415 protein-coding genes, 9 tRNA genes, 2 pseudogenes and 1 other annotated feature are annotated in these 454,478 nt (G+C 66.6%); of the genes and pseudogenes, 171 read left to right on the forward strand and 255 right to left on the reverse strand.

The genetic code is table 11. The features are described 5' to 3' along the window. Positions 1–74: 74 nt before the first annotated feature. Positions 75–1,093: pseudogene (locus tag AC1RMY_RS08590) on the reverse strand (IS3 family transposase); the annotation flags it as partial. Continuing rightward, positions 693–809: a sequence feature (AL1L pseudoknot), on the reverse strand. Its footprint overlaps the pseudogene before it by 117 nt. Here AC1RMY_RS08590 and AC1RMY_RS08595 point away from each other — a divergent pair. Further along, positions 1,092–1,535, forward strand: coding sequence for a protein NO VEIN domain-containing protein (locus AC1RMY_RS08595; protein ID WP_492864423.1), 444 nt, complete (start codon positions 1,092–1,094; stop codon positions 1,533–1,535). The pseudogene AC1RMY_RS08590 and the gene AC1RMY_RS08595 sit on opposite strands and share 2 nt — an antisense overlap. 290 nt (positions 1,536–1,825) lie before the next feature. On the opposite strand, the gene AC1RMY_RS08600 is transcribed toward AC1RMY_RS08595, so the two are convergent. Beyond that, positions 1,826–2,173 carry a GmrSD restriction endonuclease domain-containing protein gene (locus AC1RMY_RS08600; protein ID WP_492864425.1) on the reverse strand — a complete coding sequence of 116 codons (348 nt, stop codon included), beginning with the start codon at positions 2,171–2,173 and terminating at the stop codon, positions 1,826–1,828. Here AC1RMY_RS08600 and AC1RMY_RS08605 point away from each other — a divergent pair. Beyond that, a complete protein-coding gene (locus tag AC1RMY_RS08605; protein WP_492863586.1) occupies positions 2,114–2,695 on the forward strand; it encodes a hypothetical protein in 582 nt (193 codons plus the stop codon). The genes AC1RMY_RS08600 and AC1RMY_RS08605 overlap by 60 nt on opposite strands. 211 nt (positions 2,696–2,906) lie before the next feature. On the opposite strand, the gene AC1RMY_RS08610 is transcribed toward AC1RMY_RS08605, so the two are convergent. The 7 genes from AC1RMY_RS08610 to AC1RMY_RS08640 are packed head-to-tail and all read right to left on the reverse strand — an operon-like array spanning position 2,907 to position 11,569. Then, positions 2,907–4,043 (reverse strand): M24 family metallopeptidase, encoded by a 1,137-nt coding sequence (locus AC1RMY_RS08610; RefSeq protein WP_492863587.1) that lies wholly within the window; start codon positions 4,041–4,043, stop codon positions 2,907–2,909. Further along, positions 4,040–5,260 (reverse strand): M20 family metallopeptidase, encoded by a 1,221-nt coding sequence (locus AC1RMY_RS08615; protein ID WP_492863588.1) that lies wholly within the window; start codon positions 5,258–5,260, stop codon positions 4,040–4,042. The genes AC1RMY_RS08610 and AC1RMY_RS08615 overlap by 4 nt, the downstream gene beginning before the upstream one ends. Before the next feature lie 17 nt (positions 5,261–5,277). Beyond that, positions 5,278–6,894 (reverse strand): dipeptide ABC transporter ATP-binding protein, encoded by a 1,617-nt coding sequence (locus AC1RMY_RS08620; RefSeq protein ID WP_492863589.1) that lies wholly within the window; start codon positions 6,892–6,894, stop codon positions 5,278–5,280. Positions 6,895–6,898: 4 nt separating this feature from the next. After that, positions 6,899–7,723, reverse strand: coding sequence for an ABC transporter permease (locus AC1RMY_RS08625; protein WP_492863590.1), 825 nt, complete (start codon positions 7,721–7,723; stop codon positions 6,899–6,901). Further along, positions 7,716–8,663 carry an ABC transporter permease gene (locus tag AC1RMY_RS08630; RefSeq protein WP_492863591.1) on the reverse strand — a complete coding sequence of 316 codons (948 nt, stop codon included), beginning with the start codon at positions 8,661–8,663 and terminating at the stop codon, positions 7,716–7,718. The genes AC1RMY_RS08625 and AC1RMY_RS08630 overlap by 8 nt, the downstream gene beginning before the upstream one ends. Before the next feature lie 21 nt (positions 8,664–8,684). Further along, positions 8,685–10,238: an ABC transporter substrate-binding protein gene (locus AC1RMY_RS08635; RefSeq protein ID WP_492863592.1), complete on the reverse strand. Its 1,554-nt coding sequence runs from the start codon at positions 10,236–10,238 to the stop codon at positions 8,685–8,687. 11 nt (positions 10,239–10,249) lie between these two features. Continuing rightward, positions 10,250–11,569 (reverse strand): M20 family metallopeptidase, encoded by a 1,320-nt coding sequence (locus AC1RMY_RS08640; RefSeq protein WP_492863593.1) that lies wholly within the window; start codon positions 11,567–11,569, stop codon positions 10,250–10,252. A gap of 148 nt (positions 11,570–11,717) precedes the next feature. Between AC1RMY_RS08640 and AC1RMY_RS08645 the strand changes: the two genes are divergently transcribed. Beyond that, positions 11,718–12,530 (forward strand): GntR family transcriptional regulator, encoded by an 813-nt coding sequence (locus tag AC1RMY_RS08645; protein ID WP_492863594.1) that lies wholly within the window; start codon positions 11,718–11,720, stop codon positions 12,528–12,530. Positions 12,531–12,648: 118 nt separating this feature from the next. Here the strand turns inward: AC1RMY_RS08645 and AC1RMY_RS08650 are convergent, their stop codons facing one another. Genes AC1RMY_RS08650 through AC1RMY_RS08660 form a run of 3 tightly spaced genes read right to left on the reverse strand, consistent with a single transcriptional unit; the run spans position 12,649 to position 17,080 of the window. Beyond that, positions 12,649–13,728 (reverse strand): SIP domain-containing protein, encoded by a 1,080-nt coding sequence (locus AC1RMY_RS08650; RefSeq protein ID WP_492863595.1) that lies wholly within the window; start codon positions 13,726–13,728, stop codon positions 12,649–12,651. Positions 13,729–13,784: 56 nt separating this feature from the next. Further along, positions 13,785–14,888, reverse strand: coding sequence for an ABC transporter substrate-binding protein (locus tag AC1RMY_RS08655; protein ID WP_492863596.1), 1,104 nt, complete (start codon positions 14,886–14,888; stop codon positions 13,785–13,787). 41 nt (positions 14,889–14,929) lie between these two features. Continuing rightward, positions 14,930–17,080 carry a TonB-dependent siderophore receptor gene (locus tag AC1RMY_RS08660; protein WP_492863597.1) on the reverse strand — a complete coding sequence of 717 codons (2,151 nt, stop codon included), beginning with the start codon at positions 17,078–17,080 and terminating at the stop codon, positions 14,930–14,932. 119 nt (positions 17,081–17,199) lie between these two features. Here AC1RMY_RS08660 and AC1RMY_RS08665 point away from each other — a divergent pair, with 119 nt between their 5' ends. After that, complete coding sequence (locus AC1RMY_RS08665; protein WP_492863598.1) at positions 17,200–17,889, forward strand: TetR/AcrR family transcriptional regulator; 690 nt, start codon at positions 17,200–17,202, stop codon at positions 17,887–17,889. Between the two features lie 218 nt (positions 17,890–18,107). Here the strand turns inward: AC1RMY_RS08665 and AC1RMY_RS08670 are convergent, their stop codons facing one another. Genes AC1RMY_RS08670 through AC1RMY_RS08680 form a run of 3 tightly spaced genes read right to left on the reverse strand, consistent with a single transcriptional unit; the run spans position 18,108 to position 21,603 of the window. Further along, positions 18,108–19,811: a flotillin family protein gene (locus AC1RMY_RS08670; RefSeq protein ID WP_492863599.1), complete on the reverse strand. Its 1,704-nt coding sequence runs from the start codon at positions 19,809–19,811 to the stop codon at positions 18,108–18,110. Next, positions 19,808–20,461 (reverse strand): OB-fold-containig protein, encoded by a 654-nt coding sequence (locus AC1RMY_RS08675; RefSeq protein ID WP_492863600.1) that lies wholly within the window; start codon positions 20,459–20,461, stop codon positions 19,808–19,810. The genes AC1RMY_RS08670 and AC1RMY_RS08675 overlap by 4 nt, the downstream gene beginning before the upstream one ends. After that, entirely contained in the window at positions 20,461–21,603 is a 1,143-nt protein-coding gene (locus tag AC1RMY_RS08680; RefSeq protein WP_492863601.1) for a PspA/IM30 family protein, read from the reverse strand. The genes AC1RMY_RS08675 and AC1RMY_RS08680 overlap by 1 nt, the downstream gene beginning before the upstream one ends. Before the next feature lie 74 nt (positions 21,604–21,677). Here AC1RMY_RS08680 and AC1RMY_RS08685 point away from each other — a divergent pair, with 74 nt between their 5' ends. Further along, positions 21,678–21,929 (forward strand): hypothetical protein, encoded by a 252-nt coding sequence (locus AC1RMY_RS08685; protein WP_492863602.1) that lies wholly within the window; start codon positions 21,678–21,680, stop codon positions 21,927–21,929. 812 nt (positions 21,930–22,741) lie between these two features. Here AC1RMY_RS08685 and AC1RMY_RS08690 read toward each other — a convergent pair. Further along, positions 22,742–26,467, reverse strand: coding sequence for a vitamin B12-dependent ribonucleotide reductase (locus AC1RMY_RS08690; protein ID WP_492863603.1), 3,726 nt, complete (start codon positions 26,465–26,467; stop codon positions 22,742–22,744). Between the two features lie 776 nt (positions 26,468–27,243). On the opposite strand from AC1RMY_RS08690, the gene AC1RMY_RS08695 reads away from it, so the two are divergent. Then, positions 27,244–27,654 carry an NADH:ubiquinone oxidoreductase subunit NDUFA12 gene (locus AC1RMY_RS08695; RefSeq protein ID WP_492864427.1) on the forward strand — a complete coding sequence of 137 codons (411 nt, stop codon included), beginning with the start codon at positions 27,244–27,246 and terminating at the stop codon, positions 27,652–27,654. Between the two features lie 140 nt (positions 27,655–27,794). Then, positions 27,795–28,445 carry a DUF2155 domain-containing protein gene (locus AC1RMY_RS08700; protein WP_492863604.1) on the forward strand — a complete coding sequence of 217 codons (651 nt, stop codon included), beginning with the start codon at positions 27,795–27,797 and terminating at the stop codon, positions 28,443–28,445. Positions 28,446–28,454: 9 nt separating this feature from the next. Here AC1RMY_RS08700 and aat read toward each other — a convergent pair whose 3' ends face one another. The 5 genes from aat to AC1RMY_RS08725 form a co-directional block, all read right to left on the reverse strand. After that, positions 28,455–29,135: a leucyl/phenylalanyl-tRNA--protein transferase gene (gene aat / locus AC1RMY_RS08705; protein ID WP_492863605.1), complete on the reverse strand. Its 681-nt coding sequence runs from the start codon at positions 29,133–29,135 to the stop codon at positions 28,455–28,457. Positions 29,136–29,270: 135 nt separating this feature from the next. Continuing rightward, on the reverse strand, positions 29,271–30,635 hold the full coding sequence (gene accC / locus AC1RMY_RS08710; RefSeq protein ID WP_492863606.1) for an acetyl-CoA carboxylase biotin carboxylase subunit: 1,365 nt from the start codon (positions 30,633–30,635) through the stop codon (positions 29,271–29,273). 26 nt (positions 30,636–30,661) lie between these two features. Then, positions 30,662–31,123 carry an acetyl-CoA carboxylase biotin carboxyl carrier protein gene (gene accB, locus AC1RMY_RS08715; RefSeq protein WP_492863607.1) on the reverse strand — a complete coding sequence of 154 codons (462 nt, stop codon included), beginning with the start codon at positions 31,121–31,123 and terminating at the stop codon, positions 30,662–30,664. Between the two features lie 68 nt (positions 31,124–31,191). After that, positions 31,192–31,650, reverse strand: a complete 459-nt coding sequence (gene aroQ / locus AC1RMY_RS08720; protein ID WP_492863608.1) for a type II 3-dehydroquinate dehydratase — start codon at positions 31,648–31,650, stop codon at positions 31,192–31,194. Positions 31,651–31,764: 114 nt separating this feature from the next. Then, positions 31,765–32,583: a DsbA family protein gene (locus AC1RMY_RS08725; RefSeq protein ID WP_492863609.1), complete on the reverse strand. Its 819-nt coding sequence runs from the start codon at positions 32,581–32,583 to the stop codon at positions 31,765–31,767. Positions 32,584–32,775: 192 nt separating this feature from the next. On the opposite strand from AC1RMY_RS08725, the gene AC1RMY_RS08730 reads away from it, so the two are divergent. Then, positions 32,776–33,978, forward strand: a complete 1,203-nt coding sequence (locus tag AC1RMY_RS08730) for a pyridoxal phosphate-dependent aminotransferase (RefSeq protein ID WP_492863610.1) — start codon at positions 32,776–32,778, stop codon at positions 33,976–33,978. A gap of 145 nt (positions 33,979–34,123) precedes the next feature. Continuing rightward, the gene (locus tag AC1RMY_RS08735; RefSeq protein WP_492863611.1) at positions 34,124–36,331 is read left to right on the forward strand and encodes a mechanosensitive ion channel family protein; all 2,208 of its coding nucleotides are present in this window, start codon (positions 34,124–34,126) and stop codon (positions 36,329–36,331) included. Between the two features lie 68 nt (positions 36,332–36,399). On the opposite strand, the gene AC1RMY_RS08740 is transcribed toward AC1RMY_RS08735, so the two are convergent. Next, positions 36,400–39,144: an Rne/Rng family ribonuclease gene (locus tag AC1RMY_RS08740; RefSeq protein WP_492863612.1), complete on the reverse strand. Its 2,745-nt coding sequence runs from the start codon at positions 39,142–39,144 to the stop codon at positions 36,400–36,402. A gap of 655 nt (positions 39,145–39,799) precedes the next feature. Between AC1RMY_RS08740 and AC1RMY_RS08745 the strand changes: the two genes are divergently transcribed. The 6 genes from AC1RMY_RS08745 to AC1RMY_RS08770 all read left to right on the forward strand — a co-directional run bounded on the left by AC1RMY_RS08745 (position 39,800) and on the right by AC1RMY_RS08770 (position 47,664). Next, positions 39,800–41,062 carry an N-acetylmuramoyl-L-alanine amidase gene (locus tag AC1RMY_RS08745; protein ID WP_492863613.1) on the forward strand — a complete coding sequence of 421 codons (1,263 nt, stop codon included), beginning with the start codon at positions 39,800–39,802 and terminating at the stop codon, positions 41,060–41,062. Between the two features lie 145 nt (positions 41,063–41,207). Next, on the forward strand, positions 41,208–43,655 hold the full coding sequence (locus tag AC1RMY_RS08750; protein ID WP_492863614.1) for a penicillin-binding protein 1A: 2,448 nt from the start codon (positions 41,208–41,210) through the stop codon (positions 43,653–43,655). A gap of 255 nt (positions 43,656–43,910) precedes the next feature. Next, positions 43,911–45,039 (forward strand): peptide chain release factor 2 gene (gene prfB, locus AC1RMY_RS08755; RefSeq protein WP_492863615.1). Its coding sequence is split into 2 segments (ribosomal slippage): positions 43,911–43,979 and positions 43,981–45,039, totalling 1,128 coding nucleotides; the frame shifts between segments, so codons are not numbered across the junction. Between the two features lie 158 nt (positions 45,040–45,197). Beyond that, positions 45,198–45,728, forward strand: coding sequence for a CDP-alcohol phosphatidyltransferase family protein (locus AC1RMY_RS08760; protein WP_492863616.1), 531 nt, complete (start codon positions 45,198–45,200; stop codon positions 45,726–45,728). 109 nt (positions 45,729–45,837) lie between these two features. Further along, entirely contained in the window at positions 45,838–46,947 is a 1,110-nt protein-coding gene (locus AC1RMY_RS08765) for an AI-2E family transporter (RefSeq protein WP_492863617.1), read from the forward strand. 24 nt (positions 46,948–46,971) lie between these two features. Beyond that, entirely contained in the window at positions 46,972–47,664 is a 693-nt protein-coding gene (locus tag AC1RMY_RS08770; RefSeq protein ID WP_492863618.1) for a P-loop NTPase family protein, read from the forward strand. Between the two features lie 8 nt (positions 47,665–47,672). Here AC1RMY_RS08770 and AC1RMY_RS08775 read toward each other — a convergent pair whose 3' ends face one another. After that, a complete protein-coding gene (locus tag AC1RMY_RS08775; RefSeq protein WP_492863619.1) occupies positions 47,673–48,923 on the reverse strand; it encodes an acyl-CoA desaturase in 1,251 nt (416 codons plus the stop codon). A gap of 257 nt (positions 48,924–49,180) precedes the next feature. Between AC1RMY_RS08775 and AC1RMY_RS08780 the strand changes: the two genes are divergently transcribed. Further along, a complete protein-coding gene (locus AC1RMY_RS08780) occupies positions 49,181–51,376 on the forward strand; it encodes an RNA degradosome polyphosphate kinase (protein ID WP_492863620.1) in 2,196 nt (731 codons plus the stop codon). Further along, a complete protein-coding gene (gene ppx / locus AC1RMY_RS08785; protein ID WP_492863621.1) occupies positions 51,312–52,889 on the forward strand; it encodes an exopolyphosphatase in 1,578 nt (525 codons plus the stop codon). Before AC1RMY_RS08780 ends, ppx begins: the two co-directional genes overlap by 65 nt. Before the next feature lie 3 nt (positions 52,890–52,892). On the opposite strand, the gene rnd is transcribed toward ppx, so the two are convergent. Continuing rightward, the gene (rnd, locus tag AC1RMY_RS08790) at positions 52,893–54,032 is read right to left on the reverse strand and encodes a ribonuclease D (RefSeq protein ID WP_492863622.1); all 1,140 of its coding nucleotides are present in this window, start codon (positions 54,030–54,032) and stop codon (positions 52,893–52,895) included. 157 nt (positions 54,033–54,189) lie between these two features. Between rnd and aspS the strand changes: the two genes are divergently transcribed. Genes aspS through AC1RMY_RS08810 form a run of 4 tightly spaced genes read left to right on the forward strand, consistent with a single transcriptional unit; the run spans position 54,190 to position 57,588 of the window. After that, a complete protein-coding gene (aspS, locus tag AC1RMY_RS08795; RefSeq protein ID WP_492864429.1) occupies positions 54,190–55,968 on the forward strand; it encodes an aspartate--tRNA ligase in 1,779 nt (592 codons plus the stop codon). A gap of 8 nt (positions 55,969–55,976) precedes the next feature. Next, positions 55,977–56,348: a hypothetical protein gene (locus AC1RMY_RS08800; RefSeq protein ID WP_492863623.1), complete on the forward strand. Its 372-nt coding sequence runs from the start codon at positions 55,977–55,979 to the stop codon at positions 56,346–56,348. A 21-nt stretch (positions 56,349–56,369) separates the two neighbouring features. Next, entirely contained in the window at positions 56,370–56,669 is a 300-nt protein-coding gene (locus AC1RMY_RS08805) for a hypothetical protein (RefSeq protein WP_492863624.1), read from the forward strand. Between the two features lie 43 nt (positions 56,670–56,712). Continuing rightward, entirely contained in the window at positions 56,713–57,588 is an 876-nt protein-coding gene (locus tag AC1RMY_RS08810) for a glycosyltransferase family 2 protein (protein ID WP_492863625.1), read from the forward strand. A gap of 7 nt (positions 57,589–57,595) precedes the next feature. On the opposite strand, the gene AC1RMY_RS08815 is transcribed toward AC1RMY_RS08810, so the two are convergent. The 3 genes from AC1RMY_RS08815 to AC1RMY_RS08825 all read right to left on the reverse strand — a co-directional run bounded on the left by AC1RMY_RS08815 (position 57,596) and on the right by AC1RMY_RS08825 (position 61,027). After that, positions 57,596–58,414: a methyltransferase domain-containing protein gene (locus AC1RMY_RS08815; protein ID WP_492863626.1), complete on the reverse strand. Its 819-nt coding sequence runs from the start codon at positions 58,412–58,414 to the stop codon at positions 57,596–57,598. A gap of 88 nt (positions 58,415–58,502) precedes the next feature. Beyond that, positions 58,503–59,072, reverse strand: a complete 570-nt coding sequence (locus AC1RMY_RS08820) for a CatB-related O-acetyltransferase (RefSeq protein ID WP_492864431.1) — start codon at positions 59,070–59,072, stop codon at positions 58,503–58,505. 143 nt (positions 59,073–59,215) lie between these two features. Then, on the reverse strand, positions 59,216–61,027 hold the full coding sequence (locus AC1RMY_RS08825; protein ID WP_492863627.1) for an aq_1923 C-terminal domain: 1,812 nt from the start codon (positions 61,025–61,027) through the stop codon (positions 59,216–59,218). 180 nt (positions 61,028–61,207) lie between these two features. Between AC1RMY_RS08825 and AC1RMY_RS08830 the strand changes: the two genes are divergently transcribed. Next, entirely contained in the window at positions 61,208–61,741 is a 534-nt protein-coding gene (locus tag AC1RMY_RS08830; protein WP_492863628.1) for a DUF192 domain-containing protein, read from the forward strand. 128 nt (positions 61,742–61,869) lie between these two features. On the opposite strand, the pseudogene AC1RMY_RS08835 reads toward AC1RMY_RS08830, so the two are convergent. Both AC1RMY_RS08835 and AC1RMY_RS08840 read right to left on the reverse strand, forming a co-directional pair. Then, positions 61,870–62,028, reverse strand: a pseudogene (locus tag AC1RMY_RS08835) (FecR/PupR family sigma factor regulator); the annotation flags it as partial. Positions 62,029–62,057: 29 nt separating this feature from the next. Then, positions 62,058–62,549 (reverse strand): RNA polymerase sigma factor, encoded by a 492-nt coding sequence (locus AC1RMY_RS08840; protein ID WP_492863629.1) that lies wholly within the window; start codon positions 62,547–62,549, stop codon positions 62,058–62,060. Positions 62,550–62,732: 183 nt separating this feature from the next. Here AC1RMY_RS08840 and AC1RMY_RS08845 point away from each other — a divergent pair, with 183 nt between their 5' ends. The 7 genes from AC1RMY_RS08845 to AC1RMY_RS08875 all read left to right on the forward strand — a co-directional run bounded on the left by AC1RMY_RS08845 (position 62,733) and on the right by AC1RMY_RS08875 (position 67,692). After that, positions 62,733–63,566, forward strand: coding sequence for a siderophore-interacting protein (locus AC1RMY_RS08845; protein WP_492863630.1), 834 nt, complete (start codon positions 62,733–62,735; stop codon positions 63,564–63,566). A gap of 157 nt (positions 63,567–63,723) precedes the next feature. Beyond that, positions 63,724–63,800, forward strand: a tRNA-Pro gene (locus AC1RMY_RS08850). A 102-nt stretch (positions 63,801–63,902) separates the two neighbouring features. Continuing rightward, positions 63,903–64,208, forward strand: coding sequence for an ETC complex I subunit (locus tag AC1RMY_RS08855; protein ID WP_492863631.1), 306 nt, complete (start codon positions 63,903–63,905; stop codon positions 64,206–64,208). A gap of 34 nt (positions 64,209–64,242) precedes the next feature. Further along, positions 64,243–64,319: transfer RNA gene (locus AC1RMY_RS08860), tRNA-Arg, on the forward strand. 81 nt (positions 64,320–64,400) lie between these two features. After that, the gene (locus AC1RMY_RS08865; protein ID WP_492863632.1) at positions 64,401–65,279 is read left to right on the forward strand and encodes a LysR substrate-binding domain-containing protein; all 879 of its coding nucleotides are present in this window, start codon (positions 64,401–64,403) and stop codon (positions 65,277–65,279) included. Between the two features lie 108 nt (positions 65,280–65,387). Continuing rightward, positions 65,388–66,572: a cystathionine beta-lyase gene (metC, locus tag AC1RMY_RS08870; protein WP_492863633.1), complete on the forward strand. Its 1,185-nt coding sequence runs from the start codon at positions 65,388–65,390 to the stop codon at positions 66,570–66,572. Positions 66,573–66,675: 103 nt separating this feature from the next. Beyond that, positions 66,676–67,692, forward strand: coding sequence for an amino acid ABC transporter substrate-binding protein (locus AC1RMY_RS08875; RefSeq protein WP_492863634.1), 1,017 nt, complete (start codon positions 66,676–66,678; stop codon positions 67,690–67,692). Positions 67,693–67,829: 137 nt separating this feature from the next. Here the strand turns inward: AC1RMY_RS08875 and AC1RMY_RS08880 are convergent, their stop codons facing one another. Further along, positions 67,830–68,117 carry a hypothetical protein gene (locus AC1RMY_RS08880; RefSeq protein WP_492863635.1) on the reverse strand — a complete coding sequence of 96 codons (288 nt, stop codon included), beginning with the start codon at positions 68,115–68,117 and terminating at the stop codon, positions 67,830–67,832. 243 nt (positions 68,118–68,360) lie between these two features. On the opposite strand from AC1RMY_RS08880, the gene AC1RMY_RS08885 reads away from it, so the two are divergent. The 3 genes from AC1RMY_RS08885 to AC1RMY_RS08895 all read left to right on the forward strand — a co-directional run bounded on the left by AC1RMY_RS08885 (position 68,361) and on the right by AC1RMY_RS08895 (position 71,234). Further along, complete coding sequence (locus AC1RMY_RS08885) at positions 68,361–70,049, forward strand: ArnT family glycosyltransferase (RefSeq protein ID WP_492863636.1); 1,689 nt, start codon at positions 68,361–68,363, stop codon at positions 70,047–70,049. Positions 70,050–70,140: 91 nt separating this feature from the next. Further along, positions 70,141–70,908: a glycosyltransferase family 2 protein gene (locus AC1RMY_RS08890; RefSeq protein WP_492863637.1), complete on the forward strand. Its 768-nt coding sequence runs from the start codon at positions 70,141–70,143 to the stop codon at positions 70,906–70,908. Beyond that, the gene (locus AC1RMY_RS08895) at positions 70,905–71,234 is read left to right on the forward strand and encodes a lipid-A-disaccharide synthase N-terminal domain-containing protein (protein WP_492863638.1); all 330 of its coding nucleotides are present in this window, start codon (positions 70,905–70,907) and stop codon (positions 71,232–71,234) included. Before AC1RMY_RS08890 ends, AC1RMY_RS08895 begins: the two co-directional genes overlap by 4 nt. Here AC1RMY_RS08895 and AC1RMY_RS08900 read toward each other — a convergent pair. Together AC1RMY_RS08900 and metC (AC1RMY_RS08905) are read right to left on the reverse strand one after the other, a co-directional pair. Continuing rightward, positions 71,231–71,935 carry a transporter substrate-binding domain-containing protein gene (locus AC1RMY_RS08900; protein WP_492863639.1) on the reverse strand — a complete coding sequence of 235 codons (705 nt, stop codon included), beginning with the start codon at positions 71,933–71,935 and terminating at the stop codon, positions 71,231–71,233. The genes AC1RMY_RS08895 and AC1RMY_RS08900 overlap by 4 nt on opposite strands. 14 nt (positions 71,936–71,949) lie before the next feature. Continuing rightward, positions 71,950–73,140 carry a cystathionine beta-lyase gene (gene metC, locus AC1RMY_RS08905; RefSeq protein ID WP_492863640.1) on the reverse strand — a complete coding sequence of 397 codons (1,191 nt, stop codon included), beginning with the start codon at positions 73,138–73,140 and terminating at the stop codon, positions 71,950–71,952. A 260-nt stretch (positions 73,141–73,400) separates the two neighbouring features. Here metC (AC1RMY_RS08905) and AC1RMY_RS08910 point away from each other — a divergent pair, with 260 nt between their 5' ends. The 7 genes from AC1RMY_RS08910 (at position 73,401) to AC1RMY_RS08940 (ending at position 80,721) form a co-directional block, all read left to right on the forward strand. Further along, positions 73,401–74,426: an amino acid ABC transporter substrate-binding protein gene (locus tag AC1RMY_RS08910; RefSeq protein ID WP_492863641.1), complete on the forward strand. Its 1,026-nt coding sequence runs from the start codon at positions 73,401–73,403 to the stop codon at positions 74,424–74,426. 163 nt (positions 74,427–74,589) lie between these two features. Beyond that, a complete protein-coding gene (locus AC1RMY_RS08915; protein WP_492863642.1) occupies positions 74,590–75,612 on the forward strand; it encodes an amino acid ABC transporter substrate-binding protein in 1,023 nt (340 codons plus the stop codon). A gap of 148 nt (positions 75,613–75,760) precedes the next feature. After that, positions 75,761–76,783, forward strand: coding sequence for an amino acid ABC transporter substrate-binding protein (locus tag AC1RMY_RS08920; RefSeq protein WP_492863643.1), 1,023 nt, complete (start codon positions 75,761–75,763; stop codon positions 76,781–76,783). 101 nt (positions 76,784–76,884) lie between these two features. Continuing rightward, entirely contained in the window at positions 76,885–78,078 is a 1,194-nt protein-coding gene (locus AC1RMY_RS08925) for an amino acid ABC transporter permease (RefSeq protein WP_492863644.1), read from the forward strand. Between the two features lie 10 nt (positions 78,079–78,088). Next, positions 78,089–79,468 carry an amino acid ABC transporter permease gene (locus tag AC1RMY_RS08930; protein WP_492863645.1) on the forward strand — a complete coding sequence of 460 codons (1,380 nt, stop codon included), beginning with the start codon at positions 78,089–78,091 and terminating at the stop codon, positions 79,466–79,468. Between the two features lie 98 nt (positions 79,469–79,566). Beyond that, the gene (locus AC1RMY_RS08935) at positions 79,567–80,283 is read left to right on the forward strand and encodes an amino acid ABC transporter ATP-binding protein (RefSeq protein ID WP_492864433.1); all 717 of its coding nucleotides are present in this window, start codon (positions 79,567–79,569) and stop codon (positions 80,281–80,283) included. Between the two features lie 168 nt (positions 80,284–80,451). Beyond that, the gene (locus AC1RMY_RS08940; protein ID WP_492863646.1) at positions 80,452–80,721 is read left to right on the forward strand and encodes a hypothetical protein; all 270 of its coding nucleotides are present in this window, start codon (positions 80,452–80,454) and stop codon (positions 80,719–80,721) included. Between the two features lie 75 nt (positions 80,722–80,796). Here AC1RMY_RS08940 and AC1RMY_RS08945 read toward each other — a convergent pair whose 3' ends face one another. Together AC1RMY_RS08945 and AC1RMY_RS08950 are read right to left on the reverse strand one after the other, a co-directional pair. After that, positions 80,797–81,972: a glycerophosphodiester phosphodiesterase gene (locus tag AC1RMY_RS08945; protein WP_492863647.1), complete on the reverse strand. Its 1,176-nt coding sequence runs from the start codon at positions 81,970–81,972 to the stop codon at positions 80,797–80,799. 111 nt (positions 81,973–82,083) lie between these two features. Then, complete coding sequence (locus tag AC1RMY_RS08950) at positions 82,084–82,230, reverse strand: hypothetical protein (protein WP_492863648.1); 147 nt, start codon at positions 82,228–82,230, stop codon at positions 82,084–82,086. A gap of 199 nt (positions 82,231–82,429) precedes the next feature. Between AC1RMY_RS08950 and AC1RMY_RS08955 the strand changes: the two genes are divergently transcribed. Both AC1RMY_RS08955 and guaA read left to right on the forward strand, forming a co-directional pair. Beyond that, positions 82,430–83,728, forward strand: a complete 1,299-nt coding sequence (locus tag AC1RMY_RS08955; RefSeq protein ID WP_492863649.1) for an RsmB/NOP family class I SAM-dependent RNA methyltransferase — start codon at positions 82,430–82,432, stop codon at positions 83,726–83,728. 51 nt (positions 83,729–83,779) lie between these two features. Continuing rightward, positions 83,780–85,345, forward strand: a complete 1,566-nt coding sequence (guaA, locus tag AC1RMY_RS08960) for a glutamine-hydrolyzing GMP synthase (protein WP_492863650.1) — start codon at positions 83,780–83,782, stop codon at positions 85,343–85,345. A gap of 196 nt (positions 85,346–85,541) precedes the next feature. On the opposite strand, the gene AC1RMY_RS08965 is transcribed toward guaA, so the two are convergent. Further along, positions 85,542–85,631: transfer RNA gene (locus AC1RMY_RS08965), tRNA-Ser, on the reverse strand. 219 nt (positions 85,632–85,850) lie between these two features. Between AC1RMY_RS08965 and AC1RMY_RS08970 the strand changes: the two genes are divergently transcribed. Then, complete coding sequence (locus tag AC1RMY_RS08970) at positions 85,851–86,177, forward strand: hypothetical protein (RefSeq protein ID WP_492863651.1); 327 nt, start codon at positions 85,851–85,853, stop codon at positions 86,175–86,177. A 17-nt stretch (positions 86,178–86,194) separates the two neighbouring features. On the opposite strand, the gene rimO is transcribed toward AC1RMY_RS08970, so the two are convergent. The 5 genes from rimO to mazG form a co-directional block, all read right to left on the reverse strand. Continuing rightward, positions 86,195–87,514, reverse strand: a complete 1,320-nt coding sequence (rimO, locus tag AC1RMY_RS08975; protein ID WP_492863652.1) for a 30S ribosomal protein S12 methylthiotransferase RimO — start codon at positions 87,512–87,514, stop codon at positions 86,195–86,197. Between the two features lie 130 nt (positions 87,515–87,644). Then, positions 87,645–88,511 carry a sulfurtransferase gene (locus tag AC1RMY_RS08980; protein ID WP_492863653.1) on the reverse strand — a complete coding sequence of 289 codons (867 nt, stop codon included), beginning with the start codon at positions 88,509–88,511 and terminating at the stop codon, positions 87,645–87,647. Continuing rightward, positions 88,508–88,945 carry an OsmC family protein gene (locus tag AC1RMY_RS08985; protein ID WP_492863654.1) on the reverse strand — a complete coding sequence of 146 codons (438 nt, stop codon included), beginning with the start codon at positions 88,943–88,945 and terminating at the stop codon, positions 88,508–88,510. The genes AC1RMY_RS08980 and AC1RMY_RS08985 overlap by 4 nt, the downstream gene beginning before the upstream one ends. An 84-nt stretch (positions 88,946–89,029) precedes the next feature. Then, positions 89,030–90,490: a siroheme synthase CysG gene (gene cysG, locus AC1RMY_RS08990; protein WP_492863655.1), complete on the reverse strand. Its 1,461-nt coding sequence runs from the start codon at positions 90,488–90,490 to the stop codon at positions 89,030–89,032. 55 nt (positions 90,491–90,545) lie between these two features. After that, complete coding sequence (gene mazG / locus AC1RMY_RS08995; protein WP_492863656.1) at positions 90,546–91,382, reverse strand: nucleoside triphosphate pyrophosphohydrolase; 837 nt, start codon at positions 91,380–91,382, stop codon at positions 90,546–90,548. 39 nt (positions 91,383–91,421) lie between these two features. Between mazG and arfB the strand changes: the two genes are divergently transcribed. Together arfB and AC1RMY_RS09005 are read left to right on the forward strand one after the other, a co-directional pair. After that, on the forward strand, positions 91,422–91,841 hold the full coding sequence (arfB, locus tag AC1RMY_RS09000; protein ID WP_492863657.1) for an alternative ribosome rescue aminoacyl-tRNA hydrolase ArfB: 420 nt from the start codon (positions 91,422–91,424) through the stop codon (positions 91,839–91,841). Further along, the gene (locus tag AC1RMY_RS09005) at positions 91,841–92,401 is read left to right on the forward strand and encodes a regulatory protein RecX (protein WP_492863658.1); all 561 of its coding nucleotides are present in this window, start codon (positions 91,841–91,843) and stop codon (positions 92,399–92,401) included. Before arfB ends, AC1RMY_RS09005 begins: the two co-directional genes overlap by 1 nt. Positions 92,402–92,428: 27 nt before the next feature. Here the strand turns inward: AC1RMY_RS09005 and AC1RMY_RS09010 are convergent, their stop codons facing one another. Continuing rightward, complete coding sequence (locus AC1RMY_RS09010; RefSeq protein ID WP_492863659.1) at positions 92,429–93,406, reverse strand: Bug family tripartite tricarboxylate transporter substrate binding protein; 978 nt, start codon at positions 93,404–93,406, stop codon at positions 92,429–92,431. A gap of 225 nt (positions 93,407–93,631) precedes the next feature. Here AC1RMY_RS09010 and AC1RMY_RS09015 point away from each other — a divergent pair, with 225 nt between their 5' ends. Beyond that, entirely contained in the window at positions 93,632–94,123 is a 492-nt protein-coding gene (locus AC1RMY_RS09015) for a class I SAM-dependent methyltransferase (protein ID WP_492863660.1), read from the forward strand. 137 nt (positions 94,124–94,260) lie between these two features. Continuing rightward, entirely contained in the window at positions 94,261–95,403 is a 1,143-nt protein-coding gene (locus AC1RMY_RS09020; protein ID WP_492863661.1) for an alpha-D-ribose 1-methylphosphonate 5-triphosphate diphosphatase, read from the forward strand. 142 nt (positions 95,404–95,545) lie between these two features. Here the strand turns inward: AC1RMY_RS09020 and tam are convergent, their stop codons facing one another. The 9 genes from tam to AC1RMY_RS09065 all read right to left on the reverse strand — a co-directional run bounded on the left by tam (position 95,546) and on the right by AC1RMY_RS09065 (position 105,278). After that, on the reverse strand, positions 95,546–96,328 hold the full coding sequence (gene tam, locus AC1RMY_RS09025; RefSeq protein ID WP_492863662.1) for a trans-aconitate 2-methyltransferase: 783 nt from the start codon (positions 96,326–96,328) through the stop codon (positions 95,546–95,548). A 142-nt stretch (positions 96,329–96,470) separates the two neighbouring features. Beyond that, positions 96,471–97,310, reverse strand: a complete 840-nt coding sequence (locus AC1RMY_RS09030) for an MBL fold metallo-hydrolase (RefSeq protein ID WP_492863663.1) — start codon at positions 97,308–97,310, stop codon at positions 96,471–96,473. A 14-nt stretch (positions 97,311–97,324) separates the two neighbouring features. Beyond that, a complete protein-coding gene (locus tag AC1RMY_RS09035; RefSeq protein ID WP_492863664.1) occupies positions 97,325–98,125 on the reverse strand; it encodes a TatD family hydrolase in 801 nt (266 codons plus the stop codon). Continuing rightward, the gene (metG, locus tag AC1RMY_RS09040; protein ID WP_492863665.1) at positions 98,125–99,699 is read right to left on the reverse strand and encodes a methionine--tRNA ligase; all 1,575 of its coding nucleotides are present in this window, start codon (positions 99,697–99,699) and stop codon (positions 98,125–98,127) included. Before metG ends, AC1RMY_RS09035 begins: the two co-directional genes overlap by 1 nt. Before the next feature lie 20 nt (positions 99,700–99,719). Next, positions 99,720–100,790: a DNA polymerase III subunit delta' gene (locus AC1RMY_RS09045; protein WP_492863666.1), complete on the reverse strand. Its 1,071-nt coding sequence runs from the start codon at positions 100,788–100,790 to the stop codon at positions 99,720–99,722. 89 nt (positions 100,791–100,879) lie between these two features. Then, positions 100,880–101,530 carry a dTMP kinase gene (gene tmk / locus AC1RMY_RS09050; protein ID WP_492863667.1) on the reverse strand — a complete coding sequence of 217 codons (651 nt, stop codon included), beginning with the start codon at positions 101,528–101,530 and terminating at the stop codon, positions 100,880–100,882. Between the two features lie 8 nt (positions 101,531–101,538). Further along, on the reverse strand, positions 101,539–102,717 hold the full coding sequence (locus AC1RMY_RS09055) for a D-alanyl-D-alanine carboxypeptidase family protein (protein ID WP_492863668.1): 1,179 nt from the start codon (positions 102,715–102,717) through the stop codon (positions 101,539–101,541). Positions 102,718–102,828: 111 nt separating this feature from the next. Further along, the gene (locus AC1RMY_RS09060) at positions 102,829–103,995 is read right to left on the reverse strand and encodes a septal ring lytic transglycosylase RlpA family protein (RefSeq protein WP_492863669.1); all 1,167 of its coding nucleotides are present in this window, start codon (positions 103,993–103,995) and stop codon (positions 102,829–102,831) included. Between the two features lie 308 nt (positions 103,996–104,303). Continuing rightward, on the reverse strand, positions 104,304–105,278 hold the full coding sequence (locus tag AC1RMY_RS09065; RefSeq protein ID WP_492863670.1) for a quinone oxidoreductase family protein: 975 nt from the start codon (positions 105,276–105,278) through the stop codon (positions 104,304–104,306). Positions 105,279–105,462: 184 nt separating this feature from the next. On the opposite strand from AC1RMY_RS09065, the gene AC1RMY_RS09070 reads away from it, so the two are divergent. Next, a complete protein-coding gene (locus AC1RMY_RS09070) occupies positions 105,463–106,644 on the forward strand; it encodes a UbiH/UbiF family hydroxylase (RefSeq protein WP_492863671.1) in 1,182 nt (393 codons plus the stop codon). Between the two features lie 75 nt (positions 106,645–106,719). Here the strand turns inward: AC1RMY_RS09070 and AC1RMY_RS09075 are convergent, their stop codons facing one another. Together AC1RMY_RS09075 and AC1RMY_RS09080 are read right to left on the reverse strand one after the other, a co-directional pair. Then, positions 106,720–107,907 (reverse strand): CaiB/BaiF CoA transferase family protein, encoded by a 1,188-nt coding sequence (locus AC1RMY_RS09075; protein WP_492863672.1) that lies wholly within the window; start codon positions 107,905–107,907, stop codon positions 106,720–106,722. Between the two features lie 27 nt (positions 107,908–107,934). Continuing rightward, positions 107,935–108,906 (reverse strand): AEC family transporter, encoded by a 972-nt coding sequence (locus tag AC1RMY_RS09080; protein ID WP_492863673.1) that lies wholly within the window; start codon positions 108,904–108,906, stop codon positions 107,935–107,937. 272 nt (positions 108,907–109,178) lie between these two features. On the opposite strand from AC1RMY_RS09080, the gene AC1RMY_RS09085 reads away from it, so the two are divergent. Both AC1RMY_RS09085 and hspQ read left to right on the forward strand, forming a co-directional pair. Further along, a complete protein-coding gene (locus tag AC1RMY_RS09085) occupies positions 109,179–110,228 on the forward strand; it encodes an HpcH/HpaI aldolase/citrate lyase family protein (RefSeq protein WP_492863674.1) in 1,050 nt (349 codons plus the stop codon). Between the two features lie 122 nt (positions 110,229–110,350). After that, the gene (hspQ, locus tag AC1RMY_RS09090; RefSeq protein WP_327527211.1) at positions 110,351–110,680 is read left to right on the forward strand and encodes a heat shock protein HspQ; all 330 of its coding nucleotides are present in this window, start codon (positions 110,351–110,353) and stop codon (positions 110,678–110,680) included. A 93-nt stretch (positions 110,681–110,773) separates the two neighbouring features. Here hspQ and AC1RMY_RS09095 read toward each other — a convergent pair whose 3' ends face one another. Both AC1RMY_RS09095 and AC1RMY_RS09100 read right to left on the reverse strand, forming a co-directional pair. Next, on the reverse strand, positions 110,774–111,574 hold the full coding sequence (locus AC1RMY_RS09095) for an invasion associated locus B family protein (protein ID WP_492863675.1): 801 nt from the start codon (positions 111,572–111,574) through the stop codon (positions 110,774–110,776). Positions 111,575–111,588: 14 nt separating this feature from the next. After that, positions 111,589–111,876 carry a hypothetical protein gene (locus AC1RMY_RS09100; protein WP_492863676.1) on the reverse strand — a complete coding sequence of 96 codons (288 nt, stop codon included), beginning with the start codon at positions 111,874–111,876 and terminating at the stop codon, positions 111,589–111,591. Between AC1RMY_RS09100 and AC1RMY_RS09105 the strand changes: the two genes are divergently transcribed. Together AC1RMY_RS09105 and AC1RMY_RS09110 are read left to right on the forward strand one after the other, a co-directional pair. Next, positions 111,875–113,677, forward strand: a complete 1,803-nt coding sequence (locus tag AC1RMY_RS09105; RefSeq protein WP_492863677.1) for an extracellular solute-binding protein — start codon at positions 111,875–111,877, stop codon at positions 113,675–113,677. The two genes, AC1RMY_RS09100 and AC1RMY_RS09105, sit on opposite strands and share 2 nt — an antisense overlap. 11 nt (positions 113,678–113,688) lie before the next feature. Continuing rightward, a complete protein-coding gene (locus AC1RMY_RS09110; protein ID WP_492863678.1) occupies positions 113,689–114,705 on the forward strand; it encodes an AMP-binding protein in 1,017 nt (338 codons plus the stop codon). Between the two features lie 19 nt (positions 114,706–114,724). Here AC1RMY_RS09110 and mfd read toward each other — a convergent pair whose 3' ends face one another. Together mfd and AC1RMY_RS09120 are read right to left on the reverse strand one after the other, a co-directional pair. Next, positions 114,725–118,273: a transcription-repair coupling factor gene (gene mfd, locus AC1RMY_RS09115; protein ID WP_492863679.1), complete on the reverse strand. Its 3,549-nt coding sequence runs from the start codon at positions 118,271–118,273 to the stop codon at positions 114,725–114,727. Between the two features lie 121 nt (positions 118,274–118,394). Further along, positions 118,395–118,691, reverse strand: coding sequence for an FAD assembly factor SdhE (locus AC1RMY_RS09120; protein ID WP_492863680.1), 297 nt, complete (start codon positions 118,689–118,691; stop codon positions 118,395–118,397). 170 nt (positions 118,692–118,861) lie between these two features. Between AC1RMY_RS09120 and recG the strand changes: the two genes are divergently transcribed. After that, entirely contained in the window at positions 118,862–120,964 is a 2,103-nt protein-coding gene (recG, locus tag AC1RMY_RS09125; RefSeq protein ID WP_492863681.1) for an ATP-dependent DNA helicase RecG, read from the forward strand. Positions 120,965–120,972: 8 nt separating this feature from the next. Here the strand turns inward: recG and AC1RMY_RS09130 are convergent, their stop codons facing one another. Beyond that, a complete protein-coding gene (locus tag AC1RMY_RS09130; RefSeq protein ID WP_492863682.1) occupies positions 120,973–121,395 on the reverse strand; it encodes a RidA family protein in 423 nt (140 codons plus the stop codon). Positions 121,396–121,524: 129 nt separating this feature from the next. On the opposite strand from AC1RMY_RS09130, the gene AC1RMY_RS09135 reads away from it, so the two are divergent. Further along, entirely contained in the window at positions 121,525–122,415 is an 891-nt protein-coding gene (locus AC1RMY_RS09135) for a LysR family transcriptional regulator (RefSeq protein WP_492863683.1), read from the forward strand. A gap of 47 nt (positions 122,416–122,462) precedes the next feature. Here AC1RMY_RS09135 and AC1RMY_RS09140 read toward each other — a convergent pair whose 3' ends face one another. Continuing rightward, positions 122,463–123,167 carry a DUF502 domain-containing protein gene (locus tag AC1RMY_RS09140; protein ID WP_492863684.1) on the reverse strand — a complete coding sequence of 235 codons (705 nt, stop codon included), beginning with the start codon at positions 123,165–123,167 and terminating at the stop codon, positions 122,463–122,465. A 186-nt stretch (positions 123,168–123,353) separates the two neighbouring features. Here AC1RMY_RS09140 and AC1RMY_RS09145 point away from each other — a divergent pair, with 186 nt between their 5' ends. After that, positions 123,354–123,731 (forward strand): YbaN family protein, encoded by a 378-nt coding sequence (locus AC1RMY_RS09145; protein ID WP_492863685.1) that lies wholly within the window; start codon positions 123,354–123,356, stop codon positions 123,729–123,731. A 28-nt stretch (positions 123,732–123,759) separates the two neighbouring features. Here AC1RMY_RS09145 and glmS read toward each other — a convergent pair whose 3' ends face one another. Together glmS and glmU are read right to left on the reverse strand one after the other, a co-directional pair. Continuing rightward, complete coding sequence (gene glmS / locus AC1RMY_RS09150; protein WP_492863686.1) at positions 123,760–125,586, reverse strand: glutamine--fructose-6-phosphate transaminase (isomerizing); 1,827 nt, start codon at positions 125,584–125,586, stop codon at positions 123,760–123,762. Positions 125,587–125,700: 114 nt separating this feature from the next. Beyond that, positions 125,701–127,074, reverse strand: coding sequence for a bifunctional UDP-N-acetylglucosamine diphosphorylase/glucosamine-1-phosphate N-acetyltransferase GlmU (gene glmU / locus AC1RMY_RS09155; protein WP_492863687.1), 1,374 nt, complete (start codon positions 127,072–127,074; stop codon positions 125,701–125,703). Between the two features lie 278 nt (positions 127,075–127,352). Here glmU and AC1RMY_RS09160 point away from each other — a divergent pair, with 278 nt between their 5' ends. Together AC1RMY_RS09160 and mdoH are read left to right on the forward strand one after the other, a co-directional pair. Then, complete coding sequence (locus AC1RMY_RS09160; protein WP_492863688.1) at positions 127,353–128,915, forward strand: OpgD/OpgG family glucan biosynthesis protein; 1,563 nt, start codon at positions 127,353–127,355, stop codon at positions 128,913–128,915. Further along, positions 128,903–131,086 carry a glucans biosynthesis glucosyltransferase MdoH gene (gene mdoH, locus AC1RMY_RS09165; RefSeq protein WP_492863689.1) on the forward strand — a complete coding sequence of 728 codons (2,184 nt, stop codon included), beginning with the start codon at positions 128,903–128,905 and terminating at the stop codon, positions 131,084–131,086. Before AC1RMY_RS09160 ends, mdoH begins: the two co-directional genes overlap by 13 nt. 39 nt (positions 131,087–131,125) lie before the next feature. Here the strand turns inward: mdoH and AC1RMY_RS09170 are convergent, their stop codons facing one another. From AC1RMY_RS09170 to AC1RMY_RS09190, 5 genes are all read right to left on the reverse strand, one after another. Further along, the gene (locus AC1RMY_RS09170; RefSeq protein WP_492863690.1) at positions 131,126–131,530 is read right to left on the reverse strand and encodes a DUF350 domain-containing protein; all 405 of its coding nucleotides are present in this window, start codon (positions 131,528–131,530) and stop codon (positions 131,126–131,128) included. 42 nt (positions 131,531–131,572) lie between these two features. Next, positions 131,573–132,457: a VOC family protein gene (locus AC1RMY_RS09175; RefSeq protein WP_492863691.1), complete on the reverse strand. Its 885-nt coding sequence runs from the start codon at positions 132,455–132,457 to the stop codon at positions 131,573–131,575. 237 nt (positions 132,458–132,694) lie between these two features. Continuing rightward, positions 132,695–133,864, reverse strand: a complete 1,170-nt coding sequence (locus tag AC1RMY_RS09180; protein WP_492863692.1) for a glutathionylspermidine synthase family protein — start codon at positions 133,862–133,864, stop codon at positions 132,695–132,697. Position 133,865: 1 nt separating this feature from the next. Beyond that, a complete protein-coding gene (locus AC1RMY_RS09185) occupies positions 133,866–134,495 on the reverse strand; it encodes a DUF1190 domain-containing protein (protein WP_492863693.1) in 630 nt (209 codons plus the stop codon). A 13-nt stretch (positions 134,496–134,508) separates the two neighbouring features. Then, on the reverse strand, positions 134,509–134,910 hold the full coding sequence (locus AC1RMY_RS09190) for a DUF350 domain-containing protein (protein ID WP_492863694.1): 402 nt from the start codon (positions 134,908–134,910) through the stop codon (positions 134,509–134,511). Between the two features lie 973 nt (positions 134,911–135,883). Between AC1RMY_RS09190 and AC1RMY_RS09195 the strand changes: the two genes are divergently transcribed. Then, positions 135,884–136,411, forward strand: a complete 528-nt coding sequence (locus AC1RMY_RS09195; RefSeq protein ID WP_492863695.1) for a hypothetical protein — start codon at positions 135,884–135,886, stop codon at positions 136,409–136,411. A gap of 90 nt (positions 136,412–136,501) precedes the next feature. Here the strand turns inward: AC1RMY_RS09195 and pyrG are convergent, their stop codons facing one another. From pyrG to tpiA, 3 genes are all read right to left on the reverse strand, one after another. After that, positions 136,502–138,130 (reverse strand): CTP synthase, encoded by a 1,629-nt coding sequence (gene pyrG, locus AC1RMY_RS09200; protein ID WP_492863696.1) that lies wholly within the window; start codon positions 138,128–138,130, stop codon positions 136,502–136,504. Between the two features lie 218 nt (positions 138,131–138,348). Continuing rightward, positions 138,349–138,750: a preprotein translocase subunit SecG gene (gene secG / locus AC1RMY_RS09205; RefSeq protein WP_492863697.1), complete on the reverse strand. Its 402-nt coding sequence runs from the start codon at positions 138,748–138,750 to the stop codon at positions 138,349–138,351. A gap of 193 nt (positions 138,751–138,943) precedes the next feature. Next, the gene (gene tpiA, locus AC1RMY_RS09210; protein ID WP_492863698.1) at positions 138,944–139,705 is read right to left on the reverse strand and encodes a triose-phosphate isomerase; all 762 of its coding nucleotides are present in this window, start codon (positions 139,703–139,705) and stop codon (positions 138,944–138,946) included. Positions 139,706–139,912: 207 nt separating this feature from the next. Between tpiA and AC1RMY_RS09215 the strand changes: the two genes are divergently transcribed. Together AC1RMY_RS09215 and trpE are read left to right on the forward strand one after the other, a co-directional pair. Next, positions 139,913–141,826: a peptidylprolyl isomerase gene (locus tag AC1RMY_RS09215; protein ID WP_492863699.1), complete on the forward strand. Its 1,914-nt coding sequence runs from the start codon at positions 139,913–139,915 to the stop codon at positions 141,824–141,826. Between the two features lie 16 nt (positions 141,827–141,842). Further along, on the forward strand, positions 141,843–143,363 hold the full coding sequence (gene trpE / locus AC1RMY_RS09220; RefSeq protein WP_492863700.1) for an anthranilate synthase component I: 1,521 nt from the start codon (positions 141,843–141,845) through the stop codon (positions 143,361–143,363). Positions 143,364–143,615: 252 nt separating this feature from the next. On the opposite strand, the gene AC1RMY_RS09225 is transcribed toward trpE, so the two are convergent. Then, a complete protein-coding gene (locus tag AC1RMY_RS09225) occupies positions 143,616–144,206 on the reverse strand; it encodes a TIGR00645 family protein (RefSeq protein ID WP_492863701.1) in 591 nt (196 codons plus the stop codon). A 244-nt stretch (positions 144,207–144,450) separates the two neighbouring features. On the opposite strand from AC1RMY_RS09225, the gene AC1RMY_RS09230 reads away from it, so the two are divergent. After that, positions 144,451–144,906, forward strand: a complete 456-nt coding sequence (locus AC1RMY_RS09230) for a BA14K family protein (protein ID WP_492863702.1) — start codon at positions 144,451–144,453, stop codon at positions 144,904–144,906. A gap of 112 nt (positions 144,907–145,018) precedes the next feature. After that, positions 145,019–145,804 (forward strand): exodeoxyribonuclease III, encoded by a 786-nt coding sequence (gene xth, locus AC1RMY_RS09235; protein ID WP_492863703.1) that lies wholly within the window; start codon positions 145,019–145,021, stop codon positions 145,802–145,804. Positions 145,805–145,825: 21 nt separating this feature from the next. On the opposite strand, the gene AC1RMY_RS09240 is transcribed toward xth, so the two are convergent. The 6 genes from AC1RMY_RS09240 to dps form a co-directional block, all read right to left on the reverse strand. Further along, positions 145,826–146,194, reverse strand: a complete 369-nt coding sequence (locus AC1RMY_RS09240; protein ID WP_492863704.1) for a hypothetical protein — start codon at positions 146,192–146,194, stop codon at positions 145,826–145,828. 62 nt (positions 146,195–146,256) lie between these two features. After that, positions 146,257–147,204, reverse strand: coding sequence for a tetratricopeptide repeat protein (locus AC1RMY_RS09245; protein WP_492863705.1), 948 nt, complete (start codon positions 147,202–147,204; stop codon positions 146,257–146,259). Continuing rightward, positions 147,191–148,921, reverse strand: coding sequence for a dihydroxy-acid dehydratase (ilvD, locus tag AC1RMY_RS09250; protein ID WP_492863706.1), 1,731 nt, complete (start codon positions 148,919–148,921; stop codon positions 147,191–147,193). The genes AC1RMY_RS09245 and ilvD overlap by 14 nt, the downstream gene beginning before the upstream one ends. 285 nt (positions 148,922–149,206) lie before the next feature. Next, positions 149,207–149,788 carry a YqaA family protein gene (locus tag AC1RMY_RS09255; protein ID WP_492863707.1) on the reverse strand — a complete coding sequence of 194 codons (582 nt, stop codon included), beginning with the start codon at positions 149,786–149,788 and terminating at the stop codon, positions 149,207–149,209. Between the two features lie 171 nt (positions 149,789–149,959). Beyond that, entirely contained in the window at positions 149,960–152,779 is a 2,820-nt protein-coding gene (locus AC1RMY_RS09260; RefSeq protein ID WP_492863709.1) for a valine--tRNA ligase, read from the reverse strand. A gap of 146 nt (positions 152,780–152,925) precedes the next feature. After that, complete coding sequence (gene dps, locus AC1RMY_RS09265) at positions 152,926–153,720, reverse strand: DNA starvation/stationary phase protection protein Dps (protein ID WP_492863711.1); 795 nt, start codon at positions 153,718–153,720, stop codon at positions 152,926–152,928. On the opposite strand from dps, the gene AC1RMY_RS09270 reads away from it, so the two are divergent. Next, positions 153,719–154,204: a pyridoxamine 5'-phosphate oxidase family protein gene (locus tag AC1RMY_RS09270; protein WP_492863713.1), complete on the forward strand. Its 486-nt coding sequence runs from the start codon at positions 153,719–153,721 to the stop codon at positions 154,202–154,204. The genes dps and AC1RMY_RS09270 overlap by 2 nt on opposite strands. Then, positions 154,201–154,434: a hypothetical protein gene (locus tag AC1RMY_RS09275; RefSeq protein WP_492863715.1), complete on the forward strand. Its 234-nt coding sequence runs from the start codon at positions 154,201–154,203 to the stop codon at positions 154,432–154,434. The genes AC1RMY_RS09270 and AC1RMY_RS09275 overlap by 4 nt, the downstream gene beginning before the upstream one ends. A gap of 42 nt (positions 154,435–154,476) precedes the next feature. Here AC1RMY_RS09275 and AC1RMY_RS09280 read toward each other — a convergent pair whose 3' ends face one another. The 4 genes from AC1RMY_RS09280 to AC1RMY_RS09295 form a co-directional block, all read right to left on the reverse strand. Further along, positions 154,477–155,064, reverse strand: a complete 588-nt coding sequence (locus AC1RMY_RS09280) for a PopZ family protein (protein WP_492863717.1) — start codon at positions 155,062–155,064, stop codon at positions 154,477–154,479. Between the two features lie 241 nt (positions 155,065–155,305). Then, positions 155,306–156,748 (reverse strand): TolC family outer membrane protein, encoded by a 1,443-nt coding sequence (locus AC1RMY_RS09285; protein ID WP_492863718.1) that lies wholly within the window; start codon positions 156,746–156,748, stop codon positions 155,306–155,308. Between the two features lie 124 nt (positions 156,749–156,872). Continuing rightward, positions 156,873–157,514, reverse strand: coding sequence for a protein-L-isoaspartate O-methyltransferase family protein (locus AC1RMY_RS09290; protein ID WP_492863720.1), 642 nt, complete (start codon positions 157,512–157,514; stop codon positions 156,873–156,875). 214 nt (positions 157,515–157,728) lie between these two features. Next, positions 157,729–157,802: transfer RNA gene (locus AC1RMY_RS09295), tRNA-Cys, on the reverse strand. 169 nt (positions 157,803–157,971) lie between these two features. Here AC1RMY_RS09295 and AC1RMY_RS09300 point away from each other — a divergent pair. The 9 genes from AC1RMY_RS09300 (at position 157,972) to AC1RMY_RS09340 (ending at position 168,347) form a co-directional block, all read left to right on the forward strand. Next, positions 157,972–158,046 (forward strand) — tRNA-Asn (locus AC1RMY_RS09300). A gap of 370 nt (positions 158,047–158,416) precedes the next feature. Next, positions 158,417–158,506: a potassium-transporting ATPase subunit F gene (locus tag AC1RMY_RS09305; protein WP_168166133.1), complete on the forward strand. Its 90-nt coding sequence runs from the start codon at positions 158,417–158,419 to the stop codon at positions 158,504–158,506. 13 nt (positions 158,507–158,519) lie between these two features. Further along, positions 158,520–160,211 carry a potassium-transporting ATPase subunit KdpA gene (gene kdpA / locus AC1RMY_RS09310; protein ID WP_492863722.1) on the forward strand — a complete coding sequence of 564 codons (1,692 nt, stop codon included), beginning with the start codon at positions 158,520–158,522 and terminating at the stop codon, positions 160,209–160,211. Positions 160,212–160,231: 20 nt separating this feature from the next. Further along, positions 160,232–162,274, forward strand: coding sequence for a potassium-transporting ATPase subunit KdpB (kdpB, locus tag AC1RMY_RS09315; protein WP_492863724.1), 2,043 nt, complete (start codon positions 160,232–160,234; stop codon positions 162,272–162,274). Between the two features lie 12 nt (positions 162,275–162,286). Continuing rightward, positions 162,287–162,877 carry a potassium-transporting ATPase subunit KdpC gene (gene kdpC / locus AC1RMY_RS09320; protein ID WP_492863726.1) on the forward strand — a complete coding sequence of 197 codons (591 nt, stop codon included), beginning with the start codon at positions 162,287–162,289 and terminating at the stop codon, positions 162,875–162,877. A gap of 18 nt (positions 162,878–162,895) precedes the next feature. Next, positions 162,896–165,613, forward strand: a complete 2,718-nt coding sequence (locus tag AC1RMY_RS09325) for a DUF4118 domain-containing protein (RefSeq protein WP_492863728.1) — start codon at positions 162,896–162,898, stop codon at positions 165,611–165,613. After that, the gene (locus AC1RMY_RS09330) at positions 165,610–166,323 is read left to right on the forward strand and encodes a response regulator (RefSeq protein ID WP_492863730.1); all 714 of its coding nucleotides are present in this window, start codon (positions 165,610–165,612) and stop codon (positions 166,321–166,323) included. The genes AC1RMY_RS09325 and AC1RMY_RS09330 overlap by 4 nt, the downstream gene beginning before the upstream one ends. 134 nt (positions 166,324–166,457) lie before the next feature. Next, positions 166,458–166,751, forward strand: coding sequence for a hypothetical protein (locus AC1RMY_RS09335; protein WP_492863732.1), 294 nt, complete (start codon positions 166,458–166,460; stop codon positions 166,749–166,751). Between the two features lie 132 nt (positions 166,752–166,883). After that, positions 166,884–168,347 (forward strand): cryptochrome/photolyase family protein, encoded by a 1,464-nt coding sequence (locus AC1RMY_RS09340; RefSeq protein WP_492863734.1) that lies wholly within the window; start codon positions 166,884–166,886, stop codon positions 168,345–168,347. A 3-nt stretch (positions 168,348–168,350) separates the two neighbouring features. Here the strand turns inward: AC1RMY_RS09340 and AC1RMY_RS09345 are convergent, their stop codons facing one another. After that, positions 168,351–169,145, reverse strand: coding sequence for an SDR family NAD(P)-dependent oxidoreductase (locus tag AC1RMY_RS09345; RefSeq protein WP_492863736.1), 795 nt, complete (start codon positions 169,143–169,145; stop codon positions 168,351–168,353). 217 nt (positions 169,146–169,362) lie between these two features. On the opposite strand from AC1RMY_RS09345, the gene AC1RMY_RS09350 reads away from it, so the two are divergent. The 4 genes from AC1RMY_RS09350 (at position 169,363) to AC1RMY_RS09365 (ending at position 173,337) form a co-directional block, all read left to right on the forward strand. After that, a complete protein-coding gene (locus AC1RMY_RS09350; RefSeq protein WP_492863737.1) occupies positions 169,363–170,103 on the forward strand; it encodes an alanyl-tRNA editing protein in 741 nt (246 codons plus the stop codon). A gap of 53 nt (positions 170,104–170,156) precedes the next feature. Then, positions 170,157–171,014 carry a 3-mercaptopyruvate sulfurtransferase gene (sseA, locus tag AC1RMY_RS09355; protein WP_492863739.1) on the forward strand — a complete coding sequence of 286 codons (858 nt, stop codon included), beginning with the start codon at positions 170,157–170,159 and terminating at the stop codon, positions 171,012–171,014. Positions 171,015–171,220: 206 nt separating this feature from the next. Continuing rightward, positions 171,221–172,804 carry an MFS transporter gene (locus tag AC1RMY_RS09360; RefSeq protein WP_492863741.1) on the forward strand — a complete coding sequence of 528 codons (1,584 nt, stop codon included), beginning with the start codon at positions 171,221–171,223 and terminating at the stop codon, positions 172,802–172,804. A gap of 23 nt (positions 172,805–172,827) precedes the next feature. Continuing rightward, entirely contained in the window at positions 172,828–173,337 is a 510-nt protein-coding gene (locus tag AC1RMY_RS09365; protein ID WP_492863742.1) for a cupin domain-containing protein, read from the forward strand. An 11-nt stretch (positions 173,338–173,348) separates the two neighbouring features. Here the strand turns inward: AC1RMY_RS09365 and AC1RMY_RS09370 are convergent, their stop codons facing one another. After that, positions 173,349–173,555 (reverse strand): TOBE domain-containing protein, encoded by a 207-nt coding sequence (locus tag AC1RMY_RS09370; RefSeq protein ID WP_492863744.1) that lies wholly within the window; start codon positions 173,553–173,555, stop codon positions 173,349–173,351. 114 nt (positions 173,556–173,669) lie between these two features. Here AC1RMY_RS09370 and modA point away from each other — a divergent pair, with 114 nt between their 5' ends. From modA to AC1RMY_RS09400, 6 genes are all read left to right on the forward strand, one after another. Next, entirely contained in the window at positions 173,670–174,473 is an 804-nt protein-coding gene (gene modA / locus AC1RMY_RS09375) for a molybdate ABC transporter substrate-binding protein (protein ID WP_492863746.1), read from the forward strand. 31 nt (positions 174,474–174,504) lie between these two features. Further along, entirely contained in the window at positions 174,505–175,215 is a 711-nt protein-coding gene (modB, locus tag AC1RMY_RS09380) for a molybdate ABC transporter permease subunit (protein WP_492863747.1), read from the forward strand. Then, a complete protein-coding gene (modC, locus tag AC1RMY_RS09385) occupies positions 175,212–176,306 on the forward strand; it encodes a molybdenum ABC transporter ATP-binding protein (protein ID WP_492863748.1) in 1,095 nt (364 codons plus the stop codon). The genes modB and modC overlap by 4 nt, the downstream gene beginning before the upstream one ends. Positions 176,307–176,387: 81 nt before the next feature. After that, entirely contained in the window at positions 176,388–176,798 is a 411-nt protein-coding gene (locus tag AC1RMY_RS09390) for a winged helix-turn-helix domain-containing protein (RefSeq protein WP_492863750.1), read from the forward strand. Between the two features lie 4 nt (positions 176,799–176,802). After that, positions 176,803–177,216, forward strand: a complete 414-nt coding sequence (gene cueR / locus AC1RMY_RS09395) for a Cu(I)-responsive transcriptional regulator (RefSeq protein WP_492863751.1) — start codon at positions 176,803–176,805, stop codon at positions 177,214–177,216. A 118-nt stretch (positions 177,217–177,334) separates the two neighbouring features. Then, a complete protein-coding gene (locus tag AC1RMY_RS09400; protein WP_492863752.1) occupies positions 177,335–178,756 on the forward strand; it encodes a M20 family metallopeptidase in 1,422 nt (473 codons plus the stop codon). A 21-nt stretch (positions 178,757–178,777) separates the two neighbouring features. Here the strand turns inward: AC1RMY_RS09400 and AC1RMY_RS09405 are convergent, their stop codons facing one another. The 4 genes from AC1RMY_RS09405 to AC1RMY_RS09420 form a co-directional block, all read right to left on the reverse strand. Beyond that, on the reverse strand, positions 178,778–179,377 hold the full coding sequence (locus AC1RMY_RS09405; RefSeq protein ID WP_492863753.1) for a YopT-type cysteine protease domain-containing protein: 600 nt from the start codon (positions 179,375–179,377) through the stop codon (positions 178,778–178,780). A 117-nt stretch (positions 179,378–179,494) separates the two neighbouring features. After that, positions 179,495–180,079, reverse strand: coding sequence for an amino acid synthesis family protein (locus AC1RMY_RS09410; RefSeq protein ID WP_492863755.1), 585 nt, complete (start codon positions 180,077–180,079; stop codon positions 179,495–179,497). 217 nt (positions 180,080–180,296) lie between these two features. After that, the gene (locus tag AC1RMY_RS09415; RefSeq protein WP_492863757.1) at positions 180,297–180,884 is read right to left on the reverse strand and encodes an amino acid synthesis family protein; all 588 of its coding nucleotides are present in this window, start codon (positions 180,882–180,884) and stop codon (positions 180,297–180,299) included. Between the two features lie 13 nt (positions 180,885–180,897). Continuing rightward, positions 180,898–182,088, reverse strand: a complete 1,191-nt coding sequence (locus AC1RMY_RS09420) for an amidohydrolase family protein (protein WP_492863759.1) — start codon at positions 182,086–182,088, stop codon at positions 180,898–180,900. Positions 182,089–182,251: 163 nt separating this feature from the next. Here AC1RMY_RS09420 and AC1RMY_RS09425 point away from each other — a divergent pair, with 163 nt between their 5' ends. The 5 genes from AC1RMY_RS09425 (at position 182,252) to AC1RMY_RS09445 (ending at position 189,074) form a co-directional block, all read left to right on the forward strand. Continuing rightward, on the forward strand, positions 182,252–182,755 hold the full coding sequence (locus AC1RMY_RS09425; protein ID WP_492863761.1) for a MarR family winged helix-turn-helix transcriptional regulator: 504 nt from the start codon (positions 182,252–182,254) through the stop codon (positions 182,753–182,755). Between the two features lie 90 nt (positions 182,756–182,845). Beyond that, on the forward strand, positions 182,846–183,730 hold the full coding sequence (locus tag AC1RMY_RS09430; protein ID WP_492863763.1) for an FAD binding domain-containing protein: 885 nt from the start codon (positions 182,846–182,848) through the stop codon (positions 183,728–183,730). Beyond that, positions 183,727–186,525 (forward strand): molybdopterin-dependent oxidoreductase, encoded by a 2,799-nt coding sequence (locus AC1RMY_RS09435; protein WP_492863765.1) that lies wholly within the window; start codon positions 183,727–183,729, stop codon positions 186,523–186,525. The genes AC1RMY_RS09430 and AC1RMY_RS09435 overlap by 4 nt, the downstream gene beginning before the upstream one ends. Continuing rightward, positions 186,522–188,054: a 6-hydroxynicotinate reductase gene (locus AC1RMY_RS09440; protein WP_492863767.1), complete on the forward strand. Its 1,533-nt coding sequence runs from the start codon at positions 186,522–186,524 to the stop codon at positions 188,052–188,054. The genes AC1RMY_RS09435 and AC1RMY_RS09440 overlap by 4 nt, the downstream gene beginning before the upstream one ends. Before the next feature lie 147 nt (positions 188,055–188,201). Then, the gene (locus AC1RMY_RS09445) at positions 188,202–189,074 is read left to right on the forward strand and encodes a UPF0280 family protein (protein ID WP_492863768.1); all 873 of its coding nucleotides are present in this window, start codon (positions 188,202–188,204) and stop codon (positions 189,072–189,074) included. Positions 189,075–189,144: 70 nt separating this feature from the next. On the opposite strand, the gene AC1RMY_RS09450 is transcribed toward AC1RMY_RS09445, so the two are convergent. From AC1RMY_RS09450 to exbB, 8 genes are all read right to left on the reverse strand, one after another. Beyond that, positions 189,145–189,846 (reverse strand): ABC transporter ATP-binding protein, encoded by a 702-nt coding sequence (locus tag AC1RMY_RS09450; RefSeq protein ID WP_492864435.1) that lies wholly within the window; start codon positions 189,844–189,846, stop codon positions 189,145–189,147. An 8-nt stretch (positions 189,847–189,854) separates the two neighbouring features. Continuing rightward, the gene (locus tag AC1RMY_RS09455; RefSeq protein ID WP_492863770.1) at positions 189,855–190,625 is read right to left on the reverse strand and encodes an ABC transporter ATP-binding protein; all 771 of its coding nucleotides are present in this window, start codon (positions 190,623–190,625) and stop codon (positions 189,855–189,857) included. Then, entirely contained in the window at positions 190,622–192,505 is a 1,884-nt protein-coding gene (locus AC1RMY_RS09460; RefSeq protein ID WP_492864437.1) for an ABC transporter permease, read from the reverse strand. The genes AC1RMY_RS09455 and AC1RMY_RS09460 overlap by 4 nt, the downstream gene beginning before the upstream one ends. A 188-nt stretch (positions 192,506–192,693) precedes the next feature. Beyond that, positions 192,694–193,911 carry an ABC transporter substrate-binding protein gene (locus AC1RMY_RS09465; RefSeq protein WP_492863772.1) on the reverse strand — a complete coding sequence of 406 codons (1,218 nt, stop codon included), beginning with the start codon at positions 193,909–193,911 and terminating at the stop codon, positions 192,694–192,696. 448 nt (positions 193,912–194,359) lie between these two features. Further along, complete coding sequence (locus AC1RMY_RS09470; protein ID WP_492863773.1) at positions 194,360–194,605, reverse strand: hypothetical protein; 246 nt, start codon at positions 194,603–194,605, stop codon at positions 194,360–194,362. A gap of 43 nt (positions 194,606–194,648) precedes the next feature. Then, positions 194,649–195,554 carry an energy transducer TonB family protein gene (locus AC1RMY_RS09475; protein WP_492863774.1) on the reverse strand — a complete coding sequence of 302 codons (906 nt, stop codon included), beginning with the start codon at positions 195,552–195,554 and terminating at the stop codon, positions 194,649–194,651. A 14-nt stretch (positions 195,555–195,568) separates the two neighbouring features. Next, a complete protein-coding gene (gene exbD, locus AC1RMY_RS09480; protein ID WP_492863775.1) occupies positions 195,569–196,036 on the reverse strand; it encodes a TonB system transport protein ExbD in 468 nt (155 codons plus the stop codon). Positions 196,037–196,039: 3 nt separating this feature from the next. Next, positions 196,040–197,044, reverse strand: a complete 1,005-nt coding sequence (gene exbB / locus AC1RMY_RS09485) for a tonB-system energizer ExbB (protein ID WP_492864439.1) — start codon at positions 197,042–197,044, stop codon at positions 196,040–196,042. A 485-nt stretch (positions 197,045–197,529) separates the two neighbouring features. Here exbB and AC1RMY_RS09490 point away from each other — a divergent pair, with 485 nt between their 5' ends. Further along, the gene (locus AC1RMY_RS09490; RefSeq protein WP_492863776.1) at positions 197,530–197,967 is read left to right on the forward strand and encodes a phosphoribosyltransferase family protein; all 438 of its coding nucleotides are present in this window, start codon (positions 197,530–197,532) and stop codon (positions 197,965–197,967) included. Positions 197,968–197,973: 6 nt separating this feature from the next. Here AC1RMY_RS09490 and AC1RMY_RS09495 read toward each other — a convergent pair whose 3' ends face one another. Next, entirely contained in the window at positions 197,974–199,911 is a 1,938-nt protein-coding gene (locus tag AC1RMY_RS09495) for a hybrid sensor histidine kinase/response regulator (protein WP_492863778.1), read from the reverse strand. Between the two features lie 29 nt (positions 199,912–199,940). Further along, positions 199,941–200,678 (reverse strand): helix-turn-helix domain-containing protein, encoded by a 738-nt coding sequence (locus tag AC1RMY_RS09500; RefSeq protein WP_492863780.1) that lies wholly within the window; start codon positions 200,676–200,678, stop codon positions 199,941–199,943. A gap of 158 nt (positions 200,679–200,836) precedes the next feature. Between AC1RMY_RS09500 and AC1RMY_RS09505 the strand changes: the two genes are divergently transcribed. Then, entirely contained in the window at positions 200,837–201,565 is a 729-nt protein-coding gene (locus AC1RMY_RS09505) for a response regulator (RefSeq protein ID WP_492863782.1), read from the forward strand. Here the strand turns inward: AC1RMY_RS09505 and AC1RMY_RS09510 are convergent. The 8 genes from AC1RMY_RS09510 to dusB form a co-directional block, all read right to left on the reverse strand. Next, complete coding sequence (locus tag AC1RMY_RS09510; RefSeq protein WP_492863784.1) at positions 201,535–202,089, reverse strand: hypothetical protein; 555 nt, start codon at positions 202,087–202,089, stop codon at positions 201,535–201,537. The two genes, AC1RMY_RS09505 and AC1RMY_RS09510, sit on opposite strands and share 31 nt — an antisense overlap. Positions 202,090–202,277: 188 nt before the next feature. Continuing rightward, complete coding sequence (hflX, locus tag AC1RMY_RS09515) at positions 202,278–203,660, reverse strand: GTPase HflX (RefSeq protein WP_492863785.1); 1,383 nt, start codon at positions 203,658–203,660, stop codon at positions 202,278–202,280. Positions 203,661–203,664: 4 nt separating this feature from the next. After that, entirely contained in the window at positions 203,665–203,913 is a 249-nt protein-coding gene (hfq, locus tag AC1RMY_RS09520) for an RNA chaperone Hfq (RefSeq protein WP_054207979.1), read from the reverse strand. 274 nt (positions 203,914–204,187) lie between these two features. Beyond that, positions 204,188–205,555 (reverse strand): nitrogen assimilation response regulator NtrX, encoded by a 1,368-nt coding sequence (gene ntrX, locus AC1RMY_RS09525; RefSeq protein WP_492863787.1) that lies wholly within the window; start codon positions 205,553–205,555, stop codon positions 204,188–204,190. Next, a complete protein-coding gene (locus tag AC1RMY_RS09530; RefSeq protein ID WP_492863789.1) occupies positions 205,552–207,843 on the reverse strand; it encodes a sensor histidine kinase NtrY-like in 2,292 nt (763 codons plus the stop codon). The genes ntrX and AC1RMY_RS09530 overlap by 4 nt, the downstream gene beginning before the upstream one ends. Positions 207,844–207,970: 127 nt before the next feature. Further along, the gene (gene ntrC, locus AC1RMY_RS09535) at positions 207,971–209,419 is read right to left on the reverse strand and encodes a nitrogen regulation protein NR(I) (protein ID WP_492863791.1); all 1,449 of its coding nucleotides are present in this window, start codon (positions 209,417–209,419) and stop codon (positions 207,971–207,973) included. Positions 209,420–209,439: 20 nt separating this feature from the next. Further along, positions 209,440–210,516, reverse strand: a complete 1,077-nt coding sequence (locus tag AC1RMY_RS09540; protein ID WP_492864441.1) for a two-component system sensor histidine kinase NtrB — start codon at positions 210,514–210,516, stop codon at positions 209,440–209,442. An 82-nt stretch (positions 210,517–210,598) separates the two neighbouring features. After that, the gene (dusB, locus tag AC1RMY_RS09545; RefSeq protein WP_492863793.1) at positions 210,599–211,594 is read right to left on the reverse strand and encodes a tRNA dihydrouridine synthase DusB; all 996 of its coding nucleotides are present in this window, start codon (positions 211,592–211,594) and stop codon (positions 210,599–210,601) included. 191 nt (positions 211,595–211,785) lie between these two features. Between dusB and AC1RMY_RS09550 the strand changes: the two genes are divergently transcribed. Together AC1RMY_RS09550 and AC1RMY_RS09555 are read left to right on the forward strand one after the other, a co-directional pair. After that, complete coding sequence (locus AC1RMY_RS09550; RefSeq protein WP_492863795.1) at positions 211,786–212,994, forward strand: bifunctional 2-C-methyl-D-erythritol 4-phosphate cytidylyltransferase/2-C-methyl-D-erythritol 2,4-cyclodiphosphate synthase; 1,209 nt, start codon at positions 211,786–211,788, stop codon at positions 212,992–212,994. A gap of 5 nt (positions 212,995–212,999) precedes the next feature. Further along, the gene (locus tag AC1RMY_RS09555) at positions 213,000–213,494 is read left to right on the forward strand and encodes a CinA family protein (protein ID WP_492863796.1); all 495 of its coding nucleotides are present in this window, start codon (positions 213,000–213,002) and stop codon (positions 213,492–213,494) included. Between the two features lie 9 nt (positions 213,495–213,503). On the opposite strand, the gene AC1RMY_RS09560 is transcribed toward AC1RMY_RS09555, so the two are convergent. The 4 genes from AC1RMY_RS09560 to AC1RMY_RS09575 all read right to left on the reverse strand — a co-directional run bounded on the left by AC1RMY_RS09560 (position 213,504) and on the right by AC1RMY_RS09575 (position 217,555). Continuing rightward, positions 213,504–215,615 (reverse strand): fused MFS/spermidine synthase, encoded by a 2,112-nt coding sequence (locus tag AC1RMY_RS09560; protein ID WP_492863798.1) that lies wholly within the window; start codon positions 215,613–215,615, stop codon positions 213,504–213,506. A gap of 42 nt (positions 215,616–215,657) precedes the next feature. Next, positions 215,658–216,137, reverse strand: coding sequence for a type II toxin-antitoxin system RatA family toxin (locus AC1RMY_RS09565; protein ID WP_492863800.1), 480 nt, complete (start codon positions 216,135–216,137; stop codon positions 215,658–215,660). A gap of 16 nt (positions 216,138–216,153) precedes the next feature. Further along, complete coding sequence (gene lipA, locus AC1RMY_RS09570) at positions 216,154–217,158, reverse strand: lipoyl synthase (RefSeq protein WP_492863801.1); 1,005 nt, start codon at positions 217,156–217,158, stop codon at positions 216,154–216,156. A 118-nt stretch (positions 217,159–217,276) separates the two neighbouring features. Continuing rightward, positions 217,277–217,555, reverse strand: a complete 279-nt coding sequence (locus AC1RMY_RS09575; protein ID WP_492863803.1) for a GlsB/YeaQ/YmgE family stress response membrane protein — start codon at positions 217,553–217,555, stop codon at positions 217,277–217,279. A 262-nt stretch (positions 217,556–217,817) separates the two neighbouring features. Here AC1RMY_RS09575 and AC1RMY_RS09580 point away from each other — a divergent pair, with 262 nt between their 5' ends. Together AC1RMY_RS09580 and AC1RMY_RS09585 are read left to right on the forward strand one after the other, a co-directional pair. Then, positions 217,818–218,132, forward strand: a complete 315-nt coding sequence (locus tag AC1RMY_RS09580; RefSeq protein ID WP_492863804.1) for a hypothetical protein — start codon at positions 217,818–217,820, stop codon at positions 218,130–218,132. Positions 218,133–218,149: 17 nt separating this feature from the next. Next, the gene (locus AC1RMY_RS09585) at positions 218,150–218,422 is read left to right on the forward strand and encodes a hypothetical protein (RefSeq protein ID WP_492863805.1); all 273 of its coding nucleotides are present in this window, start codon (positions 218,150–218,152) and stop codon (positions 218,420–218,422) included. 15 nt (positions 218,423–218,437) lie between these two features. Here AC1RMY_RS09585 and AC1RMY_RS09590 read toward each other — a convergent pair whose 3' ends face one another. From AC1RMY_RS09590 to AC1RMY_RS09635, 10 genes are all read right to left on the reverse strand, one after another. Further along, complete coding sequence (locus AC1RMY_RS09590; RefSeq protein ID WP_492863807.1) at positions 218,438–218,776, reverse strand: GlsB/YeaQ/YmgE family stress response membrane protein; 339 nt, start codon at positions 218,774–218,776, stop codon at positions 218,438–218,440. Positions 218,777–218,963: 187 nt separating this feature from the next. Continuing rightward, entirely contained in the window at positions 218,964–220,403 is a 1,440-nt protein-coding gene (gene lpdA, locus AC1RMY_RS09595) for a dihydrolipoyl dehydrogenase (RefSeq protein ID WP_492863809.1), read from the reverse strand. A 54-nt stretch (positions 220,404–220,457) separates the two neighbouring features. Next, a complete protein-coding gene (locus tag AC1RMY_RS09600) occupies positions 220,458–220,970 on the reverse strand; it encodes a hypothetical protein (RefSeq protein WP_492863811.1) in 513 nt (170 codons plus the stop codon). Between the two features lie 221 nt (positions 220,971–221,191). After that, positions 221,192–221,704, reverse strand: coding sequence for a hypothetical protein (locus AC1RMY_RS09605; RefSeq protein ID WP_492863813.1), 513 nt, complete (start codon positions 221,702–221,704; stop codon positions 221,192–221,194). A 59-nt stretch (positions 221,705–221,763) separates the two neighbouring features. Continuing rightward, positions 221,764–223,101, reverse strand: coding sequence for a pyruvate dehydrogenase complex dihydrolipoamide acetyltransferase (locus AC1RMY_RS09610; protein WP_492863815.1), 1,338 nt, complete (start codon positions 223,099–223,101; stop codon positions 221,764–221,766). Beyond that, complete coding sequence (locus AC1RMY_RS09615) at positions 223,092–223,478, reverse strand: hypothetical protein (protein WP_492863817.1); 387 nt, start codon at positions 223,476–223,478, stop codon at positions 223,092–223,094. Before AC1RMY_RS09615 ends, AC1RMY_RS09610 begins: the two co-directional genes overlap by 10 nt. A gap of 4 nt (positions 223,479–223,482) precedes the next feature. After that, positions 223,483–224,880 (reverse strand): pyruvate dehydrogenase complex E1 component subunit beta, encoded by a 1,398-nt coding sequence (locus AC1RMY_RS09620; protein WP_492863819.1) that lies wholly within the window; start codon positions 224,878–224,880, stop codon positions 223,483–223,485. A 27-nt stretch (positions 224,881–224,907) separates the two neighbouring features. Beyond that, positions 224,908–225,285 (reverse strand): cupin domain-containing protein, encoded by a 378-nt coding sequence (locus tag AC1RMY_RS09625; protein WP_492863821.1) that lies wholly within the window; start codon positions 225,283–225,285, stop codon positions 224,908–224,910. A gap of 3 nt (positions 225,286–225,288) precedes the next feature. After that, positions 225,289–226,380, reverse strand: a complete 1,092-nt coding sequence (gene pdhA / locus AC1RMY_RS09630) for a pyruvate dehydrogenase (acetyl-transferring) E1 component subunit alpha (protein ID WP_492863823.1) — start codon at positions 226,378–226,380, stop codon at positions 225,289–225,291. 180 nt (positions 226,381–226,560) lie between these two features. Further along, positions 226,561–226,872, reverse strand: a complete 312-nt coding sequence (locus tag AC1RMY_RS09635) for an FtsB family cell division protein (RefSeq protein WP_492863825.1) — start codon at positions 226,870–226,872, stop codon at positions 226,561–226,563. Between the two features lie 152 nt (positions 226,873–227,024). Here AC1RMY_RS09635 and AC1RMY_RS09640 point away from each other — a divergent pair. Next, positions 227,025–227,099 (forward strand) — tRNA-Lys (locus AC1RMY_RS09640). Positions 227,100–227,161: 62 nt separating this feature from the next. On the opposite strand, the gene AC1RMY_RS09645 is transcribed toward AC1RMY_RS09640, so the two are convergent. After that, positions 227,162–227,440 carry a hypothetical protein gene (locus AC1RMY_RS09645; RefSeq protein ID WP_492863827.1) on the reverse strand — a complete coding sequence of 93 codons (279 nt, stop codon included), beginning with the start codon at positions 227,438–227,440 and terminating at the stop codon, positions 227,162–227,164. A 162-nt stretch (positions 227,441–227,602) separates the two neighbouring features. On the opposite strand from AC1RMY_RS09645, the gene AC1RMY_RS09650 reads away from it, so the two are divergent. After that, positions 227,603–227,821, forward strand: a complete 219-nt coding sequence (locus tag AC1RMY_RS09650; protein WP_492863828.1) for a hypothetical protein — start codon at positions 227,603–227,605, stop codon at positions 227,819–227,821. A 31-nt stretch (positions 227,822–227,852) separates the two neighbouring features. Next, the gene (locus AC1RMY_RS09655) at positions 227,853–228,020 is read left to right on the forward strand and encodes a hypothetical protein (RefSeq protein WP_492863830.1); all 168 of its coding nucleotides are present in this window, start codon (positions 227,853–227,855) and stop codon (positions 228,018–228,020) included. 38 nt (positions 228,021–228,058) lie between these two features. Here AC1RMY_RS09655 and AC1RMY_RS09660 read toward each other — a convergent pair whose 3' ends face one another. Then, on the reverse strand, positions 228,059–228,268 hold the full coding sequence (locus tag AC1RMY_RS09660) for a hypothetical protein (protein WP_492863832.1): 210 nt from the start codon (positions 228,266–228,268) through the stop codon (positions 228,059–228,061). A 285-nt stretch (positions 228,269–228,553) separates the two neighbouring features. Between AC1RMY_RS09660 and AC1RMY_RS09665 the strand changes: the two genes are divergently transcribed. Further along, positions 228,554–229,108, forward strand: coding sequence for a PRC-barrel domain-containing protein (locus AC1RMY_RS09665; protein ID WP_492863834.1), 555 nt, complete (start codon positions 228,554–228,556; stop codon positions 229,106–229,108). 111 nt (positions 229,109–229,219) lie between these two features. Here the strand turns inward: AC1RMY_RS09665 and AC1RMY_RS09670 are convergent, their stop codons facing one another. Then, positions 229,220–230,749: an NAD(P)H-hydrate dehydratase gene (locus AC1RMY_RS09670; protein ID WP_492863836.1), complete on the reverse strand. Its 1,530-nt coding sequence runs from the start codon at positions 230,747–230,749 to the stop codon at positions 229,220–229,222. Positions 230,750–231,028: 279 nt separating this feature from the next. On the opposite strand from AC1RMY_RS09670, the gene AC1RMY_RS09675 reads away from it, so the two are divergent. The 3 genes from AC1RMY_RS09675 (at position 231,029) to AC1RMY_RS09685 (ending at position 234,258) form a co-directional block, all read left to right on the forward strand. After that, positions 231,029–231,367 carry a P-II family nitrogen regulator gene (locus AC1RMY_RS09675; RefSeq protein ID WP_054207854.1) on the forward strand — a complete coding sequence of 113 codons (339 nt, stop codon included), beginning with the start codon at positions 231,029–231,031 and terminating at the stop codon, positions 231,365–231,367. 94 nt (positions 231,368–231,461) lie between these two features. Then, the gene (gene glnA, locus AC1RMY_RS09680) at positions 231,462–232,871 is read left to right on the forward strand and encodes a type I glutamate--ammonia ligase (RefSeq protein WP_492863838.1); all 1,410 of its coding nucleotides are present in this window, start codon (positions 231,462–231,464) and stop codon (positions 232,869–232,871) included. 247 nt (positions 232,872–233,118) lie between these two features. Next, positions 233,119–234,258, forward strand: coding sequence for a glycosyltransferase (locus tag AC1RMY_RS09685; protein ID WP_492863840.1), 1,140 nt, complete (start codon positions 233,119–233,121; stop codon positions 234,256–234,258). Here the strand turns inward: AC1RMY_RS09685 and AC1RMY_RS09690 are convergent. Together AC1RMY_RS09690 and AC1RMY_RS09695 are read right to left on the reverse strand one after the other, a co-directional pair. Further along, entirely contained in the window at positions 234,199–235,686 is a 1,488-nt protein-coding gene (locus AC1RMY_RS09690; protein WP_492863842.1) for a polysaccharide biosynthesis protein, read from the reverse strand. The two genes, AC1RMY_RS09685 and AC1RMY_RS09690, sit on opposite strands and share 60 nt — an antisense overlap. Positions 235,687–235,812: 126 nt before the next feature. Next, entirely contained in the window at positions 235,813–236,088 is a 276-nt protein-coding gene (locus tag AC1RMY_RS09695; RefSeq protein WP_492863844.1) for a hypothetical protein, read from the reverse strand. Positions 236,089–236,278: 190 nt separating this feature from the next. Between AC1RMY_RS09695 and parE the strand changes: the two genes are divergently transcribed. The 3 genes from parE to AC1RMY_RS09710 all read left to right on the forward strand — a co-directional run bounded on the left by parE (position 236,279) and on the right by AC1RMY_RS09710 (position 239,853). Beyond that, positions 236,279–238,375, forward strand: coding sequence for a DNA topoisomerase IV subunit B (gene parE, locus AC1RMY_RS09700; protein WP_492863846.1), 2,097 nt, complete (start codon positions 236,279–236,281; stop codon positions 238,373–238,375). A gap of 186 nt (positions 238,376–238,561) precedes the next feature. Further along, complete coding sequence (locus AC1RMY_RS09705; protein ID WP_492863848.1) at positions 238,562–239,473, forward strand: LysR family transcriptional regulator; 912 nt, start codon at positions 238,562–238,564, stop codon at positions 239,471–239,473. Between the two features lie 119 nt (positions 239,474–239,592). Then, entirely contained in the window at positions 239,593–239,853 is a 261-nt protein-coding gene (locus tag AC1RMY_RS09710) for a hypothetical protein (RefSeq protein ID WP_492863850.1), read from the forward strand. A 3-nt stretch (positions 239,854–239,856) separates the two neighbouring features. On the opposite strand, the gene AC1RMY_RS09715 is transcribed toward AC1RMY_RS09710, so the two are convergent. Further along, positions 239,857–240,552, reverse strand: coding sequence for an alpha/beta fold hydrolase (locus AC1RMY_RS09715; RefSeq protein ID WP_492863851.1), 696 nt, complete (start codon positions 240,550–240,552; stop codon positions 239,857–239,859). Between the two features lie 163 nt (positions 240,553–240,715). Here AC1RMY_RS09715 and AC1RMY_RS09720 point away from each other — a divergent pair, with 163 nt between their 5' ends. Continuing rightward, complete coding sequence (locus AC1RMY_RS09720; protein ID WP_492863853.1) at positions 240,716–242,263, forward strand: DEAD/DEAH box helicase; 1,548 nt, start codon at positions 240,716–240,718, stop codon at positions 242,261–242,263. A 184-nt stretch (positions 242,264–242,447) separates the two neighbouring features. After that, positions 242,448–243,506, forward strand: coding sequence for a GGDEF domain-containing protein (locus AC1RMY_RS09725; protein WP_492863855.1), 1,059 nt, complete (start codon positions 242,448–242,450; stop codon positions 243,504–243,506). Positions 243,507–243,671: 165 nt separating this feature from the next. Here AC1RMY_RS09725 and AC1RMY_RS09730 read toward each other — a convergent pair whose 3' ends face one another. Next, entirely contained in the window at positions 243,672–244,055 is a 384-nt protein-coding gene (locus tag AC1RMY_RS09730) for a HesB/IscA family protein (RefSeq protein ID WP_492863857.1), read from the reverse strand. A 191-nt stretch (positions 244,056–244,246) separates the two neighbouring features. On the opposite strand from AC1RMY_RS09730, the gene AC1RMY_RS09735 reads away from it, so the two are divergent. Beyond that, a complete protein-coding gene (locus AC1RMY_RS09735; RefSeq protein WP_492863859.1) occupies positions 244,247–245,323 on the forward strand; it encodes a malate/lactate/ureidoglycolate dehydrogenase in 1,077 nt (358 codons plus the stop codon). A 2-nt stretch (positions 245,324–245,325) separates the two neighbouring features. After that, positions 245,326–245,688, forward strand: a complete 363-nt coding sequence (locus AC1RMY_RS09740; protein ID WP_492863861.1) for an MmcQ/YjbR family DNA-binding protein — start codon at positions 245,326–245,328, stop codon at positions 245,686–245,688. A gap of 154 nt (positions 245,689–245,842) precedes the next feature. Here AC1RMY_RS09740 and AC1RMY_RS09745 read toward each other — a convergent pair whose 3' ends face one another. Beyond that, positions 245,843–246,730 (reverse strand): PhzF family phenazine biosynthesis protein, encoded by an 888-nt coding sequence (locus tag AC1RMY_RS09745; RefSeq protein WP_492863863.1) that lies wholly within the window; start codon positions 246,728–246,730, stop codon positions 245,843–245,845. 172 nt (positions 246,731–246,902) lie between these two features. Between AC1RMY_RS09745 and AC1RMY_RS09750 the strand changes: the two genes are divergently transcribed. Continuing rightward, positions 246,903–247,232, forward strand: coding sequence for a hypothetical protein (locus AC1RMY_RS09750; RefSeq protein ID WP_492863865.1), 330 nt, complete (start codon positions 246,903–246,905; stop codon positions 247,230–247,232). A 36-nt stretch (positions 247,233–247,268) separates the two neighbouring features. On the opposite strand, the gene AC1RMY_RS09755 is transcribed toward AC1RMY_RS09750, so the two are convergent. The 9 genes from AC1RMY_RS09755 to AC1RMY_RS09795 form a co-directional block, all read right to left on the reverse strand. Then, positions 247,269–248,156, reverse strand: a complete 888-nt coding sequence (locus AC1RMY_RS09755; RefSeq protein ID WP_492863867.1) for a protein-L-isoaspartate O-methyltransferase family protein — start codon at positions 248,154–248,156, stop codon at positions 247,269–247,271. Between the two features lie 11 nt (positions 248,157–248,167). After that, entirely contained in the window at positions 248,168–248,470 is a 303-nt protein-coding gene (locus tag AC1RMY_RS09760) for a hypothetical protein (protein WP_492863869.1), read from the reverse strand. A 74-nt stretch (positions 248,471–248,544) separates the two neighbouring features. Beyond that, complete coding sequence (locus tag AC1RMY_RS09765; RefSeq protein WP_492864443.1) at positions 248,545–248,883, reverse strand: SUF system Fe-S cluster assembly protein; 339 nt, start codon at positions 248,881–248,883, stop codon at positions 248,545–248,547. A gap of 62 nt (positions 248,884–248,945) precedes the next feature. Then, complete coding sequence (locus AC1RMY_RS09770) at positions 248,946–250,184, reverse strand: cysteine desulfurase (RefSeq protein WP_492863871.1); 1,239 nt, start codon at positions 250,182–250,184, stop codon at positions 248,946–248,948. Between the two features lie 3 nt (positions 250,185–250,187). Beyond that, on the reverse strand, positions 250,188–250,397 hold the full coding sequence (locus tag AC1RMY_RS09775) for a tautomerase family protein (RefSeq protein WP_492863873.1): 210 nt from the start codon (positions 250,395–250,397) through the stop codon (positions 250,188–250,190). Next, positions 250,397–251,746 (reverse strand): Fe-S cluster assembly protein SufD, encoded by a 1,350-nt coding sequence (sufD, locus tag AC1RMY_RS09780; RefSeq protein WP_492863874.1) that lies wholly within the window; start codon positions 251,744–251,746, stop codon positions 250,397–250,399. Before sufD ends, AC1RMY_RS09775 begins: the two co-directional genes overlap by 1 nt. Further along, positions 251,746–252,498 (reverse strand): Fe-S cluster assembly ATPase SufC, encoded by a 753-nt coding sequence (gene sufC / locus AC1RMY_RS09785; RefSeq protein ID WP_492863876.1) that lies wholly within the window; start codon positions 252,496–252,498, stop codon positions 251,746–251,748. The genes sufD and sufC overlap by 1 nt, the downstream gene beginning before the upstream one ends. A gap of 115 nt (positions 252,499–252,613) precedes the next feature. Next, positions 252,614–254,086, reverse strand: coding sequence for a Fe-S cluster assembly protein SufB (sufB, locus tag AC1RMY_RS09790; RefSeq protein ID WP_492863878.1), 1,473 nt, complete (start codon positions 254,084–254,086; stop codon positions 252,614–252,616). Positions 254,087–254,147: 61 nt separating this feature from the next. After that, on the reverse strand, positions 254,148–255,353 hold the full coding sequence (locus AC1RMY_RS09795) for a cysteine desulfurase family protein (RefSeq protein ID WP_492863880.1): 1,206 nt from the start codon (positions 255,351–255,353) through the stop codon (positions 254,148–254,150). Between the two features lie 298 nt (positions 255,354–255,651). On the opposite strand from AC1RMY_RS09795, the gene AC1RMY_RS09800 reads away from it, so the two are divergent. Both AC1RMY_RS09800 and tyrS read left to right on the forward strand, forming a co-directional pair. Beyond that, positions 255,652–256,323 (forward strand): alpha/beta hydrolase, encoded by a 672-nt coding sequence (locus AC1RMY_RS09800; protein ID WP_420101549.1) that lies wholly within the window; start codon positions 255,652–255,654, stop codon positions 256,321–256,323. A 144-nt stretch (positions 256,324–256,467) separates the two neighbouring features. Continuing rightward, positions 256,468–257,721: a tyrosine--tRNA ligase gene (tyrS, locus tag AC1RMY_RS09805; RefSeq protein WP_492863882.1), complete on the forward strand. Its 1,254-nt coding sequence runs from the start codon at positions 256,468–256,470 to the stop codon at positions 257,719–257,721. Positions 257,722–257,727: 6 nt separating this feature from the next. On the opposite strand, the gene AC1RMY_RS09810 is transcribed toward tyrS, so the two are convergent. Continuing rightward, entirely contained in the window at positions 257,728–261,099 is a 3,372-nt protein-coding gene (locus tag AC1RMY_RS09810) for a hypothetical protein (RefSeq protein ID WP_492863884.1), read from the reverse strand. 289 nt (positions 261,100–261,388) lie between these two features. Between AC1RMY_RS09810 and AC1RMY_RS09815 the strand changes: the two genes are divergently transcribed. The 4 genes from AC1RMY_RS09815 to purN all read left to right on the forward strand — a co-directional run bounded on the left by AC1RMY_RS09815 (position 261,389) and on the right by purN (position 265,058). After that, entirely contained in the window at positions 261,389–261,853 is a 465-nt protein-coding gene (locus AC1RMY_RS09815) for a peroxiredoxin (RefSeq protein WP_492863885.1), read from the forward strand. Positions 261,854–261,937: 84 nt separating this feature from the next. Beyond that, positions 261,938–263,245, forward strand: a complete 1,308-nt coding sequence (locus AC1RMY_RS09820; protein WP_492863887.1) for a M23 family metallopeptidase — start codon at positions 261,938–261,940, stop codon at positions 263,243–263,245. Positions 263,246–263,361: 116 nt separating this feature from the next. Then, entirely contained in the window at positions 263,362–264,435 is a 1,074-nt protein-coding gene (gene purM, locus AC1RMY_RS09825) for a phosphoribosylformylglycinamidine cyclo-ligase (protein WP_492863889.1), read from the forward strand. 59 nt (positions 264,436–264,494) lie between these two features. Beyond that, positions 264,495–265,058: a phosphoribosylglycinamide formyltransferase gene (gene purN, locus AC1RMY_RS09830; protein ID WP_492864445.1), complete on the forward strand. Its 564-nt coding sequence runs from the start codon at positions 264,495–264,497 to the stop codon at positions 265,056–265,058. Here the strand turns inward: purN and AC1RMY_RS09835 are convergent. Continuing rightward, the gene (locus AC1RMY_RS09835; protein ID WP_492863891.1) at positions 264,986–265,774 is read right to left on the reverse strand and encodes a helix-turn-helix transcriptional regulator; all 789 of its coding nucleotides are present in this window, start codon (positions 265,772–265,774) and stop codon (positions 264,986–264,988) included. The genes purN and AC1RMY_RS09835 overlap by 73 nt on opposite strands. Positions 265,775–265,892: 118 nt before the next feature. Between AC1RMY_RS09835 and AC1RMY_RS09840 the strand changes: the two genes are divergently transcribed. Continuing rightward, positions 265,893–266,615, forward strand: coding sequence for a glutathione S-transferase family protein (locus AC1RMY_RS09840; RefSeq protein WP_492863893.1), 723 nt, complete (start codon positions 265,893–265,895; stop codon positions 266,613–266,615). Here AC1RMY_RS09840 and AC1RMY_RS09845 read toward each other — a convergent pair. Together AC1RMY_RS09845 and AC1RMY_RS09850 are read right to left on the reverse strand one after the other, a co-directional pair. Then, the gene (locus tag AC1RMY_RS09845) at positions 266,599–266,961 is read right to left on the reverse strand and encodes a hypothetical protein (RefSeq protein WP_492863895.1); all 363 of its coding nucleotides are present in this window, start codon (positions 266,959–266,961) and stop codon (positions 266,599–266,601) included. The genes AC1RMY_RS09840 and AC1RMY_RS09845 overlap by 17 nt on opposite strands. A gap of 104 nt (positions 266,962–267,065) precedes the next feature. Next, a complete protein-coding gene (locus AC1RMY_RS09850) occupies positions 267,066–269,153 on the reverse strand; it encodes a molybdopterin-containing oxidoreductase family protein (protein WP_492863897.1) in 2,088 nt (695 codons plus the stop codon). A 192-nt stretch (positions 269,154–269,345) separates the two neighbouring features. Between AC1RMY_RS09850 and AC1RMY_RS09855 the strand changes: the two genes are divergently transcribed. Continuing rightward, positions 269,346–270,191: a MipA/OmpV family protein gene (locus tag AC1RMY_RS09855; RefSeq protein WP_492863899.1), complete on the forward strand. Its 846-nt coding sequence runs from the start codon at positions 269,346–269,348 to the stop codon at positions 270,189–270,191. A 110-nt stretch (positions 270,192–270,301) separates the two neighbouring features. On the opposite strand, the gene ndk is transcribed toward AC1RMY_RS09855, so the two are convergent. After that, on the reverse strand, positions 270,302–270,724 hold the full coding sequence (gene ndk, locus AC1RMY_RS09860; protein WP_492863901.1) for a nucleoside-diphosphate kinase: 423 nt from the start codon (positions 270,722–270,724) through the stop codon (positions 270,302–270,304). 132 nt (positions 270,725–270,856) lie between these two features. Continuing rightward, on the reverse strand, positions 270,857–271,126 hold the full coding sequence (locus AC1RMY_RS09865; protein ID WP_492863903.1) for an SEL1-like repeat protein: 270 nt from the start codon (positions 271,124–271,126) through the stop codon (positions 270,857–270,859). Positions 271,127–271,483: 357 nt separating this feature from the next. On the opposite strand from AC1RMY_RS09865, the gene AC1RMY_RS09870 reads away from it, so the two are divergent. Next, positions 271,484–271,882, forward strand: a complete 399-nt coding sequence (locus AC1RMY_RS09870; RefSeq protein WP_492863905.1) for a DUF2147 domain-containing protein — start codon at positions 271,484–271,486, stop codon at positions 271,880–271,882. A gap of 809 nt (positions 271,883–272,691) precedes the next feature. Here AC1RMY_RS09870 and AC1RMY_RS09875 read toward each other — a convergent pair. The 4 genes from AC1RMY_RS09875 to gatB form a co-directional block, all read right to left on the reverse strand. Beyond that, positions 272,692–273,399 carry a glutathione S-transferase N-terminal domain-containing protein gene (locus AC1RMY_RS09875; RefSeq protein ID WP_492863907.1) on the reverse strand — a complete coding sequence of 236 codons (708 nt, stop codon included), beginning with the start codon at positions 273,397–273,399 and terminating at the stop codon, positions 272,692–272,694. A gap of 138 nt (positions 273,400–273,537) precedes the next feature. Continuing rightward, positions 273,538–274,026, reverse strand: a complete 489-nt coding sequence (locus tag AC1RMY_RS09880) for a GNAT family N-acetyltransferase (protein WP_492863909.1) — start codon at positions 274,024–274,026, stop codon at positions 273,538–273,540. Positions 274,027–274,074: 48 nt separating this feature from the next. Continuing rightward, the gene (locus AC1RMY_RS09885; RefSeq protein ID WP_492863910.1) at positions 274,075–274,581 is read right to left on the reverse strand and encodes a GNAT family N-acetyltransferase; all 507 of its coding nucleotides are present in this window, start codon (positions 274,579–274,581) and stop codon (positions 274,075–274,077) included. Between the two features lie 143 nt (positions 274,582–274,724). After that, positions 274,725–276,203 carry an Asp-tRNA(Asn)/Glu-tRNA(Gln) amidotransferase subunit GatB gene (gene gatB / locus AC1RMY_RS09890; RefSeq protein WP_492863912.1) on the reverse strand — a complete coding sequence of 493 codons (1,479 nt, stop codon included), beginning with the start codon at positions 276,201–276,203 and terminating at the stop codon, positions 274,725–274,727. 229 nt (positions 276,204–276,432) lie between these two features. Between gatB and AC1RMY_RS09895 the strand changes: the two genes are divergently transcribed. Both AC1RMY_RS09895 and AC1RMY_RS09900 read left to right on the forward strand, forming a co-directional pair. Continuing rightward, entirely contained in the window at positions 276,433–277,605 is a 1,173-nt protein-coding gene (locus AC1RMY_RS09895; RefSeq protein ID WP_492863914.1) for an efflux RND transporter periplasmic adaptor subunit, read from the forward strand. Between the two features lie 75 nt (positions 277,606–277,680). Then, positions 277,681–280,872: an efflux RND transporter permease subunit gene (locus tag AC1RMY_RS09900; protein WP_492863915.1), complete on the forward strand. Its 3,192-nt coding sequence runs from the start codon at positions 277,681–277,683 to the stop codon at positions 280,870–280,872. Positions 280,873–280,993: 121 nt separating this feature from the next. Here the strand turns inward: AC1RMY_RS09900 and AC1RMY_RS09905 are convergent, their stop codons facing one another. From AC1RMY_RS09905 to AC1RMY_RS09930, 6 genes are all read right to left on the reverse strand, one after another. Beyond that, complete coding sequence (locus AC1RMY_RS09905; protein ID WP_492863917.1) at positions 280,994–282,226, reverse strand: HlyD family secretion protein; 1,233 nt, start codon at positions 282,224–282,226, stop codon at positions 280,994–280,996. Further along, positions 282,219–282,698 (reverse strand): hypothetical protein, encoded by a 480-nt coding sequence (locus AC1RMY_RS09910; RefSeq protein ID WP_492863919.1) that lies wholly within the window; start codon positions 282,696–282,698, stop codon positions 282,219–282,221. Before AC1RMY_RS09910 ends, AC1RMY_RS09905 begins: the two co-directional genes overlap by 8 nt. Before the next feature lie 213 nt (positions 282,699–282,911). Then, positions 282,912–283,112: a hypothetical protein gene (locus AC1RMY_RS09915; protein ID WP_492863921.1), complete on the reverse strand. Its 201-nt coding sequence runs from the start codon at positions 283,110–283,112 to the stop codon at positions 282,912–282,914. Positions 283,113–283,286: 174 nt separating this feature from the next. Continuing rightward, positions 283,287–284,801 (reverse strand): Asp-tRNA(Asn)/Glu-tRNA(Gln) amidotransferase subunit GatA, encoded by a 1,515-nt coding sequence (gene gatA / locus AC1RMY_RS09920; protein WP_492863923.1) that lies wholly within the window; start codon positions 284,799–284,801, stop codon positions 283,287–283,289. A 157-nt stretch (positions 284,802–284,958) separates the two neighbouring features. After that, on the reverse strand, positions 284,959–285,246 hold the full coding sequence (gene gatC, locus AC1RMY_RS09925; protein WP_492863925.1) for an Asp-tRNA(Asn)/Glu-tRNA(Gln) amidotransferase subunit GatC: 288 nt from the start codon (positions 285,244–285,246) through the stop codon (positions 284,959–284,961). Between the two features lie 288 nt (positions 285,247–285,534). Then, positions 285,535–286,233: a metal-dependent hydrolase gene (locus AC1RMY_RS09930; protein WP_492863927.1), complete on the reverse strand. Its 699-nt coding sequence runs from the start codon at positions 286,231–286,233 to the stop codon at positions 285,535–285,537. A 122-nt stretch (positions 286,234–286,355) separates the two neighbouring features. Here AC1RMY_RS09930 and ade point away from each other — a divergent pair, with 122 nt between their 5' ends. After that, positions 286,356–288,056, forward strand: a complete 1,701-nt coding sequence (ade, locus tag AC1RMY_RS09935; RefSeq protein ID WP_492863929.1) for an adenine deaminase — start codon at positions 286,356–286,358, stop codon at positions 288,054–288,056. Positions 288,057–288,206: 150 nt separating this feature from the next. Here ade and AC1RMY_RS09940 read toward each other — a convergent pair whose 3' ends face one another. The 5 genes from AC1RMY_RS09940 to AC1RMY_RS09960 all read right to left on the reverse strand — a co-directional run bounded on the left by AC1RMY_RS09940 (position 288,207) and on the right by AC1RMY_RS09960 (position 292,950). Then, positions 288,207–289,187: an Ldh family oxidoreductase gene (locus AC1RMY_RS09940; protein WP_492863931.1), complete on the reverse strand. Its 981-nt coding sequence runs from the start codon at positions 289,185–289,187 to the stop codon at positions 288,207–288,209. Beyond that, on the reverse strand, positions 289,184–290,113 hold the full coding sequence (locus tag AC1RMY_RS09945; RefSeq protein ID WP_492863933.1) for a hydroxyacid dehydrogenase: 930 nt from the start codon (positions 290,111–290,113) through the stop codon (positions 289,184–289,186). The genes AC1RMY_RS09940 and AC1RMY_RS09945 overlap by 4 nt, the downstream gene beginning before the upstream one ends. Positions 290,114–290,138: 25 nt before the next feature. Further along, complete coding sequence (locus AC1RMY_RS09950) at positions 290,139–291,203, reverse strand: YeiH family protein (RefSeq protein ID WP_492863935.1); 1,065 nt, start codon at positions 291,201–291,203, stop codon at positions 290,139–290,141. A gap of 82 nt (positions 291,204–291,285) precedes the next feature. Continuing rightward, on the reverse strand, positions 291,286–292,566 hold the full coding sequence (locus AC1RMY_RS09955) for a UxaA family hydrolase (protein WP_492863937.1): 1,281 nt from the start codon (positions 292,564–292,566) through the stop codon (positions 291,286–291,288). Positions 292,567–292,662: 96 nt separating this feature from the next. Beyond that, positions 292,663–292,950 carry a UxaA family hydrolase gene (locus AC1RMY_RS09960; RefSeq protein WP_056713122.1) on the reverse strand — a complete coding sequence of 96 codons (288 nt, stop codon included), beginning with the start codon at positions 292,948–292,950 and terminating at the stop codon, positions 292,663–292,665. Positions 292,951–293,065: 115 nt separating this feature from the next. On the opposite strand from AC1RMY_RS09960, the gene AC1RMY_RS09965 reads away from it, so the two are divergent. From AC1RMY_RS09965 to ruvX, 3 genes are all read left to right on the forward strand, one after another. Continuing rightward, positions 293,066–293,830, forward strand: a complete 765-nt coding sequence (locus AC1RMY_RS09965) for a GntR family transcriptional regulator (protein ID WP_492863939.1) — start codon at positions 293,066–293,068, stop codon at positions 293,828–293,830. 140 nt (positions 293,831–293,970) lie between these two features. After that, positions 293,971–294,978, forward strand: coding sequence for a tripartite tricarboxylate transporter substrate-binding protein (locus AC1RMY_RS09970; RefSeq protein WP_492863941.1), 1,008 nt, complete (start codon positions 293,971–293,973; stop codon positions 294,976–294,978). Positions 294,979–295,039: 61 nt separating this feature from the next. Continuing rightward, positions 295,040–295,543 (forward strand): Holliday junction resolvase RuvX, encoded by a 504-nt coding sequence (gene ruvX / locus AC1RMY_RS09975; RefSeq protein WP_492863942.1) that lies wholly within the window; start codon positions 295,040–295,042, stop codon positions 295,541–295,543. Positions 295,544–295,644: 101 nt separating this feature from the next. Here the strand turns inward: ruvX and AC1RMY_RS09980 are convergent, their stop codons facing one another. Then, entirely contained in the window at positions 295,645–296,022 is a 378-nt protein-coding gene (locus tag AC1RMY_RS09980) for a hypothetical protein (RefSeq protein WP_492863944.1), read from the reverse strand. Between the two features lie 297 nt (positions 296,023–296,319). Between AC1RMY_RS09980 and AC1RMY_RS09985 the strand changes: the two genes are divergently transcribed. Both AC1RMY_RS09985 and AC1RMY_RS09990 read left to right on the forward strand, forming a co-directional pair. Next, positions 296,320–297,234, forward strand: coding sequence for an AEC family transporter (locus AC1RMY_RS09985; RefSeq protein WP_492863946.1), 915 nt, complete (start codon positions 296,320–296,322; stop codon positions 297,232–297,234). A 128-nt stretch (positions 297,235–297,362) separates the two neighbouring features. Then, the gene (locus AC1RMY_RS09990; RefSeq protein ID WP_492863948.1) at positions 297,363–297,683 is read left to right on the forward strand and encodes a hypothetical protein; all 321 of its coding nucleotides are present in this window, start codon (positions 297,363–297,365) and stop codon (positions 297,681–297,683) included. Positions 297,684–297,766: 83 nt separating this feature from the next. Here AC1RMY_RS09990 and dprA read toward each other — a convergent pair whose 3' ends face one another. Together dprA and plsY are read right to left on the reverse strand one after the other, a co-directional pair. After that, entirely contained in the window at positions 297,767–298,972 is a 1,206-nt protein-coding gene (gene dprA / locus AC1RMY_RS09995; protein WP_492864447.1) for a DNA-processing protein DprA, read from the reverse strand. A gap of 14 nt (positions 298,973–298,986) precedes the next feature. Next, complete coding sequence (gene plsY, locus AC1RMY_RS10000; protein WP_492863950.1) at positions 298,987–299,610, reverse strand: glycerol-3-phosphate 1-O-acyltransferase PlsY; 624 nt, start codon at positions 299,608–299,610, stop codon at positions 298,987–298,989. Positions 299,611–299,873: 263 nt separating this feature from the next. Between plsY and AC1RMY_RS10005 the strand changes: the two genes are divergently transcribed. Continuing rightward, a complete protein-coding gene (locus tag AC1RMY_RS10005; protein WP_492863952.1) occupies positions 299,874–300,257 on the forward strand; it encodes a translation initiation factor 2 in 384 nt (127 codons plus the stop codon). Positions 300,258–300,333: 76 nt separating this feature from the next. Here AC1RMY_RS10005 and pyrC read toward each other — a convergent pair whose 3' ends face one another. Next, positions 300,334–301,638 carry a dihydroorotase gene (gene pyrC / locus AC1RMY_RS10010; protein ID WP_492863954.1) on the reverse strand — a complete coding sequence of 435 codons (1,305 nt, stop codon included), beginning with the start codon at positions 301,636–301,638 and terminating at the stop codon, positions 300,334–300,336. 25 nt (positions 301,639–301,663) lie between these two features. Next, positions 301,664–302,608, reverse strand: coding sequence for an aspartate carbamoyltransferase catalytic subunit (locus AC1RMY_RS10015; protein ID WP_492863956.1), 945 nt, complete (start codon positions 302,606–302,608; stop codon positions 301,664–301,666). A gap of 154 nt (positions 302,609–302,762) precedes the next feature. Between AC1RMY_RS10015 and AC1RMY_RS10020 the strand changes: the two genes are divergently transcribed. From AC1RMY_RS10020 to AC1RMY_RS10030, 3 genes are all read left to right on the forward strand, one after another. Next, the gene (locus tag AC1RMY_RS10020; protein ID WP_492863958.1) at positions 302,763–303,893 is read left to right on the forward strand and encodes a serine hydrolase domain-containing protein; all 1,131 of its coding nucleotides are present in this window, start codon (positions 302,763–302,765) and stop codon (positions 303,891–303,893) included. 280 nt (positions 303,894–304,173) lie between these two features. Beyond that, positions 304,174–306,867: a type I DNA topoisomerase gene (topA, locus tag AC1RMY_RS10025; RefSeq protein WP_492863960.1), complete on the forward strand. Its 2,694-nt coding sequence runs from the start codon at positions 304,174–304,176 to the stop codon at positions 306,865–306,867. A gap of 92 nt (positions 306,868–306,959) precedes the next feature. Next, positions 306,960–307,262: a hypothetical protein gene (locus AC1RMY_RS10030; RefSeq protein WP_492863962.1), complete on the forward strand. Its 303-nt coding sequence runs from the start codon at positions 306,960–306,962 to the stop codon at positions 307,260–307,262. A 19-nt stretch (positions 307,263–307,281) separates the two neighbouring features. Here AC1RMY_RS10030 and AC1RMY_RS10035 read toward each other — a convergent pair whose 3' ends face one another. The 4 genes from AC1RMY_RS10035 to AC1RMY_RS10050 form a co-directional block, all read right to left on the reverse strand. Next, positions 307,282–308,421, reverse strand: coding sequence for a DUF2778 domain-containing protein (locus tag AC1RMY_RS10035; RefSeq protein ID WP_492863964.1), 1,140 nt, complete (start codon positions 308,419–308,421; stop codon positions 307,282–307,284). Between the two features lie 216 nt (positions 308,422–308,637). Beyond that, a complete protein-coding gene (locus AC1RMY_RS10040) occupies positions 308,638–309,585 on the reverse strand; it encodes a ring-cleaving dioxygenase (protein WP_492863966.1) in 948 nt (315 codons plus the stop codon). Between the two features lie 162 nt (positions 309,586–309,747). Next, complete coding sequence (locus AC1RMY_RS10045) at positions 309,748–310,086, reverse strand: hypothetical protein (RefSeq protein WP_492863968.1); 339 nt, start codon at positions 310,084–310,086, stop codon at positions 309,748–309,750. 123 nt (positions 310,087–310,209) lie between these two features. Next, entirely contained in the window at positions 310,210–312,534 is a 2,325-nt protein-coding gene (locus AC1RMY_RS10050; protein WP_492863970.1) for a bifunctional salicylyl-CoA 5-hydroxylase/oxidoreductase, read from the reverse strand. Between the two features lie 231 nt (positions 312,535–312,765). Between AC1RMY_RS10050 and AC1RMY_RS10055 the strand changes: the two genes are divergently transcribed. The 7 genes from AC1RMY_RS10055 (at position 312,766) to AC1RMY_RS10085 (ending at position 319,036) form a co-directional block, all read left to right on the forward strand. Further along, complete coding sequence (locus AC1RMY_RS10055; protein WP_492863972.1) at positions 312,766–313,521, forward strand: SDR family NAD(P)-dependent oxidoreductase; 756 nt, start codon at positions 312,766–312,768, stop codon at positions 313,519–313,521. A 4-nt stretch (positions 313,522–313,525) separates the two neighbouring features. Beyond that, positions 313,526–314,092 carry a MarR family winged helix-turn-helix transcriptional regulator gene (locus tag AC1RMY_RS10060; RefSeq protein ID WP_492863973.1) on the forward strand — a complete coding sequence of 189 codons (567 nt, stop codon included), beginning with the start codon at positions 313,526–313,528 and terminating at the stop codon, positions 314,090–314,092. After that, a complete protein-coding gene (locus AC1RMY_RS10065; protein WP_492863975.1) occupies positions 314,092–314,928 on the forward strand; it encodes an enoyl-CoA hydratase family protein in 837 nt (278 codons plus the stop codon). Before AC1RMY_RS10060 ends, AC1RMY_RS10065 begins: the two co-directional genes overlap by 1 nt. Before the next feature lies 1 nt (position 314,929). Further along, positions 314,930–316,129 carry an acyl-CoA dehydrogenase family protein gene (locus AC1RMY_RS10070; protein ID WP_492863977.1) on the forward strand — a complete coding sequence of 400 codons (1,200 nt, stop codon included), beginning with the start codon at positions 314,930–314,932 and terminating at the stop codon, positions 316,127–316,129. A gap of 19 nt (positions 316,130–316,148) precedes the next feature. Then, positions 316,149–317,780, forward strand: a complete 1,632-nt coding sequence (locus AC1RMY_RS10075; protein WP_492863979.1) for a benzoate-CoA ligase family protein — start codon at positions 316,149–316,151, stop codon at positions 317,778–317,780. Positions 317,781–317,832: 52 nt separating this feature from the next. After that, positions 317,833–318,237, forward strand: a complete 405-nt coding sequence (locus tag AC1RMY_RS10080) for a RidA family protein (RefSeq protein ID WP_492863981.1) — start codon at positions 317,833–317,835, stop codon at positions 318,235–318,237. Between the two features lie 172 nt (positions 318,238–318,409). After that, positions 318,410–319,036 carry an EF-hand domain-containing protein gene (locus tag AC1RMY_RS10085; protein ID WP_492863983.1) on the forward strand — a complete coding sequence of 209 codons (627 nt, stop codon included), beginning with the start codon at positions 318,410–318,412 and terminating at the stop codon, positions 319,034–319,036. A gap of 64 nt (positions 319,037–319,100) precedes the next feature. Here AC1RMY_RS10085 and AC1RMY_RS10090 read toward each other — a convergent pair whose 3' ends face one another. From AC1RMY_RS10090 to AC1RMY_RS10150, 13 genes are all read right to left on the reverse strand, one after another. Beyond that, a complete protein-coding gene (locus AC1RMY_RS10090) occupies positions 319,101–319,886 on the reverse strand; it encodes an SDR family oxidoreductase (RefSeq protein WP_492863985.1) in 786 nt (261 codons plus the stop codon). Between the two features lie 96 nt (positions 319,887–319,982). Further along, entirely contained in the window at positions 319,983–320,981 is a 999-nt protein-coding gene (locus tag AC1RMY_RS10095) for an ABC transporter ATP-binding protein (RefSeq protein ID WP_492863987.1), read from the reverse strand. Beyond that, positions 320,978–322,024, reverse strand: a complete 1,047-nt coding sequence (locus tag AC1RMY_RS10100; RefSeq protein ID WP_492863989.1) for an ABC transporter ATP-binding protein — start codon at positions 322,022–322,024, stop codon at positions 320,978–320,980. The genes AC1RMY_RS10095 and AC1RMY_RS10100 overlap by 4 nt, the downstream gene beginning before the upstream one ends. Before the next feature lie 2 nt (positions 322,025–322,026). Next, on the reverse strand, positions 322,027–322,920 hold the full coding sequence (locus AC1RMY_RS10105) for an ABC transporter permease (RefSeq protein ID WP_492863991.1): 894 nt from the start codon (positions 322,918–322,920) through the stop codon (positions 322,027–322,029). A 1-nt stretch (position 322,921) separates the two neighbouring features. Further along, a complete protein-coding gene (locus tag AC1RMY_RS10110; protein WP_492863993.1) occupies positions 322,922–323,875 on the reverse strand; it encodes an ABC transporter permease in 954 nt (317 codons plus the stop codon). A 178-nt stretch (positions 323,876–324,053) separates the two neighbouring features. Beyond that, complete coding sequence (locus tag AC1RMY_RS10115) at positions 324,054–325,652, reverse strand: ABC transporter substrate-binding protein (RefSeq protein ID WP_492863995.1); 1,599 nt, start codon at positions 325,650–325,652, stop codon at positions 324,054–324,056. Positions 325,653–325,803: 151 nt separating this feature from the next. Continuing rightward, positions 325,804–327,489: an ABC transporter substrate-binding protein gene (locus AC1RMY_RS10120; RefSeq protein ID WP_492864449.1), complete on the reverse strand. Its 1,686-nt coding sequence runs from the start codon at positions 327,487–327,489 to the stop codon at positions 325,804–325,806. 178 nt (positions 327,490–327,667) lie between these two features. Beyond that, entirely contained in the window at positions 327,668–331,243 is a 3,576-nt protein-coding gene (locus AC1RMY_RS10125) for an error-prone DNA polymerase (RefSeq protein ID WP_492863996.1), read from the reverse strand. After that, positions 331,240–332,679, reverse strand: a complete 1,440-nt coding sequence (locus AC1RMY_RS10130; protein ID WP_492863998.1) for a Y-family DNA polymerase — start codon at positions 332,677–332,679, stop codon at positions 331,240–331,242. Before AC1RMY_RS10130 ends, AC1RMY_RS10125 begins: the two co-directional genes overlap by 4 nt. 10 nt (positions 332,680–332,689) lie before the next feature. Continuing rightward, entirely contained in the window at positions 332,690–333,580 is an 891-nt protein-coding gene (locus AC1RMY_RS10135; RefSeq protein WP_492864000.1) for an ImuA family protein, read from the reverse strand. 130 nt (positions 333,581–333,710) lie between these two features. Next, on the reverse strand, positions 333,711–334,736 hold the full coding sequence (locus AC1RMY_RS10140) for an ABC transporter substrate-binding protein (RefSeq protein WP_492864002.1): 1,026 nt from the start codon (positions 334,734–334,736) through the stop codon (positions 333,711–333,713). A 33-nt stretch (positions 334,737–334,769) separates the two neighbouring features. Beyond that, positions 334,770–335,546 (reverse strand): ABC transporter permease, encoded by a 777-nt coding sequence (locus AC1RMY_RS10145; protein WP_492864004.1) that lies wholly within the window; start codon positions 335,544–335,546, stop codon positions 334,770–334,772. After that, positions 335,546–336,403, reverse strand: a complete 858-nt coding sequence (locus AC1RMY_RS10150; RefSeq protein ID WP_492864451.1) for an ABC transporter ATP-binding protein — start codon at positions 336,401–336,403, stop codon at positions 335,546–335,548. Before AC1RMY_RS10150 ends, AC1RMY_RS10145 begins: the two co-directional genes overlap by 1 nt. 186 nt (positions 336,404–336,589) lie before the next feature. Here AC1RMY_RS10150 and AC1RMY_RS10155 point away from each other — a divergent pair, with 186 nt between their 5' ends. Both AC1RMY_RS10155 and AC1RMY_RS10160 read left to right on the forward strand, forming a co-directional pair. Further along, complete coding sequence (locus AC1RMY_RS10155; protein WP_492864005.1) at positions 336,590–337,372, forward strand: GntR family transcriptional regulator; 783 nt, start codon at positions 336,590–336,592, stop codon at positions 337,370–337,372. A 117-nt stretch (positions 337,373–337,489) separates the two neighbouring features. Next, complete coding sequence (locus AC1RMY_RS10160) at positions 337,490–338,821, forward strand: amidohydrolase family protein (protein ID WP_492864007.1); 1,332 nt, start codon at positions 337,490–337,492, stop codon at positions 338,819–338,821. On the opposite strand, the gene AC1RMY_RS10165 is transcribed toward AC1RMY_RS10160, so the two are convergent. From AC1RMY_RS10165 to AC1RMY_RS10180, 4 genes are all read right to left on the reverse strand, one after another. Continuing rightward, a complete protein-coding gene (locus AC1RMY_RS10165; protein ID WP_492864009.1) occupies positions 338,806–339,222 on the reverse strand; it encodes a hypothetical protein in 417 nt (138 codons plus the stop codon). The genes AC1RMY_RS10160 and AC1RMY_RS10165 overlap by 16 nt on opposite strands. A gap of 80 nt (positions 339,223–339,302) precedes the next feature. Then, positions 339,303–341,048 (reverse strand): ABC transporter ATP-binding protein, encoded by a 1,746-nt coding sequence (locus AC1RMY_RS10170; RefSeq protein WP_492864011.1) that lies wholly within the window; start codon positions 341,046–341,048, stop codon positions 339,303–339,305. Between the two features lie 92 nt (positions 341,049–341,140). Then, on the reverse strand, positions 341,141–341,800 hold the full coding sequence (locus AC1RMY_RS10175) for an aspartate/glutamate racemase family protein (RefSeq protein ID WP_492864013.1): 660 nt from the start codon (positions 341,798–341,800) through the stop codon (positions 341,141–341,143). A 72-nt stretch (positions 341,801–341,872) separates the two neighbouring features. Beyond that, positions 341,873–342,574 carry a ceramidase domain-containing protein gene (locus AC1RMY_RS10180; protein WP_492864015.1) on the reverse strand — a complete coding sequence of 234 codons (702 nt, stop codon included), beginning with the start codon at positions 342,572–342,574 and terminating at the stop codon, positions 341,873–341,875. 149 nt (positions 342,575–342,723) lie between these two features. On the opposite strand from AC1RMY_RS10180, the gene AC1RMY_RS10185 reads away from it, so the two are divergent. From AC1RMY_RS10185 to lexA, 8 genes are all read left to right on the forward strand, one after another. After that, the gene (locus tag AC1RMY_RS10185; protein WP_492864017.1) at positions 342,724–343,008 is read left to right on the forward strand and encodes a YARHG domain-containing protein; all 285 of its coding nucleotides are present in this window, start codon (positions 342,724–342,726) and stop codon (positions 343,006–343,008) included. Between the two features lie 177 nt (positions 343,009–343,185). Next, complete coding sequence (locus tag AC1RMY_RS10190) at positions 343,186–344,697, forward strand: helicase HerA domain-containing protein (RefSeq protein WP_492864019.1); 1,512 nt, start codon at positions 343,186–343,188, stop codon at positions 344,695–344,697. Between the two features lie 199 nt (positions 344,698–344,896). Beyond that, complete coding sequence (locus tag AC1RMY_RS10195) at positions 344,897–345,514, forward strand: anthranilate synthase component II (protein ID WP_492864021.1); 618 nt, start codon at positions 344,897–344,899, stop codon at positions 345,512–345,514. Positions 345,515–345,587: 73 nt separating this feature from the next. After that, entirely contained in the window at positions 345,588–346,601 is a 1,014-nt protein-coding gene (gene trpD / locus AC1RMY_RS10200) for an anthranilate phosphoribosyltransferase (RefSeq protein ID WP_492864023.1), read from the forward strand. A gap of 7 nt (positions 346,602–346,608) precedes the next feature. Continuing rightward, positions 346,609–347,451: an indole-3-glycerol phosphate synthase TrpC gene (trpC, locus tag AC1RMY_RS10205; RefSeq protein ID WP_492864025.1), complete on the forward strand. Its 843-nt coding sequence runs from the start codon at positions 346,609–346,611 to the stop codon at positions 347,449–347,451. Next, the gene (gene moaC / locus AC1RMY_RS10210) at positions 347,448–347,945 is read left to right on the forward strand and encodes a cyclic pyranopterin monophosphate synthase MoaC (RefSeq protein WP_492864027.1); all 498 of its coding nucleotides are present in this window, start codon (positions 347,448–347,450) and stop codon (positions 347,943–347,945) included. Before trpC ends, moaC begins: the two co-directional genes overlap by 4 nt. After that, positions 347,945–349,156 carry a molybdopterin molybdotransferase MoeA gene (locus tag AC1RMY_RS10215; protein ID WP_492864029.1) on the forward strand — a complete coding sequence of 404 codons (1,212 nt, stop codon included), beginning with the start codon at positions 347,945–347,947 and terminating at the stop codon, positions 349,154–349,156. Before moaC ends, AC1RMY_RS10215 begins: the two co-directional genes overlap by 1 nt. A gap of 111 nt (positions 349,157–349,267) precedes the next feature. Then, the gene (lexA, locus tag AC1RMY_RS10220) at positions 349,268–350,005 is read left to right on the forward strand and encodes a transcriptional repressor LexA (RefSeq protein WP_492864031.1); all 738 of its coding nucleotides are present in this window, start codon (positions 349,268–349,270) and stop codon (positions 350,003–350,005) included. On the opposite strand, the gene AC1RMY_RS10225 is transcribed toward lexA, so the two are convergent. Beyond that, a complete protein-coding gene (locus AC1RMY_RS10225; RefSeq protein ID WP_492864032.1) occupies positions 349,999–352,275 on the reverse strand; it encodes a ComEC/Rec2 family competence protein in 2,277 nt (758 codons plus the stop codon). The two genes, lexA and AC1RMY_RS10225, sit on opposite strands and share 7 nt — an antisense overlap. 190 nt (positions 352,276–352,465) lie before the next feature. Between AC1RMY_RS10225 and gltX the strand changes: the two genes are divergently transcribed. The 3 genes from gltX to AC1RMY_RS10240 all read left to right on the forward strand — a co-directional run bounded on the left by gltX (position 352,466) and on the right by AC1RMY_RS10240 (position 356,586). Then, positions 352,466–353,884 (forward strand): glutamate--tRNA ligase, encoded by a 1,419-nt coding sequence (gene gltX / locus AC1RMY_RS10230; RefSeq protein WP_492864034.1) that lies wholly within the window; start codon positions 352,466–352,468, stop codon positions 353,882–353,884. Positions 353,885–354,160: 276 nt separating this feature from the next. Beyond that, a complete protein-coding gene (gltA, locus tag AC1RMY_RS10235; RefSeq protein WP_492864036.1) occupies positions 354,161–355,450 on the forward strand; it encodes a citrate synthase in 1,290 nt (429 codons plus the stop codon). A 146-nt stretch (positions 355,451–355,596) separates the two neighbouring features. Continuing rightward, positions 355,597–356,586 (forward strand): Bug family tripartite tricarboxylate transporter substrate binding protein, encoded by a 990-nt coding sequence (locus AC1RMY_RS10240; RefSeq protein WP_492864038.1) that lies wholly within the window; start codon positions 355,597–355,599, stop codon positions 356,584–356,586. A 30-nt stretch (positions 356,587–356,616) separates the two neighbouring features. On the opposite strand, the gene lpxB is transcribed toward AC1RMY_RS10240, so the two are convergent. The 14 genes from lpxB to AC1RMY_RS10310 form a co-directional block, all read right to left on the reverse strand. Continuing rightward, positions 356,617–357,789, reverse strand: a complete 1,173-nt coding sequence (lpxB, locus tag AC1RMY_RS10245; RefSeq protein WP_492864040.1) for a lipid-A-disaccharide synthase — start codon at positions 357,787–357,789, stop codon at positions 356,617–356,619. Then, the gene (locus AC1RMY_RS10250; RefSeq protein WP_492864042.1) at positions 357,786–358,625 is read right to left on the reverse strand and encodes an LpxI family protein; all 840 of its coding nucleotides are present in this window, start codon (positions 358,623–358,625) and stop codon (positions 357,786–357,788) included. The genes lpxB and AC1RMY_RS10250 overlap by 4 nt, the downstream gene beginning before the upstream one ends. Positions 358,626–358,648: 23 nt before the next feature. Further along, positions 358,649–359,458 carry an acyl-ACP--UDP-N-acetylglucosamine O-acyltransferase gene (gene lpxA, locus AC1RMY_RS10255; protein WP_492864043.1) on the reverse strand — a complete coding sequence of 270 codons (810 nt, stop codon included), beginning with the start codon at positions 359,456–359,458 and terminating at the stop codon, positions 358,649–358,651. Positions 359,459–359,510: 52 nt separating this feature from the next. Beyond that, entirely contained in the window at positions 359,511–359,969 is a 459-nt protein-coding gene (gene fabZ / locus AC1RMY_RS10260; RefSeq protein ID WP_492864045.1) for a 3-hydroxyacyl-ACP dehydratase FabZ, read from the reverse strand. A gap of 115 nt (positions 359,970–360,084) precedes the next feature. Further along, complete coding sequence (gene lpxD, locus AC1RMY_RS10265; RefSeq protein ID WP_492864047.1) at positions 360,085–361,140, reverse strand: UDP-3-O-(3-hydroxymyristoyl)glucosamine N-acyltransferase; 1,056 nt, start codon at positions 361,138–361,140, stop codon at positions 360,085–360,087. A 41-nt stretch (positions 361,141–361,181) separates the two neighbouring features. Then, complete coding sequence (gene bamA, locus AC1RMY_RS10270) at positions 361,182–363,680, reverse strand: outer membrane protein assembly factor BamA (protein WP_492864049.1); 2,499 nt, start codon at positions 363,678–363,680, stop codon at positions 361,182–361,184. Positions 363,681–364,080: 400 nt separating this feature from the next. Further along, positions 364,081–365,232, reverse strand: coding sequence for an RIP metalloprotease RseP (gene rseP, locus AC1RMY_RS10275; RefSeq protein ID WP_492864050.1), 1,152 nt, complete (start codon positions 365,230–365,232; stop codon positions 364,081–364,083). Positions 365,233–365,279: 47 nt separating this feature from the next. Further along, positions 365,280–366,434 carry a 1-deoxy-D-xylulose-5-phosphate reductoisomerase gene (dxr, locus tag AC1RMY_RS10280; RefSeq protein ID WP_492864052.1) on the reverse strand — a complete coding sequence of 385 codons (1,155 nt, stop codon included), beginning with the start codon at positions 366,432–366,434 and terminating at the stop codon, positions 365,280–365,282. Positions 366,435–366,441: 7 nt separating this feature from the next. Continuing rightward, a complete protein-coding gene (locus tag AC1RMY_RS10285; RefSeq protein WP_492864054.1) occupies positions 366,442–367,272 on the reverse strand; it encodes a phosphatidate cytidylyltransferase in 831 nt (276 codons plus the stop codon). Further along, on the reverse strand, positions 367,269–368,042 hold the full coding sequence (locus tag AC1RMY_RS10290; protein ID WP_492864056.1) for an isoprenyl transferase: 774 nt from the start codon (positions 368,040–368,042) through the stop codon (positions 367,269–367,271). The genes AC1RMY_RS10285 and AC1RMY_RS10290 overlap by 4 nt, the downstream gene beginning before the upstream one ends. Positions 368,043–368,132: 90 nt before the next feature. Continuing rightward, complete coding sequence (gene frr / locus AC1RMY_RS10295) at positions 368,133–368,696, reverse strand: ribosome recycling factor (protein WP_492864058.1); 564 nt, start codon at positions 368,694–368,696, stop codon at positions 368,133–368,135. Between the two features lie 162 nt (positions 368,697–368,858). After that, positions 368,859–369,566 (reverse strand): UMP kinase, encoded by a 708-nt coding sequence (pyrH, locus tag AC1RMY_RS10300; protein ID WP_492864060.1) that lies wholly within the window; start codon positions 369,564–369,566, stop codon positions 368,859–368,861. A 167-nt stretch (positions 369,567–369,733) separates the two neighbouring features. Then, positions 369,734–370,657 (reverse strand): translation elongation factor Ts, encoded by a 924-nt coding sequence (tsf, locus tag AC1RMY_RS10305; RefSeq protein WP_492864061.1) that lies wholly within the window; start codon positions 370,655–370,657, stop codon positions 369,734–369,736. Between the two features lie 186 nt (positions 370,658–370,843). Then, positions 370,844–371,851: a 30S ribosomal protein S2 gene (locus AC1RMY_RS10310; RefSeq protein ID WP_492864063.1), complete on the reverse strand. Its 1,008-nt coding sequence runs from the start codon at positions 371,849–371,851 to the stop codon at positions 370,844–370,846. A 235-nt stretch (positions 371,852–372,086) separates the two neighbouring features. Between AC1RMY_RS10310 and AC1RMY_RS10315 the strand changes: the two genes are divergently transcribed. Continuing rightward, a complete protein-coding gene (locus AC1RMY_RS10315) occupies positions 372,087–373,256 on the forward strand; it encodes a GGDEF domain-containing protein (protein WP_492864065.1) in 1,170 nt (389 codons plus the stop codon). A 26-nt stretch (positions 373,257–373,282) separates the two neighbouring features. Here AC1RMY_RS10315 and AC1RMY_RS10320 read toward each other — a convergent pair whose 3' ends face one another. The 8 genes from AC1RMY_RS10320 to AC1RMY_RS10355 all read right to left on the reverse strand — a co-directional run bounded on the left by AC1RMY_RS10320 (position 373,283) and on the right by AC1RMY_RS10355 (position 384,326). Next, entirely contained in the window at positions 373,283–374,005 is a 723-nt protein-coding gene (locus AC1RMY_RS10320) for an FkbM family methyltransferase (RefSeq protein WP_492864066.1), read from the reverse strand. A 106-nt stretch (positions 374,006–374,111) separates the two neighbouring features. Then, positions 374,112–377,585, reverse strand: coding sequence for a DNA polymerase III subunit alpha (dnaE, locus tag AC1RMY_RS10325; protein WP_492864067.1), 3,474 nt, complete (start codon positions 377,583–377,585; stop codon positions 374,112–374,114). A 376-nt stretch (positions 377,586–377,961) separates the two neighbouring features. Beyond that, positions 377,962–378,660 carry an ABC transporter ATP-binding protein gene (locus tag AC1RMY_RS10330; RefSeq protein WP_492864068.1) on the reverse strand — a complete coding sequence of 233 codons (699 nt, stop codon included), beginning with the start codon at positions 378,658–378,660 and terminating at the stop codon, positions 377,962–377,964. A gap of 5 nt (positions 378,661–378,665) precedes the next feature. Then, positions 378,666–379,958, reverse strand: coding sequence for a lipoprotein-releasing ABC transporter permease subunit (locus AC1RMY_RS10335; RefSeq protein WP_492864453.1), 1,293 nt, complete (start codon positions 379,956–379,958; stop codon positions 378,666–378,668). A 2-nt stretch (positions 379,959–379,960) separates the two neighbouring features. After that, positions 379,961–381,292 (reverse strand): proline--tRNA ligase, encoded by a 1,332-nt coding sequence (gene proS / locus AC1RMY_RS10340; protein WP_492864070.1) that lies wholly within the window; start codon positions 381,290–381,292, stop codon positions 379,961–379,963. A gap of 139 nt (positions 381,293–381,431) precedes the next feature. Continuing rightward, positions 381,432–381,932: a pantetheine-phosphate adenylyltransferase gene (gene coaD, locus AC1RMY_RS10345; RefSeq protein WP_492864072.1), complete on the reverse strand. Its 501-nt coding sequence runs from the start codon at positions 381,930–381,932 to the stop codon at positions 381,432–381,434. A 59-nt stretch (positions 381,933–381,991) separates the two neighbouring features. After that, entirely contained in the window at positions 381,992–384,082 is a 2,091-nt protein-coding gene (locus AC1RMY_RS10350) for a methyl-accepting chemotaxis protein (protein WP_492864074.1), read from the reverse strand. A gap of 118 nt (positions 384,083–384,200) precedes the next feature. After that, positions 384,201–384,326 carry a hypothetical protein gene (locus AC1RMY_RS10355; RefSeq protein WP_492864076.1) on the reverse strand — a complete coding sequence of 42 codons (126 nt, stop codon included), beginning with the start codon at positions 384,324–384,326 and terminating at the stop codon, positions 384,201–384,203. 146 nt (positions 384,327–384,472) lie between these two features. On the opposite strand from AC1RMY_RS10355, the gene AC1RMY_RS10360 reads away from it, so the two are divergent. Then, positions 384,473–386,350, forward strand: a complete 1,878-nt coding sequence (locus tag AC1RMY_RS10360) for an ABC-F family ATP-binding cassette domain-containing protein (RefSeq protein WP_492864077.1) — start codon at positions 384,473–384,475, stop codon at positions 386,348–386,350. 67 nt (positions 386,351–386,417) lie between these two features. Here AC1RMY_RS10360 and AC1RMY_RS10365 read toward each other — a convergent pair whose 3' ends face one another. From AC1RMY_RS10365 to AC1RMY_RS10385, 5 genes are all read right to left on the reverse strand, one after another. Beyond that, positions 386,418–386,693: a hypothetical protein gene (locus tag AC1RMY_RS10365; RefSeq protein WP_492864079.1), complete on the reverse strand. Its 276-nt coding sequence runs from the start codon at positions 386,691–386,693 to the stop codon at positions 386,418–386,420. Between the two features lie 75 nt (positions 386,694–386,768). Beyond that, positions 386,769–387,290, reverse strand: coding sequence for a DUF2867 domain-containing protein (locus AC1RMY_RS10370; protein ID WP_492864081.1), 522 nt, complete (start codon positions 387,288–387,290; stop codon positions 386,769–386,771). A gap of 185 nt (positions 387,291–387,475) precedes the next feature. Next, positions 387,476–387,886: a hypothetical protein gene (locus tag AC1RMY_RS10375; protein WP_492864082.1), complete on the reverse strand. Its 411-nt coding sequence runs from the start codon at positions 387,884–387,886 to the stop codon at positions 387,476–387,478. Then, positions 387,883–388,335, reverse strand: a complete 453-nt coding sequence (locus AC1RMY_RS10380) for a DNA polymerase III subunit chi (protein WP_492864084.1) — start codon at positions 388,333–388,335, stop codon at positions 387,883–387,885. The genes AC1RMY_RS10375 and AC1RMY_RS10380 overlap by 4 nt, the downstream gene beginning before the upstream one ends. Before the next feature lie 50 nt (positions 388,336–388,385). Beyond that, positions 388,386–389,879 carry a leucyl aminopeptidase gene (locus tag AC1RMY_RS10385; RefSeq protein ID WP_492864086.1) on the reverse strand — a complete coding sequence of 498 codons (1,494 nt, stop codon included), beginning with the start codon at positions 389,877–389,879 and terminating at the stop codon, positions 388,386–388,388. A gap of 156 nt (positions 389,880–390,035) precedes the next feature. Here AC1RMY_RS10385 and lptF point away from each other — a divergent pair, with 156 nt between their 5' ends. The 6 genes from lptF to AC1RMY_RS10415 all read left to right on the forward strand — a co-directional run bounded on the left by lptF (position 390,036) and on the right by AC1RMY_RS10415 (position 397,883). Continuing rightward, positions 390,036–391,229 (forward strand): LPS export ABC transporter permease LptF, encoded by a 1,194-nt coding sequence (gene lptF / locus AC1RMY_RS10390; RefSeq protein ID WP_492864088.1) that lies wholly within the window; start codon positions 390,036–390,038, stop codon positions 391,227–391,229. After that, positions 391,229–392,317, forward strand: coding sequence for an LPS export ABC transporter permease LptG (gene lptG, locus AC1RMY_RS10395; RefSeq protein WP_492864090.1), 1,089 nt, complete (start codon positions 391,229–391,231; stop codon positions 392,315–392,317). Before lptF ends, lptG begins: the two co-directional genes overlap by 1 nt. A gap of 58 nt (positions 392,318–392,375) precedes the next feature. Continuing rightward, the gene (locus AC1RMY_RS10400; RefSeq protein WP_492864092.1) at positions 392,376–394,910 is read left to right on the forward strand and encodes an LPS-assembly protein LptD; all 2,535 of its coding nucleotides are present in this window, start codon (positions 392,376–392,378) and stop codon (positions 394,908–394,910) included. A 42-nt stretch (positions 394,911–394,952) separates the two neighbouring features. Continuing rightward, positions 394,953–395,987 carry a 4-hydroxythreonine-4-phosphate dehydrogenase PdxA gene (gene pdxA, locus AC1RMY_RS10405; protein WP_492864094.1) on the forward strand — a complete coding sequence of 345 codons (1,035 nt, stop codon included), beginning with the start codon at positions 394,953–394,955 and terminating at the stop codon, positions 395,985–395,987. Continuing rightward, a complete protein-coding gene (gene rsmA, locus AC1RMY_RS10410; RefSeq protein ID WP_492864096.1) occupies positions 395,984–396,832 on the forward strand; it encodes a 16S rRNA (adenine(1518)-N(6)/adenine(1519)-N(6))-dimethyltransferase RsmA in 849 nt (282 codons plus the stop codon). The genes pdxA and rsmA overlap by 4 nt, the downstream gene beginning before the upstream one ends. A 61-nt stretch (positions 396,833–396,893) precedes the next feature. Beyond that, positions 396,894–397,883 (forward strand): Bug family tripartite tricarboxylate transporter substrate binding protein, encoded by a 990-nt coding sequence (locus AC1RMY_RS10415; protein ID WP_492864098.1) that lies wholly within the window; start codon positions 396,894–396,896, stop codon positions 397,881–397,883. Between the two features lie 10 nt (positions 397,884–397,893). On the opposite strand, the gene gmk is transcribed toward AC1RMY_RS10415, so the two are convergent. From gmk to fabD, 7 genes are all read right to left on the reverse strand, one after another. After that, on the reverse strand, positions 397,894–398,547 hold the full coding sequence (gmk, locus tag AC1RMY_RS10420) for a guanylate kinase (protein ID WP_492864100.1): 654 nt from the start codon (positions 398,545–398,547) through the stop codon (positions 397,894–397,896). 6 nt (positions 398,548–398,553) lie between these two features. Then, on the reverse strand, positions 398,554–399,435 hold the full coding sequence (locus AC1RMY_RS10425; RefSeq protein ID WP_492864102.1) for a YicC/YloC family endoribonuclease: 882 nt from the start codon (positions 399,433–399,435) through the stop codon (positions 398,554–398,556). A 123-nt stretch (positions 399,436–399,558) separates the two neighbouring features. After that, entirely contained in the window at positions 399,559–400,938 is a 1,380-nt protein-coding gene (gene mltG, locus AC1RMY_RS10430) for an endolytic transglycosylase MltG (protein WP_492864104.1), read from the reverse strand. A 211-nt stretch (positions 400,939–401,149) separates the two neighbouring features. Then, positions 401,150–402,421, reverse strand: a complete 1,272-nt coding sequence (gene fabF / locus AC1RMY_RS10435) for a beta-ketoacyl-ACP synthase II (RefSeq protein WP_492864105.1) — start codon at positions 402,419–402,421, stop codon at positions 401,150–401,152. Between the two features lie 54 nt (positions 402,422–402,475). Next, positions 402,476–402,709 (reverse strand): acyl carrier protein, encoded by a 234-nt coding sequence (locus AC1RMY_RS10440; RefSeq protein WP_054207921.1) that lies wholly within the window; start codon positions 402,707–402,709, stop codon positions 402,476–402,478. 256 nt (positions 402,710–402,965) lie between these two features. After that, positions 402,966–403,703, reverse strand: coding sequence for a 3-oxoacyl-[acyl-carrier-protein] reductase (gene fabG, locus AC1RMY_RS10445; protein WP_492864107.1), 738 nt, complete (start codon positions 403,701–403,703; stop codon positions 402,966–402,968). 58 nt (positions 403,704–403,761) lie between these two features. Further along, on the reverse strand, positions 403,762–404,697 hold the full coding sequence (gene fabD, locus AC1RMY_RS10450; RefSeq protein ID WP_492864109.1) for an ACP S-malonyltransferase: 936 nt from the start codon (positions 404,695–404,697) through the stop codon (positions 403,762–403,764). A 343-nt stretch (positions 404,698–405,040) separates the two neighbouring features. Between fabD and rpsF the strand changes: the two genes are divergently transcribed. The 10 genes from rpsF (at position 405,041) to AC1RMY_RS10500 (ending at position 414,836) form a co-directional block, all read left to right on the forward strand. Next, positions 405,041–405,496 carry a 30S ribosomal protein S6 gene (gene rpsF / locus AC1RMY_RS10455; RefSeq protein WP_327527586.1) on the forward strand — a complete coding sequence of 152 codons (456 nt, stop codon included), beginning with the start codon at positions 405,041–405,043 and terminating at the stop codon, positions 405,494–405,496. Positions 405,497–405,499: 3 nt separating this feature from the next. Then, positions 405,500–405,745: a 30S ribosomal protein S18 gene (gene rpsR / locus AC1RMY_RS10460; RefSeq protein ID WP_038367644.1), complete on the forward strand. Its 246-nt coding sequence runs from the start codon at positions 405,500–405,502 to the stop codon at positions 405,743–405,745. A gap of 156 nt (positions 405,746–405,901) precedes the next feature. After that, on the forward strand, positions 405,902–406,861 hold the full coding sequence (locus tag AC1RMY_RS10465) for a DUF2232 domain-containing protein (protein ID WP_492864111.1): 960 nt from the start codon (positions 405,902–405,904) through the stop codon (positions 406,859–406,861). Between the two features lie 80 nt (positions 406,862–406,941). Then, a complete protein-coding gene (rplI, locus tag AC1RMY_RS10470; protein ID WP_492864113.1) occupies positions 406,942–407,505 on the forward strand; it encodes a 50S ribosomal protein L9 in 564 nt (187 codons plus the stop codon). Positions 407,506–407,719: 214 nt separating this feature from the next. Further along, entirely contained in the window at positions 407,720–409,207 is a 1,488-nt protein-coding gene (locus AC1RMY_RS10475) for a replicative DNA helicase (protein WP_492864115.1), read from the forward strand. Next, positions 409,204–410,346: an alanine racemase gene (gene alr, locus AC1RMY_RS10480; RefSeq protein ID WP_492864116.1), complete on the forward strand. Its 1,143-nt coding sequence runs from the start codon at positions 409,204–409,206 to the stop codon at positions 410,344–410,346. Before AC1RMY_RS10475 ends, alr begins: the two co-directional genes overlap by 4 nt. Positions 410,347–410,352: 6 nt before the next feature. Next, a complete protein-coding gene (gene radA, locus AC1RMY_RS10485) occupies positions 410,353–411,747 on the forward strand; it encodes a DNA repair protein RadA (protein WP_492864118.1) in 1,395 nt (464 codons plus the stop codon). A 106-nt stretch (positions 411,748–411,853) separates the two neighbouring features. Then, complete coding sequence (locus AC1RMY_RS10490; RefSeq protein ID WP_492864120.1) at positions 411,854–412,549, forward strand: CvpA family protein; 696 nt, start codon at positions 411,854–411,856, stop codon at positions 412,547–412,549. Between the two features lie 43 nt (positions 412,550–412,592). Then, entirely contained in the window at positions 412,593–414,080 is a 1,488-nt protein-coding gene (purF, locus tag AC1RMY_RS10495) for an amidophosphoribosyltransferase (protein ID WP_492864122.1), read from the forward strand. 15 nt (positions 414,081–414,095) lie between these two features. Continuing rightward, a complete protein-coding gene (locus AC1RMY_RS10500) occupies positions 414,096–414,836 on the forward strand; it encodes an SDR family NAD(P)-dependent oxidoreductase (RefSeq protein WP_492864124.1) in 741 nt (246 codons plus the stop codon). Between the two features lie 41 nt (positions 414,837–414,877). Here AC1RMY_RS10500 and der read toward each other — a convergent pair whose 3' ends face one another. The 28 genes from der to AC1RMY_RS10640 all read right to left on the reverse strand — a co-directional run bounded on the left by der (position 414,878) and on the right by AC1RMY_RS10640 (position 440,254). Continuing rightward, entirely contained in the window at positions 414,878–416,305 is a 1,428-nt protein-coding gene (gene der / locus AC1RMY_RS10505; protein WP_492864126.1) for a ribosome biogenesis GTPase Der, read from the reverse strand. Positions 416,306–416,459: 154 nt separating this feature from the next. Then, on the reverse strand, positions 416,460–417,122 hold the full coding sequence (locus AC1RMY_RS10510; RefSeq protein WP_492864128.1) for a tetratricopeptide repeat protein: 663 nt from the start codon (positions 417,120–417,122) through the stop codon (positions 416,460–416,462). A gap of 131 nt (positions 417,123–417,253) precedes the next feature. Further along, positions 417,254–418,345, reverse strand: coding sequence for a tRNA preQ1(34) S-adenosylmethionine ribosyltransferase-isomerase QueA (gene queA / locus AC1RMY_RS10515; protein WP_492864130.1), 1,092 nt, complete (start codon positions 418,343–418,345; stop codon positions 417,254–417,256). Between the two features lie 8 nt (positions 418,346–418,353). Then, positions 418,354–418,824: a peptidylprolyl isomerase gene (locus tag AC1RMY_RS10520; protein ID WP_492864132.1), complete on the reverse strand. Its 471-nt coding sequence runs from the start codon at positions 418,822–418,824 to the stop codon at positions 418,354–418,356. Then, the gene (locus AC1RMY_RS10525; protein ID WP_492864134.1) at positions 418,824–419,468 is read right to left on the reverse strand and encodes a UCP034077 family protein; all 645 of its coding nucleotides are present in this window, start codon (positions 419,466–419,468) and stop codon (positions 418,824–418,826) included. Before AC1RMY_RS10525 ends, AC1RMY_RS10520 begins: the two co-directional genes overlap by 1 nt. A 26-nt stretch (positions 419,469–419,494) precedes the next feature. Then, entirely contained in the window at positions 419,495–420,055 is a 561-nt protein-coding gene (locus AC1RMY_RS10530; protein WP_492864135.1) for a peptidylprolyl isomerase, read from the reverse strand. 554 nt (positions 420,056–420,609) lie between these two features. Further along, positions 420,610–420,840 carry a DUF1467 family protein gene (locus AC1RMY_RS10535; RefSeq protein WP_492864137.1) on the reverse strand — a complete coding sequence of 77 codons (231 nt, stop codon included), beginning with the start codon at positions 420,838–420,840 and terminating at the stop codon, positions 420,610–420,612. Next, the gene (locus AC1RMY_RS10540) at positions 420,837–421,250 is read right to left on the reverse strand and encodes a RidA family protein (RefSeq protein WP_492864139.1); all 414 of its coding nucleotides are present in this window, start codon (positions 421,248–421,250) and stop codon (positions 420,837–420,839) included. Before AC1RMY_RS10540 ends, AC1RMY_RS10535 begins: the two co-directional genes overlap by 4 nt. Before the next feature lie 5 nt (positions 421,251–421,255). After that, complete coding sequence (gene mce, locus AC1RMY_RS10545; RefSeq protein WP_492864141.1) at positions 421,256–421,660, reverse strand: methylmalonyl-CoA epimerase; 405 nt, start codon at positions 421,658–421,660, stop codon at positions 421,256–421,258. 31 nt (positions 421,661–421,691) lie between these two features. Continuing rightward, positions 421,692–423,362 (reverse strand): ribonuclease J, encoded by a 1,671-nt coding sequence (locus AC1RMY_RS10550; RefSeq protein WP_492864143.1) that lies wholly within the window; start codon positions 423,360–423,362, stop codon positions 421,692–421,694. Positions 423,363–423,547: 185 nt separating this feature from the next. Further along, a complete protein-coding gene (locus tag AC1RMY_RS10555; RefSeq protein WP_492864145.1) occupies positions 423,548–424,327 on the reverse strand; it encodes a biotin--[acetyl-CoA-carboxylase] ligase in 780 nt (259 codons plus the stop codon). 137 nt (positions 424,328–424,464) lie between these two features. After that, positions 424,465–425,892 carry an NADH-quinone oxidoreductase subunit NuoN gene (gene nuoN / locus AC1RMY_RS10560; RefSeq protein WP_492864147.1) on the reverse strand — a complete coding sequence of 476 codons (1,428 nt, stop codon included), beginning with the start codon at positions 425,890–425,892 and terminating at the stop codon, positions 424,465–424,467. An 11-nt stretch (positions 425,893–425,903) separates the two neighbouring features. Next, positions 425,904–427,415 (reverse strand): NADH-quinone oxidoreductase subunit M, encoded by a 1,512-nt coding sequence (locus AC1RMY_RS10565; RefSeq protein WP_492864149.1) that lies wholly within the window; start codon positions 427,413–427,415, stop codon positions 425,904–425,906. Between the two features lie 4 nt (positions 427,416–427,419). Next, positions 427,420–429,453, reverse strand: coding sequence for an NADH-quinone oxidoreductase subunit L (gene nuoL, locus AC1RMY_RS10570; protein WP_492864151.1), 2,034 nt, complete (start codon positions 429,451–429,453; stop codon positions 427,420–427,422). A gap of 26 nt (positions 429,454–429,479) precedes the next feature. Continuing rightward, positions 429,480–429,788 carry an NADH-quinone oxidoreductase subunit NuoK gene (gene nuoK, locus AC1RMY_RS10575; RefSeq protein WP_327527916.1) on the reverse strand — a complete coding sequence of 103 codons (309 nt, stop codon included), beginning with the start codon at positions 429,786–429,788 and terminating at the stop codon, positions 429,480–429,482. Beyond that, positions 429,785–430,408 carry an NADH-quinone oxidoreductase subunit J gene (locus AC1RMY_RS10580; protein ID WP_492864153.1) on the reverse strand — a complete coding sequence of 208 codons (624 nt, stop codon included), beginning with the start codon at positions 430,406–430,408 and terminating at the stop codon, positions 429,785–429,787. The genes nuoK and AC1RMY_RS10580 overlap by 4 nt, the downstream gene beginning before the upstream one ends. A gap of 134 nt (positions 430,409–430,542) precedes the next feature. After that, entirely contained in the window at positions 430,543–431,031 is a 489-nt protein-coding gene (gene nuoI, locus AC1RMY_RS10585) for an NADH-quinone oxidoreductase subunit NuoI (RefSeq protein ID WP_327527610.1), read from the reverse strand. Positions 431,032–431,049: 18 nt separating this feature from the next. Beyond that, entirely contained in the window at positions 431,050–431,280 is a 231-nt protein-coding gene (locus AC1RMY_RS10590; protein WP_492864155.1) for a hypothetical protein, read from the reverse strand. A 2-nt stretch (positions 431,281–431,282) separates the two neighbouring features. Continuing rightward, entirely contained in the window at positions 431,283–431,477 is a 195-nt protein-coding gene (locus AC1RMY_RS10595) for a hypothetical protein (protein ID WP_492864157.1), read from the reverse strand. Continuing rightward, positions 431,477–432,499 (reverse strand): NADH-quinone oxidoreductase subunit NuoH, encoded by a 1,023-nt coding sequence (gene nuoH / locus AC1RMY_RS10600; protein WP_492864159.1) that lies wholly within the window; start codon positions 432,497–432,499, stop codon positions 431,477–431,479. Before nuoH ends, AC1RMY_RS10595 begins: the two co-directional genes overlap by 1 nt. Before the next feature lie 6 nt (positions 432,500–432,505). Next, positions 432,506–434,569 (reverse strand): NADH-quinone oxidoreductase subunit NuoG, encoded by a 2,064-nt coding sequence (gene nuoG, locus AC1RMY_RS10605; RefSeq protein WP_492864161.1) that lies wholly within the window; start codon positions 434,567–434,569, stop codon positions 432,506–432,508. Positions 434,570–434,615: 46 nt separating this feature from the next. Then, entirely contained in the window at positions 434,616–435,011 is a 396-nt protein-coding gene (locus tag AC1RMY_RS10610; RefSeq protein WP_492864163.1) for a hypothetical protein, read from the reverse strand. Positions 435,012–435,013: 2 nt separating this feature from the next. Beyond that, positions 435,014–436,318 (reverse strand): NADH-quinone oxidoreductase subunit NuoF, encoded by a 1,305-nt coding sequence (gene nuoF, locus AC1RMY_RS10615; protein WP_492864165.1) that lies wholly within the window; start codon positions 436,316–436,318, stop codon positions 435,014–435,016. A 10-nt stretch (positions 436,319–436,328) separates the two neighbouring features. After that, positions 436,329–437,279 (reverse strand): NADH-quinone oxidoreductase subunit NuoE, encoded by a 951-nt coding sequence (nuoE, locus tag AC1RMY_RS10620; protein WP_492864167.1) that lies wholly within the window; start codon positions 437,277–437,279, stop codon positions 436,329–436,331. After that, a complete protein-coding gene (locus AC1RMY_RS10625; RefSeq protein WP_492864168.1) occupies positions 437,279–438,469 on the reverse strand; it encodes an NADH-quinone oxidoreductase subunit D in 1,191 nt (396 codons plus the stop codon). Before AC1RMY_RS10625 ends, nuoE begins: the two co-directional genes overlap by 1 nt. A 12-nt stretch (positions 438,470–438,481) precedes the next feature. Next, a complete protein-coding gene (locus AC1RMY_RS10630) occupies positions 438,482–439,087 on the reverse strand; it encodes an NADH-quinone oxidoreductase subunit C (RefSeq protein WP_492864170.1) in 606 nt (201 codons plus the stop codon). A gap of 137 nt (positions 439,088–439,224) precedes the next feature. Continuing rightward, the gene (locus tag AC1RMY_RS10635) at positions 439,225–439,809 is read right to left on the reverse strand and encodes a NuoB/complex I 20 kDa subunit family protein (RefSeq protein WP_492864172.1); all 585 of its coding nucleotides are present in this window, start codon (positions 439,807–439,809) and stop codon (positions 439,225–439,227) included. A gap of 64 nt (positions 439,810–439,873) precedes the next feature. After that, positions 439,874–440,254, reverse strand: a complete 381-nt coding sequence (locus AC1RMY_RS10640; RefSeq protein WP_327527619.1) for an NADH-quinone oxidoreductase subunit A — start codon at positions 440,252–440,254, stop codon at positions 439,874–439,876. A gap of 250 nt (positions 440,255–440,504) precedes the next feature. Here AC1RMY_RS10640 and AC1RMY_RS10645 point away from each other — a divergent pair, with 250 nt between their 5' ends. The 3 genes from AC1RMY_RS10645 (at position 440,505) to AC1RMY_RS10655 (ending at position 442,115) form a co-directional block, all read left to right on the forward strand. After that, positions 440,505–440,858, forward strand: coding sequence for an HdeA/HdeB family chaperone (locus tag AC1RMY_RS10645; protein ID WP_492864174.1), 354 nt, complete (start codon positions 440,505–440,507; stop codon positions 440,856–440,858). Between the two features lie 5 nt (positions 440,859–440,863). Continuing rightward, positions 440,864–441,502: a YcbK family protein gene (locus AC1RMY_RS10650; protein WP_492864176.1), complete on the forward strand. Its 639-nt coding sequence runs from the start codon at positions 440,864–440,866 to the stop codon at positions 441,500–441,502. 79 nt (positions 441,503–441,581) lie between these two features. Next, positions 441,582–442,115: a GNAT family N-acetyltransferase gene (locus tag AC1RMY_RS10655; protein WP_492864177.1), complete on the forward strand. Its 534-nt coding sequence runs from the start codon at positions 441,582–441,584 to the stop codon at positions 442,113–442,115. Between the two features lie 39 nt (positions 442,116–442,154). Here the strand turns inward: AC1RMY_RS10655 and AC1RMY_RS10660 are convergent, their stop codons facing one another. The 9 genes from AC1RMY_RS10660 to AC1RMY_RS10700 all read right to left on the reverse strand — a co-directional run bounded on the left by AC1RMY_RS10660 (position 442,155) and on the right by AC1RMY_RS10700 (position 450,744). After that, on the reverse strand, positions 442,155–442,925 hold the full coding sequence (locus AC1RMY_RS10660) for a molybdate ABC transporter substrate-binding protein (RefSeq protein ID WP_492864179.1): 771 nt from the start codon (positions 442,923–442,925) through the stop codon (positions 442,155–442,157). Positions 442,926–443,059: 134 nt separating this feature from the next. Further along, positions 443,060–443,136: transfer RNA gene (locus AC1RMY_RS10665), tRNA-Asp, on the reverse strand. A 142-nt stretch (positions 443,137–443,278) separates the two neighbouring features. Next, positions 443,279–443,737: a hypothetical protein gene (locus AC1RMY_RS10670; RefSeq protein ID WP_492864181.1), complete on the reverse strand. Its 459-nt coding sequence runs from the start codon at positions 443,735–443,737 to the stop codon at positions 443,279–443,281. A gap of 71 nt (positions 443,738–443,808) precedes the next feature. After that, a tRNA-Val gene (locus AC1RMY_RS10675) sits at positions 443,809–443,884 on the reverse strand. A gap of 142 nt (positions 443,885–444,026) precedes the next feature. Further along, the gene (gene lon / locus AC1RMY_RS10680) at positions 444,027–446,450 is read right to left on the reverse strand and encodes an endopeptidase La (RefSeq protein ID WP_492864182.1); all 2,424 of its coding nucleotides are present in this window, start codon (positions 446,448–446,450) and stop codon (positions 444,027–444,029) included. A gap of 347 nt (positions 446,451–446,797) precedes the next feature. Beyond that, positions 446,798–448,066 carry an ATP-dependent Clp protease ATP-binding subunit ClpX gene (gene clpX / locus AC1RMY_RS10685; protein ID WP_492864184.1) on the reverse strand — a complete coding sequence of 423 codons (1,269 nt, stop codon included), beginning with the start codon at positions 448,064–448,066 and terminating at the stop codon, positions 446,798–446,800. A 286-nt stretch (positions 448,067–448,352) separates the two neighbouring features. After that, on the reverse strand, positions 448,353–448,976 hold the full coding sequence (locus AC1RMY_RS10690) for an ATP-dependent Clp protease proteolytic subunit (protein ID WP_492864186.1): 624 nt from the start codon (positions 448,974–448,976) through the stop codon (positions 448,353–448,355). A gap of 159 nt (positions 448,977–449,135) precedes the next feature. Continuing rightward, entirely contained in the window at positions 449,136–450,572 is a 1,437-nt protein-coding gene (tig, locus tag AC1RMY_RS10695; RefSeq protein WP_492864188.1) for a trigger factor, read from the reverse strand. 87 nt (positions 450,573–450,659) lie between these two features. Beyond that, positions 450,660–450,744, reverse strand: a tRNA-Leu gene (locus AC1RMY_RS10700). Between the two features lie 186 nt (positions 450,745–450,930). Between AC1RMY_RS10700 and AC1RMY_RS10705 the strand changes: the two genes are divergently transcribed. Beyond that, positions 450,931–452,367 carry a multicopper oxidase family protein gene (locus tag AC1RMY_RS10705; protein ID WP_492864190.1) on the forward strand — a complete coding sequence of 479 codons (1,437 nt, stop codon included), beginning with the start codon at positions 450,931–450,933 and terminating at the stop codon, positions 452,365–452,367. A gap of 479 nt (positions 452,368–452,846) precedes the next feature. Here the strand turns inward: AC1RMY_RS10705 and AC1RMY_RS10710 are convergent, their stop codons facing one another. Both AC1RMY_RS10710 and gnd read right to left on the reverse strand, forming a co-directional pair. Further along, positions 452,847–453,377: a gluconokinase gene (locus tag AC1RMY_RS10710; RefSeq protein WP_492864192.1), complete on the reverse strand. Its 531-nt coding sequence runs from the start codon at positions 453,375–453,377 to the stop codon at positions 452,847–452,849. Positions 453,378–453,383: 6 nt separating this feature from the next. Then, positions 453,384–454,385: a phosphogluconate dehydrogenase (NAD(+)-dependent, decarboxylating) gene (gnd, locus tag AC1RMY_RS10715; protein WP_492864194.1), complete on the reverse strand. Its 1,002-nt coding sequence runs from the start codon at positions 454,383–454,385 to the stop codon at positions 453,384–453,386. Positions 454,386–454,478: the final 93 nt, after the last annotated feature.

Raw genomic sequence — 454,478 nt, forward strand, 5'->3', positions numbered from 1 at the left:
CAGGCCGGATAGATTTACGCACCCAGTGCCGGGCTCGACGTCAGAAATCATCTTGTGGCGGGAGGCGTCCATAGATTGTCATAGCTGTCGCCGACGCTGCCGACGGAGGGCTCGATACCGGCGTCGGCGAGGCGCTCGGTGTAGCGAATGCTGACGTATTGAGAACCCCTGTCGGAATGGTGCACGAGGCCGCCGCGATGGACGGGCCTTCGCTCATGCAGGGCCTGCTCCAGCGCGTCGAGCACGAAGCTGGCATGTGCGGTTCGCGATACGCGCCAGCCGACGATGCGACGGGCGTAGGCGTCGATGACGAAGGCAACGTAGACGAAGCCCGACCAGGTGCTGACATAGGTAAAATCCGAGAGCCAAAGCCTGTTCGGCGCCGGCGCACGGAAGACCCGGTTCACATGATCGAGCGGGCACGGCGCCGCCTTGTCGGCCACCGTGGTGCGCATGGGCTTGCCGCGGATCACACCGTGTAGACCCGCGCTTCGCATCAGGCGCGCCACGGTGCAGCGAGCGAGTTCGCGTCCTTCTCGCTTCATCTGCCGCCAGACCTTGCGCACGCCATAGACCTGGTAGTTCTCGTCGAAAACCCGTTTGACCTCCGGCAACAGGGCGGCATCGCGCCTCGCCCGGATCGAGAGCTTGGCCGGATCGCCACGCCGCGAGGCATGAGCGTGGTAGGTTGACGGGGCGATCGGCAGCACTCTGCAGATCGGCTCGACCCCGTAATCCCCACGGTGATCGTCGATGAACGCGATCATCGCTTGAACGGGCGGTCGAGCTCCGCCTGAGCAAAATTCGCCGATGCCTTGCGCAGGATCTCGTTGGCCTGCCGAAGCTCCCGGTTCTCGCGCTCCAGCAGCTTGAGCTTGGCCGCCATGTCCGTCGTCTGGCCGGGCTTGCGGCCGCTGTCGATCTCGGCCTTCTTGACCCACTCGTTCAGCGTCTGCGCCGTGCAGCCGATCTTAGCCGCGATCGACATGATCGCCGCCCAACGGGACGGATGCTCGCCCTCGTGGTCCAGCAACATCCGAACCGCGCGGACCCGCACCTCGGGCGAAAACTTGTTGGTCGTCTTGCTCGTCATGGCTCCACCTTCTCAGGAGTTGGAGCCTCCGACAAACCCGGGGCGGTTCAGTCGACCAGCTCATACCTGGATCTCTCAGACCTACGCTGAGCATCCTTACGATTTCGAGCTGCTCTCCGCAAAAGGGGCTGTAGTCGAAGTCGTCGACGCCAAATCGACATCGCAAGCATGGACGGCAGACTTCTACATGTCAGCGGCCGAGATCGTATATGCCGCGGCCAGCCCGGTTCCGTATCGTATCTACCGGGTTTCAGAGGTTGGCCCAGGGGTCTCCGCCAACCTTCGAATATCAGATGACATCCGCGCCCTTGCCGCCGCCATCGTAAGTGGCCCTCTGGCTTCGTCGCATGCTGGCATTCGTGCTACCGGTTTCGCCATCAACCCCCAAGCCGCAGGTATCACCTGGGCAGGCCCCATCGCACTTCCACCATCCTCACCGTGACACGGGCGGCTTGTCCTATGCGCCGCCGGCGCTGACCATGAAGATGCCGACCAATATCGAGGTGGGAGCTCCGGTCGGCGTGCATTCTTTGTCATGTTTGTAAATGGCCATCGTATTCGCCCTCTGGATCGGCATCCTGCGCAACCCGCACATCCCAAACATTCTCTAATCAACCCAGGAACTTTCCGCCGATTTGGTAGGGTGATGGTTGGGCCTCGGTCAGGGTCAAATCCGCAGCCTGATCTGTCTAGCCGCAAGGGCGCAATCCACTCGCTAGACCCGGGGCAACGCTAAATTTGCTGGTGTGGCCAACGAGCCGCTGCCCACTCACCCATCTCTTTGGAGCGGATTCGGAAGTTTTCCGCGTTCCAGACATCGAATTTTGCGCTGAACTCTCTCGTGCTCTTGAATTTCGAGTCCTTGGCGAACCGGTCTCGCTTGCTGGCATATGGCTGGTTCCCAAGAGAGGAATTCATCTTGCCTGTGCATGCGGTCAGGTTCGCCAGCGCGTCCGTGTCTGAGCTGATAAATTTCTCGCCGTAAGCGAGCTTCCCCTGGGCTCGCGGGCCGACGCAATCATGGTTGGTATCGAGCGTGCGGCTTCGTTCGCCGGCAATGAGCGCTACAAGGCGAAAGATAGTGGTCGCATCCTAGCAGGGCTATTGGCGCGCTTGCCTCGCGATCGGTTCGTTGGGTTTGGCCCGCGGATTCTCGCCGCCTATGCGAAGGCCGACGATGGACACTGGCTGTGGGATGCGGATCCGTTGCTGCGTCGAATGGGCGAGCTCGGTACCGATGCACTGCCCTATCTGACCAACGAGATAGCGCTTCGTTCGCCCAATGGAGCAGCCATCGAGGGCCTCTGCCGTGTCGGTGCGGTTGGACGAGCCGTAGCGGAACCCGCGTTGCTCGCGGCGTGGAGCAAGTCGCGCGATGGTTTTGATCGCGACAAGCGCGAGGCGATGTTCGTTGCCATGCGCCGGATCGGCGTCACGCCGCCGCCGCTCGCCGACGACAAGCACGCGCAGTTCGCCAGGCTTCAGTCGGATTGGGCGGACATTTCGGAGAACTCTCCAAGCCGCGTCTGTGCCGTCAGCGCAGAACAGCTGGCCCGACGTCAGGAACAGCGAGAAGGGAAGCGTCGGACCAACGTCGATTGAGCGCATGCGCCTCAGGCACGCACCTTTCGCTGATCGTGCCGCATCCGCTCACGGCCGACCCGGTTGGTCGCGGCGTTCGACGCCTTGAGGCGGCCTCGCGCCAGGAGCGGACTCTCGCATCCAGCCGGAAAGCGGACATCCGCATCCCACGGCTCAACTCGTGAGCCTGCCAATAACCCCCTGAAGTCGAGCAATGCGAAACAGCCGCGGTTCACGCTACGCTGGCAGTGAGCATCTTACGCGGCGAGGCGGTCAAGCGCCTTCCCCCCTCGGCTTCGACGACGACGGTTTCGCTGAAGCCCAATCCGGCTGCCGATGCATACATGTGAAAGACCATGCCTTCCTCCAGCTGCCAGCGGGCGTTCGGCAGGAAGACGCGGGAGAAGTCGCTGGGGCGCGGCGTCCGGCCGTAGAGGCCGAGCGTATAGCCGGTGACGTTGTCATAGACCGGACGCAGGCCTTCCGAGAGCACGCCCTCGCGCAGGATCGCGTCGACATCGCAGGCGAGCGCACCTGGCCGCATCGCGGCGATCTGCCAGTCCTGCAAGGCGACGAGCCGCTTGGCGACGGGCGAGAGGCCGCGCCGATCCTCGCCGATCAGGACCGGCCGCATCAGCCGCGCGCCGTAGTTGCGGACCTTCGGGATCAGCTCGACATGGAGGATGTCGCCATCGCCGAGCGGCTGCGCGGTCATCACGCCATGCAGGAATTCATGGCCGCCGATACCCGGCACGATCGGCCCGGTTTCACCGGTATCAGCGCCGTTCTCCAGGAAGCAGGCGGCGGCGATCGCGGCAGCGGTGCGCGGCGAAATTCCGGGCCGCGCCTGCGCGGCGATGGCCATCATCGCTTTGTCGGCGATGCCGGCGGCGCGGGCGATCAGGTCCACCTCGGCCGGCGACTTGACCGCGCGCAGAAGGTCGCTTGCTTGTGGCAGGTCAACGAAGCGCATGCCCGGCAGCAACGCTGCGAGCCGGTCGCGCGTTGCGGCGGTGAAGCCGTACGAGGCGTGATCGGAGCCGATCGTGCGCGTTGCGAAACCGCGGCGCCGAAGTTCCTCCGCCATCACCGCATGCGGCTCATCGATATCGGCGAAGCCTACGATGTCGGTAAACCAGCAGGCGTCGCCGCACGGACCGGCGTCGAGTTCGCGCAGCACGAACCAGGGCTCGCCCTCCAGCGGCAGGAAAGCCGCGCGGTACATAGTCTCGGATACGGTGTAACCCGTCAGCCAGGCGAGAAACTCCGCGTGGTCGACCAGCATAAGGTCGGCGCCGGCCTTGGCCATGGCCGAGCGGGTTCTTGCGACCCGCGCCGCGAACTCCTCGCGCGGAAAAAGCGTGTTCACGCCAACTCGCAGATATCCAGGATCGTCAGCATGTAGATCCGGACCATGTCGAGGAAATCGCGGATCTCGACGCGCTCGTCTGGCATGGTGTTGTAGCGCCCGCCCGGGCCGCAGACGATGCCCTCCATACCGGCCGTGGTGTAGAGATGGCCGGCATCGGTGCCGAAGAAGCCCGGCGGCTTGATCGCTCCCGTCGGCTGCTTCTCGCCGCGCACGGCCTCATAGGCCGCGTTGATGCTCTTCACGATGCGAGCGTCCTTGGCGACCTCGAAGGCCGGCATCGATTGATGCCCTTCCTTCTTCTCGATGCGGATCGTGGTCTTCAGGCCGGGGAAGCGCTCTCCCAGCGCTGTGAGCTCCCGCTGCATGTCGGCCAGCGCCCCGTCCTGCGTCTGGCCGGGCGCGAAGCGTCCGGAGCCCTTGAGCTTGCAGTAATCGGCAACCTGCGGCGCGCGCCACTCGTGCAGTTCCTTGCCGAGCGCACCGTGGACAACGCCGACATGGACGCGATTGATCGATTCATGCTCCGGCGACCGCGCACCGCTGAAGGTCATCGCGTTGAGGCGCGGAATCAGGTCGCAAGCGGCCATGATCGCATCGACCGCCTGCTCGCGTTTGGAGAGGTGGCGGGTGTTGCCGACGAGTTCGATAACGAAGGAGAAGGCGCAGGCGTGCATGGTCACGGCCTGCAGGTCGGTCGGTTCGCTGTTGACGAAATAGTCGGCGCGGATGCCGCTCTCGATCGCTGCTACCGTGCCGACACCGCCCTGCAATTCGCCAACGACATAGGTCAGGATCACGTCGCCCTTCAGCCTCACGCCGGCGTCGAGCAGGGTCTTGACCGCACAATAGGAGGCGGCGTCGCCGGCCTTCATGTTGGAGACACCGATGCCGTAGATGAACTCGTCGTCGACAAGGCCGCCCCAGGGATCGACCGTCCAGCCCTCGGTTGCCGGGTTGGTGTCGAGATGGCCGTTGAACAGGAGGCTCTTGCCACCGCCTGTGCCCTTCCAGCGGCCGATGGCGTTGGCGCGACGGCCGTTGTCGAAGAACTGCGCCTCCGCCTCGATGCCCATGGCGTTCATCTGATCGACGGCATGGAGGACGAGCGCCTTCTCGCCTTCAGTCTCGGAGTAGCTCTTGTGCCGCGCCCAATCCGAAATCAGCGCGAGGCACGCCGTCTCGTCGAGCTTATGGATCAAATCGCGCGGATTCATGCGTATGGCCTCGAATGTCAGGCAGCCGTGGCCGGGGCGGGCACGGCTTCGAGCAGGGACTGGGTATAGGGATGGAGCGGGCCGGTGGAGAGCGTGGCGACGTCGACGAGATCGACAAGGTCGCCGCGATACATCACCGCGACCCGGTGAGCGATCTGGCGCACCAGGTTGAGATCATGCGTGATGAAGAGATAGGCCGTGCCGAAGCGCTTCTGGAGATCGACCAGCAGTTCGACGACGGAGGCCTGAACGGACACGTCGAGCGCCGAGGTGATCTCGTCGCAGATGACGAGCTTCGGCTTCGAGGCGAAGGCACGCGCGATGGCGACGCGCTGCTTCTCGCCTCCGGAGAGCTGGTGCGGATAGCGCTCGGCGTAAGCTGCCGGCAGCCGGACCTGCTCCAGCAACTCAGCGATGGCGGCTGTATCCTTTCTGGGCCCTGCCGCGCCGTAAAGCTCAAAGGGACGAGACAGGATTTCATTGATGCGCTGGCGCGGATTGAGCGAGGAATCCGGGTGCTGGAAGATGATCTGGACGTCGCGGCGATAGGCGCCGTCCATGTCGGAGAGGCCGGTGATCCGGCGTCCGGCAAAACGAATCTCGCCCTCGAACCGGTTCAACCCCGTCATCGCCTTGGCGAGCGTCGACTTGCCCGAGCCGGATTCGCCGACGATCCCGAGGATCTCGCCCGGCATCACCGACAGGCTGACCTCGCGATTGCCGGTGAACTGCGTGTTCGCCCGGCCGAGCAGCTCGCCGAGGAAGGGCTTGCGGCCGTAATGGACACTGACCTTCTCGACCTCGACCAGCGCTTTGCCGGCTTGAGGAGGTTCCGTCTTAACCAGCCGGTGGTCCGGCCGCGGGACAGCGGCGAGTAGCTTGCGCGTATAGGCGTCCTGTGGCCTGGCGAAGACCTCGCCGACTGCACCCTGCTCGACGATCCTGCCGCGATGAATGACCGCAACCTTCGTCGCGATCTGCGAGACCAGCGCGAGGTCATGCGAGATATAGAGCGAGGCGACGCCGGTCTCCGCCTGCAATTCCTTGAACAGCTCGAGGATCTGCCGGGCGGTGATGACGTCGAGCGCTGTCGTCGGCTCGTCGAAGATGATGCATTCCGGCTGGCAGGCGAAGGCCGTGGCGATGACGACGCGCTGCTTCTCGCCGCCCGACGCCTCGTGCGGATAACGCCGCATCATCTGCCCGGGAACCTTCAGCCCGACATGGGCGAGCCGCGCCTCGCCCTCGGCCCAGGCCTGCTTCCGGGTCAGGCCGCGATGGCGCACCAGCACCTCCGCGAGCTGCTCGCCGAGCGGAAGCGTCGGATTGAGAGAGGTACTCGGGTCCTGGAAGACCATGCCGATGCGACGGCCGCGAATGGCCTCGATCTCGGCCTCGGACACCTTCAGCAGATCCTGCCCGGTCAGACGGATGCTGCCGGTCTCGCGGGCCGTCGCGGGCAGGTGCCGCATGATCGCCCAGGCCAGCGACGTCTTGCCCGAGCCGGATTCGCCGACGAGGCCAAGCACCTCTCCCTTGGCGATCTGCAGGCTGACATCGTCGAGCGCGCGGGTGAAGCCTGTCTGCGTCGCGTAGTCGAGCCCGTATCCGGCGATGTCGAGAATCGTCGTCATCGCTTCATGTCCTCGGATTCAGCGCGTCGCGCAGGCCGTCGCCGAGCAGGTTGAAGCCGATCGCGACCAGAGCGACGGCAAGGCTCGGCCACAGGATCATCCAGGCGCTCAGATGCATGAAGCGGCGCGCTTCCGAGACCATCAGCCCCCATTCGGAGGCCGGAGGCTGCGCGCCCAGCCCCAGGAAGGACAGCGTGGCGAACAGCATCACGGCGAAGGCGACGCGAATGGTCATCTCGACGATGATGGGCGCGACGACATTCGGCAGCATCTCGCGCCCGACGATGAAGGCAGCGCTTTCACCGCGCGCGATGGCTGCGTTGACATAGTCCTGCTTGCGCACCGCGAGCGCGACGGAGCGCGTGATGCGGGCCATGCCGGGCGCGAAGGCGAGCCCGATTGCGAGCAGCGCGTTGAGGCTGCTCTTGCCGAGCAGGTTCACGATCAGCAGGGCCAGCAGCAGGCTGGGGATCGACATGATCGCATCGACGGTCCGCATGATCGCTTCATCGCCGCGCCCGCCGAGGAAGGCCGAGACCGTGCCGATCACGGCGCCGACGAGCGTGCCAAGCGCCGTCGCCAGCACGGCCATGACGACGGTGGCGCGGGCGCCGTGGAGCAGGCGGCTCAGGATGTCGCGGCCATATTGGTCCGTGCCCAGCCAGAACTGTGCGCTCGGCGGCTTGTAGCGCATCAGCGGCGCCATCTTCTCGGGATCGTACGGCGCGAGCCACGGGCCAACGATCACGACGAGCAGGATCAGCCCGACGATGACGAGGCCAAGCGCGCCCTGCGGCGAGCGCAGCATGCGCCTGAGAACCTCAATCATACTGGATCCTCCGGTCGACCCAGGCATAGGCGATGTCGGCGAGGAAGTTGCCGATCGCATAGGTCGTCGCCATGATCAGCGCGCCGGCCTGGATCGAGGGCAGGTCGCGCGCCTGGATCGCGACGATGAGCTGGCGGCCGATGCCCGGCAGGGCGAAGATCTCCTCCACCACGATGACGCCGCCGAGCAGATAGCCGACATCGAGCGCGACGATGGTGATCGTCGGCAGGAGGGCATTGCGCAGCGCGTGCTTGAACAGCACCTGCCGTTTCGAGAGACCTTTCAGCCGCGCGGCGCGGATATAGTCGGAGTGCAGCACGTCGACGAGCTCGGAGCGCACCATGCGTGAGACATGGGCGATCAGGATGAGGGAGATGGTCAGCACGGGTAGGACGAGGTGCCGCAGACCTCGGAGGGGATCTTCTGTGAGCGGGACATAGCCGGTCGCCGGCAGCCATTGCAGCCAATCGGCCAGAACGAGCACGACCAGCGTCGCCGTAACGAATTCCGGTAAAGAGACCCCGACATAGGAGAGAAAGCTGACGCCGAGATCGGCGGCGCGGCCGCGCCTGATCGCCGCGACGATGCCGAGTGGGATCGCCAGCACCAGCATCAGCACGATTGAGAGCAGGGCGAGCAGCAGCGAGCGGCCGAGCGCTTCCAGCATCGCCGGGGCGACAGGCTGGCCGGTGCGCATCGAGAGGCCGAAATCGCCGCGGACGACGCCACCCAGCCAGTGCAGGTACTGCATCCAGATGGGGTCGTTCAGCCCCATCTTCGCCCGCAGTGCCGCCAGCGCATCCGGCGTCGCATTCTCGCCAAGCATCATGACGGCGGCGTCCGCCGGCAGGATCTGGGTGATCGCGAAGACGATCAGCGACACGACGAAGAGCGTGTAGCCGATCAGCAGGATCCGCTTGAGGATATAGGCCGGCGACACGCCCGCTGCCCTGTTCTTGGCTCAGCCGCGCTTCGGCGCATTGGCGCCGAGCGAGACGAAGTCGAGCCTGAAGACGGCGCCGCGTGGATGCAGCTCATAGCCCTGCACCCATTCGCGCCGCGCTCCAAGCAGATCGAAGAAGGCCGGGATGATCGAGGGAACCTCGTCATGCATCAGCTTCTGCGCCTCGGCGTAGAGAGCCCGGCGTTTGGTCTCGTCGACGGTGGCGCGCGCCTCGAAGACCAGCTTGTCGAAGGCCGCGTTGTTCCAGCGCGTCTCGTTCCAGGCGGCGTTGGAGGTGTAGAGCAGGGAGAAAATGGCGTCGGCCGTCGCCTGCATGTTGTAGAAGCCGACATAGAACGAGCCCTTCTTCCAGACCTGATCGAGATAGGTCGCATGCGGCATCGTCTCGACCTTGATGTCGAAGCCGGCGGGCTTGGCCATCTCGCGCAGCGCGACCGCGAGCTGCGTGCGCTGGCCCGGGCGGTCGGAGGCGACCAGAGTCGCCTCGAGGCCCTTCGGGTAACCCGCCTCTGCCAGCAGCGCCTTAGCCTTGGCGATGTCCGCCTTCTTGGCCGGCAGGTGGGCATAGAAGCGGTAGGCCGGGCTGAGCGGGGTGTCGTTGCCGGCCGAGCCGAAGCCCTCGGTGACGAAATCGACCATGGCGGCGCGGTCAATGGTCAGCGCCAGCGCCTGGCGCACGCGCACATCGTTGAAGGGTTTCTGGTCGCAGCCGAAATTGACGTTGCAGAACTGGCCCGACGGCACCCGCAGCGCCTTGACGCCAGAGGCCTTCTGCAGCCGGCCGAATTCCGTCGGCGGCGTTGTGGTGATGAGGTCGGTATCGCCGGCGATCAGCGCGGAGGCCTCGGCGCTGACGTCCGGGAAGACGACGACCTCGATCTTGTCGAGATAGGGCCTCGCCTTGTCGTAGTAGGCGTCGTTGCGGGTGACGACGATCTGCCGCTCCGGTTCGAAGGAAACGAGTTTGAACGGGCCGGTGCCGATCGCCTGCCGGTCGAGCTTCGCGAGCCCTTCCTTGATGACGGCGGCGGGCACGATCTTGGCGTTGGTATAGGCCAGCGTAACCGGCAGGTCGGCGAAGGGCGCCGAGAGGTTGAACACGACGCTCGTGTCGTCCTTCGCCGAAACCTTGGCGATCGGGCCGACATTCTGGCGCGCCGGCGAGGCGGTCTTGGCGTCGAGGATCGCCTCGAAGGTCGCGACCACGTCGGCGGCCGTGCAGGACGAGCCGTCATGGAAGGTCAGGCCCTTGCGCAGGACGAAGGTCCATTCGGTCAGATCGGCCGAGTTCGTCCAGGACTCGGCGAGGTCGGGCTCCGCGCTCATGTCGACCTTGAGCCGGGTCAGGCCGGAATAGAGCAGCTCGGCGACGAGATATTCCGGGTTCACCCGGGTCACGAGCGGGTTGAGCTTGGAAACCGCTTGATCGACGCTGACGCGCAGCGTGCCGCCGCGGCGCGGCGCCTGCCCGAATGCAGGCAGGCCGGACATGGCTATGCCACTGAGTGCGGCGGAAGCGGCGAGGAAATCGCGACGATGAATGCTCGGCATGGGACGCTCCTTCAGCTTTTTGTGGGGGGCAGTCTTGGATCGAGGTCGGGGTTGATGTCCGGCCTGAAATCGGCAGCGAGGTAGAACAGGATCGCCTGCGCCAGTGAGACGATGTCCGACACGGTCGTGTGTTCGCCGGGCGCGTGAATATTGCGGTCAGGCCGTCCGAGTCCGCCGAGCACCACTTCCTGCCGGGCGGTCGCGCGCTGGACCCATCCGAAGTCCGAGCAGCTCGCCGCCCCCCATTTGCGGAAAGCCTCCGGCGGATAGCCGAAGCCTTCGCCCATGGCGGCCTGCCAGCGCGGCCAATGCGGCCCGGTCGGGTCGTCGGTCGGCATCAGGTGGCCAACGAGCGCCGTCTCGACAGACAGGCCGGGCACCGTTGCGACGCTGCGGCGGATCACGCCCTCGATCTCGGCCAGGGCCTCCTCGAAGCGCTCCTCCGGGGCGTAGCGCCGGTTGAGCGTGACTTCGAGGAGAGCGGGAACCTGTCCGCCCGCCGTACCGCCCCGGATCGCGGCGAGGTTGAGCTGAGAGGCGAGGGGCGGCTTGCCCGGTGGCGGCGGCAGGGCCGAGACCCGTGTCGCGATTTGCGCCTTGAGCACCGTCAAGGCGTTGAGCAGCGGCAACGCGCCCTCGATCGCATTGATGCCGGCGCCCTGGCGATTGCCTTCACCCGCATGGACGGCCTGGCCGTGAATGCGGACGAGCAGATTGAACAGGCCGAAGCAGCCGGCCCAAATCCGCGCCTCGGCGCTGCCGTTGAAATTGAGGATATGCTCCGGCAGGCGTCCCTGTTCGGCGAGATAGCGGATGCCCGGATAGAGCCCACCCTCCTCATCGGTGCAGAACAGCAACACCGGATCATAGGCGAGATCGACCGCGCAGGCGCGGGCCGCGCGTAGCGCCAGCAGGATCGCGGCGGCGCAGCCCTTCATGTCGGCGGCGCCCAGCCCGATCAGGCGATCGCCGTCGCGCTCCATCCGCAGCGGATCGCCGGCCCAGCCGGCAGCCGCGGGCACGGTATCGACATGGACATAGAGGCCGCAGGGCGGCCGGCCGCTGTCACGGCTGGCGATCAGATTGGTGCGCGGGCCGCTGGCCGGGCCGTTCGGCACTCGCCACAGACTTTCCGGCACCGGGACGCGCTCCGACGCGAAGCCGAGCGGAGCCACGAACTCCTCCATCAGCGCGGCGAAATCGTCATAGCCGAGGCCGGGCGGGAAGGAGGTGTCGACTGCGATCATCCGGCCCAGCGCCGCGACCGCCTCCTCGGCATTCGCGACGATCCAGTCGCCGGCCAGCGCCAGCGCCTTCCGTTCCGAGGTCATGGCGTCGACCATCGCTCAACCCAAAGCCGCAGCGCTTGTCCAGCGCTGCGGCAACCTGCAATGGAACCATGGAAAAGCCGCAGCTGGCAGAACCAATTTGCGGATCCTTCTCTTTCATATAAACTATATAGAAATAGGAACCCGCTGCATGCCCCCTGTCAACGCCAAAAAAGCGACGTCCGTTGCCAGCGGATTGGGCATGAGTGCAGATGGCTTTGCACCGACCCTCCCAAATCTGGCGACGGGGGAAGCCGCGCCGCTCTATGAGCGCGTGAAGCGGCATATGTCGGAGGCCATCCTGGTCGGCGAATGGCCGCCCGGAATGGTCCTTCCGAGCGAGACGTCCCTTGCCCAAGGTTTCGGCGTCGCGGTCGGCACGGTCCGGCGCGCCATGAGCGACCTGGTGGCGGAGGGACTGCTGACGCGGCGCCGCAAGACCGGCACCGTCGTGACGGGCCGCACGCCGCATCACAGCCTGCGCTTCTTCTTCCAGTATTTTCGTCTGCACCGTGCCGATGGCACCCTCGTGCGCTCGACGAGCGAGTTCCTCAGCGTCGAGGCCTTGCCCGCCACGCAGGCCCAAAGCGAAACGCTCCAGATCAGAACCGGCGGCGTGATCACGATACACCGTATCCGCCATGTCGACGGCCGCCCTGTGATGCATGACAGACTGGTCATGGCGCAGGAACGGCTGCCCGATTGGCCGCTCGACGCTAAGGAGCTACCGGCCCTGCTCTACCTGCACCTGCTCGAACGTTACGGTATCCGCATTTCCGCGGTGCGCGAGCAGATCACCGCCGACGTCGCCAGCGATGAGGATATGGCACTGCTCCAGCTCGACGGGCGCCAGGCCGTGCTCACGATCGACGAGGTCGCCTACGATCAGGCGGGTGTTCCAACGATCCTCGGGCAGCATCGCGCCACGACGGCCGCGCACGCTTACGTCAACGAAGTAAGGTAAGTCCGCGCCATTTGCAGACGTTGGGGCTCTATCAGAATGCGGACAATGAAATTGGGTTCCGGCTGAGGCCAAGCACCGTCGTCTTCTGCGAGCTCGGCGCTGCCGGAACGGTCGCGAGCTACGGAAGATAGGCTTCGGCCCCGGCGGCGATGATGTCCTGCTCGCTCATGCCTTGATGCCAGTGGGAGTACAGCACGCGCCGGTCACGCGGCAGGTCGAGATCGTCCTTGAGATGGCGATGGATCGCGCGAAAGGTCTTGTGCTCGCAGCCACCCCAGAAGAAGGCCGATTTCAGGTTGCTCGGCCATGTGCAGGCCCGGACCGCGTCCACGAGCAGCGTCGACATCGACGCCGGTGTGGCACCACGATGGAGCCAGCGAAGCTCGATATTGCCGGGGTGCTTCAACCGCTGCCGATCCGCATTGTCGCCGAGCTCGATCAGAGCGACGCCGCGAGCTTGCGGCGGCATATCCGCAAGGATGCGCGCTATGCCGGGAAGCCCCGTCTCGTCGCCCGCGAGAACATACCATTCGGCCGCTTTCAGTCCGTTGGCCGCGGGGCCCAGGATGCCGACCATGTTGCCGGGGCGCGCTTCCAGCGCCCAGCGCGTCGCCGCGCCCGCCGCCGCGTGGAGAAAGAAATCGATGGTGATCGTTTGCGCGGCGAGGTCGATCGCGCGGATCGTGTAAACCCGCGAAGGCAGCAAACCGGACGCGGGCCAGACGATCCGGCCGTTATCGTCGAGCAAAGGCCACTGCGGGTCGACGGTGCCATCAGGCTGGAACAGCAGGCGGCAGTGGATCTGGTCGGGGCGATCGTAGCGGGCGAGGTCCTCGCCGGAAAACACGATCCGGCGGAAGTGGGGCGAGACATCCTCCAGGCTGCGGACGCGCAGGATCCGCAAGTCACGCGGCAAGGCCGGGCCGGATGTGTCGCCCTCCCAGTCGATCGCGAGCGCCTCGGAGCTCGCGATGAAGCCGATCGGCCCCGCGAGCGCGTGCTTCAGCCGATTGAGATGATCGAGCTCGTCGGTGCCGACGCCCAATCTGAGCGAATCGGCGCCCGCGACGATGGTTGCGATCCCGAACGGGCAGGCGACGACATGGCCCCCTTCGCAGGGACGAACCGCCATGTCGTGCGTCGCAACCGAATCTAGAATGTCGGCCAGGAACGCGCTCACCCGCGGGAACGCGATCACCGCTCGTGAGGTGTAACGTCGCTCCGAAAGCAGGGATAAGAGCTTGGAATCCGAAGTCATGGAGCGGGTCCATCAAGGCTCGCCCACAGGGGCCCGGGCAGCGGCTCGGCAAAGAACCAGCGATTGATCTCGGCGAGCGTCGCCGCCGGCTCGAGGTCGCGGCAGGCCTCCGGATGGAGCCATTTGGCGGCGAGCTCGACGAAGAGGACGTTGAGGATCGGCACGGTGATCAATCCGGTCCAGATGCCGTGCACGCGGCCGGCCCGCACTGCCGGCAGCGAGGCGAAGCCGGTTCGTTCCGTCAGCCGCCGCAGGCCTCGGCGCCCGGCGGCGGGATCGAGGCCGGGGCCGATTGCTGGGCGGGCCGCGGAGGCGTAGCCCCCGCCGGTCGCGATATAGACATCCGGCTGCTGGGCCATGAGCTGCTCGGTCGACAGCTTCGCAATCCACGGTGCGTCGAGCCCATCGAGCGAGCGACCGCCGGCATCTGCGAGCAACTCCCCCCAAATACGCGTCCCCGCCGCCCAGCAGCACTCTTCGTAGACCGACATGATTTCCAGATAGGTCTTTATGGAAGCAGCACCGGTGATCCGTCGCGCTATCGTATCGAAATGTCCGTCGATAAACGTCGCAATTTCCTTGGTGCGGGCGGGCGCTTCGAAAATCTCGCCCCACATGCGGATTTGCGCCGCCAATGCCTGCCGCTGCGATCGCGCAATTCCGGAGTTCGCCGCGGCGGTGTTGTTGGTCGCATCGCTGAACACCAACGGGATGCCCAACTGACCGAGCCTCTCCGCCGCCGCTTCCGGACTCCCGCCAGGCGCCATGAAGGCGCTGGAAATGACGAGATCGGGCTTGAGCGAAACAATGCTTTCCACCGACAGCGTATCGGCCGTCTGCTTGCCGACGACCGCGATCGCGCGACCGACGGATCGCTCGAAACGCTCCCTGAGCAGATCGCTGTCGAAGCGGTCCGCCGCGGCCCAGCCCACGACGAGCTCCGCCGGCCGTGGATGGAACAGCGCCATCGTCAGCAGATCCCGAGCCTCCAGCAGGAGAATCCGGCGTGGCTGCCGGGGCAAGGCGACAACCCTCCCCAGCATGTCCGTGACGGAAAGACCGCCAGCGCCGGATGGCTGCGCGACCAGCGCCGCCATCATCCCGGAAACAACAGTCCTTCGTGTCGCCTGCATCGGGAGCGCTACCAACGGTAGCGCAGTCCGGCGATGACCTCGCGGCCGGCGCCGAACTGGCAATAGATATTGGAGCTGCAGCTCGTGTAGTAGTCTCGGTCGAACAGGTTCGAGACGTTGAGCGTCGCTTCCGCCCCTTTGAGCGTGGGATGCAGCTTCGCCAGGTCGTAGCGGATCGCGGCATCGACGACGGCGTAGCCCGGCGTACGGATCGTATTGGCATCGTCGGCGAAGCTCGCCCCGACCAAGCGCATGCCTCCGCCGATCGACAGCCCGGACAGGGCACCAGCGAAGCGGTAGTTGGCCCAAAGCGAGCCGAACTGTTGGGGTACGGCCTGGGGCCGCTTGCCGATAGTCGTTACGACCGTGGAACGGGTCACCTCAGTATCGAGCACGGTTGCCGCCGCGATGATGTCCAGCCCATCCAGAACTTCGCCGCGCGCCTCGAACTCCAGACCGCGCGAGCGGATCTCTCCCTGCTGCACGTTGAAGCCAGGCACCGCGCCCGGCGTCAGCACGTCCTGTTGCCGGATGTCAAATGCGGAGAATGTCAGCAGGGCATTCATGACTCCGGGCTGATACTTCAAGCCGACCTCATATTGCTCGCCGGTCTTGGGACGGAAGGGCGCCCCGGCAGCATCGACGCCGATGACAGGCTCGAACGAGGTCGAATAGCTGACATAGGGCGCCAGGCCGTTGTCGAAGAGATAGAGCAGGCCCGCGCGGTAGCTCGTCTTCTCGCTCGACTGGTTCTGCTTGGTTCCCGTCAGGCGGTTGACCGTCGATTGATCCGTCCAGTCATGCCGGACACCGAGCTGAGCCCGGAAGCCCCCGAACTTGATCTGATCCTGCAGATAGATTCCGGCCTGGGTCAGATCCTGCTTGCTGTCGATGATGGTCGCCAGCGGTCCGGCCGGCTGGTAGTGGCTCGGCGACAGGATGTCGAGCGTCGTCGCCGGCCCGAACCTGTACTGCCAGTTGCTGCTGCCGTTCTGATAGTCGACACCGGTCAAAAGCGTGTGCTCGGCGCCGAAGGTCCTCAGGTCGAACTGCAGGTGGTTGTCGGTCGAGAGACGCCGCGCATCTTCTATCGAGTTGAGCGCGATCCGGGGAATGGTTCCGAGCGCGCTTACCGGCCCGGCCATCTGCAGCGAGCGGAAATTGATGTCGACCTCGCCGTAGCGCAGGCTCGAATGCAGGCTCACCGTGTTGTTGAAGCGATGCTCGAAGCTGTAGCCGATGCCGTATTGCTCGCGCCTGAACGCATCGAAGCCCGGATCGCCGATGTTGAGCTCGCGGTTGAGGGCGTCGCGGTAGGCCGGTGCCAGGAAGCGCGGGTAGAGCGAATTGAAATAGCCGCCCTTCGGATCGCGCTGATAGAATCCGGATGCCGTAAACCGGGTGTCGCTCGTCGGCTGCCAGGTCAGCGCGGGTGCGATGCCGAACCGTTGCTCTTCGACGTCGTCATAGCGGGTATCGGCAAGCCGGCCGATGGCGCTGAAGCTGTAGGATAGCTTGCCTTCGCGATCGAGTCGCCCCTGGCTGGTGAAGCCGCTCTGGACCCTGCCATGACTGCCAGCTTCAACCCGCAGCTCGTTGTACGGTGTCGTGCTCGGCATCCGGCTGATCTGGTTGACGAGGCCGCCGGGGCTGATCTGACCGTAGAGCAGAGCTGAAGGCCCTTTGATGACCTCGATACGGTCGAGCAGGAACGGGTCGATCGAGGTGACGGCAAAGGCCTGTCCGCGCGGCAGCCTGAGCCCGTCCAGGAAGCCGACGAAGTCCGTCGCCGTCCCAAAGCCTCCGAAGCCGCGCAGGAACACGCTGTCATAGCGCGAAGTCGTGTCGCGCTCCGAGAGCACGCCGGCGGTGTAGCGAAGCGCTTCGCCCATTGTCTGCGGGTTCTGATCATCGAGCTGTTGGCGCGTCACCGTCGAGATCGCCTGTGGCGTCTCGAGGACGGGGGTCGCGGTCCTGGTCGCGCTGGTTGCTGAGCGGCGGACATACTCGTCGCGGCTATCGGAGCGCTCGCCCGTCACCGTGAGCGTGTCGAGCTGGACCGGATCGTCCGATGCGCCGACCTGAGCGCCCGCCGTTCCCGTTCCGGCGAGAATTGCGAAAAGGCAAACCGATGTGGAAAGGGCGGTGCGAGCGTTCATAGCGGCGGCCTCCGGAAGCACGATATCTTCCGCCTAAACGAAACGGGACTGGCCTGTCCAGTTTAATATCCTTCATTTTCAATCTTCTAAAGTGCATTCGCTTGCGCTAAAGACGGTTCATGCCTGCCGCAACACCAGCTAAATCCACGACACGAAGCGATGCCCGCCGCACGGGTAAGGGCGGCAGACCGTCCAAGGCCCGCGAAGGTCAGATCTCGGACGCCATTCTCGATCGGGCATGCGAGATGTTCGCGAGCCAAGGCTACGCCGCCACGTCCGTGGAGCAGCTCGCGATCGCGTGCAGGGTTGGCAAGGACACGATCTATCGCCGCTTCCCGTCGAAGCGCGCCTTGTTCGAAGCTGCGATCGAGCGCTTGCGCGTGCGCGTTCTCCAGCGCCTGGAGACAGTCGCTGGCGAGGAGGGAAGCGGCTTAGAGCGGCTGCGCCGCGCCGCTCGCTGGTTCCTCGCCGTCAATGTCGAACCGGAGCTGGTCGCGCTCAGGCGCATCGCTTTCAGCGAAGCATTGCTGGTCGACAAAGCACAGCCCGCGAACGCCCCCGATCCGATCTTCGAGCGTCTGGTGGCCATCGTCCGTGATGCGCAGCTGGAGGGAGCGATCGTCGAAGAGGAGCCGCAATTCATCGCCGGCCAGCTCATCCACGCCGTGGCGACCGGTCCGTCAAACGAGACCATGCTTGGGAGCGGAGCTTACGCGAATGCGCTTGCTCAGGATGCGTTTTTCGAAAGGGCCTGGGCCCTGTTTCTAGAGGGAGCCATCAGGCTGCCTGTTGAGAACAAGAGTGCGTGAAGATTGCCGAGCGCCAACAGCGGACTCTGGGTCGCAGCCCGAAAGCAGACTTTATCGAGCCGCTGAACCGGGCGCTCACGCGCGAATTGATGCCTCTTGCTCACTGATAACAGCATATCTGCGGGCTCCTGAGCTCTGGAACAGCATTCCTTCGGCCGGATTCGTGTCCCATTGCGGGTTGCTCGCCGACTTAGTCCGGAGCCCTGGATCGGCGGACTCTACTTCTTGAAAGAAGCAGGATCGGGGCCCTCTTCGAAAGGCCTTACAATAGCACCCCCGTTCTGGGTCGCGCCCAGGAGCGCATCGACTGGGTCGCCGCCGCGGAAACCGGCTTGCGCCAGTATCTCGTCGAGAATCGGCTTCTGTGCGCCGAAGCTGAGCAACTGGCTGCTCAGATCGGAGATCGGGCTCTGGCCGCCATGCCCCGGCGAACCGCCATTCACCGCCCCTAACATGTTGCCGGCGCTGAAGATCCTGATGTCCGAGATCTTCTCGATCGGCTTCATCGCCTGCTCCAGCGCGTCGGGGATGATGGCAATGCGCTGCTTCGTAAGTTCAAAATCGACCATCTGCGGCGACAAGGCGTTGCGGGCCTCGTTGAGGGCGCGTTCGCGCTTGGCCTCGGCTTCGCCGAGCTCGACGATGCCGCCAGCCTTGATCTTGTTGGCGTCGGCCTCGGCGGTCGCCTGCGTGAGCAGGGCCTTTGCGAGGTTGTCGGCGGCCTCGCGCTCGGCCTGAGCGTTCACCGTGACGCGGGTGGCGTCGCGCTCGGCCTCGCGGCGGGCGTCGATGACCGCGATCTGCTTGGCGCGCTCGGCGATCTCGACCGCGCGTGCCGTCTCGACCTGTTCCTCGGCTGTCACTGCATCGGCCTTGGCGGATTCCGCCTTCGCCTTGGCCTGCGATTCCGCCTCGCTCTTCTCGGCGATTGCAATGGCGGCGTCGATGCGGGCGGTCTCGGTCGCCTTCTTCGCCAGCGCCTCGCTCTCGGCAATGCCCTTCTCGGCCTCGATCCGGGCTGTGGCAGTAGCCTGCTTGGCCTCGGCCTCGCTCTTGGCGATGCCACGCTCCGCGTCGAGGCGGGCGGTCTCCTCCGAAAGGCGGGCGGTCTGCTCGGCCTTGGCTTTCTCAGCGCGGGTGGCAGCGGTTTTGTTGGCGATGTCGCGTTCCTGGCTGAGCTCGGCGTCGCGCTGCTCGCGCTCAATCGTCAGGCGCTGGAGGGCGGCCTCGCGGTCCTTGGCGGCGATCGTGACCTCGGTCTCGCGGATGACGTCGTTGCGTTCGCGCCGCCGCGTCTCGGTGATCCGGGTCAACGCGGTCAGGCCTTCGGCGTCGAAGGTGTTGTTCTCGTTGAAATGCTTGATGTCGGTCTGGTCGAGCCGCGTCAGCGACACGGTTTCGAGCTCCAGCCCGTTCGATTGCAGGTCGGCGGCGACCGCCTCCTGAACCGATTTGACGAAATCGGCCCGCTTCTCCTGCAGATCCTTCAGCGTCATGGTGGCTGCGACCGAGCGCAGCGCGTCCACGAACTTGGCCTCGACGAGCTTGCGCAGCAGGTCGGCGTCGTTGGTGCGGTCGCCCAGCGTCTGGGCAGCGAGCGCGATGTTCTCCTCGTCGGGCTTCACCCGGACATAGAATTCGGCGGTGATGTCGGCGCGCATCCGGTCGGCCGTGATCAGGGATTCGGCCTCCGAGCGCTGCACTTCGAGACGCAGCGTGCTGAGCTGGACCCAGGCATAGGAGTGGAAGATCGGCAGGATCAGCGAGCCGCCGTCGAGCACGACGCGCTTCCCGCCCAGCCCGGTGCGGACATAGGCCTTGTCGCGGGTCGAGCGTCGGTAGAGTGCCGCCATCGCCACGCCGATGCCGACAATGAGGAGGACCGCCGTGCCGGCGATAGTGAGGATCGAGACGTAGTTCATGACTGTGTCGCCCCTGGCCTGGATGAATCGGTCGCGCCGAGTTCGGCCGGCGCTGGAATGGCTTCGAAGAGGCCGCCGGCCCCGTCGACGATGAGTACTGTCGCGCCTTGCGCGATGACATGCCCGGCCGCGGCTTTGGCGCGCAAGACATGGACGTTGCCGTGGCTATCTTTGACGCGAACGCGGCCGGGCTTGCCCTGGTCGAGCGGGCCGAGCGCGACGGTGCCGGTCAGCCCGACGAGATCGGCCTGGCTGACGACGGAGGTTTCCTCGCGGGGAATGATCGCCGCCGTCCAGCGCGACAGCGTTCGCGTGGTGGGTACGGCGAGGACCAGAGCGGCAAGGCCGGCGACAGGTGTCGGCAGCACCCCCAGCAATGTGCCCGCAAAGGCCTGGATCGCGAAGCCGGCGATGGCGAAGGCGGCGAGCCAGATCATGATCAGCACCAAGAGCGGCACGCCGCCGGTGTTCAGCCAGGACATCCAGGCACCGAGCGGACCATGCTCGCCATGATGCGCCATGCCGTCATCGACCAGGGTCGACACCGAAATCCCGATCAGCATCGCGACGAGTTCGACGGCGACGAGGCCGACGAGGATCAGCGCCGCGATGGCGAAGGGATAGGTTCCGGCTCCCGTCAGAGCGTCCATCAGCCGCGCGATCCCTTGTAGCGGTCGAGGCGGTCCTGGATCGCCTTCTCGCGCTGCAGGCGCGCCAGTTCCTCGACCTCGGAGGCCGCGGTCGCCGGACGGCCGGGGACGCCGGTGACGCGCTCGATTGCGCCGAGCGAGCGGGCGAGCCGGTTCTCATTGCGGACGGAGGCGCTCTCGCCCTCGCCGGCATCGGCTGCGCCCTTGCTCTTCTTGAGCGCGTTCAGCCTGGCGACCGCGTCCTGCCGCGCCGATGCGACGGCCTGGAGCGCCTTGCCGGCTTCCTCGATCCGGTCCGAGACCTCGGCCAGCGCGGTTTCCAGGGCGGAACGCTGCGCCTCCAGGTCTATCTGCAGGCCGACGACCGGCTTGACCAGATCCTCGCGGCCGCCGGCGAGCCCGGTTTCGATCTTCCCGGCAAGATCGTCGATCTCGTCGTTGATCTCGGCGATCTTAGCTTTGATGCGATGCTCCTCGGCGCGCGCCTTGCCGGCGCTCGCCCGTGCCTCGTCGGCGACGGCGTCGATCTCGCGGATCGACTGCTCGACGGTGGCGGTCGCGTTTGCGCCTTCGAGCGTGTCGGCCGCGCCATAGGCGAGGCCGGCAATGACGCGGCCGATGCGCGACAGAATTCCTTCGGTGGCCATGCTGGTCTCCTTGGGTTTGGTGGCGGTGGCGACGCCGACGAGGATCAGGGTCTCGCCGTCCCTGACGACGAGCCTGGCCTCGGCGTGGTCGAACCAGCCGGGCTCATAGCCGGCGACGGCATAGGGGATCAGCCTGCGTCCCTCGACCGTGGCGAGACTGAGATGCGTCGGGCTTTTGATTGCATAGAGGCGCCCGTCGAGTGGCAGGGCTTCGATCGCAGCCCCGCTCTGGCGGCTGGCGTGATCGCGCAGACCCAGCGTGACAAGCCGCGCCGGCAGGCGGGTCTTTTCGCGGATCGGCGCATAAGCCTGCTCATGCAGGGCGACGAGATTGGAACTCGCCCCGCGTTCACGGCCGAGCTCGTCAAGCACGCCCATCATCACGCCATAGTCGTCGAGCGTGGCGCGGATGGCGCGATCATCCTCGGGCGAGGGCGACAGCGTGTAGCTCATGGTCGACTGGAAGCGTCCACTCATCCCAAAGATATAAAGCACGTCATTTGTGCTTTCAAGGGTGGCGGTCGAAATCTGCCCGCGTTCAGATGAAGGGCTTGGAGTTCCCGCGCGTCATGGTGATCATGGATGACGACGAGGCGGGCGGCTTCATGTTCAGCTACGACAAGCTGTTCGGCGTCAAGGGCACGCCCAACGAAGCCACCCAGAGGCTGTTCTATGTCACCTGTAGCCGCGCCCGGGAGAGTCTGGCTCTGGTAGCCTATAGCGCCGATCCACAAGCGGTGCGCCGCAACGTCATCGGCAGCGGCTGGTTCGGGGCCGACGAAATTGAGCTGATCGATACAACTCGGAGCGCGCCGAACTGATGCGCTTTGCCATCCCACTCATCGAGACTCTTCGTGAGCGGCAAATGAGACGCGCCCAAGAGCTACGTTCCCAAAGTCGCTGAAAGGGCACCTCGGCCGCGCGGCACATCAGCAAATTGAACCGCCCGAGAGCGGACATTCCTCGGGTCAGCTATGGGCCAATTTGGTAAGTCGGGTCCTGCCCAGTACGAAACTTCCCGCTCTGCGGAGGCCTGCTCACGTGCAGCGTCACGCCGAACCTAAATCGGGGAGGGGGCTGAGGAATTGGACCGCCAAGGGTCCAGCACCGGCAAAGCAGGCTGGCGACGAGAAGCGAGAACCTTGGCAGCGAGCTATGATCGGGATGCCTTAGAATCAAATTGGACGCCCGGCTTAGACCGGGCGTCCAGAGGCAGATTGCGGAACTCGACCGACAATCGCGGCAACACTATGCCTCTCTCTTCATCTCAGGCACCTCTTCGCAGCCGCCACTGAACTGAAAGACCGCATCGATCCTGAACATTTTCAGGTCTATGCTAGAGCGCTTGGACACGCATCCAGAGAACTCGACATGGGGGTTCTCGAACTGATCTATCGCGCACACCCTGATTTGAGGCCGGATCACCTACCCCAAACGCTCACGATGCGGGAGTTCGAGCAGGGCGAATAGCAGCTGCCGACCCATCTGCGACATTGATCCGGCCTGAATCTGGCATGCGAGAAGGCCCGACAGTCTGAACCGCCGGGCCTCTCTCATTGTCAGATTGCGGAAGTTTCCTGCCGATTGGGCAAAACTTAGCCTCTAATCACACAATCACGACCGGGCGGGATATTCAACTGCACCCGGTTGTACTTCCGCAGGTGTTGCACTTCAGGCAGGTTCCGTTGCGGACCAGTGTGAAGTTGCCGCATTCGCCGCAACTGTCCCCGACATAGCCCTTCATGATCGCCTCGGCGCGACGCTCCGATGCGCTGGGTTGGGCGGCCGGGGCCGAGAAGCCGAGCTTGGCCATTTCCGCTTCGCCATAGGCTTCGGGCTCGTCCTTCAGCGCGGTGGCGCCTGCCGTGGCGAAGGCCGTGACGTTCGAAGCGGACCGCGCCACCGTGTCGAGCTGGGTCGGCGCGCCGGCTCCGCCCTGGATGGCATGGAAGTTCATCGGCTTGCCGCGGCGGAAGCCGGTCGAGGCCAGCGGGGTCGAGGTGATCGGCGCGACCACGTCCGGCGCCTTGTCCTGGCCGACGCCGCCGCCGATCACGTCATGGCCGATCTCGCTAGGGTCGATATGGGCGAGGTCGTGCCGGCCGAGATAGGAGATCGCAAGCTCGCGGAAGACGTAGTCGAGGATCGAGGTCGCGTTCTTGATCGACTGGTTGCCCTGCACGAAGCCCGAGGGCTCGAAACGCGTGAAAGTGAAGGCCTCGACATATTCCTCCAGCGGCACGCCATATTGCAGGCCGAGCGACACCGCGATGGCGAAGTTGTTCATCATCGCCCGGAAGGCGGCGCCTTCCTTGTGCATGTCGATGAAGATCTCGCCGAGGCGGCCATCGGCATATTCGCCGGTGTGGACATAGACCTTGTGGCCGCCGACGACCGCCTTCTGGATGTAGCCGGTGCGGCGGGCGGGCATCTTCTCGCGCTCGCGGACGACCTTCTCGACGATGCGCTCGACGATCTTCTCGGCGACCTGAGTGGCCCGCGCCGCCATCGGCTGGGCGACAAGCGCCTCGACCGCATCATCCTCGTCGTCCTCGTCCGCTATCAGCGCCGAGTTCAGCGGCTGCGACAGCTTCGAGCCGTCGCGATAGAGGGCGTTCGCCTTCAGCGCGAGCTTCCAGGAGAGCATATAGGCGCTCTTGCAGTCCTCGACGGTGGCGTCGTTGGGCATGTTGATCGTCTTGGAGATCGCGCCCGAGATGAAGGGCTGAGCCGCCGCCATCATGCGGATATGGCTCTCGACCGAGAGATAGCGCTTGCCGATGCGACCGCACGGATTGGCGCAGTCGAAGACGTTGTAGTGCTCGGTCTTGAGGTGCGGGGCGCCTTCCAGGGTCATCGCGCCGCAGACATGGACATTGGCGGCCTCGATCTCGGCCTTGGAGAAGCCGAGGAAAGGCAGCAACTCGAAGGACATGTCGGCCAATTTCTCGGCCGGAACCTTAAGCGTGTTGACGAGGAAGTCCTCGCCCAACGTCCACTTGTTGAAGACGAACTTGATGTCGAAGGCGGCCTTCAGGTCCTTCTCGATCGCGTCGATCTTGTCCTGGGTGAAGCCCTTGGCCCGCAGCGAGCCGTGGTTGACGCCCGGCGCCTGGGCCAACGAGCCGTGACCGACCGCATAGGCCTCGATCTCGGCGATATCGCTCTCGCGATAGCCGAGCGCCCGCAGCGCGTCGGGGGCGGCTGCGTTGATGATCTTGAAGTAGCCGCCACCGGCCAGCTTCTTGAACTTCACCAGCGCGAAGTCGGGCTCGATGCCGGTGGTGTCGCAATCCATGACGAGGCCGATCGTGCCGGTCGGCGCGATCACCGTCGCCTGGGCGTTGCGATAGCCATGCTTTTCGCCGAGTTCCAGCGCGTGGTCCCAGGCGATGCGGGCGCGCTCGGACATCGTGGTGCTGGAGCCGCCGAGGCGGGCGAGCGTGCCATGGTCGAGCGGGACCGGCGTCACCTCCAGCCCCTCATAGCCCTTGGCCATGCCATGGGCAGCGGTGCGGTGGTTGCGGATGACGCGCAGCATATGGGCTGCGTTCTTCTTGTAGCCGGGGAAGGGGCCGAGTTCGCCCGCCATCTCGGCCGAGGTCGCATAGGCGACGCCGGTCATGATCGCGGTGAGGGCGCCGGCGAGCGCACGGCCCTCGTCGCTGTCGTAGCCGAGGCCCATGGTCATCAGCAGGCCGCCGATATTGGCGTAGCCGAGGCCGAGCGTGCGGTACTCGTAGGAGAGTTCTGCGATCTCCTTCGAGGGGAACTGCGCCATCGTCACCGAGATCTCGAGCACGACGGTCCAGAGCCGGCAGAGATGCTCATAGGCCGCGACGTCGAATTCCTTGGCCTCGCGATCGTAGAACTGCAGCAGGTTGGCCGAGGCCAGGTTGCAGGCGGTGTCGTCGAGGAACATGTACTCCGAGCAGGGATTGGACGCGCGGATGCGGCCCGATGCCTTACAGGTGTGCCAGTCGTTCATCGTGGTGTTGAAGTGCAGGCCCGGATCGGCCGAGGCCCAGGCGGCGTAGCCGATCTTCTCCCAGAGGTCGCGGGCCTTGAGCGTCTTCGTGACCTTGCCGGTGGTGCGGCCGACGAGGTTCCAGTCGCCATCGGTCTCAACTGCGCGGAGGAAGTCGTCGGTCAGCGAGACCGAGTTGTTCGAATTCTGGCCGGAGACGGTGAGATAGGCCTCCGAATCCCAGTCGGTATCATAAGTGTCGAAGGCGATGTCCTTATAACCCTGGCGGGCGAACTGGATCACGCGCTTGATGTAGTTGTCCGGCACCAGCGCCTTGCGCGCGAGCTTGATCTCGCGCTTCAGGGCCGGGTTCTTCTCGGGGTCGAAGCAGCTGTCGCCTTCACCCTCGCAGTTCACGCAGGCCTTGAGCACGGCCTTCATGTGCTTCTGGACGGTCTTCGAGCCGGTGACGAGGGCCGCGACTTTCTGCTCCTCCTTCACCTTCCAGTCGATATAGGTCTCGATATCGGGGTGGTCGACATCGACCACGACCATCTTGGCGGCGCGGCGCGTCGTGCCCCCCGACTTGATGGCGCCGGCAGCCCGATCGCCGATCTTGAGGAAGGACATCAGGCCGGACGAGCGGCCGCCGCCGGCGAGCTTCTCGCCTTCGCCGCGCAGCATCGAGAAGTTCGAGCCGGTGCCGGAGCCGTATTTGAAAAGGCGGGCTTCGCGGACCCAGAGGTCCATGATGCCGCCCTCGTTGACGAGGTCGTCCTGCACGCCCTGGATGAAGCAGGCATGCGGCTGCGGATGCTCGTAGCTCGACTTCGACTTCACCAGCTTGCCGGTCTTGAAGTCGACGTAGAAATGGCCCTGGCTCGGCCCGTCGATACCATAGGCCCAGTGCAGGCCGGTGTTGAACCATTGCGGCGAGTTCGGCGCGACGCGCTGGGTGGCGAGCATGTAACGCAGCTCGTCATGGAAGGCAGCGGCGTCCTCTTCGGAGGTGAAGTAGCCACCCTTCCAGCCCCAATAGGTCCAGCAGCCGGCGAGGCGGTCGAAGACCTGCTTGGAGGAGATCTCGGAGCCGTAGCGCTCGCCCTCGGGGAGCTTCGCCAGCGCGGCCTCGTCAGGCGCGGAACGCCAGAGGAAGGACGGGACGTCGTTCTCCTCGACCTTCTTCATACGCGCGGGCACGCCGGCCTTGCGGAAATACTTCTGCGCGAGCACGTCGCTGGCGACCTGAGACCAGGCCTCCGGCACCTCGATGCCTTCCAGCCGGAATACGATCGAGCCGTCGGGATTGCGGATCTCGCTGACCGCCGATCGGAACGGGATCGCGGCATAGGGTGACTGGCCGGCCGAGGTATAACGGCGCTCGATGCGCATGATCTGTCGTCCCTTAAGGTCTGCCGCGGGCGGATGGCGCTCGCGCGGCCGGTTGATCACCGGCTCCTGATGTCATTCCAACTCGGTTTGATGCCCCATGGGTCCTCTGCGGTGTCGCCCCGCTTGCAGGCCCGGTCGCATCCAGAATGCACAAGCAATCCCGTTCGCTCCCGCGTTGTCGGCGGATGCGGCGGCAGGCCCGTAAGCACTCCGGAGAACTCGTTTCGCAGTCATCCAGAGGTGGTGCCGCCGGCCGTCATGCGATGGTCAAAATCTAGTCCCGAATGGTTCTGTCGGTCAAGGAATAGTGCGCCCGATGCCGGGCTGACACGACATCTAGTAGGTAGGTGTGGACTCCGGGGATAAGTTTCAAGGCCTCGGCTAAGCCTTGGAAATCGCCGGGAGAATCGCGCGCGGCAAAGGCAGCATGCCATGCCCGCGACCTCGGGCAACCTTCTAAAATGCCATTGATCACGGTTAACTGTGTCTTTCCTGCCATGGTGCGGCGCGCGAGCGGTGACGGCCCTGCAGCGTCGGGCGGCAAGTCGTTGAAACGGCGTCATTTGCCAGGCTGCGCCGGCACGGAAGCGGGCGACGGCGTGGCCGAAACGTGGCCGAATCGCGTCGCGCCTCGTCGCGCTGCGAAGCTTCGTATTGGCTATCGGCGCGAATCCTGTGGAGACTGGACAGGGCAGGGCGGGGGAGCCATAAGTCGCCGGACTGGGGTTGCGCCCTGATAGGGGCCGGGCCTCGCGCGCCCGATGGAATCGATGACGATGAAGCCTTGGCTGCTGCAGATTTTCACCTGGTGGAACGGCCAGACCATCGGCACGCGTTTCCATACCTGGCGCTTCGGCGAGCGCGTCGGCGAGGACGAATTCGGCAACGTCTACTACCGCACCAAGGGTGGGGTGAAGGATAAGGCGCTCGGCATCCAGCGCCGCTGGGTCGTCTATAATGGCGAGGCCGAAGCCTCCACAATTCCGCCCGGCTGGAACGGCTGGCTGCATCACACCGTCGATGTCGCCCCGTCGGAAGAGCGTTACGAGCCGCGCGAGTGGCAGCAGCCGCACCAGCAGAACTGGACCGGCACGGCGCTGGCCTATCGCCCGAAGGGCTCGACCCTGGCCGAGGGCGAGCGTCCGGCCGCGACGGGCGATTACGAAGCCTGGACACCCGGACGCTGACGCACCGGCGGGCGGTGCAGGAACCATCCTTTTCCTCGCGCCCTTTTTCCGCTGCGATTGGCGTGTTACTGCGCGCCGTCGCGGCGGAGCCGCGCCGGCGCGGAGATTCGCCGCGCCTCGCAGGGATACGTGAAGTCGCCATGCCGTCGCCCCATCGCTTTCCGGTCCTGGCCGGCCTGGTCTCGACCACACTGCTGTCGCTCGCGCTGACCGGCCCGGCTGCCGCCGACCGCATCCGCAACCCGACGGCGGTGTTCGCCGGCCTCGACAAGATCACCGGCCGGATCATCTCCTTCGAGGTCGCCGTCGACGAGACCGTGCAGTTTGGCGCGTTGCAATTGACGCCTCGGGTCTGCTGGACACGCCCGCCGACCGAGGCGCCGCAGACGACGAGCTTCACCGAGGTCGACGAGGTCACCTTCAACAACGAGTATCGGCGCATCTTCACGGGCTGGATGTATGCGGCAAGCCCCGGCCTGCACGGCGTCGAGCACGCGATCTACGATGTCTGGCTGACCGACTGCAAAGGCGGCACCGAACTCGTGGTCGATCCCAAGGAGCCGGAGGCTCCGATCGCCGAAGAGCCGCGCCGGCCGCGCACGTCTCCGGCCCGCGACGTCAACCAGCAGCCGGGCTTGCAGCAACCAGGCCTGCAGCAGCCGGGTCTGCAGCAGCCCGGCGGACGCATCGACGTGCTGCCGCCGCAGGGCGTGCCGGTGGCGCCGCAACAGGCGCCGCGGCAGCGCTATTTCCCGACCAATCCCGGCCGCGACCCGGCTGGCGGCAACTGATCGCGCATCTCAGCCGGCCTGAAGCGCGGCCAGGGCCTGCCCCCCGCTGATGCTCTGCCCGACCGGCCAGACGTCCCAGTCGCCGCGCCCGACGATCGCGCGCTCGAGCAGGCCCTGATAGGCCGCGCGCGGCACCTCCTGCGTGCCGAACTGGGCGAGATGAGCCGTCTGGAACTGGGCGTCGAGCAGGCTGTAGCCGCCCTGCCGCAACCGCGCGACGAGATGAACGAGCGCGACCTTCGAGGCATCGGTCGCGCGATGGAACATGCTCTCTCCAAAGAAGGCGCCGCCGAGCGACAGCCCATAGAGCCCGCCCGCGAGCCGCCCCCCCTGCCAGCACTCGACCGTATGGACGTGGCCGAGGCGGAACAGCGCGCCGAAGATCTCGCGGATGCGGCCGTTGATCCAGGTTTCCGGTCGGTCCGGCCGCGCTTCGGCGCAGGCGGCGATCACAGCCTCGAAATCATGGTCGACCCTGACCTCGAAGCGGTCGGCGCGCACCGTGCGGGCGAGCCGCGAAGGCAAGTGGAAGCGATCGAGCGGAATGACGCCGCGCAACTCCGGCTCGACCCAGAACAGGTTTGGGTCGTCGGCCGTCTCCGCCATCGGGAAGATGCCGGCGGCATAGGCGCGCAGCATGATCTCGGGCGTGATCTCGGGTGAGCGGACGGGGATGGAGCGGGCCTTCATGGCGGCAGGGGAGCGCGGGACGGCCGGGGAGTCAAACGGAGATCAGCGTCATGCTCGGCCTTGGGCCGAGCATCTCTTGACGAGCGGAATCCTCATAGAGACGGTCGGGACAAGCCCGACGGTGACGCGCTTCGTTCAGCCCTCGACCTTCTCTTCCATCCCGCCGGCGGCCAGGAATTTCTCCAGCCAATGGATGTTGTAGTCGCCGTTCAGGATGTCCTGGTTGCGGACCAGCGTGCGGAACAGCGGCAGGGTCGTGTCGACGCCGTCGACGACGAACTCGTCGAGCGAGCGGCGCAGGCGCATCAGGCATTCGGCCCGGTTGCGGCCGTGAACGATCAGCTTGCCGACGAGCGAGTCGTAGTGCGGCGGGATGCTGTAGCCCTGATAGGCGGCCGAATCGACGCGGACGCCCAGACCACCCGGCGTGTGGAACGAGACGATCTTGCCCGGCGAGGGGCGAAAGCTCGCGGGGTGCTCGGCATTGACGCGACATTCGATGGCGTGGCCCTCGATGACGACATCCTTCTGCTGGATCGAGAGCGGAGCGCCGGCCGCGATCCGGATCTGCTCGTTGACGAGGTCGATGCCGGTAATCATCTCGGTGACCGGATGCTCGACCTGGATGCGCGTGTTCATCTCGATGAAGTAGAACTCGCCGTCCTCGTAGAGGAACTCGATCGTGCCGGCGCCGAGATAGCCGAGCTTGGCCATGGCGTCGGCGCAGATCTTGCCGATCCTGTCGCGCTCGCCGGCGTTGAGGGCGGGCGAACCGCCTTCTTCCCAGACTTTCTGGTGGCGGCGCTGCAGCGAGCAGTCGCGCTCGCCGAGATGGATGGCGTGGCCCTTGCCGTCGCCGAGCACCTGGATCTCGATATGGCGCGGCTTCTCGAGATATTTCTCAATATAGACGGCGTCGTCGCCGAAATTGGCCTTGGCTTCGGTGCGGGCGGTGGAGAGCGCGACCGACATCTCCTCCTCGCTGCGCACGACCTTCATGCCCTTGCCGCCGCCGCCGGACGCTGCCTTGATGATGACGGGGAAGCCGATCTCGGCGGCGATGCGCAGGGCCTCGCCGTCATCGGTGACGCCGCCATCCGAGCCCGGCACGCAGGGGATACCGAGGCGCTTGGCTGTGCGCTTGGCCTCGATCTTGTCGCCCATCGAGCGGATATGCTCGGCCTTGGGGCCGATAAAGGTGATGTTGTGCCGGTCCAGGATCTCGGCGAAGCGGGCGTTCTCGGAGAGAAAGCCGTAGCCGGGATGGACCGCATCGGCGCCGGTGATCTCGCAGGCGGCGATCAGCGCCGGGATATTGAGATAGCTCTCGCGCGCCGAGGGCGGGCCGATGCAGACGCTCTCGTCGGCGAGGCGCACATGCATGGCGTTGGCGTCGGCGGTGGAATGCACCGCGACGGTGGCGATGCCGAGCTCCTTCGCCGCGCGCAGCACGCGCAGGGCGATCTCTCCACGGTTGGCGATCAGAATCTTGTCGAACATCTTCGGTTCGCCGCTCGCCGGGCCGCTCACTCGATCACCAGAAGCGGCTCGCCATATTCGACGGGCTGCCCATCCTCGACCATGATCGCGATGACCGTGCCGGCGCGCGGGGCGACGATGTCGTTGAAGGTCTTCATCGCCTCGACGAGCAGGACGCGCTCGCCCGCCTTCACCACCGAGCCGACCTCGACGAAGGGCTTGGCGTCCGGCGAGGGGCGGCGATAGGCGGTGCCGACCATCGGCGAGGGCACGACGCCGGGATGGGCGGCCGCAGGCTTGCCCTCGGCCGGCGCAGTGGGTGCGGCAGCGACCGGTGCTGCGGCGAGGACAGGAGCCGCGGCGGGAACCTGGACGGTCGCGGTGAGGCTGCGCGCCACGCGGACGCGCAGGTCGCCCTTCTCGACCTCGATCTCCGTGAGATCGGTCTCGTTCAGGAGCTGTGCGAGTTCGCGCACCAGTTCGGGGTCGATCGGGCTCTTGGTCGCCATGGCGGTTTCACCGTCTTCGTGGTCTTGGATCGGGCGCCGGGGCACCCGCTGTGGATGAAATCCGCGGATCAGGCCGCGGGTTTGGCCGCGCGCTTCTGCAGAAGCGGCACGATCGCGTCGAAAGCAAGGTCATAGCTCGCCACGCCGAAGCCGCAGATCACGCCGACGCAGACCGGCGCCATATAGGAATGGTGCCGGAATTCCTCGCGGGCATGGACATTGGAGACGTGAACCTCGATGGCGAGCGCTTCGGTGCCCTTGATCGCGTCGCGCAGCGCGACGGAGGTATGGGTGTAGGCGCCGGCATTGATGATCACGCCAGCACCGGCAAGGCCCGCCTGCTGGATGAAGGTCACCAGCTCACCTTCATAGTTCGTCTGCTTGAACGAGAGCTCGACGCCGACGGCCGTGGCCTTCGCCTTCAGCCGCTCCTCGACGCCGGCCAGCGTGACCGCCCCATAGGTGGCGGGTTCGCGGGTGCCGAGCAGATTGAGATTGGGACCGTTGAGGACGTGGACGGCGACCATGGCGCGGGTTGTTTCCGGCGCCGCGCGAAGGCGGCAGACGCCGCCCTCATAGACGCTGCGAGCCGGCAGGGGAAGCCTGCCGGGGTTTCGGTAGCCCCGCGCGCGTGGCTGTCCTCAGCCGTTGCAGGTCGCCTTGCCGCATTTGCGGACGGCGTCGATCTTCTGCTTGAGGGCCGCCTGGCCGACCGCGCCGAAGATGACCTCGTCGCCCAGGATGAAGGCCGGCGTGCCGGTCAGGCCGAGCCGATCGCCCAAAGCGACGGTATCCTCGATCACCGCCTTGGTCTGGGCCGAGTCCATATCCTTCTTCAGGCGCTCGATGTCGGCGCCCGATTCCTTGGCGATTTCGAGCGCTTTGGCGCCGTTGATCCGGCCCTTTACGCCCATCAGCTTGTTGTGGAAATCGAAGTACTTCGACCCGGTGAGCTGAGTCATCGCTGCAACCGCGACGCGGCTCGCCTCGACCGAATCGGGGCCGAGAATCGGGAAGTCCTTGATGACGACCTTGAGCTTGGGGTCGTCCTTGGTCAGCGCGCGGACGTCCTCCAGGGCCCTTTTGCAGAAGCCGCAATTGTAATCCATGAACTCGACGATGGTGACGTCGCCCTGCGGGTTGCCGACGATCGCAGACGTCGCCGGATCGACCAGCTTCGCCCTCTCGGCCGTGACGGCGCTGCGCTGCGCCTCCGCCTGGGCCACCGTGTTGCGGCGCTCGAGTTCGACCAGCGCTTCCTGGATCAGTTCGGGGTTCTGCAGCAGCGTCTCGCGAATCAGTGCGACCACCGCCTTGCGCTGCTCTGCCGTGAGGCCCGAAGCCGGGGTCTGCGTCTGCGCCAAAGCAGGAGCCGTCGCAACCGTCAGGCCGAGGCAGAGCGCAAGGCCCAGGGGCCGTAGCATGCCGCTCAACCGGCGGGACAGGGTGAGGAAGGCCATGTCGTCATCCTTTCGGTTCCGGCCGCACAGCCGGTGCGGCAGGCTCGTCGGCGCTGCCGTGCTCTTGAAAACTGCTTTAATCAGCTTCTCTGCCGTCAGGCGGCGGGCGTCAATTCACAGCTTTGCCACTGGTTGCGGGCGCGCCAAGGGTCGGCTACGCCCGCCGGCACGCATCCATTGCCGGACGAGACCATGCCAGATCGAATTCCGACACCTGTTCTTGCACCGCAGGAGGCCTTGCTGCCGTCGGAACGCGCGGCGCGCGTCCAGCCTTTCATCGTCATGGATGTGATGAGCCAGGCGGCCGCGATCGAGCGGACAGGCGGCACGGTCGTGCATATGGAGGTCGGCCAGCCTTCGGCGCCGACACCCGCCTCGGTCCGCGCCGCTGCGGCAAAGGCGCTGGAGGACGGCCGGATCGGGTACACTCAGGCGCTGGGTACGGACTCGCTGAGGGAACGCATCGCCCGACATTACAGGGATGCATATGGCGTCAGCGTGGCGGCGGAGCGCGTCGTCGTCACCACGGGCTCTTCAGGCGGGTTCATCCTCGCCTTCCTGGCCTGCTTCCAGCCGGGCGCGCGGGTCGCGATCACGGCGCCGGGCTATCCGGCCTATCGCAACATCCTGATCGCGCTGGGGCTCGAGCCGGTGGCGATCGAGGTCGGACCCGAGACGCGCTTTGCACTGACCCCGGAGCTGATCGCCCGCGCCCATCGCGAAAAGCCGCTCGCCGGCGTGCTGACGATGAGCCCGGCCAACCCGACCGGGGTGGTGATGGCGCCGGAGGCGATCGCGGCGGTGGCGGCGGAATGCCGGCGGCTCGGCCTCTGGTACATCTCGGACGAGATCTATCACGGGCTGACCTATGACCAGCCGGCGACGACGGCGCTGTCGGCCGACGACGACGCGATCATCGTCAACTCCTTCTCGAAATACTACTGCATGACCGGCTGGCGCGTGGGCTGGCTCGTGGTGCCGCAGCGGCTGGTGCGGACGATCGAGCGGCTGCAGCAGAATTTCTCGATCTCGGTGCCCTATCTCAGCCAGGTCGCGGGCGAGGCGGCATTCGACGCGACGGCCGAATGCGAGGCGATCAAGGCCGGCTATGCGGAGAATCGCACCTATCTGCTGAAGGCGCTGCCGGAGATCGGGCTCGGCGATTTCCTGCCCGTGGACGGAGCCTTCTACATCTATTGCGATATCGGCCGTTATTCTAACGATTCCATGGCGTTCTGCCGGGACGTTCTCAACGGGGCAGGGGTCGCGATCACGCCCGGGCTGGATTTCGACGAGGGTCGCGGCGCACGCACGGTCAGGCTGTCCTTCGCCGGATCGCTGGGCGAATGCGAGGAGGCGGTGGCGCGTCTCGGCGGCTGGCTGAAAGGCCGCTGACACAGCGCTCTTGCCAAGCGCCCGGCGTCATTCGCATTCTCCGCCGGGGCGTTCGATTTGGCGCCACGGGGCAGGGCGGATTGCGATGGTGAAGCACGGTATTCGACAGCGAGGCCTGCCCGCAGCGCCAGGATGGCTCGTCGCCGTGGCGCTGGCCGCGCTGTGCGCCCTGTCTCCCGGCCAAGTATTGGCGCAAGCGGACGCGCCGGTCACGCTGAACCTGCGCGGTGACGAATCCCCCGACACCGTTCGCAAGCTGGTCGATGCGCTCGCCGCCGGCGGGCGCAAGGTGGAGATCCGGCTGACCGGCACGGACGCTGCCGCGCCTGCGCCGGCGCAGCCGGCTGCGACGGCCGCTCCGACGGCTCCACCGGCCTCGGCGGCAGCCACGGCAGAGACGCGGATCGAGGAACTCTGGGACCATTTCGTCGATGGTTTCGACCATGGCAACGCGGCGATTCCCCATGTGGTCGATCTTCCGAGCGAGTGGGAACGGGGCTGGGCCAGAAATCGCAACGGCGCGACCGGGCCCTCGGCGGGACTGCGGATTCTCGCCGGCGTCGCAATCGCGCTCGCCGGTGCGCTGCTGTTTCGCATGCTGACGGCGGGATGGTTCGCCCGGCGTCTGCAGCCGGCGGGGGCAGAGTTCACCGCACGGCTGGCCGCCTCGGCCTACGGCCTGTTGCAGGACCTGGCCTGCATCGCGCTGGCGCTGGCGCTCGCCCGCCTGACGCGCGTGTTCTGGCTGCCTGACGCCGACCTCGCCATGACCACCTTCCGGACGGCGGCGAACGGTGCGGCGATCGGCGCGACCTATATCGCGGTGGGACGATTCCTGGTCGCGCCCGGCGCTCCGGAGCGTCGTATCCTGCCGCTGCCGCGCGCCGAACGGCATTTCTCCATCCTGACGATCTATGCGATCGCGACGCCGATCATCGTGACGAGCACGCTGCTGTTCCAGGAGGTCGCCAATCGTCAGGCCGTCGCCGGGCTGGTCGCGATCACGAGCATCGCAATCACGTTGTTCAAGGTCTGGTGGTTCTTCGATGCGCGCCATGATCTGAGCTCGCTAGTGCTGCGCTACGAGCCTGTTCCCAGCCATGCATTGCGGCTGGTGGCGGCGATCACCCCCTGGTTCTACATGGCCAGCGCGATCGCGATCTGGATGGTCGGGCGGGCGGCGCCGATGATGTCGGGCGGGGGGCGCTTCGTCGAGGCGGCCAGCCTGACCCAGATCATCATCGTGCTGGCTCCGGTCGTCGCCGTCGGCGTGACCAGCCTGATCGCCTGCCGCCAGGCGATGCGGGCCGCGATTGCCCCCCCATCCCCGCTGGCGAAGGCGGCCGGCACGGCGCTGCGGGCAGCGGCCGGCGGCCTGATCTGGATCGGCGGGCTCTACGTCATGGCGCGGCTCTGGGCCGGCTTCCTGCTCGGCGTCAGTTCGGCGCAGTTCGCGGAGTTCACGCGCCAGGCCGCAGGCCTCGCCCTGCTCGTCTTCCTCGGCTGGGTTGCGATCGTCTTCCTGCGCGCCTTCTTCGATGCCTATACGCCGCGGCGCGGCGGGGGCGGCCCGATCGACGAGGACGCGGCCGTCGAGGAGAGCGTGCCCTCCCGGCTGGCGACGGTCATGCCGGTGCTGCGCGGAGTCGTGCTCGCGGCCGTCATCGGACTGACCGGGCTCGTGGTGCTGTCGCGGCTCGGCGTCGATATCGGCCCGCTTCTCGCCGGCTTCGGTATCCTCGGCCTCGCGATTTCCTTCGGCTCCCAGGCGCTGGTCCGCGATATCGTCTCCGGCTTCTTCTTCATGCTGGAGGATGCCTTCCGCGTCGGCGAATATGTCGATACCGGCCGGCTCAAGGGCACGGTCGAGAAGATCTCGCTGCGCTCGATCCAGATGCGCCACCAGAGCGGGCAGATCCACACCATTCCATTCGGCCAGATCCAGTCGCTCACCAATGCCAGCCGCGACTGGGCGACGATCAAGTTCAATGTCCGGCTCGATCACTCGGCCGACCTCGAACAGGCCCGCAAGGCGATCAAGAAGGTCGGGCTGGCGCTGCTCGACGACCCCGAGTTCGGACCGCATTTCATCGCCCAGCTCAAGATGCAGGGCGTCGCCGACATCACCGACACGGCCGTCGTGATCCGCCTGAAATTCACGTCGAAGCCGGCCTATTCCTCGATGCTCCAGCGCGAGGCGCTGAAGCGGGTCTATCGGGCGCTGAACGAGGCCCACATCCCCTTCGCCTCGAACGCCGTCACAGTGCGGGGCGGGGAAGGCGGTGCGCCGTCCGGAGCGGCTGCGACGATGGCGCTGCCGCCGCCGAACCCGCTGGCGCCTGCGGCGGGCTGACCAAGCCGACACCAAAGGCCTCCTATGAGAAAGGGCCGCTGCGGTCTCCCGCAGCGGCCCCTCATTCGTCAGCCTCGGCCGGCCAGCTTGTTCCACCAGCCGCCGCGCTTGGGGCGGTCCGGGTCAGGCGGGGTCAGCACGACGGCGACCGGCTCTTCGACCACGCGAGGCGCAGGGGCCGGGGCCGGTTCGGGAGCGGCTTCCGGGGTAGCCGCCTCGACGGGCGCGGTGGCCGGAGCCTCCGGCGCGGGCTCGGGCGCGACAGGTTCGGCGGCCTCGCCGCCTTCCGTGATCGGAACCACCTTCTTGCGGGCGCGGCTACGCTTTGGTTTCTCGGCCTCGACGGGGGCGGCCTCAGCAACGACCACATCGGCCACAGCCACTTCGGCAGCGACCGGCTCGTCAACCTTGGCCTTGCGGCTGCGGCGGGCGCGCTTCGGCTTCTCTTCGGCGACCGCTTCGGGAGCCTTGGCGGCGACCGGAGCAGGCTCCTCCGATGTGGCTGCCGTCACGGTCTCGTCGGTCGAGGTCTCGTTCGCCTGGTCGTCACCGTCCTCATCCCCTTCGTCGCCATCGGCCTCGTCGCTGCCGCCGTCGAGGCGCGCGCCATTGGCGTCACGCTCGCCGCCACGCCGACGGCGCCGGCGCCGGCGACGCTTGCGCCCGCCTTCGCCGCGGGCCTCGCCCTCTGGCTTGTCCTCGCGCGAAGCGGCTTCGGTCGCCTCGGCCTCGACCGGGCCGTTCTCGGCATCGAGCGCCTCGGCCTCGGCGGCTGCGTCGAGCGCGTCGTCATCGACATCGGAGATCACGGCCTCGGCCTTGATGCTGCTCGGGACGATGCGGCCTTCATTGCCGACGAACTCGCCGCGTTCGACCTCGAAATAACGGGTGCCAAGCAGTGCCGCGTCGGTCGAGATGGTCACGGCGACGTTGAAGCGCGCCTCGAGATCGGCGAGATGGGCGCGCTTCTGGTTGAGCACGTAGAGAGCAACCTCCGGTCGCGTCCGGACATTGAGATTATGGGAGGCGCTCTTGATCAGCGTCTCCTCCAGCGCACGCAGGATCTGCAGCGCGACCGAGGAGGTCGAGCGTATCATGCCGGCACCGGCGCAATGCGGGCAAGGCACGGACGAGCTTTCCAGTACGCCGGTGCGGATGCGCTGGCGCGACATTTCGAGCAGGCCGAAGGCCGAGATGCGGCCAACCTGGATGCGGGCGCGGTCGTCCTTGAGACAATCCTTCAGCTTCTTCTCGACGGCGCGGTTGTTGCGGTTCTCCTCCATGTCGATGAAATCGATCACGATGAGGCCGGCGAGGTCGCGCAGGCGCAGCTGGCGGGAGATCTCCTCCGCCGCTTCGAGATTGGTCTTGAGGGCGGTGTCCTCGATATTGTGCTCGCGGGTCGAGCGCCCGGAGTTGATGTCGATCGCGACCAGCGCCTCGGTCTGGTTGATGACGATGTAGCCGCCGGACTTGAGCGTCACCGTGTTGGAGAACATCGCGTCGAGCTGGCTCTCGACGCCGAAGGAGGCGAAGAGCGGCGTCTGCTCGCGATAGGCCTTCACGCTCTTGGCATGGCTCGGCATGAGCATGCGCATGAAGTCCTTTGCCTCGCGATAGGCCTCGTCGCCGGCGACGTGAACCTCGTCGATGTCCTTGTTGTAGAGATCGCGGATCGAGCGCTTGACGAGGTTGCCCTCCTCATAGACCAGCGCCGGGGCGACGGAGGCCAGCGTCAATTCGCGCACGCTCTCCCACATCCGCATCAGGTATTCGTAGTCGCGCTTGATCTCGACCTTGGTGCGCGAAGCGCCGGCCGTGCGCAGAATCAGGCCCATCCCCTCGGGAACCTCGAGCTCCTGGGCGATCTCCTTGAGGCGCTTGCGGTCCTCGGTGTTGGTGATCTTGCGCGAGATGCCGCCTCCCTTGCCGGTGTTGGGCATCAGCACCGAATAGCGGCCGGCAAGCGAGAGATAGGTGGTCAGCGCCGCGCCCTTGTTGCCGCGCTCTTCCTTGACGACCTGGACCAGGATGATCTGGCGGCGCTTGATCACCTCCTGGATCTTGTACTGGCGGCGCGAACTGCGCTGCGGGCGCTCTGGCATGTCGTCGAGCGCGTCACCGCCGCCGAGCTGCTCGGGCTCGTCCTGCTCGCCGTCCTCGCCGTTCTCCTGACCATTGTCCTGGCCCGGCTCGTCTTCCTCGGAAGGCTTGCGGGCCTGCGACTCGTCGGAGGCGTCGGCCTCTTCGCTCCGTGTCTCGAAGGTCAGGGGCGCGGCATTCTCCGCCACTTCCTCGCCGGTCGATTCGGTCACCGTCGGAGCGAATTCCTCGCCGAAGGCGGGTGCGCCTTCGTTGACCATCGCGGCTTCCTTGCCGTCGGTCTCGACGCCGTCGGCGACCTCGGCGCTGACGGTCTCGTCGGCGGCGGCCTTCTTGGCGCGGCCGTCACGGTCGCCGCGGCGGCCACGGTCACGACGGCCGCGCTTCTCGCGCTTCTCCTCGTCGCGCTCGTCCTCGCGGTCGGCACGGGCCTCGTCGGCGAGCAGGGCCTGACGGTCGGCCACCGGAATCTGGTAGTAGTCCGGATGGATCTCGGAGAAGGCGAGGAAGCCGTGGCGGTTGCCGCCATACTCGACGAAGGCCGCCTGGAGCGAAGGCTCCACGCGGGTGACCTTGGCGAGGTAGATATTACCCCGCAGCGGCTTGCGGCTGGCAGCCTCGAAATCAAATTCCTCGATACGCGATCCGCGCACCACCACGACCCGGGTCTCTTCCGGGTGGGTGGCATCGATAAGCATCTTGTTGGCCATATGAGTCTTCCATGGGCGCGGCCGCCAGCGATACCCGCCGGGCTGCGGACAACGATCCGCTGCCGCGGGCAGGGGCGCCGCGCATAGGCCGGCGAGCGCCGGCATGTTGCAGGAGCAAAAGCCGGTGGGAGCCGGCGTCTGGCAGGGAGGAGTGTTCGATCGAGACAGAAAGACGGCTCGGGAAATCCGGTCGGGCGAAACGCCCGGCACAGTCCCGCAGGTATTGACGATTCACCGATGATCTATGCGGCGTCGTATGCCCCGACATCTGTCCTGACCTGCGGCGCGTTTGCCCAAAAAGGACGAAGCACACCGCGTTTGCACGCTCGCGAGACGTTGGCCTGGTGCTGAAAACGCGCGCGCCTGGCTCGGCCGTCTGCGGACGATCCGTTGTGGTTGGCCTCTTGCAGCCAGACCCCGGACGCCGACGGATCCTCGGATCCGGATGCGCACCATGGGCGGTCTTGCAAACCAACCATCCCCATTACAGACAGGTGACCGTGATTTGCAAGTCACATCGCGTCGGGAACGGCAGCCACCTCAAGCGGATCGGTTCACCATCCGGACACGCCATGGTAACCGACTGTTAGGATGTCGCGTCGCTATGGTTAAGCCTTGGTGACGACAGTTCGGGATCATTGACCTGACGCCTCCCTTGAGCCTTCCCGCTATCGGCATGCGCGTCGCAAAGGCGATGTCGCCGACGTGTCTGGTGCTCTGCGCCTGGCTCGGCTTTGCGGGCGCGGTCGCTGCGCAGGGGAATGGTCGTCCGCAGAACGAATTTCCGGTCGCGACCGACGCCAGGCTGGAGCAGGCCGGCGAGACGGTGCGGCTGACCATGGCGCTGTCGCGCCCGGTCGAGGTCAGCGCGATGGTGATCGCGGGGCCGGACCGCGTGATCGTCGACATGCCTTCGACCAATTTCCAGGTGCAGCCTGCGGCCGCGCGCAAGAGCGCCGGCTTCGTCAGCGCCTTTCGTTTTGGCCTGTTCACGGCGGACAAGGCCCGCATCATCATCGATCTCGCCCAGCCGGCCGTCGTGGTCCGGGCCGAGTCGCGGCCGGTTCGCGGCGGGTTCGGCGAGTTGGTGATCGAACTGCGGCGGGCGACCCGGGCCGAGTTCCAGGCCGCCGTCGCGGCGATGCCGCCACGCGATCCGGAGGCGATGGCGGCCATCCCGCCGCCTGTGAAGCCGGCCGGCGAGATGCGCCAGACTATCGTCATCGATCCTGGCCATGGCGGCATCGATCCGGGCGCCGTCGTGGCGTCGATCGCCGAGAAATCGGTCGTGCTCGCCTTCGGGGCGAAGCTGAAGGAACAGCTCGAGGCGAGCGGGCGCTACCGCGTGCTGATGACGCGCGACGACGATCGTTTCGTGCCGCTTGCCGAGCGCGTCGGCATCGCCCGGACTGCCGGCGCCGACCTGTTCATCTCGATCCATGCCGATTCGCTGACGCAGGCGCAGGACGTGCGCGGCGCCACCGTGTATACAGGGTCGGAGCGGGCGACCGACGCCGAAGCCGCACGGCTCGCCGCGAAGGAAAACCAGGCCGATTCGGTTGCGGGGCTCGACTCCAGCGAGGACACGCAGGATGTCGCGGGGATCCTGATGGACCTCGCCAAGCGCGAGACGCGGACCTTCTCGTCCGTCTTCGCGCGCAACCTCGTCGAGAAGCTCGGCGGGTCGGTGAAGATGCACAAGGTGCCGCTGCGCTCGGCCGGATTTCGCGTGCTGAGCGCGCCGGACGTGCCCTCGGTGCTGATCGAGCTCGGCTATATGTCGAGCCCGAAGGATGCCGAACTGCTCAACTCGGCGGAGTGGCGTGGCAAGGCGGTCGAGGCCGTCGCGACCGCGGTGGAAAGTTATTTCACCGGCGCGCGGGCACCCATCGGCAAGGCGGCGGAGAACCGGCGCTGAGAGCGGCCACATAAGGGATAGCGGACGATACGGAATGTGGTCGCAAGGCCACGGTTCCGCCATTTACGTCATGCTATAGACGTGATTTGCGACACGTCGCCTTCAAGGGAAGGCGGGCGGTAACGGCAAAGGGCCAGGGCCTGAGATGCGCTTTATCCTGCGACTATTCGGATGGTTGTTCGCCGCTGGCGCGATCGCGTTCGTGATCGGCGCCGTGGTCGCGGGCGGATTCCTCTGGCACTACTCCAAGGACCTGCCCGATTCGGCGCAGCTGCGGAATTACGAGCCGCCGGTGATGACGCGCGTCCATGCCGGCGACGGCTCGCTGATCGCGGAGTTCGCCCGCGAGCGCCGGCTCTACCTGCCGATCCAGGCCGTGCCGAAGCTGATCGTCGAGGCCTATCTCTCGGCCGAGGACAAGAACTTCTACAAGCATGTCGGCGTCGACCCGGAAGGGTTGGTGCGCGCCGCCATCACCAATTTCCGTAACCGTTCCGCCGGCCGCCGGCCGCAGGGCGCCTCCACCATCACGCAGCAGGTCGCGAAGAACTTCCTCGTCGGCTCCGAGCAGAACATCGAGCGCAAGATCCGCGAGGCGCTGGTCGCGTTGCGAATCGAATCGACCTATTCCAAGGACAAGATTCTCGAACTCTACCTGAACGAGATCTATCTTGGCGCGCCGGCGCCGGGGCAGGGCAGCTATGGCATCGCTGCCGCCGCCCTGAACTATTTCGGCAAGTCGGTGCATGAGCTGAACCTGCAGGAGGCCGCCTATCTGGCCGCGCTGCCTAAGGCGCCAACCGACCTGCACCCCTTCCGCAACCGCGAGCGCGCGATCGAACGCCGCAACTACGTCATCGACCGCATGGTCGAGAACGGATTCGTCAAGCGCGAGGCGGGCGAGGCAGCCAAGAAGCAGCCGCTCGGCGTCAACCCGCGCACGGTCTCGCCGAACAACATCGCCGCCGGGTATTTCGCCGAGGAGATCCGGCGCGAACTGCAGGACCGCTATGGCGAGAAGAAGCTGCTCGAGGGCGGTCTTTCGGTGCGCGCCACCGTCGACCCCAAGATGCAGTTGATGGCCCGCAAGGCGCTGGTCGATGGCCTCGTCCGCTTTGACGAGGCGCGCGGCTGGCGCGGCGCGATCCAGAAGCTGGAGCTCTCGGCCCGCGACTGGGGTCTGGCCATCGGCGACCTGCCGGTGCTCGGCGACGTCGCGCCCTGGCGCCTGGCCGTGGTGCTGGACGTCGCAGGCGACAGTGCTCGTCTCGGCCTGCATCCGCTGCGCGAAACCTCGGGCCATCTGAAGAGCGACCGCGAGACGGTCACGCTCGGCGCCGAAGGCATCAAGTGGACGCGGCGCGCACGTGTCTCGCAGGCCGTCTCGGTCGGCGACGTCGTCTATGTCGAGCCGATGGAAAACCGCCCGGGCCAGGTTCGCCTGCGACAGCTGCCTGAGGTCAACGGCGCCATCACCGTGATGGATCCGTTTTCCGGCCGCGTGCTCGCCATGGTCGGCGGCTTCAGTCACGACCAATCCGAGTTCAACCGCGCGACGCAGGCGCTGCGCCAGCCGGGCTCCTCGTTCAAGCCCTTCGTCTACGCGACGGCACTCGACAACGGCTACACGCCGTCCTCGATCGTGCTCGACGCGCCGATCGAGATCGACCAGGGCGGTGGGCTCGGCATGTGGACGCCGAGCAACTATGACGGCAAGTCGACCGGGCCGCGCACGCTGCGCTACGGCATCCAGTTCTCGAAGAACCTGATGACGGTGCGCCTCGCCAAGGATGTCGGCATGCCGCTGATCGCGGAGTATGCGCGCCGCTTCGGCGTCTATGACGACATGCTGCCGGTGCTCTCGATGTCGCTCGGCGCCGGCGAGACGACGGTCATGCGCATGACCGCCGGCTATGCCATGCTCGTCAATGGCGGCAAGAAGATCCGCCCGACGCTGATCGACCGTATCCAGGATCGCTTCGGCTCGACGATCTTCCGGCACGACCAGCGCATCTGCGAAGGCTGCGACGCGACCAAATGGGCCGATCAGCGCGAACCGCGCCTGATCGACAATCGCGACCAGGTGCTCGACCCGCTGACCGCCTACCAGATGGTCTCGATCATGGAAGGCGTGGTCAACGCCGGCACGGCGACCGTCGTCAAGTCGGTCGGCAAGCCGCTCGCCGGCAAGACCGGCACGACCAACGACGCCAAGGACGTCTGGTTCGTCGGCTTCTCGCCGGATCTCGCGGTCGGCGTCTATATGGGCTTCGACAAGCCGAAGTCTCTCGGCACCTCGGCGACCGCCGGCCAGTATGCCGCGCCGATCTTCCGCGACTTCATGATGGCGGCCCTGAAGGACAAGCCTGCGACGCCGTTCCGCGTGCCGGCCGGCATCAAGCTGATTCGCGTCGATCCCAAGACCGGCATGCGCTCGGGCGGCGAGGGCGGCATCCTGGAAGCCTTCAAGCCCGGCACGGCGCCGCCGGACAGCTACTCGGTCATCGGTGCGGCCGGCGACGGCACGACGCCGTTCAGCGTGGCGCCGGGCGGCGGACGTGCAGTCGGCTCGGGAACGGGCGGGCTTTATTGAGCCCGCACTTGCCCGATTGAGGCGCGAGGAACCCTCTCCTGTAAGGAGAGGGCAGGGTGAGGTGAAGGGCGTTTAACGTCGTAGCCGTGACCTCACCCCAGCCGCCCACCGGGTTATGGCTTTGCTGGTCTAGGGACCGACACCTCGCCCCTGCCCCTCTCCTTACAGGAGAGGGGTTCCCGTGTGTCCTGCGCATTTACTTGAGACGGCTTAGCGCCTATCCCAACCTCTCGTTTTTCATCCAAGGCCTATTGCATGCGCCCAGAAATCCAGACGCAACTCGACAACGCCAAGCAGTCGATCGGACTGCTGAGGAGGCATCTTTGACTGGGATGTCGCTCAACGCCGCCTCGCGGAACTGAACGCCCTCTCGGAAGGGCCCGATTTCTGGAACGACGCCGACGCCGCGCAGAAGCTGATGCGCGAGCGCACCTCGCTGGAGACCCAGATCGAGGGCATCGGCAAGCTTGAGCGCGATCTCGAGGACGCGCTGACCTTCATCGAGCTCGGCGAGATGGAGGATGACGCTGCCTCGATCGCCGAGGGCGAGGCCGGGATCAGGGCCGTCGAGGCCGAGGCTGCGCGGCTGCAGGTCGAGACGCTGCTCTCGGGCGAGGCCGACATGCTCGACACCTATGTCGAAATCCATCCGGGCGCGGGCGGAACCGAAAGCCAGGACTGGGCCGAGATGCTGCTGCGCATGTACCGGCGCTGGGGCGAACGGCGGAAGTTCAAGGTCGAGACGCTGGAATACCAGGACGGCGACACCGCCGGCATCAAGTCCGCGACGCTGCAGTTCAAGGGCCACAATGCCTATGGCTGGCTCAAGACCGAGAGCGGCGTGCACCGGCTGGTGCGCATCTCGCCGTTTGATTCGAACGCCAGAAGGCAGACCTCCTTTGCCTCGGTCTGGGTCTATCCGGTCGTCGATGACCGCATCGTCATCGAGATCAATGAATCGGATTGCCGGATCGACACCTATCGCGCCCAGGGCGCGGGCGGACAGCACATCAACACGACGGACTCGGCGGTTCGCATCACCCATATCCCGACTGGGATCGCGGTGTCGTGCCAGCAGGAACGCTCGCAGCACAAGAACCGGGCCAAGGCCTGGGACATGCTGCGCGCCCGCCTCTACGAGGTCGAGCTGAAGAAGCGGGAAGAGAAGGCCAATGCCGAGCAGGCCTCCAAGACCGATATCGGCTGGGGCCACCAGATCCGCTCCTATGTGCTGCAACCCTATCAGCTCGTGAAGGACCTGCGCACCGGCGTCAGCTCGACTGCGCCTTCCGAGGTGCTGGACGGGGCGCTCGATCCGTTCATGGAGGCGTCGCTGGCGCAGCGGGTGTACGGCACGGAAGTCGAGGTCGAGGACATCGACTGAGGCTGCCGCGCGTCATGCTCGGGCTCGACCCGAGCATCGCCCGCCAGGAATTCTCGGGTCTGCGCTGCGCTTCGCCCGAGAATGATGTCGTGCGATCCGGTTTCCGCTTTCGGGCTGGTTGGTCTAGCTTCCCGCGCCACCATGCGAAGCCGATCTCGATGACGCTGCCCAATCTGATCACCATCGGCCGGCTGTTTCTGGTGCCGCTCGTGATCGTCATGATCCTGAACGGGCGCTGGCAGTGGGCGTTCGTCGTCTTCGTCGTGGCCGGTGTTTCGGATGCCGTCGACGGGTTTCTCGCCAAGCGCTGCGGCATGGCAAGCGAACTCGGCGCCTATCTCGACCCGATCGCCGACAAGGCGCTGATCGTCTCGATCTACATCACGCTGGCGATGGTCGGGGCGGTGCCGTCCTGGCTCGTCGTCCTCGTGGTCTCGCGCGACGTCATGATCATCTCGGCCGTGGTCCTGTCCTGGGTGATGGGCAAGCCTCTGACGATATCGCCTTTCATCGTCAGCAAGCTCAACACCGGCGCGCAGGTGATTTTCGCCGCGCTGCTGCTCGGTTCGCGCGCCTTCGGTATCGATCTCGGCCAGGCGGAGCAGGTCGGCCAGCTCTTCGTGGCGCTGTTGACGGTCGGTTCGATGACCGCCTACCTGGCCTTCTGGCTGCGTCACATGGCGGCGTAACCGGTGTCTGAGTCGCCGCTTGGGCCGGGAACGACGATCGCCGGTTGGACAATTCACCGCCACGCCCTATCTGATGACCGCGCGCAGCCGGACCCGGGAAGGCCAGAGAATGACCCTGCAACGCCAAATCGGCTTCTGGCTACTCTCGCTGATCGTCTTCGTGCTGTTCCTCGTGATATTCCGCGACGTGCTGCTGCCCTTCATTGCAGCGTTGGCGCTTGCCTATCTGCTCGATCCGCTGGCGGATCGGCTGGAGCGCGCGGGCATGAGTCGGCTGGCGGCCACGATCCTGATCCTCGTCGTATTCCTCCTGATCTTCGTGCTGGGCCTTGTCCTGCTGGCGCCGCTGCTCGGCCAGCAGCTCGCGGGCCTCGTCGCCCGCCTTCCGGCCGACGCCGCCAAGCTGCAGGCGCTCGTCATGGAGCGCGGCGCACCCTGGCTGGAGCGCTTCGGCGGCACCCAGCTGACAGAGGAGGCCAAGAACTCGCTGGGCAATCTCGTCGGTCAGGCGACCAGCTGGGTCGGCAGCGTGCTGCAATCGCTCTGGACCGGCGGCACGGCGATCATCGGCGTGTTCTCGCTGCTGGTGCTGACGCCGGTCATCGCCTTTTACCTGCTGGTCGACTGGGACCGGATGTGCGCCACGGTCGATAGCTGGCTGCCGCTGGAGCATCGTGAGACGATCCGCGGGCTGCTGCATGAGATGGATGTCGCGATCGCCGGATTCCTGCGCGGCCAGGCGCTGGTCTGCCTGCTGCTCGGCATCTTCTATGCGGTGGGGCTGAGCCTCCTTGGGGTCAATTTCGGAGCGCTGATCGGCATCATCTCGGGCTTCCTGTCGTTCATCCCCTATGTTGGCTCGCTGACCGGTCTCGTGCTCTCGGTCGGCGTCGCGATCGTGCAGTTCTGGCCGGACTGGACCTGGCCGCTGGCGACGCTGGCCGTCTTCTTCACCGGCCAGTTCCTCGAGGGCAACATCTTCCAGCCCAAGCTTGTCGGCAATTCGATCGGCGTGCATCCGGTCTGGCTGATGTTCGCGCTGCTCGCCTTCGGCTCGCTGTTCGGCTTTGTCGGGCTTTTGCTGGCGGTGCCGTTGGCGGCGGTCATCGGCGTGCTCTGCCGCTTCGCGCTGAGGCAATATCTCGCCAGCAACATCTACCATGGCGGCGATGCCACGCGGGCCGCGGCGGCACGGGCGCGCATTGACTCCGATGCCTGAAATTCCTGATGCCTGAGATTCGAAATGCCTGAAATTCCTGGCCGGCCGCGCCAGCTCGCTTTCGACCTGCCGGTCGACAGTCGCTACGGCGTCGAGGATTTCCTGATCGGCCCGTCGAACGAGGCGGCCTACGGCCTCATCGAGGCGTGGCCGGGCTGGCCGGACGCCTGGCTGCGGCTGGTCGGCCCTGAAGGTGCGGGCAAGACCCATCTCGCGGCAATCTGGGCCAAGGCTGCCCATGCCTGGACTGTGCCGGCTTCCGAAGTCGTCGAGGACAAGGTGCCGCATCTGGTTTCGGGCGGTGCGCTGGTCGTGGAGGATTGCGACCGGGGCCTGCGCGACGAGGCGGCGCTGTTCCACCTGATGAACGCGATCAAGGCGCGTGGCGGCCATCTGCTGCTGACGGCGCGCGATGCTCCCGACCATTGGGGCTTGCGCGTGCCGGACCTGCTTTCGCGGCTGCGGCTCGCGCCGCATGCGACGATCGAGCCGCCCGACGACACGCTGCTGCGGGCGGTTCTGGTCAAGCTCTTCATCGACCGCCAGCTCGTGGTCGACACCGGCATCATCGAGATGCTGGCGCTGCGGATGGAGCGCTCCTTCGCCGCAGCGCGGACGCTGGTCGATGCGCTCGACCGCCTCTCGCTCGAGCGCGGGCGCCGGGTGACGCGGGCGCTCGCGGCCGAGGCTCTGGCCGCTCTTTCGGCCGAGGAATAAGGCTCGGCTCAGCGCGGGCCGGCCGAGGCCTCCGCCGGCAGCGCCACGAGGCGCGCATGCATCGCCTCGACGAGGAGATCATGGGCGCGGGCCGCGATCGCATCGAGCGAAGGCGTCTTCACGAACATGGCGGCGGCCTTCTCGCTCAGCTCTTCGCGCGTGGGCAGGACCGGCAGTTGCCAGCTCGAAGCGTCCCAGCCAGCGAGGGCGTCTTGTGCCTGCTGCTGGATTTCCGCCAGGCGATCCCCAGCGCGCTCCTGAAGTTCGCCTAGCGCCGTCTTCAGCTCGGCCAGCGTCAGGCTCGGCAGATGCAGATCGGCGAGGCTCGGGGTCGCGGCATAGGCCTCGCGGAAGGCCATGACGACGCGATCGAGCGGAACAGACGCCGCAAGCCGCTCGGCCGAGCGCTCGATGACGCGCGGCGGCAGGGCCTGCGAACGCTCGATCACCGCCTGCGGCGGCTGCTTCAGATCCCACACCAGACGCACTTTCGACAACCCGAGGATGATGTAGTAGGTCGGATCGATCTGCCACCAGTGGAAGCCCTGGCGGACGCTGTACTGATAGGCGTGATGGTTGTTATGCCAGCCTTCGCCCATGGTGATGATCGCCAGCCACCAGTTGTTGCGGCTCTCGTCGCCCGTCACATAGTCCTTGTCGCCATGCACATGCGCGAGCGAGTTGATGCAGAAGGTCGCGTGATAGACGGCGACCGTCGACCAGAAGAAGCCAACGAACAGGCCGGCCCAGCCATCGATCGCAAAGCAGATCGTGGCGAGCAGGATCGCGGGAGCAAGCTCGAAGCGGTGCAGCCAGCGCAGCTCGGGGAACTTCGTCAGGTCCTGGATGCTTGAATCGTCGAAGCTGTGATGGTCGCGGCTGAAGATCCAGCCGACATGCGAATAGGCGAAGGAGGTCTGCACCGGCGAATGGACGTCATGCTCGGTGTCGGCATAGCGATGGTGATGGCGGTGCTTCGAGGCCCACCAGAACACGCTCTTCTGTGCCGTCGACTGCGCGAGGACGGCGAGAGCGAATTGTCCGATCCGGCTGATCTTGTAGGTGCGATGCGAGAAATAACGGTGATAGCCGCCGGTCACCGCAAACATCCGCAGCCAGTACAGGCCGATGGCCAGCCAGACCGAGGTCGCGGTCACGCCGCTCCAGATGGCGCCGAAACAGGCCAGATGTGCCAGAACGAACGGAATCGCGGACGGATAGACGATGTCGCCTTCGTCATGAGGGGAAGTGCTGCTCAAGACTGCCTCTGTCGGATGGGCGCGGCGCCGATGGCAGCCGCTCGGGAGGGGTCTCCCATTTCCCGCACGAAACAGGACGGGAGCGCGCCATGCAAGGGGACCGCTCGACGCAGGGCAGCTTGATCCGGTGCCATGTGAGGCGAATGGTGTCGTCTGTCATCGAAGTGTCACGCTAGGATGGCTTCAAGACGCGCAAGGAGACCAATGTGGCCAGAGCAGCGACCGGAACGAGAGCCAGGGGAGCGAGAGTAACGGGCATGAACTCGCAACCCAGCGTCATCGAAGCCGTGGAAACCATTCTCGCCGAGGAGGCGACGTCGCTGCGGCAGTCGCCGTCACGCTTCGTGAATCGCGAGCTCTCCTGGCTGCAGTTCAACCGCCGTGTTATGGAGGAAGCCTCCAACCGCAATCATCCGCTGCTGGAGCAGCTACGCTTCCTCTCGATCTCGGCGGCGAATCTCGACGAATTCTTCATGGTCCGCGTCTCCGGCCTGCGCGAGCAGCTCAAGGCGGGCGTCGTGACGCCGAGCCAGGACGGGCTGACCCCGGCGGAGCAACTCGGCGAGCTCGGCAAGGCGGTGTCGGCGCTGACGGACGATCAGCAGGCGCGCTGGGTCGAGCTCAAGCGCGACCTGCACGAGAACAGGATCCATCTGTTGGCGCCCGGCGACATCGCCGGGCCGGAGCGCGTCTGGCTCGAGGACTACTTCCTGAACTACGTCTTCCCGGTGCTGACGCCGCTGGCGATCGACCCGGCGCACCCGTTTCCGTTCATTCCCAATCTCGGCTTCACCGTGGCGCTGGCGCTCGAGCGGGTGAGCGACGGCCGCCAGCTCGACGCGCTGATCCGCGTGCCGATCAAGATGGACCGCTTCATCGAGCTGCCCGATCTCGCTCGCGAAGGCCTGCGCCGCTTCATCACGCTGGAGGACGCGGTCTCGCTGTTCATCGGCAAGCTGTTCCCCGGCTACGACGTCAAGGGTACCGGCTCCTTCCGGGTGATCCGCGACACCGATCTCGACATCGAGGAGGAGGCCGAGGATCTGGTGCGCGTCTTCGAGACGATGCTCAAGCTGCGCCGGCTGGGGGTCGTTATCCGTCTCGAGATCAGCAGCGGCATGCCGGAGCACCTGCGCAAGCTGATCGTGCGGGAGCTGAAGGTCGACGACGACGAGGTCGTCGCGATCGAGGGCATGATAGGCCTCAGTGAACTTTCCCAACTTGTCGGCGTCGATCGATCCGACCTCAAGTTCAAACCCTACAACGCCCGCTTCCCCGAGCGCATCCGCGAACACGGCGGCGACTGCTTCGCCGCGATCCGGCAGAAGGATCTGCTCGTCCACCATCCCTATGAGAGCTTCGACGTCGTCGTGCAGTTCCTGCAACAGGCGGCACGCGATCCCAATGTCGTCGCAATCAAGCAGACGCTCTACCGCACCTCGGCGAACTCGCCGATCGTCAAGGCGCTGACCGAGGCCGCCGAGGCGGGAAAGTCCGTCACCGCGCTGGTCGAGCTGAAGGCACGCTTCGACGAAGAGGCGAACATCCGCTGGGCCAAGGAGATGGAGCGCGCCGGCGTCCAGGTTGTCTACGGCTTCATCGAACTCAAGACCCACGCCAAGCTCTCGCTGGTCGTGCGTCGCGAGGCGGGGCAGCTCGTCAGCTATTGCCATATCGCGACCGGCAACTACCACCCGATCACGGCGCGCATCTATACCGACGTTTCCTTCTTCACAGCCGATCCGGTGATGTCGCAGGATGTCGCGCGCGTCTTCAACTTCATCACCGGCTATGCCGAGCCGGCCGAGCTGGAGAAGATGTCAGTCTCGCCGGTCGGGCTGAAGCAACGCCTGCTCGATGACATCGCCGAGGAGGTCGCGCATGTGAAGGCCGGTCGCAAGGGCGCGATCTGGGGCAAGTGCAATTCGCTGGTCGATCCCGAGATCATCGACGCGCTCTATGATGCGAGTCAGGCCGGCGTCGAGATCGATTTCGTCGTGCGCGGCATCTGCTGCCTGCGGCCGGGCATTCCCGGCCTGTCCGAAAACATCCGGGTCAAGTCGATCATCGGGCGCTTCCTCGAGCATACCCGCGTCTACGCCTTCGGCGCCGGCCACGGCCTGCCTTCCCCCAAGGCGAAGCTCTATATTTCGTCGGCCGATCTGATGCCGCGCAATCTCGACCGGCGCGTCGAGGCGCTGACCCCGATCCTGAACCCGACCGTCCACCAGCAACTGCTCGAACAGATCATGCTGGCGAACCTCCTCGACAACGAGCAGAGCTGGACGATCTTGCCCGATGGCGGCTCCCGACGCATTGTCCCGGCGCCGAACGAAGAGTCGTTCAACGCCCATAAGTACTTCATGACGAACCCGAGTCTGTCAGGACGTGGAAAATCACTCTCCAATTCCAGCCCCCGCTCCCTTTCGCGGCGCGGGGCGCGCAAGGGCTGAGGTCCTGAACGCGCCCGGCCGGCTCGGGCTGGGCGCTGGTACGCTGGCGATCGTAGATATCGGCTCCAACTCCGTCCGTCTCGTCGTCTACGAGATGGTGGCGCGCGCGCCCGCGCAGGTCTTCAACGAGAAGGAGATGGCCGGGCTCGGCCGCCAGGTCGCGACGACCGGCCGGCTGGCCAGCGACGCGATGGGCAAGGCGATCGCTGCACTCGTGCGTTTCCGCATCCTGTGCGAGGCCATGCATGTCGGCGAAATTCGCGTCATCGCGACCGCTGCTGCACGCTATGCCAGCAATGGTCCCGAATTCATCGCGCGCGCCGAAGAAGCGATCGGCCAGCCGATCGAATTGATCTCCGGTGACCGCGAGGCTGTGTTGTCGGGGCTCGGCGTGATCTCGGGTTTCGACAACCCCGACGGCGTGGTCGGCGATCTCGGCGGCGGCAGCCTCGAACTGATCGCCGTCTCGCGCGGCGAGGTCGGGGAGGGAGCAAGCGTCCCGCTTGGCGGCCTTGCCCTGCTCGACCGATCGAAGAATTCGCTCAAGGTTGCCGAGAAGATCGTCAAGGACGAACTCGACCGGCTGCCGCAGATCGCTGCGATGAAGGGCCGGGACTTCTATGCCGTCGGCGGCACCTGGCGTGCGTTGGCAACCCTGCACATGCGTCAGGTGAACTACCCGCTCAATGTCATGCACGGCTACACCTTGCAGGCCAAGGACGTCGCCGACTTCGTCAAGCTGGTCGAGAAGGCCGATTTGACGGGGCTCGACTCGATCGATTCCGTGTCCTCGGCCCGGCGCCCGCTGCTGGCCTATGGCGCGCTCGTGCTCGACGAGTTGATCAAGCGCGGCAAGCCGCGCTCCGTCATTATCTCGGCGCAGGGCGTGCGCGAGGGGCTGCTGCACGAGCAGCTTTCCCCAGAGGAGCGCGCGGCCGATCCATTGCTCGGCTCCGCCCGGGACTACAACCACCTGCGGGCGCGAGACCCCCGCCATGCTGCAGAACTGATCGCGTGGACCCGCACCATCCTGGAGACCGCCGGCGTGCCGGGGCATGGGTTGTCCTCACGGATGATCGAGGCGGTCTGCCTGCTCTCCGACATCGGCTGGCGCGCCCATCCGGATTATCGGGGCGAGCAGAGCATGAACGTCATCGCCCATGCCTATTTCACCGGGGTCGATCACGCTGGCCGTGCCTTCCTGGCACTGTCGATCTTCCACCGCTATGCCGGGTTGAAATCCTCGTCGCCGGCCGCGACGGCGCTGCGGGCGTTGCTGTCGCCGCCGATCCTGGATCGGGCCCTGCAGTTGGCGGCGATCTTCCGCGTCGCCTATCTGCTTTCGGCCGGGATGGCGGGGCTTTTGCCGCGCATGCCGGCGACCTGCGTCGATGGCCGACTGGTCCTGCGCCTTCCCGACGATCTCAGTCCGCTGGCGAGCGAACGCGTCATCGGACGTCTCAAGCAACTCGCCAAACTGCTCGGCCGCGACTACGAGATCGCGCGGGCGTGAGTTTCAGCCGACCACGACCCGACCGCGGATGACGCGCAGGCCGAGCGTGCCGCTCTTGAGCGCCAGCGCCTTCTCGCCGAAGACCTCGCGGCGCCAGCCCTGAAGGGCCGGGACGTTGGCGTCGTCGTCTGACGCGATCGCCTCGAGGTCGTCGGAGGAAGCGATGATCTTGGGCGCGACGCGCTCGGCTTCCGACACCGCCTTGAGCAGGACCTTGAGCAGGTCGAGCACGGCGGCGTTACCGCCGCGACCGCGCTCCCGTTCCAGCCGGGGTAGGGTCTTGGGGTCAAGGGCCAGCCCGCGCTCGATCGCCGCCAGCACCTCGCCGCCCGAGCGCGAGCGCTCGAAGCCGTTGGGCACGGAGCGCAATTCCGCCAGCGCCTCGACCGAGCGCGGCGCGCGCTGGACGATGTCCATCAGCGCATCGTCCTTGAGAACGCGCTGGCGCGGCACGTCGCGGTGCTGAGCCTCGCGCTCGCGCCAAGCGGCCAGTTCCATCAGGGCGGCCAGCTCCTTCGGCTTGCGGATGCGACCCTTGAGGCGCTGCCAGGCGTTCTCCGGCTTGACCTCGTAGGTGGTGGGCGAGTTCAGCACCGCCATCTCCTCGGCGACCCACCCCTCACGGCCGGTCGATTCGAGATCGGCCTTTAAGGCGAGGTAGATGTCGCGCAGATGGGTGACGTCGGCCTCGGCATAGACGAGCTGGGCCTCGTTGAGCGGGCGGCGCGACCAGTCGGTGAAGCGCGAGGATTTGTCGATGCGCGCCTTGGCGAGGTCGTTGGCGAGCTGTTCGTAGCCGACCGAGTCGCCATAGCCGCAGACCATGGCCGCGACCTGCGTGTCGAAGAGCGGCGTCGGCAGCACGCGTCCGAGCATCCAGACAATCTCCAGATCCTGCCGCGCGGCATGGAAGACCTTGACCACCGCTTCATCGACCATCAGCCCGAAGAACGGGGCGAGATCGAGATCCGGCGCCAACGGATCGACCAGCACGGCCTCGTCGGGCGAGGCGAGCTGGATCAGGCAGAGCTTGGGGTAATAGGTCGTCTCCCGCAGGAACTCGGTGTCCACGGTGACGAAGGGGTGCTCGGCCAGGCGTGCGCAGGCATCGGCGAGGTCGGCGGTAGTGGTGATGAGGTTCATGAGGCTGGCTCTTAGCAGACGGAGCATCGCGATGTCGCGGGCGTTCTTGACATTCTGCTCGCTCGCGTGTGCTTACGCGGAAAGCCGCCCGCGTGACCATGCCCGCATGCGCGCCGCCAGCGCCCGCCAGAATTCCGAAGAGAGCCGTTCCGTGACCTTGCATCGCTACCGTTCCCACACCTGCGGCGCCCTCCGCGAGAGCGACATCGACGCGCAGGTCCGCCTCTCCGGGTGGTGCCACCGCATCCGCGACCATGGCGGCGTGCTGTTCATCGACCTGCGCGACCATTACGGCATGACGCAGGTCGTGATCGATCCGGATTCCCCGGCCTTCGCCGCGGCCGAGACGCTGCGCTCCGAATGGGTCGTGCGCATCGACGGCAAGGTCAAGGCGCGCCTCGCCGGCACCGAGAACGCCAACCTGCCGACCGGCGCGGTCGAGGTCTTCGCCACGACCATCGAGGTGCTGGGCGCTGCCGGCGAATTGCCGCTGCCCGTCTTCGGGGATCTCGAATATCCCGAAGACACCCGGCTGAAGTATCGCTTCCTCGATCTGCGCCGCGAGAAGCTGCACAACAACATCATGCTGCGCACCAAGGTCATCGACTCGATGCGCCAGCGCATGAAGGCATCGGGCTTCTCCGAGTTCCAGACGCCGATCCTGACGGCGTCCTCGCCGGAAGGCGCGCGCGACTTCCTGGTGCCGAGCCGCCTGCATCCCGGCAAGTTCTACGCGCTGCCGCAGGCGCCGCAGCAGTACAAGCAGCTTTTGATGATGGCCGGCTTCGACCGCTACTTCCAGATCGCGCCCTGCTTCCGCGACGAGGACCCGCGTGCCGACCGCCTGCCGGGCGAGTTCTACCAGCTCGACGTCGAGATGAGCTTCGTCGAGCAGGAGGACGTCTTCGCGGCGATGGAGCCGGTCATCGGCGGCATCTTCGAGGAGTTCGGCAACGGCAAGTCCGTGACCAAGAACTGGCCGCGCATTCCTTACGCCGAGGCGATCGCCAAGTACGGCTCCGACAAGCCCGATTTGCGCAACCCGCTCGTCATGCAGGACGTCTCCGAGCATTTCCGAGGCTCGGGCTTCAAGGTCTTCGCGCGCATCCTCGAGGGTGAGAAGAACCGCGTCTGGGCGATTCCTGCCCCGGGCGGCGGCAGCCGTGCCTTCTGCGACCGGATGAACTCCTGGGCGCAGGGCGAGGGCCAGGTCGGCCTCGGCTACATCATGATCAAGGAAGACGGTGAGGGGCAGGGGCCGATCGCCAACAATATCGGTCCCGAGCGCGTCGCGGCCATCGTCAAGCAGATGCATCTCAAGGGTGGCGATGCCTGCTTCTTCGTCGCCGGCGATCCCGAAAAGTTCTACAAATTCGCCGGGCTCGCCCGCAACAAGGTCGGCCAGGAACTCGGGCTGATCGACGAGAACGCCTTCGCTTTCGCCTGGATCGTCGATTTCCCGATGTTCGAGTACAATGAGGACGAGAAGAGGGTCGATTTCTCGCACAACCCCTTCTCGATGCCGCAGGGCGGGCTGAAGGCGTTGACCGAGGAAGACCCGCTCTCGCTCAAGGCGTTCCAGTACGACATCGCCTGTAACGGCTTCGAGCTCGCCTCTGGCGGCATCCGCAACCACAAGCCGGAAGCGATGGTGAAGGCCTTCGAGATCGCCGGCTATGGTGAGGAGACGGTGATCGAGCGCTTTGGCGGCATGTATCGCGCCTTCCAGTATGGCGCTCCGCCGCATGGCGGCATGGCCGCCGGCGTCGACCGCATCATCATGCTGCTCGCGGGCGCGACGAACCTGCGCGAGGTCGCGCTGTTCCCGATGAACCAGCAGGCGGTCGATCTCCTGATGGGTGCACCGGCGGAAGCCTCGCCTAAGCAGCTCCGCGAGGCCCATCTGCGCATCAACGCGCCCGAGAAGAACGGCTGATCCACACGATGTCGTCCTTGTCCGCTGCGCGGCCGTTCGCGCTCGCCTGCCTTGTCGCGTTGCCGCTCGGTGCCTGTGTCTCCGGCCCGGCCAATCCGAGCGCCGCGCGCGCCTCCGAGCTCGCCAACCTGGTCTCGCGCTCGATCGCCTGCCGAACGGGAACACCGCGCGCCAATACGCTGGAGCGCTTCATCGCCGCCGAGAAGGCGCGCGGGGCGACGCCGGAGCAGATCGCGAGCGCGCGCTCGACCTATGTCACGGTTTCGGAGGCCGAGACGATCAACCAGGGGATCAGGCCGCAGGCCTGCACCCTTGAGGAGCGCGCGGCCGTCAAAGACAAGATGACGCGGGTGCGCGCCGGTGACTTTGGCGCGCTCTGATCATCGCGCGGCCGATTTCGCATGGCTGTCCTGAAGCGCTGCCTGCCCGTGCCGTTGCTGGTCGGCATGGCTGCCTGCACAACGTCGGGGCCCATGCCCGGCACACCTGAGTTCGCTGCGTCCCAGGTCTCGCGCGCCTATGATTGCGGCGTTCGCGTCGATCGCAGCCGGGTGATGGCAGGGCTCCCGCCTGAGGAGCGCCAGCGCTTCCTGGCCGCCAATGCGGCCTATGCGGTGAAATCCTACAAGGCGCCGCGCTCCTGCGACGCCTATGAACGCGCCGGCGTTCAGCGCGACGTCGCGGCGCTCGCACGTCACTGAATTTCGCTTGCATCGGGTGAACCATCGCGGCCACAAGGCGCCGATGCCCTCCGCCAGCCAGATCACCGCCATCGTCGTCGCCTATGACAGTGCCGAGGTGCTGCCGGCCTGCCTGTCGGCATTGGCGGGCGAAGGCGTTCCCGCCGTTGTCGTCGACAATGCCAGCGGCGATGCCAGTGCGGAGATTGCCCGCGCGCATGGCGCCACCGTCATCGCGAATGCGCGCAACGAGGGCTATGGGCGCGCCAATAATCAGGGTGTCGCCGCCAGCGCCACGCCTTATGTACTGATCGTCAATCCGGACGTCGAAATCAGGCCGGGTGCGATCGCGGCACTGCTGGCCGCCGCCGAGCGCTACGCTGACGCCGGGATGCTGGCTCCCCGCATCGTCGAGCCTTCCGGCCGCATCTTCTTGCAGCCGCGCTCGCTGCTGTCGCCCGCTCATCTCAACCGCTCGGGTGCGATGGCATTCCCCGATGGCGATGCCTGCCTGCCGTTCCTCTCCGGTGCCTGCCTGCTGATCCGGCGTGAGGTCTTCCTTGCGCTCGGCGGCTTCGACCCCGCGATCTTCCTGTTCTACGAGGATGACGATCTGTGCCGGAGGATGCGCGATGCCGGGCATGCGCTCATCCATGTCCATGATGCGGAAGCAGGGCATGGCCGCGGTCGCTCCACCGCGCCGTCTCCAGGACGGCGTTTCACCGCGCGCTGGCATCTCGCCTGGTCTGAGAGCTATGTCGCCGGCAAATACGGCCTGCCTCAGCCGAGTCTGCTCAAGATGCTGGAAAACATTGCGAAGGCAGCCGGTTACGCCCTACTGCTCAATCGCGAGAAGATGTATGCCCATGCCGGCTCGGCCGCTGGTGCGCTGTCCTGGTGGCGCGGCCGCACGGCGCTCGCCCGTCAAGGGCTGTCGTAGGCCAGGTCTACAAGTGCAGGTCGCGCATCGGCGTCGCGATGATCCGGCGGATCTCGCGCAATTGCCGCAGCACCAGCCGCGTCTTGCGCAGTACCACGCTTTCACTGGCAAGCAACTCCGCCTCGCGCGCGGCAAAGGCGTTCTTGCCGCTCTGCACCGGGATAGGGCTGATCGGGCAGGGCGTCTGCGGCAGCTCAGACAAATCGAGTTCCGCCAAGGCGGGTTCCGCGCCGCGCAGGCTGCGTCCGATGGCGCCTCGGGCCGCATCGAGCCGAGCGCCTTCGAGATCGCGTGCCGGCTTCTGCATCACTGCGCTGGAGTCGCGCCATTGAATGCCCTTGCGATAGGCCGGCACCCATTGCACCTGCGCCTCGAGCAAGGTGAGCCCGGCATAGCGCGCGAGTGTCGGAAAAGCATCGTCATAGAAGCGCCAGCAATCGACCGGAAAGCGATGACGGGGGCCGCCGCCCGGCGAGGTGATGAAGGCGAGCCCGTTGCCCTTGAGCACGCGGGCGATCTCCAGGATCGTGATCCAGAAGTACTCGGCGTGCTCGAACACCTCGGAGCAGGTGACGACATCGACGGAGCCCGTCTCGATCTCGCGCCAGTGATAGGCATCCGCCACCGCGACATCGACATTGACACCGGGCTCGATATCCATGCCACGCAGGGTCCAGGCGGGATTCTGCAGCACGTCGCGGTTCGACAGGCTCTGTCCATCGACGATTGCGGAACCCACATCAAGAAACGTCAGCGGTGTTGTTTCGACATCGGCAAGATAGGCCTGCCGGAAAACACGGGCCTTGTCCTGGGCGGAAGCGTGCATGGAGGCATCCCGATCACGAAATGATCGCGATTGGTAGGGCGGGCTCCCGACAATGACAAATTGTTTCTGTCGTGTTTCCGATGTCACTTTACGGCATCTGCGGCGAACACTCGCTCTGGCTCGACAGGTCGCTGATGCGGTCTGACAGCAGCACCGGAATCAGGCGGCGGATCTCGGCCTCCGGCAGGTCCCACCATCGGCTCGCGAGCAACGCCGCGACCTGCCCCTCGGCCAGGCGTCGGCGCACGATGCGGGCTGGATTGCCCGCAACGATGGCATAGGGCGGTACGTTGCGGGTCACGACGGCCCGCGCCGCGACGACCGCGCCATGGCCGATCGTGACGCCGGACAGCACCATGCATTGCGAGCCAAGCCAGACGTCGTGGCCGATCGAGACGTCACCGTTCGTCGCGTGGCTTCCGTGCTGGCCGTTAGCTTCCGGCCAGATCCCGGGCAGGGCCGGAAAGGGATAGGTCGTGATCCAATCCAGCCGGTGATTGCCGCCGAGCAGGATCTCGACGCCATCGGCGATCGAACCGTAACGGCCTATCGTCAGTCTGGCACCTGATTCAGCGAAACGGACTTTGGGCCGGCCATAGGTGTAGGCCCCGACCGCGATCTGCCCCGGCCGGCGCGCAATCAGCTTGGCGAGGTGCATGCGGGTCTGGTTGTCGGGATTGAAGTGCCGGCTCCATGCATGCGACAGCCAGTCCGGCAGACTTGCCCACCAGCGAACCAATGGGCCGGGCCGCCATGCGATGTCCTCCGGGAGCAGGCGTTCGACCGGATCAGCCTGTGAACTCACTGCGCATTGGCCTTGAGATCGATCTTGTCGAGGATCTCGGTCGGGTCGGTAATGGCGATGACGTCGGCGAGGCCGAGCCCGCTGGCCGATTTGGCGGAGGCCTCGACCGTCAGCGTGCCGGGGCTGGCGGCAAAGCGCGACACCGCGGCCGTCAGCGCCTTGGCGGCGTCCGAGGGGCCGAGGATCGAGGCGAGGCCGAGGCTCGCGATCATCGCGAATTGCTGGCGCATCTCCTCGGGTTTGCGGCCGGCCTTGCGGGCCTCGTTGGCGACCAGCTTCTCGACCAGACCGAAATTCTCCAGTTTGGCGTTGAGCCCGCGCGCGGTCGCGCCGAGCGCCGCGACCTGGGCGAGCGCGGTGTCGCTCGAGAACAGGTCCTTGGTGACGTTGCCGAGCGTGGCCGAGGCCTCAAGCCGGGCGAGGCCGGCGCCGCCGAACGAGATCTGGCGGATGGCGAGTTCGTTGCGCGCCGCCTCCCAGGCGAGGTCGAGCTTGGCCGAAAGGTCGAGCGAGCGGATGCCCATCGCGATCATGTCCCGGGCGGCCGGGTTGCCGGTCCCTTCGGTGATCGGGGCGACCAGCTTGTCGACGGTCAGGACGAGGCTGGTCGGGATGCCGTTGAGCTGTTCGCCCGCCTTCAGCTCGAAGGTGCCGAGGCCGATCTTGATCGGCTGGCCACTCGGCAGCATGGGCGGAGCATCGACCGAGAGCCCGGCCAGCCGGATCGTGCCGATCGTGGGCACGTAGCGGCGCCAGTCGATCGTGTCCGCATCCGTCTCGGGCTTGGCGAGCGCGGCCTGCAATTCCCTGATCACCGGGCCGAAGGAGAAGCCGGAATAGCTGATCGAATCGATCAACCCCTTGGCGCCGCCGCCTGCAAACTGGAGCCCCTCGATCGCGAAACCGGACTTCGCCGGGGTGTCCTGCCCATAAGCGATGCGGGCGATCTTGACCTCGACCGGCTCCGGCTTGCCGGCGGGTTTCGGATCGACGACGTTCATCGTCATGTCGCGGATTTCGCCGCTGCCATATTCGACGCGATCATAGAGGGCGAGCAAGGAACGGCCCATGCGCTTCTCGGCCTCGCGCTTGGCGGGGTCGGGCTTGTCGCCGGGCGCGTTGACCTCTTCCGACAGCGCCATGACGCGGTTGAGGACCTCGCCCAGTGGCTCCTCGCCGACGCTGGCAGCGAAGTCACGGCCGACCATCTTGCCGATACTCACCTTGCCGGCCGGACCCATGTCGAGCGTATAGCCGTCCTGCTCGAAGCGCCGGAACAGCGGCCGCGCCGGTTCGGTTGCGCCGGGCTGGGCGCGCTCGGTCACGACTCGCGCCGTCTGCCTGATGTCGAAGCTCTCGAACCCCAGTCGATTCAGCGTGCCGGTCATCTTGCCGGCAGCGGGGCTCTCGCCGCTCAGCGTGCCGCCGCTCGATTCGCCGCGCGCGATCTTGCCGTCGCGGATCTCCGAGAAGCGGACGTCGCGATAGGTCGTGACCTGCTTCTGCTTGCCCTGGCTGTGCTCGAAGACGAGTTCGGGCGCCGTGATTTCGGCCGCATCGAGGCGATTGACGCGTGCGACCGCACTCTCGCCGGTCTTGCTGTCGAGCAGCGAGGCGAAGGCCTCGCGCTCCAGCGTCGAGCCCTTGACCAGGAGCTTGGGCGCCGTGATCACCATCGCCCCGAAATCGAACCGGATATTGTCTAGCTGGAAATCGGCGGCGGCTGCCGGCCTCGCCAGGACCACGAGGCCAAGGGCGAGTGCGGCGCCGGCGAAACGGTGCTGCCGGCGAAGGCGCGGAGCGGTCATGAAGATCTCCTGTTCTGTGGCGGCGACCCTGCCGCAAGCCGGGCGCGAAGGAAAGACGACAACGCTGGAGATGCTGACGAAAAGCTTGACCGGCAGGGCCGCTTGTCCGGTATCTGTCGCAGATTCGCCATCCGCGACGTCATAGGTTCGCAGGATGATGAACTTGCAGGATGTGCCGCCATGGAGCTGAAACCGATGCAGGCCAAGACCCGTTCTCTCGCTGCCTGCGTCATCGCGGTCGGCATTGCGCTCGCGGGCGGCTTGGCGACCTTCGTTGCGACGGCCGCGCAGCCTCTGCACCTGGCGCAGGCCGCACCGGCAGGGCAGGCCGCCTCGGCACTGGAAACGCTGTCGATCGTCAGCGGCGACAAGCGCCACCCATTCCAGGTCGAGGTGATGCGGACGGGTGAGCAGCGTGCTCGAGGCCTGATGCACCGCCGCTACCTCCCGGCCGATCGCGGCATGCTGTTCGATTTCCAGCGCGTCGAGCCGGTGGCGATGTGGATGGAGAATACCTTCATTCCGCTCGATATGCTGTTCATCCGGGCCGACGGCACGATCGCGCGCATCGCCGAGAATACCGAACCCCTGTCGCAGCGCACGATCCCCTCCGGCGAGCCGGTGCTGTCGGTGCTGGAGATCAATGGCGGCGTCAGCAGGACGCTCGGCATCAAGCCAGGCGACCGGGTCGAGCATACGCTGTTCAAGCGCTGAGCCGCTACGCAGGTCAGCCCGTGGCCGCGGTGCGGCCGGGCACGTTCGATCGCGCCAGCCAGTTCTCCGGCGTCGCGGCTCTCGAGCGTTCCGGCGGCCGTACCGAGATCTGACCAGAGCGCCTGGATGCCCTGGTAGCTGCGCGCATGTGCCGTCGATGCTGCAAGCCAGCGGGCAAAGTCCTGCCTGTCGGCCTCCGAAGGGCGGCCGTTCATGCGGGTGAACCAGGCGATCGACTGCCGCTCGACCAGCGCCTCGTCCGGCAACTCCGTGTCGGCGTCGGACATCGCTCGCGATCCGTCGTTGTCCGACGCGCTCAGCGCGCGCCACTCCTGCAGGCGAGCAGCGCCTTGGCGATGTCGCGCTCGACGGTGGAATAGGACAGGCCCAGCGCCGCTGCAATCTCGTCGTAGGAGCAGTGATGGCAACGGTTGAGCAGAAAGACCTGGCGTGTGCGTTCGGGCAAGGCCGCCAGCGTGGCGTCGAGCCGTGCGAGTTCCTCGCGCGCGACGACGATCTGTTCCGGCTGGATCACAGGAGGAGCGTATTGCTCTTCGGTGATGCCTGCCAGGAAGCGTCTGCGCCGGTGCTCCTCGCGAAAATGGCTGATCGCGGTGAACTGCGTCGCCCGCGCCAGATAGGCTGGCGTCCAGGCGATCTGCTCGCGGGCGCGCGACCACAGCACCGTGAAGACGTCCTGGACGACATCGGCGGCCTGCGTCGGCCCAACCCTGCGCGCGGCGATACGCTCGAGCCGGCGATGCTCGGAAGCGTAGAGGCTTTCGATGTCATCGAGACTCGTGGACATGAAACGCGGCTCCCGCAACGCGACGACGATTGTGCTTAGCAGCGGGAAACCTGGCCTTCAACATGGATGATTTAGAAATACTCCAAACAAATCAAAGACAAACTGCTTGCTTGCTCACCCGAAAACGCAGACAAGCTCCGCCCCGTCGAGATCAGGATCAGTGCGGAAGCGGGGCTGCCCGAGATGACGAAACCGATGTTCCACGAAGCGACGGTGACCGGCCGCCAATTGCTGACGCCCGGCATGGTCCGGCTGACCTTCTCCGGCGAGGGGCTCTCCGCGTTTCGGTCGACCGGAATCGCCGACGAATACATCCGCCTGTTCTTCCCGGACCCCGAGACGGGCGAACTGGTGCTGCCGAGCATCGATGCCGACGGGCGCTGGACCTTCCCGGAAGCCGGACCGCCTGTGCGCTACGCGACCTATACGGTGCGCCAGTTCGACGCCGAGCGTTGCGAACTCGCCGTCGATTTCGTGGTCCATGAGGGCGGGCTGGCCAGCGACTGGGCGCAGAACGCAACTCCCGGCGACCGCATCCTGATCAATAATCCGCGTGGCCTGTATCGCCCGCCCGAGGATCTGCGCTGGCAGATCCTACTCGCTGATGCGACGGGCCTGCCGGCCGTGGCCCGGATCATCGAGCAGACGCCCGCTCATGTCGCCAGCCGGGTCTTCATCGAGATCGCCGATCCGACCCATTGCCAGCCCTTGCCGGAGCATCCAAGGGCCCGTGTCACCTGGCTGGAGGGAACCGGCAACGGCGTCGCGCCGAGCCGGCTGTCCGACCTGATCGCCGAGGTGCCGTTGCTGGAGGGCTGCGGTTACCTCTGGGGCGCCTGCGAGCAGAAGGCGGTACGGGCACTCCGTCGCTTCGCAAGCGAGCACCCGGCATTCGGCGAAGGACATCGCAAGCTCGTGGCCTATTGGATCGCCGACGAGGCGGCGGAGGGTCCGGCGGAGGACGCTGATCTTCCCGCGGACATATCGGCCGATTGGGCCGGCCTGGTGACCGCCTGAGCACGATCTAGGCTGGACCTGTCCGCAAAGGCTGGAATGCACCAGGAATTGCGGTTCCCAAAACGGCTGGGTGGTGCTATGCGGTTGCGCATCGCGGCAAGGTCCGGAAGCCTTTTCGCGATGGTTTCGCGAGTGATTTGATGCACTTGTGATCCGTCGGGGTATAGCGCAGCCCGGTAGCGCATCTGCTTTGGGAGCAGAGGGTCCCAGGTTCGAATCCTGGTGCCCCGACCATTCCGCATGTTGGGGCTGTTCGCAGGGGTGCGGGCGGCCTGGATCGAGACCGTCCGGCGGATCGAGTGATCCAGGACATCAGGCGAGGGCCGAGCGAAAGCCATGACCGCACGCATCTACCGCCCCGCCCGTACGGCCATGCAGTCCGGCACCGCCAAGACCGAGCGCTGGCTGCTCGAATACGAGCCGGAGCAGCCGCGCCAGATCGAGCCGCTGATGGGCTGGACCTCGTCGGGTGACATGAAGAGCCAGCTCAAGCTCTGGTTCGACAGCGAGGCCGAGGCTGTCGCCTATGCCACGCGCAACGGCATCCCCTATCGCGTCGAGCAGCCCAACGAACCGACGCGCCGGACTGTTGCCTATTCCGACAATTTCAAGTTCTCGCGTCTGGGACAGTGGACGCATTGAGTGACTGAATGCGAAGACGTCGGTTTTCGCTTCAGGGCCCGTAGCTCAGATGGATAGAGCAGCAGCCTTCTAAGCTGCTGGTCGCTGGTTCGAATCCAGCCGGGCTCGCCATTTTCCCTGCCTTGGCTGGTGCTGCGGCCTTGTCCAAGGCGTGTCTTCGCCTGCTACTGGCGCGGACCACCGGGAGGCGCGATGAACGGCCGTCAGATCGAGTTGTTCGCCGCGGTGATGAAGGCCGGCAGCGTCTCGCGCGCGGCGGAACTGCTTGGGGTGACGCAACCGGGCGTCAGCCGGGCCATAGCCGAACTCGAGCGCACGCTTGGCTTCCGGCTGTTCGACCGAGTCCGCAACCGCATCGTGCCGACGCCCGAGGGCAGGCTTTTCCACGCCGAGGTCGAGGCGAGCTTTCGCGGCATGGACCGGCTGCGGGCAAGCGCCGCGCGCATTCGCGATCACGGTGCCGGGGAGGTCAGGGTCGGGTCGCTTTCGGCGCTGGGCTCCTCGCTGGTGCCAAGGGCGGTGCGTCGCTTTCGCGAGATGCGGCCGGACATCGCCGTCACTCTGATGGTGCTGCCCTCGCGCGACGTGCGCGACGGGGTCGTCTCGGGCGCCTTCGACCTCGGGCTGGCCGCCGACGAGATCGATGTCAGTGGCGTGCTGCATCAGCCGTTCGTCTCGCCGCGTGCGCTCTGCGCCATGCCTGTCGGTCATCCGCTCAGCGAGCGCGAGACGATCACGCCGCATGATCTCGCGAGTGTCGATTTCATCGCCTATGTGCCGGAGGACCGGGCACGCCAGCGGCTGGACCTGATCCTGTCGGAATCGGGCGCCGCGCCGCCGCGCGTCGTGGTCGAGACGATCTATGCCGCGACCGTCTGCGCGCTGGTGGCTGAAGGCGTCGGCGTCGGGCTGGTCAGTCCCTATGCGGTCGCCGGCGTGGATCCGACGCGCCTCGTGCTGAGGCCCTTCGAGCCGGCGGTCCAGAGCAAGAGCCTGCTGATCCTGCCGCTCGACCGGCCGAAATCGCAGCTCGTGCGCGACTTCATCGACTGCCTGATGGCGGCGCGCTGAGCGCAGCGCTTCCGCCCAAGCATAACGACACGGCATCGAGCGATACCTGAGAGCTTATTGTCTCATCGGAGCAAGGCTTTACGCCTTGTCTTCCGAAAGGGACATGCCATGCACGATCTGACCCGCTGCGTTCACCACCCGGCCGTCGACGAGGGGGGTTATGCGTCACTTGCTGTGCCGACACATCGCGCATCTACCATCGTCTACAAGGACGCGGCGAGCTTCGCGGCCCGCAAATATCGCGGCTTCGACGGCTACACCTATGGGCTCCACGGCACGCCGACGACGCGCACGCTCGAGGCGCAGCTGACGGCGCTGCATGGCGGTGTCCGCACGGTGTTGGTGCCCTCGGGCCAGGCCGCTGTGACCATCGTGATGCTGTCGGTACTGATGCCCGGCGACAAGGTGCTGATCCCCGACCATGTCTATCCACCGGTGCGCAGCTTCTGCGAGGATTACCTCGAGCCGCGCGGCATCGCCCATGGCGTCTATGATCCGCTGATCGGGGCCGGAATTGCCGATCTGATCGACGACGCGACGAAGCTGGTCTGGGTCGAGTCGCCGGGCTCGGGAACGATGGAAGTCCAGGACGTCGCCGCCATAGTGAAGGCGGCCAAGGCCAAAGGCGCGCTCGTCGGTTGCGACAACACCTGGGCGACGCCGCTCATCTTCAAGCCGCTGGCGCATGGCGCCGATTTCGCCTGTGAGGCGCTGACTAAATATGTCGGGGGGCATTCTGACCTGCTGCTTGGCTCCGTCACCGTGTCCGACATTGGACTGCGCCAGAAAATGAAGGAGACGCTGCGGGCCTTCGGCGTGGGCGTCTCGCCGGACGAATGCCAGCTGGCGCTACGCGGCATCGAGACGATGGGGTTGCGCGTCGCTCATATGGGCCGCGTCTCCGAGGACTTCGCCAGGCGTCTGACGCATTCGCCGGCGGTGGAGCAGGTGCTGCACCCGGCCCTGCCGTCCTGCCCCGGGCATGAGATGTGGAAGCGCGACATGGGCCGCTCGTCCGGCGTGTTCAGCATCGTGCTGAAGCCGGTTGCCGAGGCGACGCTCGAAGCCGCGCTGACCGCGCTCAGGGTCTTTGCGATCGGCGCCTCCTGGGGCGGAACGCGAAGCCTGATCGCACCGATGGCGGTGAAGGGCGACCGCACGGTCAATCCGTGGACGCCGGAGGGCACGGTGCTGCGCATCAGCATCGGCCTCGAGGACGTGGACGACCTCTGGAGCGATCTCGATGCGTTGCTGGTCGCGCTGGAACAGAAGCCGGCCGCCAAGGTCGCCTGAGACGACAACAAGAGCCGGGACGAAACCAACGCGGCGGGCCTGAAGTCCGTTGCGCGAGGAGAGCTGTGCTTCACGCCGACCGAAAATAGAAAAGGGGAACACCATGAAGCGATGGATTTTCGGCTTGGCGGCGCTCGTCGCCGCGACCGCGCCGGTCACTGCCCAGACGAGCGGCACGCTCGCCAAGATCAAGGAGCGCGGCCATGTCATCTGCGGCACCAGCCCCGGTGTCGCGGGCTTCTCGATCCAGGATGCGGCCGGGCGCTGGAACGGCTTCGACATCGACATCTGCCGCGCGCTGGCAGTCGCGATCTTCAACGATCAGGAGAAGGCCAAATTCGTTCCCCTGACCTCGAAGGATCGGCTGATCGCGCTGCAGGGCGGCGAAATCGACGTACTGCCGCGCACCACCACCTGGACGCTGTCGCGCAATCTCGGCCAGGGCGTCACCTTCACCGCCGTCAATTATTATGACGGACAGGGCTTCATGGTGGCGAAGAAGCTCGGCGTCGCCAGCGCGACGAAGCTCGACGGCGCGTCGGTCTGCGTCGCCCAGGGCACGACGAGCGAACTCAACCTCGCCGACTATTTCCGCAAGCTCGGCATGAAGTACGAGCCGGCCGCCTTCGGGACCTCGGAGGAAGCGCTCAAGGCCTATGAATCAGGTCGCTGCGACGCCTACACCACCGACATCTCGGCGCTGTCGGCGGTGAAGCTCAAGCTGCAGGACCCGGACGGCCACGTCATCCTGCCCGAGGTCATCTCCAAGGAGCCGCTCGGCCCCTGGGTTCGCACCGGCGACGAGGGCTGGTTCAACCTGGTTCGCTGGACGGTCGCCGCGCTGGTCAATGCCGAGGAACTCGGCGTGACGCAGGCCAATGTCCGCGAGATGACGAAATCGGCCAATCCGGAGCTCAAGCGCTTCCTCGGGCTCGACGGCAAGTTCGGCGAGGCGATGGGTGTCAGCAACGACTGGGTCGTGCGGATCATTGCCACCGTCGGCAATTATGGCGAGTCCTTCGAGCGCTATCTCGGGTCGCAGTCGCGCTTGAATCTCTCGCGAGGGCCGAACGCGCTGTGGACGAATGGCGGCCTGCAATACAGCCCACCTTTCAGGTGAGAGGACGAGACTGGCGGGCAAGCCCTGTCGCTTGCCCGCCACGCAGGGCGCCCGAGATCGAGTGCAGTGTCGGCAAGGCCACGGGTCTCGGGCGGAAAACCGAGTTCCTGAAGAAGGTGTGCGGCGGGGCGGGCGGCTCAGTCCTCCCCGCCCCAGTTGCGCAGACGCCTGATCGCGGAGACGGGGTCCGAGGGCCGCAGCCGCCACAGGCTGCGGAGCAGGCTGATCGCGAAGAACATCCCGAAACTCGGCAGGGCCAGCCCGATCGGCACCGTCACCAGACCCATGGCGCAGCCTCCGGCGTCGCCCGGACCGCATTTCGGGTCGAAGATCATGAACGCGATGACGGTGAGAACGCCGAAAAGTGGGCCAATCAGCAGGCCCCACAGACCCGCCCGCAAAGCTCTCAGGAGAACCCGGCCCATCTCCACCCCTTACCGAAACGGCAGGCTAGCAAGGGCTGCGCGGAGTGTCATGCGGTGCCGGGAATGCCACGCCCCGCTTGCCGCGGCGCAGCATGCGGCGTAAACCCCCGCCGCTGCGTTTGCGCGGCTTCGCCTTGATCGTGCCCGAAAAGCCCGTCATCGCGGCGCTGGCTTTTCGGGGATGGCCGGTCCCGCCATTCCCGGTCTACATGACAGGCGACCTGCCGGGTCGCGAGGATGCATATGCTGTCGCTCAGTCCCGCGCTCGACCGTCTCGCGGCCATGGCCTCGGCCAGCCATGCCCGCGCCTGCGCGCTGCTCGTGCTGCTGTCGCTCGCGGCCTTCCTGCCCGGCTTCCATACGCTGCAGCCGCTCGATCGCGACGAGCCTCGCTTCGCGCAGGCGAGCAAGCAGATGCTGGAGACGCGCGATTTTGTGGACATCCGCTTCCAGGACGAAGCCCGGCACAAGAAGCCGGTCGGGATCTACTGGCTCCAGAGCGCAACGGTCTCCGCAGGCGAGGCGCTTGGTGTGCCCGCAGCGCGCACGCAGATCTGGCTATACCGCATCCCCTCGCTGATCGGCGCCATCGCGACCGTGCTGCTGAGTTACTGGGCCTTGCTGGCATTCGTGGACCGGCGCCTCGCACTTTTGGGCGCGGCGCTGATGGCGGGCGCGGTGCTGCTCGGCGTCGAGGCCCGCATCGCCAAGACCGACGCGCTGCTGGCGGCTTGCGCGGTCGCGAGCATGGGGGCGCTGGCACGGGCCTGGCTGGATTGGACGCGCTCGCTCGCTTTTGTGCCGAGTTCGCGCAACTGGCTCGTCTTCTGGGGTGCCACCGCGCTGGGGCTACTTCTCAAGGGGCCGATCGTGCCAATGGTCTGGGGCCTGGCCATCCTCGTCCTCAGCATCCGGGAGCGCAGCTTCCGTTGGCTCGCGCCGCTGCGTTTCGGCCGGGGCCTGCTGCTCTGCCTCATCGTCGTGCTGCCGTGGTTCGCAGCGATCGCCTGGAAGACCGGCGGCAGCTTCTTCACCGCCAGCGTCGGCCAGGACATGCTTGGCAAGGTCGCGGAGGGGCAGGAAAAGCATTGGGGGCCGCCGGGGCTCTACCTGCTGATCTTCTTCGGCACCTACTGGCCTGCCGCCGCATTCGCCGCGATGTCGATCCCCTTCGCCTGGGTCCGCCGGCGTGAACCGCAGGTGCTGTTCCTGCTGGCCTGGATCGTGCCGTCCTGGATCGTGTTCGAGGCGGTGCCGACGAAGCTGCCGCATTATGTGCTGCCGCTCTATCCGGCGATCACGGCGCTGCTCCTGCTCGCCATCGTCAATGGCGGGATCGACCGCTTCCGCAGAGGGGCAGTCGCGACCGCGCTGCTCGTCGTGCTGGTGCCGCTCGCGCTCGTCGGCGTCATCATCGGCGGCAACTGGTCGCTGGACGGCACGCTGCCCTACCTCGCGCTGCCCTTCCTTCTGCTGACGCTGCTCGTCGCAGGCGGCGTTGTCGCCGCCTTCCGCCGCAGCGACTTCGAGGGCGCGCTGTGGCGCTGCGTGCTGGCGAGCCTGCTGCTCGGCATCGGCGTCTACGGCTTCGCGATCGAGAGCCTGCGCTCGCTCAAGCTGTCGCCGCGGCTGGCGGAAGCGGCGCGCTCGGTCGGCTGCGCCGACCCGGCCGTGATGACGGTCGGCTATCGCGAGCCGAGCCTCGTCTTCCTGACCGGAACCAACCTCGCCATGGGCATCGACGGCGCTGCCGCAGCCGCCTTCCTGAACCAGCCCGGCTGCCGCATCGCCTTCGTCGAGGCGCGTCACAATGCCGGGTTCCAGAGCGCCATCGCCCAGTCCGGGCTGACGCCGCGGCTGGTTACCACGATCCGCGGCTTCAACCTGAACGGTGGACGCCGGCTCGAAATGGCCGTCTATGCGCGGCCGTGAGACCGACGCAGGGGGCGCGGTGCCCGAAAGTTCCTTGCCCTGCCTGCCGCGCTGACGCAGGTTGCGGGCCGTTTTGCCGGATGATGCTTTGTTGACCGAACCTTCTTCGCTGACCGAACCTGCGTCCTTTGCCCCGCTCCTCAGCGTGGTCGTGCCCGTCCGCAACGAGGTGGGCAATGTCGGGCCGCTTCTGGCAGACATCGAGACGGCCTGCTCGGCGCTCGGCGCCTTTGAAGTCGTCTTCGTCAATGACGGCTCGAGCGACGGCACGCCGGCGGCGCTGGCAGCCCTTACGTCGAGCCGGCCCTGGCTGCGGATCGTCACCCATGCGCAATCCTGTGGCCAGAGCGCGGCCGTCAGGAGCGGGGTACGCCATGCCCGCGCCCCGATCGTCGCGACGCTCGATGGCGACGGCCAGAACGATCCCGCCTTCCTGCCTGCCATGGTCGAGGCGCTGCAGAAGGCCGGAATGCAGGCCGGTCTGGTTCAGGGGCAGCGCGTCGGGCGCAAGGATACCGGCTTCAAGAAGCTGCAGTCGCGGATCGCCAACGGCGTGCGCGGCCGACTTCTCAAGGACGGCACGCGCGATACCGGCTGCGGGCTGAAATGCTTCCGGCGCGAAGCCTATCTGGCGCTGCCCTATTTCGACGCGCTGCACCGCTTCATGCCGGCGCTGATGGTGCGCGAGGGCTACGCTGTCGTGCATGTCGACGTGCGGGATCGGCCGCGCCTGAGCGGTGTCTCGAACTACGGGTTCTTCGACCGGCTCTGGGTCGGCATCCTCGATCTCGTCGGGGTGTGGTGGCTGATCCGTCGTCGCAAGCGTATCCCGCAGATCGTCACGGAGGCGCAATCATGATCATTTCGATCGGCCATGCGATCTCCGACTACATCTATGACGTCTTCGTGCTGAAGTTCGACTTTTGGCTCGCATTCGGCATCGTCGCGCAGCTGCTCTTCACGGCGCGCTTCCTCGTGCAATGGCTCGCCAGCGAGCGCGAGGGCCAGTCGGTGATGCCGCTGTCCTTCTGGTATTTCTCGATGGCGGGCGGCCTGATGACGCTGATCTACGGCATCGTCCGGCGCGAGCCGATCATCATCATGGGCCAGGCGCTGGCGATGGTCATCTATACGCGCAACCTGATGCTGATCTTCCGCAACCGTAGAAACCGGCCGACGGACTAAAAATCCCCCGGCTCGAAGCCGTGCCGGGTCATCAGACTTCGGTGCCATTCGGTTCCGAGCAGCCGCAACAGCGCCGCATTGAACCGGACCCGGAAATCGCGGGAGGATTTGGCGAAGGCGAAAGCGCCTTGAGCAGGTGGCGCGCCTTTGACCGCGACGACAGCGAGGTCTGGATCGGGGTGGCGAGCGAGAAAACCACGATGTGCCATAGCGACGCTGGCATACGCGTCGGCGCGACCGGACTTGATCATCAGCACGGCTTCTTCCTGAGTGCCGACGCGGATGACGCGCTGATCGGGAATGCCCGCCTCGAGCCCACTTTTCTCCTGAACCTGGTCAGCGACTACGACCAGACACGCTCGTCGATCGGCCGCCACCGCCTCGTAGCTCGTCAGCCGTCTGCCGTCGGCCCGGCGCGTCAGCAGACCGTCTGTCAGCGCCCAGACCGGATGGCTGAAATCGACGAGCCTCTGCCTTTCCGCCGAGATGAAAAGTGGCGTGGTGACCGTCCAGCGTCCATCGACAAGGCCGGGCAGAAGTTCGGCGAACTCCGTCAGCCTCGTCTCGAAGCGATCGATCCCCATTGCCTCGATTACGGCAGTGACGAGTTCCACATCACTGCCGAGCGGTCTACCGTCATCACCCTGAAAGCAGAAGGGCGGCTCCTCCAGATAAGCGAAAACGACCGGATCGAGTGGCATGTCGGCAAGTGCTATCACGCCAAAGCCCGAAGTCTGGCGAAACCGGCGTCGAGATCGGCCTTGAGGTCGTCGAGATCCTCGAGCCCGATATGGATGCGGATTGTCGGGCCCTTGAAGTTCGGCGTCGTCGCGGTGCGGTAGACCTTGCAGTCGAAGGGCAGGACGAGGCTCTCATAGCCGCCCCATGACGCGCCCATGCCGAACAGGGTAAGGCCGTCCAGCATCGCCGCGACTGCCTTCATCGAAACGGGCGCCAGCTCGAAGCTGAAGAGTGAGGAGGCGCCGGTGAAGTCGCGCTTCCAGAGCGCGTGGCCGGGATCCTCGGGCAAGGCCGGGTGCATGACGCGGGCGACTTCGGGACGCTGGCTGAGCCACTGCGCCATGGCGATGCCGGTTGGCATCTGTTCCTTCAAGCGGATCGCCATGGTGCGCATGCCGCGCAGCGTCAGGAAGGCGTCCTCCGGGGCGATGATGACGCCGAGCTGCTCCCAGCTCGAACGCAACTGCTTGTAGAGCTCCGGCGTGCGCGCCGAGACGGTGCCGATCAGCACGTCGGAATGGCCGGCATAGTATTTGGTGCCGGCCTGGACCGAGACATCGACGCCGGCCTTGTGGCTGTCGAAGAACAGCGGCGTCGCCCAGGTGTTGTCCATCATCACCAGGATGTGGCGCGCATGAGCGGCTCTGACGATCGCCGGGATGTCCTGCATCTCGAAGGTCTGGGAGCCCGGCGCCTCGGTCCAGATCGCCTTCGTGTTCGGCTTGAACAGCTCCGCGATGCCCGCGCCCAGCGTGGGATCGTAATAGGTCGTCTCGATGCCCATGCGCTTCAACATCGATTCGCAGAAGATCCGCGTCGGCCGGTAGACGCTGTCGGTCACCAGGACGTGATCGCCGGCGGAGAGGAAGGCCAGGAAGGGCAGGGTGCAGGCCAGCAGGCCCGACGGCGTGATGACGGTGCCGGCGCCACGCTCGATGGTGTTGCAGGCAGCGACCAGCGCGTCGATCGTCGGGTTGCCCTGCGTGCCATAGGTGTAGCGCGCCTTACGGGCCAAAAAGTCCTCAGTGTTGGGATAGACCACAGTCGAGCCGCGCACGATCGGCGGGTTGACGAAGCCGTAGCTGTCGGTGGGATCGCGGCCGGCCATGACGAGACGGGTTCTTTCGCGAAGACGCGCGAAGTCGGACGAAGGCAGCTTTTTCATGGAACCGGCAGGCTCGGGAGCGTCTGGGGGGAATGGGGTCAGGCTTGACCACCCCCACAAACTCGCATGTGATGTATGCAGCGGACAAGGGGCGGCGCCGGTGGGCGCCCTTGCTTGACGGTCATGCGGGGCTCTGGCAATCGACGAGGGGACGTCGCTTATTTTCTGTGCAATCGAGCGGACTGAGATCCGCCGGCGACGGGACTGATGACGGCCTGCCGGCCCCGGCCGGGCAGGAGACCTCAATGGGAGAGAGTTCGATGAAAAAATTTCTGGCAGCCGCGGTCGCAGGGCTCGGGCTCGCGTTCACGGCGACGGCGGTGTCGGCACAGGCGCCCGCAACGCTCGCTCAGGTCAAGCAGCGCAACATCCTCAACTGCGGCTCGAACACCGGCCTCGCCGGCTTCGGCGTTCCGGACGCGCAGGGCAACTGGGGCGGCCTCGACGTTGAGTACTGCCGTGCCGTCGCGGCCGCGATCTTCAACGATCCGACCAAGGTGAAGTTCATTCCGCTCTCGGCGAAGGACCGCTTTACGGCCCTGCAGTCCGGCGAGGTCGATCTGCTGGTCCGTAACTCGACCTGGACGATGACGCGCGACGCCTCGCTCGGCATCCTTTTCACCGGCGTGAACTACTATGACGGCCAGGGCTTCATGGTGCGCAAGAAGCTCGGCGTCACCTCGGCGCTGCAGCTCTCGGGCGCTTCGGTCTGCACCCAGCAAGGCACCACGACCGAGCTGAACCTCGCCGACTTCTTCCGCGCCAACAACCTGAAATACGAGGTCGTCGCCTTCGCCTCGTCCGACGAGACGGTCAAGGCCTATGACGCCGGCCGCTGCGACGCCTTCACCACTGACGCCTCGGGCCTCTATGCCGAGCGCCTGAAGCTGACGGCGCCGGACGACCATATGGTCCTGCCCGAGATCATCTCGAAGGAGCCCCTCGGCCCGTCCGTTCGCAACAACGACCCGCAGTGGTTCAACCTGGTGAAGTGGGTCCACTTCGCCATGCTGAACGCCGAGGAGCTCGGTGTGACCAAGGCCAATGTCGACGAGATGCTGAAGTCGCCCAACCCCGAGATCAAACGTCTGCTCGGCACCGAGGGCAAGTTCGGCGAGACCATCGGCCTGACCCCCGACTGGGTCGTCCGGATCGTCAAGCATGTCGGCAATTACGGCGAATCCTTCGAGCGCAACGTCGGTCAGGGCTCGCTCCTGAAGATCGCCCGCGGCCAGAACGCGCTCTGGACCAAGGGCGGCCTGCAGTACGCTCCGCCGGTTCGCTAAGGTTTTTCGACGGGCGCCGCAGCAACGCGGCGCCCGTCGTTGCCCGACAATCAGGGGGGCCGTATGGGCCCAAAGGAGGAGAGTCAGGCCGTCGGGCTTGGTCCAGGACTTGCTAGCTCATCGAGAACGGGCAGGAACCCGTTCCGCCAACAGGGGAATAAGCATGAATAAAATTTTCGCCGCAGCGATCGTCGCTGCCGCAACGAGTATCTGTGTCGGCGGGGCGCAGGCTCAGACCGGGCTGCTCGCTCAGATCAAGACCAAGGGCGTCCTGACCTGCGGCGTTGGTCCCGGCCTCGCCGGCTTTGGCATCCCCGATGCCCAAGGCGTCTGGAGCGGGCTCGACGTCGATCTCTGCAAGGCCATTTCGGCTGCGATCTTCAACGATCCGAACAAGGTCAAATACATCCCGCTTTCTTCGAAGGACCGCTTCACGGCCCTCCAGTCGGGCGAGGTTGACCTTCTCTCCCGCAACACGACCTGGACGATGTCGCGCGACACCTCGCTCGGCCTGAACTTCGCGGGCGTGAACTACTATGACGGCCAGGGCTTCCTGGTCCGCAAGAAGCTCGGCGTCGATTCCGCGCTCAAGCTCGCCGGCGCCTCGGTCTGCACCCAGCAGGGCACGACGACCGAACTGAACCTTGCCGATTTCTTCCGCGCCAACAAGCTGAAGTACGAGGTCGTCGCTTTCGCCTCCGCGGACGAGACGATCAAGGCCTATGAATCGGGCCGCTGCGACGCCTTCACCACCGACGCCTCGGGCCTCTATGCCGAGCGCCTGAAGCTCTCGGTCCCGGCCGACCACATCGTCCTGCCCGAGATCATCTCCAAGGAGCCGCTCGGCCCGGTCGTGCGTCATGGCGACGACAACTGGCTCGACATCGTCAAATGGACGCACAACGCCATGCTGAACGCCGAAGAGCTCGGCGTGACCAAGGCCAATGTCGACGAAATGCTGAAGTCCGATAACCCGGAGATCAAGCGCCTCGTGGGCGCCGAGGGCAAGTTCGGGGAGGCCATCGGCCTGACCAACGACTGGGCCTACCGGATCGTCAAGCATGTCGGCAATTACGGCGAGTCCTTCGAGAAGAATGTCGGCTCGGGCTCGCTTCTGAAGATCGCCCGCGGCCAGAACGCGCTCTGGACCAAGGGCGGGCTGCAATACGCCCCGCCGATCCGCTGAGGTTCGGAAAAAGATGGGCGCCGGCGACCCGGCCGACGCCCATCGCTTCGGATATGCGCCCTTCATTCCGCACGGCAAGTGCATGGTCCGGGACTTGCTAAGCGTTCTGGGTGCGGGTGCAAGCCCGCATCCAAAACAGGGGAACGCAATGAAAAAATTCGTCAAATCTGCTCTGGCGGTCGCGTCGGTCCTGCTCGGCGCCAGCGTTGCCGAGGCGCAGACCGGGCTGCTCCCGCAGATCAAGGCAAGAGGCGCGGTCAATTGCGGCACCAGCCCGGGCCTGGCCGGGTTCGCGATGCCCGATGCTCAGGGCAAGTATTCCGGCATCGATGTCGATCTCTGCCGCGCATTGGCAGCCGCGATCTTCAACGATCCGCTCAAGGTCAAGTTCATACCGCTTTCCTCGAAGGATCGCTTCACGGCGCTCCAAGCGGGCGAGGTCGACCTGCTTTCGCGCACGACCACATGGACGATGTCGCGCGACACCTCGCTCGGCCTCAATTTCGCGGGCATCAACTACTTCGATGGCCAGGGCTTCATGGTCCGCAAGAAGCTCGGCGTCGACTCCGCGCTCAAGCTCGCGGGCGCCTCCGTCTGCGTCGCGCAGGGCACCACCACCGAGCTCAACCTCGCTGACTTCTTCCGCGCCAACAAGATGAACTACGAGGTCGTGGCGTTCTCGAGTGGCGACGAAACCATCAAGGCCTATGAATCGGGCCGTTGCGATGCCTTCACCACGGATTCCTCGGGTCTCTACGCCGAGCGGCTGAAGCTCGCGGTGCCGGCCGACCACATCGTGCTGCCCGAGATCATCTCGAAGGAGCCGCTCGGCCCGGTCGTGCGGCATGGCGACGACAACTGGCTCGACGTGGTCAAATGGACACACAACGCCATGCTAAACGCCGAAGAGCTCGGCGTGACCAAGGCGAATGTCGATGACATGCTGAAATCCGAGAACCCGGAGATCAAGCGACTCCTTGGCACGGAAGGCAAGTTCGGCGAGGCGATCGGCCTGACCAATGACTGGGCCTACCGGATCGTCAAGCATGTCGGAAATTACGGCGAGATCTTCGAAACGAATGTCGGCTCGGGCTCGCTATTGAAGATCGCACGGGGCCAGAATGCGCTCTGGACCAAGGGCGGGCTGCAATATGCGCCGCCGATCCGCTGAGGGGGCGGTGCGACGGTCCGAATGTTGAGAGAACGACCGGCGACGGCGCAGGCCGCCGCCGGTCCATAGGCCGCAATCAAAACCAAAAAAGGGCGTAACAGGTGTCGACCATTCCGACAGAGACGGTACAACCAGGCAAAGCCTCACTCTTCTACGATCCCAAGATACGAGGCTATGTCTACCAGATCGCCCTGGTGGCGATCGTCGGCTTCCTGATCTGGTCGGCTGCTTCCAACGCCATCGAGAACCTGCGGGCGCAGAAGATCGCCTCGGGCTTCGGCTTCTGGCACAACGCGGCCGGCTTCGACGTCAATCAGAAGCTGATCCCGTTCAGCGCCGCGGGCTCGACCTATGGCCAGGCCTTCTGGGTCGGCCTGCTGAATACGCTTCTGGTGGCGTCGATCGGCATCGTGCTCGCCACTTTCCTCGGCTTCTTCGTCGGTGTGGCACGGCTGTCCAGCAACTGGGTGCTGGCTAAGCTGGCGATGATCTATGTCGAGGTCATCCGCAACCTGCCGCTGCTGCTGCAACTGTTCTTCTGGTACAATGCGGTGCTGAAGCCGTTGCCGGATGCGCGCAATTCGATTGCGCTACCCGGTTCGATCTTCCTGAACAATCGCGGCCTGATCCTGCCGAACCCGCAATTCGCGCCGGCCTTTCAGGCCGTGGTGATCGCCTTCTTCGTCGCGCTCGTCGCCGCGATCGTCTTCTACCGCTGGTCGAAAAAGCAGCAGGAGCGCACCGGTACGCAGTATCCGAACGGGCTGATCTCGTCCGGTCTGATCCTCGGCGTGCCCCTGCTGGTCTATTTCGCTGCCGGACAACCGCTCTCTTTCGAGTTTCCACAGCAGGGCCGGTTCAACCTCACCGGCGGTCTGCAGATCTTCCCGGAATTCGTTGCGCTGCTGATCGGCCTGACGACCTATACCGCCGGCTTCATCGCCGAGGTGGTGCGCGCCGGCATCCTCGCCGTCTCCAAGGGGCAGACCGAGGCGGCGCATGCGCTGGGCCTGCGTGCCGGCCCGACGCTGAAGCTCGTCGTGATCCCGCAGGCGATGCGCGTGATCATCCCGCCACTGACTTCGAACTATCTCAACCTGACTAAGAACTCCTCGCTGGCGGTCGCCATCGGCTATCCCGATCTCGTCCAGGTCTTCACCGGCACGGTGCTGAACCAGACGGGGCAGGCGGTCGAGGTCGTCGCCATCACCATGGCGGTCTATCTGACCATTTCGCTCGTGACGTCCCTGTTCATGAACATCTACAACAAGCGCATGGCGCTGGTGGAACGGTGAGGGCGCCACGATGACCGATGCAACCACCGAAAATGCCCCGTTCGCCTTCGTCCGCAAGGAAACGTTGGAGCAGGAAGCCGCGCCGCTCTCCGTGGCCGGCCCCGTCGCCTGGATCCGGAACAACCTGTTCTCGGGGCCGGTGAATTCGCTGATGACGCTGGTCTGCCTCTATATCGTGGCGACCAGCGTACCTGACCTCGTGCGGTTCTATTTCATCGACGCCGTCTGGAGCGGCGCCAACCGCGATGCGTGCCTCGCAGAAAAGGTCGGCCGGCCGGTCGGCGCCTGCTGGGCCTATGTCGGGGATCGCTTCCAGTATTTCATCTACGGCTCCTATCCGGTGCAGCAGCGCTGGCGGGTCAATATCGTCTTCGCGATGTTCGCGATCGGCGTGGTCTGGATGCTGTGGGACCGGGCGCCTCTGAAGAAGGTGGGCGCGTTCTTCTTCTTCGTGATGCTGCCGATCAGCGCCTATGTGCTGCTGCTCGGCGGCAACAGTGCCGAGAGCTTCCTGCGCTTCCTGATCCTGCTGACCTTTGCGCTGGCGGTGCTCTATCTCGTCCTGTCCTTCGTGCCGTCGCTCGCCCGGTTCTGGACCGGCCCGGCGCTGCTCGCAGTCGAAGAGGCGGCGCCGCCCTGGCAGCGCTTCTACCGGCCCAAGCGCCTGATCCTGATGGCCATGGTCATCTTCGGCCTGATCGCGGTGCTGGCCAATTCGGTCGGGCTGCCACGGGTCGATACCGGCCTTTGGGGCGGCATGATGGTGACCTTCCTGATCGCGGCGGTCGGCATCGTCTTCTCGCTGCCGCTGGGCGTGATGCTGGCGTTGGGGCGCCGCTCGAGGCTGCCGGCGATCCAGTTGCTCTCGGTGATCTTCATCGAATTCGTGCGCGGCGTGCCATTGATCACCGTGCTGTTCATGGCCAACACGATGCTGCCGCTGTTCGTGCCGCAGGAGTACTCGCCGGACCGTCTGCTGCGGCCGCTGATCGGCGTCGCGCTGTTCGCCGCCGCCTATATGGCGGAGGTGATCCGCGGCGGCCTGCAGGCGATCCCCAAGGGCCAGTATGAGGGCGCGATGTCGCTCGGCCTCGGCTACTGGCAGATGATGCGGCTGATCATCCTGCCGCAGGCGCTGCGCATCGTGATCCCGGGCATCGTCAACACCTTCATCGGGCTGTTCAAGGATACGACGCTGGTCACCATCGTCGGCATCTTCGACTTCCTGAGGACCATCGAAGCGACGCTGGTCGATCCGACCTGGGCCACTCCGACCACCCGCGCGACGGGCTATGCCTTCGCCGCGATCTTCTATTTCCTGTGCTGCTGGGGCATGTCGCGCTACTCGATCGCGGTCGAGAGACGCCTCGCCGCCGGCCAGAGACGCTGAAAGGGACCACGATCATGGCAATGGCAGAGATGAAGACGACGGATTCCCGTCCCGCGGCCCTGAAGCCGACCTCATTGAACACGCCCACCGCCGTCGAGATGATCGGCGTGAACAAGTGGTATGGCGAGTTCCACGTGCTGCGCGACATCAACCTGAAGGTCGAGCGCGGGGAGAAGCTGGTGATCTGCGGGCCTTCGGGATCGGGCAAGTCGACGATGATCCGCTGCATCAACCGGCTGGAGGAGCACCAGAAGGGTTCGATCATCGTCGACGGGACGGAACTGACCAACGATCTCAAGAAGATCGACGAGATTCGGCGCGATGTCGGGATGGTGTTCCAGCACTTCAACCTATTCCCGCATCTGACGATCCTCGAAAACCTGACGCTGGCGCCGATCTGGGTGAGGAAGCTGCCCAAGAAGGACGCCGAGGAGATCGCGATGCACTATCTCAAGCGCGTCAAGATCCCCGAGCAGGCGGCGAAATATCCGGGCCAGCTCTCGGGCGGCCAGCAGCAGCGCGTGGCGATCGCGCGTTCGCTCTGCATGAGCCCGAAGATCATGCTGTTCGACGAGCCGACCTCGGCGCTCGACCCGGAGATGGTCAAGGAGGTGCTCGACACCATGGTCTCGCTGGCCGAGGAGGGCATGACCATGCTCTGCGTCACGCACGAGATGGGCTTCGCCCGCCAGGTCGCCGACCGCGTCATCTTCATGGATGCCGGGCAGATCGTCGAAATGAACAAGCCCAACGAGTTCTTCAAGAACCCCCAGCACGAACGCACCAAGCTCTTCCTCTCGCAGATCCTCCACTGAGACGAGACCAAGGGATTCCAGTTGGCGCGCCGGAGCAATCCGGCGCGCTATTTCTTTGAGAACACTGGCCTTTTGCTGGTCTGTCAGGAGCTACGGCAGGGCCGTTTCCGGGCGAGCTGGAACAATGACGGCCGACGATGGTTGTCTCCACAAATCGGAGGAACCATCATGAAGCCCTTCATTCCCGCCTTGCTGGCTGCCCTGATCACGACGGGCGGTGCCTATGCCCAGTCGATCAGTATCGGCCCCGGCGGGGTCGAGGTCGATCCGCGGTCGCCGCGCGAACGCGCCGTCGATCGTGAAATCCGCCGCGAGGAGCGCGCCCGCGAGCGCGAGCGCTACTACCGTGTTCGCGACCGCAGCGATTGCCGCACGATCACGACGGTTCGCGAGACGCCTCGCGGCGAGGTTCGTCGCACGGAACGTGTCTGCGACTGATCGTTCCAGCCAGACAACGAAAAAGCCCGCCTTGCAAGCGTAAGGCGGGCTATTTCGTTATTGCGCGAGGAGGCCCTATTTGCCGTCGCGCGCCTTGACCGCCGTGTCGGGAAAGTCGCTGAAGAGCCCGTCGATGCCGAGCGCCAGGAAGGCCTTGTATTCGTTGGCCGGGTCGCCCTTGAAATCAGAGGCGAGGCGCTTCGGCTCGCTGCGGAACGTCCAGCTATGGACGAGAAGCCCTGCGGCATGGGCGTTCTTCACCACATCGGAGGCCGGCAGCAGCACCCGGTCGCGCTCGTCGATGGCGCCGTCCTTGTTGAGATCCTGCGGCTTGCCGTCGGCGCCGATAATCTGCTTGCCTGGCATCAGATAAGGCTTCCACGGTGCGACGCCATCGGCATAGGTCGCGATCTCCTTCAAGCCTTCCGCCGTGACGAGATCCTTGAAGCTGCGCTTGTCGCCGGTGACGACGAAATCATAGGGCTTGTCGAAGGGGGCGGCGACGACGATACCGCCATCCTTGTCGACATCGTCCGCATCGACGAGCTGGAACAGACGCACCTGCGTCTTGCCGCGTAGATATTTCAGATTGGCGGTCTCGAAACTCTGGATGATCACGGGCGAGGATTTCTCAGTCCAGCCCGCGGCCTTGAGGGCGTCGAGCAGCCGGTCTTCGAGCGGCAGGCCGATCGCGGCATGGAAGATCGAGTGTTTGGTCTCGGGGTAGATGCCGATGGTGCGGCCGAGACGGGTGCTCTCCGACTTGGCGAGATCGATGATCTCCTGGAAGGTCGGGATCTCGTATTTGCCGTTATGCGACTGGTCGCGATCGGCGAAAGCCTGCTTGGCGCGCAGCGTCTTGATCTCGGCCAGGGTGAAATCACCGGCGAACCAGTCCGTCGTCTCGACGCCGTCGACCTTACGCGTGGTCTTGCGGCTGGCGAATTCGGGGCGGCTCGCGACGTCGGTCGTGCCGCTCATGATCGGCTCATGCCGGGCGATCAGGACGCCGTCCTTGGTGGCGACGAGATCGGGCTCGATGAAGTCGGCCCCCTGTTCGATCGCGAGCTTGTAGGCTTCGAGGGTGTGCTCGGGGCGATAGCCGCTGGCGCCGCGGTGGCCGACGATGAGCGGCTTCTGGCCGGATAGCGTCGGGGCAGGCGAAGTCTGGGCCGGCGCCGCCTGGGGCGCGAGCAGGACCAGGCCGAGAACGGTCGCAAGGCCGGTGGAAAGCAGGGTTTTCGTCATCATGGCATCGATCCTTGGAGCGTCGTTTCCAGCGCGACCCTGATCGGGCGATGTGACAGGCGGTTGAATGCCTGATGGCCTCCCCGCAGCCATGGCCGCGGGGAGGCGAAAGCATCAGCGGCGCGGGCTGTTCTCGAGCGTGGTCTTGGCGTCCAGGCGCTTGGCCGGCGGCGGGGTCAGGTCCGGTGCGGGCTGGGCGGCGCAGGCGGCGAGCGCGAGCGCGATCAGAGAAGCGAGAACGAGATGGCCGGCGCGCAGCATCGATCAGAACCTTTTGTTGCAAGAGGCAGTTGCCTCGTCTTTCAGCCTGTGGAAGGACCGCGTCAAGAGTATGTCGCTGGGTGCGCTATCACTGTGCGCCATGTTTGAAATCGTCCAATCTCGATATTGGCTCGCACAATGACCGGCGCATCGACGAGCGTCCGGCCCCGGAATTCGCCGCCATGACCGGTTCAGCACAATGACGCCTGCCGCCCGCCTCAGCGCCGCCATCGAGGTGCTTGACGACATCATCCAGCGCCGCCGCCCGGCCTCCGACGCGCTCAAGGACTGGGGCCTGTCGCGCCGTTTCGCCGGTTCGAAGGACCGGGCCGCGATCGCCTCGCTGGTCTATGATGCCTTGCGTCGGAAGGCCTCCAGTTCCTTCGTCATGGGTTCGGAGGCGCCGCGCGCCCTGGTGCTCGGCATGCTGGCGCGCGTACGCAGTCTCGGGCTGGAGGAGATCGCCTCGCTCTGCTCCGGCGAAAACCATGCTCCCGTGCCACTGGAGTCCGAGGAGGTCGATCGGCTCGTCGCGCTGTCGCTGCGGGGCGCTCCCGATTGGGTCCGCGCCGATGTGCCCGAGTGGCTCTGGCCGGCCTTCGCATCCGCCTTCGGCATTGATGCGGTGGCCGAGGGCGAGGCGCTCGCCGGACGTGCGCCGATCGACATCCGGGCGAACCGGCTCAAGACCACGCGCGAGGCGCTGATGGCCGACCTCGCCCATGCGAGCCCGGAAGCGGGGGCATGGTCACCGGACGCACTGCGCTTCCAGCCCGGTCATGACGGGCGGGGACCCTCGCTTCAGGCCGAGCCCGCCTTCTTCGCCGGCGGCTTCGAAATCCAGGACGAAGGCTCGCAACTCGTCACGCTGCTGGCAGGCGCACGACCCGGGCAGACCGTCATCGACCTTTGCGCCGGGGCAGGGGGCAAGACGCTGGCTTTGGCGGCGCTGATGAACAATCAGGGGCGGCTCTTTGCGACCGATCTCGACAGCCGCAGGCTCGCCCCGCTGCATGAGCGGCTGGCGCGTTCGGGGGCAAGCATCGTCGAGATCCGGATTCCGCGCTCGCGCGGCCATGAACCGCTGGCCGATGTCGAGGGGCAGGCCGACCTCGTGCTCGTCGATGCGCCCTGCACGGGTTCGGGCACCTGGCGGCGCAATCCGGACGCGAAATGGCGGGTGCGGCCGGGCGCTCTCGGGGAGCGAATGAAGGATCAGGCCGAGGTGCTGGCGCGCGCCGCGCGGCTGGTCAGGCCGGGTGGGCGCATTGCCTACATTACCTGCTCTGTACTTCCGATGGAGAACGATGCCGCGATCACGGAGTTGCTGGAGGGGCAGGCCGGATTGAGCGTGGTGCCGCTCGCGCAGATCCTGGCGTCGGAGGAGGGGGATTTCGGCCTGCTGGCGCGCTTTGCGACTGTGCATGGTGTTCAGCTCTCGCCGAGAAGGACCGGAACCGACGGCTTTTACCTGGCCTGCGTCCAGCGCGGGGCCTGACACAGGAAACAGGCCGTTGCACGCCGTCGCGCGATGGCTTAACCGGGCGCGATGACGAGCGAAACGCACCACGACTCCATCCTCATCATCGACTTCGGTTCGCAGGTCACGCAGCTCATCGCGCGACGCATCCGCGAGATCGGCGTCTATTGCGAGATCGCGCCGTTCCAGTCCGCATCCGAAGCCTTCCAGAGGCTGAAGCCGAAGGGCGTGATTTTCTCGGGCGGGCCAGCCTCGGTGCCCGACGAGGGCTCGCCGCGCGCACCGCAGGAGGTGTTCTCCACCGGCTTGCCGGTGCTGGGCATCTGCTACGGCCAACAGACCATGGCGCAGCAGCTCGGCGGCAAGGTCGAGAGCGGCCACGCCGCGGAATTCGGCCGGGCCGATGTCGAGATCGTCACGCCGTCGGCACTGTTCGAGGGCGTCTGGGAGGAGGGCGGTCGCTATCCCGTCTGGATGAGCCATGGCGACCGTGTCACGCAGTTGCCCGCCGGCTTCACCGTCAAGGCGACCTCCGAGAACGCGCCCTATGCCGTGGCCAGCGACGAGGCGCGGCGCTTCTACTCGACGATGTTCCACCCCGAGGTCGTGCATACGCCCGATGGCGGCAAGCTCCTGCGCAACTTTGTCGTGAACATCTGCGGCTGCGTGCCCGACTGGAGCATGTCGGCCTATCGCGCCGAGATGCAGAAGAAGATCCGCGAGCAGGTCGGCACGGGCCGCGTCATCTGCGGGCTCTCCGGCGGCGTCGATTCGGCTGTTGCGGCCGTGCTGATCCATGAGGCGATCGGCGATCAGCTCACCTGCGTCTTCGTCGATCACGGGCTGATGCGGATGAACGAGGCGGAGGAGGTCGTCCGTCTGTTCCGTGACCACTACAACATCCCGCTCGTCCATGTTGAAGCCGAAGAGCTTTTTCTGTCGGAGCTGGCCAAATGCGGCGCCGATCCGGAGGCCAAGCGCAAGACCATCGGTCGGCTTTTCATCGACGTCTTCGATGCCGAGGCCGCCAAGCTCGGCGGCGCGGATTTCCTGGCGCAGGGCACACTCTACCCCGACGTGATCGAGAGCGTCTCGTTCTCCGGCGGGCCCTCGGTCACGATCAAGTCGCACCATAATGTCGGCGGCCTGCCCGAGCGCATGAAGATGAAGCTCGTCGAGCCGCTGCGCGAGCTGTTCAAGGACGAGGTCCGTGTGCTCGGCCGCGAGCTCGGCCTGCCCGAGGCCTTCGTTGGCCGCCATCCCTTCCCGGGGCCAGGCCTCGCCATCCGCTGCCCCGGCGAGATCACCAAGGAGAAGCTCGATATCCTGCGCAAGGCGGATGCGATCTATCTCGACGAGATCCGCAAGGCCGGCCTCTACGACGTGATCTGGCAGGCCTTCGCCGTGCTGCTGCCGGTGCGCACCGTCGGCGTGATGGGCGACTACCGCACCTATGACCATGTCTGCGCGCTGCGCGCCGTGACTTCGGTCGATGGCATGACGGCGGATTTCTATCCCTACGACATGGCCTTCCTCGGCCGCACCGCCACGCGGATCATCAACGAGGTCAAGGGCATCAACCGCGTCGTCTACGACGTGACCTCGAAGCCACCCGGCACGATCGAGTGGGAGTGACGGATACAAACGGCGGCAATAGCGTAGTTTCGGCGGTGATTTTCGCCTTCGCTTGATTGCCGTTCTCGTCCGTCTGTCACTCCATTGAACTGGCCTCCTACTCCATTCCGCGTTTTTTCGTCCCGTTCAAAAACGCGGCGCTGTTTTGCCAAATGCGATGCGGTTTTAGAAAGAAGCCCACGACTTAGACGAGCGATGGCGGAAGGGGTGGGATTCGAACCCACGGTGGGCTTGCACCCACGGCGGTTTTCAAGACCGCTGCCTTAAACCACTCGGCCACCCTTCCGGTGCCGCAGTCATTGCCGGTCGCAGGGCGATTTGGCAAGCGCCATGAGCGCGGGGCGCGCGCGGTTCCGATGTTGCCTCAACGTATCCGGGGGAAAAAGGGCTTTCTAACCTGCCGGGCAGTCCTCTGATGACGTTCTGATTGCCCGATTGAACCCGATGCTGCGTTGCGGCGACGAATGGTTGTCAGCGATCGCTGATGCTCATTCGGACCATTTCCATGTCGCGCTCGCTCCGCATTTTCGGTTTCGCCCTGGCCTCGCTGACCATCGTCACCGTGGCGCTCGCCCAGCAGAGCGGCAACAGCCGCACCGACATCAAGCCGGTCTCCGTCGTCGCTGCCGATGAGGGGAAGGCACGGCTGTCGCGTTCGGTCGAGCCGCGCCGGGCCTTGACCGATTGCCCGGCGGGCGTGTGCGACACGCCGCCGAAGAGCGCCCGCACGGCCCAGACCGAGAATTGGGCTCAGCACGGCTGCGGCAGCGGCACCATGGTCGCGCGCGACCGCAGCGGCAAGGCGATCCGGCGGATCTGCCAGAGCCTCTGATCGGTCGGAATCGGCGCCTAGACCGCCACGCCGTGGAGGTCGTAAGCGTCGGCGCGCTCGATCTTCACGCTGACGATGTCGCCGGGACGCAAGGGTCTGCGGCTCGCGACATAGACGTTGCCGTCGATCTCGGGGGCATCCCATTTCGAGCGGCCCTTGGCCACCGTCGGGCCGGCCTCGTCGATGATGACCTGGATGCGTTTGCCGACGCGATTCCTGACGATGCGGGTCGAGATCTCGGCCTGGGCCTTCATGAAGCGATGCCAGCGCGCCTCCTTCTCCTCCTCGGGGACGAGGGGGAGGCCGAGGTCGTTGGCGGGCGCGCCCTTGACCGGCTCGTATTTGAAGGCGCCGACGCGTTCCAGCTTCGCCTCTTTCAGCCAGTCGAGCAGGAACTGCACGTCGTCCTCGGTCTCGCCGGGGAAGCCAACGATGAAGGTCGAGCGGATGGCGAGATCGGGGCAGATCTCGCGCCATTTGCGCAAGCGATCGAGCGTCTTGTCCTGATGAGCCGGCCGCTTCATCGCCTTGAGGACGTTGGGCGAGGCGTGCTGGAAGGGGATGTCGAGATAGGGCAGGATCAGCCCTTCCTGCATCAGCGGGATGACCTCGTCGACATGCGGGTAAGGGTAGACGTAGTGCATTCGCACCCAGACCCCCATCTGGCCCAGTTCACGCGCCAGCTCGAAGAAGCGGGTGCGGACCTCGCGATCCTGCCAGAGCGAGGGCTTGTACTTGATGTCGAGCCCATAGGCGCTGGTGTCCTGCGAGATCACCAGCAGTTCCTTGACGCCGGCCTTCACCAGCTTCTCGGCCTCGCGCAGCACATCGCCGATCGGCCGCGAGACGAGATCGCCGCGCAGCTTGGGGATGATGCAGAAGCTGCAGCGGTTGTTGCAGCCTTCCGAGATCTTCAGATAGGCGTAGTGGCGCGGGGTGAGCTTGACGCCCTGGTCCGGCACGAGGTCGACGAAGGGATCGTGGCGGGGCGGAACCGCCTGGTGCACGGCAGAGACGACGCTCTCATAGGCCTGCGGCCCGGTGATCGCGAGCACGTTCGGGAAGGCGTCGCGGATCTGCTCGGGCTCGGCACCCATGCAGCCGGTGACGATGACCTTGCCGTTCTCGGCCATGGCGGCGCCGATCGCCTCGAGCGATTCCGCCTTGGCCGAGTCGAGGAAGCCGCAGGTGTTGACGATGACGAGGTCGGAGCCCGCATGGCTCTTGCTCAACTCATAGCCTTCGGAGCGCAGCGAGGTGATGATGCGCTCGGAATCGACGAGCGCCTTCGGGCATCCCAGCGAAACGAAAGAAATCTTCGGCGCGACGGCGTTCATCGGCGGGCTGCTCGACAGTTCTGAAAGGGGGCGGCACGGCTTAAGCTCGCGCGCGCCCTCCTTTGAACCGTTTCAGCCTGTTTGGCAAATCCGGCGTGCGAGGCCGGCGGCATTCTTGCCCTGCCGGTCCTCAGACGGCGACTGTCGCGACCGGACGCTCGGGGTCCTGCGTCCAGTCGGTCATCGAGCCGTCATAGAGGGCGACCTCGTCGCGGCCGAACAGCTCCGACATCACGAACCAGTTCAGCGCCGCGGTGTGGCCGGTGTTGCAATAGGAGATCGCGGGCCCCTGGGGCACGCCTCCGAACAGGCTCGACAGTTCGCTCGGCGGCTTCAAACGCCCCGTCGCCGGGTCGAAAGCCTCGGCATAGTCGCGCGAGACCGCACCCGGGATATGCCCGGCGCGAGTCGCCTCGGGCGCTTTCTCGCGGCCCTCGAAATAGCTGGCGGAGCGCGCATCGACGAGCGTCGCGAGCTTGCTGCGCGAGGCTACGAGGGTGGCGTCGCTGGTGCTGCGCAGGCGCTGCTGCATCACGACAGGGTAGGGGGCGGCAGGCTTCGGAGAGGAGGGGCCGGCCTCGACCGAGCGCGCGCCATCGGCCGTCCAGGCCTTGAAGCCGCCGTCGAGTATGGCCTGCTGGCCGTGGCCGATCGTCTTCAGCGTCCAGTAGACGCGGGCGGCCGCGGCGAAATCCGTGGCGCTGACGCCGGCGGGCACGATCACCACGTCGTCATGCGGCTTGATGCCGAGCCGGCCGACGAGCGCGGCGAGATGATCGAGCGAGGGCAGGAGCCCCGGCGCATTGCCGACCTTGGCGCGCCAGCCATCGGCGGCATAGTCGGAATGCACGGCGCCGGGTACATGGCCGGCCTCATAGGCCGCCTTGCCGCCGCCATCGATGGAGGAGCGAATGTCGACGACGACGAGGTTGCCGTCGCCGAGCCGCGCCTGGAGTGCCTCGGGGCTGATCAGTCCGGAAAAGGCATTATCGCTCATTCGGCCGCTTCCTTCTTCAGGTTGTCGACGATGTCGATCGTGTAGGTGAACTCGGCGGTGGCTCCGAGCATGATCGAAGCCGAACAGTATTTTTCCTTCGACAATGTGACGGCACGCTCGACCTTGGCGGGCGAGAGGCCGGGGCCACTGATCCGATAGGCGAGGTGGATCCTGGTGAAGACCTTGGGGTCTTCCGTGGCGCGCTCCGCCTCGACCTCGACGTCGCAGCCGGTCACCGGCTCGCGTCCCTTCTTCAGGATCTGCACGACGTCGAAGCCGGTACAGCCGGCAAGCCCGATCAGCAGCATCTCCATCGGCCGGATGCCGATATTACGTCCGCCATACTCGGGAGCGCCATCCATCATGACGGCATGGCCGCTGCCGGCTTCGCCCATGAAGGCCATGCCTTCGACCCATCTCGCACGTGCTTTCACGGTCCGCCTCCTGACTTGCGACTCAACCTATGGATAGTCGCTTGGCCGCAATGAGGCGAGCCGGGCAGCATCTTGGGCGGATTGTCAGGCGTGACGGCGATCGGTTAGCGACGAAGAGCCGGTCCGCGCCTCGCCCAGCGCATGCCCGACCATCACGAGCACGGGCCCGCCCTTCGGCAGTTCGCGCAGGCGCTCGGGCAGGGTCGCTATGGTCGCGGTTACGCGGGTCTCGCCGGGCAGCGTTGCCGCCTGCACGGCGATCGCCGGCGTCGCGGGATCGAGCCCGGCCGCGATCGCCCGGTCTCGGAAGCCCGACAGCGTGGCGCGCGCCATGTAGATCACCGTGGTTGCATGAGGATCGGCCATGGCGCGCCAGTCGAGATCCTCCGGCAGGTCGCCGCTGCGGGCATGGCCGGTGACGAATTGCAGCCGGCGGGCGTGGTCGCGATGGGTCAAAGACAGACCCAGCGAGGCGGCGGCGCCCTGTGCGGCGGAGATGCCGGGGACGATGACGACGGGAAGACCCGCCGCGTTGCAGGCGGCGATCTCCTCGCCGGCGCGCCCGAAAATGCCGGGGTCGCCGCCCTTCAGCCGCACCACATGCTTGCCCTGGCTCGCCAGCGATACGATCAGCGCGTTGATCTCGCTCTGCTTGACCGAGGGGCCATAGCCCTTCTTGCCGACCATCATGCGCTTGGCCTCGCGCCGCGCCAGTTCGAGCACGCCCGGCGAGACGAGGTCGTCATAGAGGATGATGTCGGCGCTCTGGAGCGCGCGGATCGCCTTCAGCGTCAGCAGATCGGGATCGCCGGGTCCTGCGCCGACGAGACTGACCCGGCCCGTCGCGTCCTGGCTGCCCTCGATCTGGTCGAGCGCCGCGAACAGGGCCTCCCGGTCGCTCTCGTCCGGCGTCCGCTCGGGAGCGCTCATCGCCCTGCCGGTGAAGAGCTCCCAAAAGGCGCGCCGCAGCGCGAAGGGCAGTTCGCGCGCCTGCACGGCCGGCCGCCAGTCCTTCGCCGCCTGCGCCCAATGCTTGAGGCCAGCCGGCAGCAAGGTCTCGATCCTCGCGCGGATCGCCTGCCCGAAGACGGGGGCTGCGCCGTCGGTCGAGATCGCGACGACCAGCGGCGAGCGGTTGACCAGCGTGCCGAAGGAGACATCGCAGAATTCCGGCTTGTCGACGATGTTGACCGGCGCTCCGGCCTGCCTTGCCGCGTCGACGAAGGCACGGATCTCGCCCTCGTCCTCGATGTCGCCGACGGCGAGCGCCGTCCCCTGAAGGTCGTCAGCCCGCCAGATGCGGGCATGGACGATGATGCGCCCGCCGGGCGACGCGGCGGCGAGGGCCTCGAACGGCTCCGCGCCCTGACCGGCGAAGACGTGCAGTTCGGCGCCGGTCGCGGCCAGCAGTTCGGCCTTCCAGAGTGCGCCCTCGCTGTCGCCGGCGAGCACGACCTTTCGTCCTTCCAGCTTGTGGAAGAGCGGCAATGTTGCGAGCTGCTCGATGCGGCGGGCGCGATTGGTCTCGGGGCGTCTCTGGGTCATCGTCTTCGTATCTGGCGCATCAGGCCGGTTCTGTCACGCGCAGCGCCGAGCCTGCTCAGGCCTTCATTTTCTCGCTGCGCTTGACCGCCTGCCAGAGGTCTTCGAGTTCGGCGAGGCTGGCATCGGCGGCGACCTTGCCCTGCGCTTCCAGAGCCTGCTCGATCCCCTTGAAACGCCGTTCGAATTTGGCGTTGGCCGCTTGCAGGCAACCTTCCGGATCGGCATCGACATGGCGGGCGAGGTTGGCGACGACGAAGAGCAGGTCTCCGATCTCTTCGGCGATGGCCGCCTTGTCGCCGGAAGCCAGCGCCTCGTCGATCTCGGCGGTTTCCTCGCGGATCTTGTCGAGCACGAGGCGCGCATCGTTCCAGTCGAAGCCGACCGTCGAGGCCCGGGCCTGCAGCTTCCAGGCGCGGGTGAGGGCGGGCAGCCCCTGCGTGACGCCGGCAAGAACGCCCTTCTCTTCGACCTCCTCGGGCAAGCCCGCAGCCTTTCGGGCCGCCGCCTTGCCGGCCTTCTCCTGCGCCTTGATCCTGTGCCAGAGCGTCTTGACCTCCGCCGGCGACATATCGCGGGCATCGCCGAAGACATGCGGATGGCGCCGGACGAGCTTGGCGGTGATCGCCTCGACCACGTCGGGGAAGGCGAAAGCCCCTTCCTCCTCGGCCATACGCGAATGGAAGACGACCTGAAGCAGCAGGTCGCCGAGTTCGTCCTTGAGGTCGAGGAGATCGCCGCGCGCAATCGCATCGGCCACCTCATAGGCCTCCTCGATCGTGTAGGGGGCGATCGAGGCGAAATCCTGCTCGAGATCCCAGGGGCAGCCCGTGCCCGGCGTGCGGAGCGCCGCCATGATCTCGATCAGCCGGGCGATATCGCGAGATGGCTGCAAGGGGAGAAACTCCGGGAGGAATAGGCTACGGTTCCTCCCATGATTCAAGTCACGCCGTCCATCGCCATCGACGAGAGCGAGATCGAGGAAAGCTTCGTGCGCGCCTCCGGTCCAGGGGGCCAGAACGTCAACAAGGTCTCCAGCGCGGTGCAGCTCAAATTCGATGCGCGCCGTTCGCCCTCGCTTCCGAACGACGTCGCGATCCGGCTGATGAAGCTCGCCGGCAGCCGGCTGACGCAGGACGGCGTGATCGTCATCGTAGCGCAGGCCCAGCGCAGCCAAAAGCGCAACCGCGAGGAGGCGCTCGAACGGCTGCTGGAGATGATTCGCGAAGCGTCGGTGCGCCCGCAGACGCGTCGGCCGACTAAGCCGACCAAGGCCTCGAAGGAGCGCCGGCTGGTCTCCAAGGACAAGCGCTCGTCGATCAAGGCCGGCCGTGCCAAGCCGGGCGCCGATTGATGGAGGCAGCGCAAGCGGGCTCGGGCCGATTCGAGCGCCGAGCCCCACGACGCATCACCGCTGACTATCTCCAGCGCGCGGCGATGCACTATCTCGAACGCTATGCCGCTCCGGCCGCGCAGTTGCGCCGCGTGCTGGCGCGCAAGGTCTTGCTGAGCTGCCGGCATCATGGCCAGGAGCCAGCAGCGTTCGACGAGATGCTGGATGAGGTCGTTGCGCGCTGCGTCGCCTCCGGGCTGGTCGATGATCAGCGCTTCGCGGAAGCCAGAGCGGCAAGGATGCGGCGCAGGGGGCGGTCCTCCCGCGCCGTCGCGGCCAGTCTCTCGGCAAAGGGCGTCGCCCGTGATCTTGCAGCCGAGGTCAGCGAAGGCTGTGCGGAACAGGAGATGGCGGCTGCGATGAAGACTGCGCGGCTCAAGCGGCTGGGTCCGTGGAGTCGTGGTGATCGCGGGCTTTCGCGCCAGAAGGACCTCGCAGCGATGGCGCGGGCCGGCTTTCCGATGACGATCGCCCGCGCCGTGATCGACGGCGCGGGCGATGAGGAGATGGCTGGCGGGTGAGGTGAGGGGCGGGCTAATCCGCCCGGCTCATTCGAGCTTGACCTGCGCCTCGGAGACGACCTTGCCCCAGCGTGCGATTTCCGCGCCGACGAACTTGCCGAAATCGTCGCCGGCCAGCGTCGGGATCGGCGAGCCGTTCTTCTTCCAGGCGTCGGCGATGGCCGGCGTGGCGAGCGCCTTGGCGACCTCGGCGCGCATCCGCGTGACGATCTCGGGCGGCGTGTTCTTGGGCGCCCAGAGCGCATACCAGGTCGCGACCTCATAGCCTTCGAGCCCGGCTTCCTTGGCCGTCGGCACATCGGGAATCGCGTCGGAACGCGTCGCGGCCGCGACCGCGAGGCCGCGCAGGCGCCCGCTCTGGATCTGCGGCGCCGAGGAGCCGAGCCCGTCGAACAGGATGTCGACCTGGCCGGCGACGATGTCCTGCAGCGCCGGCCCGGCGCCGCGATAGGGGACATGCGTCAGCTTGGTGCCGGTCTGCAGCTTGAAGAGTTCGCCCGCCAGATGATGGGTCGTGCCGTTGCCGGCCGAGGCGTAGTTGAGCTTGTCCGGATTGGACTTGGCGAAGGCGATCAGCTCGGCAACCGTCTTGGCCTGGACCTTCGGGTGGACGACGATGACCTGCGGCGGTTGCGCGATCACCGCGATCGGGATGAAATCAGTCTGGATGTTGTAGTCGAGCTTCGGATAGAGCGCCGGCGCGATGGCGTGGTGGGCCGCGCCGACGAAGAAGCCATAGCCGTCCGGCTGCATCTTGGCGGCGGCCGAGGCCCCGACCGTGCCGCCGGCCCCGCCGCGGTTCTCGATGATGATGCGCTGGCCGAGCTGCTGGTCGAGCTGGGCGGCGAGCGGGCGGGCGAAGGCGTCGGTGCCGCCGCCGGCCGGGAAGGGGACGATGAAGGTGATCGGCCGGCTCGGCCAGGCCTGAGCCTGGGCTGTGCCGGCCGCGGCGATGCAGAGCCCTGCTGCCGCAGCGAGCACGGCAAGGGAACGTGATGTGGTCATGGAAACGGATACCTCCCTGTGAACGTTGCAAGCGGCTCTTGTCGGCCGCTGGTCATCCGCCGAAGCGGAAAGACAGTCATCGCGCCGGATTAGGGCATTCACCGATCCTCCTGACAAGCCTGTCATTTGGAAGGGAGTATCGGGACAGGCGCCAGCGCTGCTATGCCGGGTCGGTTCGCTAGTCCGCCACTCCCTTGCGCCAGATGCGCCCGGAGACCTCGTCGCATGAGCCGTCTCGACAGCTTTATCCGTCGCCTCGAGGCCCAGCGCCGCATGCTGGACTGGGCTGCGTCGGCGATCGCCGGACGTGCCGGCCTCGTGCTCGAACTCGGCCTCGGCAATGGCCGCACCTATGACCATCTGCGCGAGATCCTGCCGGAGCGCGACATCCATGTTTTCGAACGCGACGTCAGTCCCAATCCGGCCTCGATGCCGCCAGCCGACCGTCTGGTAGTGGGCGACATGGCGCAGACGCTGCCAGCCTTCGCTGCACGCCATGGCCGCAGCGCCGCGCTTGTTCATGTCGATGTGACAACCGGCGTGCCCGAGCGCGATCGTCTGTTGTTCGCCTGGCTGCCCGAACATGTCGTCACTCTGGCGGCTCCTGAGGCGCTGGTGCTCAGCGGCTGGCAACTCGATCACCCATCCCTCGTAGCGATCGCGCTGCCGGAGGGCGTCCCGCCTGGACGCTATTTCGCCTATCGCCGGGAAGGCTGAACCGGCGCGAGCCGAACCCCGCGGCGCAGCGGTCGGTGCCGCTTGTCGTGCACCCCGCGTGTCATGCACTCGTCATGGAGAACCGTCATGGCCCATCGCCCCGTGGCGATGCCGCCGAAGGACGGAGAGGGCGAGATATGGCGATCCACATCACTGGCGGGCAAGTGTTGCTCGACAATCTCGCGAGCACCGACATCGCTATCGATGGCGCGCTGATCTCCGCCCTCGACGGTCAGGCGAAACCCGACGCGCTTCGCCTTGATGCGACCGGCCTGCTCGTGCTGCCGGGCATCGTCGATTGCCATGGCGACGCCTTCGAACGCCACGTCATGCCGCGTCCGAAGGTCGCGTTCGACATCGACCTGGCCTTACGCGACGCCGACCGCGCGCTTCTCGCGAGCGGCATCACCACGGCCTTCCATGGTGTAACGTGGTCCTGGGAACCTGGGCTGCGCAGCAGCGAGAATGCCCGCGCCCTGTTCGAGCGCATTGCCGCGCTCGCGCCCGATCTCGGCGCCGATACGCGCTTCCATCTGCGGCACGAGACCTTCAACCTCGATGCCGAAGCCGAGATCCTGGATTGGCTCGCAACGGGCAGGGTCGGGCTGCTCGCCTTCAACGACCATACCGAAGGCACGCTGAAGACGCGGCACCGGCCGGACAAGGTCGGCAAGATGGTCGAGCGCTCCGGGCTCTCCGCCGACGGCTTCGCGGCGCTGGTCGAGTGCGTCTACGCCCGCAAGGACGAGGTTTCGGCTTCGGTGACCCGGCTGGCCGAGGCGGCTCGCGCGCACGGCGTGCCGATGCTCTCCCATGACGACATGACGCCCGAGATGCGGCGCTGGTATCGCTGCCTCGGCGTCACCGTGGCGGAATTTCCGATCGACGAGACCACCGCGCGCGAGGCAGCGGCCCATGGCGAGGCGATCGTCTTCGGCGCGCCCAATGTTGTGCGCGGTGGTTCGCATACGGGATGCCCGGCGGCTGAGGAGATGGTGCGCGCCGGCCTCTGCACGATCCTGGCTTCGGACTACTATTATCCGGCGCTGCTGCTCGCACCTTTTGTCCTCGCTCGCAACGGCTCCGCGGGATTCGCGGATGCCTGGGCGCTGGTTTCAAAGGCACCGGCCCGAACCTTCGGGCTGGACGATCGCGGCGTCATCGAGGCCGGCAAGCGGGCCGATCTCATCCTGGTCGAAGACAAGGCCCATCCGCGCGTGGTCGCGGTGATCGCGGCGGGCCAATTGGTCCATCTGACCAACCGGAACGTACTCGCCTGACGGGTCCGCTTTGGGCGCTCGCATTGGGGCTGGCGGCATCCTTGTAAAAAGCTCGGCGTTAGTATCTGAGGTGGACGATCCATCGGCGTTGCAATCGCCGTGTCGCACCAGCGAAGCCGCACAGTCCCGTCTTCGGTTCAGCTCACATTCGCTTTGCGACGATGAACAGTCGCGGAAAACGAAGCAGCACGCGCCCGTCGGGCTCGACGGGATAGGCCTGCGCGATCTTCTCGCGATAGCGCTCCAGAAACAGCGCTCGCTCGGCCTCGGGGAGGGGATCGATAAATGGCTTCAGCCCGGTGCTTATGAACCAGTCGACAATCGCCTCATGTCCCGCCAGGGCATGAACATAGGTCGTCTGCCAGAGATCGGTGTCGCAGCCGGCGCCCGCGAGCCAGTGGCGATAGTCGGAGAAAGAGCCGATCAGGGCCTTGGCATCGCGGGCGCGGGCCAGACGCTCTGCCCAGGGCCCGTTCGCCGCGACGTCCGCCATGGCGACATGCGAGGGTTCGGAGAGGTTGTTCGGCATCTGGACGGCGAGGACACCGCCGGGCGCCAGGCTGCGGGCAAGACGGGCGAACAGCCCGGCATGATCCGGGGTCCATTGCAGGACCGCATTGGCGAAGATGAGATCATAGGGCTGGGGAGACGACCATGTCTCGAGGTCCGCGAGAATGAAAGACAGTCCGGGCAGGCGCTTGCGCGCCTTCTCGATCATGTCCGGCGAGGAATCGAGCCCTTCGACGATCGCCTTCGGAAAGCGCGTCGCCAGCAACTCGGTGCTGTTACCCGGCCCGCAGCCCAGATCGATGCAGCGTCCCGGTGCGTCCAGGGCGACGCGCTGGATCAGGTCGACGGATGGCCTCGTACGTTCATCCTCGAAGCGGAGATAAAGGTCGGCATTCCAGTCGGGGCGGGCATTCATGCCATCGATCCATGTTGCTCGGTGACCGTCTCGGCTGTCCGCTTGTCGAGGGCGAAGCGGCGCCTCACTTGCCTAGACCGCAAACGAGGGAACTCGTGCCGATCCGCCTCATCTATGATTCGCATAAGACATATTATGGAACCTAAATGGATACCCTGATGGCTTTGGTAGGGTCCATGGCGACGCCGAATGTCATCCGCATGCCGTCGAATGCCACATCAATGCCATCAGGTAACAGGCTGCGAAGTCGATTGTAATCGAGATCGGAGTGCAGATTGGTCAGGATCGCTCGCCGCGGCCGCAACTCCTCGATCGCAGCCAGAGCCTGGGCGACGTTGAAATGGCTTGGATGCGGTATCGTGCGCAGGCAGTCGAGGATCAAAACGTCGAGTCCGGCGAGCGCGCGCCGGGCCGGTGGCGGGATCAGGCTGACATCGGGCACATAGCCGGTGTCGCCGAACCGAAATCCCAGCGCCTCGTAGTTCGGCCCATGCTCGACGGCGATGGGCAGCGCGACGATCTCGCCGCCGGCGCCGTCGACGACCACGGGCATGCCGGCCGTCATTGGACGCCAGTCGAGGATCGGCGGATACATGCTGCCGGGCGGTGTTTCAAACAGATAGGAAAAGCGGCCGCCCAGCGAATGCGTCGTGGCCGCATCGGCATATACGACGATGCGGTGCCGGTTGTGCAGGACGAGCGCACGCAGATCGTCGATGCCATGGGTATGGTCGGCATGGTCGTGGCTGAACATGACGGCGTCGAGATCCGGCACATCGGCGTCGAGCAACTGCTCGCGCAGATCCGGCGAGGTATCGACGAGCAGCCTTGTCGTGCCGGCTTCCTGGGTGCGCTCGACCAGGATCGAACAGCGGCGCCGCCGATTCTTCGGTTCGGACGGATCACAGTCGCCCCAGCCCGAGCCGGGCCTCGGTACGCCGCCCGATGAACCGCAGCCGAGGATCGTCAGCGTGTAGCTCATCGCCGCCCGCCGCCTCAGGCCACCCGCGCGACGGGCGCGGCGTGGTCCATCTTCCAGTAGCAGCGGCGCGCATTCGCCGTGGTCAGCGCCGCGACCTCGTCGAATGAAATGCCAATCGCTTCGCCGAGAATCTTCGCTGTCTCAACGACATAGGACGGCTCGTTGCGCTTGCCCCTGAACGGGACGGGCGCCAGATACGGCGCATCGGTCTCGACCAGCAGGCGCTCGCGCGGCACCATCCGGGCGATCCGGCGCAGTTCCTCCGAGGTCTTGAAGGTCAGGATGCCGGAAAAGGAGACGTAGAGCCCGAGCTCGACGCCGGCCATCGCCAGGGCCTCGCCGGCGGTGAAGCAATGCAGGATGGCGGGGAAGGCGCCCTTCCCCATTTCTTCGCGCAGGATCGCGATCATGTCGTCATCGGCCTCGCGCGAATGGATCACCAGCGGCAGCTGGGTGATGCGCGCGGCGGCGATGTGGACGCGCAAGCCTTGCGCCTGCGCCTCGCGCGGGCTCTTGTCGTAGTGGTAGTCGAGCCCGGCCTCGCCGATGGCGACACAGCGCGGGTGGGCCGAGAGCGCGATGAGTTGCTCGGCGGTGACGTCCAATTCCTCATGCGCGCCATGGGGATGCGTGCCGACGCTGCACCAGACCGACGCAAAGCGCTCCGCAATCGCCGCATAGGTCGAAAAACGTGCGACCCGGGTCGAGATCGTGACCATGCGGCCGACGCCGGCGGTCTCGGCCCGCGCGACATAGGATGCGAGATCCTCGGCGAAGTCCGGGAAGTCGAGATGGCAATGGGTGTCGATCAGCATCAGGCGTCTCTGCTCGGTGCCTCTTGGCCGGCCTCCGGCTCGACATAGCGCGGGAAGATGCCGCTCGGCGCCGGCAGAGCGGTGCCGGGGCTCGGCCGACCGCCCTCGCCCAGCGCCGCGAAGCTGCGCGCCTCGGCGGCGACGCCGAGAAGGTCCAAAAGCTTTGCCATCGCAACCGGCATCACCGGCTGGACGAGGATCGCGACCTGCCGCAGCACTTCGGCGGTGACGTAGAGCACGGTGTCGCGCCGCGCCGGATCGCTCTTGGACAGGCGCCAGGGCTCATTGGCGGCGAAATAGCGGTTCGCTTCTGCCACTACGGCCCAGATATCGGCCAGCACGACATGGAGCGCGAAATCGCGCATGGCTTCGCGCGCCTTCGCGAGCGCGGCGTCGGCCAGCGCCAGCATCGCCTGGTCGCCCTCGTTCAATACTCCGCATGGCGGCACCTTGCCGTCGCAGTTCTTCGCGATCATCGACAGCGAGCGCTGCGCCAGATTGCCGAGGTCGTTGGCGAGATCGGCGTTGATGCGACCGACGATCGCCTCGTGGCTGTAATTGCCGTCCTGGCCGAAGGAGACCTCGCGCAGGAAGAAATAGCGCAACTGGTCGACGCCGTAGACATCGGCAAGCGCGAAGGGATCGACGACATTGCCGAGCGACTTCGACATCTTCTCGCCCTTGGAGAGCAGGAAGCCATGGCCGAAGACGCGCTTGGGCACCGGCAGCCCGGCCGACATCAGGAAGGCTGGCCAGTAGACAGTGTGGAAGCGCACGATGTCCTTGCCGATGATGTGGACATCGGCCGGCCAGTAATGCGCGCGCGGGCTCGCCGGATCGGGAAAGCCCGTCCCGGTCACGTAGTTGTTCAGCGCATCGACCCAGACATACATCACATGCTTCGGGTCGCCGGGAACCGGCAGTCCCCAGTCGAAGGTCGTGCGGCTGATCGAGAGATCCTCCAGTCCGCTCTTCACGAAGGAGACGATCTCGTTCTTGCGTGTCGGCGGCGAGATGAAGTCCGGCACCTCGTCGTAGAGCTTCAGGAGCTTGTCCTGATAGGATTTGAGGCGGAAGAAATAGCTTTCCTCCTCGACCCATTCGACCGGCGTGCCCTGCCCGCCCAGCCGCGTTCCGTCGGCTAAGAGCGTCGTCTCCTCCTCGCCATAGAAGGCCTCGTCGCGGATCGAGTACCAGCCGGCATATTTCGACAGGTAGATGTCGCCATTGGCCTCCATCCGCCGCCACAGCTCCTGCGTCGAGGGCAGATGGTCGGCGTCGGTGGTGCGGATGAAGCGGTCGAAGGAGCAACCGAGCGTCTGTGCCATCTTTTGGAAGGGTACGACCGTTTGATCGACGAACTCCTTCGGCGAGAGGCCATGCTGGGCTGCCGTTCGTGCATTCTTCTGGCCGTGCTCGTCGGTGCCAGTCATGGCGAAGACATCGTAGCCGTCGAGCCGCTTGAAGCGCGCGATCGCGTCCGACGCCACCATCTCATAGGCGTGGCCGATATGCGGCGGCCCGTTGGTGTAGGAGATCGCGGTCGTCAGGTAGAATTTCGGGGCCGTGGCCATGGTCGATCCGGAAGTTCGCTTCACGCTGCGCGCGAGCGGGCAACCGCATCCGACAGATCATGAAACATGGTCATCACCAGCGGCCGGCGGTCGAGATTGTAGGTCTCCACGTCGCGGGCAGCGCGTCCCAGCTTGTCCCATACCTCCGCCAGCGGTGCAAGACGCGCCGGTTGCGCCGCAGCATGTGCGTGGAGATGGTCGGAGAGCCAGGTCTGCACCGTCTCGATCATCACGGCGAAGTCGCTCTCGCCGGCCTTTCCGGCAACATCCTCGGCCAGCGCCATCAACGCATTCAAGTCGATGCCGGGTAGTGCGTCGAGCCGCGCCCGCACCGCCTCGACCAGAGCCAGCGTCTCGGGAGCGACATAGGTCAGCGCCCGGCGCACGGAGCCGTCGGCGAGTCGCGCCGCGCGCGTCAGGGCGGATGTATCGAAGGGCCCGCCCATGCGCTTCAGCGCGAGCTCGCCGGCTTCTGCGACTTGTGCCTCGTCGAGGGCTCCGAACGTCATCAGCCGGCAGCGCGAGCGGATCGTCGGCAGCATCCGGCCCGGTGCATGCGCCACGATCAGGAAGAGTGCCCGCGGCGGCGGTTCCTCCAGCAGCTTGAGCAGGGCGTTGGCGGCCGAGCGGTCCATGTCCTCGGCCGAATCGACGATGCAGACGCGCCAGCCGCCCTCGGCCGCGCTCGCGCCGAAGCGATCAAGCACCCGCCTGACCGCATCGACGGGGATGTTGCTGGTGAAGCCCTTGCCGTCGGGCTTCTGGATCCGGCGCAGCAGATGCAGGTCGGGATGAGATTGCGCCATCACCCGCCGCGTCGCCGCGTCGTTCTCCGGCATGGCGAGGGAGATCGCTCCTGCCGCCCGGACGGTGGGATCGCCCGCCGCCAGTACGAAGCGCGCGGCGCGATAGGCGAAGCTGGCCTTGCCGATGCCTTCCGGTCCGCCGATCAGCCAGCCATGGTGCATCCGGCCCGAGGCCAGGGCTGCCAGGAAGGCCTGCTCCTGCGCTTCATGCCCGACCAGCGCCAGCGTCTCGCGCGGATGCGGCGCGCTCGGCAGGCGGTCGGGTTCGTCGCTGGTCTGGAGCATCTTCTGGCTGGCCTCTGGTCGCAGGGCTCTCGCCGAGAACCTCGCCGTGTTTGATCCGCCCCGCCCGCGAGAGCAAGCCCCCCGCTGCCTCAAACGCTTTGCGGCATCGGCAGGTGTTCGCGGATCGCGTTCCATGCTGCCTGGGCCAGCGTGGCCGGGGGCTGGGCCGCATCGAGCACGACGCAGCGCGACGGCTCGCGTTCGGCGATGTCCAGATAGGCCTGCCGCAGCGTGCGATGGAACGCCAGCGCTTCGCCCTCGAAGCGATCGGTGCCCTCGCCGGGCGCCCGGCGGCGCGCAGCGCGTGCGAGTCCGATCGCAGGGTCGAGATCGAGGATCAGTGTCAGGTCCGGCATCACACCGTCGATGGTGACGGCCTCCAGCTCGGCCAGCAGCCCGGGCTCGATGCGGCCCAAAGCGCCCTGATAGGCCCGCGTCGAATCGATGAAGCGGTCGCAGATCACCCATTCGCCCCGCTCCAGGGCGGGCCGGATCAGGCGGTCGATATGGTCGATACGCGCGGCCGAGAACATCAGCGCCTCGACGAAGGGACCGTGCTGCTTGACCCGGCCGGACAGGATGACCTCGCGGATCGCCTCGGCCTTGGGCGAGCCGCCGGGCTCGCGCGTCACCGTCACGCGCAGGCCGAGTGCCTCGGCACGCTCCTTCAGGCTGCGCGCCAGCGTCGACTTGCCGGCGCCCTCGCCCCCTTCGAGCGTGATGAAACGTCCCGGTGTCATCGCCTGTCTCAACTGCGGCCCAGCGCCTTGCGGACCCAGCCAGACGCCGCCTCCATCAGCGCGTCCAGCGCCCGGCTCTGCAAGGTGCCGGCCTGCACCGTCTCCGCCGCATAAAGGGGGATGTCGAGCGTTTTGACGTCGCCACGCGTGACGAGGAGCCGCGCCACTTCCGCTCCCTCGCGAACCGGTACCGTCAGCGGCCCGCGATAGACGATGCGCGCGCTCAGGCGTTCGCTGCTGCCGCGCGGTAGCAGCAGGCTGACGGGGCCCTTGGCCTTCAGCCCGACACGGCCCTTCTCGCCGCCGAAGACGCTGGCCTCGCCGACGATCTCGCCGGCATCGAAGATCTTGCGCGCTTCGAAGGCGCGAAAACCCCATTCGAGCAGCTTGCGCGCCTCATTGGCGCGGTCGCGCGCGGTCTTGAGGCCATTGACGACGACGATCAGCCGCTGGCCGTTCTGCACCGCCGAGCCGACCAGGCCGTAGCCGGCATCGTCGATGTTGCCGGTCTTGAGCCCGTCCGCGCCGATATCCATCGTCAGCAGCGGGTTGCGGTTCTGCTGCTTGATCTTGTTCCAGGTGAATTCGCGCTGGCCGAAGATCTTGTAGAGTTCCGGATAGGTCTTGATGATGTGGTCCGACAGCAGGGCCATTTCGCGCGCCGTGACCTTCTGCTGGGGATCGCCCATCCCCGTCGCATTCCGGAACACCGACTTGGTCAAGCCGATCGCCCTGACGCGTTCCGTCATGATCCGGGCGAAGGTCGCCTCGTCGCCGGCGATCGCTTCCGCAAGCGCGATCGAGGCGTCGTTTCCGGATTGGACGATGATGCCGTGTAGGATGTCGGAGAGCTTCACCCGGCTGTTGAGCTGGGCGAACATGGTCGAACCGCCGGAGACGCCACCGCCCTTGCGCCAGGCGTTCTCGGAAATGCCGATCTCGCTGTCGAGCGTCAGGCGGCCGTGGGCGATCTCCTCGAAGGCGACCAGCGCGGTCGCGATCTTGGCGAGGCTCGCCGGCACCATCAATTCGTCGGCGGCCTTTTCGTAGAGGACTGTGCCGCTGGCCGAATCGAGCAGCACGGCATAGGGCGCCGGCGACTGGAAGCTCTGCGCGGAGACCGGCAGGGTTGATGAGGCAGTGGCGAGTGACAGAAGGGCTGCCCAGCCCAACGCGTGGGCGCGCATCCAGCGGCGTCCGGAGGCCGCAACGGATCGAAGCCTGTCAGAAGGATGACCGGGCGCGCTCATAGCCGATCTGAAGCAGAGCCGGGCGCGGCCGGTCAAGCCTCGGAGGGTTCAATTCCGCGACAGCGACTGCAGGTCCTGCGTCAGGAGCGCGCGGTTGAACGGGTGCGACGGGGAGAAGCGCTCCGTCGGGGCACGGTCCGGGGCTGTGAACAGGCTCGCGACGGTGCTTCTGGTCGGCGGCAGCGTCGTGCGCATGGCGGAGGGAACCAGAACCGGCCGAGCGGCGTTAGCGATGGTGTCGAGGTCGAAGGGACGGCTCGGAGGCATTGGCGCGCCGCGCACCGGGACGCCGCCTGCTGGCGCGGCCGAGACCAGCGAGGCCGCAACAGGAGCGCTGGGCGAGATCGTCCGGACCGGCTCGGCCGAGGCTGTCGAAAAGCCCTGTGGCGCATATGCGCGGGCCGAAGAAGTCGAGGTCGAAGCGGTGGAATAGGTCTGGGCGACCGGCCGCGAGCTGGTCGTCTCTTCGACCGGAGCTGGCGTGTCGTCGAGATCGGCGCTCTGGGAACGCCCCGGCGCGGCGGCCGAGGAGCTTGCGACCATGGTGCGGGCGCTCGTGCCAGGGATTGCGGCCGGCTGGCCATCGGTGCGCAGCGTCGCCAGCAGCAGCTTGTCGTCCGAGCCGGCGAGCGAGGCCTGGCCGAGATATTCCAGCTTGATGCGAGCGGTGCCGAGGTGGCGGAAGGCGAGCGCCTCGGCCGTTCCCTGCGAGACGTCCATGACGCGGCCGCCGTGATAGGGGCCACGATCGTTGACGCGCACGATGATCGAGCGGTTGTTGAGCATATTGGTCACACGGGCATAGGCCGGCAGCGGCATCGTCGGATGCGCGGCGCTGATGCTGCGACGATCATAGACCTCGCCATTGGCGGTACGGCGACCATGGAAGGCCTCACCATACCAAGAGGCCGTGCCTACAGCGGTATAGCCGACCGGCTTGTCGTAAGGCGTGTAACGCTTGCCGGCGACCGAATAGGCCTTGCCGACGAGTTGCCGGCCGCCGCCCTTCGGAACTTCCTCGCCGTCGGCGACGACGCGTGGGCTGGCAGGGCCGTATTTCGACGAGGGGAAGGCGCCGATTTCCTTCGACTTGCGGCGGGCGACCTGGTCGTTGGCGCAATTCGCGAGAAAGACGCCGGCCAAGGCGACGCAGCCGAGCCGGGCAGCGCGGATGGCGAGGCCTCTGGAAGGCGGGGCGACGCTGATCTCGGTCATTGCGGAAGGGGTTTCCGGTGCCGAAGGGCGATCGCCTCGCATCATGCCGTCGTTCCGCTTTCTGCGCCGAAAAACACTGTGCCGGCCAAGCCGCAATCGCAGCGAAGCCAGAGTTTTCGGTCAATTCGTTTAAGGGATCGTTAATGCCGGGCGACGAGTCGCGCCAGCGCCAACGAGGCTATCCCCAGCACGCCTTTGAGCGGGCACAAAGGTGTCCGAAATGCGGCACCTGTCAAACCCAGTTCCACAGGCTCGCCACGATTTCCGGACACCGTTGCAGCCGTGCCACGCTCCGGCGAGCGGCTCGATCAGGGGATCAGCACCGTCGCTCCGGTCGTCCCCCGCCCTTCGAGCGCGCGATGGGCATCGGCGGCGTCCGCGAGGGAAAATCGCGCGTTGACCGGCACGACGACTTTGCCGGAGGCGACGGCATCGAACAGGCTCTTCGCCATTTCGACCATGATCTCACGCTTGGCAATGTGCGTGAACAGTGTGGGACGGGTCACATAGAGCGAGCCCTTGGGACCGAGCAGGCCCAGATTGAACGGCTCGACCGCACCCGACGCATTGCCGAAGCTGGCGAGAACGCCGAACGGCCGCAGGCAGTCGAGCGAGGGCAGGAAGGTATCCTTGCCGACACCGTCATAGACCACGTCGCAGAGCTTGCCGCCGGTGATCTCCTTTACCCGCTCGACGAAATCCTCCTCGCGATAGAGGATGACGTGATCGGCGCCATGGGATTTCGCGAGCTCCGCCTTTTCCTTCGAGCCGACAGTGCCGATGACGGTCGCGCCCAGCGCCTTGCCCCATTGGCACAGGATGAGCCCCGTCGCCCCCGCCGCGGCATGGACCAGGATCGTGTCGCCCGGCTTCACCTTGTAGGTCCGGTGCAGCAGGTATTCCGCTGTCATGCCCTTGAGCATCATGCTGGCCGCGGCTTCGTAGGAGACCGCTTCCGGCAGCGCCACGGTCGAGTTGGCCGCGACGATTCGCTCCTCGGCATATGAGCCCAGCGTCGCGACATAGGCGACGCGATCGCCCGGCTTGAACTCAGTGACGTTGGGGCCGACGGCGAGAACCTCGCCCGCGCCTTCGTTGCCCGGAACGAAGGGCAACTGCGGGGCGGCGTAAAGGCCGCTGCGGAAATAGGTGTCGATGAAGTTCAGGCCGATGGCCCGGTTGCGTACCAGCAATTCGCCGGGACCCGGTTGCGGCAGCGTGATGTCCTCGAGCTGGAGCACCTCCGGCCCGCCGGTCTTGTGGATGCGGATTGCCTTGACCATGACGTGATCTCCTCAGACTTCGTGAGGCGGGACCATAAGGCCTCGGCGGTGCCACGCAATGGCCTGGCCGCGCGGCCAGGGCATCACGTCTGTGCGCTGCTGCGGGCCCTGCCCGGGGCCCTCGCCTCGCCCTGCGACGCTCCAGCCAGTGGCCAAGGTCCAGCCGTTGGGCTAGCCAAGGCGCATGAGCACGCCCGCGAACGCCCAGGTCGATATCGCCATCGTCGGCTCCGGCGCCGTTGGCCTCGCTGCTGCGCTGACATTGGCGCGGACCGGGCGTAGCGTCGCCGTGCTCGGACCGATGCAGGCGCCCCGCGACGGACGCACGATCGCGCTGCTCGACGGCTCATGGCGGCTGCTCGAAGAATTCGGCCTGACGGAGATCCTCGCCGATCGCTCGGCGCCGCTGGCCGTGATGCGGCTGGTCGACGACACCGGCAGCCTTTTCAGGCAGCCGCCGGTCGAGTTCCGTGCCTCCGAGGTCGGGCTCGATGCCTTCGGCTGGAATGTCGAGAATGCGGAGCTGGTCGAGGCGCTCGCCGCGAAACTGGCCGAGGGAGGTGCGATCCTGCATGTGCCGGGCCTGGTTTCGGGCATCGCCGAGGACGAGGCGGGCGTCACTTTGACCGGCGAGGGCTTCTCTCCGATGCGGGCGCGCCTCGTCGTCGGCGCCGATGGGCGGAAATCCCGCGTGCGGGAGGCTGCCGGCATCACGGCGCGTGACTGGCTCTATCCGCAGAGCGCGCTGACCGCGATCTTCGCCCACAGCCGAGACCATCGCGAGGCCTCGACCGAGTTCCACACCCGCAAGGGGCCGTTCACGCTCGTCCCCCTGCCCGGCCGGCGCTCCTCGCTGGTCTGGCTGCTCGACCCGGACGAAGCGGACGCTGTCGCCATGCTGGACGATGCCGCCTTCGCGCGCCGTGTCGAGAGCCAGGCGCATTCGCTGCTCGGCACGATGCGGCTCGACGGTCCGCGCGGACGGGTGCCGATGGGCGGGCTTTCGGTCGAACGCTTCGGCGCCGGCCGGCTGGTGCTGATCGGCGAGGCCGCGCATGTCTTTCCGCCGATCGGCGCGCAGGGCCTCAATCTCGGATTGCGCGACGTGCTGGCGCTGCGCGATGCGGTCATGGACGTGTCCGATCCGGGGTCGGCCACTGTCGTCGCGGCCTATGATCGGGCACGGATCGCCGATGTCCGCCTGCGAACCGGCGCTGTCGATGCGCTCAACCGGACGCTGCTCACTGATCTGCTGCCGGCCGACCTCCTGCGTGGCGCAGGGCTACTGGCATTGTCGCGGATCGGGCCATTGCGGCGCCTCGTCATGCGTCAGGGGTTGGCGGGCGGGATAGGGCGGTCACGGTAGAGGTTGCGCCACCCTCGCCGTCATCCTGGGCGACCGGATGTCGTCCCGGAATCTGTCGAAGGCCTCGACATCGCCCTACGATGGATCCGGGATCTGTGCAGCTGCGCCGCTTGTCCAGGATGACGGGTCTGGTTCCGAGCCCTTTCCCAACAACTCCCGCGTATTCTCCCCGCTGGCCGCGACCTTTCGCAATGGCGCCAGCTTCTCGCGGAACACCGGCGCGAGCGGCAGCGGCGTCGAGACGAGGCGTCGACCGCCGGGCTCCTCGGCCTGTGCGTCGAACAGGCCGCGTGCCGTCATGTGCGGGTCGGCCAGCGCCTCCTCCAGTGTGCGGACCACCGTGCAACAGCAATCGCGCCGTTCGAGAAGGTCGCGCCAATGTGCGGCGGGCTGGGCCGCAATGATCGCCGTGATCGCTTCGCGCGTCGCCTGCGGATCGCGGTGGTCGTCGCGCAGGGCCAAGTCGAGCGCGATCGTCTCGCAGAACGTCCCCCAGAACTTCGCCTCGAGCGCGCCGACGGCCAGGAACCAGCCATCGGCCGTGGCGTAGAGGCCGTAGCGTGGGCTCGCGCCGGTCAGCAGCCCCTCCCCGCCTTCGGGATAGTGGCCGGCGACCTGTCCCTGCGCCAGCGCGTACCAGGCGAAGGTCGGCATGGTGTCGCTCATGGCGATGTCGAGATGGCAGCCTTTCCCGCTGCGTTCGCGCTGGCGCAAGGCGAGCAGGATGTTGAGCAGCGCGGGCATCGTGCCGCCGGCGATATCGGCGACCAGTGGCGGCGGCAGCGGCGGTGGAGCGCTACGCTTCAATGATTGGCCGAGCAGACCGCCGATCGCCTGGTAGTTAATGTCGTGGCCGGCATCGCCGGCGCGCGGGCCGGCCTGGCCGTAGCCGCTGATCGAGCAATAGATCAGGCGCGGGTTGATGCGCGCGAGCGCCTCAAAGCCGAAACCCAGCCGCGCCATCACGCCCGGCCGGAACTGCTCGATCAGGATGTCGGCTTCGGTAATCAGCGGGGTCAGGCGGGCGAGCGCGTCCTCTGCCTTGAGATCGATCTCGATGCTGGCCTTGCCGCGGTTGAGCGCGGCATAGGGCGCCGAGGTTTCGCCGAAGCTTGGCGGGAAACGGCGCATCTCCTCGCCGCCGGGGCGCTCGATGCGGATGATGCGGGCGCCGGCCTCGGCCAGGAACAGGCTGGCGAGCGGCCCGGGCAGCAAGGTGGAGAAGTCGAGGACCGTCAGGTCGTCCAGCGGCAGCATCGGCATCCCGGCTCTAGGCCGGCATGCCGGCGGTCAGGGGAAGAGGTCGGCCGCCATCCTGCCCGTCTTCACCAGCCACAGGAAGCCCGTCAGCGACACCATCGAGACGATGGTGCCGACGAGGATGCAGGCCGAGGCGCGCTCGATGCCGACCTTGTACTGGGTCGAGATCACGAAGATGTTCAGCGCCGGCGGCAGCGCCGCCATGATCACCGCCGTGTAGATCCAGATGTCGGGAAAATTGCCGATTGCCGAGAGCAGCACCCAGACCAGCAGCGGATGCAGCAGGAGCTTGATCGCGACGAGGACGGGCACCTCGACGGGCAGCCGCTTCATCGGCCGCAGCGCGACGGTTACGCCGAGCAGGAAGAGTGCGCAGGGCGCCGCCGCCTGCGAGAGCCACAGCGTCATCTTGTCGAGGGCCGTCGGCAGTTCGAAATGCGTCGCGGCGGCGAGCACGCCGAGCAGCGTCGCGATGTTGAAGGGATGGGTCGCGACCTGCCAGACGACCCGGCGGGCGGTATCGAGCGGGCTCTTCTTCTCGACGCCGGCCAGTGCCATCAAAAAGGGGATCAGCGAAAACAGCAGCAGGCTGTCGAAGACGAAGACCAGCACCAGCGGCGCGCTCGCGGCGGGGCCGAGCGCCGCCAGCAGCAGCGGCGGACCCATATAGCCGATATTCGAATAGGAGCCGGCGACGCCCTGCATGACCGCTTGCGGCAGGTCTTTGCGCGTCGCCCTCAGGCCCACTGCCAGCGACAGCATGAACGCCAGGAACGTCGAGAGCGTCGTCGCCAGGATGAAGCGGCCATTGGCCAGTTCGGTCACCGGCTTGTCCGCGATCAGCCGGTAGAACAGCGGCGGCAGCGCGACATAGATCAGGAAGAACTGGAGCCAGATCAGCCCGGATTCCGGCAGGTGGCTGCGCCGGCCGATGACGAATCCCAGCAGGATCAGCCCGAAGAAGGGCGCCACGAGATTGGCGATGTTCGCGAGGTCGGCCATGCGGGCGAAGGTCCCAGCGGGTGCGCCGACCCCGGAGCCGGATCGGAAAGCGCGATCGCTGCTGTTTAGCCGGTGGACGCTGTCGCACAAGCGGCATCGACGCCGTGGAGGCAGGTGGAGAGCGAAGATCAGGGAAAATTCCTAGGAACTTATGCGTGGAATTTTCTCCTAGGCTTTTCAGCCTATCGGCGCATGGCTTCGCCTCCCAATGGACGATGGACGAGCCCTGTTCGCTCCGTCACATTCGCCGCAATGCAGCATGGAGCGTTGCCATGACCACCAAGACGCCGCGCCAGTTCTTCCGTCCGCTCGCGATCGGCGCGCCGGAGCCGTTTCGGGAATTGCCGCTCAAGCTCGAACGCATGATCCATTTCGTGCCGCCGCATCTGGATAAGGTGCGGGCCAAGGTTGGCGAACTCGCCGGCCAGGTCGATATCGTGCTCGGCAATCTCGAGGACGCGATTCCGGCCGAGGCCAAGCAGGTGGCGCGCGACGGGTTCATCGCGATGGGCAAGGCAGTCGATTTCGGCCAGACCGGCTTGTGGACGCGGGTCAATGCTCTGAACTCTCCCTGGTTCCTCGACGACATCACCGCGATCATGGGCGAGATCGGCGGCAAGCTCGATGTGGTGATGGTGCCGAAGGTCGAGGGGCCATGGGACATCCATTATGTCGACCAGTTGCTGGCGCAGTTCGAGGCCCGGCACCTGCTGCCCAAGCCGATCCTGATCCACGCCATCCTGGAGACGGCCGAGGGCGTGAAGAATGTCGAGACGATCGCGACCGCCTCGCCGCGCATGCACGGCATGAGCCTGGGGCCGGCCGATCTTGCGGCGTCGCGGGCGATGAAGACCACGCGGGTCGGCGGCGGACATCCGGAATACAAGGTGATCGCGGACCCCTCCCCCGATGGCGCTGTGCGCGCCGTCGCCCAGCAGGACCTCTGGCACTACACGCTGGCAAAGATGGTCGATGCCTGCGCGGCGGCGGGGATAAAGCCGTTTTATGGGCCGTTCGGGGATTTCTCGGATGCCGACGCCTGCGAGGCGCAGTTCCGCAACGCCTTCCTGCTCGGCTGCGCCGGGGCCTGGACGCTGCATCCCTCGCAGATCGGCATCGCCAAGCGCGTGTTCAGCCCGGACCCGGCCGAGGTCGCCTTTGCGAAACGCATCATCGCGGCGATGCCGGACGGCTCGGGCGCCGTGATGATCGACGGCAAGATGCAGGACGACGCCACGTGGAAGCAGGCCAAGGTGATCGTCGATCTCGCGCGACAGGTCGCGGGCCGCGACCCGGCGCTGGCCGGCCTCTACGGGATGTGATCGCTAGCGGGCGGCAGGCGGTTGATTTTGACGCATTTGCGACGCAATTCTCACGCAAGCGCGGTTCTTCACTTTCGTCCGCGATCGTTCACTCTCCTCGCCCATTTATGGATTCGTCTCTGATGGAAGCACGTTCCGCCAAGTTCAGGATCGGACAGGTGGTCAAGCACCGGGTCTACCCGTTCCGGGGCGTGATCTTCGACGTGGATCCGGTGTTCTCCAACACCGAGGAGTGGTGGCTGGCGATCCCCGAGCATCTGCGCCCGTCCAAGGACCAGCCCTTTTATCATCTCTTCGCCGAGAACGAGGAGACCGAGTACGTCGCCTATGTCTCGGAGCAGAACCTGGTGATCGACGAGACCGGCCGGCCCGTTCGCCATCCGCAGGCCAAGGAATTCTTCCGGCGCGATCGCAAGGGCCGCTACACGATCGACCGCGCAGGCCTCAACTGAGGCGACCGCGAAGGTTCGTTCGCCTCGGCAATCCAGCCAACAAAAAGGCCGCCCTTTCGGGCGGCCTGATTTTTTGCAGCCAATGCGCCGGGATCAGGGTTTCGGCGGGACGGCCGGCGCCGCGCCGGGAGCAGGCGCCGCGCCAGGGACACCAGGCGCGCCCGGAGCCGCGTTGGCGCCGCCGGCGCCGAGGCGCTGGCGCAGCTCTTCCTGGCGCTTGGCGAGCTCGTCCTGAAGCTGCTTCTGCTGATCCTCGAGCACCTTCGGGTCGATCGCCGGGCCGTCGAAGCCCTTGGCGAAGTCGCTGAGCGGGATGGCGAAGGAGACCTCGCGGGCGCCCTGGTTCTGCACGCTGACGCTCAGCGTCGTGCCCTTCTTCATCGAATTGATGAAGTCGTCCTTGACCTGCGCTTCGGCGAAGCAGCCATTCGGGAAGCAGATCGCGAAGCGGCCGGGCGTCGGCTGGGCGGTGTCGACGCCGAAGCGGATGCCGGGCTGCAGCAGCAGGCCGAGCGGCATCAGGAAGCGCACGATCTTGTTCGGGTCGCCCTTGACGTCATAGATCGCGACGGCGAGCACCGGCTGGCCCTGATCCGAGACGAAGTCGCGGGTCGTGTAGCAGATTTCCTTGTTGGCGGCCTGATCCTTGCCGCAAACCTTGGTCCAGGCGGTCTGGGAGGGCTCGGGCTTGACCTGGACCACGGTCGGGCCGGTCGCGGCGGCCTGGCCGGCGGGGGGCTGGGCAGGCTGCTGAGCCGGTGCGGGCTGGCCGGCGCGCGGAGCGGCGGGGCGAGGCTGCGCCTGCTGGGCGAAGGACGCCAGCGGGGCGAGGCCGATCGCCGTGCCGAGAGCCATGCTCAGGGCGCGCGTGGACAGGCGAAACGAAGCGGACATCTTGTCTTTCCTTATCAGGCGAATTCGGGATCACGACTTCGCAAGCCGCGCGCGTCACCACCGACAGCCCCATCGCATATCCGCGCCGGCCATCGCAAGCCGTGCACATCAGGGGCGATTGAGGCGTTTGCATGACACCTTGGCTCGGCTTTAGCGAGTTCCGCTACGGGATTCCAGCCCGAATAGCTGCGCGACAGGCGCGCCGGCATGTTATTCTGCGCGCGGGAATCAGGTTGAACGATGGATGTGCTGCAAGTGGCCAGGGCGGTTTCACGCAAGCCGGCCGGAACGATCTTCGTCATGCTGGCGCTCGTCCTCGCGATGGGCACGTCGTCGCATGCCGAATCACCTAAGCCGCCCGCCTTCGACCACGCCATCGCGATGCATGGCGAGCCGGCGCTGCCGCGCGGCTTTACGCATCTGCCCTATGCCGATCCGAACGCTCCGAAGGGCGGGCGCATCGTGTTCGGGCAGCAGGGCACCTTCGACAGCCTGAATCCGCTGGTCGTGCTCGGCGTCGCGCCGGATGCCGTGCCGCGCTATGTGCAACAGAGCCTGCTGCTGCGTTCGGCCGACGAGCCCTTCACGGCCTATGGGCTGCTGGCCTCGCGCGTCGAGCTCAACGAGGAGCGCACGAAGCTCGCCTTCGAGATCGACGAGCGGGCGACCTTCTCGGACGGCAAGCCGGTGACGGCGCAGGATGTGCTGTTCACCTTCGAGATGCTGAAGACCAAGGGCAAGCCGTTTCATCGTTCAAGCCTGGGGCGGGTGACGAAGGCCGAGGCGCCGTCCCCGCGCCGCGTCGAATTCGAACTCGGCGACGGCTCCAACCGAGAATTGCCCCTGGTGATCGGCGCGATGCCGATCTTCGCCAAGCACGCGACGAATGCCGAAACCTTCGGCGAGACCAGCTTCAAGCCGGCGCTCGGCTCAGGCCCCTATGTCGTCAGCGACATCGTGCCGGGCGCCACCATCACGCTCAAGCGGCGCAAGGATTTCTGGGCGGAGGACCACCCGCTGACGCGCGGGCTCTTCAATGCCGACGAGATCCGCTACGATTTCTACCGCGACGCCAACGCCCTGTTCGAGGCTTTCAAGGCAGGCCTCTACGATGTCCGCGTCGAGCCCGATCCGACGCGCTGGATCACGGGCTATGACGTTCCGGCCGTGCGCGACGGGCGGATCGTGCGCGAGACGCTGGAGTTCCAGTCGCCCAAGGGCATGACCGGGCTCGTCTTCAACACCCGCCGCCCATTCTTCGCGGATGTGCGGGTGCGCGAGGCGCTCGGCATCCTGTTCGATTTCGAATGGGCCAACCGCAACCTGTTCCACGGCGTCTATCGCCGGGCGGGCAGCTTCTTCTCGGGTTCCGAGCTGTCGGCGCTGGGCGTGCCGGCCGATGCGCGCGAGAAGGCGCTGCTCGCGGCCTTTCCCGGCGCCGTGCGCGAGGACATCTTGGCGGGCACCTGGTCGCCCTCGGCGACGGACGGTTCTGGCCGCGATCGCGAGCAGGCGCGCCGCGCGCTCGACCTGCTCAACCAGGCCGGCTACGGCATGGTGGACGGCGTGCTGCGCAGTATGAAGGGCGGCGATCCGCTGGCCTTCGAGATCACCGTGACCAACCGGCCGCAGGAGCGGCTCGCGCTCAACTACGCGCAGTCGCTCGGTCGGCTCGGGATCGCGGTCTCGGTCAGGCTGGTCGACGACGTGCAGTACTGGCGGCGGCTCTCGGCCTTCGATTTCGACATGATCCAGTGGGCCTGGCCGGCCTCCGCTTCGCCGGGCAACGAGCAGATCGGGCGCTGGGGCTCGGCCAATGCCGCGCGCAAGGGCGCGCTGAATTATGCCGGCGTGGCCTCGCCGGCCGTCGACGCGACGCTGCAGGCACTGCTGGCGGCTCGCGAGCGCGAGGATTTCGTTGCCGCGGCGCGCACGCTCGACCGGCTCTTGCTGTCGGGCTTCTATGTCGTGCCGCTTTATTACCTGCCGGAAACTTGGCTGGCGCATCACCGCGACATCGTGCTGCCGGCGCGCAAGCCGGCCTATTTCCTCTCCAACGAAGCCCTGGCGCGCCTCCCGGCCGCGCCGGCGCCCGCCAACTGAAAGAGCCGTCGATGCGGGCCGAACAGGACGAAGCCGCCGCCCTGCTCGATGGTCTGCATTTCGACACGCTCCTGCGCGCGCTGACGGCCGGCCGCGGCTATGAGCCGGCGCTGCGCGACCCGCCCGGGCGCCAGGGCTGGAGCGACACGATCCCGAATTCACTGAGCTTCGGGCAGCTCGAGACCAAGGTCGACCAGCTCGCCCGGCTGCTCGCCTTCAATCGGGCGCAGCTGGGCGCGCGCGTCGCCATCCTCGCTCCGCTAGGCCCCGAGGCGATCATCTCGGTCCTTGCCTGCCTGCGGGCCGGTCTCTCGCCGATGCTCCTGCCGCTGCACGGCAACGAGCTCGAATTGCTGCGCCTGATCGAGGCTTCCGAGGCCGTCATGGCGATCGGGGTGAGCCGCGTCGGGACACTGCGGCCGCTGCTGATGCTGCGGGAGCTCGCGGTCAGGGCCTTCGGGACACGCTTCGTCGGCGGTTTTGGCGCACAGGTGCCCGATGGCATCGCTCCGCTCGACATGCTGATGGAAAGTGCGACGCTGCATGCCCTGCCCGAGATCGAGCAGCGCATGATGCTTCAGGTCGTCGATGCCGCGACCATGACCGGGCCGACGGCGGTTTCCGAGCGCGACGTGCTCGGCAAGGCGCTCGAGATTTCGCGCTTGCTGAAGCCGATGGCGTCCTCGCGCATCGTCACGACGCTGGTCGGCGGCGATCTCGCCGCGCTGGCGAGCGGGCCGGCCATGGCGCTGCTGACCGGAGTCGAACTGCTTCCGCTCGGGCTCTTCAGCCTCGGCGATCTGCAGGCCTGCATCGAGGGCGGCCGCAGCGTCCATCTCGTCCTGCCCGGGACGATCGAGCCGGCCTTGGCGCATTCACGCCTCGCGAGCCATCCGGCGCTGGCGAGCCTCGTCTTCGTACAGCGTGCGGCCGGGCACCGCCTCTTCCCGGCCGTCGACCGGCCGGACCTGGCGATCGTCGATATCGAGGTCACGAGCGCGGCCGAGATTGCGGTCAGCCGGCGCTGAGCGGCGCCGGTCGCACGGCTCAAGCAGCCTTCTTGCGTTCCGCGATCCGCGCCAGATCGGTCAGCAGGCGGCGCGTGCCCTTGAGGCGGGCTTCGGCCGTCTCGAAATCGTCGATGAAGACGACGCGCATGTCGGGGCGCACCTTCGCCAGCGTGCCCTGCTTCGCGACATAACCGACCAGGCCCTCGGGATTGGCGAACTCGTTGTCGCGGAAAGCGACGATGATGCCCTTGGGGCCGGCCTCGACCTTCTCGACATTGGCGCGCTTGCAGAGCGCCTTGATCGCGACGATTTCCAGGAGTTGCTGGACCTCTTCCGGCAGCGGGCCGAAGCGATCGACCAGCTCGGCGCCGAAGGACTGGATGTCGCCGTCCTCGTCGAGCGTCGAAAGGCGCTTGTAGAGGGTCAGGCGCAGCGTCAGGTCGGTGATATAGTGCTCGGGGATCATCACCGGCGCGCCGATCTGGATCGAGGGCGACCATTGCGTGTCGCTCTCGAACTCGACGCCAGACTTCAGCGCGGCGACCGCCTCCTCCAGCATCTGCTGGTAGAGCTCGTAGCCGACCTCCTTGATATGGCCGGACTGTTCGTCGCCGAGCAGGTTGCCGGCGCCGCGGATGTCGAGGTCATGGCTGGCGAGCTGGAAGCCGGCCCCTAACGTGTCGAGCGACTGCAGCACCTTGAGACGGCGGTCCGCCTGCTCGGTCAGCTTGCGGTTGGCCGGCATGGTGAAGAGCGCATAGGCGCGCACCTTCGAGCGGCCGACGCGGCCCCTGAGCTGGTAGAGCTGGGCGAGGCCGAACATGTCGGCGCGGTGGACGATCAGGGTGTTGGCGGTCGGGATGTCCAGCCCGGATTCGACGATCGTGGTCGAGAGTAGGACGTCGTACTGGCCCTCGTAGAAGGCCGTCATCACGTCCTCGAGCGTACCGGCGGCCATCTGGCCGTGCGCCACGCCGACCTTGCACTCCGGCACCTGCTTGTCGAGGAAGTCCTTGACCTCGGCGATGTCCTCGATACGCGGCACGACATAGAAGCTGCGGCCGCCCCTGTAGCGCTCGCGCAGCAGGGCCTCGCGCACGATCAGCGGGTCGAAGGGCGTGACGAAAGTGCGCACGGCAAGCCGGTCGACCGGCGGCGTCGCGATGATCGAGAGCTCGCGCACGCCCGTCATGGCGAGCTGCAGCGTGCGCGGGATCGGCGTCGCCGAGAGCGTCAGCATGTGGACCTCGGCGCGGAACTCCTTCAGCCGCTCCTTGTGGGCGACGCCGAAATGCTGCTCCTCATCGACGATGACGAGGCCGAGATCCTTGAATTCGACGCCCTTGCCGAGCAACGCATGGGTGCCGACAACGATGTCCATCGTGCCGTCCTTGGCGCCTTGCTTGACCGCCTTGAGATCGGCGCTGCCAACGAAGCGCGACGCCTGGCCGACATTGACGGGCAGGCCTTTGAAGCGCTCGGCGAAGTTGCGGTAGTGCTGGCGGGCGAGCAGTGTCGTCGGCACGACGACCGCGACCTGCTTGCCGTTCAAAGCCGCAGCGAAGGCGGCGCGCAGCGCGACCTCGGTCTTGCCGAAGCCGACATCGCCGCAGACGAGCCGATCCATAGGCCGACCTGCGGCGAGATCGTCGAGCACGGCGTCGATGGTGTTCTGCTGGTCCTCGGTCTCCTCATACGGAAACCGGGCACGGAACTCGTCATAGACCCCTTCCGGCGGCACGAGGCGCGGCGCTTCCTTAAGGGCGCGTGCGGCGGCGATCTGGATCAGCTTGCCCGCCATCTCGCGGATGCGCTGCTTGAGCTTGGCCTTGCGCGCCTGCCAGCCGCCACCGCCGAGCTTGTCGAGCGCGACCTCGGTGTCTTCCGAGCCGTAGCGCGAGAGCAATTCGATGTTCTCGACCGGCAGGAACAGCTTGGTCTCGCCGGCGTAGTGGATTTCGAGGCAGTCATGCGGCGCCCCGGCCGCTGCGATCGACTTCAGGCCGACGAAGCGGCCGATGCCGTGATCGACATGGACGACGAGATCGCCCGGCGAGAGCGAGGACAGCTCCGCGATGAAGTCCTGCGGGCGGCGCGTCTTCTTGCGCGGCCGGACGAGACGATCGCCGAGGATGTCCTGCTCGCCGATCACCGCGAGCTTGCCGGCCTCGAAACCGGTCTCGAAACCCCAGACAGCGAGCGCCGTCGTGCCGGGCTTGAGATCGAAGGCGGCGCGAAGTGAGCCCGTCATCTGCACGGTCTTGAGGCCGTGGTCGGCCAGCACATGGGCGAGGCGTTCGCGCGAGCCTTCCGACCAGGCCGAGAGGATGACGCGCTTGCCGTCCTTCTCCAGCGCCTTCACATGCGTGACCGCCGCGTCGAAGACGCTGCCCGCATTGTCGGCGCGCTCGGCGGCGAAGCTTCTGCCTTGTCGCGCACCCAGGTCGACGATCAGCTTGCCGTCGCTGTCGGGCAGCTGGAAAGGCGTCAGCGATGCGACGCCGGACTGGTCGACGATGCTGCGCCAGTCGGCCGGCGAGAGATAGAGCGCATCGGGCTTCAGCGGCTTGTAGGGGATGCCGCCGGCGCTGGGCTGGTCCATCGCCGCCTTGCGGGCGTCGTAATAGTCCTTGATCAGGCTGATGCGCTCGCCGACCGCGTCTTCGACATTGTGGTCGAGCACAAGCGGCACGTCGGGCAGGTAGGTGAAGAGCGTGTCGAGCCGCTCGGCCAGCAGCGGCAGCCAGTGTTCGAGACCGGCCGGGCGGCGGCCTTCGCTGACGGCCTCGTAGAGCGTGTCGTCGCGGCCGGGCGTGCCGAAGGTCGTGATGTAGCTTTGGCGAAAGCGCTTGATGCTCTCGCTCGTCATCTGCGCCTCGGACATCGGAACGAGATCCAGACCGCGCAACTGCCCGGTGGTTCGCTGCGTCTCCGGATCGAAGGTACGGATCGATTCCAGCGTGTCGCCGAAGAAGTCGAGACGGATCGGCGCCGGCATGCCCGGCGGAAAGAGATCGACGATGCCGCCGCGTACGGCGAACTCGCCGGTCTCGCGCACGGTCGAGGTCCGCAAATAGCCGTTGATGTCGAGCCAGCGCGCCAGTTCCTCGGTATCGACCATGTTGCCAGGCGCAGCCGAGAAGCTCTCCGAGGCGACGCGGCCGAAGGCCGGCACGCGCTGGAGCGCGGCGTTGACGGTGGTCAGCAGCAGCCGCGGCTTGTCGCCTGACTTGGTCTTGGCCAGCCGCGACAGGGTCGTCATGCGGTGCGCGACGATGGAGGGCGCCGGCGAGACGCGGTCATAGGGCTGGCAGTCCCAGGCCGGGAAGGACATCACCTCGAGGTCGGGGGCGACGAATTGCAGCGCGTTCTCCAGCACCTGCAGGCGCTGGCCATCGCGAGCGACGAAGACGAGCATCGCTGCGCCATCGGCCTTCTTCGCCCGCGCACGAGTCAGGTCCGCGAGCACGACCGCATCGAAGCCGTCCGGAACGGAGGCGAGCGTCGGCTTGTCGCCACGATTGAGCGCATCGAGGATGCGGTCGCTCTGCAGCTTGGCGATCTGGGCGGGAGGCGGGATGCTCATCGGGAAATTATCATTCTGGGAAGGGGCGTCGTTCTCGGGCTTGACCCGAGAATCTCAGGGCGAGCGTGCTCTGATTCAGAGGTGGTCGGGTCAAGCCCGACCATGACGGCTGCAGCGGCGGCTAGACATGAATCGGCTTCTCATGATGGTGGAACGCCTTGAGCCGCCGGAACAGCGCGGTGTCGTAGTTCGACGGCACCTCTGCCTCGCCGGTGATCCAGCTCAGCAGGTCGCGATCCAGAACTTCGATCAGGCGCTCGAACTCGTCGAGCTCGGCTTCGGTCAGGGTGCCGATATGGGCATCGGCGAAGCCGCCCATGATCAGGTCGTTCTCGCGCATGCCGCGGTGCCAGGAGCGGAACAGAATCTTGCGCCGGCGTGGGTCGAGATCGGCGCTGGTTCGGGACGAGCCACTCATGAAACCTCCGGACACCTCGGTCGAAATCGAAAACCACGGGATGGTGCAATGACGACGGGGCCGGCCCCGTCGCGGAGCCTGCCGATGCGGGCTATATAGCGTCGGCAATCCGTGAAGTCAGCGGCGGCCGTGCCGTAAACTTCGCGCTCCTGACATGAACGAGTCACCGCTTGCGCCCGTCCCTGCTCGATCCGCTGTTCGCGCCAGTCACGTCGCTGTCGGGCGTGGGCCCCAAGACGGCCAAGGCGCTGGACAAGCTGCTCGGCGACGAGACGCGCGGTGCGCGCGTCGTCGACCTGCTGTTCCATCTGCCGACGGGCGCGATCGACCGGCGGCCGAGCGCCTCGATCGCCGATGCGCCGATCGGCGGCGTCGCGACCTTCTCGGCGCGGGTGACCGAGCATCGCCCGGCGCCGCCGGCCAAGGCGAAGGCGCCCTACCGCATCATCGTCGAGGACGAGACCGGCGACGTCACGCTGGTCTTCTTCCATGCCGATGTCCGGCACCTGCTCCAGACCATGCCGATCGGCGCCTACCGGATCATCTCGGGCAAGCTCGAACTCTGGGACGGCATGCGCCAGATGGTGCATCCCGACCGCATCCTCGATCCCAAGCAGGCCGCGACCCTACCCGCGATCGAGCCGGTTTATGGCATGACCGAGGGCGTCGGCCCGCGCGTGATGACGCGGATCGTGGCGGCGGCGGCCGAGAAATGCCCGGACCTCGCGGAGTGGCAGGACCCTGCGTTCCGGGCGAAGAGCGGGTTCCCATCCTTTGCGGAAGCAATGCAGAGCCTGCACCACCCTGATGATCTCAAGGCGGTCGAGGGCGACACGATCGTCCGCCGCCGCGTCGCCTATGACGAATTGCTGGCGAGCCAGATCGCGCTCGCCTTGGTGCGCCGTCAGCAGAAGAAGGTCGCGGGTCGTGCCACGGCTGGCGACGGGCGGCTCCGGCATGCGATCGAAAGCGCCCTGCCCTTCCGGCTGACCGACGGCCAGCGCCAGGCGCTCGCCGACATCCATGCCGATATGGAAAAGCCGGAGCGCATGCTGCGGCTGCTCCAGGGGGACGTCGGCTCGGGCAAGACGGTGGTCGCGCTGATGGCGATGGCCGCCGCCGCGGAGGCCGGCCGCCAATCCGTGCTGATGGCGCCGACCGAGATCCTGGCGCGCCAGCATGCCGAGCGGCTGGAGCCCTTGGCGGCCAAGGCCGGGCTCAAGCTCGCTTTGCTGACGGGACGCGAGAAGGGGCCGGGCCGGGTGCGCGTGCTCGAAGGTCTTGCGAGCGGCGAGATCGACATCGCGGTCGGCACGCACGCGCTGTTCCAGGAGGGCGTCGCCTTCCGCGACCTCGCACTCGCCATCGTCGACGAGCAGCATCGCTTCGGCGTGCATCAGCGCCTGCTGCTCGGCTCCAAGGGCGAGGCCGTCGACGTGCTGGTGATGACGGCGACGCCGATCCCGCGCACGCTGTCGTTGACCTGGTTCGGCGACATGGACATCTCCGTGCTGGCCGAGAAGCCGGCTGGCCGTAAGCCGATCGCGACCAAGGCGATCTCGTCGGAGCGCCTGGACGAGGTCGTCGGTGCCGTCGGGCGCGCGGTCGAGGCCGGCGCGCAGGTCTATTGGGTCTGCCCGCTGGTGCAGGAATCGGAGACGCTAGAGGTCGCGGCCGCGCAGGAGCGCTTCGAGGCGCTCCGCGAGGTCTTCGGCGCGAAGGTCGGCCTCCTGCATGGCCAGATGCCCGGCCGCGACAAGGACGCAGCGATGGCGGCCTTCCTCGCTGGTGAGAGCCGCATTCTCGTCTCGACGACGGTGATCGAGGTCGGGGTCGACGTGCCCAATGCCAGCGTGATGGTGATCGAGCATGCCGAACGCTTCGGGCTGGCACAGCTCCACCAGTTGCGCGGGCGTATCGGGCGCGGTTCGGCTGCTTCGACCTGCCTCCTGCTCTACAAGGGGCCGCTCGGGCCGGTCGCGGAAGCGCGGCTGACGATCATGCGCGAGACCGAGGACGGCTTCCGCATCGCCGAGGAAGACCTTCGCCTGCGTGGCGAGGGCGAGGTGCTCGGGACAAAGCAATCCGGTTCACCGGATTGGCGCATCGCCCGTCCCGAGGTCGATGGCGATCTGCTCGCGGCGGCCCGCGACGATGCGCGCCTGCTGATCGAGCGTGATCCGCATCTGGAAAGTGCGCGCGGCGAGGCGGTCCGGACGCTGCTCTATCTGTTCGAGCGCGACGTTGCGATCAGGCTGCTGCGGGCGGGCTGAGCCGACGCTCAGCTTCGCGAGCCCGCGCCGCTATTGGCTGCTGCCGGGATGCGCGCGATCACCTTGAGTTCGAAGTCGAACCCCGCGAGCCAGGTCACGCCGACGGCCGTCCAGGCCGGATAAGGCGGCTCGCCGATCTCCTCGGCTCGGACGGCCAGCACCGTCTCGAACTGCGTCTGTGGGTCGGTGTGGAAGGAGGTGACGTCGATGACGTCATCGAAGCCGGCGCCCGCCGCTGCGAGCACGGCGCGCAGATTGGCGAAGGCTCGTCGGACCTGATCTTCGAAGACCGGTTCGGGCGTCCCGTCCTCGCGGCTGCCGACCTGGCCCGAGATGAAGAGCAGGTCGCCATGCCGGATAGCGGCCGAATATTGATGCAGGTCGTAGAGGGCATGTCGATCGGCGGGGAAAATCGCGTCGCGTTTGGCCATGTCGGCTCCTTCTCGGTTCTAGTAGCGACGGCGGGGTCCGCCGTTGCCTCTTGCCGACCGGACATAGCGCGATGACATTGTTCGGATTAGACGTTGAAATTGGCATGGGTCGGTGTGAATTTCGCAGCAATGGTCCGCCCTTCCCTCAACGACCTGACCGCTTTCGTGATCGTCGCGACCCGCCGCAGCTTCCGCCGCGCAGCCGACGAGCTCGCCACTGCGCCGTCAACGCTGAGCCATGCGATGCGCGCGCTCGAGGAGCGCATGGGCGTGCGCTTGCTCAACCGCACGACGCGTAGCGTCTCGCCGACGGAAGCGGGCTTCGAACTGCTCGGCCGTCTCCAGCCGGTGCTGGCCGCTTTGGACCAGGCGCTGGACAGTGTCGCTCCGTTTCGTGGCAGCTTGGCCGGGACCGTCCGGATCAACGCACCGCGTCTGGCGGCTGCGCTCCTCGTGCGCGACACCCTTCCGATGATGGCGGAGCGATATCCCGACGTCGTCGTCGATCTGGTCGTTGAGGGCAAGCTGATCGACATCGTCTCGGCGGGGTTCGATGCGGGCGTGCGCCTCGTCGACTCGATTCCGAAGGACATGATCGCGGTGCCCTTCGGCGAGATGATCAGCTTCGTCTGCGTCGCTTCGCCGGCCTATCTCGAACGCTTCGGCGAGCCCGCGACCCCGGATGAACTGGAGCGCCATCGCTGCATCGGCCACCGTGTACCCAACGGCAAGCTCTACCCTTGGGAGTTCGAACGGGCCGGGCAGTCGTTGATGGTCGACACGAGCGGATCGCTTATCCTCGACGACGAGGAACTGATGGTGGAGGCTGCCATCGGGGGCCTCGGGATCGCCTATGTCGCCAGCCCGGCCGCGCAAGTCGCGCTGGCGGATGGCCGCGTGCGCCGGATCCTGAGCGCCTGGACGCCCGCTCCCGAGAAGGTCGCCATCTACTATCCTGGGCACCGGGCCGTGCCGCCCGCGTTGCGGGCCTTCCTCGATGTCGTCAAAGCGGCGCGTTAGGGCCCGCACAGGAGAAGCAAGAACGCCGCGCCCCCCGGCGAGCTGCGTCATCGACCGGCTTGCGGCGTCAGCTTCGGCGTCGGCACGCCCGGCTGGATCAGCCCCGCCGACATGATCAGCTTGGCGCCGTCCTCGACCGAGATCGTCAGCTCCACCACCTCCCGACGCGGCAGATAGAAGAAGAAGCCGGTCGTCGGGTTCGGTGTGCAGGGCAGGAAGACGCCGATCTGCTCGTTGCCGTCCGGCAGCTTGCCCGCGATCTCGGGCGCGGCTTCCTGCGCGATGAAGACGATCGACCACATGCCCGGCTGCGGGAACTGTACCATCCCGACCTTGCGAAACGAGGTACCGCCTTGCGAAAAGATCGTCTCGAAGACCTGCTTCACACCCTTGTAGAGGCCGCGCACGACCGGCATGCGCTCGAGAATCGCCTCGCCGGCATTGACGAGCGAGCGTCCGACGAGATTGGCGGTGAGGAAGCCGAGCAACGTCAGCCCGATCAGCCCGATGATCAGGCCGAAGCCGGGCACCGGATATGGCAGATAGGAATCGGGCCAGTAGGCCGTCGGAACCAGCGGCTTCACCAGCCCGTCGACGAAGTTGACGAACCACCAGGTCACCGAGGCGGTGATCGCCAGCGGGGCTGCGAGCACGAGGCCTGTCAGGAAATAGCGCCGGAGCCTGGTGCCGAAGCTCGGGCTCAGCAGATCGGGCTGGATGACGTGGCGTGGATCAGGTGGGCTCGGCGTCATTCCAGGGGTCCGATATGGCTGGCTGCGAGCAAGCGGTCTGCCCGAGCATGATGCGACAGACGTGCCAGTCGCCCGACCGGATTTCAAGGATGGCGCAACCACCGCCAGCTTGCGGTGTTCCCAGATAGGGTGCTTTCGTTCGTGCAGACGCGAAAGCCGGGACGAATCGGCAGGGCAATCGGAGCAATGATGCGCGGCGTTCGACAGTTTCGGCGTCCGCTGCTTTTGGTGGCCGGCTGGATTCTCACCGCGATCGGCGTGGTCGGGCTGATCCTGCCGCTGATGCCGGGGACCATCTTCCTGATCCTGGCGGCATGGTGCTTCTCTCAGTCGTCGCCGCGCTTCGAGGCCTGGCTCATCGGCCATCCGCGCCTGGGGCCGCAAGTGCGGCGCTGGCGCGAGACCGGATCGATTGCGCGCCGCGCCAAGTACATTGCCTGCGCCTCGATGCTGCTGGGCTTTGCGATCCTGACCAGCACCAATGCGCCGCCGATCGCCTTGTGGGTCAGCGGCGCATGCCTGGTCGCCGCTGGGGTCTATGTCGCGAGCCGCCCGGAGGCGTAAGCCGTCGTGAGGGTGAACGCCTGGGCGCTCACTCCACCGTGACGGATTTCGCGAGATTGCGCGGCTGGTCGACGTCCTTGCCCATGAAGACCGCCGTCTGATAGGCGATCATCTGGATCGGCAGCGCATAGACGATGGCTGCGAAGGTCGGGTCCATGTCCGGCATGATGATCGTCGTTTCCGGCTCGATGCCGCATTCGGCCGCGCCCCTGGCGTCGGTGATCAGGATGATCCGCCCGCCGCGCGCAGCGACTTCCTGCATGTTCGAGGCGGTCTTCTCGAAGAGCGCGTCATGCGGCGCGACGACGATGACGGGCATCGCCTCGTCGATCAGCGCGATCGGCCCATGCTTGAGCTCGCCCGCCGGATAGCCCTCGGCATGGATGTAGCTGATTTCCTTCAGCTTCAGCGCGCCTTCCAGTGCGAGCGGGAAGCTCGTGCCGCGGCCGAGATAGAGCACGTCGCGGGCCTTGGAGAGTTCGCGGGCGAGTTTCTCGATCTGTGGTTCCAATTCCAGCGCCTTGGCGATCAGCCCCGGCAGGGCGATCAGGCTCTGGACATGGCGGGCCTCCTCTTCATGCGAAAGCGAGCCGCGTCCACGTGCTGCCGCGAGCGCCAGGCAGGCGAGCGCGGTGAGCTGGCAGGTGAAGGCCTTGGTCGAGGCGACGCCGATCTCGGGGCCGGCGAGCGTCGGCGCGATCGCGTCGCTTTCGCGCGCGATCGTCGAGGTCGGCACATTGACGACGGAGAGCACCTTCTGCTGCTCTTGCTTGGCATAGCGCAGGCAGGCCAGCGTGTCGGCGGTTTCGCCGGACTGCGAAACGAAGAGTGCGAGTCCGTTCTCGGGCATCGGCGCCTCGCGGTAACGGAACTCCGAGGCGACATCGATCTCGACCGGCAGGCGGGCGAGCTTCTCGAACCAGTATTTCGCCGTCAGCCCGGCATAATAGGCGGTGCCGCAGGCCGAGACCGACAGGCGCGACAGCGACTTCCAGTCGATCGTGCCCTTGAACGGCAGGCGGACGCTGCCGGCGGCCATGTCGAGATACTGCGTCAGCGTATGGCCGACGACCTCGGGCTGCTCATAGATTTCCTTCGCCATGAAATGGCGGTGATTGCCCTTCTCGACGAGGAAGGCGCCGGCCGCGACGCGTTGGGCGCGGCGCTGCACCGGCTTGTTGAGCTTGTCGTAGAAGGTCGCGCCCTTGCGGTTGAGGACGACCCAGTCGCCCTCTTCGAGATAGGCGATGAGATTGGTGAACGGCGCGAGAGCCAGCGCGTCCGAGCCGAGATACATCTCGCCGTCGCCGACGCCGACCGCGAGCGGCGAGCCCCTGCGCGCGCCGATCAGCAGATCCTCCTCGCCCTGGAACAGGAAGGCGAGCGCGAAGGCCCCGTGCAGGCGCGGCAGGCTGGCGGCGACCGCCGCGCTCGGCGTCAGGCCGCGATCGAGCTCGCGGGTGACGAGATGCGCGACGATCTCGGAATCGGTCTCGGTCTCGAAAACGTATCCGTCCGCCTGCAATTCGGCGCGCAGCTCGCGGAAGTTCTCGATGATGCCGTTATGAACGACGGCGAGCTTGGCGGTCGCATGCGGGTGGGCATTGGTTTCGTTGGGCTTGCCATGCGTCGCCCAGCGGGTGTGGCCGATGCCGATCAGGCCTTCGAGCGGCTCGCTGGAGAGGCGGACTTCGAGATTTTTGAGCTTGCCCTCGGCGCGACGGCGGGTGAGCTGGCCATGCTCGAGCGTCGCGACGCCAGCGGAATCATAGCCTCGATATTCGAGCCGCCTGAGCGCCTCGACCACCTGGGTCGCGACCGCTTCCTTGCCCAGTATCCCGACGATGCCGCACATGCGCTTACCTCTTCAGCCGTTGCCGTCGAAAAACCGCATAGCGGCCCGGCGCCGCCAAGCAAAATCACTCTAAATGTAGAACTATGAACGGCGGCCTGCGTGGATATCGGCTTTTCAGGGCTTTTTCGCCGCGGCCTTGCGCGCCAGCGCGGCTTCGCGGAACCCCTTCGCCCAGCCCTCCTTGGCGACCTGCCGGCCACGGCCGATCGCCAGAGCGTCGGGGGCGACGTCCTCCGTCACCACCGAACCGGAGCCGATGAAGGCGCCCGCTCCGATCGTGACGGGGGCAACGAGGGACGAGTTCGAGCCGACGAAGGCGCCGGCACCGATATTCGTGCGGTACTTGAAGAAGCCGTCGTAATTGCAGGTGATCGTTCCGGCGCCAATGTTGACATCCGGCCCTACCGTGGCGTCGCCGAGATAGGTCAGATGGCTCACCTTGGCGCCGGCTCCGATCTCGGCCGACTTGATCTCGACGAAGTTGCCGACCTTCGCCTTGGTTGCAAGCTGGGCGCCGGGCCGCAGCCGCGCAAAGGGGCCGACCATCGCGGCCTCGCCGACCGTGGCGCCCTCCAGATGCGAGAAGGAGTGGATCACGGCGCCATCCGCCACGCTCACGCGGGGTCCGAAGACGACGTGGGGCTCGATCAGCACATCACGACCGATCCGGGTGTCATGACTGAAGAAGACGGTTTCGGGTGCGATCAGTGTAGCGCCCTCTGCCATGACGGCGAGCCGCTTGCGGCGCTGGAATTCGGCTTCGGCGGAGGCCAACTGGATGCGGTCGTTGATGCCCTGGACCTCCCTTTCCGGTGCAACGAGCGCACTTGTCGGCAGGCCACGCGATCGGGCGAGTGCTACCGCGTCGGTGAGGTAGAACTCGGATTGCGCGTTATCGTTGCCGATCGCCTCCAGCAGCGACAGGGCATGGCGACCATCGAGCGCCATCATCCCGGCGTTGCACAACCGGATATCGCGCTGCTCCGGCGTGGCGTCCTTGTGCTCGATGACGGCCTCGAGCACGCCATCGCGCATGACGAGCCGGCCATAGCCGTTGGGATCGCGAGCCTCGAATCCGAGCGCGACGACGGCCGAGCCCTGCGCAAGCCCCGCGCGCAACGCCGTAAAGGTCTCCGGTCGAAGCAGCGGCGTGTCGGCGAAGGCGACGATGACGTCGTCATAGCCTTTAGCGAGAGCGGCGCGAGCCGACAGCGTGGCATGGGCTGTTCCATGTCGTTCCGCCTGGATGGCGATCTCCACTTCCGGAAGGCGTGCTTGCGCCTCACGCACGACTTCGGGGCGCTCGGGGCCGACGACGACCGCCACGTGGTCCGCCTGCGCCTGCGCGAGCGACGCCAGCACATGGCCCAGCATCGAGCGCCCGCCGACCTCATGCAGAACTTTCGGCCGGGCCGATTTCATCCGCGTCCCCTCGCCTGCTGCGAGCAGAATCGCGAGACAGGACCGGCCGGACTGCATTTCGGTCATGATTGTCGTTTCCTTTGCGACGGATGGCCGACCGCGCGGTTCCGATCGCGGACTTTGGCGGTCGCTCCGGCGCAGGGTGGCGTTGCAGGTCCCGTGGATAGCCGATCCGGTCGATATTTGCCAAAGTCGAGATTGACGCTGGCGCCATGCGTTGGAAATCATCCCGTAAGGAGACAAGAGATAGACTACAAATTACCGGCGCTGCCGCTTTTCAGATCACCGGAAAATGCTCTAGAAGCGCGGAAGGGCGAGGGCGTCGTCCGCGCATGTTGGATATAATGTCGAAACCTTTGAATCGTCGGCAGTTTCTCGAAGGTTCCGGCGGAGCCGCAGCCGCTTCTCTGTTTGCCGCGGGCGTAGCGCGTGCTCAGACGCAATCACCGGCCGCAGCCATCAACCAGTTCTTCCTGTTCGAAGGCAAGACATTCGATCCTTCGTTGGTCGTGGATGCGGCGCGCGCCCTTGCGCAGCGCGCGCTCGTGCCGCTGGTCGCGACCGATTTGCCGGATGGATATGCCACCCTGCCCGTCGACCAGTATCTGGGAATCAGGGCTCAGCCCGGCAGTCTGGTCTGGGCCGGCGAGAATCGCGGCTTCACCGTCGAGCCGCTGCACCGCGGCTATGTCTTTTCGAACCCCGTGAGCCTTTTCACGATCGAAGAGGGCACCGTGCGGCGCGTCGCATTCGACCGCAGCAAGTTCGATTACGGGCGGGTCACGCCGCCGCCGGCGAATGTCGATCTCCAGTTCTCCGGGATGCGGATCGCGACCGGCCTCGAACGCCCTTTCGAGGTCGCGATCTTTCAGGGCGCCACCTTCTTCCGTTCGCTGGCGCGCGGACAGAATTTCGGTGCCCTCGCCCGCGCGCTGATCCTGCGGCCGGGCGAGACGCGGGGTGAGGAGATCCCGTTCTTCCGCGCCTTCTGGATCGAGCGGCCGAGCCCTGCCTCGGGCCTGCTGGTGATCCACGCCCTGCTCGATTCGGAAAGCCTGACGGGGGCGGTCCGGATGACGCTGCGGCCCGGCGACGTCACGCTGATCGACGTCGAGATGACATTGTTCGCGCGCCAGGCGCTCGACCATATCGGCTTCGGCTGCACCATGGGTACCTTCCTGTCCGGCCCCCAGAGCCGGCGCAGCTTCGACGACGTCCGGCCGGCGGTCCACGAGGTCTCCGGCGTGCAGATGCGCTCGGGAACTGACGAATGGATCTACCGGCCGGTCAGCAATCCTGCGACCCTGCAGGTCTCGTCCTTCATGGACAGCAATCCGAAGGGTTTCGGGCTGGTTCAGCGCGAGCGCGACCCCGCGGCCTTCATGGATGACGACCAGCGTTTCGAGCTGCGTCCAAGCGTCTGGATGGAGCCGCTGGGCGACTGGGGCGCCGGTTCGGTCCAGCTCATCGAGATCCCCAGCGAATCCGACGTCAACGACAACATCATCATGTATTGGCGGCCGCGCCAGCCGCTCGCGGCCGGCAGTGAGACGGTGGTCGCCTATCGGCAGGCCTGGTGCTGGCAGCCGCCGGAGCGGCCGCCTCTCGCGCTCGCGACCCGTGTCCGCCAAGGGAGGGGTACGCAGGGGCGGCGGCGGCGCTTCATCGTGGATTTCACCGGCGACAGGCTGGCCGATGCAGGCATGGTCGCCTCGACCCGTGCCAACATCACCACGCAGCCCGGCCAGATCCACAATGTCAGGCTCTGGCCCTTCCCCGAGCGCAAGCTGATGAGGGTCGGTTTCGAAGTCGATCCGGGCACGGAAAACCTGTGCGAGCTCAGGCTCATGTTGCAATCCGGCGGTCAGCCGGTTTCGGAAACCTGGTTGAATCGATGGACGTGGTAACCGCGACCCGCCCTGGCGAGGACGCTGCGCAAGCACAGCGCTATGTGGCGAGCCAGGAGCCGGCGACGCCCCCCGAGAATCGACTCATCATGCCGGTGCAGTCGTTCCGGAGCTGGAACGCATCGGAACGGAGAACGCCCGCCGCTCCGCGAGTCTGGACGACGCCGTGGCTGAAGCGATTCTTCGTCTTCGGCGGCGGCCTGGCGCTGACCGCCTATGGCGCCTGGGAGATGTATCATGTCGTGTCGGTCAGCCGCACGACGTCGTTGCAGTACGTCTTGCTCGTGCTGTTCACGATCAATTTCTCCTGGATCGCGCTCGCTTTCACCAGTGCCGTCCTCGGCTTCTTCGGTTTGCTCTTCAACAAGGGCTTTTCGGGACGTGTCGAGACGCTGAAGCACCGCACCGTCGTGGTGATGCCGATCTACAACGAGTCGTCGGCGCGCACCTTCGCGGCGCTGGCGGCGATCCGCGAATCGGTCGAGGCAACCGGACTCGGCAGCCATTTCGACTATTTCATCGTTTCCGACACGACGAATCCGGATGTCTGGATCGCCGAGGAGCGGGCTTTCCTGGCGCTGCGCGAACGGCTGGGACCGAATGCCCGGGTTTACTACCGCCACCGGCCCAAGAACCATCACCGCAAGGCCGGCAACATCGCCGATTTCGTGACGCGCTGGGGCGGGCATTACGAGCACATGGTCGTGCTCGACGCCGACAGCCTGATGACCGGCACCTGCATCGTGCGCCTCGCTTCGGCAATGGAGCAGGATCCCGATTCCGGCATCATCCAGTCGCTGCCGCTGATCATCAATCGCAACACCTTCTTCGCCCGGCTCCAGCAGTTCGCGGCGCGGGTCTACGGGCCCGTCATCGCGACGGGGCTGGCGATGTGGTCCGGCCGCGACGGCAACTACTGGGGCCACAACGCGATCATCCGGACCAAGGCCTTCGCCGATCACTGCGGCCTGCCCGACCTCAAGGGCAAGCCGCCCTTCGGCGGGCATGTGCTCAGCCACGACTTCGTCGAGGCGGCGCTGATCCGCCGCGCCGGCTGGTCGGTCTACATGCTGCCGGATCTGACGGGTTCCTATGAGGAAAGCCCGCCCTCGCTGATCGACGTCTCGGTGCGCGACCGGCGCTGGTGCCAGGGCAATCTGCAGCATTCGCGCATCATCGGCGCGAAGGGCTTCGTCCTGCCGACGCGCCAGCACTTCGCTACCGGCATCATGGGCTATCTCGCCTCGCCGTTCTGGCTGATGCAACTCGTGGTCGGTATCCTGATCGTGCTCCAGGTCAGCTATGCGCGGCCGGAGTACTTCACGCAGGAGTTCACGCTCTTCCCGGTCTGGCCGCGCTTCGACCCCGAGCGCGCATTGAACCTGTTCGCGCTGACGATGGCGATCCTGCTTGCGCCGAAGCTGTTCGGGCTGTTGCTGACGCTGTTCAACAACAAGCTGCGACGGGCGGGCGGCGGCGCGATCCGCCTGATCGTGTCGGCCCTGATCGAGGTGCTGTTCTCCGCCTTCTTCGCTCCGATCATGATGCTGATCCAGTCAGGATCGGTGTTCCAGATCCTGCTCGGGCGTGACACCGGCTGGAACCCGCAGCGGCGCGACGACGGCTCTATTCCGCTCAAGGACATTATCCGCCGGCACCGCACCCATACGGTGCTCGGCGTCGTCGCCGGCATTTCCGCCTTCATGATCGCGACCTCGCTGTTCGCCTGGATGTCGCCCACCATCGTCGGCCTCGTGCTGGCGATCCCGCTCTCCTGGGCCTCGGGCCAGCTCGCGATCGGGCTCTGGCTCAAGCGCCACAAGCTGCTGGTAACCCCTGAGGAAGGCGATCCGCCGGCCGTGGCCCTGCGTGCCAACGCGCTTCAGGCGGAGTTCGATCGGGCCGGCTACGACGATGCCGACGGCCTGCGGGCGCTGCACGCTGATCCGGCGCTGCGCGAGGCGCATGAACTGATGCTGCCGGAAGGCCAGCCGCGTCGTCGCGGCGAGATCGAGGCCGACCGTGCCCTGGCCCAGGCCAAGCTGGTCGATGCCGAGACGATCGACGATGCCGCGATCTGGCTGAAGCCGAAGGAGCGCATGGTCGTGCTGCACGACCGGGCACTGGTTGCGTTGCTGGCGTCCCTGCGGGACGGGCGCGCCGCCGACTAAAAGGGTGTCTGGACGAAGCCTTGCCCGGCGGGCTGGCCTTCAGAAGGTCATCGCGGCCGCGTTGATGACGCCGGCCGCGAGAGATGCGGCGCCGAGAAACAGTGCTGCGGCCAGTTCGCCGGCTGCGATGCGCGCCGACAGGTTGGGCAGGACGATCCTGACCAGCACATAGACGATCAACTGCACGATGATGGCGACGACGCCCCAGATCACGAGGTCGGGAATCGTGTTCGCATGGACGACGGCACTCGACAGGGGCAACGCGAAGCCGGTCAGGCTCAAGCCCAGCGAAAGCGCCGCCGCGATGTTGTTCTGCCGGATCAGGCCGAACTCGTTATGCGAGGTCGCGACCGTGTAGACCAGCAGGTAGACGCCGACGAGACCGAGCGAGACGGAAAAGAACAGGGCGAAATCCGGAAGCTTCAACAAGGCCTGCGTGATCATTCTGATCCGAATCTCCTGTCCCGCTCGCTGTGATGGTGAACCTCAAGCCTGCTCAAAGGCAATGACGCAGCCCAGCGCGGCCTCGGCCGGAACGACGATGCGCTCATCGCCTTGCGCATGGGGCACGCCGGCCGCCTCCAGCCGGCTTGCCACGGCGTCCAGATCCGGCACGGCCACGCAGAAGCCGAGGAAGCGGGCCGGGGTCGGGTCCGGCGCGACATGATAGATCGCCTCGGCGGCCTCGAAATCGAGCACGTCGATGCGGCCGCGCGGCAAGTCGAGGACGAGATCGGCATTGCCCTCCAGCACCTCCGGAAAGCCGGCATAGGCGCTCAGGAACTCGCGATGGGCGGACGGGTCATCGGTGACGATGATCGCCGAGGTCAGGGCGCTCGCGCCATTGGCGTGCTGCTGGAAGGCCGGGTTCCAGAAATTCTGCGGCTCGTGCTGCTGGCAGACGAAGAAGCCGCATTCCGGCGCCAGCGGATCGGCCGCGAAGGCGAGCGAGAAGGCGACGCGGACCTCGCTGCCATCGGGACGCCGCGCCTGGCGTTCGAAGAAGAACGGCTCGAAATCGCCGATGCCGGCCGCCTTGAACGCCGCAGCGTCCGCCTTGGCATCCGTGCTTTCCAGCACCAGCATGGACAGGCCCTCGCCGCGCTCCAGCGCCTCGCTGACGAAGCTGCCGAAGGAGAAGACGCGCGGCGTCGGCGGAACGATCGCGGCGGCGTCGCCGATCGTGATCAGTTCGAGGAATGAGCCCGGAAACTGGACGATCCGGTTCTCCGTGCCCCAGGGATGGCGGTTGCGGGCGCCCACGGTGAAGCCGAGCTTCTCGTAGAAGGCGCCGGCGGCGTCGAGGTCGCGGACGCCGATGACGAGGTGGTCGAGGCCACGAGGGGCGGGAGAGACGGTCGTGTCAGGCATGGGCTTGGCTCGCTTGCGGCAGGCTCGGGGCTTAGGTCTAGCAGGTTGGCGCAGGCGGGTCATGCGTAAGCGGGCGCCTTTGTCGTGCCCGCGCCGTCATTCCGGGCGCAGCGAAGCGCAGACCCGGAATCCATGCCGGAGCCTTGCAGGACCGGCGTTGCGGCATGGATTCCGGATCGGCGCCGCTGACGCGGCTTGTCCGGAATGACGATCCGGTTCGAAGCTCCCGGGGTCAATTCAGCCTTCGATGTAGTGCGGCACGAAGCGCGAGGTGTTCTTGGTGATCGGCGATGCGTCTTCGCGGATGCAAAGCCCGCAGGCCTGCGAGGCGACGAGCCAGGAGCCCAGCACGGCGTAGTTTCCGGGCGAGCCGAACAGGTTCGGCGCCGCATCCTGCAGGATGAAACCTTCCGCGCCATAGGGGCCGTCATCGCTGTCCAGCACCGTGCCGCGCTCGATCAAGGTGACGTTGGCGCCCTCGCGCGAATAGAGCGGCTTGCGGACATGGCGCGGCGACAGGGTGGCACAACGCGGATCGCCCTCGAAGAAGGCCGGCAGCAGGTTCGGATGACCAGCCTCCATCTCCCAGAGATACGGGAGCAGGCCCTTGTTCGAGAGAATCGCCTTCCAGGGCGGCTCGACGAACTGGCAGCGCGAGGTCGCGAGATTCTTGGCGTAGCTTTCGCGGAACAGCCATTCCCAGGGATAGAGCTTGAACAGGGTCTCGATCGGCTGGTTGGCACCGTCGCAGAAGCGCCCGTCCGAGAGCAGGCCGATCTCCTCGATGAAGGTGAAGCGCGCATCCAGCCCGGCCTGAACGGCGCAATCCATCAGGTAATCGACCGTGCCCTTGTCCTCGTTGCTGTTCTCGACTGAGGTCAGGTGCAGGCGGTAGGGCGAAGGCGTGCGCAGATGGGCGAAGGCCGCGATCAGCCGTTCATGCAGCGAATTGAACTGATCGCTCCGCGCCGGCAACGCGCCGCGTGCCATCGCCTGCTCGAGCCAATCCCATTGCACGACGCTCGATTCGAACAGGCCGGTCGGGGTATCCGCATTATATTCCAGCAGCTTGGCCGGTCCACGCCCGTCATAGGAGAGGTCGAGCCGGCCATAGAGGTTGCGATCACCGCGCTGCCAGCTCTCCCGGATGAAATCCCATTGTCCGTCCGGGATTGCGAGCCGGCTTAGTATCTCCTCGCTGCCGAGGGCCTTTTCGATGAAGGCGAAGCAAAGCTGCTCGATCGCGTCGGTCGGCGCCTCGATGTCGCGCTCGATCTGCTCGAGCGTGAAGGCATAGGCGGCGCTTTCGTCCCAATAGGTTTCGCCGTCGATGGTGTGGAAGGCGAAGCCGAGCCGTTCGACCTGGCTCTGCCAGTCGGGCCGCGGCGAGATGGCTACGCGGCGCATGTCAGGACGAGGACGAAGACGAGTAGGAATGCGAGGTCGAGCCGAAGCCGCCGCGCGAGACGGTGCTGGCGCTGCTCGCTCCGCTGACGGTGCCGCTGCGCGCCACCAGCGCCGCCCCGGAGGTGGTCGAATAGGCGCGCGAGGACGAGGACGAACTGCCGCTGCGGCCACCATAGCTGCTGCCTCCGCCACCGCTGCCACTCGACGAGGAAGAGCGCGCCTGCTGGCACTCCGGCGCCTGGCTGCCTGGCGGGCAGGCCTGTCGCGTCGGCGGCAGCAAGGGCTGCGCGGTGCCGCCGCCCTGGGCGAGACTGCGCGCCAGCATGATTCCGGCGAGCGCCGGAACGATCACCTGCGCACCGTTCCAGACCGCGCTCTGGCAGGAGCCCGAGCCGTATTCGGCCTCGCAGGAACTGGTGCTGGTGAATTTCTTGGCGTCGCGCAGATGGTTGGCCGAGGCCTCGTTGAAGCGCTCCTCGCATTGGCTCGACGAGAGCTGCCCGCCGGCGCGGCATTCGGCGAGATTGTTGTAGACGAGGCTGTCCTCCTCGTCCGGGCCTGAATTCGCCCATATCGTCGCGACGAGCACGACGCCCGCTGCCGCCAATCCGATCTGGGTCGAGCGCTTCATCGCCGCCTCCCCTTCAGGCCGTCATGCTGGCGGCGGCCAGTGTGCCGGAAATCACGGCGATGACCGCGAGCATCGCCGCCGAAGGCAGGCGGTCCTCCTCGATCTTGCGCGAGAGCTCCGGAATCAGGATGCGCGCCAGCCCATAGGCGCCGAACTGGATGATCATCGCAGCGAGCGCCCAGAGCACGAGATCCGGGATGCTGCTGGCCTGGGCGATCGCCTTTTCGAGCGGGATCGAGAAGCCGGTGACATTGCCGCCGAGCGCCACGGCCGCCGACAGGTTGCCGCCGCGGATCAGTGCGATCTCGTCATGCGCGGTGAGCCGGAGATAGATCGCGGTGAAGCAGGCAATCAGCGCGACGCCGAGGGCGAAGTAGAGCAGAAATGCGGGCAGCCCCGCCATCGAGATCGCCATACGGCCTGCCCCCAAGCTGCGAAGTATCGATACCTCACTATACGTCAGTCAGCAGGCGGCGCCAGAGGCGTGCGGCGTGTCCGCCCTCGCTCTCGCGCGGCGGTTTTACGATGAGGGGCAGCGGAGCGCCGCGAGGCGCGAGGTATAGGGCCGCATCCGTTGAGCCAGGATGCGACGCGGATGGATTGAGCCACCATCCGCACGCCCCGTGGCGCTCCGCTCACCGGCGATTTCGGACTCCGGGCCGCGCTTATTGGGTCGTTGGCGTCCTCCGTCGCGAGCCGTTTCGACGCCAGTTTCCCTCATCGGGTTGTCGCGCCTACTCCGGCATGGGACGAGGGCGTGATGCCACCGACCGTTCCAGCGAGCTCCTCGCACAGGGGCCGTAGTACCCCCAGGGCGGTTCCCGAAGCCTCCCGAGTCCGGGGTGCAAGCCCGGCCGCAGGCGCCGCCCCCATCCCGACCAATGGCTTGCCTTCCGGATGGCCGCCCCTCGAGGATGAGGTGGAGGCAGGATAAGGGCGATGTGGAGGGCGGGGATTACTATTTTGCATCCTCCATCGTCATGGTCGCCCTTGTGGCGACCATCCACGTCTTGTCTGGTCGAGGGCGGTGTTCAAGACATGGATGCTCGGGACAAGCCCGAGCATGACGGGGAAGGGCACCGCGACGCTTCTTCCCTTCTCCCGGATGGGAGAAGGTGGCGCGGAGCGCCGGATGAGGGCCTGCCCTTGCAGCAAGGAGGCGCAACGGCTCCGTAGCGCCCTTGCAATCAGCGGCGGGCCCTCACCCCTACCCCTCTCCCATCCGGGAGAGGGGTTCCCCGCGCGTCAAATGCCCTTCCCGTCATGGTCGGGCTTGTCGCGACCATGACGGGAAGGGCAAATTCCGACCCTAAGCGGTGGGATGGTTATGCCATAGCGTGCCCTGCTACACGTCATGCCCCAAAAATCCACGACAGCGAGGACCGCCGTTGCTTGCAATGAAGCTATTCCTGAGCGCTCTCGCGTTTGGCGCGGTGACCGTGATCCTGTTCGGCAACCCATTTCAAGCACTTGCCTTGGCGACATTCTGGTCTGATCGACTTGGACTTCCTCATTGGAGGGTCATTGCCGCCGTCTGCGTTGCAGCCTCGGCTCTGATCTTTGCACCCCCGCTGAAAAGCAGGATCAGCTCAGTGCTCCGGCTGCCGGTCTTCACAATCTTGGCGGTACTCCTGCCGACCATCATTATAGGGATTTATGCTGACAGCTTCAGGCGCCGTGCTGTCCTTACGTTCGGCGCAGACGAAGTCGAAGGACACAGCTTCTTGGTGTCCATTCGCCATGCTCCCGAGGAGTTTCAGTTTTTCTTGCACACGGCAGTGCTCAAGGACTGCGCGCCTTACGCATGGAGCTATCGGACCCTGTCGTTCTACGAATTGCGGCCGAACGTCGCGATCAACGTATTGCCGCAGCGGTGGATCACCAAATGCGGGATTACACGGAGTGAGCGTCGCTAATCGACCGCCACCCGCCCTTGAGGCAAATCCGCTTCGCCACATAGCAACCCATCCTACACCTCTCCGGCCCCGCGCCTCGCCCTCCCCGCCTCACACCAACCTACTCTGCACCACCGCAGCCTCGACGAAGCTCGCAAACAGCGGGTGCGGCTCGAAGGGGCGCGATTTCAGCTCGGGGTGATACTGCACGCCGATGAACCAGGGATGGTCGGGATATTCGATCGTCTCCGGCAGCAGCCCGTCCGGCGAGAGCCCACAGAAGCTCATGCCCTGCGCCTCCAGCCGGTCGCGATAGCCCATGTTCACTTCATAGCGGTGGCGATGGCGCTCGGAGATTTCGGTCGTGCCGTAGATCTGCGCGATCTTGGAGCCGGGCTGAAGCGTCGAGGCGTAGGCGCCGAGCCGCATCGTGCCGCCGAGATTGCCGTCGGCCGCGCGCTGTTCGAGTTCGTTGCCGCGCAGCCATTCGGTCATCAAGCCGACTACGGGTTCGGTCGTGGGGCCGAATTCGGTCGAGTTGGCGTCCTTGATTCCGGCGAGCGAGCGAGCGCCCTCGATCACGGCCATCTGCATGCCGAAGCAGATGCCGAAATACGGCACCTTGCGCTGCCGGGCGAAGGTCGCAGCCTTGATCTTGCCCTCGGCGCCGCGATGGCCGAAGCCGCCGGGCACGAGGATGCCGTGGACATGCTCCAGGAACGGCGCCGGATCCTCCTTCTCGAAGACCTCGGACTCGATCCAGTCGAGATTGACCTTGACCCGGTTGGCGATGCCGCCATGCATCAGCGCCTCGATGAGGGACTTATAGGCGTCCTTCATGCCGGTGTACTTGCCGACGACGGCGATGGTGACCTCGCCCTCGGGGTTCTTGACCCGCTCGGAGATGCGCCGCCAGTTCGAGACGTCGGGCTCGCTGGATGCGTCCATGCCGAAGGCGGCCAGCACCTCGTTGTCGAGGCCCTCTGCGTGATAGGACAGCGGCACGTCGTAGATCGAGGCGACGTCGCGGGCCTCGATCACCGCGGTCTCGCGGACATTGCAGAACAGGGCGAGCTTGCGGCGCTCCTCGCGCGGGATTTCGCGGTCGGTGCGGCAGAGCAGGATGTCGGGCTGGATGCCGATCGAGCGCAGCTCGGCGACCGAATGCTGGGTCGGCTTGGTCTTCAGCTCGCCGGCCGTCGGGATATAGGGCAGCAGCGTCAGGTGGATGAAGATGCACTGGCCGCGCGGCAGCTGCTGGTTGACCTGCCGGATCGCCTCGAGGAAGGGCAGGCTCTCGATGTCGCCGACCGTGCCGCCGATCTCGACCAGGGTGAAGTCGTAGTCCTCGTTGCCGTCGAGGATGAACTCCTTGATGGCGTTGGTGACGTGCGGGACGACCTGGATCGTCGCGCCAAGATAGTCGCCGCGGCGCTCCTTGGTCAGGATGTCCATGTAGATGCGGCCGGTGGTGATGTTGTCGCCCTTGTTGCAGGGCCGGCCGGTGAAGCGCTCGTAATGGCCGAGGTCGAGGTCGGTCTCCGCCCCGTCATCGGTCACGAAGACCTCGCCATGCTGATACGGGCTCATCGTGCCCGGATCGACATTGAGATAGGGGTCGAGCTTGCGCAGGCGGACCGTGTGGCCGCGCGCCTGCAGGAGAGCGGCCAGAGCCGCCGCCGCTAGGCCTTTGCCGAGCGAGGAGACCACGCCGCCGGTGATGAATACATACCGCGTCATGGGAGGACACCTCTAAAGCGACGGGGTCGATTCGCTAAGTCCAAGGGTGCAATCCCGTCTTGCCCTGCACGCTTGTCCACAGGAGAGCGCCGCGTTTCAGCAAACACGCCCCACACAAAAGAGAAGGGCCGGTTGCCCGGCCCCTGCCAAGACTTGCCGCTTTGGCAAGTCCTTATCGTAAAAGTGGAAACCACTTTTGCGGGACATGCCACCTCAGGTCACTGCTGCGGCGCCGGAGCTGGCGGCGTCGGCGGTTGCGGCGTCCCGCTCGGCGCCTGCATCTGCCGGAGCTGGTCGAGCACGCCACCCGCATTGGGAGCGCTCGGGCCGGTCGGCGTGGCAGGCGCGCTCTGCGTCGGCGCGCCGTCGATGATCGAGCGCTGCACCCGGCCGCGATTGGCCATCACGGCCAGCACGATCGAGGTCAGGAAGAACGCGCCGGCGAGGATCGCCGTCGTCCGGGTCAGCGCGTTGGCCTGGCCGCGGCCGGTCATGAAGCCGCCCGCTCCGCCGCCGCCCGAACCCATGCCGAGCCCGCCGCCCTCGGAGCGCTGCAGCAGGACGACGCCGACGAGCGCGACCACTATGATCAGGTGGATGACGATGATGACGTTCTGCATGTTCTCGACAGACTGAGACTAAGCTCGCGAAATGGGTATGGCGCCGGCCGCCGCCAAGGGCTGCCCGCACCTATGCTCGCCTTTCGCCGAAGGCCGGCGAGCGAACTCGGCGCGGCACATAGCACGCGTTCGCGGGCCGCACCACCCGCTATCGGCATCTTCATCAAGGACAATGCGTCAGCCGGGCCGCGCCTCAGGCGCAGGCGCGGGCGATGGCGAGGAAATCCTCGGCCTTGAGGCTGGCGCCGCCGACGAGCGCGCCATCGACATGGGCGACATTCATCAGTTCGGCGGCATTCGACGGCTTGACCGAACCGCCATAGAGCAGCCGCACGCCCGCCGCGGCCGCCTTGCCGAGGAGACGGCCGAGTTCGGTGCGGATCGCCTCGTGCATCTCGGCGACGTCGGCGGCTGTCGGGGTGAGCCCCGTGCCGATGGCCCAGACCGGCTCATAGGCGATGACCAGCGTCGCGGCCGTCGCGCCGTCCGGCACGGACCCGCGCAACTGCTTCTTCACGATCGCCAGCGCCTTGCCGGCCTCGCGCTCCTCCTTCGTCTCGCCGACACAGACGATCGGCACGAGCAGGGCCTTCTGCGCGGCTTCGGCTTTGGCTTTCACCGTCGCATTGGTCTCGCCATGCAGGGTGCGGCGTTCGGAATGGCCGACGATCGCGAAACTCGCGCCGGCATCGGCCAGCATCGCGGCCGAGATTTCGCCGGTGAAGGCGCCGGAGGCCTGCATGCTGCAATCCTGGCCGCCGGTCGCGATGCGCGAGCCGACAAGTGCGACGCTCGCGGGATAGAGCAGGCTCGCGGGCGGGCAGATCGCGAGATCGACGGCGGCCTTCAAGGCGGCGTCATAGCCCTTCGCGACCTCGGCCGCGATGGCGAGGTCGGCCTTCAGCCCGTTCATCTTCCAATTGCCCGCCACCAGCGGCCTGATGCTGCGCGTCACGTCGATCCTCCAAAAATTGCCGCTCCGGCTCTAGCAATGCCGGCGCCGGGCCGCAATCTCGCGAAGGAACGATCGCGGACGCGACGATCAAACACGAATCCGCGCTGGCGATTGCGGCTTGCCGCTCCGGTTCCTATAAGCAGCGCCGAACAAAACCGGCGACGGTGGCCTCCGTGCCGCGCCAGGCCCAAGGAAAGATACATCCCCATGATGATGCAGGGCATCCGCAAGGCGGGCCAGAGCTTCCTCGGCAAGCTCATCATCACCGTCATGTTCGGCTTCCTGATCCTGTCCTTCGCGATCTGGGGCATCGGCGATATTTTCCAGGGTTACGGCAGGAACTCCGTGGCGCGCGTCGGCAAGGCTGAGATCAGCCTCGACCAGATGCGGACCGCCTTCCAGAACGATGTTCAGGCGCTGACGCGCCAGCAGCGCCGCCAGATCACGCCCGAGATGGCCCGCGCATTCGGGCTCGACCGGCAGGCCCTGTCGCGCCTCGTGACCGAGTCGGTGCTCGACCAGACGGCGCAGGGCATGCGTCTTGCGGTGTCCGACGAGACGATCCGCGATTTGATCTTCCAGGATCCGACCTTCCGCGATGCCTCGGGCAATTTCTCCTCGGCGCGCTTCAACGAGTTGCTGCGCTCGAACGGCTTTACCGAGCAGACTTACGTCCGCGAGCAGCGCGCCACGATCCTGCGTCAGCAGATCGCCGAGATGGTCGTCGGGGCCGTGCTGGCACCGGGCGCCTTGCAGGAGCTCGGTCATCGCCTGCGCAATGAGCGTCGCAGCGTGACCTTCGCGCGGCTGGCTCCCGGCATCGCCGGCGACATTCCTGCGCCGACCGAGGCGCAGCTCAAGACCTTCTTCGACGAGCGCAAGGGCGCCTTCCGTGCGCCGGAGCGGCGCACGGCCGACATCCTCGCGATCTCCGCCGAGACTCTTGCCGATGCCGGTTCGGTCAACGACGCCGATGCGAAGGCCCGCTACGAGCAGGTCAAGGGCCAGCGCTTCACCACGCCCGAGACCCGCACGATCCAGCAGATCACCTTCCCCAATGCCGAAGAGGCGCAGGCCGCCAAGGCGCGCATCGACGCGGGCGAGACCTTCGATGCGATCGCGACCGCGCGCAATGTCGCGGCCTCCGATCTGACGCTGGGCACTTTCACCCGGACCCAGGTGTTCGATCCGATCGTCCGTGAAGCCGCGTTCGCGCTCGCCGAGGGCGCCGTCAGCGCTCCTGCCGCCAGCGCTTTCGGGTCCGTGCTGTTGCGCGTCACCGTGATCCAGCCGGAGAGCGTGCGCGCCTTCGAGGAGGTCGCGAACGAAGTCCGCCAGGAACTCGCCACCAGCCGCGCGGCGAGCCGCGTCACCGAGATCCACGACAAGATCGAGGACCAGCGCGCCGCCGCCAAGCCGCTCGCCGAGATCGCCAAGGAGTTCAACCTGACGCTGCGCAGCATCGGCCCGATCGACAATGCCCTGCGCCGCCCCGACGGGACGGTGGAGCAGCCGCTGCCGGGCGGCGATGCGACGGTGCAGGCGATCTTCCGCTCCGATGTCGGAGTCGATAACGAGGCGATCCGCCTGCCCCGCGACAGCGGCTATGTCTGGTACGACGTGAAGAAGATCGATCCGGCGCGCGAGCAGACCTTCGACGAGGTCAAGGCGCAGGTCGAGACGCAGTGGCGTGCGGACGAGGTCGCGACCCGGCTCTCGGCCAAGGCGCGCGAACTGGTCGAGCGGCTCGACAAGGGCGAGGCCTTCGATGCGGTCGCAGCCTCCGCGGGACTGACGGTCGAACAGGCGAGCGAGATCGGCCGTCAGGACCAGCGCCCCGAACTGCCCGCCAATGTCATCAGCCTGATTTTCGGAACCGTCGCCGGCAAGAGCAACTCGGCCGCCGTCAGCGATGGCTCGCGCATCCTGTTCAAGGTCGATGCCGCGACCGTGCCGAGCTATGCCCGCACGACGCAGGAGGCCGAGAATTTTGCGCGGCAGCTCGGTGCCAGCGTCAGCGAGGACATTCTCGCGCAATACATCGCGGTGCGTCAGACGGAACTCGGAGTCTCGATCAACGAGACGGCCTTCCGTAACGCCACCGGCGGCGCGCAGAACTAACGATGCAGCATTGATGATGACTTGGGAGCAAGATCAGGAGCGTTTCGCAGCGGCCTATGAAGCAGGCACGCCGCAACTGCTCCGGCAGGTGCTGGTCGGCGATTGCGAGACGCCGGTCGCCGCCTTCCTGAAGCTGCGCCACGCGACCAATGGGCCGGCCTTCCTGCTCGAATCGGTCGAGGGTGGGGCTGTGCGTGGGCGCTATTCGATGATCGGGCTCGAACCGGACCTGATCTGGCGCTGCCATTGCGGCGAGGCCTCGATCTGCCGCCCGGCGCTGGGCGATGCCTTCCTGGCCGATCCGCGACCTGCCTTCGAGAGCCTGCGTGCGCTGCTCGACGAGAGTGCGATCCCCGCCGAGGCGGAGACCGACCTGCCGCCGATGGCGGCCGGCGTCTTCGGCTATCTCGGCTACGACATGGTCCGGCTGATGGAGCGCCTGCCGGAGCCGAAGGACACCGGCACGGGCGTGCCGGATGCTATCCTGACCCGGCCGACGCTGATGGTGGTGTTCGATTCGGTGCGCGACGAAATCCATGTCGTGACGCCCGTGCGCCACCAGCCCGGCGTGCCGGCGCGTGCCGCGCATGAGCGAGCGCTGGAGCGCCTCGATGCCGTGGTGCAGGCGCTGGAAGGCCCCCTGCCCCCGGAAGCCGCGATCGATATCGCCGGCCTGCCCGAGCCGGCCATCGTCTCCAATACGAGCGAGGCCGAGTTCCACGCGATGGTCGCGACCGCGCAGGATTACATCCGCGCCGGCGACATCTTCCAGGTGGTGCTGTCGCAGCGGTTCGAGGCGCCCTTCCAGTTGCCGCCCTTCGCGCTGTATCGCGCGCTGCGGCGCGTCAATCCGGCGCCCTTCCTGTGCTATCTCGACTTCGCCGACTTCCAGATCGTCTGCTCCAGCCCCGAGATCCTGGTCCGGCTGCGCGATGACACCGTCACGATTCGTCCGATCGCCGGCACACGCCGCCGCGGCGCGACGGCAGCCGAGGACGAGGCGCTGGCCGAAGAACTGCTGGCCGACCCGAAGGAGCGGGCCGAGCACCTGATGCTGCTCGATCTCGGCCGCAACGATGTCGGCCGCGTCGCCAAGATCGGCTCGGTGAAGGTCACCGATTCCTTCTTCATCGAGCGTTACAGCCAGGTCATGCACATCGTCTCGAATGTCGAGGGCGAGATCGATCCGCGCCACGATGCGCTGGCGGCGCTCTCGGCCGGCTTCCCGGCGGGAACGGTGTCGGGCGCGCCGAAGGTGCGTGCGATGGAGATCATCGACGAACTCGAGCACGATGCGCGCGGCGCCTATGGCGGCTGCGTCGGCTATTTCGGCGCGAGCGGCGAAATGGACACCTGCATCGTGCTGCGCACCGCCGTGGTCAAGGACGGGCGCATGCATGTCCAGGCCGGTGCGGGCATCGTCTACGATTCCAATCCGGCTTCCGAGCAGGCCGAATGCGTCAACAAGGCCAAGGCGCTGTTCCGGGCCGCCGAGGAGGCGATCCGCTTCGCGGCGCGGACCGGCCGAGGGCAGTAACGGAACCAAGCGTTGTAGTCGGGCCGGCAGCGAGCATCTCAGGGGAAAGATTCTCGGGTCGACCCTTCGCTAGAATACGCTGGTTCTTTCCGAGCCGCGACGTCGTCCCGGGCTTGACCCGGAACCCATTCCGGAACCTCTCCGATCAGTGCTCCGGAATGGATCCCGGGTCTCCCTGCGGTCGCCCGGGATGACCAGCGCTTCTATCAAAGCGAAGCACTTTCTAGCCCTAGAAACGCCGCCGAGCCCCCGTCAATGCCCCTTACCGTTGGGGATCGTCATCTTGTCGACCCAGGCGATGCCGATCGCCGAGATGATGAAGACGACGTGGATCGTCGTCTGCAGGATGACGCCGGTTACGGTGTAGTCGGTGCTGCGGCCGGCATTGCCGATATTGCCGGCCTCGATGAAGGTCCGCAGCAGGTGTATCGACGAGATGCCGATGATCGCCATGGCGAGCTTGATCTTGAGGATGCTGGCGTTGACGTGGCTGAGCCATTCCGGCTGGTCGGGATGGCCCTGCAGGCCGAGCCGCGAGACAAAGGTTTCATAGCCGCCGACGATCACCATGATCAGCAGGTTCGAGATCATCACCACGTCGATCAGGCCGAGCACGACCAGCATGATCTGCTGCTCGCCGAAGGAGGAGGCATGGGTGACGAGGTGCCAGAGCTCCTTGAGGAACAGGAAGACGTAGACGCATTGCGCCACGATCAGGCCGAGATAGAGCGGCAACTGCAGCCAGCGCGACGAGAAGATGATCAGCGGCAGCGGCCGCATGGCCTTGGCGACGGCAGGCGCGGTGGCGGTCTCGGCACGAGGCGTCTCGCCGGGATGCGACATAGGGGCTCAAGTCCTTCGAACGAATGATGCAATGCAAAATATGCGCAGGCTAGATGGAGCGCCAAGCGCTATCGTGCAACCGTCAGCAGAAAAAGTATCGCCGAGGGAACGGGCGCACCGTTTGACGACGAAATTTTGACGCTATCGTGCGTAACGCTTTCACCATCATCGCGTAACAGCTACGCTTGGACATCTTCAGAGGAACGCGCAAGCTTCCTCTCATACGAGAGGAAAGGAATTTTCCATGATCAAGACGCTCACCCTTGCCGCGGCTCTCGTCGGTGGCGCGCTGATGGCGGCGCCCGCCAACGCCGCCCCCATCGCCGCGGCATCGGGCCCCGCCCTGACGTTCGCGACGGTCGGCAACGATCTCGTCGAGACGGTGCAATACCGCCGCTATTACGGGCCTCGCTACGGCTATTACCGTGGACCGAGCCGTGGCGCGGCCGTCGGCGCCGGAATCGCAGCCGGCGTGCTCGGCGGAGCGCTGGCCGCGGGCGCGCTCGCTGCCCCGGGCTACTACGAGCCCGCGCCGGTCTATGTCGCGCCGCCCGTCTATGCCGCGCCTGTGCCGCGCGCCTATGGCTACAGCGCCGAGGACGTCGATGCGGTGGCCTACTGCTCGCGCCGCTTCCGCAGCTACAATCCCGAAACCGGGACCTATATCGCTTCCGGCGGCGTCGTTCGCGCCTGTCCCTGACGTGATCTGACCGTCTGCACAGGCAAGCCTCTCCGCAGTGATGCGGGGAGGCTTTTTCTTGATGTATGGTCGCGCCCAGCCTCGCGGCGCTTTCCCGACTTGGAGCAGGCTTTTGCGTATCGCCACCTGGAACGTCAATTCCGTCCGCCAGCGGCTCGGCCATCTGCTGGACTTCCTCAAGGAGGCCGAGCCCGATGCGCTGTGCCTGCAGGAACTGAAATGCATCGATGCCGATTTCCCGCGCCGGGAGATCGAGGAGGCAGGCTGGCAGGTCGAGACCCACGGCCAGAAGACCTTCAACGGCGTCGCCATCCTGTCGCGCGCGAAGCTTGAAGATGTCCGGCGCGGGCTGCCCGGCGACGACGGCGACGAGCAGGCGCGCTATCTCGAAGGCTTGCTGCCGCTGGGCGGCGGCGTGGTGCGGCTCGCCTCGATCTACCTGCCCAACGGCAACCCGCCCAACACCGAGAAGTACCCCTACAAGCTCGGCTGGATGAAGCGCCTGACCGCCCATGCGCAGATGCTGCTCGCGCTGGAGGAGCCGCTGGTCCTGGCCGGCGACTACAATGTGATTCCCGAGCCACGCGATGCACGTGATCCGGCCGCCTGGGTCTCGGACGCGCTGTTCCTGCCGCAGACGCGGAGCGCCTTTCGCGGGCTGCTCAATCTCGGCCTGACCGAGGCCCTGCGCGCCAGCTGCGACGATGGCGGCCTGTACACGTTCTGGGACTATCAGGCTGGCGCCTGGCAGCGGAACAACGGCATCCGCATCGACCATCTCCTGCTGTCGCCGCAGGCCGCCGACAGGCTTTCGGGCGTGCAGATCGTCAAGCATGTCCGCGGCTGGGAGAAGCCGTCGGACCATGTGCCGGTGATGGTGGAGTTGAGGGCGGCGTGATCCAGTTCCGGCGAAGCGATTCTATTCGCCCGAGCCGCGCTTCACGCCGTCCTTGATGAAGACCCGGAACGGCGTCGTTCCGGTCGCGCTGCCGTCCGCCGAGCGCCATTTTCCCTTGGTGCAGAGAACCCCACCCTGCGTCTCGACGGCGTCGAAGACGATGCTGTTGTGATAAACCGTGCCATTGGGCTCGATCGCGCGGAAATTCGTCGTGCATTTGCCGTCCGCGACGACCGGATCGTAGTCATGGATCATGATGCCGCCGCCGCCCGTGCTCGGGAAAGGATCGGCGAGCGGAGGCCAGCTTTCGTAATTGTCCTGAGCCGTGACGGCGCCGTTGGCTGAAAGCGCCAGGACGGCACCGAATCCAAGTGAGATGATCGCGCGCATGGAACAGACCCCTGTGGTTCTGCTCCCGATACGCTCGATAAGAGAATGCGGATGCGGGGCGCTCAGCGCTGCGGCGAGCGCCCGCCCGCGACCTGCTGGCGCTCGATCAGGGCGAGCGCGGCCGTGCGATCGCTCGCGGAGGCCGAGGCGAAGGCGCTGTCGTGCCGTTCGATGATCCAGCCCTCGCGGCTGGGATCGGCGCTCTCGCGAGCCAGCGACAGCCACATCAGACCGAGCACCGGCTGGCGCGGCACGCCCTCGCCGCCACGCAGCAGCAGGTCACCGAAGACCGCGCGGGCCGGGGCGTAGCCCTTCTCGGCGGCAAGCTTCATCCAGCGCGCCGCCTGCCTTGCGTCACGACGGGTGCCCTGCCCGCTCATATAGAGCCGGCCGAGATTGTACTGGCCTTCCGGATCGCCGAAATAGGAGGCGGCGTAGTGGAACATGTCGAAGGCGCGGTCGATATTGGGCTTCACATAAGTGCCCTTGATACCGTCCATGAAATAGCCGCCGAGCGCCACGAAGGCGTTGCCGACGATGCGGCCATCGGCCGTGCCGGGAATGGCGTCGGCATTCTCGTCCGCGATCTTCGAGAAATACTCGAATGCCTTGAGATCATTGGCCGGAACGCCCTCGCCGCCGGCATACATCCGGCCCAGCTTGAACTGCGCCGTCAGGTGCCCCTGCGCGGCGGCATATTCGAGCGCGCGGACGGCTCCGGCCTGGTCTCCGGCCGTCGAGTCGCGCATCCAGGCCTTGATGGCGTCGCGGGCGCTGCTGAAGGGGACGAGCGGCAGCGCGGTATGGGCGGCGGGTGCGTTGGGGGCCGGCGCAATGGTCGCAGCGCCGGGAGCCGGGCCCGGCACGCTGTCGGGCTCCGGCAGGGCGATGCCGGGAATGGGACGAGGCGGAATCGGGCCACGAGCGCCCACGGCATCCTGCGCCCAGGTGGCCTGATGGCCGCCCAGGACGAGGAAGAGTGCTGCGATCGTGAGGTCAGATATCCGCATAGCAATGGGTCTCGGCCGCGCCGCCGGGGTGGGTTACGGCCCCCCCCTTGGCGGAACCGACCGTCTGCGCGTATTTCCAGAGCGCGCCCGAATTGTAGTCGGTCTTGCGCGGCTTCCACCCCTTACGACGCTCCTCAAGTTCGGCATCAGAAAGGCGGACTGCGAGCTTTCCTGTGATGGCGTCGAGTTCGATGATGTCGCCGTCGCGGATCAGGCCGATCGGCCCGCCCACGGCCGCTTCCGGGCCGACATGGCCGACGCAGAAACCGCGCGTGGCGCCCGAGAAGCGGCCATCGGTGATCAGCGCGACCTTGTCGCCCATGCCCTGGCCGTAGAGGGCCGCGGTGGTCGACAGCATCTCGCGCATGCCCGGGCCGCCCTTGGGGCCCTCATAGCGGATCACCAGCACGTCGCCGACCTCGTAGCCGCGCTGGCTGACGCAGGCAAAGGCATCCTCCTCGCAGTCGAAGCAGCGCGCCGGGCCGGTGAAGACGAGGCTCTCGGCCGGCATGCCGGCGATCTTCACGATCGCGCCCTCGGGAGCGAGGTTGCCCTGCAGGCCGACGACGCCGCCATTGTCGGAGAGCGGCTTGTTGGCGGGGCGGATCACATCCTGCTGGTCGTTCCATTTCACCGAGGCGAGGTTCTCGGCGATGGTGCGGCCGGTCACGGTCATGCAGTCGCCATGCAGGAAGCCGTGGTCGAGCAGCGTCTTCATCAGCAGCGGAATTCCGCCGACCTCGAACATGTCCTTGGCGACGTATTTCCCACCGGGCTTCAGGTCGGCGATGTAGGGGGTCTTCTTGAAGATCTCGGCGACGGCGAAGAGATCGAAATCGATGCCGCATTCATGCGCGATCGCCGGCAGGTGCAGCGCGCCATTCGTCGAGCCGCCGGAGGCGGCGACGACCATGGCCGCGTTCTCGAGCGCCTTGCGGGTGACGATGTCACGCGGGCGGATGTTCTTGGCGATGAGTTCCATCACCATCTCGCCGGCGGTGTAGCAGAAAGTGTCGCGCACGTCGTAGGGGGCCGGCGCGCCGCAGGAATAGGGCAGCGCCAGGCCGATCGCCTCGGCGACGGTCGCCATGGTGTTGGCGGTGAACTGCGCGCCGCAGGAGCCCGAGGACGGGCACGCCGCCTCTTCCAGTTCCTGGAGGTCCTCGTCGGACATGGCGCCGACGGAATGCTTGCCGACGGCCTCGAAGACGTCCTGCACAGTGACAGGCTTGCCCTTGAAGGTACCGGGCAGGATCGAGCCGCCATAGATGAAGATCGAGGGCACGTTGAGGCGCACCATCGCCATCATCATGCCGGGCAGCGACTTGTCGCAACCGGCGAGACCGACGAGCGCGTCATAGCAATGGCCGCGCATGGTCAGCTCGACGGAATCGGCGATGCACTCACGCGAGGCGAGCGAGGACTTCATGCCCTGGTGGCCCATGGCGATGCCGTCGGTCACCGTGATCGTGCAGAACTCGCGCGGCGTTCCGGCGGCGGAGGCGACGCCCTTCTTCACCGCCTGGGCCTGGCGCATCAGCGAGATGTTGCAGGGCGCGGCCTCGTTCCAGCAGGAGGCGACGCCGACGAAGGGCTGCGCGATCTGACGGGCCGTCATGCCCATGGCGTAGTAATAGGAGCGGTGCGGAGCGCGGGCGGGGCCGACGCTCACATGCCGGCTGGGCAGCCGGGACTTGTCGAAAACACGCGCGTCCATTTTCTTTTTCCTCGTTCCACCCTGCGCTTTGAAGCACGTGGCAGATGTGCCACGCAGCTCAAGCCGGGCGCAACGCTACACCCGCCTGCCCTGCAACGGCGAAACCGGTTTCACCGGCCGCAAGGCAGACTTTAATTCGTCTATATCTCAGTGACTTATCGCGCTTCCTTGCTGAGGGCGCTTTGTGGCGGCATCGGGGCAATTCCGGCGGCGCGGGGCTGGCCCCGCGCAATCAGCCAAACTGTTGCGCCGATGTCACAAAGACGCGGGGCCAGACCGCTTGCGTCAGAGGACCATCGGCAGGACGAAAAAGCCGCCGACCACGACGACGAGCAGCGCCAATGCCGTCATCGGCAGGTGCTTCTCGATGAAGATGCGGATGTCGTCACCGTAGAAGCGCAGCGCCACCGCGATCATCAGGAAGAAGCTGACGCGTGAGACGACCATGCCGATGGTGAACTTCCACAGGTCGAAATGCAGGAAGCCCGACATGATCGTGACGATCTTGAAGGGGATCGGCGTCAGGCCCTTGGTGACCAGGACCCAGAACCAGTAGTCCTGCGAGGTCGCGATCAGATGGGCGGCCTTCTCCTGCAGGCCGTAGAGCGAAATGAGCCAGGAACCGACCGAGTCGTAGAGCAGTGCGCCGATGGCGTAGCCGAGATAGCCGCCGAGCACGGCCCCGAGCGAGCAGACGCCGGCATAGAACCAGGCCCGGTCAGGCCGTGCGATGCACATCGGCAGGAGAAGCGGCAGGGGCGGCAGCGGGCTGAAGGAGCTTTCGACGAAGGTCAGCGCGAAGAGCAGCCAAGGGGCGCCGGGGTGGGACGCGTAGGAGACGCACCAATCATAGGCTCGCTGGAGCATGGCGTGGGAACAACCGGTCCTGGGTTATCGGCATTGACTTGCATGGCAGGCTTGCGCCCAACGCGCATCTAACCGTCTCGGCGGGAGAATGCCAGAGTTGTCTTACATGAAGGTCAATTTGAAGACGGAGTCGTGGCCGGATGCGGGCGGCACGACTCCGGAGGAGCGCCTTCAGGACAGTCGCGCGAGCGCCTCCTCGATCTTCAGCTTGCGAGACTCGGCTGCGGACTTGCGGTCGCGGTTCTCCTCGACGATCTCCTCGGGCGCACGGGCCATGAAGTCGGGATTGCCGAGCTTCTTGTCGACGACCGCGATGTCCTGGTCGAGCTTCGCCAACTCCTTGGTCAGGCGCGCCTGCTCGACCTCGAGATCGATGATGCCGGCGAGCGGCAGCGCCGCGACCTCGCCACGCACGATGATCTGCGCCGACTGCGCCGGAGATGCAGCCTCGAAGGCGATGTCCGAGATGCGGGCCAGGCGCTCGATCATCGGCCGCCAGTTCTCGATCGTCGCGCGCGTTGCCGCCGAGGCGTTGACCAGCACCAGAGGGGCCTGCGTCCCCGCCGGGACGTTGACCTCGGAGCGGACCGAGCGAATGTCCGAGATCAGATCCACGACGAAACCGATCTCGGCCTCGGCCGCCTCGTCCTTCAGAGCCGCGAGATCGGGCCAGCGTGTCAGGCAGACCAGCGCGTCGTCACCCGCCTTCAGCTTGCGGGGAGCGCCCACGCCCGCCTTCTGAGCCCAGAGCTCCTCGGTGAGGAAGGGCATGAAGGGATGCAGCAACTGGCAGATCAGGTCGAGGACATGGGCGACGGTCGCCTGCGTCTCGGCCTTGGCGGCAGGGTCGGCGCCCTCCCCCTGGAGCACGGGCTTGGCAAGTTCGAGATACCAGTCGCAGAACTGGTTCCAGACGAAGCGATAGGCCGCGCCCGCCGCCTCGTTGAATTTGAAGGTCGGGATGCCGGCCGCGATGCCCTCGGCTGCGGTCGCGGCCTCGCTCAGGATCCAGCGGTTGAGCGGCTGCTTCACCGCGGCCGGGTCGAAGCCCTCGGTGCGGGCGCAGCCGTTGAGCTCGGCGAAGCGGGCCGCGTTCCAGATCTTGGTCGCGAAGTTGCGGTAGCCCTCGACACGGGAGGTCGCGAGCTTGATGTCGCGGCCCTGTGCCGCCATGGCGGCGAGCGTGAAGCGCAGCGCATCGGCGCCGTACTGGTCGACGAGCGTCAGCGGGTCGATGACGTTGCCCTTCGACTTCGACATCTTCGCGCCCTTCTCGTCGCGAACGATGGCGTGGATGTAGACGTCCTTGAACGGCACCTCCTCCATGAAGTTGAGGCCCATCATCATCATCCGGGCGACCCAGAAGAAGATGATGTCGAAGGCGGTGACCAGCGTCGCGGTCGGGTAATAGCGCTTCAGCTCCGCCGTCTCGTCGGGCCAGCCCAGCGTCGAGAACGGCCAGAGCGCCGAGGAAAACCAGGTGTCGAGCACGTCCTCGTCGCGGGTGAGCTGGACGGGGCCGCCATAATGGTTCACGGCCAGCGCCTGCGCCGCCGTCTCCGACTCGGCGACGAAGCATTCGCCGTCCGGTCCATACCAGGCCGGAATCTGGTGGCCCCACCAGAGCTGGCGGGAGACGCACCAGGGCTCGATGTTCTCGAGCCAGTCGTAATAGACCTTGGTCCAGCTCTCGGGCGTGAACTTCGTGCGTCCGTCCTGCACCGCCTTCAGGGCGCGGTTGGCCAGCGGCTTGACGTCGACATACCACTGGTCGGTCAGCCAGGGCTCGATGACGACATCGGAGCGGTCGCCATGGGGAACCGTGTTCGTGTTGGGCTCGACCTTGGCCAGAAGACCGCGCTCGGCCATCAGGGCGACGACGGCCTTGCGGGCGGCGAAGCGATCGAGGCCGTGCAGGGCAAGCGTCGCCGGCTCGGGCCTGCTCCCTTCGAGGAAATCGGCGTTGTCGGCCAGCAGGATCTTCGCTTCGCCGTCGAGGATGTTGATGACGGCGAGCTTGTGGCGTTTGCCGACCTCGAAATCGTTGAAGTCGTGGGCCGGGGTGATCTTGACCGCGCCGGTGCCCTTCTCCGGGTCGGCATAATCGTCACCGATGATCGGGACGACGCGGCCGACCAGCGGCAGGACGGCGTTCCTGCCGATCAGGTGTCCGATCTTCTCGTTCTCCGGATGGACCGCGATGCCGGTGTCGCCCAGCATTGTTTCCGGCCGCGTCGTGGCGACGGTGATGAAGGTCGAGGCGTCGTCGGCGTCGTAGGTCGCGCCTTCCAACGGGTAGTTGAAATAGTAGAGATGCCCGTTCGGGTCCTTGCTCAGGACCTTGTCGAGCTTGGCGGCGTCGAAGGGCTCCTCGCCGCCGCGCTGCCATTTGAACGAGCCGGTCTTCTCGACCTGCAGGACCTCGAGGTCCGAGATCGCGGTCTGGAACTTCGGATCCCAGTTCACCAAGCGCTTGGCGCGGTAGATCAGGCCCTGACGGTGCAGCCCGACGAAGACCTTGAGCACTGCCGCGCTCAGGCCCTCATCCATGGTGAAACGCTCGCGCGACCAGTCGCAGGAGGCGCCGAGCCGCTTCAGCTGGTTGACGATCGTCCCGCCCGATTCGTCCTTCCACTTCCAGACCTCGGCCAGGAATGCCTCGCGGCCCATGGCGCGGCGGTCGGTCTTGTTCTCGGCGGCGAGCCTGCGCTCGACGACCATCTGGGTCGCGATGCCGGCATGGTCGGTGCCGGGCTGCCAGAGCACATCCTTGCCGCGCATGCGCTCGAAGCGGCAGAGCACGTCCTGCAGCGTGTTGTTGAGGGCGTGGCCCATATGCAGCGAGCCGGTCACGTTCGGCGGCGGGATGACGATGCAATAAGGCTCCGCACCGGGCCCGGCGCCGCGGCCGGCGGCGAAGGCGTTCGCCTCTTCCCAGGCCTTGCTGATCCGCGCCTCGACGGCGGCAGGCTCGAATGTCTTGTCCATCATCGCTTCGCTCGAACGCAGAACGGCCGGGGTCATGCCCCGGCCGTGAGATTTAAGGCCTGAAAGGTCGGAGGACTTAAGAGCCCAAGCAGCCCCCTCGCGTCAACCATCGCGCCAGCGGCACGGGCCTGCGCGAGGGCTGGCGGCGGTCAGCCGGGCAGGTTGGACTGGAGAAACCAGAGCGCCTTGTCGAGCATGCGCGAATAGGCGGTCAGCAGATCGGCCGTGCCGGAATCGCCGGCCTCGTCGCTGGCGTCGATCGCCTCGCGGACGCGGTTGGCGGTCTCGGCATAGCGGGCGATCAGCGCGTCGAGATGGTCGCGAACCGAGACGATCTCGGTCGGATAGGGCTCGAGCGAGGTCGCGGCCGCCGTCGCCTGCGTCGTGCCGAAGGCGATGCCGCCGAGTTGCGCGATGCGCTCCGCGACAGTGTCGACATGGTCGTCGAGCTCCTTGCGGAAGCCGTCGAGCATCTGGTGGACGCCGATGAAGCCCGGCCCCTTCAGGTTCCAATGCGCCTGCTTGGTCAGGAGGGCGAGATCGATGCCGTCGGCGAGGCGCGCATTGAGCAGGCCGGCGATCTGGCTCTTGGTGTTGGAGGCGAGGTCGACCTTGCTGCTCTTGACGATCTTCGTCGCCGCCGACTTGGCGATGTTTTTCGCGGCCTTGGCCGGAGAGGCCTTGGTCGAAGTGGTCTTGGTCGCGGCGTTCTTGCCGGCAGCGGCCTTGGCGATGGCGGGGCTGGATGCAGGCTTCTTCATGATGTGTCCCCTCGGAAACGGTGCGCGGGCGCGGCATGGGCCGCAACGCTGATACGCACGAGCGCCGCAGGCGTTCCATCGCCGGCGCAGGTTTCCACGGGCGCAAGGCTCGTTTTCACGCCGGCAACGGAACCGTCGCACGCTCCGTCGGTTGAGGTCTCGACCAGCGAGGAGCTTCATCATGAGCCATCACACCGACCAGGACAAAGTCTGGGACCTTATCGACGACATCAAGTTCGCGATGCTGGTCACCCATGACGGTGCAGGCGACGAGCTGCGCGCCCGGCCCATGCACGCCCATGGCGAGCGCGAGGAGGATGCGATCTACTTCCTGAGCGATCGCCGCCACCACAAGGACGACGAGATCCACATCAACGACAATGTCTGCGTGACCTTCGCGGACAATAGCGGCATGCGCTACGTCTCCGTCACCGGCACCGCGACCGTCCTCGACGACCGCACCAAGGTCCACGAGTTGTGGGACGCCAGCAACAGGGCGTTCTGGGACGACGAGAACGATCCGAACATCTGCGTGCTGCGCGTGCGGCCCTCGATGGCGGAGTTCTGGGCCGGCGCCGGCAAGGTCGTCAACACCGTCAAGATGGCGGCTGCCGCATTGACGGGGGTGAAGCCCGATCTCGGCATCAACAGGAAGGTCGCGCTATGATGAACCTGCTCGTACATGCCGCCGGTGCATGGATCGCCGCGGAGGCCGCTTCGGGCCGCTATCCGCGGCCTGTCGCGGTCGGGCTCTCGATGCTGGTTTCGCGGCTCGGTGCGCCGACCGCCGCGATGACGGTGTTGGCGTTCGCGTTCAAGCGCCTCAACGAAGCCGGCGCGTTCGACAGCATCAGGCGCGCACCGGCGCCGCGTCGCCGGGCCTTGCGTGGCCGCTGAGCCATCGGCGCGTCGGGGACGGTCGCGCGGGGCCTATCCGCCTCAGTTGCGCCCGCCGCGCGCAACGCGCTCGATCTCGGCGCGTACCAGGCGCTCAACCATCGTCGGCAGATTGTCGTCGAGCCAGCCCTTGAGCATCGGCTTGAGCATGTCCTTGACGAGATCCTCGAGCGTGCGCGCATTGTTCGAGAGCACGGTATGGGCGAGCTGCCCAAAGGCGCTGCTGACCGCCGAACTGGTCTGGTCGGAGAGCAATTGCGCCATGTCGAACGGCGCGCTCGATGGCGGCGGAGGGGGCGCGGCCGCGAAGACGGGCGGGGCGACAGGCTCCGGCGGGGGCTCGGGGGCGAGTTGGGCGGGCTCGGGCTCCGGAGCCGGCGGATCGAGGAAATCGATGTCGCCCTCGACCGGCTTTGCCCCGACTTCCGGCTCCGGCGGAAGCACGAGGGCTGCTTCGGCGCCAAGATCCAGGACGTCCTCGTCGATATCGACGGCAGCCGGCTCTTCCGCCACCGGCGCGGGCTCGCCCCCAGCCTCGGCGGGCTTGACCTCATCATCCGAAATGATCCGTCGGATGGAGGCGAGAATCTCCTCCATCGACGGTTCGTTTGGCTTCGGTTGCGCGTTCATCTGGATCCGGACCACTCGACTCCGGGCGCACCGAAAGAATCAACGCCGCCCGATCATCGAGTATTTCACGCATCCCCCATCAGGCAAGGCTGCATGCCCTTCCACCCACAGGGAAAACTCCGCCTGTTGCGGGAATGTCGATGAACGTTGCCGGATGTCCGTGCCATCCGCTCGACGGCCATTCGCCGCCAAGGCCTTGCTCGCAGTCTGGAGGCGCGGCGTCCTGGCCGGCGCGGACCGGTCAGCGACCGTCCGGGGTCTGTGTGCCCCAGAGCAGGCCCTTGACCTGATCGTAGTGCCTGCGGGCGTCGTAGACCTCGGTCTTCAACCTCAGGGTCGTGGCGGAGAGACGACCGATCGCCGACAGCACGGCGTAGGACGCGACGACGCGGTCGCGCTGAGCCGTCACCAGCGTCGAGCGAGCGATCACCAGTTCCTGCTGCGCATTGAGGACGTCGAGCGTCGTGCGCTGGCCGACCTTGGCTTCCTCACGGACACCGGCGAGAGCGGTTTCCGCAGCCTGCACCTGTGCCTGGGCGGCAATGATCTGGGCCTTGGCAGCGTCGTGCGCGCCCCAGGCCGAGACCACGGCGGCACGCACGGTGTCGCGCTGCGTATCGACCTCGATCCTGCGCTGACCGGCTGTCTCCTTGGCCTGCCGCGTGCGCGAATAGACCTGACCGCCCTCATAGATCGGGATTGTCAGCGTGCCGACGACGGCGGCCGAGGTGCGGTTGTCACCGAAAACGTTGGAATCGTAACGCTGTTGCACGGTACCTCGAACGCCGAGCACCGGGTAGAGATCGGCCTCCGTGACCTTGACCTGCAACTCCGCGGCATCGACGCCATGCAGCGAGGCGATGATCGCGGGATGACCGGCCAGAGCCGTATTCAGCGCGGCGGGTAGCGATTTGGGCAGGAGATTCTCGACCGGGCGGCCGGGCGCGAGCTGCTTCGGCTCGGCACCGACGTTCTGGCGGTAGCGCGCGATCGAGGTCTTGAGGTTCGATTCGGCCAGGATCGCCTGCGACTGCGCCTGCGACAGGCGTGCCTCCGCCTGGGCGACGTCGGTGCGCGTCACTTCGCCGACCTGAAAGCGATCACGCGTCTGGCGCAGCTGCTCCTCGAGCACTTCGACGTTGTTGCGGTTGAGGGTGAGGATCGCCGTGTCGCGCAACACGTTCATGTAGGATGTCGCGGCATCGAGCAGCACGTTCTGCTCGGTGTTCAGCAAGGTGGCGCGTGCACCGAGCACCTGCGACTCGGCCTGGCTGACGGAGCTGCGCGTCTTTCCCCCGTCGAAGATGTTCTGATCGATCTGCACGCCGGCGCCGCGGGGGCCCAAGCGCGAAACCGTATTTCCGGGAACGCCGGGGACGTTCGCATCGGTGATGCTGGCTCCGATGTCGGCGGAGGCGGTGATACGCGGCCGATAACCAGAAAGCGCCTGCGGCACGTTCTCGTTGGTGGCACGCACCGAGGCGCGCTGCGCATTCAATGTCGGGTTGCCGGAGTAGGCGCGAGCCAAGGCCGCGTCCATTGTCTGCGCGAGAGCCGCCGACGAGACACCCGATGCGAGCACAAGACCAAGCGCCACGGCGAAGCCGAGCCCGGCGGTCTTCGTATTTTTATTCCGTCGTATCAATGGACGCCTCATGTGCGGACTCAAGTCGCGCCCAGGCATCGCCCTAGCCTCGGCATAAAATCAACATACCACATAGCCCGGTTGGCCTTGTCCGCCAACGTGAAGAGCGGTCCGAGCAGAGTGTGAATTCCATAGTGCCGCAAAAATGCGACACTTTACTTAATCAGAAGACGAACGCCGGTTTGCGGCGAAACTCGGCCAACACGGGCGCTGCGGCGTCGAAAACCGGGCGGCCGGACACCTTACCCCCGGACTTCTGGTACAAATTGACCCGTGCCGACCGGCCCAGCCCGTCCACGGCGATCAAACGTCCGCCCTCACGCAGCAGCGAAAAAAGTGTTTCCGGGGCGGTCTCGCAAGCGCCGCTGACCAGAATCGCGTCGAATGCCGCGTCGGCGGAGGGGCGTTTCGCCGTGGCCGAGACATTCGGGGCAGCGCCACGGAGGGCCGATTCTGCCATCGCGAAGGCCTCTGCATCGGGCTCCCAGAGCGTCGCGCGCGTTCCCATGCAAGCCATGAGGGCAGCTCCGTAGCCGGTCCCGCCGCCATATTCGAGGGCGTCCTCGCCCGGCTGTAGGTCGAGCACCTGAATCATGCGGGCGATCACCATCGGGGTCATCAGCGCGCGGCCGGTCCCGGGCAACGCCACCGGCTGGTCGAGATACGCCAGATGCGACAGCGATTGCGGCAGGAAGGCCTCGCGCGGAACCTCGTCGGCCGCGGCAAGGACGGCGCGATCCGTGACGTCATAGGTCCGCAGCTGGCAATCGACCATCATGCGGCGCAGTGCGGCGAAACTCTCCATGTCCCGAAATCTCCGTCCGCGGCACTCATGGCCTGATCCTGGCTACGGCCGACCGGGATGCGCCCAAGGCGCCCTGCCCCGACCGGCGTCACTGCCGCCTTCGAGTGCTTTCTGTTCGAGCGCGCCGGAAAAGGCAAGACGTTGCAGCGCGGCGGCCCACGGCCGTCGCCGGCAGCATCGTCGCCGCCCTCACATCATTGCTGGTTGGGGAATTTGGAGGCCTCGCCCGGAATCGAACCGGGGTGCAAGGATTTGCAGTCCTCTGCGTAACCACTCCGCCACGAGGCCTTCCGCGGGAGGCCGCCGCAGCGACGCCCCGAAGGCCCGCCTATAACCACAAGCCGGCGCCCGCTGCAACCGCCATCCGCTCAAGCTGGTGGTCGGCAACGCAATCGGGTCGATCCTGTCCGAAAGGGGTTGCGCAGTCGCAGAGGCGTGGGTATACGGCGGCCACTGATCCCGGATAGCTCAGCGGTAGAGCAATCGACTGTTAATCGATTGGTCGCAGGTTCGAATCCTGCTCCGGGAGCCAGCATTGTCAAGGGTTTGGGTCGAAATCGCCCAAGCCCTTTTTGCTGTTTGCGCTCGGGGAGCGGCAGCGCATTTTGCCAATACGAAAGAGCTGCTGCGCAGGACGGGCCAAGCACCGCCGCCGCGCTCCCTGGCCTTGCCCGCCATTCGATCTCGGCGTCGGCCGCATCGTGCCAGGGTGCTTTACGCAGACTTTACGGGTGAGCGCCGCATTCGACATGGCGCTCTTATGGGCATCCTCCCTAGCTCCGATCGAACCAGAGATCGGAGTTTTCCATGATCATCGACACCCTTTTCCTGCTCGGCGGCCTCGGGCTGTTCGGGCTCGCCTGCGTCGCCGTTTCGGCGGCCGACCGGCTGTGAGGCGAATCATGCCCCTCGACATCATCCTCGGGCTGACGGCGGCCGCGCTGCTGCTCGCCTATCTGCTCAAGGCGCTGCTGCGCCCCGAATCCTTCTGAGAGGTCGCATCCCATGACCCTCGACCTGATCCAGTTCCTGCTGTTCGGCGCCCTGCTCCTGCTCGCGGCCTGGCCGCTCGGACACTACATGGCGCGCGTCTTCACCGGAGAAGTCCGGTTCCTCGCGCCCGTCGAGAACGCGATTCTCGGGCTTGCCGGCGAGCGTCGGCCACAGCCGCAGCGTTGGCAGGCCTATGCCTTCTCGCTGCTCGTCTTCAACGCGGCGGGCTTCGCGCTGCTCTTCCTGATTCTGCGCTTCCAGAATTTCCTGCCGCTGAACCCGCAGGGCTTCGACGGGCTGTCGGGGCATCTCGCCTTCAACACCGCGATCTCCTTCGTCACCAACACCAACTGGCAGTCCTATGGCGGCGAGACGACGCTCTCGAATCTGAGCCAGATGTTCGGGCTGACGACGCAGAACTTCGTCTCCGCTGCCAGCGGCGCGGCCGTCGCCGCGGCCGTCGCGCGGGGATTCGCTGCCAAGCAGACGCGGGTTATCGGCAATTTCTGGGTCGATCTCACCCGCACCACGCTCTATATCCTGCTGCCGGCTTCACTCGTGCTGGCGCTGATCCTGGTCGCCATCGGCCTGCCGCAGACGCTCGCGGGCTCCTTCGACGCGACGACGCTGGAAGGCGCCAAGCAGAGCATCGCGCTCGGGCCCGTGGCGAGCCAGATCGCGATAAAGCAGCTCGGCACCAATGGCGGCGGCTTCTTCAACGTCAATTCGGCACATCCCTTCGAGAACCCGACCGCGCTCAGCAACCTGCTGACGACGATCTCGATCCTGCTGATTCCCGTCGCCTTCTGCTTCACCTATGGCCGCCTCGTCGGCGACCGCCGGCAGGGCCGGGCCTTGTTCGCCGCGATGGCGGTGCTGTTCCTCGTCGGCTTCGCCGCGATCTATGGCGCGGAGCGCCTCGGCAACCCGCTGCATGCCGGGCTGGTCGATGCCACCGCGGGCAACATGGAGGGCAAGGAGGTCCGCTTCGGCATTCTCGCCTCGACCCTGTGGGCGGCCGCGACGACGGCCGCCTCCAACGGCTCGGTCAATGCGATGCACGATTCGTTCACGCCGCTCGGCGGGCTCGTTGCCATGCTCAACATCCAGCTCGGCGAGGTCGTCTATGGCGGCGTCGGCGTCGGGCTCACCGGCATGCTGCTCTTCGTCATCATCACGGTCTTCCTGGCCGGGCTGATGGTCGGGCGGACGCCGGAATATCTCGGCAAGAAGATCGAGGCGCGCGAGATCAAGCTGGCGGCATTGACGCTGTTGGTGATGCCGCTCGGCATCCTGGTCTTCGCCTCGCTCGCGATCGCGACCGGCCAGGCGCAGTCCTCGGTGCAGGATGCGGGGCCGCACGGGTTGTCCGAGCTGCTCTATGCCTACACCTCGGCGAGCGGCAACAACGGCTCGGCCTTTGCCGGATTCACCGCCAATACGCCCTGGCACAACGCCTTCCTCGGTATCGCGATGATGCTCGGCCGCTTCGGCTACATCATTCCGGTCCTGGCGATTGCAGGCAGCCTTTCGGCCAAGCGCCCGGCAGGCGAAACGGCCGGTACCTTCCCGACGCATGGGCCGCTCTTCGTCACCCTGCTGGTCGCGACGATCCTGATCGTCGGCGCCCTCACCTTCCTTCCCATCCTCGCCCTCGGCCCGATCGCAGAACACGTCTCGATCCTGGCCGGGCAGAGCTTCTGAGCAAGCTGGAAAGTCATCGCATGAGCAAGCATGCTCCCGTCGAGATGGGCCTGTTCTCGCCCCTCATCATCAGGCCCGCGATCCTGCAGGCCTTCCGCAAGCTCGATCCGCGCAGCCTGGCGCGCAATCCGGTCATCTTCTCGACCGCGCTGGTCTCGGTGCTGGCCACCGTGCTCGTCATCCGCGAAGGGCTGACGGGAGGCCCGGTCTTCTGGATCGGGCTTCAGATCGCGATCTGGCTCTGGTTCACGGTGCTCTTCGCCAATTTCGCGGAGGCTGTCGCCGAAGGGCGCGGCAAGGCCCGCGCCGACGCCTTCCGCTCGACCCGCTCCTCGGCGCTGGCCAAGGTTCTGGTCGACCCGGCCGACCGCGTCGTCTACGGCACCAAGGATGTCGAGCGGGTCGAACCCGGCGAGGTCATCCTCGTCGAGGCCGGCGACACCATCCCGACCGATGGCGAGATCATCGAGGGCGTGGCCTCGGTCGACGAAAGCGCGATCACCGGCGAATCCGCGCCCGTGATCCGCGAATCGGGCGGCGACCGCTCCTCGGTCACCGGCGGCACGCGGCTGGTCTCCGACTGGCTGGTGGTGCGGGTCACCGCCCGGCAGGGCGAGACCTTCCTCGACCGCATGATCGCGCTGGTCGAGGGCGCGCAGCGCCAGAAGACGCCAAACGAGATCGCGCTCGACATCCTGCTGGCGGCGCTGACACTGGTCTTCCTCTTCGTCGTGGTGACGCTGCCCTTCTTTGCCTCCTGGTCGGGTACGACGCTGCCGGTGATCTATCTCGCCGCGCTGTTCGTCACGCTGATTCCGACGACGATCGGCGGGCTGCTCTCGGCCATCGGCATCGCCGGCATGGACCGGCTGGTGAAGGCCAACGTCATCGCCAAGTCCGGCCGCGCGGTCGAGGCCGCCGGCGACATCGACGTGCTGCTGCTCGACAAGACCGGCACGATCACCTTCGGCAACCGCATGGCCCATGCCTTCGAGCCTGCGCCGGGTGTCGGTGAGCGCGAGCTGGCCGAGGCCGCTTTCCTGGCTTCGCTCGCCGACGAGACGCCGGAAGGCAAGTCGATCGTCGATCTCGCCGCCAAGCGCTTCGGTTTCGATGCGGCTGCCGGCGCGGGCGCCGTCTTCGTGCCCTTCACGGCGCAGACGCGCATGTCGGGCGTCGACCTCCCCTGCGGACACGCGCTGCGCAAGGGCGCCTCCGACACGATGGCGAAGCTCACCGGCGGCCCGCTTGCGAGCGGGGTCGAACAGACCGTGCGCAAGATTGCATCGTCCGGCGGCACGCCGCTGGTCGTTGCCCGCGACAACGCCGTTCTCGGCGTGATCCATCTTAAGGACGTGGTGAAGCCCGCGATCCGCGAGCGCTTCGCCGAGTTGCGGCGCATGGGCATCCGCACGGTGATGATCACCGGCGACAACCCGCTGACGGCGGCCGCCATTGCGGCGGAAGCCGGCGTCGACGACTTCCTGGCCGAGGCGACGCCGGAAGCGAAGCTCGCCCTCATCCGCAAGGAACAGGCCGAGGGTCGCCTCGTCGCGATGTGCGGCGACGGTTCCAACGATGCGCCGGCCCTCGCCCAGGCCGATGTCGGCGTCGCGATGAACTCCGGCACGCCCGCCGCCAAGGAAGCGGGCAACCTGATCGACCTCGACAGCGACCCGACGAAGCTCATCGAGATCGTCATGGTCGGCAAGCAGCTGCTGATCTCGCGCGGTGCGCTGACCACCTTCTCGATCGCCAACGACGTGGCGAAGTATTTCGCCATCCTGCCGGCGCTGTTCGTCGCGGCCTATCCGGGCTTGGCCGTGCTCGACGTGATGGGGCTCGGAACCCCTGAATCGGCGATCCTGTCGGCGATCATCTTCAACGCGCTCGTCATCGTCGCGCTGATCCCGATCGCGCTGAAGGGCGTGCGCTATGCGCCCGCCTCCGCATCGCAACTGCTCGGCCGCAACCTCTTGATCTATGGGCTCGGCGGGCTCGTGGTTCCCTTCATCGGCATCAAGGCGATCGACCTGATCGTCGACCTGCTGCGCCTCGCCTGAGGAGATGAGACAATGACCTCCTATCTTCGCCCCTCCCTCGTCCTGCTCGGTGTCTTCAGCCTGCTGACGGGTGCGGCCTATCCGCTCGCCGTCACCGGCGTCGCCCAAGCCGTGTTCCCGTCACAGGCCAACGGCTCGCCCGTGCTCAAGGACGGCGCTGTGATCGGCTCGGCGCTGATCGGCCAGTCCTTCGCCTCGGAGCGCTACTTCCACGGCCGTCCCTCGGCCACCAGCGCAGCCGATCCACAGGACGCGACCAAAACCGTCGAGAGCCCCTACAACGCGGCGAACTCGACCGGTTCCAATCTCGGCCCGAGCTCGGCCGCCCTGAAGCAGGCGATCAGCGATCGCGTCGCCGGGCTCGGCGGCGGTGCGCAGCCGGCCGATCTGGTGACGGCGTCCGGCTCCGGCCTCGACCCGCATGTTTCGCCCGAAGGGGCGCTGGCTCAGGTCGGCCGCGTCGCACGGGCACGGGGACTGCAGGAGGATCGCGTCAGGCAGCTCGTGCTGGAGCAGGCCGAGCCGCGGCTTCTGGGCGTGCTCGGCGAGCCGAGGGTCAATGTGCTGGCGCTCAACATCGCGCTCGACAGTCTCAAGCCGTGATGGTCTGGTCCTTCGCCGATGCCGAGTGCGCCTGACGAGAGACCGACACCCGAATCCTTCCTGGCTGCGGCACGCGGCGAGGCCGGAAGCGGGGCTGGCCGCCTCAAGATCTTCCTTGGCGCCTCGCCCGGCGTCGGCAAGACCTTCGCGATGATCGAGGAGGCCCGCGTCCGGCAGCGCGCGGGCCTCGACATCGTTGTGGCATTGGTCGAGACGCATGGCCGGGCCGAGACGGCCGCCCTGCTCGAAACGCTGGAACAGCTGCCGCGCCGCACGGTCGATTATCGCGGCCAGATGCTGAGCGAGCTCGATCTCGACGCGCTGCTGGCGCGCAAGCCCGGGATCGCGCTGATCGACGAACTCGCCCACACCAATGCACCGGGCTCGCGCCATCCCAAGCGCTGGCAGGATGTGCTCGAGGTGCTGGATGCAGGGATCGACGTCGTCACGACGCTGAACATCCAGCATGTCGAGAGCCTCAACGACGTCGTGGCCCGGATCACCGGGGTGCGCGTGCAGGAGACGGTACCCGACCATGTCCTGCAGCGTGCCGACGAGATCGAGCTGATCGACCTGCCGCCGGAGGAACTGATCAAGCGCCTCAAGGACGGCAAGGTCTATGTCCCCCAGCAGATCGGCCAGGCGCTGGAGAACTTCTTCGGCAAGGGCAAGCTGACGGCGCTGCGCGAATTGGCCCTGCGCACGGCCGCCAGCCGGGTCGATGCCGAGATGCTGGCCTGGATGCAGGCGCATGCGGTGAAGGGGCCCTGGCCGGCCGAGGAACGCCTCCTCGTCTGCATCAATGAGGCTCCGGTCGCCCGCAGCCTCGTGCGCGCCGGCAAGCGCATGGCCGAGCGCGCGCGCCTGCCGTGGATCGTCGCGACCGTGATGACGCCTCGGCACGAGGCCCTCCCCGCCGAGACGCGCGCGGTGACGGTCGAGGCGCTGCGCCTCGCCGAGACGCTGGGCGCGGAAACCGTCGTGCTGCACGCCGAATGCGATGTGGCGGGCGAGGTGCTGCGCTACGCGCGCCAGCGCAACGTCTCGCGCATCGTCATCGGCAGGCCACGCTCGCGCCAGTCATGGTGGCTGAGGCTGGTCGGCGCCTTCCGCGAGCCAGTCGCCGACCGCCTGCTCGACGACGCGACCGATTTCGAGATCACGGTGGTGACGCCCCATGCCCGGATCGAGCGGCGCAAGCGCGTTCGTGGCAGTTGGATCGCACCGGACTGGCAGGGCTATGCCGTGGCGCTTCTCGCGATCGGGGCGGCGACGCTGGTCGCGCTGCCGCTCGCGATCTGGGATGCGGTTCCGGGCGGCGCGATCTCGGCGATCTATCTCGCGGCCGTTCTGGTCGTCGGAGCTCGCCACGGCCTCGGCCCCTCGCTTTTCGCCGGTCTGCTGGGTTCCTGCGCCTATAATTTCTTTTACACGCCGCCCTTCTACTCGCTCGAGGTCCGCAGGCCGGAAGACATCGTCTCGATCGTCGTCTTCCTGCTCGGCGCGGTCTTCACCGGGAGCCTAGCGAGTCGCCTGAAAGCGCAGGTCGAGGCGATGCGCTCCGCCCAGCGCCGCACTGCGACGCTCTATGATTTCGCCCGCAAGATCGCCTCGGCCAACGACACCGACGACGTGCTCTGGGCGGCGGCCTTCCACATCGCCGCGACGCTCGACTGTCATTCGCTCATCCTGATGCCGGATGCGTCGGGCACGCTTCAACAGGTACAGGGCCATCCGACCATCGACGATCTCGACCCGCGGGCGGAAGGCGCCGCGCGCTGGGCCTTCGAGAAGAACGAGCCGGCGGGCGCCGGTACCGCGACGCTGCCGATGAGCGAATGGCTGTTCGTGCCGCTGGCGACGGCTGCGACCACGCTCGGCGTCATCGGCGTGCGCTTCCGTGACCGGCTGCGCGGGCTCGATCCGGAGACAAGGCGATTGCTGGTGGCGGTCGAGGATCAGGTCGCTGTCGCGGTCGAGCGCACGCGGCTTGCAGAGGAACTCGGCGATGCGCGGGTCACGGCCGAAGGCGAGAAACTGCGGGGCGCGTTGTTGAATTCCGTCAGCCATGACCTGCGTACGCCGCTCGTCACCGTGATCGGCGCGGTGTCCAGCCTGGCGGACGCCGACGGGAGCTTGAGCCCGGCAGACCGCCGCGAACTGACGGCGACGGCGCTGGACGAGGCGCGCCGGCTCGACCGCTATGTCCAGAATCTGCTCGATATGACACGGCTCGGGCATGGCGCGCTGGCGCCCAAGCGTGCGGCGGTGGATCTGCGCGAGATTCTCGGGGCCGTGCGCAACGATCTCAAACGGGTTCTTGCCGGCCACACCCTCGTGATCGAGACGCCGCGCGACCTGCCGGCGCTCCATGTCGATCCGGTGCTGATCGGGCAGGCCATCGCCAACGTCATCGAGAATGCCGCCAAATACGCCCCCGTGGGAACCTCGATCCGGATCCGGGCGAGGCGCGACGGCGAGGTAGCGGAGATCGCCGTGGTCGACGAAGGGCCCGGCATTCCCGAGGGCGAGCGCGAACGCGTCTTCGAGCTGTTCCATCGCGTCGCCGAGGGGGATGCGCGCCCTGCGGGCACAGGGCTCGGGCTTTCGATCGTGAAGGGGCTGCTGGAGGCGCATGACGGAACGGTCGCCGCGCAGGCGGGTCCAGGTGGACGCGGCACCGCCATCGTGATCAGGCTGCCGCTGGCCTCCCCCAGCAACGACGTGCCGGAATGACCGACAGCAAGCCCCCCCGCATCCTGGTGATCGACGACGAGGCGCCGATCCGGCGCTTTCTCGCGATCGTGCTCGGCGCCGGCGGCTTCGAGATCCTGGAGGCCGACCGCGGTCGAATCGGAATCGAGCGCACGGCAACGATGGCGCCCGATGCGGTGCTGCTCGATCTCGGCCTGCCCGACATGGACGGCAAGGCGGTGATCGAGGCGATCCGCGAATGGTCGAGCGTGCCGATCCTGGTGCTTTCGGTGCGCGATGCGGAGACCGAGAAGATCGCGGCGCTCGACGCCGGCGCCGACGACTATGTGACGAAGCCGTTCTCGACCGGCGAACTGCTCGCCCGGCTGCGGGCGCTGCTGCGCAGCCGGCGCGAACGTGGGGCGGAACCTGCGGCGATCCGGATTGGTGGACTCGAAATCGACCTCGCGAGCCGGACGGTCGTCGTCGATGGCGCTGCCGTGAAGCTGACCCGCAAGGAGTTCGACGTGGTCGCGCTGCTGGCGCGAAATGCCGGCAAGCTCGTCGGCCATCGTCAGCTGCTGACGACGATCTGGGGGCCGGCGCATGCTGCCGACACGCATTATCTGCGTATCGCCATCGGCCATATCCGCGAGAAGATCGGCGACGACGCCGCCGATCCGCGCTTCATCATGACAGAGCCCGGCGTCGGCTATCGGCTGGTCGATTCGCAGGACATCCCGGGCTCGTGATCGCGCGGTCGAAGGCGGATACGAACGCTCCCGCACTCCGGCCAAGATGAACGAGAGCGAACTTTTTGCTTCATGAGCGGTTGTCCATCGACGGCGCAGTCTCGGCTACAGCGTCATCACTAACGGAGATCGACATGCGTAAACTGATTCTGGCCGCGTCATTCGCACTGGGTCTTGGAGCAATGGCCGGTCCGGCCTCCGCCGCGCCGGGTTTCGCGCCGCAGCCGGATATCGCGGCGATGAGCGACATCGTTCAGGTTCGCGACCACCGCGGCCATCACTATGGCCGTCATCACTGGCGCGGGCCGCGCTACGGCCACGGCCGCCATTGGGGCGGGCCGCCGCCGCATGCGCGCGCCTATGGCTATCGCCGCAATCACTACTACGGATATTACGGCCGCGATCGCCAATGGGATCGGACCTGGTAAGCGAGCAACAGAAGCGACCGGGCGCTCGGCGCCCGGTCGTCGCGTCCCCAGACCGGGGCGATCGGAACGCGCGACATGGGCTGGCGAAGACATGGGCTGGCGAATGAGTGCGGGCCGGACTACGCGTGATCGATGACCGCTTCAGCTCTTCACTGGTTTCGCGACGATCTGCGCCTCGCCGACAACCCGGCCCTCGCGACCGCAGCCGCGCATGGCCCGCTGCTCTGCCTCTACATCCTCGACGAAGGCGGTTCGCGCCGGCCGCTCGGCGGCGCCAGCCGATGGTGGCTGTCGCGATCTCTAAAGGCTCTGGCCGATGCGCTGGAAGCCAGGGGCGGCGAACTCACTTTGATGCAAGGCGACCCGGCCGAGATTCTACCGCGTGTCGTCGAGCGGGCTCGGGTTGATCTGGTGACCTGGAGCCGTCGCTACGATGCCGAAGCGATCGCTCTCGATAGCCGGCTTAAGAATGAGCTCGCGACGCTTGGCGCCAAGGTCACGAGCTTCAATGCCGCCCTCCTGAACGAGCCCTGGCAGGTCACCACCAAGACCGGCGATCCGATGAAGGTGTTCACGCCCTATTGGCGCGCTGCGCGCCTGAGAGGCGAGCCGCCGGTGCCGACACCAGCTCCCGAGAGGATCGAAGCGTTGCGCCTCGGCCCCGCCATCGCTGCGATGGCCGTCTCACATGCCGATCTGGCGCTGGAGCCCAGCAAGCCCGACTGGGCCGGCGGGCTGCGCGAAGCCTGGAGGCCCGGCGAGGAAGCGGCGGCCGAACGGCTCGCTGAATTCCTGTCGGGTCCGCTCGACGGCTATGGCGAGGGCCGGGACCGCCCGGACAAGGCCTCGACATCGCGACTTTCACCCCATCTGCGCTTCGGCGAGATCAGTCCGCGCCAGATCTGGCACGCGACCCGCAGCGCCATCGAGAGCGGCGAGGCCTCTGCGGGATCATCTGATGCGGAGAAGTTCCTCTCCGAGATCGGCTGGCGCGAGTTCTCCTACCACCTGCTGTTCCACAATCCCGATCTGGCCACGCGCAACTACAATCCACGTTTCGACGCCTTTCCGTGGAAAAAGGACGAGGCGACGTTGAAGGCGTGGCAGCGCGGTCTGACTGGCTATCCGATCGTCGATGCCGGGATGCGCCAGCTCTGGGCGACGGGCTGGATGCACAACCGCGTGCGGATGATCGCGGCGTCCTTCCTGATCAAGCACCTGCTGATCGACTGGCGGCAGGGCGAGGCATGGTTCTGGGACACGCTCGTCGATGCCGATCCGGCCAACAATGCCGCGAGCTGGCAGTGGGTCGCGGGCTCGGGCGCCGATGCCTCGCCCTACTACCGCATCTTCAATCCGGTGACGCAGGGACTGAAGTTCGATCCCAAGGGCGCCTATGTGCGGCGCTGGATCCCCGAGATCGCGCGGCTCGACGACGACCTCATCCACGAGCCGTGGAAGGCCGATGCCCAGACCTTGCGCCGAGCCGGCATCGTTCTCGGCGAGACCTATCCGGCACCGATCGTCGAACTGGACTTCGGCCGCAGGCGCGCGCTCGATGCCCTCGCCGCGACGCGGTCCGCCGAAGCGGAATGACGCTCAGAGCGGCTTGGTGCGCGCCCGGCGGCCCAACTTGCCGATCAGCCAGAAATAGGCCGGATACGGCAGCAGATTCACGGCTTTCATCGGCCAGACGAGGCGGCGTGGGAAGGCGATCTCGAAGCCACTGCGGGCAAAGCCGTCGACGATCCGCCGGGCCGCCGCCTCCTGATCCATGATGAACGGCATCGGGAAATCCTTCGCGCGTGTCATCGGCGTGTCGACCCAGCCGGGATTGACGACCTGCAATCGGATGCCGCGCCTGTCGCAGGCGAATTTCAGGGTCTCGCAGAGATGGACCAATGCGGCCTTCGACGCGCCATAGGCCGAGGCTCCGGGCAGGCCGCCATAGCCGGCGACCGAGGCGTTGATCGCGATATGCCCGCGTCCGCGCAGGGCCATGCGTTCCAGGACGACCGAGAGGCTGCGTGCCGCTCCGACTAGATTGACGTCGATGGTCCGCTCGAAGCTTTCCATGTCGAGCAGCCCTCTCGAATCCGGCGCGATGCCGGCGTTCAGGAAAGCCAGCGCGATCGGCCCTTGGACGCTCTCGATGCCATCGACGACGGCCTTCATCGAATCCGTATCCGTCACGTCTCCGGCATGGGCGACAATGCGGCCTGACAGGCTTTCGGCTCGGCGCGCGACATCCTCGAGCTGGTCGAGCCGCCGGGCCGTGATCGCCACGGTCCAGCCGCGCCGCGCCAGTTCCAGCGCCACGGCCTGGCCGATGCCGGAACTCGCACCGGTGATCCAGGCGACGCCGTCGCCGGGCTGCATGCGCGGCAGTGACATGGAACCTCCGGGCTGCGGCCGGCGAGCTATGCTGAACGGCCGCTGGACTGTCTAGGACCTGAGCCGCGGTGACGGAAGGGCCAGCGGTACGATCGTATGGTCATGGTTGCGCAGACATGGTGGCGCAGAGTTGCCTTGCGAGAGCGCGGTGGCGCGACCCGGTCGATCCGTGCAATCTCCGCTCCCTTTCCGGAACACCGGCGCCGCTGCGCCGGGCATGACGACAGCGAGCACTGCGACGATGGCGACCGAACTGCTTTTTCGCGAAGATGCCTATCTGGCGGAGACGGCGGCGACCGTCGAGGCGGTGAACGAGCGTGGTGGCATCATCCTCGACCGCACCGTGTTCTATGCGACCGGCGGCGGGCAACCGGGCGATGCCGGCACGTTGCGGCGCAAAGACGGCAGCACGATCGCGATCGGAACTGCGATCTATGATCCCGAGGACAAGAGCCGCGTGATCCACGTGCCGCTGGAGGGCCAGCCCTTGCCGCAGCCGGGCGAGGGCGTGACGGCTGTGCTCGACTGGGAGCGACGATTGAAGCGGATGCGCATCCACACTGCTCTGCATCTGCTCAGCGTCGTCCTGTCCTATCCGGTGACGGGCGGCGCGATCGGCGACGGCGATGGCCGGCTCGATTTCGATATCCCTGAGGGCGGGCTCGACAAGGCCGAGATCTCCGACAAGCTCAACGCGCTGATCGCTGTTAACGCCGATGTCAGCGAAAGCTGGATCACCGATGCCGAGCTCGACGCCAATCCCGGTCTCGTCAAGACGATGTCGGTGAAGCCGCCGCGCGGCTCCGGCCGGGTCAGGCTCGTCGCGATCGGCGATATCGACCTGCAGCCCTGCGGTGGCACCCATGTCCGCAACACCGCCGAGATCGGCCTTGTCGCGGTCACCGATATCGAGAAGAAGGGCAAGCAGAACCGGCGCGTCCGGATCGCGCTGGCCTGAACCGGAAACCGGCGCGAAACGTCCAGAGACAAGCCCAAAAGGAACCGTTCGATATGGCACGCGAAAACGTTTTCGTTTCGACCGAGTGGCTCGCGGAACGCCTGGATGCTCCCGACGTCGTGATCGTCGACGGTTCCTGGTATCTGCCCGTCCATGGCCGGGACCCGCATGCCGAATATGCCGACCGGCGGATTCCCGGAGCGCTGCGCTTCGACATCGACACGGTGAAGGACACAACCTCGGATCTGCCGCACATGCTGCCGCGGCCGGAGGCCTTCGCCGCCGCTGTCGGCGCCATGGGAATCGGCGACGGCATGCGGATCGTCGTCTATGATGGGCTCGGGCTGTTCTCCGCCCCGCGCGTGCGCTGGACCTTCAAGACCTTCGGGGCCAAGGACGTCGTCATCCTCGAAGGCGGCTTCCCGAAATGGCAGGCCGAGAACCGGCCGATCGAGCATGGGCCGCCGCGCAGCCGCGCCGCCCGCAGCTTCACGGCGCGGCTCGACCATTCGGCCATCGCTGATGCCGACGACGTCGGGCGCGCGCTCGCCGACGGTTCGGCCCAGGTGGTAGACGCCCGCCCCGGCGACCGCTTTCGCGGCGAGGCTCCCGAGCCGCGTGCGGGCGTGCGTTCCGGCCATATGCCCGGCTCGCTCAACCTGCCCTTCCCCGCGATCGTGCAGGACGGCCAGCTCAAGGCGCCCGAAGCCATCGCGGCGGCCTTCGCGGAAGCCGGCGTCGATCTCGACAAGCCGCTGATCACGAGCTGCGGTTCGGGCGTCTCGGCCGCGATCCTGTCGACGGCGCTCGAGACGATCGGCAAGCCGGCGCGCGCGATCTATGACGGTTCCTGGGCGGAATGGGGCGCGAGCGACCGCCCGCTGGCGACGGGGCCGGCGAAGAAGGCCTGAGCCGGACGCGCGCTTTCAAACCCCGTCGGGGGCGGCATTGACCGCAGCATCGCCATGGATCTACACTAAACTTATAAGTTAAGTATCTTGCAGTCGGCGGGAGGTTTGGCGCGCCGCCGGTGCCGTCAGCGCCTGACATGGAGCTGCGCCAAATTGGACGCACCGCAGGCTGCCAAGGCAGCCGCCTGGCGGCATGTCCCAAAGCGATGGTTGGAATGATGACTTCCACCGACGAGACGCCCAAGGCGACGCGACGCGAATGGCTCGGCCTGGCCGTGATCGCCCTGCCCTGCCTGCTCTATTCGATGGACCTGACGGTTCTCAACCTCGCCGTGCCGCAGCTCAGCGCCGATCTGAAGCCAAGCGCAGCGCAACTGCTCTGGATCGTCGACATCTACGGCTTCATGGTCGCCGGCTCGCTCATCACCATGGGCACGCTGGGCGACCGGATCGGGCGGCGCAAGCTCCTGCTGATCGGGGCCGCCGCCTTCGGCATCGCCTCGGTGCTGGCCGCCTTCTCGACCAGCGCCGGGATGCTGATCGCGACGCGGGCGCTGCTCGGCGTCGCTGGCGCCACGCTGGCGCCCTCGACGCTCTCGCTGATCCGCAACATGTTCCTCGATCCGCAGGAGCGCACCTTCGCCATCGGCGTCTGGATATCGAGCTTCTCGGCCGGCGGCGCGATCGGCCCGCTGGTCGGCGGCGTGCTGCTTGAGCATTACTGGTGGGGTTCGGTCTTTCTCGTCGGCGTGCCGGTGATGGTGCTGCTGCTGATCCTCGGCCCGCTGCTGCTGCCGGAGTTCAAGGATCCCGATGCCGGCCGCATCGATCTCGTCAGCGCGGCGTTGTCCGTGACGGCGGTTCTGGCGACGATCTACGGCATCAAGCACATGGCCGAGCATGGTGCCAGCTGGCGCGCCGCCTTCGCCGTCATGGCCGGGGGCGCGGTCGGCACGATCTTCATGCGCCGGCAGCGGCGGCTCGCCGACCCGATGTTCGACCCGCGCCTGTTCCGCAACGCCGTGTTCAACGGCTCGCTGGCGATCAACGTGCTGGGGTTCCTGTTCCTGTTCGGGAGCTTCCTCTTCATCGCGCAATATCTCCAGCTCGTGCTCGGGCTGTCCCCGTTGCAGGCCGGGATCTGGGGCGTGCCGTCGGCTCTCGCCTTCATCGTCGGCTCGCTGATCGTGCCGATGCTGGCGCATCGCTTTGCGCCGGCGCTGGTGATGGGCTGCGGCCTGGCCGTGGCCGCGGCCGGCTTCGCCCTGCTGACGCGAATCGAGGCCGGCGACAGCCTGGCCGTCGTCGTGACGGCTTCCGTCATCTTCTCGCTCGGCTTCACGCCCGTCGTCGCGCTGACGACGGACCTGATCGTCGGCAGCGCGCCACCGGAGCGCGCAGGCTCCGCCGCGGCGATCTCCGAGACCAGCCTCGAATTCGGCGGCGCGCTCGGTATCGCGATCCTCGGCAGTATCGTTACGGCGGTCTATCGCAGCCAAATGGCGCATGCCGTGCCGCCGGGCGTTCCGGTCGACGCCGCCCGCGTCGCTGCGGCGACGCTGGGAGGCGCGGTCGCGGAGGCCGCACAACTACCGGCGGAAGTGTCGGCCGACCTGCTCGCCCTGGCCCGCGCGGCCTTCGTCGAGGGCATGCAGCTTTCGGCCCTGATCGCGACGGGCGGCCTGATCATGACGGCGCTGCTGGCACTGATCCTGTTGCGCGGTGCGCCTCCTGCTGCACCGGAGGCCTCACCGACCAAGGCGGTTTCGGAGGACGCCGTCGTGCTCTAATCTCCCGGCACAGGAGAACGACGATGGCCGACCACGATCACCCGCACGACCACGATCATCATCACGACGAGCCGCGCTGGAAGCATGACGGCGTGCGCGTCATCACCGGCGACAAACTCGATTCCAACACGGCGCAGACGCCGGGCATGTTCCGGCAGGCGGCGATCAACCATGCCCGCGTCGGCGCGCAGAAGATCTGGGCCGGCACGGTCTCGATCCAGCCCAACGCCAAGACCGGCGTGCACCATCATGGCGAGCTGGAAAGCGTGATCTATGTGGTGCGCGGCAAGGCCCGGATGCGCTGGGGCGAGCGGCTCGAATTCGTCGCGGAGGCCGGCCCCGGCGACTTCATTTATGTGCCGCCCTTTGTGCCTCATCAGGAGATCAACGCCGATCCCGACAACCCGCTCGAATGCGTGCTGGTGCGCTCGGACAACGAGGCGGTGGTCGTCAACATCACCGATGTCGATCCGGTCGAAGCGCCCGAGTCGGTCTACTGGGTCGACCCGATCCACAAGCATCCGCCGGGCTGAAAGCCGCGCGCTCAGTCGATCGCGATCATCACATCCGATGCCTTGACGACGGCATAGGCCTCCTGCCCGACGACGAGCTTCAGTTCGTCCACGGCAGCGTTGGTGATGGCCGACGTCACGATCGTCCCGGCGACGTCGAGACTGACATGGGCCGTCGTCGCGCCCTTCGTGACTTCGACGATCCTGCCCTTGAGCTGGTTGCGGGCGCTGATCTTCATCTCGTCTCTCCTGTCGGCACGGGTCTCGCGCGATCGCTTGACTCGCTGGGCCGGGCTCTGTCACCATCGCTATATACCGTGAAACACAGCGGTCTCGTCCACGGGATTTTCCAGATGATCAAGCGGCGCAATCTGCTCGGCCTCGGGCTGGCTGTGATGATGGGCCTGGGCTCGGCCGCCGGCGCGGCCCAGGCCCAGTCGAAGGATCTCGTGATCTTCGCGGCGGCGAGCCTGAAGAACGCGCTCGACGATGCCAGCACGGGCTGGGTCAAGCAGACGGGCAAGCCGGCGCCGAAGATTTCCTATGCGGCAAGCAGCGTGCTGGCCAAGCAGCTCGAGCAGGGTGCGCCGGCCGACCTCTTCCTCTCTGCCGACCTGGACTGGATGGATTTTGCCGCAAGCAAGGGGCTGATCCGACCCGAAAGCCGCGTCACCTTGCTCGCCAACCGCATCGGTCTGATCGCACCGGTCGATTCCAAAGCCGTGCTGACGCTCGCGCCCGGGGTGGATCTGGCGGCGGCGCTGGGAGACGGGCGGCTGGCCATGGGCAATGTCGATTCCGTCCCGGCGGGGAAATACGGCAAGGCCGCGCTCGAAAAGCTCGGCGCCTGGGACAAGGTCAAGAACAAGGTGGCGCAGGCCGACAATGTGCGCGCTGCCCTGTTGCTGGTCTCGCGCGGCGAGGCGCCGCTCGGCATCGTCTACACCACGGACGCCGCGGCCGACCCCAAGGTCAAGGTCGTCGCCGTCTTCCCGCAGGAAACGCATCCGCCGATCCTGTATCCCGTTGCGGTCACCAAGGATTCGGACAACGCCGACGCCGCCGACTTCCTGGCCTATCTGCGTGGCGCTGGGCCGAAGGCGATGTTCGAGAAGCAGGGCTTCACCGTGCTGAACCAGCCCGCGAACGCGTCGTGACCGGGCTGGGACGCCCGGTGCAACCTTCTGAATGATCGAGGCCATCGACACCTGGCTGACGCCCGATGAGTGGACGGCCGTCCGGCTCAGCCTGCTGGTCGCGACGGTTGCCATGCTCGCGAGCCTGCCCTTCGGGCTCGCCATCGCCTTCCTGCTCGCTCGCGGCCGGTTCTGGGGCCGCTCGTTGCTCGATGCGGCGGTGCATCTGCCGCTGATCCTGCCGCCGGTCGTGACCGGTTATCTGCTGCTGATCTGGTTCGGCCGACGCGGGCCGATCGGGCAATTGCTCTACGACTGGTTCGGCATCGTGCTGTCGTTCCGATGGACCGGAGCCGCGCTGGCCAGTGCGGTGATGGGCTTCCCGCTGATGGTGCGGGCAATGCGGCTCTCGATCGAGGCGGTCGATCGCAAGCTGGAAGACGCGGCGGGTACGCTGGGAGCAAACCCCGTCTGGGTGTTCGTGATGGTGACGCTGCCGCTGTGCCTGCCCGGCATTCTGGCCGGCATGATCCTCTCTTTCGCGAAGGCAATGGGCGAGTTCGGTGCGACGATCACCTTCGTCTCCAACATTCCCGGCGAGACGCAGACCCTGCCGTCGGCGATCTACACCTTCACCCAGGTTCCGGGCGGCGAGGCGGGCGCGATGCGCCTGACGCTGATCTCGATCGCGATCTCGGTTTCTGCCCTGTTCGCCTCGGAGGCGATGGCGCGTCTCGTCGCGCGACGCATCGCCGCCTCATGACACCGGTCCTCGACATCGCCGTGCGACACCGGCTCGGAGAGTTCGTCCTCGACGCGGCCTTTCGTTCCGATGGCCGCCTGACCGCGCTGTTCGGCGCGTCAGGCTCGGGCAAGACCTCGCTCGTCAATGTCATCGGAGGGTTGATCCGGCCGGAGTCCGGCCATGTCCGCCTGGATGGCGAGGCGCTGGTCGATCGGGCGGACGGCGTCTTCGTTCCCAAGCACCGCCGCCGGATCGGATATGTGTTCCAGGAGGCGCGGCTGTTCCCGCATCTGAGCGTCCGCCAGAACCTGCTGTTCGGACACTGGTTCTCGCCGCGCGCGGGCCGCAACGGCATTGACCTGGCGGCGGTTCTGGATCTGCTCGGCATCGGGCATCTGCTGGCGCGGCGCCCGCAGGGGCTCTCCGGGGGCGAAAAGCAGCGCGTCGCGATCGGGCGGGCGCTTCTGTCCAATCCGCGCCTGCTGCTGATGGACGAGCCGCTGGCTTCGCTCGACGAAGCCCGCAAGGGCGAGATTCTGCCTTACATCGAGCGCCTACGGGACGAGAGCCGGATTCCGATCGTCTATGTCTCGCATTCCATGGCCGAGGTCGCCCGGCTGGCGACGACGGTCGCCATTATCGACGGTGGCAAGGTCGCCGCCTGTGGCCCTGCCTCCGAAATCCTGTCGCGGCTCGATCTGACCATGCTGCCGGGCGCGAGCGAGGCAAGCTCGCTGATCGAGGCCAGGGTCGCAGGATTTGACGAAGCCTTCCGTCTGGCGCGGCTGGAGACGCGCGCCGGGCCCCTCCTCGTTTCCCGCGGAGAGCTCGCGATCGGCCGCGGCATCCGCGTCCGAATCCTGGCGAGCGACGTGATGATCAGCCTCGCGCCGCTGGACGGCATCAGCGCGCTCAATCAGTTGCCGGGAACGGTGGCCGAGATCGGCGCGGCGGGCGGGCACGATGCCAGCGCCGTCGATCTGCGCATCGCTTGCGGGGACGAGATGCTGGCGGCGCGGCTGACGCGGAAGTCGATGGTGGCGCTCCGGCTGGCCGTCGGCAGCCCGGTCTATGCCGTGGTCAAGAGCGTTTCGGTCGAAACGCCATAGCGGAAGCCCTGATGATGCGGCGTCCGTGGGCATTGTGCGAGCGATGCTCTAGCATGGCGCGAAAATGCCCGAGGAACCGCCATGCCCGACACGCCGGAGCCGCGCCCTGCCCTGAAACTCGGCCTGCGGCTCGATTTCACGCCCGGCGGCCGGCTCGGCCCCGGCAAGGCGGATTTGCTGGAGGCGATCGCGCAGACCGGCTCGATCTCGGCAGCAGGCCGCGCCATGAAGATGTCGTATCGCCGCGCCTGGCTGCTGGTCGATGATCTCAACGGCATGTTCCGGCGGCCGCTGGTCGAGGCGCAACCGGGGGGTGCCAGGGGCGGCGGCGCGCGGCTGACGCCGCTCGGCCTGGAAGTGGTGACGCATTATCGGGCTATCGAGCGAACGGTGCTGGATGCGGGGGCGGCGCATGTCGAGACCCTGCGCGGACTGATCGAGATGGCGCCGCGTCCGGCGCAAGAATCTGCACCGGAAAAGGATGAAGGATGACGCCATGAACATCGGCGAGGCGGCGAAGCGTTCGGGCGTCAGCGCCAAGATGATCCGCTATTACGAGAGCATTGGCCTGATCGAGGCGCCGCAGCGGACGCAGGCGCAGTATCGCGTCTATGAGTCGGACGACGTCCACACGCTGCGCTTCGTCAGGCGTTCGCGCAATCTCGGCTTCTCGCTCGAGGAAACGCGGGAGCTGCTGGCGTTGTGGCGTGATAAGACCCGTACCAGCGCCGATGTGAAGCGGCTCGCCATGGACCATGTCCGCGATCTCGAGGCGAAGGCGGCAGAACTGCAGGCGATGGCGGACACGCTGAGGCATCTCGCCGAACACTGCCATGGCGATGCGCGACCGGATTGCCCGATCCTGAGTGACCTCGCGGCCGCGCCCACCCCCGCCGGCGCCTGCTGCTGAGCCACTTCTTCGGGATGACGCATGATCAGCCGCCGAAATCGCCCCGGCCATGCGTGTGACGGCTGGACGGAAGGGGCTCCGGTTGGTCATATGCCGGCCTGACCAAGGCAGGACCATCATGGACAACCGAAACGATCTCTGGCGCCACGTCGATGCGAACAAGGAACGGCTGATCGCGCTCAGCGACCGGGTCTGGGGCATGCCCGAGGTCTGCTATACCGAGGTGCGCTCATCCGCCGAGCATGCAGCGGAACTGGAGCACCAGGGCTTCCGCGTGACCAAGAACATCGCCGACATTCCCACCGCCGTGATCGGCGAAGCCGGCGAAGGCGGCCCGGTCATCGCTTTCCTCGGTGAATACGACGCTCTTCCCGGCCTGTCGCAGGAGGCCGGCGTCGCCAGCCACAAGCCGATCGAGAATGGAGGCCACGGCCATGGCTGTGGCCACAACCTGCTCGGCTCGGCCGCCATGCTCGCGGCCGTCGCGATGAAGGACTGGCTGGCGGAGAACAAGATTCCCGGCCGCGTGCGCTATTATGGCTGCCCGGCCGAGGAAGGTGGCGCAGCGAAGGCCTTCATGGTCCGCGCCGGCGCCTTCGACGATGCCGATGTCGCGATCTCCTGGCATCCGTCGAGCTTCTGGGAGGTTGCGCCGCCGCTGGCGCTCGCCAACACCCGCGCCGATTTCGTCTTCACCGGCCGCGCCTCGCATGCTGCCGCGGCCCCACATCTCGGTCGCAGCGCGCTCGATGCCGTCGAGCTGATGAATGTCGGCGTCAACTACATGCGCGAGCACATGCCCAGCGATGCGCGCGTGCATTACGCCCTGCTCGACACTGGCGGCATCGCGCCCAACGTCGTGCAGGCCCATGCGCGCGTACGTTACTCGATCCGGGCGCGCGACCTGCGCGGCATGCTCGAGCTCGTCCAGCGTGTGAAGAAGATCGCTGAAGGGGCGGCGCTGATGACGGAAACCAAGATGGAGATGCGGATCGTCAGCGCCGTCTCCGACCTGCTCGGCAACACGCCGCTGGAGCAGGCCATGCATGGCGTCATGGAAGAACTCGGTCCGCCGCATTTCGACGATGCCGACCGCGCCTTTGCCAATGATATCCGCAAGACGCTGTCGCCGCAGGAAATCGCCTCGATCTGGCGCACGATCGGGATGGAGGACAGCGGCGCGCCGCTGGCCGATTTCCTCGTCCCGCTCGACGCCAAGCGCAACCCGGCGATCGGCTCGACCGATATCGGCGATGTGAGCTGGGCGGTTCCGACCGTGCAGGCTCACGCCCCGACGGTCGCCATCGGCACGCCCTTCCACACCTGGCAGGTCGTGTCGCAAGGCAAGACGCCGGCCGCGCACAAGGCGATGGTGCATGTCGCCAAGGCGATGGTCGCGACGGGCGCAGCGGTTCTGCTCGACCCCGCCCTGATGGCGGCGGCGAAGGCCGACCACAAGAAGAAGCTCGGCACTGAGGGCTACACCTCGCCGCTGCCGCCCGAGGTCAAGCCGCCGCTGACCATGTCGCTCGGCGGCTGAGTTGGCGATGGCGGCCGTGGTCTACCGGTCGGCGGCCGCCGTCGTGCGATGGAATATCGTCGTGGTGGCGTAAAGCGGGATCTTGCGGACCATGTCTTCGACGATCTCGGCGCAGCCGCCATAGGCGCCGACATACTCGCCGATGTTCGGATCGAAGATGTGGAGCTTCGTGTCCATTCCATAGGGGCGTGGCTCGATCCGGCTGAAGCCCGCGATCGCGTGGCCGCCGCCGCCAGCGAAGCGCATCGACCATGTCGCGGCCGAACCGGGCGCGCGCAGATCGTCGGTGATCTTCTGCAGCATGCCGGCCCGGCCGCTATGCAGCTTCATGTCGACGAAGGTCTGCTCCTCGTAATCGATGCCGACGCGCGCGCCCATATGGCGGCGGGCGTCGTCGCGCCCGAGCGCCTTGCGCAGCCTGCCATAGCGGCGCTGATGGCTCTCGGCCCGGCCGAAATCGACCGCGAGCGCCTGCAATCGATGGCGCGGCGCCGCCCCGGGGGCCTGAAACAGCGACTCAAGCCAGAGGTCGCAGAGCGCGACGCAGACGCCGTCCCGCGTCTCGGGATCGCTTGCGTCGAGGAAATTCCCCTGATGGAAGCTCGTCAGCGTGAATGGCATCGGGCGGACTCCGTCTTGCGAAGCGATCATGCTTCGCGGGGTAGTCTCCGGAAGGCGTCTCCAGGTTTCGTCTCGATGCGAGATTTTTCTCTGTGCGCAGCTCGTTGGCGCGCGCCTTCAGCGCAGCCCGTCCTCGCCCTTGATCTGATCCTTGGTCAGCCCGCCGATACGCGGCAGCGGACGGCCAGAATCGGTGACGGCGATCGCGACCAGGATTTCGCCGGCGCGCGGCGCGTCGGTGACGCGGACCTCGACCGCATCGAAATGCGAGCGCACGAAGGCTGCATCCTTGTGGCCGAGCGGCACGTCGATCGGGGTGCCGAGCCCGCCGCGCTTCTTGGCCGAGGGGATCAGCGCCGGGCCCTTGCCGAGTGCCGCGCGGACAGGGGTGCCGAGCTTGGGGTGCAGGATCGCGGCGGCATGCTCCAGTTCGCCGCCCTCGCCCACGATCGCCGCCTTGCCGAAGCTCTCGGCCTGGCTGGGCTCGATCGCGAGCGCCGCGAGGCAGCGCCTGGTCAAGAGGTCGCCGAGTTCGACGCCGATCTCCGTCAGCTCCGACAGGTCTTCCTGGTAGCGCCCGGAGAAGGGGTTCGCGATCACGGCGACGGCGACGGCCCGGCGTGTCGGCGGCACAACCGTCTTGCCGGCTTCGACGAGGGTTTCATCGACCTGCGTCAGGATTTTGCGGATGTTCGCGGGCATGCTGGGCTCCGGCGTCAGTCAAACGAGCGCGGGGAACCCCTCTCCTGTAAGGAGAGGGGCAGGGGTGAGGTGATGGACGCTGGACCAGTCAGGCACCAATTTGAACGGTGCTGCGGTGAGTTCACAGCCAAAGCGTCGACGGGCCGACCCCTCACCCTACCCTCTCCCTCCGGGAGACGGTTCCCCGCGCGGGATTCCGATAGGGCGAGCAAGATCATCACCGCTGCCCATCCCAGACGCTGATCTGGTCGGCCCGCAGGCCGCCGACGCGCTCATGGATGCGCGCACCCGTCGTCATCACCAGGATGAAGACCAGTTCGTCGGCCTGAGGCGAACCGGGCACGCCGACCTCGACCGCGCCGAAATGACTGCGCACATAACAAGCGTTGATATGGGTGACGGGGATGTCGATGCGGCCGCCCGGCCCTGCGACCTTCTTGGTCGAGGGCACGATCGCCTTGGCGTTGCCGAGGATCTCGCGCATCGCATAGCCGCCCGGCACATGCCAGAGCGCGCCATGCTCCAACTCGCCGGCCGAGCCGACGACCGCGCCCTTGCCGTACCCCTCGACCGTCTGCGGATCGCCGCCGAGCGCGTTCAGGCAGCGCGTCGCCATTTCAAGTCCGGCGCCCTTCAGCGCCTCCATCATCGGCAGGATGTCGGGCTCGTAGCGGCCGGCATAAGGATTGGTCAGCACGGCGCAGACCGAGGCGATCCGCTCGGTGCGGCCAGGCAGCGGGCCGAATTCGTGGAAGATCTCCTCGACCGTGGTCTGGATGCGGCGGATCTCGATCAGATCGCTCATCGGAGGCATCTCCTCACAGCAGGACGGGAGCGGTGTGGGACGGTGGCGTCGAGCGCGAGCGCCCGGTCCTGACCAGCCCGTCGATCACGACCATGCCGATGCCCGGGATGTCGCCGAGCGACACCGCCTCCAGCAGGTCCTTGCCGGAGGAATGCTGCGGCTTGTCGAGGAAGACGAAATCGGCCGGATAGCCCTGCGCGATCAGCCCGGCATCGAGGGAGCGCTTGCGCGCGACATTGCCGGTGGCGAGGCAGAAGGCCTGTTCGGTCGGCAGATTGCCGAGGCTCGCCAGCAAGGTGATCATCCGCAGCACGCCGTTGGGCTGCACGCCGGAGCCCGCCGGCGCGTCGGTGCCGATCAGCACATCGGCCAGGCGGCCCGCCGCGAGCGCGGCTTCCAGCGCGACCAGCGCCGATTTCTCGTTGCCGTTATGGACGACTTCGAGCGCGCCCTTCGCCTTCTCGCAGAGGATGCGGATGTCGGCATGGGCGATCGAGGTCGGCCCGCCATTGATGTGGCTGACGACGTCGGGCTGGGCCTCCAGCACATCGTCCTTGTTGACGAAATGCGAGCCGGCGATCGACGGCCCACCGGTATGCATGATGGTCTCGAGCCCGATCTCGCGGCACCAGTCGGCGACGCGCTTCGCATCCGGCCCCTTGGCGACGGTGCCGAGGCCGATCTCGCCGATATGTCGGATGCCGAGCGCCTTCAGCTCCTCGAAGACCTCACGGCCGAAATCAAGTTCCGCGACGGGGGCGCCGGCGATGACCTTGGCGCCGGCCGGTCGGAAATTCTGGAAGCAGCGCTGCGCGGTGACGGCGAGCGCCTTGACGCCGACCGCGTCCTTCGGCCGGCCGGGCAGATGCACCTCGCCGGCCGAAACCAGCGTGGTGACGCCACCATTTACGCCCATCTCGATCCAGCCGAGCTGGTTCTGGCGCGGCGTCCAGTCGCCGAAGACGGGGTGGCAATGGGAATCGATCAGGCCGGGAGAGAGCGGCGAACCCTTGGCGTCGATGGTCGTGTCTGCGCCGGAGAGATCGAGATCGGCAGCCTTGCCGACCGCAGCGATGCGGCCGTCGACGGCAACGATCGCGTCCGCGTCGAGGATCGGCTTCGACAGATCGCCCGAAAGCAGGAGCCCGATATTGCGGACCACCAGCTTGCCCTTGGCGGCACCGACCGCGACCTCGTGAGCCATCTGGTTCTCCGTATCGGAACAGCTGCCGATCCCGCGCCAGGGGACAAGCGGCGATTGCATGTGTAATAACAATCATGGACAGCGCCGCAGCGGCTGGCAAGAGGCAGGGCTCGGCCCTTCCAGTCGCCGCTTGCAGGGAGCGCCGAGGGGGCGAATGCGGACGATGACGGGCAGGCAGAGCAGCAACGCCGAGGCGGTGGGCAAGCCCGCTGCCGATGCTGCACCGCGGCAGCGCAAAACGACGGCCGCGACACCGGACTACGTGCTCGACGAGCAGGTCGGATTCCTGATGCGCCGCGCCCAGCAGCGCCATATCGCGATCTTCCAGCGGATCATGGGCGATGACGGCCCGACCCCGACGCAATTCGCCGCGATGGCGAAACTGAGTGGCGGCGAGGAAATTTCTCAGAACCAGCTCGGCCGCATGACCGCGATGGACCCGGCCACGATCAAGGGCGTGATCGCGCGGCTAGCCGAGCGCGGTTTCGTCGAGCGCCGTCCCGATCCAGAGGATCAGCGCCGCGTGCGCGTCCGTCTCACGGCCAAGGGGCTGGAGGCGATGCCGGGCTTGATCGAGAAGGCACGGGCGATCACGGCGGCGACCCTGTCGCCCTTGTCGCGGGAAGAAGCGGAGCGCCTGCTGGGGCTGCTGGCGCGTCTCGATTGAGCAGGGTCTGCCTGCAAAATCCGCTTGCACCACCTTGTTTGTATACTAACAATAATCAGCGAGGTTCTTGAGCCGTCCCAGGAGCGGGCCATGACGCGCTACCTTCGACCCCGGACGCTGGATGAGGCGCTCGCGCTGCGGGCGGAGACCGCCGGCTCCTCGCCTGTGACGGTGCTGGCCGGCGGCACGGACGTCTACCCGCTGCGGACGCATCGCACGGCCTGGTTCGAGCCCTTCAGCCGCGACATCCTCGATCTCACCGCCGTGGCGGAACTCGGCGGTATCGAACATGACGCTGGGGGCACACGCATCGGCGCGACCGCGACCTGGAGCGCCGTCACCGAGGCGGAGCTGCCCGCCGCATTTGAGGCGCTGAAGCAGGCGAGCCGACAGGTCGGCGGCGTGCAGATTCAGAATCGCGGCACCATCGGCGGCAATCTCTGCAACGCCTCGCCCGCGGCGGATGGCGTGCCGCCCTTGCTGGCGCTGGGGGCCGTGGTCGAACTGGCCAGCCTGCGCGGTCACCGGCGCCTGCCGCTGTCCGAATTCGTGCTGGGCAACCGCCGGACGGCCTTGGCCGCGGACGAGATCATGGTGGCGATCCATCTGCCGACGCAGCCGGAGCGGGCGCGCTCGACCTTCCTGAAGCTCGGCGCCCGGACCTATCTGGTGATCTCGATCGCATCCGTCGCAGCGGTCGTCGCAACCGACGAGGCTGGCCGGATTGTGTCGGCCGACATCGCGGTCGGCGCCTGCTCGGCCGCCCCGCAGCGCTTGACCAACCTGGAGGAACGGCTTCTCGGCGAAGAGCCGACGCCGGCCCTGGCGGAAACCGTCTCACCCGACGATCTCGCCGCGCTCTCTCCGATCGACGACGTCCGCGCCAGCGCCGCCTACCGAAAGGATGCCGCGCTCGTGCTGGTGCGCCGGGCGCTGGCGGGCGTACTATCTTCGCCGCTGGAGGTTGCAGCGTGAATATTCATGACCGCTCCGCCCTCGCCCCGGCCCTGGCCGGCGACGCCATCGGCTTCAGCCTGAACGGCTGCGCGGTCGTTCTTCGCAATGCCGCCGATACGCGCCTCAGCGAAGCCCTGCGAAGCGAACTCGGCGCGACCGGCACCAAAGTCGGCTGCGATGCCGGCGATTGCGGCGCCTGTACCGTGCTGATCGACAAGGCCCAGGCCTGCGCCTGTCTCGTTCCGGTCGGGCAGATTGCCGGGTGCCAGATCATGACGGTCGAGGGGCTTGGCGAGGATGCGCTGGGTCTGGCGTTGCAGAAGGCCTTCCATGCCCATGGCGCGGCCCAGTGCGGCATCTGCACGCCGGGCATGCTGATGGCAGCCTACGATCTGCTGCAGCGCAATCCGCAGCCGGGCGAGCAGGAAGCCCTGGATGCAGTCGGCGGCGTGCTCTGCCGCTGCACCGGCTATCTCAAGATCGTGGAAGCGGTGTGTGGCGCGCATCGCTTTCTCGGCGATGAAGCGACGCTTGCCTCTGCCGCGACGCCCGAAGCCGGTTCGGCCATCGGCACGCGCATCGCCCGTCTCGACGGCAAACCCAAAGTCGCGGGGACGGAGATCTATGGCAGCGACGCCGCGCCCGAAGATGCGCTCTGGCTGCGCGCAATGCGCTCACCCCATCCGCGCGCCCGCTTCACGCTGGGCGATCTCGACGCCTTCGTCGCGGCCCGGCCGGGACTCGTGCGCGTCTTTACGGCGAAGGACGTGCCGGGCGAGAACTCCTTCGGCATCTATCCGCATCTCAAGGACCAGCCGGTCTTCTCGAGAGGCGAGACGCGCTATCGTGGCGAATGCGTGCTCGCCATCGTCGGCGAGAAGGAAGCGGTCGAGGCCGTGCGCATGGACGAGTTCCCGATTTCGTGGGAGCCGCTGCCGCCGATGATCGGCAGCAAGGCCGCGCTCGCCGAGACCGCCTTCACCCTGCATGATTTCGTAGCCGACAATGTGCTGACGCGCGGCCGCGTCGAGCGCGGCGATGTCGAGGCCGGCTTCGCGCAGGCCGCCCATATCGCGACAGGCGCCTTCGAGACGGGCTTCGTCGAGCACGCCTATATCGAGCCCGAAGCCGGCTATGCAAAGCGCGTCGGGGATACGCTTGAGGTCTTCGCCTGCACGCAGGCGCCCTATATGGACCGCGACGAGGTCGCGCGTGTCATCGGGCTGCCGCTGGAGAGCGTCCGCATCCTGCCCTCGGCCTGCGGCGGCGGTTTCGGTGGCAAGCTCGACGTTTCGCTGCAGCCGATGCTGGCGGTCGCGGCCTGGGTGCTCGACCGGCCGGTTCGCTGCATCTTCGGGCGGATCGAATCGATGATCTCCTCGACCAAGCGCCACCCTTCCTCGATCACCGCCAAGGCAGGCTGCGATGCCGAGGGCCGGCTCGTCGCCTATGCGATGGACGGCGATTTCGACACCGGCGCGTATTCCTCCTGGGGGCCGACAGTCGCTGGGCGCGTTCCCGTGCATGCGACCGGACCCTACAAGGTGCCGCATGTCCGCAACCTGTCGCGCGCCGTCTACACGAATGGGCCGCCCTCCGGGGCCTTCCGGGGATTCGGCGTGCCGCAGGCGGCGATTGCGCAGGAGAGCCTGTTCGATGATCTCGCAGCGGCGGCGGGCATCGACCGGCTCGAATTCCGCCTGCTCAACGCGATCCGCGCGGGCGATACGACGCCTTGCGGGCAAGTCCTGCAAGCCAGCGCCGGGCTGGCCGAATGCCTGGAGGCGCTGAAGCCGCATTGGGAGCGTCTGCTGGCGGATGCTGCCGCTTTCAATGCCGGCGAAGGCCGTGTCCGGCGGGGCGTCGGTGTCGGCTGCATGTGGTACGGCATCGGCAATACCGGCATGTCCAACCCCTCTACCATGCGGGTGACGCTGTCGCAGGATGGCCGCCTGACCTTCTGGAACGGCGCGGTTGATATCGGCCAGGGCTCGACCACGGTGCTGACGCAGATCGCAGCGGATGCGCTGGGATTGCCGGTCGAGCGCTTCGAACTGGTGATCGGCGACACCTTCCGCACCTTCGACGCCGGCAAGACCTCCGCCTCGCGCCAGACCTTCGTTTCCGGCAAAGCCTCCGAACAGGCGGCGGGCGCCCTGCGCGCCGAGATCCTCCGGCTGACCAATGCCGGCCCGGCGGCGAGGCTCTCGCTCGACGGCACGACCGTACGGGTCGAGGAGAACGGCGTCGCGGCGACGATCGACCTTACCGCCCTGCCCGCCAGGGCCGACGGCACCGTGCTCGAAGGTATCGGCAGCTTCGATCCGCCGACCGTCCCGCTCGACGAGAACGGCCAGGGCGTGCCCTATGCGACCTATGGCTTCGCTGCCCAGATCGCCTCGCTCGATGTCGATCTCGATCTCGGCACGATCAAGCTCAACCGCATCGTCGCGGCCCATGACGTCGGCCGGGCCATCAACCCGATGCTGGTCGAGGGCCAGATCCATGGCGGCATCGCCCAGGGCATCGGGCTGGCGCTGCTGGAGGAATACCTCCCCGGCCGCACCGAGAACTTGCACGATTACCTGATCCCGACGGCGGGCGACGTGCCGCCGATCGACATCATCCTGGTCGAGGATCCCGAGCCGCTCGGTCCCTCCGGCGCCAAGGGCATCGGCGAGCCGGCGCTCGTGCCGACCGCGCCTGCCATCCTCGGCGCGATCCGGCACGCGACCGGCGTGACGCCCCGCCAGGTGCCTGTGCTGCCGCATCGACTGTGGGAATTGCTGCGCGAGAAGGAGGGCCGTTCATGAACGAGCTCAACCCCCAGCCGGCGCCCGCCTCTGCCCTCGCGGAGCGCTCGCGCAAGTTCGGCGTGGCCGAGGGCGATGACGGGATCGTCCGCTGCGACGCCTGCCCGGTGCTCTGCCGGATCAGGCCCGGCCGCGCCGGCGCCTGCTCTCGCTATGCCAACGAGAACGGGCTGCTGGTGCGCACCGATCCGGTGGTCCTGCTGGCCGAAGCCGTCACTGAAGGGCAGCACGTCGTGCCCTTTGCCGAGAACGCCGAGGATTGGGATGGATCGATCCTGCCGGCGGAGCGCGTCTTCGTCACCGGCATCGGCTCGGGCACGACCTATCCCGACTACAAGCCCGCGCCCTTCATCGTCTCGTCGCAGCATAAGGGCGTCGATACGGTCACGGTGGTGACGGAGGGCATCTTCTCCTATTGCGGCGTCAAGGTGAAGATCGACACCGATCGGCATCTCGGCCCGGAAACCGCAGCCGTGCGCAGCAATGGCGAGCAGATCGGCCATGTCACCACCGCCGAATACGGCTCGCAGATGCTCTCGATCGGCGGCGTGCGCCATCTCACCGGCGGCTCCAAGAAGGAGGGCAACGCCACCTGCGACGCCATGCTGAAGCTCAGCAATGGCGAGGCGGTGGAACTCACGATCGATGGCGGCCATGGCGTCGTCGTCCAGGCGGGCCAAGCCCCGATCATCGACGGCAAGCCGGAGACGCGGATGCGCGTCGGCTGCGGCTCGGCCACGATCGGCATCTTCGCCAAGCAGTGGCAGGGCCATGTCGACGAGGTCATCGTCGTCGACGACCACATCACGGGCGTGCTCACGGAACATCAGGCCGGCCGCGTGCTCGACATGCGGCCGGCCGGCATCCGGGTGCGCGGCCGCAAATCGACGCCGGGCCGCTATTTCCAGGTCGCCGAGCCCGGTCTCGGCTGGGGCGGGACCGACATCACCGAGCCGCTCTCGATCATCCAGAAGATCGATCCGGCCCTCGCCTGGCCGGGCATGCGGCTGCTGATGACCTCTACGACGGGCGAGGATTCGCTCTACTGCGTGCTCGACGAGAACCTCCTTCCGGTCGAGGCGGAGATGCCTTCCGCCGTCCGGCAGGTGGTCGAGCGCATCGGCGAGAATTGCGAGCCCTCGCTCTGCACCGTGACCTTCGTGGCCGGGGCCGGCGGGAGCCTCCGCGCCGGCGTTACCGAGAACCCGGTGCTGCTGACGCGCTCGGTGCAATCGGGGACGACCAGGGTCACGATGGGCGGCGCGCCGGTCTATGTCTGGCCGGGCGGCGGCATCACCGTGATGGTCGACGTGCTGCGCATGCCGAAGAACGCCTTTGGCTATGTGCCGACACCGGCTCTCGTCGCGCCGATAGAGTTCACCTTGTCGCGCGAACTCTATCTGGCATCGGGTGGCCACGCCGAGGAGATCGTGCCGGTCGAGGAGGTTCTGCGCTCCCATGGCGGGCAGGCCCGGATCGAGGGTGGGGCCATGGAGAATCCCTGGCCGCTGCGGCGGGATATTTGCTAGAATCGATCGGCCTCTCGCCGTCATTCCGCGCAAGCGCAGCGCAGACCCGGAATCCATCCTAGGGCACCGGCAGCGCTCTATGATGGATTCCGGAGCGGCGCCGCTGCGCGGCTCATCCAGAATGACGGCGTGTTTCACGAGAGAGCAATGAAATCTCACCGCGTCGCACGCCTGCCGGGCAATCGCCTGCACCTTCAGGAAGGCCCGAGTGATCTCGTGATCGCAGCCTTCGGCGGGCCCTCCGACATTGAGCGCGCCTATGCCGCCGCCGAGGAGGCATTTGACGGTCTGCTCGGCCAACTCGCCGGCGAGCTGAGGACACTGCGCCGGCCACTGGGGGCCCAGCCCCCTGCCCTGACGGGCGCGACGGCGCAGCGGATGGCGCGTGCCTGCTGGGCTTTTCGCGCGCAATACATCACGCCGATGGCGGCGGTCGCGGGCGCTGTCGCCGACACCATCATGGCCGCGATGCTCGCGCGCGCGCCGAGGCTGGAGCGCGCCTATGTCAATAATGGCGGCGATATCGCCGTCTTCGTGACGCCGGGCCATCCGCTCGACATCGGTGTCGTTCCCTCGCTCGCCCGGGCACGGCCGGAGGGTTCCGTCCGCATTTATGCTGCGCACAATGCTGCGCAGCATTTTCGCGGCATCGCCACCAGCGGCTGGCGCGGACGATCGTTCTCGCGGGGCATCGCGGATGCCGCGACGGTGCTGGCGCGCAGCGCGGCCGAAGCCGATGCGGCTGCGACCGTTATTGCAAATGCGACGAATGTGCAGGATGCCGCCGTGATCCGGCGGCCGGCGCGCGAACTCGACCCCGACAGCGATCTCGGGGATCTCGCCGTGACGGTCGATGTAGGCCCGCTCTCGCCGGAGGCCATTGCTGCGGCGCTGGCTTCGGGGATGCGGACGGCGGAAGCCCTGTTGCGCGATGGCCTGATCGAGGGCGCGCTGCTCGCGTTGGCGGATGAATGGCGCAGCGTCGGCGGGTTGGACAGCGTTCCGTCATTGCGAGCGTAACGAAGCAATCCAGGAGACATAGCGCGCGACGCTGGATTGCTTCGCTACGCTCGCAATAACGATGTGCGGGTCACACCGACAGATACTGCGTCCTGACCGCCTCGTTGGCCTTCAGCTCCTCCATCGTGCCGGTGAAGCGGATGATGCCCTTTTCGATGATCGCGGCACGATCGGCGACATTGCCAGCGAAATGCAGGTTCTGCTCCGAGATCAGCACGCTCAGCCCTTCACTCTTCAAGGCGAGGATCGTCTTCGCCATCTCCTCGACGATGACCGGCGCCAATCCTTCGGAAGGTTCGTCGAGCAGGACGAGTTTTGGATTGCCCATCAGCGTGCGCGCGATGGTCAGCATCTGCTGCTCGCCGCCCGACATGGCGCCCCCCGGCCGGTCTCGCATCCGGCCGAGATTGGGGAAGAGCTGGAACAGCCGCTCCGGCGTCCAGTGCGGCACGTCGCTGCGGGCCGGGCGCTGCGCCACGGAGAGGTTCTCCATGACGCTGAGTTCGGAGAAGACGCGTCGATCCTCCGGCACATAGCCGATGCCCATGCGCGCAATCTCGAAGGGCTCGCGCCCGTCGACCCGCTGGCCGTCGAAGGTCACGCCGCCGCCTGCCGGCGGGACGAGCCCCATCACAGCCTTCATCGTCGTCGATTTGCCGGCGCCGTTGCGGCCCATCAGCGCCAGCACCTCGCCGCGGCTCATTGCGAAGCTGACGCCCTGCAGGATATGGGCGCGGCCGTAATAGGCGTCGAGCGCGCTGATCTCGAGCATCGTCACGATCAATGCCCTCCCGAAGTCGCGCCGGAGCCCAGATAGACGGCCCGGACATTGGGGTCCTGCCGAACCTCCTCGGCCGTGCCGTGGGCGATCAGGCGGCCGCGATCGAGCACGATGACGCTGTCGGAATGGGTGAAGACGACATCCATGTCGTGCTCGGTGAAGAGCACGGCGATCCCGCGCGCGGCGGCGATCTCGGCCGTCAGCGCCATCAGCTCGATGCGCTCGCGCGGGGCCATGCCGGCGGTGGGCTCGTCCATCAGCAGGAGCCTGGGCTGGTTGGCGAGCGCGACCGCAAGCTCGACGCGCTTGAGGTCGCCATAGGCGAGGACGCCGCAGGCGCGCTCGGCCTGGCCCTCCATACCGACCTGCGCGAGCAATGCGTCGGCGGCGTCGCGGTGTCGGTCGCGGGCGCGACCGAAGGGGTTCCAGATCTCGCCGGCATGCGAGATCAGCGCCATCTGGACGTTCTCGCGCACGGTCATCGAGGTGAAGGTCGCGGTGATCTGGAAGGTCCGGCCGACACCCATGCGCCAGACGATGCGCGGCTTCAGACCAGTGATCGGCTGCCCGGCCAGCAGGACTTCGCCGCCATCGGGCCGAAGCTGACCGTTGAGCATGTTGAAGCAGGTCGTCTTGCCGGCCCCGTTGGGCCCGATCAGCGCCAGCATCGTGCCGGGCAGGACCGAGAACGAGACGCCATCGACCGCGCGCACGCCGCCGAAGGACTTGGCGAGATCGCGGACGACCAGGACAGGCTCGGCGTTGGTCATCGGCCGGCCTCCACCAGCGCCGCTTCGGGTTCGGGCTCCCTGCGTCGGCGTTCGCGCAGGGCCAGCGTCGCCCCGACGAGGCCGCGCGGGAAGAGCACGACGAGCAGCACGATCGACAAGCCCAGCACAAAGCGCCAGTACATCGTCGCCTTCATCAACTGCTCGGAGAGGCCGGCAAAGGCGAAGGCGCCGACGATCGGGCCGGACACGGTCTGGACGCCGCCGAGCAGCACCATCAGCAGCGCATCGACCGAGCGCGGGATCGCCATATAGGTCGGGAAGACCGAGCCCTTGAAGAAGGCGAAGAGCCCGCCGGCGATGCCGGCGCAGAAGGCCGCGACTGCGAAGGCCACCCACTGGATGCGGACGACGTCGAGCCCGATCGCCTCCGCGCGCAGCGCGTTGTCGCGAGCCGCGCGCAGGCCATAGCCGAAGGACGAGAAGATCGTCAGCCGCAGCGCCAGGATCGCCGCCGCGCAGATGACCAGCGTCAGATAGTAATAGACCGTCTTGGAGGCCGCCCAGGCCGAGGGCCAGACGCCGAGGATGCCGTTGTCGCCGCCGGTCAGGTCGACCGATTGGAAAGCCGTCGCCCAGGCGATTTGCGCGAAGGCGAGCGTCAGCATGGCAAGATAGACGCCGGACAGCCGGACGCAGAACCAGCCGAAGACCACACCGGCGATGCCAGCCAGGAAGGGGGCGAGCAGCAGTGCCGGCTCCATCGGCGCGCCCCACCATTTGACAGCGAGTGCCGCGCCATAGGCGCCGAGTCCGAAATAGGCGGCGTGGCCGAAGGAGGCCATGCCCCCCGGCCCCATCATGAAATGCAGCGAGGCGGCGAACAGCGCGAAGATGACGAGTTCCGTCAGCGTCAGCAGGATGTGGTCGGGCGTGACGAGCGGGGCGAGCGCGAGGATGACCAGCGCGATCAGGCCGGCGAGTTTCGTCGCGCGGTCGGCCGGCAGCAGCAGCGGCTCGGCCGGGCCATGGCCGCGCGCATGTCCGACCGGCGCCCTGCCCATCAGCCCATAGGGCTTGACCACCAGCACCACCGCCATGACCAGGAAGACGAGGACGAGCGTGATCTTGGGAAAGATCAGGATGCCGAAGGCGTGCAGGATGCCGATCAGGACGGCGGCGAGATAGGCGCCCGTGACGCTGCCGAGCCCGCCGACGACCACGACCACGAAAGCCTCGGAGATCATGGCGAGGTCCATGTGCAGGGTCACAGCCTCGCGGGGCAACTGGAGCGCACCGCCCAGGCCGGCCAGCATGGAGCCGAAGGCGAAGACCGAGGTGAAGAGCAGTCGCTGGTTGACGCCGAGTGCGCCGACCATCTCGCGATCCTGCGTCGCTGCCCGCACCAGCGTGCCCCAGCGCGTCTTCTGGAAGAGCAGCCAGAGGATCAGCAGGACGAGCGGCCCGACCGCGATCAGGAACAGCTCATAGGTCGGGAAGCGGTTTCCGAAGATGATGAGGAAGCTCTTGAAGCCCGGCGCGCGTGGGCCGAGCTTATCCTCCGCGCCCCAGATTCCGAGCGCGACGTCCTGGATCATCAGCACGACGCCGAAGGTGGCGAGAAGCTGGAAGAGTTCCGGCGCCTGATAGATGCGCCTGAGGATCAGCACCTCGATCACGACGCCCACGAGCCCGGTCAGCGCGGCGGCGGCGAGCACGCCCCCCCAGAATCCCAGCGCATCCGCCGGACCGAAGCGGCTGACCAGCGTCCAGGCCAGATAGGCCCCGAGCATGTAGAGCGAGCCATGGGCGAAGTTCACGATGCGCGTGACGCCGAAGATGATCGACAGCCCCGACGCCACGAGAAACAGCGACGAGGCCGAGGCCAGGCCGTTCAGCGTCTGGGTGAGGATGAGGTCGATCATGCTTGTCCCGTGCGAATTGCAGGCGCGGAAACGCCGCCGTCATCCCGGGCGCAGCGAAGCGGAAGCCCGGGATCCATCATAGGCTCATTGCTCTACGATGAATCCTGGAGCGGCGCCGCTGTGCGGCTTGTCCGGGATGACGTTGCGGGTGTCGGCAACGGATGGGCCAGACTTCGGGTTCAGCCTCACCCCGCCGGGCGCAGCGTTTTCACCTCGGCGTCGCTCGGCAGGTATTTGGCGCCGTCGCGATAGCTCCAGTCGACCATCACGCCCTTGCCATCCTTGACCGCCGTCTTGCCGACGAAGGCGCCGAGCGTCGACTGATGGTCGATGGCGCGGTACTCGGCCGTGCCGAAGGCGGAGGGGAATTTCAGGCCCTTCAGCGCCTCGACGAGCTTCTCTGTGTCGGTCGAACCGGCCTTGGCCAGGGCGGCCGCGATCGAGTTCATCGTGTCGTAGCCGACGATCGAGCCGAGGCGGGGGTAGTCGTTGAACTTGGCCTTGTATGCTTCGTAGAACTTGGTGTGCTCGGGCGTCTTCAGGTCGGCATGGGGATAGCCCGTCACGATCCAGCCGACCGGGGCCTCGGCGCCGAGCGGATCGAGATATTCAGGCTCGCCGGTCAGCATCGAGACCACGGTCCTGCCCTCGAACAGGCCGCGCGTATTGCCCTGGCGGACGAAGTTGGTCAGGTCGCCGCCGAAGGTGACGTTGAAAATGGCGTCGGGCTTCGAGGCCTCCAGCGCCTGCACGGTGGCGCCGGCGTCGATGCGGCCGAGCGCCGGGAACTGCTCGGCGACGAACTCGACATCGGGCTTGGCCTTCTTGAGCAGGTCCTTGAACCACTTCACGGCCGACTGGCCGTATTCGTAGTTCGGCGCGACCACCGCCCATTTCTTGGCCGGGAGCTTGGCGGCTTCCTCGACCAGCATCGCCGCCTGCATGTAGGTCGAGGGCCGCAAGCGGAAGGTGTAGCGGTTACCCTTGGCCCAGACGATCGCATCCGAAAGCGGCTCGGAGGCGACATAGAGCTTCTTGTTCTGATTGGCGAAATCGGCGATGGCCAGCCCGACATTGGACAGGAATCCGCCCGAGAGCAGGTCGACCTTCTCGGCGTTGATCAGGTCGCCGGCATGGCGCACCGCGTCTTCCGGCTTGCCGCCATCGTCGCGGAAGATCGTCTCGATCTTGCGGCCGAGCACGCCGCCTCCGGCGTTGATCTGCTCGAGCGCCAGTTCCCAGCCCTGGCGGTAGGGCTTCAGGAATGCCGGTTGCGCCGTATAGCTGTTGATCTCGCCCACCTTGATGGGCCCTGCACCTTGCGCATGCACCAGGACCGGCGCCGCAATGATGGTGGCTCCGGCGGAAGCGCCGGCCAGAAAACTCCGACGGTCGATCGTCATCGCTGTTCCCCATGTCTGGCCCGGTGGCGGGTGCCCAGGCTCTTTGACAGATTGGCTCGTGGACAGTTGCATGCCGCCGCGTCTGCGTCAGCCGGCAAATTCGTTTGTATGCCTATGAATTTGAATAGGCCCAAACTGACTGTCAACGCCGAAAAAATAGCACCGGCTGCGTCGTTGCGAGGCGGTTTTGAGGCCTGGCAGTCGACGGAAGTTCGAGGAAGGCGCCGCTCCCGCTCCGCTGTGTCGAGCGTGCTCAAAAATAGGACAATGATGCTGCCCTTTTGCGCTTGTCGTGCGGCGGGCCGGCTCCTATGTATCCCGCACCGCAGCAGCGATGCTGCGTCGCCCTCCTTGGGCGTTTCCTCCCTAGACTTGGGCTGCGCTCACGCGCGGCCCTTTTTTCTTTTCCGCGTCGGGCCGAGGCAATCGGCCGCTCGGCGCGCCGCGGCTACCAGGGGCTGCGGTAGAACCAGGGCGTGCCGCCGAAAGCGGTCTCGATCTGGAAACGCCGCTCGGCGGCACGGTCGAGGTCGCTCCTCTGCAGGCACTGCGCCATCGCGTCCGTCGCCGGGCGGAAGCCATAGGCGCTGCAGCGCACCTCGTCGGCGGTGCGCCGTTCGGCATCGGTGGTCGAGACGCAACCGGCGCCGAGCGCTGCCAGCGCCAGCGCCGCCGGGAGAAAGCTCCGTTTCATCTCGTTCTCCCGATGCGACTGCCCTTCGTCGGACGATAGCCGCTCAGCGCGAGAACTTCACCGGCACGGCCAGCGCGACGGTGTTGCCGCCGAGCCCTGCCGGAGGCGCCGGAACGGGGCTCGCCCGACGGATCATCGACACGGCCTCCTCGTCCAAAGCCGCATCGCCTGATCCGCTGATCAGCCGGGCCGAAAGCACGCGCCCTGATCGATCGATGCTGAAGGAGACCTGCACGGTGCCGGGATTCGCTCCACCGGGAAAGCGCTTGTAGCGGTTGAGATGCGCCAGCAGCGTACCGCGCCAGCTCGCCGGCGAGACGGACGGAGCCGAGGACGCGCCCTGCGACGGTGCCGCGGCGGTCGGCGCTGCCTGCGCCTGCGCCGTGGGCGCGCTCGTGCGCTCGGCCGGGGGCTTGTCCTGGTTGATCGGCTTGCGGCGCTCGACGACCTTCTTCGGCGGCGGCTTGCGCTCGACGACCTTCGGGCGGGGCGGTGGCGGGGGTGGCGGCGGCGCGAGCACGGCTGCCGCGTCGGGCAGATTGGGCAGTTCCGGGATCTTGATCTCGGGTTCCGGCTGCGCGACGGGCTGCGGCTCGACGACCGGCGGCGGTTCGACCGGCGGAGGCGGTTCCACGACGGGCTCCGGCGGTGGAGGCTCCGGCTCCGGCGGCTTCTCGATGACGGGCTCAGGCTGCGGTTCGGGTTGGGCCTCGACCATCTCGGGCCCCGGTGCGATCTCCTGCGGCGGTGCCTCGGGCGCAACGGCCAGCGGCGCGAGCTCGATCATGACCGCGGCGGGGGGCGTGCCCATGGCGGCCTCGGCGCGCTGCCAGGTCACGATCATCCAGCCGGCCACGCCGTGCCCGCCAGCGACGACCAGAATTGCCAGCGTCCAACGGAGGGCAGCCGGCCAAAACCGCGACCCGATGCCGTTCGAGCGGGCGGACATGTCGGCAAGCCTCTTCATGGCTTCGGCGCCCCGCCTGCGGGAGCGGCTTGCGCGGCGGCCTGCCCGGTATCCTCGAGCCCAACCAGGGCGATCTTGAGGTAGCCGGCCTGCCTGAGCAGGTTCATCACATCCATCAGTTCGCGATAGGCGACGGCGCCGTCGGCGCGCAGGAAGACGCGCTGCTCGCGGTCGCTGTTGGTGCGGGCGTCGAGCGTCGCGCCGAGCGTCTCGCGCGGCACGGCGTCATTGCCGAGCGCCAGCGAAAGGTCGCCCTTGACGGTCAGGAAGACCGGCGTGTCGGGGCGCGGCTGCGGCTGCGCATTCGAGACCGGCAGGTCGACGGCGACGTCGACGGTGGAGAGCGGCGCCGCGACCATGAAGATGATCAGCAGCACCAGGATCACGTCGATGAAAGGCGTGACGTTGATGTCGCTGACCTCGCCGAGGTCGCCATCCTGCGCATCCTTGAGCGAAACGGCCATGGCTTACTCCGCGTGCACGCGCGGGAGGGAGGCAGCATGGGCCGGAGCCGGCTGCACGGCGTGAAGGGGCGCGCGGGCCGGCGCAGGAGCGCTTGCGAGCGCAGGCACAGGCTGGCGGCGCTCGCGTTCGAGATCGCGCGAGAGATGCTGCAGGATTTCACCCGAGGCGTCCGAGAGCGTCGTGCGATAGCCGGCGATGGCGCGGGCGAAGACGTTGTAGATGATGACAGCCGGGATCGCCGCGACGAGGCCGATCGCGGTCGCCAGCAGCGCCTCGGCGATGCCCGGCGCCACGACCGCGAGATTGGTGGTCTTGGCCTGGCTGATGCCGATGAAGGAATTCATGATGCCCCAGACGGTGCCGAACAGGCCGACGAACGGCGCGGTCGAGCCGATCGTTGCGAGAAGGCCGGTGCCGCGGGTCATGGAGCGCCCCGCCCTCGCCTCGATGCGCGAGAGCGCGAGCGCGACGCGTTCCTTGATGCCATCCTCGCCGAGATCGGACGAGCGCCTGGTCTCGTCGATTGCAGCGCCGACCAGCACGCCGACATCGCCGCGCAGGCGCCCGCCCTTGCCGGCGATGTTGGCCGAAGCCTCGACGAGATTCGCCGCGGATTGGAGCTTCCGCACGGCGCTGCCGGCGCGTGCCTTGGCGGCAGCGAGTTCGAGCGCCTTGGCGAGCCAGATCGTCCAGGTCACGACGGAGGCGAAGGCCAAGCCGACCATCACCGCCTTCACGACGATGTCGGCGGCCATGAACATGCCCCAGGGCGACAGGTCGTGCGGCAGCGCGGGCAAGGCGGCGGGCTGGACGGAGACCGGTGCCGGGGCGGCCGAGGGAGCGGCTGCGGGATGGGCAGCCGACGGCGGCGCGATGCCGAGCTGGGGAAGAGCCGGCGGCAGCGCTGTCGTCGGGGCGGTGGGCGCCGAGGTCACGGGTGGAGGCGATGCCGGTGCCTGGGGCTGCTGGGCCCGCACAGGCGCCAAGCTGGTCGCCAGGCAGAACAGAACGACCGCCGCAGGGCGGAACCGAAGCGTCCGGAAGCTGGACGCGACCCTGCGAGGGAGTTTGAAGGACGTCACCGCCTTCTCCTTGGAATAATTAAAAAAAGCCTTTGCGATCAAGGTGATGCGCGTGGTAACGCCTCTTCCAAGCAGTCCTGCATGTCAAGGTGTCGGTGCGCTGAAAGGGCCTGCGCTGTTCGCACATGCAGCAGGGGCCGTGAAATTTCCCGGATTCCTTGGGGGCTGCTCGGCCGGGAGCACGATGCCGGTGGCTTGCGCCCATTTGTCACGGCGGTGTTGGGCGGGCATGAAAAGCCTTCCAGCTCAAACGCAGGGATTCGGGAAGCATGGACCGCATCACCACCCTCACCGCGGCAGGCGGCCCGTCGTTTCAGGTGAGGTATCGGCGCTGGAAGAACCACCCTGGACCAGGGGTCGATTTTCCGGACACATCTCCCTTCGCGACAGACGGCGCCACGATGCGGCACGTGGTCGATGCACTGGCACAGAACCTGCCGAGCGCTACCGACGTGGTCGGCGGCATCGATATCGGCGGGCTGGGCTTCGCTGGCGCGCTCGCCCAGCGCGGCGGCACCGGTTTCCTCGATATTCGCAAGGTCGACTCGATCAGGGCCGATGTGATCCGCAGCATCATGGCCAACTACGAGCTCGGCGACGGCGTGGCCGTCTCGCGGGCCAACCGCATCTCGGGACGCACCGTCACGATCCTCGACGATTGCCTGATGACGGGAGGGACGGCGCTGGCGGCCATCGAACTGGTCCGCCGTCTCGGAGCCCGCTGCGTGACGGCGCTCTTCGTCTTCGAACTCGACGGGATGGGCGGCCGCGCGCTGCTCGAACGCGCTGGTGTCGGCGTCCATGCTCTCGGCACATTATCGCAGGCGGAACCCGACGAGCCGGCCTGAGAGGCGTCAGGCCGGACTGGTCTCGTCGGCCGCATCGAGGAGTTCGCGGATTCGGACCGCCAGCTCCATGGCGGTATATGGCTTCTTCAGCCAGTTCGACGCGGCCGCCAGTTCGCGGCCGGCGACGGCCGGCTCGGCGAAGCCCGAGGTGAAGATGACCTTCAGCCCGGGGCGCAGCAGGCGGGCCTCGCGGGCCAGTTCGTCACCGGACATGCCGCCGGGCATCACGATGTCGGTGAAGAGCAGTGCGACCTCCCGATGCGTCTCCAGCATCCGCAGGGCCTCGGAGCCGGTCTGCGCCTGCAGTACCCGGTATCCAGTATCCTCGAGCCTCGCGACGGCCACGCGGCGCACGCGGGTATCATCCTCGACGACGAGGATCGTCTCGGACCCACCGGGCAGGCTGGTTTCGGGGGCAGGCGAAGCGGCTTGGTTCTGCCCGAGCTGTGACGGAGCAGCGTCCGCGGCCGGCAGGAAAAGGCGTATGCTCGTGCCCTGGCCGGGCTCGCTGTAGAGCTGGACATGGCCTCCCGACTGCTTGGTGAAGCCATAGACCATGCTGAGCCCCAGGCCCGTGCCGGCGCCGACGCCCTTGGTCGTGAAGAAGGGTTCGAAGGCGCGCTGGCGGACCTCGGCCGACATGCCGCTGCCGGTGTCTGTCACGGCGATCAGCACATAGCTGCCGGTGCGGACCTCCGGATACATGCTGGCATAATCGGCATCGAGCTTCGCCGGCGAGATTTCGACCGTCAGCCTGCCGCCGCGCGGCATCGCATCGCGGGCGTTGAGAGCGAGGTTCAGCAGGGCATTCTGTAATTGCGAGGCGTCGATCAGCGCCGAGCCCGGCGAGCCAGAGACGATGGTGCGAAGCTCGATTGCCTCCCCGAGGGCCCGCCGCAACAGATCGGAGAATCGGGAGACGAGCTGCCCGACATCGGCGAGCTTCGGATTCAGCGGCTGCCGGCGGCCGAAGGCGAGCAGTTGCCCGGTCAGCTTGGCCCCGTCATCGGCCGCGCCCTGTGCCTCGCTCAACAGCGCCTGCAGCTTGGGATCGGTCACACGGCGCTCGATCATTTCGAGATTGCCGCTGATGACGGTGAGCAGGTTGTTGAAGTCGTGCGCGATTCCGCCGGTAAGCTGGCCAACGGCCTCCATCTTGTGGGCCTGGCGCAGTTCCTCCTCGATGCGGTGGCGGCTCGTCAGGTCGCGGATGAATCCGGTGAAGATGCGGCTGCCCTCGGCGCGGGTCTCGCCGATCGCCAGCTCCATCGGGAACTGGCCGCCGTCCTTCTTCTGCCCAGTGACAACGCGACCGTAGCCGATGATGCGACGCTCGCCCGTCGTCAGGTAGCGGGCGATGTAGCCGTCGTGAGCGTCCCTGTCGGGCTGCGGCATCAGCATGCGGACATTGCGCCCGACGACCTCGCCAGTCCCGTAGCCGAACAGCCGCTCGGCCGCCGCGCTGAAGGAGGTGATCGTGCCGGCCTCGTCGATCACGACCATGGCCTCGGGCACGGTATCCAGAATGGAGCGCAGATGGGCTTCGCGCGCAACGAGGTCGGCCTGCATCGCCCTCAGATCGCTGACGTCGGTATCCGTCTCGACGATCGCAAAGCCCGACGCCGCCTCCGATTTCGCCACGACCCAGCGGCTGGCGACGAAGATGGGGTGGCCGTCTTTGTGACGATGCGTGAGCTCGCCATTCCAGATGCCGTGCTTGCGCAGCTCGGCGACAACGTCGGCGAGGGGCTGCGGGAAGACCGTCTCCAGCAGGTCATGCGCGACGCGGCCGAGCGCTTCCGCCCGCGACCAGCCATAGAGCGCCTCGCAGCCGCTGGTCCAGCGCGTGACGATGCCGTCGAAGCCATGAACGATGATGTTGGCGCTGTCGAGAATCCGCGCGATCTCGTCGAGGCTGAACTCGCTTGTCACGGTCGACCGCATGGCCGGCGTTATCCTCGACGTTTCGATGCTCAGTTCGGCCAGACGGCTTGCTGAACCAACCCAGCTCTGGCGCTCCGGTTATCCTCGTCATCGGCTTCGCCCGCAAGCACCGCGAGTTTCCCGAGCTTGCGGACGACCATCGTGTGGCGGCTGCTCGGCGCGATGACCCCGCAATTGGTCAGCCTGGTCATCGTCCGCGAGACCGTTTCGATGGTGAGGCCGAGATAATCGGCCATGTCGAGCCGGGTCATCGGAATCTCGACGACAGGCTGCTTCTGGTCGGCTCCGAGGCGACGGGCGATGACGAGCAGGAAGCTGGCGACGCGCTCCTCGGCGCTCTTGCGGGCGAGCAGGACCATCTGATCCTGAGCCGCGGCCATCTCATCGCAGAGGCAGGCGAAGAGCTGCGGGCGAAGCTCCGGCGAGCGATTGATCTCGTCCTGGAAGCGGCCATGCTCATAGCGCCTGAGCTTGGTCCTGGTCACCGCCTCGGCGGTGTAGAGGTAGTGGTCCTTGAGCGAGACGCCGAGCAGATCGCCCGGATAGAGAAAGCCGGTGATGACGCGGCGGCCGTCGCTCAGGATCCGGAAGACGCGCAAGGTGCCCTCGACGACTTCGAAGACGTGCCGGGCATCGTCGCCTTCCCAGAAGATCGCCACCCCAGGCTCGAAGGTCTCGATCGGCTGTCCACCGAAGAGGCTGCGCAGGTTGGCCGATTGAGGCGGGATCGTCGCGAATCGCCTGACAGTGCCATTCGGCTGTGACATGGTGGTTTGCGAGATCATCTGCGCGTCATCCCCGTGTGATCGACGCGTCGAACTGAACCCACCAAGGTAACGGCCGAACGGCGCGACCGTTACGATCCGTGCGAAATCGTGACGGTTTGTAACAGCTCGGGCAACGAGGAAACGCACCAAAGCCGGCCATGACCGACCTCGCTACCCGCAACGAACATATCCTGGTCGTCGACGACGACATCCGCATCCGGCAGATGCTGATCCGCTATTTCGAGGATGAGGGCTATCGCGTCACGGCTGTAGCGGACGGCGCGGCGATGCGCGACAGCCTGCAAAGGAATGCGATCGACATCATCCTGCTCGATCTCGTCCTGCCTGGTGGTGAGGACGGCCTTTCGCTGGCGCGCGAGGTGCGCTCGCGCTCCGACATCCCGATCATCATGCTGACCGGCCGTGACGACGTCGTCGACCGGATCGTCGGCCTCGAGGTCGGCGCCGACGACTACATCGCCAAGCCCTTTCATCTGCGCGAGGTGCTGGCGCGGCTGCGGACCGTCCTGCGCCGGAGGCAGCCGGCCATGCCGCCCCGCACGGAATCCGGCGAGGCGATCCGCTTCGATGGCTGGCGGCTGGACATTGGCCGGCGCCAGCTCGTCACCGCCGAAGGGCATGAGATCGCCCTCACCACCGGCGAATTCGAGATGCTGGCCGTGCTGGCACGGCATGCCGGGCGCGTGCTCTCCCGTGACGTGCTGATGGACCTGACCCATGGCCGCAATCTCGAAGCCTTCGACCGCACGATCGACGCGCAGATCGCGCGGCTGCGCAAGAAGATCGAGCGCGATCCGAAGCAGCCGACGCTGATCAAGTCCGTGCGCGGCGTCGGCTATGTCTTCACGGGCAAGCCGTCGCCCTGAAACTGCGCCCACGGCAGCTCGAGTGAGGGGCGCGCGTCGAGAATCAGCGCGACACGACGCTCGCAGGCAGCCCGGCCGCTCTCCTCCAGATGGCGATGCAGGCGTCGCGAACCTTCCGTGCGAATACGGATCGCGGCGCAATCGAGCCGTTCGGCGACGGCGCAGAGGTCGCAGAAGATCGCTTCCGCGATGCCGATCTCGTCGGCAGCGCTGACTACGACGAAGACAGGCACGTCCAGGATCGCCCCCTGGACCGGATGCGCGACCACCGCGTGTATGCAAAGACCCTGGAGATAGCCTCGCGGATTGCTGGCGACGACGATCCGCTGCCGGCCAACGGGGGTGCCCGGGCCCGATCGGATATCGTCGCAATAGGATCGCCAGCACGCCATTTCCAGTCGCGGATCGAGCGGGCTGACAAGCGGAAAAGCCACATCGACCTGTTCGGCCGTGATTGGCGCTGTCGCATAGGTGCGCTGCATGGCGAGACTCCCCAGCTGCGACGTTTCCGGCGCGGCCGTCACGGACCAGTTTCGCCGGCGGCGGCTCGCATGGTGCGGCGCTTCAGCGCGCCGCGCGCAACTCTCGATGTGATCAGCATGGTCCGCCTCCCTGGACGAGGGGCATAGGCTAGACGCCGTGGCGAGAGCGGCCTTGAGCGAGATCAAGCGGCGGAGGCCGTCAGCTGCGGCAACGCCGTGCCGAACTCGCGCTATGTCACCCGCTGCGCCTGCGGGAAACGGACACCAAAGGCCCCTTCCCGCTCCGGCGGCAGCCTGACTTTCAGTGACAGCGTGCCGTCTTCGGCGTCCTCGCGTTCGAGGATTTCGCCATTGGCATGCAGCCAGGCCAGCGACTTGCCGTCGCCGGGCGCGAGCGAGAGACGGTAGACCGGCCGGCTGCGGGCGATGCGCGTCTCGATTGCATCGGTGAGGCGCCCCATGCCGTCGCCGGTCAGCGCCGAGACGAGGACGGGGCGCGACGCCTCCGGCTTCAAGCCGGCGAGGCCGAGCTGGCGCTCGCGTTCCTCGGGAGCGAGCAGGTCGGACTTGTTCCAGACCTCGACGACGCGCTGCCCGTCATCGGGATCGATGCCGAGATCGCGCAGGATCGCCTGGACGTCGGCGGCCTGGGCCTGCGTGTCTTCATGGGCAACGTCGCGGACATGCAGCAGCACGTCGGCCTCGATCGCGTCCTCCAGAGTGGCGCGAAAGGCGGCTACGAGTTGCGTCGGCAGGTCGGAGATGAAGCCGACAGTGTCCGAGAGCATGATCTTCGCGCCATGCGGGAGCTTCAGCGCGCGGGCAGTGGGATCGAGCGTCGCGAACAGCATGTCCTGCGCCAGCACATCCGCCGAAGTCAGGCGGTTGAACAGCGTCGATTTGCCCGCATTGGTGTAACCGACCAGCGCAACCACCGGATAAGGTACGCGTTTCCGGCTGGCGCGGTGCAGCCCGCGCGTACGCTTGACCGCCTCGAGATCGCGCTCGATCTTGGTCATGCGTTCCAGGATGATGCGCCGGTCGGCCTCGATCTGCGTTTCGCCGGGGCCGCCGAGGAAGCCGAAGCCGCCGCGCTGGCGTTCGAGGTGAGTCCAGGACCGCACCAACCGGCTCTTCTGATAGTTCAGATGCGCGAGCTCGACCTGCAGCGTACCTTCCCTGGTACGCGCCCTGCGGCCGAAGATCTCGAGGATCAGGCCGGTACGGTCGATGACCTTGCAGCCGAACGCCTTTTCGAGATTGCGCTGCTGGACCGGCGACAGCGCGCAATCCATCACGACGAGGCCGATCTCTTCGATCTTGATGCGCTCGGCGATCTCCTCGACCTTGCCCTTGCCGAGATAGGTCGCAGGGCGCAGCGCCGTCAGCAGCACCTGGATCGGCTCGACGACGGTGAGGTCGATCGCAGCCGCCAGGCCGACGGCCTCGTCGAGCCGCGCGTCGAAGGAACGCTGGTTGGCGTCGGCGGCCCCGCGACGCTGCAGGTAGGGGCCGACGACATAGGCGCGGGTGTTGGCCGCAATATCGCGCTCGATGGCGTCGAGCGGCTTGGTGGCCGCCCTCGGCTCATCCGCATCGCTGCGGGCGCCCATAGGATCAGGCCTTGTCCTGTTCCTCGGGCTCGAACAGCTGCACGGGGTGGCCCGGCATGATCGTCGAGATGGCATGCTTGTAGACGAGCTGCGAATGCCCGTCGCGACGCAGCAATACGCAGAAATTGTCGAACCAGGTGACGACGCCCTGCAGCTTGACGCCATTGACGAGGAAGATCGTCAGCGGAATCTTCTGCTTGCGTACATAGTTGAGGAACGTGTCCTGTAGATTTTGTGCCCGCTCTGCGGCCATGGGTAGCCCCTGTTGTTGGGATCGCTGATCGGGTTCAAGCCCGCGATCCATTTCGTCCCGTTCGTGGCGCAGGCGAATGCCTGCCGCTTCGGGACACCGACATCTCATTAGATCGTCGAGTCAGCCGACAACGCAAGTGCAACATGGCCCCACATTCGGGCGATCTGCCTGCGCGGCGTGCAGGCGGGCATGCAAGGCGTGCCTGACTTGTCTGTCAAGACCCGACCTTCGCAACACCTGCGTCCGCAACACCAGGCCTTCGCAACACTTGGCCTCAACCGACCCCGAGCGACTTGAGCTTCCGATGGAGCGCGGAGCGCTCCATCCCGATGAACTCAGCCGTGCGCGAAATGTTGCCGGAGAAGCGCGCGATCTGCGCGATCAGGTATTCGCGCTCGAATATCTCGCGGGCGTCGCGCAGCGGCAGGCTCATCAGCCGCTCGCCGCCCGAGCCCGAGGGCGTCGTCGGCACCATCGCACCGACTTCGGCCGGCAACATCTCGACGGTGATGTCGGCCGTCGGATCGCCCTTGGTGAGGATCATCAGTCGCTCGACATTGTTGCGCAGCTCGCGGACGTTGCCGGGCCATTCATGCGACTGCAGCACCGCCATCGCATCCTGGCCGATGCGACGCTTCGGCAGGCCGGACGCGATCGAGATCTGCTCCATGAAGAACTCGATCAGCTCGGGCACGTCCTCGCGTCGCTCGGACAGGGCCGGCACCTTCACCGGCACGACCGAAAGACGGTGGTAGAGGTCCTCGCGGAAGTGACCGTCGGCAATGAGCTGCGCCAGGTCGCGACTGGTCGAGGAGATGATCCGGACGTCGACATGGACGCGCGTGGCGCCGCCGACGCGCTGGAAGTTCTGATCGACGAGAACGCGCAGGATGCGGTTCTGGGTCTCGCGTGGCATATCGCCGATCTCGTCGATGTAAAGCGAGCCGCCATGGGCCTCCTCGAGCGCGCCGACGCGGCGCGAGCGCCCCTCGCCGGCCTCCACACCGAAGAGTTCCTCCTCCATCGTCTCGGGCGTGATCGTCGCTGCGTTGATCACGACGAACGGGCCCGACGAGCGCGTCGAGGCCTCGTGCAGCGTGCGCGCGGCCAATTCCTTGCCGCAGCCGGGCTCGCCCGTGATCAGGACGCGCGCATTGGTCGGCGCAATGCGCTCTATCGTCTGGCGCAGCTGGTTGACCACGGTCGAGCGACCGACGATGCGGCTGGCCTGCACCGAGCCCTTCTTGAGCTCGCGGACCTCACGTCGCAGCCGAGAGGCCTCGAGGGCCCGCTCGGCGACGAGCACGAGACGGTCGGCCTTAAACGGCTTCTCGATGAAGTCATAGGCGCCGCTCTTGATCGCGGAGACGGCGGTCTCGATGTTGCCGTGCCCCGAGATCATCACGACCGCGAGGTCGGGATGAGACTGCTTGATCAGTTCGAGCACCTGCAGGCCGTCGAGGCGGCTGCCCTGAAGCCAGATGTCGAGAAAGACGAGGTTGGGGCGTCGCGCCGCGATGGCCGCCAGCGCCTCGTCGGCCGAGCTTGCCTTGCGGGTGCGGTAGCCCTCGTCTTCGAGCAGGCCAGCCACCAGTTCGCGGATGTCGGTCTCGTCGTCCACGACCAGAATGTCAGCGCTCATACGCGTATCCCATCTTGCGTTTCCCGTCCTGCCGCAGCGACTTGTGCTTGGTCGCTGCGGTCGCCCTCGGGGTTCTCATCTGCTGAAGGTCCGGTTTCCGGGAACCACAGCCTGATGCGTGCGCCGCGCCGGCCTTCGCCGGCATCGGGCCGATCCAGCAGCTCGATGCCGCCGCCATGGTCCTCCAGGATCTTACCGACGATCGCGAGGCCCAGCCCCGTTCCGCCCTCGCGCGTCGTCATATAGGGCTCCAGCAGCTTCTGACGCTGGTCGGCCGGCAGCCCCTTGCCGTTGTCGATGACCTCGATGACGATCCTGCCGTCCTCGCGCCGCTCGAAGGTGACGTCGATGCGGCCCGGGCCGCGCTCGTCCATCGGCACGGCCTCGATCGCCTCGGTGGCGTTCTTGATGATGTTGGTCAGGGCCTGCGACAGCAGGCGCCGGTCGAAGCGTGCGAGAACGGAGCCCTCTGGCAGGTTTTCGGTGATCGTCAGCTCGGGATTGCCGACCCGCATCAGGAAGACGATCTGGCGCACGGTCTCGGCGATGTCGTCCCGTGTCAGCGACGGCTTCGGCATGCGGGCGAAGGACGAGAACTCGTCGACCATGCGGCGGATATCCTCGACCTGCCGCACGATCGTGGCCGTGCACTGATCGAAGACATCCTTGTCGTCGACGATGACGCGTCCGAACTTGCGGCGGATGCGCTCGGCCGAGAGCTGGATCGGCGTCAAAGGATTCTTGATCTCATGGGCGATCCGGCGCGCCACATCCGCCCAGGCCGCCGTGCGCTGGGCCGAGACGAGATCCGTGATGTCGTCGAGCGTGATCACGAGCCCGGCTCCCGCGCCCTCGCCCTCGCGCACCGCCCGGACATTGACCATGCGGTCATGGCCGCCGCGCGTGATGGCGATCTGCCCCGAGCTCAGGCGCTGGCGCCCCTGCAGGGCCTCGGTGACGAAGGCCGCGATCTCCGGCGCGACCATGGAGATCGATTCGCCGAGCAGCCGGCCGCCCGTGCCGAGCAGGCTCTCGGCGGAACGGTTGATGATGGTGATGTGGCCATCGCCGTCCAGGCTGAGGACCCCGGACGAGACGCCGGACAGCACGGTTTCGGTGAAGCGTCGCCTGCGGTCGATGACTTCACTGGCGGTGACCAGCCCGTCGCGCTGACGGCGCAGCTCGGCCGTCATCTTGTTGAACGTCTCGCCGAGATGGGCGAGGTCGCCTTCCGCCCGCCGGATCGGCACCTGGACGTAGAAATTCCCGCTCGAAACCTGATCCGTGGCGTGGATCATCCGCCGGATCGGCGCCACCAGCCCGTTGGCGAAACTCAGGCCGAGCCAGATCGCCGACAGCAGCAGGATCACCGCGATCAGCCCGTACATCGAGGCGAAGGCGACCTGAACGCCTTTCCGGCGCGCGTCGATCGACAGGTACTCTGCGGCTGCGCCCCGGGCCACGGCCGGGAATTCGACCGCCAGCGGGTCGACTTCACGCGCGATGTGGAGGAAGGCGTTGTCATAGGACGGCAGCTTGACCAGCGCACCGAAGATGCGGCCGCTCGAGGGGATGACGCAGATCGGCTCGGGGGCTGACTGCGCATCCTCGAAGGCGGCCTCGTCCGGTTTCGGCGCGCCGCGCAGCACATCGATGTTGGCCCGCGCCAGCACCTTGTCCGGCGGCTGCATGATCGCGACGACCGGAACCCCGAGAGCCGTCGCCCGCGCGGTCAGGAAGGTATCGAACCACTTGCGGTCGACGTCGAAGGTCGCCCTGGCGCGCGAGAGATCGTCGGCGAGCAGGCGAATCTCGCGGCCGAGCGACTTGCACTGCGAAGCCGCGTAGGCGTCGGCGACCTCCACGGACCGGAAGATCGCATCACGCATCCGGTCGGAAAACCATGGCTCGAGGCCGCGCTCGATCGTGACGGTCGCGATGATCGCGACCAGCACGGCCGGCAGCGCCGCGATGATGCTGAACAAGCCGACGATCCGCACATGCAGGCCGGCCGCGGCCGCGCCCGCACGCCGCGCCCGGATCAACACCGACGTCTCCAGGGCGACGACGACCAGAAGCAACAGAATCAGAAGGGCATTGAGGACGAAGACGCCGACCACGACCTCGTGGACCGGCACCACCGGGGTGACGCCGGACAGGACGAGGAAGGTGACCAGCGCCGAGACGAGCGCGAAGACGACCACAGTCGCACCGAGCCAGCCGGACACGCGACGCGGCGTATCATCGGCGCGCGGCACGATCCTGATGTCACTGGAAGGGGCAGACACGATCTTGAACAACTCCCGGGGCGACCGAACTCCGACATGAGTCCGACCACTGCGCCGCACTGATGCGCCGACGCAACGGTGTTGTCAAAATATGACATATGAAAGGCGGGCCGCCCCGTCGATCGGCTCAGCGCGGGGAGCGCACCACCTGCATGTCGAGTTCCCGGATCTTCTTGCGCAGGGTGTTTCGGTTGAGCCCCAGCAGTTCGGCCGCCCGAATCTGGTTGCCGCGCGTCGCGGCGAGCGCCGCTGCGATCAATGGCGGCTCCACCTCGCGCAGGATGCGATGATACAGGCCGGGCGGCGGGATGTTGTCACCAAAGCCGCCGAAATACTGGTTGAGATGCCGCTCGACCGAGCCCGACAGGGTCTCGGCACGTTCCTGCGAGGGACCGCCCGCGAAGTTCGCCGACGCGCTGGCGGGCTGCAGTTCCGCCTCGACGATCGGCGCCGTGATCGTCTCCTGCGGATAGAGCGCAGCGAGGCGACGCACGAGGTTCTCGAGTTCGCGGACATTGCCCGGCCAGCGATAGCGGCGCATCACGTCCATCGCTTCCGAATCGATCTGCTTGCGCGGCAGGCCTTCCTTCTCCACCAGCGAGAAGAAATGGCGCGCCAAATCCGGAATGTCCTCGACGCGTTCGCGCAGGGGTGGCAGCCGGATCGGGACGACGTTGAGCCGGAAGAACAGGTCCTCGCGGAACAGGCCCTGGGCGATCGAGATGCGCAAATCCTTGTTCGTCGCGGCGACGATGCGGACATTGGTCTTGATCGGCGTACGGCCGCCGACGGTCGTGTATTCGCCCTGCTGCAGCACACGCAGCAGACGCGTCTGCGCTTCCATCGGCATGTCGCCGATTTCGTCGAGGAAAAGCGTGCCGCCTTCAGCCTGTTCGAAGCGGCCCGAGGAGCGCGTCAACGCACCGGTGAAGGCGCCCTTCTCATGGCCGAAGAGCTCGGATTCGATCAGGTCCTTCGGGATCGCGGCCATGTTGATGGCGACGAAGGGACCGTTCTTGCGCTTGCCGTAGTCGTGCAGGGCGCGCGCGACCAGCTCCTTGCCGGTGCCGGACTCGCCGTTGATCATCACGGTGAGGTCGATCGGCATCAGCCGCGCCAGCGCCCTGTAGACGTCCTGCATCGCAGGCGAGCGGCCGATCAGCGGGATGTCGTCGGGCTCGGCAGCGTGGGAGCGGGCGGCGTCGCCGCGCGGGCGCGACATGGCACGCCCGACGATCGCGACGAGTTCCTTGAGGTCGAAGGGCTTCGGCAGATACTCATAGGCGCCGCGCTCGGACGCCTTGATCGCCGTCATGAACGTGTTCTGCGCGCTCATCACGATGATCGGCAATTCGGGGCGGACACGCTTGATGCGCGGCAGCAGGTCGAAAGCGTTGCCATCCGGCATCACCACGTCGGTGATGATCAGGTCTCCCAGGCCTTGGGCCGCCCAGGTCCACAGCGTCGCCGCCTGGCCGGTGGTCCGGACCTCGTATCCGGCCCTCGCGAGGGCCTGATTGAGAACGGTGCGGATGGCGGCGTCGTCATCCGCGACAAGAATGTTACCGGTCGGCATTCAATGTGGTCCTGTAGGCCTCAAACTGCCTGCCGTGCCCGAAGCTGGTGCAAGGGCAGCAGAATTCTGAACGTCGTGCGGCGGGGGACGGATTCGCATTCGACGATGCCGCCGTGATCCCCGATCACCTTGGCGACAAGTGCAAGTCCAAGGCCACTGCCCTGAGCCTTGGTCGTCACGAAGGGATCGAACAGGTGCGGCAGCAGGTCGGAGGGCACGCCGGGCCCGTTGTCGCGGATGCCGATTTCGAGCGGCAGCGCGATCCTGCCGGACGATCCGGCCAACTGCATGCGGATGCCTGGCCGATAGGCCGTGGTGAGGGTGATCTCGCCGTCGATCGCGTCGGTGCCGATCGATTCAGCGGCATTCTTGACCAGATTCAGCAGGACCTGGACGAGCTGGTCGCGGTTGCCGGAGACCGGCGGCAGCGACGGATCGTAAATTTCGGTGAAGCGGATATGCCGCGCGAAGCCCGACTGGGCCAGGCGTTTCACATGGTCGAGGACATCGTGGACATTGACCGGGTCGCGCTCGGTCGGGCGTTCGTCACCGAACAGCTCGACGCGCTCGACGAGCTTCACGATCCGGTCCGTCTCGTCGCAGATGAGCTGCGTCAGCATACGTTCGTCGTCCGGAACGGTCGCTTCCAGCAATTGCGCGGCGCCGCGAATGCCGGAAAGCGGGTTCTTGATCTCATGCGCCAGCATGGCGCCGAGCGCGGTAATGGACCTGGCCGCTCCTCGATGGGTCAGTTGTCTGTCCATTTTTTCAGCAATTGTTCGTTCTTGCAGCATTAATACGACCGAGTCGCTCTGACCCGGCAAAGGTGATGCAAAAACATCCACCACCCGATCGGCGCCGAGGCGTGGCGAGCCGAGGTCGAGCCGGTATTCGCTCACGCTGGCGCCGCGCCGCTGGACCTCTTCGACGAGAGCGAGCACGGGCGAGCCGAAGGCGATCAAGTCGTCGATACGCTGGCGCTTGAGCACCACGGCGCTCGACTGGAAGAAATCCTCGGCGGCCGTGTTGGCGTAGACGATGCCGTGCCCCTCGCCGATGACCACCACCGGCATGGGGAGGACATTGAGGGCCTGCATCTCGATCGGATCGAGCAGGAATTCATCCCTGCCCTTCCCGCCGCTCTCGGCGAACGCCATCGTCATACGCGTTACCCTTGGTTCAGGCCGCAGCGCGGCTGTCGTCGTCGTGGAGAAACAGCCGCGTCAGCGCATCGAGGACCCGGCGCGGCTCATCCGACGTCAGGAGGATGCGGCGAAGGTCGGGATCGGCCGTAGCGCCGCTCGCGACCGCCTCTTCGGCATAGGCTGCCAGATGCTTGCGCGCATGGCGCACGCCATGCGCCTGCCCCATCAGGCTGAGCAGGCCTTCATAGTGCTCGCGTGCCACGGCGAGCTTCTGTGCCAGCGATAGACTCGGCAGGGGGCGGCCTGCGAGTTGAGCGCCGATGGCGCCGACCAGCCAGGGCCGCCCGAGTGCCTCCCGGCCGATCATGACAAAATCGGCCCCCGATTGCGCCAGGCAGGTTCGGGCGTCGGCGAGATCATGGATATCGCCGTTGGCGACGAGCGGGAAATCGCCGGCTTCGCGCACGGCGTGGATCGCGGCCCAGTCGGCCTTGCCCTTGTAGAACTGCTGGCGGGTGCGGCCATGAACCGTGATCATCCGCGCGCCGGCGGCGACGGCACGCCGCGCCAGTTCCGGGGCGTTGCGCGAGGCATCGTCCCAGCCGAGGCGCATCTTCACCGTGACCGGCACCTTGACGGCGGCGACGGCCGCCTCGACCAGCGACAGGGCGTGGTCGAGGTCGCGCATCAGGGCCGAGCCGGCCCAGCCGCCGGTGACCTTCTTGGCGGGACAGCCCATATTGATGTCGACGATCGCGGCGCCGTTGGTTTCGGCCAGGCGAGCGGCTTCGCCCAGCCAGTGCGGATCGCAGCCGGCGAGCTGCACGACATGAGGCGAAACGCCGGCGCCCTCAGCCCGCAGCCGCGCCTCCTCGCTGCCCCGAACGAACTCGTCGGACGCCACCATTTCCGAGACGACGATGCCTGCGCCATGGCGCGCGGCGATGCGGCGCATGACGATGTCGGTTACCCCTGACATGGGCGCCAGGAAGGCGCCGGAAGTGAGCCCGGCCACGGGCGCCACGTTCATGTCAGAGCCTGCATATGAGGCAGTCTGCATTTTGCATATTTATTGGACATTGCTGCAGGAGCGCAAGAGGCTCCTCCCCGATATTGCACCGCGTCATCGCCGCACCCCTGTCGCACCCCTGTCGCACCCTTTCGGACTTGGCGATCCCGGCGCCCGCGACTATCACCGAACCTCATGCAGGACCAATAGCCGTGCCCGCCGAACCACATGACCGCCACCTGCCTCTCGCCGCCCTGATCGTCGCGGCCGGCAGAGGACTCCGCGCAGGAGGCGACGCGCCCAAGCAGTATCGCCTGCTCGACGGACGACCGGTTCTTGATCATGCCCTGGCGCCGTTTTTGGCGCAGCCGGCTATCGAACGGATCGCGGTGGTGATCGGCGCGGGCGACGAGGCACGCTATGCCCATGCGGTCGCCGAGATCGCCGATGACCGGCTGGCGCCGCCGACGCCGGGAGGGCAGACGCGCCAGGATTCGGTCCGCCTCGGCCTGGAGGCGCTGGCGCAGACGGGCTTCGACGGTGATGTTCTGGTACACGACGCCGCCCGCCCCTTCGTCTCGCCCGGATTGATCGGCCGCGCGATCGAGGCGATCGCAACCGGGGGCCTGGCTGCGATCCCGGCCCTGCCGGTGACCGACACCATCAAGCGGATCGACGAAGTCGGCCGCATTGCAGAGACGCCGCCTCGCGATCGGCTCGTCAGCGTGCAGACCCCACAGGCCTTCCGGTTCGGCGCTCTCCTGGCCGCGCATCGGGCGGCCCGTGCCGCCGGCCGCGACGGCTTCACGGACGACGCCGCGCTGATGGAATGGGCCGGACATGCCGTCGCCACCTTTCCGGGAGAGGCCGCCAATATGAAGCTCACCCATCCCGAAGACTTCGTCCGGGCTGGCGCTGCCGGCGGGCAGCCTCTCGTCGTGCGTGTCGCCACCGGCTACGATGTCCATGCCTTCACCGATGGCGATCATGTCTGGCTCGGCGGCGTCCGGATCGCGCATGAGCGCGGCGTGCTGGCGCATTCCGATGGCGATGTCGCGCTGCATGCCCTGACCGATGCGCTGCTCGGCGCACTCGCCGAAGGCGATATCGGCACGCATTTCCCGCCGAGCGATCCGCAATGGAAGGGAGCCGCCTCGCACCGCTTCCTGAGCTTCGCGGCGGATCGCGTCCGCCAGCGCGGCGGGCGGATCGACTTCCTCGACCTGACGATCGTGTGCGAAGCGCCGAAGGTCGGGCCACATCGCGAGGCGATCCGGGAGACCATCGCGATAGCTGCCGGAATCCAGATCGGCCAGGTCGCGATCAAGGCCACGACCTCCGAGCGGATGGGCTTCACCGGACGCAAGGAAGGACTGGCGGCGCTCGCCACCGCAACGATCCGGCTGCCGGAAAAGGAGTAGCCGCCATGTTCGATCTCGACATCCGCTCGCTGGCCGCGGAACTGCTGAACATCAGCAGGGAGCGCGGAACAACCGTCGCGACGGTCGAATCCTGCACCGGCGGGCTCGTCGCCGGCGCGCTGACGGCGATCTCGGGCTCGTCGAGCATGGTGCTGGGTGGCCTCGTCACCTATTCAAACGAGGCAAAGACGGTTTTGGCCGGCGTGCCACCAGCCTTGATCGAACGCCATGGCGCCGTCAGCGAACCGGTGGCGAGGGCCATGGCCGAGGGTGGACGTGCCAGGATCGGCGCCAAGCTCGCCGTTTCGATCACGGGCGTCGCCGGCCCCGATGGCGGCAGCGAGGCGAAGCCGGTCGGGCTGGTGCATTTCGCCTGCGCCACCGCGGAGGGAACCTTGCATCGCGAGCGGCGCTTCGGCGCCTTGGGGCGCGACGAGGTCCGCCGGCTCAGCGTGCTGGAGGCGCTCGACCTGCTGCGCGAGGCAGCACTGGCCGGCTGAGGGCACGCCTCAGTTGGCGAGCTTGCGCCAGATCGCGCCGATCACGTCGGCATAGTCGTCGCGCCAGGCGCGGACCGGGCCGGGCGCGTCCTGCCGGAGCCAACCACGCCCCTCCGGCAAGCCGACATCTTCCACGCGACGCGCGATCATCGCGACATGGGGCGAATACTTCATCTGGGCCAGCAGCTCCGGTGTCTGGCGCGTCGGCCGAAGCCAGGTCGTGAAGCCCTTGGCGTGAGCCGTTGCCGTCACGACCGGACCAAGGTCCATGTTGCGGTTGGAAATGTGGAACAGCACCGCGCCATTGGGCTTGAGCTTCGCGAGATAGACGCCGATCGCTTCGGTGGTCATCAGATGGATCGGGATCGCATCCGAGGAGAAGGCATCGACTACGATCAGGTCGAGCGAACCATCCGCCGCATCGGCCAGGGTCAATCGTGCATCACCGAGAACGAAGCGGGCGTCGGGAGCGCAGGCCGCAAAGAAGCCGAAGCGGGCAGGATCGGTCGCCATGCGGACGACCTGCGGATCGATCTCGTAGAACGTCCAGCCCTCGCCGGCCCGCATCTGGCAGGCGAGCGAGCCCGTGCCGACGCCGATCGCGGCGACGGCTCCGAGCCTGCCGCCCCGCGCCTGCCGGACGGCGTCGATGCCGTCGGCAATCGCGCCGCCCGTAAAGTAGTAGGTCAGCGGCTCCGGTCTGCCCGTTATCTCCGTCCCGTCGTCATTGCGCAGCCTTTGGGCACCGTGGACCGTGCTGCCGTGAACGAGACGCCGGAAGCGGCCGTCCTCGCTATCGGTGATCTTGTTGACGCCGAAGAAGGAACGGATCGAGTCGGTGCGCTGCTGTTCCGTGACGATCAGCGCGGCGAAGCCGACGACCAATACGCCGGCGAGCCCGAGGCGCGCGAGGCGCGGCAGACGGATCGCCGTGAAGCCCGGCCGACACAGCACGCCGGCAATGATCAGCAGCGGATACTCCACGACCGAGTTGAAGATCGCAGGCGCGAGCAGACCGCTGAACAGGCCGCCGAGAACGCCGCCGACCGACATCCAGAGATAGAACTGCGTCAGGTTCGCGGCGTCCGGGCGGCGACGGGCGAGTTCGCCATGCGCCACCATCGCCGTCGCGAAGAACAGGCCCAGATGCAGGGCGAGCTCGACGCCCCAGCCAAGATTCAGCTTCAGCGCCGTTTGCAGCACCAGTGCGGCCACCAACGCGAGCTGAAGATTGAGCATCCAGCCGTGCCGCAGCAAGGGCTTGCGCTGGAAGACGATGACGAAGGTCAACAGGAAGAGCGCGAGCGGGACGACCCAGAGCAGCGGCACCGAGGCGACATCGGTTGCAAGATGGGCCGTCACCGCGACGAGGAGGCCTGACGGAACGAAGGCGAGCCCAACCCAGCTCAGCTTCTGGCGCGCCGGGATGGTCGTCTGGGGAAAGGCGACCAGCGCCCGCGCGGACGCTTCGGCCGAGCGACCGAGACCAAACCCGGCGCAGGCCGCGATGCCGGCGAGCAGCAGGCCGAAACCCCAGGCCCAGCTTGTCGCTTGGACCGAGAGAGGCAGGAACGGCTCGACCAGGAACGGATAGGCGATCAGGGCAAGGAAGCTGCCGACATTCGACGCCGCGTAGAGGAAATACGGGTCGCTCGCGTGGGGGTGCTTGGTGCGCGCGAACCACGCTTGCAGCAAAGGCCCGTTCGCTGCGACGGCGAAGAATGGCAGGCCGACGGAGGCCGTGAACAGCACCACCAGCCACACGATCTCGCCTTCCTGCGGCGGACGCTCGAAACCGGAGGCGATGCCGATCGGCAGCGCTGTCAGCAGCACGAGCCCCGTCAGCGTGATGTGGATCAGGGCGGCGCGTCGCAGCGTGCAGTGGCTGACCAGCCAGTGGGCGTAAGCATATCCCGCCAGCAGCACGGCCTGGAAGAAGACCATTGCCACCGACCAGACGCCCGGCGAGCCGCCGAGCCGCGGCAGCACCATCTTGGCGAACATCGGCTGGACGGAGAAGAGCAGGAAGGCCGAGAGGAAGATCGTGCCCGCATAGAGCGGCAGGGTCATCACCAGGCAGCGTGCCTCGAAGCGAGCTTCGGCGTTCGTCGACGCGTCCATGCGTATCTCCGAGAGTGCTTCCCGGAAACTCGCAGAAACAGCTTAAGGTGCCGTCACCGGCGTTTTCGTGGTGCCGCGGCCATAAACGACGTCGGCGCGGCGCTCGAAGGCCTCGGCGAATTTGTGGAAGGCCTTGTCGAACATCGACCCCATCAACAGACCGAGCATGCGGCTGGCGAATTCGTAGGAAATGAAGAAGCCGATCTCGCAGCCACGCTCATGAGGCTTGAAGGCCCAGCGGTTCTCCAGATAGCGGAACGGGCCGTCGACATATTCGACGAGGATCTTGAGGTTCTCGGGGTCCAGCGTCACCCGGCTGGTGAAGGTCTCGCGGATCGCCTTGTAGCCGACGGTCATGTCGGCCAGCAGCACCTCGCCGCCGCCTTCGCGCGGCGTCCTGCGGCGCACCCTCAGCCCCTCGCATAACGGCAGGAACTGCGGGTATGTCTCGACATCCGCGACCAGCGCAAACATCTGCTCAGGGCTATGCTTCACCCGGCGGGTGTTGTTGAACATCGGCATGGCGGACGCCTTCGCCTCAGCCGGCCTTGGCCGCCCGCGCGTCGCGCAGCCGCGCGAAATCCTCGCCGGCATGGTGCGAGGAGCGCGTCAGCGGCGTCGAGGAGACCATCAGGAAGCCCTTCACATAGGCGATCTGCTCGAAGCCCTTGAACTCGTCGGGCGTGACGAAGCGGATCACCGCATGGTGCTTGCGCGACGGCGCGAGATACTGGCCGATGGTGATGAAATCGACGTCGGCAGAGCGCAGGTCGTCCATCAACTGCAGGATCTCGTTCCTCTCCTCGCCGAGGCCGACCATGATGCCGGACTTGGTGAAGATCGTCGGGTCGAGCTCCTTGACCCGCTGCAGCAGCCGCAGCGAATGGAAATAGCGCGCGCCCGGACGCACCGTCAGATACTTGCCCGGCACCGTCTCGAGATTGTGGTTGAAGACGTCTGGCTTGGCCGCGACCACGACCTCGAGCGCGCCCGGCTTGCGCAGGAAATCCGGTGTTAGGATCTCGATGGTCGTGCCGGGCGAGGCCTTGCGGATCGCGCGGATGACCTGGGCGAAATGCTCGGCCCCGCCGTCCTTCAGGTCATCGCGATCGACCGAGGTGATGACGACATGCTCCAGGCCGAGCTTTGCGACCGCCTGAGCGACCTTCTGGGGCTCCAGCACATCGAGCGGCTGTGGCACGCCGGTCTTCACGTTGCAGAAGGCGCAGGCCCGCGTGCAGGTGTCGCCCATAATCATGAAGGTGGCGTGCTTCTTCTCCCAGCATTCGCCGATGTTGGGGCAGCCGGCCTCCTCGCAGACGGTGACGAGCTTGTTCTCTTTGACGATCTTCTGGGTTTCGGCCCATTTCGGCGAGCCGGGCGCCTTGACCCGGATCCAGTCCGGCTTGCGCAGGATCGGATTTTCCGGCCGCTTCTGCTTCTCCGGATGGCGCAGTTCCGCCGGCACTCCGGCGGCTTCCGCCTTGGGGTTGCCGATATTGGGTCGCGGATCGCGATTGAGCAGGTCGAGGACGAGAGCCATCGGGACAAATCCATCGCGGCGGCTCCAAGGCCGCCGCCCGTCCTCTAGCTAATCGCCCCGGCGCTGCAGGGCAACCTCGCGCGACGCTCCTTGCGGTCGCACGTCATATGCGCCGGGATCATTTGCGCCCGCGCGCAGCGTTCCAGATGACGATCACCACGACGGCGCCGCCGATCGCCGCAGCGAGCGTGCGCCAGAAGCCGAAGATCCGGATATCCATCAACTCGGCAAGCCGGCTGCCGAGGAAGGAGCCGGCGACGCCGACCAGCATGTTCGTGAACAGCCCATGGTCGGACGAGGTGATCTTCTCGGCGATCCAGCCGGCGAGCATGCCGATCAGGATGGTCGCGAAGAAGCCATAGCCCGGCTGGGCCATGGTGGCGGCAAAGCTTTCCATAATGTGTTCCCCCGAAGCCGTCGCGAAAGCGCGCAACCATAACCCGCCGATGGCGGCGCGGTTCCACAGCTCGGCTCGGTTCGCCACAAAGAACGATGCATCGCTCCGAAAGGGAGCCGCAGGTTGACGAGCGAGCCTTTTGGCGGTTCGCTGCCGTTACTGGCACAGGGATGGCTGCGCGATGCTCTCTCCCCGACCATGCCGGGCCATGTCGAGCGAGCCCACGCCCGCGGGTGCTGGCCATCTGGGACCGTTGTGTCCATTGCTCCTGGCGGCAATCCTCGTCGGCGACCCGGTCGCAGCCCAGACGAGCGAGCGCCGCTGGCATGCGACGGGTTATCTCAGCCGCTGGGTCAACACCGACCTTCTGGAGGTGCCGACGCGAGCCGCGACGGGCGACCTGCGCTTCTCCGATGCGAATCTCGCCGGAATAGGCCTTTCGCGCGTCATCGTACCGTCATTCTCGATTCCGCTGCCATTCACCGATTTCGCCTTCCACGGCAACCGGCTCGAAATCGAGGGTCAGGTTCTGCGCCATTTCGGCGGACAAAATCACTGGAAAGCACGCTCGCGCTGATGCTGCGGAGCGGCCAGATGCCCTTGGCCGGGGGCGTCAGCGTCAATTTCGGCATCGGCGAAGGACTGTCCTACGCCTCCGCGCGACCGCGCTTCGAAGGGGCCATCGATGTCCGTCCGACGCGCCTGCTCAATTACCTTGCCTTCGAAGCGGAGTTCACTCACGCATCCATGCCGGGCGTTTCCTTCGTCGCGAGGCTGCATCATCGCTCGGGCGTCTTCGGCCTGATCGCGCCGCAAAAATCCGGCTCGAACTTCATCGGAGCCGGCATCCGCATCAATCTGAACTGAAAAGGATCTTCCGCGTCAGGCGATGAAGCGCGCCAGCAGGACGACCAGGATCGCGCCGATCACCGCCATGGCGCCATCATCGAGCAGGCGATTGCCGGTGCTGACCCGCCAGCCGGTCAGCCTCACCAGCCCCTGCCCGACCAGCATGCCGAGCAGGCCGACGATCGCGTGGCGCAGAAGCCCGCCGCCTCCGACGACGAGGCTGGCGACGAAGCCGGTGACGGTGCCCAGCGCGACGGTCGGCGCGATCACGCGCCAGTCGAGCACGAGGCCGCGACCGGGCGGGAGGATCTCGACCTTATCGTCGGTAACGATGTGGTCGGGCTCGGCGGATTTGCGGGTGCGCGGCGGCATCGGTCGAGTATGCCGGTGGTCTAATCAGAAATCGAGGGGAGTGCTGGGTTCGCACCCTAACCGCGAGTCATCCCGGACGCAGCGAAGCGCAGCTCCGGGATCCATCGTAGAACTCCGGAGCCCTCCGATGGATCCCGGGGCAAGCCCGGGACGACGGGGCGTTTCCGAGCTCGTTTTCACGCCGTCTCTACGCGTTCAGCACCTTGCCATAGGCGTCGAGCACGCTCTCCTTCATCGTCTCCGACAGGGTCGGATGCGGGAAGATGGTGTGCATCAGCTCTTCCTCGGTGGTCTCGAGGTTCATCGCCACGACGAATCCCTGGATCAGCTCGGTGACCTCGGCGCCGACCATATGGGCGCCGAGCAGCTTGCCGGTCTTGGCGTCGAAGATCGTTTTGACCAGGCCGGAATCCTCGCCGAGCGCGACCGCCTTGCCGTTGGCGACGAAGGGGAAGCGGCCGACCTTGAGTTCATGGCCGGCGGCCTTCGCTTTGGCCTCGGTCAGGCCGACGCTGGCGATCTGCGGGTGGCAATAGGTGCAGCCCGGGATCATGTTCTTGTCCATCGGGTGCGGATGCAGCCCCTTGATGGCCTCGACGCAGATCACGGCCTCATGCTCGGCCTTGTGGGCGAGCATCGGCGGGCCGGCAACATCGCCGATCGCGTAGATTCCCTTGACGTTGGTACGGCAGAGCCCGTCGATCGCGATGAAGCCGCGATCAGTCTTCACGCCGGCGGCCTCCAGCCCGATGTTCTCGACATTGGCGACGACGCCGACGGCCGAGATCATGCGGTCGGCTTGAATCGTCTGCTTGGCGCCCTTCTCGTCCTCGATATGGGCGGTGATGCTGTCGGCGGCCTTCTCGACCCTGGTGACCTTGGCGCCGGTCAGGATCTTCATGCCCTGCTTCTCGAAGGCCTTGCGCGCGAAGGCGCCGATCTCGGCGTCCTCGACCGGCACGACCTGCGGCAGCACCTCGACGACCGTCACCTCGACGCCCATCGTCCGGTAGAAGGAGGCGAACTCAATGCCGATGGCGCCCGAGCCCATGACGAGCAGCGATTTCGGCATCTTCTCGGGCTTCATCGCCTCGAAATAGGTCCAGATCAGCTTGCCGTCCGGCTCCAGACCCGGAAGCGCGCGCGGTCGTGCGCCGGTCGCGACGATGATGTGGTCGGCGGTATAAGTGCCCTCGCCCTTGGCGTTCTTGGGCGGCGGCACCTGCGGCTGCTGGGCGGGCTTTTTGGTCGGCGCGACCTTGATCGTGCCGGGCTTGGTCAGCGTCGCCTCGCCCCAGATCACGTCAACCTTGTTCTTTTTCATCAGGAACTGGACGCCGTTGTTCATCCGCGCCGCGATGCCGCGCGAGCGGGCGACGATCGCGGCGAGGTCGGCCTTGAACGAGCCTTCGAGCGTCAGCCCGTAATCCTTGGCGTGCTGGCCGTAATGCAGGATCTCGGCCGACCTCAGAAGAGCTTTCGTCGGGATGCAGCCCCAGTTCGAGCAGATTCCGGCAAGATGCTCGCGCTCGACGATCGCAGTCTTGAAGCCGAGCTGCGCCGCCCGGATCGCCGCGACATAGCCGCCGGGGCCGGAGCCGATGATGATGATGTCGTAGTCGGACATGTTACTGACCCTTCTTGAGCGCCCGAACGGATGCTGCGCGACGAGCGCCTTGGTTCACCGCTTGGGTGGCCCGAGACGCTTCTGCAAGGCGGACAGCGTCGTCGCGTCCCTGCCGAGTGGAAATGGTGCCTCGCTGCGGCTGGCCAGCCCGAAGACGTCGCCCTTGCGGCTCTCCTTCACGGCAACACGCTGCGTTGCATAAGGACTACATTCGTACCCTCCGCCGCGATGGTTCGTCGCCGGATTGTAGGTGTTGGCGGCATAACGGAAGCAGAGATAGCTCAGCTTGATCTGGCCGCGGTAACGTCCCTCCTGCGGATCGTCGATCTCGGCGGAGGCATTCTCCCACAATACGGTAGCCGAGCCGCGCAAGACGGCGTCGTTACCGGGATACCAGAGATAGGTGGTTCCGCCGCGGCTGATGTACTCGATCTGGGGTCCGTGCTGCTGGCTGTAGGTTAGGAATGTTCGATCAGCCAGGAATGCGGCAATTGTTTCGGGGTCGGCCTCCGCCTTGGGTGAGCCCGCGACGAGCGTGTTGCGAGCGGCATAGGCAGTTTGCGTCATGACAGGCCGCGCCGCGAACATGCGCCCCATAGGGCGTCGGAACTGTTGAGCGACGGCCGGGCTGAAGGCGACGACAGGCGGATGATCGCCTGAACTCTCCGCCGCCGAATATGCTTGCCCCGCAGAGCCGGACTGAGCCTCTCGGACGCTCGTGCAACCGCCTGCGGCCAGGAGGCCGACTATCACGAGCATGGCGCGCCGGGCGCCCGTTCCAGCGCCTCTCATTGGATGATCGTTCCCAAGCCCAGTACGTTGCCGCGGCTGTTGCGGATACCGGTGAAGGTCGAGACCGCCGTGCAGGTCACCGTTCTCCCGGAATGCTGGACAAGCACGGCGCTTCGGCCGGTTGAGATGTCCGTATAGTCGCCGAACACGCACACCCCCGGCCCGTTCAGTCCCTTCGGCCGTACGAGGATGCCCCATTTCAGCCGCCGCGTGCCGCGCTCAGGCGCAACCTGCACCGCCTGGCCTGCTCGACCGAAATAGATCGTACCGCGCAGATTTCCTTCGCTGCTGGCAAAAAAAGTCCGGTCGATGATCTGCAGCCCGGCCGATCGCATGATCTTCGCATCCTGCTCGGAGGGTTTGCCGTCCTGCGCGATCGCGCCCACCGCCGATCCCAAGATCAGGACGAACGCAGCGATGCCCCGCTGCATGAGCGCTGCCGACGGAACCGGCCATGTCGTCGCCTCAGGCCGATCAGCCAAGGCCGCCCCAGTCTTCTTCGCCGGCATCGTTCGTCCTCTAGTATGCCCGACGGCGGGACCCGCCGGGCACGGTCGTCGGGCGACCTTCAAACCAGCATCGCCATCGGCTTCTCGATATAGCCCTTGAAGGCCGCCAGAAGCTCGGCGCCGAGCGCGCCGTCGACCGCGCGGTGGTCGGTCGAGAGCGTCACCGACATCACGGTCGCGACCGCGAGCTGGCCGCCCTTGACCACGGCGCGCTGCTCGCCGGCGCCCACCGCCAGGATCGTCGCATGCGGCGGGTTCACCACCGCGGCGAAGTCCTTGACGCCGAACATGCCGAGGTTCGAGACCGCCGTCGTGCCGCCCTGATACTCCTCGGGCTTGAGCTTCCGGGCCTTGGCGCGCGCCGCCATGTCCTTCATCTCGTTGGAGATCTGGCTCAGCGTCTTGTGGCAGGCGTCGCGGATGATCGGGGTGATCAACCCGCCGGGGATCGAGACGGCGACGCCGACATCGGCGTGCTTGTGCTTGAGCATGGTGTTCTCGGTCCAGCTCACATTGGCGTCCGGCACCGCCTTGAGGGCGAGCGCCAGCGCCTTTATCACCATGTCGTTGACCGAGAGCTTGTAGGCCGGCTTGCCGTCCTTCTCCGGCGCAGCGGCGTTCAGCTCGGCGCGCAGCTTGAGCAGCGCGTCCAGCTCGCAATCCACCGTGACGTAGAAATGCGGGATGGTCTGCTTCGACTCGGTCAGGCGACGCGCGATGGTCTTGCGCATGCCGTCATGCGGGATCTCCTCATAGGAGCCCGGCTCGAACAGCTTCTTGACCTGGTCATCCGACGGTCCGGTCGCGAGCGGCGCGGCGGCGGGCTTGGCGGCAGGCGCGGCCGCCGGGGCCGCGGCGGGCGCAGCCTTGGCGCCGCCACCGGCCTTCGCGGTCTCGATGTCCTTCTCGACGATGCGGCCATGGGGGCCGGAGCCCTGCACTTTCGAGAGGTCGAGCCCGGCCTCCTTGGCGAGGCGGCGCGCCAGCGGCGAGGCGAAGGGGCGCTCGCCCGAGGCGGCGGCGGGCGCAGCGAGGGCGGGAGCAGCGGCGGCCGGCGCGGCGGCGGCCGGCGCAGCCTTCGGGACCTCGGCCTTGGGCGCCTCCGCCTTCGGCACTTCTGCCTTCGCCGGCGCAGAGGCGGCCTTGACGTCTTCGCCCTCGGCCGCGATCACGCCGATGATTTCGTTGACCGCGACATCGGCTGTCCCGTCCGGAACGAGGATCTTAGCGAGGATCCCCTCGTCGACCGCCTCGACCTCCATCGTCGCCTTGTCGGTCTCGATCTCGGCGATGATGTCGCCCGACTTGATCGAATCGCCTTCCTTCTTCAGCCATTTGGCGAGATTGCCCTTCTCCATGGTGGGAGAGAGCGCGGGCATCAGGATGTTCACGGGCATGGCTGGAGGCTCGCTTTTTCCAAGGCGATGAACAGCAGGCGGCGGGCGAGGCCCAGACCGAAGCTGAGAGAAACGAGGACGAAGGCGACGTAGTCGAGATGCTCGAGCGCGGTCCCGGCGAGCGTCGCGCCCCGCATCAATTCCGGAGCGAAGGCCTGCATCGTTTCCGGCACCAGCGACAGGGCGCCGCCGCCGGCCATGACGAATGCAAGCAGATCGATACGGTGCAGGCTGAGGCGCGCGCGGGCAAGATGCGGCGGCGTCAGCGGCCGGGGAGCGAGACGCTCCTTCGGCCGGAAGTAAGCAACGGCGCCGGACGCGCCGGCCGCAGCCAGGCCAACCGAAGCGAACATGGCTCCGATCGTGACCGCCGCCATGGCGTCAGGCCCTGTAGCAGACGGCCTTGGCCGCCGCGACGACCTCGCCGATGTTCGGAAGCGCCAGCTTCTCGAGGTTCGCGGCATAGGGCATCGGCACGTCCTTGCCGGTGACGCGGGCGACGGGGGCGTCGAGATAGTCGAAGGCCGCCTCCATGATCTTCATGCCGATCTCGGCGGTGACGCCGGATTGCGGGAAGCCCTCCTCGACCGCGACGCAGCGATTGGTCTTCTGCACGGAGGCGACGACCGTCTCGATGTCCATCGGCCGGATCGTCCTGAGGTCGATGACCTCGGCCTCGATGCCGTCCTTGGCCAGCGCCTCGGCGGCGCCGAGCGCATAGGTCATGCCGATGCCGAAGGAGACGATGGTGACGTCCGAGCCCTGCCGCACGACCTTGGCCTTGCCGATCGGAACGAGGAAATCCTCACTCTTCGGCACCTCGAACTGACGCCCGTAGAGGATTTCGTTCTCGAGGAAGATGATCGGGTTCGGGTCGCGGATCGCGCTCTTGAGCAGGCCCTTTGCGTCGGAGGCGCTGTAGGGCATCACCACCTTGAGACCGGGCACGTTGGAGTACCAGGCAGCGTAGTCATGGCTGTGCTGGGCGCCGACGCGGGCGGCTGCGCCGTTGGGGCCGCGGAAGACGATCGGGCAGCCCATCTGGCCGCCGGACATGTAGAGCGTCTTGGCGGCGGAGTTGATGATCTGGTCGATCGCCTGCATGGCGAAGTTGAAGGTCATGAACTCGACGATGGGCCGCAGGCCGGTCAGCGCCGCGCCGACGCCGATGCCGGCGAAGCCGTGCTCGGTGATCGGTGTGTCGATGACGCGCTTGGCCCCGAACTCCTGCAGCAGTCCCTGGGTGACCTTGTAGGCGCCCTGGTACTCCGCGACCTCCTCGCCCATGACGAAGACGTCGCCGTCGCGGCGCATCTCCTCGGCCATGGCGTCGCGCAGCGCCTCGCGAACCGTCATGCTGACGATCTCGGCGCCGGCCGGGAACTCGGAGGACGCGTCGTAGGACTTCGCCTGGGCAGGAACTGTCTGCGACACGACGGGGGCCGGAGCTTCGGCCGCGGGCGCCTCGGCCTTCGCGGCGGGGGCCGGTTTCAGCTCCTCCTCGCCTAGCGGAACCCCGACGGCGTCGATGTCCTCGCCCTCCGCCGCGATGATGCCGATCGGCGTGTTGACCGCGACGTTCTCGGTGCCGTCGCCGATCAGGATCTTGGCGAGGACGCCCTCGTCGACCGCCTCGACCTCCATGGTCGCCTTATCGGTTTCGATCTCGGCGATGATGTCGCCGGCCTTGACCTTGTCGCCCTCGGCCTTCAGCCACTTTGCGAGCTTGCCCTGCTCCATGGTCGGGGAAAGGGCAGGCATGAGAATGTCGATCGGCATGAGCAGACCCTGAACGGTGAGAGCGCTTCAGATATGGGCGAGTTGCGAGGCGATGGAGCGCGTGCGCTCGCTCTCGACCTCACCGGTGTGTTTCGTTGCGGCCGGCTCGACGAACAGAACCTGCGCCTCGCCACCAACCGTGAACGGAAGGTGCTCGACGCCTCTGGGCACGACATGGAAATCGCCGGGGTTCAGCAGCACCTCCGAGCCGTCGCGGAAACGCAACCCGAAGACGCCGCGCTGGCAGAGGAAGAATTCATCCTCCTCGACATGGGCGTGCCAAACCAGTTCGCCCTCGACACGGGCGATCTTGACATATTGCCCGTTCGCCTCGGCGATCACGCGCGGCGACCAGTGCTCGGTGACGGCAGCGAACTCCGCGTCGAGCGACTTCCCGTAAGCCAAGGCTCAAGCCTCCAGCAGGATGTCGGTGAAGAGCTCCGACACATCCGGCTCGGGATCATGCGTCGCGAACTCGGCCGCGTCGTTGACGATCTCGCGGACCTTGGCATCGATCGCCTTGAGCTCGTCCTCGCCGACCTTGAACTCGCGAGTGAGACGGCCCCTCACCTGCTCGATCGGATCGTGCTCCTCGCGCATGCGCTGGACCTCGTCCTTCGAGCGATACTTGGCCGGGTCCGACATCGAGTGCCCGCGGTAGCGGTAGGTCTGCATCTCGAGGATATACGGACCCTTGCCGGTGCGGGCATGTTCGATCGCCCGGTTGGCGGCGTCGCGCACGGCGCGGACGTCCATGCCGTCGACCTGTTCGCCGGGGATGCCGAAGGAGACGCCGCGGCGGGAGAAATCGGTCTGCGCCGAGGCGCGGCTGACGGCAGTGCCCATGGCGTAGCGGTTGTTCTCGATCACGAACACGACCGGCAGCTTCCAGAGCTGGGCCATGTTGAAGCTCTCATAGACCTGCCCCTGATTGGCGGCGCCGTCGCCGAAATAGGCCAGCGAGACGCGGCCATCCTCGCGATACCAGTTGGCGAAGCCGAGACCCGTGCCGAGCGAGACCTGCGCACCGACGATGCCGTGGCCGCCATAGAAGTTCTTCTCGCGGGAGAACATGTGCATGGAGCCGCCCTTGCCGCGGGAATAGCCGCCTTGCCGGCCGGTCAGCTCCGCCATCACGCCGCGCGATTCCATGCCGCAGGCCAGCATGTGCCCGTGGTCGCGATAGCCGGTGATGACCTGGTCGCCTTCCTTCGACGCCATCTGCATGCCGACGACGACGGCTTCCTGGCCGATATAGAGGTGGCAGAAGCCGCCGATCAGGCCCATGCCGTACATCTGGCCCGCCTTCTCCTCGAAGCGGCGGATCAGCAGCATCTCGCGATAGGCGTGGAGATCTTCGTCCTTGCTGAAGACCGGGATATTGCTGGGCGCGGGCCCCGTCGCCTTCTCGGTTCCGGACTTTCCGGGACGCGCCTTGGCCGGCTTTGCGGCGGCTTTGGCTTGGGCGGGAGCTTTCGTCTTGCGCGCGGCAACGGCCATCGGCGGTCCTCCAAGGAACATACGACCTTGGTTGTAGAGGATCGCAAAACCCTTGGCGAGGCGGCTATCTCGCAATGCAGCATAAGCTAAGCCGCTGCAATCAATATGCTATTCGAAAATAACTGGAATCCAGTTAATCGATACGCATGGGACTATTTGCCGGCGCTTTTCCGACAAAGCTCAGCGACCCATCAGGACGACGTCGTTGCGGTGGACCCGGCCGAGACTGTCGCGAGCCCGCTCCTCCAGCACATCGCGGTCGACGGCCTCGTCGCGCACGAGCGCGAGGCGCTGCTCCCAGAGCTTGCGCTCGGCGGTCAGGCCGGCAAGCTCGGTCTCCATCTCGCGCAGCGAGCCCTGCAAGGTATCGCGCGCCTCAAGGCCGCGCGCGCCATGCTGGGCATGGAACATGAAATAGCTCACGGCGGCGCCCGACACGAGGTAGAGCGCGAGCGCGATGAGGACGGATCTGACGCCACGGCGGATGACCATGCCGGGGAGGCTATGCCGGGTTGGTTTATCGCGGGTTAACGCCGAGCGGCCCGACCGGGCGTGGGACGCCTGCTCTCCGATGCTTTCCTGGGGGCAGGCTTTCGCCACGGTTGACCCGCAGGCGGCACCTCCTTATGTCAGCGCCCCAGTGAGGGCGGGTAGCTCAGTGGTAGAGCACGTGACTTTTAATCATGTGGTCGAGGGTTCGATCCCCTCCCCGCTCACCACGGCCCTCCGGAAAACCGAACATCTTGCAGCCTGAAGCGTCCTGCCGCAGTCAGCTCCGCTCTCAGCCGAGACGACGCACCGGCGCGCGACCGCCAGGCGGCAACGCCGGTTCCAGCGACCTGTAGCGATAAGCCCGATATCCGGCCTCGCCCAGGCCCAGCGCAGGCCAGCCGGGATCGGCATAGGCCCGCAACTCCCAGCAGCGATGACGGGCGCGCTCGGCATCCGAGGTGGCATCGGCGCAGTGCGACACTTGTGAACGCTGCCAGAAGGCCTGCGACGGCGAGGCAGCCGCGACGCCGGAAAAAGCCAGCGCCAGTGTGAAGATCGATCTGATCATGGCAGCGCGCTCCAGGGCAAAGCCGTTTCCCGGCCCGAGACAACATTCACGAATCGCGCAGGCAAGTCTTGAGGAAGACTTAAATGCGCGACCAAATGCGGAACCGGACGCGGCTCCGTGGGTAATTCCGTTGTGGGCCGATGCCCCTTCCGGAGAATGGCGATGCGAACCAGGATCGAGTACGGCGTGCATGCGGGCGAACCCGATCGGGCCCATATCAGGATCGAGACGGTCGAGGACTACGAACGCGCAACGCGGCGGATCGCGGCGCTCGACGGCGCCACGCGCAGCGATGGCGACGAGCGCGAGCGCAACGCCCTGATCGAGGCCGTAAAGCGATGGGACGGCAAGCACGACGACGCCACGCGCTGGCAGGACTGAGCTGGCAAGATTGAACCGGAAGGACTGGCCCGTGAAAGAGCCCATCATCATCCACACCGATGAAGACTATGAGCGCGCCCAGCGGCGGGTCGAAGAGTTGAACGCCGCGCCGGAGAGCGCCGAGAAGGAGCGTGAGCTCGCCGCTCTGGCCGAGGCGATGCTGGCATTCGAGCTCAGGCTCGACGAAGCACAGGAGTGAAAGCCCGACGGGTAGGCCAGCCCGCCCTCCGCGGGCCCTCACATGTCGTTGCTGGCATTGAGTTCTTCGGGCCGCATGCCTTCATCGACCGGCGGAAGCAGCGCCCCTGGCTGCGTCGCGGCCCAGGCTGCGACGATCTCCGACAGCATCTGTTCGCGCGTCAGACCAAATCGGCGCTCGTGAATGTGGCGGTCGAGCGCGGCCAGTTCCGCTTCGGTCAGATGAATCGTCAGGCTGGCTCCAGGCATCCGCTTCTCCTCGCATTCAGCGTAAAGGGTAATCGTATCATGACTTCCCGAGGAACGCTGCGAAATCTCGCGCGTTCCCAGTCACGGGCCGTGGCGGCGGCGACATCGCCCCGACTGCCGCAAGTGTCGGAGCGTACCGACAGCATACGGTAACAATCCGTCGTGCCTGCAGCAGCGCGCCTTTTTCTACGCGTAGTGATTTTATGAGGCGATACCGGAAACAAAAACATGACCTGAACGTTTGATGTCCAAGCCGCTGTGAGGCGGATACTGAAGGAGGACATCATGTTCAAACGTCATTTTGCCGCAACCTCGCTCGGTTTTGCCCTGCTCACCGCGACCGCTATCGCTCAGACCAGCGCGCCTTCGCCGAGCGCCCCCGCCCCGAGCGCTCCTGCGGCGAAGCCCGCTCCAGCGACCGAAACCATGAAGGTTCCGGAAAATAACCTGGCCGGCCAGGGCAAGTGGCGCGCGACCAAGCTGATCGGCGTCGACGTCTACGGCCCCGACAACAAGAAGGTCGGTGACATCACTGAAGTGCTCTTCGACAAGACCGGCAAGATCGAGATGGTCACCGTCGGCGTCGGCGGCTTCCTGGGCATCGGCTCGAAGGATGTCGCGATCCCGTTCGAGCAGGTGAGCTTCAGCGACCAGCCCCTGCCGAGCGCGGCGCCTGCCCCGGCTCCGTCGGGCGGCAGCAGCACCTCGGGCGGGTCGATGACCACGCCTCCGACCGCCTCGGCTCCCAGGGCGCCGGCGATGTATCCGGACCACGGCAAGATCAACATGACCAAGGAGCAGCTGACCGCCGCTCCGGCCGTGACCTACGCCGGAAACTGACCCGGAAGGGCAACGCTTCTCGAAACCCGAAGAATTAGGTCTCGGGTGAGTTGAGTCTGCGAGTTGCTAGCGTAACGGCCCGCCTTCCCCGGAAGGCGGGCCGTATCCGCCTTAGCTCGACGGCGCGTCGCTCTTCGCCTCCTCGCTCACCAGCCGCATCAGCGCCTCCGGCAGATCATCCGCGATCAGCCCGAACCCGAGCTCTTCTCCGGCGCGGCCATGCAGCCAGACAGCGGCGCAGCCCGCCTCGAAGGCGGGCATGCCCTGGGCCAGAAGGCCCGCGATCAACCCGCCGAGGACATCGCCGGAACCTGCCGTCGCCAGGGCTGCCGAGCCGGTCGTGTTGATCGCGGCCCGGCCGTCCGGCGAGGCGATCACCGTATCGGCGCCCTTGAGAACCATGACGGCCCCCGAACGGGCAGCGGCGAGGCGCGCCCTGTCGAGCTTGGACGCGGCGCCCGCGATCTCCGGCACGTTCCCGAACAGGCGCTCGAACTCCCCTTCATGGGGTGTCAGCACGCAAGACGCACCGCGTCGCTCGATCAGGCGACGCAGGCCGCCGGTTCGCGCCACGAGAGTCAACGCATCGGCGTCGAGCACGGCCGGAACGGCCGCTCGCAGCACGGCCTGAACGGCCTCCCGTGCGTTCAGATCGAGCCCGAGCGCCGGGCCGATCAGCACTGCGGCCAATCTCGGCTCGCCCAGCAGGTCTGCGAGGTCGTCGAGATCCGCGACCGGGCGCTGCATCAGCGCATCGGGGCCGCGCGCGGCATGCGCCGCCAGAGCCTCGGGGCGGCAGGCGATGGTGACAAGGCCCGCACCGATCCGAAGTGCGGCACGCGCGCCCAGCCGGGGCGCGCCGACCCCTGTCAGTCCGCCGGCAACGGCGAGAACCGCGCCGCGGCGGTATTTGTGGGTATCGACCGCATGGGACGGCCAACTACGGCGCCATAGGCCCGGAGCATTGCAGAAGGTCGTGGCTGGGCGCTCCGCGGTGAAGACGAGATCCGCCGCAATGCCGATATCGGCGAGCGTCACCACTCCACAGAGCGAACGGCCCGGCTGGAGCAGATGTCCCGGCTTCAGCCGAAAGAAGGTCACGGTCTCGGTCGCGCGGATCACCCCGCCCTCGCCGCGTCCGGTGTCTCCCGAGAGCCCGCTCGGCACATCGACCGCTACGACCGGGAGCCCCGAGGCGTTGACGGCTGCGACGAGAGCGGCAACCGGGCCCTCGAGCGGCCGGCTGAGGCCGGCGCCGAACAGGGCGTCGACGATCAGATCATGATCGCGTGGCTGCAGCCCGGCGATCGGCTCGACCGGACCGGCCCAGAGCCGCGCCATAATGGCGGCGTCGCCGGTCAGCCTCGATCGCTCGCCCGCCAGGGCCAGGGTGACGCGTCGGCCGCGCTCCTGCAGCAGCCGGGCGGCGACGAAACCGTCTCCGCCATTGTTGCCGGGTCCGCACAGCACGAGGATGCGGGCGCCAAAGGGCGCGCGCCTGTCGACAGCCTCCGCCACGGCCTGGCCCGCGCGTTCCATCAGCATGTGGCCCGGCGTTCCAGCGGCCATCGCCGTTTGATCGGCCACGGCCATGCCGGCGACGTCGAGCAGGGCGAGTTCCATCGAGGCGGGCGCTTGCATGACCGCATCATCAGAGAGCCCTCGCGTCGGAGCAAGTCCAGGGCGGCGAAGCTAAGAAATGATTACCGATTAGGCATTTGGTTATTTTATCATCTGTTTTCTGCCCTATCATCGGGCGCCCGCTACCGCGCTGCCGCATGGCGGGAGGAATGCGCCGATGCTATGAGCAGTCTAAGGATGATTTTTGCCGTCCCGCGGCAGGCGAGCGGGCCGGCGGACCCAGATATTCCGGGCGTTCGTCCGGAATCGGGTTGGCGCGCAGAGGAGGCCGGTCGGCGCATGAAGAAGATCGAAGCGATCATCAAGCCGTTCAAGCTGGACGAGGTGAAGGAGGCGCTTCAGGAGGTCGGCCTGCAGGGCATCACCGTTCTGGAGGCCAAGGGCTTCGGGCGGCAGAAGGGCCATACCGAACTCTATCGCGGCGCCGAATACGTCGTCGACTTCCTGCCGAAGGTCAAAATCGAGATCGTGCTCGCCGACGAGATGGTCGAAGGCGCCATCGAGGCGATCATGAAAGCCGCCCAGACCGGGCGCATCGGCGATGGCAAGATTTTTGTATCGACGGTGGAGGGGGCGATCCGCATCCGTACCGGAGAAACCGGCGCGGACGCGATCTGAGGGCTCATCCCGACCCGAAAGTTCGGCGTCCCGGCGGTCGGAAGACCCCGCGGATCGTTATGAGTTGAGAAACGACCATAAGAGGAATGCTGAGATGAAGAACGCCAAGGATGTCCTGAAGGCGATCAAGGACAACGACGTCAAGTATGTGGACTTCCGCTTCACCGACCCGCGCGGCAAGTGGCAGCATGTGACCTTCGACGTCACCATGATCGACGAGGACATCTTCGCCGAAGGCACGATGTTCGACGGCTCCTCGATCGCCGGCTGGAAGGCGATCAACGAATCCGACATGCTGCTGATGCCCGACCCGACGACGGCCGTGATGGACCCGTTCTTCTCGGCGGCGACGATGGTCATCACCTGCGACGTGCTCGAGCCGGCCACCGGCGAGCCCTATGGCCGCGATCCGCGCGGCATCGCCAAGAAGGCCGAGGCCTATCTCAAGTCGACCGGCATCGGCGACACCATCTATGTCGGCCCCGAGGCCGAGTTCTTCGTCTTCGACGACGTCAAGATCTCCGCCGACCCCTACAACACGGGCTTCAAGCTCGACAACGTCGAGCTGCCGATCAACGGCCAGACCGAATACGAGGGCGGCAACCTCGGCCACCGCATCGCCACCAAGGGCGGCTACTTCCCCGTCCCGCCGCAGGATTCGGCGCAGGACATGCGCGGCGAGATGCTGGCTGCCATGGCCGCCATGGGCGCCAAGGTCGAGAAGCACCACCACGAGGTCGCCTCGGCCCAGCACGAGCTCGGCCTGAAGTTCGACACCCTGACCCACATGGCCGACACCATGCAGGTCTACAAATACGCGATCCACAACGTCGCGCAGAGCTACGGCAAGACCGCGACCTTCATGCCGAAGCCGGTTTATGGCGACAACGGCTCGGGCATGCACGTCCACCAGTCGATCTGGAAGAACGGCAAGCCGACCATGGCCGGCAACAAGTATGCCGACCTGTCGCAGGAATGCCTGTGGTACATCGGCGGCATCATCAAGCACGCCAAGTCCCTGAACGCCTTCACCAACCCGTCGACGAACTCCTACAAGCGCCTCGTCCCGGGCTATGAGGCTCCGGTGCTGCTCGCCTATTCGGCGCGCAACCGTTCGGCCTCCTGCCGTATTCCGTGGACGACCTCGCCGAAGGCCAAGCGCGTCGAAGTCCGCTTCCCCGACCCGATGGCGAACCCCTATCTCGCCTTCGCCGCCATGCTGATGGCCGGCCTCGACGGCATCATCAACAAGATCGATCCGGGTCCGGCCATGGACAAGGATCTCTACGACCTGCCGCCGCGCGAGCTGAAGAAGATCCCGACGGTCTGCGGTTCGCTGCGCGAGGCGCTGGAGTCGCTCAAGAAGGACAACGCCTATCTCAAGGCCGGCGGCGTCTTCAACGATGACTTCATCGAGAGCTATATCGAGCTTAAGATGCAGGACGTGGCGAAGTTCGAAATGACGCCGCACCCGGTCGAGTTCGCGATGTACTACTCCTATTGAGGATTTCGGCTGGCCCGAAGGGCCGGTCGCGAGCTTCCTCCCGACCGTGCGTTTCGCGGTCTAACTCACCAGCCGGGGCGGCGACGCCCCGGTTTTTTTGTGCGCCAAGGCCGCGCGAGCTCGGGCTGGATCGCGGTTGCGGCACGGCGATTCGGCCCAACGGCAGGGTGCCGCGCAAGCTCAACGCAACTTTAGCAATCTCGTGCGATAGGCTCGGGTCGCCCCTCGTCGCGAGTGTCCAGGACGCATGCCTTCATCCCCCATCATGGCGCCGCCTGGCGTCGTCATCTTCGGGTCCGCGCGACCGGTCACATGCGCCGTAATGGACTATACGAGGCGATTGAGCGAGGCGATCAACGCGCAGCGCCCCGGCTTCGTCAGCCTGCGGATGATCGAGCCCGACAGCCCGGCCGCCTTCGTCGGCGAGATCGCCGATGTGCTGCGGAAAGGCCAGGTCGCGCATTTCCAGTTGCCGGTCGAGGGCTGGGGCAATGCCATTCTCCCCGGCTCAGCGCTGATGGCGGCCCGTCTGGCGACCCGGCGCGGCAAGATCGTGACCTCGCTGCATGAATGGGCCTCGCTCAATCACCTGCGCTATCTGTCGATGGTGCCCGACATCCTCGCGACGGACGGGTTCATCTTCGTTTCGCGCCAGCAGCGCGAGAGCTTCCTCAAGACGCCGCTCGTCGGCAAAGCCCGCAAGGCGGCAGCGCCGGTGATACCGATCGGCCCCAACATCATGCCGGCGCGGATCGATCCGCTCCGTGTCGCCGAGGAGCGCAGCCGCGTTCGCGGCGCCGGCGCGGCGGAAGCGGACATCGTCATCGGCTATTTCGGCGTGCTCTACGCGAGCAAGCGCCCGGACATCCTGCTGCGCGTGCTCCAGGCGCTGCATCAGCGCGGCAGAAGGGCGAGGCTTCTCGTCTGCGGCGATTTTCTCTGGGACAAACCGCAAGACCGCGAGGCGTTTTTCGCGCTGGCGCGCGAGCTCGGGGTCCTGGACTGGCTCGATTTCCGCGGCCGGATCGACGATGAGAGCGCCTTGATGGAGACGCTGTCAGCGGCGGACGTCTTTCTGCTGCCGTTCATGGACGGCATCAGCACGCGGCGGGGCAGCTTCCTCGCCGTGAGCCAGATCGCCACGCCCCTGGTCTCGACCTTGCCGGAGCGAGCCGACGAGTTCGATCTGACTCCCGCGCTGCATGCCAAGATCGACAATGCAGCCACGGCTCTGTGCCCGGTCGATGCGACACCGGAGATGTTTGCCGACGCTGTCCTGCGCGCCCATGCGCATAGGGCTGATGCCGTCGCCGTGGATCTGGCGGCATCATGGGACGACGCGGCTGCCGCTCATCTCGCGTTCTACGACCGGATCGCCGCCGCCTAACATCGGCTGCAGTTCAGCCCCCGGCGTCCTGGTGACGGGGCTCGCCCTTCCCTCGCTCATGCCGCGGATCAGCAGCCAGAGTGCCGAGAGGCACAGAAGGCCGATGACGGCCAGCCCGGCCAGCGTCGAGGCCGAAAGATCGCCGGGCGCATTGGCTTGCCCGACCCCGACCGCGAGCGCCAATGCCGCCAGCGCCAGAGGCGGCATTGGCAGCGGGCATGGCAGCGAGCGCAACAGCGCGAGCCCCGGCAGCATCGCGAGGGCAGCCCCTGCCGTCGCACCCGACAGAAGGATCGTGTCGGTCACACCGAACAGCCCGAGAGTAACCAGGGCTGCGAGGTTCAACAGCACGCAGTCGTACACCGCCAGCATGAGAATGATCGGCAGGCGGCGAGACAGATGGGCGGGCGTCGGCAGCATCGTCTGGATGAGTGCCCGCATTGCCGCAATCGCGATCACGAACGGCGCGGCATGCAGGAAGCCGGGCTGCAGATCACGGGCGATCAGCAACGGCGTGGCGGGGCCGAGAAGAGCAAGGAGACCAGCGCCCGTCATCAGCGTCAGCCCCATCAGCAAGCCGTAATACTGGCCCAATGCGCGGTGGAACGCCTCGCCACGCGGCAGACGGTCATGGAGCGCGACGATCTGCGGATAGCATGTTCCCTGGACGGCCTGGACGATCATGATGAACGGTCGCTGCAGCAGATCGATCGCCAGCAGGGCGCCGGCTGCGCCATGAGCGCCGAGCACTGCCGTCAGGATCGCCTTGAGACCAATCGGCGCCAGGAGGGAGGCGACGGAAGCACCGGCCGAGACGCTGCCATAGACGAGATGCTTGCGAACGAGATGCAGGTCCGGGCGCACGAGCCTGCCACCGAAACCACGCGCCAATCCTATCAATACCGCGCCATAGACGCAGTAGCCGACCAACAGACCCGTCAGCGCGGAGATCACGGTCTGGCCAAAAATGGCGCCGACCAGCGTCGTGGCTGTCACGAGTGTCGCGCGCAGGCTCTGCAGCCAGGAGAATGCCCGGAATGCGGTCCGGAAACGCAGCATCGAAAGATGAAGGTCGGTGCCGCCCTGAAAGATGGCGACGCAAGTGCCGAGCAGCGCCATCTCGCCTGCCAGCCCCAGGCACCAGGCAGCAAGGCCGACGGCGACAGAGGCCAAGGCGCTGGCCAGGCAGCCGAAGCGCATCGCATGCCGTTCGGCGGCTTCACTCGCGGCCGATGGGCCTGGATAGAAGCGGCTGCAGGCGAAGCGGATCCATTCGAACGCGAGGATGGCGCCGAACTGGCTGATCGCGACGAAAAAGGAATAGACCGTGTAGTCAGCAGCGGGAAGCAGGCGCGAAATGGCGATGACCAGCCCGAGCGCCATGGCGGCCTGATAGAAGTAAGCGCCTACGGCCGCCAGTTGCGCCATTGCATCTCGTCCACTCGCTGCATCTCGCGGGCAAGCAGGTGGCGCGGGCCGACGAAAGGCGCGTGACACGAAACCAAGCCTCGGCCAGAAAGCTTGGGCCGCAAAGGTTGATTTTCCGCTAGCCGATCAGCGCAGCGCGAGAACCGACAGGGTCATAGCCGCCGAGAATCCGCCAATCAAAGCCAGCAGGAGCATCGGCTGAAAGACCTCCCACCGCCAGCGCGGAAGCGCGGTCGCGTCCTCATGCCCGAACGCCTCGCCGGCAAGGCGCGCAGCCCGTTCGAGACCGGCTGTCCTTACATTCGGTACCAACGCACCAGACGCCACGATACCCTCCCCCAAATTTTTGGCGATCATAGCAGATGACGGAGCGTCGCCCAGCCCCTCAATCGTCGAAGCCATTCTCCGGCCCGTAGGGTTAATGCTCTCTGAACGGGACGGTTCCATCACCCGCACTATGCGGATTCGCGTGACCCTGTGACGACAGGAGCCGTTCCCTCGGCGAGCCCTTGGCTGTAGGAAGTGCCGCAGCGCGGCAAAGCCGCATCTGCGCTAGAGTTTACAGTCGCGAATCAGGGGGCCTGCGGACACGATGGCGGAGAACGGCGATCTATTTGGCGGGGAACCGGAGCGGCCGGCAGCGCCCGTGCCCCGCGCGGCCACGCCTGCGCCGTCGCGGCCGGATGCGCCCGTGAGCGGGGCAACGTCCCGCCCTGCTCCGACGCCTCCACGCAACGGAACCCTGTCGGAAACCGGCTACGACGCCTCTGCCATCGAGGTGCTCGAAGGGCTGGAGCCGGTGCGCCGCCGGCCCGGCATGTATATCGGCGGCACCGACGAGCGCGCGCTGCATCACCTCTTCGCCGAGGTGATCGACAACGCCATGGACGAGGCCGTCGCCGGCCATGCCAGCTTCATCGATGTCGAATTGCTGGAGGATGGCTCGATCGCCGTCACCGACAATGGTCGCGGCATCCCGGTCGATCCGCATCCGAAGTTTCCCGGAAAGTCGGCGCTCGAAGTCATCATGACGACGCTGCATGCCGGTGGAAAGTTCGACTCCAAGGCTTACGAGACCTCGGGCGGCCTGCACGGCGTCGGCGTCTCCGTCGTGAACGCGCTGTCGGACCGGCTCGAGGTCGAGGTCGCCCGTGGCAAGGTGCTCTATCGCCAGGTGTTCTCGCGCGGCCTGCCGCAGGGCCCGCTCGAGACGGTCGGCCCCGTGGCCAACCGGCGCGGCACCCGCGTGCGCTTTCACCCCGATGCGCAGATCTTCGGCGAGGGCGCGCATTTCGTGCCTGCGCGGCTGTTCCGTATGGCGCGCTCGAAGGCCTATCTCTTCGGCGGCGTCGAAATCCGCTGGCGCTGCGCGCCCGTGCTGCTGAAGCCCGAGGGCGATGTCGCGGCGGAGGCCGTATTCCGCTTTCCCGGGGGCTTGCGCGACTATCTCGGCCGCGAGATCGAGGGCAAGGACCTCGTCGCCGAGCCGATCTTCGCCGGCAAGATCACCAAGGACGGCAGCCATGGCTCGCTGGAATGGGCGGTCGCCTGGCTCGCCACCGGCGAGGACGGCTTCTCCTCGTCCTATTGCAACACGATTCCGACGCCCGAGGGCGGCACCCATGAAGCGGGCCTGCGCATCGCCCTGCTGCGCGGCCTGCGCGACCATGCCGAGCGCATCGGCCAGTCCAAGCGCATGGCGCAGGTGACCTCAGACGACGTGATGGCGACCTGCGCCGCGATGCTCTCGGTCTTCATCCGCGAGCCGGAGTTCCAGGGCCAGACCAAGGACAAGCTGGCGACGCTGGAAGCTTCCCGCATCGTCGAGAATGCGGTGCGCGACGCCTTCGACCACTGGCTCGCGGCAGCGCCGCAGCAGGCGTTGAAGCTGCTCGACTGGTCGGTCGACCGGGCCGAGGAACGCCTGCGCCGCCGCCTCGAAAAGGAGGTTTCGCGCAAGACTGCGACGCGCAAGCTGAGGCTGCCGGGCAAGCTCGCGGATTGTTCGAGCGCCGGCGCGGCTGGCTCCGAACTCTTCATCGTCGAGGGCGATTCCGCGGGCGGCTCGGCCAAGCAGGCGCGCAACCGCACGACGCAAGCCATTCTCCCCTTGCGCGGCAAGATCCTCAACGTTGCCAATGCGACGCGCGAGAAGCTGAATCAGAACCAGCAGCTCGCCGATCTGATCCTGGCGCTCGGCTGCGGCATCGGCAGCCAGTTCCGCGAGGACGACCTGCGCTACGAGAAGGTCATCGTGATGACCGACGCCGACGTCGACGGCGCCCATATCGCCTCGCTGCTCGTCACATTCTTCTGGCGCCAGATGCCGCGACTCATCGAGAAGGGGCATCTCTATCTCGCCGTGCCGCCGCTCTATCGGCTCCAGCATGGCGGCAAGTCGGTCTATGCCCGCAACGACGCGCATAAGGACGAACTCATCGCCTCGGTGTTCAAGGGCAAGAAGCCGGAGATCAGCCGGTTCAAGGGCCTCGGCGAAATGATGCCTGCCCAGCTCAAGGAAACCACGATGGATCCGAGCAAGCGCATCCTGCTCAAGGTCATGGTCGACCATGAGGCGCGCGACGAGGCTTCCGACACGGTCGAGCGGCTGATGGGCAACAAGCCGGAGGCGCGCTTCCTGTTCATCCAGGAGCGCGCCGCCTTCGCCGGCGAACTGATCGACCTGTGAGCGGCGACCCCGTCATCCTTGCGGGGTTGGCCGACAATCCTGCCGGGCTGCCATGGGCCGGGAGCGTGGGCATGGTCGGTTCATGTCTAACGAACCGCACCACCGCCCTGCCCGGCTCCATCGCATCGGCCAGCATGACCGCAATGGCCTCCTCGACACCCCTTTCCCATCCTGGCCGCTGATCGCATGGGGCAGCCTGCTCCCGCTTCACCTCGATGCGACCGCGATCTGGCGGCGCCCGGCTGGGACGACATCGGCATATTCCACGCCATCGCCGAAAGCGGGTCGCTGGCCCTGGCAGCGGTCCGGCTGCGCCTGAGCGAGGCGACGATCGCGCGGCGGCTCAAGGCTTTCGAGCGCGAACTCGGCCTGCTGCTGTTCCGGCGCGGAGCCAACCGGCTGATCCTGACGGCCGCCGGCGCCGAGCTGGCGCGGGAGGCGTCCCTCGTCGCGGCGGCCGCAGCACGCTTCGCGAGCTGCGCGAGAGCGGCGCGCCCCTTGGCGGACGCGCCCGTGCGGGTCACCGCGACGACCTCGATCAGCCTGTTCCTGACGATGCACGCGACGACGATCTCGGCCGCGGCCGGCGGTGTCGAACTCGTCATCATCAGCACGCGCGACCGGCTCGACCTGGCGCGTGGCGATGCCGACATCGCGGTCAGGATGCAGAAGATGCCGGACGAGTCCGGCTATTTCGGCCAGCGGGTCGGGCGGCTGGTGCAGGCGCTCTATGTCCGGCGCGACGTCGATCCCCTGACCGCCCCGATCATCTCGGTCAGCCGCGAGACCTCGTCGCGGATCGACGAGCACATCCTGGCCTATGCGGCCGGCCGGCCGATCGCCGCCCGCGTCGGCGATTCGGCCGCGCGCTATGAGAGCGTGCGCTCGGCGGGAGCCGTCTCGATGGTGCCGTGCTTCATGGGCGATGCCGACGAGGCCCTGCAGCGCCTGCAGCAGCCACCGGACCGGACCGCCGACGAGATCTTCTTGGTGACGCATGAGGTGTCGCGGCATCGGCCGGCGGTGATCGCCGTGCTCGGCGCGCTGCGCAAGGTCTTTCGCGAGCATCGGGCGCGGCTCGAAGGGCTGGCGGTTTGAGCAGCGTATCCCGACAGGCTCTAGCCAAGGCAACGCTTCGCTAACCATCTTTTTACAGCTGCTGTCGCACATTGCTTCCCAAGGGGCGCCGTGCCGCCCTTCTGACGCGGGAGGGCCCGATGCGGCTCATCGATCTGTTTTGGAAGAATGAACGTGGCACCATGCTCGCCGACGTCGCCAAGGCCAGCGCCGCGATCGCGTTCCTGTGCGTGATCGCCGCCAATTTCGTCTCGAGCCGAACCGAGCAACTCGACAAGGAGCGCCTCGCCGAGGTCGCCGCAGCGGCGAGCAAGGGCAAGGCGGGTGACCCGATGATCACCGGCTCGATCCGCAAGACGGCGAACGAGACGAAGCTCGACCCCTGCGTCGTGCCGCGCTGACGTTCAGGCCAGCCACGCCCGCAATTCGCGCGTGACGGCTTCCGGCTGTTCCAGCGTCGAGAGATGACCGCAACCCGGGATCTCCACCAGCCGCGCGTGGCCGCCGATCCCCTCGGCGATCTCACGCGCCTCCGCCGGCGGCGTGATGAGGTCCTCTTCGCCCACCAGCACCAGCGTCGGAACGCCGATCGCAGCGAGACCAGGACGCGAGTCCGGCCGCCCCATGATGGCGCGTTGCTGGCGAATGAAGCCGTCGGAGCCGATATTGTCCGCCATGGCGCGGACCAGGAGGCGCAAGGGCTCGTCCGAGAGCCTGGCCGGCGCGACGAGCCGCTGCCAGATCAGCGTCGTGACATTGTCGTAGGCGCCCTTTTCCGCCAGCGCGATCATCTGTTCACGGGGCGTATTCGTTTCCGGCGTGGCAGGTTTCGCGCTGGTATCCAGCAGCGCCAGCCGCGTCACGCGCTGCGGGGCCTGGCGCATCACCTCGAACGCAGCATACCCGCCCATCGAGAGCCCGCAGAGTGCAAAACGCTCCGGCGCGACCGCCAGAAGCCGCCGCACGATGGCAGCGAGGCTCTCGTCGCGATCATGCTCGGCAACCAGGATCGGCCGGCCCGGAGCGAGCGCCGGCCATTGCGGCGCATAGAGGTTGGCGTCGCAGCTCAGGCCAGGAATCAGGACAAGCGGTTCAGTCATCGCGCAGACAGGCTCCTCGATACGCTAGATTATTGACTTTGCCGTGCTTTTTCTGCATTGCACACGGGTCCGAAGGCGCGCAGGAAAGAGAAGTCGCGCCACCGTCGCGGTTGAGTAGGTCATCCCGCCACGTGTCACCGACCCTGAAGAAGCGCAACCATCGATGTCCTTTGCCGAACTCGGCCTGAGTGAAAAGGTTCTGACAGCCGTCACGACCGCAGGCTACAACAACCCGACCCCTATCCAGGCGCAGGCGATCCCGCATGTGCTCGCCCGCCGCGACGTGCTGGGCATCGCCCAGACCGGCACCGGCAAGACCGCCGCCTTCACGCTGCCGATGCTGACGATCCTGGAAAACGGCCGCGCCCGGGCCAGGATGCCGCGCACGCTGATCCTGGAGCCGACGCGCGAGCTCGCCGCCCAGGTCGAGGAGAACTTCACCCGCTACGGCGTCAACCAGAAGCTCTCGGTCGCGCTCCTGATCGGCGGCGTTTCCTTCGGCGACCAGGATGCCAAGATCACCCGTGGCGTCGACGTGCTGATCGCGACGCCCGGCCGCCTGCTCGACCATGTCGAGCGTGGCAAGCTGCTGCTGACCGGCGTCGAACTGCTCGTCATCGACGAGGCCGACCGCATGCTCGACATGGGCTTCATCCCCGACATCGAGCGGGTTTGTAAACTCGTTCCCTTTACGCGGCAGACGCTGTTCTTCACCGCGACGATGCCGCCCGAGATCACGCGGATCAGCGAGCAGTTCCTGCACAATCCCGTGCGGGTCGAGGTTTCGCGTCCGGCAACCGCCGCCGCGACCATCACGCAGCGATTGATCGCTTCCAACGGCCAGGACTTCGAGAAGCGCGAGACGCTGCGCCGGCTGATCAAGGACGCCAAGGACCTGCAGAACGCGATCGTCTTCTGCAACCGCAAGCGCGATGTCGCGACGCTGCACAAATCCCTGCAGAAGCACGGCTTCCCCGCCGTCTCGCTGCATGGCGACATGGACCAGTATGCCCGCATGGCGGCGCTGGAATCCTTCCGCACGGGCGAGAACCCGATCCTGGTCGCCAGCGACGTCGCGGCGCGCGGCCTCGACATCCCGGCCGTCAGCCATGTCTTCAATTACGATGTGCCGACCCATGCCGAGGACTATGTCCACCGCATCGGCCGCACCGGCCGCGCCGGCCGCGAGGGTGCGTCCTTCACGATCGTCACGCGCCATGACGAGAAGCTCGTCGCCGCGATCGAGAAGCTGATGGGCCAGGCGATCTCCTGGGAAGAAGGTCGCGGCCTCGATGCCCTGCCCCCTGGTGCACCCCGCGAGGAACGTTCCGGTGGTCGCGGCGGACGCGGTGACGAGCGTCGTGGACGTGGCGGCGAGCGCGGTCGCGGCCGCCCCGAGCGCGGCCCGCGCGCCGAACCCGAGGCCGCCCCGCGCCCGATCCGCGTCGAACGCCCGGCTACGGAGGAGGATGCCGCTCCGCGCCGCCGGCATGCCGCATCGGACGGCCCGACCCGGACCAAGATTCGTGGCGAGGCGGCTGCGGCGGATGGAGCCGCATCGGCGGCTCCCGCCGGCAAGCCACAGCGCGTCGCCGAGCCGCGCCCGGCCCGGCACGAACCACGCCGCCGCGACGATGATGACGGCCCGAAGGTCAAGGGCCTCGGCGACCATGTCCCAGCCTTCCTGCTTCGCCCCGTCCGCGTCGGATAAGTTGTAGTCATCAACCGCATTTTAACGAGCTTGGCGTAGAGTTAGGTCGCGCTCACGAGTAGTTTCGTGGCCGCGGACGGGCGCATGCCGCCGTTGCGACGGACAGGATGTCCCGCTTCGATTTTCAATCGGAGCTCTCGTGGCTGGCCGCCATGAGCCGGCTCACGTTCGGGCCAGCGATTGCATGAGCGAGTTTCAGGCGCCCTCCTCTCCCTCAGACGACCTTGCCGAGCGTGTGGTCGCCGCCATGCGCCAGCACGGCTCGCCCAGCTACCCCCGCGCCTTCGAGGTCTGGTACGCCCATCTGAGCGGCGAGATGCCGGCAATCAGCATGGCGATGAACGCGATCATCACCGCGAGCGATGGCCCGGTCGGCGCGGCCGACATCGACAATCTCTATGACCGCTTTATCAGCACGGAACGCCTGGCGCGCCATGCCGAGCGCACCAGCCTGCAGGTTCTCGGCGAAATCGACGGGCTGATGACGCTGGTCGACCAGGCACTCGATTCGAGCGAGCGCTATCACGGCCGCCTCTGCGCCATGTCCGAGGACGTCCCGCCGCCGGCCGACCGCGCCAAGCTCCGCGAATGGGTCGAGGCTCTGGTGATGTCGACGCGCGAGGAGGTGACGCGCAAGACCAAGCTCGAGGCGCAGCTCCGCGACAGCTCAAACGAGATCCGCAACCTCCGCGAGGCGCTGGAATCGACGCGCGCCGAAGCCCTGACCGACCCACTGACCGGCCTCGCCAACCGCCGCCACTTCGAGGAGATGCTGCAGAAGTCGATCGACCAGGCGACGCTGCGGCGCGAGCCTTTCGCGCTGGTCATGGCCGATATCGATTTCTTCAAACAGTTCAACGATGCCCATGGCCATCTGACTGGCGATCAGGTGCTGCGTCTCGTCGCCCGCACCATGAAGGACAAATTCAAGGACAAGGCGATCATCACCCGCTTCGGCGGCGAGGAGTTCGCGATCATCCTCCCGGATGCCGACCTGATCGCCGGCAAGTTCGGCGCGGAAACCGTGAGGCAGGCGCTTCTGACACGTGAACTCGTCAAGCGCTCGACGAACGAGAATCTCGGCCGCATCACGATTTCGCTCGGCGTCGCCAGCTATTCGCGCGGCGACACGGCGGCATCTCTGACCGACCGCGCCGACCAGGCTCTGATGGCCGCCAAACGCAGTGGCCGCAACCGCACGGTCACGGAAGACGCAATCGAGGCAACCAGCCGCGTCGCCTGACGGCATGCTGATCTTGTATGGAAGCGTGCGGTCATCCCGGGGCTTGACCCGGGATCCATGCCTGAACCTTTCCGACCAGCGCTCCGGAATGGATCCCGGATCGGCGCGGCTTCGCCGCTTGTCCGGGATGACCGGGATGACCGGGAGGGTTTGACCTGCTCTGTACTACGAGGCGGCGACAGCTTCGGCGCGAGGCTTGATCTCGACGGATTCGCCGCAGCCGCAGGCCGAGACCTGATTGGGATTGTTGAACACGAAGGTCGAGGAGAAGCGGTCGGTCTTGAAGTCGAGTTCCGTGCCGAGCAGGAACAGCACGGCTTTGGCGTCGACGATCACCGTCGCGTCCTTCTCGGTCACGACCTCATCGCCCTTGGCCGTGTCGCGCGCGATCTCGAAGGTGTATTCCATCCCGGCGCAGCCGCCCTTCTTGACGCCGACGCGCAAGCCGAGCGCAGGCTCGTCGCCCGCCGATTGCGCCATGATCTCGCGGATGCGCGCAGCCGCCGCGTCGGTAAGCGAGACGACCTTCAGGCCGGGTATCGAAAACATGCCTTCGTCCCTCCTCGATCAGGTTCAAGGCCTGATGAAGCAAGATTGCAGAGATCTACATAAGGATTGCTGACCGAAACGTCGAGATGCGGGCGCGCAAGGCGCCCTCCCGCCACCGCTTGTTGCATGCCCATTCCGCTCATGCACTGTGGCGGCCATCAAACCGGCTCCACATCTGGCGACCTCAGCACATGGCCTATCGCACGCACCGCCCCGAATCGCTCCGCGCCCTCGTCCAGGACATGATCACCAGGGCAGGCTGGACGCCTGAGGAGGCGCGCGAGACCGCCGATCATCTCGTCCTGGCCAATCTCAGCGGCCATGACAGCCACGGCGTCGGCATGCTGCCGCTCTATTTCCAGTCGCTGGCGGATGGAAACCTGTCGCCGCGCTCGAAGCCGACGACGCGGCTCGATGCGGCACCTTTTCTGATCGTCGATGCCGGCGTCTCGCTCGGCCAGCCAGCAGCTCGCAATGCCGTCGAGCAGGCAGCGGCCATGGCGAAGGCCGGCGGCGTCGCGATTCTCAATCTGCTCGACGCCCATCACATCGGGCGCATCGGCCATTATGCCGAGGCGGTGGCCGAGCATGGCCTGATCTCGCTGTTCTGGGTCAATGTCGCCGGCCGCCCACCGATCGTCGCGCCCTTCGCGGCCAGGGATGCGCGCTTCGGCACCAATCCGCATGCAATCGGCATCCCGGTTCCCGGCAACGACCCGATCATCCTCGATTTCGCCACCAGCCGTATGGCCCATGGCAAGGCCCGCGTCGCACTCAACAAGGGCGAGCAGGTCGCCCCCGGCTACATCATCGATGGCGAGGGCCGGCCGACGACCGAGCCGAGGCATGTCTTCCAGCACGGGCTCAATGGCGACGAGACGCTGGGCGCGCTCCTGCCCTTCGGCGACCACAAGGGCGCAGGCCTCTCGCTGATCGCGGAACTGCTCTCGGCCGGGCTGATGGGGGCGGCGCGCATCGACGAGAAGCCGCAGAAGAGCTGGATCATCAACTCGCTCTTCGGCGTGCTGATCGACCCGGCGCGCCTCGAACCTGATGCCGAACTGCGCAAGAGCCGCACCGAAAGCTATCTCGCCTTCGTCCGCGCCGCCCGGCCGCAGGACGAGGCCAACCCGGTGCTGGCCCCTGGCGACAAGGAGCGCGCCGTCCGTGTCGAGCGACAGGCGAACGGTGTTCCGCTAGACGACGAGACCTGGTCGCAAATCAAGGCCGCGGCCGCCGCCCATAGCATCGATGCCGAAAGCTACTGAGCGTGACGCTCGATGACTACAACGCATTCTGCGCCGGCCTCGCCGCTACCCGCACGGTCGTGCAATGGGGCGGCGCCCATGTCTGGAAGGTCGGCGAGAAGGTCTTCGCGATCGCGCGCACGGATGACGGCGTCGCGCTCTCCGTCACCTTCAAATGCTCCTGGGCGAGCTTCGACATCCTGAAGGAGCAACCGGGCCTGCGTCCGGCGCCTTACCTCGCCTCGCGCGGCATGAGCTGGATCCAGCGCCTGACCGACGAGTCCATGCCGGACGAGGCGCTGCAGGACTATCTGCGCGAGAGCCACCGGCTGGTGGCAGCGGGGCTGACCAAGCGGGTGCGGGCGGAACTGGGATTGAATCCTTGAACCTTACACGCGTGTCATCCCGGGCGACCGAAGGGAAACCCGGGATCCATGCCTGAGCCCCCCCGATGAACGCTCCGGAATGGATCCCGCATCTCCGCTTCGCTGCGTCCGGGATGACACGCGAGTTCTATTCTGAAGCCGAGTGCCCTGCCCTCTAAAGCAGCGCCTCGCCCCGGAACACCGGCACGCAGGAGCCGCCGACTGTCGCGCGGATGCCGTCGGCACCGCGCTGCGCAGTGAGCCGCAGCAGGCTCGGGCGACCCATCTCGACGCCTTGCGTCAGCGTGAAGACGGCGTGGTCGCCACCGTCGAGCGAGAGCAGGAGCGCCGCAAGCGTCGCGCTGGCGCTGCCTGTGGCGGGGTCCTCCCAGGTGCCGGCCAGGGGCGCGAACATGCGCGCCCGGATCTGCACGCCGTCGCGGACATAGAGGAACAGCGACAGCCGCCCATCCAGCTCCGGCGTGGCGTCGCAGAGGGCGCGGAACCGGCTCAGATCCGGGGTAGCGCGAGAGAGGGCCCGGGCCGTGACCTCGACGAGCACGAAATGCACACCGACGGAGGCGCGCAAGGGCCGGTGGTTGGCCAGCACGATGTCGGCGGACGCGAGACCGGCGCAGGCGGCGATCGCCTCGGCAGGCAGTTCGATGTCGGTCGAGAGCCGCTGCGGCGCGGCGATGGTCGCACCCGCAACCTCTCCGTTCGCGCCGCTGGCGACCCTGACCTCGACCAGGCCGGCGATCTCCTCGAAACGCAGCAGGCCATTGTGGTCGCGGCCGTGGCGCGCCAGCACGAAGCCGGTGCCGACATTGGGGTGGCCGGCGAAGGGCATCTCACCCGTGCGGTGAAAGATCCGGACGCGAGCGGTATTGGCCGGATCGGCTGGAGGCAGCACGAAGGTCGTCTCGCTGTAGTTCATCTCGGCGGCGAGCGACTGCATCTGTGCATCGCTCAGGCCGCGCGCGTCGGTGAAGACGGCGAGCTGGTTGCCGCCGAAGCGGGTTTCCGTGAAGACGTCGACGGTCTCATAGGCGAATGTGCGCATGGCAGGCTCCCCGCCGCACGAGGGTGCGGCCCGGCGCATTGATGCCATCGATCGCCGGCCGGCGATAATGAAGCTCGCAGATGCGATCGATCATACTCGATGATCGACGGCAGGGAACAGACTCCGCCCGCTCCCGTTCCTCCTCGCAACGGAGCAACGCAAGGAGAGCGTGATGGCGCACCAAGCCGGAGAGACCAAGGACCATCCCGGGCATGAGACGCCCCGGCGTCCCGGACAACCCGGCGAGGCTGCCCAACGCCGGCCGGGTCCCAGCCCCGATTCATCCCATGAGACGGGGCCTCACGCTCCCTACGAGCCGGATTCCGGCGTGGCGGCCGAGCGCATACGCCAGGATGCGGCGGGCCAGTACGGCGAAGGAACGGCCAGCCCGAACAAGGACGGACTGAGCAGCGCCAATCCGGTCGTCCTCTCCGGCGACGGCGATGCCACGAGCGGCAACGGCCACGGCCGCGACAGGGATGGCTCGAAGAAGGAGCAGTAGAGAGACCGTGGCGCGGCTTCCGACAGCGATCCCGCGTCAGGGCTCCTCGTAGCTCAGGCTCCAGCCCTGGCCGACGAACCAGGACCGGTCAGGCGCAGGCGGCTCGTTCCAGCGCAGGCTGCGGATGAATTCGGTGCCGCCCTTTTCGAATGCGGCCATCAGCGCCGCGCGCTCGTCCCGTTCGGCCGCGAGTTCACCTTCGGCGCAGACGAAGAAGGCGTTGCCGAGCGACTTTGCCGCGAAACCCGCCGCGACGCGCTCGATCAAGAGCCCGAGGCCGTAGAGTGCGTGGCGCCCGCGCCGGGCGGTTCTCTTCGCGTTAGGGACGCCGAGGGGAAAGATCAGGCGCCCACCCGGCTTCAATCGCTCCAGCCAGGCCGCCGCCGGCCGCTCGACCGAGAAATTCACATAGACGCAATCGACCGGCTCCTGCGGCCAGGCCGCGCCGTCGCCGCAAACCACCGTGACATTGGGACGGTCGGCAAGGTTTTCCGAGGCGGGCGACGCCAGGGCGGAATCGAACTCGACGGCCAGAACCTTTCCGCCAGGACCGACGAGTTCGGCGATCAGCGCCGTGTAGTAGCCGGTGCCGCAGCCTATATGCGCAACGCTCTCGCCCTCGCGCAATTGCGCGGCGTGCAGCCAATGCGCATGCAGGGACGGGCTGCCGTTGTTGACGCCGCGTTCAGGCGACAAGGCGACCAGAATATCCTGATAGAGGATCGCGGGATCGGTCGCGGCCAGGTCGCGATAGCCTGCGGCTCCGCGCGACATGATCCAGGGCGGCGGCCCGACGAAACTCTCACGCCTCACGGTGGCGAAAGCATTCTCCAGCCGGATGTCGTCCTCGACGCCGACGATCGCCAGCATCTGTCGGGCGTAGGCCCTGCGCACGATAGCGAGATCGGATTCGTCGAAGACCATGCAGCGGGCCGTCAGAGCAGGAAATGGAAGCCGAAGCCGAGGATCACGAAGCCGGCCGCCACGACCTGCGCCACGAAAAGCGGCTTCAGGCGCGCGCGTTGTGCAGCGTGGAAATCAGCCTTTTCGGCGCGGGACATGCGGTCACGCGCCTTGAACTGCTCTTGCAGGACGCGCGGATCATGGCTCGCGGCATCCCGCTCCAGATCCATCCGGACCGCGATAAAACCAATGATCAGGCCGAGGACGCCGAGGCCGAAGAAGCCGACAAGGCGCAACGCACCATAGAACACGCCAATGGCCAGCGCGGCGAGCACCGGAAAGACGATATAGTCCCACTTGGTGTAGCCCATTGGCCGATGATGCGCGAGACGGCCGAAGCCGTCCAGCCTCACCACATGTCGAGCGCGACCCTCGCCTCGTCGGACATGCGCGACTGGTCCCAGGGCGGGTCAAAGGTCATGTTGACCGTGACCGCGGCGACGCCAGGCACGGCGCCGACGGCGTTCTCGACCCAGCCCGGCATCTCGCCAGCGACCGGGCAGCCCGGCGCCGTCAGCGTCATGTCGATGGTGACCTGGCGGTCATCGGCGATGTCGACGCGGTAGATCAGGCCGAGCTCGTAGATGTCGGACGGGATCTCCGGATCGTAGACCGTCTTCAGGGCCGCGACGATGTCGTCGGTCAGCCTGTCGATCTCTTCCGGCGGAAGGCTGGAGGCCGCGCCCATGGTCGGGGCGTTCGGCTTGATCTCGTCGGCAACGGTGTCGGTCATGGCTTTACCAATCCTACTCAGGCGAACAGGCTCTCGGCCTTCTGCAGGGCTTCGACGAGCCTGTCGACCTCTTCCAGGGTGTTGTAGAGACCAAACGAGGCCCGGCAGGTTGACGTCACCCCATATCGTGTCAAAAGCGGCATGGCGCAATGGGTGCCGGCCCGAACGGCGACACCGGCGCGGTCGATCACGGTGGCGACGTCATGCGCATGCGCGCCCTTCAGTTCGAAGGCGACGATGGCGCCCTTCTGCCTCGCCTTGCCGAAGATGCGGATCGAATTCATCGCGCCGAGCCGCTCCATGGCATAGGCGCCGAGACGGGCCTCATGGGCTGCGATGTTCTCGCGCCCGAGCGCCATCATGTATTCGAGCGCGGCTCCCAGCCCCACCGCCTCGACGATGGCCGGCGTGCCGGATTCGAAGCGATGCGGCGGATCGTTATAGGTCACCGTATCCTCGGTGACGGTGACGATCATCTCGCCGCCGCCTTCATAGGGGGGCAGCTTGTCGAGCCATTCCCTGCGGCCCCAGAGAATGCCCGAGCCGGTCGGCCCATAGGTCTTGTGGCCGGTGAAGGCGTAGAAGTCGCAGCCGAGCGCCTGCACGTCGACCGGCAGGTGAACCGCACCCTGGCTGCCGTCGACGACGAGCGGGATGCCGTGCGAGCGGCAGATCGCGGCGACTTCGGCGATCGGAATGATCGTGCCGGTCGCGTTCGACATATGCGTCAGCGACACGACCTTGGTCCGGGCTGAGATCAGCTTCTCGAATTCCTCGATGAGGAAATTGCCGTCCTCGTCGATCGGCGCCCATTTGATCACGGCGCCATGGCGCTCGCGCCAATAGTGCCAAGGCACGATGTTGGAGTGGTGTTCGAGAATCGAGAGGATGATCTCGTCGCCCTCGCCGAGCTGGAGGTGGCGGCCGAGCGAGGAGGCGACGGTGTTCAGCGCGCCCGTCGAGGAGCGCGTGAAGACGATCTCTTCGAGATGCGCCGCATTGAGGAAGCGGCGCGCGCTTTCGCGAGCCGCCTCATAGGCTTCCGTCGAGGCGTTGGCGAGATAGTGCAAGCCGCGATGGACGTTGGAGTAGTTCTCCCGCATCAGCGTCGTCATCGCCTCGATGACGGCCTCCGGCTTCTGGGCGGAGGCCGCGTTGTCGAGATAGACCAGCGGCTTGCCGTAGACCTCCCGGCTGAGAATCGGGAAATCCTTGCGGATCGCCGCGACGTCGTAGGGCTTCGCCAGCGCGTTCATCGGTCAGGCCTTTCCAGGCGAGGCAGGAACCTTGTCGGCGACGAGCTCGCCGCCATGGCCCCAATCCTCGCGCTCGATCTCCTGGATCACGATATGGGTGTTCTGCGGGTTCTTGCCGAGCACGCGCACCAGCGTATCGGTGAATTCCTTGACGATCTCCGCCTTCTGCTGGCGGGTCGCGCCCTTGGTGATCTGGAGATTGACGTAAGGCATCAGACGGCACTCACCACGGAGGACGCTTCGCGCGCGCCGAGCCAGGCCTCGATCTCGCCCATCAGGAAGTCGCGCAGCGTCTCCTCCTGGACGAATTCGACCGCCTCGCCGGCGAAGGCCTGCAGCACCAGCGCCTCGGCCTGCGGGCGCGGCAGGCCGCGCGCCATCAGGTAGAAAAGCTGCTCGCCGTCGATCTGGGCGACGGTCGCACCATGGCCGCAGACGACGTCGTCGGCGAAAATCTCGAGTTCGGGCTTGTTGAACATGCTCGCGCCGTCGTTGAGCAGCAGCGCATTGCTCTTCATGCCGCCATCGGTCTTCTGGGCGTGCTGGCGCACGATGACCTTGCCCTGGAAGACGCCGGTGCCCTCGCCGCCGATGATCGACTTGAAAAGCTCACGGCTCGTGCCGTGCGGAACCTCGTGGTCCACGATCAGCGTGACGTCGGAATGCTCGGTCCCGCCGAGCAGGCTGACGCCGCGCAACCCGACCTCGCTGTGCTCGCCGGCATAGCGGACGAAATGCTGCTGGCGCAGCGTTCCGGCATTGCAGACGAGCGCGAAGGAATCGAACTTGGCCTGGGCGCCGACCGTCGCGAGCAGGCTCTGGACCTGCACCGTCTCCGGCGCATGGCGCGTGACCAGCCGGACATGCTGGATTTCGCTCTCGTCGCCGGTCTCGAAGACGATGGCGCCGTTGATCTGCGAGGCGGCGCGGCCTGCGCTTTCGCTGATCTCAACCACCGTCGCCTTGACGCCCTCGCCCGCCAGCACGACGGAGCGATGGAAGACCGCCTGTTCCTCCTCGCCGGAGGCGAGCGAGACGATGACGACCGGCTGGGCGAGTTCGACACCCGCAGCGATCTCGACGAAGACGCCGTCACGCATCAGGGCGGTGTTGAGCATCAGACCGGCATCGCCATCGGAGATCCCGGGACCGGACAGGACGCGGCCAATATCGTCGCGGCCGGCGACGAGCGCGTCAGCCAGGCTGTGGACTTCGAGCCCCTCCGGCAGGCCTTCCAGCGTCGAAAGCTCGGGCACGAAGGCGCCGTCGACGAGGACGAGGCGCACGCCGTCGAGCTTCAGGGCGGCGAGCCGGTCACGCACGCCTGCCGTAACGGCGGCAGCGCCGGCGAGCGGGGCGGCCTCGCGCAGCAGCGAGCGCAGGTCGGTATAGCGCCAGGTCTCCAGCCGGCGATGGGGCAGGCCCTTGGCCTCGAAGCCGGCGAAGGCGTCCTCGCGCAGCTTGCGCACCGGCAGCGCGCCCGGCAGCTCGGCCTTGGCGGCGGCGAACTGGGCGCTCAGCGCCTGTTCGGCTGCCGTCTTCAGCGGGGTGACGACGGACATCAGGCCGCCTCCCCATAGGAGGCGTAGCCGCTCTTCTCGAGCTCGAGCGCCAGCTCCTTGCCGCCGCTGCGCACGATCTTGCCCTTCGACATCACATGGACGGTGTCGGGCACGATATGGTCGAGCAGGCGCTGGTAGTGGGTGATGACCAGGAAGCCGCGGTTCTTGTCGCGCAGCGCGTTGACGCCTTCCGCGACGATGCGCAGCGCGTCGATGTCGAGGCCGGAATCGGTTTCGTCAAGGATGCACATGGAGGGTGAAAGCAGCGCCATCTGAAGGATTTCCATGCGCTTCTTCTCACCGCCCGAGAAGCCGACATTGAGCGGCCGGCGCAGCATGTCGCGGGCGATGCCGAGCTTGTCGGCGGCCGCATTGACGCGCTTGATGAAGTCCGGCGTCAGAAGCTCGTCCTCGCCGCGCGCCTTGCGCTGCGCGTTCATGGCCGCCTTCAGGAAGGTCATGGTGGCGACGCCGGGGATCTCCAGCGGATACTGGAAGGCAAGGAAAATGCCGGCGGCCGCGCGGGCATCGGCCTCCATCTCCAGCACGTTCTCGCCGTTGAGCAGGATCTCGCCGTCGAGGACCTCATAGTCCTCCTTGCCGGCGATGACATAGCTCAGTGTCGACTTGCCGGAGCCGTTCGGGCCCATGATGGCGGCGACCTCGCCGTCATTGACGGTGAGGTTGAGGCCGTTGAGGATCTGCTTGTCTTCGTCGGCGATCTTGACGACGAGATTACGAATTTCGAGCATTGGTTTCAGGTCCGGATTTCCGCCGCGTCATACTCGGCCCTGTGCCGAGCATCCACGACTTGAACGTTGAAAAGAAAGGCGCGGATGGTCGGGACAAGCCCGACCATGACGGCGCTCACCCCACGCTGCCTTCCAGCGAGATCGTGATCAGCTTCTGCGCCTCGACGGCGAATTCCATCGGGAGCTGCTGCAGCACCTCCTTGACGAAGCCGTTGACGATCAACGCCACCGCCTCCTCCTCGGAGAGGCCGCGCTGCTGGCAGTAGAACATCTGGTCCTCGCCGATTTTCGAGGTGGTGGCCTCGTGCTCGAAGATCGCCGTCGCGGTCTTGGCCTCGATGTACGGGATCGTGTGCGCGCCGCACTGGTCGCCGATCAGCAGCGAGTCGCAATTGGTGAAGTTGCGCGCACCGGTCGCCTTGCGGTGGGCCGAGACCATGCCGCGATAGGTCGAGTCGGATTTGCCGGCCGCGATGCCCTTGGCGATGATCTTCGAGGTCGTGTTCCTGCCGAGATGGATCATCTTGGTGCCGGAATCGACCTGCTGGGCCCCGTTCGACACCGCGATCGAGTAGAACTCGCCGCGCGAGCCATCGCCGCGCAGGATGCAGGACGGGTATTTCCAGGTGATCGCCGAGCCGGTTTCGACCTGCGTCCAGGAGATCTTCGAGTTCTTGCCACGGCAGTCGCCGCGCTTGGTGACGAAGTTGTAGATGCCGCCCTTGCCCTCGGCGTCGCCGGGGAACCAGTTCTGCACGGTGGAATACTTGATCTCGGCATCGTCGAGCGCGATCAGCTCGACCACGGCCGCATGGAGTTGGTTCTCGTCGCGCTTGGGCGCTGTGCAGCCTTCAAGATAGCTGACATAGGCGCCCTCGTCGGCGATGATCAGCGTGCGCTCGAACTGGCCGGTATTCTGCTCGTTGATGCGGAAATAGGTCGAGAGCTCCATCGGGCAGCGCACGCCCTTGGGGATATAGACGAAGGAGCCGTCGGTGAAGACGGCGCTGTTCAGCGTCGCGAAGTAGTTGTCGGTCACCGGCACGACGGTGGCGAGATACTTCTTCACCAGCTCGGGGTGCTCCTGGATCGCCTCGGAGATCGAGCAGAAGATCACGCCGGCCTGCGCCAGCTCCTTCTTGAAGGTCGTGACGACCGAAACGGAATCGAACACCGCATCGACCGCAACGCGGTTCTCAGGGGCGACGCCGGCCAGGATTTCCTGCTCGCTGAGCGGAATGCCGAGCTTCTTGTAGGTCTCCAGGATCGCCGGATCGACCTCGTCGAGCGACTTCGGCGAGGCGCCCTTCTTCGGCGCGGCGTAATAGTACAGGTCCTGATAGTCGATCGGCGGATACTGCACGCGCGACCAGGCCGGCTCCTTCATGGTCTTCCAGCGGCGGAAGGCGTCGAGGCGCCATTCGAGCATCCATGCCGGCTCGTTCTTGCGCGCGGAGATGTAGCGAACCGTATCCTCGGTCAGGCCCTTGGCGGGCTTGTCGACCTCCAGCTCCGTGACGAAGCCGTATTTGTACTCGGTCACGTCGATCGACTTGACCTGATCGATGGTCTCCTGGACCGCTGCCATGTCACTTCTCCAGTCGCGGGTTCAAGGCCCGCCGGTTTGGTCTTCGTAGTGCGGAAGCGCTTCAGGCGGCAGCCCGAGCGCTCCGATCGGGTTGGGCGGCCAGCGCTTTCGCATAGGCTGCCAGAAGCTGGTCGATCTCGGTTCCGGAAGTGGTCCATCCGAGCGAGGCCCGCAAGGCCCCTGCGCTCATGGCGGGGTCTACTCCCATGGCGGTCAGCACATGCGAGCGCTTGACCTTGCCGGACGAGCAGGCCGAACCCGAGGAGAGCGCGACGCCGGCGAGATCGAGCTTGATCAGCGTCGTCTCGGCGGTGAGGCCGGGCGTCGCGAAATTGCTGGTATTGGGCAGGCGCGGCGCGGCGCGGCCGAAGATGACCGTATCGGGCGACAACGCGAGCAGGCCCTCCTCCAGCTTGTCGCGCAGCGTGCCGAGACGCGCCGCTTCGGTCGAGAGCGCTTCTGACGCGATCGCTGCAGCCGCGCCGAAACCGACGATGCCCGGCACGTTCTCGGTCCCAGCGCGCCAGCCGCGCTCCTGCCCGCCGCCGCGCAAGGGCTTGTCGGCGAGTTCGAGCGCGCCGGTGCGAAAGACGATCGCGCCGATGCCCTTGGGTCCACCGATCTTGTGGGCAGAGATCGTCAGCACGTCGACGCCGAGCACCTCGATGTCGATCGCGATCTTGCCGGCCGCCTGGACGGCATCGCTGTGCAGCAGCGCCCCGAAGCGCCTGGTTATCGCGGAGACCGCGGCGATCGGCTGGATCACGCCGGTCTCGTTGTTGGCGAGATGGATCGAGACGAGCGCGCGAGCGCCGGGATGCTCGGACACGAAACGCGCCAGCCGGGCGGTGAGCCAGACGAGATCGACGATCCCGTCCGCATCGACCGGGATCGCCTCGGCTGCGGCCGCAGGGAAGCGATGGCCGTCGCGGACACAAGGGTGCTCGGTCGCGCTATGGAGCATGAGCGATGCCGGCGTACGGACGCAGTCGCGGCCGCCGTCGCAATCCATCAGCCCGGGCGAGAGGATCGTCGCGTTGGCCTCGGTCCCGCCGCTCGTAAAGACAATGTTGGACGCCTTGGTGCCGACCAGGGCCGCGACCTGCTCGCGGGCGCGCTCCAGCGCGGCGCGGGCCGCCCGGCCCTCGGCATGGACCGAAGAGGGATTGCCGGGCATCGCGAGCGCACGCGCCATCGCCTCCGCCACCTCGGGCCGCACCGGGGTGGTGGCGTTATGGTCGAGATAGGCGCGCGCTGACGCGATCACGATCCTGTTGCTCCCAAACTGCCCTCATGAAGGCGCCGGCACGAAATGCTTGAATTCGCACCCCTGCGCCGTGCTATAGCCGCCCGTCCGAACCGGCCTGGGCCGGGAGCAGCGGCAACGCCGAAGTGGCGACCTGCACGCCTGTTCCCGTCTTGTTCACGGCCGTTAGAACCATTCTAAGCGCTTGATGTAGGGCGCGAGCGGCGGGGCCGTCAAGGGCAACGGGGTGATCTGGCGGCATTATGCCGCCTTTTGGCCCGGCCTCATGGATCCCGACCCAACAAAAGGCGACGAGACGATGCCCGAGGTGATTTTCAACGGACCGGCCGGCCGGATCGAAGGCCGCTACCAGCCCGCCAAGAAGCGCGGCGCGCCGCTGGCCATCATCCTGCACCCACACCCGCAGTTCGGCGGGACGATGAACAACCAGATCGTCTACAACCTGTTCTACACCTTCGTGAATCGCGGCTTCTCGGCGCTGCGCTTCAATTTCCGCGGCGTCGGCCGCAGCCAGGGCCATTTCGACCATGGCGCGGGCGAACTGTCGGATGCGGCGGCGGCGCTGGACTGGATGCAGGCGCTGAACCCCGAGGCCAAGAGCTGCTGGATCACCGGCGTCTCCTTCGGCGCCTGGATCGGCATGCAGCTCCTGATGCGCCGTCCGGAGATCGAGGGCTTCCTGTCGATCGCGGCGATGGCCAACCGCTACGACTTCTCCTTCCTCGCGCCCTGCCCGTCCTCGGGCCTGTTCGTCCACGGCTCCGAGGATCGCGTCGCGCCGGTCAAGGAGGTGATGGCGGTGATCGAGAAAGTGAAGACCCAGAAGGGTATCCAGATCGAGCACACCGTCGTCGAAGGCGCCAACCACTTCTTCGACGGCAAGGTCGACGTGCTGATGGAGCAGGTCGGCGTCTATCTCGATCGTATGGTCGGGCCGGAGATCATCAAGAGCGAGCAGGAAAGCGTCTGAGCCTTGCTGCGCGGGCGTATCGCGTCATGCTCGGCCTTGTGCCGAGCATCCACGTCTTGAACACCGCGCTCGACCAACGAAGACGTGGATGGTCGGGACAAGCCCGACCATGACGACCGAAGCGTCGAACAATCGAGCCTTATCATGACCACCTACAAGTCCGACTTCCTGCGCGTGCTCGACGAGCGCGGCCTCATCCATCAGGTCTCCGATCCGGAAGGCCTCGATACGCTGTGTAGGCAGGGCATCCAGACGGCCTATGTCGGCTATGATGCGACCGCGACCTCGATACATATCGGCAACCTGATCTCGCTGACCATGCTCTATTGGTTCCAGGAGACGGGCCATCGCCCGATCACGCTAATGGGCGGCGGCACCTCCATGGTCGGCGACCCCTCCTTCCGCGACGACCAGCGCAAGCTGCTCACGGTCGAGGAGATCGCCACCAATATCGAGAGCATCAAGCGGGTCTTCGGACGCATCCTGCGCTATGGTGACGGGCCGACCGACGCGATGATGGCCAACAATGCCGATTGGCTGCTGAAGCTCAACTATGTCGAGTTCCTGCGCGAGGTCGGCCGGCATTTCTCGGTCAACCGCATGCTGTCATTCGATTCGGTGAAGCTGAGGCTCGATCGCGAGCAGTCGCTGTCCTTCCTCGAATTCAACTACATGATCATGCAGGGCTACGACTTCGTCGAGCTGAACCGGCGCTATGGCTGCCGGCTGCAGATGGGCGGCTCCGACCAGTGGGGCAACATCATCAACGGCGTCGACCTCTCGCACCGCATGGGCGGCCCTCAGCTCTACTGCGTGACGACGCCGCTGCTGACGACCTCCTCCGGCGCCAAGATGGGCAAGACGGCCAACGGCGCGGTCTGGCTCAATGCCGACGTCTTCAGCCCCTATGATTTCTGGCAGTATTTCCGCAACACCGAGGACGCCGACGTCGGCCGTTTTCTCAAGGTTTTCACCCGGCTGCCGCTGGAAGAGATCTCGAGGCTGGCCGCACTCGGCGGCGCCGAGCTGAACGAGGCGAAGAAGGTCCTCGCCACCGAGATCACGGCGATCGTCCATGGCCGCGAGGCGGCCGAGGCCGCGGCCGAGACGGCGCGCAAGACCTTCGAGGAGGGTTCGCTGGCCGCGGACCTGCCGAGCGTTGCGATCGCGCGGAGCGAGATCGAGCCGGGGCTGGGTGTGTTGACGGCCTTCGTCAAGGCCGGCCTGGTTCCGTCCACCGGCGAGGCGCGACGCCAGGTGAAGGCGGGCGGATTGCGCGTCAACGACGCCGCGGTGACGGACGAGCGCGCCTCGCTCGGCCTCGGAGATCTGTCATCCGAAGGCGTGATCAAGCTTTCCTTCGGCAAGAAAAAGCACGTCTTGCTGCGCCCGGAGTAACAGGCCTCAGCGCGTCGGCGGTTGCACCGGCTGCTGTGTGGGCGAGCCGCCGAGCGGATCGACGAAACGGCGCAGGATACCGGGCGCGATCGCGGAGAGCGGGTTGATCGTCATGGTCGGCGCGCTCGCGGCGCCCGCGATCCGGAAATTGACGGCGAAGAGCCCGCCATACTGGCTGCCGCCGCCGAGCAGCGCGCCAACCACCGGAACCTGGGCGAAGGCGTTGTTGAAGGCGTAGCCCGGCACGAAGGTGCCGCCGATGTCGACCCGGTCGCGGCCATAGTCGACATTGCCCTGCAGCGTGAAACCGACCTGCTGCCCCCAGATCACCATGTCGGAGACGTCGAGGCGGCTGGCCGAGCGGGTGAACTCGGCCCGCAGCTTGATGAAGGCCACCTCGCTGACATTGATCGGGGCCAGCGGCGCCGACGTGCCGCCGGCGCGGTCACCCGCGAGGGCCTGGGCCGATTGCTCGCCGACGACACGGCGCAAGGCCGGCTCGTCACGGACGACGAAGTTACGGAACAGCAGCTCCCCGCTTTGGCGCGTATCACCGGGTCCGAGGTTCAGGATGAGATCGCCGCCATAAGCCCGGCGATAGAGGTCGACGAAACGCAACAGAGCGCCGCCATTCTCCGATTGTACGAGCAGAGGCGCGTTTGCGCTGGCCTGTTTCGCGATGACGTCTGCCCGGCCGATCCGGCCCTGGAAGGCAATGCTGCGCGGCTCCCCGCCGCGCTTGGACATCTTCAGCGTGGCGTTGGTGATCGCCTCGTTGTTGAAGCCGGTCAGGATCGGCACATCGAGGTCGACATCGACGTCGCCCCGCCCGCCCTGCTTGTCGCCGCGGGCGGTAGACGGGCCGGAGGCCTGCTGGATGTCCCGGATGAAAGGCCTGACGTCGGCGACCGCGCCGCGGACGACCAGCTTCGTAACGCCGCCGTCGCGCTTCGCGTCGACCTTGAGGTTGTCGCCGGCCGATAGCCGAAACTGCGACAGGCTCGCGCTCTCGAAGCCGTTCTGGCGGTTCAACTCGACCTTGCCGCGGATCAAAATCGGATTGGATTCGAAGACCAGATCGTCGAGGTCGGGTCCGTCGGAATCGGCGATATAGTTGAAAGTCAGCTTGGCGGCTCGCCCGGCCGGCTTGTTCAAGCCCGGGATGACGCCTTCGAGGGACGCCTTGGTCAGGTCGTTCTCGACGCGCGGCGGCGCATCCACACCTTTGCCAAGCGCCTTCGTCACCCGTAGCTGGACAGGGCCGTTGATGCCTGCCTCGGGGCCCAGCCCGCGCTTCTGGCGCGCCGCGTTGTCGAGCGTCATCGACAGGATCGCCTCGCCCTTGCCACGCGCATCCTGCCGGATCTCGACCTGGGCCTTGTCGCCGCCGATGCGGGCCTCGCCGCGCAGCTGGATGCCGTTGCGATCGGCATTGACCGTCAGATTGCCGCCGTCGAGCTTCTCGGTGCCGAGCAGCGTGTCGGAGGCGACGCCGGTCAGCGTGCCCGTGCTGGTGACGACGATCTCGCCCGGCTGCGGATCGTCGACCAAAGCCAGATTGACGACGTTTCTGAGGTCGCTGCTGCCGCGCAGGCTGGCCGGGTCGATCGCGCCCGGCGAGAACTCTTTCAATGCCGGAAAGGCGAACAGCGCCGTCAGCGCCTCCATCGAGCCGGTGGTGCGGAAGGCGGCGCGCGCGGGAGCACGCTTCAGCCATGTCTCGGGAATGTCGAAGGTGCCTTCGCTGAGCTGGAGCTGCCTGCCATTGCCGAGATCGGCCGTCGCCTTGCCGATCGTGAGCTTGACGGTCCGCCCCGTCGTCCTGCCGGAGATGCTGGCGTCGATCAGAGGCGGCAGGCCGGGGCCGGGCAGGAAGCGCACCTGCGAGGCCTCGACGACGACGGACAGCGCGCCGTCTGGAATGCCCGCGCCCTGCATCAGGCGGGCATGATCCTCGGCGGGCAGGTCCATGTCGACACGCAGCGAGGCGAGACGGCCGCTGATGAACTGGCGCGAGAGCGAGCCGTGGACGTCCGGCGAGGTCCAACGCGGCCATAGCGCTAGGGCGGCACGGGGATCGGATTCCGTCGCCGTGATCGAGAAGCGCTGCAGCGGCGAGGCGCCGACCTGCTGCACCAGCCCATTCCCTTCGACATGAATCGCCGGCCCATGCACCGACATCGATTCGATCAGGGCCTCGCTGGTGCGCGGATCGATCCGCAATTCGGCCTTGAGGGCATCGATCATGACCGGAGGATCGGAATCGACCCCCGCCAGCTGGCCTGCGGCCTGGAAACTGGTTCGCCAGGCGCCGCCATCGGCGCGCAGGGCGCCGGTGCCCCTCAGCTGCGTCGCCCCTGCCTTGAGTACGAGCGATCGCACCTCGATGGTCGAAAGATCACCGCTGCTGGCGATCTCGATATGAGCGGCGTCCACGGCGATCGGCGGCACGGGACTGTCCGGAAAGCGGATGGTTCCGGGCAGCACGTCGATCCGCGCCTCGATCGCCTTGCTGCCGTCGGGCGCCTGGCGGAGGCTCGCCTTGCCCCGCACCGGCAGGCCTTCGATCGAGACCCCCCCGGTGCCGAGAGCGAGCGCGACCGCTTCAGCGGGCTCGAAGCGGACGATGTCGATGTCGGCCCGCTGCGTGCCGTCGGCCGCGCTCGTCAGGTCGATCGCGAGTTCCTTCCAGCGCTGGCCGGTCCGGCCCTTGATCGTCAGGCGCGTGCCGCGCTCTCCGGTCCGCGTCAGGCGGATCTCGACATCCTCGAGGCCGACCTTCTGGCGGCCATCCGGATCGACGAGGGACAGACGCGCGCCGTTCATGCCGGCGGTTTCCAAGGCGCCAAGCAGGCCGTCGCCCTGCGCCAGCGTGGAGACGGCCGCCATGATGCCGGTGAAGGCGTTCCACTGGGCCGTGTCGGGCAGCGTCGCGGGCGGCGGAGCCTCCGCCGGGGCCGAATCGGCGTTGACCTGCAGGGCGCCGTCCTTGGTGACGCCGAGGCGGACATTGACACCGCGCAGATCGACCGAGGTCAGCCGGATGTCGCCGCGCAGCAGCGCCATAGGCTCGTAGCCGAGAACCGCCTCCGGCGCCCTGATGGCAGCGCCGCTCTTGTGGCGGAAGGAGACCTGCCGCACTCGCAGCTGCGAATGCCCGTCGATGCGCCCGAGTTCGGCGGCGGCGGCCTCGACGGTCCAGTCACGCCCGAGACGCTCCTCGATCGCGGCGGCGATGCGGCCTTCCAGCCCCGAGAGCGGCACCATGCCGGTGACCAGCAGCATCGCGGCCGCGCCTGCCAGCGTCAGCACCGCGACGACGACCGCAACCGCGATGGTGACGAGCCCCGCCTTGGCGCGCCGCGTCACCTCGGCCACGTCGCAATCCGCAGCCGGCGTCGCGATCGGTGCCGAAGCAGCCTCCGGCCTGTTCGCGTCCTGGTCCAGCAAAGCCTTCTGCGTCCTCTCGGCCAAATCTTCCGCTTCGGGTTCGACGGCTTATCGCTGCATTGGTCGGCGCCATCCTTCGAGGCGCATAGTCTGTCGATGCAGCCGAGCCAGGCGATTCGGCAAGATGCGGCTTGGCTCGGCCCAACCGCATTCTATCATCGCTGATGAACCCGCGCTGGCCCATGCAGGGCGAAGGCGACGAAAGGAAGGCAAATCAATGGCTTTGCAAGATGGTGATCCGGCTCCCGATTTCACGCTCGGGCGCGATGGCGGCGGCACGCTGTCGCTGGCGGACTTCAAGGGGCGCAAGCTCGTGCTCTACGCCTATCCCAAGGACGACACGCCGGGCTGCACGCAGGAGGCGATCGCCTTCAATCGCCTGCGCGGGCAATTCGCCGCCGCGGACACCGAAATCGTCGGAATTTCACCCGATCCGGTCAAGCGCCACGACAAGTTCAAGGCCAAGCACGGGCTCGATTTTCCGCTGGTGGCGGACGAGCAGCAGAATACGCTGCAGGCCTATGGCATCTGGGTCGAGAAGAGCATGTATGGCCGCACCTATATGGGGGTCGAGCGAACGACCTTCCTGATCGACGGCGACGGCAAAATCGCGCGGATCTGGCGCAAGGTGAAGGTGGCCGGGCATGCGGAAGAGGTCCTGGCGGCGGCCAAGGATCTTTAACCGACCCGATCGCCGATTTGCGAAAGATTAACCTTAACAAGCTCTAGTGAGGCATCGGCAGCGTAACTTTCCGGTCCCGCGTAAATGACTCACTCCGCTTCGACAGGCCCCGCCCTCCCGGTCACCGGCCTGCTCACGCACAAGACCTACACCATCCGTCGCTCGACGCTGCTCGCAGGCCTCGCCCTGCTGGCTTTGACCACCGCCGGCAGCGGCGCGGCAGGCTGGTACATCCTCAGCAAGGATGACCTCGCCGCACGGCTGATAGCCCGCGAGACGACGCGGCAATATGCCTATGAGGACCGGATCACGGCGCTACGCGCCGATGTCGACCGTCTCGCCAGCCGCGCCCTGCTCGACCAGGATGGCGTCGAGGCCCGCGTCGATGAACTGGCGACGCGGCAGGCCGAGCTGGAATCGCGGCAGTCGCTGGTGACCGCGCTCGCCGACACGCTCCAGGCCGGCGGCATCGTCACCGCGCCCAAGGCACCGCTGCGGCCCCGCATGATCAAGCCGGACGAGCCGATCCGGGCGTCGGGCGTCACCAGCTTCGCGCCGATCATGCCGACGAAGCCGACCCCGGCGTTTGACTCGCCTGCCCTGCGCGGCGCGAGCGAGAACCAGAATGCGCCCTGGAAATCGGGCGAGGCCGAGGCTCAGCCCCCGGCACAGCGCGTCGAGGCCGCGCTCACGAGGCTCGATCGCGCCATCGCCAACACCTCGGGCGCGCAGCTCGCGGCGCTCAGGGAGATGGATGAATCGCTTGCCGACTCACAGAAGCGGCTGCGGGGCGCCCTGTCCGAAACCGGGCTCGACACCGACAGGATGGCGGCGCAGAGCGGCATCGCCAAGGGCGTCGGCGGCCCCTTCGTCCCTTTCAAGATCGACGCTTCCGCCGGTCCCTTCGAGGCGGCGCTGAGCGCGCTGCAGCCGCGCATCTCGGCGGTGATGCGGCTGCGCGGCCTCGTCGAGCAGTTGCCGCTCGCCAAGCCGATGGCGGGCGACGCCGATTTCACCTCGAACTACGGCTATCGCGTCGATCCGTTCACGCGCGGTCCTGCCATGCATACCGGCGTCGATTTCAGGGCCGAGACCGGCTCGCCGATCCGCGCCACGGCGCCGGGCAAGGTCATCACCGCCGAATATTCCGGCGGATACGGCAATATGGTCGAGATCGAGCACGCCAACGGCATCACCACGCGCTACGCCCATATGTCGACGATCCTCGCCTCGGTCGGCCAGAGCGTGACGACCGGAACCGTCGTCGGCCGCGTCGGCACCACCGGCCGCTCGACCGGTCCGCATCTCCACTACGAGACCCGCATCAACGACGAGCCGGTCGATCCGACCCGCTTCCTGCGCGCCGGCAGCAAGCTCGCCACGCTACGCTGAGCCGGCGCCGCCGACGGTTCTCAGAGGCTTTCCCCGCCGCAGACGCCGAGAAACCTTGCAAGGCGCCGCCCGCTTGCCTATCGCTCGCGCGAACGGAAATCGAAGGCGGAACGCAGATGAGCAAGCCGGGCGCGAACGGACTGACCTATGCGCAGGCGGGCGTCGACATCGACGCCGGCAATGCCATGGTCGACCAGATCAAGCCGCTGGTGCGCGCGACGCGCCGGCCGGGCGCAGATGCCGAGATCGGCGGCTTCGGCGGCCTTTTCGACCTCAAGGCCGCCGGTTTCAGCGATCCGATCCTGGTCGCCGCCAATGACGGCGTCGGCACCAAAGTCAAGATCGCGATCGAAAGCGGGCTGCATTCGACGATCGGCATCGACCTCGTCGCGATGTGCGTGAACGATCTCATCGTGCAGGGCGCCGAGCCGCTGCTGTTCCTCGACTACTACGCCACAGGCAAGCTCGACCCGAAGGTCGGCGTCGAGATCGTGCGCGGCATCGCCGATGGCTGCCGGCAGGCCGGCTGCGCGCTGATCGGCGGCGAGACCGCCGAGATGCCCGGCATGTATGCCGAGAAGGATTACGACCTCGCCGGCTTCGCCGTCGGCGCCGCCGAACGCGGTTCGCTGCTGCCGCGCGCCGATCTTCAGCCCGGCGACGTCGTCTTCGGCCTGCCCTCCTCCGGTGTGCACTCCAACGGCTATTCGCTGGTCCGGCGCATCGTCGCGTTGAGCGGGCTCGCCTGGGAGGCGCCCGCCCCCTTCGCGCCCGAGACCAGCCTGGCCGAAGCGCTGCTGGTGCCGACGCGGATCTATGTCAAACCGCTGCTCGCCGCGATCAAGGCGACCGACGGCATCAAGGCGCTGGCGCATATCACCGGCGGCGGCTTCCCCGACAACATCCCGCGCGTGCTGCCGGACGGGCTCGGCGTCGCGCTCGATCTCGCCGCGATCCCGGTTCCGCCTGTCTTCGGCTGGCTCGCCAAGGTCGGCGGCGTCGCCGAGCGCGAGATGCTGCGGACCTTCAACTGCGGCATCGGCATGATCGTCGCCGCCGAGGCAGCCAAGGCCGACGAGGTCGCCGCCGCGCTGGTCGCGGCCGGCGAGACCCCTGTCAGGCTGGGCGAGATCGTGCCCGTGACAGACGGCGACGAGCAGGTCGCCTATCGCGGCAAGCTCGCCCTGTGACGACGACGACGACCGCCCGCCCCCGCGTCGGGATCCTGATCTCGGGTCGCGGCTCCAACATGGTGTCGCTGGTCGAGGCCGCGCGCGCCGAGGGCTTCCCCGCCGAGATCGCACTGGTGCTGTCGAACGTGCCGGGTGCAGGCGGGCTCGAGCGCGCGAAAGAGTTCGGCATCGCCACCGCGACCGTCGATCACCGCGCTTTCAACAAGGACCGCGAGGCCTTCGAGCGCGCCATGGACGAGGTGCTGCGCGTCAACCAGATCGACCTCGTCGTGCTGGCCGGCTTCATGCGGATCATGACGCCCTGGTTCGTGCGGCGCTGGGAAGGGCGGCTGATCAACATCCACCCGTCGCTGCTGCCGCTGTTCAAGGGCACGCATACGCACCGGCAGGCGCTGGAGGCCGGCGTCACCGAGCATGGCTGCAGCGTGCATTTCGTCGTGCCTGAACTCGATGCCGGACCGGTGATCATGCAGGCGAAGGTGCCGGTCCTGCCCGGCGATGACGAGGACACGCTGGCCGCGCGCGTCCTCGTCGAGGAACACCTGCTCTATCCGCGCGCGCTCGCCGAGGTCGCCTCGGGCCGCGTGGCGCTGGTCGAAGGCGCCGCCGTCAGGCGCTGAGCCTCATCGCGCCGGTCGGTCTCCTCGCGGCAGCGCGCCTCCTCCTCCTTCTGCCAGCGCCGGAACAGATCGGCGCGGCGGGCCGGATAGCGCTCCTCGCGGGCGACGAGATCGGTGATGCGGTCGGTGCGGAAATGACGGAAGGCCTGGCGCAATTCGCACCAGGCGATGACGATGCGCACACGCTCGTAGAAAGTCATGCCGATCGGCCAGATCATGCGCTGGGTGTCCTGCCCGCTCTCGTCGCGATAGCGCATCTCGAGCTTGCGGCCCTGGCGGATGGCGGCGCGCACGGCAGCGACATCGACCTGATCGACCGGCGCGTCGCGGCCATAGGCCGGCGCGAACAGCGCGCCGTCGAGCAGGATCGGGCGCAGATGCGGCGGCAGCACGGCTGCGACCTTGCTGACGACATCCTCCGCCGCGCGCGCGAGCACCGGGTCGGCCCGCTCGCCGAGCCAGCGCATGCCCACCAGCACCGCCTCGATCTCGTCCGGCGACAGCATCAGCGGCGGCAGGTCGAACCCAGCGTCGAGCACATAGCCGATGCCGGCCTCGCCGCGCACCGGCACGCCCTGCCGGACCAGCGCCGCGATGTCGCGATAGACGGTGCGGACGGAGACATCGAGCTCGGCCGACAGCGTCTCCGCCGTCACCGGCCGCCGCCGGCGCCGCAGGCTCTGGATCATGTCGAGCAATCGTTCGGCGCGCTGCATGTCGACGGTTCCCGCTTCGGCTTATCCGGTACCACAATGCTCTAGCGCTGCTGACAACTCCTGTCAGCAGCGTGTCAGTAGGATCCGATCACGACAGAAGTGTTTGACGGAGGGGATGATGATCGAGTTGCACAGTTTCGGACCGGCTTTTGGCCTGCCCGATCCGAGCCCGTTCTGCATCAAGGCCGAGCTTCTGCTTAAGATGTCGGGCCTGCCCTATCGACGGGTCACCGGGAACCTGCAACGCGCGCCGAAGCGCAAGCTGCCGCTGATCGTCGATGACGGCGTCACCATCGCCGATTCGAGCTTCATCCGTTTTCACCTCGAAAGCCGGCACGGCATCGACTTCGACAAGGGCCTGAGCGCCGAGCGGCGGGGCACGCTCTGGGCGGTCGAGAAGATGCTGGAAGAGCAGATCTACTGGATCATGGTCGACGAGCGCTGGATGAACGATGCCAATTTCGCCCGCGGCCCAGTGAACTTCTTCAAGAGCGTCCCGGCACCTCTGCGCCCGCTGGTCTGCGCGATGATCCGGCGCTCGGTCCGCCGCAACTTGTATGGCCATGGCCTCGGCCGGCACAGCCAGGCGGAAAAGATGGTGCTGGCGGAACGTGCGCTAGACGCCATCGTCGCGATCCTGGGGGACCGCGCCTATCTCGGCGGCGAGGAGCCGGCTGGCGGCGACGCTGCGCTCGGCGCCTTCATGATCGCCGGGCTGACGCCGTTGTTCGATTCAGCCCTGCGGGGCCTGATCGAAGCGCGGCCCGGCCTCGTCGCCTATGCGACGCGGATGAGCGAGCGCTTCTTTCCGGCGTCGGAAGCGGTCAGATCGGCCGCCTGAGCTTGCAGCGGTCGATGAAGCCGAGGCCCTTCTCCCGCGCCGAATCGTTGAAATAGCCGGTGTCGCGGAAGGCCTGGAGCTCGTCCTTGGTCATCGAGGCGACCGTGCCCTTGGCGTAGCAGCTGCAGGGCGAGTGAACCGCCTCGCGGGTCGTGCCCATCAGGCGCGACTGCGTCACCAGGCAAGCGTCGAAGGCGCGAAGCTGGATCATGTAGGGCGTCAGGTTCTTGGCGGTCGGATCCGGCGGCGGCAGGGCGCTCGAGCCGCCCGCAGCATGGGCAGAAAGGCCCGCCAGCACAGAGATTCCACCGGCCAGCAAGACCGCACCCATCCGCCGCATGATCATGATTTCATTCGTCCTTGGCGCGCAGGCGCATCGGCGCCGCTGCATGGCCCGCCTGCGCGAGCGGATGGGCCATAGCGCAGCCGAAAAATCAAGGGTCCGCGCGGTCACACCTTCCTGATCCAGACCTTGTTGTCGTGGAAAGCGGCTCCGCCGAACGGCGCCGGCCCATCGGCGCCGGTGATGGTGTTGATTCCGCGCCCGTGCTTGTGCGCGGCATTGGGCCAGATCGATTCGGCGATGACCACGCCGGGCACGACGCCGGCGAAGAGGACGGCGGCCAGATGGACGCTGCCGCGGGAGTTGCCGACCTCGATCTCGTCGCCTGCCGTGATGCCGAGGCGGGCGGCGTCGCCCGGATGCAGCATCAGAGTCGGGCCGACCTCCTTCTTCACCGAGCTCGGCGTCTCCGTGAAGGTCGAGTTGAGGAAGCTGCGCGCCGGGCTCGTCGCCAGCCGGAAGGGATGCTCGGCATCGACATTGTCGAGCACGTCCCAGTAATCGGGCAGCGCAGGCATGTCCTGCCAGGGGCCGACGGTGCCGGCATTGGGGTTGGGCACTTTCGGCCAGTCCGGCTTGAAGCGGAACTTGCGGTCGCGATAGCCGAAGCCGTCGAGATAATGCGCCGTGCGAAAATCCGGCTGCACATCGAGGAAATCATTGGCGATCAATTCGTCGAGCGTGCCGCGCCCGCTCTCGCGCAGCGTCCAGTCGACGATCTCGCGCGGGGTCATGGCGAAGCCGCGATGCTGCGCGCCCAGCCGCTCGGCGAGGGCGCAGATCACGTCATGGTTCGAGCGGCATTCGCCGGCCGGCTCGATCAGCTTGCCGCCCCACATGATGTGCTGGTGGCCGCCGCCCTGATAGATGTCGTCATGCTCCAGGAACTGTGTCGCCGGGAGGACGATGTCGGCCATCTTCGCCGTCTCGGTCATGAACTGCTCATGGACGACGGTGAAGAGGTCCTCGCGGGCAAAGCCCTGCTTGACCAGTTCCTGCTCGGGCGCGACCGAGACCGGGTTGGTGTTCTGGATGAAGAGCGCCTTGACCGGCCCGCCCTGGCGCAGCGCCTGCTCATCGCCGGTCAGGATGCGGCCGATCTGCGACTGGTCGAGCTCGCGGATGCGGGGATCGCGCATGTCGAGCCCCTCGATCAGGCTCTTGCGCCAGGCATAGATGCCGCTGTTGCTGTGGAAGGCGCCGCCGCCCTCATATTGCCAGGCTCCCGTAACGGTTGGCACGGACAGCGCCGCATGCATCGAGACCGCGCCGTTCCGCTGGCGGGCGAAGCCGTAGCCCAGCCGGAAAAAGCTGTTCTTGCGCGTACCGACCAGTGCCGCGAATTCCTCGATCTGCGCGACCTCGAGCCCGGTGATCGCCGCGGCCCATTCGGGGTTACGGCTCTGCAGATGCGCCTCGAGCTCGCCCGGCGCATCGGTATGTGCTGCGAGGTATTCGCGGTCGGCATGGCCGTCGCGGAAGAGCACATGCATGACCGCGCAGGCGAGCGCCGCATCCGTTCCCGGCCGCAGCACCAGAGGCAGGTCGGCCTGGGCGAGCGTCGCATTGTGGTAGATGTCGATGGCGACGATCTTCGCGCCGCGGGTCTTCCGCGCCTTGATCGCGTGATGCATCACATTGACCTGGGTGTGCACCGGGTTGGTGCCCCAGATCACGATGCAGTCCGACTTCGCCATCTCGCGCGGATCGGGCCCGGCGAGGCGCCCGGTCCCGGCGATGAAGCCGGTCCAGGCCGTGGTCGTGCAGATCGTCGAATACTGGCCGGAATAGCGCTTGGCATGGCGCAGGCGGTTGATGCCGTCGCGCATGACGAGGCCCATCGTGCCGGCATAGTAATAGGGCCACACGGCGTCGGCACCATGCTCGGCCTCGATCGCCAGGAAGCGCCGGGCGATCTCGTCCAGCGCCTCGTCCCAGGAGATGCGCTCGAACGCGCCCGACCCCTTCTCACCCGTGCGCCGCAGCGGGTGCAGCAGCCGGTCGGGATGATGGATGCGCTCGGCATAGCGGGCGACCTTCGCGCAGATCACCCCGTCCGTGTAGCTCTGGCGCTTGCTGCCGCGAACGCGGCCGATGCTGTTTCCGTCGATGACCTCGACCTCCAGCGAACAGGCGGAGGGGCAGTCATGCGGGCAAACCGACGGGCGATGGGCGATGCGTGGCAGTTCTGTCATGCACCTGTCCTAGATCATGTTTGGACGAGTTGGAATGTGTCCCACGGTGGCCGTCATCTTGCTTGGGCCGCATGGCCGTCCATCGGCCGCGGCCTCCCGCCGCAGCGCAGCATCAACCTCGGGTTAATCCTAATGCTTCACTTTGCCCGGGTCTGGTCGTCAAAGGCGCGTCTGCGCCGGAGTATGAGTTCGATGCGTAGCGTTGCGTTCCTGGCGGGTCTCGTCGCCTTGCTGTTTCTGTCGCCCGCCGATCGCGCCCTGGCGCAGTCGCCCGACTACACCACCCTCACCTCGCCCCAATCGGCCCAGAACTGGTATCTGACGCTGGGCGCGGGCGTGCGCTACCAGCCCGACTATACCGGCTCCGACGACTACATTTTTCGCGCCCGGCCGATCATCTCGCTGGGGCGGGGCCTGAAGAGCACCTGGTGGAGCGCCGAGGACGACGCGATGCTCAGCATCGGCGTCTTCTCCGGCCAGGGCTGGCGGGTCGGCTTCTCGGGCGACCTGCTCTGGAAGCGCAGCGCCGACGTCAATCCGGCGCTCGTTGCGGTGCCCTCGACCAAGTTCGGCGCCGAGGCGGGCGGCTTCGTCGAATTCTACCCGACCTCCTGGCTGCGCGCCCGCGCCGATGTGCGCCGCGGCATCGTCGCGCATGACGGCGTCGTGGCCGATTTCAAGCTCGACGCCTTCACCACCGTGGGCGCCTGGACTCTCGGCGCCGGCCCGCGCATGCGCATCGCCTCGGCCGACTATATCCGGACCTATTTCGGCACCGGCGGCGCCCAGCCCGGCACGGGCGGCCTGCTGCAGCGCTTCAATGCCGGCGTGCATACGGTCGGCGCGCTGGCGCAAATCACCTACAACTGGTCCGACAATCTCAAGACGACGGCTTATGTCGAGTACAGGCGCCTCGTCGGCGACGCCACGCGCTCCGCCATCGTCAGGCCCTACGGCTCGCGCGACTCGATCACGATCGGCCTCTCGGCGAGCTACTCCTTCGACACCGGGTCGAACTATTCCCTGGGCGGCCTCTGAGGAGCGACGGCGCCGACCCGGGATGACCACCCGCTGGTCCAATGCTCCAACGACAAAAAAGGCGGCCCGGTTTCCTGGGCCGCCTTTCGATATTCAAGAAGCGGCTGAAATCAGCCGACGATTTCGTTGCCCGCGAAGAACTGGGCGATCTCGATCGCCGCCGTCTCCGGCGCGTCCGAACCGTGGACGGTGTTCTCGCCGACCGACTCGGCGAAGAGCTTGCGGATGGTGCCCTCGGCGGCGTTGGCCGGGTTGGTGGCGCCCATGACTTCGCGATACTTCGCGATGGCGTCCTCGCCTTCGAGGACCTGCACGACCACGGGGCCGGAGGTCATGAACTCGACGAGTTCGCCGAAGAACGGACGCGCCGAGTGGACCGCATAAAAGGTCTCGGCCTGGCCCTTGGTCATCTGGATGCGCTTCTGCGCGACGATGCGCAGGCCAGCCTTCTCGATGACCGCGTTGACCGCGCCGGTGAGATTGCGCCGCGTCGCGTCGGGCTTGAGAATGGAGAAGGTACGCTGAACAGCCATCGGAGGGTCCTTAACGAATATTGCCTTGAGGAAACTTGGGAGAATGCGGCGCGCTTATAGCCGCGCCCTCCCCGCCCCACAAGGCTCGTCGCAAGGCCCTTCAGAGGAAGCCTTTTCGCTTCCGCGGGCTGCTCAGTGACGCGTCAGGAAGCTGCGGGCCTCGCGCAGAGCCTCCGCGATCTGGTCGCGCGTCATCTCCAGCGCCAGTTCCTGGCGATGGGCCGCGGCCCGGCCGCAGCCGCGGGCCTGGGCGACGTTGAACCATTTCTGCGCCGCGACCAGATCGACCGGGATGCCGCGGCCGGCCGCATACATCAGGCCGAGCTCGTAATAGGCCTCGGCCGAAGCCTCGCTCGGAATCACCAGGGAAGCGGGGATCGCGCTCATTTCCATGCGTGCCATGACAACCACCCTTTGCCTTCGGTTCGTGCCGGCCACCCGTCCAAAGGCCCCGGCTTGTCGAGGCCGAGATTGGCGGCGGGGCTTAAAGGGGCGGCTAAAATTCGCGATGAATCGAAGCTCAACGAGAAATGAGCGAGCGGTTAAGTCAACGCTCGATTCATCTTCGAATCGCCGAAAACGCAATGTTTTCAATGGCTCGCAGGGCGAATGCGAGCGAACCCGTTGACGGAGGATTCACCCTCCCTTGCGGAAGGCGGCATTCTCGCTGCCGCTGTGGCAGCTTGAGGTCGTTAGCTTCTCCGATATAGTTCATATCTGAACCATGCAAGATAGCGTGGTCGAACAGGGAGAAACCTCATGCCTATCGGATCGAACGCAGCGCGTGCATGGCTGGCCGGGCTCGGCCTCAGCGTCCTCGGCCTCGCCGGCGCGGGCTCGGCCCTGGCGCAGGATGTCTCGGGCACCTGGCAGCGCGACACCGGCGCCTCGCGCGTGCGCTTCGCCAAATGCGGCGATGCCGTCTGCGGCACGCTCGCCTGGCTCAAGGACACGAATGGCCCGGCCAAGGTCGGGCAGCGCATCTTCTACGACATGAAGCCCTCCGGCGACGGCAAATGGGCCGGCAGCGCCTTCAACCCCGAGGACGGCAAGACCTATTCCGGCACGATGACGCTCTCGGGCGATTCGCTGACGACGTCGGGCTGCGTCATGGGCGGGCTGATCTGCCGCTCGGTGAAGTGGGTGCGGGCGAATTAACGCATTCGCGCCGCTGACGACAGGCGCGATCCCTTCTCTCCTCGCGGGAGAAGGTGCCCCGGCAGTGGCGGATGAGGGGGCGCCGTGCGCTACCCAATCAGCCTCGTGTTCGGTGGAGCAAGTCGCGGCGCCCCCCTCATTCGTCGGCGCTGCGCGCCGCCACCTTCTCCCGCAAGGGGAGAAGGGTGAGAGGCGGCGCATTCCCTCGAAAGACTTATCCCCACCCCATTGCCCCATGCATAATCTGCCCTCGCTCCGCCCGACCAAGGGGGCTGTCGCGAGGCATCGTGCGGCCGGGCGGGGTTTGCGGGTTTCGTCGTCCAAAGCCGTTGCGGGCTTCAGGACAACGGAGGCGCAGATCGCCATCGCGCAGGTGAGTCAGGCTGCGGGACCCGTGACACGGATAACCAGAAGGCGATCTGGCGGCATCAAAGACCTGCGCGCGGGCAAGACCTATGCTCTAAAAGGCCGGCGGCGGCTGACAGCGCTGCTTCGACACGACATTCGACATCGACATCGGCACGCAGCCGTCGACTGCGACGCTACCTCGTCCCGCGCATCCCCTTGGATACGCATCAGCCGGAAACCCCGCGGCGATCGGCCGGACGGGGCTTTCAGTGCGTCGCGACGGCCAATCATCCCCTCACCGTCATTCCGGGCGAGCGCAGCGAAGACCCGGAATCCATCGGAGGGCGGATCCTGGCATCGATTTGGCTCTATGATGGATTCTGGATCGGCGCCGCTTCGCGGCTTGTCCGGAATGACGGTGCGGGTGTCGTGGCGGTCCGAGCGAGGCTTGCCGGAACCGCTCAGCGCGCCTTCTGACCGAACAGGATCGCCTTCTCCTCGGGCGTGCTGATGCCGGCGGGGTTGCGCAGGGCTTCGCCGACCTTGATGCCGCGCTGGACGGCCGGTCGCGCGAGCATGGTCTCGAGCCAGCGCGCGAAGTGGGGAAACTGCTTGAGGTCCTGTCCCTGCTTCTCCCAACCGCGGGCCCAGCCGATGCAGGCCATGTCGGCGATCGAGTATTCGCCGCAGATGTACTCGCGGCCCTCCAGGCGCTTGTTCAGGACGCCGTAGAGCCGGTTGGCCTCGTTGGTGTAGCGATCGATGGCGTAGGGGATCTTCTCGGGCGCATAGAGCCGGAAATGATGGGTCTGGCCGAGCATCGGACCGAAGCCGCCCATCTGCCAGAACAGCCATTCGTCGACGGCGACGCGGGCGCGCTCGTCGGCGGGGTAGAACTGCCCGGTCTTGCGGCCGAGATATTGCAGGATCGCGCCGGATTCGAAGACCGAGATCGGCTTGCCGTCGGGTCCCTCGGGATCGACGATCGCCGGCATGCGGTTGTTCGGGGAGATCGCCAGGAATTCCGGCTTGAACTGGTCGCCCTTGCCGATGTTCACCGGGATCACGTGATAGGGCAGCCCGCACTCCTCCAGCATGATGGTGATCTTCCATCCATTCGGGGTGGGCCAGTAATAGAGGTCGATCGGCTTGGTCTGGCTCGCGGACATGCGTGGCTTCCAGTCACTGTGCAGACGAGGGAGCCGGGTTTGTAGGCCTGTTCCGATCGTTGAGAAAGGGCTGCGGCCATCGCGCCGTGCAGCTTCGCCATGCCGTGGCGTTGGATGCGAAAGCCGCCGGAGCCCGCCTCAGAGCACCATCTTGAAGCCCTCATGGCTCTGCTCGAAGCCGAGCCGGACATAGAAGCGGTGGGCGTCCGTCCTCGCCTTGTTCGAGGTCAGTTCGGCCATCCCTGCCCCCTTCTGGCGCGCGAAGGCAAGCGCGTGGGCGATCATGAGGGCTCCGATGCCCTGCCCGCGCCGCTCCGGGGCGACATGGACGCTCTCGAACTTGGCGCGCACCCGTCCGCGCGCAATCAGGCCGGGGATCAGCGTGACCTGGAAGGTGCCGATGACGGCGCCGGCCTCTTCGGCGACGAAGACGGCGTCGTTCGGCGAGGTCTCGATCCTGGCGAAGGCGTCGAGATAGTCGGGATGGGCCGCCTCCGCTTCGATCTCGGCAGGTGTCATCGACTGCGTCGGTGCGCCGAGCATAATCAGCTCGGCGATACGGGCGACGTCCTCGCGGCGGGCGCGGCGGATGGCGATGCCGGTTGTGTCGGGTTTAGCGGTATCCATCGAAGGCAGTCCCCGGTCGGGCTGAAGTCTGGGCTTGGACGTTGTGGCTCACTCGGCGAACAGGCGCTTGGCCATCAGCAGCGTGTTGGGCGTATCGTCACGGCCGTCGAAGCGAGCCTGGCGCTGCAGGAAGAAGCCCATGCGCTCATAGAAGGCGATCGCCAACTCGTTCTGGCTCTCGACCTCGAGCCGCGCGACGGGCGCCTGCGGAAAGCAGGCCAGCGCGACCTGCAGCAGGGTGCGGCCGATACCGATGCCCTGATAGGTCGGCAGCACGTAAAGCCGCGTCAGCAGAGCCGCATTGTCGCGCTCAAGCCGTGCCGAGGCGGTGCCAATGATCTCGCTGCCGACCAGCGCGACCAGGAAGGCGCCGTTCTCGCGGCCGAGCTGGGCGGCGAGATTGTCGAGCGAATGCCAGGCATTGGTGATCTCGGCGACGCGCTGCCAGCCATAGATGCCGTCATAGGTGGCATGCCAGGTCTCGACCAACAGCGCCCGCACCGCCGGCAGGTCGGCGGCTTCGGCGTCACGGATGATGAGACCGTCGGGGGTCATTCCGATCGTCCAGCTCGCGCAGGAAACAACGCCGTCATCCCGGGCTTGACCCGGGATCCATGCCGGAGCGCTTCGGAGGAAGGTTCAGGCATGGATCCCGGATCTCCGCTTCGCTGCGTCCGGGATGACGGCGTGTGTGAGAGTCAAATTCCCAGCTTCTTCTTCAAGATCTCGTTCAGCGCCTGCGGATTGGCCTTGCCGCCGGAGGCCTTCATCGCCTGGCCGACGAACCAGCCCAGCATGGTCGGCTTGGCCTTGACCTGCTCGACCTTGTCCGGGTTCGCCGCGATCAGCTCGTCGACGGCCTTTTCGATCGCGCCGGTATCGGTGACCTGCTTCATGCCGCGCGCCTCGACGATCTCGCGCGGATCGCCGCCTTCCGACCACAGGATCTCGAACAGGTCCTTGGCGATGCGGCCGGAGATCGTGCCCTCCCCGATCAGGTCGACGAGACCGCCGAGCTGGGCGGCCGAGACCGGCGAGGTCGTCACGTCCTGACCTTCCTTGTTGAGGCGGCCGAACAGCTCGTTGATGACCCAGTTGGCGGCGGCCTTGCCGTCGCGGCGTTTCGCCACGGCCTCGAAATAGTCGGCCTGCTCGCGCTCGGCGACGAGCACCGAGGCGTCATAGGGCGAGAGGCCGTATTCGGCGATGAAGCGCGCCTTCTTGGCGTCCGGCAGCTCCGGCAGCGCGGCCTTCAGATCCTCGACGAAGGCGTCGTCGAATTCGAGCGGCAGCAGGTCGGGATCGGGGAAATAGCGGTAGTCATGCGCCTCTTCCTTCGAGCGCATCGAGCGGGTCTCGCCCTTGGCCGGATCGTAGAGGCGGGTTTCCTGGTCGATCGTGCCGCCATCCTCGAGGATGCCGATCTGGCGACGCGCTTCGACATCGACCGCCTGGCCGATGAAGCGGATCGAGTTGACGTTCTTGATCTCGCAGCGCGTGCCGAACTCGGCGCCGGGCTTGCGGACGGAGACGTTGACGTCGGCGCGGAGGTTGCCCTTCTCCATGTCGCCGTCACAGGTGCCGAGATAGCGCAGGATGGTGCGCAGCTTCGTGACATAGGCCTTGGCCTCGTCGGCCGAGCGCAGGTCCGGCCGCGAGACGATCTCCATCAGCGCGACGCCCGAGCGGTTCAGGTCGACGAAGCTCATCGTCGGGTGCTGGTCGTGGATCGACTTGCCGGCGTCCTGCTCCAGGTGCAGGCGCTCGATGCCGACGGTGATCTGCTCGGTCGGCGACAGGTCGACAACGATCTCACCCTCGCCGATGATCGGGCTCTTGTACTGGCTGATCTGGTAACCCTGCGGCAGATCGGGGTAGAAGTAGTTCTTGCGGTCGAAGACGGACCGCTTGTTGACCTGCGCATTCAGGCCGAGACCCGTGCGGACGGCCTGGCGCACGCATTCGGCGTTGATGACCGGCAGCATGCCGGGCATCGCGGCATCGACGAGGCTGACATGGGCGTTGGGCTCGGCGCCGAAACCGGTCGAGGAGCCCGAAAACAGCTTGGCGTTGGAGGTGACCTGCGCATGGATTTCCATGCCGATCACAATCTCCCAGTCGCCGGTCGCCCCCTTGATCAGCTTCTTCGGGTCGGCGGGGCGGGCATGCGCGTTCATCGTCGGTCTTCCGGCTCGAAAGGGTCGCCTACCGGTTACGATCTTGGCGGGCGGGCGGCAAGCTTCTGTTGCGCTGCCGACACCTCTTGTCGGGATTGTGTCATATTGTGGCTCATTCTTGCGCCCATGATGGGTGATGGTTCTTGACAATCGTCACTCGACACCTCTTGTAACGGCACGCGCCGGCTATCCGTCAGGATCGCGCGGCCAAGCCATCCGGAGTTTCGCCATGTTGAACCGCCGCCCGGGCCTGATGCTCGTCGCCCTGTCTGCCGCGACGCTGATGATCTCTGCCGTTGCGCTGCTGCCCCATGATGCCTTTGCGCAGGGTGCGCCCCCGGCCCCACCGGTCCAGGTTTCCGCGCCGCTGGCCCAGCGCGTCACCAACTGGGACGAGTTCACCGGGCGCTTCGAGGCGAGCGAGCAGGTCGAGGTGCGCGCACGCGTCTCGGGCTTCCTGGACGCGGTACATTTCCGGGACGGCGACCTGGTCAAGAAGGGCGACCTGCTCTTCACCATCGACCCCCGCCCCTACAGGCTTGCGGTGGACGCCGCCCGGGCCGAGGTCGCCCGCGCCAAGGCGCAGGTCGAGCTCGCGCAGAACGAAGTCGAGCGCGCCGAAGGCCTGACGCAGAACCGGACCATCACAGCGCGCGACGTCGACCAGCGCCGGGCCAACCTGAACAGCGCGATCGGCACGCTGCAGGGCGCCGAGGCCAATCTCAAGACGGCCGAGCTCAATCTGGAATGGACCGAGGTCCGGTCGCCGCTGGCGGGCCGTATCTCCAACCGCCGCGTCGACTCCGGCAACCTGATCGCCGGCGGCCAGTCGGGCGCGACGCTGCTGACGACGATCGTCGCGCTCGATCCGATCTACTTCACCTTCGATGCCTCCGAGGCCGATTATCTGCGCTATCAGCGCCAAGCGATGAGCCTGCGCACCGGCGCCTCGCGCGATGACGGCATCGTCGCCGAGGTTCGTCTCTCGGACGAGCAGCAGTGGAAGCGTCGCGGCCGGATCGACTTCGTCGACAACGCGCTCAATGCGCGCTCGGGCACGATCCGCGGCCGTGTCGTGTTCGCGAACAAGGACGAGTTCCTGACGCCCGGCACCTTCGGACGGCTGCGCATCTATTCCGGCGAGGCCGATGCCCTGCTGGTCCCGGACGCCGTCGTGGTCTCCGACCAGGCCAACAAGATCGTCCTGACCGTCGGGCCGGAGAACAAGATCGTGCCGAAGCCCGTGGTGCTCGGCCAGATCACAGGGGGCCTGCGCGTCATCCGCAGCGGGCTGACGCCGCAGGACAAGGTCGTCGTCGGCGGCTTCGCCAACCCGATGGTGCGGCCGGGCGCAGCCGTCACCCCGACCCCCGGCGAGATCAAGCTCGCCGCGTCGAACTGATCGCAGCAGCCTTCGATAGTTCACCTCGGACGGCCATAGGCCGTCCGCCCTGACGTCAGGCCAGGACACCCTTTCATGTTCCGCTTCGCCCATTTCTTCATCGACCGGCCGATCTTCGCCACCGTGCTCTCGGTGCTGCTGACGATCGCCGGCGCCATCGCCCAGCGCGGCCTGCCGATCGCGGAATATCCCGAGATCGCGCCGCCGACCGTGTCCATCACGGCGACCTATCCCGGCGCCTCGGCCGAGGTCGTCGCGGCCACCGTCGCGACCCCGATCGAGCAGGAGGTGAACGGCGTCGACGACATGCTCTACATCACCTCGCAGTCGACCGGCGACGGGCGGGTGACGATCAACGTCGTGTTCAAATCCGGCGTCGACATCGACCAGGCGCAGGTGCTGGTGCAGAACCGCGTCTCGGCCGCCGAGCCCCGGCTGCCGCAGGACGTGCGTGCGCTCGGCATCCAGACGCGCAAGGCCTCGCCCGATCTGATGATGGTCATCAACATGATCTCGCCGGACGGCTCGCGCGACGCCCAATACGTCTCGAACTACGCCACGCTCAACGTCAAGGACGTGCTGACCCGCATCGACGGCGTAGGCAACGTCCAGGTCTTCGGCGCGCGCGATTTCTCGATGCGCGTCTGGCTCGACCCAGCCAAGGTCGCCTCGCGCAACCTGACCGCCGGCGACGTCGTCCTTGCGCTGCGGGCAGCCAACGTGCAGGTCGCCGCCGGCGCGATCAACCAGCCGCCAGCGAAGTCCGACGGCGCCTTCCAGCTCTCCGTCAATACGCTCGGGCGCCTGACCGACATCGCCGAGTTCGAGAACATCGTCGTGCGCTCGGACGCCAATGGCGGCACGATCCGCATCCGCGACATCGCCCGGGTTGAGCTCGGCTCGCAGGACTATACCACCAACGCCTATCTCGATAACCAGAACGCCGTCGCGATCGGCATCTTCCAGCGGCCGGGCTCGAACGCGCTCGCCACGGCCGACGCCCTGATCAAGACCATGGAGACGATGTCGCGCGAGTTCCCCTCCGGGCTCGAGCACCGCATCATCTACAATCCGACGGAATTCATCGCGGAATCGGTCCGGGCGGTCGTCCACACCCTGATCGAGGCGGTCGCGCTCGTTGTGATCGTGGTGATCCTGTTCCTGCAGACCTGGCGCGCGGCGATCATCCCGATCATCGCGATTCCGGTTTCGCTGGTCGGCACGTTCCTCGTCATGTCGGTGGTCGGCATCTCCTTCAACACGATCTCGCTGCTGGCGCTGGTGCTCGCCATCGGCATCGTCGTCGACGACGCCATCGTCGTGGTCGAGAACGTCGAACGCTATCTGGCCCAGGGGCTCTCGGCGAAGGAGGCGGCGCACAAGACGATGGACGAGGTCGGCGGCGCGCTGCTCGCCATCGCGCTGGTGCTCTGCGCCGTGTTCATCCCGACCGCCTTCATCAGCGGCCTGCAGGGCACTTTCTACCAGCAATTCGCGGTCACGATCGCGGCTTCGACGGCGATCTCCTGCTTCGTCTCGCTGACCCTGTCGCCGGCGCTGGCGGCGCTGCTGCTCAAGCCGCATGGCCATGACGAGGGCAAGAAGAAGGGTTTCCTCTACGCGCTGGGCGCGCCGGTCCGCGGCTTCTTCCACTACTTCAACAAGGCCTTCGACTGGCTCTCGCGCAGCTACGGCGCCGTGACGTCGCGGCTGATCCGCTTCGCGGTGATCCTGCTCGTCGCCTATGCCGGACTGATCGCGCTGACCGCGCACCGGCTGACCGCGACGCCGACCGGCCTCGTGCCGCAGCTCGACCGCGGCTATTTCATCGCCGCCTTCCAGCTCCCGCCCGGCGCCTCGTTGCCGCGCACCGACGAGGTGATCCGCAAGGCTTCCGACCTCCTGCTGTCGCGGCCGGGCGTCGCGCACGCCATCGCCTTCGCGGGCCTCGACGGAGCGACCTTCACGATCGCTCCGAACACGGGCGTCGTCTTCGTCAGCCTGAAGCCTTTCGCCGAACGCGAGAAGGACGGGCTGACGACGCAAGGCATCCTCGGCGATCTGCGCCGGCAGATGTTCTCGATCAGCGAGGCCTTCGCGCTGGTGATCGAGCCCCCGGCGGTGCCGGGCATCGGCACCGGCGGCGGCCTCAAGGGCTATGTCCAGGATCGCTCCGGGCGAGGCCTGGCCGCGCTCGAAGGCGCGACCTGGGTCGTAGCGGGTTCAGCCGGCCAGGTTCCGGGCATCCAACAGCCCTTCACGCTGTTCTCTACCAAGACGCCGCAGGTCTTCGCCGACATCGACCGCACCAAGGCGGAAATGCTCGGCGTGCCGATCACGCGCGTCTTCGAGACGCTGTCGGTCTATATGGGCTCGGCCTATATCAACGACTTCAACCTGCTCGGCCGCACCTACCGTGTGACCGCACAGGCGGATAATCCCTTCCGCCTCGACCTGCGCGACGTCGCCAACCTCAAGACCCGCAACACGGATGGCGAGATGGTGCCGATCGGCTCGGTGGCCTCGTTCTCGAACACAACCGGCGCCTATCGCGTGCCGCGCTACAACCTGTTCCCGGCGGCCGAGGTGCAGCTCTCGATGGCGCGTGGCTTCTCGACGGGCCAGGGCATCGCGGCGGTCGAGAAGATCGCGGCGGAGCGGCTGCCTGCGGGCTTCGGCTTCGAATGGACCGAGATCGCGCTCCAGGAAAAGCTCGCCGGCAATACCGCGATCGTCGCCTTCGGCCTCGCCGTGGTCTTCGTCTTCCTGCTGCTGGCGGCGCTCTATGAGAGTTGGATGCTGCCGCTCGCGGTCATCCTGATCGTGCCGATGTGTATCCTCGCGGCGATGCTCGGCGTGAACTATCAGGGGCTCGACCGCAACATCCTGGTCGATATCGGCCTCGTCGTGCTCGTCGGCCTGGCGGCTAAGAACGCGATTCTGATCGTCGAATTTGCCAAGCAGGCCGAGGACGAAGGCATGAACCGGCGCGAGGCTGCGATCGCCGCCGCCCGCACCCGGTTGCGGCCGATCCTGATGACCTCGCTCGCCTTCATCCTGGGCGTGCTGCCGCTGACGATTTCGGTCGGGGCCGGCGCCGAGATGCGGCAGGCGATGGGCATCGCGGTGTTCTCCGGCATGATCGGCGTGACCTTCTTCGGCCTGATCTTCACCCCGGTGTTCTATGTGATGGTCCGCTGGCTGGCCGATCTGGGCAAGAAGCGGAAGTCAGCCCAGGTTGCAGAGCAGCCGGGCGCCGCGCACTGATCCTCGACGGCAGCGGGACCATCCGCCGCTTGCACCGACAAAGAGAAAGGGCCGCTCGCGCGGCCCTTTTTCGTTCTGCGAAAGATCTGGCCCGGTCGCCCGCCCCGTGCGGCCGGGCCGCTCAGTGCCCGCCGAAGACCAGCAGCTTGATCGGCAGCACCGCCGCCTGGATGCGCAGCAGCAGCGCATGGACGAGCCCGACCGCATCGACCGCATGCAGCGCCACGGCGCGCACCGTACCGATTTTCCCCGACGCGATCAGATCATGGTTGCTGCTGTAGGCGTTGGCGATGCAACTGCTGCCGGGCATGACACCGTTCAGGCCGCCCTCGTAGAGCGGCTCGAGGAAGGTGAGGATCGTACCGGGCGCCCTCACCTGCTGGGCGTCGACGAGCAGTTCGCCGGCGCGGAACTGCCCGGCGGCGATGAAGTCCTGAACATCGGTGACCACCATCGGGATGATCGTCCAGGGCTTCGACAGGCACGTCACCTCGGCGATCATGCCGACCTTGAGCACCTGCGCCTCGACCTGGCCGAAGCCGGCCTGGAGCCCTCTTCGTCCGGCCTCCTCCGGGATCAGGACGCCGGCCGGCCGCATCAAAGGATTCACCACATCGCCGACCCGCAGCGCGAACTGCTCGATATGGCCAGTGAAGCCGGCGCGGATCACCGTCTTGCCGAGCTCGACCTCGGCCTGGGCCAGAGCCGCCTGGGCGCTCGCCTTCTCGGCAGGGAGCAGCACCCCGATTCGTGTCTGCGCGCCTTCGCGGCTCGCGGTCGCGGCGGCGACGGAGGCCTCCCGGCCCTCGACGAGCAGTCGGAGCCGCTCGATCTCGCGTTCGGGCACGGTGCCGGAGTTGCGTGCCTTCAGCTCCTCCTTGGTGCGGAGTTCGTCGACCGCCTGCTGGAGATCGCTCTTCGCCTCCAGAATTTTGGCTTCGTTGGTCAGGATATCGACCCTGGCCACTGCGAGCGCTGCATCAGCCTCGGCGATCTTGCGACGCGCTGCTTCGGCCTCTGCCTCCTGCTTGGAGCTGTCGAGTGTGAAGATGGGGGCTCCCTGAGCAACCTTGTCACCGATGCGAACATGGACCTCCGCCACCCGCCCGATCGTTTCCGGGACGATCGGCACCGTCCGGAAGAACAGTGTCGCGCTCGTCGTCGAGGGATGGTTGTAGAAGATCACCGTGATCAGGCCGACGGTGAGCATCAGGCAGGTGATGATGCCCCAGCGCAGTTCGAACCAGACGGAGTAGAGCGTGATCTCGCGGCCGATCCGCTTGCCCTGCCGGTAACGGCGATAGAGGTAGTCGGGCAGGATCGTCAGCAGCGAGCAGAGCATGATCTCAAGCATGGGCGGGTGCTCCATCCTGGTCGTGCTTGCGGGCATCGCGCCTGGCCTCGGCCGACGCAGGCGCAGATTCGGGCTCCGACGGCGGCGCCACGGGAGTCTCCTCCGGTTGATCCCCTCCGCTCCCCGGCGCCAACCCGGCGATCTTCTCGAGCGATCCGGCCATCCGGCGCAGCGGGTTCCAGAAATCGGGAATCTCGATCAGCGCCAGCAGCAGGCCGGCGACCCAGAACAGATGGACATGGGTGAAGAGCGCGAGCAGGCCGAGCACCGCGACGATCTCGAACTGGAGCTTGTGCGCCTTGTGCGCCATCCGCTCCGGCAGCGTGTGCAGCCGCAGGAAGATCAGGCCCACGCCGAGCACCGAGCCCAGCAGGATCAGGATCGCCACGACCAGCAGAATATCGGTCTGGCCCGGTGGCGTTATGAAAGCCGGCAGATGATGCGTCGCCACCGGATGAATCGGAGTTGTCAAAGGAAGCCTCCCCGCCCTGCGCCCGGACCGGCTTCCTCCGCCTCGGCAGCCGGCCTGGCTATCGCTCGCCGCCGCCCATGACAAATGCGCGACGTCTTTTGCCCAAGCGTCAGGCGATCTGACGCCGATCGGAAGAGGGAGTCAAATGGCCGCGCCTTCGCCCGGGCCTCAGCTGAACCTGCGCCGTTCTTGCAGCGTCAGGCCATTGGAGCCTCAGGCGTCAGACCGGCCCTTCTGAGCAAAGATGAAGGCTTTGGCGACCTCGACGGCGCGATCGATCGCAGCCTGCTGCAGGTCTTTCGGGTCACGGCCTTCATGCGTAGGGATCGTGACGACGATGCTTAGGCCGCGCCATGACACCATGCCCTCGGCAATTCCGCCTGCGGGGTCTGCCGCGATTTTGACAGTAATCACGAAAACCTCCCATGCTTGCCGAAGAGCATAGCACAGGAGTCGCCCGCCGCATGGGCCGGCGTCGATCCTCTTCGATCCGGACCCGGGATGCGGACTTGCCGTCAGGCCGGCCGCGAGCGCGACCGGCGCCCGATCGTCAAGGCGACGAGCCGAGCCAGCGACTGCGCGCTGGCCTCAGCCCCACCAGCGCTCGGCGACCGGGAAGCGGCCGGCGGCATCCTCGATGACCTGGCCGAGCGTGAACAGCGTCTCCTCGTCGAAGGGCCGCCCGATGAGCTGCAGGCCGAGCGGCAGGCCCTGCGCGTCGAGGCCGGCGGGAACGGCGATGCCGGGCAGGCCGGCCATGTTCACCGTCACCGTGAAGACGTCGTTGAGGTACATCTCGACCGGGTCGGCGGTGCCCTTCTCGCCTATTCCGAAGGCCGCTGACGGTGTCGCGGGCGTCAGGACGGCGTCGATGCCGGCGGCGTAGGCCTGATCGAAGTCGCGCTTGATCAGGGTACGGACCTTCTGGGCGCGGACGTAATAGGCGTCGTAATAGCCGGCCGAGAGCACATAGGTGCCGATCATGATGCGGCGCTTGACCTCGGCGCCGAAGCCGGCGGCGCGGGTCTTCTCATACATCTCGACGATGTCGCGGCCCTGCTCGCGCAGGCCATAGCGGACGCCGTCATAGCGGGCGAGGTTGGAGGAGGCCTCGGCCGGCGCGACGATGTAATAGGCCGGCAGCGCGTATTTCGTGTGAGGCAGGGAGATCTCGACGATCTCGGCGCCGGCGGCTTTCAGCCAGTCGATGCCCTTCTGCCAGAGCGCGTCGATCTCGGCGTTGAGCCCGTCGAGGCGATACTCGCGGGGAATGCCGATCTTCATGCCCTTGACGGAGCGGCCGACGGCCTTCTCGTAATCCGGCACGGCGATGTCGACCGAGGTCGTATCCTTCGGGTCGTGGCCTGCCATGGAGCGCAGCATCACGGCGCAGTCGCGCACGCTCTTGCCGATCGGCCCGGCCTGATCGAGCGAGGAGGCGAAGGCGACAATGCCCCAGCGCGAGCAGCGGCCATAGGTCGGCTTGATGCCGACCGTACCGGTGAAGGCCGCGGGCTGGCGGATCGAGCCGCCGGTGTCGGTCGCTGTCGCCGCCAGGCAGAGATCGGCCGCCACCGCCGAGGCGGAGCCGCCCGACGAGCCGCCGGGAACGAGATGATTGCCTTCGATCGCACCACCTTGTCCAGCCGAGACATTCGAGCCCTTGCGGCGCCAGGGGTTCACGACATTGCCAAAGGCCGAGGTCTCGTTCGACGAGCCCATGGCGAATTCGTCGTTGTTGAGCTTTCCGAGCATGACGGCGCCGTCGCGCCAGAGCTGGCCCGAGACGGTCGATTCATAGGGCGGCACAAAATTGCCGAGGATCTTCGAGCACGCGGTGGTGCGCACGCCTTCGGTGGCGAAGAGATCCTTGATGCCAAGCGGTAGGCCCTCGAGCGGTCGGGCCTCGCCCTTCGCGAGCTTTTCGTCGGAGGCCGCAGCCTGCTTCAGCGCATGTTCCGGGGTCTCCAGCACATAGGCGTTGAGCGCGCGGGCTTTCTCGACGGCGGCGATATGCGCGCTCGTCAGCTCGGTTGCGGAGAAGGTCTTGGCCTTCAGCCCGTCGCGGGCTTCCGTCAGGGTCAGGCGGGTGAGATCGGTCACGGGGCTATCCAGCATCTGTACGGGCGGGCAGATCGAAGTCGTCATTGCGAGGAGCAAAGCGACGAAGCAATCCAGGGAGACGTAGGGCTCTGCCGCTCCTGGGTTGCTTCGCTGCGCTCGCGATGACGGGAGCGAAAGCGAAGCGATGCGATGCGCTTTATTCGATCACCTTCGGCACCATGAAGTAATCGTCCTCGGCGGCCGGGGCGTTGGCGACGATCTTCGCCGCGATCTCGCCGTCGTTCACGACGTCCTCGCGCTGCTTCATCGCCATCGGGGTGACAGAGGTCAGCGGCTCGACGCCGGAGACATCGACCTCGTTCAACTGCTCGACGAAGCCGAGGATGGCGTTGAGTTCGCCTTGCAGCTTGGGCAGATCACCCTCCGGCACAGCGATGCGCGCCAGATGCGCGACGCGTTTGACGGTGGCGAGATCGACCGACATGGCGGACTCCTGGAAGGGGGCGGCGCAGCGGCGCCGATTGCTGTCAGGGCTATAAGCGCAGGATCAGGCGCCCGCAAGAAGATCACCGATCCAGCCAGGCGCGGGATCCCCTCTCCTGTAAGGAGAGGGGTAGGGGTGAGGTGTAGGCCCCTGGACCGGAAGATCGCCAACACCGAACGGAGAAACGGTCAGGTTCAGGCCAAGGCATCCAACGGCCTACCCCCCACCCTGCCCTCTCCCTCCGGGAGAGGGCTCCCCGCGCCTTTCTCGCAAGGATCGCGGAGCGCTTCAGACTGTAAACGCCTCGCCCTTCTTCGGCACCAGGGCCTGCACGTTGCTGCCCTTCAGCCCGGCGACGAAGGCGTCGGCATTCCGGTCGATGATCGGGAAAGTGCCGTAGTGGCAGGGAATCGCGACCTTAGGTTTGACGAAGCGGGTCATGGCGAGCGCGGCGACCTTGCCACCCATGGTGAAGCGGTCGCCGATCGGGCAGATGCAGGCCTCGACGCCGTGAAGCTCGCTGAGCAGCGCCATGTCGGAGAAGATGTCGGTGTCGCCCATGTGCCAGAGCGTCTTTTCGCCCTTAGCCTTGATGATGGCGCCATTGGCGTTGCCGACCGGGACGTTGACGCCACCCTCGCCCATGCCGGCCGAATGGTCGGCGCGCACCAGCGTCACGCTGAACGCGCCGAGATCGACGGTACCGCCGGTGTTCATCGGCTGGAAGCTCTTCAGGCCGTTGGAGGCCAGATGCATGGCCAGATCGTAGTTGGTGATCACCGTCGCGCCGGTCGATCCGGCGATGGCGAGCGTGTCGCCGACATGGTCGCCATGGCCGTGGGTGACGACGATATGGCTCACGCCCTCGGAAATCGCCGCGACATCGCCCTCGAACGCGGGATTCCCGGAAAAGAAGGGGTCGATCAGTATGACGGCGCCGTCGATTTCGGCGCGGAAGGCGGAATGGCCGTACCAGGTGAGTTTCATGCGAAGGCTCCAGGCTCTCGAAATGCCGGCTCCTGTCTAGGCCGATCCGACCGGTCAACCAAGTCGACAATGCCATCGGCCGCATGCAGGCTGGCTGCAACGCAATCGTACGGAATCGCTCCATGACCGACGCCGCCACAATCGCCAGCCGGATCGCGCAGGGGCGCGGCGACGAGCCGGCTGATATCGTCATCCGCGGGGCGCGGCTATTCGATCTGGTGACCGGCACGCTGGTCGAGACCGATATCGCGGTCTGCGGCGACACCATCGTCGGCACCTACGGCAACTATCAGGGCAAGGTGGAATTCGACGCAGCCGGGCTGATCGCCGTGCCCGGCTTCATCGACACCCATCTCCACGTCGAATCCTCGCTGGTGACGCCGCTCGAATTCGAGCGCTGCGTGCTCCCGCATGGCGTCACCACCGCGATCTGCGATCCCCATGAGATCGCCAATGTGCTGGGCGTCGAGGGCATCCGCTATTTCCTCGAATGCGCCGACGCGATGCGAATGGATCTGCGGGTGAACCTGTCGAGCTGCGTGCCGGCGACGCATCTGGAGACGGCCGGCGCCCGGCTCGATGCGGGCGACCTCACGCCGATGATGGACCATCCCAAGGTGATCGGGCTGGCCGAGTTCATGAACTTCCCCGGCGTGATCCATCGCGATCCCGGCTGCCTCGCCAAGCTGGAAGCGTTTTCGCACCGGCATATCGATGGCCATGCGCCGCTGGTGCGGGGCATGGATCTCAACGCCTATCTCTCGGCCGGCATCCGCACCGATCACGAGACCACGACCGCAGACGAGGCGCGCGAGAAACTCGCTAAGGGCATGGCGATCCTGATCCGCGAGGGCTCGGTCTCGAAGGATCTGCACGCGCTGATCCCGCTGATCTCGCGCGATGCCTCGCCCTTCCTCGCCTTCTGCACCGACGACCGCAATCCGCTCGACATCGCCGAGGAAGGTCATCTCGACTACATGATCCGCACCGCCATCGCGGAAGGCGCGGATGTGCTGGCGACCTATCGTATCGCCTCTCTCTCGGCGGCGCGGAATTTCGGGCTTTTCGACCGCGGCTTCATCGGGCCGGGCAAGCGCGCCGACATTGTCCTGGTCGAGGATCTGGCGGCCTGTTCGGTGAAGCAGGTCTTTGCCGGCGGCAGGCTGGTCGAACCGGCGCTGTTCGCGGACCGCGCCAGCATCGCGCCGGTCGGGCTCGGCAGTGTGAAGAGCCGCAAGCTGACCCCGGCCGACTTCAAGGCGGCGGCGCGCGAAGGTGAAACACCGGTGATCGGCGTGGTACCCGGCCGCATCATCACCGAGCGCCTCGCCATGCACCTGCCCTCGCGCGACGGGGAGGCTCTGCCCGATCTCGCCCAGGACGCCGTCAAGGTCACGGTGATCGAGCGTCACGGGAAGACTGGCGGCATCGCGGCCGGATTCGTCCATGGCTTCGGCATGAGGCATGGCGCGATCGCCTCCTCGGTCGGGCATGACAGCCATAACCTCTGCGTCGTCGGCGTCGACGAGGCCTCGATGGCAGCGGCCGCCAACCGGTTGATCCAGATCGGCGGTGGCTTTGCAGTCGCGGATGATGGGGCGGTGACGGCGGAGCTGGCGCTGCCCGTCGCCGGGCTGATGAGCGACCAGCCCTTCGAGGCGGTGCGGCACGATCTGGAGGCGCTGCGGGCGGCGGCGAAGGCGCTCGGCGTCGTCTTGGCCGAGCCTTTTCTTCAGGTCGCCTTCCTGACCCTGCCGGTGATCCCGCACCTGAAGATCACCGACAAGGGGCTGGTCGATGTCGATGCGTTCGATTTCGTGTGAGGGGAATCGGTCCCTCGCCGTCGTCCCGGGCGGAGCGTAGCGAAGACCCGGGATCCATGCCGGAGCGCTTCCGATAAAGCTTCCGGCATGGATCCCGGATCGGCGCCGCTCCGCGGCCTGTCCGGGATGGCGGCGTGGTTCGTTCGAAGATCAGCCAACCAGCAATTTCGCCGGCATATCAATCCCTTCCGCCCGCGCCTTGGCACGCAGCGCCAGCCGGCGGACGCCGGGGAGGCGCGTGCCTTCCTGCGCCTCGATGGCGTGGGTGAGCGCCCGCATCCGCTCGTCGAACCAGTTGCCGCCCATGGCATGCGGATCGATGGCGAGGATGAGCTGGCCGGTGTCGGGCGGGCCGCCCTTGTCGTCGAGGAAGGACGAGGCCTGAAAGCCGAAATGCGCGCCGACCAGCGCCGCCGCCAGGATCTCGACCATCATGGCGAGCGTCGCGCCCTTGGCATCGCCGAGCGGCACCATGGTGCCGGCGAGCGCGGCGGCGGCGTCCGTCGTCGGCTTGCCATGGACGTCGAGCGCCCAGCCCTCGGGTATGGCCTCGCCCTTCTGCTTCGCCGCGACGATCGGGCCGCGCGCGACCTTGGACAGCGCCATGTCGATGACGACCGGTTCGCGGCCGGCCAGCGGCGCCGCAAAGGCGATCGGGTTGGTGCCGAAGACCGGCTTGGAGCCGCCCCAGGGGGCGATGGCGCCGGGCGTATTGGCGAAGAGCATGGCGACGAGCCCCTGCTCGGCCAGACGCTCGACATGAAGGCCGGCGGCACCGCAATGGCTGGAACGGCGGATCGGGGCTGCGACCACGCCCTGTTCGCGCGCGAGGCGCGGCAGCTCGGCCACGGCAAAATCGATCGCCGGATAGGCGAAGCCGTGGCCGGCATCGATCGCCAGCACGCCGGGCTTCGGCCGCGTCGCCTTGGGCACGACCTGCCCATCGATCTTGCCGGCCTTCAGCATGGCGAGATAGGTCGGCACCCGCGACAGACCGTGGCCTTTCAGCCCGTCGGCCTCGGCCATCACCAGAGCCCAGGCGACGGAGGCCGCGTTGGCCGGCGAGGCGCCTGCGCCTGCAAATATCTCCGTCAGCCGGGCCTCGGCCTGCTCGAAGGAGAGCCGGGTCATGCCCTGCCCTCCAGCGCCGCCATGACGCGCTCGGCGACCAGCCCGGAGACGCGGCCGTTCGACTCGACCGTGTTGCCGGCGATATGCGGCGTCAGGATCAGGTTCGGCACGTCGGCGAAGAGCTTGCCGGCGCCGCGCAAGGGCTCCTCGGCGAAGACATCGATCGCCGCGCCGCCGAGCTTGCTGCCCTTCAGCGCATCGACGAGGGCTGCCTCGTCCATGATGCCGCCCCGCGCGGCATTGATCAGGATCGCGTCCGGCTTCATCCGGGCGAGGGCTTGCCTGCCGATCAGCCCCTTGGTCTCGGGGGTCAGCGGCAGATGGATGCTGACGACGTCGGAGGTCGAGAGCACGGCATCGAGCTCGAGCCGCTCGGTCGCGGCCCAGGCCTTGTCGTCGGCTGGCACGTAAGGATCATAGGCCACCGTGGTCATGCCGAGCAGCCGGCCATGAGCGGCAGCGTCGCGGGCGATAGCGCCGAAGCCGACGAGGCCGAGGCGCTTGCCGGCGATCTCGCGGCCGATGAGCTTTGTCTTCGGGAATTCGCCCGCGACCATCGCGGCATTGGCGAAATAGGCGCCGCGCAGCAGCATCATCGCGCTGCCGATGACGTATTCCACCACGGAGAGGCTGTTGGCGCCAGTCGCGGGGAAGACCTTGATGCCGCGCTCGTTACAGACATCCATGTCGATGTTGTCGAGACCGACGCCGAGGCGGCCAACGACCTTTAGCTTCTTGGCGGCGGCCAAAACATCCCCCCTCACCTGCGTCTGGTTGCGGACGATCAGGGCGGGAATATCCGCCACGAGCTTGGCCAGTTCGTCCGGCTTGCCGAAGAGTTCTGGGTCGTGATGGACCTTGTAGCGGGCGCTCAGCGCAGCGACGGCCGCCTCGTCCATGAACTCGGTGATGACGATGTCGGTCATGGCAGGCGCCTTCCAGCTTTGACGGTCAGCCCAATGCGATCAGGCCGCCGGTGACGATGACGAGAATGACGAGGCTCGTGCCGGTGACCAGCACCATATGGCGCCAGCCTAGCCGGGCCATGGTTCCGAGCGAAGTGCCGAGCCCCAAGGCCGCGATGGCGATGAGCAGGCCCCAGCCGGAGATCGCGAGCAGCAGGTTGCGGATCGGGCCATAGACCGGCGCCAGCGCGGGTTGCGTCGCGAGCACGCTGTTCACGAGGCATAGCACCAGGAACATGATGGCGAAGACCGGCACCGGCACCTTGGCCTTCTCGGCAACGTGGCCGGCGCGCTTCGCGTCGTCATGCACCAGCCACCAGCCGACGATCAGCACGGCCGGCAGCAGCAGGAAGACGCGGAAGAGCTTGACGATGATCGCGGCATTGGCGGCCTCATTCGAGACCGACTGGCCAGCGCCGACGACCTGCGCCACGTCATGGATGGTGGCGCCGAGCATGATGCCGGTCTGCGAGGGCGAGAAGCCGAGCCAGGCGCAGATCAGCGGATAGGCCAGCATCGCCAGCGTCGACAGCGCGTTCATGGCGATGACGGTGAAGGCGACGTCGGCCGCCTTGCTCTTGTAGTCCGGCACCACCGTCGCGGTCGCCAGCGCAGCCGATGCGCCGCAGACGGCGGTCGCCACGCCGCCGAGCGCGCCCATGCCGGTCTCGCGGCCGAGCCAGCGCGCCAGCAGGAACCCCGACAGGATCGTCGCGGCCATCGCGACGACGACGAGAAGCGCGGTGGTCAGGCCGAGCGCGATAATGTCTCCGAGCGCGACGCGCAGGCCGAGCAGCGCAATCGCCCAGCGCAGCATCTTCTTGACGCAGAAGACCATGCCGGCCTGGAAGCGCGGCGCATTGGCATATGGGTGCAGAACCATGCCGATGATCAGGGCGATGACCACGGCGGGGATGCCGAACCGGCCTCCCGCGGCCGATTTCAGCAAGGGCTCCGCGATAGAGGCCGCGATTGCGACCGCGGCCGAGAGCGCGATCCCGTCGAGGAGCGGACGCCAGACGCTGAGGCGGGTCGTCGTCGCGATGGACAAGGCTTGAAGGCTCCCGAGGTTTCGGCCGGGGCGATGAAGAATGCCGGGGCGGCACGTGGCCGCCCCGGCTGTTAGCAGCCGCTCAGGCCGAGCGGTAGAGCTTGGTCATCGAGAATTCGCGGTGCCCCAATGCTTCCGCCGCAGTCAGGCGGCCGTTGGCGGTGCGGACGATGTTCTCGATCAGGGCGTCGCCGGCCTGCGGGATCGTCATGTCGCGGCGCAGGATGCCCGACACGTCGACGTCGATATGCTCTGGCATGGTGCGCATCGTCTTCGGGTTGCCGGTGATCTTGATGACCGGGACGATCGGGTTGCCGATGACGTTGCCCTGCCCCGTCGGGAAGGTGTGGACGACATAACCGCCCGCCGCCATCAGCGTGACGCATTCGGCCGCGGCCGAGGAGGTGTCCATGTAGTAGAGGCCCGGCCCCTTGGAGGGCGCCTCGGCCGGCTGCAGGATGTCGATGTACTTGCACTCGCGGCCGATCTTCTCGAGGTTGCCGAGCGCCTTTTCCTCGATCGTGGTCAGGCCACCGGCGATGTTGCCCTTGGTCGGCTGCGAATCCGAGAGGTCGTCGGTCTTGTGGGCCTCGATCACGTCGTCCTGATAGGCCTTCCACATCTTGTACCAGCGCTCGCCGACCTCCGGCGTCGCCGCGCGCGCCTTGCAGAGATGCTCGGCGCCGGTGATCTCCGAGGTCTCGCCGAAGACGCCATAGACGCCGCGCGGAATCCATTTGTCATACATGTTGCCGACGGTCGGGCAGGAGGAAAGGCCGGTGGTGGTGTCCGACTCGCCGCATTTGGTCGAGACCCAAAGCTCCTCGATGCCGCATTTCTCGCGCTGCAGCTCGGTCGCCCACTGGACGAATTCCTTGGCGACATAGGAGGCCTTGGCGATGGTGGCAATGTCGCCATGGCCCTCGATGCCGAAGCCGACGACCGGCTTGCCGGTCTTGGCGATGCCGTCGACGACGCGCTTGGTCCAGCCGTCCTCGATGCCGATGACGATGACGGCGGCGACGTTCGGGTTCGAACCGGTGCCGATCAGCGTGCGGAAATGCACCTCCAGATCCTCGCCGAACTGGAGGCGTCCATAGGCATGGGGGATGGCCAGCGTGCCCTTGATGTTGTTGGCGACGGCCTCGCAGGCGGCGTTGGAGAGATCGTCGAGCGGCAGCAGCAGGACGTGGTTGCGAACGCCGACGCGACCGTTCTCGCGGCGCCATCCCAGGAAGGAATCGAGACTACGGCCGGTCGGGCGCTTGACCGCCGGGGTCTTGAATTCGGGCGCCTCGATCTTGCGGCCCTTGATGCGGGCGAGCTTGCCCTTCACGAGATCGAAATTGGCGACGATCGACATGGCGTTTCCTCTGATCTGTTGCGGCTCGACCTGACGGGAGCCTTGGCGTTTCCGAAATCTCTGGAGGCGGTTAGCGCTGCGTCCTCGCGCAGCGAATCACCAGCGCTTGGTCTTGGCGTTGTGGACGTGCAGGTGCTCGCCCTGCTTCACGTCTGCGCGCGCCTGGCCGATGTCCTGGCCGTATTTCCAGATCGTCTCGCCCTTCTTGATGTCCTTGAGCGCGACCTTGTGGCCGATCGGGATGTCCATCTTCGCGGTCAGGCGGAAATCGGAATTGTCGTGCGTAACCACGCACAGCATGTCGGTGCCAGCCTTCAGACCCTCGACGACGACGACGCCGACGGTGTCCTTCTTCTCGTGCACCAGCAGGTGGGGCTTGCTCATCGATGTCTCCTCACGACGTTTCTTGTCGGGCGGTGAGCTGGCTCAGGGCTTTCGATCTAGCACTTGCCTGAATTCAGGACTCGACCGGCCTCGCGACAAGTCTTATATAAGACACATGACTGAGCACAAGCTCGAAAATGCGACACGGCCGGAATCGCCTGCCGGAGCCGAAATCCTCGGATTTCGACCGCTATACAGGCAGGTGAAGGAGCATTTCGTGCGTCGACTCGTCGACGGCGTCTGGTCGCCCGGCATGGCGCTGCCGAGCGAGGGCCAGCTCGCCACCGAGATCGGCGTGAGCCAGGGAACAGTCCGAAAGGCGCTCGACGAACTCGCCGCGGAGAACCTGCTGGTGCGCCGCCAGGGCCGCGGCACCTTCGTCGCCGAGCACGACGAGCAGCGCATCCTGTTCCAGTTCTTCAAGCTGGTCTCGGATGACGGCGTCGCGCGCTTTCCCGACAGCCGGGTGCTCGATATCACGAGTGGCCCCGCCGAGCCGGCCGAAGCGACGGCGCTAAATCTGCAGGTGCAAGAGCGCGTCATCCGTATCCGGCGCATCCGCTCGCTCGGCGGTAAACCGCTGATCCTCGAGACCGTCAGCCTGCCGGAACAGGTCTTTCCGGGGCTGGAAGACGGGCCGGTTCCCAACAACCTCTACAGCCTGTTCGCGACGCGCTACGGCATCACCGTCGCCAATGCCCGCGAGCGGCTGAAGGCCGTCGCGCTGACCGCCGACGAGGCTGGTCATCTCGGCGTCGCGGCGGGGACGCCCGCGCTCGCGATCGACCGCATCGCCCTTTCGCTCGACGGCTCGGCCGTGGAGCGTCGTCTCAGCCTGTGTCTGACGGAGGAGGCTCACTACCAGTCCGATCTGCGCTGAAGCGTCTGTTTCTTGAGTATGAGAGCATTGCTGCTGCGAAAAACCGGCTCCCCCTTTTTCGCGCAAGGCTCTCACGGTCCCTGAACTTTCCCAAAGCCGACACAGAGCGGCCGTTCATCACGACCCACCGGAGGATACGCATGAGCATGACCAAGAGGACGGCCCTTGCCGGGCTGCTGACGACGAGCCTGTCCGCATTCGGACTTTTGACATCCGGGCTCGCCGCGCCCGCGCTGGCGCAAGCCTTTCCCACCAAGCCGATCAGCGTGATCGTCTCCTTCGCCGCGGGCGGGCCGAGCGACGTCATCGCCCGCCTGCTCGGCGAGCAGATGAGCAAGACGCTGGGACAACCGGTGGTCGTCGAGAACGTCGCCGGCGCGGGCGGGACCGCCGGCGCCAAGCGCGTCGCAGCCGCCGAGCCGGACGGACACACGATCCTGATCCACCATCTGGCGCTCGCGGCCGCGCCCGCGCTCTACGCCAATCTCGGCTACGACACGAAAACCGCGTTCGCCCCGATAGGACTGGTCAATACCGGGCCGATGGTGATCGCCAGCAAGCTCGCGCTGCCGCCGCAGGATGCCAAGGGCTTCTTCCCTTATATCAAGGAGAACGCCGAGAAGTTGACGATCGCCCATGCCGGCGTCGGCTCGAACTCGCATCTCTGCGCCGTGCTGATGTCCCAGCAGCTCGGGGCCAAGTTCAACCAGGTCGCCTATCGCGGCACGGGGCCGGCGATGAACGATCTCGTCGGAGGACAGATCGACCTGCTCTGCGATCAATCGACCTCGGCGATCCCGCAGATCCAGGGCAACAGCATCCGCGCCTATGCCGTGACGTCGGCCAAGCGGCTCGACGTGCTGCCGAACATACCGACCATGGCGGAGGCGGGATCCAAGCTCGACATGACGATCTGGCACGGGCTCTACGCGCCGAAAGGCACGCCTGCACCCGTGCTCGACAAGCTGAACGGCGCGCTGCGCGCGGCGCTCAAGGAGCCGGCCGTGATCGAGAAGTTCAAGGCCTTCGGCACCAGCACTTTCCCCGAGGCCGAATGGACCCGCGACGCGCATGCCAAGCTGTTCTCGGCCGAAGTCGACAAATGGGCGCAATCGCTGGCTGCCGCCGGCGTGAAGCCGCAAGGCTGAGGCACCCCGACGCCGGCATGCGCCGCTCGCCTCGGCCAGCGGCGCATGCTACCGCCTGCCGATGTCCAGCAATGTCGTGCCGCTCGAAGCCTTCCTCGCCCTGCCCGACCACGCGCGGCTGCTCGGGCTCGACCTCGGCACCAAGACGATCGGGCTGGCGCTCTCGGATGTCGAACGCCAGATCGCGACGCCCTTGGAGACGATCCGACGGGTCAAGTTCGGGCAGGATGCGGCGGCGCTGCTCAAGGTCGCCGCACAGCATGCCGTCGCCGGGCTCGTCATCGGCCTGCCGCTCAACATGGACGGAACCGAAGGCCCGCGCGTGCAGTCGACCCGCGCCTTCGTGCGCAATCTCGGTCCGCTGACGAGCCTGCCGATCGTGTTCTGGGACGAGCGCATGTCGACGCTGGCCGTGACCAGGACGCTGCTCGACGCCGATGCCTCGCGGGCCAAGCGCGCCGAGGTCGTCGACAAGATGGCGGCAGCCTACATTCTCCAGGGCGCCCTCGACCGGTTGATGCGCCTGGAGCCGGATGACTTGGCCGAGGACCTGGAGGGAGATTGAGACAGGGCTTCCCGTCTTCGTTCCGCGTCGCGCAGTAGCCAACGAAAAACCTGCGCGCCGCAATGGCGCGCAGGTCCTTGGCCGTCCGCCGAGGCTTGGGCTCAGCGATAGTCGCGGAAGTCGTAGCTCGGCCCGTAATAGCGGCGATAGACGGGGGCGGGCGCGTAGACCGGCGCCGGCGCGTAGTAGCCGTCGTCGTAGTAATACGGATCAGCATAGGCGCGGCGGCTCGATGCGATCGCCGCGGCTCCGAGGATGCCGAGACCGACCCCGGCTGCAATCGCCGCACCGTTGCCGCCGCGATACCAGCCGCCCCTGTAACCCCGATAGCCGCGATAATAGCTGTACTCGGCAGGCGCCTTGTCGAGCTTGGCGGCGTCGAAGCTGCGCGGCGCGGCGAAGGCCGGCGCGATGAATCCGGCCGAAACGACGCTCACCGAGGCGAGCGCGGCAATGGCGGTCTTCCTGAGAGACATCATGGTCCAATCTCCTTCTCGCCGGGAATTCCCCGACCTGACGGGAAGTTTCGCCCCGGGCGCTTGAATGCCTCGTGAACCAATCGCGGCCGGATTGCGGCGAACGCAATGCCCCCCGAACCTGCCGCCATTGCCTCACGATGACCGCCATGAAAGGAGTGGCATCAAGGCCTCTCGGGCTCGTCATGGCCGTCTCGTGGAGATCAACGAGCAGCTCATATCCGTTGTTCCATTTCGGCCTTCCTCGCAGGCGGTTCCGGCCCGCTCCAGCCTCCTCTCCCCCGATCCTTCGCAGATGCCATGCTCTCCAGTCTGATCGCCGTCTTCCTCGTCATCGCGACGGGCTGGGCCCTCAAAATCCGCGGCACGGTCTCGCCGGCGCATTGGCTCGGTGTCGAGCGCCTGACCTATCAGGTGCTGTTCCCCGCCGTGGTGATCCATACGCTTGCCGTCGCAGATCTGGGCCGGCTGCCGGTGCTGGCCATGGGCATGAGCCTCGTAATGGCGATCCTGACCGTCGCCGGGCTGCTCCTGACGACGCGCCCGCTGCTGGCGCGCGCCGGCATCGACGGGCCTGCCTTCACCTCGATCTTCCAGGGCTCGGTCCGCTGGAACACCTTCATCGGCCTCGCCATGGCCGCCGGTCTGCAGGGGCGCGACGGCACCACGCTCATGGCGATCGCGGTGGCCGCGATGATCCCGCTGCTCAACGTGCTCTGCGTGCTGGTGCTGGCCCGCTATGCAAATGGCCGGCCGATGAGCGCAGGTGCCACTGCGCGCTCGATCGCCTTCAACCCCTTCATCTGGTCGTCCGCCGTCGGCCTCGTGCTGAACCAGATGCAGTGGATGCTGCCAGCCGCGATCACCACCTATCTCGACGTCATGGGCCGGGCCGCGCTGGGCGTCGGCCTCTTGGTCGTCGGAGCGGGACTCGACCTGCGCAGCCTCGCGCGGCCGCGGCTGGCCCACTGGATCGCGCTCGGTCTCAAGCTCGTCGTCATGCCGCTCCTGGCCTGGACGATCGCACGCCATCTCGGCCTGACGGGCCCTGCGCTCACCATGACCGTGGTCGCCGCCTCGGTGCCGACCGCGACCGCAGCCTATTTCCTGGCGCGCGACCTCGGCGGCGATGCGCCTCTTATGGCGGAAATCACCACCCTCCAGACCCTGCTCGCGCTGGCGACCCTGCCATTGGCGGTTCTTTTTCTTGTCTAAGCCTATAGCGGCGCTTGAGGTCCACGCATTTTACACGTTATGATTGCATAATCCCGACTCGCCTTTCACGAGCGATGTCGCGTTTCAACCATCGAGCTTTGCCCATGACTCGCGGGGAGCCCTCGGCGATGACGTCAAAAGCACGCAATCAATTGGCCTCGCAACTGGCCTCACAGGATGACGCGAAGCAACGGCACGACGCAGCCGAGTCCGTGGCAGCGAGCGGCAGAATGCGTCCGACTCGCAACGAAACCCATTCCTCTCGCGCGACACAACGCGAAGTGGCGGGCTATATCGAAGGCTTGGCCGCAAGTCTGCGCGCCATGGCTCACGCTGCGGATCTCGACAGTCTGGCCTATTTCCTGGAAATGGCGCGGCTCGAAGCGTCGATCCAGGGCGAGCGTCTCGCGCGCTCCAGTGCCGACAAGGCGAATGTCGCGGACTTCTAGGCAGCAGAGTCCGCACGCGCGAAGCATCGCGGATCAATGCGGCGACATCAATCACAGGTTGTAATCGCCCCGAGCGAACCGCCTTAGGTCTCGACAAGCGCAAGCGTGCCGCCCGGGTGACGCCGGATCAGGTTGTCGAGTTCGAGATCGAGCAACGTATGGCTGATCTCCCGGGCGGAGCGGCCGCTCGCCCGCACGAGATCGTCGACGGAGATCGGCGTGCTGCCGAGCAGTTGCAGGACGAGGCGCCTCAGATCCAGCGCTTCGGCCGTCCCCGGCATCGCGCCGGCGACGCCCTCTGGCTCGGGAACCGCCGCCACCGGAGCTCCTCCGATGCCCGGCAGGTCGAGTTCGTCCCACAGCGCCTGCGTCACGTCCTCGCCAGCACCGTCGCGCAGTGCGGGCGGTGGCGGGAGAAAGCCGAGATCGTTGTCCAGCAGCGGCGTCAGCGCCTCGATGACATGGGCGGCCTCGGCGCAGAGCGTCGCGCCCTCGCGGATCAGGTGGTTGCCGCCTTCGGCGCGCGGATCGAGCGGCGAGCCCGGCACGGCGAAGACCAGCCTGCCTTGCTCATTGGCGAAGCGCGCCGTGATCAGCGAGCCCGATTTACGGGCGGCCTCGACCACCACGGTGCCCAGCGACAGCCCTGAGACCAGCCGGTTGCGTCGGGGGAAATCGCGCCCGCGGGGGGCAAGGCCCAGCGGCATTTCGCTGATCGCCGCCCCCTCCTCCAGCAGACGCTGGAGCAGCGGGATGTTCTGCGGCGGATAAACCTCGTCGAGGCCGCCGGCCAGCACTGCCACAGTGCCGCTCTCGGCGCTCGCCTCATGAGCGGCGGTGTCGATGCCGCGCGCCAGTCCCGAAACGACGACGAAACCAGCCTCTCCGAGTTCGCGTGCCAGACGGGCGGTGAACTTCATGCCGGCGGCGGAGGCATTGCGGGAGCCGACCAGCGCGACGCAGGGGCGCAGCAGCACCTCCTGCCGGCCGAGGATCGCGAGCAGCGGCGGGGCGGTGTCGATCGCCTGCAGGGGTCGCGGATATTGCGCCTCGCCCATCGCGACCAACCGGCCACCGAGCCGGCGCAGGGCGTCGGCCTCGCGTTCGGCCTCGGCCAGCGTGCAGATGCGGATGCTCCGGCCGGCCTGCCGGGCGAGATCGGGAAGTGCGTCGAGGGCCGCCGCGGCGCCGCCGAAGCGGTTCATCAGCGAGCGGAAGGTGCGCGGCCCGACGCTTTCGCTGCGGATCAGGCGAAGCCAGTCGAGGCGCTGGCGATCGCTGAGGACGATGCCAGCCATGCGCTTCAGCCTTTCTGGCCGATCTTGCCCTCGCTGCCGGACAGCAGGCGGGCGATGTTGGTTCGGTGCATGAACCAGAGCAGCACCGTCAGGGCGGCCATAAGCATGGCGGCCTGCCGATTGCCGATGGCGAACCAGAGAATGAGGGGCGTCGCGACGCTCGCGGTCAGAGCCGAGAGCGACGAGTATTTCGAGAGCTTGGCGACGCTCAGCCAGATCGCGGCGAAAGCCAGCGCCACCGGCCAGGCCAGGCCGATCAGGATGCCGAGATAGGTGGCAACGCCCTTGCCGCCCTTGAATCCGAGCCAGACGGGAAAGAGATGGCCCAGAAAGGCGCCGAGCCCGGCGACGAGCCCGGCCTGAGCACCCCCCAGAAGATGCAAGCCGAGCAGAACCGCGACCGTGCCTTTGAGCATGTCGCCGAGCAAGGTCAACGCTGCGAGCTTCTTGTTGCCAGTGCGCAGGACGTTGGTGGCGCCGATATTGCCCGAGCCGATGCTGCGCAGGTCGGGACCGCCGCTGAGCTTCGTCAGGATGATACCAAAGGGGATCGAGCCCAGCAGGTAGCCGATAGCGAGCGCCAATCCGAATGCAGGCCAGGAGAGGCCCCAGTTCAACGTCTCCTGCATGCCGCCCCTTCCTCGCTTCGCCGCGCTGCAGGTTAGAGCACGAAGCCCGGACGAGGAAACGGCCTTTTCCGATCATGCACCGCCGAGTCGCGAAACAGCGAGAGCATGGCTCCTTTGGATAACGTCCCGGCGTGCTCTTCGGATGCTCGACTCGGCCACAGGTGCATGCAACCAATTTATCGGGGAACTGACCTAGGGGCTTTCAAACTATGCGAATTTTGATGACGATCGCTGTGGCGATCAGTGTAAGCGCGTGCGGAACGGTGACCCGGGGAACGAACGAAGACGTCACCTTCAATTCGGAGCCGCCAGGCGCCAAGGTCGTGACTTCGACGGGGCTCGTCTGCCAGGCGACACCTTGCACCTTTCCGATCAGCCGCAAGCAGGAGTTCGTCGCGACATTCGAATTGCCGGGCCACCGCTCCCAGCAGATCGCCGTGACGACCGGTGTCAGCGGCGGAGGCGCCGCCGGCATGGCCGGAAACGTTCTGATTGGTGGGGTCGTTGGTGTTGTCGTCGACGCCAGCACGGGCGCGACGCTGGATCACTCGCCGAACCCCGTCTTCGCGACGATGCAACCCGTCCATGCGCCCAAGCCGGCAGCCAAGCTGCGCAGGCAGCGCAAGGCACAGGGCCCTCAGGCCTGATCGCACTCGACTGCAGCAACGCGTCGGCCGCCAAGGGCCGACGCGAGCAAGAACCCAGCGGCGCCAGAGCGCCAGATCAGGCCGCCGGGGCCTCGTAGACCATGCGACCGCCGACGAAGGTCGTCTGCACGATGCCTTCGAGCCTGGCCTCGTCGAAGGGCGAGTTCTTGGCCCGCGACTTCAGCTTGCGCTTGTCGACGACATAGGGCGCCTCGAGGTCGAGCAGCATGAGATCGGCCGGGGCGCCGGGGACGAGGCGCCCGCAACCGAGCCCGAGCAATTGCGCCGGGTGCGTCGACAGCGCCGCCAGCAGCTCCGGCAGAGCGATCTGGCCCGCCTGAACCATGCGCAGCGAAGCCGATAGCAGGGTCTCGATGCCGAGCGCCCCGTCCGCCGCCTCGGCGAAGGGCTGGCGCTTGGTCTCGACATCCTGCGGGTCATGGTCCGAGACGACGACGTCGATGATGCCCTCGGCCAGCGCCGCGACGAGGGCGAGGCGCTCCTGTTCATCGCGCAGCGGCGGGGAAACCTTGCAGAAGGTGCGGTAGTCGCCGACGTCGTTCTCGTTGAGGGTCAGGTTGTTGATCGAGGCGCCGCAGGTGACGCGCAGGCCATCCGCCTTGGCGCGACGCACCAATTCGACGGAGTCCGCGCAGGAAATCATCGCCGCGTGGTAGCGGCCGCCCGTCGCCCTCGCGAGACGAATATCGCGCTCGAGCATCACCGTCTCGGCCTCGCGCGGAATGCCCGGCAGGCCCCTGCGGCTGGCGAATTCGCCCTCGTTCATGACGCCCGAGCCGCGCAGGTCCGGATCCTCGACATGGTTCATGATCAGCGCGTCGAAATCGCGGGCGTAGATCATGGCGCGCCGCATGATCTGCGGGTTGCGCAGGGCCTTCGCGCCGTCGCCGAAGGCGACCGCGCCGGCCTCGAGCAGCAGCCCGAATTCGGTGATCTCCTTGCCCAGAAGCCCTTTGGTCAGGGCGGCGCAGGGCAGGACATTGACGATCGCCTTGTCGCGCGCTCGGCGCTTGATGAAGTCGATGATGGCGGGATCGTCGATCGGCGGATCCGTATCGGGCCGACAGACGACGGTGGTGACACCGCCCGCAGCCGCAGCCTGCGAGCCGGTACCGAGCGTCTCGCGGAACTCGGCGCCGGGCTCGCCCAGAAAGGCGCGCAGATCGACGAGGCCCGGCGCGAGGACGAGCCCTTTCGCATCGATGCGGCGGACGCCCTCGCCCGTCGCAGGCGCGGCGCCACCCCAGACGACATCGACGATGACACCGCCGCGCAGCAGCAGCGCGCCCGGTCCGTCGCGCCCCGTGGCTGGGTCGACGAGGCGCGCATTGACGATCGCAATGTCCTGAAGCTCGGCCATGCCCGGTTCCACTCGCGCCTTCGCGTCAAACATTCGGCAGATGCTGCGCCAGCGCGTCGAGCACCGCCATGCGCACCGCGACGCCCATCTCGACCTGCTCGCGGATCAGCGACTGGGCGCCGTCGGCAACCTCGGAAGAAATCTCGACGCCGCGATTCATCGGGCCGGGATGCATCACCAGCGCATCGGCTTGCGCGCGCTCCAGCTTTTCGCGATCGAGCCCGTAATAACGGAAGTATTCCTTCGAGGACGGCACGAAGGCGCCATGCATGCGCTCGAGCTGGAGGCGCAGCATCATCACGATATCCGCGCCTTCCAGGCCCTTGTTCATGTCGGTGAATATCTCGACGCCCATGCGGCCGATGCCGGCCGGCAGCAGCGTCGAGGGCGCGATCAAGCGAACTTTCGCGCCGAGCGCGTTTAGCAGGATGATGTTCGAGCGGGCAACGCGCGAATGCAGGATGTCGCCGCAGATCGCGACCGTCAGGCCCGCGATCCGGCCCTTGTTGCGGCGGATCGTCAGCGCGTCGAGCAGGGCCTGCGTCGGATGCTCATGAGCGCCGTCGCCGGCGTTGACGACCGAGCAGCCGACCTTGCGGGCGAGCAGGTTGACCGCGCCGGCGGCGTGATGGCGCACGACGATGATGTCGGGGCGCATCGCGTTCAGCGTCGCGGCCGTGTCGATCAGCGTCTCGCCCTTCTTCACCGAGGACGAGGCGACCGACATGTTCATGACGTCGGCGCCGAGGCGCTTGCCCGCGAGCTCGAAGGAGGCTTGCGTCCGGGTCGAGGGCTCGAAGAACAGGTTGATCTGGGTGCGGCCGCGCAGGGTAGCCGTCTTCTTCTCGACCTGTCGGGAGAGCGCGACATAGGCGTCCGCCCTGTCCAGCAGCGCCTCGATGTCCAAATGGGAGAGCCCCTCGATGCCGAGGAGATGCCGGTGCGGATAGAGCGGTGCTGGCGATGTCATTTGAAGAGGGGTGTTTAGGCGCGACTCGGGCGGGGCGCAAGCGGTCCGGGGCCGTTGTCACCATGCTTGGACATGGATGGCCGTCCGCGCCAAACGCGGCTACGGCTTGGGCCTGCGGCCTTGCCGCTACCGAACCGCTGCGAGGAGCCCTGCCTTGTCCACCGACGCCTTCGTCCCGGCCGCCCATGGCTCCCTTTGGAACAGCATCGCGCCCGGCGAGGCCGGGTTCGACGCCGACAGCCTCGATGCCGCCGTCGCCTTTGCGGAGGCCCATGACAGCCCCTGGCCGCGCAGCCTGTACTATCCCGACGGGCGCTATGTCGGGAATGTCGAATGGAACGAGAGCGGCCCGTGGAGCGAAATCGTCGGGCCGGTGCGCGAGCGCGGCGGGCCAGCCGGCCTCGTGCTGAAGGGAGGGCGGATCGTCGCGGAATGGGGCGATACCAGCCGTACCGACATGACTTTCTCGATCGCCAAGAGCTATCTGTCGGTGATGGCGGGGCTCGCGGTCGATGACGGGCTGATCCGCGATCTCGACGAGCCGGTGGCCAAGAGCGTCGCCGGACCGTTCTTCGAGGGCGCCCACAATGCGCCGATCACCTGGCGCCACCTGCTGCAGCAATCGAGCGAGTGGCAGGGCGAGATCTTCGGGAAATCCGATCAGGTCGACCACAACCGCCAGATCGGCCCCGGCGCCGACAACAGCCGCAAGGGCCAGCGCCGCGAGTTGCATACACCCGGAACCTTCTACGAATACAACGACGTGCGGGTGAACCTGCTCGGCTGGTGCCTGCTGCAGCGTTTCCGCCGGCCGCTGCCGGAGGTGCTGCGCGAGCGGATCATGGATCCGATCGGCGCCTCCCGGGATTGGGAGTGGCAGGGCTACGCGAACTCCTTCGTCGAGATCGACGGCAAGCGCATGCAGTCGGTGCCGGGCGGCGGACATTGGGGGGGCGGGCTGTTCATCGGCGCGCGCGACCATGCCCGTTTCGGCCTGCTGATGGCGCGTGGCGGGCAATGGGGCGGGCGTTCCCTGCTTTCGGCCGATTGGATCGCGCAGATGGTGACGTCCTCGCCGACGCTCGCCAATTACGGCTATCTCTGGTGGCTGAACCGCGCGCCCTCGGCGAAGCCCGGGGTTCCCGCATCGGCGTTCTGGGCGCTCGGGGCCGGGACCAACGTCATCCTCGTCGATCCGCAGAACGATCTCGTCGCGGTGCTCAGATGGATCGATGGTGCGTCCTATGACGGCTTCCTGGCGAAGCTCTACGAAGCGCTGCGTTGAAAGCCCCAGCGGCGACGTCCGCAACACTCGCCCTTGCGCAGCGGCGGCCGCCTCGCCATTTGATGGCGGATTCGCGTGTCCTGGCGAATTCTCGCGATTGTGGCCGAAACGCCGCCGAACGCCTGCAAACGCCGCAAACGCGCAATCGGCGTTTGACACAGCCTGCGCCCTGAACCACTTTCGCGCGCAATTCCGAACCGCCGGGTCTATCGCCGGTCGCGGGACCAGCCTCCAGCGGCCGGTTCCGCGCTCCGATGAGGCTGTTATCGAGACACCGCACATGAAGCTCCTCGTCGTCGAGTCGCCGGCCAAGGCCAAGACGATCAACAAATATCTCGGCTCCGACTACGAGGTCGTGGCGTCGTTCGGCCATATCCGCGACCTGCCGGCCAAGGACGGCTCGGTCGATCCCGAACATGACTTCGCGATGAAGTGGGAGATCGAGGGGCGCGGCGCCAAGCAGGTTTCCGAGATCGTCAAGGCGCTGAAGGGCGCCGACAAGCTGATCCTCGCGACCGACCCCGACCGCGAGGGCGAGGCGATTTCGTGGCATGTGCTGGAGGCACTGAACGCCAAGCGGGCGCTGAAGGGCATTCCAGTCGAGCGGGTCACCTTCAACGCCGTCACCAAGGATGCGGTGCAGACGGCGCTCGCCAATCCGCGCCAGGTCGACCAGGCGCTGGTCGATGCCTATCTGGCGCGCCGGGCGCTCGACTATCTCGTCGGCTTCACGCTGTCGCCGGTGCTGTGGAGGAAGCTCCCAGGGGCACGCTCGGCCGGCCGCGTCCAGTCGGTGGCGCTGCGCATCGTCTGCGACCGCGAACGCGAGATCGAGGCCTTCCGGGCCCGCGAATACTGGTCGCTGGTCGCGACGCTGGCGACGACCGCCGGGGGCGTCTTCGACGCTCGTCTCGTCGGCGCCGACGGCAAGAAGATCACAAGGCTCGACATCGGCACCGGCGACGAGGCGAAGGCCTTCAAGGAGGCGCTGGAGGCGGCAGCCTTCAGCGTCGCCAGTGTCGAGGCGAAGCCGGTCAAGCGCCACCCCCAGCCGCCCTTCCAGACCTCGACGCTGCAGCAAGAGGCCTCCCGCAAGCTCGGCCTCGCCCCGGCGCGGACGATGCAGCTCGCGCAGCGGCTCTATGAGGGCGTCGACATCGGCGGCGAGACGGTCGGCCTCATCACCTATATGCGGACCGACGGCGTCGACATGGACGGCTCGGCCATCGCCGCCGCCCGTCGCGTCATCGGCAAGGAATTCGGCGACAACTACGTTCCCGGCGTTCCCCGCAAATACAGCGTCAAGGCGAAGAATGCTCAGGAAGCGCATGAGGCGATCCGCCCGACCGATCTCGGCCGGCTGCCCGCCATGGTGGCGCGCCATCTCGAACCCGAGCAGGCCCGTCTCTACGAGCTGATCTGGAAACGCACCATCGCCAGCCAGATGGAATCGGCCTCGCTCGAGCGCACCACGGTCGACATCGCGGCGAAGGTCGGCGCGCGCAATCTCGAGCTGCGCGCCACAGGCCAGGTCACGCTCTTCGACGGCTTCCTGACGCTCTACCAGGAGAGCCGCGACGACGAGGAGGACGAGGATTCGAAGAAGCTGCCGGCGATGAAGGAAGGCGAGCTGCTGGAAAAGCGCGCGATCGCCGCCGAGCAGCACTTCACCGAGCCGCCGCCGCGCTATTCGGAAGCCAGCCTCGTCAAACGCATGGAAGAGCTCGGCATCGGCCGGCCCTCGACCTATGCCGCGACGCTGTCAACCCTGCGCGACCGCGAATATGTCCGCGTCGAGAAGAAGCGCCTCGTGCCCGAGGACAAGGGCATGCTGGTGACGGCGTTCCTGGAGAGCTTCTTCAAGCGCTATGTCGAGTTCGATTTCACGGCCAATCTCGAGGAGAAGCTCGACCGGGTCTCGAATGCCGAGATCGACTGGAAGGTGCTGCTGCGCGAGTTCTGGGAAGAATTCACCGCCTCCATCGGCGAGACCAAGGAACTGCGCGTCACCGAGGTGCTGGAGGCGCTGAACGGCGTGCTCGGCGCCCATGTCTTCCCGCCGCGCGAGGATGGCGGCGATCCGCGCTCATGCCAGGTCTGCGGCACCGGCACGCTCTCGCTGAAGCTCGGCAAGTTCGGCGCCTTCGTCGGCTGCTCGAACTATCCCGAATGCCGCTACACCCGCCCGTTGACTGTCCAGGCCAGCGAGGGCGAGGCGACCGCCGAGGGCGGCCAGGGCCAGCCCGGCGTTCGTATCCTCGGCAAGGATCCGGTCACCGAGCAGGAGGTCACGATCCGCGACGGCCGCTTCGGCCCCTATATCCAGCTCGGCGAAGGCGAAAAGCCCAAGCGCTCCAGCCTGCCCAAGGGCATGAGCCCGGGCAGCGTCGATCTGGAGAAGGCGCTCGCCCTGCTCGCTCTGCCCAAGGAGGTCGCGAAACATCCCGAGAGCGGCGAGCCGATCCTCGCCGGCATCGGCCGCTACGGACCTTACGTCCAGCACGGCAAGACCTACGCCAACATCGACAAGGATGACGACATCCTACAGATCGGCGGCAACCGCGCCATCGACCTGATCGTCGCCAAGGAAAGCGGCGGCGGCGGCCGCTTCAGCCGCGGCGCGGCGGTTCCCGGGCGCGAACTCGGCGAACATCCCGGTGGCGGGAAGCTCGTCGTCCGCGCCGGCAAATACGGGCCTTACGTCAACTGGGGCAAGGTCAACGCCACGCTGCCGAAGGCGATGACGCAGGAAGCGATCACGCTCGAACAGGCGGTCGAACTGGTCAACGCCAAGGCCGAGGCCAACGGCGTCAAGGGGCCGGGCAAGTCGGCAGGCAAGGCGTCCGCGGGCAAGGCGAAAGCCACTACGGCCGCAAAGAAGCCTGCGGCGAAAAAGGCCGGTGCCAAGTCGACGGCAAGTTCCAAGGCCGCGCCGAAAGCGCCCCCCAAGGAGAAGCAGGCGAAGACGGGCTGAATTTGCTATCGTCGGCGGGCACGGCGCCCGGCTGGCTGCATCACGGCCCTGCGCCGGTTCCCGCGAACCGACGATGCTCCGGAGATGACGCCATGTTGAACGCAGGCCTGATCTCGATCGCACTGCATGCCGGGCTCCTGACCTTCGTCGCCGACGAGCCGCCCCGTTTCGACATCGAAAAGTCCTGCGCCGGGCTGACTGCCGGAAACAGCGGCATTCCCAGGCCACAACAGGCCTGCCGCGAGGACGAGAGCAAGGCGCGAAGTACGCTGGCCGGTAGCTGGGCGAGCTATCCAGCCGGCGCACGTACGCGCTGCGTCGAGTCAGCGAGCCTCGTCGGCGCGCCGAGCTATGTTCAGGTGTTGACCTGCCTCGAAATGGCGAAACCGCAGTAGCGCGATCGCACAGACGCCCTCAGTTCAGGCTGGCGACGACAACGAGCCGCTTCACCTCGCCCCGCAAATAGGCCTGCAGGAAGCGGTTGTAATCCTTGAAGGAAACGCAGCCGTTCGAGTCGCCGTTGGGGCCGAGCAGATAGGGGTGGGTCAACAGGCCGGCGCGGCCATAGATCGCGCCGCTGCCGCCGACCGGGTGCATGCGCAGGGCACGATGGCCGTGGAACAACGCCTCGCGCTCGGTCAGCGTATAGGTGTGCGGCGGCGTCGCGCCGTGCATCCGGACATGGACGAAGCGCGGATCGTCCATCTTGTCGCCAAGGCCGGAATGGGCCTCCAGCCGCTCGCCGTTCGGCATATGCACGACCTTGGCGCTGATGTCGTAGATCGCAGTCCCCTGCGCCGTGCTGACGGCCGGTCCGAAGGTCGGGCTGAGCCGCCTGCCGCGCGAGCGATCGACGGCATCGTCCTCGGGCGCCGCATAGGCCATGGCGGGGCCATTGGGTTGCTGCGGCGCGCCGAAGAGCTTCTGGAAGAAGGAACGGTTGTCTTCCGCTGGCACCGCTGGCGCAGCGGCGACCCTGGAGCGGCGCGTCGGCTGGCGTAGTGCAAGTGCCGGCGGCTCGGCCGTTGCGGGCAGTTTCAGATCGGCCGGGCGCCGCATCGGCAGCGGCACATCCTTGGCGATCGTCGAGCCGGCCTGAGGCGAAACAGCGAGCACCTCGGCGGTTGCAGCGGCGGCGGGCAGCGCGGGAATGGGCTGCGCGGGCGGGATCGCGGCCACCACCAGCGGCGGCTCCTGCGGCGGCAAGGGCGAGGCGGAGGCCAGAGCCTGCAGGACGCGCTCGGGCATACCGGGACGCTGCAGGCCAGCCTGCAGCGGGTGCTGGCCACCAAAGGAGGCCGGCGCCGCGCCAAGCGTCACACCGGGCTTGAGGAAATCGCCATAAGCCGTTGAAGACGAGGCGAGAGACCCTGTCACAATGACGTCGCGCTGCGCCCCCCCACGCGCGGGGACCTGCGCATCGGGGCCGGGATCGAGCGCGACATAGCCGACGCCGCAGCCGACGACGATCAGCGCGATCTGGAAAAAGACGTTATGGCCGATCTTGTAGCGGGTGCGCCGCGTCTTGCGCAGCCTGTAGCCCTGTCCCGACATCTAGCTCGCTCTCGACTCGACGCAACACACGCCCGCTCTCGGAAGAGGTCGCGGGGAACCGGCAAATCTGCCAGGTTCGAGTAGAGGCCAGCGTGGTTAAGGCTGGGTGAATCGCCTGCTTAGAAGGCAACAAAAAGGCGCGACTGAGTCGGTTTTCCGACCCGTCGCGCCTCATCGCTTTTGCGGCCGATGACGACGGCCGGGTTTCTCGCCGTCTCAGAGCGGCTTCAGGTTGGCCTCGATCTCGGCCCGCTTGCCCTCGAGGAAGGGCGGCAGCGAGAGCTTTTCGCCCATGGTCTCAGCCGGCTCATCAGTGGCGAAGCCCGGCTCGTCGGTCGCGATCTCGATCAGGATTCCGTTCGGCTCGCGCAGATAGAGCGAGCGGAAATAGAAGCGATCGACCGGCCCGCTATTGGGGTAGCCGGCGGCGCGCAGGCGCTCAGCCCATGCGTCGTAATCGGCGAAGGTCGGCGTGCGCAAGGCGAGGTGATGCACGCCGCCGGCGCCTTCGCGCGCCTGCGGCAGATCGGGCTCGACCGCGACATGGAGTTCGGCAGCCGGACCGCCCTCGCCGATCCTGAAGACGTGGATCTCGCCCGTGGCATGGCCGGCATCGCGATAGCTGCCGATCCGCTGCAGACCGAGAAGCTGCGTCAGCACGACCTCGGTGCGATCGAGCTTCGGCACGGAGATCGTCACCGGGCCGAGACCGCGGATCTGATGCTCGGCCGGAACCGGGCTCTTCTCCCAGACCACGAAGGGGATCTCGCCGCCATCGGCGATCAGGGTCAGGCGCTGCCCCTCCGGATCCTCGAAGTCGACGGCCAAGCGGCCATTGATCTCGCGGACCGGCGTGACGGCGACACCCGCCTCGGTGAGCCGGCCCCGCCACCACTCAAGCGACACCTCATTGGCGACGCGCAGCGAAGTGCGGCTGATCGAGTGTGTGCCGCGGCGCGCCGGAGCGGCCGGCCAGTCGAAGAAGGTCAGGTCGCTGCCGGGCGAGCCGGCGCCATCGGCATAGAACAGGTGATAGGCCGAGGTGTCGTCCTGGTTCACCGTCTTCTTGACCAGGCGCATGCCCAGAGTCTCGGCATAAAAGCGCCGGTTGCCGGGCGCATCCGCGGAGATCGCCGTGACGTGGTGGATGCCTGTGAGCTTCATCTTGTGGCCCTCAACATGAACGCCGGCCGGGAGGCGCGGCTGTTGCAGCCAGAGATAGCGCAGCTTCGACGCAATGAAACAACGCAGTTTGCAATGTCGATATTGCGTAAGCGCAATAATTCTCCATTCGCACGCGCAACTGATGCTAGTAGCGCCTAATGCTTAGGGCTTCGGCGCAGCCGGCGGCGCAGAATGGGCCGGCGCGCTCGACTTGTCGGCCGGGCTGGCCGGCGTGGTGCAGTCCTGCGGCTTGGCCTTGCAATCGAACACCATGGTCGGCGCGGCCGATTCTTCCGAGCGACCCGCCGAGGGCAGGATCATGTTCTGGCCCTTGTCGATCTCGGTCGGGTTCGTCGTCTTGGGACCCAGGCCGCCACTGGCCTGAGCTTCCGCCGGCTTGCCGGGCGGCGTGGTCGGCGGCGAATTCGTCTGCGCCGCCACGGCGGTGGCCAGCGAAGACAGGGTGACGGCGAGCGCGAAGCCCGGCAGCGAGCGAAGCATCGGATTTCCCCTTGTATGGCCTGCCCGAACCGCAGGCCGTCGATCAGGGAACCCTCCCCGGCGCACGATGTTCCGCCGCCCGGCGCCGGTGCATCCGGGCAGCGCCGGACCGCGCCCGGATCGTCAGGCCGAGAGGGCGTGGCGGCTCGGCTTGGCCTTGAGCTTCAGCTCCTCGAGGTCCTGCCGCTCGCGCGGCGTATTGCGCATGAGCTGGTCCTTGCCGGGCTGGTACTGCACCGGCTGCATCAGATCGACGCCGTACCAGGCCGCCGCCCGCAGCACGAAGGATGGGTCGGAGAGATGCGGACGCCCCAGTGCGACGAGATCGGCCCGGCCCGAGGCGACGATGGTGTTCGCCTGGTCGGCGGTGGTAATGTTGCCGACGCACATCGTCGCGACCTTCGCCTCGTTGCGGATGCGGTCCGAGAACGGCGTCTGGAACATGCGGCCATAGACGGGCCGCGATTCCCGCACCGTCTGGCCGGTGGAGACATCGACGAGATCGCAGCCTTCCGCCCCGAAGGCCTCGGCGATCGCGACCGAATCCTCGGCCGACAGGCCGCCCTCGGCCCAATCGGTCGCCGAGATGCGCACCGACATCGGCTTCTCGCGCGGCCAGATCTCGCGCAGCGCGCGGAAGACTTCGAGCGGATAGCGCAGCCGGTTCTCGACCGGGCCACCATATTCGTCCGTGCGGCGGTTGGTCAGCGGCGAGAGGAAGCTCGCCAGCAGATAGCCATGGGCGCAGTGCAGCTCCAGCATGTCGAAGCCGGCGCGGATGCCGCGCTCTGCGGCGGCGACGAACTCCGCCTTAACCCGGTCCATGTCGGCGCGGGTCATCTCGCGCGGAACCTGACTCTCGGGGTAGTAGGGCAAGGCAGAGGCCGAGACGATCGGCCAGGCGCCGTCGGCGAGCGGGCGGTCCATACCCTCCCACATCAGTTTCGTCGCGCCCTTGCGGCCGGCATGGCCGAGCTGGAGGCAGAGCTTCGCGGCGGAGTTCGCGTGGACGAATTCGACGATGCGCGTCCAGGCGGCCTCCTGCTCATCATTGTAGAGGCCGGCGCAGCCCGGAGTGATGCGGGCATCCTCGGCGACACAGGTCATCTCGGTGAAGATCAGGCCCGGCCCGCCGATGGCGCGCGAACCGTAATGCATAAGATGCCAGTCGCCGGGAAGGCCGTCTTCAGCCGAATACTGACACATCGGCGAGACGACCATGCGGTTCTCGACCTGCATCTCACGCAACTTCATGGGCTGGAAGGCCGGCGGAACGGGCGTGCCGTCCTTGCGGCGACGGGCGAGCGGGCCGAGTTCCTCGGCGACCATCGCGTCGACGGCCTCGACCATGGCAGGGGCGCGCAAAGCGAGGTTGTCGTAGGTGATCGCCTTGGAGCGCGTCATCAGGCCGAAGGCGAAGCGCAGCGGATCGAAATCCCAGAAGCGGCCGAGCTGCTCGAACCAGACCAGCGAAACGTCGGCGGCATGCTGGGTCTTCTCGACCTCCTCGCGGCGGGTGCGCTCGAACAGCGTCAGCGCCTCGCTGACATTCAAGCCGGCCTTGTGGAAGGCCCGGTGCAGGCCGATCGCGTCCTCCATGGCGAGCTTGGTGCCGGAGCCGATCGAGAAATGCGCCGTCGCCTTGGCGTCGCCCAGCAACACGACGTTCTCGACGACCCAGTTGCGGCATCGGATCATCGGGAAATTGCGCCAGAGCGAGCGGTTTGTGATCAGCCGGTGGCCCTGCAGCTCCTCGCCGAAGACGCCTTCGAGGAAGGCGGCCGAAGCGGCTTCGTCCATTCCGTCCAGCCCGGCCCGGCGATACGTCTCCGGGTCGGTCTCCAGCACCCAGGTCGAGCGGCCGGCCTCGTACTGGTAGCAATGGGCGATGAAGACACCGTGCTCCGTCTCCTTGAAGAAGAAGGTGAAAGCATCGAAAGGCCGGGTCGAGCCCATCCAGGTGAACTTGTTGGGCCGCAGGTCGACCTCCGGCTGGAAGCGGTCGCGCCAGCCCTCGCGGATGCGGCTGTTGATGCCGTCGGCGCCGACGACCAGATCGTAGTCGCGCTTGAGCGTCTCGATGTCGGCCGCCTCCTCGCCGAAGCGCAAGGCGACGCCGAGTTCGCGTGCCCGCTGCTGGATCAGCATCAAGAGCGAGCGGCGCGAGCAGCCGCAGAATCCGTTGCCGGAGACGCGGTGGACGCTATCCTTGAAATGGACCTCGATGTCGTCCCAATATGCGAAATTGTCGCGGATCGCCGCGTAGCTGGCCTCGTCCGCGGCCTTGAAGATGTCGAGCGTCTGGTCGGAAAAGACCACGCCGAAGCCGAAGGTATCGTCCGGCTGGTTGCGTTCGAAGACGGTGATGTCGAGAGCCGGCCAGTCGCGCTTCATCAGGAGCGCGAAATAGAGCCCGGCGGGACCGCCGCCGACGACCGCGATACGCATGATGCCCTCCAGAGAACCGATTGCGAAATTATTTTAGGCCTAAAATAATTGTGGCTCAAGCGGCCTTGATCAGGCTTTGATCGAGATCAACTCCTACCCGGCATCGAAGCGGATTTTCCCGCTTCGAGAGGCCTATTGGTGCGCCATCTGCGAAAACGATCCCGGCTCGTCTGAGCCCTTGCAAATTCCTTTAGACCTAAAATACATTGTCCCCATCTGGAGGTGGATCGGATGCTCCTGGCAGGGCGGCACGCAGTGGTGACCGGGGGTGGGCGCGGGATCGGCCGCGCCGTCGCCGCGGCGCTCAGACAGCAGGGCGCGCGCGTCTCCATCATGGGTCGTGACGCGGCCGCCCTGGCTGCCGCCTGCGAAGCGGGCGACGCCGATACTTTTGCCGCCTGCAATGTCGCCGATGAGGCGGCGATGGCCAGCGCCATCTCCAGGCTCGCCGAGGGGCAGCCGATCGACATCGCCGTGGCCAATGCCGGCGCGGTCGAGACCGGACCGTTCCTGCGCAGCCCCGCCGAGCGCTTCCGCCGGCTGAGCGAGATCAACCTGATCGGCACGGTGAACCTGTTCCATGGCGCCCTGCCCGGCATGATCCAGCGCGGCGACGGCCGGCTGATCGCCATCGCCTCGACCGCTGCCCATCGCGGCTATGGTTACGTCTCGGCCTATGTCGCCGCCAAGCATGCCGTTGTCGGGCTGGTGAAGTCGCTGGCGCTGGAAACGGCGCGTTCGGGCGTCACCGTCAATGCGGTCTGCCCTGGCTATGCCGACACCGACATGGTCGCCGGCGGGATCGAGACCATCATGGCCAAGACCGGCGCGACGCGCGAGCAGGCGCTGGCCGAGATGGTCAAGGCCAATCCTCAGGGCCGACTGATCGCGCCGGACGAGGTTGCAGCCGCGGTGCTCTATCTGTGCGGGCCGGGCAGCGGCTCAGTGACGGGCCAGTCGCTGCTGATCAATGGCGGGGAGTTCTAGAGACATGGAAACGACCGTCCCCGGCCTGATGCTCGACCGCGAGACCAAAGCCAGCGAACGCCCCGGCGATCACAAGGACGAACTGCGTCTCTGGCTGCGCATGCTGACCTGCTCGACCCTGATCGAGACGGAGATCCGCAACCGGCTGCGCGAGGAGTTCAAGACCACGCTGCCGCGCTTCGATCTGATGGCGCAGCTCGACAAGTCGAGCACCGGCATGACCGTCGGCGAGGTCTCTCAGCGGCTGATGGTCTCGAATGGCAACGTCACGGCGGTCGTCGCCGGGCTGCTGGCGGACGGGCTCGTCGACAAGCGAGCGGCGACGCAGGATCGGCGCGTGCAGGTGCTGACGCTTACCGCGCAGGGCCGCAAGGCCTTCAAGGCGATGGCCGAGCGGCATGAGGGCTGGATCGCGGAGCTCTTCGCCGGGCTCGACCAGCCGGAGATCGCACAACTGTTCCGCCTGCTCGGGCAGACCAAGACTTCGCTGCACCGCGCGATCGCCGCTCGCGCGAACGAGGCGAGCAAGAGCGAAGCCGGCAAGATCGAGACCGGCAGGGGAGACGCCTGATGACGAACCTCGCCAACGCCACGATCCTGCCTCTGGCGGAGTTTAAGCCGGCTCATTTCGAGCTTTCGGTCACCGGCAAGGTCGCGACCGTGACGCTGAACCGGCCTGAGAAAAAGAATCCGCTGACCTTCGCAAGCTACCGCGAACTCACGGATTTCTTTCTCGCCGCGCAGAAAGAGGAGGAGGTCAAGGCGATCGTGGTGACGGGCGCCGGCGGCAATTTCTCCTCCGGCGGCGATGTCTTCGAGATCATCGGGCCATTGGTCGCGATGGAGACCAAGGACCTGCTCAAGTTCACGCGGATGACGGGCGAATTGGTCAAGGCGATGCGGGCCTGCCCGCAGCCGGTGATCGCGGCGATCGACGGCATCTGTGCCGGTGCAGGCGCGATCGTGGCGATGGCCTCCGACATGCGGCTCGGGACGGCTGAGACCAAGATCGCCTTCCTGTTCAACCGGGTCGGCCTCGCCGGCTGCGACATGGGCGCCTGCGCGATGCTGCCGCGCATCATCGGCCAGGGCCGCGCGGCCGAGCTGCTCTATACCGGCCGCGTGCTGCGCGGCGAGGAGGCCGAGCGCTGGGGCTTTCTCAATCGCCTCGTCGGCAAGGACGCGGTGCTGGCCGAGGCGCAGGCGCTGGCCGTCGAGCTGGCCGATGGACCGACCTTCGCCAACGCCATGACCAAGCGCATGCTCGAGATGGAATGGGCGATGTCGGTTGAGAGCGCGATCGAGGCGGAGGCCGTGGCGCAGGCTTTGTGCATGCAGACCGAGGATTTCGCCCGCGCCTACCACGCCTTCGCCGCCAAGCAGAAGCCGGTGTTCGAGGGCAACTGAGATGGGCGCGCGGGGCAGCGACGAACTCGGAACGGCGATCCTCGGCGATACGCTGGACTGGCCGTTCTTCGAGGACCGACACCGCCACTTCGCCGAGGCGCTGTCGGCCTGGGCCGACGCCACCCTGCCCGGCCTGCCGCATACGGACGTCGACGCCTCCTGCCGCGCGCGCGTCAAGGCGCTGGGCGAAGGTGGCTTCCTGCGCGCCGCCGTGCCCGAAGCCTATGGCGGCTTGAGCCCGGCGCTGGATGTCCGCACGCTCTGCCTCAGCCGCGAAATCCTGGCTGCCCGCGACGGGCTCGCCGATTTCGCCTTCGCGATGCAGGGCCTCGGCACCGGGGCGATCACCGTCGCGGGCTCGGAGGCGATGAAGGCCAGAATCCTGCCGAGCGTCGGCGAGGGCATCCGGATCGCAGCCTTCGCGCTCTCGGAAAAGGAGGCCGGCTCCGATGTCGCCGCCATGGCGACGACGGCGACGCCGGACGGCAACGGGCATTTTCGCATCGATGGCGAGAAGAGCTGGATCTCGAATGGCGGCATCGCCGATCATTACGTCGTCTTCGCGCGGACAGGCGAAGCGCCGGGCGCGCGTGGGCTCTCGGCCTTCCTGGTCGATGCCGAGACGCCCGGCCTGAGCATCACCGAGCGGATCGACGTGATCGCCCCGCACCCGCTCGCGACTTTGCGTTTCGAAGGCTGCCGTGTGCCGGCGGAGAACCGGATCGGCGGTCCCGGCGACGGCTTCAAGGTGGCGATGGCGACGCTCGACATCTTCCGCTCGACGGTCGGCGCGGCGGCGCTCGGCTTCGCCCGGCGGGCACTGCACGAGACGATCTCGCATGCGAATGGGCGAAAGCTGTTCGGCGGGACGCTCGGCGATCTCCAACTCAGCCAGGCCGCCATCGCCGACAGCGCAGCGGAAGTCGATGCGGCGGCCCTGCTGGTCTACCGGGCCGCCTGGACCAAGGATCGCGGCGCGGCGCGCGTCACGCGCGAGGCCGCGCTCGCCAAGCTCATCGCGACAGAGAACGCCCAGCGCGTGATCGATCGGGCCGTCCAGATCCATGGCGGGCTCGGCGTCACCAAGGGCGTCAAGGTGGAGGAACTGTACCGGGAGATCAGGGCGCTCCGCATCTATGAGGGCGCCAGCGAAGTCCAGAAGGTCGTGATCGCGCGCGACCTGCTCAAGGCCAAGAACTAAAGAACGAGGGGTTACGGCAATGCAGTTCCTGCGCTCCGGCCATATAGACAGCTTCGCGCGCGACAACCTTCCGCCAGCGGCGCAGTGGCCACGGATCGACCTCGAAAAGGCCGGCCTGATCTATCCAGAACGGCTGAACGCCGTCACCGCGCTGGTCGACGACCATGTCGCGCAGGGGCGCGGCGACGCCACCGCAATCATCGGCGACCATCTGCGCTGGAGCTACGCGGAGCTCGCCGAGCGGATCGACCGCATCGCCAATGTGCTGACGCGCGACCTCGGCATGGTCCCCGGCAACCGCGTGCTGCTACGCGCGGCCAACACGCCGATGATGGTCGCGGCCTATCTGGCGGTGATCAAGGCCGGTGGCGTCGTGGTCGCGACCATGCCGATGCTGCGCGCGGGCGAGCTCGCCTATCCGATCCGCAAGGCGAAGATCGCTCTGGCGCTGTGCGATCACCGCCTGCTCGGGGAACTGGAGACGGCGCAGGCGCAGGTGCCCGAGCTCTCGCGCATTGTCGCCTTCGGCGAGGATTCCTGCGAGCTCGAAAGACTGATGGCGCAACCAAGCTATGAGCGCTTCGAAGCGATCGACACATCGAGCGACGATGTCTGCCTGATCGGCTTCACCTCGGGCACGACCGGTGAGCCCAAGGGCACGATGCATTTCCAGCGCGACCTGCTGGTGATCTGCGACGCCTATGGCGCCAAGGTCCTGAAGGGCGCGCCCGAGGATCGCTTCGTCGGCTCAGCGCCGCTCGCCTTCACCTTCGGGTTAGGGGGCATGGTTCTCTTCCCGTTCAGGATCGGCGCGGCGGCCGTCCTGCCCGACAAGACCGGCCCCTTTGACCTGATCGATGCGATCGAGCGGCACAAGGCGAGCGTGATCTTCACCGCACCGACCGCCTATCGCGCCATGCTCGACAAGCTGGACGGGCGCGACATCTCATCGCTCAGGATCTGCGTCTCGGCCGGTGAGACCCTGCCGAAGCCCGTCTTCGACGCCTGGCTGGCGAAGACGGGTCTGCCGCTGATGGACGGCATCGGCGCCACCGAGATGCTGCACATCTTCATCGCAGCGCCACGGGAGGCGATCCGGGCCGGCTCCACCGGCATCCCGGTGCCCGGCTACGAGGCGAAGATCGTCGACGAGGAGGGGGCTGATGTCGCCGACGGCATCCCCGGGCGGCTTGCCGTGCGCGGGCCGATCGGCTGCCGCTATCTGTCGGATGAGCGTCAGACCAAATATGTCCAGAACGGCTGGAACGTCACCGGCGACACCTATGTCCGCGATAGTGATGGCTATTTCTGGTATCAGGCGCGCTCGGACGACATGATCATTTCGTCCGGCTACAATATCGCCGGTCCCGAGGTGGAGGCCTGCCTGCTCTCCCATCCCGATGTGCTGGAATGCGGCGTCGTAGCTGCCCCTTGCCCCGAGCGCGGCAACATCGTGAAGGCCTATGTCGTGCTGCGCGAAGGCGTTTCGGGCGACGCGACGATGCTCAAGGCCTTGCAGGACCATGTGAAGGCCGGTATCGCGCCCTATAAATATCCCCGCGCCATCGACTTCGTCACGGCCCTGCCGAAGACTGCGAGCGGCAAGTTGCAGCGGTTCACCCTGCGCCAGATGGCGCGCGGCGAGGCCTGAACCTTCTCACCCAATCCGACGAGCCGGAACGGCCGAAACCGAGGCGACGCCCATGTCGAGTGATACCCTGTCCCGCGCCATCCTTCCCGAGGGCTGGCCGGTGCCGCGCGGCTATGCCAACGGCATGGTCGCGCAGGGCCGCGTGCTGGTGACCGGCGGGCTCGTCGGCTGGGACGAGCAGGGCGTCTTCGCCAAGGGCTTTCTGCCGCAGATCAGGCAGACACTTCTCAACATCAAGGTGGTGGTCGAGGCCGGCGGCGGGCGCATCGAGGACATCGTGCGGCTGACCTGGTACGTCACCGACATCGAGGCCTACCGGACCTGCCTCAAGGAGCTGGGGCCGGTCTACCGCGAGGCGTTCGGCCGCCATTTCCCGGCAATGGCCGTGGTGCAGGTGGTCTCGCTGGTCGAGCCCGAAGCCATGGTCGAGATCGAGGCGACGGCGGTCATCGCCTGACGAAGCCGCCCCTACGCGACGATTGTGTTTCCAGCTGTTTCCAATCGAGAAATTCGAAACGTCGCGTAACCAAGATTTTGGCGGCAACGCGACCGCCTTAGGCTGCAGGCATCGAATCACCATCGAAACTCTACGGTGCCGCCATCCGGCGGTAACGCGATGGAGATCACTCATGTCCAGCATCAGCGGTGTTAGCGGCGGGTTTCGCCCGCCTCCACAGAAACCCCCAAGCTTCGATTCGCTCGACAGCGACACCAGCGGCGCGCTCAGCCTCGACGAGTTCAAGGCCGGCGCGCCCAAGGGCGCCGACAGCGCCAAGAGCGAAGAGCTGTTCAAGGCGATCGATTCCAATAGCGACGGCTCGGTCACCAAGGAGGAACAGGACACCTTCAAAGCCGAGGCTGAGAAGGCCCAGCAGCAATTGCAGTCTTTCCTGTTCGGGCTGCAGACCGAAGGCACAAGCCAGGCGAGCAGCACGGAGGACAGCGAGTCCGAAGACATCTTCGCTCAGCTCGACGCCAACTCCGACGGTAGCATCGCCAAGGACGAGTTCCTCTCGGCGCTCTCCTCCGGAACGGAGTCCTCTAACGACCTGCTGAGCAAGCTGTTCGAGGCGATCGATTCCGATTCCGACGGCTCGGTCGCGAAGGAGGAGCAGAGCTCGTTCCAGCAGGCCCTCGAAAAGCGCGGCCCGCCGCCCGGTCCCCCGCCATCCATGGGCGCGTCGCAAGCCTATGGCTCGACCTACCAGCTCGGCGCCGCGAACGCGTCCGGCACGGCTTACTCGCAGGCGGCCTGACTCTATCCGCCTGGCTAACGCCGGTCAGCAGAAGGCTGGCCGGCGCTTTTCCGATGAATCTCAATCAAATGCCGCGCGTCGCGCCGCCGTCGATCCGGATCTTGGCGCCTGTCACGTAGCTCGCCCGCTCGCTGGCGAGGAAGGTCACCACATCGGCGAATTCCTGCGGCGTCCCATAGCGGCCGGCGGGAATCGTTCCCCGAGAAGCGGCCGCAGCCTGCTCCGGAGTCGTGCCCGTGCGATCGGCGGTGGCCTTGTCGAGCTGATCGACGCGCTCGGTGTGGATGCGGCCCGGCAGCACGACATTGACGGTCACGCCCTGGCCCGCGACCTCGGCGGCAAGCGTCTTCGACCAGCCGACCACGGCCGAGCGGATGCCGTTCGACAGGGCCAGACGCGGAATCGGCTGCTCGACGCCCGAGGAGGCGATGGTAACGATGCGGCCGAAGCCACGCTCGCACATGCCCGGCAGCAGGCCCTGCGCCAGATGGAAGAGGTTCGCGGCCATCGCCTCGAAATGCTTCAGCCAGTCGTCACGGCCGGCTTCGCGCGCCTCGGCCGGCGGCGGCCCCCCCGAATTGCCGATCAGGATGTCGACGCCGCCGGCATCCTTGAGCACGCCGACGAGAGAATTCACGGAGGCCAGATCGGAGAGGTCGAGGCTCGCCGCGAAGATGCGGCCGCGGACCTCCTCGGGGCACTGGCTGACCCAGGCATCAGTCGCCGCGACGTTGCGGGCGGCGGCAATGACGGAAGCGCCCTCCGCGGCCAGCGAGCGGGCGATCGCCGCGCCGAGACCGCGGCTCGCGCCGAGCACCAGCGCGCGCTTGTCGTGAAGGCCGAGATCCATGGGTACGCTCCGTCGAGTTGGCGCAGCAGGGTCGCAGCGCATCGTGCCGCTGCTGATAGCGGCTCGTCCCGACGGAGGGAATGGCTGTCAACGATCTCAGGCGGCCGCCGTGAGCGCCTCTTCCGCCAGGATGCAACGCACCACCCTGCCCTCGCCGAGCTGCACCGCCGGCGGCAGGGCCACTCTGCAGCGCTCCTGGACGAATTTGCAGCGCGGCGCGAAGGAACAGGAGGATGGTGGCTCGTTCAGTGCCGGCGGCGCGCCGGGAATGGCCTCCAGGCGCTCGCCCTTCTTCGCGCCGTGCAGGTTCGCGGCGAGCAGGCCCTTGGTGTAGGGGTGGCGGGGATCGCGCAGCAGCTCTCGCACGGTGCCGGTCTCGACGATCTGGCCGGCATACATCACCGCCAGCCTGTCCGAAACCTCGACAGCGACACCGATGTCGTGGGTGACGAAGAGCATGCCCATGCCGAGATCGCGCTGGAGCTGGCGCAGCAGCAGCAGGATCTGGATCTGCACGGTGGCATCGAGCGCCGTGGTCGGTTCGTCTGCCAGAAGTAGCTTGGGACGGGCGGCGAGCGCGAGCGCGATCATGGCGCGCTGGCGCATGCCGCCCGACATCTCGTGCGGATAGGCCTTGAGCCGCCGCGCCGGCGAGGGGATGCGGACGAGCTCGAGCAGTTCGAGCGCCCGCGCCATCGCCTCCTTCTTCGAGAGCTTCTCGTGGCGGATGATCGCCTCGGCGATCTGCTCGCCGACGGTGTAGACCGGATCGAGCGCCAGCGCCGGGTCCTGGAAGATCATCGAGGTGACGGCGCCGCGATAGGCCGAGAGCTCCTGCGGATTGAGCGCAAGCACGTCGCGACCGTCGACGCGGACGCTGCCGCCGATATCGGTGCGACTCTCGGGGAGCAGGCGCAGCAGCGTCTTCAAACTGACGCTCTTGCCGGAGCCGGACTCACCGAGGATGCCGAGCACCTTGCCGGGCTCCAGCGTCAGCGAGACGCCGTTGACGGCATGGACCGTCTGGGCGCCGCGAAAGCGCACGGTCAGATTTTCGATGGCCACGAGAGGTTGGGCGACGAGAGGCTGGCTCATGCGGCGGCCTCCAGGCTCGGCGCGCGGCTGTGGCCGGAGCCGGCGATCTCCATGTGGCAAGCGACGCGCCGCCCGCCCTCCTCCGTGCCGGTCGCGACCAGCGCCGGCTTGACCTTGGAGCAGACGGTCTGCGCATGCGGGCAGCGCGGATGGAAGCGGCAGCCCTCGGGCGGGTTGATCGGGTTCGGCGGATCGCCCGCGAGCGGGGCTTCCATCGTCCGGTTGTCGGGGTCCATCGACGGCATCGCCGAGAGCAGCGCCTTGGTGTAGGGGTGGCGCGGATCGTCATAGAGCTCGTCGACCGGGCCGATCTCCACCACCTCGCCGAGATACATCACCATGACGCGGTCGCTGATGAAGCGGACGACGTTGAGATCATGCGAAATGAAGATGTAGGTCAGGCCGAACTCCTCGCGCAGATCGGCGAGCAGGTTCAGAACCTGCGCCTCGACCGACTTGTCGAGGGCGGAGACCGCCTCGTCGAGGATGACGAGGCGCGGGCCGAGCGCGAGCGCGCGGGCGATGTTGACGCGCTGACGCTGACCGCCGGAAAGCTCGTGCGGATAGCGCGCGGCGAAGCGCGCCGGGTCGAGGCCGACGCGCTGGAGCAGGTCGCGCGCCTTCAGGATGGCGGCGGCCTTCGAGACGCCGTGCACGGTCGGGCCGAAGGCGACCGAATCCTCGATGGTCAGGCGCGGGTTGAGCGAGGCGTATGAATCCTGGAAGACCATCTGCGCCTGGCGGCGATACTCCTTCAGGCTGAGCGCCGCGCCGCCGACGGCCTCGCCGTCGAAGAGCAGCTCGCCCTTGTCCTGCGGGATGAGCTGCATGACGACGCGCGCTGTCGTCGACTTGCCGCAGCCGGACTCGCCGACGACGCCGAGCGTCTCGCCCTTCATCACCTCGAAATCGACGCCGTCCACGGCGCGCACGACGGCGCCGCCGCCGAGCGGGAAATGCCTGGTCAGGGTCCGGGCCTGCAACAGCGGCGTGCCCGGACCGCCGCGATCGGGATGGGATTGGTGCTGGGGGTCCTGCGCCATGGTCAGCCCTTCACATCCATCGCCGAGCGCAAGCCGTCGGAAAGCAGGTTGAACGAGATCGAGGTGATGAAGATCGCCGCGCCCGGCAGGGCCGCGACCCAGGGCTGCACATAGATCGCGGTGCGCAGTGTGTTCAGCATCAGGCCCCATTCCGGCGTCGGCGGCTTGGTGCCGAGGCCCAGGAAGGAGAGGCCCGAAGCGAGGATCATCGAGACCGAGATCAGGCTCGTCGCATAGACGAAGATCGGCCCCAGCACATTGCCGAGCACATGGACGCGGATGATCGTCAGAGCGTTGGCGCCGGAGGCGCGTGCGGCCTCGACATAGTCCATGCCGCGCACCTGCGTCGTCACGCTCTCGGCGATGCGCGCGATCGGCGGGATGAAGACGATGGTCAGCGAGAGCAGGGAGTTGGCGATGCCGGCCCCCATCGCGCCGGACAGCGCGATCGCCAGCAGCACCGAGGGGAAGGCGTAGAACACGTCGACAGTGCGCATCACGACGGTGTTGAACCTGCCGCCGAAGAAGCCGGCGGCGACGCCGATCACCGAGCCGATGACGAAGGCGATGAAGACAGGCACCACGCCCATGAAGAGCGAAAGGCGCGCGCCGAAGATCAGGCGCGAGAGCATGTCGCGGCCGAGTTCGTCGGCGCCGAGCGGATAGCCCGGCGTGCCGATGGGCCGCAGGCGCCGCAGCATCGAGGAGCGGGTCGGGTCGGCCGGGGCGATGTAGTCGGCGAAGACCGCCATCAGGATGATCGCCAGGACGACGAGGCCGGCGCCGACGGCGACCTTGTCGGTCTTGAAGCGGCGCCAGACGCCGGCCCAGTAACCGGGCGACTTCGCCAGCGGCGGCACAATGGCGGGGGCGGCGCCTTCGGTGATCGCGGTCATCTCAGCGCCTCCTCACGCGGGGATCGAGCAGGCCCTGCAGGATGTCGACGAGCACGTTCAGCCCGACGAAGAACATCGCCAGCACGAGGATCGTGCCCTGGAGCAGCGGTAGGTCGCGCTGGAAGATCGCGTTGCCGAGCAGGAAGCCGGTGCCGGGCCAGGAGAACACCGTCTCGATCAGGATCGATCCCCCCAGCAGATAGCCGAGCTGGAGGCCCATAACGGCGAGTGCGGTCGGTGCGGCGTTCTTCACGACATGCCTGAACACGCCGAAATCCATCAGCCCCTTGGCCCTCAGCGCCGGCACGAACTCCTGGTTCAGGATGTCGGCGACGAGCGCGCGCACGGTGCGGGCGATGATGCCCATCGGGATCACCGACATCGTGATCGCCGGCAGGATCATGTAGCTGACATGCTCCCAGTCCCATTTCCAGGCGGCCGAGCCGCCCGGACCCGCCCCGCCCGGCGGCAGCCAGCCGAGCTGAACTGAGAACACGATCACCATCACCATGCCGAGCCAGTAATGCGGCACGGAGACGCCGAGCACGGCCAGCATCGAGGCGAACTTGTCGAGGAAGGAGCCGCGGAAATAGCCCGCGACGAAGCCGAAGAAGCAGCCGAACAGGAATCCGATCACGGTCGCCAGCCCGGCGATCAGCAGCGTGTTGCCGACCGCGCGCCAGACCTCGGCTGCGACGGGACGACCCGTGGCGATCGAGGTGCCGAGATCGCCCTGCATCGCCTTCATCAGCCACAGCCCGAACTGCACCGGCAGCGGCCGGTCGAAGCCGTAGATCTTGCGCAGTTCGTCCTGCATCGCCTGCGATGCGTCCGGCGGAAGCACCGAGGTCAGCGGATCGCCCGGGGCAATATGGACGAGCAGGAAGCAGAACAGGCTGACGCCGAAGGCGACCGGCAGGACATAGAGGATGCGCTTGGCGAGGTAGCTCAGCATGGTGTGCCCTGCTCCTGCAAACGCGCCGTCACCCCGGGCGAAGCGCAGCGAAGACCCGGGATCCATTCCGGAGCGCCGGACGGAGAGGTTCCGGCATGGATCCCGGATCGGCGCGGCTTCGCCGCTTGTCCGGGATGACCAGCGTTCTTCCTGTGATAGTGCCGAGCCAAGAAGCGCCTCACTTGGCCATCGTGATCGGCGAGAAGTCCTGGAACCAGTTCTGGGCCTGGACGAAGCCCTTCACCTTCGGGCTCATGGCGCGCGGGTTGACGTCGTGCGTCACCATCAGGAAGAGCGCCTCGTCGACATATTTCTCATGGACCTTCTGCAGGACCTTGGTCTGCTCGGCAGCGTCGAAGGTCGTGCGAATCTGATCGAAGAGCTTATCCATCTCGGGATCGCAATACATGCCCCAGTTGGTGCCGGCCGGCGGCACGAGGTTGCACTGGAGGTGGCGGACGAAGCCGGTGAAGGGGTCCTGGATGAAGTAGGTGTAGTTCATGCCCGTCGCCTTGCGCGACGATTCATGATTGGCGCCGGCACGCCAGATGTTGATCAGCGTGTTCCACTCGACGACCTCGAAGTCGATCTTGATGCCGACCTCGGCGAGGTTCTGCTGGACGAACTCGTTCATCGGCAGCGGCTGCATCTGGCCCGAGCCGGAAGGCGCGATCAGGATCTTGGTCGTGACCGGCTTGGCGGGCGAATAGCCGGCTTCGGCGAGCAGTTTCTTAGCCTCGGCCTGGTCGAGCTTGAGCTTGAACTTCGGATTGCCGAACCACTGGTGGCCGGGCGGGTAGAACCCCTCGGCCGGGATCATCAGGCCGCCGAGCAGTTCCTTGAGGCCCTGCCGATCGACGGCGAGGTTGGCGGCCTTGCGGACACGGATGTCGTTCCAGGGCGAGCCCTCGGCGCGCGAGAGATGCCAGGTCCAGTTATGCGGATAGGCGTTGGTGATGATCTGGAAGCCAGCCGTCTTCAGCGAGGGGATCAGGTCCGGCGACGGCGCCTCGATCCAGTCGACCTGCCCTGCCCTGAGCGCCGCGGCGCGGGCATTGGCCTCCGGCAGCGGCAGCAGGACCATCTTGTCGAGCTTCGGCACGCGGGCCTTGTCCCAATAGCCAAAAAAGGGCGAGAGTTCGGCGCGCTCGCGCGGCTGGAAGGCGGTGAGCTGCCAGGGTCCGGTGCCGGACGGCGTCTTGGCGAAGGCTTCCCAGCTCTTGCCGACCTTCTCCCACTGCGCCGGCGACGACATCATCACCCAGGCAATCTGATAGGGCAGCGTCGCGTCGGGCGCCTTGGTGGTGATCTCGACCTTGTACTTGTCGACGACCTTGTAGGAGGCAACCGCCGGGATGCGCGAGCGGCCCTGCGCCGCCTGGCGCTGATCGAATTGCGGCGCGTCGTTCTTCAGCAGCTTGTCGAGGTTCCAGACGACCGCCTCGGCGATGAATTCCGAGCCGTCGTGGAACTTCACGCCCTCGCGCAGCACGAAGGTCCATTTGTTCTTGTCGGCAGCGTCGACGGACCAGCTTGTCGCGAGGCCAGGCGTCAGGTCGGACGCCTTGTCGGCCTTGCTGAGGTCCCAATTGATCAGCGCGTCATAGACCGTATAGCCCATGAAGCGCATGCCCTCGCCGCCCTGGTCGGTCTGGCCGGTGGTCAGCGGGATGTCGGAGGCCGTCATGCCGATCCGCAGCGTGCCCTGGGCCTGCGCCGAAGCTGCAAAAAGGGAAACGCCGGCGGCAAGCGTCAGAGCAAGGGCGGTGCGGATCATCGGGCTACTCCGAAATGGAAAAGTTCGAAGCTGGCTTCGCAAGGGCTGTGCCAGCCGTATTCGTCATGCTCGGGCTCGACCCGAGCATCTCTTGCAGGAAATCCCCGGGTCGGCCGAAGGCCGCCCGAGGATGACGACGCCTCAGGCGTCGTCACTCCATCGACATCGGAGCGAGGTCGATGAACCAGCTCTTCGGCTGGACCACGCCCTTGACCTTGGCACTCATCGCGCGCGGGCCGACGTCATGGGCGACCCAGACGAAGGGCGCCTCCTCGACGATGCGAGCATGCAGCTTGGCGAGCGCGGCGTCGCGGGCCGTGCCGTCGAAGCTGGTGCGGGCGTCGGCGATGAGCTTGTCGAACTCGTCATTGCCGAAATAGCCCCAGTTGTTCGATACTGGCGGGAAGGTCTTGGTCGAGGTGAAGCGCACCATGGCGAAGAACGGGTCCATCGCCGCATAGGTGACGTTGGTGGCGTTGGCGCCGCGGGCGTTGGCGTGCTTGGCGCCCTCGCGCCAGTTGGTGAAGACGGCGTTCCATTCGCCGACCTCGAGCGCGACGTCGAAGAAGCACTCCTTCAGCGCCTGCTGCATGAACTCGTTCATCGGCAGGGGCTGCATCTGGCCCGAGCCCGAGGCCGAGGTCAGCACCTTCACCTTGGCCGGCTTGGAAGCCGAATAGCCGGCATCCGTCATCAGCTTCTTGGCGGCGGCGAGATCATATTTGATGTCGAACTTCGGATTGCCCCACCAGGGGTGGCCGGGCGGCACGGTGCCCTTGGGGATTTCCATGAGACCGCCGAGCAGCGTCTTCAGCTCCTCGCGGTTGACGCAGAGATTGGCGGCGTGGCGGACCTTGATGTCGGTCCAGGGCGAGCCCTCGACGAAGGAAAGCTGCCAGGGCCAGACATGCGGCTGGGCATTCGTATAGACCGTGAAGCCGCGCTGCTTGATCTGCGGGACAGCGTCCGGCGAAGGCGACTCGATCCAGTCGACCTGGCCCGAAAGCAGGGCTGCGGTGCGGGCATTGGCCTCGGGCAGCGGCAGCAGCACGACGCGGTCGACCTTGGGCACGCGCTTGGGGTCCCAATAGGCCTTGTTGGCGACCATCTCGAAGCGCTCGCGCGGCGAGAGTTTCACGCCCTTGAACGGACCGGTGCCGGAGGGATCGGCCGAGAAGGCGGCCCAGGCCTGCTTGGCGCGCTCGGCCGGGTCGGTGACGGAGGCCGGAACGGCGGCAAGCTTGGCGGCCCAATGCGTCGGCGAGACGATGAAAAGGTTGGTCAGGTTGATTGGAAGGAAGGCGTCGGGCTCGCTGGTCGTCAGTTCGACGGTGAGCGGGTCGATGACCTTGGCGCTCTTCAGCGTCGGCATGCGCGAGACGGTGACGCCGATCTGGTCCGGCGCGAAATGCGCGGCTTCCTTGTTCAGGACCTTGTCGACGTTCCAGACCACGGCGGCGGCGTCGAAGGCCGAACCGTCCTGGAACTTGACGCCCGGACGCAGCTTGAAGGTCCATTTGGTCTTGTCGGCGGCGTCGACCGCCCATTCCGTGGCGAGACCGGGGATGACGACGCTCGCCTTCTCGGCCGAGGAGAGATCCCAATGCGTCAGCGCGTCATACATCGGGATGCCGGTGAAGCGGTTGCCCTCGAAGCCCTGGTCCGGCTGGCCGTGGGTGCGCGGAATGTCCGCCGCCGTCATACCGATGCGCAGGACCTTCTCCTGGGCGAATGCGCCAGTGACGAGCGCCGTGGTGAAGCCCAGGCCGATGAGGACGGAGCGGGTGAAGCTGGATACGGACACGTTTGTCTCCCCTGTGATTGGCCGTCGGCCCATGCGAGCGGCGGCGAGCGGGAGATTAGCAACCGGCATGCCAGACGAAGGTCGTAGGACTAGCACTTTGGGATAGAGGCGCGCCGCGTTCTGCCCATGAGATCGCCGCGCTGGAGCGACAGGTATGGGCTACGCCATTTTCTGCCTATGCAATAGGCAACTTGACTATTCGAAAGACAGATCAATGGAAGTCGCGCGATTTCGGCAGGATGCGGACATCGCGCGGATGACGGCCGCGAGGCGGCGGCGGGTTGCGGATCTCGTCCGCTCGCGTCATCGCGATCTCCGCTCGATGGGTATCGGAGAGGCTGCCCAGTTCGGCACTCCGATCGACGACGCGCTGTCCCATCAGATGCACCACGCCCTCCGGGCTCTTCTGCACCCTGCCCTCGACCTGCAGCAGGCGCCCGCTCATGACCTCGCGTCGGAAGCGCTCGAACAGCCTGGCCCAAAGCAGGATATTGGCGATGCCGGTCTCGTCCTCGAGCGTGATGAAGATCGCCTTGCCGTTGCCCGGGCGCTGGCGCACCAGCACGACGCCAGCCGTGCGCGCCCAGCTGCCGTCGGGCCGGCCGTCGAGCTCGGCGCAGCTCAGAACGCCGTCGCGCCTGAAGATCGGCCGCAGGATACCCATCGGATGCCCCTTCAGCGAAAGCCGCACCGTCTGGTAATCGGCGACGATCTGCTGCGGCAGCGGCATGACGGGCAGCGGCATCGAAGGCTCCGGGCCCAGTTCGCGGGCCTGCGCCGCGGCGAAGAGCGGCAGCGCGTCGTCATCCGGCAGCCGGCGTACGGCCCAGAGCGCCTCGCGGCGGTCGAGCCCGAGTGAGCGGAAGGCATCGGCATCGGCCAGCAGGCGCATGGCACGGCCAGGAAGGCTCGCGCGGCGCATCAGGTCCTCGACGTCGCGATAGCCGCCGGCGCGGGCGGCTTCGATGCGCTTACCCCATTCCTCCCGGAAGCCGTCGATCTGGCAGAAGCCGAGCCGGAGCGCGAAGGGGTGGACCTCCCTCGGTCCGATGCCAGGGCGCGGGGAACCCCTCTCCTGTAAGGGCAGGGGTGAGGTGTCGGCCGTTCGATCCGTTGCAACCGCCGTTGCGGCGGCCCAGCGGTGAGCCTCCGCCTCATCGTCCAAGAGCCTACCCCTCACCCTGCCCTCTCCCTCCGGGAGAGGGTTCCCCGCGCCTGCTTCGGCCCGGCCATCGCAAGGAAGCTCCACCCGCTCCAGCCCGTTGTCCCAGCCGCTCGCATTCACATCGATCGCGCGCGGCTCGACGCCGCCATATTCCTGCGCCTCGCGCACGATCTGGGCCGGGGCGTAGAAACCCATGGGCTGGGAGTTCAGCAGCGCGCAGGCGAAGGCGGCGGGATGATGCTTCTTGAGCCAGGAGGAGACATAGACCAGCTTGGCGAAGGAGGCGGCGTGGCTTTCGGGGAAGCCGTAGCTGCCGAAACCCTTGATCTGGTCGAAGCAGCGCTGGGCGAAATCGCGCTCATAGCCGCGCGCGACCATGCGCTCGACCATCATGTCCTGAAAACGATGGATGGTGCCGTCGTTACGGAAGGTCGCCATCGCCTTGCGCAGGCCGTTGGCCTCGATGTCGTTGAACTTCGCCGCGACCATGGCGAGACGCATCGCCTGCTCCTGGAAAAGCGGCACGCCCTTGGTCTTGTTCAGGACTTCATAGAGCTCGTCCTTATCCCCATGCTCCGGCGACGGGGCCGGATAGGTCACCTCCTCCAGCCCGGCCCGCCGCTTTAGATAAGGGTGGACCATGTTGCCCTGGATCGGGCCGGGCCTGACGATCGCGACCTGGATGACGAGGTCATAGAGCTTCCGCGGCCTCAGACGAGGCAACATGTTCATCTGCGCCCGGCTCTCGACCTGGAAGACGCCAAGCGACTTGCCCTCGCAGAGCATGTCGTAGGTCTCGCCGTCACCGTCCTTGATGTCGAGGGTCAGTTCGGGGCCGCCATATGCCTTCACCAGTTCGAAGGCTTTGCGGATACAGGTCAGCATGCCCAATGCCAGCACGTCGACCTTCATCAGCTTGAGTTCGTCGATGTCGTCCTTGTCCCATTCGATGAAGGTGCGCTCCGCCATCGCGGCATTGCCGATCGGGACCAACTCGTCGAGGCGCCCCCGCGCCAGAATGAAGCCGCCGACATGCTGGGAGAGATGGCGCGGGAAGCCGAGCAGGCGGATGGCAAAATCGACGGCGCGGCGCACCGTCGGATTGGTCGGATCCAGCCCGGCCTGGCGCACCCGCGCGTCACCGATATCGGTGCCCCAGCTGCCCCATTGCGTATCCGCGATGCGGGCGGTGACGTCCTCGGTCAACCCCAGCGCCTTGCCGACATCGCGGATGGCGCTGCGAGGCCGGTAGCGGATCACGGTTGCGGCGATGCCGGCACGGTGACGGCCGTATCTCTCGTAGATCCACTGGATCACCTCCTCGCGCCGCTCATGCTCGAAATCGACGTCGATGTCGGGCGGCTCCCTGCGCTCGGTCGAGATGAAGCGTTCGAACAGCACGTCGCTCTCGGCCGGATCGACCGCCGTGATGCCGAGGACGTAGCAGACGGCCGAATTCGCGGCGGATCCCCGGCCCTGGCAGAGAATGCCTTCCTTCTGCGCGAACTCGACGATCTGGCGGATTGTGAGGAAGTAGCGGGCGTATTTCAGCCGCGCGATCAGGTCGAGTTCCTTCTTCAGCAGATCTCGCACCTTCGCAGGCACGCCATCCGGATAACGCACTTCGCCGCAACGGCGCACCAGTTCTTCCAGCCAGGCCTGATCATTCCAGCCGGGCGGGACGGGCTCGTCCGGATATTCGTATTCGAGCTGCTCCAGATCGAACTCGATACGCGAGAAGAGGTGCTGCGTTTCCGCTATGGCCTCGGGCGCATCGCGGAACAGCCTCGCCATCTCCTGCGGCGTCTTGAGATGGCGCTCGGCATTGACCTCGAGCAGACGCCCCGCCCGCTCGATCGAGACGCCCTCGCGGATGCAGGTCAGCACGTCCTGCAGGTCGCGCTGCTCGGGCGCGTCGTAGAGCACGTCGTTGGTCGCCAGCAGCGGCGTGCGGGTCGCGACCGCGATCGCCTTCAGCCGCGCGAGGCGGCGGCGGTCGTCGCCGCGCCGATGCATGCTGGCTCCGAGCCAGATCGCACCGGGCGCGGCGTCGTCGAGCCGGGCCAGTAGCGCCGGCAGGCCGTCGAGATCGCGGCCGGACATCAGGATCAGCAGCAGGTCGCGCGCATCGGCGAGGAGATCGTCGAGGACGAGGCAGCATTCACCCTTCTTCACACCGTCCTTCAGATTGCCATGGCTGAGCAGGCGGCAGAGCCGCCCCCAGCCCTGCCGGTTCGCCGGATAGACGACAATGTCGGGCGTGCCGTCGGCGAAGACGAGGCGGGCACCGGTCGCAAGCTTGAAGCCTTTGACCATCTCCCGAAGCTGGTCTTGGGTGAAGGGCAGATCGGAGAAAGCCGGATTTTCGATCCAGATGTATTCGCCGGGGCTGCCGCCCTCGCGGATCTTCTCTGGCGATGGCAGACCGGTCTCGCGGATATGCCTGAGCGCGCTCCAGGCCCTGACCACGCCGGCAACCGTGTTGCGGTCGGCGATGCCGATGCCAGCATGGCCGAGCAGCAGCGCCGTCAGCACCAGATTGGGGCCGGGCGAAGCTCCCCGCAGGAAGGAAAAATTCGTCGCGGCAACGGCTTCGGCGAAGGGGCTAGCATTTTGATTCATGCGAAGAGCCCGTGCAGGAACCAGCGCGGGGGCACCTGCTCCGGTTCGTGGAAGCCGATGCGGAAGAGCCAGAAGCGGCGTCCTTGTGCGTCCTCGACGCGGTAATAGTCGCGCATCGGCTCGCAGGAGCCGTCGCGCCACCATTCGGGGGCGATCCGTTCCGGCCCTTCGGCACGGGCGACGTCATGGGTGAGACGACGCCAGCGGAAGCGGATCGGCGGGCCGTCCGGCACCTCGGCGATCGCCTCCACGGGCTGGGGCGGCTCGAAGAGCTGGAGCGGCCGCGTCGGCGGTTCATGCGGCTGCGGCACCGGCCAGGCGGCGGTCGATGCCGGCAGCGCTGCCGACATGGCTTTCGCCGCGCGCACCGGGTGATGGGTATCCTGCGCCGCGAAACGCAGCACGCGGTCGCGGCCGAAGCGCGCGACCAGCCGGTCAACGAGATCTGCCACTGCCTCGTCTTCCACCGCGCGGCGGTCGAGGCTGGCCTGGGTTTCGCCCAGCGGCTCGCAGACCGGCACGGCGAGCCTGACCGCATCGAAGCCGAAGCCCGGATCGAGCGGATCCACCAGAGTATCGACGCGCTCGCGCCAGAGCCGCAGGATGGCGGCGGCATCACGCGAGGGCCGCCCGGTCTCGACCATGAGCCGCCGGACCGCGCCGTCGCTGCGAAAGAAGCTGATCTCGAAGGCACGGCCGCCCTCGCCGCGCAGTTCGAGCACGCGCGCGGCTTCCGCGATCAGCCTTGCGACCACGGCTTCCAGCCCCTCGCTGTCGAGCATGGGTTCGGCAAAATGACGCTCGACGACGCAGGCGGGCGGCGGGCGCAGCGGCGTGAAGCGCGCATCCTCGCGCCCCAGCGTGCGCCGCAGCTTCGTCACCAGTTCCTCGCCGAAACGGGCGGACAGGGTGGCGGAAGGGCGATCCGCGAGATCGGCCAGCGTCTTCAGCCCGGCCCGCGACAGGGCGATGACGGTCTCGGCCGTCAATTCAAGTGCAGCGACCGGCAGCGGGCGCAGCCTCGCTTCGTCCTCCCCCACCGGCACGATGCCCCCACCTCCGAAGCGCGACAGCGCATGCGCAGCTTCCGGCGTTCCCGCGATGGCGACGCGGAGATCGAGCCCCCCTGCCTTCATCCTGCGACCGATCACCGTCTGCAGCGCCTCCTCGCCGCCGAAGAGATGGGCGCAGCCGGTGATGTCGAGCATCAACCCATAGGGCGGATCGAGCGCGACCAGCGGCGTGAAGCGGTCGCAGAAGGCAGCGAGCCGGCCGAGCAGAGCCACGTCGGCCTCGGGCTCGGCCTCGATCGCCAGCAGGGACGGTATCCGGGCTCGGGCATCGGCCAGGGTCAGGTCGCGCGTCAGGCCGAACGCCGCCGCACGCTGGTCGCAATCGACCAGCCGAAGCGCGTTGCGCATCGTGGCGAAGACCACGACAGGCGCCTCAGCCTGTGCGACGGATGCCGGGATCCGGCCCTCCCGGCGCAGCCGGTCTGTCGGCAGGAAAGGAAACCACATTGCGAGATAGCGGCGCGGCATCGGAGCCGGCACCATTTCGATCGGTTTCGTCGCGAAGAGCGACAGCGGCCTGGCGACCACGGAACCTGCTGTCCTGGAAGGATTGTCGATCACGGCTCCACTCCACATGCCATTCGTGCTCATCCAAGCCGCCGCGATGGCGCAGCAGCCTCAGGCTGAAAGCCGGATCGCCCGGCGCATTCGCTTCCAGAGCCCGCGAGGGCTGCGCGGTTACCAGCCAGCGCGTCCGGGCGGCGCTGGGCTGCGGCGCCACGGCGGCACGCAGCAGCAGCGTCGTCGCGCCCGAACCCTCCGCCGCGAGCAAAAGCCGCCGGCTCGCGGTCAGGTCGAGGCGGCGCGGCTCGCCCCAGGGCTCGATCAGCACAGCCCCGAGTGCCGAACAGCGGGCCGCTTCCGAGCCGGCACGCAGCACGCCCTCCGCATCGTGCGCCCGCACCAGCAGGACGCGCCCCGGATCGAGCCCGAGCTCGGTCAGGCCGGGCGGATGCAAGCGGCCGGTCTCGGCATCGACGACATCCTGCCGGACCCAGAGGATCGGGCGCATTCCCGCCGCCCGGATCGCCAGCCCGACCGCGAAGCCCGTCGCCGCCACGAGATCGGCCGTGGCGGGCGCATAGACCTCATGCAGCGCCGCCCGCGCGATGCCGCCGCCCAGCGCCCCGTCGAGAGCGGGCGCGCCGAAGCTCACCTGCCCGCTTTCGACAGAATCTCGGGCCGCCGGCACGGCGCGCAGCGACGCCTCCGCGAGATGACGGCGCAGATCGGTCAGGGCATAAGGGTCCGGTCGGGTCCGCATGGAGGCTCATGTTCTTTGTTTGTTCTTTTATAGAACGAGCCTTGGCGGAAGGCGAGTCGCCTCTTCCGGAAGATAAAAAGCCCGGCTCCTTGCGGGCCGGGCTCAGAGCAATCAACGGTGAAATACGCGATCAATTCGCCGTATAGACCAGCTCACGCTCGGCCTTGGGCGGCAGGAAGGCGCGGGAGAAGATCTCCTCGGGCTTGGGCTTGCGCGCGAGTTGGTAGCCCTCGGCGATGATGTCGATGGCGTTGGCCATGCGGGCGTCCTTGGTGTCGCCGACGCCGATCTCCTTCATCTCCGGCGAGACGATGAGTTCGCTGAAGGAGTATTGCAGACGCTTCTTCTCGACCGCCTCGTTGACGAGGTTGTCGAAGTTCATCACGCCCTTCATGCCGAGCGCCTGGTCCTTGGCGATTTCGATCAGCGCCTTGTTGGTGGCGCGGACCAGGCCGGCGACGGCCTTGGGGTTCTCCTTGATCATCTTCTGCGAGACCATCAGCCCATTGGAATAGAGATCGAGCCCGTAATCGCCGAAGGTCAGCCAGTTGAAGTCCTTGTCCGGGTCCTGGCGATTGAGCAGCAGGTTGAAATAGCTGGTGATGTTGAAGACCAGCGCGCCGTCGATGTCGCCCTTGATCAGCAGCGGCTCCTGCAGGTTCGGCGCCATGTTGGAAAGCTTGATCTTGCTCATGTCGAGCCCGTTCTTGCGGGCGAAGACCTCGAGCAGGCGGGTCGTCGGGGTGCCCTGGGCTCCGCCCAGCGTCTTGCCCTCGAGATCCTTGGGCTTGGCGATGCCGGTCGCCTTCTTGCTGGAGATCGCGAAGGGCGGACGGTTCCAGATCATGTAGACCATCACCGGATTCTCGCCCGGCTTGGCGGAGGCGTTCTGGATGATGGCGTTGACGTCGCCGAAGCCGGCATCATAGGCGCCGCCCATGATGCGGGTCACGGTCGCGCCAGAGCCCTCGCCCTGGTCGATCACGACGTTCAGCCCCTCGGCCTTGTAGTAGCCCTTGTCGCGGGCGACGAAGAAGGCTGCGTCCGAGCCTTGCGTCTTCCAGCCGAGGGTGAACTTGACCATGGTCTCCTGCGCCTGGGCGAGGCCGGTGAAGGTCAGGCCGGCGATGAGCGTGGCTGCGAGTCTTTTCAGCATCTTGGTCCCCTCTGTTGAGATTGTGCGTCAGGTTCAGGCGGCGATGAGGTCGTTCTTGCGGGTGGCCCAGCCGGTGACGCGCATCTCGATCAGCGAGAAGGCGACGTAGAGCGCGACGCCAAGACCGGCGAGGATGAAGAGTCCGGCGAAGACCAGCGGCACGTTGAAGTTGGAGGAGGCCGACATCATCACATTGCCGATGCCGCGATTGGAGGCGACGGTCTCGGCCAGCACCGTGCCGACGAAGGCATAGGTGATCGCGACCTTCAGCGAGGCGAAGAAGAAGGGCATCGTGCGCGGCAGGCCGACATTCCAGAGGATGTCGAGCTTGGAGGCGCCGAGCGCCTTCAACACGTCCTCCATCTCCGGCTCGGTGGTGGCGAGGCCGGTCGCGATGTTCACGACGATCGGGAAGAAGCAGATCGAGAGCGAGGTCAGCACCGCCGGCACCGTGCCGGAGCCGAACCAGAGCACGAAGATCGGAACGACCGCGACCTTGGGGATCGAGGAGAAGCCGATCAGCAGCGGGTAGACCGTGTCATAGGCCGTTCGCGAGACGCCGATGACAGCCCCCAGCAGCACACCGAGCGCGACGCCGAGCACAAAGCCGGTCATCGTCGTCGCCAGGGTCTGCAGGATATGCGGCCAGAGGATCGGCATGCGATGCCAGAGCGTGGCGAAGACCTGGCTCGGGCGCGGCAGGATCAGGTCCGACATGCCCGAAACGAGGCAGAAGAGCTCCCAGCCGACGAAGAACAGCAGGATCAGCCCGGCCGACCAGAGCTTTTGCCGCAGCGCGCGATTCTTCATCAGGCGCCCTCCCCGGCGGCCGGCACGGAGCGGGCATCGACGATGAGTTCGCGCAGGCGCTGGTTCAGAGCGACGAAGTCCGGCTCGAAGGTCATGGCAATGCTGCGCGGGCGGGCGAAGGTCACGGCACTGTCATCGATGATGCGACCGGGTCGCGCGCTCATCACGCAGATGCGGCTCGCGAGATAGCCGGCCTCGCGCAGGTCATGCGTCACCAGCAGCACCGTCGGGCGATGCGCCAGCCAGAGTTCCTGCATGATCGCCCAGAGTTCCTCGCGGGTGAACTGATCGAGTGCACCGAAGGGCTCGTCGAGCAGGAGCAGGCGCGGCTCGTGGATCAGCGCGCGACAGAGATTGGCGCGCTGGAGCATGCCGCCCGAGAGCTGCCAGGGGTATTTACCGGCGAAGCCCTTGAGGCCGACCTGGGCCAGCAGCGCATGGGCCTTGTCGCGGAAGGCGCCGTTCTTCTCCTTGGCGTAGAAGGAACGGAAAGGCTGCACGATCTTGAGCGGCAGCATGATGTTCCGCTCGATGGTCAGCCAGGGCAGCATGGTCGGGTTCTGGAAGGCCATGCCGACGCGCAGGGTCCGCGCAGCGACCTCGCGCCCGCCCACGACGACCACGCCGGCGGTCGGCTGCACCAGACCGCTGACGAGACGCAGGATCGTCGACTTGCCGCAGCCGGACGGGCCGACCAGCGCGACGAACTCGCCGTCACCGATCCGCAGCGTGGTCTGCGCCAATGCCGGCACCGAACTTGCTCCGCGGCCGAAGGTGACGCAGGCCTGCGACAGCTCGATCGCCGAGGCGGCAGGCGCACTTGCCCCCGCATCTTGGGAGGTCGATGGATAGAGCATGGTCTCGGGTTCTGCGCGCATGATGGCCATCGAAAAAGTGCATGCAAAGTCGATGCCAAATTGCATTCGATCCTGAGCGACCCTCCTTCGCCATCAAGCGACAGCGGCCCGGCTCCGGTAGCCATCCGATTGCAGGGCTCCCTGCGATGGCGCTAAGACGAGGCTTCAGCAGTTCGGAATTCGACGATGGCGCGTGAGGAGAACCGGGGCCGCAATGCGACGGACCGGGTCGGGACGATCTGCCGAGCCCTGCGCCGGGCGATCATCGAGCAGGCGCTGGAGCCTGGCGCCAAGCTGCCCGAGGATGCGCTGGGCGAGCGTTTCGGCGTCAGCCGCACGATCGCGCGCCATGCGCTCGGGCAGCTCGCGGCCGAGGGGCTGGTGGAGCTTCGGCGCAACCGCATCGCCGTCGTAGCAACGCCGAGCTGGCAGGAGGCCCGCGACACCTTCGACATCCGCATCGAGCTCGAGCGGCTGGTGGTGCGGCAACTGGCCGGGCGCCTGAACAAGGCGCAGATCGCGCAGCTTCATGCCCATGTCGACGCCGAGGACGAGGCCCGCAACGGCCCCGACGCCATCTCGATCCGGCTCGCGACCGAGTTCCACATCCTGCTGGCCAGCATGACCGCGAGCCCGATCCTGATCCGCTATGTCAGCGAGATCGCCTATCGCTGCTGCCTCACGCTGTCGTTGTTCAGCCGGCCGCATTCCTCGGAATGCGCGATCAACGAGCATCGGCTGCTGATCGACGCGCTGGCGGGCGGCGATGCCGAGAAGGTGATGTCCTTGATGCACCACCATCTCGATTCCGTGGCGAACCGTGCCTTGGTGGCGCAATCCCGGCCGCGTGGTCGCGACATCATGGATATCCTCGCGCCTTACGCCGATACGCCGCGAACGACGCCGGCGACGATGCGCGACCCCGCGCCGACCCGTTCCAAGGATGGCCGTCGCAAGGCTGCTGGCTAAGGCTCCGGCGCCCTGCCTCGCCCCGAGCCCGGCGAAATTTTGCCCTTCTGTGAGGCAGACGGCACGCAAAGTGCATGCAGTTTATGCTGCCCATAAACCAACGACTGCTCAACGCCGATGCCCGATGACGCCGCTTTCGACCTGATCTTCCGCCAGGCCAGCCTTGGCGGCCATGAGCGTCCGATCGATATCGGCGTCAGGAACGGCCAGTTCGCGGCGATCGCGCCGTCCATCGTCGCCGATGCTCCGGAGATCGTGATAGGCGGGCGCGCGGTACTGCCCGGCTTCGTCGATACGCATGTGCATCTCGACAAAGCCTGCCTGCTTGGGCGTTGCAGCCATCTGCATGGCGGCTTGCGGGAGGCGATTGCCGCCGTGTCGGCGATGAAGCGGGATTTCACCGTTTCCGATGTTTACGCCCGCGGCGCGCAGGCGTTGGAGAAGGCGATCGGCAAGGGCACGACGCGGATGCGCAGCCATGTCGAGGTCGATCCGCGGGTGGGCCTGCGCAGCTTCGAAGCGCTGAAAGCGCTGAAACGCGACTATGCCTGGGCGATCGAACTCTCGATCTGCGTCTTCCCGCAGGAGGGGCTCACCAACGATCCTGGAGCGGAACAATTGCTGGTGCGGGCGCTGCAGGATGGCGCCGACGCGCTCGGCGGCTGCCCCTATACCGACACCCACCCGCACGCTCAGATCGAGCGCCTGTTCGACCTCGCCGGGCGTTTCGATGTCGATCTCGACTTCCATCTCGACTTCGACCTCGATGCGAGCTGGATGCATCTCGACGAGGTCTGCCGCCAGGCGAAGCTGCGCGGCTATGGCGGGCGGGTCGCGATCGGCCATGTCACCAAGCTGTCGGCGCTGCCGCCCGATGCCTTCGCGCGGGCGGCGGAGCGTCTCGCCGAGGCCGGTGTCGCGGTGACCGTGCTGCCGGCGACCGATCTTTATCTGATGGGGCGCGCGGCGACGCATGACGTGCCGCGCGGCTTGGCTCCGGCGCACCGGCTGCTGGAGCATGGCGTGACCTGCTCGGTCGCGACCAACAATGTGCTGAACCCGTTCACGCCCTTCGGCGATGCCTCGCTGCTGCGGATGGCGAATTTCTACGCCAATGTCGCGCAGGTCGGACCGGAGGGTTTCGACACCTGCGTCGATCTCGTCACGACGCTGCCGGCGCGGCTGATGAATCTCCGGGATTACGGCATCTCCGTCGGCAACCCGGCCGATCTCATCGTCCTCGATGCGCCCACGCCCGGCGAAGCGCTCGCCGGCATCGCCGAGCCGGTCATGGGCTTCAAGGGTGGTCGAAGGAGCTTTTCCCGGCCGGCGGCGGAACTGCATTCGCCAGCGCCCGCATTAACGCAGCCATCATCCCGGACAAGCCGCGAAGCGGCGCTGCTCCGGGATGACGCTGGTGGTTCAACGCAAGCTCACGGAACGCCATAACCGCGAACAGCCTTGCCGCGCGACCGGCATGAGCAGGGGTTACCCACAAGGACGGCTCGCTTGAGCCGGCAGGTCGAGCGGGGCGTCACGCACTGGCGGACAGCGGCCGGCCTCGGCCGCGTGAGGCCGTAGCCGCCACCCGCGCCGACGACCGGCCGGCCATAGGACGGCGCCGGGCCGGGCCGCCCATAGTCGACCGGCGGGCCTGCGCCCGGAATGCCGCCGCCATCCTGGCGCAGCCGGATATCGGGCACGGAATCGGTGATCGAGGGCGGTCCAATGCCCTGCCTCGGGCCGCCCGGGAACAGAGGCCCGGTCCCCGGCGTGCCTGTCGATTGCGCGAGCACCGGGCTCACGACGAGCAGCGCCGACATCAAAGCCGCGGCCAGTGAAGAGCGCACGATGCTCGAGCCCCCAAATCCCCGTTAAAGGATCCAACGACGGGTACCCGGCGCCGGTTCCCGCGCGCCGACGCGCCCGGTCACTCGGCAGCCGTGCCCATCGCGAGCCGCAGCGGCGCGACCTGTGCCTCGTGCAACGCCTGATAGGGGCCGCCTGCGCGCACCAGATCCTCGTGCCGCCCCTGTTCGGCGATGCCGGCCTGCGTCACCACGACGATGCGGTCGGCATGGCGGATCGTCGCCAGCCGATGCGCGATCACCAGCGTGGTGCGGCCCTCGGCGAGTTCGGTCAGGGATTGCTGGATCGCCGCTTCGGTCTCGGTGTCGAGCGCCGAGGTCGCCTCGTCCAGGATCAGGATCGGCGGATTCTTCAGGAAGATGCGGGCGATGGCGAGGCGCTGCTTCTGGCCGCCCGAAAGTTTGACGCCGCGCTCGCCGATCAGCGTATCGAGACCATCGGGCAGATCCGCGATCATCGTCTCCAGCCGGGCGCGGCGCGCGGCCTCGGAGATCTCGTCCTCGCTCGCGTCCAGCCGGCCATAGGCGATGTTCTCCCGGATCGTCCCGGCGAAGAGGAAGACATCCTGCTGGACGATGCCGATCTGGCGGCGCAGCGAAGCGAGCGTCAGCTTGCGGATATCGTGTCCGTCGATGGTGATCCTGCCGCCATCGACCTCGTAGAAGCGCGGCAGCAGCGAAAGCAGCGTCGTCTTGCCGGCGCCGGACGGCCCGACGAAGGCGACGGTCTCGCCAGCCGCAACCGACAGATCGATGCCGGCAAGCACCGGCCTGCCGCTGGCATAGCCGAAATCGACCCTCTCGAAGCGGATATCGCCCTTCAGCGGCGGAGCCTCGACGGCGTCCGGCGCATCGGCGATATCCGGCTCCGTCGCCAGCAGCTCCTGATAGCGCTGGAAGCCGGCGATGCCCTTTGGATAGGTCTCGATCACGCTCGCGATCTTGTCGAGCGGCCGGTAGAACACGCCGACCAGCAGCAGGAAGCCGACGAAACCGCCGACGCTCAGGCTGCCCTGCACGACATACCAGGTGCCCGCCAGCATCACCGCGAGCTGGACCATGCGCATGCCGAGATAGTTGATCGCCTGGCTCGCGGCCATGATGCGGTAGGCTTCGAGCTTGGTCACGCGGTAGCGCTGGTTGTCGCCGGCGAAGAGCGCGCGTTCATGGGCCTCGTTGGCGAAGGCCTGGACGACGCGGATGCCGCCGATGTTCTCCTCGAGCCGCGCGTTGAAAGCGCCGACGCGGCCGAACTGGTTGCGCCAGTTCTGCGCCATGCGGGCGCCGTAGCGCGCCACGATGACGCCGGCGAGCGGGACGATCAGCGCGGTCATCAGCGCGAGTTCCTGATGAACCCAGAGCATCAGCAGAAAGGCGCCGATGAAGGTCATCACCGCGATGAACAGGTCTTCCGGCCCGTGATGGGCGACCTCACCGATCTCCTCCAGGTCCTTGGTGACGCGGGCGACGAGATGGCCGGTCTTCTGCTCGTCGTAGAAGCGGAAGGAGAGCTTCTGGAGATGGTCGAAGGCGCGCCGGCGCATCTCCGTCTCGATATTGATGCCGAGCCGGTGGCCCCAGTAGGTCACGATCGCCATCAGGCCGGAATTGACCGCGTAGATCACCAGGAGCGCTGCGCCCGCCAGCAGGATCAGCGGCCAGTCGCCGCGCGGCAAGAGCAGGTCGACGAAGGCCTTCACCGCCATGGGGAAGCCGAGTTCGAGCAACCCCGACAGCACGGCGCAGCCGAAATCGACCAGGAACAGGGCCCGGTGCGGACGGTAATAGACGAAGAACTCTTTCAGCATGCCGGGCTCATAGCAGATCGCGGGCCGCACACGTCAGCCTGTCCGTAGGTGAACCGCCATGCCGATGCCGCCTGTCGCCGGGCGAGCCGGGCTCACCTCACAGCAATGGTGCCGATCGCCATGGCGACCGCCGCTTGCGTCGGGTCGATAACGGGGATGCCGAGTTCCTGCTCCAGCGGCCTGCGGTGGCGGGCCATGCCGGCGCAGCCCATGACGATCGCACCGGCGCCGTCGATCTCCTTCAGCTCGCGGCCGATCGCGATCATGCGCTCCAGCGTGCGGTCGCCCGAGGCGGTCTCGGCGACGGACATCTCCAGCGGGCGCTCGCCGGCGAGCCGGTCCATCAGCCCCATCTGTCTGAGATAGCGGATATGGCGCGGGATCGAGCGGCTCTTGATCGCGATGACGCCGAAACGGTCGGCGCGGGCGAGCGCGGTCAGCACCCCGCTCTCGGCGATGCCGAAGACCGGGCTCGTCGTGCCCTCGCGGGCGACATGGATGCCGGGGTCGGAATAGCAGGCGATGACGAAGGCATCGACATCGTTGGCGGCCTCGACCTTGCGACGCAGGGGAATCGTGACACTGTCGGCGTGTTCCTGCGTCTCGACGCCGAAGGGCCCATCGGTCAGCGTCTCGCAAACGATCTCCGGCCCTTCGGCAAAGGAGAGCGGCAGCACCGCCTGACGCAGCCCTTCCGTCACCGCCTCGTTGGAATTGGGGTTGATCACGAGAATGCGGGCGCGGCGTGTCATGGGGTCTCGTCCGGTCGGGGGAAGTCGGGCCGTTTCGGCGCCGGCGATCGTATCGCCCCCCGGTCGCGTCGGCTACCGCTTCCGCGTTGCAGCAGGAGCATCGCCGATGGCCGCGCCACGAGCCTCGGCGCTGCCCCGCCCGATCGCGGCTCTCAGCAGCAGGTAGAGCACCGTCGCGTTCAGCAGATGCCAGAGCCAGTGGGTTCCGAGCGGGATGCTGCCGCAGAGCGGCCCGTCGAGCGTCCGAAAGGTCAACGAGAGCGCGAAGACGAACCCCGCCAGGGCGAGCAGCCGCGCCGTGTCCGCCCTGCCCGGCCGCCGCCACAGTACGATGGCCATGCCGGCCAGCGCGATCAGGAAAGCGGCATAGCCGACCGAGCCGCGCACGCCCGCCGGAAGCGAGGGCGCGAGACCCCAGGAGATCGAGAACCCGAAACCGACGAAGGCGAGCGTGCCGAGCCCGGTCGCCATCGGCCGCAAGCCAAGGAAGCGCGCCAGCGCCAGCGCGAAATAGGAGAAGGCGAAGAGCTGGATCGGCACGACATCGGCGGCAAGCGTCCAGGGTCGGGGCATGGCGTGGAACAGGAAGGAGCCGATGCCGATGGCGAACACGAGCAGGATCAGGACGAGGACCGGCCAGTCGCGCCGACCCGCGCGGCGCCAGAGAAGCAGCGCAGCCCATGCGGCCACGAGGAATGCGCCATTGGTCATCGTGTTCCAGGGCTCGCCCCAGAAATGATCGCTCAGGCGTTCGCAATAACCATACGCTCGCATCGTCCTCTCCTTGCGCGCCACGATAGCGGCTCGGGACGACGGCGGCGCGACACGTTGCAGATCCGCTGCGATGCGGCTTGCCGCTGCTGGAGGCTTCACGCAGATTGGGCTGCGCAATCCAACATCACTGCATTCGGCGGAGCCTGGCGATGCGGCCCATCATCCTGACGACCCTGGCCTCGCTCGGAATGCTGACTGGACTCGCCGCCACGCCGGCTCCGGCGCGGGCCGAGAGCTGCGACGATCTCTGGTATGCGCGCAACGAGATCTACAAGGCGCAGGGCTACTGCTTCCGGACACGGCGCGGCATCGAGGCCTTCGGCAATGCCAGCTGCCAATACGACAATGTCGAGGACGTGCCGCTGTCGAACAGCCAGCGCCGGACCATCGCCGACATCCAGCGCGAGGAGCGGGCGCGGCGCTGCCCGCGCTGACAGAACGGCCGCGCTGAAACGCCGCCTCCGATTGCTGTGGACGCGGGCGCCCGACTCGGACGCAACTGCGAAAGGCCGTGCTAGAAGCGCCGGTCGCGAGCCCTGCGCGCCTCAGCCGGACAACGGTCAGGGCCTCGCAATGATGACTGGATATCTGCGGAGCAATTCGATCACGGCATGACGACGGCCATCAACATGGGCTTGAGCGGGAGCGGCGATCCCGCGCTTCTCGACCTCGCCGAGTTGCTGGCGACGCGCTTGCTGGTCCAGGGCAATTCCGGCTCGGGCAAATCGCATCTTCTGCGGCGCCTGCTCGAACAGAGCGCGCCGCTGGTGCAGCAGGCGGTGATCGACCCGGAAGGCGACTTCGTCTCGCTCGCCGACCAGTTCGGCCATGTTGTCGTCGATGCGCAATGCGGCGAGGCCGAGTTGCAGCGCGTCGCGCTGCGCGTGCGCCAGCACCGCGTCTCGGTCGTGCTCAATCTCGAAAATCTCGAAGCCGACGAGCAGTTGCGCGCCACCGCCGCCTTTCTCGGCGGGCTGTTCGATGTCGACCGTTCGCTCTGGTTCCCGATGTTGATCGTCGTCGACGAGGCGCAGCTCTTTGCGCCGGTGATGGCGGGCGAGGTTTCCGACGAGGCGCGCCGGCTTTCGCTGGGTGCGATGACCAATCTGATGTGCCGCGGCCGCAAGCGCGGGCTCGCCGGCGTTATCGCGACGCAGCGCCTCGCCAAGCTCGCCAAGAACGTCGCGGCGGAAGCCTCGAACTTCCTGATGGGGCGCACATTCCTCGACATCGACATGGCGCGCGCCGCCGATCTGCTCGGCATGGACCGCAGACAGGCCGAGATGTTCCGCGACCTCGAGCGCGGCCAGTTCGTGGCGCTAGGGCCCGCTCTGTCGAAGCGCCCGCTGCCGCTGCGGATCGGTTCGGTCTCCTCGGTCGATCGCGGCGGCGCGCCCGGGCTGATGCCGCTGCCCGAGCAGGCCCCGGAAGAGGCCGGCAAGCTGATCTTCACGGCCGGCGCCGACGAGCCCACCCCGATCAGCCGGATGCCGCGCCCCGCGCCGCGTCCGCGCCCGCCGGTTAACGACACCATGCGCCAGATCGAGGCCTATCGCCCGGCGCCGATGCCGGAACCCGAGCCTGAGGTTCCGATGGAGCCGGCCGAGCGCGAGGCGATCATGACCGAGATCCTGCGCGAGCTGATGGCCGATCCCGAGGCGCGCTCCCGCCAGGTCGCGGTGCTCTACCAGGATTTCACCGTGCGCTGCCGGATGCGCCGGCTCGGACGGAGCAATCTCAGCCTCGACGAGTTCCGCCGCCGCCTCGCCGTGGCCAAGGCCGGTGCGAGCGACGAAATCGTCGAATCCGACACCTGGCGGGCGGCTGTCGAGGCTTCGCTGGCCCTGCCCGACGATCTGCACGGCCTGTTCCTGTTCATCGCGCGCGCGGCACTGGAACAGGCGCCCTGCCCCAGCGACGCGGAACTTGCCGCCGTCTATGGCAGCCATTCGCCGAGCCGGGCGCGGCGGCTGATCGCCTATATCGAGGAGCGCGGGCTGCTCGTCTGCCATGTCGATTTCCGCGGCCAGCGCACGCTCGCTTTGCCGACGCTCGGGATCGAGACCGCGCCGGGCCATGGTTCGGTGCGAACGGCCGGCATGCCGCGCGGGGCGCGGGGTTAGTATCTGCTCGTCCTGCCCGGGCTCGCCCCGAGCATCTCAGGCCGGGAGAGGCTCCGGCCCCATCTCGTCCGACGATTCTCGGTTCTGCGCTTCGCTTCGCCCGAGAATGACGACTGAGCCCATGCGACCGCCCGCTCGAAAACTTGACCACCCCGCCTCCGAACGTGCATGACCTCAAGCCGCATTCACGGGTTCGGCCATGCGCGTTCTGTTGATCGACAACTACGACAGCTTCACCTGGAACCTGGTCCACCTCATCGGCGGGCTCGGGGCCGAGGTCGATGTGCGCCGGAACGACGCGCTGACGGTCGAGGAAGCGCTCGCCGGCGATCACGACGCGATCGTGCTGTCGCCCGGCCCCTGCACGCCGAACGAAGCCGGCATCTGCCTCGATCTCGTGCGCGAGGGCGCCGACCGGAAGCCGATCTTCGGCGTCTGTCTCGGGCTGCAGGCGATCGGCCAGGCCTTCGGCGGCGATGTCGTGCGCGCCCCCTTGCCGATGCACGGCAAGGTCTGCGCCATCCAGCACAAGGCGCGCGGGCTGTTCCGCGGCATCAACGGGCCGCTGCAGGCGACGCGCTATCACTCGCTGGTCGTCGCACGCGAGAGCTGCCCGGCCGATCTGGACATCGAAGCCTCGACCGATGACGGGCTGATCATGGCGCTGTCGCACCGGAGCCTGCCCGTCTGCGGCGTGCAGTTCCATCCCGAGAGCATCGCGTCGGAACACGGCGCGACGATCCTGCGGAATTTCCTAGATCTCGCCGAGCGATGGCAGCGCGACCATGCGGGCGCCGCCCTGGCCGGCGCCGTCTGAGCCCGGGACGCCGGTTCGAGCCGCCCTTTTTCCAGATCGACTGCGTTAAAGTCGCCTTCTACACAGAGTTCCCATGGACGATTTCAAGCCCTTCATCGCCAAGGTCGCGACCGGCGCCTCGCTGTCGCGCGACGAGGCCCGCGACGCCTTCGACACGATCCTGTCCGGCGGCGTCACCAATGCGCAGGCGGCCGCCTTCCTGATGGCGCTGCGCGTGCGCGGCGAGACCGTCGAGGAGATCACCGGCGCGGTCGGCGCGATGCGCGGCAAGATGCTGACGGTGAAGGCCCCGGCCGACGCCATCGACATCGTCGGCACCGGCGGCGATTCCTCCGGCTCCTACAACGTCTCGACGCTGGCCTCGATCATCACGGCCGCCTGCGGCGTGCCGGTCGCCAAGCACGGCAACCGCGCCGCCTCCTCCAAGACCGGCACGGCCGATGTGCTGATGGCGCTCAACGTCAAGGTCGGGCTCGATCCGGCGGCGACCGAGCGCTGCATTGCGCAGGCAGGCGTCGGCTTCATGTTCGCGCCGACACATCATGCCTCGATGCGCCATGTCGCGCCGGTGCGCGTCGAACTCGGCACCCGCACGATCTTCAACCTGCTCGGGCCGCTCTCGAACCCGGCGGGCGTCAAGAAGCAGCTCATCGGGGCCTTCTCCGAAACCTGGCTCGAACCGATGGTGCGCGTGCTCGCGAGCCTCGGCTCGACGCGGATCTGGGCCGTGCACGGTTCCGACGGGCTCGACGAGATCACCACCACAGGCCCGACGCGCGTCGTCTCGCTGGAGGGCGGCAAGATCGAGAGCTTCTCGATCAGCCCCGACGATGTCGGCCTTCCCCGCGCCCGTCCGGAAGATCTGCGCGGCGGCGAGCCGGCCCAGAACGCGGCGGCGCTGCGGGCCGTGCTCGACGGCGAGAAGACGGCCTTCCGCGACATCGCCGCCTTCAATGCCGCGGCCGCGCTGCTCGTCGCCGGAAAGGCCGGCGACCTGCGCGACGGGCTGGCGCAGGCGGTGGCCGCGCTCGATTCCGGCAAGGCCAAGGCGACGCTGGCTGCGCTCGTCGCCAGCTCGAACGCGTGAGGCGGCCATGACCGACATCCTCGCCAGGATCGAAGAATACAAGCGCCGGGAGATCGCCGCCGCCAAGCAGGCGATCCCGCCCGCCCAGATTGAGGAACTGGCCCGCTCCGCCGCCCGGCCGATCGGCTTCGCCGACGCGCTCGCCGCCAAGACCGCGCAGAGACGTCCGGCGCTGATCGCCGAGATCAAGAAGGCGAGCCCTTCCAAGGGGCTGATCCGCACCGATTTCGATCCGCCTTCACTTGGCCGCGCCTATGCCTCCGGCGGGGCCGCCTGCATTTCCGTGCTGACGGACGGGCCGTCCTTCCAGGGGCAACCGGAATTCCTGACACGCGCGCGCGCCGCCTCCGGCCTGCCGGCGCTGCGCAAGGACTTCCTCTACGACCCCTACCAGGTCTTCGAGGCGCGGGCCTGGGGCGCCGACTGCATCCTGATCATCATGGCCGGCGTCGACGACGCCACCGCGCGCGATCTCGAAGCGACGGCGTTCGATCTCGGCATGGACGTGCTGATCGAGGTCCATGACGAAGCCGAGCTCGACCGGGCGCTTTCTCTCAAAAGCCGCCTGCTCGGCATCAACAATCGCGATCTGCGCGACTTCAAGGTCGACCTCGCCGTGACCGAGCGGCTGGCGCCGCGCGTGCCGGCCGAGCGCATGCTGATCAGCGAGAGCGGCATCTTCACTCATGCCGACATCGTCAGGCTGAACGGCGTCGGGGTCGGCGCCTTCCTCGTCGGCGAGAGCCTGATGCGGCAGGCAGACGTCGCCGCAGCGACGCGCGAACTGCTGACCGGTACATCGCTCGAAGGCAAGTCGCTCGAAGGCAAGCCGCAGGACAGCGCCGCGTGACCGGCCTCAGCCATCTCGACGCGCAGGGCCAGGCCCATATGGTCGATGTCGGCGACAAGGCCGAGACCTCGCGCATCGCGATCGCCGAAGGCTGCGTCGTGATGCAGCCGCAGACGCTGGCGATCGTGCGCGCCGGCGACGCCAAGAAGGGCGACGTGCTCGGCACCGCCCGGCTCGCCGGCATCATGGCCGCCAAGAAGACGCATGAGCTGATCCCGCTCTGCCACCCGCTGCTCATCAGCAAGGTTGCGGTCGATCTCGAACTGGACGAAGCCCTGCCCGGCGTGCGGGTGCGCGCCGAGGTCAAGATGAAGGGCCAGACCGGCGTCGAGATGGAGGCGCTCACCGCCGTCGGCGTCGCCTGCCTGACCGTCTACGACATGGTCAAGGCGGCAGACCGCGCGATGCGGATCGAGAATATCCGGCTCGTCCACAAATCGGGCGGAAAATCAGGCACGTTCGACGCCGGCAGCAGCGCCGGGGAGAGCACCTGATGGCCCTGACGCCGGTCCCGGTCGCGCTTAAGGCGCTGCTCGACAGCGTGCCGGCGACGACGCCGACCGAGACCCTGGCGCTGGCGCAATGCGCCGGTCGCGTGCTGGCGGCCGACGTCACGGCATTGCGCACGCAGCCGCCCTTCGCCAATTCCGCGATGGACGGCTACGCCGCGCGAGCCGAAGATCTCGCACCCGGCAGCGACCTGCGCGTCATCGGCGAATCCGCCGCGGGGCGCTCCTTCGCGGGCGTGGTCGGACGAGGTGAGGCGGTGCGGATCTTCACCGGCGCGCCGATCCCGGACGGCGCCGATACGATCCTGATCCAGGAGAATGCCGACGGCATCGGCTCGGCGACGATCCGCGTCCGCGAGGGTGCGCCGAAGGGCAAGTTCGTGCGCCCGGCCGGGCTCGACTTCACGACCGGAGACGTTCTGCTACCGGCGGGCCGCCGGCTCGACAGCGCGGCGCTCGGCCTCGCCGCCGCCGCCGGGCACCCGAACCTGCCCGTTCGCCGCAAGCCGCTGGTCGCGATCCTCGCGACGGGCGACGAACTGGTCCTGCCGGGCGAAACCGTGGGCCCCGACCAGATCGTCGCCTCCAACAGCTTCTCGCTCGCCGCGATCGTCGAGCAGGCCGGCGCGAGCGCGCTCGATCTCGGCATCGCCCGCGACAACCATCCCGATCTCGCCGCGCGGATCGGACGCGCGCAGGAAGCCGGCGCGGATGTGCTGATCACGCTCGGCGGCGCCTCGGTCGGCGCGCACGACCTCGTCCAGGAGGCGCTGAAACGGGCCGGGATGGCGCTCGGCTTCTGGAAGATCGCGATGCGGCCGGGCAAGCCGATGATGACCGGGCGGCTCGGCCAGATGGTCGCGGTCGGGCTGCCGGGCAACCCGGTCTCGTCGATCGTCTGCGGCCATCTCTTCGTCGTGCCCCTGATCGAGGCGCTGCTCGGCATGCCCGAGCCCGAGCGGGACCGCAGCGAGCCCGGCATCCTCGGCCGCGACATGCCGGCCAATGACGAGCGCGAGGATTATCTGCGCTCCGACCTCGCGCTGACCGAGGCCGGTTGGCAGGCGACCCCGTTCGACCGGCAGGATTCCTCCATGCTCGGCCTGCTGGCCCGGGCGCAGGCGCTGGCGATCCGCCCCGCCTTCGCCGAGCCGGCAAAGAAAGGCGATCCCTGCCGGATCATCCGCCTGCGCTGAGTTGACCTTGGGCGAGCACCTGCTTGCGGAACACAACACGAACGGGTATGGTGTTCGTGATTTGTTTCGAATCTGCGCCAAGAGCAGATCATCATCGCGCCGGCGGGGACCATGCTGACACGCAAACAGGCCGAACTGCTTCGCTTCATCCATGAACGCCTGCGTGAAAGCGGCGTGCCTCCCTCTTTCGACGAGATGAAGGACGCGCTCGACCTGCGGTCCAAATCCGGCATCCACCGCCTTATCATGGCGCTGGAGGAGCGCGGCTTCATCCGCCGCCTGCCGAACCGGGCGCGGGCGCTGGAGGTCATCAAGCTGCCGGAGGGCAGCGGAGCCGGCGGGCAACCGCGCGGGCGCTTCAATCCATCGGTGGTCCAGGGCGGGCTCGGCAAGGATGGCGCGCCCGGCAAAGAAGGCGTTCTCGGCAAGCCGCGGCCGGTGGAGGGCGCCTCGGATGATGGGCGCGGCACGATTTCGATCCCTGTGATGGGCCGCATAGCCGCAGGCACGCCGATCTCGGCAATCCAGAGCCGCAGCCACAGCGTCGCGTTGCCTGCCGACATGCTGGGCGGCGGCGAGCATTTCGCGCTCGAGGTTCGCGGCGACTCGATGGTGGATGCCGGCATCCTCGACGGCGATACCGTCGTTATCCGCAAGCAGGACACCGCCAATACCGGCGACATCATCGTCGCGCTGATCGACGACGAGGAGGCGACGCTGAAGCGGCTGCGCAAGCGTGGATCCTCGATCGCGCTGGAAGCGGCCAATCCGGCCTATGAGACACGCGTGCTCGGCCCGGACCGGGTCAAGATCCAGGGCCGGCTGGTTAACCTGATGCGGCGCTACTGAAGTCGCTCAGGCTCGGCGGCGTCGTCCGCCGACGGCGGAACGGCAATACCTGCTGGGTCAGGTCTGGCCGATGTCGGCTGCGTGGCTGCGGCCTTGCGGTTCCAGGGACGCTCGCTCCCGGCCTGCTCGGAAGCGTGGCTGCGCCAATCCCCGCCCCGGCGAACGAGCGCCGTCGCTCCGTCCCGGATCAAGGCCGTGCGGTCGATCAGCTTCGCGGCGCAGGGGGCGGTCCAGGGGATCGGCGTGACGACGAGGTCGGCGCGACGGCAATCCTCGATGATGGCGAGCCTGTCGCGGGCATAGGCAATGCTGCGGCCGTCCTTCGTCAGGATGACACAGCCCTGCGGGTCGCAGGCCGCGCCCTGCCGCAGAGCGGCATCGTCGGGGTTACGGCCGTCGCCATCGGCGGTCAGCCATTGCTGCAGGACGAAGCGGCTGGGCTTGCCGGCGACGATCAGCAGGTCGTCCTTGCCGCGCACGGCGATGCCGGAGCCGTCGCGCTCGATCAGGATTTCGGGGCGCCCGGGCTTCGCCGCGACGGCGACGCCCGCGACGAGCGGCAGGATCGCGAGCAGCCGCAACTTCGTCGTCCAGAGCGCGATCCAGAGCAGCGATGCCGCAAAGCAGGCCAGCGCGGCGGGTCCGAAGGCGGCGATGACGAGCGTGGAATGCTCGATGGTCGCGACCCAATGCGCGAGCTTGAGCACGACCTCGGAGGCCGCACCCATCAGCCACCAGGCCGGCGCATCGAGCCCGAACGGATAGGCGAGCACGCCGAAGACCGCTGCCGGCATCACACAGAGCGAGACGAAGGGCAGCGCCAGCGCGTTACCGAGCAGGCCGAAGGGATTGAAGGTCTGGAAGTGATAAGCGCCGAAGGGCGCGGTCGCAGCCGTCGCCAGCAGCGTCGTGACGACGATGCCGGTCGCGGCGATCCAGAGCGGCCGCACGGGCCAGGGCAGCGTGGGAGGCGGCTGCGGCCGGTCGCGATTCTCCCAGCGCTCGGCGAAGGCGATCAGGGCGGCGACGGCACCGAAGGACATCTGGAAGCTCGGCCCGAGCAGCGCCTCCGGCTCGCGCAGCAGCACGATGATCGCGGCCAGCGCGAGGTTGCGCATGCTGAGCGCCGGCCGGTCGACCAGGATCGCGCCGAGCATGACAAGCGTCATGATCAGCGAGCGGACCGTCGCGACCTCCGCGCCCGAGAAGACGCAGTAGGCGATGGCGCCGATCATCGCCGCGACGGCGGCCATCTTCTTGACGGGCCAGCGCAGGGCGAGCGTCTGCGAGAGGGCCAGGAGCGCCCGGACCAGCCAGAAGATCGTGCCGGCGGCGAGCACCATGTGGAGGCCCGAGATCGAGACGATGTGATAGATGCCCGCGGCACGAAGATCGGTGTTCGTCGTCTCCGTGATCAGGCCGCGCTTGCCAGTAACGAGCGCCGCCGCCATCGCGCCGGCCTGGCCGCCGGCGATCTCGGCGATGCGCCGCGTCAATGCGTTGCGAGCCCGGTCGATCGTCGCCGCCAGTACGAGTTCGCTCGGTGGGGGCCGAGGCGGTGGTGAAAGCACGATCTTGCCGGGAATACTGCCGACGGCGCCCAGCCCGCGGAAGAAGGCGTCGCGCCCGAAGTCGTAGCCGCCGGGGCGCGCCGGGCCGGGGGGCGGCAGGAGCCGCGCCACGGCCGAGATGTGATCGCCCGGCGAGACCTCGCCGCTACGGACATTGACGCGCACCCGCTTCGGCCAGCGCTCGGGTTCGAGTCCGGCAAGGGCCGTGACCAGGATGACAAGGCGTGCGCCGGCATCGCGCGCTTCGACCGCCTCGACAAAGCCGCTGAGCTGGCCGATGCGGGGGCGGTCGAGGATAGGGCCGGCAACAGTGGCGGTGCGCCAGGTCGCCGCGGCGAAGCCGGCAAAGACAGCGGCGAGGCCGATGCAGATCAGCATGGCGTGCCGCCTCAATCGCAGGCAGACAGCGCCGGTGCTCGCCAGCAGGAATCCCGTCAGCGGGGCCCAGAGCGCCGGCTCCCGGTCGGCGGCGAAGTAGAGCAGGATGCCGGCTCCCATGATCACCGGCAGCCAGAGGAACAGCCGGCGGCGCTCGGCCTCGCGCGAGCAGGCGGCCAGGAAGCGCCGCCGCCAATCCACGAGAATCGATTTCAGGCTGGCCTCGCCGAGCACAAGACCAGGCAGACGCGATTGCAGGATACCCGCGCGCGCGCCGCGCGCCTGTGCTGGCCGACCCTCCCCTGGCAGCCCCCGCTGCATCCAGCGTTCCCCAGCCCGCCCCGCCCCGCGCCGGCTGCGATCTTGCGCTTAACGCGGGCGGCCAGAGCATGTTACAGGGGCCGCGCCGGATGTCATGTCCGTCCGGCGCGCGCCGGCATCCGGCTCGCCGTTTTTCCTCCCCGTCTCGATCTGGGCCGTCCACCTGCGCCCAGCCGGAGCTTTGCCTTTCATGAGCGATGCCGTCGTCACGCGCTTTGCGCCCTCGCCCACCGGCTTCCTGCATATCGGCGGCGGGCGCACTGCCCTGTTCAACTGGCTGTATGCGCGCCATACCGGCGGCAAGATGCTGCTGCGGATCGAAGACACCGATCGTGAACGCTCGACCGACGCCGCGATCGGCGCGATCCTCGACGGGCTGAAATGGCTCGGCCTCGATTGGGACGGCGACACCGTCTACCAGTTCGCCCGCGCCGAGCGGCATCGCGAAGTCGCGCACCAGATGTTGGCGGCCGGCACGGCCTATTACTGCTACGCGACCCCGGCCGAACTCGACGAGATGCGCGAGCAGGCCAAGGCGGCTGGCAAGCCGATGCGCTATGACGGGCGCTGGCGCGACCGCGACCCGGCGACCGCGCCGGCCGACGTCAAGCCGGTGATCCGGCTGCGCGCCGCCCAGACCGGCGAGACCGTCGTCGAGGACGAGGTACAGGGCCGAGTCGTCTGGCAGAACGAGAATCTCGACGACCTCGTGCTGCTGCGCTCCGACGGCAACCCGACCTATATGCTGGCCGTCGTCGTCGACGACCACGACATGGGCGTGACCCATGTCATCCGCGGCGACGACCACCTGACCAACGCGGCGCGGCAGACCCAGATCTACCAGGCGCTCGGCTGGAAGGTGCCCAGCATGTCGCATATCCCGCTGATCCATGGTCCGGACGGCGCGAAGCTGTCGAAGCGCCATGGCGCGCTCGGCGTCGATGCCTATCGCTCGATGGGCTATCTGCCGGTGGCGCTGCGCAACTACCTTCTGCGGCTCGGCTGGAGCCATGGCGACCAGGAGATCTTCTCGACGCAGGAGATGATCGAGCTGTTCAACCTGTCCTCGATCGGCCGGTCGGCGGCGCGCTTCGACTACGCCAAGCTGGAGAGCCTGAACGGCCTCTATATGCGCCAGTCGGAGGATCGCGATCTGCTGGAGGCACTCAAGGTGATCCTGCCCGAGATCGGCCCGCCGCGCGGCGTGCCCGCGGAGCTGTCGCCGGAGCTGGAGGCGAAATTCCTCGCCGCCATGCCCGGCCTCAAGGAGCGGGCCAAAACGCTGGTCGAACTGCTCGACAGTGCCTACTACCTCTATGCCGCGCGACCGCTGCAGCTCGACGCCAAGGCGGCCGCCCTGCTCGATGAGGCGGCAAAGCAGCGCCTGCCTGGCCTCGCCGAGATGCTTTCGGCCGTGAACGACTGGTCCGTCGCGGCGCTGGAGGCGGCCGTGCGCGGCTTTGCGGAGACGAACGGGCTGAAGCTCGGACAGGCCGCGCAGCCCCTGCGCGCCGCCCTGACCGGACGCGCGATGTCGCCCGGATTGTTCGACGTGATGGCGGTGCTCGGGCGCGAGGAGACGCTGGCGCGGCTCGCCGACCAGGCATGAGCCGGGGGCTCGGTCGACCGTCTTTCGGCTCGGTTGAACAGCTCCCGCAAATGGTCTAGTGACGCGACGTGTGGCCTGCTCCGGCGCCAGCCGGATCGGGCACAAATATTGCTTGAAAATCAGTCGGATGAACCGCCCCTTCAACCTCCCCGCCGATGCCCCGACACGACGTTGTCATGTCGGGACGGCCTGATGACGGGAAGGCCTCATGACAACCGGGGACGGACCGAGCGGGACGACGACTGAACAGCAGCGAGCCTGAAAGGATCGGTATCGATGAGCGGAACCACCAGCCAGCTTCAGGTCGACGGCAAGACCGTCGACATGGCGATCAAGACGGGTTCGATCGGCCCGTCCGTCATCGACATCGGCAAGCTCTACGCCCAGACGGGCATGTTCACCTATGATCCCGGCTTCACCTCGACGGCGAGCTGCGAGTCGCAGATCACCTATATCGACGGCGACGAGGGCGTGCTGCTCTATCGCGGCTATCCGATCGAGCAGCTCGCCGAGCATGGCGACTTCCTCGAGACCTGCTACCTGCTGCTGGAAGGCGAACTGCCGACCGCCGCGCAGAAGGCCGATTTCGACTATCGCGTGACGCGCCACACCATGGTGCACGAGCAGATGGCCCGCTTCTTCCAGGGCTTCCGCCGCGACGCGCATCCGATGGCCGTCATGGTCGGCTCGATTGGCGCGATGTCGGCGTTCTATCACGACTCGACCGACATCTCCGATCCGCATCAGCGCATGGTCGCCTCGATGCGCATGATCGCGAAGATGCCGACGCTGGCGGCGATGGCCTACAAATATACGGTCGGTCAGCCCTTCGTGTACCCGCTGAACTCGCTCGACTACACCTCGAACTTCCTGCGGATGTGCTTCGCGGTGCCGGCCGAGGAGTATAAGGTCAACCCGGTGCTCTCGCGCGCGCTCGACCGCATCTTCATCCTGCATGCCGACCACGAGCAGAACGCCTCGACCTCAACGGTCCGGCTTGCGGGCTCGTCGGGCGCCAATCCCTTCGCCTGCATCGCGGCGGGCACGGCCTGCCTGTGGGGGCCCGCCCATGGCGGCGCCAACGAAGCCGCGCTGAAGATGCTCGAGGAGATCGGTTCGGTCGAGAACATCCCGAAATACATCGCCAAGGCCAAGGACAAGAACGACCCGTTCCGCCTGATGGGCTTCGGCCACCGCGTCTACAAGAATTACGATCCGCGCGCCAAGATCATGCAGAAAACCACGCATGAGGTGCTGAACGAGCTCGGGATCAAGGATGATCCGCTGCTCGACGTCGCGATCGAGCTCGAGCGCATCGCGCTGTCGGACCCGTACTTCATCGAGAAGAAGCTCTATCCGAACATCGACTTCTATTCGGGCATCACCCTGAAGGCGATGGGCTTCCCCACCTCGATGTTCACGGCGCTGTTCGCGCTGGCTCGCACCGTCGGCTGGATCGCGCAGTGGAAGGAGATGATCGAGGACCCGTCCCAGCGCATCGGCCGTCCGCGCCAGCTCTATACCGGCGCCCCGCAGCGCGAGTACACGCCGATCGGCCGCCGCTGAAGCGCGCAGCCAAGCACTGGCTCCCAAACAGGGCGCGACGGCTTGCCGTCGCGCCCTTATTGTTTCAGATGATTGATATGATGGCCGGCAATGACGGCGCCTCGTATCGCGCTAAACTCGAAAAAAGCAATCTGGAGGATAAACGCTTGTCGCAGTCCCATGATCTCAACCGGCGCGGCTTTCTGGCCGGCGCCACCGCGCTGACGCTGACCGGCGGACAGACTCAGGCGCAAGTCGCCTTCCCGACCCGGCCGATCAACCTGATCGTTCCATTCGCCGCCGGCGGCTCGACCGACATCGTCGCGCGCCTCGTCGGACAGAAGATGACGGAGCTTCTCGGCCAGTCGGTGGTGATCGAGAACCGCGCCGGCGCCGGGGGCAATGTCGGCTCGACCGCCGTCGCCCGCGCGACGCCGGACGGATACACCATCCTGATGGGCACGATCTCGACCCATGCGCTGAACCCCGCGATCCTGAAGACCGTGACCTTCGACCCGGTCAAGGATTTCACGCCGATCTCGCTGCTCGCGCTCGTGCCGAACGTCATGGTCGTGCATCCGAGCTTTCCGGCCAAGACGGTCCAGGAGGTCATCGCGGTGCTCAAAGCCGATCCGGGCAAGTACTCCTACGCCTCGTCGGGCGTCGGCACGCCGCTGCACCTCTCGGGCGAGCTGTTCAAGTCGCTCGGCGGCGTGCAGATGAACCATGTGCCCTATCGCGGCGCGGGGCCGGCTCTGAACGACGTCGTCGCCGGCGCGGTGCCGATCATGTTCGACAACCTGCCCTCCTCGGCCCAATTCATCCGCAGCGGCCAGCTGCGCGCCATCGGCGTGACCACCAAGGAGCGGGTCTCATCCTTCCCGGACCTGCCCACGATCGCCGAAGGTGGCCTGGCCGGCTACGAGACCTATACCTGGAACGCGCTGTTCGGACCGGCCAAGATGCCGGCCGACATCGTCGCCAAGCTCAACAAGGCCGCCAATGACGCGCTGAAGGACGAGGGCGTGAAAAAGCGCCTCGAAGACGTCAGCGCCGTGATCGTCGGCTCGACGCCGGACGCGCTGGGCGAGCACGTCAAGATCGAGGTGGCGAAATGGTTCCCGATCGCCAAGGCCTCGGGCGCCGCGCTGGAGTGAGGCGCCGCCTTTCCCGCAGGTCGGCGCCGGCTATTCCGGTCTGCCTGCGGCCAGCGCCAACGCGGCCTCAACCGCGTTGGCAGCCGGGCTCGCCCCGGCCGAACGCATGATCGTCTCGACCTCGGCGAAGCCGTCGAGCTGCCGCTGGCGCTCCGGCCCGTCTGTGAGGGCCGCAAGGAGGTGTCCGCTCAACGCCTCAGCCGTCGCATCATCCTGGATGAATTCCGGCACGGCGCTACGCCCGAGGATCAGATTAGGCAGGATCACGCTCGGTAGCTTGATCAGGCGGCGCGCGATGGCAGCCTCCCATCCGGCGCCGCGATAGGCCGCAACCGTCGGCACCTGCGCCAGCGCGAGTTCGAGCGTCACCGTACCCGATGCCGCCAGCGCCGCCCGCGCCTTGCGGAAGGCCGCGAGCTTTTCCGCTTCGCCGACGACGATTTCGGGTCGGACAGGCCAGGACGCTGCTGCCTGTGCGATCTCCTCGCGCAGATGCGCCACCGCCGGCAGTACGAAGCGCGCGCCCGGCGCGGCCGCGGCGACCCGCGCGATCGCCTCGCCGAAGACCGGCATCAGATGGCGGATTTCCGAGCGGCGGCTGCCGGGCAGGACCAGCAGCACAGGCGCCTCAGCATCCGCCCGAATACGCGCCTCGGCGCTGTCGGGCCTGAGTTCGGACAGGCGTTCGATCAGCGGATGGCCGACATAGACCGTCTTCGGCCCATGCAGTCGCTCCAACGCCGCCGGCTCGAAGGGCAGCAGCGCCAGGATGCGGTCGATATGCGGCGCCATCCGGCGAGCCCGACCAGAACGCCAGGCCCAGACGCTCGGGCAGACCCAATGGGCGATCGGAATCGTGGGTGCCCGGGCGCGCACCTTCTTCGCGACACGCAGGCAGAAGTCCGGCGCGTCGACCGTCAGCAGAAGATCGGGCGCGAAGGCCGTGACGCCTCGGGCGGCGTCGTTCATCCGGCGCAGCAGCAGGGGCAGGCGCGCGACCACGGGGCCGAAGCCCATCACCGCGATATCGGCCTGGGGAAAGAGCGGTACGAGGCCGGCGGCGATCAGTCCCTCGCCGCCGACGCCGCTGATTGCGAGTTCGCGGTCACCGAGGCGCTGCCGGAGACTGTCGAGAAAGCGCAGGGCCAGCGCGTCGCCGGAGGCCTCGCCCGCAATGACCGCAAGGCGAAAGGGGCGGCTCACGAGGCGACGCCCTCGACGAACAAGCCCGACTGGTCGGCGAGTTTGCCGAGACCTGCGGCATCACCGACCAGGACGCGCCGAGCCCGCAAGCCAATGCCCGAGAGGCCGGCGGCCGCGACGTTGCGCAAGGTTTCCGCTCCGATCGCCGGCATGTCGACCCGCAGATCCTGGCCGTCCTTCGGCGCCTTCACCAGAACGCCGTCGCCCTTGGCGAGGCGCAGGCGGCCGGACGAGACCAGTTCGCCGACACGGCGGATCATGGCGTCCGTGCCTTCGGCGGCCTCGATCGCGATGACACGGTGATCGGCCAGGATCGCCGCCTGGCCGACATCGAAAGGGGACAGCGCCGCCAGGAGCTGGAAGCCGCGCGTCATCAGGTCCCTCTGCACAGGCGTCGCCGCCTTGCGACCGAGGGGGCCGAGCGGAGCCGTCATCTGCGGCGCGACATCGGCCGGACCGTGGACAGAGAAGCCCTGCCCCTCGAAGAATGTGACGACGCCGCGAAGCAGGTGGTCGTCGCCGCCGCGAAAGGCGCGGGCGAAATGCGGTAGGTATTTCAGCGTCGAGGCTTCCGGCCGCAACGCGCCGAAACTCGGCCGCGGCAGGCTGCCGATGAGGACGAGGTCGAGGATGTCACGCCGGCGCAGATCCTCCAGCAAGCGGCCGAGCTGACCGAGGCGGTAGCTCTGGAGATCGACCGTGCCGAAGGCTGCGGGAACGGCCGCACCCTCGAGCGCGGCGATGAAGACGGGCCGGCCGCCGGCCGCCGCCAGGCTGGCGAGCCGGGGCGGAAAGTCGCCGGCGCCCGCGATGATCGCGAGCGGCCTGTCGTTCAAGGCCGCAACTGCCTGATCAGCACTCACCGATCCGGCGCGTTGACGTCACGAGGGATGCAGATCGCACGCTCGCCGCCGTCCCGGATGAAGTCGAGGATCTCGTGGATCAGCGGATGCGAGGCGAATTCGCTGGCGACGTCCTCGACGCGCTCCGACAAGGTGCCCTCATCGGCAAAGAGCAGGCGATAGGCGCGGCGCAGTTCATGGATCTGCTCGCGCGAGAACTCGCGGCGACGCAGGCCGACGAGATTGAGACCGGCGAGGTGGGCCGGATTATCCCGCACGAGGCCGAACGGAATGACGTCGTTCAGCACACCGGCGCCGCCACCGATAAAGGCGTGATCGCCGACACGGATGAATTGCTGCAGGCCCGTGCCGCCGCCGACGATCACGAAATTGCCGACCGTGACATGCCCCGCGCACATGACGTTGTTGGAGAAGATGACGTTGTTGCCGATATGGCTGTCATGCCCGACATGCGAATTCGCCAGAAAGAAGCAGCGATCGCCGACAGTGGTTTCCATGCCCCCGCCCTCGGTGCCGGGGTTCATCGTCACGCCTTCGCGAATCTTGCAATCGACGCCGATCGTCAGGGTCGAGGGCTCCCCCTTGTACTTCACGTCCTGCGGCGGATGGCCGATCGAGGCGAAGGGATAGATGCTGGTCCTGGCGCCGATCGTCGTGCGTCCGGCAACCGCAACGTGGCTGACCAACTCGACGCCGTCGCCGAGCACGACATCGGGGCCGACCGTGCAGAACGGGCCAATCTTTACGCCCTCGCCCAGCCGCGCGGCGGGATCGACGACCGACATGGGGTGGATGCTGGGACTCATGACCGGATGCTCACGGAAGAAACCGTCCTGCTCTTGCGGATGATCATCGCGATCAGATGACCATCGCCGACAATTCGGCTTCGGCGACGAGCGCGCCATCGACGCGGGCCTCGCCGCGGTAGAACCAGATGTTGCGCTTGCGCGCCAGCTTGGTCAGGTGGAAGCGCAGCGTGTCGCCGGGGCCGACCGGCTTGCGGAACTTGGCCTTGTCGATCGTGGTGAAGAGCACGCTGCGGACGGCGGCATCTTCTGCGCCACGCGCACTGACGACCAGCACCCCAGCCGTCTGCGCCATCGCCTCGATCATCAATACGCCCGGGAAAACCGGCCTGTCCGGAAAATGCCCGGTGAACTGAGGCTCGTTGACGGTGACGTTCTTGATGCCGATGCCGGATTCGTCACCGTTCATCTCGATAACGCGATCGACGAGCAGAAAAGGATAGCGGTGCGGAATGCAGGCCATGATCTTCTGGATGTCGGCCACACCCAGCGTCGTCGTCGCCTCGATCATCGTTTCGTCTCTCCCGTGCGGGCCGTCCGTGAGGCCGCATCATCAATCCGTTTCTAGCCGCGCGACGGCGGGAGGCCAAGCCAGGGCTGGCCGATCGAAAAGCCCGCGCGGCCGCTCAGCCTTCGGTGCGACCCTTGCCGCGATTGGCGACCAGCGACTTGAGCAGCGCGCTCTCGCGCGCCCAGCTCAAGGCCGGCTGGGCGGGATAGCCGCCATAGCGCGCGCCCCGCGGAATATCGCCGGCCACGCCGCTTTGCGCCGCGACCTGCGCGCCCATACCGACCGTCAGATGGCCGGCAAGACCGACCTGACCGCCCAGGACAACGAAATCCTCCAGCGTCGACGAGCCGGCGATGCCGACCTGCGAGACGATGACGCAATGCCGCCCGATCACGACGTTGTGGCCGATCTGGACGAGGTTATCGATCTTGGTGCCCTCGCCGATCACGGTATCGCGGCTGGCACCCCGGTCGATGCAGGTATTGGCGCCGATCTCGACGTCGTCCTGCACGATGACGCGCCCAATCTGCGGGACCTTCATGTGACCGCGCGGGCTCATGGCGAAGCCGAACCCGTCCTGCCCGATGCGGGCGCCGGGATGGATGATGACGCGGTTGCCGATGAGCGCGGCCTGCAGCGTACAGCCGGCCCCGATCGAGCAGTTGCGGCCGATGCGGACCTGCGGGCCGATGACGGCATGGGAGGCGACCACGGTCCCCGAGCCGATCTCGGCACCGGGGCCGATGACAGCGCCCGGATCGACCGTGACGCCGGCCTCAAGAACGGCCGTGGCATGAACGAAGGCGCCGGGCGCCACGCCCTGCGAGCCGAAGATCGAGCCGGGCTTCAATGCGGAGGGGAAGAAGCGGGCCAGGACCTTGGCGAAGGCGTGATAGGGCGCGGGCGAGACCAGCGCGACCGTCCCTGCAGGCACACGCTCGGCGAAACGCGGCGAGACCAGACACAACCCGGCGCCCGTCGCGGCAAGCGCGTCGGTGTATTTCGGATTGTCCATATAGGCGATGTCGGCCGGGCCGGCATTCTCGAGCGCCGCGGCGCCGGTGAGCCGGCGCGTCGGATCGACGCCCTCAGGCAGCGTCGCTCCCGAAATGGCAGCGACCTCGCCGAAGTCGAGCGAGGTCGCGATGGGGAAAAATTGAGGTTCTGACATCGAAACGGTCCGGTGCGGGGCGCTGGACGCGCCCCGCCTCGTCAGAAGCGGGTGCCGCCCGAGAAGCGGAAGGCCTGGGTCCGGTCTCCGCCGTACTTCGCGGTGACGCCGTTCAGGGTACCGATCTGGCCGTCGTCCTTCGACAGCGCGTAGGCGTAGTCGAAGCGGATCGGTCCGAGCGGCGACTGCCAGAGCAGGCTGACGCCGACCGACGAGCGGATGACGTTCTTGTCGCGCACGCAGGCGATGTTGCTCTGGTAGATCGACGTCGTCGCCACGTTGAACTGGCGACCCGTCGAGCCCGCCGGGCAAGCAGCGGCGACCGCCGTACCGCCATCATAGTTGAACAGCGTGCCGGCGTCGGCGAACACCGCACCGCGCAGGCCGAGATCGCGCGGCAGGCCCCAGATCGGGAACTGCACTTCCAGCGAACCGCCGAAATAAGTGGTGCCGCCGAGCGCGTTCGCCGTCGGATCGTTCGTCACGTCACGCGGGCCGATGCCCGACGGCGCGAAACCACGAACCAGGGTCGGTCCGAGGAAGTAGTGGTCGATCATGCGCAGATCGCCGCTGGTCGCCTGGACGTGGCCGCCCTGAATGCGTGCGAAGCCGACGACGTCGTCGAAGATTTCCTTGTAGTAGCGGGCGTCGGCCGAGACGCGCAGGAACTTCGAGTCGCCGCCTACACCTGCGAATTCCGGCTTCAGCTCGGCGATGAAACCGTTGCGCGGGTTCTGGTTGCTGTCGAGCGAGTTGTAGTTGAAGCTCAGGCCGACCAGCGAGGTCAGGGTCGTGCCGGCCGCTTCCTTGACCGCGATCGACGCCTCGCCATTGGTCAAGCAGTTGAAGGTCGAGCTCGCGGCGATCGCGCCGGTCGTGCCGGGGGTGATCCCCGTCAGCGGCACCGAGCAGTCGTTGTACGGACGCTCGGCATCGTTCCGGATCTCGATCTCCGTGCTGTAGATCGAGTAGCGCGGCGTGATCGAAAGCTCTTCCGTGATCGGGAAGGTCAGGCGAACCGTACCACCCGTGACGCGGCTCTCGAAGCGGCCGGTGTTGTAGTTGTCGCTGAACTTCGAGAACAGATCGAAGCCGGCGGCGATGCGGCGGTCGAGGAAATAGGGCTCGGTGAAGGAGAAGTCGACGCCCTGGGTGCGTTGGCCGAGCGTGCCCGCGATGCGGACGAACTGGCCGCGGCCGAGGAAGTTCGATTCCGACAGCGAAACCTCGCCGATGACGCCGTCCGAGGTCGAGTAACCGCCGGCAATCGAGAACGAGCCCGTCGCCTTGTCCTCGACATCGATGTTGACCACCACGCGATCGGGCGCGGAGCCCGGCTCATTGGTGATGCGGACCTTGTTGAAGAAGCCGAGATTGTTCAGGCGACGCTCGGCGCGATCGACCATCACCTTGTTGTAGGCATCGCCTTCACCGAGATCGAGTTCGCGGCGAACGACATAGTCGCGGGTGCGGGTGTTGCCGCGCACATTGATGCGCTCGACATAGACCCGCGGACCCTCGTCGACGACATAGGTGATACCGATCAGGCGGCCAGCCGCATCACGATCGCCGCGCGGACGAACCTGGGCGAAAGGATGCCCCCGACGCGAGACTTCGGTCGTCAGGTTTACGAGAGACTTCTCGACGGCTTCAGCGTTGTAGGTATCACCGGCCGAGGTGAGTACATAACCCTGCAGCGCGGCCGAATCGAGTTCGCGCAGGGCCGAATCAACCGCGACATTACCGACCTTGTACTGCGGCCCCTCGGCCACGGTGACATCGATCACCCAGCCGCCGGCCGCCTCATCGAAACGGGCGGTGTTGCCGACGATCTGGAAGTCGGCATAGCCGTTCTTCAGATAGAAGCGGCGGATCAGCTCGAGATCGGAGGTAATCCGGTCCGGATCATAGACGTCCGAGGTCTTGATGAAACTGAGGAAGTTCGACTCGGTCGAGCTCATCAGACCGCGCAGGCGACCATCGGAATAGACCTGGTTGCCCTCGAAATTGATCGATTTGATGCCGGTCTTGCCGCTCTCGTTGATGGTGAAGACCACGTCCGAGCGACCGTTCGGCAGCGGCGCGATGCGACCGCTCACCGAGGACAGGCCATAGCCAGCGCGACGATAGACTTCCTTCAGGCGCGCAACGTCGGCGTCGATCAGAGCCTGGCTCATCGGGCCGCCGGCCTTCGACTGGACCTGCTGGAGCAGCACCTCGCTCTTCAGGCGGCGATTGCCCTCGAAGGCGACGCGATTGATCGTGTCGTTCTCCTGGACGGAGATGACGGTCTGCGAGCCACGACGGCTCACCTGAACATTGGTGAAGAGGCCGGTAGCGAGAAGGCTCTGACGAATCTCCTGCGGGCCACCCTGGCCTGCGTAGGAGCGGATTGTCTCCGCATCGACGCGCCTGTTGCCCTGGACAATCACGGCCTGCGCAAACACCACGCCACCGCTTACGGCCAACATGAAGGCCGAAAGTCCGACTGATCGAGAGAGCCGCGCTCTGAAGGTCCGGCTCTTTTGGGTCGACGTCATCGGGTCGCCTATTCCATTTTCTCAGGTCACCACCCCAGTCACGGGGGCCGACACCTATGAGGTGCGGCATGGGGACATTGCAGTGCATTCGCTTCTACAAAGTTTCCCGCAGGGTGCAAACCGGCATTGTCGTTAACAAATTATTTTTAGCCCTCTCGTTGCCATGAGGCCACGCGACGTGCCGTGATTTTGCCGCAAACTGGGACGGATTGGGTCGATTGACGATATTCCGCCAATCTCCGGCAGAAACGCCCGATTGATAGATCGATAGTGGAAAAGCTCAAAAATCCGGGAACCCGTTAACGAACATGCCCGGCTGCGCAAAGCCCGCGCCCTCGGATTCGACCGGTTGCAGGACAACCGGGCAAGACCGAGAACGTCAGCCACAATGGGGGCGACGCTAGAGCAGCGATCGGACGTGGACGATGTCGTTCCAGGTGACGAACAGCATGAGCATCAGCACCAGGCCGAGGCCGACCCGGAAGCCGATCTCCTGCGCACGCTCGCTCAACGGCCGCCCTCTTAGCGCCTCGACGGCGTAGAACAGCAAGTGCCCGCCATCCAGCATCGGCACCGGGAACAGGTTCATCAGACCGATCGACACCGACAGGATCGCGGCCAGGTTGATCAGGCCGAGCAGGCCCCCATTCGACGCGACCAGCCCGGACACCTGTGCGATGCGGATCGGGCCGGAGAGCTGGTCGACCGATTCCCGGCCGCTCACCAGCTTGGCGAGATAATCATAGGTGCGTTCGACGACGTACCAGGTCTCGCTCACACCGACCCTGACGGATTCGAGCAGACCGAAATGCTGCGTCTTCCAATCGCTGGCCTGCCGCGAGGCCTGCACGCCCAGCACGCCGATGCGCTGCTTGCCGAGCGGCGTGCTTTGTTCGACGAGAGCGGGCGTGACCGGCAACGTCACGGTCCCGCTCGCCCGCTCGACGACGATCGAGAGCGTTTCGTTCGGCCTGGCCGAGATCGCGCGCTGCATGTCGGCGAAGCTGCCGATCGGCTGACCGTCGATCGACAACACGAGATCGCCCGCCAGAAGCCCACCACGTTCTGCCGCGCTGCCGGCGACCACCTGATCGACGCGGGGGATCAGGACCTGCTTGCCGAAGACGAAGACCGTCGCGCCGAAGATGAGGATGGCGAGCAGGAAATTGGCGATCGGACCGGCGGCGACGATGGCGGCGCGCTCGGCGACCGACTGCGCCGGGAAGGAACGTTCGCGCTCGGCCGCGGTCATGCCCTGTAGTTCGCCGGAATCGGTCACAGAGGACGTGGCGTCGGCGTCGCCGGAGAACTTGACGTATCCGCCGAGCGGGATCGCCGCGAAGCGCCAGCGCGTGCCATGCCTGTCGTTGAAGCCGAAGAGCTCGCGGCCGAAGCCGATCGAGAAGACCTTCACATCGACACCGCACCAGCGGCCGACGAGGAAATGGCCGAGTTCATGGACGAACACGACCACCGTCAGGACGAAGAGGAAAGGCACGAGGTAGCCGAGCGCGAACGAACCGGCGTTCCAGAGTGTCGCCACGAAGTCCATCAGTATCTCCCGATCAGTCCCCCTTAGGTGACAGCGAAGGGTCTCTCCTACAAGAGCGCGCGTGCGCGGTTTCTCGCCTCATGGTCAATGGCGAGCGCGGCGGCCACGTCGGCGGGCGCCGCGAGGTCCGGAGCGGCCCCGGCACAAACGGCCTCGACCAGCGCCGCGATGCCGGGAAAGGCGATGCGCCCTTCGAGATAGGCAGCGACGGCGACCTCGTTGGCCGCGTTGAGGATGGCGGGCATGGCGCCGCCCTCGGCGAGTGCCGCCATGGCGAGGCCCAAGGCCGGAAAACGCGCGAGGTCGGGCCGCTCGAAGCTCAGCGGCGCCGTCAGCGCCAGATCGAGGAAGCGCGCGGGAGGCGCGTCGAGCCTGCCGTCGATGCCGAGGCAATGGGCCGCCGCGACGCGCATGTCCGGCAGGGCCATGCCGGCGCTGACGGAGCCGTCGCGGAAGGTGACGAGGCCATGGACGAGTTGCTGAGGATGGACCAGCACCTCGAGCTGGCCGGGCGCCAGCCCGAACAGGAAGCAGGCCTCGATCAGTTCCAGCCCCTTGTTCATCATGCTGGCCGAGTCGATCGAGATCTTGGCACCCATCGCGTAGTTCGGATGGGCCAGTGCCTGCTCGGGCCGCGCCGCTGCGATCTGCGCTGCGCTCCAGGTCCGGAACGGGCCGCCCGACGCGGTCAGCGTCATGCTGCGGATGGCGGAGATCGGCTCGGCGCCGAGCACCTGGAAAAGGGCATTGTGCTCGGAATCCAAAGGCAGGATGCGCGCGCCGACCGCCCCCGCGCGCGCCATGACGGCGGCGCCGGCGCAGACGAGACTCTCCTTGTTGGCGAGCGCGACGACACGGCCCGGCGCCAGCGCGGCGAAGGTCGCCTCCAGCCCGGCCGCTCCCGAGATCGCGCTGACGACGATGTCCGAGTCCATCGCCACTGCGTCGAGCACGGCCGAACGCCCTGCCCCGCAGGCAATACCGCTGCCGGCCAGCGCGTCAGTCAGCGCCGGCCCCGCCGTGGCATCGGCAAGGGCAGCGAAGCTGGCGCCGGTCTCGATCGCAACGCGGGCCAACGCAGCGGCATCGCGACCGGCCACGACCGCACCGATCCGCAACCGTTCGGGGTTTTCCGCGACGATCTCGCGCGTCGATCTACCGATGGAGCCGGTCGCTCCCAGAAGCGTGACGGTGCGAAGCATGGGCGGTTCAGAGTTCGAGACGGGTAAGGAACAACACCATGCCGGCGAAAACCAGCACCGCCCAGTAGCCGTCGAGGCGGTCGAGGAAGCCGCCATGGCCGGGAATGAGATGGCTCGAATCCTTGGCTCCAAAGCGGCGCTTCAGCGACGATTCGAAGAGATCCCCCATCTGGCTGAAGACCGAAGCCACTAGCGACCCGAGGATGACGAGAGCGGGCCCCACGGCCTGCGCCGCCGCGGGCGTCAGCGCCCAGACGGCATAGCCGCCGAGCGTGCCGGCGATCGCCCCGCCGATTGCGCCCGACCAGGTCTTGCCGGGGCTGACGCTCGGCATCAGCTTCGGCCCGCCTAATTTGCGGCCGGTGAAATAGGCCGCAATATCGGTAAACCAGACAACGGCGAAGCTCCAGATGATGATGGCGAGACCGAGTTCGGGCAGCGAGCGCAGCGCCGGCGTGATCAACGCGAAAGCCAGAGCATAGGCCACGCTGCAGAGTTCGAGCATGAACCGACCCGCGACCCGCGGCGTCAGCACCGCGCCGATCAGCGCGGCCGCAGCCGCCGCGCCCGCGAGAGCCGGTTGGCTCGCCGGCGAAAAGCCGAGCAGCAAACCCGACAGCACGACGGCGACCGCGGCCGCGACGGCATGGTCTCGGCTGGCCATCGACAGCCATTCATAGGCGACAAGGCCGGCGACAAGCACCCAGACGATCCGGAAAGGCCAGCCGCCCCAGACAGTGACGATCAGGACGACGGCCGCCAGCACAAGTGCCGAGACGATCCGGAGCCGCAGCTCGCTTTGACCGGGTTTGGGCCCACCGGTGGCGGGGTCGCTCACGCCGCGCCTACATTGCGATCGGCAGGCTCCGACACGCCACCGAAGCGCCGCTCCCGGCGCGCGTATTCGACCAGGGCCGCCTCGAAGGCAGCGCGATCGAAATCAGGCCAAAGCACCGGTGTGAAGACGAATTCGGCATAGGCTGCCTGCCAGAGCAGGAAGTTCGAGATCCGCATCTCGCCGGAGGTCCGGATCACCAGTTCGGGGTCCGGCAGATCGGCGGTGTCGAGGTGCGAGGCGAGCATCGCCTCGTCGATCGCGCCGGCTTCGATCCGCCCTGACGCCGCCTCGGCGACCAGCTGCTGCGCCGCTCGAACGATCTCGTCGCGCGCGCCGTAGTTGAAGGCGACGACGAGCGTCATCTTCGTGTTGTCGCGTGTCACCGTCTCGGCATGCTCGATCAGCCGGCGCAGATCGGGCGCGAGGTCGTCGCGCCCGCCGATGACGCGCACGCGCACGCCCGCCACATGCAGCTCGCCCAGGTCCTTCTCGACGAAGCGCTTGAGCAGGCCAAGCAGGAAGGAAACCTCGGTCGCAGGCCTGCGCCAGTTCTCGGTCGAGAAGCTGTAGAGGGTCAGAATACGAACGCCGAGCTCCCCGGCGTTCCTGACCGTCGCCCGCAGCGCCTCCAGCCCGCGCCGGTGGCCTTCCTGGCGCGGAAGCCCGCGCAACTGCGCCCAGCGGCCGTTGCCATCCATGATGATGGCGACATGGGTGGGAGCGACATGGGCGGGATGGGCGGCTTGCCCCGGGCGCTGGCCTGCTGACATTCTCGGTATGCCTCGTTCGGCCAAGTGCCGGGTGATCTCGCCGGGTGATCTCGCGCGCAGTGGGCTGGCGCGACATGTCGCGCCGACGCTTCAGACGCTCAGGATTTCCTTTTCCTTGGTCGCCAAGGCCTGGTCGATCTCGGCGATATGCTGGTCAGTCGCCTTCTGGACGAGATCAGACTGACGCGCGACGTCGTCCTTGGTGAAGGCGCCATCCTTCTCGACCTTCTTGATGATGTCGATGGCGTCGCGGCGGACATGGCGCACCGCGATCTTCGACTCCTCGGCATATTTATGCGCGACCTTGACCATCTCCTTGCGGCGCTGCTCGTTCAGCTCCGGAATGCGGATGCGCAGGACCTGGCCTTCCGTCTGCGGGTTCAGGCCGAGATCGGATTCGCGGATCGCCTTCTCGACCGCGTTGACCATGCTGCGGTCCCAGACCTGAACGCTCAGTAGCCGGGCTTCCGGGACGCTGACGGTCGCGAGCTGGGCCAGCGGCTGGCGTGCGCCATAGGCCTCGACCTGGATCGGATCGAGCATGTTGGCGGAGGCGCGGCCCGAGCGCAGGGAGGCCAGGTCGCCCTTGAAGGATTGGAGCGCGCCCTGCATGCGGCGCTTCACGTCGGCGAGATCGAACGTCGTCTGGGCCATCGTCTTCAAGACCTTGAACTGGTGCATCGTGCGAAAAGCGAAAACCCGGCTTTCCGCCCGCTACGATGCGACATCGGTGTTGCATTACCGGGTGTTTCTCAAACCCGGCGAGACCATGGCGGGGGGGCCGGCCAGGGTCAAGAACATCATGACACGAGGCGCTTACGGCGTCACATAGGTCGCCCTGCCCTCGCCGCGCAGCACGGCTGCGAGCATGCCGGCCTCCGCGATCGAGAACACCACGATGGTCAACCCGGCATCGCGCGCCAGCGCGAAAGCCGCGGTGTCCATGACCTTGAGGTCGCGCGTGATCGCCTCGGCATGGGTCAGCGTCTCGTAGCGGGTGGCGCTTGGATCCATCTTCGGATCGGCGGAATAGACGCCATCGACCTGCGTCGCCTTGAGCAGGTGGCTGCAGCCGAGTTCGGCGGCGCGAAGGGCCGCGCCGGTATCGGTGGTGAAGTACGGGTTTCCCGTGCCGCCGCCGAGCACCACGACCTTGCCGTTGGTGAGATGGTCGAGGGCCCGCTTACGGGCATAGCTCTCGCAGAGCGAGGGCATCGGCACGGCCGACATGGCACGCGCGGGCGCGCCGGCGCTCTCGATCGCGTGCTCCAGCGCCAGCGCGTTCATCACGGTACCGAGCATGCCGATCGAATCGGCGCTGGTGCGGTCGAGGCCCTTGTTCAGGCCCTGGACGCCGCGAAAGAAATTGCCCCCGCCGACGACGATGGCGATCTCGACGCCCTCGCGCGAAGCGTTCGCGATATCGGCCGCCAGCGCCGTCAGCGTAGCGCCATCGAGGCCCGATCCTGCTTTTCCGGCAAGGGCTTCGCCGGAGAGCTTAACGAGAACGCGGCTGGGTCTCATCAGATCGTCTCCGAATTGCGGTTCATGATCGCATCCTGCTGTTCCGAAACGGACATTCCCGGTTCGGGAGGGTGCATCGAGAGCGACAGTGATTCGCCGTCGCCCTCCTTCCTACAAAAAAGGCCGCGCGGAGCGCGGCCTTTTCTTTTGGTGCCGGACGGGCCGGATCAGCCCGTCGTGCCGCCGGCAGCGGCGACTTCGGCAGCGAAGTCCGTCTCTTCCTTCTCGATGCCCTCGCCGAGCGCGAAGCGGGCGAAGCCCTTCAGCGCGACGGGAGCGCCAACCTTGCCCTCGATCTCCTTGAGCACCTGGCCGACCGACTTCGAGCCATCATGGATATAGGCCTGCTCGAGCAGGCAATATTCCTTGGCGTAGCTCTTCAGGCCGCTCTCGGTGATCTTCTCGAGCACATGGGCAGGCTTGCCGGCGTTCTTCTCGGCCAGGATCGCCTTCTCGCGGGCCAGGATCTCGGGATCGATCGAAGCAAGATCGAGCGCGACCGGGTTGGTGGCGGCGACGTGCATGGCGAGCTGGCGGCCGAGGGCTGCGAGCTCGTCCTGCTTGCCGGTCGATTCCAGCGCGACGATGACGCCGATCTTGCCGAGACCGTCGGCGACCGCGCCATGGACATAGGAGCCGATCAGGCCGGCCGAGACCTTGAGCGAGGCGACGCGGCGCAGCGTCATGTTCTCGCCGATGGTGGCGATTGCGTTGGCGATCGCCTCCTGGACGGTGCCGCCGCCCGGATAGTGATGGGCGAGCACGGCCTCCACGTCGCCGCCGCGCTCCAGCACGACATTGGCGATACCATGGACGAGGCCTTGGAATTCGAGGTTGCGGGCGACGAAGTCGGTCTCGGAGTTGAGCTCGACGACAACACCGCTGGTGCCGGAAACCGCCACGGCAACCAGACCTTCCGCGGCGACGCGGCCGGCCTTCTTGGCGGCCTTGGCGAGACCCTTGGTGCGCAGCCAGTCGATCGCGGCCTCGATGTCGCCATCGACGGCCGAGAGGGCAGTCTTGCAGTCCATCATGCCCGCGCCGGTCTTGTCGCGGAGTTCCTTCACCATTCCGGCGGTGATCGCAGCCATCTTTGTCGTCCTTGTCTGTCGTGCGGCGCCAGATACCGGCCAGCCGCGTCATCAGGCCGACCATTCCTATGGGGAAACGCCGACGCTCCGTTTCCGGTCGTCGGCGCTGGTCGGCGTCAATCGAATTTCAGTGCAACAACCGGATTGCGACGCGCCGATGACGCGCCGCCCTCCGTCTTCAAATCATCAGGCGTCGGCGAACTCGCGCGCCTGGGCGACCCAGCCTTCGCGCTCGATCTTGCCACCGAGCTTGAGATCGTGGTCGAGCTTGGTGACGTCGGCCGGCGACATCGCCGCGATCTGCCAGAAATGGTAGACGCCGCCATCGTTGAGCTTCTGCACCGCATCCGGGCCCATGCCCGAAAGCTTGGTCAGGTCGTCCGGAGCGCCGCGCGGCGCGGTCAGCAGTTCGAAGGCGATGCCGAGATCGGTAGCGGCCGGCTCGGCCAGGGCTTCCTCGACGATCGGGGCCTCGGCGGCGCCGAGATCGATGCCATTATCGCCCGAAGCGCGCGAAATGCCGTCGATGGCTGAACGGGCGACGAGGTCGCAATAGAGCTGGATGGCGCGGCCGGCGTCGTCATTGGCCGGAACCGGGAAGGTGATGCCGTCCGGATCCGAGTTCGAGTCGATGATCGCGGCGACCGGGATGCCGAGGCGCTGAGCCTCCTTGATCGCGAGCGCTTCCTTGTTGGTGTCGATCACGAAGATCATGTCCGGCACGCCGCCCATGTCCTTGATGCCGCCGAGCGCCTTCTCGAGCTTGTCGCGCTCGCGGGCGAGCATCAGGCGCTCCTTCTTGGTCAGGCCGGTGCCGCCGCCGTTGAGCAGCTCGTCGACCTTACGCAGGCGCTGGATCGAGGCGGAGATGGTCTTCCAGTTGGTCAGCATGCCGCCGAGCCAACGCGAATTCACGTAATACTGGGCCGAACGCTTGGCGGCATCGGCGATCGAGTCCTGCGCCTGGCGCTTGGTGCCGACGAAGAGGACGCGGCCGCCGCGGGCGACGGTGTCCGACACGGCCTGCAGAGCGCGCGAGAGCATCGGCACCGACTGCGACAGGTCGAGGATGTGGATGTTGTTGCGCGTGCCGAAGATGTAGGGCGACATCTTCGGGTTCCAGCGATGCGACTGGTGGCCGAAATGGGCGCCGGCCTCGAGGAGTTGGCGCATGGAGAAATCTGGCAGAGCCATGGTCTGTATCGTCCTTCCGGTTGAGCCTCTGGGGTGCGAATGAACGAGGCATAGGCTGCCAAGTCACCGGAACGCTTCGGATATGAAGCGATGCTCCCCATGTGGGATGGGCTGCGCCATACAGGGGATGGCGCAGGAATGCAAGATCGGGTCGCAGGTTTGCCGGCGCCGTTTCGACTCCGTTCACGACCACCCGCTAGTAAGGAGCGATCGCCACAGGACCGCAACCCGCCCCGTGATTCTCGATCTGCGCACGATCTATGTGGTAGGCGCGACCACCTGCATCATCCTGGGCTGCATCCAGCTCTTCGCCTTCGTAAGCTCACGTCGCGAGCGCTGGCCGCTGCTCTGGGGGCCGAGCAGCCTCCTGCTCGGGGGCGGCATGATGCTCCTCAGCCTTCGCGGAAGCGTTCCGGATTTCGTGTCGATCGTCATCGCCAACACGGCTTCCTGGAGCGGATACCTGCTGCTGCTCGCCAGCGTGCGCAGCTTCGCGGGGCGGCCGCCGCGCGCGGCTCTGTATCTCGGCGCCGTGGCCGGGGCCGGAGCCCTGCTCTTCCTTTGGCTCGAGCCGGCGGGCTTCGCGAAGCGCGTGATCCTGATGTCCGTGCTCTGCGCGTCCTGCGACGTCCTCGTCGTCCGCGAGGGACTGCGGCTCGTCCGCCAGGAACGGTTGCTGTCCGGCTGGGTACTGGTTGGGCTGTTCGCTCCGACGGCGTTGATGTTCCTGCTGCGGGCCTGGCTCGCATCGACCGGTCAGCTCGGCCACGAGCTGTTCTCCGAAGAGCAGGCGCCGCTCTTCTGGCTCGCGGTCCCGGCCACGGCCTTCGTCATCATGCGCAGCAACGCGCTGATGCTGCTTGCGACCGAGCGCAGCCGCAACGAACTCGTCTTTCTGGCGCAGCACGATCCGCTGACCGGCGCGATGAACCGCAGCGGGCTCGAACGCGCGATCTCCCGGCTAGGGAGCAGCAGCGCGCGAGGCGCCCGCCGGCTCGCTCTGCTGCTGATCGACGTCGACCACTTCAAGGCCTTGAACGATAGCCGCGGCCATGCGGCGGGAGACGAGGTCCTGCGGCTCGTCGCCGAGGTCGCCCGCCAGGAGTTGCGCCGAGGCGACATCATCGCCCGCCATGGCGGCGACGAGTTCGCCGTGGTCCTGCCGGAGCTAGGCCTGCAGGAGGGCATGCGCGTCGCCGAGCGCCTTCGCCTGGCCTTCGCCGCAGCAGCGGCCGAGCTCGACGGCGACGGCGAGCCGCCGACGCTCAGCATCGGCGTCACCGAAGGGAATGCCGTGTCGCAAACGCTCGATGCCCTTCTGCGCGACGCCGACGAGGCACTCTACCGCTCCAAACGGATGGGCCGCGACCGGGTCCAAAGCCGGATCGGCGCGCTGGCGAGTTAATACGGCTCGCCATCTGCGAGACTTCGCTACCTTTCGGCCGTGCGCGTCATCCGCGTGATGCCCTTGCGGGCGGCGAACATGCGGCCATAGACATCGCCGGCCAGCTCGGGCCGGTAGCAGCGCTGTTCGAGCAGCGGGTCCCAGATGTGCTCGACCGTGTCGATCAAGTCGAAATCCGTTTCCAGGCGGGCCGCGAGCTGATCGCGGTTCTTACGGTTCTGGTATTCCAGCAGCACGAGGGAGGTCTTGGACAGGTCGATGGCGTCGAGCACGTCGCCCTCCCCGCCCTCGATGTCGATCTTGACGATATCCGCCGAAGGCAGGCTCGCCGGATCGACGACCGCGACCTCGTAGCGCTCGACCATCGCCCCATCGACGAAGGTATCGCCGGCATAGGAGGCCAGGCCTGACTCGCCATCGCCGGCGAAGCGGCTGACGAAGCTCGCCGTCCTGGCGCCGCCCGGAAAGAGCGCGGCGTTGACCGCGACGATGTCGCGGCGCTGGTGCGTGTTGCGCCTCAGCAGCTCGAAGGTGCCGGGATGCGGCTCATAGGAGGTGACGATGCTGCCCGGCCAGCGCGCCGTCGCCCAGAGCGCGAAGGAGCCGACATTGGCGCCGATGTCGAGGATCTCGAGCCCGACACCGTCGAAGCCGGTCTCGTACTCGCCTTCCAGCACGTCCTTGATGGCCCAGTACATGGCCTCGGGAACGGCGAGGCTCATCGGGATATGCGCGACATAGTGCTTCATGGCTGCCCCCCGGCATCGGCGTCACCAGCCGACGCCCCGGCAGGACATCACGTCCCTGCACCAGAATGCACTGCCAGCCTGTCCGCACAAGGCCGGAGCGCGCATCTCAGCGCAGCTCGACGGAGACCACGCCCGGCGCAGCCCTGACCGCATTGGCGATCTGCTGGTTCACCGGATATTTCCCGGGCAGCTCGATCTCGACTTCCTGGGCGCCGTCATCGAGGATCATCACCAGGGCGATCTTGCCTTCGGCCCTGACGCCGTCGCCGCGCGGGCGGACGCGCTCGGCGATCGAGGCCAGCGCCCTGTCGTCGCGGAGATAGATCAGGAGGTCCTGCTTCTGGCGCGAGGCGAGATCGTCCAGCACCTCGACATCCTCGATGCGCGGCCGGACGTCCTCGCCATCGAGCACAGCCGAGAGCCGCAGCACGAGCGCCCTGCCCGGCTCGAGCAGATCGCGATAGCGCTGCAGCCCCTCCGAGAACAGCACGGCCTCGAACTGACCGCTGGGATCGGACAGGTTGACGATGCCCATCTTCGAGCCCGACTTGGTTCGCCGCTCCGACTTGTCGATGACGGAAACCGCGACCTTGGCGACGCCGGTGCCATTGGCGCGCACTGTCTGCGCGAAATCGGCGAAGCGCTGGACGCGCAGGCGCTTCAGCACGTGCTCGTAATCGTCGAGCGGATGGCCGGACAGGAAGAAGCCGACGGCGTCATGCTCGCGCTTCAGCCGCTCGGCCGGGGCCCAGGGTTCGACCGGCGGAATGCGGAACGCCTCCTCCACCGAGCCGCCACCGAAAAAGTCGGATTGCCCGGCCGCGGCCTCGTCACGGGTGCGGTTCGACAGCGCCAGCATGCCGTCGATCGCGGCCATGGCGCGGGCGCGCTCGGGTTCGAGCGCATCCATCGCGCCCGCCGCGATCAGCGCTTCGATGGTGCGGCGATTGACCAGCTTGGTGTCGATCCGCCGGGCGAAATCGGCGAGGTCCTTGAAGGGGCCGCCGGCGCGGCGCGCGGCGACGACCGACTCGACCGCCGCCGTGCCGACGCCCTTGATCGCGCCGAGCGCATAATGGATCGCGCCCTCATGGACGTCGAACTCGACGCCGGAACGGTTGATCGCGGGGGGCAAGACCTTGATGCCGAGGCGCTCGGCATCGCGGCGGAATTCCGAGAGCTTGTCGGTGTTGCCCATGTCGAGCGTCATCGACGCCGCCAGGAACTCGACCGGATAGTTCGCCTTCAGATAGGCCGTCTGGAAGGCGACGACTGCATAGGCCGCAGCATGGCTCTTATTGAAGCCGTAGTCGGCGAATTTCGCCAGCAGGTCGAAGATCTCGGAGGCGACCTCCTTCTTGATACCGCCCTCGATCGCGCCCTTCACGAAACGATCGCGCTGGGCGTCCATCTCCGCCTTGATCTTCTTGCCCATGGCGCGGCGCAGCAGGTCGGCCTCGCCGAGCGAATAGCCCGACAGCGCCTGGGCGACCTGCATCACCTGCTCCTGGTAGACGATGATGCCATGCGTCTCCGACAGGAAGGGCGCCATGCCGGGATGGAGATAGGTCGGCTCCTCCAGCCCGAGCTTGCGGCGGCAATAGGTCGGGATGTTGTCCATCGGGCCCGGCCGGTAGAGCGCGACGAGCGCGATCAGGTCCTCGATGCGGTCGGCCTTCATCTCGACGAGGGCCTTGCGCATGCCCGCCGATTCCACCTGGAACACGCCGACCGTCTCGCCCCGCGCCAGCATGGCGTAGGTCGGCGGATCGTCGAAAGGCAGGCTGGCGAGATCGATATGGATGTCGCGCTGGGCGATCAGCTTCACCGCCGTGGTCAGCGTCGTCAGCGTCTTGAGGCCGAGGAAGTCGAACTTCACCAGGCCGGCCTGCTCGACCCATTTCATATTGAACTGGGTGACACGCATGCCGGTGCGCGGATCGACCGAGAGCGCGACGAGCTGCTCCAGCGGCCGGTCGCCGATGACGACGCCGGCGGCATGGGTCGAGGCGTGGCGGTGCAGCCCCTCGAGCTTCTGGCCGATCTCGAGCAGGCGCGCGACCACGGGCTCCTCCTCGGCGGCAGCCTGCAGCTTCGGCTCGCCCTCGATCGCATCCTTCAGCGAGATCGGCTTGGCCGGATTCTGCGGCACCAGCTTGGTCAGGCGGTCGACTTGGCCATAGGGCATCTCCAGTACGCGGCCGACGTCGCGCAGCACGCCGCGCGCCAAGAGCGTGCCGAAGGTGATGATCTGCGCGACGCGCTCCTCGCCGTAATGCCGTTTGACGTAGTCGATGACCTCTTCGCGCCGGTTCTGGCAGAAGTCGATGTCGAAGTCCGGCATCGAGACGCGGTCGGGGTTGAGGAAGCGCTCGAAGAGCAGGCCAAAGCGCAGCGGATCGACGTCGGTGATCGTCAGTGCATAGGCGACGAGCGAGCCCGCGCCCGAACCACGGCCCGGCCCGACCGGGATGTCATGATCCTTCGCCCATTTGATGAAGTCGGCGACGATCAGGAAATAGCCCGGGAACTTCATCCGGGTGATGATCGACAGCTCGAAATCGAGCCGCTTCTCGTAGTCCTCGACCTGATAGCCCTCCGCCGGGCCATGCTTGGCGAGCCGCGCGGCAAGGCCGGCACGGGCCTGGGCCGCCAGTTCGTCCGCCTCGTCGCGGCCCTCCTCGCCGAAGCGCGGGAGGATCGGATTGCGCTTGCCGACGCGCCAGTGACAGCGCATCGCGATCTCGACCGTGGCCGACAGCGCCTCGGGGAGGTCCGAGAAGCGCCGCTGCATCTCGGACCGGCTGGCGAAATAATGCTCCGGCGTCACCCGCCGGCGCTCGCCATCGGAAACGAGACGGCCCGAGGCGACGGCAAGCAGCGCGTCATGGGCGTCGTAATCGGCGGGCTTGGCGAAGAAGGGTTCGTTGGTGGCGACGATCGGGAGATTGGCCTCATAGGCGAGCCGCAGCAGATGCGCCTCCACCGCGCCGTCGCTGTCGCCGCCATGGCGCTGGATCTCGACATAGAGCCGGTCGCTGAAGCGCTCCGCCAGCGCTGCGAGCCGGGCGCTCGCCTGCAGGATCTGGCCATTGCGCAAGGCGAGGTCGACCGGCCCGCCATGGCCGCCGGTCAGCGCGATCAGGCCCTCGTTGTGGGAGGCCAGTCGCTCCAGGTTCGAAACCGGCTGTCCCGAGCCCCCGCTCGCAATCGCGGCTTCGGTGACGAGCTTCATCAGATTGCCGTAGCCGGCCTCGTTCATCGCCAGCAGGACGATATGGGGCAGCACCTGCTGGACCGGCTTGCGACCGCCCTCCGCCTCATCGGCGAAATCGACGGAGAGCTGGACGCCGGCGATCGGCTGTACACCGACACCGACGAGCTTCTCGGAGAATTCGAGCGCGCCGAACAGGTTGTTGGTGTCGGTCAGTGCCAAAGCGGGCTGACCGTCGGCGGCGGCCATCTTGGCAAGCGTGCCGATATTCATGGCCCCTTCGAGCAGCGAATAGCTCGAATGGACATGGAGATGGACGAAGCCGACCTCGGAGAGGATGCGCGTATCGCCCGGTTCACGTGCCATCGTCCACCCTGCTGCTTGCAGTCGCGACTCAAGCGTCGCCACAGGGGCCTTTATGAAGTGCCGCAGTCTCCGGCGCCACGCTGCGGATCGTCGCCTCTGTGGAAGATCAAACGTGGGGACTCAGATGTTCGGCCCGGACAGGAGCGCGGCCCAGACCCAGACCATGCCGAGGAAGAGCGCGAGCGATGCAATCTCCGCGACACCGGCAACCAGTTTACGCGCTACGGTCATGACGACCTCCTCGTGTTTCCGATATGTCCAGATTAATTCATGTTTTGTTCTCGTCAATACCCCAGCGTCAATTGCGGCATTCGCATGGCAGAGGCGGTTAACAACCTCTGAATCGCCCCTCCCTGCCAATGGCCGGCCGTGCCGGCTAGAGCGGCACCACGAGCCCGTCGCGGATCGTGACCTGTCGGTCCATGCGGCGGGCGAGGTCGAGATTATGGGTCGCGATCAGAGCGGCCAGACCAGAGGCTCGTGCGAGCGCCACCAGCGTCGAGAAGACGTGCAGCGATGTGTGCGGATCGAGATTGCCCGTGGGCTCGTCGGCCAGCAGCAGGCGCGGCGTGTTGGCGACGGCGCGGCCGATGGCGACGCGCTGCTGCTCGCCGCCCGAAAGCTCGCCCGGCAGATGGTCCAGCCGTTCGCCCAAGCCCAGGAAGGTCAGGAGTTCGGCCGCCCTCTCCTCGGCCAGCCCCTTGGCGAGCCCGCGGATGCGTTGCGGCAGGACGACGTTCTCCAGCGCGCTGAACTCGGGCAGCAGGTGATGGAACTGGTAGACGAAGCCGATCTCGGTGCGGCGCAGGCGGGTGCGGCCCTTGTCGTCGAGCTTCGTGGTCGGCAGGCCGCCGACGAAGACCTCGCCGCCATCGGGCTTTTCCAGCAGGCCGGCGACATGCAGCAGGGTCGACTTGCCGGTGCCGCTGGGCGCCACGAGCGCGACGAGCTCGCCGGGCCAGAGCGCGAAATCGGCCTTGCGCAGCACTTCGAGCGGAGCATCGCTCTGCGGATAGTGGCGCTCGACCTGGGAGAGGAAGAGCGCCGGGGTTTCGCGTTGGATCGCGCCGGCCATGTGCTTCACCCCATCCTGAGAGCCTGGACGGGGTCGAGCCGCGCCGCCTTCCAGGCTGGATAGAGGGTCGCCAGCAACGACAGGATCAGCGCCATCATGACGACGCTCGTCACCTCGCCCCAGTCGATCACCGACGGGATGTCGCTGAGGAAACGCACGGTCGGGTCCCAGAGATTGGCGCCGGTGATCCAGTTCAGCGCCGCCATGATCGCCTTGATGTTCTTCGAGAAGACGATCCCGAGAGCGAGCCCGCCGAGCGTGCCGAAGACGCCGATCGCCGCCCCGGTGATCAGGAAGACGCGCATGACCGTGCCGCGGGTCGCCCCCATCGTCCGCATGATCGCGATGTCCTCGGTCTTGTCCTTCACCAGCATGATCAAGCCAGAGACGATGTTCAGTGCCGCGACCAGCACGATCAGTGTCAGGATGATGAACATGACATTGCGCTCAACCTCCAGCGCATTGAAGAAGCTGCGGTTGCGCTGGCGCCAGTCGGAGAGCACGAGCGGGCGTGGCGCATCGGCCTCGATCGCATCGCGCACCCCTTGCGTCCGGTCGGGGTCGTCGACGAAGATCTCGATGACGTTCACGTCGCCTTCGCGATTGAAATAGGCCTGCGCCTCGGTCAGCGGCATGAAGACGAAAGAGGCGTCGAACTCGGTCATGCCGATCTCGAAGATCGCCTGGATCGGATAGGCCTTGATGCGCGGCGCCGTGCCGAAGGGCGTCGCGGCCCCTTTCGGCGAGATGATGTTGATCGAATCGCCGGCCTGGAGACCGAGCGAATCCGCCAGCCGCTTGCCGATGGCGACGCCGCCGGCCGTATCGAAACCATCGAGCGTGCCGCGCCGGACATTGCCGCCGACGAAGGGGATCGCCTTGATGTCGGCCTCGCGGATACCGCGCACCAGCACGCCGCCATTGCCGGTCTGTGAGGAGGCGAGCGCCTGCCCTTCCACCAGCGGGATGGCGAGCTTGATCCCGGGGATGGCTTTGAGCCGCATCGAGACGACGTCGTAATCGTCGAGCGGGCGATCGATCGCCGTCGCGAAGATGTGGCCGTTCACGCCGACGATCTTCTCGAGCAGTTCCTTGCGGAAGCCGTTCATCACCGACATCACGATGATCAGCGTGGCGACACCGAGCAGAATGCCGAGAAAGGAGAAGCCGGCGATGACCGAGACGAACCCCTCGCGTCGGCGGGTGCGCAGATAGCGCCCGGCCAGCAGCCATTCAAAGCCGGCGAAGGGACGCGTGCCCGTCGGGGCTTCGCTCTGGGTCTGCGCCTCCGTCGCGATGTTCACGCGGCCTTGCCCTTGAACCGATCGAGCGCGTCCTCGAGCGAGACCAGCTCACGCTCGCCGCTGGTGCGGCGCTTGATCTCGACCTTGCCTTCAGCCAGCCCCTTTGGCCCCACGATGATCTGCCAGGGCACGCCGATAAGATCGGCGGTGGCGAATTTGCCGCCAGGGCGTTCATTGGTGTCGTCGTAGAGCACGTCGTAGCCCTTCGCCAGCAGCGCCTTGTAGAGCTGTTCGCAGGCGCCGTCGGTGGCCACGTCCCCGGTCTTGAGGTTGAGCACGGCGACATCGAAGGGCGCGATCTCGTCCGGCCAGACGATGCCGGCATCGTCATGGCCGGCCTCGATCAGCGCAGCGACGAGACGGCTCGGGCCGATGCCGTAGGAGCCCATATGGACGGGCAGGTTCTGGCCATCGGGACCCTGGACGGTCGCGCCCATCGGCTCGGAATATTTGGTGCCGAAATAGAAGATGTGGCCGACCTCGATGCCGCGGGCCGAAAGCTGGCTATCGGCGGGGATCGCGTCATAGGCGGCCTTGTCGTGCATCTCCTCGGTTGCCGCATACAGGCTCGTCCACTTGTCGACGATGCCCTTCAGCCCCTCGACGCTGTCGAAATCGGTGTCCGCAGCCGGCGTCTCGAAGCCGAGATAGTCCTTGTGGCAGAAGACCTCGCTCTCGCCGGTCGATGCCAGCACGATGAACTCGTGGCTGAGGTCGCCGCCGATCGGGCCGGTGTCGGCGCGCATCGGGATCGCCTTCAGGCCGAGCCGGGCGAAGGTGCGCAGATAGGCCGTGAACATGCGGTTGTAGGCGTGGCGGGCGGCGTCCTGGTCGATGTCGAAGGAATAGGCGTCCTTCATCAGGAACTCACGGCCACGCATGACGCCGAAGCGAGGGCGGACCTCGTCGCGGAACTTCCACTGGATGTGATACAGATTCAGCGGCAAGTCCTTGTAGGACTTGACATAGGACCGGAAGATGTCGGTGACCATCTCCTCATTGGTCGGGCCGTAGAGCATCTCGCGGTCGTGCCGGTCCTTGATGCGCAGCATCTCCTTGCCATAGGCGTCGTAGCGCCCGCTCTCGCGCCAGAGATCGGCGGACTGGATCGTCGGCATCAGGATCTCGATCGCGCCCGAACGATCCTGCTCCTCGCGGACGATCTTGCTGATCTTGTTGAGCACGCGCAGGCCGAGCGGCAGCCAGGAGTAGATTCCGGCCGATTGCTGGCGGATCATGCCGGCGCGCAGCATCAGCCGGTGCGAGACGATCTCGGCTTCCTTGGGCGTGTCGCGCAGGATCGGCAGGAAATATCGGGAAAGGCGCATCGGACAAACTCGAATGGGGGCGATGCGCACGGATGGCGCAGCGAGTCACTTGACCCCAGAGACACCATCGCTCCGCGCAAAATGCAAACCAAAATCCGCAGGATGCAAATGAGACCGGGGCAGAGGCGCGGGCGCTGCCTCAGCGCTGCGCGAAGCGCTCCTTCAGCGCCGGCAACACCGCCGGGGGAACGAAAGGTGCAACATCGCCCCCCATCGCGGCGATCTGCCGGACGAGCGTCGCGGTGATATGGCGCACCGTCCCGGAGGCCGGCAGGAAGACGGTCTGGATGTCGGGCGCCATGACCGCGTTCATCCCGGACATCTGCATCTCGTAGTCCAGATCGGAGCCATCCCGCACGCCGCGGACGATGATGGTCGCCCCAGCCCGGCGCGCGGCATCGACGGCGAGGTCGTCGAATGTCACGACGTCTAGGCTGGCGCCCGTGGCGGCCAGCAAGGGCGCCGCGACCTCGCGCAGCAGTTCGGAGCGCTTCTCGGCGCTCAGCAGCGGCGTCTTGCCAGGATGGACCCCGATGGCGAGCACGAGGCGGTCGCAGAGCCTGGCGGCGCCGGCGATGACGTCGGCATGGCCGTTCGTGACGGGATCGAAGGAGCCGGTGTAGAAGGCGGTGCGTGTCATGGTCCAAGCGTTAAACGCTGGGCTGGCGCGCGACAAGCGAGGCCGTCACTGCGTCGTCCTCAGGCCGCGCGGACCTGAACGATGAAGTCGGCGACGCGCGACTTCAGGGAATGAGCGAGTTCCGTCAGCTCGATCGATGCGCGCGACACGGCCGCCGCGGCATCGGATGTCTCCTGCGATGCGGCCGAGACGAGGCTCGTCGCCTCGCCGATGCGGCTGAACTCGCTGGTCGCCCGGCCGACATCCTCGACGATCGCATGGGTCACGCCGTGCTGGCGCCGCATCGTCTCGGCCGAACGCCTGACCGCTTCGCTCAGACCGCCGATCATGTCGCGGATGCCGGAGATCGCCTCGACGGTCGCCGCAGTCGCCTCGTTCATCCCGGCGATCTGGCGCGAGATATCGTCGATTGCTCGCGCCGTCTGGCCCGACAGGCCCTTCACCTCGGAGGCAACGACGGCAAAACCGCGCCCGGCCTCTCCGGCGCGGGCGGCCTCGATCGTCGCGTTGAGCGCGAGCAGGTTGGTCTGGGCCGCGATGTCGGAGATCAAGCCGATGACGTCCGAGACGCGGGCCGCGCCGGCTGCGAGCTGATCGACCACGCCGCCCATGTCGTCGGCGTGATCCTTGGCCGAACAGGCCGAGCGATCGGAGGACTGGACGTCGTCGTCGAGTTGATCGATCGCCAGTCGCAGTTCCTGCACTGCACTCTCGATCGAGCGGATGCTCGCGACGGCGCGCGAGGCCGAGCTGTGGACGGTCCCGGCGTTCTCCTGCGTCTGGCTGGCGCCGCCCGAGAGTTCGCCGGCGGTGACGCTGAGCTGCTCGGCCGCCGCCGAGACGGCGGAGGTCACGCCGAGAACGGAGCGCTCGAGATCGCTGGCGAGGTCCGCCAGCAGAAGCCTGCGCTGGACGCTGGTTTCCTCGTCGCGCTCTTCCCGTTCGCGCAGGCGTTCGGTCTCCTCGCGCAGCATATTGGCGCGGATGCGCCCGACCGCCGCGGCGATCGCGCCGATCTCGTCGCGCCGCTTCTCGCCGGGAATGGGCTGGTCGGTGCGCCCCGCCGCGATGCCGGCAAGGGCTTTCGCAAGGCCGCCGATGGGCCGCGCCACGGAAAGGCCGAGGAACAGCGCGACCAGAAGCAAAGGCCCGAGAACCGTCAGCCCGCCGATGAGGATGGCCCGGTCCAGCTTGTCGACGACGGCGAAGGCCTCGCTTTCCTTCTCGGTCAGCCAGAGCAGCCAGGTCGCGTCGCCGACCTGAATCTCGCGGCCGGTGGCGACCAGCGGCTCGCCGTCTCGGCTGGTGAGCTTGATGAGGGCGTCACCGGCCTTCAGCCGTCCCCGGTCCAATGTGACGGCCGGCGCTTCCCCTGCGCGTCGTGCCGCCGGATCCGAGCGCATGAAGCCGTCGGCGCCGACGACATAGGTCGCGATGCCGTGGGAGGTGCCGGCGATCGCCATCAGCGCATTGTCGATGAAGGCGGTGCTGACCGAGATCACCATCGTGCCGATCGGCTCGCGCGAGGCCGGATTGTAGAAGCGCTGTGCCAGGAAGGCGCGCGGCTCGCCGCCAACCACGTCATAGGGAGCGAAATCGACGGTCTCCGGGTCATCGCCGACCGTCGCGGCGGCCGCGGCGACGGCCTTCGCCAGCCCCGTCTCGGCAAGATCGGGCTCGCTCAGCAGGCGCCCGAATTCAGGCCCCTTGGTGACGCTGTAGACCACCCGCCCCTTCGGCGAGACGAGGTAGATGTCGGCATAGTCGAACTGCTGCAACGCGGCGAGATAGGTGTCGTGAACCTCCTCGTGGCGCCGGAGATAGCCGTGTTTTTGCCCGGCGCCTGTGCGCTGCATGCGCTCGAAATGATCGAACGCGCCATCTGCCTGGAAGTACCTAAGGATCGTCGTTCGTTCGTCCGCAAGCTCCATCCAGCCCCGGATCTCGTCGAGCGAAGACACCAGATAGGCACTGCGGGCCTGCACAGAGAGCTCGGCGCTGAGCCGTTGCCATCGCCGCTCGAGCGCCTTGGCACGCCCCTCGGCGACGACACCCAGCCGCTCCCGAACGGCCTCGTCGGCCCAAATCGTTACCGCCCGATAGCCCGACAGCCCGACCGCGACCACGGCCAGGCAAGCCAGCAGAAGCATGGCGGCAGGGAGTCTGACTCTCAGGCTCAACAAGGTTCCGGAACTCCGGATTCGACGGCAGCTCAGGCTGCGCCCCCAATAGAGCCCATCGAGGTTAAATTTGCTTGAAGTCCTCAGGTCAGGACAAGGGCACCAGAGCCAGAAGCGCAACGGCACTGCCGAGAACGACCGACAGGAACACCAGAATCGAGGCCGCAACCGAACGCCGGCGCCGGCCGAATGCATTCAAATCGAACAGCATCATTTCCCCACCGAATCAGGAAAGCTTGACTTACCCTGCGTGATGGCGCGGAAGGGCCGCGAAAAGGCGAGATCGTGGCGAAAACGTGATCCGGATTTCCTGCGGTTTCGCGATTGCCTTCCTTTGGGCTTCACGCCAAAACGCCGGCCATGCTCACGATCAACGACATCACCTACCGTCTCGGCGAGAGATTGCTGCTCGACCATGCGAGCGCCTCGCTGCCGGACGGCTCTCGCGTCGGCCTGGTCGGGCGCAACGGCACCGGCAAGACGACGCTGTTCCGGATGATCACCGGCGACCTCTCGCCGGAAGGTGGCAATATCAGCCTGCCGAAGGGCCGGCGCATCGGCGGCGTCGCACAGGAGGCGCCGGGCGGGCCTGAATCGCTGATCGAGGTCGTGCTCGCGGCCGACACCGAGCGCGCCGCGCTGATGGCAGAATCCGAGACGGCGACCGATCCGCACCGCATCGCCGAGATCGAGACACGGCTCGCCGACATCAACGCTCATTCCGCGCCCGCGCGCGCCGCGACCGTGCTGCACGGCCTTGGCTTCGACGAGGCGGCGCAACAGCGGCCCTGCTCCGATTTCTCGGGCGGCTGGCGCATGCGCGTGGCGCTCGCCGCCGTGCTGTTCTCCGAGCCCGATCTGCTGCTGCTCGACGAGCCGACCAACTATCTCGACCTCGAAGGCACGCTCTGGCTCTACGACTATCTGGAGAAGTACCCGCACACGGTGCTGGTCGTCAGCCATGATCGCGAACTGCTCGACACCTGCGTCGACCACATCCTGCATCTCGACCAGGGTAAGCTGACGATCTATCGCGGCGGCTACACCTCCTTCGCCAAGCAGCGCGCCGAAAAGCAGATGCAACTCGCCAAGGCGAAGGAGAAGCAGGACGCCGAGCGCAAGCACCTCCAGTCTTTCGTCGACCGGTTCAAGGCCAAGGCCACCAAGGCGCGCCAGGCTCAGTCGCGCGTCAAGCGGCTGGAGAAGATGGAGACGATCGCGACCATCGTCGATCGCGACGTGCAGCCCTTCAGCCTGCCCGGACCGGAAAAGCCGCTGGCGCCGCCGATGATCGTGCTGAACGACGCCAGCGCCGGCTATGGCGAGCGCAAGGTCCTGTCGAAGCTCAACCTGACGCTGCTCCCGGACGACCGCATCGCGCTGCTCGGCTCGAACGGCAACGGCAAGTCGACCTTCTGCAAGCTCATTGGTGGCCGGCTCGCGCCCCTGTCGGGCGAGATCCGCCGCTCCTCGAAGCTCGAGACCGCCTATTTCGCCCAGCACCAGCTCGACGAACTCCGGCTGGAGGACACGCCGGTCGCGCATCTCCGCGACCTGATGCCGGATGCGCCCGAGGCGAAAGTCCGCTCCAAGGCGGCGCAGATCGGCTTCCCGGCCGCCAAGGCCGAGACGCCGGTGAAGAACCTCTCGGGCGGCGAGAAGGCCCGGCTGATGCTCGGGCTCGCGGCCTTCGGCGGTCCTCACCTGCTGATCCTCGACGAGCCGACCAACCATCTCGACATCGACAGCCGAACCGCGCTGGTCAACGCGATCAACGACTATCCCGGCGCCGTGATCCTCGTCAGCCATGACCGCTTCCTGATCGAATCCTGCGCCGACCGGCTCTGGATCGTCGGCGACGGCACGGTGAAGAACTTCGACGGCGACATGGAGGATTATCGCAGCCTCGTGCTCGGCACCGCCAAGGCGGCGAAGCGCGAGAAGGCGGCGCCGGAGGCGAATGCCGCCAACGGCAAGGCCGATGAGCGCAAGGGCGCGGCCGCGAAGCGTGTCGCACAGGGGCCGCTGCGGCAGAAGCTCAACCTCGCCGAAGCCAAGATCGCCAAGCTGACCGGGCTGATCGAGAAGGTCGACGGCGTTCTCGGCAACGGCGCGGCCTTCGCCCGCGATCCGGAGAAGGCGCTGACGCTGTCAAGACAGCGGGCCGAACTGGCAGAGGCGCTGGAGGCCGCGGAGGAGGAGTGGCTGGAACTGAGCGCTGAATTGGAGAGCGCGTAACTTCTAGCTGGCCGGATCATACATAAATTCGCGGAGCTCCTGCGAACAACGGCAGGCAAGCGCAATCTTAGCCGCCCATTTCACCGCATCTTCCCGCGCCGGCAATTCCAGCACCGTGAATTCGCCGTTGAGGCGGCTGCCAGGATAGATCTGCCCGGACACCGCGCCATCTGCGGCGACGAGCACGGGGATCGACCTGTTCGTCGATCCCGCCGCCGAAGACATCGACACCGGCCGCCTTAGCCTCCTCGATCACGGTATGGGAATCGATGTCGGCGGCAGCCAGCTGCTCGTTCGTGAGCACGATCACTTCGCTCGGAAACGAAACCAGATACTTGGTCATGCCGCGACGATGCGTTGCGGGTTCAATAGAGACAAGCGGGCAGAACGCCTGACGATCGTCGAGGTCTGTAAAGCTTTATCGCAGTTGCAGTTGTGCGCAGCGCGCCAGGTTGGTCCGGACCACGAGATGATGAAAAGGCCTGATCAAATTGAGATAGGTGAAGCCCAAGGCATTGTGGGTCTTCACGACGGTCGTCGCGATGAGCGACGCGCCCGTTGGAGAATGGCGTCTGAGCAGAGACAGCCGGAAATCGAGGTGTCGGTCATCCGTACCGAGCACGATTTCGTCCTGGCCCTCCCAGTGCACCGGGAAGAAATCCACACGTCCGAGGTTGTCTTGGGACGTCCTGACCGTATCGGAGGTTTTGATACCAAACGGAGTGACGATAGCGTCACGCAGCGCGATCAACGCCTTTTGCCAGGCAGGCGGATCGACGAGCGTCCGCGTCGCCAGTTCGCGCATGCTCTGTTCCGATGCGCTCAGGTCGATGCTGTAGCTATCAAGCAGACTGGCGTTCTCGTACCAGTCCGCAACGACACTTTCCGACGGCGGTGTGGTCCGGCGCACCTGCGGTCTACAGGCTGAATCCATGCTCATGATCACGTCACCTGTTCGACATCCTCATGATGATGCCTCCGATTTAGGAGGCCATCAACCAAGGAGCGAATGTGACACTTCTTCGCACTCAAACCGCGAGGGCTTCGTTGCCGCTGACAGCATTGAGGGCGAAACCCGGCATTGATCGCTGGAAGAGAGCCGACGCGCCGTTGCCGCCTCTGAGCTCAGCCCTGCCCCGGCTTCACGATCCGGCTGAGGCGGTTGTCGGTGAACAGGTAGATCTCGCGGCCGCCGGGCTCGGCATAGAGAACCTGCGTCTCGCGCTGGCCCTTGCCGCTCTCGCCGATCAGCACGTCGGTCGGGCGCGAGCCCTTGAGCTTCACCAGCTCGCATTCGGTGATGCCCTCGGCGATCGCCGGGGGCAGCGGGCGGGTCGAAGGATCGAGCGAGACGCCGGCGCTGCATTCGCCCTCCGGCGTCAGGGTTGCCTCCTGCGTCGAAGCGCGGGCCGAGATGCTGCTCGTCGTCATCGTCGTCTGGGAGCCGCGCGTCTCGGAGGTGAAGGCGAAGCCGCCCATATCGACGGAGCAGCCGCCGAGCGTGGCGGTGCAGAGGAGCAGAACAGGCAGTCTCACGCTTTTTTCTCCCAGCGGCCGGTGTCGTCCTGCTGCCAGTAGCTGGCGGCATGGCCCGAGGCCCTGGCCTTCTTCCAATCTTCGCGCGCCGCGGACAGCGCGTCCGGGTCGTCACCATCGAATATCAGAACGACGCGCTCGTAGTCCTGCATTGCGTCGGGAATGCGGACGCCTTCGGCGCAGATCCGGACCTGGGCCGCGTTGGGATTATGCGCATGCGTCGTCAGCACCACGGGGTTGCTCGCGGCATCCGCTTCCATGGCCGTCACATGGGGCAGGAAGCTCTCGTCGGAATAGGTCCAGAGATGGTCGTCGACCGCGCTCAGCCGCTCCTGGCTCGACACCTCCACCACGACCCTCTGGCCGCGTGACAAAGCGCGGTCGAGGATCGTCGGCAGCACCTGTTCGAGCGGGCGCGACTGGAGGTGGAAGAACAGGATCTCGGCCATCGAAAGCCTTTGCGTCACAGCGATTTGCGAATCGATCCTGCCAGATCGAATCAGCTTTCGTAATGCTCCGCGACCAGCCGGTCGAGCAGGCGCACGCCCCAGCCGGAGCCCCAGGAGCGGTTGGTCTCGGAGTTCGGCGAGCCCATGCCGGTGCCGGCGATGTCGAGATGCGCCCAGGGCGTGTCGTTGACATGGCGCTGCAGGAACTGGGCGGCAGTGATCGAGCCGCCATGGCGGCCGGCGGCGTTCTTCATGTCGGCGAACTTCGAATCGATCATCTTGTCGTAGGCTTTGTCGAGCGGCATGCGCCAGACCTTCTCGCCGGTCGCCTTTCCGGCTGCCGTGAGCCGGTCCGAGAGCTCGTCGCTGTTGGAAAACAGGCCGGCATGCTCCTGCGCCAGCGCGACCAGAATCGCACCCGTCAGCGTCGCCAGATTGATCATGAACTTTGGCTTGAACTGCTCCTGCGTGTACCAGAGCACATCGGCCAGAACGAGCCGACCTTCCGCGTCGGTGTTGATGATCTCGATGGTCTGGCCCGAGAGCGAGGTGACGATGTCGCCCGGGCGCTGGGCGTTTCCGTCAGGCATGTTCTCGACCAGGCCGATAATGCCGATGGCGTTGACCTTGGCCTTGCGGGCCGCGAGCGCATGCATCAGGCCCACGACGCAGGCGGCGCCCGCCATGTCGCCCTTCATGTCCTCCATGCCGGCGCCGGGCTTCAGCGAGATGCCGCCGGTGTCGAAGGTCACGCCCTTGCCGACGAAGGCGATCGGCTGGACGCCACCCTTGGCGCCGTTCCAGCGCATGATCGCGACGCGGCTTTCGCGCCGCGAGCCCTGGCCGACGCCGAGCAAGGCGCGCATGCCGATCTTCTTCAGCGCCTTCTCGTCGAGGATCTCGACCTCGACGCCGAGTTTTTCGAGTTTGGCGGCGCGGTCGGCAAATTCCTCCGGGTAGAGGACGTTCGGCGGCTCGTTGACGAGGTTGCGCGCGAGTTCGACGCCGGCTGCGACCGCGTCGCGCGCCTTCAGCGCCTTCTTGACGAGCGAGGGATCGCCGGCGCGCAGGGTCACCGCGATCGGCTCGGCCTCCTCGGGCTTCTTGCTCTTGGTCTTGTACTCGTCGAAGACATAGGAGCGCAGCCGCATGCCGAGCGCTATCTCGGCCGCGTCATCCGCACCGAGCGGTCCCTCCGGCAGAGCCAGAATCACGTCGGCGCTGCGGCCATGGCCGAGACGGCCGGCGATGGCGCCGCCCAGCTTGGCGAAATCCAGCGTGCCGCGTTCTGACTCGGGGCCGACGCCGACGGCGATCAGGCGCTCGTAACCCGCACCATCGGGCGCGAGCAGGGTCAGGCCGGAAAGCGCCTTGCCCTTGAAGCGCTCGGCCGCCGCGGCGCGCGCGAGCAGGCCATGGGCGCCCTCTCCCAGCCACTCCTCGGCCGCCTTGGGCGGCGCCAGCGTGTCGGACAGGAGGATCACGAGGTCCTGTTCCCCGATCGCATTGAGGGCTTTGATCTCGAGCTTCAGGCGCTGCGACATATTCGGCTCACGATGTTGCGAGGGGGCTTCTGGCGGGGCGAAACGAGACTGCCGCAAACGATTCCCGTTTGCGCCTTGATTGCGCCTATACCATAGGGTGACTTCCGCGAACCACCAGCGCCGGCACCCCGGCGCTGCCCCATCGGAAAACCAAGCGTGCTGCTTCAGCGTCTCGACCGCTATATCCTGAAGATGGCGACGATCGCGTCGATCGTCCTGCTGATCGGACTGACCAGCGTGATCTGGGTGACGCAGGCGCTGCGCGAGGTCGATCTGATCACGGGCAAGGGCCAGACGGTCCTGATCTTCTTCACCGTCACGCTGCTGTCGCTGCCGGCGCTGATCGCCGGCATCGCGCCCGTCGCGCTGTTCATGGCGACGCTCTACACGCTGAACCGTCTCAACAGCGATTCCGAGCTGATCGTGATGAATGCGGCCGGCGTGGCGCCGCATCGCATCACACGCCCCTTCATCGTGCTGACGATCGCAGCCTCGGTACTGGTGGGCTGGATGTCGCTATCCGTGATGCCGGCCGGGTTCCGGATGTTGCGCGACCTGATCACGCTGATCCGGGCAGACTTCGTCGCCAATGTCGTCAAGGAAGGCCAATTCGTCTCGCTCGATTCCGGCGTCACCTTCCATTACCGCGAGAAATCCGGCGACGCGCTGGTCGGAATCTTCATGCAGGACCGGCGCGACCCCACCCAGCCCTCGATCTACATCGCCGAGCGCGGTCGCACCGTCGAGGTCGATGGCTCGAGCTTCCTGATGCTGGAAAAGGGCACGATCCAGCGCGAGACCAAAAACACCGACACGACCTCGATCATCTCCTTCGAGCGCTATGCGCTGAACCTGTCGGCCCTGTCGGGCGACCCGACCGGCGGCGCGGGCGAAGGCGATGGCGACAAGGTCGTCTACAAGCCACGCGAACGCTCGACCTGGCAGCTCCTCAACCAGGACCCGAACGACGGCTACTACAAATTCCAGGAAGGGCGCTTTCGCGCCGAGCTGCATAATCGCCTCTCCGCGCCACTCTATCCGATGGCCTTCATGCTGATCGCCTTCGCCTGCATCGGCGAGGCGCGTACCACCCGCCAGGGCCGCGCCTTCGCGATCCAGGCCGCGATCCTGATCGTCGCCGCGACTCGGATCGGCGCCTATATGGCCTGGACGGCGAGCGTCAGATCACCCTTCGCAGCCGTGCTGCTCTATGTGCTGCCGATCGTGGCGATCATCGCTGCCACGGCGGCCATCCTCTACGGCCAGCGCCTGCGGCCATTCTTCTCCCGGATCACGGCGCCGCTGCTCGTGCCCCTCAACGGGCTGGCGGCCCGGTTCAGGCGCGCCTGATGCTTCTGGTCTCGACCTTCGGACGCTATCTCACGAAGCAGTTCGCACGCTCGATCCTGAGCGTGTTCGGAACATTCTTCTTCCTGATCGGGACGCTCGATTTCGTCGAGCTGATGCGCCGCGCCGGCGATTCGCCATCGGCCACCACACCTTTGATCGTACAGCTCGCGCTCTTCCGCGTGCCGAGCGTCGCCGAGCAGATCTTCCCCTTCGCCGTGTTGTTCGGCGGGATGTTCGCCCTGCTGACGCTGAGCCGGAAGCTCGAACTCGTCGTCGCGCGCTCGGTCGGCGTATCCGCCTGGCAGTTCCTGCAGCCGGCAGCGCTGGTCGCAGCGGTGATCGGGCTCCTGTCGATCCTGGTCTACAATCCCATCGCGGCCGATCTGAAGGGCAAGGCGACGGCACTCGAGACGAGGCTGTTCGTGCGGGCAGCGCAATCCAGCAATATGCCGGACATCTGGCTGCGCCAGCGCAGCATCGATGGACAGGCGATCATCCGGGCCGCTAGCTCCCTGCCGGATGCCAACGGCCTGTCACAGGTCTCGATCTTCAGCTTTTCCCCGGGCGGCGGCTTCAACGAGCGCATCGACGCCAAGCAGGCAGTGCTGCATCACGGCTATTGGGAACTGACGGACGCCCGCGTCGTCTCGGTCATGGAAGAGCCACAGACTTACAAGAGCTATCTGTTCGCGACGACGCTGGAGCCCGAACAGATGCGGCAGAGCTTCACACCGCCCGAGGCCGTCGGGTTCTGGTCCATGCCTGACGTGATCGAGCGGACGAAGCGCGCCGGCCTCGACACCACACGCTACGAACTGCGCTATCAGTCGCTCATGGCTCGGCCTTTGCTGCTCGTCGCCATGGTGCTGGTGGCGGCATCCGTTTCCTTAAGATTTTTCAGGTTTGGTGGGGTCACCAAACTGGTGATAGGTGGCGTCGCGGCTGGCTTCATGCTCTATGTAGCAACGCAACTGTCGGAGGAGCTCGGCTCGTCGGGCATCGTCAATCCAGTGGTCGCAGCATGGCTGCCCGCGACCATCGGAGCGATGCTAGGCGCTCTGGCCCTCCTCCATCAGGAAGACGGGTAGAACGTACTGTGCCTATGGTTAATTTTGGATTGAGCGTATGGTGCCTGGCGTGACGCGGATGGCTCGCTTTGCCGCGGCGACCGCTCTCGCCTCGAGCCTTGCTTACGCCCTGGGCTCGGCCGGGGCCGCTTTCGCTCAAACGCCGCCCGCCAAGCCGCAGGAGCGGATGGTCGTCGATGCCCGCGAACTCGTCTACGACAACGACAAGAAGACCGTTTCGGCGGTCGGCAACGTGCAGATTCTCTATCAGGGCCGGACGATCGAGGCCGACAAGGTCACCTATGACCAGGCCGGCAAGCGAGTCGTCGCGACCGGCAATGCCCGCATCACCGAGGCGAACGGCACGGTCATCACGGGCGACCGGTTCAACCTGACCGACGATTTCCGCGACGGCTTCATCGATTCGCTTCGCGTCGTGAACCCGGACAGGACGCGCTTCAGCGCGCCGCGTGCCGAGCGCACCGACGGCGAAACCTTCATCTTCGAGAAGGGCATCTACACCGCCTGCGAGCCCTGCAAGGACAACCCCGAGAGGCCGCCATTGTGGCAGGTCCGCTCGGCGCGGATCATCCACAAGAAGGCCGAGCAGACGATCTATTACGAGGATGCGCGTCTCGAATTCGCCGGCGTGCCGCTGGCCTATCTCCCCTACATGTCGGGACCGGACTCGACGGTGAAGCGGAAGTCCGGCTTCCTGTCGCCGAAATTCATCAATACGAATGCGCTCGGCTACGGCGTCGGCCTGCCCTATTTCATCAATCTGGCGCCGAACTACGATCTGACGGTGACGCCGACCTATCTGAGCCGGCAGGGCCTGCTCGGCCAGGTCGAATGGCGCCACCGCGTGCTGAACGGCTCCTATACGATCCGCGCATCGGGCATCTTCCAGCAGGACAAGGACGCCTTCCTGGCAGCGCCGCTCGGCGCTGGCGACGATGATTTCCGCGGCTCGGTGGAGACGAACGGCAAGTTCTTCATCAACCCGCGCTGGACGTTCGGCTGGAATGCCTCGATGTCGACGGATCGCTGGTTCTACAAGAACTACCGAATCATCAACGAGAGCATCAGCGCGACCACCTATCTCCAGGAAGCGATCTCGACAGCCTATCTGAACGGGCAGAGCTCGACCGCCTGGTTCGACATGCGGGGCTATTACTTCCAGCCGCTGACCTCGACGGACTGGCAGAAGCAGCAGCCGGTCGTGCTACCGGTGATCGACTACAACAAGCGTGTCCACAAGCCGAGCTTCCTCGGTGGCGAACTGAGCTTCACCGCCAATGTCACGCATCTGACCCGCGATGCGGCAGCGTTCCAGCAGATACCGCAGCAGACCGCCTATCTGATCAGCGGCACGACGAACACCGGCACCGCCTATTCGCTGTATGACGGCTGCGCCGTCTACCAGAAGAGCACCTGCCTGATCCGCGGCCTCGCGGGCAACATCGCGCGCGCGACGGCCGAGGTTTCGTGGCGGCGGAATTTCATCGATCCGCTCGGGCAGCTGTGGACGCCATACGCATCCGTGCGGGCCGACATCTTCTCGGTCAACCCGGATACGACAGGCTATCCGAACGCCAATGTCCGGACGATCGCGGACACCTCCGACGAAGTCTTCGGCCGGGCGATGCCGGCGATCGGCCTGATGTATCGCTACCCCTTCGTCGCCAAGACCTCATGGGGCACGCATATCATCGAGCCGGTGGCGCAGATCGTCGCGCGCCCGAACGAGACCAACAGCCTGCGCGTCGCCAACGAAGATGCGCAGAGCCTGGTCTTCGACGCCAACAACCTGTTCGAATGGAGCGGCAAGTTCTCGGGCTATGATCGCGTCGAGGGCGGCACGCGGGCCAATGTCGGCGCGCTCTATACCGGGCGTTTCGGCAAGGAAGGCTTTGCCAACCTGCTGCTCGGCCAATCCTATCATCTAGGCGGGCGCAACTCCTTCGCCACCGGCGATCTGGTCAATACCGGCCTCGATTCCGGCCTGGAGACGAATACCTCCGATATCGTCGCCCGGGCTCAGTTCTCGCCGTTCACGGGGCTGTTCTTCACCGGCGCGACACGCCTCAACCAAACGACCTTCGAAGCTCAGCGCATCGATGCCGCCGCCACTTATGCGACCAGCGTCGTGACCGCCTCGATCGGCTATGGTCGTTATGAACCCCAGCCGAGTCTCGGCATTCCCCGCCGGCGCGAGGGCGTCTCGCTCAACGGCTCGCTTCTGGTCACGCCGAACTGGCGCCTGCGTGCCGGCGTCCTGTTCGATCTCGACAAGTACAAGTACGACCGCGAAGTGCGCGCCAACCAATACGCCGCGTGGCTGGCCTCCCCTTCGACCGTCGCGGTCCCGAAATATACCGATACCGGATTATTCCAGACCGCCTCGACCTCGTTCGGGATCAACTATACGGACGAGTGCACGGTGTTCGACGTCAGCTATTCGCAGAGCTATGCCGACCGCCAGTCCGGCGCGACGAAGGATACGCGCACCGTCATGTTCCGGCTCGAGCTCAGGACGCTGGGCGAACTCAGCTACCAGCAGAACCTCGGCGGCACTTCGTCCACAGGCGACGGCGTGACCTCCAGCCAGTGAGCCCGGGTCCGGCCGCGGCGCGATGGTGACAAGGACGCCCCTATGCGCGCGCAAGCATCCACGCCCTTGCCGCCGCTGGCGCTGACGCAGGGCGATCCGGCCGGCATCGGGCCCGAGCTGACGCTGCTTGCCTGGCAGCGCCGCGAGGCTCTCGCCCTTCCGAGCTTCGCCTGCATCGCCGATCTCGACCATCTGGCGCGGCTCGCGCGCCGGCTTTCGCTCGACGTGCCGCTGATCGCCTGCGGCTGGGACCAAGTCGACCGCCACTTCCCGGGCGCGCTGCCGGTGATTCCTCTCGACGAGGCGGTTGGTGCCACCCCGGGACGCCCCGATCCGGCGACGGCTCCCGGCACGATCGCGTCGATTTCCCGTGCCGTCGCGGCCGTGCGACAGGGGCACGCAGGCGCCGTGGTGACGAACCCGATCGCGAAATCCGTGCTCTACGAAGCCGGCTTCAGCCATCCCGGCCACACGGAATATCTCGCCCATCTCGCTGGCGACGGGGGCACGCCGCCGCTGCCGGTGATGATGCTGTGGTGCGCTGAACTCGCCGTCGTGCCGGTCACGATCCATGTGCCGCTGCGGGCGGTTCCCGATCTGCTGACGACAGAACTGATCGTCGCGACAGGCCGAATCGTCGCCGAGAGCCTGACGCGCAGCTTCGGCATCGCCGCGCCGCGCCTCGCCCTCAGCGGCCTCAACCCGCATGCAGGCGAGAATGGCGCGCTCGGCAGCGAGGACGCTGCAATCGTGCAACCCGCCGTCGCGGCGCTGCGCGCGCTCGGGATCGATGCCAGCGGCCCCTATCCGGCCGACACGATGTTCCATGGCAGGGCGCGCGCCGGTTATGACGCCGCCTTGGCGATGTATCACGATCAGGCGCTGATCCCGATCAAGACGATCGCCTTCGACGAAGGCGTCAACGTCACGCTCGGGCTGCCCTTCATCCGTACTTCGCCCGACCACGGCACCGCCTTCGACATCGCGGGCACGGGCATCGCCCGGCCCGACAGCCTGATCGCAGCCCTGAGGCTGGCTGCGCGCATGGTGGCGCAGCAGGAGCGGGCCGGCTCATGAGCCAGATCGATTCCCTGCCGCCCCTGCGCGAGGTGGTCGAGCGCCATGGGCTGATGGCACAGAAGTCGCTGGGCCAGAACTTCCTCTACGATCTCAACCTGACCTCGCGGATCGCCCGCTCGGCCGGGCCGCTGGACGGCGAGACCGTGGTGGAGATCGGGCCGGGCCCCGGCGGCCTGACGCGGGCGCTGCTGGCGAACGGCGCCGGCCGCGTCATCGCAATCGAGCGAGACCGGCGCTGCCTGCCGGCGCTGGAGGAGATCGCGGCACATTATCCCGGCCGGCTCGAGGTCGTCGACGGCGATGCGCTGGCGGTCGACCTCTCCAGCCGCCTCGACGGCGGCAAGGCCCGCATCGTGGCCAACCTGCCCTACAACATCGGCACGCCGCTACTGGTCGGCTGGCTCAGCGGCGATGTCTGGCCGCCCTGGTGGACGTCGTTGACGCTGATGTTCCAGCGCGAGGTCGCCGAGCGCATTGTTGCGACGCCCGAGCAGCGGGCCGATTACGGACGGCTCGCTGTGCTCTGCAACTGGCGCTGCGAAACGAAGATCCTGTTCGATGTTCCGCGCAGCGCGTTCGTGCCGCCGCCCAAGATCACATCGGCGGTGGTGCAACTGGTTCCGCGCCTGAACCCTGCGCCCTGCGACCGACGCCTGCTCGAACGGATCACGCTCGCGGCCTTCGGCCAGCGCCGCAAGATGCTGCGGCAGAGCCTGAAGGCAGTACTGGCGGAGCCCGGCGACTGGATCGAGGCGGCCGGGCTCGCGCCGACGGCGCGCGCGGAGGAGATCCCCGTGGCAGGCTTTGTGCTTCTGGCGAACACCTTGTCGGAACACGCCTGAGCGGGATCGCGAACCAAGCTGCGCTGGCGCGTTGCCACCAACCGTCAAAGGGAGCCGCCCCATGCTGCGCAGCGCCTGGCTGCTACTGAATACCTGCCTCTGGATCGCCTTGGCGGCAATGGCCGTGCCTGCCGACGCGCAAAACCTCGACTTCCCAAGCAAGCCGATCAAGATCGTCGTCGGCTTCGCGGCCGGCGGCGCTCCCGACGCGCTCGCACGGATCGTTGCGGAGACGCTAGCGCAGCGCTGGCGCCAGGGCGTGACCGTCGAGAACCGCGTCGGCGCCCAGGGCAACACGGCCATGGCTGCCGTCGCGAGGGCCGAGCCCGACGGCCATACGCTCGCGCTGATGCCGGTCGGCAATGCCGCCGTGAACCCGGCGCTCTTTACCAACCTGCCTTATGACCCGGTCAAGGACTTCGCACCGGTGACGCAGATTGCGAGTGTCGAGAACGTGCTCGTGGTCTCGGCCTCGTCGCGGATCGCATCGCTGCAGGACCTCGTCGCGCGCGGGCGCGCCGGCACGGGCACGCTGACCTATGCGTCGCCGGGCGCCGGCAGCCTCGCCCATCTCGCGGCGGAACTCTTGGCACGCTCGGCTGGCTTCAGCATGACGCATGTGCCCTATCGCGGCGTGGCCCCGGCGCTGACCGACGTCATGCGCGGCGATGTCGATCTCATCGTGGCGCAGCTCTCGACCGCCAAGCCCCTGATCGACGGAGGCCAGCTGCGCGCGCTCGGGCTTGCCAGCAGCCGGCGCAGCTCGGTGATGCCCGATCTGCCGACGATCGCCGAGGCACTCGCGCTGCCCAGCTTCGAGGCGGTATCCTGGTATGCGCTGATGGCCCCCGCCGGCACGCCGGCACAAAGCGTCGCGCGGCTGAACCAGGCCGTGGCCGAGGCTCTCCGGGCGCCCGATGTCGTGGCTGCTTTGGCAGCACAGGGCGCCCAGCCCATCGGCAATTCCCCGGCCGAGCTCGCGGCAGTCATCGCCGCCGACACGCAGCGCTGGTCCAGGGTCGTGCGGGAGGCCGGCATTCAGCCAAACTGAGGCCCGGCCTTCAGGGCAGCTTCTCGTTCAGCAATTGCTCGACGAATTCGCCGAGCCCGACGGCCCGGCTGCGCTTGAGACGTTCGGCCGCCAGGATCGAGCGGACGGCGTCATAGGCCTTGTCGAGGTCGTCGTTGACGATGACGTAGTCGTAGACGGTCCAGCGTGCGATCTCCTCGCGCGCATTGGCGAGGCGTTTGGCGATGACATCCGGCGCATCCTCGGCGCGGCGCACCAGACGCGAGCGCAGTTCCGCCATCGAGGGCGGCAGGATGAAGATCGAGACGACGTCCTCGCGGGCCCGCTCCAGGATCTGCTGCGTGCCCTGCCAATCGATGTCGAAGAGCACGTCGCGCCCAGCCTTCAGGGACGCTTCGACGGGCTTGCGCGGGGTGCCATAGCCGTTGCCGTGAACCTCGGCCCATTCGAGCAGCTCGTCGCGATCGCGCATCTGCTCGAAGGTTTCGCGGTCGATGAAATGGTAATGCACGCCCTCGATCTCAGAGGGGCGCTTGGCACGCGTCGTGACCGAGATCGACAGGTCGAGATTGGTCTCGCTCGGCGACTTCGAGAGCGTCCGCGTCAGCGTCGACTTCCCCGCTCCCGAGGGCGAGGACATGATCATGATCAGCCCGCGACGGGCCGGGCGCGAGATATCGGCCATCAGCACTCACTCCACATTCTGAACCTGCTCGCGCATCTGGTCGACCACGGTGCGCAGTTCGAGGCCGATGCGCGACAGGCCTGCGTCGCCCGCCTTGGCGCAGAGCGTCGAAGCCTCGCGACCGAACTCCTGCGACAGGAAGTCGAGCTTGCGGCCGATCGGCCCGCCCTGCTCGAGCAGCAGGCGCAGCGCCTCGACATGGGCGTGCAGCCGGTCGATCTCCTCGCGGATGTCCGCCTTGACCGCCAGCAGAGCCGCTTCCTGATGCAGGCGCTGCGGATCCAGCGCCTGGCTCGCATCCAGCAGCGCGCCGACCTGAGCGGCGATGCGTTCGCGGATCGCGTCGACGCCGCGCGCGGGGTGCTGCTCAGCCTGCGTCGTCAGCCGCGCGATGGTTCCCAGATGACCGGAGAGGACGGCTTCGAGCGCCCGCCCCTCGCCGGCGCGGGCCTCCTTGAGGCCGAGCACCACCGATTCCAGCCCGGCCAGCACCGGCGCCTCGATGACGGCCAGGGCATCCTCGCTTTCCTCGGCGAGTTCGATGACGCCGCGAATGCCGAGGAGCCCGTCATAAGATGGCGGACGCAGCGTGTCGGAGGCCGGCAGGCGCGCGATCGCCTGCAGCAGGCCTGCGAGCGCCGCCTCGTTGATGCGCGGGCGCGGAGGGCCGGCATCGCTGGTGATCTGGAGATTGACGTGGAGCGTGCCGCGCGCGAAGGCGCCCGTCAGGCGCTTGCGCGCCGCTTCGGCCAGCACCTCGAAGCCGGGTGGGACGCGCACGCGGATGTCGAGGCCGCGGCCATTGACGCTGCGGATCTCCCACGCCCAGGCGTGGATGCCCACCGTGCCTGCGGCGCGGGCAAAGCCCGTCATGCTTTCGATGGCCATGCTGTCCGGTTTCCCCGCTTCAATGCGGCGGGACCGTAGTAGCGGGGGGATGACGGGGCAAGCGCGGCGCTGCCTGCCCTCGCAGGAAGATGGGGACGGCGAGCCTGAGCGATTCCCGGCGCCTCAGGGCCGCAGGGCGGGAACCTGCTTGGGAGAATTAAGGTCGAACGTCTTGTTCTTGAGCGGATCGCGCTCCGTACCTTCCGAGGCATCGAAGGCGCGGGCGCGGGCACCGCCGGCGAGAGCCGCGCCCTGCTGGGAGTTGGGAGCGCCGGCGCGACGGTTGCCGGGAGCCGGCCAGGTCTCGATGGCCTCGCCCTCGACGGGCTGCTGGCCGGGGGCTTCCGAGCGCGTATCGGGGCCCGGCGGCGGCTCGACCTTGTCGACTGAGGCTTCCGACGCCGGCTTGCCGGGCTCGCGCCTGACGGCCTCGATCTGGCGCCAGCGGCCGACATTGCGGTTGTGCTGTTCGAGTGTTTCGGCAAAGGCGTGGCCGCCGCTGCCGTCGGCGACGAAGTAGAGGTCCTTGGTGCGCGAGTGATTGACCACCGCCTCCATCGCGGCCCTGCCGGGATTGGCGATCGGGCCGGGCGGCAGCCCGTCGATCACATAAGTATTGTAAGGGGTCGGCTGCGTGATCTCATTGCGCATGATCGAGCGGCCTAGCGTACCCTTGCCGCCGACGATGCCGTAGACGATCGTCGGGTCCGACTGGAGCTTCATCTTGCGGTTCAGTCGATTGATGAACACGCCCGCCACACGCGGCCGCTCATCGGCCCGGCCGGTCTCCTTCTCGACGATCGAGGCCAGCACGACCAGTTCCTGCGGCGTTTTGATCGGCAGATCGGCCGGCTTGCGCTCCCAGACCCGGGCGAGCACGGCGCGTTGATCGCGCGTCATCCGGTCGATGATGGCCTGCCGGCTGAAGCCGCGCGGAATCCGGTAGGTATCCGGCAGGATCGAGCCTTCGCGCGGGACCTGGATGATGTCGCCGGTCAGCAGATCGTTCTCGCGCAGGCGCGCCACGATCTGCTCGCTCGTAAGGCCCTCCGGAACTGTGATCGAATGCTCGACGACCTTCCCGTCGGCGATGATGTCGAGGATGTCGGCCTGGCTGGCGCGCGCCTTGAACAGATATTCGCCGGCCTTGAGCTTGGTCCAGTTGCCGCTGATCAAAGCGGAGATGCGGAAGGACCAGGGGTGGTCGATCATGCCCTCGCGCTGGAGGAGATCGGCGATCTCGGTCAGACCGCTCTCCTTGGGAATGATCAGAACGCGATCGCTCGCGAGCGGCCCCGGCGCACGGCTCTGGCCGCTGACCATGGCGATGCCGGCGCCGGCCAGGCCTGCGACCACCAGCACGGCCGTGAACAGCCCGCTCATCATCGCGATGAAGGGGCTGCTGCGACGGCGGCGGCGAGCCTTCGGCGGAGGCGCCGGCGGCGCGACCGGCTTCAGCGCCTCGCTGGGGCTCTTGGGGGCGACGCGGGGCGAATGGGTCACGGCAGTAGCGCTCGCACTTTCGACTTCATCACGGCACGCAGGCCGGCAAGGCCCGCCGGCCAAACGGAAAGACCCGCGAACCGGAGTCGCACAGCGGGTTGCCGGCGCATTAGAACCGGATTCACGGCGCCTGTGAAAGCAAATTCGCGCTCCCGCAGGAGTCGCGCACTGTACCGAACATTATGGCGAAAGCGCGCTATCCGGAGGTGCGCTATGCGCCGTCAGTGAAACGCCGCATCACGAGCGAGGCGTTGGTGCCGCCAAAGCCGAAGGAATTCGACAGCACGACATCGATCTTCCGCTTGCGCGCGACATGCGGCACGAGGTCGAGATCTGTCTCGACGGAGGGGTTGTCGAGATTGATCGTCGGCGGCGCGACCTGGTCGCGAATCGCCAGGATCGCGAAGATCGCCTCGACGGCCCCGGCCGCGCCGAGCAGGTGGCCCGTAGCCGACTTGGTCGACGACATGGCGGGCTTTCTCGGGGCATTGGCGAGGAGACGCTCGGCGGCGCGCAGCTCTATCTCGTCGCCGAGCTGCGTCGAGGTGCCGTGCGCGTTGATGTAGTCGAGTTCGAAGGCGGCGATGCCGGCGCGCTTCAGCGCCATCGACATGCAGCGATAGGCGCCATCGCCATCCTCGGCCGGCGAGGTGATGTGGTAGGCGTCGCCCGACAGGCCGTAGCCCACGACCTCGGCATAGATGCGCGCCCCACGCGCCAGAGCATGCTCGAGTTCCTCCAGCACGACAATGCCGGCGCCCTCGCCCATGACGAAACCGTCGCGATCCTTGTCATAGGGGCGCGAGGCCTTCTCGGGCGTGTCGTTGAATTCGGTGGAGAGCGCACGGCAGGCGCAAAAGCCGGCGATGCCCAGACGGTTGATCGCCGATTCGGCGCCGCCGGCGACCATCACCTCGGCATCGCCGAGCGCGATCATGCGGGAGGCATCGCCGATCGCATGCGCGCCGGTCGAACAGGCCGTCACGACTGCATGGTTGGGACCCTTGAGCCCGTGCTCGATCGAGACGTAGCCGGCAGCGAGGTTGCTCAGCCGGCCCGGAATGAAGAAGGGGGAAAGACGGCGCGGGCCGCGTTCCTTGAGCAAGATCGAGGCTTCGTAGATGCCGCCGAGGCCGCCGATGCCGGAGCCGATGGCGACACCGGTCGCGATCTGGTCCTCGTAGCTCTCGGGCTTCCAGTTCGCGTCCGCCAGCGCCTGCTTAGCCGCGGCCATGGCGAAGACGATGAAGTCATCGACCTTGCGCTGCTCCTTCGGCTCCATCCAGTCGTCAGGATTGAAGGTGCCGTCGGAGCCGTCGCCGCGCGGGATGCTGCAGGCAATACGTGCCGGCAGGTCGCTGCAGTCGAAACTGGTGATGGGGCCGGCGCCACTGGCGCCGGCGAGGAGGCGAGACCAGGTCGGTTCGACGCCGCAGCCAAGCGGGGTCACCATGCCCAAGCCGGTCACGACGACGCGTCGCATCGGAAGACTCTGTGAAACCATGGCGCTTTCTGCGGCGATCGGCCCGAAGGTCGATCAGGCGGTCTTCGACAGGAACTTGACGGCGTCGCCGACGGTGACGATCGTCTCGGCCGCGTCGTCGGGGATCTCGACGCCGAACTCTTCCTCGAACGCCATCACGAGCTCGACCGTATCGAGGCTGTCCGCCCCGAGATCCTCGATGAAATTGGCGCCATCCACGACCTTCTCAGGCTCGACGCCGAGATGCTCGACCACGATCTTCTTCACGCGCTCGGCGACATCGCTCATGGGTCTTTTCCTTAACGATTGAAACACGCGGCGCTGGATCGCGCCGCATATAGGGACGGTCACTCCTGAATCCCACGACACCGCAACAGTGCCCGCAGGCCGGAACTCGAAGCCTGCACAAACGCAACAACCGGGTTCCCGTCAAGTCCCCCGGCCCCTGCATCGCAGCCCGACGGCGCTAGTTAACACACGACTTCATGGCTGGCGAGAGCGCACGAGCGAGTGTGGAACTTGTTGAGACTTTGAAGCAACCTCTTCAAATCATTGTCATTCCACCGTTGACGTGAAGGGTCTGCCCAGTCACGTAGCCGGCCTCGGTGCTGGCGAGATAAGTCACTGCAGCCGCAACATCGGCGCCCGAACCGAGACGCCCCATCGGCACGTCTGAGAGGATGCCCTCGCGCTGCTTCTCGTTCAAAGCCTGCGTCATCGGTGACTCGATGAAGCCCGGCGCAACGACGTTGACGGTGATGTTGCGGCTCGCGACTTCGGCCGCGAGCGCCTTCGACATGCCGATCAGCCCGGCCTTGGAGGCAGCATAATTGCCCTGTCCGGGATTGCCGGTGGTCCCGACCACGGAACCGATCGAGATGATCCGGCCATAGCGCCGGCGCATCATCGACTTCACCGCCGCGCGCGAGAGCCGGAAGGCCGCCGTTAGGTTGATCGCGATAACGCTGTCCCAGTCCTCGTCCTTCAGACGCAGGAAGAGGTTGTCCTTGGTCACGCCGGCATTGTTCACGAGGATATCGAGTCCGCCGAGCTTCTCCTCGGCGGCCGGCACCAGCGCCTCGACCGAATCCTTGTCGGCGAGGTTGCAAGGCGTGATCACCGCGCGCTCGCCCAATTCGGCGGCCAGTGCCTCCAGCGCCTCGGCGCGCGTGCCGGAAAGCGCGACAGTTGCGCCCTGCGCGTGGAGCGCCCGCGCGATCGCACCGCCGAGGCCGCCGGTCGCGCCGGTGACCAGGGCCTTCTTGCCCGTCAGATCAAGCATCGTCTCTCCCTTTCGGCTTTCTGCCGTCGATTTTGCCCGTTCAGAGCTTCAGGCTCATTCAGGCCTTGTAACCTGCGATATCCTCGGCCGTTCCGACCGAAAGCGGCGTCGCTCCCGCGGCGATGCGCTTGACCAGCCCGGCCAGGACCTTGCCGCTGCCGGCTTCAACGAATCGGGTCACGCCAGCAGCCGCCATGGCCTCGACGCATTCGCGCCAACGCACCGTGCCGGTGACCTGCGCCACGAGCGAGGCACGGATGGCGCCGGGGTCGGCGAGCGGCGCCGCTCCGACATTGGCCATGACCGGTACGACCGGGGCGTGCATGGCGACCTGTGCCAGCGCGGCCCGCATTGCCTCGGCCGCCGGCTGCATCAGCGAGCAATGGAAGGGGGCGGATACCGGCAGCAGCATGGCGCGCCGGACGCCGCGCTCGCCTGCTAGCACGATGGCGCGCTCGACGGCGGCCTTGGCGCCCGACAGCACGACCTGGCCGCCGCCATTGTCGTTGGCCGCCTCGCAGACCTGCCCTTGCGCCGCATCGGCCGCGATGGCGCGGGCCAGATCGAGCTCGGCTCCAAGGAGCGCCGCCATGGCGCCCTCGCCCGGCGGCACCGCTTTCTGCATGGCGTCGCCGCGAATGCGCAGAAGGCGCGCGGCATCGCTGATGCTGAAGGTGCCCGCTGCCGCCAGCGCAGAATATTCGCCGAGCGAATGGCCGGCGACGAAGGCGGCATCGCGCTTCAGGTCGAGGCCAGCTTCCGCCTCGAGCACGCGGATGACCGCCAGGCTGACCGCCATCAAAGCGGGCTGGGCATTGGCGGTGAGCGTCAGCTCGTCGAGCGGCCCGTCCCACATCAGCGCAGAGAGCTTCTGCGACAGCGCCGCATCGACCTCGTCGAAGACGGCCTTCGCCACCGGGAATGCCTCGGCCAGGGTCTTGCCCATGCCGACGGCCTGGGAGCCCTGACCGGGGAAGAGGAAAGCGGTCGTCATTCGGCAACCTCAAATTCAAACGTTTTGTGCAGATTCACGGCGCTGTCACACTCCCTTGAAGGTCAAGTCAAGCGCGCAACGAGAATTTTCGCCTGCGACGCCCGCCTCACGCACCGATTTTGGTTGCATGGCGGACCCTGAGCCTGTAACGACCGCCTCCTGTTTGTTCGGCCGGAGGCTGAACGGATGGCGCTGCGCCCTCACCCGATACGAGGTCGCTTCGCAGGCTCCTGATGGAGCCGTCATCCCGTGTCTCCGCCTTCGATGAAATCCTGTCGGGCCTTATCCAGGGCTCGGAGGGCTCCGCGCCGGACGAAACAGGGTGAAACGAGGAAGGCCAACCATGGCATTGTACGAGCATGTTCTGCTCGCGCGACAAGACGTCAGCGCGCAGCAGGTCGAGACCCTTGTCGAGACGTTCAAGGGCATCATCGAGGCGAATGGCGGCTCGGTCCCCAAGGTCGAATACTGGGGCGTGAAGTCGCTGGGCTATCGCATCAAGAAGAACCGCAAGGCGCATTACTCGCTGCTGAACATCGACGCCCCGTCGGCCGCCGTGGCCGAGATGGAGCGCCAGATGCGCATCAACGAAGATGTCCTGCGCTTCCTGACCATCCGCGTCGAAGAGCTCGAGGAAGGCCAGTCGGCCATGCTCCAGAAGCGTGACCGCGATGATCGCGGCGAGCGGGGCGACCGCTTCGACCGTCCCGGCGGCGGCGACCGCTTCGACCGCGGCCCGCGTCGTGACCGTCCGCGTCGCGACGACGAAGCCAACGAATCCCCCGTCGCGGAGGCCTGATCCATGTCGACTGCATCCGCCGGCGCCCGTCGCCCCTTCTTCCGCCGCCGCAAGTCCTGCCCCTTCTCGGGTGAGGGCGCTCCGAAGATCGACTACAAGGATGTGCGCCTGCTCTCGCGCTACATCTCCGAGCGCGGCAAGATCGTGCCGTCGCGCATCACGGCCGTCTCGGCTAAGAAGCAGCGCGAACTCGCCCAGGCGATCAAGCGTGCGCGCTTCCTGGGCCTGCTGCCCTACGTCATCCGCTGAGCGGATCCGAGATACCCGGCGGCGAGCGATCGCCGCCGGTTCGCCTAACTGAGCCAAGTCGCCCCGTGGTGAAACCCCACTGGGTTCGTTGAGGCAAAAGCCTCTCACCCTGCCCGGCCGGTGAGGCCCGGGAGCAGCGGGACAGCAGGACGAAGAATGATTCCGGTCGTCGGCATCGGCGCGGGCCTCGTAGCGGCCCTGCTCTTCTCAGTGGTGATCACCGGATCGCCGCTGTCCGTGCTGTTGTATTCGGCCGCCCCCCTCCCGATCCTGATCGCCGCACTTGGCTGGAACCACCGTGCCGGGCTGTTCGCCGCCGGTGCGGGCGCGATCGCCGTCGCCGTTGCCCTGAGCGTGCCGGCCGGTGTCGCCTTTGCGCTGATCATCGCGCTGCCGGCTTGGTGGATCGCCTATCTCGCGCTGCTGGCGCGGACGGACGAGAGCGGAGCCACCGAATGGTATCCGCTCGGCCATCTGATGGTCTGGGTCGCCGCTACGGCCACCATGGCGACCGTCGCCAGCGCGCTGGTGATGACGACGGATTACGAGGCCTATCGCTCGGTCATCGCGCGCATCGTCGAGAACCTGCTGGCGGAGATGGTCCGCAGCAAGATGCTGACGCTGCCGCAGGGCACGACGCAGGCGGAACTCGCAGCCAGTGTCACGCCACTGCTCGTAAGGGCGGTGCCGCTCGGCATCGGCGCCTCAATCGTCACCACCATCACCGCCAATCTCTGGCTCGCGGCCAAGGCGGTCCAGTTGTCGGGCCGGCTGCCACGGCCCTGGCCCTTCATTCCATCGACGACGCTGCCGCGCCAGGCGCTCTTTCTGCTGGCGGCCGGCTTCGCGACGGCGGCGCTCGACGGCTTCGTCGGGCTGGCGGGCGTCGCGCTGGTCGGCTCGCTCGCCGCCGCCTTCATGTTCAGCGGGCTCGCCATGCTGCACGACCTCTCGCGCGGGCAGGCCTGGCGCACCCCGATGCTGATCAGCGTCTATGTCGCGCTCATCGTGATGCAGGCTGTGCTGACCCCGCTGCTTGCGCTCGCCGGCGTCGTCGACACCCTTCTGCGCCTGCGCAAGCGGGCCGCGCTGCCGCCACCGCCTTCCAAGACCTGAATGACCGCCAAGACCTGAACAACCGCCTTGACTGCCAAGACCTGAAACACACCCAACAGACCCAAAAAAGGAAGAAGACCATGGAAGTGATCCTCCTCGAGCGCGTCGCCAAGCTCGGCCAGATGGGCGATGTCGTCCGCGTCCGCGACGGCTTCGGCCGCAACTACCTCCTCGCCCGCGGCAAGGCGCTGCGCGCGACCGAAGAGAACAAGAAGCGCTTCGAGAGCCAGAAGATCGAGCTCGAGACCCGCAATCTCGAGCTGAAGTCGGAAGCCGAGTCGGTCGCCGAGTCTCTGGACGGCCTCAGCGTCGTGATGCTGCGCCAGTCGGGCGAGTCCGGCGTGCTGTACGGTTCGGTCTCGACCCGCGACATCGCCGAGGCGCTGGTCGCCGAGGGCTTCCACGTCGCCCGCAGCCAGGTCACGCTCAACACCCCGATCAAGACGCTCGGCCTGCACACCGTCCCGGTCGTGCTGCATCCGGAAGTCTCGGTCACCGTCACCGTCAACATCGCCCGTTCGGCCGAAGAAGCCGAGCGCCAGGTGCGCGGCGAGAACGTCACGGCGCGCGAGGAGTTTGACCTCGACGATCTCGGCCTCGAGGTCGGCGCGGCGCTGGCGGAAGCCGGTGAGGACGATCGCTGAGATTTCGACACATCAGCAAGTCAAGGGCGCCGTGGCAACACGGCGCCTTTTTCGATTCCGGCCTCTGGACAACGGGGGTAATCGCAATCGGATGCTGGCGCGGACTGACAAGATGCTAAGGTTGAGTCCCCGACAGAATCGCTTCCGTAGAACGCTTGTCAGCGATCAAATGTCGGCTTGAAGTATCAATCATCACTGGATTTACGGGACGGCCATGGCCACCGCTACCGCCCTTGTCACCCGCCTCGAAACGCGCGAGGCCGAATACCGCGTCCAGCCTCACAACATCGAGGCCGAGCAGGCGCTGCTGGGCGCGATCCTGGTCAACAACGACGCCTTCTACCGGGTCTCGGACTTCCTGCTGCCGGACCATTTCTTCGAGCCGATCCACCAGCGCGTCTTCGAATTGACGTCAAGTCTGATCCGGGCCGGCAAGATCGCGACGCCGATCACGCTGAAGACCTTCCTCGGCGAGATGGATCTCGGCGGCATCACCGCCTCGCAATATCTCGCCCGCCTCGCGGCGGAGGCGACGACCGTCATCAACGCCGGCGACTACGGCCGCACGATCTACGACCTCGCGATCCGCCGGCTGCTGATCAATGTCGGCGAGGATCTGGTCAATGTCGCGTATGACGCGCCGGTCGACATGGCCCCGCGCGAGCAGATCGAGGATGCCGAACGCAAGCTCTACGAGCTCGCCGAGAAGGGCCGCTCCGAAGGCGGCTTCGTCAAGTTCGACGGCGCGCTCTACACCGCCATCGAAATGGCCGCCAACGCTTATCAGCGCGCCGGCGGCCTCTCGGGCATCTCGTCGGGCCTGCGCGATCTAGACCAGCGAATGGGCGGCCTGCAGCCTTCCGACCTGATCGTGCTCGCCGGCCGCCCGGCCATGGGCAAGACCTCGCTCGCCACCAACATCGCCTTCAACATCGCCAAGAACTGGCGGGGCGAGCGCCAGACCGACGGCTCGATCAAGACGGTTGATGGCGGCATCGTCGCCTTCTTCTCGCTCGAAATGTCGGCCGACCAGCTCGCGACGCGTATCGTCGCCGAGCAGTCCGGCATCTCCTCCTACAAGATCAGGCAGGGCCGCATCACCGAGGGCGATTTCGCCCGGCTGACCGATGTCGCGGCGCAGATCGAGAAGCTGCCGCTCTATATCGACCAGACCGGCGGCATCTCGATCGCCCAGCTCGTCGCCCGCGCTCGCCGGCTGAAGCGCCAGAAGGGGCTCGACGTCCTGTTCATCGACTATCTGCAGCTGCTCTCGGGCTCGTCCAAGAACAGCCAGAACCGCGTGCAGGAGCTGACCGAGATCACGACGAGCCTGAAGGCGCTGGCCAAGGAACTGAACGTTCCGGTCATCGCGCTCTCCCAGCTCTCGCGCCAAGTCGAAAGCCGAGACGACAAACGCCCGCAGCTTTCGGACCTGCGCGAATCGGGCTCGATCGAGCAGGACGCCGACGTGGTGATGTTCGTCTATCGCGACGAGTACTATCTCAAGGGCAAGGAGCCGCGCCCCGGCACCGAAGAACACAACAAGTGGCAGATCGAGATGGAAGCCGCTCATGGCGTGGCCGAACTCATCATCGGCAAGCAGCGCCATGGCCCGACCGGCTCGATCGCGCTGCAGTTCGACGCCGATGTAACGCGCTTCTCCGATCGTGCCGACGAAATGCGACTGCCGGACCGCGAATGACGACCTTCGACACACCCGCCTCCGAGACCAATTCCGAGGCTTTTGGCGCCACGCTGACCGTCGATCTCGGCGCGCTGGTTTCGAACTGGCGTGCGCTAGGCAAGCGCGCCGGCACCGAGGCCGGCGCGGTAGTCAAGGCGGACGCCTACGGCATCGGCATCGAGCCCGCGGTCACGGCGCTGGCGCGGGCAGGCTGCAAGAACTTCTTCGTCGCTCATGTCTCCGAAGGCATCCGCGCACGCAGCGTTGCGCCGGAGGCGACGATCTACGTGCTGAACGGGCTGCTGCCAGGCGCTTGCGACGTGTTTGCCCGGCATGAGCTGTCGCCGGTGCTGGGCTCGCATGAGGAGTTGCTCGAATGGGCTGCGTTCCGGCAGGGCGGCGCCAATGCCCGGCCGGCGGCGCTGCATGTCGACACCGCGATGAACCGGCTCGGCCTTTGGTGCGGTGAAGGGCTGAATCTCGCCCGCGAGAAGGCCGGCGCCATCACGGCCGCAGGCATCGGTCTCGTGATGAGCCATTTCGCCTCGTCCGAGGACGAGGCCGACCCGGCCAATGCCCGCCAGATCGCGGCCTTCGCCGAGATCGCGGGGGCGTTTCCGGGCCTGCCCGCCTCGCTGAAGAACTCCTCGGGACATTTCCTCAGGAACTGCCCGTCCTACGAGCTGACGCGGCCGGGCTACGCGCTCTATGGCGGCAATCCAACCCCCGGCAAGCCCAACCCAATGCGCCCTGTCATCGGGCTGGAAACGCGGATCATCCAGGTCCGCGAGGTCGAGGCCGGCGCACAGGTCGGCTATAACGGCCGCTGGACCGCCAAGCGCAAGAGCCGGCTCGCCACGATCTGCCTCGGCTATGCCGACGGCTACCCGCGCAATGCGAGCTGGACCGATGCCGGCACGGGCGGTTCGGCCATCGTCAGCGGCATCGTCTGCCCCTTCGCCGGCTCGGTCTCGATGGACCTGATCATCGTCGATGTGACGGAAGTCCCCTCGCCCGGTGCCAAGCGTGGAGACCCGGTCACGCTGATCGGCGGAGCGCTCGACCTCGAGACCGTCGGCGCCGGGGCCAAGACGATCGGCTACGAGATCCTGACCAGCCTGGGCCGGCGTTACGCGCGCCGCTATGTCGGGCTCTAGCCGCGCGTGGCCAAGCGCGGTCCGACCTATACCTGCCAGAACTGCGGCGCGGTCTATCACCGCTGGCAGGGCAAGTGCGACGCCTGCGGAACCTGGTCCTCGCTTTCGGAAGAGGCGCAGGCCGCCCCCGTTCCCGGCGCACGCGGCTCTTCGGGCAAGGCGCGGGGCCGCGTCTTCGCGCTGGAGAGTCTGAAGGGCGACACCCAGGATGCGCCGCGCATCGTCTCCGGCATTGGCGAACTCGACCGCGTCACCGGCGGCGGCTTCGTGCCGGGCTCGGTGCTTCTCATCGGCGGCGATCCCGGCATCGGCAAATCGACCCTGCTGATGCAGGCCTGCGCGGCGCTCGCGCTGTCGGGACGGCGCGTCGTCTATGTCTCCGGCGAGGAATCGACCGGACAGGTGCGCCTGCGGGCCGAGCGCATGGGGCTGGCCGAGGCGCCGGTCGATCTCGCCTCCGAGACCAATGTCGAGGACATCATCGCGACGCTGGGCCAGGGCGCCCGCCCCGCCCTCGTGGTGATCGACTCGATCCAGACGATGTGGTCGGGCGAGGTCGAGAGCGCGCCCGGCACCGTGACACAGGTGCGTGGCTCGGCCCAGGCCCTGATCCGCTACGCCAAGACATCAGGCGCCTGCCTGATCCTGGTCGGCCATGTCACCAAGGACGGCCAGATCGCGGGCCCGCGCGTGGTCGAGCACATGGTCGATGCCGTGCTCTCGTTCGAAGGAGAAGGGGCGCACGCGTTCCGAATCCTGCGCGGGCAGAAGAACCGCTTCGGTGCGACCGACGAGATCGGCGTCTTCGAAATGACCGGCAAGGGCCTCTCCGAAGTCGGCAATCCCTCCGCCCTCTTCCTCGCCGGGCGCGATCAGGCGGCGCCGGGCGCGGCCGTCTTCGCCGGTGTCGAGGGCACGCGGCCGGTTCTGGTCGAAATCCAGGCGCTGGTCGCGCCGACCTCGCTGGGCACGCCGCGCCGCGCCGTCGTCGGCTGGGAAAACAGCCGGCTTGCCATGGTTCTGGCCGTGCTCGAAACGCATGGCGGCCTTCGCCTTGGGCAGCACGACGTCTATCTCAACGTCGCCGGCGGCTTGCGGGTGAACGAGCCCGCCGCCGACCTCGCCGTGGCCGCAGCGCTCGTCTCGTCACTCAGCGGCGCGATCCTGCCGCCCGAATCGGTCTATTTCGGTGAAATCGCGCTATCCGGTGCGATACGCCCCGTCTCGGTTGCCGCCGCTCGGCTGCGCGAAGCGTCCAAGCTCGGCTTCGAGGCGGCGCTGATGCCGTCGGGCGGCGCCGATGCCGGCGATAGTGGCGGCCTGAATCTGAGGCGATTCGGCCATGTCACGGAACTCGTTGCCGATATCGCCGCGCGCGCGCCTCGCAGAGATGTGAAATGACGACGCCGCAATAGTGACGCAGACGGCCTGAGCGCGTATAGCAAAACCGATGCGGCCAGCCCATCTAACGCAGGCCATTCCGGGACCATAACGAAGCGGCTCATCCATGCCTGTGACCATCCTCGATCTCGTCGTCATCGGCGTGGTTCTGATCTCGGCATTGCTGGCCGCCGTGCGCGGGCTGACGCGCGAGGTCCTGGCGATCGCCTCCTGGGCGGCAGCAGCGGCAGTGGCTTGGATCTTCCACCCGCAGATGCTGCCGATCCTGAAGCAGTACATTCCCAACGACACGATCGCGCTGATCGCCTCGATCGCCTCGCTCTTCCTGGTGACGCTGATCGTCGTCTCCCTGGTGACGGCGCGCATCTCGGATTTCGTGCTCGACTCGCGCATCGGAGCGCTCGACCGCACCCTCGGCTTCGTGTTCGGCGCCGGTCGCGGCGTGCTGCTCGCGGTGATCGGCTATCTCTTCTTCGCCGCGCTGATGGGCGACAAGAACATGCCGACCTGGGCCAAGGACGCCAAGGCCAAGCCGATGCTCGAGGAAACCGGCCGTTCGCTGCTGACGATGCTCCCGCAGGACGTCAATGCCGATTTCGTCAAGAACCTGCTGAAGCCGAAGACGGGGTCCGAGCCGACCGAAGCGCCGGCCGAGGAGCCGCGCCAGCCGGCGACGCCGGGGGCGCCCTCCGGCACAGAGCCGCAACGCCGGACCGAAGTGCCCAATGCCGCCGACCGACAGGCGCTTCAGCGCGCCATCGATGCCACCCGCCCGACCACGCCTGCCCCATCACGTCCCTAATTCGCGCGTAAGGACAGCCTGTCCCAGCGCATGGAGCCTTTAGATGATCTCGCAGACCGAGACCAGGATCGCCGAGACTGAGGCCGCTTTCGATCCCTATGCCGACCGTTTGCGCGAAGAGTGCGGCGTGTTCGGCATCTTCGGCCATGCCGACGCCGCAGCGCTCACCGCGCTCGGCCTGCATGCGCTGCAGCATCGCGGCCAGGAGGCGGCCGGCATCGTCTCCTTCGATGGCGCACGCTTCCAGTCCGAGCGGCGTCTCGGCCTCGTCGGCGACGCTTTCTCGGAAGCCTCGGTCATCGACAAGCTCAAGGGCACGCAGGCAATCGGCCATGTGCGCTATTCGACGACCGGCGAAACCATCCTGCGCAACGTCCAGCCGCTCTTCGCCGAGCTGCATGGCGGCGGTTTCGCCGTCGCGCATAACGGCAACCTGACCAACGGGCTGACGCTGCGCCGGGACCTCGTGCGCGACGGGGCGATCTACCAGTCGACCTCCGACACCGAGGTGCTGCTGCATCTGGTGGCGCGCAGCCGCAAGCCGCGCTTCATCGAGCGCTTCGTCGAGGCGATCCGCCAGATCGAGGGTGCCTATGCCTTCGTTGGCATCACCAACAAGAAGCTGATCGGCGTGCGCGATCCGCTCGGCATCCGCCCGCTGGTCCTGGGCGAACTCGACGGAGCGCCGATCCTGACCTCGGAAACCTGCGCGCTCGACATCATCGGCGCCAAGTTCGTTCGCGAGATCGAGAACGGCGAGGTCGTGGTGATCTCCGAGGACGGCATCGAGAGCCACAAGCCCTTCCCGGCGACGCCGGAGCGGCCCTGCATCTTCGAGTACATCTATTTCGCCCGGCCGGATTCGATCGTGAAGGGCCGCAGCATCTATGAGCGCCGCAAGGCCATGGGTGCGCAGCTCGCGCTCGAAGCCCCGGCGAATGCGGACGTGATCGTGCCCGTGCCGGATTCGGGCGTGCCGGCAGCGCTCGGCTTCGCACAGGCGAGCGGCATTCCCTTCGAACTCGGCATCATCCGCAACCACTATGTCGGGCGCACCTTCATCGAGCCGACGCAGAAAGTCCGCGAACTCGGCGTGAAGCTGAAGCACTCCGCCAACCGTTCGGTCGTCGAGGGCAAGAGCATCGTGCTGGTCGATGATTCGATCGTGCGCGGCACGACCTCGTTCAAGATCGTGAAGATGATGCGCGAGGCCGGCGCCCGCGAGGTGCATTTCCGCATCTCCTCGCCGCCGATCACGCATCCCGATTATTACGGCATCGACACGCCCGACCGCGAGAAGCTGCTCGCCGCGACGCATTCGCTCGAGGAGATGCGGCAGTTCGTCGGCGCGGATTCGCTCGCCTTCATCTCGGTCGACGGCCTTTACCGGGCGATGGGCCATGAGCGGCGCGACCCGGTCCGCCCGCAATTCACCGACCACTGCTTCACCGGTGACTACCCGACCTCGCTGACCGACGTGATCGGCGAGAGCGCCAAGCAGCAGATCTCGCTGCTGGCCGAGGCCGGCTGAACCTCAGGGATATCCATGACCAAGCCTCTGGAAGGGCGCGTCGCGCTCGTCACCGGCGCCTCGCGCGGCATCGGGCGGGCCGCCGCGCTCGCCTTCGCGCAGGCCGGAGCCCATGTCGTCGCGCTCGCCCGCACCAGCGGCGCGCTTGAGGAGCTGGACGACGAGATTCGCGCGATCGGCGGCACGGCGACGCTTGTGCCGGTCGATCTCGGCGACGTACCTGCCATCGAGAAGCTGGGCCCCGCCCTGCTGCAGCGCTGGGGAAAGCTCGACATCCTGCTCGCCAATGCCGGTATCCTCGGCCCGCTCTCGCCGCTGACCCACGCCTCGGCGAAAGAGTGGACCAAGGTGTTCGACACCAACGTCACCGCCAACTGGCGCCTGCTGAAGTCGGTCGAGCCGGCGCTGCAGGCATCGGATGCCGGGCGGGTGATCCTGATGTCCTCGGGGGCGGCGCATAAGTGCCTGGCCTATTGGGGGCCGTATTCGATCTCCAAGGCCGCCGTCGAGGCCATGGGGCGTACCTATGCCGCCGAAACCGTGACGACGCCGCTCAAGGTGATGCTGGTCAATCCCGGACCGCTGCGGACCCGCATGCGGGCCGAGGCCATGCCCGGCGAGGATCCGTTGACGCTGAAGACGCCCGAAGATCTGGCGCCGCATCTGGTCGCGATCGCCTCGCCGGACTGGGCCGAGACGGGCAAGATCTTCGACTTTCCGCAAGGCAAGGTGCTCAGCCCGCAGATGCCGGCCTGAGGCGAGCCTTCCCTTCTCCCGCGAGGGGAGAAGAGCGCGCGTCAGCCGGCGCGCTTGTTCTTGTCATAGGGGTTCTCGCCGCCCCGCGTGTGCAGGCGGATCGGCGTTCCCGGCAGTTCGAAGGCCTCGCGCAGATTGTTGACCAGATAGCGGGTGTAGGACACCGGCAGATGGTCGAGCTGGTTGCCGAACAGCGCGAAGGTCGGCGGTCGGGCCTTGGCCTGCGTCATGTAGCGGATCTTGATGCGACGGCCCGCCACCGCCGGCGGCGGATGGGCCGAGAGCACACCTTCCAGCCAGCGGTTGATGCGCGCCGTCGAGACGCGCCGGTTCCAGACGTCATAGGCGGAGAACACCGCCTGCATCAACCGGTCGATACCCTCGCCCGCGAGGCCTGACAGCGGCACGATCGGCACGCCGCGCACCTGCGCCAGCAGATAGCCCGCCTTTTCCTTGAGCTCGGCCAGCAGGCCCTGCTTGTCGGCGACCAGGTCCCACTTGTTCAGGCCGATGACGACGCAACGGCCCTCGCGCTCGATCAGATCGACCAGCGTCAGGTCCTGCTTCTCGAAGGGGATGGTCGAGTCGAGCAGCACGACGACAACCTCGGCGAAGCGGATCGCGCGTAGCGAATCCTGCACCGACATCTTTTCGAGCTTCTCCTCGATGCGGGCGCGCTTGCGCATGCCGGCCGTATCGAAGAGCTTCACGGGCCGGCCGCGCCATTCATAGTCGACCGAGATCGTGTCGCGCGTGATGCCGGCCTCGGGGCCGGTCAGCAGGCGCTCCTCGCCGATCATGCGGTTGACCAGCGTCGACTTGCCGGCATTGGGGCGGCCGATAATGGTGACGCGCAGCGGTTTGGTCGGGTCGCTATAGGCGCCTTCGTCCTCCGCCTCAGCGCCGGCGGCAGGTGCATCGACCCATTTCTTGTCGCCATAGCTCTCGTCGAACTCTTCTTCCTCCTCGGGCTCGACGTCGATGAAGGGGGCGAGCGCCTCCAGAAGGTCGGAGGTGCCCTCGCCATGCTCGGCGGAGAACGGCACGGGATCGCCGAGGCCCAGCGCATAGGATTCGAAGATGCCGTCAAGCCCCTTCTTCCCCTCGGCCTTGTTGGCGAGCAGGATGACGGGCTTGCCGGATTTGCGCACGAGATCGGCGAAGGGTTGGTCCATCGGCGTCAGGCCGAGCCGGGCGTCGATCATGAACAGGATGACGTCCGCCTGGGCGATCGCCGTCTCGGTCTGCGCCCGCATGCGGCCGGCGAGCGAGGTCGGATCGGCCTCTTCCAGCCCTGCCGTGTCGATGATGTTGAAGCGCAGATGGCCGAGTGCGGCCTCGCCCTCGCGCCGGTCGCGCGTCACGCCCGGCCGGTCATCGACCAGCGCGAGCTTCTTGCCGACGAGCCGGTTGAACAGCGTCGACTTGCCGACATTGGGCCGGCCGATGATGGCGACGGTGGCGGTCATTCTGTTTTCGTATCCTGTTACGCCGTCATCCCGGGCGACCGCAGGGAGACCCGGGATCCATTCCGGAATCTCACCTGAAAGCGCCCCGGCATGGATCCCGGATGCGCGCCGCTTCGCGACCTGTCCGGGATGACGGCGTTTGTTCTTCTAGTCTTCAGTTCTTGATCTGGACCGGGCCGCCGCGCACCAAGGCGAGGTAGAGCTCGGTGCGCTGGCGCAGCACGGAAGGCGACTGCGGGTCGGTGACGATGGCGTCGAACCAGCGGCCGGCATCCTCGAAGAGATTGGCCTTGAGCGCGGCGATGCCGAGGAACTCGCGGGCCGAATGGCGCCAGGCCCCCTGCGGCGTCGCCAGCGGCTCCAGCGCCGTCCTGAGCTCGGCGTAGGGCACGAGGTCGACGCGCAGCATGCCGGCCCGCAGGCGGGCAAGGTCGCGATGGAGCTGCCCCAGCGAGCCGTCATTGGCGAGCGCGTCGAAGGCGGTGGCGCCGGCGGCTGCATCGCGCTTGGCCGTCTCGGCGGCGAGGCGGAAGCGGGCGATCTGGCGATAACCTGCCGGCGCGCTGGCCGCGAGTTCGCCCAGGATCGTCTCGGCTTCCGTGCCGTTGTTGTCGCGCGAGGCCTTCAGCGCCGCTTCGAGCCGCGCGCCCACCACCTGCGACGCCTGCTGCTCGCGATGGAGCCAGAACTGCCAGCCGGCGACGGCGAGAACGGCCAGAATGGCGAGGCCGGTGACGACCCAGCCATATTTCTTCCAGAGCTCAGCCGCCTTGTCGCGGCGGACTTCCTCATCGATCTCGCGGAAAATATCGGCCATGGTCCGTCAGAATTCCTGTGTGGTGCAGCCGGGTAGCATTTTCACCGGGGAATGGCGAGCCGGAACACGACTTTCCTCGCCGTTCCTTGCTGCCGACCGCTGTTGCCCGGGCAGCGAGGCCTCGCCCGAGCTCAGTCGGTCTTCGCCCGATGCAACAGGCTGCCATCGCCATAGGAATAGAAGCGGTAGCCCTCGGCGATCGCATGGGAATAGGCGCGCTTCATCACATCGAGACCGCAGAAGGCCGAGACGAGCATGAACAGCGTCGAGCGCGGCAAATGGAAATTGGTCAGCAGCAGGTCCACAGCCCGGAAGCGATAGCCCGGGGTGATGAAGATCGCCGTGTCGCCCGAGAAAGGCGCAATGACGCCGTCCTCCCCCGTCGCGCTTTCAAGCAGGCGCAGCGAGGTCGTGCCGACCGCGACGATGCGTCCTCCCCGCTCCCGAACCTTGTTGAGCGCCGCCGCCGTCTGCGCCGAAACCGTGCCCCATTCGGCATGCATGCGATGGTCGTCCGTGTCGTCCGCCTTCACCGGCAGGAAGGTTCCGGCGCCGACATGCAGCGTGACCAGATGGCGGGTGACGCCGCGTGCTTCGAGCGCCGTAACGAGTTCCGGCGTGAAATGCAGGCCGGCGGTCGGCGCCGCGACCGCGCCATCAGCACGCGCGTGCATGGTCTGATAGTCGCTGGCATCGGCCTGGTCGGTCGGGCGCTTGCCGGCGATATAGGGCGGCAGCGGCAATTCGCCGAAGCGTGCTATGGCCGCGTCAAGATAGGCACCGCTAAGGGCAAAGCGCAGCTCTACTTCGCCGCCTTCGGCCTTGCTGACGACTTCGGCCTGCAGGCGACCGAGTTCGCAGGCGACGCCCTCGGAATCGTCGCCGAAGGTAATGGTCTCGCCGATCGCGATCTTCTTGGCCGGCCGCGCGAAGGCGCGCCAGCGATCCTCGCTCTCCCGCTTGTGCAGCATAATCTCGATCCGCGCCGAGGCTTCGCCACGATAGCGACGGCCATAGAGCCGCGACGGGATCACGCGCGTATCATTCAGAACCAGCGCGTCGCCGGGCTGAAGCAGCGAGACGAGGTCGCGGATGCCGCGATCCTCGAAGGGCTCGGCAGCATCCGGCTTGACGACGAGCAGACGCGCCGCATCGCGTGGGCTGGCTGGCCTCAGCGCGATGCGGTCTTCGGGGAGCTCGAAGTCGAAGAGCCCGACATCCACGATTCTGATCAGGCCGCGTCGGCCATCACCTTCATCGAGACGATCGAGTCGGGGTCGCGCACCGGCTCGCCGCGCTTGATGTTGTCGACATTCTCCATGCCTTCGACGACCTGGCCCCAGACGGTGTACTGCTTGTCGAGGAAACGGGCGTCGTCGAAGACGATGAAGAACTGGCTGTTGGCCGAGTTCGGGTTCTGGGCGCGGGCCATCGAGCAGATGCCGCGGACATGCGGCTCGGCGTTGAACTCCTGCTTCAGGTCCGGATAGCTCGAGCCGCCGGTGCCGGTGCCGTGCGGGCAGCCGACCTGCGCCATGAAGCCGTCGATGACGCGGTGGAAGACGATGCCGTCATAGAAGCCCTCGCGGGCGAGCAGCTTGATCCGCTCGACATGGCCGGGGGCGAGATCGGGACGCAGCTTGATCACCACCTTGCCCTTGGTGGTTTCCATGACGAGGGTGTTCTCGGGATCGAGGGACATCAGATCGGCCTTTCGTTTGACGGCGCTCGGCCGTGGAAGCGGATGGACAAAGGTCGCCCCGCGATAGCCGCTCCCAGCGGCGGGGACAACCTCATTGGTGTGCAGCCGCGAACTGCGGCGACAACAGAGTCTGTGAAGCGCTGACGCAAAGTGGGGTCGGTCTGCTTGGTTTCCCAGGTGACGCGGGGCTGCCCGAAAAGCGAGCCGTCACGACGCAGGCTGAACCTGACCGTCGCCATCACACCGGTATCGGGGCCGTCCAGGGCGGGCGGCGTCCAGCAGCGGCGCAAGGCCGGCGCGACATCACTCAGACGTTCAAGGGCCTCGCCCTCGAATGGCGGCGTCGCGGGGGCGAGCCCGCCGATGACGCCGATCTCGCCACTGCCGGGACGCGGCGGTGGCAGGACGCGGCGCTCGCTCATGCCCGGAATGTCCTCGTTTCCGCCGAAGCGTCCACCGATGCCCGGCACATAGCGCTGTCCGGACTGAGGTGGCAGCACCGGGTTCTGCAAGCCGGAAGGCGGCGGCAGGACGGGGTTCTGCGAGCCCGATGGTGGCGGCAGGCCGAGATCGATCGTGTCCTGCGCAAGCGCATCAGCTGCCGCGAGCGCGATCAGAATGACGGCAAGGCAGCACATCCGCATCGCCCTGCCCTCCCAGCCGGAATGCCCTACTTCGCGTCGGCCTGCAGGCGCATGCGGACGATCTTGTCGGGGCCGGAAACCTGGCCGCTGCCGGGCGCGCCCTTCTTGATCTTGCGGACGGCGTCCATGCCCGAGACGACCTCGCCGAAGAGCGTGTATTGGCCGGTCAGCGAGCCGCAACCCTCATAGCAGATGAAGAACTGCGAATTGGCCGAGTCGGGCGACTGCGAGCGGGCCATGCCGACCGAGCCGACCTTGTAAGGCGTAGGCGTGAACTCGGCCTTGATATTGGGCAGGTCAGACCCGCCGGTGCCGGTGCCGGTCGGATCGCCGGTCTGGGCCATGAAGCCATCGATGACGCGATGGAAGACGATGCCATCATAGAAGCCGCGCTTGGTCAGCGCCTTGATCTGGGCGACATGCTTGGGGGCGAGATCGGGCCGCAGCCGGATCGTCACCGGGCCATCCTTGGTCTCGAGGATCAACGTGTTGTTCGGATCCGGCGCCTGCGCCTGCGCCTGGGCAGGCATCGGGGCGAAGCCGAACGACGCTAGGATGGCGAGGGTAGCGAGCGAGCTGCGCAGCATTGTCATCTCCATGGCCGCCGACGGTCCGGCGGGTCTCTGATCCCCGCGCGTGGTAGCGGCATCCTTTGGCCGGAACAAGGCGCTCAATAGTGCCGAATCGAACGATGTTGCAGCGCACAAGTGCAGCGGAGAATAAATTTGCAAAAAGATAAGGCTAGGCATGCCTAAAGTGATGACAGGGGTGTCGCAATCGGTTATCAAACTCTTGCTGGACACGCTTTGTTGATCGAAGCGCCGCGGACCAGGTCTCGGGAGGACAAACGCCCGCCTAGTATACGAGTCGCACGCAACCAGACGAGCGCCGTTACTGCGGTAAAAACAGACTAGAGAAGGCAAGGCGCGAGCCTTGCCTTTTTCTTTTTCTGCTGTCCCTCAGGGCTCATTGCCCGCGCCACATCGCCGGCCAAGCTCATCTCGCGAACGAACCACGCCGTCATCCCGGGCTTGCTCCGGGATCCATCGCAGGGCTCCGGAGCTTTACGATGGATCCCGGATCTGCGCCGCTTCGCGGCTTGTCCGGGATGACGTGGTGGTGCTGAGCAAGCCCGCTAGGCTTACAGTTCGAACGTCGCCCAGACGTACCAGACGATGCAGAAGACGATCGCGGCGATGACCGAGGTGATCGCGGCCTTGCGCAGCAGCCCCGGCAATATGGGCGCACCCGGTTCGGTGCCTGCAGTGACTTCGCCCGTTTCAGCCTGGCTGCGCACGCCGAAGGGCAGCACGGCGAAGAGCACGGTCCACCAGATCACGAAATAGACGGCGAGTCCTCCGGCGACGGTCATGATTGCGGCCTCTCCGCGCCGGAGCCTGCCAATGCAATGCAGGAGAACGCCACCCTCGCCTGCGTCGGCACGCCGAAGCGCGCCGTATGACGGGCCGGCAATCCGCCGGGGAAGTGCTTCACATACTCCGCATTGCAGGCGGCGTAGTCGGCCGGATCGGTGATCAGCATCGTCATCTGCACGACGCGATCGAGCGAACTGCCGGCCTCGGCCAGGATCGCGGCGATCTTGCCCAGCGCGTTGCGGACCTCTTCCGCCGGCGTCTCGCCGCGATGGATGCCCTGCGCCGGATCGTGCGGGGCGGAGTGACCGGAGACGAAGACGAGCCCGCCGGCGCGTGTCGCGGCGCTGAAAGGGCGGACTGAGCCCGGCTCAGGCTCACCAAGAAACGTGATCGGGGACGCATCCATCGGATTCAGGCCTGCTCCAGCTCGACCAGCGTGCCGGTGAAATCCTTCGGGTGCAGGAAGATCACGGGCTTGCCATGGGCGCCGATGCGCGGCTCGCCGGTGCCGAGCACGCGCGCTCCCATGTCCTTCAGCCGGTCGCGAGCGGCGATGATGTCGTCGACCTCGTAGCAGATGTGGTGGATGCCACCATCGGGATTGCGCTCGATGAACTTGCCCACGGGCGAGTCGGCGCCGAGCGGCTCCAGCAATTCGACCTTGGTGTTGGGCAACTCGACGAAGACGACGGTGACGCCGTGCTCCGGCTGCGGCAGCGGCTGCGAGACGCGCGCGCCCAGCGTGTCGCGATAGAGCGCCGTCGCGGCAACGAGGTCCTTCACGGCGATGGCGACGTGGTTGAGGCGTCCGATCATGCTTGCGCTCCCATCTGGCTATCCGCCGATCCTAAACCTCGATCACGAGAGCATGCACCAGCGGCTTCTTGCCCCATTCCTCGTTGACGGCGCTGCGCAGGCCGCGCTCCAGCGCGTTGCGGAGCGCCTCTGGGTCGCGCCGACGCGCCTTCGGGATGCCGTCGATCAGTTCGGAGACGGCATCCGCGACGTATTCGTCGAAGCCGGTGCCGTCCCGCGTATAGGGCGGCAGGCCGAGCACCGCGATCTCGGGGTCGCCGGCGAGCCCGCCCTTCTCGTCGATCGCGACAGCGACCGAGATCATGCCGACATAGGAGAGCCGGCGACGCTCGGGGATCGTCTTTTCAAGCGCGTTCACCAGAAGGTGGCCGTCCTGGTAGAGCCGGCCATGGGTTACCTCGTCGATCTTGCTGGCGCCATCCGGGCCGATCGCGACGACATCACCATTGCCGGCGCGCACGACCGTCTTGACGCCGAGCCCGCGTGCGAAGATCGCGTGCTCCGAGAGGTGCAGATCCTCGCCATGGGCGGGGATGACGATCTTCGGCTTCAGCCAGCCATAGAGCCTCGCCATCTCCTCGCGGCGCGGATGGCCGGAGACATGGACCAGATGCGTCCGGTCGGTGATGATCTCGATGTTGTCGCGGGCGAGCGCGTTCTGGATCGCGCCGACGGCCTTCTCGTTGCCGGGAATGGTGCGCGACGAGAAGATCACCCGGTCGCCCGGCGTCAGGGTGATCTCCGGATGGTCGTCCGAGGCGATCCGCGAAAGAGCGGCGCGGGGCTCGCCCTGGCTCCCGGTCAGCAGCGCCACGACCTTGTCGCGCGGCAGGTAGCCATAGGTGTCGGCCGAGCGGAAGGCCGGGATGCCTTCGAGATAGCCGCATTCGCGCGCGACATCGATGACGCGGTCCATGGCGCGGCCCACAACGACGACCTCGCGCTGATCCGCCATGGCAGCCTCCGCGACGGCGCGCAGGCGCGCGACATTCGAGGCGAAGGTGGTGACGGCGACCCGGCCCGGCGCCGAATGGATCAGTTCCTTGAGCTTGGCGCCGACATCGGCCTCGCTCGGGCTGATGCCGTCGCGCATGACGTTGGTGGAGTCGCAGACCAGCGCCAGCACACCCTCCTCGCCGATCTCGCGCAGGCGCTTCTCGTCGGTCGGCAGGCCGACCTGCGGGGTCGGGTCGATCTTCCAGTCGCCGGTGTGGACGACGAGGCCGACCGGGGTGCGAATCGCGAGCGCGTTCGATTCGGGGATCGAATGGGCGACCGGGATAAACTCAATGTCGAAGGGGCCGAGCGTGATGCGTCCGCCCTGGGCGACGACGTTCATCGGCACCTTGGGCGCGCCGGGCTCCGAGAGCCGGCGCGTCGCCAGCAGGCCGGCGGCGAACTTCGTGCAGTAGACCGGGGCACGCAGGGACGGCCAGAGCGCGGCGAGCGCGCCGATATGGTCCTCATGGGCGTGGGTGATGACGATGCCCAGCAGGTTCGCCCGTTCCTCGACGATGTAGCGCAGGTCCGGCAGCACGATGTCGACGCCCGGCACGTCCGGGCCGGCGAAGGACAGGCCGCAATCGACCAGGATCCATTTCCGCCGTCCCTCCGGCCCGAAGCCATAGAGAGCGGCATTCATGCCGATCTCGCCGAGGCCGCCGAGGGGAACGAAGACGAGTTGGTCCTGGGAACGAGGCACGGGCAATCCTGACTGGAGCGGGGCGTTTTGCGACGCCGGATTTGAGGGGGAGCCCTAACACGCCAGCAACGCGCTCTCCAGAGCGCACTGCGTCATTGCGAGCGAAGCGAAGCAATCCAGAAGCGGCAGGGTTCCACGTCCTCCTGGATTGCTTCGCTTCGCTCGCAATGACGCGAAACCCGCGCTTAGGCCGGCGCCCCGAAGAAGAGATCGCCGGCGTCGAAGTGGCGGATGCCGGCCGTGGTCTCGAGCAGCAAACGCCCGGTCGGGTCGATGCCGGAGAAGATGCCGGTGACGGCGCCCTCCGGCGGCCTGATCGTGATCGTCTGGCCGAGGAAGGCGGCCCGCTCCAGCCAAGCCTGCCGGATCGGGCCGAAGCCGCCGGGCGCCTGCCATGTCGCGAAGCGGGCGGTCCAAGCCTCGCCGAGCGCGGCCAGAGTGGCCTCGATCGTCACGGAGGGGGCATGAGCTTGCAGACATGTCGCCGGATAGGGCGTCCCCTGCGCACAGGAGGCGATGTTGATGCCGAGCCCGATGACGACGCTGAACTGCCCTGCCCGGCTCTCGCCCTCGAGCAGCAGGCCGGAACATTTCGCGCCATCGATGAGGAGATCGTTCGGCCATTTCAGCGCCAACCTCGGCTGGCTGAGACCCGCCACCCTGGCGGCGGCGTCATGCAGGGCAAGCCCAGCGACGAAGCCGAGCTGGGGCGCGAGCGCCGGCTCGCAAGGCGAGACCAGCAGCAGGCTGGCGTAGAGATTGCCGGGCGGGGACGTCCATTGCCGGCCGTGGCGGCCACGGCCGGCATTCTGGCTGCGGGCAACGATCCAGAGCTTGCCGGGGTCGCCCTGGGCCAGTGCGCGGCGCGCCTCCTCCATGGTCGAGCCGACCTCGTCGCGGACGATCAGCCGGTAGTCGGCGGCGCGGGCGGCTTCACCGAGCATGAAGTGAAAAGCCCGTTTCACCCGCGACGTCATCCTGGCCGGAGCGCAGCGGAGCGCCGGGATCCATCGGAGGGCTACGTAGCTCTAGGATGGATCCCGGGGCGACCTGAGGTCGCCCAGGATGACGGACTTGGTTCACTGGGAAAAATTCGCAGCGTTCAGAACAGCGACTTAGCTGCCGCCGCGGCCGAGTTCAGCAGCGGAGCCGGCAAGAGCGAGAGCGCCAGCACGAAGATCGCCGAGACCAGCAAAACGGCGCGCACACCGAGATCGCCCTTCTCGAAGGCGGGTTTAGCCTCGTCGAAATACATCACCTTGACGAGACGTAGATAGTAGTAGGCGCCGACGACGGAGGTCACGACGCCGATCACGGCCAGGATATAGAGCTTGGCGTCGATGGCGGCGAGGAAGACGTAGAACTTCGCCCAGAAGCCGGCGAGCGGCGGGATGCCGGCGAGCGAGAACATCATCATCGACAGCGCGAAGGCCATCCAGGGATTGGTCCGCGAGAGGCCGGCGAGTTCGCCGATGTCCTCGACCGCCTTGCCGTTGCGGCGCATCAGCAGCACGCAGGCGAAGGCGCCAAGCGTCGTCGCCAGATAGATCGCCATGTAGACGAGCACGCCCTGGACGCCGGCGGCATTGCCCGCTGCGAGGCCGACCAGCGCGTAGCCCATATTGGCGATCGAGGAATAGGCGAGCAGGCGCTTGATGTTGTTCTGGCCGATCGCGGCGAAGGCGCCGAGCGCCATCGAGGCGATCGCGATGGCGATGATGATCTGCTGCCATTCATGCAGCGCGCCGGGGAAGGCGCCGACGAAGATGCGAACGACCATCGCCATCGCGGCCATCTTAGGCGCCGAGGCGAAGAAGGCGGCGACCGGGGTCGGCGCGCCCTCATACACGTCCGGCGTCCACATGTGGAACGGCACGGCGGAGATCTTGAAGGCGACGCCGGCAGCAATGAAGACGATGCCGAAGATCAGGCCGATGCCGGGATGGCCGTGCTGCACGGCCGCCGCGATGCCGGCATAGTTCACCGTGCCGGTGAAGCCATAGACCAGCGAGGCGCCATAGAGCAGCATGCCCGAGGAGAGCGCGCCGAGGACGAAGTATTTCAGGCCGGCCTCGGTCGATTTCTCGTTGTCGCGATCGAAGGCCGCGACGACATAGAGCGCCAGCGACTGCAGTTCGAGGCCGACATAGAGGCTGATGAGATCGTTGGCCGAGATCATCATCATCATGCCGATCGTCGACAGCACGACCAGGATCGGGAACTCGAAGCGCATCGAGCCGTCGCGGCGAAGCGAGTCCGAGGAGAGCAGGATCGCCGCGGCGGCGCCGAGCAACGTCAGAACCTTGAAGAAGCGGGCGAAGCTGTCGACGACGAAGCCGTCATTGAAGGTCACCACCCTGCCCTGGCCGGACAGCACAAGCACCAGCGCCAGCGCGAACAGAGCCAGGGCCGCGCCTTCGAGCAGGCGCGTCGAACGCTCGCCCCGGATCGCGCCGACGAGCACCATCGCGATGGCGCCGAGGGCGAGGATGATTTCCGGAAGCGCCGGGCCGAGAGCGGGCAGAGCCATCCTGCGAGACCTTACTGAATAGCCAGCATCGCCGTTTTCGCGGCGGTGAGTGCGGCCTGATAGTTCTTGATGAGGGCTTCGGTCGGCGCTGCGAAGGCGTCGAGGATCGTGCCCGGACGAATGCCGTACCAGATCGTCAGCACGACGAGCGGAGCGAGGATTGCGATCTCACGGCGGTCGAGATCCATGATGTCCTTGAGCTCGGGCTTCACCAATTCGCCGAAGACGACGCGGCGATAGAGCCAGAGTGCATAGGCCGCCGAGAGAATGACACCCGATGAGGCGATGAAGGCGACCCAGGGATTGGCCTTGAACGCCCCCATCAGCGTCAGGAACTCGCCGACGAATCCGGCCGTGCCGGGCAGGCCGACATTCGCCATGGTGAAAACCATGAAGACGACGGCATAGAGCGGCATCCGATTGACCAGCCCGCCATAGGCAGCGATCTCGCGGGTGTGCATGCGGTCATAGACCACGCCGACGCAGAGGAAGAGCGCGCCCGAGACCAGCCCGTGGCTGACCATCTGGAACATCGCGCCCTGGATGCCCTGGGTGGTCAGCGTGAACAGGCCCATCGTCACGAAGCCCATATGGGCGACGGAGGAGTAGGCGATCAGCTTCTTGATGTCCTCCTGCATCAGGGCAACCAGCGAAGTGTAGACGATGGCGATGACGGACAGCGCGAAGACGAAAGACGCGAAATAGGCCGACGCCTCCGGGAACATCGGGATCGAGAAGCGGATGAAGCCGTAACCGCCCATCTTCAGCAGGATCGCGGCCAGGACAACCGAGCCCGCCGTCGGCGCCTCGACGTGGGCATCGGGCAGCCAGGTGTGGACCGGCCACATCGGCATCTTCACCGCGAAGGAAGCGAAGAAGGCGAGCCAGAGCCAGGTCTGCATGTTCGCCGGGAACTTGTGCGCCAGCAGCGTCGGAATATCGGTGGTGCCAGCGTTCCAGTACATCGCCATCAGCGCCAGCAGCAGCAGAACCGAGCCGAGCAACGTGTAGAGGAAGAACTTGTACGCCGCGTAGACGCGCCGCTTGCCGCCCCAGATGCCGATGATCAGGAACATCGGGATCAGGCCGCCCTCGAAGAAGACGTAGAACAGCACGAGGTCGAGCGCCACGAAGACGCCGATCATCAGCGTCTCGAGGATCAGGAACGCGACCATGTATTCGCGCACCCGCTTCGTGATCGAGTGCCAGGACGCCAGGATGCAGAACGGCATCAGGAAGGCGGTCAGCACCACGAAGGGGAAGGAGAAGCCGTCGACGCCGAGCTTGAACTTGATCGCGTCCGACACCCAGCCATGGGTCTCGACCATCTGGAAGCCGGGATTGGCCGGGTCGAACTGCGCCCAGGCTACGCAGGACAGCACGAAGGTCGCGACCGTGGCCGCGAGCGCCGCATAGCGTGCGTTGGAGTCGACCGAGGCCTCGTCGCCGCGCTGTGCCAGGATGAAGGCCGCGCCGACCAGCGGCAGGACGAGAAGACCGGTGAGGATACCGAAACCGAACATCATCTCACCCGCGAACCACGAGATACCAGGTCACAAAGCCTGCGACGCCGATCAGCATGGCGAAGGCATAGTGATAGACATAGCCGGTCTGGAGCCGCACGACGCGGTTGGTCACGTCGACGACGCGGGCCGAGACGCCGTCGGGGCCCATGCCGTCGATGACGAAGCCGTCGCCCTTTTTCCAGAGGAACTTCCCGATCGACATCGCCGGCTTGACGAACAGGAAGTCGTAGATCTCGTCGAAATACCACTTGTTGAGCAGGAAGCGGTACAGGACCGGATTGGCGGCGGCGAGCCTCCCCGGAACGTCCGGACGCAGTATGTACATGTAGAGCGAGACCAGGAAGCCCAGCACCATCGCGATGAAGGGCGAGGCGATCACCCAGCCCGGGACCTCGTGCATCTCGTGCAGGATGTGGTTGTCCTTGCCGGTGAAGAGCGCGGCCTTCCAGAAGTGCTCGTAGTCGTGGCCGATGAACGCCTCCTTGAAGGCGAAGCCGGCCGCGACCGCGCCGAGCGACAGCAGGGCGAGCGGGATCAGCATGGATAGCGGGCTCTCATGCGGCGTGTGGTCATGGCCGTGACCGTGATCGTCGTGGCCGTGCGAGGCATGAGCGTGGTCATCATGGCCGTGGGCGGCATGCGCGTGATCGTTGTGCCCATGCGCGTGATGGCCATGTCCCCAGCGCGGCGCGCCCTCGAACGTCATGAAGTAGAGGCGCCAGGAATAGAAGGAGGTGAAGCAGGCGGCGACGACCAGCAGGACGAAGGCATAGGAGGCGGCGAAGCCTTTGTGCGCGACCGCGGCATAGGCGCTCTCGATGATCGCGTCCTTGGAGAAATAGCCGGCGAAGAGCGGGAACCCGGTCAGCGCCAGCGTGCCGATGGTCATGGCGGCGGCCGTCAGCGGGATGTGCTTCCTGAGGCCACCCATGTTCCGCATGTCCTGCTCGTGATGCATCGCGTGGATGACCGAGCCGGCGCCGAGGAACAGCAGCGCCTTGAAGAAGGCGTGGGTGAAGAGGTGGAAGATCCCCGACGAATAGGCGCCGACGCCGAGCGCGACGAACATGTAGCCGAGCTGCGAGCAGGTCGAATAGGCGATGACGCGCTTGATGTCGTTCTGCACGAGGCCGACGGTCGCGGCGAAGAAGGCGGTGGTCGCACCGATGACGATGACCACGGTCAGCGCGACGGGCGCGAATTCGAAGATCGGCGACAGGCGCGCGACCATGAAGACGCCGGCGGTGACCATGGTCGCCGCATGGATCAGGGCCGAGACCGGGGTCGGGCCTTCCATCGCGTCGGGCAGCCAGGTGTGGAGCAGGAACTGCGCCGACTTGCCCATCGCACCCATGAACAGCAGCAGCGCGGTCAGCGTCAGCGCGTTCCAGTCATAGCCGAGGAAGCGGAAGCTCCGCTCGGTCAGACCGGCGATCTGCGGGAAGATGCTCTCGAAAGCGACCGTGCCGGTGAGCACGAAGACCATGAAGATGCCGAGCAAGAAGCCGAAATCGCCGACGCGGTTGACGATGAAGGCCTTCATCGCCGCCGCGTTGGCCGAGGGCTTCTGGTACCAGAAGCCGATCAACAGATACGAGGCGAGACCGACGCCCTCCCAGCCGAAGAACATCTGCACGAGGTTGTCGGCCGTCACCAGCATCAGCATGGCGAAGGTGAACAGCGACAGATAGGCGAAGAAGCGCGGCCGATGCGGGTCCTCGTGCATGTAGCCGATCGAATAGAGATGCACGAGCGAGGAGACCGTGTTCACCACGACCAGCATCACCGCCGTCAGCGTGTCCACGCGGAAGGCCCAGTCGACCTGCAGCGCGCCCGAGGTGAGCCAGGTCGCGACCTGGACGCGGGTCGTGCCGTGGCCGAAGCCGACGCTGAAGAACGCGATCCAGGACAGCACGGCCGAGACGACCAGCAGCGAGGTGGTGACGATCTCGGAACCGCGCGCGCCGATCAGCCGGCCGAGAAGGCCGGCGATCAGGAAGCCGATCAGGGGGAGGAAGACGATCAGGTGATACATGGGGCAGATCCGGGCGCGCTCGCGCCTCAGCCTTTCATCATGTTGATGTCTTCCACCGCGATCGTGCCGCGGTTGCGGAAGTAGACGACGAGAATGGCGAGCCCGATGGCGGCCTCGGCCGCAGCGACCGTCAGCACGAGCAGGGCGAAGACCTGGCCGACGATGTCGTTCATGAAGCTCGAGAAGGCGACGAAGTTCAGGTTCACCGACAGCAGGATGAGCTCGACCGACATCAGGATGACGATGACGTTCTTGCGGTTGATGAAGATGCCGAGCACGCCCAGCGTGAACAGGATCGCGCCGACTGCGAGATAATGGCCAAGTCCGATCATCAGACCGTCTCCTCCGGCAGGGCGGCGCCGGAGGCGACCTTTCGGACCTCCATGGCGGCTTCCTTGGTACGTGCGTTCTGCGCCGGGATGTTCTGGCGCTTGATGCCCGGGCGGTCGCGCAGCGTCAGCACGATGGCGCCGATCATGGCGACCAGCAGCACGAGGCCGGCCGCCTGGAAATAGTAGACGTACTGGGTGTAGAGCACCCGGCCGAGCGCCTCGGTGTTGGTGATGCCGGCGGGGATCGCCGCGACCGGCGCCTTGACGATCTGCGGGTCGATGACCCAGGCGCCGACGACCAGCGTCAGCTCGACCGCGAAGATCAGGCCGATGAGCGCGCCGATCGGCAGATAGTTCAGGAAGCCCTGGCGGAATTCGGCGAAATCGACGTCGAGCATCATCACCACGAAGAGGAAGAGCACCGCGACCGCACCGACATAGACGACGATCAGCAGCATCGCCAGGAACTCGGCGCCGAGCAGCATGAACAGCCCGGCCGCGTTGACGAAGGCCAGGATCAGGAAGAGCACCGAGTGAACGGGGTTACGCGAAGCCACCACCATGAACGCCGAAGCGACGGTGATGCCTGCGAACAGATAGAAGAAAGCCGCTGCGGCATTCATCTCGGTCAGCCTTTCCGCCCCTGCGGGCGGCTCTCGTTTTCAGTCACGCCCGACTCTCGCCGGCCGCAGTTTGGAGCGTCTATAGTCAGGCCCGCCCGCGGTCACAACCGTGCGGCGGGTCTGCCCGAAGCATCTCACCGATAGGGCGCGTCCATCGCGATGTTGCGCGCGATCTCGCGTTCCCAGCGGGCGCCGTTCGCGAGCAGCTTGTCCTTGTCGTAGAACAGCTCCTCGCGGGTCTCGGTGGCGAATTCGAAGTTGGGTCCCTCGACGATGGCGTCGACCGGGCAGGCCTCCTGGCAGAAGCCGCAATAGATGCACTTCGTCATGTCGATGTCGTAGCGCGTCGTGCGGCGCGTGCCGTCGTTACGGCGCGGACCGGCCTCGATGGTGATGGCCTGGGCCGGGCAGATCGCCTCGCAGAGCTTGCAGGCGATGCAACGTTCCTCGCCATTGGGATAGCGGCGCAGCGCATGCTCGCCCCGGAAGCGCGGCGAGAGCACGCCCTTCTCGAAGGGATAGTTCAGCGTTGCCTTCGGCTTGAAGAAATAGCGCATCGACAGCGCGAACGCGCCGACGAACTCCTTCAGCAGCAGGCCTTTGGCGGCTTGTGCGAGCGACATGCCTCTCGTCCTTCCAGCTCAGCCGAACAGCGTTCGGCCGATCACGAAACCCAGGATCGGCATGAAGCCAATCGTCATTGCCAGCACCGCCCCCCGCAGGATGCGGATGCGGCGCTCGTAATCCATCTTCTCGGCCGCTGTCACCGAGCGATCCGTGCGCCTGAGCGCGCCGATCACCACGGCCGAGATCAGCCGATACTCAAGCAGGCCGAGCCCGAGGCCGATGATGGCACCGAGAAGACCCGCCATGCTCACAGCGCCACCGGCCCGAGCCAGACGACGCTCCAGTAACCCACAACCCCGCCGGCGAACGCCGCGATGGCCAGTCCGCCGAAAACATCACCGACAACGTCGACGCCCCTCCGGAGAGAAAGCCCGACATAGGCCAGGTAACACATCACCCCGACGACCATGCCTGCCGCCGGGCCGATGATCGCCGCATTCATCACCCCTTGATCGGACCCCAGCCGGTGACCTGCAGCACGAGGGCGACGATCACCACGCAGGCCAGCGACAGCGGCAGGAAGACCTTCCAGCCCAGCCGCATCAGCTGGTCGTAGCGGTAGCGCGGCACGAAGGCCTTCACCATCGCGAACATGAAGAAGACCAGGCAGACCTTCAGCGCGAACCAGAACACGCCCGGCAGCCAGGTGAAGGGCGCGATCGGGAACGGCGGCAGCCAGCCCCCGAGGAACAGGATCGTGGTCAGCGCGCACATGGTCATGATCGCCACGTATTCGCCGAGCATGAACAGCAGGTACGGGGTCGAGGAATACTCGACCATATAGCCCGCGACGAGTTCCGATTCCGCTTCCGGCAGGTCGAAAGGCGGCCGGTTCGTCTCGGCCAGTGCCGAGATGAAGAAGACCACGAACATCGGGAAGAGCGGCAGCCAGTACCAGCCGAACATGCCGACCTTGGTGTTCTGCGCCTCGACGATTGCCGTGAGGTTCAGCGAGCCGACGCAGAGCAGCACGGTGATGATGACGAAGCCGATCGAGACCTCGTAGGAGACCATCTGCGCAGCCGAGCGCAGCGCGCCCATGAAGGGGTACTTCGAATTGGACGCCCAGCCGGCCATGATGACGCCGTAGACGCCGAGCGACGAGATCGCGAGGATGTAGAGGATGCCGACATTGATGTCGGCGATCGCCCAGCCTTCCGCCACCGGGATCACCGCCCAGGCGCCGAGCGCCAGCAGGCAAGAGATGAAGGGCGCCAGCAGGAAGACGCCCTTGTTGGAGCCCGACGGAATGATCGGCTCCTTGAAGGCGAACTTCAGCAGGTCGGCGAAACTCTGGAACAGGCCGAAGGGGCCAACCACGTTCGGACCGCGCCGCAGCTGCACCGCCGCCCAGATCTTGCGGTCGGCAAGCAGAATATAGGCGATGAAGACGAGCAGGCAGACCAGCAGCAGCAGGCTCTTGCCGAGGATGATCGCGAGATCGAGGACGAGGTCCCAGTTCATGGCCGCTTACTCCGCCGCCTGCTGCAGCCGGCCGGAGGCCAGCGCCGAACATTCGGCCATCACGGCGGAAGCGCGCGCGATCGGGTTGGTCTGGTAGAAATCGGCGATCGTCGAGACGAAGCCCGCCTTCTCGGCCTTGCCGCCGGCACCGGAGAGCGAACCGAGCCCGGAACCATCGGCCGCCTGCAGCACGTCGAGCGCCGCGAAATGCGGATGCGCCCCATAGAGCGCCTTGCGCAGGTCCGAGAGCGAGTCGAAGGGCAGAGTCTTGCCGAGAGCGGCCGAGAGCGCACGCAGGATCGCCCAGTCCTCGCGGGCATCGCCCGGCGGGAAGGTGGCGCGATCGGTCATCTGCACCCTGCCCTCGGTGTTCACATAGGTGCCGGACTTCTCGGTATAGGCCGAGCCCGGCAGGATGACGTCGGCGCGGTGCGCGCCCTTGTCGCCATGCGTGCCCTGATAGACCACGAAGGCACCGGCCGGGACGTCGACCTCGTCGGCGCCGAGCAGGAAGAGCAGGTCGAGCGCACCGGGGGCGACCATGCCCGCAACGTCGAGCGCCCCCTCACCCGGCACGAAGCCGAGATCGAGCGCGCCGACGCGAGCGGCCGCGGTGTGCAGCACGCCGAATCCGTTCCAGCCCTCCGAGACGGCGCCCAGTGCCTGCGCGGCCTTGACCGCCAGCGCCAGCACGGCCTCACCATCGGCCCGGGCGAGAGCGCCCTGCCCGACCAGCACCATCGGCCGCTCGCCGGCCTTCTCGGCGCGGCCGGCCAGATCGGCCAGCGTATCGGTGCCGGCACCGAGATAGTCGTAGTCATAGGTCAGGTCGGCCCGCTCGCCGATGAGCTGGATCTTGAAGTCGCCACGCAGCCAGCGCTTGCGGATGCGGGCGTTCAGGATCGGCGCCTCGCGGCGCGGATTGGCGCCGATGATCAGCAGCGAGGTCGCATTATCGATGCCGGCGATACCGGCATTGAGCACATAGGACGCCCGCCCGAATTTCGGATGCAGCTTCGTGCCGTCCTGGCGGGCGTCGAGATTGGTCGATCCGAGCGAGGTGATCAGGCTCTTGAGTGCAAACATCTCCTCGATTGCCGCGAGATCACCGGCGATGGCGCCGATCTTCTCCGGCTTCGTCGCCTTCACCTTCTCGGCGATCAGCGCGAAAGCCTCGGTCCAGCTCGCGGGGCGCAGCGCGCCATCCTTACGGATATAGGGCCGGTCGAGGCGCTGGGTGCGCAGGCCGTCGACGATGTGGCGGGTCTTGTCGGAGATCCACTCCTCGTTCACCGCCTCGTTGAGGCGGGGCAGGATGCGCATCACTTCCTTGCCGCGGGAATCGACGCGGATGGCCGATCCGACGGCATCCATCACGTCGATGCTCTCGGTCTTGGTCAGCTCCCAGGGACGGGCCTTGTTCTGATAGGGCTTCGAGGTCAGCGCGCCGACCGGGCAGAGATCGACGACGTTGCCCTGCAGCTCCGACGTCATCGCCTGCTCGAGATAGGTCGTGATCTCCATGTCCTCGCCGCGGCCGATGGCGCCGAGGTCGGAGGCGCCGGCGACTTCCGTGGTGAAGCGGACGCAGCGCGTGCACTGGATGCAGCGCGTCATCGAAGTCTTGACCAGCGGGCCGATATACTTGTCCTCGACCGCGCGCTTGTTCTCGGCATAGCGGGAATTGTCCACGCCATAGGCCATGGCCTGGTCCTGGAGGTCGCATTCGCCGCCCTGGTCGCAGATCGGGCAATCCAGCGGGTGGTTGATGAGGAGGAACTCCATCACCCCCTCGCGCGCCTTCTTGACCATCGGCGACTTGGTCAGGACGACCGGCGGCTCGCCGTTCGGGCCGGGACGCAGGTCGCGCACGCCGATCGCGCAGGAGGCCTGCGGCTTCGGCGGGCCGCCCTTCACCTCGACCAGGCACATGCGGCAATTGCCGGCGATCGAGAGCCGCTCATGGAAGCAGAAGCGCGGCACCTCGGCGCCCGCCGCCTCGCAGGCCTGGAGCACCGTGTACTCCGCGGGAACGTCGACCTCGATGCCGTCGATCAGAAGCTTGGTCATCGGGTCACACTCGCATTCTCATGGCGGCACGTCACAGCCTTATCCATCAGAGCCGCCCCTGCTTCACTTGGTCATCGGAAACACAACGGTGAGGATAAATAATCATCTTGTGTTCGCTGACGTACTTTATGCTTACGCTCGGCGACAAAATTGTCATCGCACGCGTATCTTTGCCATTGTCTTTGAACTGTTTACATATCTTGCCGGAATTTTTTCCGATATAGCGATGAACTGCTTGAAAGAAGAATTCCCTGTCTTCCTTTGAAATATTGGAAGCATCGGAATTGAACGTCTTTCCTTTAACGGCCACTCCGAAATAACCTTCAGAATCTGGGACCTGCGCCCCAATCGAGAACGAGTGAGAAGTCTGAGGCGCGGCCGTACAAGCCGTTGAGATCGCCAAGCCCAAGACAAGCACACAGCCTCGAAAGATCGTCACCACCGTCACTCCGCCGCCATGAGCCTGACCGGCTCGCCATGCGGGTTGGCGGCATAGTCGTCGATGCGCTGCTCGATTTCGTGACGGAAATGGTTGATCAGCCCCTGGATCGGCCAGGCGGCAGCATCGCCCAGCGCGCAGATGGTGTGGCCCTCGATCTGCTTGGAGACGTCGAGCAGCATGTCGATCTCGCGCTTCTGGGCGCGGCCTTCGGCCATGCGGTTGACGACCCGCCACATCCAGCCGGTGCCCTCGCGGCATGGCGTGCACTGGCCGCAGCTCTCATGCTTGTAGAAATAGCTGATGCGGGCGATGGCGCGAATGATGTCGGTCGACTTGTCCATCACGATCACCGCCGCCGTGCCGAGTCCCGACTTCAGCTTGGAGAGCGAGTCGAAATCCATCGGCGTGTCGATGATCTGTTCGGCCGGCACCATGCGCACCGACGAACCGCCGGGAATGACCGCCTTGAGATTGTCCCAGCCGCCGCGGATGCCGCCGCAATGCCGGTCGATCAGCTCGCGGAAGGTGATGCCCATCACCTCCTCGACATTGCAGGGCTTGTTCACATGGCCGGAGATGCAGAACAGCTTGGTGCCGACATTGTTCGGATTGCCGAGCGAGGAGAACCAGGCCGCGCCACGGCGCAGGATCGTCGGGGCGACCGCGATCGACTCGACGTTGTTGACGGTGGTCGGGCAGCCATAGAGGCCGACATTCGCGGGGAATGGCGGCTTCATCCGGGGCATGCCCTTCTTGCCCTCGAGGCTTTCGAGCAGGGCCGTCTCCTCGCCGCAGATATAGGCGCCGGCGCCGTGATGGACATAAAGATCAAAGGGATAGCCGTGGATGTTGTCCTTGCCGATGAGCCTGGCCTCATAGGCCTCGTCGACGGCGCGCTGCAGCGCCTCGCGCTCGCGGACGTATTCGCCACGGATGTAGATGTAGGCGGCGTGCGCGCCCATCGCGAAGGAGGCGATCAGGCAGCCCTCGACCAGCGTATGCGGGTCGTTGCGCATGATCTCGCGATCCTTGCAGGTGCCCGGCTCCGACTCGTCGGCGTTGACGACGAGGTAGTGCGGGCGCCCGTCATTGACCTTGGGCATGAACGACCATTTCAGCCCGGTCGGGAAGCCGGCGCCGCCGCGCCCGCGCAGGCCCGACTGCTTCATCTCGTCGATGATCCAGTCCCTGCCCTGCTGGAGCAGGAACTTGGTGCCGTCCCAGGCGCCACGCGCCATGGCGCCCTTCAGCGACAGGTCGTGAAGGCCGTAGAGATTGGTGAAAATCCGGTCGCGATCAGCAAGCATCGTCTTCGCCTCACTTCACCGGCTTGTCTGTGGGCTTGGCAGCCCGCGGACGGCGAGCCGGCGTTTTGGCCGGCGTATCCTTGATCGCCTCGCTCGCAGCCGAGGGCGTGTCCTGCGCGCTGCTCGACGGCTGCGCCGGGTCGGACGGTTTCGGCCGACCCGGACTTGCGGCAGCCGGAGCCGGCGCCTCCTTGATGTCGGTCGGCCCGGTCGTGCCTGTCGCTGCCGCGTCAGCCGCCGCCTTCTTGGCTTCAGCCTCGGCGGCCGCCTTCGCGGCAGCGGCCTCGGCCGCGGCTTTGCGCTGCTCGGTGACGCGCTTCTGCCAGTCGCCGGCGCCGATCACCGTGCCGTCATAGAGGGCCGGATCCTTCAAGGTCTCGCCGCCGCCGAACGGCTCCGAGCCGGTGCGGCCGTTCTGCGGGCCTGGCTTGGTCGGGCGGCCATGGCGCAGGTCTTCCAGCAGCGCCTTGAAATTCTCCGGCGTCAGATCCTCGTAATAGTCGAAGTTGATCTGCGCCATCGGGGCGTTGCAGCAGGCGCCGAGGCATTCGACCTCGAGCCAGGAGAGCTTGCCGTCGGCGGTCACGGTCGATTGCGGGCCGATGACGTCCTCGCAGACCCTCTTCAGCGCTTCCGCGCCACGCAACGCACAGGGCGTCGTGCCGCAGAGCTGGACGAAATGCTCGCCCACCGGCTGCAGGTTGAACATCGTGTAGAAGGTCGCGATCTCCATGACCCGCATCGGCGCCATGCCGAGCTTGCGCGCGACCGCCTCGATCGCGGCGCGCGGCACCCACCCGTCATGCTGCTCCTGCGCCTTCCACAGGAGCGGGATGACGGCGGAGGCCTGACGGCCTTCGGGGTATTTGGCGATCTGCTGGTCGGCCCAGTTTTCATTCGCCGCATCGAAGGCGAAGGAGGCGGGCTGGACGTGATCGGGGGCGAGACGACGGACGGACATCAGCGGTCTACTTCACCAAAAACGATATCGAGGGAGCCCAGGATGGCGGAGACGTCCGCCAGCATGTGCTTGCGGCACATGAAATCCATGGCCTGGAGATGGGCGAAGCCCGGAGCCTTGATCTTGCAGCGATAGGGCTTGTTGGTGCCGTCCGAGACGAGATAGACGCCGAACTCGCCCTTGGGGGCCTCGACGGCGGCGTAGACTTCACCTTCGGGGACCTTGTAGCCCTCGGTGTAGAGCTTGAAGTGGTGGATCAGCGCTTCCATCGAACGCTTCATCTCGCCGCGCTTGGGCGGCACCATCTTGCCGTCGAGCGAGGAGACCGGGCCGCCGCCATCGGCCGAGAGCAGCTTCTCGCAGCACTGCTTCATGATGCGGACCGACTGGCGCATCTCTTCCATGCGGATGCAGTAGCGGTCGTAGCAGTCGCCGTTCTTGCCGACGGGGATGTCGAACTCCATCTCGTCGTAGCATTCATAGGGCTGTGCCTTGCGCAGGTCCCAGGCGGCGCCCGAACCGCGAACCATCACGCCCGAAAAACCCCATTTCCAGCAGGTCTCGAGATCGACGACGCCGATGTCGACATTGCGCTGCTTGAAGATGCGGTTGTCGGTGAGCAGCCCCTCCAGGTCGTCGCAGACCTGCAGGAACGGGTCGCACCATTCGGCGATGTCGTGGATCAGCGAGGTCGGCAGGTCCTGGTGGACGCCGCCGGGCCGGACATAGGCCGCGTGCATGCGCGCGCCGCAGGCCCGCTCATAGAAGATCATCAGCTTCTCGCGCTCCTCGAAGCCCCAGAGCGGGGGCGTCAGCGCGCCGACGTCCATCGCCTGCGTGGTGACGTTGAGGATGTGCGAGAGAATGCGGCCGATCTCGGAATAGAGCACGCGGATGAGCTGGCCCCGGCGCGGGACAGTCACGCCCATCAGCTTCTCGACCGCGAGCGAGTAGGCATGCTCCTGGTTCATCGGCGCGACGTAGTCGAGCCGGTCAAAATAGGGCAGCGCCTGAAGATAGGTCTTGGCCTCGATCAGCTTCTCGGTGCCGCGATGCAGCAGGCCGATATGGGGATCGACGCGCTCGACGATCTCGCCGTCGAGCTCGAGGACGAGGCGAAGCACGCCGTGGGCCGCAGGATGCTGCGGGCCGAAATTGATCGAGAAGTTCCGGATATTATGCTCTGACATGTCCGGCTCCGCTCAGGCCGTCTTCGCTTTTTCGTCGCCTGGCAGGACATAGTCCGTGCCTTCCCAGGGCGAGAGAAAGTCGAAATTCCTGAATTCCTGGTTGAGCTTCACCGGCTCGTAGACGACGCGCTTCTGCTCGTCGTCGTAGCGAACCTCGACGAATCCCGTCAGCGGGAAGTCCTTGCGCAGCGGGTGCCCCTCGAAGCCGTAATCGGTGAGGATGCGGCGCAGGTCGGGATGGCCCGAGAACAGGATGCCGTAGAAATCATAGGCCTCGCGCTCGTACCAGTTCGCGGCCGGGAAGACCTCGATGATCGAGGGAACGGGCGTCGCCTCGTCGGTCTGGACCTTCACCCTGATGCGATGGTTCGAATAGGGCGCCAGCAAGTGGTAGACGACGTCGAAACGCTTCTCGCGGCCGGGGTAGTCGGCGCCGGCGATGTCAGTGAAGTTCACGAAGCGGAAGCGCCGGTCGCTGTAGAGCGTCCGCATGACCTCGACGATCGAGGCGGCCTCGGCATGGATCGTCAGCTCGCCGAAGGCGACGACAGCTTCCGTGACAGCGCTCGGCAGCGCCGCCTTGATCTCTTCGCCGAGTGCTACGAGCGCTTCGCTCATCGTCTAAACCTTCGTTGCTCAACCGCGTCATGCTCGGGCTTGCCCCGAGCATCTCATGCAGGATCGAGCCCAACCCCTGTCGTATCCCGCGCCTCTCCGTCAGGAGATGCTCGGGTCGAGCCCGAGCATGACGCAAACTAGCGCTCGATCGTGCCCGTGCGCCGAATCTTCTTCTGCAGCAGCAGCACGCCGTAGAGCAGAGCCTCCGCCGTGGGCGGACAGCCCGGCACATAGATGTCGATCGGCACGATGCGGTCACAACCGCGCACCACCGAGTAGCTGTAATGGTAGTAGCCGCCGCCATTGGCGCAGGAGCCCATCGAGATGACGTAGCGCGGCTCGGGCATCTGGTCGTAGACCTTGCGCAGCGCCGGGGCCATCTTGTTGGTGAGCGTGCCCGCGACGATCATCACGTCGGACTGGCGTGGTGAGGCGCGCGGCGCGAAACCGAAACGCTCGACATCGTAGCGCGGCATTGAGAGCTGCATCATCTCGACGGCGCAGCAGGCGAGACCGAAGGTCATCCACATCAGCGAGCCAGTGCGCGACCAGTTGATCAGCTCATCCGTCGCCGTGACGATGAAGCCCTTGTCGGCGAGTTCGCTGTTGATCTCGGTGAAGAAGGGATCGCGATGGCCGACAGGCTTCCCGTCGGGGCCGAGCAGGCCCTTGGGCGCGGGTGCGACGAGCGGATCACCGCGGTCGATCGCTGTTGTTGCCATTCCACTATCCTCGTGAACCGTAACCGTCAGATATATCGCGAGCCTTGCGCCTGCGAGATGACGATTAGTCCCACTCCAGCGCACCCTTGCGCCACTCATAGACGAAGCCGACCGTCAGCACGGCCAGGAAGATCATCATCGACCAGAAGCCATACCAGCCGAGCCCGCCGAAGGCGACCGCCCAGGGGAAGAGGAAGGCCACTTCGAGATCGAAGATGATGAACAGTATCGCCACCAGATAGAAGCGAACGTCGAACTTCATGCGCGCATCGTCGAAGGCGTTGAAGCCGCATTCATAGGCCGAGAGCTTTTCGGCGTCCGGCTTGGAATAGGCGATCGCGAAGGGCGCGATCAGCAGGGCCAGGCCGATCACGCCGGCCACGGCGAGAAACAGCACCAGCGGCAGGTAGTCGTTGAGCAGGGACGGCACTGGAAGAGCTTGCATGGACGATCCCGCTTCAAAACGGACGACGGCGGCGCGCCGTTTCGTGTCGATTAGACCTTGCATTAGAATGAAGCAAGACTCTCCCGCGCCGCACAATCGCGCGACCGGGTTGAGCCGGACGCAGATATGCCCGATTTCACGGCCTGTCGCCGCGCTCCCATCGACGACGGCGGTTTTCTTAGCCATATCCGCTGCTGCCGGCTGGCAGATGCCTGCGCGACGCGACACACTGAGGACGAATCGATTCTTCGTGGCGCAGCCCACGCTCTTCGCGAAAGGCGCCCTCATGATCCGGCTCGCCAGGCCCTTCCTCGCAGCGACGGCGTTGCTGATGGCATCGCTGACCGCCCCCATCGCCGCGCATGCGGAAGGCGTCGATCTCGGCCGGGCGAGTTGCGCCGATTTCACCGCGATGAGCGAGAACGACCAGACGCAACTCTCGCTCTGGCTCGCCGGCTATTTCGCCGGAAGCGCGATGCGCCCCATGCTCGACCTTGAGAAGATCGCGGCGGCGCCGGCTGGCCTGGCCGCACATTGCGCGAAATCCCCGCAGGCTCCGCTCGTCAGCGGCGAGACCCGGGCCCTCTTCATCACCGCTCCCTGAACGACATGCGGCTTTCGATTCTGGTCGGCTCGATGTTGGCGCTCGCCTGCATACTCCATGTCGCGGGCGCGGCGGCCCAGGAGGGCCAGATGGTGCGCGCTCCGCTTCCGCCGCAGCGGCCCTTCGACCTCGACCTGCCGAGCAGCCTGACGCTGCCCGCCATCGTGGTGCCACCAGCCATGCAGGCCTCCGTGGCCGTTTCCTCCGAAGCCCCTGCCCCGGATGCGACCTCGCCGATGACGGAAGAACCCGACGAGGACCAGGGCCCCGAATGGCCGCAATTGACGCCCGGCCAGAAGGCCGGCGCCGAACCGGAGTTCGATCCGAACGAGAAGCCCGACAAGCCCGGCATCTCGACCGATCCGGGCACATCGACCGCCTGCCTGCCGCAGCGGCTGAAGCTCATCCTTACGAAGATTTCTGACAAGTACGGCGCCGTGAAGGTGACATCGACCTGGCGGCCGCCCTGGCGGGCGCGACGCGGCTCCTACCACAAGCGCTGCGAGGCGATGGATTTCCGCGTGCCGGGCATGCGGCCGCGCAGCGTCCTGGAATGGGTGCGCGGCCTGCCCGAGGTCGGCGGCCACAAGGTCTACTGGAACGGCATCCTGCACATCGACACCGGGCCGCGCCGGCCCTGGTGAAGACGTTGGCACTCTTTCGGAGCAGATGGTTTGCCCTTGCTCAGGATTCACGGCGAGATCTATCGGGAGCATAAGGCATATGAGCGGATTCGCTTCGCAGTCGACGATGGCCGACACGTTTGAAATCAGGCCGATCACCCCGGCGGATTCAATTCCCGACCTGACGCGGCTCCTGCATCGCGCCTATTCCCGTCTCGCATCGATGGGGCTGCGCTATATGGCAACACACCAGTCCGACGACGTCACGCAAGAGCGGGTGTCCCAAGGCGAATGCTATCTCGCCTTCGACGATGCGAGGCTTATCGGGACTATCATATTCAAGCCCGCGGACCGGACGAAAGGCTCGCCCTGGCTCGACAAGGCCGGTGTCGCGAGCCTAGGCCAGTTCGCTGTCGACCCTGCCTATCAGGCAGCCGGACTTGGCGGGCGCCTGATGGATCTGGTCGAGGCGCGCGCCATGCAGACTGGCGCGACCGAGATCGCCTTGGACACAGCCGAGCCGGCGACGCATCTGGTCACATGGTACGAGAGACGCGGCTACCGGCTGATCGAGCACGCGCAGTGGAAGCACACCAACTATCGTAGCGTGATCATGAGCAAGCGGGTTGCGTGATCCGCTTCGGCATCCGCTTTTCAGATCAACGGCCGAACATCAATCCGGGGCGCGCTCCATGCCCTTCTCGGCCAGGACGCGCCGGGCGGCGTCGCCCGACAGGAAGGCCAGGAACGCCTTCGCGGCGTCGGGCCTTGCGCCTGCCGCTGCGAGGCCGCCGGTGTAGACCGTATAACTCTGGATCTCCGCCGGCAGCGGGCCCACCAGCACGGCGCCCGGCACGGCCAGGATCTCGCTGATCTGGTGGATGGCGAGATCGGCCTCACCGCTGACGAGACGCTGCGCCACGAGCCCGCCCGGCACGAGGACGGCCTTGGCCCGGACAGTATCCGCGATGCCCATCGTCTCGAGCAGCTTCGAGAAATAGATGCCGCTCGAGCCGCCGGCGGCAGGATCGATATAGGCGACCTTGCCGGCTGCCAGCAGCGCAGCCTTGAAGGCGGCGACGGTCGAGATGTCGGGCCGGGGCACGCCGTCCTTGACCGCGACGCCGACCGAGGTGCGCGCCAGGTTGACCGGCGTGCCCGCGGCGATCTTGCCGGCACCGACGAGTTCCTTGACGGCGGCAGGCGTCAGCACCGCGACGTCGAAGGCCTCGCCACCGCCGATTCGGCGCAGCAATCCTCCCGCCGTATCATTGTCGATGACGAGTTTGTGGCCACTGTCCTTCTCGAAGGCGGCAGCAACCGCGAGTACGATCGGCTTGAAGGCGCCTGCGGTCAGAACTTTGATCTCGTCTGCGAGCGCCGCGCCGGACAACGACGATAACAGACTGGCGATCGCCAGGAGGGCGGCTGACCTGCGATGCATTGCTGTCTCCGGGCGGCGAGCGACCCCGATGAATCGGGCTGGAGAACATTAAGGAGAGCTGCCGTATCGGCAAGGGATCAACGCCCCAATCGGGGCGGATCACGTTTCACACCGTTGTGATGATGGGAGAAACGTGGCGCGGGCGACGGGGCTCGAACCCGCGACCTCCGGCGTGACAGGCCGGCACTCTAACCAACTGAGCTACGCCCGCGCAGGGCGGCCGAGGCGCGGTGGCCGTCAGCGAGGTGTGGATTATGGCGACCGGCCGGAAGTGTCAAGCGCGAGAGTCCATCAAAGCAGACCGGTGGATAAATATCTCCCGGAGCGTCGACGAAGCTTCGCCCGAGGCGGCGCTATTCCGCCGATGCCAGGCAGGGGTCGAGCAGCACATGGCGACGGTCCTGGCGGTTGTAACCGCCACGGAGGACCGCGTTGTCGCCGAGCTTCAGGCCGTTGGCGCTGTAGGTCACGCAGAGCACACGCACACCCGGGTCGGCGCAGACCGCGACGTACCAAAGCGCACCATCCGTCTGAATCAGGGTCACGTTTCCCATGATCGCCATGTCGACACGCGAATCGCGCGGCACCGAATCCGGAAGCTGTGCGGCGATATCCTCACAACTCGCCGGCCTCGCCGGCTGCTCGGGCTGGGAGAAAGCCGGGCGCCCGGCAAAAAAGGAATCAGGGAGCAATGATTGCGAAAGAGCTATCGTCGTTCCAGCCAAGGCAGCGGCCACCGTGAGAAACAGCGCCCGTATGGACCGGCAGAGGATGTGATTTCGAAAGCTCATGCGCGACAGCGTCTGCGCCAAAAATGGCGAAACTGCCGGCCCATGACAGGAGCTGGCTCAGACGCGCAGCGTTCGCCGACGTGACCGAGGCATGGTGGGCGGTGACGGGCTCGAACCGCCGACCCTCTCCGTGTAAAGGAGACGCTCTACCAACTGAGCTAACCGCCCCTGCCGCCCGGGGTTTAAGGCCTGCGGGCCGCCTCAGCAAGCGGACAAAGAGGGCAGCCCTGCCCCATGCCTGCCTGCCCCCAAATCGAAAGCCGCCGGCGACGAGCGCCGGCGGCCATTCATTCCTAGCCTGCGAAGCCGCTCAGTGGGCGACGAGGCCGGCTGCGTCGTCGTCCGCCGCCTTCGGGATCGCCTTGAGATCCTCTTCCCAAACGATCGGGACCGGCTGGCGCGTCAGGGCATGCTGAAGAACCTGCTCCATCCGCGAGACCGGGATAATCTCCATCCCTTCCTTCACGGACTTGGGCAGATCAACCAAGTCCTTGGCGTTGTCCTCCGGGATCAGCACCTTCTTGATGCCGCCCCGCAGTGCCGCCAGGAGCTTCTCCTTCAGGCCGCCGATCGGCAGCACCCTGCCCCGCAGCGTGACCTCGCCGGTCATGGCGACGTCTCGGTTGGTCGGGATGCCGGTCAGGATCGAGACGATCGAGGTCGCCATCGCGATGCCGGCCGACGGGCCGTCCTTCGGGGTCGCCCCCTCGGGAACGTGGACGTGGATGTCGCGCCGGTCGAACAAGGGCGGCTCGATGCCGAAATCGACGGCCCGCGAGCGGACATAGGACGCCGCCGCAGAGATCGATTCCTTCATCACGTCCTTGAGGTTGCCCGTGACGGTCATCCTGCCCTTGCCGGGCATCATGACGCCTTCGATCGTCAGCAACTCGCCGCCGACCTCGGTCCAGGCCAGGCCGGTGACGACACCGACCTGATCCTCTGTTTCGGCCATGCCATAGCGATAGCGCGGCGGGCCGAGATATTCCTCAAGCAGCTCGTTGTTGACCGCGACCTTCTTCTTCTTGGTCAGGACGATGTCCTTCACCGCCTTGCGGACGGTGTTGGAGAGCTCGCGCTCGAGATTGCGGACGCCCGCCTCCCGCGTATAGCGGCGGACCAGCGTCTGCAGCGCGTCGTTCTCGATCGACCATTCCTTGGATTCGAGGCCGTGCTTCTTGATCGCGTTCGGGATCAAGTGACGCCGGGCGATCTCGGTCTTCTCATCCTCGGTGTAGCCGGCGATGCGGATCACCTCCATGCGGTCCAGAAGGGCCGGCGGGATGTTCAGCGTGTTCGCCGTCGTCACGAACATGACGTTCGACAGATCGTAGTCGACCTCGAGATAATGGTCGTTGAAGGTGCCGTTCTGCTCGGGATCGAGCACCTCGAGCAGGGCCGCCGAGGGATCGCCACGGAAGTCCTGGCCCATCTTGTCGATCTCGTCGAGCAGGATGAGCGGGTTCGAGGTCTTGGCCTTCTTCATCGACTGGATGATCTTGCCGGGCATCGAGCCGATGTAAGTACGGCGGTGACCGCGGATCTCGGCCTCGTCACGCACGCCGCCGAGCGACATGCGCACGAACTCGCGGCCGGTCGCCTTGGCGATCGACTTGCCGAGCGAGGTCTTGCCGACACCCGGAGGGCCGACAAGGCACAGGATCGGACCGGCGAGCCGGTTGGTGCGCTGCTGCACGGCCAGGTACTCGACGATGCGGTCCTTGACCTTGTCCAGGCCGAAGTGATCATCGTCCAGCACCGCCTGCGCGGCAGCCAGATCCTTCTTGATCTTCGACTTCTTGCCCCAGGGGATGCCGAGCATCCAGTCGAGATAGTTGCGCACGACCGTCGCCTCTGCCGACATCGGCGACATCTGGCGCAGCTTCTTCATCTCCGCGACGGCCTTGTCACGGGCCTCCTTGGAGAGCTTGGTGCGGGCGATGCGCTCTTCCAGCTCGGCCAGCTCGTCACGGCCTTCCTCGCCGTCGCCGAGCTCCTTCTGGATCGCCTTCATCTGTTCGTTGAGGTAGTACTCGCGCTGGGTCTTCTCCATCTGGCGCTTGACGCGCGAGCGGATGCGCTTCTCGACCTGGAGCACCGACATCTCGCTTTCCATCAGCGAGAGGACCTTCTCCAGCCGATGCGCGACATGGGTGATCTCGAGCACCGCCTGGCGATCTGCGATCTTCACCGCCAGATGCGAGGCGACGGTGTCGGCGAGCTTGCTCGGCTCCTCGATCTGCGAGACGGCAGCGACGATCTCGGGCGAGATCTTCTTGTTGAGCTTCACATAGCTCTCGAACTCGCTGACGACCGAGCGGCCGAGCGCCTCGACCTCGACCTTCTTGCCTTCCTCCTCGGCAAGGCCGATGGCCTCGGCCTGATAGAAAGCCTCGTCGGCGACATAGGCCGTCGCCTTGGCGCGGCCGACGCCCTCGACCAGCACCTTCACGGTGGAGTCGGGCAGCTTCAGGAGCTGCAGCACGCGGGCGAGCGTGCCGATCTCATAGATGTCCTTGGTCTCCGGATCGTCGTCTCCGGCGTTCTTTTGCGTGGCGAGCAAGATCAGCCCGTCGGTCTTGACGACCTCTTCCAGGGCACGGATCGACTTCTCGCGGCCGACGAAGAGCGGCACGATCATATGGGGGAAAACGACGATGTCGCGCAGGGGGAGAACCGGGTAGGTGCCGGTCTCACCGGAAACGAAAGGAGCGCGGGGCGCCGAGCCAGTCATGACTTTTCCTTTGTGGTTGCGTCCGGCGGAACCCCGAGATGGGCGTAGGCGTCGGACGTAAGCGACCAGAGCGACCATTCACCCTGCCCGCCCCCGCGCATCGCACCCTAGGCAGGCATGCGACTCTCGCGAGTGGACCTAACGTGGCGACTTCCTCGCCGGCTTTCAAGCGAGACCGTCGAGCGTGCAGTGCAACACGGAGGCTCGATCCGATCACGGTAACCGCTTTCCAACATCAGGCCCCAGGCGGGTTATCGCGGTGCGGCACGGGCGCCGTGCCGGTACACCCAATACGCAAAACGCGCGCCAAGAGGGCGCGCGTTCGCAGCGTCTATGCTGTGGATGACTCAGGCCGAGGCCGACTTGGCCTCGTCCTCGCGCTCCGAATAGATGAAGAGCGGTCGCGATTTCGACTCCACGGCCTCCGGACCGATCACGACCTGCTCGACACCTTCGAGCCCGGGCAGCTCGTACATGGTTTCGAGCAGGATGCCCTCCATGATCGAACGCAGGCCGCGCGCGCCGGTCTTGCGCTCGATCGCCTTGCGGGCAATCAGCGAGACGGCCTCGTCGGTAAAGGTCAGCTCGGTGTCCTCCATCTCGAACAGGCGCTGATACTGCTTCACCAGCGCATTCTTCGGCTCGGTCAGGATGGTCTTCAGCGCGGCTTCGTCGAGATCCTCCAGCGTCGCCAGGACCGGCAGACGGCCGACGAATTCAGGGATGAGGCCGAACTTCAGCAGATCCTCGGGCTCGACCTCACGGAAGATCGCGCCGGTGCGCCGATCGTCCGGCGCCTTTACGGTCGCGCCGAAGCCGATCGAAGTGCCCTTGCCGCGGCTCGAGATGATCTTGTCGAGGCCGGCAAAGGCACCGCCGCAGATGAAGAGGATGTTGGTCGTGTCGACCTGCAGGAACTCCTGCTGCGGATGCTTGCGCCCGCCCTGCGGCGGCACGGAGGCGACGGTGCCTTCCATGATCTTCAGCAGCGCCTGCTGGACGCCCTCGCCCGAGACGTCCCGCGTGATCGACGGGTTGTCGGACTTGCGGCTGATCTTGTCGATCTCGTCGATGTAGACGATGCCGCGCTGCGCCCGCTCGACATTATAGTCGGAGGCCTGAAGCAGCTTGAGGATGATGTTCTCGACGTCCTCGCCGACATAGCCGGCTTCGGTCAGCGTCGTCGCATCGGCCATGGTGAAGGGCACGTCGAGGATGCGGGCGAGCGTCTGCGCGAGCAGCGTCTTGCCCGAGCCGGTCGGCCCGATCAGCAGGATGTTCGACTTCGCCAATTCGACGTCGTTGTGCTTCGTCGCGTGCGAGAGGCGCTTGTAGTGGTTGTGAACCGCGACGGAGAGGACCTTCTTGGCATGCTCCTGGCCGATGACGTAGTCGTCCAGGACCTTGCGGATCTCCTTCGGGGTCGGCACGCCGTCCTTGGACTTCACCAGCGCGGACTTCGATTCCTCGCGGATGATGTCCATGCAGAGCTCGACGCATTCGTCGCAGATGAACACGGTGGGGCCCGCGATCAGCTTGCGAACCTCGTGCTGGCTCTTGCCGCAGAAGGAGCAGTAGAGCGTGCTCTTCGAATCGCCGCTGCTGACCTTACTCATCGTCGATCTCCATTCTCGGAGGCGGAGACCACATCAGCCAGAGGCGGATGCAACCGTCGTCTCTCCGTCATAAACAGGTGCCCAGTTCACGCTCATCAGGTTAACGTCCCGTTCCGGAACACCTGAATTCGAGACCTGTCCACAAGCGGATCAGGCTGGAGCACCTTCGGGATCATCCCGGGCTTATCCGATTCCCCATGCAAACACGGGGCCGCCAAGCTTGCAATATGGGCAGTTGCAGCGGCCGCGCCAACCCACAGGCAGCGCGCCCGCTGGTCGCAGCCGATCAGGCTACCTCTTCCGGACGCTTGTCGATGACCTTGTCGATCAGTCCGAACTCGCGAGCCGCCTCGGAGGTCATGAAATTGTCGCGCTCCAGCGCGGCCTCGATTTCCGCATAGGAGCGGCCGGTGTGGTTGACGTAGATCTCGTTCAACCGGCGCTTCAGGCTCTCGACCTCGCGGGCGTGGATCAGGATGTCGGTGACCTGGCCCTGATAGCCGCCGGAGGGCTGATGGACCATGATGCGGGCGTTCGGCAGCGCGAAGCGCATGTCCTTGGCACCGGCCGTCAGCAGCAGCGAGCCCATCGAGGCGGCCTGGCCGACACACAAGGTCGTGACCGGGCAGCGGATGAACTGCATCGTGTCGTAGATCGACAGGCCCGAGGTGACCACGCCGCCCGGCGAGTTGATGTAGAAGGAGATTTCCTTCTTCGGGTTCTCGGCCTCGAGGAAGAGGAGCTGCGCCACGATCAGCGACGCCGAGTAATCCTCGACCGGGCCGGTCAGAAAGATGATGCGCTCGCGCAGCAGGCGCGAATAGATGTCGAAGGCGCGCTCGCCGCGGCTCGACTGCTCGACCACCATCGGGACGAGATTGTTGTAGGTCTCGATCGGATCGCGCAGCATGGACATGTCCTTGAGTGGCAGAGGCCGGATAGGAACCGGCGAATCGTGGCTGTCTTGAGGAGACATCCACATAAGCACGGCAAAGGCGGCTGAAAAGGGAAGCGCCGCCCGGCACGGGGCCGAGCGGCGCAATTGTTCGGATTAAGGTTTCCGCGCGGCTCAGGCGGAAGCGTCGTCGGTTGCAGCGTCCTCGGCCTTATCGGCCTTCTTCGCCTTTTTGGCGGCGGCCTTCTTCGGCTTGGCGTCGGCCGTTGCCTCGTCATCGGCGTAGAGCGCCTCGCGCGACACGCTCTGATCCTCGACCTTCACCTGGCCGAGCAGATGGTCGACGACCTTCTCCTCGAAGATCGGGGCGCGGATCTCGGCGAGAGCCTGCGGGTTCTTGCGATAGAACTCCCAGACCTGCTTCTCCTGGCCCGGGAACTGGCGGGCGCGCTCCACCAGGGCCTGGGTGACCTCGTCATCAGAGATCTGGACCTTGGCCTGCTCGCCGATCTCGGCCAGCACGAGGCCGAGGCGAACGCGGCGCTCGGCGATCTTGCGGTAATCCGCCTTTGCCGTCTCCTCGGTCGTGCCCTCGTCCTCGAAGGACTTCTTGGCGTCCTTCATGTCGGCCTCGACCTGGCTCCAGACGCTGGCGAACTCCTGCTCGACCAGGGTCGGGGGCAATTCGAAGGTGTACTTGCCGTCGAGCGCGTCGAGCAGGCTCTTCTTGAGCTTGCGGCGCGACTGCTGGCCGAAATCGCGGCCGATCTGCTCGCGAACGGCGGTCTTCAGCGCGTCGAGCGACTCCATACCGAAGGCCTTGGCGAGCTCGTCGTCGATCTTGACCGGCTCGGGGGCCTGGACCTCGGTTACCGTGACCTCGAACTCGGCCGGCTTACCGGCGAGATGCTCGGCGGTGTAGTTCTCGGGGAAGGTCACCTTGACCGTGCGGGTCTCGCCCGCCTTCATGCCCTCGAGCTGCTCCTCGAAGCCAGGGATGAACTGGCCCGCGCCGAGATCGAGCGCGATGCCCTCTCCGGTGCCGCCGTCGAAGGGCTTGCCCTCGAGCGTGCCGACGAAGGAGATCATCAGGCGGTCGCCCTTGTCGGCCTTCGCTTTCTCGCCCTTGTTGGAGAAGCTGCGGTTCGACGCGGCCATGCGCTCCAGCGCGGCGTCGACATCGGTATCGGGAACCTCGGCGACCGGCTTGACCAGCGCGACGTCGGAGAGGTCGGCGAGCTCGATCTTCGGCAGCACCTCGAGCGCGACGGTGAAGGCGAGATCGCCCTTGGCCTCCATCGCAGCCTCGATCTCGTCCTTGTTCTCGGGGAACTTGATCTGCGGCTCGAAGGCGAGCTTCAGGCCGTTGTCGGCGACGATCTTCTGGTTGGCCTCGTTGACCGCGTTCTGCACGACATCGGCCATGACCGAGCGGCCATAGAGCCGGCGCAGATGGCCGACCGGCACCTTGCCGGGGCGGAAGCCGTTGATCCTGGCCTTGCCCTGAAGACCCTGGAGGCCGTCATCGAGCCGGGTCTTGAGGTCGGCGGCGTTCAGCACCACCTGAAATTCGCGCTTGAGGCCCTGCGAGAGGGTTTCGGTCACGTTCATCGTTTTCGATCCGCCAACAGCTCGTTACTTCAATGTCCAAAGCGCGACGCCGGATATCCGCCGCCGCGCTCGCGAAAACCAGTTCGATGGTGCGGGCGGAGGGAATCGAACCCCCACGACTTTCGCCGCTGGAACCTAAATCCAGTGCGTCTACCAGTTCCGCCACGCCCGCCGGCCCGATAGCGCTGCGCGCGAGCAAACGCAGCGCGGCCATCATTGGGCGCCGGTGCTATACGCATTTCAGCCGCGCCATGCAGCAAAAAAATGACGGTTCTGCAAAACACGCCGGCCCGCCGCAAAGAGAGGCGCCACGCGGCAACCTCTCGCCATCAGGCGCGGGGGCAATTATGCCGGATGCATGAGTGACCAGCCAGACCGCCCTGCCCGCCCGACGCGCCGCGACGCCCTGCTGGGTCTTGCAATTGCGACCCTGCCAGCCTTGGTGGGTGGCGCCCTGGCGCAAACCGCAGCCCCGGCCGCTCCCGCCTCGTCGCTGCCAGCAGGGAGAACCCTGACGGCCGGACCAGCCAAGGCGCGACTGCGGCCTGCACCGACTGCCGAAACCGAGATCTGGGCCTTCGACGGCGCGACGCCGGGACCAGCGCTGCGAATCAAGCAGGGCGAGACACTGCGGCTGGCGGTGACGAACAAGACGCCGAGCCCGCTTTCGCTGCATTGGCACGGCCTGCGCGGCGAGGCGGCGATGGATGGTGTCGGCGGTTTCAGCCAGTCTCCGATCGGCCCTGGCGAGAACTTCGAATACCGGCTCAAGCCACCTGATTCCGGCACGATCCTGTATCGGCCGCTGGTCATCGGCGGCGCGTCGGAGCCGGCCGGACGTGGGCTGAGTGGCTTGCTGGTCGTCGAGGAGCCTGACCCGCCTCCGGTCGATCTCGACCTGCCTGTCCTGGTGACGGATTGGCTGCTCGGCGACGACAATGCGCTGCAGCCCTTCTCGGCGACGAGCCCCGACGGGGCAGCAGCCGGGCGGCTGGGGAGCTGGATCACGGTGAATGGCGGCTCGCCGCCACAACGCATCGCGGTCGCGCCGGGCGCGCGCGTCCGCCTGCGGCTCGCGAACGCCTGCAACGCCCGGATCATGCGGCTGCGCTTCGACGGCATCAAGGCGGTGGTCATCGCCGTCGACGGACAGCCGACGGAATCCTTCGAGCCGGTGCGCTCGCAGCTCCCCTTCGCACCGGGCACGCGCTACGACCTGCTGGTTGACATGCCCACGGAAGCCGGCGCCACCGCAATGGTGACGGCCCTGATAGGTTCCGGCGTGCCGCTGGTGCGGCTCGTCACTGAGGGCGCCGCCAAGCCAGCTTCGACAGTGCCGATGACGCTGAAGCCGAACCCGACATTGCCAGCGGCCGTCCGCCTCCAGGACGCCCATCGTCCCCAGATCGTGATCGAGGGCGGCGCCAAGGTCTCGGCCGATCTGAAGCTCGACCTCGCAGGGGTCGATCTTGCCCGGCCCTGGCGCATCAATGGCGGCGTCGGGGATGCTTCGGCCAAGCCGCTGTTCAGCGTGAAGCGCGGCACGCCGATCGTGCTGGCGATCGAGAACAGGACGGCTTTCCTCCAGCCGATCCATGTCCATGGCCACGCCTTCAGGCTGCTGCACCCGCTCGACGACGGCTGGGAGCCCTATTTCCTCGACACGGTGCAGATTCCCGAGGGCAAGCGCCTGCACATCGCCTTCATCGCGGAGAATCCGGGACGCTGGCTGATCTCCTCGACCGTGCTGGAGCGCTTCGACCGCGGCCTGTGGAGCTGGTTCGAGGTGACGTGACATTGGCCACTGCCCGCAGACTATGCGTTTGAGGGCGTCATCAGCCTCGACATGTGAGCGGACTGGAACACGGCTTGTATCACGTTTTCGTGTTGGCTAATTTTACGTGGTTGTCCAAACGCCAAAATCGTGAGTAAAATAATTACTCTGGCGGAGGAGTTTCGCCGGACGCAAACCCGCCCTCGTGGCGGGTTTTTTGTTGCCTCGAACACGGCATCAACATCCAGCAATGATTGAACTTTTGCGGGATTGGCTTGGAATCGACGCGATCTTTGTCGTCTATCTCTGTCTCCGCTTTCAAAGGCGCCGCGTGCACCGCACGCGCATCACGCGCCGGAAATTGAAAGTGTGGGGCATCGAGTGGACGGCTTACCATCGCGAAGACCAACGTCGATCCTAAGCTTCGCTCACCACGATTAGGTGAAAGCCACAAGGGCGAGCGAAGCAAATTGAGCACGCCGCAATATAGGAATAATATCCTAACTATCTAGATTGAGACTTTGCATGACGTCGGAAACGATCGCGTCCTTCGAGGCCTCGACCGAGACGACGAGCGCCCGCTCGTCCGAACCCGGCTCCTCGAGCGTCGCGAACTGGCTGTCGAGCAGCGCGGTCGGCATGAAATGGTGCTGTCGCTGGGCCATGCGCTGGCCGATCAATTCTCGCGAGCCCTTGAGATAGACCAGCGCGACATCGGGCCTATCGCCGATGATGACGCGTCGATAGGCCCGCTTCAGGGCCGAGCAGGTGACGATGCCGTTGCCGCCCGAGGCGCGCAGATCGTCGATCCAGGCGGCGATGGCGGCGAGCCAGGGCTTGCGATCCTCGTCGTTCAGCGGTGTGCCGCCGGCCATCTTGGCGACGTTTTCCGGCGGGTGGAAGGAATCCGCATCGCGGAAGGGCCAGCCGAGCTGGGCTGCCAGCCGCTCGCCGAGCGAGGTCTTGCCCGAGCTGGCGACGCCCATGACGACGATGACGGCCGGCTTCACGGCCGTTTGGGAAGAAGCCATCCTGCGTCAGCCTTGCTTGGTCGCCGTGGCGGCTTTGGGTTCGACATGGCCGCCGAAACCGGCGCGCATGGCGGAGAGGATCTTCTCGCCGAAGGTGTGATCGACGCGCGAGCGGAAGCGCGCGAAGAGCGCCGAGGTCAAAACCTCGGCCGGGGTCGCGGTCTCGACGGCGGCGTCCACAGTCCAGCGCCCCTCGCCCGAATCCGAGACATTGCCGGAATAGGCGGAGAGCTCCTCGTCTGCCGCCAGCGCCTCTGCGGTGAGGTCGAGCAGCCAGGAGGTCACGACCGAACCGCGCCGCCAAACCTCGGCGATCTCGGCGGTGTCGAAATCGAAGCCGTATTCCGGCGGCAGGCCTTCCTTGGCGGAGGCGTTGCGCAGCAGGTCGAAGCCCTCGGCGAAGGCCTGCATCATGCCGTATTCGATGCCGTTATGGACCATCTTGACGAAATGGCCGGCGCCGACCGGGCCGCAATGCAGATAGCCCTGCTCGGCGGTCGGGTTGCGCCCCTCGCGATGCTTGGTCGGCTCGATCTCGCCCTTGCCGGGAGCCAGCGCCTTGAAGATCAGCTCCAGCCTGTCGAAGGCCGCCTTGTCGCCGCCGATCATCAGGCAATAACCGCGGTCGAGCCCATGGACGCCGCCGGACGTGCCGATATCCATGTAGTGCAGCCCCTTGGCCGCAAAGTCGCGCCCACGCCGGACGTCGTCCTTCCAGAAGGCGTTTCCGCCGTCGATCAGCGTGTCCCCGGGTGAAAGCAGGCCGGAGAGTTCCGTCAGCGTGCCCTCGGTGATCTTCCCTGCCGGCAGCATGACCCAGATCGCGCGCGGCGCCTGGAGCTTGCCGACCATGTCCTTCAGGTCGGAGGCGACGACGGCGCCGTCGGCCGCCAGCGCCAGGCCCGGCTTCGGATCACGATCATAGACCACGCAGTCATGGCCCGCACGCCTTAGGCGGCGCACGATGTTGCCACCCATGCGGCCGAGGCCGATCACTCCAAGCTGCATCACGCGAACTCCCGCTGCGCCGGCGGGAGATGCCGCCAAGCCTTCGAGCGGGGTTCTTGCATCCTCGCCGGCTCAACGACAAGCCGGGAGAAT

Source organism: Allobosea sp. GW822-FHT03F07 (genome assembly GCF_058801345.1).

Coding starts and splice junctions, on each gene's coding strand:
- AC1RMY_RS08595 (WP_492864423.1), top strand. CDS start 1,092: ATGGCTCCACCTTCTCAGGAGTTGGAGCCTCCGACAAACCCGGGGCGG.
- AC1RMY_RS08605 (WP_492863586.1), top strand. CDS start 2,114: ATGGTTGGTATCGAGCGTGCGGCTTCGTTCGCCGGCAATGAGCGCTAC.
- AC1RMY_RS08615 (WP_492863588.1), bottom strand. CDS start 5,260: ATGAATCCGCGCGATTTGATCCATAAGCTCGACGAGACGGCGTGCCTC.
- AC1RMY_RS08620 (WP_492863589.1), bottom strand. CDS start 6,894: ATGACGACGATTCTCGACATCGCCGGATACGGGCTCGACTACGCGACG.
- AC1RMY_RS08625 (WP_492863590.1), bottom strand. CDS start 7,723: ATGATTGAGGTTCTCAGGCGCATGCTGCGCTCGCCGCAGGGCGCGCTT.
- AC1RMY_RS08635 (WP_492863592.1), bottom strand. CDS start 10,238: ATGCCGAGCATTCATCGTCGCGATTTCCTCGCCGCTTCCGCCGCACTC.
- AC1RMY_RS08640 (WP_492863593.1), bottom strand. CDS start 11,569: ATGACCTCGGAACGGAAGGCGCTGGCGCTGGCCGGCGACTGGATCGTC.
- AC1RMY_RS08645 (WP_492863594.1), top strand. CDS start 11,718: ATGCCCCCTGTCAACGCCAAAAAAGCGACGTCCGTTGCCAGCGGATTG.
- AC1RMY_RS08655 (WP_492863596.1), bottom strand. CDS start 14,888: ATGATGGCGGCGCTGGTCGCGCAGCCATCCGGCGCTGGCGGTCTTTCC.
- AC1RMY_RS08660 (WP_492863597.1), bottom strand. CDS start 17,080: ATGAACGCTCGCACCGCCCTTTCCACATCGGTTTGCCTTTTCGCAATT.
- AC1RMY_RS08665 (WP_492863598.1), top strand. CDS start 17,200: ATGCCTGCCGCAACACCAGCTAAATCCACGACACGAAGCGATGCCCGC.
- AC1RMY_RS08670 (WP_492863599.1), bottom strand. CDS start 19,811: ATGAACTACGTCTCGATCCTCACTATCGCCGGCACGGCGGTCCTCCTC.
- AC1RMY_RS08675 (WP_492863600.1), bottom strand. CDS start 20,461: ATGGACGCTCTGACGGGAGCCGGAACCTATCCCTTCGCCATCGCGGCG.
- AC1RMY_RS08685 (WP_492863602.1), top strand. CDS start 21,678: ATGGTGATCATGGATGACGACGAGGCGGGCGGCTTCATGTTCAGCTAC.
- AC1RMY_RS08690 (WP_492863603.1), bottom strand. CDS start 26,467: ATGCGCATCGAGCGCCGTTATACCTCGGCCGGCCAGTCACCCTATGCC.
- AC1RMY_RS08695 (WP_492864427.1), top strand. CDS start 27,244: ATGAAGCCTTGGCTGCTGCAGATTTTCACCTGGTGGAACGGCCAGACC.
- AC1RMY_RS08700 (WP_492863604.1), top strand. CDS start 27,795: ATGCCGTCGCCCCATCGCTTTCCGGTCCTGGCCGGCCTGGTCTCGACC.
- aat (WP_492863605.1), bottom strand. CDS start 29,135: ATGAAGGCCCGCTCCATCCCCGTCCGCTCACCCGAGATCACGCCCGAG.
- accC (WP_492863606.1), bottom strand. CDS start 30,635: ATGTTCGACAAGATTCTGATCGCCAACCGTGGAGAGATCGCCCTGCGC.
- accB (WP_492863607.1), bottom strand. CDS start 31,123: ATGGCGACCAAGAGCCCGATCGACCCCGAACTGGTGCGCGAACTCGCA.
- aroQ (WP_492863608.1), bottom strand. CDS start 31,650: ATGGTCGCCGTCCACGTCCTCAACGGTCCCAATCTCAATCTGCTCGGC.
- AC1RMY_RS08725 (WP_492863609.1), bottom strand. CDS start 32,583: ATGGCCTTCCTCACCCTGTCCCGCCGGTTGAGCGGCATGCTACGGCCC.
- AC1RMY_RS08730 (WP_492863610.1), top strand. CDS start 32,776: ATGCCAGATCGAATTCCGACACCTGTTCTTGCACCGCAGGAGGCCTTG.
- AC1RMY_RS08740 (WP_492863612.1), bottom strand. CDS start 39,144: ATGGCCAACAAGATGCTTATCGATGCCACCCACCCGGAAGAGACCCGG.
- AC1RMY_RS08750 (WP_492863614.1), top strand. CDS start 41,208: ATGCGCTTTATCCTGCGACTATTCGGATGGTTGTTCGCCGCTGGCGCG.
- AC1RMY_RS08760 (WP_492863616.1), top strand. CDS start 45,198: ATGACGCTGCCCAATCTGATCACCATCGGCCGGCTGTTTCTGGTGCCG.
- AC1RMY_RS08765 (WP_492863617.1), top strand. CDS start 45,838: ATGACCCTGCAACGCCAAATCGGCTTCTGGCTACTCTCGCTGATCGTC.
- AC1RMY_RS08770 (WP_492863618.1), top strand. CDS start 46,972: ATGCCTGAAATTCCTGGCCGGCCGCGCCAGCTCGCTTTCGACCTGCCG.
- AC1RMY_RS08780 (WP_492863620.1), top strand. CDS start 49,181: ATGAACTCGCAACCCAGCGTCATCGAAGCCGTGGAAACCATTCTCGCC.
- rnd (WP_492863622.1), bottom strand. CDS start 54,032: ATGAACCTCATCACCACTACCGCCGACCTCGCCGATGCCTGCGCACGC.
- AC1RMY_RS08800 (WP_492863623.1), top strand. CDS start 55,977: ATGTCGTCCTTGTCCGCTGCGCGGCCGTTCGCGCTCGCCTGCCTTGTC.
- AC1RMY_RS08805 (WP_492863624.1), top strand. CDS start 56,370: ATGGCTGTCCTGAAGCGCTGCCTGCCCGTGCCGTTGCTGGTCGGCATG.
- AC1RMY_RS08810 (WP_492863625.1), top strand. CDS start 56,713: ATGCCCTCCGCCAGCCAGATCACCGCCATCGTCGTCGCCTATGACAGT.
- AC1RMY_RS08815 (WP_492863626.1), bottom strand. CDS start 58,414: ATGCACGCTTCCGCCCAGGACAAGGCCCGTGTTTTCCGGCAGGCCTAT.
- AC1RMY_RS08820 (WP_492864431.1), bottom strand. CDS start 59,072: ATGCACCTCGCCAAGCTGATTGCGCGCCGGCCGGGGCAGATCGCGGTC.
- AC1RMY_RS08825 (WP_492863627.1), bottom strand. CDS start 61,027: ATGACCGCTCCGCGCCTTCGCCGGCAGCACCGTTTCGCCGGCGCCGCA.
- AC1RMY_RS08830 (WP_492863628.1), top strand. CDS start 61,208: ATGGAGCTGAAACCGATGCAGGCCAAGACCCGTTCTCTCGCTGCCTGC.
- AC1RMY_RS08840 (WP_492863629.1), bottom strand. CDS start 62,549: ATGTCCACGAGTCTCGATGACATCGAAAGCCTCTACGCTTCCGAGCAT.
- AC1RMY_RS08845 (WP_492863630.1), top strand. CDS start 62,733: ATGACGAAACCGATGTTCCACGAAGCGACGGTGACCGGCCGCCAATTG.
- AC1RMY_RS08855 (WP_492863631.1), top strand. CDS start 63,903: ATGACCGCACGCATCTACCGCCCCGCCCGTACGGCCATGCAGTCCGGC.
- AC1RMY_RS08865 (WP_492863632.1), top strand. CDS start 64,401: ATGAACGGCCGTCAGATCGAGTTGTTCGCCGCGGTGATGAAGGCCGGC.
- metC (WP_492863633.1), top strand. CDS start 65,388: ATGCACGATCTGACCCGCTGCGTTCACCACCCGGCCGTCGACGAGGGG.
- AC1RMY_RS08875 (WP_492863634.1), top strand. CDS start 66,676: ATGAAGCGATGGATTTTCGGCTTGGCGGCGCTCGTCGCCGCGACCGCG.
- AC1RMY_RS08880 (WP_492863635.1), bottom strand. CDS start 68,117: ATGGGCCGGGTTCTCCTGAGAGCTTTGCGGGCGGGTCTGTGGGGCCTG.
- AC1RMY_RS08885 (WP_492863636.1), top strand. CDS start 68,361: ATGCTGTCGCTCAGTCCCGCGCTCGACCGTCTCGCGGCCATGGCCTCG.
- AC1RMY_RS08895 (WP_492863638.1), top strand. CDS start 70,905: ATGATCATTTCGATCGGCCATGCGATCTCCGACTACATCTATGACGTC.
- AC1RMY_RS08900 (WP_492863639.1), bottom strand. CDS start 71,935: ATGCCACTCGATCCGGTCGTTTTCGCTTATCTGGAGGAGCCGCCCTTC.
- metC (WP_492863640.1), bottom strand. CDS start 73,140: ATGAAAAAGCTGCCTTCGTCCGACTTCGCGCGTCTTCGCGAAAGAACC.
- AC1RMY_RS08910 (WP_492863641.1), top strand. CDS start 73,401: ATGAAAAAATTTCTGGCAGCCGCGGTCGCAGGGCTCGGGCTCGCGTTC.
- AC1RMY_RS08915 (WP_492863642.1), top strand. CDS start 74,590: ATGAATAAAATTTTCGCCGCAGCGATCGTCGCTGCCGCAACGAGTATC.
- AC1RMY_RS08920 (WP_492863643.1), top strand. CDS start 75,761: ATGAAAAAATTCGTCAAATCTGCTCTGGCGGTCGCGTCGGTCCTGCTC.
- AC1RMY_RS08930 (WP_492863645.1), top strand. CDS start 78,089: ATGACCGATGCAACCACCGAAAATGCCCCGTTCGCCTTCGTCCGCAAG.
- AC1RMY_RS08935 (WP_492864433.1), top strand. CDS start 79,567: ATGATCGGCGTGAACAAGTGGTATGGCGAGTTCCACGTGCTGCGCGAC.
- AC1RMY_RS08940 (WP_492863646.1), top strand. CDS start 80,452: ATGAAGCCCTTCATTCCCGCCTTGCTGGCTGCCCTGATCACGACGGGC.
- AC1RMY_RS08945 (WP_492863647.1), bottom strand. CDS start 81,972: ATGATGACGAAAACCCTGCTTTCCACCGGCCTTGCGACCGTTCTCGGC.
- AC1RMY_RS08950 (WP_492863648.1), bottom strand. CDS start 82,230: ATGCTGCGCGCCGGCCATCTCGTTCTCGCTTCTCTGATCGCGCTCGCG.
- AC1RMY_RS08955 (WP_492863649.1), top strand. CDS start 82,430: ATGACGCCTGCCGCCCGCCTCAGCGCCGCCATCGAGGTGCTTGACGAC.
- guaA (WP_492863650.1), top strand. CDS start 83,780: ATGACGAGCGAAACGCACCACGACTCCATCCTCATCATCGACTTCGGT.
- AC1RMY_RS08970 (WP_492863651.1), top strand. CDS start 85,851: ATGTCGCGCTCGCTCCGCATTTTCGGTTTCGCCCTGGCCTCGCTGACC.
- rimO (WP_492863652.1), bottom strand. CDS start 87,514: ATGAACGCCGTCGCGCCGAAGATTTCTTTCGTTTCGCTGGGATGCCCG.
- AC1RMY_RS08980 (WP_492863653.1), bottom strand. CDS start 88,511: ATGAGCGATAATGCCTTTTCCGGACTGATCAGCCCCGAGGCACTCCAG.
- cysG (WP_492863655.1), bottom strand. CDS start 90,490: ATGACCCAGAGACGCCCCGAGACCAATCGCGCCCGCCGCATCGAGCAG.
- arfB (WP_492863657.1), top strand. CDS start 91,422: ATGATTCAAGTCACGCCGTCCATCGCCATCGACGAGAGCGAGATCGAG.
- AC1RMY_RS09005 (WP_492863658.1), top strand. CDS start 91,841: ATGGAGGCAGCGCAAGCGGGCTCGGGCCGATTCGAGCGCCGAGCCCCA.
- AC1RMY_RS09010 (WP_492863659.1), bottom strand. CDS start 93,406: ATGACCACATCACGTTCCCTTGCCGTGCTCGCTGCGGCAGCAGGGCTC.
- AC1RMY_RS09015 (WP_492863660.1), top strand. CDS start 93,632: ATGAGCCGTCTCGACAGCTTTATCCGTCGCCTCGAGGCCCAGCGCCGC.
- AC1RMY_RS09020 (WP_492863661.1), top strand. CDS start 94,261: ATGGCGATCCACATCACTGGCGGGCAAGTGTTGCTCGACAATCTCGCG.
- tam (WP_492863662.1), bottom strand. CDS start 96,328: ATGAATGCCCGCCCCGACTGGAATGCCGACCTTTATCTCCGCTTCGAG.
- AC1RMY_RS09030 (WP_492863663.1), bottom strand. CDS start 97,310: ATGAGCTACACGCTGACGATCCTCGGCTGCGGTTCATCGGGCGGCGTA.
- AC1RMY_RS09035 (WP_492863664.1), bottom strand. CDS start 98,125: ATGCTGATCGACACCCATTGCCATCTCGACTTCCCGGACTTCGCCGAG.
- metG (WP_492863665.1), bottom strand. CDS start 99,699: ATGGCCACGGCCCCGAAATTCTACCTGACGACCGCGATCTCCTACACC.
- AC1RMY_RS09045 (WP_492863666.1), bottom strand. CDS start 100,790: ATGCTCCAGACCAGCGACGAACCCGACCGCCTGCCGAGCGCGCCGCAT.
- tmk (WP_492863667.1), bottom strand. CDS start 101,530: ATGACACCGGGACGTTTCATCACGCTCGAAGGGGGCGAGGGCGCCGGC.
- AC1RMY_RS09055 (WP_492863668.1), bottom strand. CDS start 102,717: ATGCGCGCCCACGCGTTGGGCTGGGCAGCCCTTCTGTCACTCGCCACT.
- AC1RMY_RS09060 (WP_492863669.1), bottom strand. CDS start 103,995: ATGACCGAGATCAGCGTCGCCCCGCCTTCCAGAGGCCTCGCCATCCGC.
- AC1RMY_RS09065 (WP_492863670.1), bottom strand. CDS start 105,278: ATGGTCAAGGCAATCCGCATCCACAAGACCGGCGGGCCGGAGGTGCTC.
- AC1RMY_RS09070 (WP_492863671.1), top strand. CDS start 105,463: ATGAGCACGCCCGCGAACGCCCAGGTCGATATCGCCATCGTCGGCTCC.
- AC1RMY_RS09075 (WP_492863672.1), bottom strand. CDS start 107,907: ATGCCGATGCTGCCGCTGGACGACCTGACGGTCCTCGACTTCTCCACC.
- AC1RMY_RS09080 (WP_492863673.1), bottom strand. CDS start 108,906: ATGGCCGACCTCGCGAACATCGCCAATCTCGTGGCGCCCTTCTTCGGG.
- AC1RMY_RS09085 (WP_492863674.1), top strand. CDS start 109,179: ATGACCACCAAGACGCCGCGCCAGTTCTTCCGTCCGCTCGCGATCGGC.
- hspQ (WP_327527211.1), top strand. CDS start 110,351: ATGGAAGCACGTTCCGCCAAGTTCAGGATCGGACAGGTGGTCAAGCAC.
- AC1RMY_RS09095 (WP_492863675.1), bottom strand. CDS start 111,574: ATGTCCGCTTCGTTTCGCCTGTCCACGCGCGCCCTGAGCATGGCTCTC.
- AC1RMY_RS09105 (WP_492863677.1), top strand. CDS start 111,875: ATGCTGGCGCTCGTCCTCGCGATGGGCACGTCGTCGCATGCCGAATCA.
- AC1RMY_RS09100 (WP_492863676.1), bottom strand. CDS start 111,876: ATGACGAAGATCGTTCCGGCCGGCTTGCGTGAAACCGCCCTGGCCACT.
- AC1RMY_RS09110 (WP_492863678.1), top strand. CDS start 113,689: ATGCGGGCCGAACAGGACGAAGCCGCCGCCCTGCTCGATGGTCTGCAT.
- mfd (WP_492863679.1), bottom strand. CDS start 118,273: ATGAGCATCCCGCCTCCCGCCCAGATCGCCAAGCTGCAGAGCGACCGC.
- AC1RMY_RS09120 (WP_492863680.1), bottom strand. CDS start 118,691: ATGAGTGGCTCGTCCCGAACCAGCGCCGATCTCGACCCACGCCGGCGC.
- AC1RMY_RS09130 (WP_492863682.1), bottom strand. CDS start 121,395: ATGGCCAAACGCGACGCGATTTTCCCCGCCGATCGACATGCCCTCTAC.
- AC1RMY_RS09135 (WP_492863683.1), top strand. CDS start 121,525: ATGGTCCGCCCTTCCCTCAACGACCTGACCGCTTTCGTGATCGTCGCG.
- AC1RMY_RS09140 (WP_492863684.1), bottom strand. CDS start 123,167: ATGACGCCGAGCCCACCTGATCCACGCCACGTCATCCAGCCCGATCTG.
- AC1RMY_RS09145 (WP_492863685.1), top strand. CDS start 123,354: ATGATGCGCGGCGTTCGACAGTTTCGGCGTCCGCTGCTTTTGGTGGCC.
- glmS (WP_492863686.1), bottom strand. CDS start 125,586: ATGTGCGGCATCGTCGGGATACTGGGCAAGGAAGCGGTCGCGACCCAG.
- glmU (WP_492863687.1), bottom strand. CDS start 127,074: ATGACCGAAATGCAGTCCGGCCGGTCCTGTCTCGCGATTCTGCTCGCA.
- AC1RMY_RS09160 (WP_492863688.1), top strand. CDS start 127,353: ATGTCGAAACCTTTGAATCGTCGGCAGTTTCTCGAAGGTTCCGGCGGA.
- mdoH (WP_492863689.1), top strand. CDS start 128,903: ATGGACGTGGTAACCGCGACCCGCCCTGGCGAGGACGCTGCGCAAGCA.
- AC1RMY_RS09170 (WP_492863690.1), bottom strand. CDS start 131,530: ATGATCACGCAGGCCTTGTTGAAGCTTCCGGATTTCGCCCTGTTCTTT.
- AC1RMY_RS09175 (WP_492863691.1), bottom strand. CDS start 132,457: ATGCCTGACACGACCGTCTCTCCCGCCCCTCGTGGCCTCGACCACCTC.
- AC1RMY_RS09180 (WP_492863692.1), bottom strand. CDS start 133,864: ATGCGCCGCGTAGCCATCTCGCCGCGGCCCGACTGGCAGAGCCAGGTC.
- AC1RMY_RS09185 (WP_492863693.1), bottom strand. CDS start 134,495: ATGAAGCGCTCGACCCAGATCGGATTGGCGGCAGCGGGCGTCGTGCTC.
- AC1RMY_RS09190 (WP_492863694.1), bottom strand. CDS start 134,910: ATGGCGATCTCGATGGCGGGGCTGCCCGCATTTCTGCTCTACTTCGCC.
- pyrG (WP_492863696.1), bottom strand. CDS start 138,130: ATGACGCGGTATGTATTCATCACCGGCGGCGTGGTCTCCTCGCTCGGC.
- secG (WP_492863697.1), bottom strand. CDS start 138,750: ATGCAGAACGTCATCATCGTCATCCACCTGATCATAGTGGTCGCGCTC.
- AC1RMY_RS09215 (WP_492863699.1), top strand. CDS start 139,913: ATGATGATGCAGGGCATCCGCAAGGCGGGCCAGAGCTTCCTCGGCAAG.
- trpE (WP_492863700.1), top strand. CDS start 141,843: ATGACTTGGGAGCAAGATCAGGAGCGTTTCGCAGCGGCCTATGAAGCA.
- AC1RMY_RS09225 (WP_492863701.1), bottom strand. CDS start 144,206: ATGTCGCATCCCGGCGAGACGCCTCGTGCCGAGACCGCCACCGCGCCT.
- AC1RMY_RS09230 (WP_492863702.1), top strand. CDS start 144,451: ATGATCAAGACGCTCACCCTTGCCGCGGCTCTCGTCGGTGGCGCGCTG.
- AC1RMY_RS09240 (WP_492863704.1), bottom strand. CDS start 146,194: ATGCGCGCGATCATCTCACTTGGATTCGGTGCCGTCCTGGCGCTTTCA.
- AC1RMY_RS09245 (WP_492863705.1), bottom strand. CDS start 147,204: ATGCGGATATCTGACCTCACGATCGCAGCACTCTTCCTCGTCCTGGGC.
- ilvD (WP_492863706.1), bottom strand. CDS start 148,921: ATGGACGCGCGTGTTTTCGACAAGTCCCGGCTGCCCAGCCGGCATGTG.
- AC1RMY_RS09255 (WP_492863707.1), bottom strand. CDS start 149,788: ATGCTCCAGCGAGCCTATGATTGGTGCGTCTCCTACGCGTCCCACCCC.
- AC1RMY_RS09260 (WP_492863709.1), bottom strand. CDS start 152,779: ATGATGGACAAGACATTCGAGCCTGCCGCCGTCGAGGCGCGGATCAGC.
- AC1RMY_RS09270 (WP_492863713.1), top strand. CDS start 153,719: ATGAGCCATCACACCGACCAGGACAAAGTCTGGGACCTTATCGACGAC.
- dps (WP_492863711.1), bottom strand. CDS start 153,720: ATGATGAAGCTCCTCGCTGGTCGAGACCTCAACCGACGGAGCGTGCGA.
- AC1RMY_RS09275 (WP_492863715.1), top strand. CDS start 154,201: ATGATGAACCTGCTCGTACATGCCGCCGGTGCATGGATCGCCGCGGAG.
- AC1RMY_RS09280 (WP_492863717.1), bottom strand. CDS start 155,064: ATGAACGCGCAACCGAAGCCAAACGAACCGTCGATGGAGGAGATTCTC.
- AC1RMY_RS09285 (WP_492863718.1), bottom strand. CDS start 156,748: ATGCCTGGGCGCGACTTGAGTCCGCACATGAGGCGTCCATTGATACGA.
- AC1RMY_RS09290 (WP_492863720.1), bottom strand. CDS start 157,514: ATGGAGAGTTTCGCCGCACTGCGCCGCATGATGGTCGATTGCCAGCTG.
- AC1RMY_RS09305 (WP_168166133.1), top strand. CDS start 158,417: ATGCCCCTCGACATCATCCTCGGGCTGACGGCGGCCGCGCTGCTGCTC.
- kdpA (WP_492863722.1), top strand. CDS start 158,520: ATGACCCTCGACCTGATCCAGTTCCTGCTGTTCGGCGCCCTGCTCCTG.
- kdpB (WP_492863724.1), top strand. CDS start 160,232: ATGAGCAAGCATGCTCCCGTCGAGATGGGCCTGTTCTCGCCCCTCATC.
- kdpC (WP_492863726.1), top strand. CDS start 162,287: ATGACCTCCTATCTTCGCCCCTCCCTCGTCCTGCTCGGTGTCTTCAGC.
- AC1RMY_RS09325 (WP_492863728.1), top strand. CDS start 162,896: ATGCCGAGTGCGCCTGACGAGAGACCGACACCCGAATCCTTCCTGGCT.
- AC1RMY_RS09330 (WP_492863730.1), top strand. CDS start 165,610: ATGACCGACAGCAAGCCCCCCCGCATCCTGGTGATCGACGACGAGGCG.
- AC1RMY_RS09335 (WP_492863732.1), top strand. CDS start 166,458: ATGCGTAAACTGATTCTGGCCGCGTCATTCGCACTGGGTCTTGGAGCA.
- AC1RMY_RS09340 (WP_492863734.1), top strand. CDS start 166,884: ATGACCGCTTCAGCTCTTCACTGGTTTCGCGACGATCTGCGCCTCGCC.
- AC1RMY_RS09345 (WP_492863736.1), bottom strand. CDS start 169,145: ATGTCACTGCCGCGCATGCAGCCCGGCGACGGCGTCGCCTGGATCACC.
- AC1RMY_RS09350 (WP_492863737.1), top strand. CDS start 169,363: ATGACGACAGCGAGCACTGCGACGATGGCGACCGAACTGCTTTTTCGC.
- sseA (WP_492863739.1), top strand. CDS start 170,157: ATGGCACGCGAAAACGTTTTCGTTTCGACCGAGTGGCTCGCGGAACGC.
- AC1RMY_RS09360 (WP_492863741.1), top strand. CDS start 171,221: ATGGTTGGAATGATGACTTCCACCGACGAGACGCCCAAGGCGACGCGA.
- AC1RMY_RS09365 (WP_492863742.1), top strand. CDS start 172,828: ATGGCCGACCACGATCACCCGCACGACCACGATCATCATCACGACGAG.
- AC1RMY_RS09370 (WP_492863744.1), bottom strand. CDS start 173,555: ATGAAGATCAGCGCCCGCAACCAGCTCAAGGGCAGGATCGTCGAAGTC.
- modA (WP_492863746.1), top strand. CDS start 173,670: ATGATCAAGCGGCGCAATCTGCTCGGCCTCGGGCTGGCTGTGATGATG.
- modB (WP_492863747.1), top strand. CDS start 174,505: ATGATCGAGGCCATCGACACCTGGCTGACGCCCGATGAGTGGACGGCC.
- modC (WP_492863748.1), top strand. CDS start 175,212: ATGACACCGGTCCTCGACATCGCCGTGCGACACCGGCTCGGAGAGTTC.
- AC1RMY_RS09390 (WP_492863750.1), top strand. CDS start 176,388: ATGCCCGACACGCCGGAGCCGCGCCCTGCCCTGAAACTCGGCCTGCGG.
- cueR (WP_492863751.1), top strand. CDS start 176,803: ATGAACATCGGCGAGGCGGCGAAGCGTTCGGGCGTCAGCGCCAAGATG.
- AC1RMY_RS09400 (WP_492863752.1), top strand. CDS start 177,335: ATGGACAACCGAAACGATCTCTGGCGCCACGTCGATGCGAACAAGGAA.
- AC1RMY_RS09405 (WP_492863753.1), bottom strand. CDS start 179,377: ATGCCATTCACGCTGACGAGCTTCCATCAGGGGAATTTCCTCGACGCA.
- AC1RMY_RS09410 (WP_492863755.1), bottom strand. CDS start 180,079: ATGCCCGCGAACATCCGCAAAATCCTGACGCAGGTCGATGAAACCCTC.
- AC1RMY_RS09415 (WP_492863757.1), bottom strand. CDS start 180,884: ATGAGCGATCTGATCGAGATCCGCCGCATCCAGACCACGGTCGAGGAG.
- AC1RMY_RS09420 (WP_492863759.1), bottom strand. CDS start 182,088: ATGGCTCACGAGGTCGCGGTCGGTGCCGCCAAGGGCAAGCTGGTGGTC.
- AC1RMY_RS09425 (WP_492863761.1), top strand. CDS start 182,252: ATGACGGGCAGGCAGAGCAGCAACGCCGAGGCGGTGGGCAAGCCCGCT.
- AC1RMY_RS09430 (WP_492863763.1), top strand. CDS start 182,846: ATGACGCGCTACCTTCGACCCCGGACGCTGGATGAGGCGCTCGCGCTG.
- AC1RMY_RS09440 (WP_492863767.1), top strand. CDS start 186,522: ATGAACGAGCTCAACCCCCAGCCGGCGCCCGCCTCTGCCCTCGCGGAG.
- AC1RMY_RS09445 (WP_492863768.1), top strand. CDS start 188,202: ATGAAATCTCACCGCGTCGCACGCCTGCCGGGCAATCGCCTGCACCTT.
- AC1RMY_RS09450 (WP_492864435.1), bottom strand. CDS start 189,846: ATGCTCGAGATCAGCGCGCTCGACGCCTATTACGGCCGCGCCCATATC.
- AC1RMY_RS09455 (WP_492863770.1), bottom strand. CDS start 190,625: ATGACCAACGCCGAGCCTGTCCTGGTCGTCCGCGATCTCGCCAAGTCC.
- AC1RMY_RS09465 (WP_492863772.1), bottom strand. CDS start 193,911: ATGACGATCGACCGTCGGAGTTTTCTGGCCGGCGCTTCCGCCGGAGCC.
- AC1RMY_RS09470 (WP_492863773.1), bottom strand. CDS start 194,605: ATGAAACGGAGCTTTCTCCCGGCGGCGCTGGCGCTGGCAGCGCTCGGC.
- AC1RMY_RS09475 (WP_492863774.1), bottom strand. CDS start 195,554: ATGTCCGCCCGCTCGAACGGCATCGGGTCGCGGTTTTGGCCGGCTGCC.
- exbD (WP_492863775.1), bottom strand. CDS start 196,036: ATGGCCGTTTCGCTCAAGGATGCGCAGGATGGCGACCTCGGCGAGGTC.
- AC1RMY_RS09495 (WP_492863778.1), bottom strand. CDS start 199,911: ATGCGGTCGACCGTGACAAGCGAGTTCAGCCTCGACGAGATCGCGCGG.
- AC1RMY_RS09500 (WP_492863780.1), bottom strand. CDS start 200,678: ATGTCACAGCCGAATGGCACTGTCAGGCGATTCGCGACGATCCCGCCT.
- AC1RMY_RS09505 (WP_492863782.1), top strand. CDS start 200,837: ATGACCGACCTCGCTACCCGCAACGAACATATCCTGGTCGTCGACGAC.
- hflX (WP_492863785.1), bottom strand. CDS start 203,660: ATGGGCGCCCGCAGCGATGCGGATGAGCCGAGGGCGGCCACCAAGCCG.
- hfq (WP_054207979.1), bottom strand. CDS start 203,913: ATGGCCGCAGAGCGGGCACAAAATCTACAGGACACGTTCCTCAACTAT.
- ntrX (WP_492863787.1), bottom strand. CDS start 205,555: ATGAGCGCTGACATTCTGGTCGTGGACGACGAGACCGACATCCGCGAA.
- ntrC (WP_492863791.1), bottom strand. CDS start 209,419: ATGCCGACCGGTAACATTCTTGTCGCGGATGACGACGCCGCCATCCGC.
- AC1RMY_RS09540 (WP_492864441.1), bottom strand. CDS start 210,516: ATGCAGGCCCTCAATGTCCTCCCCATGCCGGTGGTGGTCATCGGCGAG.
- dusB (WP_492863793.1), bottom strand. CDS start 211,594: ATGAACGTGGCGCCCGTGGCCGGGCTCACTTCCGGCGCCTTCCTGGCG.
- AC1RMY_RS09555 (WP_492863796.1), top strand. CDS start 213,000: ATGTTCGATCTCGACATCCGCTCGCTGGCCGCGGAACTGCTGAACATC.
- AC1RMY_RS09560 (WP_492863798.1), bottom strand. CDS start 215,615: ATGGACGCGTCGACGAACGCCGAAGCTCGCTTCGAGGCACGCTGCCTG.
- AC1RMY_RS09565 (WP_492863800.1), bottom strand. CDS start 216,137: ATGCCGATGTTCAACAACACCCGCCGGGTGAAGCATAGCCCTGAGCAG.
- lipA (WP_492863801.1), bottom strand. CDS start 217,158: ATGGCTCTCGTCCTCGACCTGCTCAATCGCGATCCGCGACCCAATATC.
- AC1RMY_RS09575 (WP_492863803.1), bottom strand. CDS start 217,555: ATGGAAAGCTTTGCCGCCACCATGGCCCAGCCGGGCTATGGCTTCTTC.
- AC1RMY_RS09585 (WP_492863805.1), top strand. CDS start 218,150: ATGCCCTTGGCCGGGGGCGTCAGCGTCAATTTCGGCATCGGCGAAGGA.
- AC1RMY_RS09590 (WP_492863807.1), bottom strand. CDS start 218,776: ATGCCGCCGCGCACCCGCAAATCCGCCGAGCCCGACCACATCGTTACC.
- lpdA (WP_492863809.1), bottom strand. CDS start 220,403: ATGTCCGACTACGACATCATCATCATCGGCTCCGGCCCCGGCGGCTAT.
- AC1RMY_RS09600 (WP_492863811.1), bottom strand. CDS start 220,970: ATGACGCAAACTGCCTATGCCGCTCGCAACACGCTCGTCGCGGGCTCA.
- AC1RMY_RS09605 (WP_492863813.1), bottom strand. CDS start 221,704: ATGCCGGCGAAGAAGACTGGGGCGGCCTTGGCTGATCGGCCTGAGGCG.
- AC1RMY_RS09610 (WP_492863815.1), bottom strand. CDS start 223,101: ATGCCCGTGAACATCCTGATGCCCGCGCTCTCTCCCACCATGGAGAAG.
- AC1RMY_RS09615 (WP_492863817.1), bottom strand. CDS start 223,478: ATGGCGGCGGTCACGATCGGAGCCATGTTCGCTTCGGTTGGCCTGGCT.
- AC1RMY_RS09620 (WP_492863819.1), bottom strand. CDS start 224,880: ATGCCGATCGACATTCTCATGCCTGCCCTTTCCCCGACCATGGAGCAG.
- pdhA (WP_492863823.1), bottom strand. CDS start 226,380: ATGGCCGTTGCCGCGCGCAAGACGAAAGCTCCCGCCCAAGCCAAAGCC.
- AC1RMY_RS09635 (WP_492863825.1), bottom strand. CDS start 226,872: ATGGTCATCCGCCGTGGCGTCAGATCCGTCCTCATCGCGCTCGCGCTC.
- AC1RMY_RS09645 (WP_492863827.1), bottom strand. CDS start 227,440: ATGATCAGATCGATCTTCACACTGGCGCTGGCTTTTTCCGGCGTCGCG.
- AC1RMY_RS09650 (WP_492863828.1), top strand. CDS start 227,603: ATGCGAACCAGGATCGAGTACGGCGTGCATGCGGGCGAACCCGATCGG.
- AC1RMY_RS09660 (WP_492863832.1), bottom strand. CDS start 228,268: ATGCCTGGAGCCAGCCTGACGATTCATCTGACCGAAGCGGAACTGGCC.
- AC1RMY_RS09665 (WP_492863834.1), top strand. CDS start 228,554: ATGTTCAAACGTCATTTTGCCGCAACCTCGCTCGGTTTTGCCCTGCTC.
- AC1RMY_RS09670 (WP_492863836.1), bottom strand. CDS start 230,749: ATGCAAGCGCCCGCCTCGATGGAACTCGCCCTGCTCGACGTCGCCGGC.
- AC1RMY_RS09675 (WP_054207854.1), top strand. CDS start 231,029: ATGAAGAAGATCGAAGCGATCATCAAGCCGTTCAAGCTGGACGAGGTG.
- glnA (WP_492863838.1), top strand. CDS start 231,462: ATGAAGAACGCCAAGGATGTCCTGAAGGCGATCAAGGACAACGACGTC.
- AC1RMY_RS09685 (WP_492863840.1), top strand. CDS start 233,119: ATGCCTTCATCCCCCATCATGGCGCCGCCTGGCGTCGTCATCTTCGGG.
- AC1RMY_RS09690 (WP_492863842.1), bottom strand. CDS start 235,686: ATGGCGCAACTGGCGGCCGTAGGCGCTTACTTCTATCAGGCCGCCATG.
- AC1RMY_RS09695 (WP_492863844.1), bottom strand. CDS start 236,088: ATGGCTTCGACGATTGAGGGGCTGGGCGACGCTCCGTCATCTGCTATG.
- parE (WP_492863846.1), top strand. CDS start 236,279: ATGGCGGAGAACGGCGATCTATTTGGCGGGGAACCGGAGCGGCCGGCA.
- AC1RMY_RS09705 (WP_492863848.1), top strand. CDS start 238,562: ATGGGGCAGCCTGCTCCCGCTTCACCTCGATGCGACCGCGATCTGGCG.
- AC1RMY_RS09710 (WP_492863850.1), top strand. CDS start 239,593: ATGCGGCTCATCGATCTGTTTTGGAAGAATGAACGTGGCACCATGCTC.
- AC1RMY_RS09715 (WP_492863851.1), bottom strand. CDS start 240,552: ATGACTGAACCGCTTGTCCTGATTCCTGGCCTGAGCTGCGACGCCAAC.
- AC1RMY_RS09720 (WP_492863853.1), top strand. CDS start 240,716: ATGTCCTTTGCCGAACTCGGCCTGAGTGAAAAGGTTCTGACAGCCGTC.
- AC1RMY_RS09725 (WP_492863855.1), top strand. CDS start 242,448: ATGAGCGAGTTTCAGGCGCCCTCCTCTCCCTCAGACGACCTTGCCGAG.
- AC1RMY_RS09730 (WP_492863857.1), bottom strand. CDS start 244,055: ATGTTTTCGATACCCGGCCTGAAGGTCGTCTCGCTTACCGACGCGGCG.
- AC1RMY_RS09735 (WP_492863859.1), top strand. CDS start 244,247: ATGGCCTATCGCACGCACCGCCCCGAATCGCTCCGCGCCCTCGTCCAG.
- AC1RMY_RS09745 (WP_492863863.1), bottom strand. CDS start 246,730: ATGCGCACATTCGCCTATGAGACCGTCGACGTCTTCACGGAAACCCGC.
- AC1RMY_RS09750 (WP_492863865.1), top strand. CDS start 246,903: ATGGCGCACCAAGCCGGAGAGACCAAGGACCATCCCGGGCATGAGACG.
- AC1RMY_RS09755 (WP_492863867.1), bottom strand. CDS start 248,156: ATGGTCTTCGACGAATCCGATCTCGCTATCGTGCGCAGGGCCTACGCC.
- AC1RMY_RS09765 (WP_492864443.1), bottom strand. CDS start 248,883: ATGGGCGCGGCCTCCAGCCTTCCGCCGGAAGAGATCGACAGGCTGACC.
- AC1RMY_RS09770 (WP_492863871.1), bottom strand. CDS start 250,184: ATGAACGCGCTGGCGAAGCCCTACGACGTCGCGGCGATCCGCAAGGAT.
- AC1RMY_RS09775 (WP_492863873.1), bottom strand. CDS start 250,397: ATGCCTTACGTCAATCTCCAGATCACCAAGGGCGCGACCCGCCAGCAG.
- sufD (WP_492863874.1), bottom strand. CDS start 251,746: ATGTCCGTCGTCACCCCGCTGAAGACGGCAGCCGAACAGGCGCTGAGC.
- sufC (WP_492863876.1), bottom strand. CDS start 252,498: ATGCTCGAAATTCGTAATCTCGTCGTCAAGATCGCCGACGAAGACAAG.
- sufB (WP_492863878.1), bottom strand. CDS start 254,086: ATGGCAGCGGTCCAGGAGACCATCGATCAGGTCAAGTCGATCGACGTG.
- AC1RMY_RS09800 (WP_420101549.1), top strand. CDS start 255,652: ATGCCCGAGGTGATTTTCAACGGACCGGCCGGCCGGATCGAAGGCCGC.
- tyrS (WP_492863882.1), top strand. CDS start 256,468: ATGACCACCTACAAGTCCGACTTCCTGCGCGTGCTCGACGAGCGCGGC.
- AC1RMY_RS09815 (WP_492863885.1), top strand. CDS start 261,389: ATGGCTTTGCAAGATGGTGATCCGGCTCCCGATTTCACGCTCGGGCGC.
- AC1RMY_RS09820 (WP_492863887.1), top strand. CDS start 261,938: ATGACTCACTCCGCTTCGACAGGCCCCGCCCTCCCGGTCACCGGCCTG.
- purM (WP_492863889.1), top strand. CDS start 263,362: ATGAGCAAGCCGGGCGCGAACGGACTGACCTATGCGCAGGCGGGCGTC.
- purN (WP_492864445.1), top strand. CDS start 264,495: ATGGTGTCGCTGGTCGAGGCCGCGCGCGCCGAGGGCTTCCCCGCCGAG.
- AC1RMY_RS09835 (WP_492863891.1), bottom strand. CDS start 265,774: ATGCAGCGCGCCGAACGATTGCTCGACATGATCCAGAGCCTGCGGCGC.
- AC1RMY_RS09840 (WP_492863893.1), top strand. CDS start 265,893: ATGATCGAGTTGCACAGTTTCGGACCGGCTTTTGGCCTGCCCGATCCG.
- AC1RMY_RS09845 (WP_492863895.1), bottom strand. CDS start 266,961: ATGATCATGCGGCGGATGGGTGCGGTCTTGCTGGCCGGTGGAATCTCT.
- AC1RMY_RS09850 (WP_492863897.1), bottom strand. CDS start 269,153: ATGACAGAACTGCCACGCATCGCCCATCGCCCGTCGGTTTGCCCGCAT.
- AC1RMY_RS09855 (WP_492863899.1), top strand. CDS start 269,346: ATGCGTAGCGTTGCGTTCCTGGCGGGTCTCGTCGCCTTGCTGTTTCTG.
- ndk (WP_492863901.1), bottom strand. CDS start 270,724: ATGGCTGTTCAGCGTACCTTCTCCATTCTCAAGCCCGACGCGACGCGG.
- AC1RMY_RS09865 (WP_492863903.1), bottom strand. CDS start 271,126: ATGGCACGCATGGAAATGAGCGCGATCCCCGCTTCCCTGGTGATTCCG.
- AC1RMY_RS09870 (WP_492863905.1), top strand. CDS start 271,484: ATGCCTATCGGATCGAACGCAGCGCGTGCATGGCTGGCCGGGCTCGGC.
- AC1RMY_RS09875 (WP_492863907.1), bottom strand. CDS start 273,399: ATGTCCGCGAGCCAGACCAAGCCGATCGACCTCTATTACTGGCCCACC.
- AC1RMY_RS09880 (WP_492863909.1), bottom strand. CDS start 274,026: ATGGATACCGCTAAACCCGACACAACCGGCATCGCCATCCGCCGCGCC.
- AC1RMY_RS09885 (WP_492863910.1), bottom strand. CDS start 274,581: ATGACCCCCGACGGTCTCATCATCCGTGACGCCGAAGCCGCCGACCTG.
- gatB (WP_492863912.1), bottom strand. CDS start 276,203: ATGAACGCGCATGCCCGCCCCGCCGACCCGAAGAAGCTGATCAAGGGG.
- AC1RMY_RS09895 (WP_492863914.1), top strand. CDS start 276,433: ATGTTGAACCGCCGCCCGGGCCTGATGCTCGTCGCCCTGTCTGCCGCG.
- AC1RMY_RS09900 (WP_492863915.1), top strand. CDS start 277,681: ATGTTCCGCTTCGCCCATTTCTTCATCGACCGGCCGATCTTCGCCACC.
- AC1RMY_RS09905 (WP_492863917.1), bottom strand. CDS start 282,226: ATGCTTGAGATCATGCTCTGCTCGCTGCTGACGATCCTGCCCGACTAC.
- gatC (WP_492863925.1), bottom strand. CDS start 285,246: ATGTCGGTCGATCTCGCCACCGTCAAACGCGTCGCGCATCTGGCGCGC.
- AC1RMY_RS09930 (WP_492863927.1), bottom strand. CDS start 286,233: ATGAAACTCACCTGGTACGGCCATTCCGCCTTCCGCGCCGAAATCGAC.
- ade (WP_492863929.1), top strand. CDS start 286,356: ATGACCGACGCCGCCACAATCGCCAGCCGGATCGCGCAGGGGCGCGGC.
- AC1RMY_RS09940 (WP_492863931.1), bottom strand. CDS start 289,187: ATGACCCGGCTCTCCTTCGAGCAGGCCGAGGCCCGGCTGACGGAGATA.
- AC1RMY_RS09945 (WP_492863933.1), bottom strand. CDS start 290,113: ATGACCGACATCGTCATCACCGAGTTCATGGACGAGGCGGCCGTCGCT.
- AC1RMY_RS09955 (WP_492863937.1), bottom strand. CDS start 292,566: ATGTCGATCGTCGCCAATTTCGATCTCGTGAAGGGCAAGCTCGCCCGC.
- AC1RMY_RS09960 (WP_056713122.1), bottom strand. CDS start 292,950: ATGAGCAAGCCCCACCTGCTGGTGCACGAGAAGAAGGACACCGTCGGC.
- AC1RMY_RS09965 (WP_492863939.1), top strand. CDS start 293,066: ATGACTGAGCACAAGCTCGAAAATGCGACACGGCCGGAATCGCCTGCC.
- AC1RMY_RS09970 (WP_492863941.1), top strand. CDS start 293,971: ATGAGCATGACCAAGAGGACGGCCCTTGCCGGGCTGCTGACGACGAGC.
- ruvX (WP_492863942.1), top strand. CDS start 295,040: ATGTCCAGCAATGTCGTGCCGCTCGAAGCCTTCCTCGCCCTGCCCGAC.
- AC1RMY_RS09980 (WP_492863944.1), bottom strand. CDS start 296,022: ATGATGTCTCTCAGGAAGACCGCCATTGCCGCGCTCGCCTCGGTGAGC.
- AC1RMY_RS09985 (WP_492863946.1), top strand. CDS start 296,320: ATGCTCTCCAGTCTGATCGCCGTCTTCCTCGTCATCGCGACGGGCTGG.
- AC1RMY_RS09990 (WP_492863948.1), top strand. CDS start 297,363: ATGACGTCAAAAGCACGCAATCAATTGGCCTCGCAACTGGCCTCACAG.
- plsY (WP_492863950.1), bottom strand. CDS start 299,610: ATGCAGGAGACGTTGAACTGGGGCCTCTCCTGGCCTGCATTCGGATTG.
- pyrC (WP_492863954.1), bottom strand. CDS start 301,638: ATGGCCGAGCTTCAGGACATTGCGATCGTCAATGCGCGCCTCGTCGAC.
- AC1RMY_RS10015 (WP_492863956.1), bottom strand. CDS start 302,608: ATGACATCGCCAGCACCGCTCTATCCGCACCGGCATCTCCTCGGCATC.
- topA (WP_492863960.1), top strand. CDS start 304,174: ATGAAGCTCCTCGTCGTCGAGTCGCCGGCCAAGGCCAAGACGATCAAC.
- AC1RMY_RS10030 (WP_492863962.1), top strand. CDS start 306,960: ATGTTGAACGCAGGCCTGATCTCGATCGCACTGCATGCCGGGCTCCTG.
- AC1RMY_RS10035 (WP_492863964.1), bottom strand. CDS start 308,421: ATGTCGGGACAGGGCTACAGGCTGCGCAAGACGCGGCGCACCCGCTAC.
- AC1RMY_RS10040 (WP_492863966.1), bottom strand. CDS start 309,585: ATGAAGCTCACAGGCATCCACCACGTCACGGCGATCTCCGCGGATGCG.
- AC1RMY_RS10045 (WP_492863968.1), bottom strand. CDS start 310,086: ATGCTTCGCTCGCTGCCGGGCTTCGCGCTCGCCGTCACCCTGTCTTCG.
- AC1RMY_RS10050 (WP_492863970.1), bottom strand. CDS start 312,534: ATGCGTATCGCGGTCGTCGGCGGCGGTCCCGCCGGGCTCTATTTCGCG.
- AC1RMY_RS10055 (WP_492863972.1), top strand. CDS start 312,766: ATGCTCCTGGCAGGGCGGCACGCAGTGGTGACCGGGGGTGGGCGCGGG.
- AC1RMY_RS10060 (WP_492863973.1), top strand. CDS start 313,526: ATGGAAACGACCGTCCCCGGCCTGATGCTCGACCGCGAGACCAAAGCC.
- AC1RMY_RS10065 (WP_492863975.1), top strand. CDS start 314,092: ATGACGAACCTCGCCAACGCCACGATCCTGCCTCTGGCGGAGTTTAAG.
- AC1RMY_RS10070 (WP_492863977.1), top strand. CDS start 314,930: ATGGGCGCGCGGGGCAGCGACGAACTCGGAACGGCGATCCTCGGCGAT.
- AC1RMY_RS10075 (WP_492863979.1), top strand. CDS start 316,149: ATGCAGTTCCTGCGCTCCGGCCATATAGACAGCTTCGCGCGCGACAAC.
- AC1RMY_RS10080 (WP_492863981.1), top strand. CDS start 317,833: ATGTCGAGTGATACCCTGTCCCGCGCCATCCTTCCCGAGGGCTGGCCG.
- AC1RMY_RS10085 (WP_492863983.1), top strand. CDS start 318,410: ATGTCCAGCATCAGCGGTGTTAGCGGCGGGTTTCGCCCGCCTCCACAG.
- AC1RMY_RS10090 (WP_492863985.1), bottom strand. CDS start 319,886: ATGGATCTCGGCCTTCACGACAAGCGCGCGCTGGTGCTCGGCGCGAGC.
- AC1RMY_RS10095 (WP_492863987.1), bottom strand. CDS start 320,981: ATGAGCCAGCCTCTCGTCGCCCAACCTCTCGTGGCCATCGAAAATCTG.
- AC1RMY_RS10100 (WP_492863989.1), bottom strand. CDS start 322,024: ATGGCGCAGGACCCCCAGCACCAATCCCATCCCGATCGCGGCGGTCCG.
- AC1RMY_RS10105 (WP_492863991.1), bottom strand. CDS start 322,920: ATGACCGCGATCACCGAAGGCGCCGCCCCCGCCATTGTGCCGCCGCTG.
- AC1RMY_RS10110 (WP_492863993.1), bottom strand. CDS start 323,875: ATGCTGAGCTACCTCGCCAAGCGCATCCTCTATGTCCTGCCGGTCGCC.
- AC1RMY_RS10115 (WP_492863995.1), bottom strand. CDS start 325,652: ATGATCCGCACCGCCCTTGCTCTGACGCTTGCCGCCGGCGTTTCCCTT.
- AC1RMY_RS10120 (WP_492864449.1), bottom strand. CDS start 327,489: ATGGGCCGACGGCCAATCACAGGGGAGACAAACGTGTCCGTATCCAGC.
- AC1RMY_RS10125 (WP_492863996.1), bottom strand. CDS start 331,243: ATGAATCAAAATGCTAGCCCCTTCGCCGAAGCCGTTGCCGCGACGAAT.
- AC1RMY_RS10135 (WP_492864000.1), bottom strand. CDS start 333,580: ATGCGGACCCGACCGGACCCTTATGCCCTGACCGATCTGCGCCGTCAT.
- AC1RMY_RS10140 (WP_492864002.1), bottom strand. CDS start 334,736: ATGCTGAAAAGACTCGCAGCCACGCTCATCGCCGGCCTGACCTTCACC.
- AC1RMY_RS10145 (WP_492864004.1), bottom strand. CDS start 335,546: ATGAAGAATCGCGCGCTGCGGCAAAAGCTCTGGTCGGCCGGGCTGATC.
- AC1RMY_RS10150 (WP_492864451.1), bottom strand. CDS start 336,403: ATGCTCTATCCATCGACCTCCCAAGATGCGGGGGCAAGTGCGCCTGCC.
- AC1RMY_RS10155 (WP_492864005.1), top strand. CDS start 336,590: ATGGCGCGTGAGGAGAACCGGGGCCGCAATGCGACGGACCGGGTCGGG.
- AC1RMY_RS10160 (WP_492864007.1), top strand. CDS start 337,490: ATGCCCGATGACGCCGCTTTCGACCTGATCTTCCGCCAGGCCAGCCTT.
- AC1RMY_RS10170 (WP_492864011.1), bottom strand. CDS start 341,048: ATGCTGAAAGAGTTCTTCGTCTATTACCGTCCGCACCGGGCCCTGTTC.
- AC1RMY_RS10175 (WP_492864013.1), bottom strand. CDS start 341,800: ATGACACGCCGCGCCCGCATTCTCGTGATCAACCCCAATTCCAACGAG.
- AC1RMY_RS10180 (WP_492864015.1), bottom strand. CDS start 342,574: ATGCGAGCGTATGGTTATTGCGAACGCCTGAGCGATCATTTCTGGGGC.
- AC1RMY_RS10185 (WP_492864017.1), top strand. CDS start 342,724: ATGCGGCCCATCATCCTGACGACCCTGGCCTCGCTCGGAATGCTGACT.
- AC1RMY_RS10190 (WP_492864019.1), top strand. CDS start 343,186: ATGACGACGGCCATCAACATGGGCTTGAGCGGGAGCGGCGATCCCGCG.
- AC1RMY_RS10195 (WP_492864021.1), top strand. CDS start 344,897: ATGCGCGTTCTGTTGATCGACAACTACGACAGCTTCACCTGGAACCTG.
- trpD (WP_492864023.1), top strand. CDS start 345,588: ATGGACGATTTCAAGCCCTTCATCGCCAAGGTCGCGACCGGCGCCTCG.
- trpC (WP_492864025.1), top strand. CDS start 346,609: ATGACCGACATCCTCGCCAGGATCGAAGAATACAAGCGCCGGGAGATC.
- AC1RMY_RS10215 (WP_492864029.1), top strand. CDS start 347,945: ATGGCCCTGACGCCGGTCCCGGTCGCGCTTAAGGCGCTGCTCGACAGC.
- lexA (WP_492864031.1), top strand. CDS start 349,268: ATGCTGACACGCAAACAGGCCGAACTGCTTCGCTTCATCCATGAACGC.
- AC1RMY_RS10225 (WP_492864032.1), bottom strand. CDS start 352,275: ATGCAGCGGGGGCTGCCAGGGGAGGGTCGGCCAGCACAGGCGCGCGGC.
- gltX (WP_492864034.1), top strand. CDS start 352,466: ATGAGCGATGCCGTCGTCACGCGCTTTGCGCCCTCGCCCACCGGCTTC.
- gltA (WP_492864036.1), top strand. CDS start 354,161: ATGAGCGGAACCACCAGCCAGCTTCAGGTCGACGGCAAGACCGTCGAC.
- lpxA (WP_492864043.1), bottom strand. CDS start 359,458: ATGAGTCCCAGCATCCACCCCATGTCGGTCGTCGATCCCGCCGCGCGG.
- fabZ (WP_492864045.1), bottom strand. CDS start 359,969: ATGATCGAGGCGACGACGACGCTGGGTGTGGCCGACATCCAGAAGATC.
- lpxD (WP_492864047.1), bottom strand. CDS start 361,140: ATGTCAGAACCTCAATTTTTCCCCATCGCGACCTCGCTCGACTTCGGC.
- bamA (WP_492864049.1), bottom strand. CDS start 363,680: ATGACGTCGACCCAAAAGAGCCGGACCTTCAGAGCGCGGCTCTCTCGA.
- rseP (WP_492864050.1), bottom strand. CDS start 365,232: ATGGACTTCGTGGCGACACTCTGGAACGCCGGTTCGTTCGCGCTCGGC.
- dxr (WP_492864052.1), bottom strand. CDS start 366,434: ATGCTTCGCACCGTCACGCTTCTGGGAGCGACCGGCTCCATCGGTAGA.
- AC1RMY_RS10290 (WP_492864056.1), bottom strand. CDS start 368,042: ATGTCAGCAGGCCAGCGCCCGGGGCAAGCCGCCCATCCCGCCCATGTC.
- frr (WP_492864058.1), bottom strand. CDS start 368,696: ATGGCCCAGACGACGTTCGATCTCGCCGACGTGAAGCGCCGCATGCAG.
- pyrH (WP_492864060.1), bottom strand. CDS start 369,566: ATGAGACCCAGCCGCGTTCTCGTTAAGCTCTCCGGCGAAGCCCTTGCC.
- tsf (WP_492864061.1), bottom strand. CDS start 370,657: ATGGCTGCGATCACCGCCGGAATGGTGAAGGAACTCCGCGACAAGACC.
- AC1RMY_RS10310 (WP_492864063.1), bottom strand. CDS start 371,851: ATGGCTCTGCCAGATTTCTCCATGCGCCAACTCCTCGAGGCCGGCGCC.
- AC1RMY_RS10320 (WP_492864066.1), bottom strand. CDS start 374,005: ATGAAGCACTATGTCGCGCATATCCCGATGAGCCTCGCCGTTCCCGAG.
- dnaE (WP_492864067.1), bottom strand. CDS start 377,585: ATGGCACGTGAACCGGGCGATACGCGCATCCTCTCCGAGGTCGGCTTC.
- AC1RMY_RS10330 (WP_492864068.1), bottom strand. CDS start 378,660: ATGGCCGGCGCGATCCAACGCGAAACCCCGGCGCTCTTCCTCTCCCAG.
- proS (WP_492864070.1), bottom strand. CDS start 381,292: ATGCGCCTTTCCCGATATTTCCTGCCGATCCTGCGCGACACGCCCAAG.
- coaD (WP_492864072.1), bottom strand. CDS start 381,932: ATGACACGCACCGCCTTCTACACCGGCTCCTTCGATCCCGTCACGAAC.
- AC1RMY_RS10350 (WP_492864074.1), bottom strand. CDS start 384,082: ATGCTTCTGCTGGCTTGCCTGGCCGTGGTCGCGGTCGGGCTGTCGGGC.
- AC1RMY_RS10355 (WP_492864076.1), bottom strand. CDS start 384,326: ATGATGCTGTTCGATTTGAATGCATTCGGCCGGCGCCGGCGTTCGGTT.
- AC1RMY_RS10360 (WP_492864077.1), top strand. CDS start 384,473: ATGCTCACGATCAACGACATCACCTACCGTCTCGGCGAGAGATTGCTG.
- AC1RMY_RS10365 (WP_492864079.1), bottom strand. CDS start 386,693: ATGACCAAGTATCTGGTTTCGTTTCCGAGCGAAGTGATCGTGCTCACG.
- AC1RMY_RS10370 (WP_492864081.1), bottom strand. CDS start 387,290: ATGAGCATGGATTCAGCCTGTAGACCGCAGGTGCGCCGGACCACACCG.
- AC1RMY_RS10380 (WP_492864084.1), bottom strand. CDS start 388,335: ATGGCCGAGATCCTGTTCTTCCACCTCCAGTCGCGCCCGCTCGAACAG.
- AC1RMY_RS10385 (WP_492864086.1), bottom strand. CDS start 389,879: ATGTCGCAGCGCCTGAAGCTCGAGATCAAAGCCCTCAATGCGATCGGG.
- lptG (WP_492864090.1), top strand. CDS start 391,229: ATGCTTCTGGTCTCGACCTTCGGACGCTATCTCACGAAGCAGTTCGCA.
- AC1RMY_RS10400 (WP_492864092.1), top strand. CDS start 392,376: ATGGCTCGCTTTGCCGCGGCGACCGCTCTCGCCTCGAGCCTTGCTTAC.
- pdxA (WP_492864094.1), top strand. CDS start 394,953: ATGCGCGCGCAAGCATCCACGCCCTTGCCGCCGCTGGCGCTGACGCAG.
- rsmA (WP_492864096.1), top strand. CDS start 395,984: ATGAGCCAGATCGATTCCCTGCCGCCCCTGCGCGAGGTGGTCGAGCGC.
- AC1RMY_RS10415 (WP_492864098.1), top strand. CDS start 396,894: ATGCTGCGCAGCGCCTGGCTGCTACTGAATACCTGCCTCTGGATCGCC.
- gmk (WP_492864100.1), bottom strand. CDS start 398,547: ATGGCCGATATCTCGCGCCCGGCCCGTCGCGGGCTGATCATGATCATG.
- AC1RMY_RS10425 (WP_492864102.1), bottom strand. CDS start 399,435: ATGGCCATCGAAAGCATGACGGGCTTTGCCCGCGCCGCAGGCACGGTG.
- fabF (WP_492864105.1), bottom strand. CDS start 402,421: ATGCGACGCGTCGTCGTGACCGGCTTGGGCATGGTGACCCCGCTTGGC.
- AC1RMY_RS10440 (WP_054207921.1), bottom strand. CDS start 402,709: ATGAGCGATGTCGCCGAGCGCGTGAAGAAGATCGTGGTCGAGCATCTC.
- fabG (WP_492864107.1), bottom strand. CDS start 403,703: ATGCTTGATCTGACGGGCAAGAAGGCCCTGGTCACCGGCGCGACCGGC.
- fabD (WP_492864109.1), bottom strand. CDS start 404,697: ATGACGACCGCTTTCCTCTTCCCCGGTCAGGGCTCCCAGGCCGTCGGC.
- rpsF (WP_327527586.1), top strand. CDS start 405,041: ATGGCATTGTACGAGCATGTTCTGCTCGCGCGACAAGACGTCAGCGCG.
- rpsR (WP_038367644.1), top strand. CDS start 405,500: ATGTCGACTGCATCCGCCGGCGCCCGTCGCCCCTTCTTCCGCCGCCGC.
- AC1RMY_RS10465 (WP_492864111.1), top strand. CDS start 405,902: ATGATTCCGGTCGTCGGCATCGGCGCGGGCCTCGTAGCGGCCCTGCTC.
- rplI (WP_492864113.1), top strand. CDS start 406,942: ATGGAAGTGATCCTCCTCGAGCGCGTCGCCAAGCTCGGCCAGATGGGC.
- AC1RMY_RS10475 (WP_492864115.1), top strand. CDS start 407,720: ATGGCCACCGCTACCGCCCTTGTCACCCGCCTCGAAACGCGCGAGGCC.
- alr (WP_492864116.1), top strand. CDS start 409,204: ATGACGACCTTCGACACACCCGCCTCCGAGACCAATTCCGAGGCTTTT.
- AC1RMY_RS10490 (WP_492864120.1), top strand. CDS start 411,854: ATGCCTGTGACCATCCTCGATCTCGTCGTCATCGGCGTGGTTCTGATC.
- purF (WP_492864122.1), top strand. CDS start 412,593: ATGATCTCGCAGACCGAGACCAGGATCGCCGAGACTGAGGCCGCTTTC.
- AC1RMY_RS10500 (WP_492864124.1), top strand. CDS start 414,096: ATGACCAAGCCTCTGGAAGGGCGCGTCGCGCTCGTCACCGGCGCCTCG.
- der (WP_492864126.1), bottom strand. CDS start 416,305: ATGACCGCCACCGTCGCCATCATCGGCCGGCCCAATGTCGGCAAGTCG.
- AC1RMY_RS10510 (WP_492864128.1), bottom strand. CDS start 417,122: ATGGCCGATATTTTCCGCGAGATCGATGAGGAAGTCCGCCGCGACAAG.
- AC1RMY_RS10520 (WP_492864132.1), bottom strand. CDS start 418,824: ATGTCCCTCGATCCCGAGAACACCCTCGTCATGGAAACCACCAAGGGC.
- AC1RMY_RS10525 (WP_492864134.1), bottom strand. CDS start 419,468: ATGCGGATGTGCTGCCTTGCCGTCATTCTGATCGCGCTCGCGGCAGCT.
- AC1RMY_RS10530 (WP_492864135.1), bottom strand. CDS start 420,055: ATGCTGCGCAGCTCGCTCGCTACCCTCGCCATCCTAGCGTCGTTCGGC.
- AC1RMY_RS10535 (WP_492864137.1), bottom strand. CDS start 420,840: ATGACCGTCGCCGGAGGACTCGCCGTCTATTTCGTGATCTGGTGGACC.
- AC1RMY_RS10540 (WP_492864139.1), bottom strand. CDS start 421,250: ATGGATGCGTCCCCGATCACGTTTCTTGGTGAGCCTGAGCCGGGCTCA.
- mce (WP_492864141.1), bottom strand. CDS start 421,660: ATGATCGGACGCCTCAACCACGTCGCCATCGCCGTGAAGGACCTCGTT.
- nuoN (WP_492864147.1), bottom strand. CDS start 425,892: ATGGCTCTGCCCGCTCTCGGCCCGGCGCTTCCGGAAATCATCCTCGCC.
- AC1RMY_RS10565 (WP_492864149.1), bottom strand. CDS start 427,415: ATGTTCGGTTTCGGTATCCTCACCGGTCTTCTCGTCCTGCCGCTGGTC.
- nuoL (WP_492864151.1), bottom strand. CDS start 429,453: ATGTATCACCTGATCGTCTTCCTCCCCCTGATCGGCTTCCTGATCGCC.
- AC1RMY_RS10580 (WP_492864153.1), bottom strand. CDS start 430,408: ATGAATGCCGCAGCGGCTTTCTTCTATCTGTTCGCAGGCATCACCGTC.
- nuoI (WP_327527610.1), bottom strand. CDS start 431,031: ATGTCGCTCGCACAAGCCGCCAAAGGCCTGCTGCTGAAGGAGTTCGTC.
- AC1RMY_RS10590 (WP_492864155.1), bottom strand. CDS start 431,280: ATGGCGGGTCTTCTCGGTGCCATCATCGGCCTCGGGCTCGGCCTGCTT.
- AC1RMY_RS10595 (WP_492864157.1), bottom strand. CDS start 431,477: ATGAATGCGGCGATCATCGGCCCGGCGGCAGGCATGGTCGTCGGGGTG.
- nuoH (WP_492864159.1), bottom strand. CDS start 432,499: ATGAACTGGGACCTCGTCCTCGATCTCGCGATCATCCTCGGCAAGAGC.
- nuoG (WP_492864161.1), bottom strand. CDS start 434,569: ATGACCAAGCTTCTGATCGACGGCATCGAGGTCGACGTTCCCGCGGAG.
- nuoF (WP_492864165.1), bottom strand. CDS start 436,318: ATGCTTGCTGATCGCGACCGGATTTTCACCAATCTCTACGGCCTTCAC.
- nuoE (WP_492864167.1), bottom strand. CDS start 437,279: ATGTCCGTCCGTCGTCTCGCCCCCGATCACGTCCAGCCCGCCTCCTTC.
- AC1RMY_RS10625 (WP_492864168.1), bottom strand. CDS start 438,469: ATGTCAGAGCATAATATCCGGAACTTCTCGATCAATTTCGGCCCGCAG.
- AC1RMY_RS10630 (WP_492864170.1), bottom strand. CDS start 439,087: ATGAGCGAAGCGCTCGTAGCACTCGGCGAAGAGATCAAGGCGGCGCTG.
- AC1RMY_RS10635 (WP_492864172.1), bottom strand. CDS start 439,809: ATGGCAACAACAGCGATCGACCGCGGTGATCCGCTCGTCGCACCCGCG.
- AC1RMY_RS10640 (WP_327527619.1), bottom strand. CDS start 440,254: ATGCAAGCTCTTCCAGTGCCGTCCCTGCTCAACGACTACCTGCCGCTG.
- AC1RMY_RS10650 (WP_492864176.1), top strand. CDS start 440,864: ATGCGGCTTTCGATTCTGGTCGGCTCGATGTTGGCGCTCGCCTGCATA.
- AC1RMY_RS10655 (WP_492864177.1), top strand. CDS start 441,582: ATGAGCGGATTCGCTTCGCAGTCGACGATGGCCGACACGTTTGAAATC.
- AC1RMY_RS10660 (WP_492864179.1), bottom strand. CDS start 442,925: ATGCATCGCAGGTCAGCCGCCCTCCTGGCGATCGCCAGTCTGTTATCG.
- lon (WP_492864182.1), bottom strand. CDS start 446,450: ATGACTGGCTCGGCGCCCCGCGCTCCTTTCGTTTCCGGTGAGACCGGC.
- clpX (WP_492864184.1), bottom strand. CDS start 448,066: ATGAGTAAGGTCAGCAGCGGCGATTCGAAGAGCACGCTCTACTGCTCC.
- AC1RMY_RS10690 (WP_492864186.1), bottom strand. CDS start 448,976: ATGCTGCGCGATCCGATCGAGACCTACAACAATCTCGTCCCGATGGTG.
- tig (WP_492864188.1), bottom strand. CDS start 450,572: ATGAACGTGACCGAAACCCTCTCGCAGGGCCTCAAGCGCGAATTTCAG.
- AC1RMY_RS10705 (WP_492864190.1), top strand. CDS start 450,931: ATGAGTGACCAGCCAGACCGCCCTGCCCGCCCGACGCGCCGCGACGCC.
- AC1RMY_RS10710 (WP_492864192.1), bottom strand. CDS start 453,377: ATGGCTTCTTCCCAAACGGCCGTGAAGCCGGCCGTCATCGTCGTCATG.
- gnd (WP_492864194.1), bottom strand. CDS start 454,385: ATGCAGCTTGGAGTGATCGGCCTCGGCCGCATGGGTGGCAACATCGTG.